Raw genomic sequence first — 397510 nt, forward strand, 5'->3', positions numbered from 1 at the left:
CCCGCGCGCCCGGCTGAGCGTCGATGCCAACGCGCGCACGGTGCGCGCGGCCGGCTCGCCAGGCTACCTGAGCCTGATCGACGGGCAACTCGCCGCCCTGCGACCGCCCCTGCGCCGCACGGCCGCTACCCAACCTGCGGCCGGCAGTGTGCGGATCTTTCGTGGCGGCGCCGAGACCCAGGTGGTCTCGGGCCTCAACTGAGTTCACCCCGCCTTCGGGCTCACATGCAAGGAGAACGACCATGGCTACAAACGCTATCGATCCGAACCTCGATCCCTCTGCCGGCACGGACGGCGAAGCGCAATTCAACGCCGCGCTGGACAGCTCCACGGAACTGAGCGACGCCGAGTTCACCGATCAGTTGGTCAGCGGCGCGGTCACCGTGGCCGGCCAGATGATCATCATGCCCAAGGCCAACGAAATGCTGAATGAAGCGATGTCCGACGAGTGATTGCGTCGCGCTGAACCTTCCCATCGTCGAACAGGAGCCTGACCATGCTGCCCATTGCCGCCACCGCCGTACCGGCACAGCCACCCATCGCCGATGCAGTGGGCACCGGCCAGGTATCGCAGAACCTTTTCGAGCACATGGCCCGGCAACCCGCCGTCGCACCCACCGGCACCAGCCCCGCGCAGTTGGGGGCCGGTGTTCTGGACAACCTCGACGGCTTCTTTAATCGCACACAGCGCTTCGCCGAGCGCGCCGCCGACCTCGGCGCCAGACAGAGCGACCCTGCGGCGGCCGGTCACCCGACCCCGGCGCAGGCCGCTGCCGACCCGCAACTGCAAAAAGTCGTGGAATCGTTGAGCCTGATGTTCGATCACTCCATCGAGACGCAGATGGTGGTGCGCGGTGCCACCCAGGTGTCCGGCGCCGCCAACACTTTGCTCAAGGGTCAATGATGAACCTTATGCCTCTCCCGATACTGCAGCGCACGACACGCCGCCTGCTGGCCATCGTCCTGCTCGCCTGCCTGATGCAGGGCTGCAAGACCCAGCTGTACACCAATCTCAGCGAGCGCGAGGCCAACACCATGGTCGCTGCGCTGTTGCACGAAGGCATCCCCGCCGACCGCGTGGTGCAGAAGGACGGGCGCTTGACCGTCAACGTGGCGCAGGAGCGCTTTGCCGAAGCCATGGCGATCCTGGAACAGGCCGGCCTGCCGGAGCAGACCTTCGCCAGCATGGGCGAGGTGTTCAAGAGCAACGGTCTGGTTTCGTCGCCTACCCAGGAACGCGCCCAGCTGATCTACGCGTTGAGCGAGGAACTGGCGCACACCGTATCGCAGGTCGACGGCGTGGTCTCGGCCCGAGTCCACGTGGTGCTGCCGGACAACGACCTGCTCAAGCGCAACATCACCCCCTCTTCGGCCTCGGTGTTCGTACGCTACGAAGCCGGGCTGGACATCAATGCACTGATACCGCAGATCAAGACGTTGGTCGCCAATGGCATTTCCGGGTTGGGCTACGACGGCGTCTCGGTCATTCCCGTGCAGGCCGCCGCCCGCGAGCGCGCACGCCAGGCACCCGCGTTTTCCTCGGTCATGGGTATCTGGGTGCTGGACAGCAGCCAGACCCGCGCTGCAACCCTGTTCGGCGTGATGTTGCTGGCCATCGTGGCGCTGGCTGGGGTGCTGGGTTATGTGCTGTGGCAAGCACGTCAGCCGCGCAGCTACGCCTTGGTGGACGCCACATGAACGCAGCGGAACGCACGATCGCCGCAGCCGAGCATGAACGCCGCTGGCAAACCTTTACCGCCCGCCCCCTGCACAACGTGCACCGGGCACGTCTGCAGGCCTGCTTCGACAACCTCGACCTGCCCGCCGCCACCCTGGACGCGATGCTGGCCCAACCACGCCTGCGCGAGCGGCTGACGCGCATGCTGGAGCGACGCTTTGCCTTGCAACCCCTCGAGGCGCTGCACGCCCCGGCGGCCGAGGATGTCCCGGTGGCCACCCTGGACAGCGCGCAACTCAGGCAACTGGCGCGTCGCTGCGGGGTGGTGTTCTGGGCCGAGGCGCTGGTTCGGGAAATTCGCGCACCGGCAGTACGTGCGCTGCGCGAGCACTTTGGTGATGCGCTGTTCGAATTGGCGCTGGCCGAACATGCCTTGGCTTGCCCGCTGGCCAGCCACGAGCTGCCGGCTTCTCTCGAGGAACTGGACGCTGTGGTCGAACGAGATGGGCAGGCCTGCGTCAACGCCTGGCTGGCCGAACAACCTCGCGCACTGGCCGCCTGGTACCGATTGAAAATCGATGACCCGGCCGCCGCCACGCCGATTACTCCGCGCATCGAACAGTACGGGCCAATGATCGTGCGGCGGGTAGTGCGCAGCGATCCGCCGACCCAGGGGCCCATGCATGAGTGAAGCCAGCCCATTGCCAACGCCTGGCAGGCGCATCGTGCGTGCCGATGAAGCCGCGCACTGGATCGACGGTCAGGAATATCTGCAGAATGCACGCGAGCAGGCTCGACAGCTGCTCGAGCTGGCCGAGCGGCAGGCCCAGGACCTGCGCACTGCCGCCCGCGCCGAAGGACTTGCCGAGGGCCAGGCGGCGGCGGGTCGACAGCTGGTCGAGACCGCTGTAGCCATGGAGCGCTATCTGGCCACGGTGCAGGTGCAACTGGCCGAGCTGAGCCTGACATTGGTTCGCCAGGTACTCGACGACCTCGACGCCGCGCCCCTGATCGCGCAGTTGTGCCAGCGCGCCCTGCACGACTTCCGCGACCAGCAGCAACTGACCCTGCGCGTGCCGCCGGCTCAATTGGCGCCGGTCACGAGTTTGCTGGACGGGCTGCTCGGCGTGGTGCAGGTGCAGATTCAGGTTCAGGGCGATGCCAGCCTGGGGCCGCGGCAGGCCACGCTGTCGAGCCCGGCCGCGCTGGTCGACCTGGACGTCGACGAGCAGTTGCGCGGCCTGCGCTTCGCCCTGGGTCTGCCAGCCGCCCCCGACAGCAGCGGAGCTGCCCAGTGAGCGCGGTACTCGACACCGTGCTGCCAGAATTGCTCGCGCGGGCCACGACTGCCATACCAAGACCGGTGCGCGGCAAGGTCCGGCGGATTCGCGGAATCATGGTCTACGCCAGCCTGCCAATGGCCCGCATCGGTGAGCTGTGTTACCTGCGCGATCCCCTCGACCAGCGTCTGGTCGCGGCCCAGGTCATCGGTTTCGAAGGCGACGAAGCCTTGCTCACGCCGATCGGCGAGCTGCAAGGCATGTCCACCCGCTGCGAAGTGATCCCCACCGGCGCGCCCCTGAAGGTCAGCGTGGGTGAGCATCTGCTGGGACGGGTCATCGACCCGCTGGGCCACTTTCTCGACGGCCCGGCGCCGCCTCGGGCGCCGGGGCCGGCACGTCACTACCCGGTGCATGGCGAGCCGCCGGCGGCGTTCTCGCGCAGCCTGATCGAGCAGCCGCTGGCCCTGGGCATCCGCGCCATAGACGGCCTGCTGACTGTCGCCCGTGGCCAGCGGGTGGGCATATTCGGCGAGCCGGGGGTGGGCAAGTCGTCGCTGCTGACCAGCATCGTGCGCGGCACCGCCGCCGACGTCATCGTGCTGGGATTGATCGGCGAACGTGGACGCGAAGTACGCGAATTGCTCGACGTCCAGCTCGGCGCGCAGGCCCGCGCACGCACCGTCGCCGTGGTCGCTACCTCCGACCGTCCAGCCATGGAGCGGGTCCAGGCGGCCCACGTGGCAACCAGCATCGCCGAATACTTTCGCGACCAAGGCCTGCATGTGCTGCTGTTGATGGACAGCATCACGCGCTTCGCCCGCGCGCAGCGCGAGGTCGGCCTGGCAGCGGGTGAACCACCGACCCGGCGCGGCTTTCCACCTTCGTTCTTCGCCGCCCTGCCGCGCCTGCTGGAGCGCGCGGGACCGGCCGCACGCGGCAGCATCACCGGCCTGTACACGATCCTTACCGAAGGCGACGGCAGCCAGGATCCGGTGGCCGAAGAAGTCACCTCGATCCTGGACGGGCACATCGTGCTCAGCGCCGCCCTGGCGCAGAAGAACCACTTCCCGGCCATCGACATACTGCGCAGTCGCAGCCGCCTGATGGACGCCGTGGTGCGGCCGCTGCAACGCCAGAGCGCGGCGCAGATTCGTCAGTCCATGGCGCTGTACGCCGATGTCCAGCTGTTGTTGCAGGTGGGCGAGTACAGCGCTGGCAGCGATCCGCAGACCGATGCCGCCATCGCGCGGCAGGGGGCTATCGAGCGATTCCTGTGCCAGCAGGCCGACAGTTGCAGCGACTATGAACAAACCGTGCGTGCGCTGTTCGAGTTGCTCGAGTGACCGGCGCCGAGCGCTTGCAGGCGCTGCTGCGACTGCGCGAGTTGCGCGAACGCAAGGCACGGATGGCTGCCGCCCGACAGGCGCGCAGCCGCGACGAGTTGGAGCAGCGGATAGACACCCTGACCCAGGCGCACTGCCTGCACAGCGAAGCCCTGGCCCGCCGCGACGCACGCAACGGCGCGGCGCTGCTGGGTGAAGTCGTCGATCATTGGCAGGTCCAGCGCTACCAGCAGCAGGCATCCGAGCGGGTTCACCTGGATCAGCAGTTCGCACAGCAGCTGCAAGCCCTCAGCGAGGAACGGACCCAGGCGCACGCTCAGCTGGAAGCCCTGCGGCAGCAGCGTCAACAGCACCAGCGACAGTGTGAGGCCATGGCCCAACTGCTGGCACAGGAAGTTCGCCAGGTCCGCCTGCGCGCGCAGGGGCACGCCGAAGCGGAAGCAGAAGATCGGCCCGGGCGCGTGCCCCATGGGTGACGTCCGCCCGATCCGCCCCGCGCAGGCGTCGCCAGCGCCGGTGTTGCCACAACAGGTGCTTGCGCATTTCCCCCGGGTCGATGCCACTGCCTGGGAACTGATCAATCAATGGTTGCACCCGCGCGCCGTCATCGAGTTCGCGCTGGGCGGTCACGCCTGCCAACTGGCCGTGCGCGCCTGGCCCGAGGCGCTCGACGACCGCCTCGACGTCGCCTTCAGCCTCGGCCAGGACGCGGGCGCCCTGTACCTGCCCATGGGCTTGCTGGACAGTGCGTTTGGTACCGAAACGAGCACCAGCCTGCAACAGGCCTCCCCGGAACAGCGTTGCCTGCTGCTCGAGTACCTGCTGCTCGACCTCGTCGAAGCCTTGGAAAAACTGACCACCCAGCCCCTGCAGTGCGTTCCTGAACCGACCGCGGAGAATACGTTGCCGGTGCGCCTGGGATTGGCCGTCAGCCAAGGAGCGTGGCACGCCACCCTGGGTCTGGCGCTCGACCCGGGCGCCGCCCAACGTCTGTTGGCTCTGCTCGATACCCAGGTACCACGCGTGCCGGAGCACCCTGGCTGGCTACCCCTGCCGGTGTCGGTCGCCTGCGGCTGGCAGCGGCTGTCCCTGGACGAACTGCACAGCCTGGCGCCGGGCGATGTGGTCATGCTCGATCGACCTTGCGAAGGCGTGCTGGTAAGCATCGCCGAGCGCCTGCACGCGTTTGCCACGCTCATCCCCGGCGGCCTGCGCCTGGACGATTCACCGTCGCCGGCTTCCTTTCCGTTCCTTTCGCCTTCCTCAGGAGAATCCACCATGGCGCAATCCCCCGAACACCTTGCAGCGCATTTGCCCGTCACCCTGGTCTGCGAAGTCGGGCACCTCGAGGTGACGGTGCAGACCCTTGGCGCACTGGTCTGCGGCAGCGTGTTGCCCCTGCCGGACCGAGAGGGTCAGCACGTCATGCTGCATGCCAATGGCAAAGCCTTCGGCCAAGGCGAACTGGTCACCTTGGGCGAAGGCCTGGGGGTGCGCCTGACGAGCCGTGCAGCCCATGAATGAGCTGCAACCCAACCTGATCGAAATCATCATCGTGGTCTCCACCATCGGCCTGGTGCCGTTGGTGGTGGTCACCATGACCGGCTTCCTGAAGATCTCCGTGGTGCTGTTTCTCATCCGCAACGCTTTGGGCGTGCAGCAGACGCCGCCCAACCTGGTGCTGTACGGCATCGCGCTGATTCTCACCGTCTACATCACCACGCCGCTGGTGGGGGAAATGCTCCACCGCCTCGAAGCCCAGCCCATCAGCCTGCAGAGCGTGGACGGCATTCGCGAAGCCGGCGACGTGCTGCGCGCACCGTTGCAGGCGCACCTGTCGCGCTACGCCAATCCGGATGAGCGCGCGTTCTTTCTGCAGGCGACCGAGAGCATCTGGTCGGAGGAAGCCCGCGCCGATCTTCGCGAAGACGATCTGGTGGTATTGATCCCGGCGTTCGTCAGCTCCGAGCTGACCCGTGCCTTCGAGATCGGCTTTCTGCTCTATATCCCGTTCCTGGTGATCGACCTGATCGTCTCCAACATCCTCATGGCGATGGGCATGATGATGGTATCGCCGACGCTGATCTCGATCCCGTTGAAGATCTTTCTGTTCGTGGCCGTCAGCGGTTGGTCGCGCCTCATGCACGGACTGATCATGAGCTACGGCGCATGAACGTCGACCACCCACCCCTCGCGAGGTAGCAGTCATGGGCCAGGATATCTTCCTGACAGTGATGAAAGACGCGCTGATGACCGTATTGCTGCTGTCGGCGCCAGCCTTGCTAGTGGCCATCGTGGTCGGCTTCGGCGTCGGCCTGGTGCAGGCGCTGACCCAGATCCAGGACCAGACCCTGCCGCAGGCGATCAAGCTGGTCGCGGTCATGCTGGTGCTGCTGGTGCTCGGTCCACTGCTGGCGAGCCAGGTGGTCAACCTGGCCGGGCAGATGCTCGACAACTTTCCCGCGTGGACACGCTGACGGTGGCCCATGCTCGGTGAGCAACTGGCAGGGTTCTTCGACCTCGCCTACCCCCTGCTCAGCGCCTTCGGCATGGCCGTGGCCCGCGCCCTGGGCATGATCATCATCACCCCGGCGTTCAATCGGCTGGGCCTGACCGGCATGATCCGCAGCGCGGTCGCGGTGGTGGTGTCGATTCCGATCGCCCCGGACATCTTCATCGCCCTGGCAGGCGAGCAGGCACCGTCGACCCTGATGTTGATGGCGCTGCTGATCAAGGAAATGGTGATCGGCGTGGTCATCGGGTTGATCTTCGGTATCCCTTTCTGGGCCGCCGAAGTCGCTGGCGAGCTGATCGACCTGCAACGTGGCTCGACCATGGCGCAGCTGCTCGACCCGCTGAGCTCGGGCGAATCGAGCGTCACCTCGACCCTGCTGAGCATCACTTTGATCACGCTGTTCTTCATGTCCGGGGGGTTCACCCTGATGCTCGACGGGCTGTACCGCAGCTACCAGTTGTGGCCGGCACTGGCAGCGGCGCCGGCACTGGGCGTGAACAGTGTCATGGAGATCGTGGGCGTGCTGGACAAGGTCATGCAGACCGGCGTGCTGATGATCGCCCCGGTGGTGATCGCCATCCTCACCGCCGACCTGCTGCTGGCCTACCTGGCACGCATGGCGCCGCAGCTGCATGTGTTCGACCTGTCGCTGTCGGTGAAGAACCTTCTGTTCTCGTTCCTGATGGTCGTCTATGTCAGCTTCATGATTCCCTACATGCTCAGCCAGCTGGGCGCGATGCGCGGCTGGTTCGATGTGGTCGAGTCGACGGTGCAGGCCGGCCTGCAGACAGGTGCGCCGTGAGCGAGCAACCCAGTGAAGAGAAGTCACTGCCCGCCTCGCAGAAGAAACTGCGCGATGCGCGCAACAAAGGCCAACTGCCGAAGAGCCAGGACATGGTTACCGCCATGGTCATCCTGACCTGCAGCCTGTACCTGATCAGCGTCGCCGAAGGCCTGCAGCAACGTTGCATGGCCTTCGTCGAGCTGGTTGCCCAGGTCTGGAGCGAACCGTTCGCCAGCCTCTGGCCGCGGGTGCAAAGCACTGCGGTGGACCTGCTGCTGAGCGTCACCCTGCCGCTGCTGGCGGTGACGGTGGTGACCGTGGTGCTGAGCAACCTGGTGACCATGGGCGGCCCGGTGTTCAGCGCCGACCCGATCAAGCCCGAGTTCGAGCGCATCAGCCCGGTCGCGGGGTTCAAGCGCATTTTTTCGCTGCGCAGCCTCATCGAGTTGCTCAAGGGGCTGTTCAAGCTCGGCGCTTTGACCGTCGCCTTCGTCCTGGTATATCGCGCCGGCATGCAGAGCCTGATGCAGTCCTCCGGCTGCGGCGCCGAATGCGTACGGGCCTCGTTTTTGCAAATGTTCCAGCCGCTGCTGGCCACCCTGATCATCGCCTTCCTGTTGGTGGGCGGGCTGGACGTGCTCATGCAGCGGTGGCTGTTCGGCCGGGAGATGCGCATGACCAAGAGCGACCGCAAGCGCGAGACCAAGGACAGCGACGGTGACCCACTGATCCGCCAGGCACGCCAGCGCCAGCGCAAGCAGATGCATGCGCTGGCCACCAAGCGCGGTGTGCACAACGCCACGCTGGTGATCGGCGAAGCGGGCCAATGGGCGGTGGGCCTGCGCTACATCCGCGGCGAGACACCGGTGCCGGTGATCGTCAGCAGGGCCGATGGGCAGGAATCGGCGGCGATGCTGGAACAGGCACGCGCGCTGGGCATCGCCCATGCTGTGAACGCGCTGCTGGCGCGTCGCATTGCCGTGCGCGCGGCCGGCGACGCGGTACCGGATGCCACGTTCCAGGAAGTGGCCGACATCCTGGTCGGTGCACGGTTGATCTAGGCGGTGACCCAAAAGTTAAACACTCGGGCTGTACGGTGGACATTCGGCGGCTGTCTCGCTGTCGCGCCGCGCTCATTCACCTCACAAGGAAGCAAGCCGATGACCGATACCCTTCAGCCTGCCACGTCGACCGATCCGGTCGCACCGCAAACCAGTCCCGAGCTGACCTTCGATGCCTTGATCGCGATCGCCAAGAGCATCGCCCAGCAGCAGCCCAAGCCCCTGCCCATCGAGAACCCCGCAACCCGGGAGATGATCGAGCTGCAGGAAAAACTGCACGACGCCAGCGTGCTGCGCACTGAAGAGGCGCCGAGCCTGGATCAGGTACGCACCATCGAACGTGACCCCAGCAACCCGGACGTGCTGATGGTGTACAAGAATGACGACAGCGTGGTGGTGGTTACCCGCGAGTTGACTCCAGAGGCGTTCGATACCCTGGACGACATGGGCAAGACCCTGGACGGTATCAAGACCAGCGAAGACGAAGGTTACCAGCAGGTCAAGGACAACCCGTTCACCGACGCCGACATCGACGGCGCGACCATCGGGGTCAAGGACGAGGTCGGTCCGGGCCTGGTTCGCGCCGAGGTGTTCGATGCCGACGGCGGCAGTCGCAAGGTCATCGTTTCCAAGGAGAGCAATCCGCAGCTGTATGAACGCTTCGTGGCCGTGGATGAAGGCCGCCGCAACGACGACGGCAAGATAGACGATGCGCGCAAGGAAGCCGACCTGCCGGCCATGAGCGAACTGGATGTGGGCAATCTGGAGACCGGCACGGTCGACCCCAACGATGCGAACCGCAAGCTCACCGTCAGTGAGCAGACCTGGCAGAACCTGATCGCGCAATGGAAAACCGGCGTGGAGGACGGCAGCATCGGCAAGGATGACGACCGCGCCAAACTCTACACGGCGTTGCGCGCGCAGGCCGCCAGTGACGGCGGGCTGGACATGGTGGTGCTGGACATGTCCATGGGCCAGAGTACCGCCAAGGTCAGCGGCGACGATCTGTCGTCGATCATCGACCGGGTCAAGGTCGACGAACGCACGGCCGAACTGTTCGGCGCCGAAAGCGTGCAGAAGGATTTCCAGGCGCAGCAGGCCAAGTCCCTCGACGCCCTGCCGGACAAGACCGCGGTGCGTGAAAAGCTTGAAAGCATGGCGTTCTCCGAAGACTACTCGCGCTACATCGCCGACCTGAAGAACAGCGGCAAGGAAGGCCTGGCCGAAGCCGACATCAGCAAGACCTACGCCGCCCTGGCCGCCTTCGATCCAGAAAAGGCCGCCCAGTTTTCCCAGCACATGATGATCGACGCGACCACCATGGACCTGGACAAGCTGCTGGCCGATCCGTCGGGAATCAACGACCAGAACACGGCGCTGGCCACCCAGGATACGATCAAGACGCTGCTGACGGCCTTGAAGAAAGGCGGCGTGGACATCCCTCGACGTACCGTGGAAACCGAACGTTTCGTCCAGGAATTTCTCGGCAACAAGCAAACCGCCAAAACCTTCGCCAGTGCCTTGAAGGAACTGGGTGCCACGTTCAGCCAGAACGGCACGGTGACCCAGACCGATATCGAGAAGGTCATGGGCAAGGACGTCTACAAGACCCTCGGCGAAGGCGCCCATGGCAGCATGCTGCGCACCCTGAGCGAGCTCAACGGCAACGGCGTGCTGGGATCGGCCGGCGGACTGATCTCGCTGGCCTCGGGTATCTATCAGCTGGTCGGCAAGGGCGGCAGCCTGGCCGATACCCCGGAAGAGCGGCTAGCCATCGCCAAGGACATGGTCAGTGTGCTCGGCGCCGGCCAGCACTTCGTCAATCTGGGTTCCAATATCGTCGACAGCGTGCGTGGCACTCAGGTCAACCAGATGCTAGGCCTGGACAAGTCGCTGCCGCAGATCTTCGGTAAGGACCAGCCTCAGGGTGGCGGGCGGCCGTTCAGTGTGGTGGAAGGCGATCTGAAGAAGCTGTTCGAGGACTTCAATGCAGCCGTCGATGCAGCGCCGATCGACGACAAGAAGAAGCTGGCGGAAAAGCTCAACCTTTCCGAAGACAACATGAAGACCTTGACCGAGGGCTTCCGCGACGGCTTCGCCAAGAATCCCGGGCTCAATGGCAGCACGCCCAGCACCCGCGCGGTTTCGGCATTCCTGCGGATCATGGACGCCGGCGCCAATACCTTCACCGGTGTGGCCGATCTGGTGCTGGGCGGCCTGAAGATCAAGAGCGGGCTCAACAGCAACGACCAGACGGTCGTCGCACAGGGCGCGATCACCGTGGCCGCCGGGGCCTTCAACGTAGCCGGCGGGGGTGCGCAGATGGCCGCGCTGGTGGGTTCCAACGTGGCCAGGGCGTTGACCGGGCCACTGTTGTGGGCCGGTGCTGCCCTTACCCTGGCGCTGACGCCGTTCCTGATCGTCGAAGACATCAAGCACAACAACCGCATGGATGACCACCGCGATGACCTGCAAGGGTTGTTTGCCGACCTGTCCGAGCAGGGCTTGCTGACCGAAGACGGCGACAAGCGCTTCGAATTCCTCGACACCTACATGTACAACTACGGCCAGCGCGACGCGCCCGACGATAAAAGCATCTTCGAGTATCGCGACGGCGAGTACGAGTTCTACGCCGAGGAAGGTCATCTGCCGGAAGAAGGCTTCGACGACGTCAAGCATGACGACTACAAGGGCGACGGCGAAAACCTCGACACCCGCCTGGACCGCGTAGGCTAATCGCGCACCGACCGCCCCTGCGCAACCCGTAGGAGCGGTCACCGGCCGCGAAAGCCGTTATGCGGTATGCCTGATGCACAGCAGCACCCCCTTCGCGGCCACGGACCGCTCCTACACTCGATCGCGCCCCCACTGTAGGAGCGGTCACCGGCCGCGAATGCCGTGACGCGGTATGCCTGATGCAACGCGGTGCGCCTTTCGCGGCCACGGACCGCTCCTACGTTCGATCGCGTCCCCACTGTAGGAGCGGTCACCGGCCGCGAATGCCGTGACACGGTATGCCTGATGCAACGCGGTGCGCCTTTCGCGGCCACGGACCGCTCCTACGTTCGATCGCGCCCCACTGTAGGAGCGGTTCATCGGCCGCGAAAGCCGTGACGCGGTATGCCTGATGCAACGCGGTGCGCCTTTCGCGGCCACGGACCGCTCCTACGTTCGATCGCGGTCTGTTTTTCTCCAGGCGAACCCCTGAGCGGGATGCTTTTTCGTTGTTGTCTGGGTAACGAACGACGATGCTGCGGTGCTGCTCAGCCAAGTCCCGGCGGCAGCGGATGAAGGTCTGCGTTGCGCCCCGCCTTCGCCACCTGCCCCGGCATTTCATGCCCCAGCAGCGCTGGCAACGTGCGGGAAAGGTCGAGCAGACGGGGCAGATCGATGCCGGTGGGAATGCCCATCTCCTCACACAGGTTCACCAGATCTTCGGTGCAGATGTTGCCCGAGGCGCCCGGCGCGAACGGGCATCCGCCCAACCCCCCGAGCGACGCATCGAAGCGCCGCGCACCGGCTTCGTAGGCAGCCAGGACGTTGCTCAATCCCAGCCCGCGGGTATTGTGGAAATGCAGGGTCAGCGCTTCGGCGGGCAACTGTTCCAGCACCCGCCGGACCAATGCGTAGACCTGGCGCGGGTTGGCCATGCCCGTGGTGTCGGCCAGGGTCACGCCCTGCATGCCGAGCCGCTGATAGGCATCGACCAGGTCCATCACCACGCGTTCATCGATGGCGCCTTCGAACGGGCAGCCGAAGGTCGTGGCGATGGTGCCATTAAGGCTGACCGACGTACCGCGGGCCAGCTCGAGCACTTCGGTGAAGCCTGCCAGGGATTGTTCACGGGTCATGCGCATGTTGGCGCGGTTGTGGCTTTGGCTGGCCGACAACACCAGGTTGAGTTCATCCGCCTTGGCGGCGAGCGCGCGCTGCGCCCCCTTGAGATTGGGAATCAGCGCCACGTAGGTCACACCCGGCTGGCGGGCGATGCCATGGAACACCTGTTCGCCATCGCGCAGGGCTGGAATGGCCTTGGGCGAAACGAAGGAACCGGCCTCGATGCGGCTGAAGCCCGCCAGCGAAAGCTGGTCGATCAAGGCAATCTTGTCTGCGGTGGCAACCCAGATCGGCTCGATCTGCAGACCATCACGGGGCGCCACTTCCTGAACGATGAGACGTTGCGAGTAGTCGTTGATCACTGCACGATCCCCTCATCCTTCAGGCGCTGGATAGCGCTCTCGCTCAGGCCCAGCTCGGTCAGCACGGCCTGGGTGTGCTGCCCCAGGCTGGGCCCCTGCCAATTGACCACACCCGGCGTGGCGGAGAGCTTGGGCACGATGCCGGGCATTTTCGTTGCCACGCCACCGGGCAGCTGCGCATCGAGAATCATGCCGCGGGCCTGATAGTGCGGGTCGGCGACGATATCGGCGACCGAGTAGATGCGCCCGGCAGGCACCTCGGCGCTTTCCAGTGCCTGTAACACATCCTCGATAGGGCGCTGGGCGCTCCAGGCACTGATGGCGCCATCGAGCAGGTCGCTCTGCGCAGCTCGGCCGTCGTTGTGAGCGAACGCCGGGTCATCGCCCAGATCGGCTCGACCGATGGCGTTCATCAGGCGCTTGAAAATGGGATCGCTGTTGCCCGCGATCACCACATAACCGCCATCGACAGTGGGATAGGTATTGGATGGGGCGATACCGGGCAAAGCACCGCCGCTGCGCTCGCGCACATGACCGAGCATGGCATACTCGGGCACCAGGCTTTCCATCACGTTGAAGACGCTTTCGGCCAGGGAGACATCGACCACCTGACCGTCACCCTGACCGGTCTTGACCCGCAGCAACGACATCAGCGCGCCCATCACCGCATGCATGGACGCCAGCGAATCACCCAGGCTGACCCCCACCCGTGCCGGCGGTGAGTCCGGGTGGCCGGTGGTGTAGCGAATGCCGCCCATGGCCTCGCCGATCGCGCCGAAACCTGGCCGGTCGCGATAAGGGCCAGACTGGCCATAGCCGGAGATGCGCACCAGCGTCAGCTTGGGGTTCAGCGCATGCAAGACGTCCCAGCCCAGGCCGAGTTTCTCCAGGGCGCCGGGACGCAGGTTCTCGATCAGTACGTCGGCGCTTTCGGCCAGTTGCTTGACGATCTCGATGCCTTCGGCAGACTTGAGGTTCAGCGCCAGAGATTTCTTGTTGCGCGATTGCAGGTACCACCACAACGAAGTGCCTTCGTGGAGTTTTCGCCACTTGCGAAGGGGGTCGCCCTGCCCCAGGGTTTCGATCTTGATCACCTCGGCACCGAACTCGCCCATCATGCGCGCAGCGAACGGCGCAGCGATGAGGGTTCCGATCTCGATGACACGGATTCCGCTAAGAGCAGTCATGGGCAGCCTCGATGTCTGTTGAAAAAAGGATGATCTGCGACGCGGCGCAGGGGACATGGCGCGCCACTCAGTCCTGATTGACGCCCTCGGTCAGTTGCTGGTCCTCGCCGAGGAAACCGCCGCTCTGGTGCTGCCAGAGCCGTGCATAGATACCGTTTTTCGCCAGCAGCTGGGCATGGGTGCCCTGTTCGAGAATGCGCCCCTGGTCCATGACGATGAGCCGGTCCATGGCGGCGATGGTCGACAGGCGGTGGGCAATGGCGATCACGGTCTTGCCCTGCATCATGTGATCGAGGCTTTCCTGGATGGCCACTTCGACTTCCGAGTCCAGCGCGCTGGTGGCCTCGTCGAGCAACAGGATCGGCGCGTTCTTGAGCATCACCCGCGCAATCGCCACGCGTTGGCGCTGGCCGCCGGACAGCTTGATGCCCCGTTCGCCCACCAGGGTGTCGTAGCCGCTGTGGCCCTGACGGTCGCTCAGCTGGCTGATGAACTCATCGGCCTGAGCGCTGGCGGCCGCACTGCGCACCTGCTCATCAGTGGCATCGGGACGCCCATAGGCGATGTTGTCGCGAATGGAGCGGTGCAGCAGCGAGGTGTCCTGGGTCACCATGCCGATGGCGCTGCGCAGGCTGTCCTGGGTTACATGGGCGATGTTCTGCCCATCGATGCGGATCTCGCCACTGTCGACATCGTAAAAACGCAGCAGCAGGTTGATCAGCGTCGATTTGCCCGCACCCGAGCGCCCGACCAGGCCGATCTTCTCGCCCGGGCGGATGTCCAGGCTCAAACCGTCGAGCACCTGGCGTTCGCCGTTGTAGTTGAAGCTCACGTTGTCGAACGTCACCGCCCCGCCGGAAGTCGTCAGCGCACCTGCGTCAGGCGCGTCCTGCACCTTCGCCCCGCGGGTCAGCGTGCCCATGCCATCCTGCAGCGTGCCGATGTTTTCGAACAACGAGGTCATCTGCCACATGATCCAGTGCGACATGCCGTTGATACGCAGCGCCATGGCCGTGATCGCCGCGACGGCGCCGGTCCCGATCTCGCCCAGGTGCCACAGCCACAGCGCGTAGCCACCGGCCGCCATCAGCAGGCCGACCACCAGTGCCTGGTTGACGATCTCGAACTGGCTGACCAGACGCATCTGGCGGAAGCCGGTGTTCTTGAAGTCTTCCATGGCCGCGCGGGCGAAGTGCGCCTCGCGGTTGGAGTGGGAGAACAGCTTGACCGTGGCGATGTTGGTGTAGGCATCGGAGATGCGTCCGGTCATCGACGAACGCGCATGGGCCTGTTCTTGCCCGACCTTGCCCAGGCGCGGCACGAAATACAGCATCGCCAGGCCGAACAGCACCAGCCAGGCCACGAACGGCAGCATCAGCTTGGGTGCGAAACCACCGGCCAGAGCGATGATGGCGATGAAATACACGCCGATGCCCGGCAGGATCTCGATCAGGGTGAACAGCACGTCGCGCACGGCCAGGGCGGTCTGCATCACCTTGGTGGTGACCCGCCCGGAAAACTCGTCGGAGAAGAACGACAGGCTTTGCCGCAGCATCAGCCGGTGGAAGTCCCAACGCAGCCTGAGCGGCAGGTTGATCGCCAGAATCTGGTGCTGGACCATGGTGCGCAAGGCGACCAGGGCAATGCTGCCCACCATGACCAGGCCCATGCCCCACAACACGCGGCTTTCCTGGGCAGCGGCATCGCCGCCCTGCTGCCAGGTGGTGAGCAGGTCGACGACCTGGCCAAGAAAGGAAAACAGCCAGGCTTCATAGACCGACACCGCAGCGCTGAGCACCGCAAATGCCAGGATATAGCCGCGCGCGCCGCGCGTGCAGGCCCAGAGAAAACGGGCCAGGCCATCGGGTGGCGGCGGTACTTCATCGGGTGGGAAAGGGTCGAGCCTTCGTTCGAATGCACGAAGCATGGGGGTCTCCATCGGAATCAAGTGGCGCAGATTCTGCCACTTAATGGCGCACTCGTGGGTCGCGATGGGCGGCTTTGCGAAGAACGGTGCATTCGGCAAGCGCGCGCGGGGTGCAATCCACTAGCTCGCCAGGGCCTTCAATCCCCAGAGCACGGCCATTCCGACGGCCAGGGTCAGCACCGTGCTCTTGAACTTCCAGGCGACCACCGCGGCGGCGATCGCCGCCGGAATCTGCGGGTTATCCAGCACCGGTGCACCCTGTCCGTTCGGGTAGATCACCGCCGGCAGCACCAGCGCGGCCAGGACGCTGGCCGGCACGTAGCGCAAGGCGCGACTGAGCAGCTCGGGCATGCGCCAGCGGCCGTGCAGCTCGACGAAGCACAGACGCATGGCAAAGGTCCCCACGCCCACGGCAACGAACAGTGCCCACAGGCCCCAGTCGCTCATGAGGCTCGCTCCTCAGGCTCGGCGCCAGTGCGCAAGGCGACCCGGTCGCGCCAGGTTTCGATGACGAGGCCCGCAGCGATGCCACCCACCGCAGCGATCACCAGTCCAAGGTTGTAAGGCAGGTTCACCGCCAGCACGGCGAGCACCCCGCCTACCACGGCCGCGCCCAAGGTCGCCGGACTGCGGATGCCAGGCACCAGAAGCGCCAGGAAGGACAAGGGTATGGCGAAGCTCAATGACCAGCTCTGCGGGATGCTCGCCCCCAGGTACACGCCTGCCAGTACCGACACCTGCCACGCCAGCCACATGCCCACTGCGGTGCCAGCGTAGTAATGGTGAGCATGGCGGCCCAGTTCGCCGCTGTCGAACTTCAGCGTGCACAGCGCGTAGGCCTGGTCCGACAGCAGGTAGCACAGCGGCCAGGTCCAGCGCCGCGGCAGGCCGTGAAAATGCGGGGCCAGCGACGCGCTGTACATGATGAAGCGCAGGTTGATGATCAATGCCGTAGCGACGATCGCCACGGGCAGGACACCGACGTGCAGCAGCTGCAAGGCGACCATCTGCGCTGAACCCGAGTAGAAGAGCAACGTCATGCCGATACTGGTGCCCGGCGACAGACCCAGCTCGACCGCCATCACCCCTGTGACCAGGCCGAACGGAATCACCCCAGGGGTCAACGGCAGCAGTGCACGGATGCCCTGCATGAACGCTTGGCTTGCACTCGGGAAAGGCATTCAGGTTCCTCGGCTGGGTATGATCTCAGGCCTCAGCAAGACACTTCGCGTGCGGCCTGTGCGACGGCAGCGGCACCGCCTTCGCGCTCGATCCACTCGATCAGTCGTCCGCTGGCCATCGGCGCAGCAATGAAGTAACCCTGCCCCTCGTCGCAACCCCAGCCTTTCACTGCGTCGAAACTGGCCTGGTTCTCGATGCCCTCGGCCACCACCTTGTAGCCCAGACGCTGCGCCAGATCAATGAGTGTGGTGACCAGGCGCCGGTCCTTCTCCTGGTTTTCGATGTCCTTGAGCAGCGAACGGTCGAGCTTTACCGAGGTGGCAGGCAGTTCGCGCAGATAGGTCCAGTTGCTGTAGCCGGTGCCGAAGTCATCGATGGAGATCTCGATGCCCAGCGCACGCAGGCGGGTCAGCTGGTTCCGGCATTCGGCGGGATTCTTGATCAACGCGCCTTCGGTGAACTCGATCTCCAGGGTCGCAGCCTCGACGCCATAGCGTTCCAGGGTCTGGATCAGCCGGTCGGTGAAGGCCGGCCCCTCGAGATCGCAGGGGCTGATATTGATCGCGACCTTGAAATCGTAGCCTGCTTCCCGCCAATGCCGGGTCTGCTTGATGGCCGCCTCGACCACCCACACGCTCAACAGCCGGATCAGGTCGGTTTTCTCCGCCAGCGGGATGAATTCGTCCGGTCCTATCGGCCCCAAAGTCGGGTGGGTCCAACGCAACAGCGCCTCGACCGCGCAGCAGCGTCCGCTGGCGAAGTCGATGCGCGGCTGGAACACCAGGCCCAGTTGCTCGGACTCTTCCAGGGCGTACGACAATGAACTGAGCAGCACGAAGGCACGTTGCTGGGCGATGTCCAGTTCGGCCTGGTACCTGGCCCAGCCGATGCCGCGATCACGCGCGTAATCGGCGGCACTGACCACCAGACGCACCCAGTCGCGGTCGTTGATCGTGTGGCAGTCCAGCTCCAGCGCACCCATGCCGATCTGCGTGCGAATGGGAATCCCGTCATGCTCGACCGGCGTGGAGAAGGCTGTGGAAAACCTCGCGTACAAGGTCGCCAGGCATTCGTCGCGCGGCTTGATGAATGCGAAACGGGTGAGACCGATCCGGTACAGCACGCAGTCGTGGCCGATCAAGCCCGCCACCCGACGGCTGATTTTGCTGACCAGACGTTGGGAAAACGAATAGCCCAGCGCCTTGACGATATCGTTGACGAAACTGGGCGAGAGGAAATCGACCGCGACCAGCAACGGCTCTTCCCTAGCGCTCAGATGCCGATGGATGTCGTCTTCCAGGCGAATACGGTTCATCAGGCGGGTGGGCCGGTCGATGAACGAGTCGGCGCGCAGGTCGTGGAGCCGGTGCACCACCAACTGCGCCAGGTGCCGCAGGCTCGCCCGCTGGCCGGTGGACATCGGCGCGCGCGGCTGCTTGTCGATGACGCACAGGCTGCCCAAAGCATGACCGTCATCGGTCAGCAGCGGCACGCCGGCGTAATAGCGTATGCCTGGTGCACCGGTGACCAGCACGTTGTGCCGAAACCGCGGGTCGCGGTGGGTGTCCGGCACTTCGAAGAAGTCGTCGACCAAAATGGTGTGACCGCAGAAGGACACATCCCGTGGCGTGGATGAAACGGTGATGCCGACCTTCGCCCGAAACCACTGCTGCTGTTCTTCGAGAATGGAAATGAGCGCTATCGGCGTGCCGAAGACTTCAGCAGCCAGCGCCACGATTCGGTCCAGCACCTCGTCGTCGACCGCATCGCGGTAGCAGAGCTCGGCTACGCGGGCAACGCGCTCGCGCTCGTTGGCCGGGAAAGGTGGAGCGAAATGGGTCATCACGGTATTCATTGCCCGATGGTCAGTCGCAAAGGGAGTCACTCAAGACAAGGCTGCATCGTTGTATCGGCAGCCTTGCCAGGAACTGTATACAGCTTTGCTCCGAGTGCACCACTGCCCTTCGTCTGCCTAGACAACCCCGAAGAAAGCCACCTTCTGCGAAAGGCGGTCCGCCAGACGCGCAAGCTCGGTGCTGGCGGTCGCGACCTGCTGCGAGCCGGTCGCCGACTGCACCGTCGAGCCATGGATGCGCGTGATGTTCTGCGAGACGTCGTCGGCGACCGCGCTCTGCTGCACGGACGCGCTGGCGATCTGCGCGTTCATCAGGTTGATCGCACCCACCTGCTCGCTGATCTTGGCCAGGGCCTCCTGCGCACTGCGCGTCTGGGTGACGGTCTGCCCCACCAGTTCGCAGCTGTTGCGCATGGTCTGCGCGGCCGCCTCGGTGCCCGATTGCAAGGTACTGATCATCTCGCGAATTTCTTCGGTCGACTGCTGGGTGCGATTGGCCAGCGAGCGCACTTCGTCGGCGACCACGGCAAAGCCACGCCCGTGCTCACCGGCGCGGGCGGCCTCGATGGCGGCATTGAGCGCCAGCAGGTTGGTCTGCGCGGCAATCGAGTTGATCACGTCGATGACCGATTCGATCTTTTCGCTGTGGCGCGACACCTGGTCGACGGTGTCGGTGGTCTGCTCCAAGGTGAGCGCCAACTGCTCGATAGCCTGCGTGGTGCTGGCCACCAGCCGATTGCCGCTTTCCACTTCGATATCCGCCAGGCGCGACGCATCCGCAGCCTGGGCAGCGTAACCGGAGACTTCGCCCACGGTCGCCGCCATCTGCGTGATGGCGGTGGCCACCTGTTCGGCCTCACGGGTCTGCAGGCGAATATGCGCGTCGTTGGCGGTGGAGGTCGCCGACAGCTGCGCCGAAGAGTGAGTGACTTCCCGCGCCGCCGTACGCACCTGCTCGATGGTCTCGCGCAAATGGCCCAAGGCGGTTTGCAATACCCCCATCACGCTACCGGGGTAATCGGTCACGATGGTCTGGTTCAGGTTGCCTGCGGCGAGTTGCTCGATTGCCAGGGCCACTTCGGCCGGCTCGGCGCCCAGCGTCGACTTGACGAAGCGGATGATCACGATCGACAGCACGATGCTCAGCAGCAGCGCGATACCGGTGGCCACCAGCATCAGCGTGCTGAACTGGCTGGCGGTAGCCTGCACATCACCCAACTTGGCCTTGATCGCGGCTTCCTCGTAGTCGATCAGTGCGTTGATGCGCTTGAGCCATTCGCTGTAGTCATCCGAAGTCTGGCGCAGCAGCAAGGCCTGGGCACCTTGCACATCACCGCCCCGCCGCAGCTCGATGAGCGTGCGGGTCGATTCCAGGGTCTGCCGCTCGATGCCCTTGATGGCCCCCAGCAACTGACGCTCCTCGCCTGTTACGCCAGCGCTCTGAAACAGCTGCTCCATCGGCGCGGCGGAATCGACATAGTCTTTTTCCAGCGAGGCCACCTGCGCCAGGTGTTTTTCCAGGTCGCGATCATTGTCCACCAACACCGCGTCACGGATGGCGATGGCACGGTTGTGCACACTGCCACGAAAATTGATGGCGTAACGCTGGATCTTTGCCGCGTTCTCGCTCACGTCACTCAACGTGGAATCGATGAACGCAACGCGCTGAATGCCGATGGCGGTGATCATCACCAACAAGGCGAGAATGGCCGCGAAGCTCAGGGCTATGCGCGTGGCCAGAGACAGAGGTTTTTTCATGGCAGGCTCGAAAGTTCGCCCGATGAGGACGGAAAAGGCGCGCGATCCGAAGGTGCAGTCGCGCCGAAGCGGCGGACGTTACGGCGCTGCTGGCAAGGAAGCCAATTGGCATTTCGCGGAGCAATGATAGCTAAACGCTATCAAACTAATTCCGCTGTGAGTTGTAGCATTCGGTTGACACGCAAAACGATCGCTCTACAGTCGCCTGATGGACAACCACTCAGAAATTCCAGCGGTTTTCGACGGTGCGCCAGCTGCCGCCAGGGAGGTCGCCGTGGTCGCTGCCGATGAGGCCAGGCAGGCCACGCTGACCCTCACGGTTTACGCAAAGGTCCGGGAATCATGAACGCCGGTCGTAACCTGGTAGCGGCGGCATTTGCCCTCACCGCGCTCTCGTACGGGCTGGCGCGTTTCGCCTATGGCCTGCTGTTGCCGCAGATGCGCGTAGAGCTGTCGCTGGACGCCACGGCCGCAGGCTGGATCGGCAGCGGCGCCTTCGCGGCCTACTGCGCCGGCATCGTCTTGACGTTCGTACTCAACGGCACGTTCACGCCACGCACCCTTGCGGTGCTCGCGGGTCTGGCCGCCACGGTGGGAATGGCCTGTATCGTGGTCGCTTCATCGGGGTGGATGCTGGGTGCCGGTGTGGCACTTGCCGGGCTGAGCACCGGATTGACCTCACCACCGTTGGCGAGTGCAGTCGCCGCTCGGTTCAACGCTGCCGGCCGCGCAAAGGCCAATGCGGCGATCAACGCCGGCACGGCTGCCGGCATCGTCTTCTCGGGTGCCGCTGCGGCCATGACCGTGGACGCCTGGCGTGAGCTGTATGCCCTGTTCGCCCTGATCGGCGCTGCGATCACCGTCTGGCTGTGGCGGGCCCTGCCGCAGGGTGGTGGCAGTGACACCGGCGCTGGCATGTCCCTGAAACTGATTGGCCGACCGGGGCTGGCTCTGCTCTGCCTGAGTGCCTTCGCCATGGGCCTGTCGAGCACTGCCATCTGGACCTTCGGCGCCGACATCCTGCGCGGCGCGTTCGGGGTCAGCGACAGCGGCATCGCCTGGGCCTGGATCGTGCTGGGAGCGGCCGGGGTCAGCGGCGCCGCCACCGGCGTGCTGATCGACCGCTTCGGTACGGCCGTCATCCATGGCGGCTCGCTGTTGGCCATCGTCACAGCGATCCTGACCCTGGCCGCTAGCGAGTTCAGCATCGCCTATGGCTTCGTCGCCATGGGCCTGTTCGGCGCGGCCTACATCATGTCCTCGGGTGCGTACCTGATCCAGGGCACTGCACTGCTGCCGGATCGACCCGACCTGGGCCTGGGTTTTCCGTTCCTGTGCCTGGCACTCGGGCAGACGGCCGGCGCGCCGTTGTTCGGTGCAGCCATGGGCGCCATGGGTGTCACCGCTGCCCTTTTCGCCTTTGCCCTGCCTGCCTTTCTGGCGATATTTCTCAGGCCCAAAACCCGCTAGCAGAATCTTCATTCGATTGCGCTGTGGAGCCCGGAACTTACGCTCGATCCGCCCACTCAGTTCTGTACCTGCCTGCCCTCATTCGAGACCACTGCCTTGGCCACATCTGCCACTTCGCGGCGTAACGCGCTGTCTCTCGACGGCCTGAATTTCTTCCTGGCCGATGTCCGTGACGGGCTCGGACCCTATCTGGCAATCTACCTGCTGGCGGTGCACAAATGGGACCCCGGCAGTATCGGCCTGGTGATGACCCTGGCCGGGCTGGCGGCGCTGCTCACCCAGACTCCCGCCGGTGCCCTGATCGACAAGACCCGGCACAAACGTGCGGTGGTGGTGGTTGCCGCCTTGCTGGTCACTGCCAGTTGCGTGGTACTGCCTTTCATTACTTCGTTCGGCCTGGTGGCCGCTACCCAGGCACTTGGCGCCATCGCCGGCTCGGTGTTCGCTCCGGCCATCGCCGCCATCTCCCTGGGCATCACCGGGCCCAAGGCCTTCACCCGGCGTACCGGTCGCAACGAAACCTACAACCATGCAGGCAACGCCTTCGCCGCCCTGCTGGCGGGCGGGTTTGCCTACCTGTTCGGACCGGTCGCGGTGTTCTACCTGATGGCCGCCATGGCCTTGGCCAGCGTACTGGCAGTGAGCTGCGTGAAGGCCGATGCCATCGACCACGACGTCGCCCGCGGGCTGGAGGCACACCACAAGGACGGTCACGAACAGCCCTCCGGCTTCAAGGTGCTGCTGGGCAACCGGGCGCTGCTGGTGTTCGCGGTGTGTTGTGCGCTGTTCCACCTGGCCAACGCGGCGATGCTGCCGCTGGTGAGCCAGAAGCTGTCGCAGATCGACCTGAGCATGGCTACCCCATTGACCTCGGCCTGCATCGTCGCCGCGCAACTGGTGATGGTGCCAGCCGCCCTGCTGGTGGGTGCGCGTGCCGATCAATGGGGGCGCAAGCCCCTGCTGCTGGCCGGCTTCCTGATCCTGCCGATTCGCGGTGTGCTCTATACGTTTTCCAATGATCCGTACTGGCTGGTGGGCGTGCAACTGCTCGACGGCATCGGCGCCGGCCTGTTCGGTGCACTGTTTCCGCTGGTGGTCAAAGACCTCACCCACGGTACCGGGCGTTTCAACGTCAGCCTGGGCGCCCTGACCACGGCGTTCGGCCTGGGCGCTGCGCTGAGCAACGGCCTGGCCGGCCTGGTCGTGCAGGAGGCCGGCTACAGCGCAGCCTTCCTGACCCTGGCCGGGGTCGCCGCGGTGGCCTTCGTCCTGCTGCTCACTGCCATGCCGGAAACCCTGCGCCGCGCCACTGAACAGGATGCCACGCCTTGCCCCACGCCAGCTTGATCATCTGGGGCGTCAGCCTCCTCGCGACGTTGGGCATCATCACCAGGCCATTGCGCATCCCCGAATACGTCTGGGCGCTGGCGGCAGCGATCGGTCTGGTCGCTGGCGGTTTGATCGCCTGGTCTTCGGCACTGGCAGCGGTACTTAAAGGTACCGATGTCTATCTGTTTCTGGTGGGCATGATGCTGCTGGCCGAACTGGCCCGCCGTGAAGGGTTGTTCGATTGGCTGGCGACCGTCGCTGCCCGCCAGGCCCGCGGCAGTGCGCAACGGCTGTTCGATCTGGTGTTCGTGGTCGGCACCGTGGTGACTGTTTTCCTGTCCAACGATGCCACGGCCGTGGTGCTGACCCCGGCCGTGTACGCGGCCACCCGGGCAGCACGCGTCAACCCGTTGCCGTATCTGTTCGTCTGCGCGTTCATTGCCAACGCTGCCAGTTTCGTCCTGCCGATTTCAAACCCGGCCAATCTGGTGATATTCGGCAAGCACATGCCGCCGCTGCTCGATTGGCTGGCCATGTTCAGCCTGCCGTCCGTGGCGGCCATCGCCATGACCTATCTGGTTTTGCGCCTGACCCAGCGTCGCCATCTGCAGCAGCGCCTGCAACTCGTCGAGCAACTGCCCCGCCTGAGCGCAGGTGCTCGACTCACCGCCTGCGGGCTGGCCGTCACGGCGGTGTTGCTGTTGACCGTATCGGCCCTGGACGAAGCGCTGGGCCTGCCGACGTTCCTCGCCGCCGTCAGCACCCTCGCCGTCGTCCACCTGTACCAGAGAAGCAATCCCTGGCCGGTGTGCAAGGGCGTGGCCTGGGGCGTGCTGCCGCTGGTAGCGGGGCTGTTCGTGCTGGTGGAAGGCATTGGCCAGACCGGCGTGACCGGTCAGTTGGCCAACTGGCTGGAACAGGCCGCAAGGCACGCGCCGGCCCAGGCGCACTGGTGGGCAGGAGGCCTGGTGGCGCTGGCCTGCAACATCGGCAACAACCTGCCGATCGGCCTGCTCAGCGGGTCCATCAACGAACTGGCGCACCTGCCGCCCACTGTCACCGGCGCGCTGGTGGTCGGCGTCGACCTGGGCCCCAACCTCTCGGTCACCGGCTCCCTGGCGACCTTGCTGTGGTTGATCGCGGTGCGCCGCGAAGGGGTCGAAATCAGCGCCTGGACGTTCCTCAAGCTTGGCGCCGTGGTCATGCCGCCGGCCCTGATCGCCGCCCTGTGGCTGCTTTGAGGCCGCAGGCGCATTCGCGTCTCAGAACTTCACGGTCGCGGTCAGACGCGCCGTGCGCAACGCGCCCTCTTCCACCTGCAGCGTGCTGCTGCCGGTGGTAGCTGGGTAATACTGCTTGTTGAACAGGTTGTCGATGTTCAGCTGCAGGCGCGTTTCGTAACCCTGGGTGGGCAGGTCCCAGCGCACGAAAGCGTCGGCCAGGGTGTAGCTGTCCATCCAGAAACTGTTGGCGCTGTCGCCCGGCCGCTCGCCCACGTAGCGCGCGCCTGCGCCCACATGCCACTGGCCGGTCTGCGCGGGCAAGGCCAGATGATGGGTCAGGTACAGGCTGGCCGTGTGCATCGGCGCGTTGGGCAGACGATTGCCTTCCTGCTCGGGCGCTTCGGCGTTCTTCAGCACTTCGGTATGGCTGTAGGCATAGGTGCCGATCACACTCCAATTCTCGGCTATCCGACCGGTGACATCCAGCTCGACACCGCGCGAGCGCGCCTTGCCGACCGCCTCGTCGAGGCTGTCGCCATTGCTCTGCAGCACGCTGTTGACCAGGTTCTTCTTCTCGATGTCATACACCGCCAGGTTCACGTTCAGCGCAGCGGTTGGCGTGTATTTGACTCCGGCTTCGTAGCTGCGACCCTCGGTGGGCTTGAAGCTGTTGCCTGCATCGTCGGCGTCGTTGGGCACGAACGAGCGGCTGTAGTTGGCATACAGTGCCACCGTTTCGCTGGGCTGGTAGACGATCCCGCCAAAGGGAATGAATTCGTCGCCGTTGGAATCGGCACCGGGCGCGTACGAGCGGCCCAGGCCCTGATCGCTGTATTGGTCCCAATGCGCCTGACGCCCACCGAACACCAGGATCCAGCGATCGTTGAGGTGCCAGTTATCCTTGAAGTACATGGATGTGGTGACCAGGTTGTTCTCGGCATTGCTCTGCGCCGCGCTGACCGTGACCGGCTCGGCCAGACGGCCATAGACCGGGTTGCGGATGTCGATATTGCCGGCGGCGGTATTGGCGTTGCGGTAGGTCTTGCCGCGGTATTTGTCCAGCGACTCGTTGTCCAGGCCCACCACGATTTCATGCCGCTGGCCGAACAGCTGCTGGTCGCCGATCAGGTCCAGCGCGGTGTAGCGGCTTTCGTAATCGTAGTGACCGCCATTGGCGATGCGCCGCAGCGTGTTGCCGGTGAGCGTGTTGGGTTGAGCGATGGCCAGGCTGTAGCGATCCTGGGTCCAACCGTAGGTCAGGCGACTGCGCCAGGCGTCCCCCAGCTGGTATTCGAACTTCGCTGTGGTGCTCTGGCTGATGCCCACGGTCTTGGCCCAGCGCTCGTCGAGGCGGTCGCGGTAGCTGATGTCGGCGGGTCGCCCAGCGACGAACACGGTGCCACGGTCGAACGGGCTGGCGTAGTCGTTGTAGGTATAGGCCAGCGAAGCACTGGCCCGCTCACCGACCCAGGCAATCGACGGAGCGATCAGGGTGTGCTCGTCGGTCCCATAGTTGCGCCAGTAATCCTCGTGGCTGCGCTCGGCCACCAGCCGGTAGGCCAGATCGGTATCGCCCAGCGGGCCGGTGGTGTCCAGCGACAGCGAACCGCCACCCTCGCTGAAGCCGGATGCGCCGAGGGTGGTGCTGCGGGTGAACTGCGGCTGCTTGCTGACGACGTTGATGACCCCGCCCGGTTCGAGCGCGCCATACATCAGCGAGGCCGGCCCCTTGAGCACTTCCACATGATCGGTGGTCGCCCCCAGGTTGCGACCGATGGCCGAGCGGATGCCGTCGCGCAGGATCGAGTTGTCGTCGTTGCTGCCAAACCCGCGCTTGATCAGCGCATCCTTGGTGCCGCCCAGGGTGTTGGTCTGGGTGACACCGCTGACGAAGCGCATCGCGTCGTTCAAATCCTTGACCTGGTAGTCGTCCAGCGTGCGTGCCGTCACCGAATTGATGGTCTGCGCTTCATCACGGTTCTGCGTGGCGCTCTTGCTGGCGGTTTCGCCGCGCGCGCGGGCGTAGCCGTCATCGCCCTCACCTTCGCCGGTGGCCTGGATGACACTGGATGGCAGCTCGGTGGCCGCCATGGCCAGGCAAGGCAGGACTGAGCACAACAGCACCCAGGAATGGGCCCGATTCAACGACTTGACCACGCGTGTAACTCCGTACTGGATAGAAGACGCGAATGCGTCCCATCTCAATTGTACGGACTATTGCGGTCATTTGCTGAATCGGCTGTACGATTTTTTACTACCTGAGAGACGAATTCAGAGACGGAAGCGACCCACCAGATCGTTGAACGAGATGGCCAGGCGCGACAGATCCTGGGTCGATGCGCTGGTCTGGTGAGCGCCTGCGGCCGTCTGCGTCGACAGGTCCTGGATGTTGATCAGATTCCGGTCGACCTCACGGGCCACGTGGGCCTGCTCTTCGCAGGCGCTGGCGATGACCAGGTTGCGGTCGTTGATCTGCGCGATCCCGGTGGCGATGGATTGCAGCGCATCCCCGGTGGCTTTGGCCAATACCTGAGTGTCCCCTACCAGCCCCTGGCTCTTGCCCATGGCAGCGACTGCCTGGTCTGCCCGCGAACGCACCGCGCCGATCATGCTTTCGATCTCGCCCGTGGACGACTGGGTACGCGCCGCCAGTGCCCTGACCTCGTCGGCAACCACCGCGAAACCACGCCCCTGTTCGCCGGCGCGGGCCGCTTCGATGGCCGCGTTGAGGGCCAGCAGATTGGTCTGTTCGGCGATACCGCGAATCACGTCGAGCACCTTGCCGATATCGCGCACCTGAACCGCCAGGTCTTCCACGATGGTGGTCGAGGACTGGATTTCGATGGTGGCATTGTTCACCGCTTCCACGGCATTGCGCGCCTGCGTCAGGCCATCGGTGGCCTGGCTGCTGGCAGTCTTCGAGGCTTCCGAGGTGGAGATGGCGTTGCGCGCGACCTCTTCCACGGCCGACGTCATCTCGGTGACGGCCGTGGCCGCCTGCTGAATCTCGTCGTTCTGACGCAGCAGCCCACGGCTGCCGTCTTCAGTGACCGCGTTCAACTCTTCGGCTGCCGAAGCGAGTTGGTTCGAGGCGTCGGCAATCTGGTGGATGGTGGCCTTTAGGCCTTCCTGCATTTCGCCGAGTGCGGCAAGCAGCTGCCCGGTCTCGTCACGGGCCGAGCTGCCAATGCTGTGGGTCAGATCACCCTTGGCGATCAATTTCGCGCTGGCCACCGCGGTGGCGATGGGCCTGCTGATCAGGCGGCTCATGAACAGCCCCAGTGCCAGTGCTGCCAGAAAGGCCAGTGCGATGCCGATGTAGAGCACGGTGATTGCCGCCTGTTCCTGCTCGTCGGCGTCACGCGCGCCTTCCTGGATCTGCCGGTTGTTCGACTCGACCATCACGGTCAACTCGTCCATGACGGTGCGATAGGCCGGCTGGATCTCCCCCGACATGAGCGAGCGCGCCGCTGAAACATCGCCGGTGTCCAGCACCGACAGGACCTTCTGCAGCTGCGCCTGATACAGCGGCCAGTCACGTTCCATCTTGTCGCCGGCGGCACGCTCGTCGTCGGCCAGTGGCGTCTTGCGGTACGCCGCAAAAGCCTTCTCGCTGTCCGCCAGGTTTGTGTTCATGCTCTGGCGAATCGAGTCCTTGACACCCTGCGAATCGTTCTCCGCATGGGCGGCGATCAGGGCGTACAGGTCCTTGAGCTGGGCAATCGCCTTGCTCTTGGCTTCGGCCGTCTTGGCAACCGACACCAGGTTGTTAGAGAACACGCCTTTGAGGCTGTCCGACAGCTGACTGACGCCGCGGCCCCCCAGCAGGCCGACGCCGAGGGTAATGAACGCACACAACCCGAAGGCCGCAATCAGTTTGGAAGATAACTTTGCATCGCGAAGCCACGTCATACAGGTATCCTGTCAGGTCCACCAAAAAAAGCCCCGGGTTCGGCACTTTCCTTAGCGTCGTGGGCGGTATGAACCCGCTATCGGCATTGCCGCAGGAAGCTTGAATAGTGTTCGCAGGCCGTGTGGCCACTTGGCCCTACCATCTGTCGTGGCGACCAAATGCACCTGCCATACGATCAGCGGTATGAACGCTTATGCGATGATGGCTGTCTGACATCACTCTATCCGCATGACCTTGCGATGCCGCCCATGAACGATCTCAACCGCCGTAATCCATGCCGCTTGCCGATGCTGCTGACGCTGACGCTGCTCACGATCGTGGGGCTCTCCATCCTGTGGGAGTTCCACCTCGAAGCCTATGTGATGCACTGGCTGAACCTGCCCTACGACGGTGATTTCGAAGATGCCGAACGCTGGCGTTTCGTGCTGACATCTTCGGGGTTCTCGATGATTTCGCTGATCGTGCCGACCATCGTGCTCAAGCGCATGGTCACCAGTACTCAACTCAGCTACCGGCGTCTGCAGCGGATCCAGTTTCAAACCGAAACCCTGGCCAAGTACGACTCCCTCAGCGCCTTGATCAACCGTCGCGGCTTCATGGACCTGCTGTGCGAACGGCTTGCACAGCACCGTTGCGTATCGATCATGCTGATCGACCTGGACCACTTCAAAGCCATAAACGACCAGCATGGCCACTCTGGCGGAGACAGCGTGCTGGTCGAGGTGGCCGACCGGCTCAAGCACATCGCACGCTTGCACGGTGGCACCGCCGCCCGACTGGGTGGGGATGAATTCTGCCTGCTGTTTCTGGACTACAGGGATGCGCGCGAGTTGAGCGACATTGCCGCAACCACCATCCAGCGGGTCAGCGAGGCCTTTGTCGAACCCTCCACCCCCGTGCGGCTGGGCGCGACCATTGGCATATCGCGTTCCTGGATCGATGCCACCGAGGCGTCCGCACTGCTGCACTGCGCCGATACGGCGATGTACCGGGGAAAGAACGCTGGCCGCTCCATGTTCAATTTCTACGACAATGAATACGAGCGGCAGCTGCGGGCCCAAGCCGACCTCGACCAAGCCCTCAGGCACGCGGTGGAGCGCGAGGAAATCGTGCCGTTCTTCCAACCCATCGTCACCCTTCCGTCGCAGACGATCGTAGGCTTCGAGGTGCTCGCACGCTGGGCCCGGCCCGACGGCAGCACCGGCATGCCTACCGACTTCATCCCGATACTGGAGCGCCTTGGCCTGATTCCGGCCATGACCCGCTCACTGGTCAAGCAGGCCTGCAGGGCGGCCAGCTTCTGGGACGACACACTGCACCTGTCGCTCAATGTCAGCGCCACCATGATCACCGACGAGCTGTTCCCCGATCGTCTGGCCGAGCAACTCAGGCATGAACGCTTCCCCTACGAGCGCTTCGAAGTGGAGATCACTGAAGAAGCGCTGGTGGGCAACCTCGACGCCGCCCAGCGGAACCTGAGCAAGCTGCACGCCTACGGCATCAGCGTGGCGCTGGACGACTTCGGCATTGGCTATTCGGGCCTGTACCATCTGACGCGGCTGTCCATCGACAAGATCAAGATAGACCGGTCCTTCTTCGAGGCCGGCAGCATTGACCACCTGCCCATGGTGGAAGCCATCCTGGGGATGGCACGCAGCCTGAAAATGAAGGTCACGGCCGAAGGCATCGAGGACTTCCACCTGCCCTACCTGCCGAAATGGCTGGCGGAAAATGGTTGCCACTATGCCCAGGGCTATCTATATGGCCGCCCACAGGCAGGGAGCACCATCGCCGCCGCCGTCCATGCCCCATTGACGGTCTGCGCCGCAGCTCAGAACTGAACCCGACGCCCGGTCACCGGGTAGCTCGGGTCGGTGTAGCCAGGCGTCGAGCTATGGCCCGCCACCACCAGGGCGTCGATGAACGCCTCGTCCTCTGCGGTGAACCGGTACTGCAACGCCGGTACATAGTCGCGCCATTGCTGTTCGGTGCGAGGCCCGGCGATGGCCGAGCTGATCAATGGGTTGTTGAGCACCCAGGCCAGCGCGAACTGCCCCGAGGTGATGCCGCGGGCCTGGGCGTGATCCTTGATGCGTTGCGCCAGGTTCAGCGACTCTGGGCGCCACTCGGTCTGCTGCAGGCGCGGGTCGCTGCGCCCCGCCCGCGTGTCGACACCCGGTTCGGCACCGGGGTCGTACTTGGCGGTCAGCACGCCTCGCGCCAGCGGGCTGTAGGACACCACGCCGATGCCATAATGCTCGGCTGCCGGCAGATGCTCGGCTTCGATCTGCCGATTGGCCAGGTTGTACAGTGGCTGGCTCACGGTCGGCCGCTCGACCCCCAGCAGGTCTGCCACCCGGCAGAATTCGGCAAGCTTCCAACTGCTGTGGTTCGACAGCCCGTAGCCGCGGATCTTGCCGGCGCGAATCAGATCGGCCAAGGCGCGCACGGTCTCTTCCACCGGCGTGAAAGGGTCTTCACGGTGCACGTAGTAGAGGTCGAGGTAATCGGTCTGCAAGCGGCGCAGACTGCCTTCCACCGACTCGATCACGCTGTGGCGCGAAGCCCCGCGCCCATTCGGCCCTTGCACGCCTGGGTTGGGGTTGACGAACTTGCTCGACAGCACCCAGCGCGAGCGCTGGCCGGCGATCAGCTTGCCCACCGCGATTTCCGAAGCGCCGTCGTTGTAGTTGTTCGCCGTGTCGATGGCATTGATGCCCTGCTCCAAGGCATCGTCGACGATACGCTTGGCGGTGGCGTCGTCGGTCTGGCCGCCGAACATCATCGTACCCAGGGTGATTTCGGAAACCTGCAGGCCATGGCGGCCCAGGCGGCGGTATCTGACGTCGCTCATCGGAAAGTCCTCTTTTAGCAAAACAGCCGGCCATGCAAGGCCCTGTTCTTCGATGCTGGCGTATCCGATCCCATCCAGCAACATGATGGCCTATAGCCTCTATCGGAAAAGACTATTTAAGCTACGCGGGCCATGGCCGATAGACTGATCACACTCAAATGAAACAACGCTCATCCCGTGGCCAGGACGCCTACACCAAGATAGAGCCCTCGGAGCACCGCATGCCCACCACCCACATTACGGAAATGCAGGAAGACGTCCATGACGCGGCACGTCAGTTGGAAATGATCTACCAAATGCTCCGCGGCCACGCCCTGTTTCTGCGCAGCAGAAACATCGACCATCTCATAGATGATGTCTTGCTCGTTGAAAACCAGGCGGGCGCTCTGGCCTTGTCCATTCAAGATCTAAAAGGGGCCGCGTCCAGGATGGCCAAGGCGGCGTAGCTCGAAAAGCCTCGTATCCCACAAAGTCCAGTATACAAGCCTCTTATTCCATTCAGGAATTTACTGAAACCGTTTAGTGATTATCCAGGCATAAGCACCAATGCTAGTGTCGACGACATACCGATCAGCATTCGTGTCGTCCTTATGCCCAATTATCTCGATTCCCGTCACCGCCAATCGATCCTGAAACTGCAGAATACCTGGACCGCGCGCAGCGACTGGCCAACCTGGCTGCTGCTGCTCTGCACCTATGGCGCCTGGTGGGCGCTGATCGAATTCGGTTCGGCCATCGGGCGACCGCTCACCGTATTGCTGCTGGTGCCGCTGCTTACCTTGTGGATGTCGCTGCAGCATGAGCTTCTGCATGGCCACCCTACCCGCTGGCGCAGCGTCAACAAGGTCTTGGGCTATGCCCCGCTGGCCGTCTGGTATCCCTACACCCTGTACCGCGACAGCCATCTGGCCCATCACCGCGACGAGACGATCACGCTGCCGCGCCACGACCCGGAAAGCCGATACCTCGATGCCCGGGCCTGGTCAGGCAGCGCGGGGCCCGGCCGGACGCTGCACTGGCTGAACAAGACCCTGCTGGGCCGTCTCTGCGTAGGCCCGGCCCTGGCGCTTGCCGGCCTTGTTCAAGAGCAGTGCGCACGCTTGGTCCGCGGCGAGGCGCAAGCGTGGCTGATGTGGGGCACTCATCTGCTCTGCGTGCTGGCGCTGTGCGGGTTCATCACCGCCCACGGCGTGGCTGTCATCGATTACCTGCTGGCGAGCGTTCTGGCGCTGGCGCTGTCCATGGTCCGCTCCTATTACGAACATCGCCCTGCCGACGCGCCAGAGCAGCGCTCGGTGCTCAACGAGGCGGGCTGGCCCTGGCGCTGGCTGTTTCTCAACCTCAACCTGCACCTGGTGCATCACGACCTGCCGGGGTTGCCTTGGTACTACCTGCCCCGCGTGTACCGCGAGCGCCGCACGGACTGGCTGCAACGCAGCGGACATTTTTTGGTCAATGGCTACAGCGAGCTGTTTCGGCGTTATGCCGTGTCCCCCGTCGACAGTCCTCTGCATCCTCTAGGTCGAGGCACCCAGCCATGAGCGCCGATGTGATCGCTGCACTGCCCATGTATCCCACGCCCGCCGTAATCGGTGAGGCGTACCAGCGCTGGCTGGAGGAAACCCTGCAGTTGCTGGGCACCGACCGCCCCAAGCCCTGGCCGGGTTCACTCGCGGAGCTGTGGCTGCATCCACGACTGTTGTTGGCGCAGACCTGCGGCTTGCCTTTGATCACTGAACTCAAGCATCGGGTCCGTATCGTCGGCCGACCTCATTTCGCGCTACCCGAGGCACAGGCCGGACAACATTGCAGCCTGCTGATCGCTCGCCTCGATGACCCACGGCAGACCCTCGCCGAATTCTTCGATTGCCGGGGCGCCTACAACAGCCTCGACTCCAACAGTGGCATGAACCTGCTACGCCATGCGCTGATCCCCCATGTGCGGGAAGGTCGGTTCTTCAAAAGCGTTCAAGCGACCGGCAGTCATCGCCAGAGCATTGCCCACGTCGCCACAGGCATCGCCGACCTGGCGGCCATCGACAGCGTTACCTTTGCCTACTTGGCTCGCCATGCCCCGAATGAAGTCGCCGGCGTGCGGGTCGTGGAACGCACGGCCAATGCGCCGACATTGCCCTATATCACCAGCCTCCACGGGCCAGAGCCAGGCTTGCTGCGCGAGGCCATGAATGCGGCACTGGCAAATCTGCCAGAGGTTGCGGCAGTGTTGGCTATAACGACCGTGCAGGAAACGGCCTTCGCCGATTACGAAGTATTGCTGGAGTATCGGGACAAGGCGCGGCGGCATATCGGACAAGCCGAGCTGTGGTAGCCTCGCATCGCTTGGGCCGACCCTGGCCGTCAGAAAAAGTACCTTACCGATGCGCCCAGGGTGGTTGATGGCTGAGGCACGATCACCAGGCCGCTGTTGGTGCCATAGGCCACTTCGCTGCCATACCGGTGGGGCTGAAAAGTGCCGTAGACACTGAACTGGTAATCGCTGTAGTCGTAGCTGGCGCGCAGGTCATAGCGCGTGTAGGCAGGCATGGTCTTCCTGCCAGTGCCGACGTAATAGGGAATGCCGCCCAGATGATGAGCATCGGCATTCAATGTAACTTGCCCACCCATGAACCCGTCTCGATACTGAACGCCCGCCTTGTAGGTGTGCTCCGGCACGACCAGTCGCGCACCGATACCCGGCGCCGGGTTGGTGATGACCGCATCGATGATCCGGCCATAACTGATGTAGGTACTGACGGTCGACGTGGCTTGATAGTTGACACTGGTCTCCAGCCCTTTGCGCGTGGTGTCACCTACTTGCTCGTACACACCCGGCGAGGTTTGCACGGTCTCGCTGTCGTTCTGGATGTAATAGAACTCGGTGGTACTGGACAGGCTATCGGTAGGCCGCAGGGTAAAACCCACGTCGTAGGACTTGACCTTGCTGGGGCGCACGCTGCCGTTTATCTGTCCACCCGTGTCCCTGAGCGGAAGCGCACTGCTGCTGCCTGAACTGATGTACTCCGCCGCTGGGGAGCGGAAACCCTGAGCCACATTGGTGAACAGTTCGAGCTGATCGATCGGTGTCCATGCCACGCCGAACCTGGGCGTTGTCACCGAGCTGTTGTAGCCGGTACTGGCGTCTCGAAACTTCAGGTTGTCGATATCGTAGTCGAACCGATCGTGACGGATACCGGCGAGCAACTTGAGCGAATCGATGGGCTTGTACTGGCCCTGCGCGAAGACCCCATAGGTGATGAGGTCCATGTCGAAGTCGTAGTAGAAGTTTTGCGTGGGCTGGAAGTTGCGGTACTGCTGGCGAAAGGCATCGCCTTTGTCGCGACGCACGTCCGTACCGACCATGAGCGATGCCGTGTCTTCATACACGAAGTTATAGGCCAGGCGACCACCGTAGATGTCACGATCATCCTTGCCATAGTTATGTGTGTTCGTACCGTTGGAGATGGCGCGTACGCGCCTGAAGTCTTCGTAATAGGCCGTGTAGTACAGGCCCGCTTCGCCCTCGGCCGGCGACCGATTGAACACGTAGGTATTGCGATTGGCGTTGCCGAAGCCATACAGGTTGTCGGTATCGCGGCGGCCGACGGTGCCCGCCTTCAATGCGGGCAGGCTCAGATAGCCGTCATTCCTGAAGTCCGATTCGTAATGGCTGAACCGCGCCGAGTATTTCGCATCGCCAATGACTTTGGAAAGCTTCCAGAAATAGTTGTCGCGCTGGTTTTCGGCGGCCTTGCGGTATCCGTTGGTCCTGTAGAGGTCAGTCACCAACAGTGACTCGAGGCCTTCATGTTCACCGCCTAGTACCACGTTAGTCCGCTGGCCATCGAAGCTGGCGACATCCACCCCGATGCTGGACGCGACGTCACTGCCGTCCAAGGTTTCGATGTTCACCGCGCCTGCCCGATTCTGATCGCCGTACAGTGCCGACACCGGGCCTTTGATGACGTCCACACGCTTGATCATCTGCGGCGTGAGCCATTCCAGAAATACGGGACCATGCCCTGCCCCGCCCTGACTTGAGGGAATGTTCTGCGGCACCCCGTCCACCGACACCGCCACGTCGGCCCCGTGGGTGCCATTGGTGGCGAACCCGCGCATGCGAAAACCGTTACCGGTGTCCCCCTGATCGATGTTGTTGGCTACCACGCCCGGCACCCGTCGGTAGATGTTGGAGATATCGCGATCCACGTTGAAAGTGCGGATCTCTTCTTCGGTTATCGTCGAGACGGCAGTCGGCAGGCTTTGCGAGGCCGTGCTGATCCGATTGCGCACCAGCGGTTGCGCTATACCCGTGCCGTATCGATCGCCTGAAATCTCGACAAGGCCCAACTCGGTAGGCCCTGGTGGTTCCGACTCCTGTGCCGCCAGCGGCGTGTAGAAACCAACGCTGCCAGTCAGCGCCGCGCCAGCGAATGCCAGGCGCCTGAAGTGATTCGCATATCCGTACATGAATAATTCTGCTTACGTTATGATATAACGTGACAAGCTTACAACCGAAAATGTCTGTTGACCAGAAGCGCCCTACACGATTGCCGTGCTGCACCCGCGATGCCTATCGGCATCGTTCGATGCGCACGGTTCAACCCCTGCAGAACACTTGGGAAAACCCATGAAAATTGCTTTGTCATTGCTTGCCGCTGCAACCCTTCTCAGCGCCCAAGGTGCGTATGCCCATGGTATCTGGACCGAACAACGCTACGGCCAGTTGGACGTCGTCTACGGGCACGGCGCAGAAGACCAGGCCTATGCCGCGGATAAGGTCAAAGGCGCATGGGCCTACGATGAACGCGGACAAATGATCCCGGTGACGGTCGAGAAGCTCGGCGACCACGCGCGCCTGCATCCAGCCGCGCAGCCCGCCGTGCTCGCCGTTGCCCTGGACAACGGTGTCTGGAGCAAGAACGCTCAGGGAGAATCGGTGAACAAGCCCATGGCTGACGTGCCTGGCGCCGTCAGCGCCAGTCACAGCTACAAGTACAGCCTGGCGATCCTGAAAGCACACGCGCAGGTGCCCGACGCGCTGAAATTGGCCATGGTCATTCGGCCGTTGAAAGATCCGAGCGAAGTAGGCGTCGGTAATCCATTACCCGTTGAACTGACGATCGATGGCAAGCCGGCCGGTGGCATCGCCCTGCTCGATGACTACCGAGGCATGTCGGACGCCAGTAGCGTCGTCACCGATGCACGAGGTCGCGCCACCGTCACCGTGCGCAACGCCGGGTTGAACGTCATCGCGGCTCAAGCCAAGGTAGCCGCGGTCGATCGCAAGGACGTTTCAGAGCGCAGCCTCTTCACCTCGCTGACCTTTGTCGGCAAGGCACACCAACACTGAGTCCGCGAGCCGCCCTTCATTTCAACCAATCCAGCGTCATGATCAGGCGGCGCTCGCCAGCCCGTGCCTGCGGCGAGCGATGAATGATTCCGCGCCCTTCGTTGCTCATCCATCGCTCACCCTTGAACAAGGCCACGTCAGCCGCCAGCAGCTTGTGCGGTGCATCCACCGGTTCGGACCCGGCCTGCCCCAGCCCCGCCCTGCGCATCGCACCCTCTTCGAGCCATTCGCTGCCCCGGCCAGCGTACGTCGTGATCAAGCGCACGGAGACCCGATCGACGTGATAACGCGGACACATCGCCTTGTCCAGAATGCGCAGACGCAGGCCGATACGCTCGGCGCCCAATAGGCAACCGTAGGCCTGGATCAACCAGGCAACATCCTCGACGAACTCGGCGTAACCCTCACACTGAGCGAAAGCGGCAGCCAGCCCGACCAGATCCGGGGGCTCTTCCCCCTGTAACTCAATCACTCGCGACTCCGATAGTGGATCGTCACGGCACAACAACGCATCAGTGAAACTCGCGATCGCGGGCGAAAATTGCCGCGTCCAGATGGCCAGGTTTATGTCGTCGCGCAGGATCTCCGCCAGCACGGCGGGCTCGGGCGACTGAATGTAATGGGGGGTGGCGGGCATGGCATACATCGCATCAGTGGAGGATATGAATGGATATAACATAACATATCAATAACCACGCCCATGATCCAACGAGATGTGACAGTCGCGCCGTTGTCACAGCTTTATCACCCAAAGAAGGATGAGCAAGTGAAACAGATTCAAGCAGGCGTGCTCAACGTCGCGTACCGGGACCTTGGCCCAGCCGATGGGCCTGCGGTCGTGCTGTTGCATGGCTTCCCCTACGACATCCGCGCCTACGACGCGGTGGCCGAACGGATCACCGCTGCCGGTTGCCGATGCATCGTCCCCTACCTGCGCGGATACGGGGGCACGCATTTCATCGACGCAAACACGCCTCGCTCGGGTGAGCAAGCAGCCTTGGGGTCGGACCTGCTGGCATTATTGGATGCTTTGAAAATTCCCCAGGCCGTACTTGCCGGCTACGACTGGGGTGGCCGCGCAGCGTGCGTGGTGTCCGCCCTGTGGCCCGAGCGCGTCGTGGGACTGGTCAGTTGCGAGCCGGGCTACAACATCCAGGACATTGCCCATGCGACCCGCCCCGCCGCCCCGCAAGCCGAACAGCGCTTGTGGTATCAGTACTACCTGCACGGCGCCCGTGGCTACGCAGGCCTTGAAGCCGACCGGGATGCCTTCTGCAAGCTGCTGTGGCAACTATGGTCGCCGACCTGGGCATTCACCGATGAGGTGTTTTTAGCCTCGGCGCAGTCGTTCCACACTCCCGACTTCGTCGACGTGGTCACGCACTCCTATCGCCATCGCTTCGGACTGGTCGACGGCGATGCGCAGTACGCGGCCATCGAACAGAGGCTGGCGAAGCAACCCGTCATTGCCGTGCCAACGGTCATCCTGGCCGGTGCTTGCGACGGTGTCACCCCGGTTCAGGATGAGCAGCAGGCGCTACGCCGATTCAGCGCCCCTGTTCGTCGATCAATCCTCGAAGGCGTGGGCCACAACGTCCCGCAGGAGGCACCGGAGGCATTCGCCCGGGCGGTGCTGAGCCTGTCAGGGCCGTGAGGCCCCTACCATGGTGTGGCCCATCGATTGGTGTCGGGTGTCTATTCACTCAAGAGCGTGCGCAGCAGCTCGATCATAGGCTCGACCGCCGGGCTGCTTCGATTGGGTGCCTGCACCAGATGCAATTGCCTTGACGCCACGGAATCATCCAGATCGCGAACGACTATATCCGCCCTGCAGGTGGTGGTGGACAGTTTCGGTGCAAGCGCCACGCCCAACCCTGCAGCGACCATTGCCTGGGTTTCCTGATAGTCGTTGGCCAACAGGGCGATGCGTGGCGTGAACTTGCACTGGGCAGCGGTGCGGTGCAGCAGCTCGGTGATTTCATGACCATCGGACCGGCACACCCAAGCCTCCTTGGCGAGCTGAGCCAGGTTCAGAGGTCCTGCCTCCTGCGCCATTGCGTGCCCTGCTGGCAGCAATACCACCGTAGGGTCCGTGCGTAGCTGCAAGGTCGACCCAGGTTCGTTCAGCCACGGGTATGTCCAGGTAATGGCCAGATCGAGCTCACCCGAGCCGATGAGTTGACGCAACGCCACCAGACGCGTGCTGCGCACATCCAGGGTGATGGTCGGATGCCGCGCCCTGAACTGCATGACAATTCGCGGCAACAATGAAGACCCCAGCGTCGGAAACACCCCCAGCGACAGGTGGCCGGCGCGGCCTTCGGCAACACTGCGCAGTTCCGTCTCGAGCTGCGCCATCTGTGCCTCGATCAGGTTGACCCGGCGCATGACCCGCTCCCCGGCATCGGTAAGCGCCATGCCATGGGGTCGACGCTCGAACAGTGGCAGCCCGATGACGCTTTCCACACGCTGTACCGTTTGAGAAACCGCGGAGGGGGTCAGGTGCAAGCTGCGTGCGGCAGCGGTCATCGAGCCGACTCTGCCGACTTGTGCCACCACTCTGAGTTTTTCGATATCGAGCTTCATGGAAAGAGCCTATTAGCTATTAAGCCAGACTTCAATCTGTGTTTAGCATTTGTCGTTAGGCTTAACGACCTGGCGTTGATATCTTTTTATCAAGCGCTGCAGTTCTCGTCAGCAGCACTACCCAGACACAATAAAAACAAAAGGCACCGCTCATGAACCCACGACACAACCTGGTCTCGCAGACAGATCACTGCCTGCCCCATCCGCCCGTCCCCTTTGTTGTTCCTGTCCCATTCGACGCCTGCTGAGGAGCACCAACATGTTGGCTCTCCTCGGTTTTGCCACCTTGGGTGTGTTCATGCTGTGCGTCATCCGCAAATGGATGACGGCCTTCGTTGCGATCATAGTCGTGCCAGCATTTTTCCTGCTGTTTACCGGCCAGGGCGCACAGCTGGGCGAAATGATCGCCGCCGGCATCAAGACGGTAGCACCCACTGCCGTGTTGCTGTTGTTCGCCGTGCTGTATTTCGGCTTGATGATGGATGCGCGCTTGTTCGATCCGCTATCGCGACTGATCATCCGCATATCCAAAGGCGACCCAGTCAATATCTGCGTGGGCACCGCCGTCCTCGCCTGTCTGGTCGCCCTGGATGGCGACGGAACCACCAGCTACATGATCATCTGCTCGGCTTTCCTGCCGCTCTACAAAAGGCTTCACATCAACCCGTTGATCATCGCGACCATCGCCACCATGGCGCTGGGTACCGTGTCCGGGACGACCCCTTGGGGCGGTGCTGCAACACGGGCCGTCAGTATCCTGCACCTGGACGCCAGCGAGTATTTCGCGGCAATGCTCGGCCCGATGATCCTGTCCTGCGCCTTCGTCTGCCTCATTGCCTACGTGCTGGGGCGCAAAGCGCGCAAGGCAATCGATCCGCAGCACAGTGCGCAGGTTTCAGCGCAGATCATCGCCGAGAGCTGCCAGGTCGAGCACGCCGCCAACTGGCGGACGGCATTGAACGCTGCACTGACCGTCCTGCTGCTGGTGTGCCTGGTCTTGGGTGTAGCCAACCTCATGGTGTTGTTCATCGCCGGTTTCGTCATCGCACTGTTCGTCAATGTGCCACAAGCTGCCGACCAAGGCGCTGTCATTCAGCGGCATGCAGCAAGTGCCGTGCCTGTGGTGATGCTGGTATTAGGCGCAGGGGTCTTCACGGGGATTTTGACTCAAACCGGCATGACCACGGCGATGGCCGAAGCCTTCGTGGGCAGTCTGCCCAGCCACCTCGGCTCATTGATCCCACTGGCCACCGCGCTGATCGGCATCCCCCTGAGCTTCTTCATGGCCAACGACGCGTACTTCTTTGGCATCGTGCCGGTACTGGCGGAAATGGCCGCGCGCTACGACATCCCTGCCATGGAGATCGCTCGTGCCGCCGTCATCGGCCAGATGGCCCATTCGATAGGCCCGGCCTCGGCGCCCTTGTGGGCCTTGCTCGGCATCATCAAGGCAGACCTGGGCGACTTCCAGAAATTTGCCTGGAAATGGGTGCTGCTGGCATCGCTGGCCTACATGACTTTTGCCGTCCTGACCGGGGCAATCTCCGTCTCCAGGTAGATCCCGCTCTGCATGGCGAATTTGACTCCATCCCGGCAATGCGGCCTTGAACGAGGTACCGACACGCCTGGTCGATACCTCCCTTCACGATTGGACTCACAATGAAACTGACCTCTGCCATCGCAGCACGCACCTGCAGTCTGACCTTCGAGCACTTATCCCCACAGGCCTTATGGAATGCCAAGCTCGCCATCCTCGACACCGTGGGCTGTGCCTTGGCAGGCGCACGTGAACCCGTGGTGCACACGCTGCTGCAGACCGGGGGACTGAACACCTTCGGCGCAGTACCGGTACTGGGCAGACACGAACGACTGGACCCGCTGTGCGCGGCCCTGGTCAACGGTGCTGCGGCCCATGCGCTGGATTTCGACGACGTGAACATCGCCATGGGCGGGCACCCTACCGCGCCGATCCTGCCGGCCTTGTTGGCCTTGGCTGCAGAAGGGGGACACACCGGCCGCCAGCTGTTGCTGGCTTACGTGGCCGGCTTCGAAACGCAGGCACGCCTGGCACAGAGCGTCAATTTTCATCACTACGACAAGGGCTGGCACCCAACTGCCACCTTAGGCGTGTTCGGCGCAGCTGCGGCCAGTGCTCGGTTGCTTGGCCTCGATGAACAGCAGACCTCGATGGCCTTGGCGCTGTGTGTGTCGTTGGCCTCGGGTGTCAAGGCCAACTTCGGCACCATGGCCAAGCCCTACCACGTCGGCCATGCCGCCAGGAACGGCTTGATGGCAGCGCTTTTGACCCGCAACGGTTTCACCGCAAGCCTGGATGCCTTCGAACATCGCCAAGGTTTCTTCGAAGTGTTCAACGGCCCCGGAAACTATACGCCAGCACTGGCATTGCAGAATTGGGCTGCTCCCCTGGACATCGTGGAGCCAGGTATCGGCATCAAGCTCTACCCCTGCTGCGACAGCACACACACCAGCCTCGATGCCTTGTTCACGCTGCGCCGTGACCACCCTTTCGAGGTTCGCGACGTTGCAGGCATCGAGGTTTACCTGCATCCACTGCGTCTGACCCATGTCGACCGCTCTCTGCTACGGACCAGCCTGGATGCCAAATTCAGCGTGCAATATTGCCTGGCCCGCGCCCTGATCGACGGCCGCATCGTACTTGACAGCTTCAGCGAAAACGCCTTCAACGACGCCGAAGCGCTGGCGCTCATGCAACGCATACATGCCCTGCCTCACCCCACCCCGTCTCTGGCCAGACGGGGCAACTACCTGACCGACTTGCACATTCGATTGCACGATGGGACGCGGCTGACCGTGCGAGCGCACAGTCCGGCCGGCAGGACCGCCGACCAGCCAGCCCCTCTGGAGAGCATCATGACCAAGTTCAACCACAACGCGGCCAAGGCCTTGGATACGCAAGCCGTTGCAACCTTGAGCGATACCCTCATGCGCATGGAGCAATTGCCCCGCGCCGAGGTGATCGGCGATCTTTGCGCGACGCGTTGAACGTCGGTAAAACGCCAAGTGCGTCCTGGGGCAGGTAGTGCAGAACACGGGGCCGAATATATGCACTCGCCCATGTGCACTCGAGGGGCATCCACTTGGACACCGCTGCTGCATTCCCTGTATTGACCGCTCAACCAATGCGAAAGAAAATCTTGCCCAGCATCAGCAGGCTTACGCAAACACAGAGCACAGAGAACATCTGCTGCAAAAGCCGTGCAGGTAGGGTCGGCGCCACAAGGCGGCCGCCAATCATGCCGACCAGTGCCGATACGGTGAACACGGCGCCTGCCGAGGAAAACTTCATACCCTGGCTGAACAGATGGCCCAAGGTACCCAGTGACACCAGTGCAACCACCATCAGTGAAGTGGCCACGACGCCATGCATGCGCACGTCGCTGAACGTTCGAAAGGCGGGAACGATGAAAAACCCTCCCCCGACTCCCAGCAAGCCGGTCAGGAACCCCGAAGTCGCGCCAATCGATGCCAGCGTCGCCAGGCAGCGGGCATTCCAATCGAGTTTGCCCGTTGCAGGGTCGAGCATACAGTTGCGCTGCAGCGCGCCCTGGGCCTCATCGTCGCGTCTGGACTGCAGGTACATTCGACACGCTACAACCAACATGACCAGCGCAAACACTGTCGTCAATGCTGTACCGGGTACGCGCGCGGCCACGTGAATCCCCAGAGGAGCTGCCACCCATCCGGCGGCTGCCATGGTGGCTGCTGCCTTGTAGCGTACCAGGCCCTGGCGCAACCCCTGCAGCGCGCCGATCGAGGCGGCGCTGCCAACCGCCAGCAACGCGATGGGCGTGGCTTGGGTAATCGACCAACCCAGTCCGAGGGTCAGGGCCGGAATCGCCAGAATGCCACCACCTGCCCCGGTGAGCCCCAGCACCAGACCGACACAGGCCCCCAATATGAATGTCAGCATCAGGTCACTTCGAAGAGCAGGCGGTGAGCCACTCACGCCCCTTGAGCATGCCGTTCCAATAGAACCACGGTAGCAATCGGACCTTGAGGAACCAGGCCGACCTGCGCGCGATGGTCGGATCCATCGGGAACGTAGGTAGCAATTTTCCGCCATAGCCAAACTCGGCCAATATGACCTTGCCGTTCTCGACGGTGAGCGGACACGAACCGTAGCCGTCATAACGTCGAGGCAGCTCACGGCCTTTGCGCAGTGCGATGAGGTTGTCTGCGACCACGACTGCCTGCTTGCGCGCAGCCGCTGCGGTTTTGGCGTTACTGGTGCCGCAGACATCCCCCAGGGCAAATATTTCAGGGTAGCGCGGGTGCTGCAACGTGGCTGGATCGACCTCCAGCCATCCGGCCTTGTCGGCAAGCTCGCTGCGGCGAATCACATCCGGCGCTTGCTGCGGTGGCACGACGTGCAGTACATCGAAGTGTTTTTCCACGCGCGTCACGTTTCCGGCCGTGTCTGTCACATCGAACCATGCGGTCTTGCTCGGGCCATCGACCCTGACCAGATTGGACTGGAAGGCGAGTTTTGCGCCGTAGGCTTCGACATACTTCATCAGCGGGGCGACGAACGTGGCAACCCCGAACAGCACGGGAGCTGCCAGGTTGAACTCGACCGAAATCGACTGCAGCACGCCCTCCTTGCGCCAGTGATCACAGGACAGGTACATCGCCTTCTGCGGCGCGCCCGCGCATTTGATCGGCATGGGAGGCTGGCTGAACAAGACCTTCCCACTGCGCAGCGAGCGAACCAGTTCCCAGGTATAAGGGGCCAGGTCGTGACGGTAGTTCGACGTCACGCCGTTCTTGCCGAGGGTGTCTTCAAGCCCTTGGATTTCTTCCCAGGCCAGTTGCAGACCCGGGCAGACGATGAGTTGCTGGTACGCCAGCTCGCTGCCGTCGCTGAGCAACACCAGCTTGCGGTCTGGGGCGAAGGCCGACACCGACGCTTTGATCCAGCATGCACCTTGAGGAATGACGCTTTGCATGGGGCGGACGGTGGCATCGATGGGGTAAGCGCCCCCGCCCACGAGCGTCCAGGCGGGCTGATAGTAATGTTCGGTGCCAGGTTCGACGATCGCAACGCGCAAAGACGAATCTCGCTTGAGCAGACCGGCCGCAACGGTGATACCGGCAGAGCCTGCGCCCATGACCACTACATCGTACTGCTGGGTCGGGGGGCTGCCTTTGGTTGCCGCCTCGTACAGCTTGGCGGACCGATTGCCGGTGCGGCAGTAGGCAAGCACCGGCTTGGGCAACTGCTCCAGAAGCGCGTTCAGCGCTTGAGCCTGTGCTGGCGTAGCACCGGAGCTCGCTACGGGTAGATATCGGAACTCCAGCCCCGACGCGACAGCCGCTCGTTGCATGGCCTGGTGGCTGGGTTGCTCAGCCCCACCTTCATCGTCAGGGCGATTGCAGATCAGGCTGGCGAACCCTTGAGCCCGCACCTCAGGCACATCCTGCGGATCAAGTTGGCCCGCCACCGAGAACGATGCGTCTATTCGCTTTATCACTTGCTCCATTACAAACCCCGGGCATAGCCAACGTGTGAGAGTTCCAACAACGCGCCCCGGCCGAGCCACGCGAGGTGCGATGGCGCAGCGACGAGCAACGGGTCATGCAGAGGCTTACTTCTTCAGCGCCTGGCCACAGTAAAGTCCCGACAGGGTCTGCATCAGCGAGACCACCTCGAAGCTGGCCAACGAGTAGTAGATGTACTTGCCCATTCTGCGGGTGTTGACCATTCCTTCGTCGCGCAGCACACCCAACTGCTGCGACAGCGTCGGCTGCCTGATCCCGGACAGTGCCTCCAATTCCCCTACGTTTCGCTCGCCCTGGGTCAATTGGCACAGCAGCAACAGACGGTCTTCGTTCGCCAAGGCCTTGAGCAAGGCACACGCCTTGGACGCGGAATCGCGCAACAGACCGATTTCTTCGGTGGACAATTGAGCAGTCATGGAAAGCCCCGATGGTTGACCGGTCGACAGTCTACGATTGAATAGTATATGTTTCAATATAGTGTAATGACGTGAATCGAAGAGGTTGCCCGATGACGGCTCAGATAGAAGGTTTCTACGACACCGCCACCTCCACGGTGAGCTATGTCATTTTCGAAGCGTCAGGAGGGCCATGTGCAATCGTGGATCCAGTGCTGGATTACGATGCCAAAGCCGGGCGGATCGGCACCGATAACGCCGACCGTATCATCGCCTTCGTGGACAGCCACGGGTTGCAGGTACAGTGGCTGCTGGAAACACACGCGCATGCCGATCACCTGTCGGCCAGTGCCTACCTCAAAGGCAAGCGCGGCGGCAAGATCGGCATCGGTGCGCAGATCACCGTCGTGCAGGGCGCGTTTCGGGATATCTACAATCTCGAGCCCGACTTCCTGCTGGATGGCTCGCAGTTCGACACATTGTTCGAAGCGGATGAGATCTTCCACATCGGCAACATACCGGTGCAGGTTATGCACGTGCCTGGCCATACGCCTGCGGACGTCGCCTATCGAGTTGGGGATACGCAGGTCTTCGTCGGCGATACGCTGTTCATGCCGGATGTCGGCACTGCCCGATGCGATTTCCCCGGCGGGGACGCCGTACAGATGTATGGCTCGATCAAACGGCTGCTGAGCCTACCCCCCCAGACCACACTGTTCATGTGCCACGACTATCCTCCTGCCGACAGGGAAGCGTCCTGGATCACCACCGTTGCCGAGCAGCGCGCGAACAACATTCATGTCGGTGACGCGTCCGATCTTGAATCGTTCGTACGCATGCGCACAGCCCGCGATGTCAGCCTGTCGGTCCCGGCGCTGTTGCTGCCGGCGATCCAGGTGAATATCCGCGCCGGGAATCTGCCCCCTGCCGATGAAAGCGGGTTGTGCAGCCTGAAGATTCCTTTGAACAGGTTTTGAGAGGGTTTGTCGTGGTTAGGTAATGGCTCAGTGAGCATGAGCGGAGCTGTTTCATCGCCACCTCGCTAGAAAGTATCGCCGAAACCCATCTCGAAATAGTTGCTCGAATGATTGCCGGACACCCTGTTCAACAATGAGTTGAATACGGCGTTGAAAGGCGTATGCTCGCTCTTAACGAATAACGTTAAGCGTTCAATCCATGATTCGAAGCTTTGCATGCGCCGATACGGAAGCACTTTTCACCACCGGCAGGATAAGGCGCTGGGCAGACATCAAGTCAGTCGCGGAGCGTAAACTGGCCGCACTGCATGCTGCGAAGGAGCTTCGAGACTTGCGCTCACCGCCCGGAAACCGGCTTCACACCTTGGAAGGTGACAGAGCCGGCCAGCATAGCATCAGCATCAGCATCAACATGCAGTGGCGGGTATGCTTCATATGGACCCAGAACGGCCCTGAACACGTTGAGATTGTCGACTATCACTGAGGTGCATCATGTTCAAGAATGGCATGCGTCCCATACATCCCGGCGAGATTCTTCGCGAGGATTTCCAGCACGAAATGGGCTTCAGTGCCGCTGCTCTGGCCCGTGCTTTAGGCGTATCTACGCCGACCGTGAATAACATTCTGCTTGAGCGTGGTGGCGTATCGGCTGACATGGCCTTGCGCTTGGCCGCCTGCCTGGATACCACTGCAGAGTTCTGGCTCAACCTGCAAACAGCGTACGAGTTACGCAAGGCAGAGCTGGAGCATGGAGATGCGATTGCAGCGGTACAGCACCTGGTTGCTTGAAATGAATCCAGATGCCCGCCAAGGGCGGGCTTCAGACAGGCGCAGGCTCTGGCGCTCCTGTTGCGCCGCTGAAAACTCCTGACCCACTCGCCTGCAAACGCTCGGGGATCATCAGTCGCTGCACGGCAGGGATAATGGCTCAGAGCGAGTCCCGGGAGATCCCATTACTCACACGAACGATGTCAGCCATTACAGCCAGGGCAATCTCCGCCGGTGTCTTGCTTCCCAGGCTCAAGCCTACCGGTGCGCTGATACGGCTAATTGCCCGATCGTCCAGAGCGCCGATGCGGCGAACGCGTTCAAGGCGCTTTTCACTGGTACGTCGTGAGCCCATGGCGCCGATGTAGAACGCGGGCGTTCGCACCGCTTCAAGTAACGTCAGATCATCCAGGCGTGGGTCGTGGGTGAGCGCGACAACGGCGGTGCCCGCGTGGCAGCCACCCTTGGCGATGAAGACCGCGGGTAGTTGCTCGATGACTTTCACCCCTTCCACGTGAAACCTGTGGAGCAGCTCGGTGCGCGGATCACAGACAATGACTTCATAGCCCAATGACACGGCGAAACTTGCGCAAAATTCTGCCACAGGCGACAGCCCCGCTATCAATAGCCGCCGCGCTGCGCCAATGCGAATGGCGACCTGCTGGTCGAATACTTCGACGGTTTGACCCTGCGCAGAAGAGGTGTCGAGTGCACGGTCGTCGCTGACCAGAGAAACGTTACGGATGATCCGTTGCTGGCCTTGCAGCGCGTGCAACATCGAGGAAAAGTGCTCGAGTGACTGACAGCCGGGGCCGAACTGCTCAACGAGTACGTCAAGGACGCCTCCACACGGCAGCTCCATTGAAGGCGCCAGACCTCCTTCGCCATATCGGACGATTTGGTTGTCGGGCCCGAACTCGTCACGCGCAAGACGCTCGAGGAAGTCGTCCTCGACACAACCGCCTGAAAGGGACCCGCAAAAACTTCCACTGGCCAGCGCAACCAGCATTGCCCCTGGCCCCCGTGGCGCAGAGCCAAACGTAGAAAGAACAGTGCAAAGCCACACGCACTGCCCCTGTTCAAGCCACTGCTGCCCTTGCTGGACTACTTGGAGGTCAAGGTTGTTCATGGGGCTTACGGTCCACTGTGTTTGCAGAAACCCGAGCGATGAGGTGGGCTGGGAATACCCGATTCAGTATGTGTTGGAGCGACTTTCCAAAGTTGCCCGATCCGCGCGGGTTATTGCCTATTTCTTGCGACCTCGAGGCTAAACCAAGCGCGATGCTGCGAGCTCGTCGAACCGGGCAATCATTGCCGCGAACCCGGAAGGTACTGACCTGGCGATCAGATGAGGATGGATGACACACTCATCCGGTGATAGTGGCGAAGTTCGCCGACCACCTCGCGCCCAAAGGTGCGCGCCAGCAGGCTTTGCTCATCCACTCTGAAATCATCCAGGTGGTCTTCGAATGCTGCCAAAGCGCGCATCAGTTCGATCAGTACAGGGACATCGGTCGCAGCGGCTGCGCGAACTGCCGAGCCTGAGGTCAGCACGCGCAAGAGATCGAAGTGGAGGTGCCCTGCACAATGTCGGTATTCGAGAGGCTAAGGCCTTCATCGAGCCAGCCGGTGACACCACCGATCATTTCCTTCACCGCATAACCGAGCTGAGCTATTCGTGCAGCTGCCCGGTGCACACCGTTACAGTGAGGGCCGGCACAGGCTGCAACATGCACGCATGACTCAGGCTCGCTCGCTGCTTGAGAGCACAGTTCTCAATACCGAGCAAATCGCCGAGCGATGCGGATTCGCCTCGGTGGAAAGCTTCAGGGTGGCCTTTCGCAAGGCAGTCGGGCTTGCGCCATCACTCTATCGAGACGGTTTTGGCCAGCGTTGAATCAGGAGCACAACCAGCACCCCTGCCGCTCGCCCTGCTGTCGGTATAACGGCTCGTGTGAAAATGAAGACAAAAAAAAGCCACCTTCGAGAAGTGGCTTTCTTGTCTGATTTTACTCAGGAATAAATGGTCGGGACGGAGTGATTCGAACACTCGACCCCTTGCACCCCATGCAAGTGCGCTACCGGGCTGCGCTACGCCCCGACCGAGCGTAAAGCTGTTCCAGAACCTCTGAGAACGTCGAGGAATATACCTTAAGCATTTGAATTATGGAAGTATTCTTTTCCAGAAATTCACTTCTTGAGGACACTCAGCACATCTTCGAGCTCGGAGATCGTCTGGCGGATCAGTTGCTTGTACTGCGTAGTGTCATCCTTGGCCTCGTCGCCGGACAGGCGCAGACGCGCGCCGCCGATGGTGAAGCCCTGGTCATACAGCAGCGCGCGGATCTGGCGAATCATCAGCACATCCTGGCGCTGGTAATACCGACGGTTTCCGCGACGCTTCACGGGGTTGAGCTGAGGAAACTCCTGCTCCCAATACCGCAGCACATGTGGCTTGACGGCACACAAGTCGCTGACTTCACCAATGGTGAAGTAGCGCTTGCCGGGAATGGGCGGGAGTTCGTCGTTATGACTTGGTTCCAGCATAGGCCTCAACTCGGGCTTTCAACTTCTGCCCTGGACGAAAGGTGACCACGCGGCGAGCCGTGATCGGGATTTCTTCACCGGTTTTCGGATTGCGGCCAGGCCGCTGGCGTTTGTCCCGAAGGTCGAAATTGCCGAAACCGGACAATTTGACCTGCTCGTTGTCTTCAAGAGCGTGCCTGATTTCTTCGAAGAAAAGCTCGACCAATTCCTTGGCCTCTCGTTTGTTCAGGCCCAACTCTTCATAAAGACGTTCCGCCATTTCAGCTTTCGTCAAAGCCCCCATGCGCTACTTCCTTAACGTGGCGTTCAACCTTTGTTCGAGCGAGGTGAGGATTGTTTGAGTCGTGGCATTCACCTCATCGTCATTAAGAGTGCGCGATGGATGCTGCCAGGTCAAGCCAACAGCCAGGCTTTTTCTATGAGGATCAATGCCTTTACCCTGGTAGACGTCAAACAGCCTGAGGTCCGTGAGCCATTCCCCTGCATTCTCGCGAATGACCGCGAGCACTGCACTGGCAGCCACATCACGATCGGCCAGCAGTGCCAGGTCGCGGCGCACTTCGGGGAAGCGCGACAACTCCTGGAACTTCGGCAGACGGCCTTCGGACACCTGCGCAAGCACCAGCTCGAAAACGAAGACAGCGCGATCCAGACCCAGCGACTTCACCAGTTCCGGGTGCAATGCGCCCAGATAACCGACCAGCTGACCCTCGCGCTCGATGCGCGCGGTCTGGCCCGGATGCAGAGCAGGATGCTGCCCCGGAACGAAGGTGAAGGCATCCAGCGCACCGGCGAAGCCAAGCACGGCTTCCACGTCGGCCTTGACGTCGAAGAAGTCCACCGTCTCGCGACCCTGCGCCCAGCCTTCGGGCAGACGACTGCCGCAGACCACGCCAGCCAGCATGGGCTCTTGTTTCAAGCCATCGAGCTGACCGACAAAACGCAGGCCGCTCTCGAACAGGCGTACGCGATCCTGCTGGCGATTGAGGTTGTACTGCAGAGCCTTGACCAGGCCTGGCCACAGCGACGAGCGCATGGCCGCCATGTCGGCCGAGATCGGGTTGGCCAGCAGCAGCGGCTCGACGCCGGGGCTGAACAGTTCGAACAGCTTGGGATCGATGAAGCTGTAGGTGATAGCCTCCTGGTAACCACGTGCAACCAACAGGCGGCGCAAGGCCGGCAGGTCGGAACGTGCCTCCGGGGCGGCCTGCGGCGCCAGCCGCGCTTGCGGGTAGCGCACGGGCAGGCGGTTGTAGCCATAGAGCCGTGCCAGCTCTTCGATCAGATCGACTTCCAGGCTGATATCGAAGCGATGGCTCGGCACCTCCACGGACCACTGCCCTTCCCCGCCGGCCGTGACACCCAGGCCCAAGCCGGTCAGCAACCCTTCAATTTCGCTGGCGCCCATTTCCAGGCCCAGCATCTGGCTGACCCGATCGGCTCGCAAGGTGATCGGCGCAATCTGCGGAAGATGCTCCTGGCTGACGTGTTCGACGATCGGACCCGGTTCGCCGCCGGCGATTTCCAGCAACAGTGCGGTCGCACGCTCCATGGCTTCACGGGCCAGATTCGAATCGACACCGCGCTCGAAACGGTGCGACGCATCGGTGTGCAGCCCGTACGAGCGGGCCTTGCCGGCCACCGAGATCGGTTCGAAAAACGCCGCCTCGAGGAACACGTCGCGGGTCCTGGCGGTCACGCCGCTGTTCTCGCCACCCATCACGCCAGCGATGCCCAGCAGGCGCGCGTGGTCGGCAATGACCAGCGTGTCGCCGCGCAGTGCTACTTCCTGACCGTCGAGCAGGGTGATCTTCTCGCCCTCCTCGGCCATGCGCACGCGGATGCCGCCGTCGATTTCGGCAAGGTCGTAGGCATGCATCGGCTGGCCCAGCTCGATCATCACGTAGTTGGTGATGTCTACCGCGGCATCGATGCTGCGCACTTCGCTGCGACGCAGACGCTCGACTATCCATAACGGAGTGGCCCTGGACAGGTCGACGTTGCGCACCACTCGGCCGAGGAAGCGCGGACAGGCGGCAGGCGCCAACACCTCCACTGCCAGCACGTCTTCGCTGACCGGGGCTACCGCAGCGATGACCGGACGGGTCACTGGGGCTGCATACAGCGCGCCCACTTCCCGCGCCAGGCCCGCCAGCGACAGGCAGTCGCCGCGGTTGGGCGTCAGGTCGACCTCGATGCTGGCATCGTCCAAGCCCAGGTAAACCCGGAAATCCTCACCCGCAGGGGCATCGGCCGGCAGCTCCATCAGGCCGTCGTTGCCCTCGCCGACCTGCAGCTCGGACTGCGAGCAGAGCATGCCGTTGGACTCGACGCCGCGCAGCTTGGCTTTCTTGATCTTGAAATCGCCCGGCAACTGGGCGCCGATCTTGGCGAACGGAATCTTCAGGCCGGGGCGCACGTTTGGCGCACCGCAAACCACCTGAAAGGTTTCGCTGCCATCGCTGACCTGACACACACGCAGTTTGTCGGCGTCCGGGTGTTGCTCCGTGGCAAGCACTTCACCCACCACCACGCCGCTGAACTCACCTGCGGCCAGGGTCACACTGTCCACTTCCAGACCTGCCATCGACAGACGTGCAACCAGCTCGTCTCGCGAGGCCTGCGGGCTTACCCAGCCGCGCAGCCATTGTTCACTGAATTTCATCCTGCTCTCCTGAAAGATTCGTTACGGCTAGCGAAATTGCGCGAGGAACCGCAAGTCGTTGTCGAAGAACAGGCGCAAGTCGTTGACGCCGTAACGCAGCATGGCCAGACGTTCTGCGCCCATGCCGAAAGCAAAACCCTGGAACTCTTCGGGGTCGATACCCGACATGCGCAGCACGTTCGGGTGCACCATGCCGCAGCCCAGCACTTCCAGCCAGCCGGTCTGCTTGCAGACCCGGCAGCCCTTGCCGCTGCACATCACGCATTGGATATCGACTTCAGCCGAAGGCTCGGTGAAGGGGAAGAACGAGGGCCGGAAGCGTACTGCCAGCTCTTTTTCGAAGAACACGCGCAGGAATTCCTCGATGGTGCCTTTCAGGTCCGCGAAGTTGATGTCCCGGTCGATCAGCAACCCCTCGACCTGATGAAACATCGGCGAGTGGGTGATATCCGAGTCGCAGCGATAGACCCGTCCCGGGCAGACGACCCGAATCGGCGGCTTTTGCGACTCCATGGTCCGCGCCTGCACCGGTGAGGTGTGGGTACGCAGCAACATGTTGGCATTGAAATAGAAGGTGTCATGCATCGCACGGGCCGGGTGATGGCCTGGGATGTTGAGCGCTTCGAAGTTGTGGTAGTCGTCTTCCACCTCGGGGCCTTCGGCGATGCCGTAGCCTATGTGGGTGAAAAACTGCTCGATACGCTCCAGCGTCCGGGTAACCGGATGCAGGCCGCCAGTGGTCTGGCCACGGCCAGGCAAGGTGACGTCGATCTGCTCGGCGGCGAGCTTGGCGCTCAGTTCGGCTTCTTCGAATGCCGTCTTGCGCGCATTGAGGACATCTGTGACACGTTCCTTGGCTTCGTTGATCAGCGCGCCCACCTTGGGCCGCTCATCGGCAGGCATGTTGCCCAAGGTCTTCATCACCTGGGTCAGTTCGCCTTTCTTGCCAAGGAATTGAACCCGGATCTGCTCCAGGGCATTGATGTCTTCAGCGTGTTGCACGGCCTCCAAAGCTTGAGAGACCAGCGCATCCAGGTTTTCCATGTACAGACTCCAGATACGAAATAGGGGAAGAGCTTGAAGGCTCTTCCCCTATTCATGACGTTTAACACCCAAGCCCGCCGACGGCAGGCTGGAGTGATTGTCGGGGTACTTAGGCCAGCGAGGCTTTAGCTTTCTCGACAATCGCAGCAAACGCCGCTTTTTCGTTCACTGCCAGATCAGCCAGAACCTTACGGTCGATCTCGATGGACGCTTTCTTCAGGCCAGCAATGAAACGGCTGTAGGACAGACCGTTTACACGAGCACCGGCGTTGATACGAGCGATCCACAGGGCGCGGAACTGACGTTTTTTCTGACGACGGTCACGGTAGGCGTATTGGCCTGCCTTGATTACCGCTTGCTTGGCAACACGGAATACGCGCGAACGAGCGCCGTAGTAGCCTTTAGCCAGTTTCAGAATTTTCTTGTGACGCTTACGGGCAATGACGCCACGCTTAACACGAGCCATGAGTTAGTCCTCTATCTTTGACCGAAATTAACGAAGGCGCAGCATGCGCTCGACTTTTGCCACGTCAGACGGATGCAGCAAGCTGCTACCGCGCAGTTGACGCTTACGCTTGGTCGACATTTTGGTCAGGATGTGGCTCTTGAAAGCGTGCTTGTGCTTGATGCCGTTAGCGGTTTTCAAGAACCGCTTAGCTGCACCACTTTTGGTTTTCATCTTTGGCATGTTCGGGTACTCCACATTCAATTGATAAACATAACCGCAAGGCCTGCCGTGCCCTGGTGGTTACTTCTTTTTCTTGGGGGCGATGACCATGATCAGCTGGCGTCCTTCCATCTTCGGATGCTGTTCGACGGAACCGTATTCGAGCAGGTCACCTTCGACCCGCTTCAACAGCTCCATACCCAGCTCCTGATGCGCCATCTCACGGCCGCGGAATCGCAAGGATACCTTGGCCCTGTCCCCATCACTCAGGAAACGTACCAGGTTGCGGAGTTTTACCTGGTAATCCCCTTCTTCCGTCCCTGGACGAAACTTGATTTCTTTAACCTGAATCTGTTTCTGGTTCTTCTTCGCTGCGGCAACCTGCTTCTTCTTCTCGAAGATCGATTTGCCGTAGTCCATCACCCGGCATACGGGCGGGATGGCGTCAGCGGAGATTTCCACCAGATCCAGCTTCGATTCTTCAGCGATACGAAGCGCTTCATCGATAGAGACGATGCCAATCTGCTCGCCGTCAGCGCCAATTAACCGAACCTCGCGTGCCGAGATATTCTCGTTGATCGGGGCTTTCGGTGCAGCTCGTTTATCTTGTCTCATTTCACGCTTAATAATAATTACTCCGAATCTGGGCGACCACGCCGGGAAACCGCTTGTGCAAGGTACTCGGTGAATTGCGCGATGGGCATGGAGCCCAGGTCAGCGCCTTCACGGGTACGCACAGCGACAGTTTGCGTTTCAACTTCCTTGTCCCCGATGACCAGGAGATAAGGAACCTTGAGCAAAGTATGCTCACGGATTTTAAAGCCGATCTTTTCATTTCTCAAGTCGGACTTGGCACGAAACCCGCTTTCCGTCAGATTTTTTTCGACAAGCTGTACAAAATCGGCTTGTTTATCAGTGATATTCATCACCACTGCCTGTGTCGGCGCCAGCCAGGCCGGGAATGCGCCCTCGTAGTGCTCGATCAGGATCCCGACGAATCGCTCGAACGAACCCAGGATCGCCCGGTGCAGCATCACGGGATGCTTGCGACCGTTGTCTTCGGTGACGTATTCGGCGCCCAGGCGGATCGGCAGGTTGAAATCGAGCTGCAGTGTACCGCATTGCCAGACGCGACCCAGACAATCCTTCAACGAGAATTCGATCTTGGGGCCGTAGAAGGCGCCCTCGCCCGGCTGCAGATCGTAGGGAAGCCCGGCCGCGTCGAGTGCGGCAGCCAGGGCTGACTCGGCGCGATCCCACAGCTCGTCGGAACCGACACGCTTTTCAGGACGCGTCGACAGCTTGAGCTGGATGTCCTTGAAGCCGAAGTCGGCGTAGACGTCCATGGTCAGCTTGATGAAGGCCGCCGACTCGGACTGCATCTGCTCTTCGGTGCAGAAGATGTGCGCATCGTCCTGCACGAAGCCACGCACGCGCATGATGCCGTGCAGCGCGCCCGAAGGCTCGTTGCGATGGCAGGCACCGAACTCGGCCAGGCGCAGCGGCAACTCGCGGTAGCTTTTCAAGCCCTGGTTGAACACCTGCACATGGCACGGGCAGTTCATCGGCTTGATGGCGTAGTCGCGGTTTTCCGACTCGGTGGTGAACATGTTCTCGGCGTAGTTGGCCCAGTGCCCTGATTTCTCCCAGAGGCTGCGGTCGACTACCTGGGGCGTCTTGATTTCCAGGTAGCCGTTCTGCTGCTGGATCTTGCGCATGTACTGCTCGAGCACCTGGTACACGGTCCAGCCGTTGGGGTGCCAGAAGACCATGCCCGGAGCTTCTTCCTGGAGATGGAACAGGCCCAGGCGCTTGCCGATCTTGCGGTGATCGCGCTTCTCGGCTTCCTCGATGCGCTTGACGTAGGCCGCCAGCTGCTTCTTGTCGGCCCACGCGGTGCCATAGACGCGCTGCAGCTGCTCGTTCTTGGCATCGCCGCGCCAGTAGGCGCCCGACAGCTTGGTGAGCTTGAAGGATTTCAGGAAACGCGTGTTCGGCACGTGCGGACCACGGCACATGTCGACGTATTCTTCGTGATAGTACAGGCCCATGGCCTGCTCATCCGGCATGTCTTCGACCAGACGCAGCTTGTAGTCCTCACCGCGAGCGGTGAACACGTCGATGACTTCGGCACGCGGCGTGACCTTCTTGACCACGTCGTATTCGGTGTCGATCAGTTGCTGCATGCGCTGCTCGATCGCCGCCATGTCGTCTGGCGTGAAAGGCCGCTCGTAGGCGATGTCGTAGTAGAAGCCTTCTTCGATGACCGGACCGATCACCATGCGGGCAGTGGGGTACAGCTGCTTGACCGCATGGCCGACGAGGTGGGCGCAGGAGTGACGAATGATCTCCAGCCCCTCTTCGTCCTTTGGCGTGATGATCTGCAAGGTAGCGTCGGCGGTGATCAGGTCACAGGCATCGACCAGCTGGCCGTTGACCTTGCCGGCAACGGTGGCCTTGGCCAGACCGGCGCCGATGGACGCGGCGACCTCGGCGACGGAAACCGGGTGATCGAACGAACGCTGACTGCCGTCGGGAAGAGTAATGGTGGGCATGGCGCCTCCTCTCCTAGTGGTGACCCCTACCAAAGGTCACATGGGTTGGGATGAGCCAGTACGCGATTCGCCCGGTATGCCCGCCTTACATTGGCAGGAGCCTTGCGGCCGACCGGAGCACGAACCAGAGTGACTGGAGCAATCGAAAAAGGTGAATCCCGCGCCTCGGCGCCTACTCAAGGCAGTGCCGAACGCAGGGCCGAACATCCTAGCACAGAAGATGCGTCGACTTGCTGCGTCATATGCACGATACGGCAACTGGGCCCGTCGCTGAACTTGCTGCCCTCTTCACCCCTCAGATGACATGAGTCAAAACCGCCTGAGAACAAGGAGCTATTCATTATGGGTCTCAAACGACTTCTTCCCCTGAGTGCCTGCCTGGCCCTGGTGCTTCCATTCGCGGCCCAGGCTGCCGCGCTGTCCGCCGATGCCAAGGCCGAATATACCGCGCAGTGCCAGGCCGCAGCCGTGCAGCAAGGCGTGGACGCCGCCAAGGCGCAGGCGCACTGCAGCTGTGGCGCGAAAGTGATCGAGGAGAAATTCAGCAAGGCCGAGATCGACCAGCTCACCAACAAGCAGGTCGAACCGCCAATGGCGCTGCGCCAGAAGCTGATGAAGGAAGTGCTGGTTTGCAATAACCAGTAGCGCTTTCAGCAGCACCGCAGGACGGCCCCGAGAGACGCCAACGGCGCTACTGGGGGTCGACGGCTGCGGTCAATCGAATCAAGTGCGACTTGATGCGGTTTTTTTTTAAAACATTTTTCAGCTGCAAACCTCAATGAAATAAGGGGCTTAGCAGTTTTGGACAGGCCAATTTGCGACAACTTTGGTTCTTGCGCCAATCAAAGGGGGTTCACAGTCCAGGTTTTGGACTATGATAGGCCCCGTGTGCCCAGTTGGCCTGAGCAGCACAGCACTACTGAATATTATGTTTCTTGGAGATTCACCATGTCTAATCGCCAGACCGGCACCGTAAAATGGTTCAACGATGAGAAAGGCTTCGGCTTCATCACTCCTTCAGGTGGCGGTGACGACCTGTTCGTACACTTCAAAGCTATCGAATCCGACGGTTTCAAAAGCCTGAAAGAAGGCCAGACCGTTTCGTTCGTGGCTGAGAAAGGCCAAAAGGGCATGCAAGCTGCTCAAGTTCGCCCAGAGTAATCTCGGCAACTGAAAAAAACCCGTCCATGTGACGGGTTTTTTTTCGCCTGCGATTCGTGTCGAGTGCGACGATCACTCAGCCACAGTTGACACGGGTGATCTGGCCGCTGTCATCGGCGTTGAGGTTGAGACGGTCGGAACGGTATTCCAGGGTCACCATGTCGTGCGGGCGCAGGACGCGGGCGACCTGTGCGCCTGCCTTGACCCTCGCCTGCTCGAGCAGGTCTGCGGAAACCGGCTTGCCAACGGTGTAGCGTGCGCCGTCAGCGTTGCAGCGCCCATCGAATGCAGGGGCGGCAGCGGCAGACTGTCCGGTCGAGGTTCCGGATGTAGAACAGCCAGTTACAGCCAGGGCTGCCATCAGGATCAACAAGGTCTTGCGCGGGAAAGGCATGCAGCCTCCTCTTTTCAGTGGGTTTTTCTGGTAGGTAAGGTTGTGCGACCGCCTCTGGCCGATTTGGTTGCACATTGGCCTAGTCTGCCCGAGCGCATCGTTACGCGGTGTCAGAGAAATCGTCACTGGATGTGTGTCTGCGGATCAGTACAAGTCAATGTAGTCGGATAGGGGCATGGGCCAGTGTGTCTGCAGGGCCGTGTGAATCTGCTTCACCCAGGTGGCGTCGGATGCCGCAGCAGCGCCAACGTAACCGGATCCGGCGGCCCAGGTTTCCAGACGGAAGCACAGGCCCTGGATATCCGTGCCGCCGACCGCCTCGGTGGAGAGGAAGGCGATGCCGTCGCGGGTCACGCGCAGCTGGGTGTGGATGGCCGGATTGCCCGAGGCGATCAGCGCACGGACCGCATCCAGGGTGAGTGAGTCGCTTTGCTTGAGGTCGATGTGCACATGAGCCTCCATGCCGAAGATTTGACCGAAGTTTGACACGCGCCCTGCCATCTGCCCAAGGGCCGGTGTAAAGCGTTGGCGAAAATGCTTTACTTGGCCACGTGGAGCGAACGTCGTTCGCTCGTGACCGTTGGCGAGAGCAACATGGCAAACGTATCAATCAAGGCGGACATCAAGGTCCAGTGGCCTCAGGGCCAGAGCTCCTTCAGCCCCGGTACGCCCGAGGAGCTGGCGATCATCGGCGTCGACGTGCTGGTCAAGGCACTGGGCACCGATGCGGCGCGCAGCTTCGTCATGCAGGTGTTCGAGCGTTACGCCCACGAACACGTGGCAGCGACGGGCAATACCGTGGCGCATCCCTTGAAGAACGTGCCCACGCCATAGCCCGTGACGCACCGGCGCTTCGGCCGGTCAGGGCAGACGCTGCAGGCGTTGGGTCAGCAGATCGAAAAAGCCCTGTGCATTCCCCTCGTTCACCCAGAACACGTTGGCCGGCTGGTCGAGCGTACCGTACCAGTCGGCCACGGTCTGGCCGAAGCTCGGGCCTTCCCGGCTGTCGATGGTCAGGTTGACCTTGCGCCCGCTGAACAGCTCCGGCGCCAGCAGATAGGCAATCACGCTGGCATCGTGAACCGGGCCACCGGGCAGTCCGTAGTGCTCCATGTCGGCCTTGACGTACGCCTGCAGGATATCCACCACCCGCGGCCCGGCCTTGTTCTGCAAGGCAGCCAACTGCTGCAGGCGCGCCGGGCTGGTCAGAACCTTGTGGGTGACATCCAGTGGCACGTAGGTGAGCTTGACGCCGCTGGCCAGTACCACCTGGGCGGCGTGAGGGTCTGCGAACAGGTTGAACTCGGCCACCGGGGTGATATTGCCGCCATTGAAGTGCGCGCCCCCCATGACGATCACTTCCTTGATGCCCTGGGTGATGCCGGGCGCCTGGATCAATGCCAGCGCCAGGTTGGTCTGTGGCCCCAACATTGCCAGGGTGATGCTGTGGGGTTCGGCATTGCTCAGGGTGTCGATCAAATACTGCACCGCGTTGCCCTCGGCCAGCCCTTTGCTCGGCTCATGCACGGCGATACCAGGCACGCCCTCCTCGCCATGCACGTTGGCGGCATAGATCGGCTCGCGGACCAGCGGCTTGGGTGCACCGGCATAGACCGGCACATCTTCGCGACCCGCCCACTCACGGGCCAGGCGTGCGTTTCGCGAGGTCTTGTCGAGGCGCACGTTGCCGGCCACGGTCGTGAGGGCGCGGACGTTGATCTCCTCGGGCGAAGCCAGGGCCAGCAGCAAGGCGACGACATCGTCGGCGCCGGGGTCGGTGTCGATGATCAGATCGATCTTGTCGGCCGCCGTGGCGGCAGCGCTGGTCAGCAGGGCCATCAATGAAAATCCTCGAAGCAGGGTCAGCAGGGAACGTTGCATGTTGCACTCCTTGTGCTCAGTGGTAAGTCTAGAAAGTGACGCCCGCCAACAGGGCGATATTGCTGTAGGGCTGGCATTCGCCAGTGCGCACGATGGCGCGAGCGTTCCGCGACAGCTCCTTGAACCGCGCATGGCTGACCGACTGGCGCACACCGAGGGCGCCCTGCTCGTGCAACTGCTGGATTCGCGCCGACGCCGGCGGCAGCACCTGCAGCATCTCCTCGGCGATAACGTGGCTTTCCACCTGCATTTCGCTGAGCAGCACGTCCAGCGTGCTGATGAAGCTAGGAATGCCTGGCGTCAAGGCCAGATCGATCAAGGGCACGCCCGGGGGTACCGGCAAACCGGCATCGCCGATCACGACGATATCGCCATGGCCAAGGGACGCAACCAGTTGCGAAAGCGATATGTTCAACAAGGCGGTCTTTTTCACGATGCAACCTGCTCCACTTGCGCCAGGGTCGGGATGGAAGGCTGGGCGCCGGCGCGAGTGACCGACAGTGCAGCGGCGGCCTGGCCGAACGCAATGGCCTGTGACTCGTCCAGGCCTCTGGCCAGCGCCGCGGCAAAGCCACCGACGAACGTATCGCCGGCCGCCGTGGTATCCACCGCCTGCACCTTGCGTCCAGGATAATGCCGGGGCTGCGCGCCGCCGGCAAACAGCAGGCCCTGCTCACCCAGGGTGATGAGCACCTTGCCGGCGCCGGCCTGGCGCAGAAGACTGGCCGCCTGCTCTGCCTCGGCCACCGAGCTGACGCTCAGGCCGGTGAGCGCCTGAGTTTCGGTTTCGTTGGGGATCAAATAATCGACCCAGCCCAGCCATTGCTGCGGTAACGGCCCGCTGACCGGCGCCGGATTGAGAATGACCGTCTTGCCAGCCTGGTGAGCGCGCTGCAAGGCGAAAGCCACCACCGCATGAGGAATTTCCAGCTGGCACACCACCACATCGGCGGCCAGCAGCAGGCGGTCGAAACGCTCGATGTCGGCGCATTCGAGCTGGCCATTGCCGCCCGCCACGATGACGATCGCATTCTGGCTGTTGGCATCGACCACGATCATCGCGATCCCGGTCGCTACCGCTTCAGCCACCCGTACGCCCTGGCAGTCGATGCCTTCATCGGCCAACGCCTGGCGCAGCGCCTGGCCATAGGCGTCGGCGCCGACGCAGCCGATCATCGCCACTTGCCCGCCCAGCCGCGCGGCAGCGACCGCCTGGTTGGCGCCCTTGCCGCCCGGCACGGTCGCGAAGGACTGGCCCAGCAGGGTTTCTCCCGCCTGCGGCAAACGCTCGGCCTGTGCCACCAGGTCCATGTTCAGACTGCCTATTACCAATACGTTTGCTTGCATCATCTACCACTCTCAGCGCAATTCATGGGAAAGACCGGCGTATCGCGCCGTGGACTCGCGCACCACGATCTGTGGCGCGATGACGTGTTGCGTCGCAGCCGCACCGGCCGCTCCGGCGATGCGCGCCAGAAGCCGCTCGGCAGCCACTTCACCCAATTCGCCGATGCGCTGGCCGACGGTGGTCAGGGCCGGGTACACATAGCGACTGAGCTGGATATCGTCGAAACCGATGACCGACAGCTGTTCGGGCACGCGGACGCCGCGCTCGGCGGCCGCGCGCAGCACGCCCAGGCCGATCATGTCGTTGGCCGCAAAGATCGCCGTGGGCACCGGCCCCGCGAGCAGCTCGACTGCCGCACGGTAGCCACCCGGACTGGTGAAATCGCTGTGCAGGACATGCTCGGGCGCGGGCTGCACGGCGTACTCGGCGAGCGCACGACGATAGCCGTCCAGGCGCAGCTGCGCCACGTGGGTATGTTGCGGGCCACTGATGCAGGCGATGGCGCGATGGCCCAGTTCGAGCAGATGCCGGGTGGCCAGGTAGCCACCCTGTTCGTGATCGATGCACACCAGGTCGGCTGCCACCTGCTGCAGGCCGCGGTCGACGATGACCATGGGCGTGCGCACCGCCGCGAGCATGTCGGTCAGCGCGGCATCGCCACCCACCGAGGCGAATACGATACCGTCGACGCGCTTCTCCAGCAGCACGCGCAGGTAGTTGCGCTGCTTCTGCGGGTCGTCGTCGCAGTTGCAGAGGATCACGCAGTAGCCGTTGCGCTCGCAGCAGTCTTCGATACCACGCGCCAGCTCGGCGAAATACGGGTTGACGCTGTTGGGCACCAACAAGCCGATGGTCGCAGTGCTGCGCGCTTTCAAGGAGCGCGCCACCGCACTGGGAACGTAGTTGAGCTCGGCGATCGCCGACTCGACCTTGCGCCGCACGTGCGCGCTGACCGGCCGGCTGTTGTTCACGACGTGCGAGACGGTGGTGTAGGAGATACCGGCTCGCGCCGCCACGTCCTTGATGGTCGCCATGCTAGCCCCGCTTGCGTGCGCGTTGGCTGCGGTAGGTGTCGAGCACCACGGCGATGACGATCACCGCGCCGGTGATGATGCGCTTGGTCGGCTCGGTCGCGCCGATCTGCGCCAGGCCGGCCGCCAGCACGGAAATGATCAGCACGCCAAAGAAGGTGCTGATGACCGAGCCGCGCCCGCCCATCAGGCTGGTGCCGCCGATCACCACGGCGGCGATCACCTGCAGTTCCAGGCCAGCACCGGCATTCGGGTCGGCCGCCTCCAGCCGGGATATCTGGAACAACGCGGCCACGCCTGCCAGCAGGCCCATGAGGGAGAACACCAGCACCTTGTAGGGCTTGGGGTTGATGCCGGCCAGGCGCACGGCTTCTTCGTTGGTACCGATGCCGATCAGGTAGCGGCCAAACACGGTGCGAGTCAGGGTCAGGTGGGCAATGGCGATGACGCCGAGGGCGATCAGGAACGAGGGCGCGATGCCGAACGCTACCGGGTCGGACAGCCAGGCGAAGGCATCGCCGATATAGGCGGTGCGCGAATCGGTCATCTGGTAGGCAACCCCGCGGGCCATTTCCAGCACACCCAGGGAGACGATGAACGAAGGAATCCGCCAGGCCACGGTAATCGAGCCGGTGATGGTGCCGGCGAGCGCTGCGCAACCCATGCCGAGCAGGGCTGCGGGCAATACGCTCCAGCCCCAGCCGAGGATTGCCACACTGACCGCCGAGGCCGCCAGCGCCAGCACCGAACCCACCGACAGGTCGATGCCGCCGATGATCAGCACGAAGGTCATGCCGACCGCCAGCACCATGAGATCGGGAATCTGGTTGGCGATGGTGCTGAACGTGCTGTACGAAAGGAAATGGCTGCTGAGCAGGGAGAACAGGACGATCATGGCCAGCAATGCGCCAGCCAGACCCAGGTAGGTGCCGAGGCCCAGATAAGTGCCGCCGGTTTTTGCGCCGGGAGTGTCTTTGGGCAGTGTCGAAGTTTTCATGCAGGGGTCCTTGCTGCAGGCTCGGCCAGCAGCGCATCGCGTTTTTGATAACCGGCGAACGCGGCTGCCAGCAGTTCATCCTGGCTCCAGTGTTCGCGCTCGAAGGTGTCGATCAGGCGGCCGGCCGAGAGCACCGCGATACGATCGCAGATCAGCATCAGCTCGCGCAGGTCGCTGGACACCACCACCAGCGCCTTGCCCTGGCGGGTGAGCTCGCCCAGCAGGGCATAGATGTCGAATTTGGCGCCCACGTCGATGCCACGGGTGGGCTCGTCGAACAGCAGCACGTTGCAGTCACGCTCCAGCCAGCGGCCGATCACCACCTTCTGCTGATTGCCGCCGGAAAGCTCGGCCACCGTCTGCGCCGGGCTGGAACTGCGAATGCGCATGGCCTCGATCTGGCGCTGGGCCAAGGCTCGCTCGGCCTTGTTGTCGACGATGCCGGCCGCGGAAATGGCCGGCATGTTGCCCAAGGCGATATTGGCGCTGATCGACTGCGACAGCAGCAGGCCCTCGCCCTTGCGGTCTTCGGTGATCAGGGCGATACCATGAGCAACGGCGTCGGCCGGGCTGCGAATGCTCACCGGTTTGGGTGGTTGACCGATCGCAACGGTACCGGCATCGCTGGCATCGGCGCCGAAGATCAGCCGCAGCAGCTCGGTACGCCCAGCCCCGATCAATCCGGAAATACCGAAAATCTCGCCCTGGCGCACCTCGAAGGACACGTCCTTGACCTTGTCGCCACGGGTCATGCCCTGCACCTTGAACATCGGCGCGCCGATGCGTCGCTCGCCCAGGTCGATACGCTCGCCCAGTTCGCGCCCGACCATGAGGTTCACCAGCTGTTCGCTGTCGTAGCGCGCCATCGGTTCGACGCACACCAGGCGTCCGTCGCGCAGCACGGCGATGCGTTGCGCGACCTGCGCCAGTTCTTCCAGCCGGTGGGAAATGTAGATGATCGACACCCCGCGTTCGCGCAGCCGCAGGATCTGCGCGAACAGCATGTCGACCTCGCGTGCGGTGAGCATGGCGGTAGGTTCGTCGAGCACCAGCACCTGACAGTCGCCGATCAGGTTACGGGCGATTTCGACCATCTGCTGATGGCCGATGCCAAGGTCGCTGACCAGGGTATCTGGGTCGATGGCATCCAGGCCCACCTGCGCCATGGCCTGGCGGGCCTGTTCGCGCAGGCGGCGACGGTCGATCCAGCCAGCACGGCTGGGCAGATCATGGAGGAACAGGTTTTCCGCGACGGTCAGGGTAGGCAACAGGTTGAGTTCCTGCATGACCATGCGCACCCCGCCGCGCTCGGCTGCAGTGCGACTGCCCGGCAGCCATGGCTGGCCCTGGAACTGCATCTGGCCGGTGGTGGGTGCTTCCAGGCCACCGATTATCTTCGACAGCGTGCTTTTGCCTGCGCCGTTCTCCCCGGTCAAGGCCAGCACTTCGCCGCGGTGCAACTCAAGGTCGATGTCCCACAGCACCGGCTGGGCATAGGTCTTGCCGATGCCACTTACCGACAGCACAACGTTGGATGTCATAGGTTTCTCCAGGCACACCTGCAGGCGACAGGCCGGCACTGGCCAGACCTGCCGCGAGGTGCACTGCATCAAGGCTGGGTGACGAGCTCGACCGGGGTCTGGATGACACCGTTGGCGTCGACGTCGAGCTTGTCGCCCTTGACCAGGGCCAAGGCGTTCTGGATGCCGAACACTGCCTGGCGGGCGGCGAACTGGTCGGCCGTGGCCAGTATGCGGCCGTCCTTGAGCATCGGCTTGATGGCATTGATGTTGTCGTAGCCGACCACCTGGACCTTGCCCGCCTTGCCGGCGGCGCGCACTGCAGACACTGCGCCCAGCGCCATGCTGTCGTTGCCGGCCAGCAGCGCCTTGAGGTCCGGGTACTCGTTGAGCATGGCCGAAGCGACGGCATTGCCCTTGTCGATTTCCCAGTTACCCGACTGCACCGAGACGATGTTCATCTGCGCCGCTTGCATGGCGTCCTTGAAACCGGCAGTGCGCATCTGCGCGTTGGTGGTGGTCGGTACACCTTCGATGATCCCCACCTGGTCGCCAGCGCTCAGGCGCGTAGCCAGGTAGTCACCCACCAGCTTGGCGCCCTTGCGGTTGTCGGGGCCCACGAACGGCACCTGGATTCCTTTGCTCTCAAGCACCCCGGCATCGAGCTGGTTGTCGATATTGACGACCTTGATGCCTGCATCCATGGCTTTCTTGATGATGGGTACCAGTGCCTTGGAGTCCGCCGGGGCAATGACCAGCGCGTCGACCTTGGCGACGATCATCTGCTCGACGATACGGATCTGGTTGGCGGTGTCGGACTCGTCCTTGATGCCGTTGGACACCAGGTCGAAATCGGCAGCGTGCTCTTTCTGGTAGCTTTTGGCGCCGTCTTCCATGGTCAGGAAGAATTCGTTGGCCAGGGACTTCATGACCAGCGCGACCTTGGGCTTCTGGGTATCGGCGAAAGAGGATTGCAACGGGGCGATGGCGCCGATGGCAGCCATCAGGGAGACAGCGAGCAGGCGTCCGGCGAAGGGCAGCTTCATGGGTTTACTCCGATCTTATGATTGTTATCGAGCGCAGCTTGCGGAAACCCGCAAACGTTTGCGTGACAGGAACTATGGTCAGGGATCGGAGAATTGTCAATCGGTGCCGCGGGCTGTAGCACGGGTCATCACAGCGCCCACTCGAGGCGGGCCGAAACACGGCAGGTTACAACAGCGGGAAACCTATCCCTGATTCCTGTTTATCGGTACTGCCATGACTGACGCTGCTGCTCACACCATCCATGCTGCAACCCCTGCCCTGCGCTGCTTCGACGGCCGGGCGCGGGTGCTGCGCGAGATTGCCTACCACCGCGACCAAGCGGGTTCTGCGCAGGCCCGCATCACCCGCTACGGCCATGACGCCAGCGGGCAATTGATCAGCAGTATCGATCCGCGCCTTCACGCGGCCCAGGCCGAGCGTCCCGAAGTGGCCGCCAACCTGGCACAGGTGCGCAGCTTGAGCGGTCGATGCCTGTACACCCGCAGTGTCGATGCCGGCAACACGCGAACGCTGTACGACGCGTGTGGCCGCGAGGCGATGACATGGCTGGCGAACGGTGTCGAGCAGACGCGCTGCTACGAACCTGCGGCGCTGCCCGGCCGGCTGCTGTCGATCCGGGAACGCTCTGCCCAACGTGCCTTTCGCACCGCCGAGCGCTGGCAATGGGCGGGCGTTGACGCAGAGGCCAAGGCGTTCAACCTGGCCGGCCATTGCCAGACACGTTTCGACAGCGCCGGCAGACACGTCGTGCAAGCGCGCAGCCTGCTCGGTGCAATCGCAGGCGAGACCCTGCAACTGCTAGCTGGCCACACCGAATGCGACTGGGCGCAGGACGATGCCCAAGGCGAGGCGCGGTGCCTGGAACCGCAAAGCCTGACCAGTACGGTGAGCTTCGATGCCTGCGGCGCAATCATCGCCAGCGAGGATGCCAGGGGCCATCGGCAACGCCATGGCCATGACCGTTGCGGGCAGTACCGGGCCAGTTGGGTCACTCGCAATGGCGGCTTGGAGACGCCGGTGGTGCTGGACGTGACCTACACAGCCGGGGGGCAGAAAGAAGTCGAGCGGCATGCCAACGGTGTCGTCATCACCCATACCTATGCAGCCGACACCCAACGCCTGGTCGGCATGCGTACCCAGCGCGCCAGCGACCGCCAGACCTTGCAGGACCTGCGCTACCGCTATGACCCCACCGGCCGGGTGACCCAGGTGCGCAACCAAGCGGAGCAGACACGCTTCTGGCGCAATCAGAAAATCGATCCGCAGCAGGACTACCGTTACGACTCGCTGTCGCAGTTGATCCTGGCCAGCGGTCGGCAGATGGCTGCACTCGGCCAGATGAGCAGCAGCCTGCCATCTGCACTCCCCATCGATACCCACGCCCATGCGCTGTACCAGCGTCGCTACGCGTACGACGAGGCCGGCAACCTGCAGAGCATTCGGCACACCGTGCCAGCCACCGATTCCGGCTACACGGTCAGGCTGACGACCTCGGCGTGCAGCAACCGGGCCGTGTTGAGCAGCGTGTGCGATGACCCTGCACTGGTCGACAGCCAGTTCGATGCCGCCGGGCAACAACGCGGGCTGGACGGCTCCCAATCTGTTGCCTGGAACAGTCGCATGCAGCTGGCCAGCGTGACGCGCGCCGAGGCCGGCACCGAGCACTACCTCTACGGCCAGCAGCACCAGCGACTGCGCAAGACCCACGCGCAGGGAAGCACTTGCTACCTGCCGGGGCTGGAGTTGCGCCAGCATGACGGCCAGACCCTGCATTGCCTCAAGGTAGCCGAACATATTCGCCTGTTGCACTGGCCAGACGGCAGTCCCGAGGGCCTGGCCAACGATCAGTTGCGCTACAGCTACACCGACCTGCTGGGCAGTCATGGCCTGGAACTCGACGGCGACGGTCAAGTCATCAGCCGCGAGGAATTCTTTCCGTTCGGCGCCACCTCGGTCTGGGCCTGCCGCCACCAGGTCGAGGCGAGCTACAAGACCGTCCGTTACTCGGGCAAGGAACGCGACGACACCGGGCTCTACTACTATGGCTACCGCTACTATCAGCCCTGGGCCGGACGCTGGCTGAGCGCCGATCCGGCGGGGACGGTGGATGGGCTCAATCTGTATGCCATGGTGCGCAACTCGCCGTCGTCTGCAGTGGATGACGATGGCCGGATGATGCGTGCCTTGTTCAAGGGCGGCGTCGGCGCAGCGGGTATCGGCTATGAGGCGTACAAGTACCACGAACGTCAGTCGCAAGCGCCAGCACAGCCAGCTGCTGCTCCGCCAAGCACCTCGATGGGCGACCAGCGGGCGGACAACGCCATGGGCAAGGTTCAGCGCATGAAGGACCAATTCAGCCCGGGGCAGCAGATTCTGAACAGTGCCAAGGGCCGTGCGCAGACGGCAGATCACCTCGCGCATGGGCAAGTGCCGGGCGTCGGTGCAGTGCTCAAGGGTGCTGAAAGCGTTGGCACCGTGGTCGAGTTCAGCCAGACCGGCGATCTCTCGCAGATCAACAAGGCACCTCTGGCGGGGGCTATTGCCACGGATGCGGTGAACGGCGTTGCGCACAGCATCAAGGCCACTATCAAGAATACCCAGAAAGCCGTGCAAGGCACCGCCGAGCTGGCAACCTTGTCCGAAACCAAGGCCGAGGAACTGCAAGCATCTCTGCACGACCTGCAGGAGCTGACGCAAGACAAGCTGATCACCGGGCTGTCGTTCGGCGCTACGGTCAAGGCAGGCCTGGACGGCGCTGCTGCGGTGGTGCCGCATCCAGTAGCGAAGTTCGGACTCAAGGTGTTGTCGACGGCGTGGACCGTGACCGGTGTGGTGCATGGCGCGGAGGAGCTTGGAGAAATTGCCAAGACTCATGAGGATCTGCTTGCGAGCAAGACCGGTGAAAACCTCATGGGGCAGATGAAGACAGTCAATGCGTCGAATCGCACGGGCATCATGGACCGCGTCAAGCAGAGCTATGGTCTCTCGGGCAATCCATAACGCCAGCTCGCCGCCTGTGCCAGTAGCCACTGGCCGCGACGTTTTGCCACTCAACTAACGCTCTCCCTGGCAGTCACAGCTGAAGCGGTTACATTTTGTAGCCATTTCATGGGCGCAAGCCCGGCGAGGCCTGATGAGCTTTATTTTGTGGATGGCCGTTCTTGGCGTCCTGCTGTTGATGCTGGCGCTGACGGCGTCCTACTTGCGCTGGCTGCCGGTGACGACCTCTGCGGTGTGCCTGGCATTCGGCGTGGCCATCGGTCCCATGGGGCTGGGTCTGTTCACCACCGATTTCAAGGACACCGCCTCGTGGCTCGAGCGCCTGGCGGAGGCTGCCGTGCTGTTCTCGCTGTTCAGCACCGGGATCAAGCTGCGACTTGGCCTGGGGCGCAGCGCGTGGCGAGCGGCCTATATGCTGTCTGGTCCGGTCATGCTGGTGTCGATTCTGGGCGTGTGCCTGGTGGCGCACTACGGCCTGGGCTTGTCCTGGGGCGTGAGTACCTTGCTCGGGGCGATGCTGGCGCCGACCGATCCGGTGCTGGCATCCATGGTCCAGGTGAATAGCGCGCAGGACTTCGACCGTGTGCGCTTCGGGCTGTCGGGTGAGGCCGGGCTCAACGACGGTACGGCCTTTCCCTTCGTGATCCTCAGCCTGCTGATGCTGCACCATGGCAGCCTGGACAGCCACTGGCTGGGCCAGTGGGCCTTGGAGAATCTGCTGTGGGGCGTGCCGGTCGGGCTCTTGGTCGGTTACGGGATGGGCCGGGCCATCGGTCATCTGATGATCTACCTGCGCGTGCGCAATGCCGACAGTACCAACTCGCCCAACGACTTTCTGGCGTTGGCGCTGATTGCCCTGTCGTACTTTGGCGCCGCATCCCTGGGCGCTTTCGGATTTCTCGCAGTGTTCGCGGCCGGCCTGGGGCTGCGTCAGGCAGAAGTGCGTACGTCGAGATCCGAGGTTCCTTCGGAGCATCTGGCCAAGCCGATCGTGGGTCACCGCGACCTGGCGCCCGAGGAAGGTACCGTCACCCACCCCAAGGATCTGGAGGACGGGCAATTGGCCGCTGGGGTGATGATGGGCGACATCCTGGTGTTCGGCAATCTGGTGGAACGATCCATGGAAGTCCTGCTGATCACCATTCTGGGGGCAACGCTTTCTGCCTACTGGGACTGGCGTGCGGTCGGCCTGGCGGCGGCACTGTTCTGCGTGATCCGCCCGCTGAGCGTATGGCTGCTGGTCAGCCGCCGCCTGCTCGATGGCCATCAGCGAGCATTGCTGGGCTGGTTCGGCATCCGCGGGATCGGCTCCATCTACTACCTGTGCTACGCACTGGCCCACGAACTGCCTGAGTCGGTCGAGCAGGTGTGTATCAGCCTGACGTTGTCGGTGGTGGCCTTGAGCATTCTGGTGCATGGCATCAGCACCCAGCCGTTGCTGGAGCATTACGAACGTCGGCGGAAATCCGTCTAGCGGTGGTTGAGGTGGATCAGGGGCTCCGCGGTGCTGCCGGACGCGGCTTGCGCCGCTGCTACAGGGAGTGCGAACACCTGCCATACCGTTGGCGCAAGCCGCTGCTACAGGGGCATGGGTTTGGATGCACTGGCTTGGTCAAAAAGGTATAGAATCCCCAGCATTTGATGGATCGGTCACTGTCGTGCAGACATGGCCGATCGCGTACAACCCATACAGGCAGATCGGATATTGGAACAGCTAAAGCGCCTCGCAAGCGGGATTGAAGGGCTCGATTTGTTGCTCAAGGGTGGGCTGGTGGCCGGTGCGTCATACATCGTGCAGGGCCGTCCGGGTTCGGGCAAGACCATCCTGGCCAACCAGTTGGGCTTCAATCACGTGAGCCAGGGTGGCCGCGTACTGGTCGCCACCCTGCTTGCGGAATCCCATGAGCGGCTGTTCCAGTACCTGTCCACGCTGAGCTTTTTCGATGCCTCGAAAATCGGCAACGAGATCCAGTTCGTCAGCGCATTCGACACCCTGGAAAACGAAGGCCTGGACGAAGTGGTCAAGCTGCTGCGCCGCGAGATCAGTCGGCAGAAAGCGACGGTATTGATCGTCGATGGCGTGCTCAATGCCCGCTCCAAGGCCGATTCACAGATCGACACCAAGAAATTCATCTCCGAGCTGCAGGGCCATGCGGCGTTCGCCGGGTGTACGGTGCTGTTCCTGACCAGCTCGCGACTGGACGACGGCAGCCCAGAGCACACCATGGTCGATGGCGTGATCGAACTGGGCGAGGAGCTGTTCAACACCCGTTCGGTGCGCCGCATCCAACTGCGCAAGACCCGTGGCAGCGGCGCGCTGTCAGGGTTGCACGAATGCGAGATCACCGACGATGGGCTGGTGGTGTACCCGCGCCTGGAAAGCCTGTACAGCCACCCCTCGTGCCCCGACCCCACCGATCTTACCCGCATACCCAGCGGCATTCCGGCGCTCGACAACCTGATTGGCGGCGGTCTGCCGCGTTCCTCGGTGACGCTGGTAATGGGCCCGTCGGGCATCGGCAAGACCAGCATGGGAATCAGCTTCCTGTCGGCGTCCACGCCCGAACAGCCGGGCATGCTGTTTGGCATGTACGAGTCCGAGCGCCGCCTGCAGGTCAAGGCGCGATCGCTTGGCCATGATTTCGAGGCGCTGCAAGCCAGCGGCGCTTTGCACGTGTGTTGGCAGCCAACCACCGAAGGGCTGCTCGACGGTCTGGGGGCAAGGCTGCTGCGCCATGTCGAGTTCCATGGCATCAAGCGACTGCTCATCGACAGCCTGGGCGGCATGGCCCGCACGGCGACCAGCACCGTACGCCTGACCGAGTTCTTCAGTACCCTGATGAGCGAGCTGCGCGCCCGTGGCGTCACGGTGTTCGCCACGTGGGAGGTTCGCGGCCTGTTCGGTCCGGAGATCACCTCGCCGGCGCCAGACCTCTCCAGCATCGTCGACAACATCCTGCTGACGCGATTCGTCGAACATGAGTCTGAACTAAAACGCCTGCTTTCCATTCTTAAAATCAGAGACAGTTATTATGATCCGTCGCTATTGGAGCTGGTCATCCATGGTCATGGAATCGACCTGAGAAAGGCGTTCACAAATGCAGAGGCAGTGTTATCGGGTAGTGCCTCCACGATTTCGAATCCGTGATGTTGCCGGGGTCGAACTGACATGCCCACTATCCTGATCGTCGACGATGAGTATCTCATCGCCGACATTCTTGGTTACGCGTTGGAAGACGAAGGCTATATGGCCGTCAAGGCCGGTAATGGCAAGCGTGCGCTTGAGATCCTCGATCGCGAGCGTCCGGCATTGGTCATTACCGACTTCATGATGCCTGGGATGAACGGCCTCGAACTGGCGCAGAAGATCCGTAGTCACGCTTCGTTCGAGTCTGTGCCCATTCTTTTGATGAGTGGCGCCCAAGGCAACGTCGGCCGGGCAACGCCCGAACTTTTCAACGCCGTATACGACAAGCCCTTCGACATCAACGAAGTGGTAGCACGCGTGCGCGAATTGGTGCCGCTGGATCCGGCCTAGGCGCAAAAGCCGCCGCTCGCGCGTTACAGCGTGAGGATTTCGTAGCCATCGGCAGTCACTGCCACCATATGCTCCCATTGCGCGGACAATGACCGATCGCGGGTCACCACGGTCCAGCCATCGGCCAACTGGCGGGTTCCAGCCTTGCCGGCGTTGATCATCGGCTCGATGGTGAAAATCATGCCCTGGCTCAAACGCATCCCCTCGCCCTTGCGGCCGTAGTGCAAGACTTGCGGATCGTCGTGGTAGATCTGCCCGATGCCGTGCCCGCAGTATTCGCGTACAACGCTGAACCCTTCGCGGTGCGCCACGCTCTGGATGGCGTGGCCGATATCGCCCAACGTCGCTCCCGGCTTGACCACTTCGATACCGGCCAGCATCGCCTCGTGGGTGGTGTCCACCAGTCGCTTTGCCAGCGCGCTCGGCTCACCGACGTAGTACATGCGGCTGGTGTCGCCGAACCAGCCGTCTTTTATGACGGCCACATCGATGTTGACGATGTCGCCGTCGGCCAGCACCACTTCGTTGCTGGGCACACCGTGGCAAACCACTTCGTTGACCGATATGCACACCGTCTTGGTAAACCCGTGATAGCCAACGTTGGCCGGGATTACTTTCAATTCGTTCACGATGTAGGCATTGCACAGCTCATCCAGGTACTGGGTGGTGACGCCGGCCTGTACGTGCGGTGCAATCATCCGCAGTACGTCAGCGGCAAGCGCCCCTGCGCGGCGGGCCAAGGCGACTTGCTCGGGGGTGCGGTTCAGATTCTTGCGGCTCACGGGTTTCTCCTGGGATTCAAGCCTCTATGCTAGCAGAGCGCCGCTGCCGTGCCTGGGCGGCGCACGCCGACATCATTTAATTTCAAACGATACAAAACTTTTTGTAACCACTTCGTTCATAAGACTCACAGCCCAGCGCCATACCGGCAGATGGTCGCGAAAAGCGCACAGGCAGTGTCTTCGGCAGCATGACCGAATGCGGTCCGAAGACTTCAACATTCAAGCAGTTCGACATAATCATAATATCCGCTGGAGCCGACGGCCTTTGGGAGTGTTCCCTTCCCGGGCCGGCATCGCAACACCGAACGCTGATACCTGCCTTGCCCCTTTCGTGCGCGATCCTGCGTGGCGCATCACGACGCATTGCCTGCGCGCAATGAAAGGAATGAGCCTTGTCCAGTTCCAACACCACAACACCCGACACTTCGCCTGCAGGCGAGGAAAACGACGCCACACGCACCTCTCCCGGCCAGATAGTGGTGCGTGTGGCGATCATCGCCACCATGGGCGCGCTGGCTTTCGGCTACGACACGGGGGTGATTTCCGGCGCCCTGCCCTTCATGACCCAGGGGCCGGATCAAGGTGGCCTGGGCCTCACTCCGTTCACCGAGGGCCTGGTGGCTTCCTCGCTGATTCTGGGTGCCGCCTTCGGCTCATTGTTCGCCGGCCATCTGGCTGACAAATACGGACGCCTGACGGCGCTCAAAGGCCTGGCCATCCTGTTCATGATCGGCGCCCTGGGTTCCGCCCTCGCGCCGACGGTGGCGATCATGATCGCCACTCGCTTCGTGCTGGGGTTGGCAGTCGGTGGGGCATCGGCGATCGTGCCGATGTTCATTGCCGAAATCGCCGGCCCCAACAAGCGGGCGCGGCTGGTGAGCCAGAATGAGTTGATGATCGTCACCGGGCAGTTGGTGGCCTATGTCTCCAACGCCCTGCTCGCGCATTTTGCCCACACCCCCGATGTATGGCGCTGGATGCTCGCCATCGCGGTGATTCCGGCTGCCCTGCTGTGGATCGGCATGCACTTCGTGCCCACCTCACCGCGCTGGCTCGCCAGCAAGGGCCGCATGGACGAGGCACGCGAAGTGCTGGAAAGGCTGCGTTCGAGCAAGAAGCAGGTCGACAAGGAAATGAAGGAGATCATTGCTCAGAACGAAGAGCAGCGTGCCGATGTCAGTTGGTCCTCGATCTGGGCCGAGCCCTGGCTGCGTCGCCTGCTGCTGGTGGGCATGGGGCTGGGCTTCGTGGCTCAGCTGACGGGGGTGAATGCGTTCATGTATTTCACGCCGGTCATCCTCAAGTCCACCGGGCTGGGTACCAACGCGGCACTCACCGCCACCATCGGCAACGGCGTGGCTTCGGTGATCGCCACCCTGATCGGCATCTGGCTGGTCGGGCGCCATGGCCGTCGGCCGATGCTGATGACCGGCCTGTGCTTCGTGATCCTCGCGCAGGTGCTGCTCTGCTGCGTGCTGACCATGCTGCCCGCCTCGCTGCTGCAGAGCTACCTGGCACTGGCCTGCATCCTGATGTTCCTGCTGTTCATGCAGACCTTCATCGCTCCGGTCTACTGGCTGCTGATGTCCGAGCTGTTTCCCTCGCACCTGCGTGGCCTGATGACCGGCACTGCGGTGTGCTTCCAGTGGCTGTGCAATGCGTCGGTGGCGTTCATGTTCCCGATCGCCCTGGCCGGCTTCGGCCCTTATACCTTCATGTTGTTCGCGGTGATCAACGTCATGTCGCTGATCTTCGTGATGACTTGCGTGCCGGAAACCCGGGGCAAGTCGCTGGAGCAGATCGAACGGCACATGGAGAAGGAATTCACTCCGGACGAGGCCGCCAGCGCCTGAGCCGGCAACGGGTCGATATGTCCAGTGCGAGACGTTGCAGGTAACATGGCTGAAGTTGTTTTCATATTCGCCATGTTGCCTGCAAGGACGAACGCCCTCCATGACCCATCCCGACGACGTCATCGCCAGCCGCGTCCTGCAACTGCTGGAACAGCGCGCTCCCGGCGCTTCGATCTGCCCCTCCGAGGTGGCTCGCTCGCTGGAGCAGGATGAACCGCAGTGGCGCGCGCTGATGCCCGAGGTTCGCCGGGTGGCCAGGGCCCTGGCCGCCGCTCGCATCATCGACGTGACTCAAGGCGATGTGCGGCTCGACCCGGACACTGAAGCCGAGGGGCCGATCCGGCTGCGCCGCGGCGCGCACTTCAAGCACCCGTGATGCATGGCCGGCCGCCGCTGCTGACGGGCGTCCGGCCAAATGCCACCGACGGGTACTCCGACTGCCTTCTCCGATCTGGCTGAAACCGATGACTCGAACACCTGCGCAAGACCCTGGCGTCACCGACGACACCTGCAACGACCGGCGTGCCCGGACTCGCTTCTGGCTGATCGCCCTGGCGTTTCTGATCACCATGATCGGCACCACTCTGCCAACACCGCTGTATGCCTTGTATCAACAGCACCTGGGTTTCGGTCCGACCTGGGTGACCTTGATTTTCGCCATCTATGCCGCCGGCGTGATCTTTGCGTTGCTGGCGGTCGGCAGCTGGTCCGATCAACTGGGCCGGCGACCGATGCTGCTGGCCGGCCTGGCCATGGGCGCGCTCAGTGCGCTGATCTTCCTCTGCACCGACTCCATCGGCGGGCTGCTGGTCGGTCGGCTGATCTCGGGGTTCTCGGCCGGCATCATGACCGGTACCGGCACGGTGGCGGTGATCGAGGCGGCGCCCAAGCGCTGGCAGGGCAATGCCACCCTGGTCGCCACCGCGGCCAACATGCTGGGCCTGGGCCTCGGGCCATTGCTGGCCGGGCTGACTTCGCAATTCCTGCCGTGGCCGGTACACCTGGCGTTCGTCGTCCACCTGGTGCTGCTGTTGGCGGCTACCGCAGCCATTCTGTCTGTCGGTGAAACCGTCCAACGCCCGGCCAAGCCGCGGCTTGCCTTCCAACGTCCCAGCCTGCCAGCGGCGGTGCGCGGACCGTTCATTCCTGCGGCCATTGCCGGCCTCGCCGGTTTCAGCGTGACGGGGCTGTTCACCTCGCTGGTGCCGTCGATCATGCGTCAGGTCATGGGTCACGACGGAGGGGTGGTGATCGGCGCGGTGATCTTCGTGCTGTTCGCAGGCTCGGTCGTCGGCCAGGCCTGGGTTCGGCGGATCCGCGACAGTGCACAGATGAGCATCGGTTGCAGCGTGCTGATCGTGGGCGTGGCCTGTTTGGGCATGAGTATCGCCAGCGCGCAGCTGTGGCTATTGGTGCTGGGCGGCGCCTTGAGCGGCATCGGCCAGGGCCTGACCTTCCGCGCCGGCATGGGCGCGGTGGCCAATGCCGCGCCTGCCGGCCAGAAAGCCGGGGTGACCTCGGCGCTGTTCATCGTTTATTACCTGTCCATGTCGGTGCCGGTGATTGCCGTCGGCGTGAGCATTCCACAGTTCGGCCTGCATCATTCGGCGGAATTTTTCAGCGTGCTGGTTGCCTTGGTTGCGGTGGTGGCCATGGTCAGCATGAACGTCGTGCGTGCCCGAGCGTCCAACGTCTGAGGCGACCCGCGCAGGTCGCGACGTATTTCTTCTACAGGAGAATGACCATGACACCGGAAACCGAAGGTACTGAAGAGAAAGGCCCGAACGGCGTGCCTTTCATCAACGATCCAGGCAACGAAGACCCCGGATCGGGCACGAGCAATGCCCCCGTGCCGCTTGAAGACGAAGATGATCAAGATGACGCCTATGAATAGGTCGAATCGGCCACAAGCATGACTGTACGGGTCAGTGCTCCCCACGACGGAACACTGGCCGCTATGCTGGATGCCTCCTGCATCCCCTAGCGAGGCATTGGTACAGATGGAGCCCCTTACTCCCGCTGCAAACAGCTGGTTGACCCTTCCCGCCCACCGGCACTGGCTGGCCCTGCAGGGGCAGCGATTGCTGGAATTTGCCAAGGCCGCGCGGATCGAGAACGGTTTCGCCGACCTCGATCACCGTGGCCGACCGCTGCTGTCCAGTGGCGCATTGACCATTCAGACCGCGCGCATGACCCACAGCTTCGCCCTCGCCTGCCTCCAGGGGATCCCGGGCAGCGCAGCCATGGTCGACCACGGCATTCGCACGCTGCAGGGCCCACTGCGTGATGCACGAAATGGCGGCTGGCATGCCAGCGAGAAACCCGTGGCTGCAGAGCGCAAGCAAGCCTACCTGCATGCCTTCGTTGCCCTGGCGGCGAGCTCGGCGGTTGCCGCCGGACGGCCCGGCGCGACAGCGTTGCTGACGGATGCGGTCGATGTGCTGGAACGACGCTTCTGGTGCGAGGAGGAGCAGGCATTCCTGGAGTCCTTCGCCCAGGACTGGAGCGATCCGGAAAGCTACCGCGGTGGCAACAGCAACATGCACGGCGTGGAAGCGTGCCTGGCGCTGGCCGACGTCTGCAACAACGACAAATGGCTGGATCGCGCGCTGGCAATCAGTGAACGGCTGATTCACCACCACGCGGCTGCGGCCAGCTACCTGCCGGTCGAACATTTCGACGCCTGCTGGCAACCCCTGGCGGACTACAACCACGAGCGCCCCGCCGACGAATTTCGCCCATACGGGCAAACCCCAGGGCACGCATTCGAGTGGGCGCGATTGCTCCTGCACCTGGAGGCCGCCAGGCACCGCATCGGCCTGACCAACCCGAGCTGGCTGGCCGACGACGCCCAGCGTCTGTTCGCCGCAGCCTGCGACCTGGGCTGGGCTGTGGACGGGCAGCCGGGAATCGTCTACACCATCGACTGGCAGCACCGTCCAGTGGTCGCGCAGCGCCTGCATTGGACGCTGGCCGAGGCAGTGGCCGCCGCCGCGGCGTTGCACCAGCGCACCGCGGATGCCGCTTACGAGCGCTGGTATCGCGAGTTCTGGGACTACATCGACCTCTACCTGATCGACCGCGAGCACGGCAGCTGGCACCACGAACTCGACGCTCGCAATCGACCGGCAGGGACCATCTGGCCGGGCAAGCCTGATCTCTACCATGCCTACCAGGCAACTTTGTTGCCGACCTTGCCGCTGGCTCCGAGCCTGGCAACCGCGCTGGCCCGCCAGGCCGGCCTGGGCTGAGCTGAGCTGAGCTGAGCTGAGCTGAGCGAGCTACCAGGCAATCTGCGGATTGGCGCGGGCGCGCCAATCCAACGGAATTTTTCTGGCGGGCCATACTCCGACGCACATCACGCCGCTCATCACAAGGAAGAACCTCGGCCCCATGAACAACGCGAAACTGTTCGTCATCGACTATACCCTTCACGGCGATCCCAAATCCTTCGTCATCAGAGCCGAGAAAATGGACAACAGCGAAGCCTGGCATTGGGCGAGCTGTGATGCTGGCGTTGGCCGCATCGGTCGATTCGGCCGCGAGCACGTGACCAAGACCAGCCAGCCCTCGGCCGAGAAATTCGGCATTCACGCGGTGAGCTGGCGCCCTGCCTGAGCAGGCTCGGCGCTCGGATTACCCGCGCGGCAATGTGGCTGGAAAAACTTAGCTAGCGAACGAATTCACTTTACCTGAGGTTGATCTGGAACATATTGTTACAAGATATGTTCCCGGAGTCGGACAGCTGTGCCCGATTGGCCAGGTGTTCGAATCCATGGGTCATCAACAAGATCAAGTAGAGTGAGCACGGCCATGACGTCTGAGGTGGGTAAAGGCAAGGCGATCTTTCGCGTTGTCAGCGGCAATTTTCTCGAAATGTTCGATTTCATGGTCTATGGCTTCTATGCCACGGCAATCGCCAAGACTTTCTTTCCGACCGACAGCGCCTTCGCTTCATTGATGCTATCGCTGGCCACCTTCGGTGCCGGTTTTCTCATGCGCCCGCTCGGGGCAATCTTTCTGGGTGCCTACATCGACCGGCACGGGCGCCGCAAAGGGCTGATCGTGACCCTGGCGTTGATGGCCATGGGCACGGTGTTGATTGCCTGCGTACCAGGTTATGCAACCCTGGGCGTTGCGGCGCCTTTACTGGTGTTGCTCGGCCGGCTGCTGCAGGGCTTTTCCGCAGGCGTCGAACTGGGCGGGGTGTCGGTGTATCTGGCGGAAATCGCCACACCAGGGCGCAAGGGCTTTTTCGTCAGTTGGCAGTCTGCCAGCCAGCAGGTCGCCGTGGTCTTCGCCGGCCTGCTGGGGGTATTGCTCAACCACTTCCTGGATGCACGACAGATGGGCGAATGGGGCTGGCGGGTGCCGTTCCTGGTGGGTTGCATGATCGTACCCGTGATCTTTTTCATCCGCCGTTCGCTGGAAGAGACCCCGGAGTTCGAGGCTCGCACCCACCGCCCAACCCTCAAGCAGGTGGTGCACTCGGTGGCGCAGAATTTCCGTCTGGTGCTGGCGGGCATGGCGCTGGTCGTGATGACCACCGTGTCGTTCTACCTGATTACTGCCTACACGCCGACGTTCGGCAAGAACGAGCTGCACCTGTCGGACATGGATGCGTTGCTGGTGACCATGGCGGTGGGCATTTCCAACTTCATCTGGTTGCCGATCATGGGCGCGCTGTCGGACCGCATCGGGCGCAAACCGTTGCTGCTCGCGGCCACGGTGCTGGCGATTCTGACGGCCTATCCGACCTTGTCATGGCTGGTGGCTGACCCCAGCTTCGCGCGTCTGCTGACGGTCGAGTTGTGGCTGTCGTTCCTGTATGGCTCGTACAACGGTGCCATGGTTGTGGCGTTGACCGAGATCATGCCGCTGGACGTGCGCACCACCGGGTTTTCCCTGGCCTACAGCCTGGCCACGGCGACGTTTGGCGGGTTCACCCCGGTCGCCTGCACCTACCTGATTCATGCCCTGGACAACAAGGCGGCACCGGGCATCTGGCTCAGTGGCGCGGCGGTGTTGGGGTTGGTGGCGACTTTGGTGCTGTTTCGTGGCGACCGCCATGCGCAGCGGACTGCGTTGGCGGCGCAGGCGTGAAACGGTGGCGCGGCCTTCGCGGGCAGAGACCCGCTCCCACAAAAGCACGCGGGCTCTGCCCGTGACGGGGTCCTGACTGACACCCACACACAAAAACGCCCCGAACCAGTCGGGGCGTTTTCATTCAGCGGTCAGGCTCAGTGAGGGAAAGCTGGAGGGTTGACGCCCGCCATGTCTTCCATTACGCGCACTACCTGGCAGCTGTAGCCGAACTCGTTGTCGTACCAGACGTACAACACGACGCGGTTGTCGTTGCAGATGGTGGCTTCGGCATCGACCACACCGGCGTAGCGCGAGCCGACGAAGTCGGTCGATACCACTTCTTGCGAGTTGACGAAGTCGATCTGCCGGGACAGGTCCGAATGCAGCGCCATGTAGCGCAGGTACTCGTTCATTTCTTCGCGAGTACTGGCCTTTTCCAGGTTCAGGTTGAGGATGGCCATGGAGACGTTCGGCGTCGGCACGCGGATCGCGTTGCCGGTCAGCTTGCCAGCCAGTTCAGGCAGTGCCTTGGCGGCAGCGGTGGCGGCGCCGGTCTCGGTGATGACCATGTTCAACGCCGCGGAACGGCCGCGACGGTCGCCCTTGTGGAAGTTGTCGATGAGGTTCTGGTCGTTGGTGTACGAGTGAACGGTTTCGACGTGGCCGTTGATGATGCCGAACTTGTCGTTGACCGCCTTGAGCACCGGCACGATGGCATTGGTGGTGCAGGACGCCGCCGAAACGATCTTGTCGTCTGCGGTGATCTGGCCGTGGTTGATGCCGTGCACGATGTTCTTCAGCTTGCCCTTGCCCGGTGCGGTCAGCACCACGCGGTCGATGCCGGGGCAGGCCAGGTGCTGGCCGAGGCCGTCGGCATCGCGCCACACGCCGGTGTTGTCGACCAGCAGGGCATTCTTGATGCCGTACTGGGTGTAGTCGACTTCGCTGGGGTTCTTGGCGTAGATGACCTGGATCAGGTTGCCGTTGACCGTCAGGGTGCTGTTGGCTTCGTCGACATGGATGATGCCGTCGAACGAACCGTGCACCGAGTCGCGACGCAGCAGGCTGGCGCGCTTGACCAGATCGTTGTCGGCGCCCTTGCGCACGACGATCGCCCGCAGACGCAGGCCATCGCCGGCACCTGCCTTCTCCACCAGGATGCGCGCCAGGAGGCGACCGATGCGGCCAAAACCGTACAGCACCACGTCGGTACCGGTACGCTCGCCTTCGTTCTGCTTGCCGACCACGTCTGCCAGTTCTTCACGCACGAACTGTTCGGCAGTGCGCCCGCTCCCGCTTTCCTTGAACTTGACCGCGAGTTTGCCCAGATCGACGGAGGCGGCGCCCAGCTTGAGTTCGCTCATCGCCTTGATCAGCGGGAACGTCTCGTGCACCGACAGCTCCGAGGAATCGGACTGGCGGTGGCGAGCGAAGCGGTGCGCCTTGAGCAGTTCGATCACCGAACGGTTGATCAGGCTGCGGCCGTAGATGGAGGTGACTACGTTGTTATTGCGGTAGAGCTGGCCGATCAACGGAATCATCGCTTCGGCGAGTGCTTCACGATCGATCCATTCACCAAGACACTGGTCGGGCTTCTGAGTCACGGTAACCTTCCACATGTAGGGGCTGAGAAAACGGGCTACATTATGACTTCGCCGCGCGGCGGGAGCAATCCGCGCTTATCGGCGTCGTGAAGTTTGGCGAATCGGGCCGTCAAAAAAACCGAGGTGTACCAATGAGGTAGGCGACACCCGGCGGTTTTATGGCGAGGGACCATGGCGCGCCCTCTGCGGGCCGATTCCTCCGCGATCGAACAAGAAAATCAATGCCCGGATCCTTCAGGGTCTGCTTGTAGAAGCCGCACAATGGCACAACCCCATCACAGCACCTGACAGCCCCCCGCCGCCCCGGTACAATCCCGGTTTTCCGCCGCAACGCTTGGAGCTCAACCTCCCGTGCCTGTTCTGCGCCTTCCGCAACTCCCTGCCTCGGCAGGCAAACATGCCTGGGGCAACCTGCCCGGGGCCGCCCTGAGCCTGGCGATCGCCGAAGCGGCCAATGCCGCCAAGCGCTTCACCCTGCTGCTGACCGCCGACAGCCAGAGCGCCGATCGGCTGGAACAGGAACTGCGCTTTTTCGCCCCGCAGTTGCCGGTGCTGCATTTCCCCGACTGGGAAACCCTGCCCTACGACCTGTTCTCGCCGCACCAGGACATCATCTCGCAGCGCATCGCCGCCCTCTACCGCCTGCCCGAGCTGGCACACGGGGTTTTGGTAGTGCCCATCACCACTGCCCTACACAGGCTGGCACCGACCCAGTTTCTGCTCGGCAGCAGCCTGGTGCTGGATGTTGGTCAGCGCCTGGACGTGGAGCAGATGCGCACGCGCCTGGAAGCCAGCGGCTACCGCTATGTCGACACCGTCTATGAACACGGCGAGTTCGCCGTGCGCGGCGCCCTGATCGACCTGTTCCCCATGGGCAGCAAACTGCCCTACCGGATCGACCTGTTCGACGACGAGATCGAGACCCTGCGCACCTTCGATCCGGAGACCCAGCGTTCCATCGACAAGGTCGAATCGATCCGCCTGCTGCCGGCACGTGAGTTCCCCTTGCAGAAGGAGGCGGTAACCCGCTTCAAGGCGCGCTTTCGCGAACGCTTCGACGTCGACTTCCGGCGCTGCCCGATCTTCCAGGACCTGAGCAGCGGCATCACGCCTGCTGGCATCGAGTACTACCTGCCGCTGTTCTTCGAAGAAACCTCGACCCTGTTCGACTACCTGCCCCAGGACACCCAGGTGTTTTCGCTGCCCGGCATCGAACAGGCCGCCGAGCATTTCTGGAGCGATGTGCGCAACCGCTATGAAGAGCGCCGGGTCGATCCCGCGCGGCCCCTGCTGCCGCCCGCAGAGCTGTTCATGCCGGTGGAAGACTGCTTCGCCCAACTCAAGACCTGGCCGCGCGTCATCGTTAGCCAGGACGATCTGGAACCGGGGCCGGGCCGCGAGCGCTTTGCCGCAGCCAAACTGCCGGACCTGGCCATCGAGGCCAAGGCCAGCCAGCCCCTCGCCGCGCTGGCCGGATTCCTCGACCAGTTCCCCGGGCGGGTACTGTTCACCGCCGAATCGGCTGGCCGTCGCGAAGTGCTGCTGGAGTTGCTCGAGCGGCTCAAGGTCCGCCCGAGGACCGTGGACGGCTGGGAAGAGTTCGCCCAGGGCAAGGAGCGCCTGGCGATCACCATCGCGCCACTGGACGAGGGCCTGCAGATTCTCGACCCGGCCCTGGCCCTGATCGCCGAAAGCCCGCTGTTCGGCCAGCGCGTCATGCAGCGCCGGCGCCGTGACAAGCGTGCCGACGCCGCCAACGACAACGTCATCAAGAACCTCACCGAATTGCGTGAAGGCGCGCCAGTGGTGCACATCGACCACGGTGTGGGCCGCTACCTGGGTCTGGCGACGCTGGAGATCGACAATCAGGTTGCCGAGTTCCTGACCCTGGCCTACGCCGAGAACGCCAAGCTGTACGTGCCGGTGGCCAACCTGCACCTGATCGCCCGCTACACCGGTAGCGACGATGCACTGGCGCCGCTGCACCGGCTTGGTTCGGAAACCTGGCAGAAGGCCAAGCGCAAGGCGGCCGAGCAGGTCCGCGACGTGGCCGCCGAGTTGCTCGACATCTATGCGCGCCGTGCTGCCCGCAAAGGCTATGCCTTCGCCGACCCGGCGCTGGACTACGCCACGTTCAGTGCCGGCTTCGCCTTCGAGGAAACCCCGGACCAGCAATCGGCCATCGACGCGGTGCGCCACGACATGCTGGCGCCCAAGCCGATGGACCGCCTGGTGTGCGGCGACGTTGGCTTCGGCAAGACCGAAGTGGCCATGCGTGCCGCGTTCATCGCCGTGCACGGTGGTCGCCAGGTGGCCATTCTGGTGCCGACCACGCTGCTCGCCCAGCAGCACTACAACAGCTTTCGTGACCGCTTCGCCGACTGGCCGGTCAGCGTCGAGGTGATGAGCCGCTTCAAGTCGACCAAAGAGGTCAACAGCGCGGTGGCGCAACTGGCCGAGGGCAAGATCGACATCGTCATCGGTACCCACAAGCTGCTTCAGGACGACGTCAAGATCAAGAACCTGGGCCTGGTGATCATCGACGAGGAGCACCGCTTCGGGGTGCGCCAGAAAGAAGCGCTCAAGGCGCTGCGCAGCGAAGTCGACATCCTGACCCTGACTGCCACGCCGATCCCGCGCACCCTGAACATGGCCGTGGCCGGCATGCGCGACCTGTCGATCATCGCCACACCGCCGGCACGGCGGCTGTCGGTGCGCACGTTCGTCATGGAGCAGAACAAGAGCACCGTGAAGGAAGCACTGCTGCGCGAGCTGTTGCGCGGTGGCCAGGTGTACTACCTGCACAACGATGTGAAGACCATCGAGAAATGCGCCGCCGACCTCGCCGAACTGGTGCCTGAGGCACGCATCGGCATCGGCCACGGACAGATGCGCGAGCGCGAGCTCGAACAGGTGATGAGCGACTTCTACCACAAGCGCTTCAACGTACTGATTGCCTCGACCATCATCGAGACCGGCATCGACGTGCCCAGCGCCAACACCATCATCATCGAGCGTGCCGACAAGTTCGGCCTGGCCCAGCTGCACCAGCTGCGCGGCCGCGTGGGGCGCAGTCACCACCAGGCTTACGCCTACCTGCTGACTCCGCCGCGCCAGCAGATTACCCCGGACGCGGAAAAGCGCCTGGAAGCCATCGCCAACACCCAGGACCTGGGGGCGGGTTTCGTTCTGGCTACCAACGACCTGGAGATCCGCGGCGCCGGCGAGCTGCTCGGCGAAGGCCAGAGCGGGCAGATCCAGGCAGTCGGCTTTACCCTGTACATGGAAATGCTCGAACGCGCGGTGAAGTCGATCCGCAAGGGCGAGCAGCCCAACCTCGACCAGCCGCTGGGAGGCGGCCCGGAAATCAACCTGCGTCTGCCGGCACTGATTCCCGCGGACTACCTGCCCGACGTGCACGCCCGGCTGATTCTCTACAAGCGCATCGCCTCGGCGGTGGACGAGGACGGCCTCAAGGACCTGCAGGTGGAGATGATCGACCGCTTCGGCCTGCTGCCGGAGCCGACCAAGAACCTGGTGCGCCTGACGCTGCTCAAGCTTCAAGCCGAGCAACTGGGCATCACCAAGGTCGATGGCGGCCCGCAGGGTGGACGCATCGAGTTCGGCGCCAGCACGCCGGTCGATCCGCTGACCCTGATCAAGCTGATCCAGAGCCAGCCCAAGCGCTACAAGTTCGAAGGCGCCACGCTGTTCAAGTTCATGGTGCCGATGGAGCGCGCCGAGGAGCGTTTCAACGTCATCGAGTCGCTGTTCGAACGCCTCACGCCGAAAGCCGGTTGATATGCCCGATGAGCGCTTGATCGATACCCTGCAACCGCGCCCTCGGTTGTGGCTGGGCAGTGTCGAGTTCAGCGCTTTCGAACCGCGCAACGGCAAGATGCAGCGCTACGTGCAGCACCGCGCAGCGCTGGCCTACGGCTATGCGGGCGAGTATGTCAGCGGCCCGCGGCCTACTGCCGTGGCACGCCAGTGGAACAACCAGAGCGCCCGGATCCAGCGCCAGCCGGCCGCCGAGCGGGCCCTGCGCGAGCAGCTGCAGGGCATCGGTTTCAAACTCGCCACCCGTCAGAGCAAGGCTCTGCCCGAAAGCGCCGGCGAAATCTTCGAGCTGCCCAGCGATGCCGCCTGGCTGCGTTTCATCCTCAACGAACTGCCGGGGTTGCGCGAGCAAGGCTGGGAAATCGAATACGCCGAGGATTTCGCGTTCGACCTGACGCCGGTGGAGCGCTGGTACGCCGCAATCGAAGAAGGGCCGGAACGCGACTGGTTCGATCTGGAGCTGGGCATCGTGGTCGACGGCGAGCCGCTGAGCCTGCTGCCGATCCTGCTCAACCTGCTGCGCAGCCACCCCGAGTTGCTCAACCCGGCGCACCTGGCGCGACGGCGCGACGACGAGCAGATTCTGGTGCCCATCCACACCTCCCACCTTGGCTTCCAACGAACCCTGCAGGTCGCCCTGCCCTATGGGCGGCTGAAGCCGGTGCTGGCGACCCTGGGCGACTTCTACCTGCGCGAGCCTGGGGAAACCTCGATCCGCCTGGCCACAGCCGATGCCACGCGCCTGGAAGGGCTGCAGGCATTGTCCCTGGACTGGCAAGGCGGCGAGCAGGTACGCCATTTCGCCGAACGGCTGCGTGACATTCGCCATTGCCCGGTGGAAGCGCCCGAGGGCCTGAATGCAACCTTGCGCCCTTACCAGCTGGAGGGCGTGAGTTGGATGCAGGCCTTGCGGCAGCTGGAAGTGGGCGGCATCCTGGCCGACGACATGGGCCTGGGCAAGACCCTGCAGACCCTCGCCCATCTGTTGATCGAGAAACAGGCGGGGCGCCTGGATCGCCCGGCCATGGTGGTGATGCCCACCAGCCTGGTGCCGAACTGGCAGGACGAGGCCGCCCGCTTCGCGCCGACCCTCAAGGTCCTCGCGCTGCACGGTGCCGCGCGCAAGAAACACTTCGCCCATCTGGCCGACTACGACGTATTGCTGACCACCTATGCCCTGCTGCCCAAGGACATCGAGGTGCTCGAGCGGGTGCCGCTGCACGTATTGGTCCTCGACGAAGCCCAGTACATCAAGACCCCTGGCAGCAAGGCCGCGCAGACGGCGCGCCAGCTCAACGCGCGGCAACGCCTGTGCCTGAGCGGCACGCCGCTGGAAAACCATCTGGGCGAACTGTGGTCGCTGTTCCATTTCCTCATGCCCGGTTGGCTGGGTGACAGCAAACAGTTCAGCCGCAACTACCGCGTGCCGATCGAAAGGCAGGGCGACGAGGCACGCTTGCAGCATCTGAACGCGCGCATCAAGCCGTTTCTGTTGCGTCGGACCAAAGAGCAGGTGGCCACCGAGCTGCCGGCCAAGAGCGAGATCGTCCACTGGGTCGAACTCAATGACGCACAGCGCGACGTGTACGAGACGGTACGCCTGGCCATGGACAAGAAGGTCCGGGCCGAGATCGACCGCAAGGGCCTGGCACGCAGCCAGATCATCATTCTCGAAGCGTTGCTCAAGCTGCGCCAGGTCTGCTGCGACCTGCGTCTGGTCAACAGCGTTGCGCCGCCTGCACCAGGGCACAGCTCGGGCAAGCTGACCAGTCTGCTGCAATTGCTCGACGAACTGCTGGGCAACGGTCGACGCATTCTGCTGTTTTCCCAGTTCACCTCGATGCTGGGACTGATCGAACAGGAGCTGCACAAGCGCGGCGTGCCCTATGCGCTGCTCACCGGTACCACCCGCGACCGTCGGGCACCGGTCAAGGACTTCCAGGACGGCAAGCTGCAGATCTTCCTGATCAGCCTCAAAGCCGGCGGGGTGGGCCTGAATCTGACGGCGGCGGACACGGTCATTCACTATGACCCGTGGTGGAACCCCGCAGCCGAGCACCAGGCCACCGACCGCGCCTACCGAATCGGCCAGGAGAAACCGGTGTTCGTCTACAAGCTGATCACCCGTGGCACGGTAGAGGAAAAGATCCAGCGCCTGCAGCAGGAAAAGTCGGCCCTGGCGGCGGGCGTTCTCGATGCCCGCGAAGGCAGCGACTGGCGCCTGCAGGGCGACGATATCGACGCCCTACTCGCACCGCTGCCCAGCCCTCCCTCCCAGCGCCGCTGAACGCAGGTTCAGTCGAGGAAATCGACGACCGTTTCGCGCTGCCCCAGCAGGAACCCATCGGCCACCAGGCGCAGAGGCTGCAAGTCGGTATCGCTTCGACGGGCCTCGATCAACTGCGCGAAATAGTGGTAGAGCAATGGGTATTCGCCTGTCGTGGCGAGCGTCTGTGGCAAGTCGTCGATCAGCAGGTGTGCACCGCCATGGGTCAGGCGCAGGCAGCCTTCGGCGCAGCGCACCTCGATCTGCCAGAGTTCGTCGTGGCCGTGGTCCCAGTCGAACGCGGCGCTGACCGTCAGGCCGGTGGCGTCACTCATGGTCAGGTCGGCCGCAATCGGCGCCTGCCGGTTGCCGGGAAAGCGCAGGCTGGCGTGGGTGACGAACAGCGGTTCGGGCAACACGTGGCTGATGATCGACAGGGCGTTGATACCCGGATCGAACACACCCAGCCCCCCGGCCTGCCAGATCCACTGCTGGCCCGGGTGCCACTTGCGCACGTCCTCCTTCCACTGAACCGTGACCGCCTGCAGCTGCTTGCCCACCAGCCAGGCCCGCGCGGCCTCGACGCCTGCGGCGAAGCGCGAGTGCCAGGCGAACAGGCACGTCACGCCCTTCTCGGCGGCCAGTTCGACCAATGCCATGGCCTCACCGAGGCTGGCGCAGGGTGGTTTTTCCACCAGCACATGCTTGCCGGCCTCCAGGGCTTCACGCACTTGTGCATAACGGCCCTGGGGCGGCGTGCAGAAGGCCAGCGCCTGGATGTCCGGGCCGTTATCGAGCAGCTCGCGCAGGCTGCCGAAATGCGCGACACCGGGGCAAGGTGCCCCCAGCGTGGCCACTGCGGCCAGCTCGAAGGCCGGGTTGTCGCGCAGGGCGGGCACATGCTGATCCTGGGCGATCTTGCCGTAGCCGACCACGCCGAGACAAATGGGGGACATCGTGAACTCCTTTTTTATTGTTTGGCTGGGGCGTTATAGCAGTTACGCGGCTGCCGGCATACGCAGCGGCGTACAAGCGGCCAACGGGGATCGGACCGGGACTTGCATGCAGTCGGGCTGTCCATCACCGAAGTTGCGAGCCCGCCATGCCCGACCGCGCCCTGCCAGACCGCCCCATGCCCCCTGCCCTGCGCTTCATGCTGGCCGCCCGCCGCAGCGAGCTGGAAGGTCTGCGCGGACTTGCCGACACCTGCGAACTGGTGACCTTGATCAGCCGTCTGGTGCATGCGTTGCAGCGCGAGCGGGGCTACACCAATGTCTACCTGGGCAGCCAGGTCGAAACCTACCGCAGCCAACTCGACCTGCATACGGAACAGGCGCGGGCACTTGAACAGGACGTGCTGCAGCGGTTGCAGGCCATGGACCTGAACGCGGCCAGCGCTGCCGACCGTGCCCGCCTGTTCAATCGTGTGGCCTACGTGCTGCACGGCTTCGACGAACTGCCCGGCCTGCGCCGTCGCATCCGCGAACGTCTGCTGAGCCCCAGCGTCGCCACGGCGGCCCTGACCCGCCTGGTGGGTGGGCTCATGGCCGTGGTGTTCGAAGCGGCCGACACCGCCATTGATCCGAGTATCACCCGCGTACTGGTGGCGCTGTTCAATTTCATGCAGGGCAAGGAGCTGGCCGGCCAGGAACGCGCCACCGGCGTGGCGGGCTTCTCGGCAGGCTTCTTCGATGCCAGTGTGCAGGAGCGCATCCTGCACCTGACGCAAAGCCAGCAGCGCTGCTTCCAGACCTTCGGCGAGTTCGCCGACCCAGTGGCCGGGCAGCGCTGGGCCGACCTGCAGCACAGCGAGATCACCGCACAATTGCTACGCCTGCGCGAAGTGGGTATGCGCACCTCGGCGCAACACCCCGTGGACCCCGGCCTGTCGCAGCTGTGGTTCGAGCTGCACAGCCAGCGCATCGACCAGATGCACGAGGTAGAGACACACCTGGCCGAACAACTGCTCGCCAGCTGCCAGAGCAGCATCAAGCTGGCCAATGCCGACCTGGACAACCACCGCGTGCTGCTGCAACGCCTGGCCAGCCTGGAAACCATGGGCTGTGGCGATGCCCGCCTGTTCAGCGTGCAGGCCAGCGATCTCGACAGCCCGGCGCCCGACGGCCACGGCCCGCAGATGGGCCGCTCGTTGCTGGACCTGCTGCAGGCCCAGACCCACCGCCTGCAGGACGCCAACCTGCAGCTGGACGAAGCACGCCAGGCGCTCAACGAACGCAAGTTGGTGGAGCGCGCCAAGCAGTTGCTGATGAACGAATACGCGTTGAGCGAGAGCGAGGCCTACACCCGACTGCGGCAATCGGCGATGTCGCGCGGGCTGCGCATGGTCGACATGGCGCAGAATGTACTGGCCGTGGCCGGCAAGGGTTGATGCCGACATTGCGCCCTATTTGCACATCCCACGGGCGGCATGCTCCGCATCCGTGCACGGTGACGCGGCCTGAAGCTGGCAAACGGCCGCAGCGCCTGGCGCAGGCCGCCTTGGCACGCAACCTGCTTTGAGACCAACAGGACCGCAGCCACCTGTGGTCGACATTTCAAATCCTGGACAACGGTGTCCACGCGCTCCCGACAGCATTGCCGGGAACGGGTGAACGCCGTTTTTTTTGCATTTTTTTTTGGCCGCCACCAGCAGGGGAATCAGCGATGGATGACAAGCCTTTCAAAGGACACCCGGAAAGCGCACACGACGCCAAGCGTCGGCACTTTCTCAAGCAGTCGTTGACCGTCGCCGGTGCCGGCGCCGCCCTCGGCCTGCTGCCACCGGGGCTGTCTTCGGCGGTGTGGGCGGCGGGGAACGACGGCCTGGAAACCACCACGGCCAAGCTGGGCTTCATCGCCCTGACCGACGCCGCGCCGCTGTTCGTCGCCGACGAGAAAGGCTTTTTCGCCAAGCATGGCATGACCGGAGTGGAAGTGCTCAAGCAGTCGTCCTGGGGTACCACACGGGACAACCTGGTGCTGGGCGCGGCCGCCAATGGCATCGACGGCGCACACATTCTCACCCCCATGCCCTACCTGATCGCGGCCGGCAAGGTCACCCCCAACAACCAGCCGGTGCCCATGTACATCGTGGCGCGCCTGAACCTGGCCGGCCAGTGCATCTCGGTGGGCAACGAACACGCCGACCTCAAGCTGGGCCTGGATTCCGCGCCGTTCAAGGCCGCGCTGGCCAGCAAGCGGGCCAGTGGCAAGGCCGTCAACGCGGCGATGACCTTCCCCGGCGGCACCCATGACCTGTGGCTGCGCTACTGGCTGGCGGCAGGCGGGATCGACCCGAACAAAGACCTGTCGACGATCGTCGTGCCCCCGCCGCAGATGGTTGCCAACATGAAGGTCGGCAGCATGGACAGCTTCTGCGTGTGCGAGCCATGGAACGCCCAGCTCATCAACCAGAAGATCGGCTACACCGCCAACACCACCGGCGAGATCTGGAACAAGCACCCGGAGAAAGCCCTGGCGCTGCGCGCCGACTACGTCGACAAGAACCCCAACGCGACCAAGGCGCTGCTCAAGGCAGTGATGGAAGCGCAGATGTTCTGCGAGCAGCCGCAGAACAAGGAAGAAGTCGCGCAGATCTGCGCCAAGCGGCGCTGGATCAACGCGCCTGTCGCCGACATCACCGAGCGCATGAAAGGCAATTTCGATTACGGCAACGGCAAAGTGGTCAACGACAGTCCGCACATCATGCGCTACTGGGACGACTTCGCCTCCTACCCGTTCAAGAGCCACGACCTGTGGTTCCTCACCGAGAACAAGCGCTGGGGCTACCTGCCCAAGGACTTCGACAGCCAGGCGCTGATTGCCAAGGTTAATCGCTCCGACTTGTGGCGCCTGGCCGCTGCGGAACTGAACGTGCCCGCTGCGCAGATCCCGGATTCCGACTCGCGCGGTATCGAAACCTTTTTCGACGGCAAGACCTTCGATCCCCAGAACCCCCAGGCCTATCTCGACAGCCTGTCCATCAAGGCCCTGGCCTGATGTTTCCCGCACGCACCGGAGGTCATCATGAATGCTGAAGTGAAGAAGCTGCACAGCGCCGCGCAAGCGGTCGCCAAGGCTCAGGTCAAACCGCCGGTACTGGCGGGCCTGCTGAAGAACACCCGGCGCTTCGTGCTTCAGCAGTGCCTGCCGCCGGTGGTGATCGGTGCCCTGCTGTTGCTGGTCTGGCAATTGGTCTGCAGTGGCAAGGGCGCAGCGCTGCCGCCGCCTACCCAGGTGATCACCGACACCTGGGAGCTGATCGTCGATCCGTTCTACGACAACGGTGGCAATGACAAGGGCATGGCCTGGCAGTTGCTGGCGAGCCTGTCGCGGGTTGCCTATGGCTACGCCCTGGCCGTGGTGGTGGGGATCAGCCTGGGCGTACTGGTGGGGCAATCGACCTGGGCCATGCGCGGGCTCGATCCACTGTTCCAGATCCTGCGCACCGTGCCACCCCTGGCCTGGCTGCCGCTGTCGCTGGCCGGCTTCAAGGACAGCTATCCTTCGGCGATCTTCGTGATCTTCATCACCGCCATCTGGCCGATCATCATCAACACCTCGGTCGGCGTGCGCAACATCCCCGAGGACTACCGCAACGTGGCCAAGGTGCTGCGCCTCAATGGCGCGGAATACTTCAGCAAGATCATGCTGCCGGCGGCCGCGCCCTACATCTTTTCCGGCCTGCGCATTGGCGTCGGCCTGTCGTGGCTGGCGATCATCGCTGCCGAGATGCTGATCGGCGGCGTCGGCATCGGCTTCTTCATCTGGGACGCCTGGAACGCTTCGCGCATCAGCGACATCATCCTCGCCCTGGCCTACGTGGGGGTGGTCGGCTTCTGCCTCGACCGCCTGGTGGCGATGGTCGGACGCCTGGTCACCCGCGGCACTTCGCAAAGCTGAGGAGGCAACATGAGCCATTACTTGAGTATCGAAAACGTCGACAAGCACTTCGAGCGCGATGGCGTTACCAGCCAGGTGCTGCGCGGCATCAACCTCAACGTCGCGCGCGGTGAGTACATCTCCATCATCGGCCATTCAGGCTGCGGCAAGTCGACGGTGCTGAACATCGTCGCCGGGCTCATCGAGTCGAGCAATGGCGCGGTGATCCTCGACGGCAAGGAAGTGCGCCAGCCGGGGCCCGATCGCAGCCTGGTGTTCCAGAACCACTCGCTGCTGCCCTGGTTGACCGTCTATGAAAACGTCGCGCTGGGGGTGGACAAGGTCTTCAAGCGCAGCAAGAGCAAAAGCGAGCGCCACGCCTGGACCCTGCACAACCTGGAAATGGTCAACATGACCCACGCCCTGCACAAGCGTCCGAGCGAGATATCCGGTGGCATGAAGCAGCGCGTCGGCATCGCCCGCGCGCTGGCGATGCAGCCCAAGGTGCTGTTGCTCGACGAGCCGTTCGGCGCCCTCGATGCTCTGACTCGGGCGCACCTTCAGGATGAGGTGATGCGCATCCAGAGCGAGCTGCACAACACGGTGATGATGATTACCCACGATGTCGACGAGGCGGTGCTGCTCTCCGATCGCATCGTGATGATGACCAACGGCCCGGCGGCGACCATCGGCGAAATCCTCACCATCGACCTGCCGCGCCCGCGCAGCCGACTGGCCCTGGCCGACGACCCGAAGTACAACCAATACCGCCTGGCAGTGCTCAGCTTCCTGTACGAGAAGCAAGGCAAAGTCATCGAAGCGGTGGCCTGATCCACCGCATTGATCGCCGACGCGGCTCGCGCCGCTGCTATAGGGGAATGCAACCCGCCTGTAGGAGCGGTCCGTGGCCGCGAAACGAGCGCCGCGGCGCATCTGTCAATCCGCGGTGCCCCTTTCGCGGCCGATGACCGCTCCTATGGGGTACTTGCCACGGGGCGCGGGCGAACGAACGCTGGTTGGGGTCGGTCTACTGAATGCCGACCAGCGCGTGCAACCCGTGCAAATTTGCAGGCAACGCCTGCATTAATCTGCATTGAAAGCTGCAAACTTGCCTGTCACGATCGCCTGGTCCGCTTATTTATCTCAGGAAATCAATAACAAGCAGGGATTCAGCGATGACAGCTCAGGTCTTTCCCCCGCCCCAGCGCTCTTCCCTGGGGCTCGACGATCAGGTACTCGGCGAAGTCCGCAACCATATCGGTCACTTGACCCTCAACCGGCCAGCCGGTCTGAATGCACTCACCCTCGACATGATCCGTACCCTGCGCGGCTACCTGGATGCCTGGGCGCTGGACCCGCACATCCATGCCGTTGTAATGCGCGGCGCCGGCGACCGTGGCTTCTGCGCCGGCGGCGACATCCGCAGCCTCTACCACAGCCATCTCAACCAGGACGCCCTGCGCGAAGTGTTCTTCAACGAAGAATATGCGCTGGACCAATGCCTGCATCTGTACCGCAAGCCAGTCATGGCGCTGCTGGACGGCTATACCCTGGGCGGTGGCATGGGCCTGGCGCAGGCAGCCGAGCTGCGGGTAGTCACCGAACGCAGCAAACTGGGCATGCCCGAAGTGGCTATCGGCTATTTTCCCGATGTCGGCGCCAGCTATTTCCTGAGCCGTATCCCCGGCGAAATCGGCACTTACCTGGGGGTTACCGGCATCCAGCTCGAGGCGGCCGATGCACTCTACTGCGGCTTGGCCGACTGGTACCTGGAGAGCGACCGCCTGGCCCTGCTGGACGAGCGCCTGGACAGACTGCAATGGAGCGACAACGCCCTCAAGGACCTGCAGGGTGTGCTTGCCCGCCTCGGTGTGCAAACGCTCGCGGACGCCCCGCTGCACCGCTTGCGACCGGCCATCGACCACTTTTTCGGCCAGGACGACCTGACCAGCCTGGTCGAACAGCTGGAACACGTGAACGTCGCCGACAGCCAGGCGTGGGCACAGAACACCGCGCGGCTGATGCGCACCCGCTCACCGCTGGCCATGGCGGTCACCCTGGAGCTGCTGCGCCGCGGTCGCCACTGCTCCCTGGAAGAATGCTTTGCCCTGGAGCTGCATCTCAACCGCCAGTGGTTCGACCAGGGCGACCTGATCGAGGGCGTGCGTGCTTTACTGATCGACAAAGACAAGAACCCGCGTTGGAACCCACCGACGCTAGACCGGCTTACCCGCGCACGCGTCGAGCCATTCTTCCAAGGCCTCTGAGGCCGGAGTCTGCCATGCAAGACCTGGAACTGAGCGAAGAACAGATCATGATCCGCGACATGGCGCGCGACTTTGCCCGCGCCGAAGTGGCGCCCCATGCCCGTGCCTGGGAACAGGCAGGCTGGATCGACGATACCCTGGTGGCGCAGATGGGTGCCCTCGGCCTACTGGGCATGGTGGTGCCCGAACAATGGGGTGGCAGCTACACCGATTACGTCGCCTACGCCCTGGCCGTCGAAGAGATCTCCGCTGCCGACGGCGCGTTGGGTGCCTTGATGAGCGTGCACAACTCCGTAGGCTGCGGCCCGCTGCTCAACTACGGCAGCCCGGCGCAGCAGGACACCTGGCTGGCCGCCCTGGCCAGCGGCGAGGTCATTGGCTGTTTCTGCCTCACCGAGCCCCAGGCCGGTTCCGAAGCCAACAACCTGCGCACCCGCGCCGTGCTCGACGGCGACCATTGGGTGATCGACGGCGCCAAGCAGTTCGTCACCAATGGGCGACGTGCCAAGCTGGCCATCGTGTTTGCGGTCACCGACCCGGAGCTGGGCAAGAAAGGCCTGTCGGCCTTCCTGGTGCCCACCGACACCCCAGGTTTCACCGTCGACCGCAGCGAGCACAAGCTCGGCATCCGTGCCTCCGACACCTGTGCAATCACCTTGAGCCAGTGTCGCGTGCCGGCCGCCAATCTGCTCGGCGAACGCGGCAAGGGCCTGAACATCGCCCTGTCCAACCTCGAAGGCGGCCGCATCGGCATCGCTGCCCAGGCGCTGGGCATCGCGCGGGCCGCCTTCGAAGCGGCGCTGGGTTACGCCCGTGAACGCGTGCAGTTCGGCAAGCCGATCATCGAACACCAGAGCGTGGCCAACCTACTGGCCGACATGCAGGTGCAGGTCAACGCTGCACGCCTGCTGGTGCTGCACGCCGCACGCCTGCGCAGTGCCGGTCTGCCCTGCCTGTCCGAAGCTTCGCAGGCAAAGCTGTTCGCCTCGGAAATGGCCGAACGGGTCTGCTCCAGCGCCGTACAGGTGCACGGGGGCTACGGTTACCTTGAAGATTACCCCGTGGAAAAGTATTACCGCGATGCACGCATCACCCAGATCTACGAAGGCTCGAGCGAGATCCAGCGCATGTTGATCGCCCGCGAGCTGCGCAACTATCTGTTGTAGTGCCGCATGCAACACCTGCCATCGAGGGGGGGGCTGGTCAACGACCAGTCCCCCTTTTTGCTCAATGACCCTTGAACTGCGGCTCGCGCTTGGCGATGAACGCCGCCATGCCTTCTTTCTGATCTTCACTGGCAAACGCCGCGTGGAACACCCGCCGCTCGAAACGCACGCCTTCGGACAAGCTCACTTCGAAAGCGCGGTTGACGCTCTCCTTGACCATCATGGCGATCGGCAGCGACTTCGCCGCGATTTGCTGCGCAACCTCCAATGCTTCGTCGAGCAGTCGGTCGGCGGCCACGATACGGGCAACCAGCCCGGCCCGCTCCGCCTCCTCGGCGCCCATCAAGCGGCCGGTCAGGCACAGCTCCATGGCCTTGGCCTTGCCCACCGCATGAGTCAGACGTTGGGTGCCGCCCATGCCCGGCAGCACGCCGAGCTTGATCTCCGGCTGACCGAACTTGGCATTGTCGGCGGCCAGGATGAAATCGCACATCAACGCCAGCTCGCAACCCCCGCCCAAGGCAAAGCCGGCCACGGCAGCGATCATCGGCTTGCGCCGATTGGCAACCCGGTCGCTCTCATGGAACAGATCGTCGAGGTAGATCTGCGGGTAGCGCAGCTCTGCCATTTCCTTGATATCGGCGCCGGCGGCAAACGCCTTGGCAGACCCGGTAAGGACGATGCAACCGATCTCGCGATCGCTTTCCAGGCGATCGAGCGCCTGGTTCAATTCATCGATCAGCTGGGCGTTGAGGGCATTCAACGCCTGCGGCCGATTGAGCGTGATCAGGCCCACGCGACCGCGAGTTTCCAAGAGGATGGTTTCAAAAGCCATGGCATGTCTCCAGATAGAGGCATTGTCTGCCTCGCTGATTATTGTTGTATCGACCCTTGGGCGGCGAACTGCCCAGGATCGCGTCGTGTTTGTAGCATTCTGAAACCTGATAGCGGACATTCTTTCGCTGCAGCTCGGCACCACCTGGGCGTGCAAACCTCCAATGGATGCTACGGTACAGACCTGCGACACCCTGTGCCGGCGTGTCCACGTCACTTCACAGTCCACTCCAGGAGGTCCCCCATGCTTCGCCTGTCCACGCTGGCGCTCGCCGGCATCTTTGCCCAGCCACTGCTGGCCGCCGATTCGTCGCCCAGCTATGGTCCCGAACTGCAGGGCTTCGATTATCCGTACACGCTGCAACATTACGCCTTCGAGTCCCAGGGCAAAAGCCTGCAGATGGGTTATATGGACGTTGCTGCCAATGGCAAGGCCAACGGCCGCACGGTGGTACTGATGCATGGCAAGAATTTCTGCGGCGCCACCTGGGAAAGCTCGATCAAGGCCCTCAGCGATGCCGGGTACCGCGTGGTGGCGCCCGACCAGATCGGCTTCTGCACCTCCAGCAAGCCCGAGCACTATCAATACAGCTTCCAGCAGTTGGCCAACAATACCCATGACCTGCTGACCCGTATCGGGGTCAAGGAAGCGGTGATCATGGGCCACTCCACCGGTGGCATGCTCGCCACTCGCTACGCCTTGATGTTCCCCGAAGACACCGAGCGCCTGGCCATGGTCAACCCCATCGGCCTGGAAGACTGGAAAGCCATGGGCGTGCCCTATCGCAGCGTCGACCAGTGGTTCGACCGTGAAACCAAGGTCACCGCCGAAGGCATCCGCAACTACGAGCGCACCACCTATTACGGTGGTCGCTGGAAGCCTGAGTATGACCGCTGGGTAGACATGCTTGCGGGGTTGAACAAGGGTCCGGGGCATACCTTGGTGGCATGGAATTCGGCGTTGATCTACGACATGATCTTCACCCAGCCGGTGGTCTACGAGTTCAAGGACCTGCAGGTGCCGACCCTGCTGCTGATCGGCGACGCCGACACCACGGCGATCGGCAGTGACATCGCACCGCCCGAAGTCAAGGCCACGCTGGGCAAATACACCGTACTGGGCAAGCAGGCCAGCCAGCTGATTCCTCACAGCACACTGGTGGAGTTTGCCGGGCTTGGTCACGCCCCGCAAATGGAGGAGCCGGCGCGCTTCCACAAGGCCCTGCTCGACTGGCTGGACACTCCCCAGAAACCGCTTTGACAAGAGGCAACCCCCCATGCGAATAGCCGTCATCGACGACTGGCAATCGGTCGCTGAAAACGTGGTCGACTGGACCCCGCTGCAGGCCGTAGGCGACCTCGACTTCATTCACGACTACAGCGGCGGGAGCGCGGCGCTGGCCGAGCGCCTGGCGCCCTACGCCATCATCTGCGTGATGCGTGAACGCACGCTGTTCGACGCCGGTCTGCTGGAACGACTGCCGCAGCTCAAGCTGCTGGTGACCGGCGGCATGCGTAACGCAGCCATCGACCTGCAGGCCGCAGCCCGCCTGGGCATCCAGGTGGCCGGCACGGACAGCTACAAGCACGCCGCGCCGGAACTCACCTGGGCACTGCTGATGGCGCTGACCCGTGATCTGCTCGGTGAAGCGAACTCGCTGCGCGCTGGCGGTTGGCAGATCGGCCTGGGTGGCGATCTGCACGGCAGCACACTGGGCCTGCTGGGCCTGGGCAGTATCGGTGAAAAGGTGGCGCGCTTCGGTCAGGCGTTCGGCATGCGCGTGATTGCCTGGAGTCAGAACCTGACACCCGAGCGTGCCGCGCAGGTGGGCGTCGAATACGTGAGCAAGCAGCAACTGTTCGAGCAGGCCGATGTGCTCAGCGTGCACCTGGTGCTGAGCGAACGCAGCCGGGGGCTGGTCGATGCCCAGGCGCTGGGGTGGATGAAGTCGGGCGCGCGGTTGGTCAACACGTCGCGCGGCCCGATCGTCGACGAAGCAGCGTTGATTCAGTCCCTGCGTGATGGCCACCTGGGCGGCGCGGGGCTGGACGTGTTCGATCAGGAACCCCTGGCGCTGGACCATCCGTTCCGGACCCTGCCCAATGTGCTGGCAACGCCGCACATCGGCTATGTCAGCGGCAACAACTATCGGTTGTTCTTCAGCCAGATGATCGAAGACATACTGGCCTGGCATTCGGGCCAGCCAGTCCGCCTGCTGACCGGCTGACCGCAACCCTCAGTCGATCAGGCCGGCGCTGCGCAATGCCGCTGTCGCCTGCTGCCAACGCGGATGCCGGCGGTACTCGACGTCGGCGTGGGTCCGCCCGCGCATGGCGGCGATGCGTGGCGAGGGCTGCACGCCCATGCGCTGCGCCGCGCTCAAGGCCACCTCGGCCGCCGCCCGGTCGTTACACACCAGGCCCATGTCGCAACCAGCGCCAAGGGCCGCCTCGATACGGCTGGCGGCGTCGCCGACCACATGGGCGCCGGCCATCGACAAGTCGTCGCTGAAGATCACCCCTTCGAAGCCCAGCTCGCCGCGCAATATGTCCTGCAGCCAACGGCGCGAAAAGCCGGCTGGGTTGCTGTCTACCTGGGGGTAGATGACATGGGCCGGCATGACCGCCGCCAGCTTGCCTGCCAGCCGCGCGAATGGCACCAGATCGCAGGCGCGAATCTGCTCGAGGCTGCGCTCGTCGGTGGGAATTGCCACGTGAGAATCGGCTTCCGCCCAGCCGTGACCGGGAAAATGCTTGCCGCATGCCGCCATGCCTGCCGCATTCATGCCACGGATGAACGCGCCCGCCAGCAGCGTGGCCCGCTCGGGATCGCCTTCGAACGCGCGGGTGCCGACCACGGCGCTGTGCCCGTGATCCAGGTCCAGCACCGGCGCAAAACTGAGGTCCAGCCCGACCGCCAGTACTTCGGCGGCCATCAACCAGCCGCAGTGCTCGGCCAGGACGGCCGCATCCGCGTGGTATGCCACCTCGCGCATGGCCGGCAGACGCACGAAGCCCTGGCGCAGCCGTTGCACACGCCCGCCCTCCTGATCAACGGCCAGGATCAGGTCGGGCCGAACAGCGCGAATCGCGGCGGTCAACTCGCGTACCTGACGCGGATGCTCGATGTTGCGCGCGAAAATGATCAACCCGGCCACTTCGGGCTGGCGCAGCAGATGGCGGTCCTCGGCGCTGAGCCAGGTACCGGCGACGTCGACCATCAGGGAGCCTTGCAGACGAGCGCTCATGGATTTTCCTTGTAGAGAGGGATCTGGAGGGCGACCGGGCACACGTCAGGCCTTGGCAACCGCCGGGGCGCTCTTGCTGCGTGGCCGCAATTGAGCGGCGGCCATGGCCTGGTCGGTCACCGCACTCTGCGCGCGCATGCCTGCAGCGAGGAACGGCACCATCAAGCGCATTACCTGTTCGATCGAGGTATCGACGCCGAAATCGGTTTCCGCGATGGCACGCAGTGCCTTGATCCCGGACATGCTGAAGGCGGCAGCGCCCAGCATGAAATGCACGCGCCAGAACAGTTCGAGGGGGGGAATGCGCGGTGCGGCTTCGTTGACCAGCAGCATGTAGCGACGAAAGACCTTGCCGTACATGTCTTCCAGGTAACGGCGCAAGTGACCCTGGCTCTGGCTGAAGGCCAGGCCCAGCAAACGCATGAAGATGGAGAGATCGTTGCCGCTGCGCGGCTGGACCACGAGCGCCTGCTCTACCAGAATTTCCAGCAGCTCTTCGAGGCTGGCCTTGGGCATCGCGCTGGTCTGCCGCCGTTCCAGCTCGCGGTCGAGGCTGGCACAGAAAGGCCCGAGAAATCTGGAGAATACCGCCTGGATGAGCGCTTTCTTCGAACCGAAGTGGTAGTTCACCGCCGCCAAGTTGACCCCAGCCTTGCTGGTGATCAGGCGCAGCGAGGTTTCCGCGAAGCCTTTCTCTGCAAAAAGCTGTTCGGCGGCATCGAGGATGCGTTCAACGGTTTCCGACTGGGCCATGGCAACTCCGCCTGACAAACACTTGTTTGAAACATACGTTTCAAAGTGCGTGACTGTCAAGTCCATACAGGCTTTTCGTGGCCATGCGGTCACGTATTAAAGCATACAAATTCATCGCCTTAGCGCAGCATGCGAACTTCGGCAGGCGACGCGCCCGGAAAACGGTATTGCCAAGGGCCATCTACTGTATATAATCCCAGTCACTGTACAAAAAGACAGAGCCATCGACATGTTGAAATTGACGCCACGCCAAGCTGAAATTCTGGCCTTCATCAAGCGCTGCCTTGACGACAATGGCTTTCCACCTACCCGTGCGGAAATTGCTCAGGAACTGGGGTTCAAGTCACCCAACGCGGCCGAGGAACACCTCAAGGCACTGGCGCGAAAAGGCGCCATCGAAATGACCCCGGGCGCCTCGCGCGGCATCCGCATCCCCGGCTCCGAAGCCCGCAACGACGACGCCAGCCTGCCAGTCGTCGGGCGCGTTGCTGCAGGTGCGCCGATTCTGGCGCAGGAACACATCGAAGAGTCCTGCAAGATCAACCCGGGCTTCTTCCATCCTCGCGCCGACTACCTCCTGCGCGTACAGGGCATGAGCATGCGTGACGTCGGCATTCTCGACGGTGACCTGCTGGCCGTGCACACCTGCCGCGAAGTCCGCAACGGGCAGATCGTGGTGGCGCGCATCGGCGACGAAGTCACCGTGAAGCGGTTCCAGCGCGAAGGCAACAAGGTTTTCCTGGTCGCGGAAAACCCCGACTTCGCACCCATTGAAGTCGACCTCAAGGATCAGGATCTGGTCATTGAAGGTCTGAGCGTCGGCGTCATTCGTCGATAAGGAGGCATCATGCAGTTTCCCCTGTCACCCCAACAAGCACAAATGTCGCTGTTCGAAGCATTCATGGCTGCACCGGTAACGCCGCTGTTCAAGGAGGCCGTAGAATCGCCCTGGACTGTCGCCGATCCGGATGTATTCAGCGAGATGTCTCTGCGTGGTGCCGCGGGGAACTGCCTGAACCTGCTGGCACCCATGCTGCGGGAATTGAGCGAAGAGCAGGACGCGCGCTGGTTGACGCTGATCGCTCCGCCGGCCAGCCTGACGCAGGCCTGGCTACGCGATGCAGGGCTCAATCGCGAACGCATATTGCTGCTGCAGCCGCGCGGTATGCAAAGCGCCCAGCAGTTGGCATGCGAGGCGCTGCGCCTGGGGCGCAGCCATACCGTGGTGAGCTGGCTCAACCCACTGCCGTCCGTGGCGAGGCAGCAATTGATGGCAGCGGCGCGCCAGGGCAGCGCACAGAGCCTGAACATCCGTTTGGGGTGATACCTGCGGTCAAACGATACTGCCCGCCAAGGCCAGCGCAAGGCGCTCGCTGCGTGGCAGGATCAGTGCAGGACGTGCGGCCCGTCGTCCTTGTCGATTTCGCCTTCTACCAGCTTGCCGGCCATCTGCACACCGACACTGAGCATGGCCTTGGCCACTTCCACGTGCTGGCCCTGCAGGAATGCCTTGGCATCTTCGGAAAAATTCAGCGTCACCAGCGAACCTTCGTCCTCGGCACGACGCAACTCGATGCGGCCGTCAGGCAGCTCGACAATCTCAAGAAAGGACGTTGGCATAAGGACATGTTCTCCACGAAAGGCGGGCATTGTAGCAGTGCCAGTGCAAATCAGCACTCACTCAGCCCTTCGCGGAAACGAACGGTCAGGCCCTTGAGCTGCTGACGCCAGCTTTCGAGCACCTCGCGGCTGAGTTCCGGCTCTTCGACTTCATCCAGATTGACTGCCTGGATGAGTGGCTGGGTCACATCGCCCTTGGGCTTTTTGGGCGCCTTGGGCGGCACGAACAGCGCGCTGTGCGCCGCAAGCAGTTGCGCCAGCCAGGTATGCGAATGCTGGGCCAGCTCCACCAACTCCGCCAGCTCGGGAATGGACGTGCCGTCGAGCGCTTGCGGGGTCAGCAGGTTTTCCGCACGGGCAGTGCCGGCCTGAGGCAGGCGGTAATAACCAGCGATCTCGTGACACAGCCCCAACAATGCACCGTACAGGTGGAACAGCGCGGATTCGCGCTGCGCCTGCAGCTGAGCCTGCGCATTGATGGCCTGGCCCAGTTCGGCCTTGCCCATGGCTTCCAGCGCCAGCCCGGCGAAATAGATTTTCTGGTTGGTACGGGTATAGAGCTCATAGGCCATGCTGGCGATCTCCGCAGTGAACACTCGACTGCCACAGTGTCGGGAACCTGCCCAGCCAGTGCAAGCCACAAATGAAAAGGCCGCACAGCCCTGGGGACGGTGCGGCCTTGGTGCTGACAGCGCTTCAGCGCTTGTCTTCGACCTTCCACGTCTTGCCGTCGTAGAACGCCTTCCAACCGGTCGGTTTGCCCTCGACCTCGCTCTGCACGTACTGCTCCTTGGTCTTGCGGCTGTAGCGAATCACGGTCGGACGGCCGTCCGGGTCCTTGATCGGCGCGTCGAACAGGAAGCTGTACTTGGGATCGATCTCATCCTTGTGCGGGATGATCTCGAGCACCAGGGGGGCGCGAGTCTCGCGGTTCTTCGGAAACTGGCTGGCCGCCAGGAACAGACCGGATGCGCCATCGCGCAGCACGTAGGTATCGTTGACCTTCTCGCACTTGAGTTCGGGCATCTTCACCGCGTCCATCTTGGGCGGCGCCGCCTCGCCACTCTTGAGCAGCTTGCGGGTGTTCTTGCACTCCGGATTGGTGCAGCCGAAGAACTTGCCGAAACGGCCGGTTTTCAACTGCATCTCGCTGCCGCACTTGTCGCACTCCAGGCTCGGCCCTTCGTAGCCCTTGATGCGGTAGTTGCCCTCTTCGATCTCGTAGCCCGGGCAGTCGGGGTTGTTCCCGCAGATGTGCAGCTTGCGCTTCTCATCCAGCAGGTACGCGTCCATGGCGGTCGCACAGACCGGGCAGCGATGCTTGCCGCGCAGAATCTGCGACTCGGACTCGCCCTCGTCGTCGGCCGCTATCTCATCACCTGGAATCAGGTTGATGGTGGCCTTGCAGCGCTCCTTGGGTGGCAGCGCATAGCCCGAACAGCCCAGGAACACCCCGGTGGATGCGGTACGGATCATCATCGGCCGACCGCATTCGCGGCAGGCGATGTTGGTCAGGGTCGGCAGGTTGGCGCGCATGCCGCTGTCGGCCGCACCCGCAACGTCCAGCTTGCCCTTGAAGTCACCGTAGAACTCGTCGAGAACGTTCTTCCAGTCGCGCTCGCCGTGCGCCACGTCATCGAGGTTCTCTTCCATGCCGGCGGTAAAGCCGTAGTCCATGAGGTTGGAGAAGCTTTCGGACAGCCGCTCGGTGACGATGTCGCCCATCTTTTCCGAGTAGAAGCGACGGTTGTGCAGCGCCACGTAACCACGGTCCTGGATGGTCGAGATGATCGCCGCGTAGGTCGACGGACGACCGATGCCGCGTTTTTCCATCTCCTTGACCAGGCTCGCTTCGGAATAGCGCGCAGGCGGCTTGGTGAAGTGCTGGGTAGGGTCCAGGTGCAGCAACTTGAGCTGCTCACCCTGGTTCATTTCCGGCAGCACGTCGTCGTCGCCCGGCTTGCTCATCTGCGGCAGCACGCGAGTGTAGCCGTCGAACTTGAGGATACGGCCCTTGGCGCGCAGCTCGAAATCACCCGCTGCCACCGTGACGGTGGTCGACAGGTACTGGGCAGGCGGCATCTGGCACGCGAGGAACTGGCGCCAGATCAATTCATAGAGGCGCTCGGCATCGCGTTCCATGCCGTTCAGCTTGCTCGGATGAGTGTTCACGTCCGATGGGCGAATGGCTTCGTGTGCTTCCTGGGCGCCCTGCTTGCTGCCGTACACCATCGGTGCTTCCGGCAGGTACTTCTTGCCGAACTCGTTCTCGATGTAGGCGCGGGCCATCTCCACGGCGTCGACCGACAGATTGGTCGAGTCGGTACGCATATAGGTAATGTAGCCGGCCTCGTACAAGCGCTGCGCCATCATCATGGTCTTCTTTACGCCGTAGCCCAGGCGGTTGCTCGCGGCCTGCTGCAGCGTGGAAGTAATGAACGGGGCCGACGGCTTGCTGCTGGTCGGCTTGTCTTCGCGCTTGACGATGCTGTAGCTGGCATCCTTGAGCTTGGCCAGCGCGGCCATGGCGTGGGCTTCGTTCAGGGGCTTGAAGGCTTCGCCGTTCTCGCGAGCCACTTCGAAACGCACCTTGGCGGCCTTGGCCGACGCCAGGTCGGCGTGCACTTCCCAGTATTCCTCGGGGTTGAACGCGCGGATTTCACGCTCACGCTCGACCACCAGCTTCACCGCGACAGACTGCACGCGACCAGCGGACAACCCGCGGGCGATCTTCTGCCAGAGCAGCGGCGACACCATGTAGCCAACCACGCGGTCGAGGAAACGCCGCGCCTGCTGGGCGTTGACACGGTCGATGTCCAGCTCGCCGGGGCGAGAGAAAGCTTCCTGGATGGCCTTCTTGGTGATCTCGTTGAACACCACGCGCTTGTAGCGGCTGTCATCGCCACCGATGGCTTCGCGCAGGTGCCAGGCAATGGCTTCCCCCTCGCGGTCCAAGTCCGTCGCCAGATAGATGGTGTCGGCGTCCTTGGCCAGCCGGCGCAGTTCCTCGATGACCTTTTCCTTGCCGGGGAGGATCTCGTACTTGGCCTTCCAGCCCTGGTCCGGATCGACGCCCATGCGTGCCACCAACTGCTTGCGGGCCTTTTCCTTGGGCGACAGCGCCGGCGCGTCGGCAGCCGCAGCCTTGCCGCGCTTGGCGGCCGGCTCCTTGCTGGCGCTCGCCGAACCGCTGGTGGGCAAGTCTCGGATATGGCCGATACTCGACTTCACCACGTACTGGTCACCCAGATACTTGTTGATGGTCTTGGCCTTAGCCGGGGATTCCACAATGACCAGCGATTTGCCCATGGATCGGAAAATTCCTGAATACTTGAAATGAAAGGCATGCGGCGCCTTGCGAGGCCCCGCTATATATAGTGGTGAGAACGTGAGGTCAAGCGCCGAGGTTCAAGCGGTCGGCGCCTGCGGAACGGAAAACAGGCTGGGTTCGGCCTTCACCAAAGCAAAGCGCGGGACGCTCTCGCCGTCAACCTCGACCGACTCCAGGAACATGCTCAGCGGGCGCACCCAGAGGCCGAATTCACCGTACAGCGCCTGGTAGAACACCACTTCCTGTTCGTCCTCGGAACTGCGCGCGACGCCGTAGACACGATACTCGGGGCCTTTGTAATGACGATAGAGCCCTGGTTGTATATGCATGTTGCGCCTCGCTTGAAATACTTTTTCGAATGAACCGGGAAAAAACAAAACCGGGACACTGGGCCCCGGTTCGTTCGACTCGCTCGTCAGGACTAGACGCGCTCGAAGACCGTGGTGATGCCCTGCCCCAGGCCTACACACATGGTGGACAGGCCGAAAGTGCCGCCATTCTGCTTCATGACATTGAGCAAAGTGCCGGAAATTCGTGCGCCTGAACAGCCAAAAGGATGCCCCAGGGCGATCGCGCCGCCATGCAGGTTAACCTTCTCGTTCATCTTGTCGAGCACTTTCAGATCCTTCAGCACAGGCAGGGCCTGTGCGGCGAAGGCTTCGTTGAGTTCGATGAAGTCGATGTCGGCAATGCCCAGACCTGCGCGCTTGAGCGCTTTCTGGGTGGCCGGAACCGGCCCGTAGCCCATGATCGCGGGGTCGACGCCGGCCACTGCCATGGAGCGGATTACCGCCAATGGCGTGATGCCCAGGTCCTGGGCGCGCTGCGCCGACATCACGATCATGCACGAGGCACCGTCGGTGATCTGCGACGAAGTACCGGCCGTGACCGTACCGCCCTTCGGGTTGAAGGCAGGCTTGAGCGCCGCAAGGCTTTCCAGGGTGGTGTCGGGGCGAATCGTTTCATCGTAGTCGAAGACCTTGATGAAGCCATTTTCGTCGCAACCCTGCATCGGGATGATCTCGTCCTTGAACTTGCCCTGGACCGTGGCCTGGTGGGCCAACTGGTGCGAGCGCACGCCGAAGGCATCCTGCTGTTCGCGAGTGATGCCGTGCATTTTACCGAGCATCTCGGCGGTAAGCCCCATCATGCCCGAGGCTTTCGCGGCGTACAGCGACATGTGCGGGTTCGGATCCACGCCGTGCATCATGCCGACATGGCCCATGTGCTCGACGCCGCCGACCACGAACACGTCGCCGTTGCCGGTCATGATCGCCTGGGCGGCAGTGTGCAGCGCGCTCATGGACGAGCCGCACAACCGGCTGACGGTCTGGCCGGCCGCAGTGTGCGGGATCTGCGTCATCAGCGAAGCCATGCGGGCGATGTTCCAGCCCTGTTCCAGGGTCTGGTTGACGCAGCCCCAGATCACGTCCTCGACTTCGGCCGGATCGACCTTGGCATTGCGCTCCAGCAGCTTGCTGATCAGGTGCGCCGACATGTCCTCGGCGCGCGTGTTGCGGTGCATGCCGCCTTTGGAACGGCCCATGGGGGTGCGACCGAAGTCGACGATCACCACGTCTCTAGGATTCAAGCTCATCAGTCATTCACCCTTGTTCTGTACGTTGGCCGCTTGCCCGAAGAAGGTCTGGCCAGCACGCGCCATTTCACGAAGCTTCTGCGTAGGCTGGTACAGCGGACCCAGTTCGGCGTAGCGGTCGGCCAGTTCGACGAATTCGGCCACGCCCAGCGAATCGATGTAGCGCAGCGCGCCGCCGCGGAACGGAGGGAAACCGATGCCATAGACCAGGCCCATGTCGGCCTCGGCCGCGGTTTCGACGATGCCGTCTTCCAGGCAGCGTACGGTTTCCAGGCACAGCGGGATCATCATCCAGTTGACGATGTCCTCATCGGAGACCTCGCGCTGTTCGTAGATCACCGGCTTGAGCACGTCCAGCGCCGCAGGATCGGCCACCTTCTTCGGCTTGCCGCGCTTGTCGGTTTCGTAGGCATAGAAGCCCTTGCCGTTCTTCTGCCCCAGGCGGTTGGCCTCGTACAGCGCGTCGATGGCGGAGCGACGCTCGTCTTTCATGCGATCCGGAAAGCCTTCGGCCATCACATCACGGCCATGATGGCCGGTGTCGATGCCGACCACGTCCATCAGGTAGGCCGGGCCCATGGGCCAGCCGAATTTCTCCATGACCTTGTCGATGCGCACGAAATCGACACCGGCGCTGACCAGCCGGGCGAAACCGCCGAAGTATGGGAACAGTACGCGGTTCACCAGGAAGCCGGGGCAATCGTTGACCACGATGGGGTTCTTGCCCATCTTGCGGGCATAGGCCACGGTGGTCGCCACGGCAACCTCACTGGACTTCTCGCCACGGATCACTTCGACCAGCGGCATCATGTGCACCGGGTTGAAGAAGTGCATGCCGACGAAGTTTTCCGGACGCTTGAGCGCCTGGGCCAGCAGGTTGATGGAAATGGTCGAGGTGTTGGACGCCAGAATGGTGTCGTCCTTGACCTGCGCCTCGACTTCGGCCAGCACTGCCTGCTTGACCTTGGGGTTTTCCACCACCGCTTCGACGACGATGTCGACATGACCGAAATCGCCGTAGGACAGCGTCGGACGAATGTCGTTGAGCGCTTCGGCCATCTTCGCCGGGGTCAGGCGACCTTTTTCGACGCGCGCGCCGAGCAGCTTGGACGCCTCGGCCAGGCCCTGTTCGATGCCCTTCTCGTTGATGTCCTTCATCAGGATCGGCGTGCCCTTGAGCGCCGACTGATAGGCGATGCCACCGCCCATGATGCCAGCGCCCAGCACGGCCGCCTGACTCACATCGCGGGCCACCTTGTCGTAGCCACGGGCCTTGCGCTTGAGCTCCTGATCGTTGAGGAACAGGCCGATGAGGCTTTGCGCAGCCGAGGTCTTGGCCATCTTGGCGAAGCCGGCGGCTTCGATTTCGAGGGCTTTCTCGCGACCGAAACTGGCTGCTTTCTGGATGGTCTTGATGGCCTCGACCGGCGCCGGATAGTTGGGCCCGGCCTGGCCGGCGACGAAGCCCTTGGCGGTTTCGAACGCCATCATCTGTTCGATGGCATTGAGCTTGAGCTTGACCAACTTGGGCTGGCGCTTGGCCTTGTGATCGAACTCGCCGCTGATGGCGCGCTGGAGCAGGTCTAGCGCGGCGGCCGCCAGCTTGTCCGGCGCCACCACCGCATCGACTGCACCCACCTTGAGCGCATCGTCGGCGCCGTTTTCCTTGCCCGACGCAATCCACTCGATGGCATTGTCGGCGCCGATGATGCGCGGCAGGCGCACCGTGCCGCCGAAACCTGGGTAGATGCCCAGCTTGACCTCGGGCAGGCCGATCTTCGCTTCGCTGGACATGACCCGGTAGTCGGCAGCCAGGCACATTTCCAGGCCGCCGCCCAGGGCGATGCCGTTGATGGCGGCGACCGTCGGCACTTCGAGGTCCTCGAAGTCGCTGAAGATGCGATTGGCCTGCAGGTTGCCCGCGACCAGCTCGGCTTCGGGCAACTTGAAATTCTCGACGAATTCGGTGATGTCCGCACCGACGATGAAGACGTCCTTGCCACTGGCGACGATCACGCCCTTGACCGAAGCGTCGGCCTTGATTGCCAGGATCGCTTCGCGCAGCTCTTCGAGCGTGAGGCGGTTGAATTTGTTGACGGACTCGCCCTTGAGGTCGAACCGCAGTTCGACGATGCCGCTTTCAAGAGCCTTCACCGTGATGGCTTTACCTTCGTAAATCATCCACTGATCTCCACGATATGGAAGCTGAACAGTACACGCCTGACGCTGGATAAAAGGGGGCGATACATGGCCGCCACTCTCTGTAGCCAGGCATACCCGTCAGCGCGGTAGTCGGGATAGTGCTGGAGCGTGACTGAAAAACGCTCGATTCATACGCCCGTTTGATTGGGCTGCGTGTACATTCACGGAATTGCGGGCGATTGTCAAATGCCGCGCCAGCCGCGAGAAAACGCGACTTTGCGGTCATTTCTGGAATGCGCAGAAACGCGCACCTGCGACAGCCTGCCGCAGGCATATGACGATAGCTCGAGACAACGATCAAGCCAGTGCTTGCAGGACCTTTTCAATATCCTGAAGCACCTTTTCGTCACCCTTCTCGCCCCAGTACAACGCGAGCATCTGCGGCCCGGCTTCGAGCTTGTAGACGTCAGCGGGCAACGTGGCCAGGTGAGGCAGCAGCAGCGGATCGATACAGGCTTCGCGCCACTGGTTGCACCAGACCCCTGGCTCGGTCTGCCAGTAGCTCCAGCTGTCGACCCTGCCCTTGCGGCGTGGCCGATGGTATTGCGCACAGGGGTCGGGTGGCTCGACGCTGAGCCAGTGCGGCCACTGCTGGGGAGCCAGCTGCATGGCCAGGCCCATCCGCCGCGCCTGCAGGCGCACGGCCATGCGGCCGCTCTGGCTGCGCGACGGCCGCAGCCATACCATGGGGCTGAGAATCAGCGCAAGGATTGACACGACTATCCACACCGTCATAAAGAGTACACCCGCTAAGCGTTTCAAATAGATCGGCGAGGGTTGTTCATGTTGCGCCTCGCCCAAACAGTCCATACTCAAGCTATCGCAATCGTCAGGAGTGCTTCTCATGCCCTACCAACACATTCTGGTCGCCGTCGACCTCACCGAGGAGTGTGACCCGGTCATCAAGCGGGCCCGGGAGCTGGCGGTCAGCAACGGCGCCAAGCTCTCGCTGGTGCACATCGTCGAACCCATGGCCATGGCTTTCGGCGGGGACGTGCCGATGGACCTCTCGCAGTTGCAGCAGCAGCAGTTCGATCAGGCCAAGGAGCGCCTGGAAACGCTGAAGGTCAAGTACCCGGACCTGGTCGTCGGCGATTGCCACCTGACCTACGGCCAGCCGCGTCAGGAGATTCACAACCTGGCGAAGAAATCGGAATGCGACCTGGTGGTGGTCGGCAGTCATGGCCGTCATGGCCTGGCATTGCTGCTTGGCTCGACGGCCAACGACGTGTTGCACGGTGCGCCGTGCGACGTTTTGGCGGTGCGCCTGGTCAAGCGCGCCGAATAAGGATCATCAGCGGGGCCGAGCAGCAGCTGCGGCCTCGCTGATGATTCCAGGGTCGAGGGCTCAGGCGTCGAGTTCGGCCCAGCGCTCGACCATGACTTCCAGCTCGGCCTGCGAGGCTTCCAGCTTGGCCATCACCTCCGCCGTCTGCGCGGCAGGCCGCTGATAGAACCCGGCATCGGCCATCTCGGCTTCCAGCGCAGCGATTTCCTGCTCCTTGGCTTCGATCTGGCCCGGCAGGGCTTCCAGCTCGCGCTGCAGCTTGTAGCTGAGCTTCTTCTTGGCGGGCGCCGGTGCTTCCACAGGTGCAGGCTCTGCGGCCTTGACCACGGCGCTGTTGAGCTCGGCCTTGCCTGACTTGTTCTCGGTCACGCCGAGCAGCTTGGGCGAACCGCCCTGGCGGATCCAGTCCTGATAGCCACCGACGTATTCGCGAACCTTGCCCTCGCCTTCGAACACCAGCGTGCTGGTGACCACGTTGTCGAGGAAGGCCCGGTCGTGGCTGACCATCAATACGGTGCCCTTGAAAGCGGACAGCACTTCTTCGAGCAGTTCGAGGGTCTCGACGTCGAGGTCGTTGGTCGGTTCGTCCAGCACCAGCAGGTTGGCCGGCTTGCTGAACAGCTTGGCCAGCAACAGGCGCGCCCGCTCACCGCCCGACAGGGCCTTGACCGGCGTGCGTGCACGCTGCGGGCTGAACAGGAAGTCGCCCAGGTAGCTCAGCACGTGGCGGCTCTGACCGTCGATGTCGATGAAGTCGCGGCCCTCGGCAACGTTGTCGATGACGGTCTTTTCCAGGTCGAGCTGGTGACGCAACTGGTCGAAGTAGGCAACGTCCAGGCGTGTGCCGACGTCGACCGAACCGTTGGTGGGCTGCAGGTTGTCGAGCATCAGTTTGAGCAGCGTGGTCTTGCCGGTACCGTTCGCCCCCAGCAGGCCGATACGGTCCTCGCGCTGCAGGACCATGGAGAAGTCCTTGATCAGCATCGGCCCACCCGGATGGGCGAAGCTGACGTTGTCGAGCACCATCACCTGCTTGCCGGACTTGTCGGCGGTATCGAGCTGGATGTTGGCCTTGCCGGTACGTTCGCGACGTTCGCCGCGCTCCACACGCAGGGCCTTGAGCGCACGCACCCGGCCTTCGTTGCGGGTGCGTCTGGCCTTGATGCCCTGGCGAATCCACACTTCTTCCTGGGCCAGGCGCTTGTCGAACAGCGCGTTGGCGGTTTCCTCGGCCGACAGCATGGCCTCTTTGTGCACCAGGAAGCTGGCGTAGTCGCCGTTCCAGTCGATCAGGCCGCCGCGATCGAGCTCGAGAATGCGCGTGGCCAGATTCTGCAGGAAGGAACGGTCGTGAGTGATGAACAGCACCGCCCCCTGGAAATCCTTGAGGGCTTCTTCGAGCCAGGCGATCGCGCCGATGTCCAGGTGGTTGGTCGGTTCGTCGAGCAGCAGCAGGTCAGGTTCGGACACCAGCGCCTGGGCCAGCAGGACGCGGCGGCGCCAGCCACCGGACAGCTGCTTCAAGGTCTTGTCGGCGGGCAGCTGCAGGCGGCTCAGGGTGCTGTCGACCAGTTGCTGCAGGCGCCAGCCGTCACGGGCTTCGAGATCCTGCTGGACATGCATGAGCTTGTTCAGGTCTTCGTCGGTGACGATGTTCTGGCTCAGGTGATGGTACTCGGCCAGCAGCGCGCCGACCCCGTCCAGGCCCTCGGCAACCACGTCGAACACGGTCCGGTCGTCGGCCACCGGCAGTTCCTGCGGCAGCTCGCCGATCTTCAGCCCCGGCGCACGCCAGACGGCGCCGTCGTCGGGTTTCTGCACGCCCTTGACCAGCTTCAGCATGCTGGATTTGCCAGTGCCGTTGCGGCCGATGATGCACACCCGCTCACCACGGGCGATCTGCCAGGACACCTTGTCCAACAACGGCATCGCGCCGAATGCAAGGGACACATCGCTGAATTTGAGCAGGGTCATGAGCTTCTCCAAAAACCGGGCGCGCATTCTAACCGACTTTTGCCCTGGCAGACCGAAGGCGGCAATAAAATGAATGATCCTGAACGCTTTCATCGCGCCTGCCCTAGAGGCTAAGCTAGGCTCACTTCTTTAGTGCTGGCACTGCCGACACTTGTCACGTCTTTTCTGCCTGGAAGTCTCATGCGCAGTCGCCTGTTCAGCTTGTTGTCCTGCCTCATCCTCTCTGCATCCAGTGTCGCCAACGTCCAGGCCGCCGACCTGGCCACGCAGCGTCAATACTACGACGAGGCCAAGCGCGCCCTGGCCAAGGGCGACAGCGGTCCGTACATGCGCTACGCCGCCGAGCTTCAGGACTACCCGCTGGAGGCCTACCTGGCCTACGACGAGCTCACCCCGCGCCTGCGCAGCGCCAGCAACGCCGAGATCGAAGGCTTTCTCGCCAAGCACGGCGACCTGCCCCAGGCCAACTGGATGAAACTGCGCTGGCTGCGGCAGCTCGCCGAGCGCGGCGAGTGGGCGCCGTTCGTCAAATACTACGACCCCAAGCTCAACTTCAAGGAGCTCGACTGCCTGTACGGCCAGTACCAGCTGAGCAACAGCCAGCTGCGCGCCGAAGGCTATGCCAATGCCGACAAACTGTGGCTCACCGGCAAATCGCTGCCCACGGCCTGCGACGGGCTGTTCCAGCGCTGGGCCAGCGAAGGCCAGCTGACCGAGAACAAGCGCTGGCAGCGCGCCAAGCTCGCAGCCCAGGAGCGCAACTACCCGTTGGCCACCAGCCTGGTGCAAAGCCTGACCAGCCTGTCGAGCCAGGGTCGACTGCTGCTGGATGTCGCGCAGAAACCCGAACTGCTCGACCAACCGGCGCGTTTCATGCCGGTCGACGAAGCCATGTCCGACGTGGTCGGGCTGGGGCTGCGCCGCCTGGCCCGTCAGGACCCGGAAAAAGCCATGCGCATGCTCGACAGCTATGCCAGCAGCATGCGTTTCTCGGCCGAGGAGAAGGTTGCCATCGCCCGCGAGATCGGCCTGACCCTGGCGCGGCGCTACGATCCGCGGGCGCTGGAGCTGATGACTCGCTACGATCCGGAGCTGCGCGACGACACCGTGACCGAATGGCGCCTGCGCCTGCTGCTGCGCCTGGGCCGCTGGCAGGACGCCTACGACCTGACCACCCGCCTACCCAAGGACCTGGCCAAGACCAACCGCTGGCAGTACTGGCAGGCGCGCAGCCTGGAGCTGGCCCAGCCGCAGAGTGCCAAGGTGCCTTCGCTGTACAAGGCGGTGGCCAAGGAGCGCGACTTCTACGGCTTCCTGGCGGCCGACCGCATCCAGGCGCCCTACTCGCTCAACAACAAGCCGCTGGTGATGAGCCAGGCGCTGGTCAACAAGGTGCGCAACACCGCCGGTGTACGTCGTTCGCTCGAGCTCTACGCACGTGGCCAGATCGTCGATGCGCGACGCGAGTGGTATCACGTCAGCCGCCATTTCGACCGCGACGAGATGGTCGCCCAGGCCAAGCTGGCCTACGACATGCGCTGGTACTTTCCGGCCATTCGCACGATCAGCCAGGCGCAGTACTGGGACGACCTGGACATCCGCTTCCCGATGGCCCACCGCGACACCCTGATTCGCGAAGCCAATGTGCGAGGCCTGCACACCAGCTGGGTGTTCGCCATCACCCGTCAGGAAAGCGCCTTCATGGACGACGCCCGTTCCGGCGCCGGCGCCATGGGATTGATGCAGTTGATGCCGGGCACCGCCAAGGAAACCTCGCGCAAGTTCAGCATCCCGCTGTCGTCGCCCCAGCAGGTACTCGATCCCGACACCAACATCCAGCTCGGTGCTGCATACCTGAGCCAGGTACACAGCCAGTTCAACGGTAACCGGGTACTGGCCTCGGCCGCCTACAACGCGGGCCCCGGGCGCGTACGGCAGTGGCTCAGAGGCGCGAATCACCTGAGCTTCGATGTCTGGGTGGAGTCCATTCCATTCGATGAAACCCGCCAGTACGTGCAGAACGTGCTGTCCTACGCGGTCATCTATGGCGAGAAGCTCAACGCGCCGCAGCCGGTGGTGGACTGGCACGAACGCTTCTTCGACGACCAGTGAGCCCAGCCTGGCAGCCCGCCGGCTGCCGGCCCGTCACTCGAGCACGGTGATCGGCATGCCCACTTCCAGCACGCCGGCGCCATCGCATACCAGATTCTGGCCGAACATGGCGTGGCCGTCCTGCTGGCGGTAGCGCTTGAGGGTTGCCAGGGGCTCGCGATCGGCACTGCGCTCCCCGGTGTGCGGGTCGAGCGTGGTCAGAATGCAGCGCGCGCAGGGCTTGAGCACACGAAAATCCAGGCCGCCGATGCGAATGCGCTTCCAGCCATCCTCGGCGAAGGCGGCGCTGTCCTGGACGACCAGATTGGGCCGAAACCGCGCCATCTCCAGCGTCCGTCCGACCCGTGCGGACAGGTCGTCCAGCGAGCCCTGACCGATCAACAACAGTGGAAAGCCATCGGCAAAAGCCACCTTGTCGCCGCCCTCGCCGTAACCGGCGCTGACGGTACGGGCGCGCTCGGTAGGCACGTACACCAGCCGAGTCGGCTTACCGACGAAATCACTGACCCAGCGCGCTGCTTCCTCGCCGGCGTCGGGCACGCGGAAGCTGTCGTTCCACAGCGTGACTCCGCGCAGTTCGCCTGACTCCGGGACCGCGACGTTCAGCTCAGGGTATCCGCTTGCGCTCAGGCGCAGGCCTGCGTCTTCACCGACTTGCGTACCCAACTGCCCCAGGCGAGGGTCTGCGCGCTGGCTGAGGAACCGACCGCTCTGGGCGTCGACCAGCATCCAGCGCCGATCGCCGAGCAGCCCCAGGCCATCCACAGGCGACTGCTGCAGCGACTGGCCAATGGCCGATTTGAGCGGGTAACGGTACAGCGCGGCAAGGCTCGACATGGCCCGGCTCCTCAGGACAGAGAAAAACCCAGTCTAGCGGAACCGGCAGGAGAATAACGAGGGCCTGTCAGCGTTGATCCAGCTCCAGGCGCTGGCGAACCACGTCGACCAGTTTGTCGGGCTGGAACTTGGACAGGAAGTTGTCACAGCCGACCTTTTTCACCATTGATTCGTTGAAGCTGCCCGACAACGAGGTATGCAGCACCACGTAGAGGTCGCGTAGTCGCGGATCGTTGCGGATCTCGGTGGTAAGCCGGTAGCCGTCCATTTCCGGCATCTCGGCGTCGGTGAAGACCATCAGCAGTTTGTCGGTCATGCGCTCGCCGGTGTCGGCCCACGCCTTGAGCTTGTTCAACGCCTTCAGGCCATCGCTGGCCACGTGCATCTTGATGTCCAGCTGCGACAAGGTATCGCGCAGCTGCGCCAGTGCCACCGTCGAGTCATCCACCAGCAGCACTTCCCGGCCACGAGCGCGCGCCAGCAAGGGGTCGTCGAGCTTGTCGCGGGAAACGCGGGCGTTGTAGGGGACGATTTCGGCGAGCACCTTTTCCACGTCGATGATCTCGACCAGTTGCTCGTCGACCCGGCTGATTGCGGTCAGATAGTGCTGGCGCCCGGCACTGGCCGGAGGCGGCAGGATGGCTTCCCAGTTCATGTTGACGATGCGGTCGACACCACCGACCAGGAAGGCCTGGATCGAGCGGTTGTATTCGGTGACGATGATGGTACTGCTCGGCCCCGGCACCAGCGGGCGCATGCCGATGGCCTGGGACAGGTCGATCACCGGCAGGGTCTGCCCGCGCAGATTGATCACACCGCAGACATACGGATGGCGCTGCGGCATCAGCGTCAGCTTGGGCAACTGCAGGACTTCCTGGACCTTGAACACGTTGATCGCGAACAGTTGCCTGCCGGCCAGGCGAAACATGAGCAGCTCCAGACGGTTTTCACCCACCAGCTGCGTACGTTGGTCAACCGAGTCAAGAATGCCGGCCATGTAGAACTCCAAAGCCCAAGTGAAAGAAGAGGTACCGGGCTATCGGCGCTGGCGCGAATATCTTGACTGCCGTCGGCGCTGTTAAGTCAGTTGTCCATGGCTCAGCAGCGGCGACCCCGCGGGCAAATGAACTTTCAATGCCTTGGGCATGGTGCTGAAGCGCAGGTTTTCACCCCGCAATGGCTCGCCATCGAGGTTGATGTCGAGGTTTTCCTTGCTGTTGATTTCAACCCACGGCAGCCGCGCACGCACGAACAGTGTTTCCAGTCCGCCGCCGCCGAGCAGGCTTTTCAAGGTGCCGACCACTTCGGTCGGTGCCGGCAGAATGCTGATCTCCAGCAGTCCGTCGTCGACCACGGCTTCGGGGCACAATTCGTGGCCACCACCGGCCTGGCGTCCATTGCCGATGCCCAGCGCCAGCAGATCGCCTTCCCAATGGAAGTCCGGGCCGCTGAGCGAGGCGGAGGCAGCGCGCAATTCGCTGAACCGCGACAGCCCGGTGAACAGGTAGGCGGCGCCACCGAGCACCTTCTTCAAGTCTTCGGAGGTATTGGCCGTGACCTGACTGCCGAAACCACCGGTTGCCATGTTGAGAAACACCTGCCCGCCCACTTCACCCAGATCGATGGCCTGAGGCTCGCGGGCAAGCAGCGCCAATGCGTGTTCGGGTTCGAGCGGAACGCCGGCGGCACGTGCGAAATCGTTGGCTGTGCCCAGGGGCATCAACGCCAAGCTGGCGTCGGTCTTGGCCAGCGCCATCGCTTCGGCTACATCGCGCAGGGTGCCGTCGCCACCGCCGGCGATGATCTGGGTGTAGCCGGCTTGCAGTGCCTCATCGACCAGACGCTGGGCGTCGCCGCCTTCCCAGGTCAGCCGCACGTCCAGCGCTTTGCCCTGCTCCCGGTAATGCTCCACCGCGCTGCGGACGTCTTCGTTGGAAGCTTGTTTGCCGTGCAATATCAGAATTGCCTTGCGCTCGCTCATGCTGCATGTCTCCGGTGGCCAGTAAGTGGAACTGTGCCTGATGTGACCACAGCCGCAGGAAAAAAAGCCCCGACGAAAAGTTTTTAACCATTCGTACATTTACCACTCGCCAACCGTTCTCGTTTAGGCTTTACTGCGAAGCAACTGGCCACTATCGAAGTCGCCGTTACCTCCCGATTCCTGCACGTCCAGCCCGTCTCCAGGCGGGCGGTAGCATTGTCGAATCGCCGAATCCTGCGCCCTGCCCTTCTTCATCGACCTTTTCATGCATCCAGCCCGGCTGGACGTGTGCGCTTGCCTTCGCAGGTGCCGTCCGCCACCTTCAACTCGAGGCTCGACCTATGACGACTCTGATTCCCTGCATCATCGCCGGCGGCTCCGGCACCCGCCTGTGGCCCGTATCGCGCGAAGCCATGCCCAAGCCGTTCATGCGCCTGCCGGACGGCGAAAGCCTGCTGCAGAAAACCTTCACCCGTGCCTCGCAATTGCCAGGCGTGGAGCGGGTGCTGACGGTGACCAACCGTGAGGTGTTCTTCCGCACGCTGGACGACTACCGCCAATTGAACGACCGCGATGCCCTGCTCGACTTCATTCTCGAACCTGCGGGCCGCAACACTGCGCCAGCCATCGCCAGCGCCGCCTTGCATGCCGCCAAACACTACGGCGCGTCGGCGCAGTTGCTGGTACTGCCGGCCGATCACCTCATCCGCGACATCGACGCTTTCCAGGCCGCGGTCAGCGCAGCACGCAAGAAAGCCGACGAGGGTTGGCTGGTGACGTTCGGGCTGGTGCCGCAAACGGCGGAAACCGGTTTCGGCTACATCGAGCGCGGCGCCGACCTGGGCGATGGCAGCTATCAAGTCGCGCACTTCCGGGAAAAGCCGGACCAGGCCACCGCCCAGGCCTACCTGGACAGCGGCGACTACCTGTGGAACGCCGGCATGTTCTGCATGCGCGTGGACGTGCTTCTGCGCGAACTGGAAAAGCACGCACCCGACGTGCTGCTGGCGGCCACCACCTGCCTGCAGGTCAGCCACAGCAAGCAGGGCAACCGCGAGCTGCAGGTCGAGCTGGACAGCAGCACCTTTGCCCTGGCGCCGGACATTTCCATCGACTACGCGCTGCTCGAACGCTCCGACAAGGTGGCGGTCATTCCGTGCCAGATGGGGTGGAGCGACATCGGTTCGTGGCAGGCGGTGCGCGAGCTGACTCCAGCCGACGCACAGGGCAACCAGTGCAACGGCGAAACCGTGCTGCATGACGTGAGCAACTGCTACATCGACTCGCCACGCCGCCTGGTCGGCGCCGTCGGCCTCGACAACCTGGTGGTGATCGATACGCCCGACGCACTGCTGATTGCCGACGGCAGCCGTACCCAGGACGTCAAGTTCCTTGCCCAGCAGCTCAAGCGCCAGGGTCACGATGCCTTCCGACTGCACCGCACGGTCACTCGGCCATGGGGCACGTACACCATCCTCGAGGAAGGCAAGCGCTTCAAGATCAAGCGCATCGTGGTCAAGCCCGGCGGCACCCTGTCGCTGCAGATGCACCACCACCGCAGCGAGCATTGGATCGTGGTCAGCGGCATGGCCCGAGTCACCAACGGTGACAACGAGTTTTTGCTCGACACCAACGAGTCGACCTTCATCAAGCAGGGCCACGTGCACCGCTTGGTCAACTCCGGGGTGATCGACCTGGTCATGATCGAAGTGCAGAGCGGTGAATACCTGGGCGAAGACGATATCGTGCGCTTCACCGACATCTACGGCCGCGCACCGGCGGCCGTCGAAGCGACCAAGAGCAACGCTTAAAAAAGCTCGCTGAACGGGATGAAGGCGACCAGTTCGCCTTCATTCAATGTGCAGCCTTCGCGTATTTCCACCAACCCATGGGCCCAGGCCGCGCTGAGCAGCACGCCGGAGCTCTGATTGGGGTAGATCACAGCCCGGCCCTGCTCGATACGCCCGCGCAGGTACTCGCGACGGGTACCGGCGCGCGGCCAGGCAAACCCGGCTGGCACCTGGAAGCTCAGCGGCGCAACGTCGCGAACACCCAGCCGACGCAGCAGGTAAGGCCGTGCCAGCAGGGTGAAAGTGACCAGTGTCGATGCCGGATTGCCCGGCAGGCCGATGACCGGTACGCTACGGAAGTGGCCGAACGTCAGTGGCTTGCCGGGTTTGATCGCCAGTTTCCAGAGGGCCAACTGCCCTTCCTCACGCAAGGCGATGCCGAGAAAATCGGCTTCGCCCACCGAGACGCCCCCCGTGGACAGAATCAGGTCCACATCACCCAGAGCCGCCAGGCGCTGGCGTGTCTGCTGCAGATCGTCGGGCAGAATCCCGGCATCCACCACCTCACAGCCCAAACCACTCAAGGCACTGCACAGCACCTGACGATTGCTGTTGTAGATCTGCCCTGGCCCCAGCGGCTGACCTGGCTCGACCAATTCATCTCCTGTGGACAGCACCGCCACCCGTGGCCGACGGACCACGTCGATGTGCGCATGCCCCATGGAGGCCAACAGGCCCAGTTCGATCGCACCCAAGCGGCTCCCAGCTTCGAGCAGGCGTTCGCCGATGCGGGTTTCCTGGCCCTGGGGACGGATATTCTGGCCGACCCTCAAGGGCTGGCCGAAGCTCACCCGCTGGTCGTCCACGATTTGCACGTTCTCCTGCATTTCCACGCAGTCGGCGCCTTCGGGCAGCGGCGCGCCGGTAAAGATGCGTGCGCACGTGCCGGGTTCCAGGGGCGCGGGCACGGCGCCCGCGAACACACGCTGGCTGACCCGCAACGGCTCGCCCTGCCAGTCTTCGCGGCGCAGCGCGTAACCGTCCATGGCACTGTTGGGCCAAGGCGGCAGGTCGAGCGTGGCGATCAGGTCAGTGGCCAGCACGCGACCGACGCCCTGGGCCAGGGCGACCCTTTCGCGCTCGCGCACAGGCGTGGCATCGGCCATGGCCAGCAGTTGCGCCAGTGCCTGTTCTACCGGAAGCAGCGGCTGCGCCGCCGGCAACTCAGCCACGGCTGACGCAGGGCTCGGCCTGCTTGAGGTGCACGACGAAATTGCACGGCCGGTGGCGCACGTCCAATTGCTCGGCGAGAATCCCATCCCAGCCGGTACGGCACGCATTGGTCGAACCGGGCAGGCAGCACACCAGGGTGCCGTTGGCGAGCCCGGCGAGCGCACGCGACTGCACGGTCGAGGTGCCGATGTCGGCGACGGAGATCTGCCGGAACAGCTCGCCGAAGCCATCGACTTGCTTGTCCAGCAGGCAGGCCACGGCTTCCGGCGTACTATCACGGCCGGTGAAGCCGGTGCCGCCGGTGATCAGCACCACCTGGCATTGGTCATCGGCGATCCACTGCGCCACCTGTGCGCGAATCTTGTACAGGTCGTCCTTGAGCAGCACGCGGGCATAAAGGCCGTGGCCCGCCGCGCTCAAGCGATCGACGAACAATTGGCCAGAGGTATCGGTTTCCACGCTGCGGGTGTCGCTGACAGTCAACACCGCAATATTGAGCGGCACAAAGGGTACATCTGCCTTGGCTTTCATTGGCTGGGTCCGGTTGTTTGGCGGGATGGACGGTGTTATATCACAGCCCCACAGCCACTGTCCGAGGCCCCGAATGAACCCTGCCGACACCTTGCCCCCCTGCTCTGTCCTGCTGCTGGCAGGCGGCCGCGGACAACGCATGGGCGGCCGCGACAAGGGCCTGATCGACTGGCATGGCCGGCCCTTGATCGAGCACCTGCAGCAACGCGTGCGACCCCTGACCGATGACCTGATCATTTCGTGCAACCGCAATCATCCGCGATACGCAGCCTTCGCCGACCGCTTGGTGCACGACGACAGCAGCGACTTTCCCGGACCGCTGGCGGGCATTCTGGCCGGCCTGGGCGCCGCTCGACACCCGCTGCTGCTGGTATTGCCCTGCGATGTGCCGGGCGTGGACGAGGCCCTGCTCGACGCCATGCGCCATGCGCAGCAAACTCATCCAACCCAACCGCTGATGGTGCGTCAAGGTGAGTTCTGGGAACCGTTGCTGTGCATCGTTGGCAAGGTGCATCAACCGCTCGTGCGACAAGCCTGGGATGCCGGCGAACGGAGCCCGCGCAAGGTCTTGCTGGCACTCGGCGCCCAGCCGCTGCAATGTGCCGAGAACGATCCGCGCCTGGCCAATCTCAATACGCCTCAACTGCTGGGTCGCTGAGCGGGTCGGCAAACGCTAGACTGCACCGGTCGGACCAACGGAACTTTGCTGGCGCAACCAGCGTCTCATTCCCGTATACGCCAGCACCCTTTTTTGTTTTGTGGAGAAACACAATGACTCACCGGATCCTTCCCGCCTTCATGCTCGCGCTGGGCCTGGCATCGCTTGCCGGTTGCGCATCGCCTACCGTGATCACCCTGAACGACGGTCGTGAAATCCAGGCAGTGGACACGCCCTCCTACGACGAAGACGCCGGTTTCTACGAATTCGAGCAGCTGGACGGCAAGACTACCCGTGTCAACAAAGACCAGGTACGTACCGTCAAGGAACTCTGATCAAACAGAGTTCCAATGTTGCAAGACAAAGCCCGCCTCATGGCGGGCTTTGTCGTTTTAGAAGGTCAGCTTCAGCTGGGTCTCGAAGCTGCGCAAACGACCGTCGATCGGGTCGTGGAATTGCAGCGAGCGTGCCAGCAATTTCAACGGCCGGGCATAGTCGTCCACCTCGGTATTGCTGAGCTGCGGGTAGAACGGATCGTTGCAGATGCTGGCGCCCAGCGCGGTCATGTGGACGCGCAACTGGTGAGTCTTGCCGGTGACCGGGTTGAGCACGTAGCGCCACACGTGTTCGCCTTTCTCGGCGACTTCCAGGCGGGTTTCACTGTTGCTCGTCCCCGGCGCTTCACGCATGCGGAAAAACGGTTCGCCATGCTCCAGGCGGCTGCGATGTACCAACGGAAAGACCAGCTCAGGCAGTGCGGGCGCGATGGCCTCGTAGCGCTTTTCGATCTGTCGAGTGGGAAACAGCTGCTGATAGGCACTGCGTGTCTGCGGATTGGCCGAGAACAGCACCAGACCTGCCGTATGCCGGTCAATGCGGTGCAGCGGCACCAGGTGCGGGTTGTCGAGACGGCGGATGAGCCGCCGCAGCAAAGTGTGTTCGACGTACTCGCCGGTCGGGGTCACCGGCAGGAAGTGAGGCTTGTCGGCCACCACCAGATGCTCGTCGACGTGCAACACCTGCTCCTGTGCAGCGATCGGCCGTTCGTTCGGCACTTCGCGAAAGTAGTGTATGCGCAGGCCCTGGCGGTAGGCATGGGCAGGTCCGATGGGTACGCCGTCGGCGTCCAGCACCCGGTCCCTGGCCATGCGGCTCAGCCACTGAGCGCGATCGATGGCCGGAAAATGTTCGCACAGGCAATCCAGCACGGTTGCCCATTTGCCCGGTGGCAGGCACAGGGTGCTGGCCTGATGCGCAGCAGGGTCGAATTTGGGTACAGACATGCCTAGATCCACGATGGTTTCAGGCCGCGAGTATCGCCCACGGCGTTACGGCTGTCATCGCGCGTGGACAGCCTCGGCTGCCTCGGTGAATTCCTTGAGCCAGCGCAGCACCTCCACCGCTTCCCAGCGGGTTGGGTCGTACAAGGCGTACAGCAGGCCTTTGTAGCCGACCACATCCAGCGGTCGGTGATAGCCGGCACGCTGGAACAGCGCCTCGACCTCGGCAAAACAGGTGTTGAAGTGCAGCTTGCTGAACGGGGTCTTGCCTTCGGTAACCAGGCCGTCGAGACGCAGTTCCAGCACGGCTTCGCGAACTACGTCCGGGGCCATGCGGTTGACGCTGTACTTGAGTTGTTCGACGTTGAGCATGGGCGAGTGATTATCCATATACTGTATATTTATACAGCATAAGGCAGCCGTCCGAGACCCGTCAATTGCCCCGACATTTCGATAATGGGCTATACAAAGGATTATGCAGCGCAATGGCACTGAACCTTCGGGATCACCCTCACTCGAAATATCCAGACGCCACCCATATGGAGATCAACATGGCCACCCCGAGCACCAAAGCAGCCCAAGAAGTTCTCAAAGCCGATTTTCAGACCCTGGTCCGTGACACCGAGAAACTTCTCGAACACACCGCCAGCATCGCCGGCACCCAGGCCGAAGAACTGCGCGCGCAGATCAACGAGAGCCTGCTGAAGGCTCGCGAATCGCTGCAGCAGACCAAAGAAACCGCAGCCGAGCGCAGCCAGGAGGCCGTAGTCGCAGCCGAAGGCTACGTTCAGGAAAACCCATGGCAGTCCGTCGGCATCGCCGCAGGCGTAGGCTTCCTTCTGGGCCTGCTGGCCACAAGGCACTGATATGTCCCTCCTCGACTCGGATACCACAGATAACAGCACCGGCTCCACCTCTCGGCGCCTGGGTGCTGCCATGCTCGGCCTGCTTCGCAGTCATGTCGAACTGTTCGGCATCGAGTTGCAGGAGCAGAAATCTCGAACCGTCAGCCTGTTGCTGTTCGCAGGCCTGGCCCTGGTCTTCGCCTTGCTGGCACTGGTGGCGTTGTCCGGGCTCATTCTGATTCTGCTGTGGGACAACTACCGCATGGCCGGCATGGTCGGCCTGGCGGTGTTCTACGTACTGGCAGGTATTTTCTGCGCATTCCGCCTCAAGGCGGCTGTGTTCGATGAATCCTCGCCATTCAGTGGGACACTGGAAGAACTGGCCAATGACCGGGAGCGCCTGCTGCCATGAGCCGAAACGAACCTACCAGCGCCCAGTCACGGCGCGACATGCGCAAGTCGTTGATTCGCCTGCGCATGGAAATGCATCGCCAGGAGTTGCGGCACGAGTCGCGGCAACTGGTCAATCCGCTCAACCGCCTGCGCGGATTGGGTCAATCGGTGCAGACCGGCATGGGTATCAAGCATGCCTCGCTGTGGGGCATCGCAGGCGTCACCCTGATGGGTTTCCTGACCGGACGCGGGGCTGGTAACAGCGCTCGTGCGCCGGTCGTCGCGCCGGTGCGTGGTCCGGGCCGTCTTTCGCGGCTGGCCAAGGTCGGCACGTTGCTGTTGCCGGTGATCAAGCTGGCCATGCAGGGCTCTTCGCGCAGACGCTAGGCTTGACTGAAAGAGCAATCCGGGTGCGGTCGTAAACGTATCCGGGTTGCTTTTTTTTGCCTGACATTCCTGGCTGCACCTACCTGCTCAATATGTTCAAGGCCCGATGCCAGCCTTGCCAGCCAGCCCTCGCAGGCCGACACTGCAGGCTCGATCGGGTCCCGGAGGAATCGCCTTGGATTGGCACACACTGCTTACACGCGAACGCTTGGGCAAGCCCCTGCACAGCCCGGAAGAACTGGGCCGCAGCCCGTTCCACAAGGATCACGACCGCATCATCTTTTCCGGCGCCTTCCGCCGGCTGGGGCGCAAGACCCAGGTCCACCCGGTGTCGAGCAACGACCACATCCATACGCGCCTGACCCATTCGCTGGAAGTCAGTTGCGTGGGCCGCTCCCTGGGCATGCGCGTGGGCGAAACCCTGCGCGACCAGCTGCCGCAATGGTGCGAGCCCAGCGACCTGGGCATGGTCGTGCAGTCGGCCTGCCTGGCGCACGACATCGGCAATCCGCCCTTCGGGCATTCCGGTGAAGACGCCATTCGCCACTGGTTCCGCCAGGCAGCCGGGCGTGGCTGGCTCGACGCAATGAGCGAAGTGGAGCGGGACGACTTCCTCAATTTCGAAGGCAATGCCCAAGGCTTCAGGGTGCTCACCCAGCTCGAGTATCACCAGTTCGACGGGGGTACCCGGCTGACCTACGCAACTCTGGGCACCTACCTCAAGTACCCCTGGACGGCGCGCCACGCCGATGCATTGGGCTACAAGAAGCACAAGTTCGGTTGCTACCAGAGCGAACTGCCGCTGCTCGAACAGATCGCCGGCAAGCTGGGTCTGCCATTGCTCGAAGAGCAGCGCTGGGCCCGGCATCCGCTGGTGTACCTGATGGAGGCCGCAGACGACATCTGCTATGGCCTGATCGACCTGGAAGACGGCCTGGAAATGGAGCTGCTCGACTACGCCGAAGTCGAGGCACTGTTGCTCGACCTGGTAGGCGATGACATCCCGGACACCTATCGCCAGCTCGGCCCACTGGACTCGCGGCGGCGCAAGCTGGCGATCTTGCGCGGCAAGGCCATCGAGCACCTGACCAATGCTGCCGCGCGCGCGTTCGTCGAACAGCAGCAGGCGCTGCTGGCGGGCCAGCTGAGCGGCGATCTGGTCGAGCACATGCACGGTCCGGCCAAGCGCTGCGTGCTCGACGCCAAGGACATGGCGCGCAAGAAGATTTTCCAGGACAAGCGCAAGACCCTGCACGAGATCGGCGCCTACACCACCCTCGAAGTGCTGCTCAATGCGTTCTGCGGGGCGGCGCTGGAGCAGCACACCACAGGCCGTTTGTCGTTCAAGCACCAGCGCATTCTCGATCTGCTGGGGCACAACGCGCCGCAGCCGGACTGGCCGCTGCACAAGTCGTTCCTGCGCATGATCGATTTCATCGCAGGCATGACCGACAGTTATGCCGCAGAGATGGCTGGCGAAATGACCGGGCGCTCGAACTCGTTCTAGTCTGTAGCGTGGAAATAAACGAATACAAACGATAGTTGACTCTTTGGAATCAAACTATCTTTGTATTCCGTTACGTTTATATCTGTAGGAAGTTTCCTAGAATCACTCTTTCCCGAGTCTATTCGTATGCCCTTCGAAGCAACTGGGCTAAGGTGCGCGCTTTTACTGGATCGTTCAGGAGAGGCTGCATGCGTAATGTATTCATCATCGATGATCACCCTGTCATTCGGCTCGCCGTCAGAATGCTTCTGGAAAACGAAGGCTACTGCGTCGTAGGCGAAAGCGACAACGGGGTGGATGCAATGCAGATGGTGCGCGAGTGCCAGCCTGACTTGCTGATTCTCGATATCAGCATTCCCAAGCTCGACGGGCTCGAAGTACTGACCCGCTTCCATGGCATGAACGTCCCCTACAAGATCCTGGTACTGACCGCTCAGGCCCCGGCCCTGTTCGCCATACGCTGCATGCAGTCGGGCGCCGCCGGTTTCGTCTGCAAGCAGGAGGCCCTGAGCGAGTTGATCAGTGCCGTCCGCGCAGTGTTCTCTGGTTACAACTACTTTCCCAGCCAAGCGTTGATTCCGTCACGAGAAGATGAAGGCCAACTTCAGGAACTCGAACTGTTCAAGACCATCAACGACCGCGAGTTGATGGTCTTGCAGTTGTTTGCGCAGGGCCGCAGCAACAAGGAAATTGCCACAGGCATGTTTCTCAGCAACAAGACAGTCAGTACCTACAAGAAACGCCTGATGCAGAAACTTCAGGCGAACTCATTGGTTGAACTTATCGAAATGGCCAAGCGCAACGCGCTGGTGTGATTGCACACATGAACATCATCGACCCACTCAACGTCTTGACCGGCGGCAACAGCGTGCTCACGCGGCGACTGCTCGAGGAAGTACTGCGCAGTTGCACGGAGGATAGCCAGCGACTGCTTGCCATTGCCGACGACGACCACCAGGGCGTGGTGGAGATTGCTCACAAGATCAATGGCGCCGCTCGCATCGTCCAGGCGCACGCGGTCTATGAAGCGTGCCTGGCGCTGGAAGCAAGCCACCCATGGGACGATCTGCGTCCGGGACGTGAGGCCTTGCACCTGGCGTTGCTGGAATTGCAGACGCAGTTGCGCCTGGCACTGGCCGGGCTGGGCGAGTAGGTGCAGGGCAAGTCATTTGTCACTGAATCAGGCAGGCGCCTGGCTTAACTGGTAGACTGCGCCGCGATATTACCTAAGAGGATTGTTTCATGGCCACTAACCGCTCCCGTCGTCTGCGCAAAAAACTGTGCGTCGACGAATTCCAGGAATTGGGTTTCGAATTGAACCTGGACTTCAAGGAGGATTTGGCTGACGAGCAGATCGACGCATTCCTCGATGCGTTCCTGACCGAAGCAATGGACGCCAACGGCCTCGACTATGTTGGCGGCGACGACTTCGGTCTGGTTTGCCTGGCCAAGCGTGGTTCCGTCACCGAAGAGCACCGCGCTATCGTCGAAGCCTGGCTCAAGGGTCGCAGCGAACTGACCCGCGTCGAAGTCAGCCCGTTGCTGGACGCCTGGCACCCAGAGACGCCGATCAACTCGGCAGCTTGATGTACCACTGAAAAAGGCCATCTTCGGATGGCCTTTTTTGTGGGCGCGATTCGCTAACGGGGTACCGCTGCGGCGGCGTGGGCCCGCGCTACGCGCGATGCGCTCTGCCTGCCCAGTGCAAGCATGATCGACTGCCCTGCCTGCACGACCTGCGCCAGATCCACGCCGGTAGCGATGCCCAGCCCGTGCAGCAGGTAGAGGACGTCCTCGGTCGCGACGTTGCCGCTGGCGCCCGGCGCGTAGGGGCAACCGCCCAGCCCCGCCACCGAGCTGTCGAACACCTGCAGGCCTTCCAGCAGGCAGGCGTAGATGTTCGCCACGGCCTGGCCATACGTATCGTGAAAGTGTCCGGCCAGATGCGTTAGGGGCACGCGCTGTGCAACCACCTCAATCAGGTGTCGCGCAGCCCCAGGCGTACCGACGCCGAGGGTGTCGCCCAGGGAAATCTCGTAGCAGCCCATCTGCAGCATGGCGCTGGCCACGTCGCGCACCTGCACCGCAGCGATCTGGCCTTCGTACGGACACCCCAGCACGCATGACACGTAGCCACGCACCTTGATACCGCGCTGGGCGGCGGCCGCCAGAACCGGTTCGAAGCGCTGCAGGCTCTGTGCGATGGAGCAGTTGATGTTGCGCTGGGAGAAGGATTCAGACGCCGCGGCAAACACCGCCACCTCCGATGCACCAGCTTGAATGGCGGCCTCGAAGCCTTGCAGGTTCGGCGTCAGTGCCGCGTAGGTCACCCCCGGCGAACGCTGGATGGCGGAAAAGACCGCCGCGCTGTCGGCCATCTGCGGCACCCAGCGCGGCGACACGAAACTGCCGACCTCGACATGCTGCAAGCCCGCCGCGACCAGCGCGTCGACCAGCGCTACCTTGTCTTCGACGCGCACACGGCCCTGCTCGTTCTGCAACCCGTCACGGGGCCCGACCTCGACGATCCGCACCCGTTCAGGCAGCATGTTCGGCCTCCTGCAACTCGATCAACACCCTGCCTTCGCTGACCATCTCGCCCTCTTCGCAGCACAGCGCCTGAACCACGCCTGCGCGGTTGGCACGCACGGTGTGCTCCATCTTCATGGCCTCCAGCACCACCAAGCCATCGCCCAACGCCACCTGCTGGCCCGGACTGACCAACAGACGGACGATGCTGCCGTTCATGGGCGCAGCGAGCGAGTCGTCGGACGCATGAGCACCGGTGCCCGCCGCCAGGGAGTCAACCAGCGCGACTTCGTAGGGGTCGCCTTGCCACTGGAGGTAGACGACGTCGCCGCGGCGGCCGATCAGCCGTGCTTCATCCGGGCCGGCGCAAGCGTTGCTCAAAGCCACCGTGCACAATCGGCTCTGGGCGCCACAGCGCAGGTCGAGCGTGGCTTGCGCAGGCATGAGTTGACGCCAACCGGTGGCAGCGCTCCAGGGTGAATGCGGGTCTTGTTCACAGGCAACAAGCGGGGCCGAACGCAGGAAGGCACGCGCGGCGCTGTGCCAGAACGCTTCGGTCAGCGCCGGTGGCGCAGGCAACAGCGCGTCGGCGTGGCGTTCGATGAAGCCGGTGTCGATTCGGGACGCGGCGAACGCAGGCGTGGCAAGGATGCGCTGCAGCAGGGCCAGGTTGCTCTTGATCCCGCCGACCGCCGTTTCGGCGAGCATCGCCAGCAGGCGCAGCCGGGCCTCTTCGCGATTTTCACCCCAGGCAATGAGCTTGGCGATCATCGGATCATAGAATGGCGAAATCACGTCGCCTTCGCGCACCGCGCTGTCCACTCGCCGACCGGGTCCGGCTGCCGGTTCCCGATACAGTGCCAATTGCCCACTGGCAGGCAGGAACCCGCCTGCTGGATCTTCGGCATACAGGCGCACCTCGATGGCGTGCCCGAACAGGGGAACCTGCGCCTGGGTCAGCGGCAGGGCTTCACCACGCGCGACGCGAATCTGCCAGGCCACCAGATCCAGCCCGGTGATCGCTTCGGTCACCGGATGCTCGACCTGCAGGCGGGTATTCATCTCCATGAAGTAGAAACGCCCTTCCCCATCCAGCAGGAACTCCACCGTGCCTGCGCCCACATAGCCAATCGCCTGGGCTGCGCGCACCGCGGCTTCGCCCATGGCCTGGCGCAGGGAGGCATCGAGCCCCGGTGCCGGTGCTTCCTCCAGTACTTTCTGATGCCGTCGCTGGATGGAGCAATCCCGCTCGTGCAGATAGAGGCAATGCCCCTGTGCGTCGGCAAAGACCTGGATCTCCACGTGCCGGGGTGCCACCAGGTATTTCTCGACCAGCATATGACCGTCGCCGAAGGCTGCCACGGCCTCTCGCCGCGCCGAGTCCAGGGCAGGTGCCAGTTCGGCGGCGCACTCGGCCACCTTCATGCCCTTGCCGCCACCTCCGGCAGCAGCCTTGAGCAACACCGGGTAGCCGATGCGCTGCGCCGCATCGGCGAAGGTCGACAGGTCCTGGGCCTGGCCGTGGTATCCCGGCACCAGCGGCACTCCGGCGCGCTCCATCAGGGCCTTGGCCGCCGACTTGCTGCCCATGGCTTCGATGGCCTCGGCGGGCGGGCCGATGAACAGGATGCCCTCAAGCGCCAGGCGCCGGGCGAAGGCGGCGTTTTCCGAAAGAAAGCCGTAGCCGGGATGGACCGCGTCGGCGCCACAGGCCAAGGCAGCGGCAACCACCTTGTCGATCTGCAGGTAGCTGTCGGCGGGTTTGCTGCCACCCAGGGGGATGGCCAGATCGGCCTCGTGCACATGGCGGGCATCGGCGTCGGCGTCGCTGTAGATGGCCACGCTGCGGATGCCCATGGCCCTGGCGGTGCGGATGATGCGGCAGGCGATCTCGCCACGGTTGGCGATCAGCAGCGTTGCCACGGTCTGCGGGAGTGGCTTCATGGGGTTACCTCTGCCCAGGCGGGCGCGCGTTTATCGAAGAAGGCCTGCATGCCTTCCTGGCCCTCGGCGCCAGTGCGCAGCCGGGCGATCAGGGCCTGCGCCTGGGCCTGGCGTGGCGCCGTGACCTGGCCATCGCCGATAGCCAGCAGCAGCGCCTTGCAGGCGCGCATCGCTTCGGGACCGTTACCCAGCAGACGCCGTTGCCACGCCTGTACCGCCCGTTCCAGCTCGGCGCGCGGATACACTTCGTCGAGCAGTCCCAGTTCGCGGGCCCGCACGGCATCGAAACGCTCGGCGCTGAGCGCATAGCGGCGCGCGGCGCGCGAGCCGATGGCCTGGACCACGTAGGGACTGATCACCGCCGGCGCCAGGCCCAGGCGCACTTCACTGAGACTGAACAGCGCGTCGTCGGCGCCAATGGCCATGTCACAGCAACTGACCAGGCCCATGGCCCCGGCGAACGCGGCGCCCTGCACCACCGCGACGGTGGGCAGCGGCAGCCGCTGCAGCTGCTCCATCAGCTCGCTCAGACGCGTGGCCTCGGCGAGGTTTTCCGCGTAGCTCAGCCGGGCACTGGCTTGCATCCAGGCCAGATCGGCACCGGCGCTGAAGTGTTGCCCATGGCCACGCAGGAACATGAAGCGCAACCCTGGCCGCTGGCTGATGTGGTCGAAAGCCTGGCGCAGCTCCTCCAGCATGAGCGCATTGAATGCGTTGTTCTTGTCCGGTCGATCGAGCCAGACGCTGGCCACGTGTTCGGCGCTGATGTGCAGCTGTATCGTGGAAAATTCGTGCATACCCTGATCCCCGATTCCTGATAAATGCATGGGCTACATGCGGAAGACGCCGAAGCGGGTTTCGACCAGCGGCGCGTTCAACGCCGCCGATAAACCCAGCGCCAGTACGGTTCGGGTTTGCGCAGGATCGATCACGCCGTCGTCCCACAGACGTGCCGAGGAATAGAACGCGTGGGCCTGTTGTTCGTACTGCGCCACCATGGGTTCGGCCAGTTGCCGGGCCTGTTCGTCGCTGAACGCCTGACCCTGGCGCTGGGCCTGCTCCTGCTTGACCTGGACCAGCACGCCGGCCGCCTGCTGGGCGCCCATCACGCCGATCTTGGCGTTCGGCCACATCCACAGGAAGCGCGGATCGTAGGCGCGCCCGCACATCCCGTAATTGCCCGCGCCGTAGCTGGCACCAATGATCACGGTGAACTTGGGCACCTTGGCGCAGGCCACCGCCGTGACCAGCTTGGCGCCGTGCTTGGCGATACCGCCGGCCTCGTATTTCTGGCCGACCATGAAGCCGGTGATGTTCTGCAGGAACACCAGGGGTATTCCACTCTGGCACGCCAACTCGATGAAGTGCGCGCCCTTCTGCGCGGCTTCGGCGAACAGCACGCCGTTGTTTGCCAGGAGGGCCACCGGGTAGCCATGGATATGGGCGAATCCACAGATCAGGGTCGGGCCGAACAGCGCCTTGAACTCGTCGAAGGCCGAGTCGTCGACGATGCGCGCGATGATTTCGTGGATCGGCAGTGGCTGCTTGGGATCAGTGGGGACCAGACCGTAGATCTCGTCTGCGGCATGGCGTGGCGGCCGCGGTTCGATACAGGCCAGCCAGCCCTGCTTGCGTCCGTTCAGATGGGCGACGCAGCGCCGGGCGATGGCCAGTGCGTGCTGGTCGTTTTCGGCGTAGTGATCCGCCACCCCCGACTGCCGGCAATGCAGGTCGGCACCGCCGAGGGCCTGCGCGCTGACCACCTCGCCGGTGGCGGCCTTGACCAGCGGCGGGCCGGCCAGAAAGATGGTCGCCTGATCGCGAACCATGATGGTCTCGTCACTCATGGCCGGCACATAGGCGCCCCCGGCCGTGCACGAGCCCAGCACCACGGCGATCTGGGCGATGCCCTGGGCGCTCATGTTGGCCTGGTTGAAGAAGATCCGCCCGAAGTGCTCGCGGTCTGGAAACACTTCGTCCTGACGCGGCAGGTTGGCGCCCCCGGAGTCGACCAGGTACAAACAGGGCAGGCGGTTATGCTGGGCGATTTCCTGGGCGCGCAAATGCTTCTTCACGGTCAGCGGGTAATAGCTGCCGCCTTTGACCGTGGCATCGTTGGCGATGATCATGCACTCGACGCCGGACACCCGTCCGATACCGGTGATCAAACCGGCAGCGGCGACCTGTTCGGGATACACCTCATGGGCGGCCAGCAGGCCCACTTCGAGGAAGGCCGAGCCTGGGTCGAGCAGCACGTCGATACGCTGCCGCGGCAGCAGCTTGCCGCGCGCGACATGCCGCGCCTGCGCCGCTTCACCACCGCCCTGGTGAATCTGCGCCGCGCACTGCTGCAGCGTTTCGAGCTGCCGCAGCATGGCTTCACGATTGGCGGCGAAGTCGGCGGAACGGGTGTTGATCTGGGTGTGCAGAATGGCCATGGGCATTTCCTGTGCGAATACGGCACCAGAGGGACGCGTCAGCGGTTGCGGGCTCAGCGGGTCTGCTCGAACAGCTCGCGGCCGATCAGCATGCGACGGATCTCGCTGGTGCCTGCGCCGATCTCGTACAGCTTGGCGTCACGCCATAGCCGCCCGGCGGGAAATTCGTTGATGTAGCCATTGCCGCCGAGGATCTGGATGGCTTCACCGGCCAGCCAGGTGGCTTTTTCGGCGGCATACAGAATGACCCCGGCACAGTCCTTGCGCACCTGGCGCACGGGTGCCTGGCCCAGTGCATCGAGGTGCCGGCCCACGGCGTAGAGGTACGCCCGGCATGCCTGCTGGGTGGTGTACATGTCGGCCAGCTTGCCCTGGATGAGCTGGAACTCGCCGATGCTCTGGCCGAACTGCTGGCGATCGTGGACGTACGGCAACACCAGGTCCATGGCCGCCTGCATCAATCCCAGCGGGCCACCGCTGAGCACGGCGCGCTCGTAGTCCAGGCCACTCATCAGCACACCGACGCCCTGCCCCGTCTGGCCCAGCACGTTCTGCAGCGGCACTTCGACGTCCTGGAACACCAGCTCGCCGGTGTGCGAGCCGCGCATGCCCAGCTTGTCGAGTTTCTGCGCGACGCTGAAGCCAGGCGCGCCTTTCTCCAGGATGAACGCAGTGATGCCCTTGGCGCCGGCCGCCATGTCGGTCTTGGCGTAGACCACCAGCACGTCGCAGTCCGGGCCGTTGGTGATCCACATCTTGGTGCCGTTGAGCACGTAGCGGTCGCCCTTGAGGTCGGCGCGCAAGCGCATGGAAACCACGTCGGAACCAGCGTTGGGCTCGCTCATGGCGAGTGCACCGATGTGTTCGCCGCTGATCAGCTTCGGCAGGTAGCGGGCCTTCTGTTCGGCAGTGCCGTTGCGGTTGATCTGGTTGACGCAAAGGTTGGAATGGGCGGCGTAGGACAAACCGATGGCTCCGGAGCCGCGGGAGATTTCCTCCATGGCGACCATGTGCGCCAGGTAGCCCATGCCCGTCCCGCCCCACTCTTCGGCCACGGTCAGGCCCAGCAGGCCCATGTCGCCGAACTTGCGCCACAGGTCGGCAGGAAACTGGTCGCTGCGATCGGCCTCGGCGGCACGCGGGGTGATCTCGCGCGCCACGAAGGCGGCCACGGAATCGCGCAGCATGTCGATGTCTTCGCCAAGGAAGAAATCCAGTCCCGGTACTGAAATCATGTTCGCCACCCACTTGTTGTTTTTTTTGGGGAGAAAGCTGTTGAGCACAATCATCTTGCAGGAAACGTTACAGGGGGCACTGCGCACCGCAGGCGCGCTCCGGTCAAGTCTGCAGCGCGGCGCGGCAGCGTTCTTCAGCGGTGTCGAGCTCCACCTGCATCTGTTCGATGTCCAGCATCTGCTGCTGCAACTGCGCCCGGCGCTCGGTGATCTTCTCCAGAAAACGGTCGAGCTGCTTGCGGTTACCCGAAGGGTCGTACATGTCGATGAGTTCTTTGCATTCGGCCAGGGAGAAACCGATGCGCTTGCCGCGCAGGATCAGTTTCATCGCCACTAGGTCGCGCGGCGCATAGATCCGCTCCTGGCCACGGCGCGTCGGCGTGACCATGCCCTGCTCTTCATAGAAACGCAGGGTCCTGGGCGTTACGTCCAACAACTGGGCTATGTCGGAAATGCTGTAGGTCGCGCTCACGTCGATCGACTTTCTGGTGCTTTACGTTAACGTAAACGTCAGCGAGAGGCCTGTCAATACACGCCGCTGTGCTATCGAGGGGCGGGAAGTCTCTCGACGCGATCCTGGGAGCGCGTCATCGGCAGCGGTCAGGCGAAAGCCGGCACACCGCTGTGGAAGCGAAATTCGGGGTCGGGCGTTTCGATCAGTTCGGCTTCGGCCACGCGGACCCTGTCGACGGTCTGGGCGATATCGGCGGCATCGCCGTATTGATGGGCCAGTTTCAGGTAGCCCTGGTAATGCCGCGCTTCGCTCATGAGCAGGCCGTTGTAGAAGGTGCCCAGCTCTTCGTCCAGATGCGGCACCAGAGCCGCGAAACGCTCGCAGCTGCGCGCTTCGATGAAAGCGCCAACCACCAGGGTGTCGACCAGCTTGACGGGCTCGTGGTTGCGCACCTGCTTGCGCAGCGACGAGGCATAGCGGCTCGCCGACAGGGGTTGCAACTCGACTCCGCGGCGCTTCATCAGGCGCAGGACCTGCTCGTGGTGCACCAGCTCCTCGCGCGCCAGGCGCGACATCATGTTGATCAGGTCGGCATGGGTGCAGTACTTGGCGATCAGGCTCAGGGCCGTGGAAGCTGCCTTGAATTCGCAGTTCTTGTGGTCGATCAGCAAGGTCTGCTGGTCGGCCAGCGCGGCCTGGACCCAGGCATTGGGCGTGGGGCAGCCGAGAAAGGCATGAATTTCAGACAGCATGGCCAGGCACCTGGAAAAAAGGGGGCGATTATACCCAGCTCGCCAGCAACTGGGTATGTGCGCCGCGCGACCGCCGCTGCGAGGCGATCAGTCGCTTTTCTTGCGGATCCAGTAGCGGTAGGTACCGCCCTCCTCGTCCTGCTGAACCAGCTCATGGCCCAGGAATACGCAGAACTTGGGGATGTCGCGACGGGTCGAGGGGTCGGTGGCAATGACTTTCAGCAGGCCGCCTGCAGGCAGGTCGCGCACATGCTGGTGCAGCATCATCACCGGTTCCGGACAGCTCAGGCCGGTGGCATCCAGAGTACGGTCGGCAGGCAAGGTTTGAGTCATGAAAAGCTCCAGGTCAAGCGGGCATTCAGGCGCACGTTCGAAACCAATAGTGTAGCGCCAGCGCGCGGTCCGAGCGCAGCGTGCGACCTCAGGCCGCAGCGCTCGGATCGATCAGCGCCGGCCGCCGTCGAGTCGACGCAGGTGGCAGGTGACTTCCTCGCGGTCATGGTACAGCTGCTTGCAGCCGATCTGCACCTTGATGCCGCGCGCCTTGAAACCTTCTTCGATGCGCTCGAGCAAGCGCTGGACTTCGGCATAGCGCTGCTTCATCGGCAGCTTCAGATTGACCACTGCTTCGCGGCAGAGGTTCTCGCCCAGCCAGGTTTCCAGCAAGGCGGCGTTGCGCGCCGGCTTCTCGACGATGTCGCAGACCATCCAGTCCACCGTCTGCTTGGGCCGATAGGTGAACCCGTCGGCCATCAGATGGGTAACCAATCCGGTGTCCATCAGGCTCTGCGCCATCGGCCCGTTGTCGATAGCGGTAACCAGCATGCCGCGGCGTACCAGCTGGTAGGTCCAGCCACCGGGTGCGGCGCCCAGGTCGACACCGGTCATGTCGCCGTGCAGGCGTTCGTCCCATTGCTCGCGGGGAATGAAGTGATGCCATGCCTCTTCGAGTTTCAGGGTCGAACGGCTGGGCGCCTCGCGGGGGAACTTGAGCCGCGGGATGCCCATGGGCCACATGGCGAAATTACCCGCGTCGGCCATGCCCAGGAAGACTTCGCGACCACTCTTGAACGTCAGCAGCAAGCGCGGCAAGGCAGGATCGTCCACCAGCCTGCCAGCACCCAGCAGGGCCTTGCGCAGCGGTGCTTCGAACTTCTTGCAGAAATTCGACAGCTCCTTGCCATCGTTGGTGTCGAGCACTTCCAGCCACAGGCTGCCACACACTGGATAGGCCGCCAGGTGGTCGAGCAGCACGCTGATGCGGTCGGTTTCGGGCAACTGCACGAAATCGCCCCTGGCCCACTGCCGTGGAAATATCAAGTCACTAAAACGCAACTCGCGCATCAACCGCGCCGGACCGGCCGGTTCGTGGCAGATGAATTCGGCGCAGGCGGTCAGCGGCTTCGCCTTGGCATACCCAGCAACCCCCAGCCGTGCGGCGTGTTCGGCGATCTCCGAGCAGACCTCGCCTTCGAAGCCGGGGCGGCAATGCATAAACAGCGTATTCATAAAGGGACTTTCACCGCCGGGGTGCTCAAATCGGCGCATGATAAAGGAAATCGGAACCCTGGGCATGCACTGGAAGTCCCTGACTGAAAGAACCTGTTTATCCAGCCCGTGCCGTGCGGGCCTGAAAAGGAGCTGATCCATGTCCTCCCTCGATAGCCTGAAAAGCCTGAAGACGCTCGACGTCGCGGGCACGTCCTATCACTACTTCAGCTTGCCCGATGCCGCCAACAGCCTGGGTGACCTGCAGAAACTGCCGATGTCGCTCAAGGTCCTGCTGGAAAACCTGCTGCGCTGGGAAGACGGCAAGACCGTGACCGGTGCCGATCTGCAGGCCCTGGCCGATTGGCTGCACGAGCGCCGTTCCGATCGCGAGATTCAATACCGCCCGGCACGGGTGCTGATGCAGGATTTCACCGGGGTACCGGCGGTGGTCGACCTCGCCGCCATGCGCGCGGCCGTGGCCAAGGCCGGCGGTGACCCGCAGCGAATCAATCCGTTGTCGCCGGTGGACCTGGTGATCGACCATTCGGTAATGGTCGACCGTTATGCCACCGGGCAGGCATTCGAGGAAAACGTCGACATCGAGATGGAGCGCAATGGCGAGCGCTATGCGTTCCTGCGCTGGGGTCAGAGCGCGTTCGACAACTTCAGCGTGGTCCCGCCGGGCACCGGTATCTGCCACCAGGTCAACCTCGAATACCTTGGCCGCACCGTCTGGACCAAGGAAGAAGACGGCCGCACCTACGCCTTTCCCGACACCCTGGTGGGTACCGACTCCCACACCACCATGATCAACGGCCTGGGGGTACTGGGCTGGGGCGTCGGCGGTATCGAAGCGGAAGCCGCCATGCTCGGCCAACCGGTGTCGATGCTGATTCCCGAGGTGATCGGCTTCAAGCTTACCGGCAAGCTCAAGGAAGGCATCACGGCCACCGACCTGGTGCTGACCGTGACGCAGATGCTGCGCAAGAAAGGCGTCGTGGGCAAGTTCGTCGAATTCTACGGTGATGGCCTGGCCGATCTGCCCCTGGCCGACCGCGCGACCATTGCCAACATGGCGCCGGAGTACGGTGCCACCTGCGGTTTCTTCCCGGTGGATGACGTGACCCTGGGTTACCTGCGCCTGTCCGGACGCCCGGAAGCCACCGTGCAATTGGTCGAAGCCTATTGCAAGGCGCAGGGCATGTGGCGCCTGCCCGGCCAGGAGCCTGTATTCAGCGATACCCTGGGGCTGGACATGGGTGAGGTCGAGGCCAGCCTGGCCGGGCCGAAGCGCCCGCAGGATCGCGTGGCATTGCCCAAGGTCAGCGCGGCGTTCGACGATTTCATCGGCCTGCAGCTCAAGCCGACCAGCAAGGAAGAAGGCCGCCTGGAAAGCGAGGGCGGCGGTGGCGTGGCGGTGGGCAACGCCGACCAGACCGAGGGCACGCCGTATACCTGGCGCGGCCAGACGCACAATCTGCAGCACGGCGCAGTGGTCATTGCGGCCATCACCTCGTGCACCAACACCTCCAACCCCAGCGTGATGATGGCCGCCGGCCTGGTGGCAAAGAAGGCGGTCGAGAAAGGCCTGACCACCAAGCCGTGGGTCAAGACTTCCCTGGCCCCCGGCTCCAAAGTGGTGACCGACTACTATCGGGCTGCGGGCCTGACCCAGTATCTGGACACGCTGGGCTTCGCCCTGGTCGGTTATGGCTGCACCACCTGCATCGGCAACTCCGGGCCGCTGGACGAGCCTATCGAGCAAGCCATCCAGAGCGCGGACCTGACCGTGGCTTCGGTGCTCTCGGGCAACCGCAACTTCGAGGGCCGGGTGCACCCGCTGGTGAAGACCAACTGGTTGGCCTCACCACCACTGGTAGTCGCCTACGCCCTGGCCGGCAGTGTGCGTACCGACATCAGCAGTGAACCCTTGGGCACCGGCAGTGACGGCCAGCCGGTCTATCTGCGCGACATCTGGCCCACCCAGCAGGAGATTGCCGACGCAGTGGCCAAGGTCGACACCGCGATGTTCCACAAGGAGTACGCCGAGGTGTTCGCCGGCGATCCGCAATGGCAGGCAATCGAAGTGTCGCAGGCGCCTACCTACGTCTGGCAGGCCGATTCGACCTACATCCAGCACCCACCGTTTTTCGAGGATATCGCCGGTCCCGCACCCGTGATCGCCGACGTGCAGGGCGCAAGCATTCTGGCCTTGCTGGGGGATTCGGTCACCACTGACCACATCTCCCCTGCGGGCAACATCAAGGCTGACAGTCCGGCGGGCCGTTATCTGCGCGACAAGGGCGTGGAACCGCGTGATTTCAACTCCTATGGATCGCGCCGGGGCAACCACGAAGTGATGATGCGCGGGACCTTTGCCAACATCCGTATCCGCAACGAAATGCTCGGGGGTGAAGAAGGCGGCAACACCTTGTTCATTCCTACGGGCGAGAAGCTGCCGATCTACGATGCGGCCATGCGCTACCAGCAGGCCGGCACACCGCTGGTGATCATTGCCGGCCAGGAGTATGGCACCGGTTCGAGCCGCGACTGGGCTGCCAAGGGGACCAATCTACTGGGCGTCAAGGCCGTGGTGGCGGAGAGTTTCGAACGCATTCACCGCTCCAATCTGGTCGGCATGGGCGTACTGCCACTGCAGTTCACCAACGGCCAGAGCCGCAAGAGCCTTGCCCTGACCGGGCGCGAGACGCTGGACATCGTCGGTTTGAGTGGTACCCGGCTGCAGCCGCACATGCGCCTGGACCTGCGCATCCGCCGTGAGAACGGCCAGCAGGAAACCGTCGAACTGCTGTGCCGGATCGACACGCTCAACGAAGTAGAGTATTTCCGTTCCGGCGGTATCCTGCACTACGTCTTGCGCCAGTTGATTGGTAACCCTGTGGTGTAAGGCACCTGTAGGAGCGGTCAGCGGCCGCGAAAAGGACACCGCGGGCGGTCTGATGGACCGCGGTGTCTGGTTCGCGGCCGCGGACCGCTCCTACGGGGGATCGAAGGGATTGCTCCCGTTGACCGGCGGGTATCAACCACAACGGGGCCTGCAGCGCTTTCTGAAACATTAGGTTTCAAATGATTGCACCCGTAATTCATTTGGTTCTTGTTCTCATTCTTGTTTATCCAGTGCAATAGCCGCCATCCAAATCCGTGGCCACCTGTTCGCTGGATCCGGAACCTGCCCCTCAGGCGACCGGCTTCGTGAATCGAGAACGTTTTCCCATGTCCAAGAAGTCCCGCTCGAAAATCTGGTTCCTGGTGCACAGCTGGTTGGCCCTGCCGATCTGGTTTTTCGTGCTGATCGTATGTGTGACCGGCACCCTGGCCGTGGTGAGCACCGAGATCATGTGGCTGATCAATCCGGAAATGCGTGCCAACAAACCGTCCGACGACGCCCAGCCGTTGAACTACGACCAACTGATGGCCGCCATCGAACGCGATCATCCCGAGCTGCGAGTCAGCAATCTCGTTCACCCCGACGGCGACTACTTCGCCGTCAACGCCAGTGTCACCTACCCGGACGGCCGCTCGCCAACGGTCTATGTGAACCCCTATACCGGCGTGTTGCAAGGCGTCAGTCCGGCGTTCGACTTCCCGGCATTCACCCGCGCCCTGCACGGCTGGTGGCTGGTGCCCTTCACCAACGGCTTCTCCTGGGGCTGGTACCTGGTGTCGTTCCTCGGCCTGCCGCTGCTGGTGTCCCTGATCACCGGCCTGGTGGTCTACAAGAAGTTCTGGAAGGGCTTTCTCAAGCCCACCCTGCGCCTGAACCAGGGCGCACGGGTGTTCTGGGGTGACTTCCACCGCCTTAGCGGTATCTGGTCGATCTGGTTCATCGCGGTCATCGCCATTACCGGCGTGTGGTTCCTGATTCGCGCCATCCTCTACGACAACCAGATCAGCATCTCCAGCTACTCGCCGGTCACCTCGGTGATTGCCCGGGCCGACGTGCCGCTGGTGGCCGACGGCACGCCGGCACCGATGATCCCGGTCGAGCAGGCCATCGCCGTGGTCAAACAGCAAGTGCCGGGCCTCGATGCCAGCTACGTGTCGCTGCCGCTCAACGCCTACAGCCCGATGGAAGTGGGTGGCCGCAGTTGGTATCCGCTGATGTTCCAGACCGCCAGCATCAACCCCTACACCGGGCAGCTGATCAGCTCGCACCTGCTGGGCGACCGCAATGCACTGGAGTTCGTTACCGAGTCCATGCGCCCGCTGCACACCGGTGACTTCGGCGGGCTGTGGATCAAGCTGATCTGGGCTTTCTTCGGCCTGCTGCTGAGCATGATGGTGCTCAGCGGCTTGATGATCTGGAGCAAACGCACCGCCCTGGCCACGGCCCAGGCGTTCAAGCGCGGCGCCCGCCACGAAACTGCGCAGACGCCCACCGGCAGCCTGCACCCGATTGCCCACAAGACCGCGGAGCGCAGCCTGTGAGCCGAGTCCTCAGTGCCCCCACGCCTTCGCCCCTGTCGCGTTTCTGGCGCAAGTGGCGGTTCCATATCAACGTGCTGCTGGTGTTCATCCCGCTGAGCTTCATGCCGCACTATTTCGCCGAGAACGCCATGGATCGCGGCGACAGCGGCCTGGGCGAGCGGACAGTAGGCGACATCGCCGTCGGGCCGTGGAGCCTGACCTTGGCCGAACGCCGCATCGAAGGCCCGACCGCCGAAAGCGGCCAGGACATCAAGTACTTCAACGCGGCCCTGTGCAAGACCTGCATCGACCAGGTCAAGGCCACCTACCTGCGCATCGGCAAGCCACGCAGCCTGAGGGCTGCAGGCGTGATCTTCTTCGGCAGTGGCTACCGCATGTTCGCCGGGTTGCCAGTGCCGGCCAAAACCCAAGCCGATGCTCAGCTGTGGATCACCATGGAAGGCTGGGACGGCTCGATGCACCAGACCTCCATTCCATTGAGCCAGGCATCACCCGCGACGGTGGCCTGGCTGAACCGTCAAGGAACCCGACCATGACCCGCGTTTCATTCATCCGCTGGCCCGCCCTGGCACTGGGGCTGCTCGCTGCCGCCTGCAGCGGCGTGGCCCTGGCGCACAACCCGATGTGCGAATGCAAGCAGATCGACGACCAGCAGATCCGCTGCACCGGCGGATTTTCCGATGGCAGCGGCGCGCCGGGGGTGACCCTGGACGTGGTCGGCTATGACGAAAGCATCCTGGTACCCGGCAAGCTGGGCAGCGATTCGACCGTGACCTTCAAGCGTCCGGATGCCGAGTTCTATGTGCTGTTCGATGCCGGCCCCGGCCACGTCGTCGAAATCGACCAAGCCGACATCGAGGCACCATGAGCACGCCTGTCACGCACATCGTGCGCCCGGCCGGTGCGGGCCATGAAACCCTGTACGTCGGCCTGCTGTGCCTGTTCATCCTGCTGGCGGCGGCCGGCGTCGTGTCCTGGCACGGGGTCAGCCACGAAGCCGTCGCGGTACCGTCCCACCAGCTCGACGCCCGACGCGACCTGAGCGCCGCCGAACAGGGCATCTACGCCGACCTGCGAGTGACCCTCGACGAGGTCCGCCTGCTGGCCGAGGAACAGTCCGATCCGGTCACGCCCGAGCAACTGGCCCGCGAGGGCTTCCCACCCTTCGCCCAGGACGCCAGCTCGGTCAGCCGCGGCAGCCACGCCTGGCTGATGGTCCAGGGCGCCTACGTGGGCCTGAGCCAGGCGCCAGAGGTGGCGGGCTCGTTCCTGCTGCGCATGAACGGCGCGGACGCCGATGTCTGGCTCAACCGCGCACCCTCCGCCAGTGCACCGGCGCTGCTGGACGACACGTCGCTTGCCGACAGCGGCTGGCAGCAGGTCATCGCCCAGTTCGACACCGGTGTCACCCGCCAGCATCGCCATTGAATACGCCCTCTTCACCAGGATTCTTCATGCCCAGATCTATCGCCCGCCGTCCGTTGCTGCGACTCCTGTCCGTCGCAGTGCTGGGCACCCTGTTCACCAGCACCGCCTGGGCCGCCGACGGCAAGCCGCTGCGTATCGGCATCACATTGCACCCCTACTACAGCTATGTGGCGAACATCGTCGGCGACAAGGCCGAAGTGGTGCCGTTGATCCCGGCCGGGTTCAACCCCCATGCCTACGAGCCACGCGCCGACGACATCAAGCGCATCGGCAGCCTGGACGTGATCGTGCTCAATGGCGTCGGCCATGACGATTTTGCCGACCGCATGATCGAAGCCAGCGAGAAACCCGATATCCACGTGATCGAGGCCAATGCCGACGTGCCCCTGCTGGCGGCCACCGGGACGATGGCGCGTGGCGCCGGCAAAGTGGTCAATCCGCACACGTTCCTGTCCATCAGTGCCTCTATCGCCCAGGTCAACAACATCGCCCGCGAACTGGGCAAGCTCGACCCGGACAACGCCAAGTTCTACACCGCCAATGCCCGGGCCTACGGCAAGCGCCTGCGCACGCTGCGCGCCGACGCCCTGGCCAAGCTGACCCAGGCGCCCAACGCCGAGCTGCGGGTGGCCACGGTACACGCGGCCTACGACTACCTGCTGCGCGAGTTCGGCCTGGAAGTGACCGCCGTGGTCGAGCCGGCGCACGGCATCGAGCCCAGCCCCAGCCAGCTGAAGAAGACCATCGACCAGCTGCGTGAACTGGACGTCAAGGTGATCTTCTCGGAAATGGATTTCCCTTCGACCTATGTCGAAACCATCCAGCGAGAGTCGGGAGTGAAGATGTACCCCCTCTCGCACATCTCCTATGGCGAGTACAGCGCCGACAAATACGAGAAGGAAATGGGCGGCAACCTCGACACCGTGGTCCGGGCCATCCAGGAGGCCGGCGCATGACGGCCGCCGAACCCCTCGCCCTCGCCCGCAGCGGCCCCGCCATCGAGTTCGCCGAGGTGGGCCTGGTGCTGGGCCGCACGCTGATTCTCGACCAGGTCTCCTTTCGCGTGGCCAGCGGCAGCGTGCACGCGCTGGTCGGACCCAACGGCGGTGGCAAGAGCTCGTTGATCAAGACCCTGCTGGGGCAGATGCCCCATCGTGGCCAGTTGAGCCTGCAGTGGCCGGGCAGCCCCGGGGTGATCGGCTATGTACCGCAGGCACTGGAATTCGATCGTGGCCTGCCGATGACGGTCGACGATTTCATGGCCGCCATGTGCCAGCGTCGGCCTGCCTTTCTCGGCCTGTCGAAACGCTATGCCGGCGCCATTGGCGAGGCCCTGGAGCGGGTCGGCATGCAGGACAAGCGCAAGCGCCGCATGGGCGCGTTGTCGGGCGGCGAACGCCAGCGCGTGCTGTTGGCGCAGGGCCTGATCCCGGCGCCGCAGCTGCTGATCCTCGACGAGCCCATGTCGGCGCTCGACGAAGCCGGCATCCAGGTGTTCGAGCGCCTGCTGCTGGACTGGCAGCAAGCCGGCATCACGGTCATATGGATCGAGCACGACCTGGAAGCGGTCAAGCGTCTGGCCGACCACGTCACCGGGCTCAACCGACGCGTGCTGTTCGACGCCAGGCCGGCGGACGCACTGACGCCAGACCGGCTGCTCACGCTGTTCTCCACCCATCCACGCGCCGGAGGCCTCGCCTGATGGACTACGAACAGTTTCGCCTGGCCATCCAGGGCCTTGCCTCGGACGGCTACCTGCCCGCTGCACTGGCCTATGGTTTCGTGGTCAACGCCTTGATCGCCGGGTTGCTGATCGGCCCGGTACTGGGCGGCCTGGGAACGCTGGTGGTGGTCAAGCGCTTTGCGTTCTTTTCCGAAGCGGTCGGGCATGCCGCGCTCACCGGCGTGGCCATCGGCATCCTGCTCGGCGAACCCTACACGGGCCCCTACGGCAGCCTGTTCGGCTACTGCCTGCTGTTCGGCATCGTGCTCAATTACCTGCGCAATCGCACCGGCCTGGCGCCGGACACGCTGATCGGCGTGTTTCTGTCGGTCTCGCTGGCCCTGGGTGCCAGCCTGCTGTTGACCCTGGCCGGCAAGATCAACGTGCACATTCTCGAGAACGTGCTGTTCGGCTCGGTACTGACAGTCAACGGCAACGATCTGCTGGTACTGGCCGTGGTCGGTACCCTGGTCCTGAGCCTGAGCCTGCCGCTGTACAACCGCATCATGCTGGCCAGCTTCAATCCGCAGCTGGCCGCGGTGCGCGGCGTGGCGGTGAAAGCCCTGGATTACCTGTTCGTGATTCTGGTGACGCTGATCACCGTGGCAGCGGTGAAGGTCATCGGCGCGATCCTGGTCGGTGCGCTGCTGGTGATTCCGGCAGCGGCGGCACGGCTGCTGAGCCAGTCGCTCAAGGGCTTCTTCTGGATCTCGGTGATCATTGCCACGGTGAGCACCCTGTGCGGGATCCTGCTGCCGATCCTCTTCGATCTGCCGGTGCCTTCCGGGGCGGCCATCATCCTGGTCGCAGGCCTGGCCTTCGCTCTCGCCGCCATCGCCCGCGGCACCTTGCCCAGCCTCAAAGGGAACATCGGATAAATGCCTACTCTGCGCAAACTGACAGTCGCCCTGGCCCTGTGTGCGGCGCTCGCCCCTGCGATCCAGGCGGCGGAGCCGGTGAAGGTTCTCGCCAGCCTGCCGATCACCTACGGCCTGGGCCAACTGCTGCTCAAGGACAGCGGCGTGCAACTGCACCGTGCGGCCGCCGCCAACCTGCCCGGCTCCCGACAGAATGCCTATTTCACCGGCCGCGGCGCAGAAGCCCTGGCCGGACTGGCCGGCGCTGCCGACGCGGTGATCGGGCTGCGTTCGCTATGGCCTGACGACTCCCTGTACCCGCTGGCGCGGCGCAGCAACATTCGCATCGTCGAGATCGACGCAGCGCGCCCGGTCGACGGGGTGCTGCCCGGTATCGCGGTACAGCCGGGCGTGAGCGGACTGAACAGCCAGCCGTGGCTGTCGAGCAACAACATGGGCCGCATGGCCGACGTCATGGCTGCCGACCTGGTACGCCTGGCTCCGGCCGCCAAACCGCGGATCGACGCCAACCTGGCCGCACTCAAGCAGCAACTGCTCAAGCTCAGCGCCGACAGCGAGGCACGCCTGGCAAAGGCGGACAATGTCAGTGTGGTCAGCCTCAGCGACAGCTTCGCCTACCTTGCAGCCGGTCTCAATCTGGACACGGTGGCCACCCAGGTGCTCAACGACGAACAGTGGGACACCGCGCAGCTGGAGAACCTGAGCATGACGCTCAAGGACAACGACGTTGCCCTGGTCATCGACCATCGCCAACCGCCCGAAGCGGTCAAGGCGGTGATCACTGCCGCAGGCAGCAAGCTGCTGGTGCTGGCCGAGGAAAGCGACGACCCGATCGCCGACCTGCAGGCTCACATGAGCGCCGTCATCCAGGCCCTTTGACCCTACCCTGCCGTAAGCAGGCTGCGGTTCCCGGGCCTGCTCGGCAATGACTTTGAAGCCCTCTCACCACCCTTCGCCGATATCCCATTCAATCTTTTCCCGAGCTGGCCGAGAACCTGTCAAAGCCCCACGGAATGAATGGACACTCATGCGTAACAATCAGCCTATCACCCAGCGCGAACGGACTTTCCCTGCCCAGCAGCGCCTGATTTCCACGACCGACACCCAAGGAATGATCACCTACTGCAATGATGCTTTCGTGGAGATCAGCGGGTTCACCCGCGAGCAGCTGATTCGCGCGCCGCACAATACAGTGCGCCACCCGGACGTGCCTTCGGCGGTGTTCGAGCACATGTGGGCGACGCTGCGCCAGGGCCTGCCATGGATGGGCATCATCAAGAACCGTTGCGAGAACGGCGACTACTACTGGGTCAACGCCTACGTCACTCCGGTGCTTGAAAACAAGCAGGTGGTGGGTTACGAATCGGTACGGATCAAGCCGACGGCCGAGCAGATCCGCCGTGCCCAGTCGCTTTACGAACGCTTGAACAACGGCAGATCCGCAGTACCCGGCCGCGATCGCTGGATGCCGGTGCTGCAGAACTGGCTGCCGTTCATTCTGGTCAGTCAGGTCGGCTTCATGATCGGCACCTGGCTGGATACCTCGTGGGGGTTCGCCCTGGCCGCCGGGCTGTCGCTGCCACTGGGCCTGATGGGCCTGAGCTGGCAGCAGCGCGGTATCAAGCGGCTGCTCAAGCTGGCGGACCAGACCACCTCGGATCCGCTCATCGCGCAGATGTACACCGACAGCCGGGGCGCCCAGGCGCGCCTGGAAATGGCCATTCTGAGCCAGGAAGCGCGCTTGAAGACCTGCCTGACCCGTTTGCAGGACACCGCCGAGCACCTGACCGGTCAAGCCCGGCAATCCGATGCCCTCGCGCACCAGAGCTCCCAGGGCCTGGACCGTCAGCGCCTGGAAACCGAGCAGGTAGCCGCTGCGGTGAACCAGATGGCGGCCACTACCCAGGAAGTGGCCAGCCATGTGCAGCGCACTGCCGACGCCACCCAGGAGGCCAACCGCCTGACCAGCCGCGGGCGCGACATCGCCGGCGAAACCCGCGAGGCGATCCAGCGCTTGTCGGTGGTCGTCGGGGAAACCGGGCAGACCGTGACCCAGCTGGCCAAGGACAGCGACGAGATCGGCGGCGTGGTGGATGTGATCAAAGGTATCGCCGACCAGACCAACCTGCTGGCGCTCAACGCAGCCATCGAAGCGGCACGCGCCGGCGAAATGGGCCGCGGCTTCGCCGTGGTCGCCGACGAGGTGCGTCAGCTGGCACAACGCACCAGCGAGTCGACCGGGCAGATCCACGGGCTCATCGCCAAGCTGCAGCAGACCGCCAACAATGCCGTGCAGACCATGGATGCCGGTCACCGTCAGGCCGAGGAAGGCGTGGCTCGCGTGCTGGAAGCCGACCAGGCGTTGATCGGCATCAGCGAAGCGGTCGCCAACATCACCGACATGACCACGCAGATCGCCGCAGCCACCGAAGAGCAGAGTGCAGTGGCCGAGGAGATCAGCCGCAACATCACCACCATCTCGCACCTGGCCGATGAAACCAGCGAACAGGCGCAGAACTCGGCACTGCTCAGCGAAGAGCTGACCAAGACCGCCAACAGCCAGTATTCGCTGGTGGAGCGTTTCAACCGCTGACTGCCCCCTGCCCTCGCATCGCAGCCTGCATGGCAGGCCACGTGTCGGCTACGCGAGTCAGGACAGGAAGGCCACGATCCGGTCGGCGGCGGTCTGCAGATGCTGATCGTGGCTGAACCCGGATGACTTCAAGGGTTTGAGGTCATGATCGGCGGCGCTGAGCCAGTACAGCTCGATTTCCCCCGACAAATCAAAGCCTGCCACTGTCTCGCAGTTGCCCAACGTATCGCGCTCGCCCTGGATGATCAGGGTTGGCGTGCGCAGGTCGGCCAGGTGTTCGACGCGCGGTTTCTCCGGCTTGCCGGCCGCGTAGAAGGGATACCCCAGGCACACCAGTGCATCGGCACCCAGTTCGTCCGCCAGCAGGCTGGCCATCCGTCCGCCCTTCGATTTGCCCCCCACGGCCAGGGTTCCCGTCACCAGCGGTCGCACCAGGGCATAGGCCTGTCGCCAGCTTTCCAGCAGGCTTGCCTGCGGACTGGGTGGACGCTTGCTGCCGCCGCTGCGGCGCTGGGCCATGTAGGGAAACTCGAAGCGCACCACGCTGACCCCGCCAGCGGCCAGCCGCTCGGCCATGCTGTTCATGAAGGCACTGTCCATCGGCGCGCCGGCACCGTGCGCGAGGATCAGGCACGGCGCCTGCGCGCCAGTCTGGGCAGGGTTCCACAGCCAGCCGTTGTCTTGCATGCGTTGGCTCCACTGATCTTCGCTCATCATCCTTCCGTCGACGTTTGGCACTATTGGCGATTCACAGACTCTGAGGCAAAACGCGGCACAGGAAAAGTGCCCTGTGCATGATGGCGTGCACGACGTCAGCGTGCAGGCGCGGCTCGCCCCCTCCCCTATACTCAATGATCTTTTCGCGAAGGATAGCGATTCATGAACTTCGACTGGCACAGTGCTCCCATCACCCGTTACACCCCCCTGGACAGAGGCTATCGCAACACTCAGAACGTGCGGCGTTTCCTGACCGAGGCGTGCGGCCCGAACTTTCATTTCGACCGCCCCTTCATGGCCTGGCTCAAAAGTGGCGAAGCCAAGACCATGGGCCAGGTCGCGGACCACTGGAACCTGCTGCATCGCCGCTGACGCGCGAAGCGCTGGCCAGGGTGCAAAACGCTGCTTTAATGAGTGCAACCCTCACCGCTTGGTGTCTTCCGATAGGAGTGCCCGATGGATCGTCTCAGTGCCAAGGATTTTTCCCCCGAGTTGCTGGAACTGTACGACTTTTATGCCCATGGCAAGATCAACCGCCGCGAGTTCCTCGACCGCGCGGCGCTGTTCACCTTCGGAGGACTGACCGCAGGCGCGTTGCTGGCCAGTCTGAGCCCGAACTATGCATTGGCCCAGCAGGTGGAATTCACCGATCCGCAGATCGTGGCCGAATACATCACCTATCCCTCGCCCGACGGCCATGGCCAGGTGCGCGGCTATCTGGTGCGGCCTGCGCAGGCCACCGGCAAGGTGCCAGGCGTGGTGGTGGTGCATGAGAACCGCGGGCTCAACCCCTATATCGAAGACGTCGCACGGCGGGTCGCTAAGGCTGGCTACATGGCCCTGGCCCCGGACGGCTTGAGCTCGGTCGGCGGCTATCCGGGCAACGACGACAAGGGCCGGGCGCTGCAGGAGAAGGTCGACCCGACCAAACTGATGAATGATTTCTTCGCTGCGATCCCCTGGCTGATGGCGCACGAGGGTGCCACGGGCAAGGTCGGCATGACCGGCTTCTGCTATGGCGGCGGTGTGTCCAATGCGGCGGCGGTGGCCTATCCCGAGCTGGCGTGCGCGGTGCCGTTCTATGGCCGTCAAGCCGATGCCAAGGATGTAGCGAAGATCAAGGCGCCGCTGCTGCTGCATTTCGGCGAACTGGACACGCGCATCAACGAAGGTTGGCCCGCGTACGAGGCAGCGCTCAAGGCGGCAGGCAAAACCTACGAGGCGTACATCTATCCCGGCGCCAACCATGGTTTCCACAACGATTCGACCCCGCGCTATGACAAGGCCGCAGCCGACCTGGCCTGGGAACGCACGCTGGGCTGGTTCGAAAAATACCTGAGCTGACGTAGAATGCCGGCCCTTTGCAGCCGTGATCCTTGCCATGAACGCCGACGCCTTCGCCACCTTGCACCAACACCTGCTCCAAGCCCTCGCTCAGCCGCCGATTGAAACCCGTCGGTTGTTTCACGGCCGCGGTCGGCGCTGGCCGGGGCTGGAGCAACTGACCGTGGACTGGCTTCAGGGCATCGTGCTGGTATCGCTGTTCAAGGAGCCGCTTGCCGAACAGCTGGCAGACTTGCAACAGCTGCTTGCCCAACTTGCTGAGCAGCCAGTCTGGGCAGCCAGCGGTGCGCGCGGTCTGGCACTGCAGCACCGCTATCTGCCCGGCAGCGACGTGCACTGGCTGATCGGAGAAGCGCAAGAGCAGGTGATCCTGGTCGAGAACGGCCTGCAGTACCGCATCGACCTGGGGCGTAAACAGAACAACGGCTTGTTTCTCGACATGCGCCACGGTCGCGACTGGGTACGCGAAAACGCCCAGGGTCGACGTGTGCTCAACCTGTTCGCCTACACCTGCGGTTTCTCGGTGGCCGCCATCGCTGGCGGCGCAGCCCATGTGGTCAACCTCGACATGTCTCGCGCCGCCCTCACCCGGGGACGCGAGAACCACCACCTCAATGGCCACGAGCTGGGCAAGGTCAGCTTTCTGGGCCACGATCTGTTCAAGTCCTGGGGCCGGGTCGGCAAGGACGGCCCTTACGACATGGTGATCATCGACCCGCCGTCGTTCCAGAAAGGCAGCTTCCTGCTGACCAAGGATTACCAGCGGGTACTGCGCCGCCTGCCGGAACTGCTCAGCGAATCGGGCGTGGTGCTGGCGTGCATGAACGACCCGGCACTGGGCCCCGACTTTCTCGTCGACGAGCTGCGCCGCGAAGCACCGCAGCTGCGCCTGCAGCGGCGCCTGGACAACCCACCTGAGTTTGCCGACATAGATCCAGCCAGCGGCCTCAAGGCCATGGTGTTCGCGCGGGAGTGATTACCAAATAGAGCAGGGGAAGGGCCTAACATACCGTACGGCGACTGGCCATCTTAAAGATTGAACAATTTCACGTGCCCGGCGAACCAAGTAAAGGAGAGCCACCGGGAGGTGAGAGTCCCGGCGGCTCGGGTGACACATCGAATGAAACCCTTGAGAGGTATCCGCCATGTCAGCGCAGGAATATAACACCATCCGCCATACCCCTGTCAGTGCATTGGGCACAATCCCGGCCAGCCAGTTGATCGCCTTCGTCGAAGCCTGCCGCCCGCTGGTGCGCGACGCGATCCTGAACGCCAGGTTGACTCGATGAGCCCGCTGGTTGTGAGCAGCCCCGCCATGGCGGGGCTTTTTCATGGCCGCAGAACAGGTTTCATGGCTGCCGTTGCGTGATAAGCATGCGCACGCGCTCGCTCAGCGCCTCCAGGGCGAACGGCTTGGTCAGCACCTCGGTGCAGGGCTGCAGATGGCATTGGTCCAACGCCAGGTTCTGCGCGTAGCCGGTGATGTACAGCACCGGCAAGCCTGGCCGGGCCGAGCGCCCCAGCTCGGCCATCTGCCGGCCATTGAGCCCGCCAGGCAAGCCTACGTCCGTGACCAGCAGGTCGATGCGCGCAGCCGATTGCAGCAGGTCTCGGCCCTGGGCGCTGTCGCCGGCCTGCAGGACCACATAGCCCAGGCTTTCCAGCAGCTCGGCCACGGAACCGCGCACCGAGGCTTCGTCGTCCACCACCAGCACGGTTTCGCCGCTGCCACCGAGGTCGATGGGCGCCTGGCTGGGCACCACCGCTTCTGTCTCGATACCGGCACAATGCCTGGGCAGGTACAGGCTGACCGTCGTGCCAAGCCCCGGCCGTGACTGGATCTTCACCAGTCCGCCGGACTGCCTGGCAAACCCGTAGATCATCGACAGACCCAGGCCGGTGCCCTCGCCCACCGGTTTGGTGGTGAAGAACGGCTCGAACACCTTGGCCATGACCTCCTCGCTCATCCCCGAACCGTTATCGGTCACGTGAACCACCAGGTACTCGCCGGCCTGTACCTCGTGATTGAATGCATCGCTGTGAGGCAGCCACTGATTGGCGGTTTCGATAGTGATCCGCCCACCACCGGGCATGGCATCGCGAGCATTGATACACAGGTTGAGCAAGGCGTTTTCCAGCTGGGTCGGGTCGATCAGCGCCGTCCACAGACCCTGGGTATGGCGCACACTCAGTTCGATGGAGGGTCCGACCGAACGTCGCACCAGTTCTTCCAGGCCGTGGATCAGCGCGTTGACGTCGGTGGGCACCGGAGCCAGGGTCTGCCGACGGGAGAACGCCAGCAGGCGATGAGTCAGTGACGCGGCGCGCTTGACCGCCCCCTGCGCTACGTCCAGGTAGCGTTCGAGGTCAGCGGTACGGCCCTGTTTCAAGCGCATGTGCATCAATTCGAGGCTGCCGGACAGGCCCGCCAGCAGGTTGTTGAAGTCGTGGGCGATACCCCCGGTAAGCTGGCCCACGGCTTCCATCTTCTGCGCCTGGTGCAACGCTGCCTCGGCTTTTTCCCGCTCGGCAATGGCGATGCGCACGCGCTCTTCCAGGGTCTGATTGAGCTCGCGCACCGCAGCCTCGGCCTTCTTGCGCGCGGTGACGTCGATGGAGGAGCCGATCAGGCCAATGACTTCGCCGTCCTCGTCAAGCAGAGGCGTCTTCAGCGACAGCCAGGTCGCGGCGGTGCCGTCGGCCTGGCGTACCTCCTCTTCCACCTCCTGGGTGTGCCGACCTTCCATGATGCGCCGGTCGGTTTCCATGATCACCCGAGCCTGGACCTTGTCTTCCAGGAACTCCATATCGGTGCGGCCGATGTATTGCTCGGGCGGTTTGCCGATGAGTTCGGTGGTGCCGCGATTGGCAACCAGCATCCGCCCCTGGCGATCCTTGGCGTACACCACACCGGGCACCGCGGCGGTGAAGGTGCGCAGCAGGTGGGTCATGCGATCGCGCTCGGCCTCGGCGCTGCGGCGTTGCTGGATGTCCAGCAGCACGCCGGGAAAACGGTGCGGACGCCCCGCCTCGTCGAATTCGACGTGGCCGTTGGCTTCGATCCAGCGATAGCTGCCGTCGCTCTGCAGCACGCGATACTCGCAACGGTAGTGACCGCCGTTGCCGAGGGTCTCGAACACGGCTGCTTCGACCCGCGGGCGATCCTGCGGATGGACGCTGGCCATCGCTTGCTCCAGCGGCAGGCCCTGGGCACAGACCTTGCCGGACAGACCGAAGGTGCGGGCGAAGCGTTCGTCGGCACTGAAGTGGTCGGCCGCAACATCCCATACCCAGGTACCGACGATGGCCCCGGTATCCAGAGCCAGCTGCAGGCGCTCGGCGGCATCTTGGGCGGGTGTCTCCTCAGGTACGGAGGGGGCGCGAAAATGTTCGGGAGGCTGGGTCGGCATATCGGCTCACAGCGGAACGCAGGGTGCCCTGATGGTGACGTTGGCGTTTAGGTAATACAAGCCTGCGCAACGCGAAATCCGCGCGCAAGACCGACAAGCCGCGTCCGGCAACCCCGCAAAACACCAGACAGCCCCTGTAGCAGCGGCGCGAGCCGCGTCCGGCAGCCCCGCAAAACACCAGACAGCCCCTGTAGCAGCGGCGCAAGCCGCGTCCGGCAACCCCGCGCAACTTCAGACACGCCGCCTGAGCAGATAACTGTCCATGATCCAGCCATGCTGGCTGCGCGCCTGCTGCCGCGCATCGGCAATGGTCTGCGCCATGTCGTCCAGCCTTCCCGACAGCAGCACTTCATCGGCCGTACCGACGTAAGCCCCCCAATAGATATCCAGATCCTGGCCGACCAGCGCCTTGAAGCTGTCCTGTGCATCGAGCATCACCACCACCGTGTCGACGCCCTCGGGCATGCCCGCCGCCAGGCGTCGACCCGTAGTGATCTGCACGGCACCGGCAATGCTGTTGAGGGTGATCCGGTGCGCCGCGGTCAGCGCCTGAATGCTGGTCACACCGGGAAACACCTCATAGTGCACCGCTCGCGCGCCGTTGGCAGCGATCGCCTCGACAATGCGCAGCGTGCTGTCGTACAGCGAAGGATCGCCCCACACCAGAACGCCCGCGCACTCCCCGTCCGCCACTTCATCATCGAGCAGCCCCTCGAAGGCCGCCCGCTTGCGCGCGTTCAGGGTATTCACCGACGTCCGATAGTCCGGCCCGGCCGGACGCTCGGGCTGCCGCACCTCGACCACCCGATACGCCCCAGGCGTTGCATGACGCTCGAGGATCTCTTTGCGCAGGGCATTGAGCTTGCCCTTGTGATCGCCCTTGTCCATCAGGAAGAACACATCGACCCGCGCCAAGGCACGCGCCGCCTGCACCGTGATGTGCTCGGGATGACCGGCGCCGATGCCGATGATGAGGAGTGTTTTCAAAAGTGCTCCGCAGACAGTTCACCACAACGCGCCTATGGCAGTGCCGATAGGGGCCTCTCTTCACAGCTGGCCCATGCCAGACCTTACAGCGTCCGTTTCAAGGTGAATACAGGGTTGCGCGAATTGGCACAGTTCCAGCTGTCCACGCCCTTTCGGCCTTGACACGTATGGGCATCTGCTACGAATGCCTGTGATGATCGACGGGCGGGCGCATTGCACGCCCGCCCTCTCGGTCACTGGATCACAGCGACCATTTCAGCGAGAACATCAGGTTGCGCGGGTCGCCGTAGGTGCCACTGCCGGTTGCGGTAGGAATACCCTGCCAGTACTTCTCGTCCAGCACGTTGTTGAAGTTGACGCGGGCGTCCCAGTGTTCGTCGAAGCGATAGCCGGCCATCAAGCCCAGTACCGCGTAGGAATCCTGCTCCGCATGACCGGTTCCGACACGGCCGTAGGTTGCGCTCTGCGCCAGCACGTCGGCACCGATACGCAACCTGTCCAAGGCACCTTCGAATTGGTAAGTAGTTGCGGCCTTGAACAGATGCTTGGGCTGGTTGGGCGCGAACAGATTGCCTTTCTCGTAGGTACGGTCTTTCACGTACTGGCTGAGCACCAGGGTATAGGCGGCCGAGAACTGCCAGTTGGGCGTGAAGGCGCCACTGATTTCGGTATCCAGGCCACGGCTGCGTACCTCGCCCGCAGCCTCGTAGCAGGTGCGGTTGGTGGCCCGGCAGCTGGCCGGTTGATCGGGAATGGCGTAGGCGCGGTTCTGCTGGGTCATGTCGAACATGGCCACGGACGCATTCAGGCCGCCATCGAAGTACTCGCCCTTGATGCCGATCTCGTAGCTTTCGCCGGTCATCGGGTCCAGCACCGTGCCGCCGACATCCTGCTGCGTCTGCGGCTTGAAGATTTCGGTGTAGCTGGCATAGACCGAGTAGGTGTCGTTCAGGTCGTAGATGATGCCGGCATAGGGCGTGACTTCCTGGGTCACCTTGTAATCACCGATGCCCGAGCGGTTGTCGTAGTCATACCAACTGACCCGGCTGCCGACGATGATGTGCAGCGGGTCCAGCGGGTTGAAACGCGCGGCGGCGTAGACACCCTTCTCGGTCGCGGTGTTCTTGCTCTCGTAAAGGCGATAGTCGCTGCGAGTACGCGAAGGCTTGGCGATGACACCCGGATCGAAGTTGTAGATATCGATGGGCGTGGAGTCGTTCCAGTAGCCACCGGTCTGGTCGAACTTTTCCTGGCGACGGCTCGCGCCGAGGGTCAACTGATGCTCGCGCCCGAACAACTGGAACGGGCCAGCGAGCGAGGCATCCACGTTGGTCTGCACGTCGGTGGTGTCGTAGGCGCCTGTGGCCTGCCCGTACACACCATTGCGGGGCGCCGTCAGATAGCTGGAAAAGGTGTTGGACTCGGCCCATATCTTCGCGGCCGCAGCCTTGGCGGTCCAGCCGTTGTCGAAGCGGTGGGTGACGTCGGTGAACACGCTGACGTTGTCCCGGTCCCAGTAGGCCCAGTCATTGCTCAGGAAGGTGGAACGCGACAGATGCAGGTCTTCGCCATTCGGACCGGACGGCAGGCTGCCCCAGTCCGAGGTGGCGTCATCGCGCTGCTTGGAAGCCCCGAGGGTCAGGGTAGTCGCCTCGCTCAAGTCCGCTTCGAATACGCCGTAGAAGGTCTGGCGCTGCTTTTCACGCTCGTCGATGTAGCTGTTGTCGTCTTCGTAGGCGGCCACCACCCGGCCACGCAGGGTGCCGGATTCGTTGAGCCGGTTCGACGCATCCACTTGCGTGCGGTAGCGGTCCCAGGTACCGGCGCTGGTGGTGATGCTGACCTGAGGGGTAGCGGTAGGACGCTTGCGCACCAGGTTCAGGGTTGCCGACGGGCTGCCGGCACCGGTCATCAGGCCGGTGGCGCCGCGCACCACTTCAACCCTGTCGTACAAAGCCAGGTCGGCACCGGCGATGGTGTCCAGGGTGAACTGGCCGATGCTGGTCGGCAGGCCGTCGTACATGATGTTGTCGATGTTGAACCCGCGCGCCTGGAACGCCTGACGGTCGCCGCCAAACTTGCGCAAGGTGATGCCGGGCGCGTACTTGACCACATCGTTGAGGTCGTTCATGCCCTGGTCGTCCATGCGCTGGCGCGTGATGACGCTGACCGACTGCGGGGTTTCGCGGATCGACAGCGACAGCCCGGTCGAGGTGCTCATGCTGCCGGTGGTGTAGGAGCCGGAGTGTTCGGTGGTGGCCGTGCCGGCTATGGAACTGGTGGCGGCCGAGACGGCCGTCGCGCCCAGTTCCACCGCGCCGCCAGTGGACGCTGTAGCGGGCGCGGTGACGCTGACCACGTCGCCCTGCACCGTACCGACCAGGCCGCTGCCAGCCAGCAGGCGTTGCAGTGCCAATGCGGGTTCCATCCGGCCGGTTACCGAAGGTGCCGTCTTGCCGGCAATCGCCGCTGGTTCGAACACCACTTGCAGGCCGCTGGCCTGACCCAACTGGTTCAGCGCTTCGCCCAAAGGCTGCGCGGGCAGATTCAGCGCAATCGGAGCTGCCTGCGCCAGGCCGGCAATGGACAAAGAGATGCACAGCGCAACACTGCGCAACGGAAAATGATTCATGGCATGACCTCAGGAACCCACACAAGGCGGTCTGCCCCCCCCGGGCGAAGACTCGAATGCAGGCTGTAGGAAGCCACGCAAACTTGTGTGCGAAACCGCGTTGAATGCGGAAGCGGCGCAAGGCTATGCAAATGTCAAAAAAATGTAAATGATAATTCATGGCACTTGGCAAGCATTCGCGGCTGCCAACCAGAAGCATTGATCTTTGCCAGCGAGCGCGCAGGCTGAATAAGTGCGTATGAAGAGCGCAGAGCGTGCGGGCTGCACGATAGAGAGGGGTCGTTGCGGGGGGCGTCAGGATGGATGTCCCGGCAGTGATGAACGCCACCGCCGGGAAATTATTACTGGATATGTCTAGCTATTGGCGCAACCGGATCAGCCGCGCGCGGGAAGTTTCCAGTCGGGACGTACGAAATGGCAGGTGTAGCCGTTGGGAATACGCTCCAGGTAATCCTGATGCTCGGGCTCGGCTTCCCAGAAATCACCTGCCGGGGCAAGCTCGGTGACGACCTTGCCGGGCCACAGGTCGGAGGCATCGACGTCGGCGATCGTTTCCAGTGCGACGCGTTTCTGCTCCTCGGTGTTGTAGAAGATCGCCGAGCGGTAGCTCAGGCCTACATCGTTGCCCTGGCGGTTGGCCGTGGACGGGTCGTGAATCTGGAAGAAAAACTCGAGGATCTGACGATAGCCGATCACGCTGGGATCGAAGACGATCTCGATGGCTTCGGCGTGGGTGCCGTGGTTGCGGTAGGTCGCATTGGCGACATCGCCGCCGCTGTACCCGACCCGCGTCTCCAGGACGCCCGGATAACGACGGATCAGGTCCTGCATGCCCCAGAAGCAGCCACCCGCCAGCAGAGCGGTTTCGGTCTGGACTGTCATATCGATTACCTTCGCTGAATGAACGTGGCCCATTCTAATACAACCGCTGCGAAGGTGCCGTACAGGCCGTCAGAGGTTGGTGAAACGTGCCACCGCCTCCACCACTTTCTTCGCCCCGTCCTGGATCTCGACGATCACGTCACCGGCCTGACCGGCCAGTTGTACGCCCTGCTCAGCCTGCTGCCTGCTGTTGGCCATGTCGCGCACGGTGCCGTCGACCAGTGCCTGGTTCTGCTGCACCACGGCGGCGATCTCGTCGGTGGCGGTGCTGGTTCGGCCCGCCAGTTGCCGGACTTCGTCGGCCACCACGGCGAACCCGCGCCCCTGTTCACCGGCGCGGGCCGCTTCGATGGCGGCGTTCAGCGCCAGCAGGTTGGTCTGTTGGGCGATGCTGCTGATGGTCTGGATGATCGAGCTGATCAGCAGCGATTGCTTGCCCAGCGCTTCCACACCGCTGGACGCGGACTGCATGTCGTCGGCGATCTTGCGCATGGTCTGCACGGTATCGGTCACTACCACCGCGCCACGCTGGGCGCTGATGTCGGTGCTGCGCGAGATTTCATAGGCGGTCTGCGCCGCCTGATTGACCTCGGCCTCGCGCTCGACCTGCTCGGTGACCACGGTAGCGAACTTGACCACCTTGTAGAGCTTGCCTTCGGTGTCGTAGACCGGGTTGTAGGTCGCCTCGAGCCAGATGGTGCGGCCCATGCTGTCGAGGCGCTTGAAGCGCCCGGCGACGAACTCACCGCGATTCAGGTTTGCCCAGAATTCGGTGTAGCTCGGCGAACTGGTTTCTTCGCTGTGGCAGAACATGCGGTGATGCTTGCCCTGCACCTGCGCCAGGGTATAGCCCATGCCGCGCATGAACTGGTCGTTGGCCGACAGCACGGTGCCTTTCAAATCGAACTCGATGACCGCCGTGGAGCGCAGCAAGGCGTCGATGAACGAAGCGTTCTCCGCTGCTTTCTCCATGCTCTTGGTGACATCGGTGGCAAAGCACTTGATGTGCATCAGCACACCTGCCGCATTGCGGATGGGCTTCCAGTGCGCATTGACCCAGACCAGGCTGCCGTCCGCCCTGAGGTAGCGATAGTTGTCCGACACCGAAGTGCCCGCTGCCACCGCCGCACGAAAGTTGTTGTAGCACGGCAGTTTGGTCACGTAGGTAGGGACCAATTCGGTCATCAGCCTGCCAACCAGCTGGGCTTCGGTATAGCCCAAAGTGGTCGCAAACAAGTCGTTGCAGGCGATGATGCGCAGCGATGCATCGATGTCCAGGCTGAGCATCTCGTGGGTCATGCCGGCTACCAATTGACGCAATTCCACCAGTTCATCGGCTTGGGCGCTGAGTTGCTGCTTGAGTTTGTTGTTGAACATAAGGCACCGGCATCAGGGTCATGGTCGTGTTATCGGCGGCAATGGCCGAGGGTTTAGCCCTAGGCGACAGATGTCTGCCCTTTCGGAGGCGACCAACCCCGTGCCAGAGCGCGTCCTTGGGACAATCCACAGAAGCTGTGGATAAGTCAGTGGACAACCCCCCCCTGCCCCTCGCAAACCCATATGGAATGGGGCCTGAAGTCAAACTGTCGATTTTTTCACCAACTCGAAAAGACGTTTTTTTTCATTGACTTGCGTGAGTCATACCGAGTAGCCATGATCGGCGAGGCACGATCAGACCGGACAGACACGTTTTCTTGCACTTGCAGTGACCGGGCCTTCGTTTGCGTCTTCAAGGTAGCCATAAGGTATTTTTTCGGAATATCGCTTGCGCTTCTCATAGCCGATGCGATAGTCTTCGACCCGTTAGTACCAAGCTGAAAGTCAATTCAGGTCGACCACCCTGTTCACACGGGCTCGACCAACATGATGGTCTCCAGGTAACGCTCCCCGACTTGCGAACAAGTCCGGCATCAAGCGAATTACTCTGCCCCGACCAACCTACGATTGATCAGGATCTGCATCCAGGGCCCCGAACCTTAGCCCGGAATGTTGCCTGCCCTCCTAAGTACCTACCAGTCAGCCCAACAGCCAAAACGATAAAGCGCTGTTCACTGGCTGTCTTGTTCCAGACAGGTTCTTCGCCCGGCCCAAAGGCCCGCGCTACTGGAACGTTTTTATCGATCACGGCTCCAAGTCGTGACCATTGCAGGAACATACAACAACATGACTCATATCCAGACCCAGGATGCCATCCGCACCCTCACCCACGCCTTCGCTCCGATGAACTGCCTGATCATGGCCGCGCGCAAAGGCTGCTTCAGCTTCACCATCGTCAATGAGCACGGTATCGCCCGTCACAGCGAACGCTTGTACCCGGAACAGTACTCCAGTGCCGAACCGCTGCAGGCCGTGATCGACCGTACGCGTCAGGCCCTGGTTGCCTGATCGCGGCGGCGATGCACAACGATGTGCTGTATAGAAAAGCCCCGACCCGTCGGGGCTTTTTCATGCCTGCGATTCAAGGGACGCGCAGGCCTTGGCATGCCGTCGATGCATGCAACTGTAAACACACATTACAGTTCGCCAGTCCGGCCGCAGGACCACCGCGCGTCGCCCACTGACTCGCGATCGAAAATCTGACGTCATTTTTCTGCACGCCAATGACCCCGTCTTGCCCGAGCTAGACAGCTGCGTGGAATCCACAAGGCACCGGCGTGCGCCCATGGCACAGGGGTGGCGCATACGCGGCCCCTGGAAGCTGCATTCGGGCGCCCGTAAATTCTGGTCGGATTGTCCTACAAAACCGCTCTAGCCAGAGTGTTTCAGGCTATAGCGTTGCAGTGAAAATGTTGGTAGCTTGCGCCTCAGTGCCCCCCTAGAGTTAAAACAATGAAAAGACCAATGCTCAAGACCACTCTCGGCTTCGCTGTCACCCTGGCATCCAGCCAGCTTTTCGCTGCCGGCTTCGCCCTCAATGAACAAAGCATCAGCGGCATGGGTACCGGCTTCGCCGGTCGCTCGTCGTCCGCCGAGGACGCCAGCACTGTCTATGGCAACCCTGCCGGCATGTCCCGCATCAAACGTGAACAGGTCAGCGTCGGCGCTGCGGCCATCGTCGCCAAGACCGACATCAGCGGCCGTGGAACCTTCGGCGGCAGCAACGACGGCGACATGGTCCCGTTCGTTGGCGTCCCGATGGGCTACTACGTCAAACCCCTGGATGACAACTGGACCGTCGGTTTCGGTCTGTACGCGCCTTTTGGTCTGGTCACCGACTATGAAAGTGGTTTTGCCGGCCGCTACTGGGGCGACAAGAGCCATGTGGCGGTCGTCACGCTGCAGCCTACCGTCAGCTATGCCTTCAACGAGCGTGTGTCGATCGGCTTCGGTCCTACCTTCAACCGCCTTGAAGGCGAGCTGACGTCGGCCGCGCTGAACCGCGCGACGCCAGGCCGCAACGACGGCGAAGTCAAGATCAAGGGCGACGATACCGCCGTGGGCTTCAACGTCGGCGTGCTCGTTCAGGCCACTGATGATACCCGCGTGGGCCTGACCTACCACTCCAAGGTCAAGTACAAGCTGGACGGCCATACCAAGGTCGAAGGTTCGGGGTTCGGGCCGTTCAACGGCAGCAAGTACGATGCATCGCTGGACATCGACACGCCTGAGTCGGTGGACTTCTCGGTCACCCACGAACTCAACCAGGACTGGACCCTGTACGCAGGCAGCACCTGGACCCGTTGGAGCCGCCTGAAGGAAATCTCGGTCGAGAACGAAGGCGTGCCTGCCGCGCTGCGCTCATCGATCGGCACCATCACCGAAGAACAGAACTGGCACGACACCTGGTCTCATGCCGTGGGCGCCGCCTACAAATTGAACAAACAGTGGACGCTGCGCACGGGCTTTTCGGTTGACCAGTCGCCGACCAACAACACCAACCGTTCGCCACGCATCCCGACGGGCGACCGCGCCATCCTCAGCCTGGGTGCTGGCTGGAGCCCGACGGACGACCTGACCTTCGACTTCGCTTATTCCTACCTGAAGGAAGAAGACACGAAGATCAACCTGGTCAGCGCCACCAAGGGTGCCTACCAGGCCAAGTACGAGAACAGCGCACATGGCTTCGGTACTTCAGTGACCTACCGCTTCTGATCGATCAGGTAATACGAAAAGCCCCGACCGGTTCGGGGCTTTTTCATGTGTGACGTCAGCACAGGCTCATGTTCATTTGCAGCAGGGCCAGTCCGCCCTGCTGCCAGCCCCACCACGCCAGACCCAGCAGCGCGGCCAGTGCGCATGCCATGGCGAGTTGCACGCTGCGGAGTCTGCTCATGCGCTCGCTCCCTGCGCCTGCAGCCGGGCAACGGGGCGTTCGCGCACCGGCCAGTTGAGCGCACCGGCGAGCAGGCTCAACGCAATCGACAGCTGCCAGACCAGGTCATAGCTGCCGGTCTGGTCGTACACCAGGCCGCCCAGCCAGCCCCCCAGAAACGCCCCCAGCTGGTGGAAGAGAAACACGATGCCGCCGAGCATCGACAGGTTGCGCACGCCAAACAGCGTTGCGACGGTACCGTTGGTCAAGGGAACGGTCGATAACCAGAGCAGCCCCATCGCCATGCCGAACAGGCAGGCGCTGACGGTAGTGACAGGGAACCACAGGAACAGCACGATCACCACGGCGCGCATCAGGTACAAGGCGGTCAGCAAACGCGGCTTGGACATGCGTCCACCCAACCAGCCGGCGATGTAGGTGCCGAAGATGTTGAACAGCCCGATCAGCGCCAGAACCGTGGTGCCGACGCTTGCCGGGAGGTGCTGGTCGACGAGGTAGGACGGCAGGTGCACACCGATGAATACCACCTGGAAACCACACACGAAGAAGCCCAGCGCCAGCAGCCAGAAGCCCGAATGGCCGCACGCCTCACGCAGCGCCTGGCCAAGGCTCTGATCGTGGGCCTGGGCTGGCAGTGGCCGGTCCTTGAGCATGCGTACCAGGGGGACGATGAACGCCACCAGTACGCCCATCACCAGCAAGGCCGTCGACCAGCCCAGCCAGCTGATGAGGCCGAGCGTGCCGGGCAGCATCGCGAATTGCCCGAACGAGCCGGCTGCACTGGCGATCCCCATGCCCATGCTGCGGTGTTCGGCGGGCAGGGCTCGCCCGACCACGCCCAGAATCACCGAGAACGACGTACCGGAGAGCCCCAGGCCGATCAGCAGGCCAGCGCTGAGGCTCAGGCTCAACTCGGAGTTGGCCAGCCCCATGCAGCCAAGGCCGACCGCGTAGAGCACACCACCCACCGCAACCACCCGCCCGGCGCCGAAGCGATCCGCCAGGGCGCCGGCGAAGGGTTGGGCCAGGCCCCAGATCAGGTTCTGCAGCGCGATGGCCAGCGCGAATACGCCCCTGCCCCAGCCGAACTCCGCACTCATGGGCGCCAGGAACAGCCCGAAGCCGTGGCGAATGCCCAGGGACAGGGCAAGGATCAGGGCTGCGCCGAGCAGGACCCAGCCGCTGGTACGCCATACCGATGTCATTATTGTGTGCTCCGGGCATGAGGGGACAGGCCGCTCGATTGTATGCCTGTTCATCGCCGACAGGCAGCGCCGCATGCAACCATCTGCGAGGCAGGTTCTACAGCGCAGCGCCCAGCAGCACCAACAGTTCGAGCAACTCGAGCATGGCGCCGGCGGTATCGCCGGTGGTGCCGCCCAAACGCTTGATCACCTGGCGTCGCAGCGCCACGAAGCCAGCCAGCACCAACAGGCTGATCCAAACCCCGCAGAACGCCAGGCTGACCAGCGCCACGCCTGCCAGCAACCAGGCGCCGGCACGACGCGGCAGGTGGTCGGCCAGGGCCTGGCCCAGCCCGCCAGCGCGCACGTAGGGCGTGGTCATGAACAGGCCGAGCATGGCGGCCCGCGCCAGTATCGGGGCCAGCATCAGCGCGGCCTGCTGGCCCTGCTCGAGCAAGGCCAGCAGCGCACAGAACTTGAGCAGCAGCACCAACATCAGCGTCACCACGGCCATGGGACCGCTGCGTGGGTCCTTCATGATCAGCAAGGTGCGTTCGCGGTCGCCGAATCCGCCCAGCCAGGCATCGGCACTGTCCGCCAGACCGTCCAGGTGCAGCCCACCGCTGAGCACCACCCACAGTGTCAGCAACAGGGCTGCGTGGAGAAAAGCCGGCACCCCGGAGAGCAGGGTGTTGGCGCACCACAGCAGCACGCCGAACAGCAGCCCCACCGCCGGATAGAACAACAGCGAGCGACCCGAATCCTGCGGGCTGGGCATCCCTGGCAGGCGCACCGGCAAGCTGCTGAGAAACTGCAAGGCGATCCAGAACGGCAGCATGTTCAGGACGGCTCGCTCAGGCTGCCGTCGGCTGCCATCACCACACTGAACAAGGCAGCGTGTCCGACCTCGACTTGAAGCAGCTGTTCGCGTGGCAGGGCGCGTGCTTCGGCCAGCAACAGGCGCATGACCCCGCCGTGCACCACCAGCAGCAACCGCTCGCCCGGATATTGCAGGTGCAACCTGCGCAACGCGGCATGGATGCGCGCGGAAAAATCCAGCATGGGCTCGCCGTCGGGTGGCGTGAAGGCGTAGGGGTCGTTCCAGAACAGCCCCAGACCGGCTTCGTCGGTCTGCATCAATTGCGCCGCACTCAGGCCTTCCCAGGCGCCGAAATGCAGTTCCTGAAGACCAGCCTCGAAGCTCAGCGGCAGCCCGCGCTGTTCGGCCAGCACCTCGGCGAAGCGTGCGCATCGCTGCAGCGGTGAGCTGACGATGCGGTCCCAACCGGAACGGTCGGCAACCGCCGCGTGCAGTTGGGCCCAACCGCGCTCGGTCAGGGCGTCATCGAGGCTGCCGCGAAACCCGCCGATCTCGGTTTCGCCATGGCGCAGCAGATCCAGGTGCAAGATCATGCCGGACGGTCCGCGACAGCCGCTTCGGCGAAGGTCGCCATTTGCCCGTGCAGGTCGCACGCCAGGCGCAACAGCGGCACGGCCAAGGCGGCGCCACTGCCTTCGCCCAGGCGCAGGCCCAGTTGCAGCAACGGTTGCGCCTCGAGGGCTGCCAGGACATGGCGATGGCCGGGTTCGGCGCCGTTGTGAGCGAACAGCAGCCAAGGCCGGATGGACGGGTTCAATTGCACCGCCAACAGCGCCGCGACACTGCAGATGAAACCATCCACCAGCGCTACGATGCCCTCCTGGGCACAGGCCAGGTAGGCGCCGACCAGCGCGGCAACCTCGAAGCCACCGTAGCAGAACAGGCGCTGCAGCGGTTCATCGGGCAGCTTGGCATGGGCCTTCAAGGCGCGCTCGATGACCTGCACCTTGTGGGTCACGCCAGCGGCGTCCAGACCGGTGCCCGGCCCGGCCAGATCGACCACGGCGCACGCCAGCGAGGCGCAGGCCAGCGCGGTGGCCGACGTGGTGTTGCCGATGCCCATCTCACCGCCGATGAACAGCTCGGTGCCGCTGGCTTTCGCCCGCAGCACGCTGTCGCGACCGGCCTGCAGTGCCTGCGTGCCCTGCTCGAAACTCATCGCCGGCGCGTCGATGAAATTGCGCGTACCGGCAGCGATCCGCACATGCTGCACGCCAGGCAGATCGCCCAGCGGCGTCGCGGTACCGAGGTCCACCACTTCCAGGCGTGCCTGCAGGCGGCGCGCCAATACGCTGATGGCCGCACCGCCGTTGACGAAGTTGTGCACCATTTGTGCAGTGACTTCCTGCGGATAGGGCGAGACGCCCTCGGCGACGATGCCGTGGTCGGCAGCGAACACCGAGACCCAGACCTGCTCGACCGAGGGCTTGAGCCGCCCTTGCAATGCGGCCAGTTGCACGGCCACCTGTTCCAGCGCGCCGAGCGAGCCGGCCGGCTTGGTCAACTGCTGCTGACGCTCCAGCGCCTCGCGATGAATGCGGGCATCGGCGGCACGGGCAGTGTGCAGCCACCAGGCTGAGTTCATAACGCAGGTCCTTTCAATACCATGGGAAGGCCGGCCACGGTGAACACCACTCGCTCGCAGCGTTCGGCCAAGGCCTGGTGCAGCAGGCCTGCCTCGTCGACGTAGCGCCGGGTCAGTTCACCCAGCGGCACGACGCCCAGGCCGGTTTCGTTGCTGACGAAGAGGATGTGTCCCGGCAGGCCGGGCAGTGTTTCCAGCAGAGCTTCACGCTCTGCCTTCAAGCGCTCGGGCTCGTCGAGCATGAGCAGATTGGTCAGCCACAGGGTCAGGCAGTCAACCAACAGGCAGCGATCGCTGCGCGCTTGAGCACGCAGCACGTCAGCCAAAGCAAGTGGCTCTTCCACCAGCCCCCAATGATCGGGACGGCGCTCGCGGTGCAAGGCCACCCGCTGGTCAAGCTCGCCATCCACCGGCTGGCTGGTAGCGATGTATACGACGTGCAGCTGGCTGTCGGTGGCCAGCCGTTCAGCCAGGCGGCTCTTGCCGGAGCGGGCACCGCCGAGGATCAGTTGCAGCATGTCAGGCACCTCCCCCAGGCAAGCCGCACAGCTCGCGCAGGCGCGCGGTGTCCAGGTGCTGCTCGACCAGGTCGGCCAGGCGCTCGATGTCGGCCTCGCGCAACGCGTGGTAATCCACCGACTGCACGTCGGCCAGTCCCGCCCAGCGCAGCAAGGCCACCGATGACTGCGGCGCTTCGAACAAGCCGTGCAGGTAAGTCCCCAGGATCTGCCCGTCAGCGCTGATCGCGCCGTCGCGGCGGCCATCACTCAATTGCACCGCCGGATGATCCAGCGCCGCCCCGGTGGTCACCCCGGCATGGATCTCGTAGCCGCTGACGGCGGCCTGTTCAAGGGTCAACTGGCCGGTCACGTTGCGCAGCTGTTTTTCAGCGTGCAGTTCGGTGGTGAATTCCAGCAGGCCCAGCCCCGTACTGGAACCGGCTGCGCCTTCGAGGCCCAGCGGGTCGTCGATGCGCGTGCCGAGCATCTGCAGCCCGCCGCAGATGCCCAGCACCTTGCCGCCATAACGCAGGTGGCGGGCGATCGCTTGTTCCCAGCCCTGGGCACGCAGGTGGGCCAGGTCGGCACGCACGCTCTTGGAGCCGGGCAGGATGATCAGGTCGGCCGCGGGGATGTCATCGCCCACGCCGATGAACTGCAGGTCGACCTGCGGGTGCAGGCGCAGCGGGTCGAAATCGGTGTGGTTGCTGATGCGCGGCAAGACCGGCACGATCACTTTGAGCACCTTGTCGGCCTTGCTTGACTGACGCCGATCCAGGCCGTCCTCGGCCTCCAGGTGCAGGTCCATGACATACGGCAGCACACCGATCACCGGCTTGCCGGTACGGGCCTCCAGCCAATCCAGGCCTGGCTGGAGCAAGGCGATGTCGCCGCGAAAGCGATTGATGATGAAGCCCTGAACCCGCGCCTGTTCAGTCGGCGAAAGCAGTTCCAGGGTACCAACCAGATGGGCGAACACGCCGCCGCGGTTGATGTCGGCGATCAGCAGCACCGGGCAATCCACCGCCTCGGCGAAGCCCATGTTGGCGATGTCGCCGGCGCGCAGGTTGATCTCCGCTGGCGACCCGGCGCCTTCGACCACCACCACCGGGTAGCTTGCGCTCAGCCGTTGGTGCGAAGCCAGTACCGCCTGCATGGCGATGGCCTTGTAGTCGTGATACGCGACGGCGTTCATGCTGGTCACGGCGCGCCCGTGGATGATCACCTGGGCACCGGTGTCGCTGTTGGGCTTGAGCAACACCGGGTTCATGTCGGTATGCGGCTGCAGGCCCGCGGCCTGGGCCTGCACCGCCTGGGCACGACCGATCTCGCCGCCGTCGGCAGTCACCGCACTGTTGAGGGCCATGTTCTGCGGCTTGAACGGCACCACCGCCACGCCCTGACGGGTCAGCCAGCGGCACAGCGCGGTGACCAGCGTGCTTTTCCCGGCATCGGACGTGGTGCCCTGAACCATCAATGTGCTCATGCATGCTCCTTGCGATACTCGCCCAGGGCGGATTCGAGTCGTGCCCAGTCGCCCTCGCGGGCAGGCAGGCCGAAGCGCAGGCGGCTGTCCTGCTTGAACAGCCGCACGAGGATGCCGCGACGGGCGAGGAAATCCTGCAGGCGCTCGGCCCCTTCGTACGCCACCGACTGGAACAGTGCGCAGCCGCCCTGTGGCGCCAGGTCGTGGCGCCGCAAGCATTGGGCAAGGCGCTCGCTGGCCGCGGCGCAGCGGGCGATCTGCGCCTGCTGCGACGGCTGGTCGAGCAGGCAGGCCTGCCCCAGCTGGCGTGTCGGTCCGCTCACTGCCCAAGGCCCGATCAGGTCGGCCAGCAGGCGCAGCAGGCGCGGCTCGCCGAGGACGAAGCCCAGCCGTACACCCGCCAGGCCGAAGAACTTGCCGAACGAGCGCAGCACGATCAACCCAGGTTGCACGCCGTAGCGAGCCAGACCGGCACGCGGCGTGTTGTCCATGAACGCTTCATCGACCACCAGCCAGCCGCCCCGGCTGTTCAGACGCGCATTCCAGGCCAGCAGGCAGTCGGCGGACAACAGCCGGCCAGTGGGGTTGTTCGGGTTGACGACGACCAGCACGTCGAGACTGTCGATGAAGTGCTCGACCTCGTCTTCGCTGATTTCGCGTACCACATGCCCCGCTTGTCGCCAGCCCTCGGCATGTTCGGCGTAGCACGGCGACAGCACCCCTACCCGACCACTGCGACGAAGGCGTGGCAGTGTCTGAATGGCCGCTTGCGAGCCCGGCACCGGCAGCACGTGCGCGAAGCCATAGTAGCTGCGCGCGGCGTCTTCCAGACCGTCTTCGTTTTCCGGCAGCCGCGCCCAGGCGCGCGCCGTGATCTCGGGCAGGGGGAAAGCCCATGGCGCAATACCGGTGGACAGGTCGACCCAGTCGTCTTCGGCGATACCGTATTCGAGCACCGCCTGGCGCAAGCGCCCTCCGTGTTCAAGCATCGAGCAAGCCTCCCAGACACAGCACCAACAGCCACAGCCACACGCCGCGCTGGACCAGGTTCCAGCCGCGCTCGATGCTGTCGGCATCGGCCGGCGCACCCTCGCCCAGCACGGCCCGCTCATGCAGCTCGCCGTGATAGATAGCCGGACCGCCCAGCTGCACGCCCAATGCGCCGGCCCCTGCCGCCATCACCGGGCCTGCGTTGGGGCTGTCCCACTGCGGTGCCTGCCGGCGCCAGCAGCGCAAGGCCAGGCGGGTCTTGCCCAGCACGGCATAGGTGAGCGCAACCAGGCGCGCCGGGATGTAGTTGAGCACGTCGTCGATCCGCGCCGCCGCCCAACCGAAACGCTCGAAGCGTTCGTTGCGGTAGCCCCACATGGCGTCCAGCGTGTTGCTCAAGCGATACAGGACAACCCCGGGCGCGCCGGCCACGACGAACCAGAAGATCGCCGCGAACACCGCATCACTGCCGTTTTCCAGCACCGATTCGGTGCCGGCCCGGGCCACTGCCTCGGCGTCCAGCTCATCGGTCTGCCGGCTGACCAGATAGCCGACACGCTGACGAGCGCTGGCCAGGTCGTCGCTGCGCAGGGCCTGGGCCACGGGCATCACGTGCTCCCCCAGGCTGCGCATGCCCAGCGCCAGGTACAGCGCGCCAATCTCCACCAGCCAGCCGACCAGCGGCAGCCAGGACAGCAATGTCGCCAACAGGGTCAGGGGCACCACGGCCAGGAACCAGGCGGTGACACCATGGCTGCGCCAGCCACGCCCGGCGCGGTTGAAACGTGCTTCGATCCGGTTGGCCAGACGGCCGAAGGCAACCAGCGGATGGTGCCTGCGCGGCTCCCCCAACAGGGCATCGAGCGCCACCCCGGCCGCCGTCATCAACGCAATGCTCACAACGATTTTCCCCATTGGTTTTCGTACAGCATGTGTTCGAGCGGCTGGGGGGCAGCCCAGCCTTGAAGTTCCAGCATCGGCGCATCGTAGAAGCCTTCGACCGGCCCCAGGCACAGTACCGCCACCGGTTTGGCTCCAGCGGGCATGCCCAGTACCTCGGCCAGGGCATGGGGATCGAACAGCGACACCCAACCCATGCCCAAACCCTCGGCGCGCGCCGCCAGCCACAGGTTCTGGATGGCGCAGGACACCGAGGCCAGGTCCATTTCCGGCAAGGTCCGGCGGCCGAACACATGGCGCTCGCGATCGTCCATCAGCGCTGCCACCAGCACCTCGGCGCAGTCCGCGATCCCTTCGACCTTGAGCCGCATGAACTGGTCCGAACGCTCGCCCATGGCGTGCGCGGTGCGCAGTCGCTCTTCCTCGACCAGCGCCTGGATGCGACCGCGCACATCGGCGTCGCTGATGCGGATGAAACGCCAGGGCTGCATCAGGCCGACGCTTGGCCCCTGATGGGCGGCTGCCAGCAGCCGCGCAAGCAGCGCCGGCGGCACGCTGCCACCGGTGAAGTGACGCATGTCGCGGCGTTCGGCGATCACTCGGTAGATGGCGGCGCGCTCGCTGTCGCTGTAGGGCTCGCTCATGACGCCGCCCGATGCCCGGCTGCAGGCGCGCGATCATCGGGCGCGAACAGTGCGGCCACCGCCGCCGGATTGGACGGGAAATAGAAATGCACGTAAGAGGCCGTCATCCGTCCCTGGCGGTAAACCGCCTCGGCGCCGCGACCGCCATTGGGGCTGACGCCGCGAGCAATCGGCTGCAACTCGGTACTGGTCAGCGAGTGGTGATAAGTGTGCCCGCGCAATACCCCCTCCGGCAGCTCGACCGCCTGCAAGGCCAGGGCCGCCAAGCGCTTCTGCATGACTGCTTCGCCGGGCAGCAGACCCAGCAGTTGCGCGCGGGCCCCTTCGACGTCGGTCAGTGCGTCGAGCAAGTAGAGCATGCCGCCACATTCAGCCAGCAGCGGCTTGCCCGCGGCATGGTGAGCGCGGATATCGTCGAGCATCGAAACGTTGGCGGCGAGCGCCAAATGGTGCAGCTCGGGGTAGCCACCGGGCAGGTACAGGCTGTCGCATGGCGGCAGCCGCAGGTCGTGCAACGGCGAGAAGAACACCACCTCGGCGCCCATGTCGCGCAACACATCCAGACTGGCGTCGTAGACGAAAGCGAACGCGGCATCGCGGGCCACACCAAGGCGCACGCCATCGAGCAGGCGCGCCACCGAGCGTTCGACCGGGGCGGCGAAGGTGACCGCAGGCGGCAAGGCCACCTGGCAGGTCTGGGCCAGGGCGGCGGCCGCGGCATCCAGGCGGGTATCCAGATCGTTGAGCTCGCTGGCCTGGACCAGCCCCAGATGGCGGCTCGGCAGTTCGATCCCGGTTTCCCGGGACAACGCGCCGTACCAGCGCAGACCCTGGGTCAGGCTGCCCTCGAGCAGTTGCGCGTGACGCACCGTGCCGACCCGGTTGGCCAGGACGCCGGCGAACGGCAGATCGGGTTGGTAACAGGCCAGGCCCAAGGCAAGAGCGCCGAACGTCTGCGCCATGGCGGTGCCATCGATCACGGCCAGCACCGGAACGCCGAAATGACGCGCCAGGTCAGCGCTGGACGGCGTGCCGTCGAACAGGCCCATGACGCCTTCGATGAGGATGATGTCGGCTTCCTGCGCCGCTTCCCATAACAGCCGCCGGCTGTCCTGCTCGCCGACCATCCACATGTCCAACTGATAGACAGGCGCGCCGCTGGCGCGAGCGAGGATCATCGGATCGAGAAAGTCCGGGCCGCACTTGAACACCCGCACCCGCCGCCCCTGATTGCGATGCAGGCGCGCCAGGGCGGCGGTCACGGTGGTCTTGCCCTGCCCGGAGGCCGGGGCGGCGATCAGCACCGCCGGACACTGGCGCGGCTCGGTCATAGTTCGATGCCCTTCTGGGCACGGATGCCGGCCTGGAACGCATGCTTGACCACACCCATTTCGGTGACTGTGTCGGCCAGTTCGATCAGCTCGGGCTTGGCCCCGCGACCGGTGACGATCACATGCTGCATGGGCGGACGTGCCTGCAGATCATGCAGCACGGTGTCCAGGTCGAGATAACCATGCTTGAGGGCAATGTTGAGTTCGTCGAGCACCACCAGGCCAATGGCCGGATCGCTCATCAGTTGCCTGGAGACGTCCCAGGCAGCCTCGGCCGCCGCGATGTCTCGCTGCCGATCCTGAGTTTCCCAGGTGAACCCTTCACCCATCACGTGGTAGCGCACCTGCTCGGGAAAGCGCCGGAAGAACAGTTCCTCGCCGGTGCTGTTGCGCCCCTTGATGAACTGCACCACGCCGCACTGCAGGCCGTGGCCCATGGCTCGCGCGAGCATGCCGAACGCCGAACTGCTCTTGCCCTTGCCGTTACCGCTGAGCACCAGCAGCAAGCCACATTCGTTGGGAGAATTGGCGATGCGTTCGTCCATCACGGCTTTCTTGCGCAGCATGCGCGCCAGGTGACGTGCGTCGCGTTCGGTCGTTTCGTTCATGGTGGCTCTCCGCTACACCTGCACGCAGGCAGCATCAACGCGACACCGAGGCCGGCTGGCCGAACAGTGAACGTCAATGCCGCTCTCCCCGCGCGACAGTACATGGGTCAGGGCACGGCCCGGCGCAACGACGCCCGAGAATGAGCGCCGGCCCTGCAGCGTGCCGTAAAGGTGGACCAGGCCGGTCTCCGGGCTCACGAGCGGGGCTGTACACACCCAGGCCGCACGCCTTCCCGAATCACTTCAGTGGCATCGTGTGCAGCCTTGACTCGTCTACCGTTGCGGGGGCAGCGCCGGGATGGCGCGTCGAACGCTGCGCACCGGCTTCCCTGTTTCACTCGTCTGGATCGTCCGATCGCCGAGCACCTGGAACAGCCGCGCAGGTTAGAGGGTTGAGCCAGGAGCGTCAATTGATCCGCAGCACCTGATCCCCTGCTGCCGCTGACCGGCAACGCGGTTGAACCTTGCCAACCGCCAGTGCCTCTACCTTCTGTGAACAAAACCTCAGAGAGCCCGACCATGCACAAGACCCGCCTCGCTACATTGATTCTGCTGGCTGCCGGCCTTGCCGCCTGTGGCGAAACATCGTCATTGCAGGTCAGCGACGGGACGGGCCCCTCGCCCAAGCTGCCCGAGCCCAACAAGACCCTGATCCCTACCGTCAATATCGCGCCGGCGGTGGGCTGGCCCGAAGGTGGCAAGCCAACGGCGGCGCCCGGCACCCAGGTGGCCGCTTTCGCCGCAGACCTGGACCACCCGCGTTGGCTTTACGTGCTGCCCAACGGTGACGTGCTGGTGGCGGAAACCAACTCGCCGGCCAAGCCCGACGACAGCAAGGGTATTCGCGGCTTCGTCATGGAGAAGGTGATGAGCCGGGCGGGCGCCGGCGTGCCCAGCGCCAACCGGATTTCGCTGCTGCGCGACAAGGACGGTGATGGCGTGGCCGAGACCCGTACCGTCTTCATTGCCAACCTCAATTCGCCGTTCGGCATGACCCTGGTCGGCAACGATTTCTATGTGGCGGACACCGACAAGCTGCTGCGCTTCAAATACACCGATGGCGCCACCTCGATCAGCGGCGCGGGCGAGAAAGTCGTGGACCTGCCGGGCGGCACGCTCAACCACCACTGGACCAAGAACGTCATCGCCAGCCCAGATGGCAAGAAGCTGTACGTCACCGTTGGCTCCAACAGCAACGTGGGCGAGAACGGCATGGATCAGGAACAAGGCCGCGCAGCAATCTGGGAAGTGGATGCTGCCACGGGCCAGCACCGGATTTTCGCCTCCGGCCTGCGCAACCCCAACGGCATGGCCTGGGAACCCAAGACCGGCAAGTTGTGGACGGCGGTCAACGAGCGCGACGAGATCGGCAGCGACCTGGTGCCGGATTACATCACCTCGGTCAAGGATGGTGGTTTCTACGGCTGGCCCTATAGCTATTACGGGCAGCATGTAGACGTACGCGTCGAGCCGCAGAATCCCGAACTGGTGGCCAAGGCCATCGCGCCGGACTATGCAGTCGGGCCGCATACGGCATCGCTGGGCTTGAGTTTCGCCGACGGCAGCGGATTGCCTGCCCCCTTCACCACGGGCGCACTGATCGGCCAGCATGGATCGTGGAATCGCAAGCCGCACAGCGGCTACAAGGTGGTGTTCGTGCCGTTCGTGGACGGCAAGCCGAGCGGCCAGCCCATCGACCTGCTCAGTGGTTTCCTCAATGGCGACGAGAAAGCCATGGGTCGCCCGGTTGCGGTACTGCCCGACCACAAGGGCGGTGTGCTGGTTGCCGACGATGTGGGCAACAAGATCTGGCGAGTCACTGCCGCCAAGTGATCGAGCCAAGCCGGGGCGAGATCACTCGCCCCGTTCGGGTCACGGATTGCGCGCCAGCTGGCCGGGTTGCAGCACCCGCTTGGCGTTGAGATAGGCTTTTTGCCAATAGGGCTTGTTCAGGTAATCGAGCTTGACCGTGCCGCCGCTCGACGGGGCATGCACGAAACGCCCCTCCCCTACGTAGATACCGGCGTGACTGACTTGCGAGCCACCGCTGGTGGCAAAGAACACCAGATCCCCGGACTGCAGGTGCGACTGGTCGACATCCGGCGAGCGCATCACGATCATTTCCCGCGTCGAGCGCGGCAGGGCAATGCCGGCGGCATCGCGATAAACGAAGCTGATCAGGCCGCTGCAGTCGAACCCGGAGTCGGGCGTATTGCCTCCCCAGCGGTACGGCGTGCCCACCAATCCCAAGGCCCGGAACAAGACGTCGTCGGCGGCGCCGACCATGTCGTTGTTGGGGTTCATGACGATCGGGTTGATGACCTTGGGCCTGACTACCTTGGCCGGAGGCGCACTGGCGCAGCCGGCAAGCACGGCGGCCAATGCGATTGAAGCGAAAACGCGTGCCTGGGTAGACATGTACCGAACCATCCTGAGCCGACTGCCGTAATAGACTAGATTCATTACCCGAAAACACAAACGGCGCTGAGGTTTTCACCTCACCGCCGCTTTGTTGCGCTGCATCCGTTATTTGCTGGAGATCATCGTGGTGGGCGCCATGGCCAGGGCCCGCTTGGCCTCGATGAAAGTCTTGCTCCAGTAGCTGTCGCCCAGGCTGTCTACGCGAACGCCACCGCTGCGGCGGCTGCTGGAATGGATGAACTGGTCATCGCCCAGGTAGATGCCGGCATGGCTGACACGACCACGACCGTTGGTGCTGAAGAACAGCAGGTCACCGGGCTTGAGCTTGTTGCGGGCAACCAGTGGGGCCTTGACGTTGATCATCTCGCGAGTCGAGCGCGGCAGGTTCATGCCCGCCTCTTCGCGAAACAGATAGCCGATGAAACCACTGCAATCGAAACCGGAAGCCTTGTCGGTGCCGCCGAAACGGTAGCGGGTACCGATCAGGGATTTGCCACGCTCCAGGATGCTGTCGGCCAGGATCGGCAAGCTGTAGCCCTTGCTGCCGTCGAACTGGGCCAGCTCGTCTTCGGTGGTGATTTCTTCTTCGAACAGCAGCGAGGCTTTCGAAGGGGATTGATGCGGCTGGACGGCGGTGACCGGGTCCAGAACCTGCTGCTGGGAGACCGGCGCTTGCGCCGCGCAACCGACCAGAAGGGTCAACAGTGCGATGGGCACGAGGGGTGCTAAGCGATTGAGCATGGGCACGACCGTGACGAGGAATAGTGAAAGAGAAGCGACTATACCTGTATCGCGATTATTTGCAAATTCAATCGAACGAAATGTGACTCAGGAGAATTACGGTGACATCTAACGCCCCATTTTGCAGCCCCGCTCGCACCCCGTTGCACGATAATGACGCCGAATCCCCGAATTCATTGGCCGAAAGATAATCGCAAAATGCCACCATCATGACTGGACGTCTATACAGATAAGCATGCTGCAGAGGCGCACTTAGAACCGATTGGAACACCGGTGAAACAGGTCATAGAGCGGCTGAATCGACCTGCCTTTTCTACCACCCCAGCGTTTCCTTGAGGAAAGGGATGGTCAGCTTGCGCTGCGCTTGCAGTGAGGCCTGATCGAGGCGCTCGAGCAGCTCGAACAGTGCACTCATGCTGCGCGTGCCACGGGTGAGAATGAAATGGCCGACCTCGTCGGTCAGGTGCAGGCCGCGACGCGATGCACGCAGCTGCAGGGCGCGCAGTTTGTCCTCGTCGGACAGCGGGCGCATCTGGAAGATCAGGGCGAGGGTCAGGCGCGACTTCAGGTCGGCAAGCTTCACCGGCAGTTCGCGAGGCGAGTGGGACGCGGCGATCAGCAGCCGGCGGCCACTGTCACGCAGGCGATTGAACAGGTGGAACAGGGCTTCTTCCCACTCCGGCTTGCCGGCCACCACATGCAGGTCATCCAGGCACACCAGCTCGTACTGGGCCAGATCATCGAGGATGCCGACGCCTCGATCGAGCAGTTCGGCCAGCGGCAGGTACACCGCCGGTTCGCCCAGTTGTTCGAAACGCAGGCAGGCTGCGTGCAGCAAATGAGTGCGCCCTACCCCGTGCTTGCCCCACAGGTAGATGAGGCTTTCGGTCCAACCGGCGTCGGCTTCGCACAGGCGCTCGACGTAGCCGAGTGCCGCGGCATTGGCGCCTGGATAGTAATTGATGAAGGTCGCGTCATCCCGCAGACGCACACCTAGGGGCAGCTGAATCGGTTTCATGCTGGCTGAACAGCCCTGGGATCGAGCTGCAACGGGCCTCAATGTGAAGTGTGCAAAGTCTATACCTGCCCGGGCAGCCGCACAATGCGCAACACTGCTTGGAAAATCAAAGGTTTACAGTTTGGCTGCAGCGAGCCCCGCAGGGCCCGCCGCGCTCACAGGTCTGGATCCTCGGAGCCGGCGTAGATGTTCGAGTCCTTGTACAGGTCGTGCATGTGCCGCACCAGGACCATGATCACCGCAGCCACCGGCAGCGCCAGCAGCACGCCGGTGAAACCGAACAGCTCGCCGCCGGCGAGAATGGCGAAGATCACCGCCACCGGGTGCAGGCCTATGCGATCGCCCACCAGCAAAGGCGTGAGCACCATGCCCTCCAGCGCCTGGCCGATCATGAATACGGCGACGATGGCGATCATGTGGAACGGGTCCAGGCCGAACTGGAACAGGCCGGCGATGATCGCCGAACCGATGCCGATGACGAAGCCCATGTACGGCACGATGGCCGCAAGCCCGGCCACGACGCCGATCAACAGGCCCAACTGCAGGCCCACGAGCATCAATCCGGTGGCGTAGATGACACCCAGGGCCAGCATCACCAGCAGCTGTCCACGCACGAACGCGCCCAGCACCTCGTGGCACTCACCCGCCAGGCGCACGATCTGCCCTTCCCGTTGCCGTGGCAGCAGGCCGCGGATTTTCGCCATCATCAGGTCCCAGTCGCGCAACAGGTAAAAGGCGACTACGGGGATCAGCACGAAGTTGGCCAACCAGGCCATGAACGCCAGACCGGACGCCGTGGCCTGGGACAGTATCACCCCGACCACATCGGTGGTCTGTCCCATATGGCTGCTGATGGCGGCCTTGATCTGGTCGAATTTCCAGAATCCTTCGGCCAGGCCCAGCCGGGCCTGCACCCATGGCAGCGCCGAATGCTGCAACCAGTCGAGCATCTGCGGGGCCATCTGGTACAGGCTGACCAACTGCTTGGCGAGCATGGGGATGAGCACCAGCAGCGCCAGCACCAACAGCAGCGTGAACAGGGCGAACACCACCACCACGCCCCAGATGCGCGACAGCTTCCATTTCTCCAGTCGGTCGACCAGCGGATCCGCGAGATAAGCCAGCAGGATACCTACCAGGAAAGGCGAGAGAATCGGATGCAGCAGGTAGAAGAACACGCAGAGCAGCAGCACTGCTCCCAGCCAGAACCAACGGCGCATATCAGTCATCGGACAGCCCAGCTATATATAGAAGAGACAAAACGGGAATTGGGTGCGACGCCAGCGCGGCGTCGCATTGGCGTCGCCGGCTTACCAGCGAAAGCTCAGGTCCGGCGCGGGCTGGGGCGCTGGCGCCGGCGTGCCGGGAGCCGCCTGGGCATCGACCGGTACCGCGGGCGCCTGGTACGGCACCTCCTGCAGCTTGGCCAGGCCCAGTTGCGCGCGCAACTGCTCGGCACTGCCCGTCACGCGGTAGACGACCTTGTCGCCGTCCACCGTGCGCAGGCGCGCACCGTAGGATTCGAGCAGGCGACCCATCTGCGCGTAACGCTCCAGGTTCATGCCTTCGACTGCCAGGGTCATTTCGCTGCTGGCGCCGGGCTTGGCCACGAAACGCGTGGCCAGGCGCTGACTGACGGCCAGCAGCACGGCATCGGCAAGGGCCGCCTGGTCGGCGCCCTCGGCCTTGCCCTGTTCGCGCTGGTTGCCCAGCCACAGGCGCCAGGTGCCCGACCATTTGCCTTCCTCCTCGCGCGCATGCACAGCCAGCAGGCCATCGGCACCGTAGCGCTCGGACGCGCCACGCAGCGCCGCCGGGTCGCTGGCTTCGAGGTTCTGTGCAGTCCCCACGCCCTGCTCGCCGAGGTCGGCCAGGGGCAGGCGCAATGGCAGACCGCGATGCTGTGCGGCGCGGCGCAGCGGCTCGGCGGCGGATTGGCCGTCACCGACCAGGCTGCTGCCCTCGACGCTGTCACTCAACCACCAGCCCAGGATCGAAGGCCGATTGCTGCCCCAGGTCGGCAGACCCGCCGAGCGCAAGGCGGTGTCGGTGCTGGCCATGTCGAAATCGACCTGCAGCGACTCGGGCGGGCCTGCATCGTAGCCGTACTGGCTGATGATCTGCTGTGGATCCTTGCGCACGCTGGCCAGGCCTGGGCTGGCAAACGCCTTGGCGTCGCCGGTCAGGCGCAGCACCAGGGTTTCCAGCGCACGCTGGGTGGCCTGGGTACGCTCTTCCGGCGTCTGGCTGGCCACGGGCTCGCGCACCTGATACAGGTTGCTGATGGTTTCGGCGTGCAGCGGCACGCTCGACAGGGTGATGCAGGTGGCTAGCAGGTAGTGGCGCAGACGCATGGACGTTTCCCGACGGTAATAGCGGATTGAGGCTGTGACCGTACAATCGGCAAAAAGCTCAGTGGTCAAGCTCGGCGCCCAATGTAGCATGCCCGCGCGCGCCTTGGCTGCGGGCGGGCGCAAGCCGGCAATGGCACAACCGTCGAACCGCGCTGGTGACGTTCGGACAAGCCTGATAAAATCGCGCGCCTTCGTGGATCGACGACGGTCGACTCCCCCGACTCCCTCCTTTAAAGGCCTGGATCATGAGCAATAAACCCTCCGTGAGCTACAAGGACGCCGGTGTAGACATCGACGCCGGTGAAGCATTGGTCGAACGCATCAAAGGCGTCGCCAAGCGTACCGCGCGCCCCGAGGTCATGGGCGGCCTGGGCGGTTTTGGTGCCTTGTGCGAAATCCCGGCCGGCTACAAGCAGCCCGTGCTGGTGTCGGGCACCGACGGCGTGGGGACCAAGCTGCGCCTGGCACTGAACCTCAATCGCCATGAAAGCATCGGTATCGACCTGGTTGCCATGTGCGTCAACGACCTGGTGGTGTGTGGCGCCGAGCCGCTGTTCTTCCTCGACTACTACGCCACCGGCAAGCTCAACGTCGACACCGCCGCCACCGTGGTCACCGGCATCGGCGCCGGCTGCGAACTGGCCGGTTGCTCTCTGGTAGGCGGCGAGACGGCCGAGATGCCGGGCATGTACGAAGGCGAAGACTACGACCTGGCCGGCTTCTGCGTGGGTGTGGTCGAGAAGGCCGAGATCATCGACGGCAGCAAGGTCGCCAACGGCGACGCGTTGATCGCCCTGCCGTCTTCGGGCCCTCACTCCAACGGTTATTCGCTGGTGCGCAAGATCATCGAAGTCGCCGGTGCCGACATCGAGACCGTCGAGCTCGACGGCAAGCCGTTGACCGACCTGCTGATGGCACCCACGCGCATCTACGTCAAACCCCTGCTGCAACTGATCAAGGACACCGGAGCCGTCAAGGCCATGGCCCACATCACCGGCGGCGGGCTGCTCGACAATATCCCGCGGGTCCTGCCCAAGGGTGCCCAGGCCGTGGTCGACGTCGCCAGCTGGCAGCGTCCTGCGGTGTTCGACTGGCTGCAGCAGCAGGGCAACGTCGATGAGCACGAGATGCACCGGGTGCTGAACTGCGGCGTCGGCATGGTCATCTGCGTGGCCCAGGCCGATGTCGAGAAAACCCTGGCGTCCCTGCGCGCCGCCGGCGAGCAACCTTGGGTCATCGGTGAAATCGCCCAGGCCGCTGAAGGTGCCGCACAGGTCGAACTGAAGAACCTCAAGGCTCACTGATGCCTTCGACCTGTAACGTCGTGGTGCTGCTGTCGGGCACCGGCAGCAACCTGCAGGCCTTGCTCGACAGCCTGCAGGCAGGCAACCCCGCCCGCATCGCCGCGGTGGTTTCCAACCGGGCCGATGCCCTTGGCCTGCTGCGCGCACGCGATGCAGGCATCGAGGCACGCGTACTGGAGCATCAGGGGTTCGCCGACCGCGAAGCCTTCGATGCTGCCCTGATCGACCTCGTCGACCAGTACCAACCCCACCTGGTGGTCCTCGCCGGCTTCATGCGCATCCTCAGCCCGTTTTTCGTGCGTCACTATCAGGGCCGTCTGCTCAACATCCATCCCTCCCTGCTGCCGCGTCACAAGGGTCTACATACCCACCGTCGCGCGCTTAAGGCCGGGGACCGGGAGCATGGCTGCAGCGTGCACTTCGTCACCGAGGAACTCGATGGCGGGCCACTGGTCGTACAGGCAGTGATTCCGGTACAGTCGACCGACACGCCAGACACCCTGGCGCAACGGGTGCATGCCCAGGAACACCAGATCTACCCGCTGGCAGTGCGCTGGTTCGCCGAAGGCCGTGTGCGCCTGGGCGAACAGGGTGCACTGCTCGATGGCCAGCCGTTACCGGCTTGTGGCCATTTGATTCGACTCTAGGAGTTTATATGCGTCGCGCCCTGCTCTTCGCCGTTGCCCTGCTGGCCCTTCCGCTTCACGCCGCAGAGCTCAAGCCCTTTTCCGCCAGCTACACGGCCGACTGGAAACAGCTGCCCATGAGCGGCACCGCCGAGCGCAGCCTGAGCAAGGGCGCCAACGGCGATTGGACGCTGGCATTCAAGGCCTCGATGATGATCGCCAGCCTGAGTGAAGTCAGCACCCTGCGTGTCGACAAGGAAGCCATGCTGCCCGAGACCTACAATTTCGAACGTGGCGGGCTGGGCAAGGCCCGCAAGGTCAACCTCGACTTCGACTGGGCGGCCAAGAAGGTCACCGGTACCGACCGAGGCGACCCGATCAACCTGCCCCTCAACACCGGCGTCCTGGACAAATCCACCTATCAGCTGGCTCTGCAGCACGACGTTGCCGCAGGTAAGAAGAGCATGAGCTACCAGGTGGTCGATGGCGACGAGATCGACACCTACGACTTCCGCGTGCTGGGTACCGAGAAGGTCGAGACCAAGGCAGGCCAGGTCGACGCGATCAAGGTCGAGCGCGTGCGCGATCCCACCCAAAGCAAGCGCATCACCGTGCTCTGGTTCGCCAAGGATTGGGACTACCTGCTGGTGCGCCTGCAGCAGGTCGAGACCGACGGCAAGGAGTACAACATCATGCTGCAGGACGGCACGGTGGACGGCAAATCGGTAAAAGGCAGCTGAGTGGCTGCGTTGCGGTAACGACAAGGGCCCTGCGGGGCCCTTTTTCGTGGGCGGATATCCGCCACGGTTTCGGCGCGGGGAGGCGCACAGGGCGGATTCCCGCCACTTGTACAGCTATGTGACGACAACCATACGCCTGCCCAGGCCGCAGCCACCCGTGTTGTGCCATCAGTACGCAACTATGGCACGGCACCTGCAATACATTCCGCAGAGGTTTGCCACCGTGCAACTCGCCCACAACAAATCCCTCCAGACAGGAGGGTTCGTGCTTTAGGTGTCGCGAACACTCCGGAACGGGTGCCAGGCGATACACTTGAGGAACTTGCAAAATGACGACTCGTCAGCCGCTGTACAAATCGCTGTATTTCCAGGTGATCGTCGCGATCATCATCGGTATTCTGATCGGCCACTTCTACCCTCAGTTCGCGGTCAAGCTCAAGCCTTTCGGCGACGGCTTCATCAAGCTGATCAAGATGGTCATCGCCCCCATCATCTTCTGCACCGTGGTCAGCGGCATCGCCGGTATGCAGAGCATGAAGTCGGTCGGCAAGACCGGTGGCTACGCCCTGCTGTACTTCGAAGTCGTCTCGACCCTGGCGCTGATCATCGGCCTGGTCGTGGTCAACGTGGTCCAGCCCGGTGCCGGCATGCACGTCGACGTATCGACCCTGGACGCCAGCAAGATCGCCAGTTACGTTTCGGCAGGCGCTGACCAGAGCATCGTCGGCTTCATCCTCAACGTGATCCCGAACACCATCGTCGGCGCCTTCGCCAACGGCGATATCCTTCAGGTACTGATGTTCTCGGTGATCTTCGGTTTCGCCCTGCATCGCCTGGGTGCCTACGGCAAGCCGTTGCTGGACCTGATCGATCGCTTCGCCCACGCCATGTTCAACATCATCAACATGATCATGAAGCTGGCGCCGCTGGGTGCGTTCGGTGCCATGGCCTTCACCATCGGCGCCTACGGTGTAGGTTCGCTGGTGCAGCTGGGCCAGCTGATGATCTGCTTCTACGTCACCTGCGTACTGTTCGTGCTGCTGGTGCTGGGCGCCATCTGCCGCGCTCACGGCTTCAGTGTGGTCAAGGTCATCCGTTACATCCGTGAAGAACTGCTGATCGTTCTGGGCACTTCTTCCTCGGAATCGGCACTGCCTCGCATGCTGATCAAGATGGAACGCCTGGGTGCGAAGAAGTCGGTAGTAGGCCTGGTCATTCCGACTGGCTACTCGTTCAACCTGGACGGCACCTCGATCTACCTGACCATGGCCGCCGTGTTCATCGCCCAGGCGACCGACACCACCATGGACCTGACTCACCAGATCACCCTGCTGCTGGTACTGCTGCTGTCCTCCAAGGGCGCTGCCGGTGTCACCGGTTCGGGCTTCATCGTGCTGGCCGCTACTCTGTCGGCCGTTGGCCAACTGCCGGTCGCCGGCCTGGCACTGATCCTGGGTATCGACCGCTTCATGTCCGAAGCACGCGCACTGACCAACCTGGTCGGTAACGCGGTTGCCACGCTGGTGGTTGCCAAGTGGGTAGGCGAGCTGGACGAGAAAGTCCTGCAGACCGAGCTGGCTTCCGGTGGCCGCGCCATCGTCGACGGCCGTCCGGAAGACGACCTGGGCGTTGCCGAAGGCCGTGATGCCGACACCACGCCACAGAGCACTACCCTGCGCTGATCCTGTGCAGCGATAAAAAAAACCCATCTTCGGATGGGTTTTTTGTTGGATGAAATTTGTTTCACAGCACTGAACTCGCTGCGACAATCCGCCGCAGCGCACGCCCCATGGGCGTTTGCCGATTGCTGCTGTTTTGGTAAAAAACTGTTGCAGGATTCGTCTGTTTACTTAGCAAGCTACCCAACTCTATAACAAAGACCTGCACACGCCAGGTTGCAGATATTCGAGAAAGGAGCTTTCCCATGACTGTAAAAGTGACCGAACGCGACGAAGCCCATATGTCCCACGAAGGCGTGGCGGCAGGCATCCAGATCTGGGATGTCTATCAGCAGGACCTGTTGGTAGGGATGTTCCACAACGAGAACGATGCCCACAGCTACAAGAACGAACTGGAAACACTCGAAAGCCAACGCGCTTCGAATTGACCGTTCGCCGCGCAAGAAAAACCCCGCTCAGGCGGGGTTTGTCGTTTCAGGGCGTTACCACATCAGGTCGTCCGGAATCTTGTAGGCGGCGTATGGATCTTCTGCCGACTCGACTTCTTCGGTGGCCACATTGAGCATGACGATGCGCTGCGGCGCGCGCTCCTGGACCTTGAGCGCGGCCTCGCGCGGAATCACCTCATAGCCTCCGCCATGCTGCACGATCGCCAGCGAACCGTTGCTCAGCTTGCTGCGCATGAGGTTGTTGACCGAGAGGCGCTTGACCTTCTTGTCGTCGACGAAGTTGTAGTAGTCCTCGGTGGTGAGCTTGGGCAGCCGGGTCGCCTCGATCAACTGCTTGACCTGCGCGGCGCGGGCCTTCTCCTCGACCTTGTCCTGCTGCTGGCGATTGAGCTCCTGGTCGCGGCGCGCCTTCTCGGCCATGGCTTGCTGGGCGATACGCTGCTGCGTGTCGTCCACCTCGACCTGGCCCTTGTTCTCCAGACGCTTCTGCTTCTGCTTGTCCTTGCTGACTTGCTTGACCTGCTTCTGGTTGACCAGTCCAGCTTTCAACAATTGGTCGCGGAGGGAAAGGCTCATGGTGTTCTGCTCACTTATAAAACGGCTCAGCCACAGCTGGGCAGATTCTGTTCCTGACGTTTGGCCTCGCCCCACAGGGCGTCCATGTCTTCCAGGGTGCAATCTTGGATGTTGGTATGGGTGTCGCGCAATGCCTGCTCGATGAAGCGGAATCGCCTGTCGAACTTGACGTTGGCACCGCGCAGGGCATTTTCCGGGTCGACCTTGAGGTGACGGGCCAGATTGACCACGCTGAACAACAGGTCGCCGATTTCTTCGGCCACCGCTGGCGCATCGTCGGCGGCCATGGCCTCCAGTACCTCGTCGAGTTCTTCCCGGACCTTGTCGAGCACCGGCAGCGGTCCCGGCCAGTCAAAACCGACAACCGCGGCACGCTTCTGCAACTTGGCAGCACGCGACAAGGCCGGCAGCGCTGCGGGCACGTCGTCGAGCAGCGACAGCTGCTCGCCCGCCCCGCCCTTCTCGGCACGCTCCTGGGCTTTGATTTCTTCCCAGCGCTGCTTGACCTGTTGCTCGTCCAGCTGCGGCGTGTCCAGGGCCGCGTAGAGCTCGCCGGTGGGGAACACGTGGGGGTGGCGGCGAATCAGCTTGCGGGTGATGCCATCGACCACGCCATCGAACTCGAAACGGCCTTCCTCGCGCGCCAGCTGGCTGTAATAGACCACTTGGAACAGCAGGTCGCCAAGCTCGCCTTGGAGGTGCTCGAAGTCCTCGCGTTCGATGGCGTCGGCCACCTCATAGGCTTCTTCCAGGGTGAACGGCACGATGCTGGCGTAGGTTTGCTTCACATCCCACGGGCAACCGTGCTGCGGATCACGCAGCCGGGCCATGAGGTTGAGCAGGTCTTGCAGTGTGTACATGCTCGGGCTCTTTGCAAAGGTGTCGGGATCCGCCGGTTCACGGCGTCCGGTTACGGCGTGTCTCGATGATGTTGGGCAACTGCGAGATGCGTCCGAGCAGGCGTCCGAGGGCGTCGAGGCCGGGGATCTCGATGGTCAGCGACATCAAGGCAGTGTTGTCTTCCTTGTTCGAGCGGGTATTGACCGCCAACACGTTGATCCGCTCGTTGAGCAGGATCTGCGAAACGTCGCGCAGCAGGCCCGAACGGTCGTAGGCACGGATGATGATATCGACCGGATAGGTCAGCACCGGCACCGGGCCCCAGCTGACCTGAATGATCCGCTCCGGCTCGCGCCCGCCCAGTTGCAGCACCGATGCGCAGTCCTGGCGGTGGATGCTCACGCCGCGGCCCTGGGTGATGTAGCCGACGATGGCATCGCCCGGCAGCGGCTGGCAGCAGCCGGCCATCTGCGTCATCAGGTTGCCGACGCCCTGGATCTGGATATCGCCGCGCTTGCCAGGCTTGTAACCGGTGGCCTTGCGGGTGACCAGCTCCATCGGCTCGTTGCCGCGTTCGGGCTCGACCAGTTGCTGCGCCGAATTGACCAGATGCGCCAGGCGCAGGTCGCCCGCGCCGAGGGCGGCGAACATGTCCTCGGCGCCCTTGTGGTTGGCCTTTTCGGCCAGCTGGTCGAAGTCGACCTGAGGCAGGCCCAGGCGACTGAGCTCGCGCTCGAGCAGCGACTTGCCGGCGGCGACGTTCTGGTCGCGGGCCTGCAACTTGAACCAGTGGACGATCTTCGCCCGTGCGCGGGACGTGGTGACGTAGCCAAGGTTGGAGTTGAGCCAGTCACGGCTGGGCGTGCCGTGCTTGCTAGTGATGATCTCGACCTGCTCGCCGGTGTTCAGGCTGTAGTTGAGCGGGACGATGCGGCCGTTGATCTTGGCGCCGCGGCAGTTGTGACCGATCTCGGTGTGCACGCGGTAGGCGAAGTCCAGGGGCGTAGCGCCCTTGGGCAGGTCGATGGCGTGGCCGTCGGGGGTGAACACATAGACCCGGTCGGGTTCGATGTCGACCCGCAACTGGTCGGCGAGGCCACCGATGTCGCCCAGCTCCTCGTGCCATTCCAGCACCTGGCGCAGCCAGGAGATCTTTTCTTCGTATTGATTGGACCCGGACTTGACGTCGGTGCCCTTGTAGCGCCAGTGCGCGCAAACACCCAGCTCCGCCTCTTCGTGCATGGCGTGGGTGCGAATCTGTACTTCAAGCACCTTGCCCTCGGGACCGATCACCGCAGTGTGCAGCGACCGGTAGCCGTTCTCCTTGGGGTTGGCGATGTAGTCGTCGAACTCCTTGGGGATGTGCCGCCAGAGGGTGTGCACGATGCCCAGCGCGGTATAGCAATCGCGCATTTCCGGAACCAGCACGCGAACCGCGCGCACGTCGTAGATCTGGCTGAACTCCAGGCCCTTGCGCTGCATCTTGCGCCAGATGGAATAGATGTGTTTTGCCCGCCCGCTGATGTCGGCCTTGACCCCGGTGTCGAGCAGTTCGTTGTGCAGCTGGCTCATCACCTCGGTGATGAAACGCTCGCGATCCAGGCGGCGTTCGTGCAGCAGCTTGGCAATCTGTTTGTATTGGTCGGGCTCCAGGTAGCGGAACGACAGATCCTCGAGCTCCCATTTGATGTGGCCGATGCCCAGTCGATGCGCCAGCGGTGCATAGATGTCGAACACCTCGCGGGCCACGCGGTTGCGCTTTTCGTCGTCGGCGCTCTTCACCGCGCGGATCGCGCAGGTACGCTCGGCCAGCTTGATCAGCGCCACGCGGACATCGTCGACCATGGCCACGAGCATCTTGCGCAGGTTCTCGACCTGTACCTGCGAGCCCAGCACCATGGACTGGCGCGGGCTGAGGCTGGCGCTGATGGCCGCCATGCGCAGCACGCCGTCGATGAGCTTGGACACGGTGCTGCCGAAGCGCCGGCCGACCTCTTCCAGGCTCGCCTTGCCCTCGCGGACCGCGCGGTAGATGACCGCGGCCATGAGTGAATCCTGGTCGAGCTTGAGGTCGGCGAGAATCTCGGCGATCTCCAGCCCCGCCTGGAAACACGACGTGCCGTCGGCCCAGGAATGCTGGGCCGGGTTGCCGACCAGTTCGGCGGCCTGGGCGAACTCGCAGGCCTGCTTCAGGGCCTCGCGATCCAGCACCAGATCCACGCTGACGATATGATCCAGCCATGCATCGAGATTGATACTGCCGTCGGTGTTGATCGGCTGGCGTGCTCTCACCTGTACCATCTTGCTTACCTTTCCCTACAACACGCCGAAGCGCATCAACAGTCGCTGGCTATGACCAATGCTGGGCCGGCAATGGTCAGGCGTTTCGCGCGCCAGTCGGATTGGACGGGCCATCCTGGCCCGCTTCGAATAACGCCATGGCCTCGACATGCGCAGTTTGCGGAAACATGTCGAGGATCCCGGCTCGTTTTAGCCTGTAGCCTTGCCTCAACAATTCGACCGTATCGCGGGCCAAAGTTGCCGGGTTACAGGAGACATACACCAGACGTTGCGCACCCAGTGCGCGGATCGTGCGCACCACCTCGAAAGCACCGTCGCGAGGTGGATCCAAGAGTACCGCAGAAAAACCTTCACCCACCCACTCGGCGGCGTCCAGAGGCTGCGACAGGTCGCTCTGGTAAAAACCAGTGTTATGCAAATTGTTGCCAACGGCATTGTCGGCAGCACGCTGCACCATGGCCGCCACGCCTTCGACCGCCACCACTTCGCGCGCGCGCTGGGCCAGGGGCAAGGCGAAGTTGCCGAGCCCGCAGAACAGATCCAGGACTCGCTCGTGGGGTTCGGGTGCCAGCCAGTCCAGCGCCTGGGCGATCATGGCATCGTTGACGGCCGCGTTGACCTGGACGAAGTCACCGGGTCGGTACGCCAGCTCGAGCCCCCAGGGGGCCAGGGCGAACCCCAGCGTTGCGCCTGCGACCAGCGGTGCCGGCTCGCCTTCGCCGTGCAGCCATAACTGCAGGCCCAGGTCCGTGCAGAAGGCCTGCAGCGCCGCCAGGTCAGTATCGGCCAGCGCGGCGGTATGACGAAGCAGCAAGGCCAGTGCGGTACCCGCGTACAGCTCGACGTGGCCCAGCGACTGGGGTTTGACGAAGCTGCGCAGCAGCTGTGGCAACTGCTCGATGACCGGCTGCAACGCCGGCACCAGCACCTGGCACTGGCTGATGTCGACGATGTCCTGGCTGGCTGCAGCGCGAAAGCCCACGGCCAGATGACGCGCCTTGGGATCCCAGCGCACTGCCAGCCGGGCGCGTCGGCGATAGCCCAGCTCGGGCCCGCTCAACGGTGCTGCCCATTGCTCGGGCGCGACTCCGGCCACGCGCGACAACTGCTCGGCCAGCAGACCTTGCTTGAGCGCCAACTGCCGGTCGTGCGGCAGGTGCTGGAGGCTGCAGCCACCGCAGGTGCCGAAATGCGGACACGGCGCCGGGCGGCGCAGTTCGCTGGCCACGAGCACGCGCTCGCAGCGCGCTTCGACGATCTTGCCGTGGGCATTGAGCACCCGCGCCTCGACCTGCTCGCCGGCCAGGGCGCCACTGACGAACCACGTCCGCCCTTCGAAGAAGGCAATGCCGCGGCCGTCGTTGGCAAGGCGCTCGATCGGCAGGCGCTGTTTCTTGCCGGTCGGTACCTGTGGCGCACGGGTGCCGCCTGTCGGCTGGAAACGCAGGCCCGGTTTGGTTCTGGCCATCAGTTGGGCGCGTCGAAGATGCCGCTGGACAGGTAGCGGTCGCCGCGGTCGCAGATGATCGCGACGATGACCGCGTTGCTCACTTCGCGCGACAGGCGCAGCATGCCTGCCACCGCGCCGCCGGACGACACGCCGCAGAAGATGCCTTCTTCGCGCGCCAGCCTGCGGGTGGTGTCTTCGGCTTCGTGCTGGGCCATGTCGATGATCCGATCGACCCGATCGGCCTCGTAGATGCGCGGCAGGTATTCTTCCGGCCAACGGCGGATGCCGGGAATGGCAGCCCCCTCCATGGGTTGCAGGCCAACGATCTGCACTGCGGGGTTCTGCTCCTTGAGAAAACGAGAGGTGCCCATGATGGTGCCGGTGGTGCCCATGGAACTGACGAAATGGGTAATGGTACCGGCCGTCTGCTGCCAGATCTCGGGGCCGGTGCTGCGATAGTGCGCCTCGGGATTGTCGCCGTTGGCGAACTGGTCGAGGACCTTGCCGTGCCCTTCTCTCTGCATGCGTTCGGCGAGGTCGCGCGCGCCTTCCATGCCCTGCTCGCGGGTGACCAGGATCAGCTCGGCACCATACGCGGTCATGGCCGCCTTGCGTTCGGCCGTCGAGTTGTCGGGCATGATCAGGATCATCTTGTAGCCCTTGATCGCAGCCGCCATGGCCAGGGCGATGCCGGTATTGCCGGAGGTCGCTTCGATCAGGGTGTCGCCGGGCTGGATCTGCCCACGGCTTTCGGCGCGGCTGATCATCGACAGCGCCGGGCGGTCCTTCACGGAACCGGCCGGGTTGTTGCCTTCCAGCTTGAGCAGCAAGGTGTTGCTGGTCTCGCCGGCCAGGCGCTGCAGGCGCACCAGCGGCGTGTTGCCGACGCAGTCGGCGATGGTTAGGTACTGCGGGGTCATGGCGTATTCGCAATCCAGACTGCGGGGGTGGCCTATCATACCGGCAAACGGCGCCTACCCATATCACGCAAAGTGCGCACCTTATAGCGCGAAAGCATAAGCAGCTGGTGGGGCGCTTTCACTCGCGCACGTCCAATGCCCTTCCATGACCTTTGGTCGCTCTGGTTCAGCCCCTGGCGACCTTGCACATGCCATTGGCCCAACGCCGCGGCGCGCGCGACTGGCGCATCGGCACGCCCCGCTGTATTTTCCCAGCATTGCTCAGTCAGAAAGGCGCCTGCGGCGTGTTGAAGAAACTCGGTATCAAAACCCGCGTGCTGTTGCTCGCGCTCATTCCGGCCACCTGCATGGCGCTGATCCTGGGGGGTTATTTCACCTGGATGCAGCAGTCCGACCTGCAGCGGCAGTTGCTGCAGCGCGGCGACATGATTTCCGAACAGCTTGCGCCGCTGGCCGCACCGGCACTGGCGGCCAAGGACCGCGAGCGCCTGGAGCGCATCGCCGCGCAATCCCTGGAGCTGACCGACGTGCGCTCGGTGACCTTCCTGGGGGCGGACAGGACGCTGCTCGCCCATGCCGGGCCGATGATGCTCAACGCGGTGCCGATCGGCAACAGCACGCACTCGCTGCAGCGCAGCGGCTTCGACGCCACGCGCTATCTGATGCCCGTGTTCGGCCGCCATCGCGACCTGGCCAGTGACGAGGTGCCCGGCGAAGTCGATCACCTGCTGGGCTGGGTCGAGCTGGAACTGTCCCATGACGGCACCTTGCTGCGCGGCTACCGCAGCCTGTTCGCCAGCCTGCTGCTGATCCTCACCGGGCTGAGCATCACCGCGCTGCTTGCCGCGCACATGAGTCGCAGCATCAGTGCGCCGATTCGGCAGATCAAGGACACCGTCACGCAGATCAAGGACGGCAATCTGGAAAGTCGCGTACCGGCCATGGGCAGCCATGAAATGGACGCCCTGGCCGCCGGCATCAATCGCATGGCCGAAACCCTGCAGGATGCCCAGGAAGAACTGCAGCACAGCATCGATCAGGCCACCGAAGACGTGCGGCAGAATCTGGAAACCATCGAGATTCAGAACATCGAACTGGACCTGGCGCGCAAGGAAGCGCTGGAAGCGAGCCGGATCAAGTCCGAATTCCTCGCCAACATGAGCCACGAAATCCGCACCCCGCTCAACGGCATACTGGGTTTCACCCATCTGCTGCAGAAAAGCGAGCTCACCCCTCGCCAGCTGGATTACCTGGGCACCATCGAAAAATCCGCGGACAGCCTGCTGGGCATCATCAATGAAATTCTCGACTTCTCGAAGATCGAGGCCGGCAAACTGGTACTCGACAACATTCCGTTCAACCTGCGCGACCTGCTGCAGGACACCCTGACCATCCTCGCACCTGCTGCCCATGCCAAGCAGCTCGAACTGGTCAGCCTGGTCTACCGCGACACCCCGCTGTCGCTGATCGGCGACCCGCTGCGGCTCAAGCAGATCCTGACCAACCTGGTCAGCAACGCCATCAAGTTCACCCGCGAGGGCACCATCGTCGCCCGCGCCATGATGGAGGACGAGAACGAAGACAGCGTGCAACTGCGCATCAGTGTCCAGGACACCGGTATCGGCCTGTCCGGCCAGGATGTGCGGGCGCTGTTCCAGGCCTTCAGCCAGGCCGACAACTCGCTGTCGCGGCAGCCCGGCGGCACGGGCCTGGGGCTGGTGATTTCCAAGCGTCTGGTCGAGCAGATGGGCGGCGAGATCGGGGTCGACAGCACGCCCGGCGAGGGCTCGGAATTCTGGATCAGCCTCAATCTGCCCAAGGCCCGCGACGATGCCGAGGACCTGCCGTCGGCGCCCCTGCTCGGCCGTCGCATCGCGATCGTCGATGGCCATGAACTGGCGCGGCAGGCCCTGCAGCATCAGCTCGAAGACTGTGGCCTGGACGTCACCGACTTCAAGTCGCTGGACAAGCTGGTACTGGCCACCCACGCTGCGCGGCAGGCAGGCCAGCCGCTCGACCTGGCCGTGCTGGGCATCACCGCCCATGAGATATCGCCGGAACGCCTGGGCGTGCAGATTCGCGAGATCGAGCAGAGCGGCTGCCAGGTGCTGGTGCTGTGCCCGACTACCGAACAAGCGCTGTTCCATGCCGCAGTGCCCAATGCGGATCGTCAGCTGCAGGCCAAGCCAAGCTGCACACGCCGACTGCGTCGTGCGCTGGCGGACCTGATCAACCCCAAGCAATTGCGCTACGAAAGCCCCGAGGGCAGCGGCGAGCGCGCACCGCGCGTGCTGTGCGTGGACGACAATCCGGCCAACCTGCTGCTGGTGCAGACCCTGCTCGAAGACCTCGGCGCCGAGGTGCGAGCGGTGGACAACGGTGCGGCAGCGATCAAGGCCGTACAGGAAGGCGGGCTCGACCTGGTGCTGATGGACGTGCAGATGCCGGAGATGGACGGCCGCGAAACCACCGAGCGCATCCGGCTGTGGGAAAGTGCCCAGACCGGTGCCGCCCTGCCCATCGTGGCGCTGACTGCCCATGCGATGGCCAATGAAAAGAGGGCTTTGCTGCAGAGCGGCATGGACGACTACCTGACCAAGCCCATCAGCGAACGCCAGCTGGCCCAGGTGGTGCTGAAATGGACCGGGCTGGCGCTCAGCGCGCAGTCCCTGGACAAGACCGCGGACCTGCCGCTGGAAAGCAATACCCTGCAGGTGCTCGATGCCGCCGAAGGCCTGCGCCTGGCGGCAGGCAAGGCCGATCTGGCCGCCGACATGCTGGCGATGCTGCTGGCGTCACTGCAGGCCGACCGCGAAGCGATTCAACTGGCGCGAATCAATGCCGATCAGAATGCCATGATCGAGCGGGTGCATCGCCTGCACGGCGCCACACGCTACTGCGGCGTGCCGCAACTGCGTGCGGCCTGCCTGCGCAGCGAAACCCTGCTCAAGCAGAACGATCCGGCAGCCTTGGCGGCGCTGGATGAACTGGACGACGCCATCACTCGCCTCGAGGAACAGGCCCGCGCGATGGCCTGAGGCCCCGCCGTGGCCGGCGTGCTAGCATGTCGCGTCTATTTGGAGGACCCATGGTCGAACACGATTTCCGCTTCAGTCTGCTCAACCCGCAGCACACCTTGATCGAGTGCCGCGCGCTCATGCCCGGCCGTTACCAGGTCACCGGCAACGGCGGCTCGATCCACAACACCGACACCCTGCTGGTCACCCTCAAGGGCAGCAAGGATCTTTCGATGCGCCTGGTGGTGGAGAAGGTCCGTCATCTGATCAACCCGCCTGGCCAGTGGGTGGCCGTGGCCACCGGCCCGGTGTTCGGCGAACTGGCGATCCATCAGTGGAAAGTCAATTGCGACAGCTGCGGCAAGGTCCTCGACTTCGAATTTGCGGTGGACGCCAAGCTCGGCACCAAGGCGCAGAAACCTGCAGCGCAGGCGCGCATTGCCGAACTGGGCTGGGCCAATCGCAATGGCAAGCATATCTGCCGACAGTGCCAGGCCGCCCCGGCGGGCTGAACGCGGCAGCCGCATAACGCAGTTGGGCATGTGGTGTTCGCTTTGGGGATGCAGCGGACGGTGCGGAACGTGGACTAATTGACATGGCGCCACGGCACACGAGGGCGCTTTAGCTGCACTCGTCTTTCCCTGGAGCCATAGCCCATGAAAACCGTCGCGGAACTGTTGAAGAGTAAAGTCCAGCACAACCAGCAGGTGCACACCATCGAGCCGCAACAGATGGTGTTCGATGCCCTCAAGCTCATGGCGCAGATGAACGTCGGCGCCCTGCCGGTAGTGGTCGAGGGGCGCGTGGTGGGTATCGTCAGCGAGCGCGACTATGCACGCAAGATGGTGCTGCTGGGGCGCTCGTCCATTGGCACGCCGGTCAGCGAGATCATGAGCGCCCATGTGATCACCGTGACTCCCCAACAGAACATCGATCATTGCATGGCATTGATGACCGAGGGTCGTCTGCGCCACCTGCCGGTGGTCGACAATGGCCAACTGCTGGGGCTGCTGTCCATCGGTGACCTGGTCAAGGAAGCCATCGCCGAACAAGCCAGCCTGATCGAGCAGTTGCAGCAGTACATCCGCGGCGAATGAAGCAGCCAGCGTGGTAAACCCTGTGGGAGCTGTGCTACCCCTGACACACGGCAGCGCCTGCTTCGCGGGCAGAGCCCGCTCCCACAAATTTCGCGGCCCGCTCCCAGACATTGATCCCACGGGCTGCCTGCGGGCAGGAATTCTGGACAAAAAAAAAGCGACCCGAAGGTCGATTTTTTTTGCTTCAGAGAGTTCAAGGGCTCTGAGGCGGAATTAATGGCGCAGCGGACGGGACTCGAACCCGCGACCCCCGGCGTGACAGGCCGGTATTCTAACCGACTGAACTACCGCTGCGCGTAACACTGAGAGAGATTGGTGGGTGATGACGGGATCGAACCGCCGACCCTCTGCTTGTAAGGCAGATGCTCTCCCGGCTGAGCTAATCACCCTTTGTCTCTCGGTGTGGCGCGCATTCTACGGAGCGACCCAAACTCTGGCAAGCACTTTTTCAAAAAAATTTTCGAGGCCTTCCAAACACTTAGCACAGGGATGGCGTCGGCTTCGCACACGGAGAATAATGCCTGCCTAATGTTGAGGAGTGCTTCACCCCATGTGGTTCAAAAACCTGCTTGTCTACCGTCTTACCCAGGATATCCCCTTCGACGCCGATGCTTTGGAAACCGCACTGGCGACTAAACCGGCACGCCCATGTGCCAGCCAGGAACTGACCACCTATGGTTTCGTGGCGCCGTTCGGCAAAGGCGAAGACGCCCCGTTCGTGCATGTCAGCCAGGATTTCATGCTGATCGCCGCACGCAAGGAAGAGCGCATCCTGCCGGGCAGCGTCGTGCGTGACGCGGTCAAGGAGAAGGTCGAGGAGATCGAGGCCGAGCAGATGCGCAAGGTCTACAAGAAGGAACGCGACCAGATCAAGGACGAGATCATCCAGGCCTTCCTGCCGCGCGCGTTCATTCGTCGCTCGTCGACCTTCGCCGCCATTGCCCCCAAGCAAGGCTTGATCCTGGTCAATTCGGCCAGCCCGAAACGCGCCGAAGATCTGCTGTCGACCCTGCGTGAAGTGATCGGCTCGTTGCCGGTGCGCCCGCTGACCGTGAAGGTGGCGCCGACCGCGACCATGACCGAGTGGGTCAAGACGCAGAAAGCGGCCGATGACTTCCATGTCCTGGACGAGTGCGAGCTGCGCGACACCCATGAAGATGGCGGTATCGTGCGTTGCAAGCGCCAGGATTTGACCAGCGACGAGATCCAATTGCACCTGAGCACTGGCAAGCAGGTTACCCAGTTGTCACTGGCGTGGCAGGACAAGCTGTCATTCGTGCTGGATGACAAGATGGTGGTCAAGCGTTTGAAGTTCGAGGAATTGCTGCAGGATCAAGCCGAGCAGGACGGTGGCGAGGAAGCGCTGGGGCAGCTGGATGCCAGCTTTACCTTGATGATGCTGACCTTCGGTGAATTCCTGCCCGTGCTGTTCGAGGCGCTGGGCGGCGAAGAGCTGCCCCAGGAGATTTGACCGACAGCGCGCTCTTCGCGGGCAGAGCCCGCTCCCACAGGGGTTGTGTGGTTTCTGTGGGAGTGGGCTCTGCGGTGAGTCAGGCAGACCGTGGTGTGGCTTTCGCGGCCGCGGACCGCTCCTACAGGGGGTGCGCGATTTCTGTGGGAGTGGGCTCTGCCCGCGAAGGGGCGCTGCGATGTGTCAGGCAGACCGTGGTGCGGCTTTCGCGGCCGCGGACCGCTCCTACAGGGGGTGCGCGATTTCTGTGGGAGCGAGCGCTGCCCGCGAAGGGGCGCTGCGGTGTGTCAGGCAGACCGTGGTGTGGCTTTCGCGGCCGCGGACCGCTCCCACAGGGGTTCGTGGGTACCAACATGATGATTCTATATAAGAAGGAACTACCCCATGCGCGCCTTGGCCGCTTTGAGTCGCTTCGTTGGCAATACCTTTGCCTACTGGGTCCTGCTGTTCGCCATACTGGCGTTTCTGGCGCCTGAATGGTTCATCGGCCTCAAGCCGCTGATCGTGCCGCTGCTGGGCCTGGTGATGTTCGGCATGGGCCTGACCCTCAAGCTCGACGATTTTGCCGAGGTCGGGCGTCATCCGTGGCGCGTGGCGCTGGGCGTGGTCGCGCACTTCGTGATCATGCCAGGTGTCGCCTGGCTGTTGTGCCAGGTGTTCCATCTGCCGCCGGAGATCGCCGTCGGTGTGATTCTGGTCGGTTGCTGCCCGAGCGGCACCTCGTCCAACGTGATGACCTGGCTGGCCAAGGGCGACCTGGCGCTGTCGGTGGCCATCGCCGCGGTGACCACCCTGCTCGCCCCGCTGCTCACCCCTGCCCTGATCTGGCTGTTGGCTTCGGCCTGGCTGCCGGTATCGTTCATGGAAATGTTCTGGTCGATCCTGCAACTGGTCATGCTGCCGATCGTTCTGGGCGTCGTTGCCCAGAAGCTGCTCGGTTCGCGGGTCCAGCTGGCGGTCGATGTGCTGCCGCTGGTGTCGGTGGTGAGTATCGTGTTGATCGTCTGCGCCGTGGTCGCGGCCAGCCAGGCACGCATTGCCGAGTCGGGCCTGTTGATCATGGCGGTGGTGATTCTGCACAACAGTTTCGGTTTCCTGCTCGGCTACTTCACCGGCAAGCTGTTCAAGCTGCCGCTGGCGCAGCGCAAGTCATTGGCCCTGGAAGTCGGGATGCAGAACTCGGGACTGGGCGCGGCCTTGGCCAGTGCTCACTTCTCACCGCTGGCGGCGGTGCCCAGCGCCTTGTTCAGCGTCTGGCACAATATTTCCGGAGCACTGCTCTCGACCTATTTCCGGCGCATGGAAGGCACCGAGCCGGGCGCGTTGAAGACCGAACCTTGACCGGTCGCACTTGATCCATCGGGCAAGGATGGGCAACATGGTGTTCGGCGCCGGGACGACCCGGCGCCACTTTTCCTGCAAACGGGGACGACCCCATCTTCGATGAGGGTTTTTCCATGTCCTGGTTACTGTTGTTCTTCGCCGGTCTGTTCGAAGTGTGCTGGGCCATCGGCCTGAAGTACACCGACGGCTTTACCCGCCCCCTTCCTACCGTGTTGACCGTTGCCGCCATGGCGGCGAGCCTCGGCCTGCTCGGCCTGGCCATGCGTGAGCTGCCCTTGGGCACCGCCTATGCCATCTGGACCGGGGTCGGTGCGGTGGGTACGGTGATTGCCGGTATCGTGCTGTTTGGCGAGTCGATGGCGCTGATGCGGATGGTCAGTGTGGGTCTGATCATCCTGGGGTTGGTGGGGCTGAAGGTCAGCACTTGATCCTGTAACGCTCCTGTAGGAGCGGTCTGTGGCCGCGAACCGAGCGCTGCGGTGCGTCAGCCAATTTGCGGCGCCCTTTTCGCGGGCAGAGCCCGCTCCCACAATGAGACGATGTACCCGCATTCATTGTGGGAGCGGGCTCTGCCCGCGAAGAATCCCCACCAATCAATCCATCAAGCCAGGCTTTTGCTGACCACTTCGTAGACGTCGCTGGACAGCGGGCCGGAGGCGAGAATCCGTTCAAGCTCGGCTTTCATCAGTGCCTGCCGCGCGCTGTCGTACTTTCTCCAACGGGTCAGCGGCGACAGTTGCCGCGAGGCGATCTGCGGGTTCAGGGCATTGAGCTCGATCACCAGGTCGGCCAGGAAACGGTAGCCCGAGCCATCGGCCGCATGGAAGTTGATCAGGTTCTGACCCGCGAAGGCACCGATCAGCGCACGCACCTTGTTCGGGTTCTTCAGGGTGAACGCCGGATGCTGCATCAGCGCCTTCACCCGCTGCAGCCCGCCCGGCAAGCCACTGGCCGCCTGCACGCTGAACCACTGGTCCATGACCAACGGGTTGTCCTTGAAGTGTTCGGCGAACGCTTCCAATGCACGGGTCTTTTCCGCGTCAAATGGCGAATTGACCAACACTGCCAGGGCCGTCAGGCGCTCGGTCATGTTGTCGCAGGCATCATATTGTTCGAGGGTAGCGGCGAGCACTTCGGGACGTCCGCTGAGCATCAGGTAGGACAACGCGATGTTCTGCAGCGCGCGGCGGGCGAAATGCTCTTTCTCGGCCACGTACGCAGTGGCCCTGGAGACCTCGCGATTGGCCTGGTAGCGCGTCCACAGCCCATCGAACAGACCGTCGGCCAGCTGCTTGCGGGCGAATTCGCGAGCGGCATGGATCGCGTCGACATCGGCCACTTCGCTGATCTCGGCCAGATAGGCCTCGCTGGGCAGCGACAACATCTCGGCAACCATCGCCGGATCCAGTTGCGGAGTCTCCAGCACGCTGGCCAAGGCCGTGAGCAGGCGTGGATCCATCGACAACGACTCGCCGCGCTGGTACTGGCCGATCATTTCCTGCAGCACCTGGACCGACAGCTGCTGGCCGGCATCCCAGCGGTTGAAACCGTCGCTGTCGTGCTGCATGAGGAACATCAGCTGGTCACGGGTATACGGGAAGATCAGCTTGACCGGCGCACTGAAGCCGCGCAGCAGCGACGGCAATGGTTGCTCGGCGATGTCGACGAAGGTGAAGGTCTGTTCGGCCTCGGTCACCGCCAGCACACGGCTGGTACCGACCGCCGCGGCCTCGTCGCGCAAACGCAATGGCAGCTCGCGGCCACTGGCGTCCAGCAGGCCCAGCGCAACGGGAATCACGAATGGCAGCTTCTCGACCTTGTCCGGGGTCTCGGGGCAGCTCTGGCGCAGGGTCAAGCTGTAGGTGCGAGCTTGCGCATCGAAGTGTTCGCTTACCTGAAGGCGTGGTGTACCCGCCTGGCTGTACCAGCGCTTGAACTGCTTGAGCTCGACACCGTTGGCGTCTTCCATCGCACTGATGAAATCGTCGCAGGTCACGGCCTGGCCATCGTGACGCTCGAAGTACAGGTCGCTGCCCTTGCGGAAGCCTTCGGCGCCCAGCAGGGTGTGCAGCATGCCGACCACTTCCGAGCCCTTCTCGTACACGGTCAAGGTGTAGAAGTTGGAGATCTCGATGAAGCTGTCGGGGCGCACCGCGTGGGCCATCGGGCCGGCATCTTCGGCGAATTGGTGGGTGCGCAGGTAGGCGACGTCCTGGATGCGCTTGACGGTCGGCGAATGCATGTCGGCGCTGAAGCCTGCATCGCGGTAGACGGTGAAGCCCTCCTTGAGCGACAACTGGAACCAGTCGCGGCAGGTCACCCGGTTGCCCGACCAGTTGTGGAAATATTCGTGGGCCACGATGGCCTCGACCCGCTGGTGGGCGGCATCGGTGGCGGTTTCGGCGCGGGCCAGCACGGCGCTGGAGTTGAAGATGTTCAGGCCCTTGTTTTCCATGGCGCCCATGTTGAAGTCGTTGACCGCGACGATCATGAAGATGTCCAGGTCGTACTCACGGCCGTAGGCTTCTTCGTCCCAACGCATGGACTTCTTCAGGCTGGTCATGGCGTGAGCGCACTTGTCGATGTTCTCCGGCTCGACATAGATGCGCAGCGCCACATCGCGACCACTGACGGTGGTGAAGCTGTCTTCCACGCACCACAGGTCACCGGCCACCAGCGCGAACAGGTACGCCGGTTTCACGAACGGGTCTTCCCAGGTGGCCCAGTGCCGGCCATCTTCCTGTGGGCCGTTGCCGACCGGATTGCCGTTGGACAGCAGGATCGGGTACTGCTGCTGGTCGGCGATCAACGTGGTGGTGAAGCGGCTCATCACGTCGGGACGGTCGAGGTAGTAGGTGATCTTGCGGAAACCTTCGGCCTCGCACTGGGTACAGAACATGCCCGTGGACTTGTACAGGCCTTCCAGTGCGGTGTTGGTTTCGGGGTGGATGCGCACGCTGGTGTCGACGGTGAACGCCTCGCTGCGCGGCTGCAGGGTCAGGCTGTCGGCGGTCAGCTGGTAGTCGGCGGCACCCAGGTCGCTGTCGTCGAGCTTGACGCCGAGCAGTTCCATCAACTCGCCGTCGAGCACCAGCGGTGGCAGCCCGGCCCCGCGCGCCGGGTTGCGGCGCATGACCAACTGCGCGTGGACCAGGCTGTGATCGTCGAACAACTCAAAGGTCAGGTGCGTCTCGTCGATCAGATAATCGGGCGCCTGATAGTCTTTCAGGTAGATCATTTTCGGTTGTTCGGTACGCATGCGAAAACCCTTCTACTGATGCACGGCCAATTGGTAAGCCGTGTATTTGCGAATATTGATGACGCCGGAGTCGAAGATCAGGTATTGACCCTTGATGCCCAGCAACGTGCCTTCGGCGATGGGGTTCTTGTCCAGGTTGAAGCTGGCGATCTTGCTCGGGTAGGTGTGCACCGGGTAGCGGATCTCGATGGGGTCCACATCGTTCAGGGCCTGGATCGCCTGCAGGCCGAAGCGATCCTGCAGCATGTGGATACCGGCCGCGCAGCTGTCGAACAGTTGCTCACGGATGGCCACCAGGTCCACCGCCGGGGCGTCACCCTTGAGCAGCGCGCGCCAGTTGGTGCGGTCCGCGACCTGCGAGCGGAACAGGTCTTCGACCAGCCCGGATTGCTGGCGAGTCGCCACGCGCATGATCGGCAGTGCCTGGCTGGCGCCCTGGTCGAGCCAGCGGGTAGGCAACTGGCTGGCGCGGGTGATGCCGACCTTGACCCCTGAAGAGTTGGCCAGATAGACCACATGATCGGTCATGCAGAACTGCTCGCCCCAGGCCGGATCGCGGCAGGTACCGGCGTCGTAGTGGCATTTTTCCGGAGCCATGATGCACACGTCGCACTGGGCCAGCCTGGTCATGCAGGGGTAGCAGTAGCCTTGGCTGAAACTGGTCTTGGTCTTGCGTCCGCAGTTCACGCAGTGGATGGCGCCGAGAAACTCCAGGCGCAGCTTGCTGCCGATCAAGGGATTGACGGCAATCTGCGTATCGCCCAGACGCAGATGGTATTGCACCACTGGCGCCTCGAGCTGTGCGGACATCTTGCTGGCCGCACCGCGACCGAGCTCCTGCAGGGTGTCTTGCGCAAAGAGATCGCAGGTCAATGGATCGAATCCGACTTGAACAGGATGTTTTCGATCGGCGCGGACTTCGAGGCGCACTCTTGCGGGCCCATGTAGCCGGTACGCTGATCTTCGGGCAGGTTCTTCATTTCCCAGGCGATGATGGCCTGCAGGGTCAGTTCTTTCTGCTCGGCGGTCAGCTTGCGGCCGTCGGACCATTTGCCGATTTCGACGGCCAGCTTGAGGCTTTCGTAGATATCAGGGGTGATGTTTTCGATCATGTGGGCGAATGACGACATGCGGAGGCCTCCAATGGATGCTGGCATTTTAAACGGTGTACCGAGTGCGTAAAGCGAAATCCCGATCCCCGGCCCTAGACCGCTAGGGAACCGAGCCGGCCGGGGTCAGTCGCGCGGTGAGGAATTCCAGTAGGGCATGCACCTTGGGCAGGGCTTCACGGCTTTTCAGCCACACCAGGTTCATTGCCAGGCCGTCGGTGGCCAATGGCGCGAGCACTTCGACCAGCGCGCCGCTGTCCAGATGCCGCTGGATCAGCCAGGTCGGCAGCTGGGCGATGCCCTGCCCGGCAAGCACGGCCATCACCTGCCCTTCGCCGTCGCCAACGGCCACGTGCGGATGAATGGTCCGTCGCTCCATGTCGCCGGCCTGGCGGCCCTTGAAGTACCACGGATAGACCGTGCCATCGGTCTGCCCATAGCCAACGCAGCGATGCTGTTCCAGCTCACGCTCGCCCTGTGGCGTACCGTGCTCGTGCAGATAGGCGGGTGCTGCGCAGAACACCAGCCGCTGACGCCCCAGGAAGCGTCGCCCGACGTTGCTCGGCCAGGCATCGGAACCCCCGATGCGCACGACGATGTCGATGCCTTCCTGGACAGGGTCGACGAAGCGGTCCGAGAACGACACGTGAGGCTGCAGCCGCGGATGCCGCGCAGCGAACTCGAGAATCAGGGGCAGCACGTGCAATCGGCCGTAGGACGCAGGCAGGTCGATGCGCAGGCGGCCATGGGGTTCGCGCTGCTCGGCGCTCATGGCCAGTTCAACCTCTTCGAGGTCGGCGAGCACGCTGGTGCAGGTGCGGTAGAAGGTCTGCCCTGCCTCGGTCAGCGCCAGGCGCCGCGTGGTGCGCTGGAACAGCCGTACGCCGAGCCGCGCTTCCAGGCGCGCAACGCCTTTGCTGACCGCCGAGTTGCTGAGGTTCAGGCGTTCGGCGGCGGCGGTGAAACTGCCCAGGTCGGCGACGCTGACGAAGACGTCGATGCCCTTGAGGCGCTCCGAGGAAAACATCGCATCTCCGATTGGTGAATCCAGTTCAATTCACAAGGTAATTAATGGCCGGGATTTTCCAGGACTTCCCCAATAGGCTATTACAAAATCTTTCCGGAGTTAAGTTCGATGTCTTCTTCCCACATGGCCGAAGCCGCGCCGTCTGCTTCGAGCAGCAGCGCTTCCGGCGTGCAGATCCTGATCATGGCCGTGGCGGCCTTCATCATCGTGACCACCGAGTTCCTGATCGTCGGCTTGTTGCCGAGCCTGGCACGGGACCTGGACATTTCCATAGCCCTGGCCGGTCAGGTGGTAACCCTGTTCGCGTTCACCGTGATGCTGTTCGGACCGTATCTGACGGCGCGTCTGGCGCACGTCGAGCACAAGAAACTGTTCACCCTGATTCTGCTGGTGTTCGCGGCGTCCAATGTGCTGGCGGCGGTGTCCACCAATATCTGGGTGCTGGCCATCGCTCGCTTCATCCCTGCCCTGGCGCTACCGGTATTCTGGGGCACGGCCAGTGAAACCGCCGGCCAACTGGCTGCGCCCGGACAATCCGGCAAGGCCGTGGCCAAGGTGTACCTGGGCATTTCCGCAGCGTTGGTGTTCGGCGTTCCGCTGGGCACCGTGGCCGCCGACCTGATCGGCTGGCGCGGGAGCTTCTGGGTGCTGGCTGGGGTGTCGCTGCTGATTGGCGTGCTGATGCATCTGGTGATGCCGAAACTGCCTGGCTCGCCCGCCGCTGCGGTCGGCGAGAAGCAGACCGCGATCCTGCGTCAGCCGCGCTTCCTGGCCCACGTGCTGTTGTCGGTGCTGACCTTTACCGCCATGTTCACCGCCTATACCTACCTGGCCGACATCCTCGAGCGGTTGGGTAGTGTGCCGGCAGGTCAGGTCGGTTGGTGGCTGATGGGCTTCGGCGCAGTCGGCATGCTGGGTAACCACTTGGGTGGCAGCATGGTCGACCGACGCCCGCTGGGGGCGATGGTGGTGTTTCTGCTGGTGCTGGGCGCAGGCATGACCGCTGCGGTGGCGCTGGCCGAGCAGCGCGCCTGGTTGATCGCGGCACTGATTGCCTGGGGCATCGCCTATACGGCGCTGTTTCCGATCTGCCAGGTGCGCGTGATGCAGGCTGGCGCGAAGGCTCAGGCCCTGGCGGCGTCGCTGAACATCTCGGCGGCCAATGCCGGCATTGGTCTGGGCGCTATTTTCGGTGGCCTGGGCATTCGTCAATTTGGCCTGGAATCCCTCGGCCTGCTGGCCACCGGCGTGGCGGTGCTGGCGCTGATCGTAGCCCTGCTGATGATCAAGCGCCCCGCAGCAGCCAGGTAACCACATGTCTGTAGCAGCGGCGCGAGCCGCGTCGGTGGGCAAGGCGGTGTGTCTGGATGAACGCGGTGAGGCAGGACGCGGCTTGCGCCGCTGCTACAGGTCGACGGGGATTGGATGTAGCAGCGGCGCGAGCCGCGTCGGCGGGCAAGGTGGTGTGTCTGGATGAACACGGTGAGGCCAGACGCGGCTTGCGCCGCTGCTACAGGTCGGCGGGAATTGGATGTAGCAGCGGCGCGAGCCGCGTCGGCGGGCAAGGCGGCGTGTCTGGATGAACACGGTGAGGCCAGACGCGGCTTGCGCCGCTGCTACAGGTCGGCGGGGATTGGATGTAGCAGCGGCGCGAGCCGCGTCGGTGGGCAAGGCGGTGTGTCTGGATGAACGCGGTAAGGCCGGACGCGGCTTGCGCCGCTGCTACAGGTCGACGGGGATTGGATGTAGCAGCGGCGCGAGCCGCGTCGGCTGTGGATGCAGCAAAGTGGCGGGATGCACGGTCTGAACCGGCAAGGAGTTTTTCACCATGCCCTCACTCAGTACCGACATCGAGCTGTTCTATCAGCCGCCTTTCGACTGGCAGCGCCTGCTCAGGTTCTACGGCGGACGCTCCAGCGCCTTGGTCGAGACCGTCATCGACGGCGTCTACCTGCGTACCGTCGAATGGCAGGGTGACGAAGGCCTGCTAAGTGTCCGCCAGGACCCGACCCGTGACTGCCTGATCGCGCGCATCGATGGACCGGCCAGCGTTCACCTGGCCGCGCTGGTGCCACGCCTGCGCCGCATGTTCGATCTGGATCTTGACCCGCAGCGGTTGCACGCGGCGCTGGACAGCGACCCCTGGCTTGGTCGCCTGCTGCTGCAGACGCCGGGACTGCGCGTGCCTGGCACCTGGTCGACCTTCGAGCTGATCGTGCGCACCATCGTCGGCCAGCAGGTCAGCGTCAAGGCGGCCACCACCATTGCCGGGCGTCTGGCCGAGCGGGCCGGGCGGCCGGTGGCGCTGCCACAGCACCCACAAGTCGCGTGGCAGTTTCCCACTCCCGCTGCCTTGGCCGAGGTCAACCTCGACCGCATCGGCATGCCCGGCAAGCGCGTGGCCGCGCTGCAGAACTTCGCCGCTGCAGTGGCTTGCAATCAGGTACAGATCGAAGCGTTCGTCGATGAACACACACGTACCGACCTGACGCCCCTGCGCCAAGGCCTGCTGGCACTGCCGGGCATTGGCCCGTGGACGGTCGAATATGTGGCGATGCGTGCCTGGCGGGACGCCGACGCCTGGCCGGGTAGCGATCTGGTGATCATGCAGGAGATCACGCGCGCACACCCCGAGCTGCTCAAGCCCGGTCATCAACGGCTGCGCAGCGAAGACTGGCGACCATGGCGTGCCTACGCCGTCATGTACATCTGGAATGAGCTCATGGACCGCACCGATGGCCAGCGCGGCGGCTGACACCGGAGCGCCATGACGCCCGGGTGTCGTCCGTACGCTCAGCGCTGCAGGGGTGGCGTGCGCCGTGGAATCGCCCGGCGGTTGCCCGTGGCTTCGAAGGCCGCGGCGAACCGCAGCAGTTGCGTGTCGTCGTAGGCGCGGCCGGCGAACGTGAGACCCACCGGCATGCCAATGTCGGCCATCACGCCCATCGGCACGGTCACGGTCGGCACGCCCAAATGGCGGATCGCCAGATTGCCGTTGGCCACCCACACACCGTTGCTCCAGGCGATGTCCGCCGCGGCCGGATCGACGTCGGCATTGGCCGGCGCCACATCGGCGACGGTTGGGAACACCACGGCATCCAGCTGCAGTGCCTGCAACCAGTCTTCCAGGTCGATCTTGCGGGTGTGTTCCAGTGCACGCAGGCCGTCGGCGAGGGTGTCGATCCGGTCCCACGGGGTGATGCCCCGCTCGGCCATCTTCACGTACTCGTCCATACCGGCGGCCAGGTCGCCTTCGCGGTTGGGCAGCGTGCCGGGGTCGTGCGGAAAGATCAGCGGGCCATCGACGTCCACCAGGCGGTTGAGCGCCGGGTCGCCATTGGCGCGCAGGAAATCGTCGAACGCCCAGGCGGTCAGGTCCCACAGCTCATGGTGAAGGAACGCCGGGTCGACGATGCCGCGGTTGAACACGGTTGGCGCACCCGGTCGGTCGCCTTCGCAATTGGACACCAGAGGGAAGTCCACTTCCACGACTTCGGCGCCAGCCGCCTCGAGGGCGCGCCGTGCCTGCTGCCACAGTTCGATCACCGAAGCACGGGTGTGGATGCGCTGCCCGGTCGGGCCGCCGATGCCCGGTTGCTCCGCAGTGCCCGCCAGCGGGTCGGCATTGATGTACATGCGCGGGACGCCGAAACGCTTGCCCGCCAGTGCCTCGGCGGGCGCGGCCAGCTCCAGGTAGGACGCCGGGCGCACGCTGGCGACCTGGGGTATCGGCACCCAGGGTTGCAGGCGCCACAGGTCGCCCCGGGTGTCGGGGTCGTCGGCGACCACCACGTCGAGGATTTCCAGCAGATCGGCCATGGTGCGAGCAAATGGCACAACCACGTCCATGGTCGGCGTCAGTGGCCAGTTGCCGCGCACCGAGATGATCCCGCGCGAGGGTGTGTAGGCGCACAGACCATTGTTGGACGCAGGGCCGCGCCCGCTGGACCAGGTTTCCTCGGCCAGGCCGAAGGCCGCGAAACTGGCGGCGGTCGCGGTGCCGGCGCCATTCGATGAGCCGGACGCGAAAGGCGCCGTGAGAAAGTCGGCGTTGTACGGGCTTTCGGCGCGTCCATAGACACCGCGCTGCATGCCCCCGTTGGCCATCGGCGGCATGTTGGTCTTGCCCAGGCAGATCGCCCCGGCAGCGCGCAGGCGCTCGACGGTGAACGCGTCGCGCTGCGCCACCAGTCCGGCGAAGGCCGGGCTGCCGGAAGCTGCGGTCAGGCCCTTGACCAGGTAGCTGTCCTTGGCGGTGTAGGGGATGCCATCGAGTGGCCCCAGCGTCTGGCCACTGGCGCGACGTGCATCCGCCGCGCGGGCTTCGGCCAGCGCCGAGGGGTTCGGCACCACCAGCGCGTTCAGCGCGGTGGGCGTGTCGGCGCCGTCGTAGGCGGCGATGCGCTGCAGATAGGCCTGGGCCAGCTCGACAGCGGTGGTCTGGCCGTTTTCCAGCGCGGCGCGCAGTTGCGCGATGGAAACCTCGGTGACTTCGATCATGCTGCTCTCCTGCACGATCAGCCCTTGGCTGCCATGGCGGTGACTTCCACGCGCATGCCTGTGGCAGCGAGCGCGGTGATGCCCACCGCCGCACGCACCGGCCAGGGTTTGGCGAAAAAGCGCTGGTAGACCTCGTTGAACGCGGGACGATCGGCGATGTCGGTAAGGTAGATGGTCAGGTGCAGGACGCGATCGAGCGAACTGCCCGCCGCCTCCAGCGCCACCTTCAGCGCCTGCAGCGTGCATTCGCTCTGCTCGGTGATGCTGCCCAGCTCCAGGCTGCCGTCGGCGCGAGTCGGGATCTGGGTAGTCACCAGCAGGCCGCCGAAGCCTGCAACGTCCGAGGAAATCGACTCGGGGTCGGGGTCTGGCAGGAACGTGATGTCGGAATGGGCCATGGGAGGCTCCTGAAATGAGGGATGGCAATGGCCGGCATGTTACCGCCCGGCCATTGCAAATTGAAACGGCGTGAAGCTCAACCCACCAGGTGCAGGAAGTGCATGTGCCGCTCGTAGTGGTCGAGAATGTCGCCGATCACCTCGTCGCGGGACCAGCCCATCACGTCGTGATCCTGGCCACCCTCGCGCAGATGCACTTCGGCGCGGAAGTATTTGCGCTCTTCGCCCGGCGGCCCGCTCATGACGAAGCTGGGTGTGGCATAGGCATGGGGCCTGATCTCGTAGATGAAAGCGGTGTCGGTAGGACCGACGCTCAGGCGCACGCCGCCCTCCTCTCCGTCTTCAACGGTGCAGTCGTAACCCTGCAGGCGCCATTCCTCGGCAACGCCAAGGCACGCCGGACGTGCCACGTCCTCGATGAAACGAACCACGTGGGCACGCCGCGGAAACATCGCCAGGGTGCGCAGGCGGCGCTGCCAGGTGCCGCCGGTACGCGGCGTGCTTGGCGAGATGGCCAGTGCCTGGTGACGCAGGTCACGCTTGGTGGCGTCGAGCTTGAGCGCCTTGAGCAGGCCGCGCATGCTCAGCAGCAAAGCCAGGGTAAAGGGCAGCGCGCTGGCGATGGTTGCGGTCTGCAAGGCCTTGAGGCCGTCGGCCAGCAGCAGCGCGATCGCCACCAGGCCCATGCTCGAGGCCCAGAAGATGCGCTGGCGCACGGGGGTGTTTTCCGAACCGCCGGACGCAAGCATGTCGACCACCATGGCGCCGGAGTCGGCGGACGTCACGAAGAACACCACTACCATGATGATCGCCAGCGCGCTGATCACCCCGGAAAACGGGAAGTGCTGGAGAAACGCGAACAGTGCCAGGGAGGTGTCCTTGTCCACGGCAATGCCCAGGTCCACCATGCCCTGCTCGAGGATCATGTGGATCGCGGTGTTGCCGAACACGGTCATCCACAGCAGGGTGAACGCGGTAGGCACCAGCAGCACGCCGGTGACGAATTCACGAATGGTGCGGCCGCGCGAGATGCGCGCGATGAACAGCCCCACGAACGGCGACCAGGCCAGCCACCAGCCCCAGTAGAACAGGGTCCAGCCGCCGATCCAGTCGGTGGGCTGGTAGGCATTGAGGTTGAGCGTGCGGCTGACGATTTCGCTCAGGTACCCGCCGGTGTTCTGCACGAAAGTCTGCAGGATCAGCACGGTGGGGCCGAGAATCATCACCATGGCCATCAGCAGTACGGCCAGCCCGAGGTTGAGCTCGGACAACCGGCGGATGCCCTTGTCCAGCCCGGACACCACCGACAGCGTGGCCAGCGCCGTGGTGCCGATGATCAGCGCGATCTGGATCGGGATCGACACCGGCACGCCGAACAGCGCGTTGAGGCCGGTGTTGATCTGCGCCACGCCGAAGCCCAGCGAAGTGGCCACACCCAGCACCGTACCGATGATGGCGAAGATGTCCACGGCATGCCCGATGGGGCCGTAGATGCGCTCGCCGATCAGCGGATAGAGGGCTGAACGCAGCGTCAGCGGCAGGCCGTGGCGAAAGCTGAAATAGGCCAGGATCAAGGCGACGATGGCGTAGATGGCCCAGGCATGCAGGCCCCAGTGAAAGAAGGTGATCTTCATCGCCTCGCCCGCCGCAGCGACCGTGGCACCCTCCCCGTAGGGCGGGTTGAGGAAATGCATGACCGGCTCGGCGACGCCGAAGAACATCAGGCCGATGCCCATGCCTGCCGAAAAGAGCATGGCAAACCAGGTCATGCTGCTGTAGTCCGGGGTGCTGTGGTCCGGGCCCAGCTTGATGTCGCCGTAGCGACTCACGCCCAGGAACACCACGGTGCCCAGGATGATCGCCACGGCCAGGATGTAGAACCAGCTGACGTTGGTGAAAATCCACTCTTGCACCACGGCAAAGAAGGTCTGCGCCTGCCGCGGCATCAGGCTGGCGAACAGCACCAGCAGCAACAGCAAGATGGCCGATATCCAGAATACCGGTGGGTTGAGGGTCGAGGGTTTGACGGGGTCTGACTTCACAGTCATCGAAAAGCTCCTGGTGGGACGTGCAGCGCTTGCCTGCGGTGGAAAGTGTAGGTGTGACCGCACTGGGCCCTCGAGGTTTAGCGGACAGGAAAATCAGTCACCCGTTTGCGGTTGATGTATTTGCAAACATATTCATCCGTGCACTTGGGCAACGTTGGCCAGGCCTTCCGGTCTATCACTGAACAGGCGTTCGCGACGACGCTGCGTGACTATCTATTGGAGGATTCGATGGCATTTGTCGACAGCTATGTGAAAGAGATCATCGCACTGGAAGTGGCGCTCTTTCATGCGCGGGTACGTCTGCAGGCAGCGACCGACGAAGAGGCGCTGCACGATCTGCGCATTGCCGTACGGCGCATTCGCAGCCTGTTGATACCGGTTCGTGCGCTGCCGGCGCTGCAACCGCTGCTGAGCGCAGCCAAGAACGTGGGCCGCTTCACCACGCCCACCCGCGATCTGGAAGTCATGGTGCAGGAGCTGGAGCGGCGTGGCTTGCACGGCGCGGCCGACAAACGTCGCGCGCGGCTTGCAGGCGAGCATCGGGTGATCGTCGACCATTCGAGCCTGAACGCCCTGTTCAGTGCGCTGGACACCTGGTCGGCCGCGTTCCGCGCCAGCGAACTGGGCAGCCACTCGCGAGCGTTCGAAAAGCTCGTGATCAAGACCCTCGACAAGCACGTGCGCAAGCTGCGGCACGCCTTGAAGGATGCCGAGTTCGACCGCCACGAACTGCGGATCCTGGTCAAGCGCACACGTTACCTGATCCAGGCGTTCGGGGACCTGTCGCCGCTGTCGCCCAAGGCAGAGAAATCCCTCAAGGCGGTGCAGTCGGCACTGGGCTCGTGGCACGACCATCACCAGTGGTGCATCAAGGTCAAGGTCGAGCCCGACCTGCAGCCGCTGCAGCGGGTCTGGCAAGAGGCGTCGGCCACGGAGCTGGCCAAGGCCGAAGTGGAGATGCGCAAGCTGGCGCGGCTGCTGCCCAAGGGCAAGTAGCGCCAGCTGGCGGCGGGGCGCTCGCTCAAGCCGCCTTGATGCGCGCGGTGACCTGAGCCAGTTCCGCCGACAATTGATGCAGGTGGCTGCTGGCAGCCTGGGTGCGCTCGACGCTGCCCTGGTTGGTGGTGGCGATGGCGGTGATTTCAACCAGATTCTGCGCGATGTCTTCGACCACCGCGTTCTGTTCCTCGGCAGCGGTGGCAATCTGCCGATTCATGTCCCTGATCGACTCGATGGTCTGGGTGATGCGGGTCAGAGTCTGACCCGCCGCCACCACTTGCTCGGCGCCCTCGTCGCTGCGCTTCTGCCCGCTTTCGATGGCCTGCACGGCGTTCACCGCGCCGGTCTGCACGGTGTCAATGATCTGATGGATTTCCTGGGTGGAGGCGGCGGTGCGCTGCGCCAGGGTACGCACTTCGTCGGCCACAACGGCAAACCCGCGGCCGGCATCGCCCGCGCGCGCGGCTTCGATGGCGGCGTTGAGCGCGAGCAGATTGGTCTGGTCGGCAATGCCGCGGATGACTTCCAATACCTTGCCGATGCGGCCACTGTCGTCGCGCAACTGACGAATGACATCGCCGGTCACGGCAATTTCACCGCGCATGCGGGTGATGGTATGGATGGTGGCTTGCATCGCCTGCTCGCCGTCCTGGGCTTCGCGGTCGGCGTCATCCGCCGCAGTGGCGGCGCCAGCGGCGTGGCGTGCGACTTCCTGGGCGGTCGCAGACATCTCCTGCATCGCCGTGGCCACCTGATCAGTGCGTTCGAATTGCTCGCTGGTGCCTTGCAGCATGACCGCAGCGATGGTGTTGAGCTCGCCGCTGGCCTGGTCCAGATTGGCCGTGCTGCGTTGCAGGCGGGTGAAGGTGTCGGCGAGGAAATCACGCAGGGTGTTCGCGGCCACGGCCAGGCGACCCAGCTCGTCACGGCGATGGCTGACCACGCGCTCGGCCAGATGACCCTGGCTCAGGCGCGCCACGTAGTCGATCAGATCGCGTACCGGGGTGACCAGGTTGCGGTTGACCAGCCACAGGCTCAGGGCCGTGATCAACAGGCCCGACACCAGCATGATGGCGATGCCCCAGATGATCGCCTGGTGGCCTTGGTGGTTGATCAGCAGCGATTGTTCGTCGGCGAGTGTACGCAGTTCGCTGACCAGGGCATTGAGCTGCTCGCTGGTAGCGCGGTCGACGCCTGCCACGGCGCGGTCACCGCTGGCAGCATCGGCGCCACTGGCCAGGAAGGCGTCGCGCCCCTTGCGATAGGCTGCACCCAGCACCGCGTGTTCGGCGCGCAGGCGTTGCGCATTCTGACTGATACCGGCGGGCACCCCCGGCAGCTCGCCGAGCGCTTGCAAGGTCGCCGCCACCGCGCGCTCCTGCTCCTCGAACTGCGCCCAATACTTGTCCGCCGCCTTGGCATCCTTCCCGCGCAGCAGCACGTTCTTCCATTCCTGCACCTGGGTCTTGAACTGAACGTTGGCCCGGTCGACCAGTTCAGTGGCACGCAGGGGGCCCGCCACCAGCGCCGTGTAGTCATCCAGGCTGGCCGCAAGAAACTTGAAGCTGCCCAGGGCGATCAGCAGCAGGATCAGCAACCCACTGGCCAGCAGCGCCAGGACCTGTGCGCGCAGAGACGTTTTGAACATGACAGACCTCGAGAAGGGGAACCCTGCGAAAGCATGGGCTGGCGTTGTATCGGCCACTCGAGGCGATTGCTTGAATGAAGATCGCGGCGGCCGACGGCCGGTGGCGTCTGGCTCGGGCCATTGCGCTGGGCTGCGCATGCGCCGCGTAAAATATTTCGACACGAAGCCTGGTGAACTAACAGTTGGCGTCGGCGATCCCTTGCTATGCGCACCCTGCGCCCCTGACGAGCCGGTACACCCGTGCCGATGTTGTCCAACGATGAGGAACAATCGTGACCACTTCTACCCAACTCGCCTATCGACACAGGCCAGGCCCGCTGCATGCGATCTTTCTGGCCGGCACCGTGCCGCTGTTTCTCGGCGCCCTGCTCAGTGATATCGCCTACTACCAGAGCTACCAGATCCAATGGAGCAACTTCGCCGCCTGGCTCATCGCCGGTGGCCTGGTGTTCTGCGGGCTGGCGCTGGTCTTTGCGCTGATCAACCTGATCCGTGCCGAGCACAAGGGCGGCCGTGCGGTGCTGTATTTTCTGCTGTTGCTGGTCACGTGGGTGCTGGGCCTGGTGAACGCCTTCGAGCACGCCAAGGATGCCTGGGCGGTGATGCCCACCGGGTTGGTCATGTCGGTGGTGGTGACCGTACTGTCGCTGGTGGCGGCATGGATCGGCTTGAGCAATCTGCGTTCGGGAGGTGTTCGATGAAATATTCAGGCGCATTGACGGCCTTGAGCATGGCGCTGCTGCTCGCCGGCTGCGGCAGCGAAGCCGACAGCACCCAGGCACGCGGGCCCGACCCGAAGTTGCCGGAAGCGCAGCGCGGCCTGCTGCCGAGCATGAAGATCGCCGAGCCGGTGGCGTGGGGTGACAGCAAGCCGACCGTGCCGCAAGGCTATACCATCAGCGCGATCGCCACCGGCCTGGCCATCCCGCGGCAGACCCTGGTCTTGCCCAACGGCGACATCCTGGTGGCCGAGGGTCGCGGTGGCAGCGCCGCCAAGCTCAAGCCCAAGGATGTGATCGCCAGCTATATCAAGGCCCAGGGCAATACCCAGGTCAAAGGCGGCAACCGCCTGACCCTGCTGCGCGACGCCGATGGCGACGGCACCTATGAGCTGAAAACGGTGTTCGCGGAAAACCTCAACGCGCCCTACGGCCTGGCCTATGCCAACGGCAAACTGTACGTGGCCAACCAGGATGCCCTGGTGCGCTTCGACTACACCGACGGGCAGACCAAAGCCAGCGCGGCACCGACCAAACTGGCCGACCTGCCGTCGGCGATCAACCACCACTGGACCAAGTCGCTGGCCATCAGTGACGACGCGCGCTACCTGTACGTCGGCATCGGCTCCAACAGCAACGTGACCGAACGCGGCATGGAGGTCGAGATCGACCGCGCCATGGTCTGGCAGATCGATGCGCAGACCGGTGCGCACAAGCCCTACGCGACCGGTATACGCAACCCGACGGCGCTGACCATTCAGCCGGGGACCGGCCAGTTGTGGGCGGTGGTCAACGAGCGTGACGAACTGGGCCCGGACCTGGTGCCCGACTACCTGAGTTCGGTACGTGAAGGCCAGTTCTATGGCTGGCCGTACAGCTACTGGGGCCAGAACGTCGATTCCCGCGCTCAGCCGCAAAACCCGGCGAAAGTCGCCGCTGCGGTCAAGCCCGACTACAGCCTGGGCTCCCACGTGGCTGCACTGGGTGTGGACTTCTCGATCCCGGCCATGGGCGAGAAATTTGCTCAGGGTGCATTCGTCGGTGAGCACGGCAGCTGGAACCGCGACAATCCCGTGGGCTACAAGGTGATCTTCGTGCCGTTCGCCGGTGACAAACCCGCCGGCGAGCCGATCGACTTCGCTACCGGCTTCCGCGGCGACGACGGCAAGACCCGCGGCCGCCCTGTCGGTGTAACGGTCGATCCGCGCGGTGCGCTGATCATCGCCGACGACCTGGCCAACACCATCTGGCGGGTCACCCCCAACCGTTGAGGCCGGCCTGGGGGCGCCCTGCCCTTGGATGATCTGGATCTGCGCGGCACCCGCCGCGCAGATCTTCTATTGCAACCGCGTTCACTTACTCGCTCATCAGCGCCAAGGCGCTCGCCAAGGCATGCATGTCGGCCGGCGTGGTGTTGATGCCTGGCGTCACCCGTATGCAGGGCCCGCACGCCGAGCCAGCGCGGGCCACCGTGAAGATATTGAACTGCGCCAGCAACTGGTCGATCTTGCCTTGTTGGTCCTCGACGTCGCGAAAGCGGAACGAGGCGATGCCGCACGCCAGGCGCGGATCGTCCGGCGTGAGCACTTCAATGCCGGGCAGCGCACGTGCCGCCGGCAACCAGAGGTCGCGCAGGTAGCGCAGGCGTGCACCTTTCACCTGCCAGCCGCCGAGCGCCTCATGTTCGGCAAACACGGTCGGCAGGCTCATCAGCGCGGGCACATTGGGCGTGCCATAGGGTGTGAGGCAGCGTATGTCGTCGGCCGGGTAGCTGGGGTTGCCCATGTCCGGCGCGAAATCAACCAGGCGCTCGCGGCGTACGTGAATGACCCCGAGGCTGAGCGGCGCGCCGATCCATTTCTGCAAATTGAAGCCGGCCATTTCCACGCCCATGTCGGCCAGATCGACCTCCATCTGGCCCAGTGAGTGTGCGCCGTCGAGAATCACGTCGATCCCATGCGCCCGGGCTTCGGTGGCGATGGTTTTGACCGGCATGACCAGGCCGGTGCGATGAGTGACGTGGGTCAACGCCATGAGCTTGAGCCGTGGGTGGGTGGCGAACGCCTCGCGGTAGCTGTGCAGCAGGCCGTCGTGGGTTGCAGGGTGGGCATGGACCAGGGTGACCAGCTCGACCCCGCGCGCCTGCTGCAGCCAGTCGAAAGCGCCCTGTACCGAGCCGTAGTCCAGGTCGCTGATCAGCACCTGGTCGCCCGGCTGCAGACGCTGGTAATTGCGGATCAGGGAATAGAGGGCTTCCGACGCGCTGCGGGCGAAAGCCAGCTCGTCGGCGGGTACCCCCATCAGCTCGGCGAGTTGCTGGCGGATGGCTTCGGCCTGGTGCTTGTCGAAATGCTCACGGACCTGCACCGAGTTGCCGCGGTTTACCTGCCTGATCGCATCTTCATAGGCCTGTACCACGCCCTCGCTCATGCGCCCGAAATAGCCGCCATCGAGGTTGATTGGCCCATCGTCGCGCGGGTAGCGCGCTGCAACGTCCTTCCAAAAGGTTTCATCCATGGCCAGTTCGGCAGGGCTTTGCGTTACGCAGGGCATGACAGCGCTCTCGGTTGGAAAAGTCTGTGAGCATCGCCGCGCCGCTCGCGCGATGCAAGCGTCGGCGCCGACCGTCGCCGGGCATGAGTACAGCGCCAATGGTTATTTGACCATTCGTTCAAGAATCCCTAGGGTAGCCAGCTTCATTTTTGTCCGAGATGCCCATGACCACCCGTTCCAAGCTTCCGCCAACCGTCTACCTGTTGGGTTTGACGATTTTCTCGCTGGTGACTGCCGAGTTCATGGTGGCGGGCATGATGCCTGCCCTGGCCTCGGCGTTTTCCGTGAGCCTGGCCCAGGTCGGCAACCTGATCGCCCTGTATGCGCTGGGCATGGCCTTGGGCGGACCGCCGGTCACGGTTCTGCTGCTGTCGCGCGGGATCAGCAATCAGCGCGCCCTGGTCGGGCTGCTGGCGGTGTATGTGCTGGCTGGCGCCTTGGCCGCGGCGGCGCCCACCTATACGGTGCTGGCACTGGCCCGGATCGTCATGGGGGTTTCCAGCGCGGCCTGCATCGGCCTGTGCATGACCCTGTGCGCGGGGTTGGTCAGCCTGCAGGACCGCGGCCGGGCCATTTCGGTGGTGCTGGCCGGGCTAATGCTGTCGCCGGTGGCCGGCGTGCCGGCGACCGCCTGGGTCGAACATCACTATGGCTGGCGTGCCAGTGCCTGGTTGGTAGTGGCGCTGGCCTCGCTGTGCACGGTGCTGGTTGCCACCCGCCTGCCTCGCGCCGAGGCTGGAGACGAGCCGTCGCTGGGCAGCCAGTGGATCAGCCTGAAGAATCGCAGCCTGTGGGGTGCCTATGTCACCAGCGGACTGATCATCGGCGCCACCTTCGCCGCCTTCAGCTATTGCACGCCGATCCTCATCGAGGAAGTCGGTGTGGCGCCCGCCCAGGTGGCGCCGTTGCTGGCGCTGTACGGCGTGGCCAACGTGCTCGGCAACATGGTGGTAGGGCGCATCGCCGATCGGCACACCTACGCGGCGCTGGGTTGGGGCCTGGCGCTGCTGGTAATGGCCCTGGGCGGATTCGCCCTGGCCGGCCAGGTGTTCTGGCTGAACCTGGGCTGCTTCCTCACCGTCGGCCTGACCGGGGTGGCATTGAATCCGGCCATGGTCGCGCGGGTGATGAAAGCCGCCGAGCCCGGCGCACTGGTCAATACCCTGCACACCTCGGTCATCACTGCCGGGCTGGCACTGGGCAGCTGGGCCGGCGGCGCGGTGATCGATGCCGGGCTGGGCCTGCGAGCGCCCCTTTGGGTGGGCGCAGGCATGGCGCTGCTGGGCCTGCTCAGCCTGCTGCGACCCTGGTATCACGCTTCGCCAGCGGCCGCTGCGCGCTAGCCCCCAGGTCGGTTACAGCGGCTTGGCCAACACCCCTGCCGGGGCATGGTCGGCCGCCGTGGCTGGTTCGCCCTGGTCCAGTTCACGCGACACCGACAGGCGTTCCTCAGCGATGCGCTGGACCAGATTGAGCGCGCGCTCGGCGCTGCCCAGCAATGCCAGAATCGCGCCGCGTTCATCCCAGCCAAGCTTCTGTTCGCCCTGCAGGCAACGTTCGCGCAAGGCCAGCAAGTCCTTGGCGTGGGCATTCGGCAGGTAGACCCCTTGCGGCCCCTTGCGCACTGCCGGCTCGACGATATCGAGGATGGCGTCGATGATCTTGCGCGCGTTGGCGCTGAACACCTGACGCTCGATGCGGCGGGTGATCTGCGACAGGGTTCGGGTCAGGCTCGCGCTGAAATCCTCTTCCTCGATGAGGCTGGCCAGCAGGTTGGTCTGGCGCGCAGTCAGATCGTTCTTGAACATCTGCGCGGTGTAGCCGCGGATCTCCTGGCTGAGGGTGTCCAGCGCGTGCTCATGTTCCGTGGCGTTCTTCAGCGCCTGGGACTGGCCACGCGCCGCATCCAGCAGCAAACCCATGCCTTGGCCATGGCGGGTCAGTTCCTGGCTGACCGCCGCGACACCGGTGTTCACGCTGGCCAGCGCGGCGCGGTCGAGATAGCGCGGCACGGCATAGTCCTCCTCGTCGCTGCGGCTGGCGCCGATGCGCGACAGGACGCGGTCGAACACGCCGATGAAGGGAAACATCAGCGCCGTGTTGAAGATATTGAAGCCGATTGAATAGAGCCCCACTGCCACGGGCACCAGCGGGAAGCTTTCCTTGCCGTCGACCATTTCCGAGCGGGTGACGTCCATGCCGAACAGGCCCATGGCGCCTTGCAGGATGTCCATGGACAGGAAGAACAGCGGAAACATCACTGCCACGCCGATGAAGTTGAAGGCGATGTGCGCGTAAGCGGCGCGCTTGGCGTTCTTCGACAGGTTCAGCGAAGCCAGCCATGAGGTGACGGTGGTGCCCAGGTCGGCGCCCAGGGAGAACGCGACGGCGGTCTGCCAGTCCAGGATGCCCGCGGCGCCCAGGCCCATGACGATGCCGATGGTGGCCGAGGACGAATGGATCATCGCGGTGATGCCCGCGGCAGTCAGCACGCAGATGGCCAGCCCGGTATAGCTGTCGGCCTGCAGACTGGAAATGACCGACATCACCTCGGGCAGGCCGCGCAGGGGTTTGAGGCCGCCGGTGAGCAGGTTCAGGCCATAGAAGATCAGCGAGAAGCCAATGATGGCCAGCGCCAGGTGACGGGTTTTCTCGCTTTTGCTGAACACGTAGACCAGGGCGAACACCCCGGCGAAGATCAGTCCCAGCGGACCCAGCGGCATGGCGATCAGGCCGTTGCCCAGGGTGGTGCCGATGTTGGCCCCCATGATCACGCTGATGGCGGGTCGCAGGCCGACCACGCCGGCGTTGACCAGGCCAACCACCATGACCGTCATGGCCGTGCTCGACTGCAGCACGCCGGTGATCACCGTGCCGGCGGCCAGGCCTTTCACCGGTGTGCCGGCCAGCTTCGCGAGCCAGGCGCGCATGCGGTTGGCCGCCAGGTTGTTGATGCCATCGGACATGAACTCCAGGCCGAGCATGAAGATGCCCAGACCACCGATGACGGGGACCAGCAGGTCTTTGAAGATATCGATTTCCATGGCGGCTCTTTGCGGTAGGGAAGAAGGCCGGCGCCCGGGGTGTGATGATCGAAGCTAGACATGAAATGTGACATATGGGTGACGCGTCGGCCCTGTAGGCCCTGGCCGCGACCACCGGTACCTTCGGGACCCCGTAGGAGCGGTCATCGGCCGCGAATGGAGCGCCACGGATCGGCTGATGCATCGTGGCGCCGGGTTCGCGGCCGATGACCGCTCCTACAAACCAGCGAGCAATTCGCAGAAAGGAAGGTGGTTTTTTTGATAAGCCTGCGCCATGTGTAGGAATTTTCTGAGACAATAGTGCTAACGATTCGCATTAACCTTGTCTGGCCAGGAAGCTTTACATGTCACGCCCTACCCCGCTGCAACGCCCCCACGCTCCGCGCAATCTGTTGGCAGTGGCCATCTGCATGGCCACGATGGCCCCGGCACTGGCCGCCGATGGCACCCAGACCCAAGGACAGACGGCCCCGGGCGTCATCGAATTGGGTGCCAGCCAGATCACCTCGGATTCGTTCCAGCTGGGCAGCTTCACCGAAGGCTCGCAGTCCTACACCACCGGCGCCATGGCAACCGCCACCAAGCTGCCGCTGAGCCTGCGCGAAACGCCGCAATCGGTGACCGTGATCACCCGTCAGCGCATGGATGACCAGGCCATGACCAGCATCAACGATGCGGTGCGCGCCACCCCGGGCCTGTTCCTCAACTATGCCAACGGCCCCGGCCGCCAGGCCTATTCGGCGCGCGGCTTCGACATCGACAACCTGATGTACGACGGCATACCCAGCGGCTATTCGGGCGTCACCATCGGTGCCCAGCCCAACCTGGCCATGTTCGATCGGGTCGAGGTCGTGCGCGGCGCGACAGGGCTGGTGACCGGTGCCGGCAACCCCTCGGCGGCGATCAACCTGGTGCGCAAACGGCCATTGGCCGAGCAGAAGGTGACCTTGACCGGCGCTGCCGGCAGCCACGACGACTACCGTGGCGAGATCGACGCGTCCAGCCCGCTCAACGAGGCCGGCACGCTGCGGGGCCGAGTGGTGGGTTCGTACCGAGACGCAAACAGTTTCATCGACGGCGTCGAAGAGGACCACGGCCTGTTCTACGCCGTCACCGAGGCGGACCTGGGCGAAGACACCCTGCTGACCCTCGGTTTCTCCCATCAGAAAGACAAGACCAACTACTTCTGGGGCTCCTCGATGATCGGCCAGGACGGCCATCATCTGGACCTGCCGCGTTCCTACAATCCGGGTACCGACTGGGAAAACAAGGACCAGGAAATCAATACCGTGTTCGCCGAAGTGCGCCAGCGCCTGGCCAACGACTGGAACCTGCAGGTCAACGCCAACTACGCCGAGCAGAACGGCTTGTTCTCCGGCTCTTATCAGTCGCGCTGGGTCAACAACACGCTGGCACGTACCGTCTACCAGTCCGCCCACGACGAAAACCAGGCCGGCCTCGATGCCTTTGCCAGCGGCCCGTTCCAGGCGTTCGGGCGGACCCACGAACTGGTGGTGGGGGCCAGCAAGCGCATCTACGACATGACCACCCACAACTACGACCCGTACGACACCAACTGGCCGATCGACGCCGGCAAGCCGAACTTCACCCACACCGACAACGGCCGCGAAGTCACTACCCAGGATGGCGTGTACCTGACCACGCGGCTGAGCCTTGCCGACCCGCTGAAGCTGATCCTGGGGGGTCGGGTGGACTGGTACGACTATGACAATCGCGACGGCGAAGGCGACTACAAGGTGACTCGCAACGTCACCCGCTACGCTGGCCTGATCTATACGCTGGACGACCACCATTCGGTGTACGCCAGCTACAGCGATATCTTCACGCCGCAGAGCGCGCAGGACACCAGCGGCACGCCGGTCAAGCCGATCGTGGGCAAGAACTACGAAATCGGCATCAAGGGCGAGTACTTCGACGGCGCCTTGAACGCCAGCCTGGCGTTGTTCCGGGTCGACCAGGAAAACCGCGCGGTGCAGATCTTCGTCGACAACTGCCCGCAACTCAGCTGCTACGAAGCCTCGGGCGAGGTGCGCAGCCAGGGTATCGACTTCGAGCTGCAAGGGGCGCTGACCGATAACTGGCAGGTGGGCGGTGGCTACACCTACGCGCGGGTCCACACGCTCAAGGACAACGCGAACCCACAGAATGAAAACCAGCGTTTCGACACCGACATTCCCGAGCACCTGTTCAAGGTCACCACCAGCTACCGCTTCCAGGGCCCGTTGGAAAAACTGCGCGTGGGCGGCACCTTGTCCTGGCAGAGCCGCCTGTACAACGACATCGACCTGGCCGACGGCAGCCGCTACCGCCTGGAACAGGGTGGCTATGCCATCACCGACCTGATGGCCGGCTATCAGGTCAACCGCAACCTGGACCTGCAGTTGAATGCCAACAACGTGTTCGACCGCAAGTACTACAATGCCATCGCCAACTCGACCAGCTATGGCGGCGACAGCTACGGCAATCCGCGCAACCTGATGCTGACGGCCAAGTACAGCTTCTGATCGGGCGCAACAAGCGGGTCGATGAGCCGTACTGGTATCATCGCCCCACTTTCCGCTTGGGCCACGCCATGAATCGCCGCAAGAAAATCAAACAGCTGTTGCAGGCACACGCCAAGAAGGCCAGCGCCAAGCTGGCGCCACAGAGCAAGGACCGCTACATCAGCAAGGCCGATCGGGCGAAGCTGGCGCTCGAGGCGGATGCCCCGAGCCCGGCCGCCGAGCAGGACTGACGCGAGTTCGGGTAGCGCGTCATGGGCAATGCGGCGGCAGTGTGCGGTCGCCTGTCAGGGCGCAGGGTCGCTATCCATGAACGCCCCCGAGAACGTTCGACCGCAGTGCCGGGTCCTATCGGTACGATCCTTGTTCCGGGCGGTGCAGCATGGCGTTGATACCCGATCTATCCAGTGGCGCCTGCGCGCTGATCTGTGGTGCCAGTCAGGGCATCGGCTTGGCGTTGTGCGAGCAGTTGTTGCAGCGTGAGGATGTCGCCCAGGTGTTTGCGGTCTCCCGCGAGGCCACCACGAGCGCCGAGCTGGCGGTGTTGGCTGAGCGCCATGGATCGCGGTTGATTACCTACGATTGCGATGCGCGCGATGAGCAGGCGCTGCAGCGGCTGGCCAGTGCAGTAGCGGGCGATTGCAGTCATTTGCACCTGGTGATCAGCACGCTGGGCATTCTGCATCAGGACGGCGCGCGGCCGGAAAAAGGTCTGGCGCAACTGGAGCTGAGCAGTCTGCAGGCCAGTTTTGCCACCAATGCCTTTGCGCCGGTGCTGCTGCTCAAGCATCTGCTGCCGTTGTTGCGCAGACAGCCGGCCACCTTCGCGGCGCTGTCGGCCCGGGTCGGTTCGATCGGCGACAACCGTCTGGGTGGCTGGTACAGCTATCGCGCCAGCAAGGCGGCGCTCAACCAGTTGCTGCGCACCGCCAGCATCGAGCTCAAGCGTTTGAACCCCGCCGCCACGGTCCTGGCCTTGCACCCGGGCACCACCGACACCCGCTTGTCCCAGCCCTTTCAAGCCAACGTGCCGGCCGGCAAATTGTTCGACCCCGATTTCGCCGCGCGCTGCCTGCTCGAATTGATCGGCCAGCACGGACCGACGCAGACCGGCAGCTTCTGGGCCTGGGATGGGCAACCCATACAGTGGTGAGTCCGACGCACCGCGTGGGCTGTGACACGGCTTGCGCCGCTACTACGAGGGATTCAGGGATTCGATCCAGTCGATGTGTTCGGCCAGCTCCAACCGTTTGCTTTCGAGCCCGCTCTGCCGGGCGTGGGCCAGGCGTTCGAGGGTGCGGCGCTTGAGGTGCAGCAGGCGCTGCCACTTGGCCAGGAACGCCGGCGTGCGCTGCTGCAGTTGCAAGGGCCCGAAAAACAGTTCCTGTGGACTGTACGTGACCGACTCGCCAGGCTCGGCGACGATGATCTCGTAGTCGAAGCGGTTTTCCCGCAGCACCTCTTCATGGCGGATGCCATAGCCATTGTCCATCAACCACTGCCGCAGGTGGCGTTCACCGCCATTGGGCTGCAGGATCAACCGCTCGCGAATGCTCAAACGCGCCTTGCCCGCCTGCAGAATGTCGCGAATGGTTTCGCCGCCCATCCCGCACAAGGTCACCGCCGAGATCCGGTCGCTCGCCTCGATTGCCGCCAGGCCGTCGGCCTGACGCACGCTGATGCAATGCGCCAGCCCGTTCTCGTCAACGCTGCGCCGGGCCGCCAGAAACGGCGTCAGGGCGACCTCCCCGACCACGGCCCGAGGGACGATGCCACGCAGGACCAAGGCCACCGGCAGGTAGGCATGATCCGAACCAATGTCAGCCAGACGCGCGCCGGCGGGGACCTGAGCGGCGACCTGCTCCAGGCGGTGAGACAAGCTCTGCGGGTTCACGAGGCAACGATTCTCCAGGTTCAACGCGTGCCGTTCAGGCCCGCATGGGCGGGCATTCTGGCGAGCACGCCGGGGTATTTCAACTCATCCGGCAGGATCCTGCGCAGCGCGTGCCGCCAGCAGGCGGACGACCCATTCACGGCTGTATGCCAGCGCCCGCGCGGCCATGGGCGTGGGGAAGTGGATGAAGCCATGGGGCGAGGCCGGCAACAGGCGCAGCTCCACGCTGGCCACCCTGCCCCAGCGTTCGGCCATCAGCAGGGTATCGTCGCGCAATGGGTCCAGTTCACCGACGAACATCAGCGCCGGCGGCAGTCCATCAAGGTCGCCATGCAGCGGCGACAGCGACGGTTGCCGCCGTTGCTCGTCGTCCAGGCCGGGGGTTAGCCGACGGAAGGCCTCGAGCATGCCTGGCCCGTCCAGCACCAGGGTTTCGGGGCCCGCATCGCGCACGCTGGGCGTGCCGGTCAGGTCGAATACTCCGTAATACAGCAGCGCCCCGCACACGCGCTGCAGCAACGCCGGCCATCGCTTGAGCTGCAGCAGCGTGGCCGCTGCCAGGTGGCCACCGGCGGACTCACCGACCATGATCACCGGCAGGCCCTCGAGCTCGGGAAAGCCGCCACCGAGCACGCAGCGCGTGGCCGCCAGGCAGTCGTCGAGCAAACCCTGCAGCGGGGTCGACACGGCCAGCCGGTAGTCCACCGAGACCACCGCCACGTCACAGGCCTGAACCAGGGCGATGTTCACGTCATCGTTCATCTGCGCGTTGCCGATCACCCAGCCGCCACCATGGAAATCCAGCACCAAGCCCTTGGCAGGCCCCTGCGGGCGGATGATGCGCACCCTCACCGGAACGGCATCGGCGCTGACCAGCACGCGGTTCTCGATGGCCAGGCCATGGTTGACAGGCTTCAGCGCCTTGCCCAGCTGGCCGGCACGCAGCAGTGTCTGGATCAGCATTGGCGTGACGCGGTTGCGGATGCGGAACCGCGGCAGGCGCTCGAGGGTCTTGTTGAAGCGCTGCGCCTGCGCGATCTGCGCTGCATCGAACGACCAGCTTTGCTTGGTCTCCACCTGGAGTGTCCTCAGTGCGTAGGTATGTATCGGATATGGATGGGCTGAGGTCGACGCGGTTCCCATGCGAGCAGGTAGCGCCATTAGCGACTATGCTGGCCGTCCAGGAGCCTGCCATTGAAAGTCATCGGATCGTTGCCATGGGTCATCTGAACCGCACTTGCGGATTGCTGTTCAAGTCTGTCTGCGGTCTGCTGCTGTGCAGCGCCCTCCTCCCGGCTGCCTGGGCCGCGCACCCGCGCACCTTCGATCTGTACATGCCCGAGGCGCCGCCGCTGAGCATGACGGGCGATGCGGGCCAGCAAGGTATTGTCGCTGACGCCGCTCGGCAGGCCATGACGTTGGCGGGTTATCACATGAATATCAATGTGCTGCCCTGGCTTCGCGCGCAACGGACTGTGCAGCACGGGCAGGACATGCTTATCGTGCCGCTGTCGCGAACTCCCGACAGGGAAACCAGCTACACCTGGATCGCCCCGATCATGAGCATGGACCGGGCGTTTTTCACCCTCGACAAGCGCGTCGACAGCTTTGCCCAGGCCCGTCGGACCTATCGACGGATCGCCGTGGGCATGGGCAGTGCGCAGGAGCGCAGGCTGTACGACGAAGGGTTCGATGCGTCGCAGATCTACCCGTTGCGCATCGGTGAGAATCCGGCGCAGATGCTGCTGCTGGGGCGGGTCGATGCCTGGTTCAACGGGGTGCCGGAATCGCAGTACATCTGGCGCCAGGTTTCCAAGCAGCCGCTGCTGATGAGCCCGGTGCTGATGACCACGGACCTGTACCTGGCGTGTTCGAAGACATGCTCGCCGCGCGTGGTGAGCAGTTTGCGCAAAGCGGTGGAGACGCTGCACCGCAACGGTTCCATCCAGCGGCTGCTGGATCATTATCTGCCAGCCGCGCCTTGAAGGCGGTGCTGCCCTTCTTCCGTAGGAGCGGTCCGTGGCCGCGAAGGGCGCAGCGCGGTGGATCAGACAGTCCGCAGCGCGTTCTTCGCGGCCGATGACCGCTCCTACGGGCGGCTGAGTTTTCCGTAGGAGCGGCCCGTGGCCGCGAAAAGGGCACCGCGTTGGATCAGACAGTCCGCAGCGCGTTCTTCGCGGCCGATGACCGCTCCTACGGGCGGCTGAGTTTTCCGTAGGAGCGGCCCGTGGCCGCGAAAAGGGCAGCGCGGGGGATCAGACAGTCCGCAGCGCGTTCTTCGCGGCCGATGACCGCTCCTACGGGCGGCTGAGTTTTCCGTAGGAGCGGCCCGTGGCCGCGAAAAGGGCACCGCGGTGGATCAGGCCCTGGCGCGGGCGCTGTGCAGTTTCTTGTAGCTGTCGATCAGGCGCAGATGACGGTCCAGCCCTTCGAGCTTCATGCTGGTCGGGGTCAGGCCATGGAAACGTACGCTGCCATCCACGGATCCCAGCGCCGCCTCCATCCGCGCGTCACCGAACATGCGGCGGAAGTTGAACTCGTAGTCGGCCATGTCCAGATCACTGTCAAGCTGCACCTCGAGCACCACGTTCAGCGCCTGGAAGAACAGGCCGCGCTCCAGCGTATTGGCGTTGTACTGCAGGAACATCTCGACCAGCTCCTTGGCGTCGTCGAAGCGCTCCAGCACCAGCTGGATCAGCACCTTCAACTCCAGAATGGTCAACTGCCCCCACACGGTGTTCTCGTCGAACTCGATGCCGATCAAGGTGCGGATATCGGTGTAGTCGTCCAGCTCCGACTCCTCCAGGCGCTGCAACAGATTGCCCAGCGCGTCGTCGTCGAGCCGGTGCAGATTGAGGATGTCTTCGCGGAAAAACAGCGCCTTGTTGGTGTTGTCCCAGATCAGATCCTCGATCGGATAGATCTCCGAATACCCCGGCACCAGAATCCGGCACGCCTTGGCGCCCAGGTGCTCATAGACCGCCATGTACACCTGCTTGCCCAGGCCATCGAGAATGGCGAACAGGGTGGCGGCTTCCTCGGCATTGGCATTGTCGCCCTGCGCGGTGAAATCCCAATCGGCAAAGGCGAAGTCGGCCTTGGCGCTGAAGAAGCGCCACGACACCACACCGCTGGAATCGATGAAATGTTCGACGAAGTTGTTCGGCTCCATCAGCGCATGGCTTTCGAAGGTCGGCTGGGGCAAGTCGTTGAGCCCCTCGAAACTGCGGCCCTGAAGCAACTCGGTGAGGCTGCGCTCGAGCGCTACTTCCAGGCTTGGATGGGCGCCGAACGAGGCGAACACGCCGCCGGTGCGCGGGTTCATCAAGGTCACGCACATCACCGGGAAGCGACCGCCCAGGGAGGCATCCTTGACCAGCACCGGAAAGCCCTGCTCCTCCAGCCCCTGAATGCCGGCCTGGATAGCGGGATAGCGCGCCAGCACCTCGGCCGGGACGTCGGGCAGCGCCAGTTCGCCCTCGAGAATCTCGCGCTTGACTGCGCGCTCGAAGATCTCCGACAGGCACTGCACCTGGGCCTCGGCCAAGGTGTTGCCGGCGCTCATGCCATTGCTCAGGTAGAGGTTCTCGATCAGGTTGGACGGGAAATACACCGTCTCGCCGTCGGACTGGCGCACGAAAGGCAGCGAACAGATGCCCCGCTCCATGTTGCCCGAGTTGGTGTCGTAGAGGTGAGAACCGCGCAGTTCGCCGTCGGCGTTGTAGATGGCCAGGCAGTGGGCATCGAGTATCTCGGCAGGCAGCGCATCCTTGCGGCCCGGCTGGAACCAGCGCTCGTCAGGGTAGTGCACGAAAGCCGCATTGGCGATGTCTTCGCCCCAGAACTGATCGTTGTAGAAGAAGTTGCAGTTGAGCCGCTCGATGAATTCACCAAGGGCCGACGCCAGCGCGCTTTCCTTGGTCGAACCCTTGCCGTTGGTGAAGCACATCGGCGAGTAGGCATCGCGGATGTGCAACGACCAGACGTTGGGCACGATGTTGCGCCACGAGGCGATCTCGATCTTCATCCCCAGCCCGGCGAGGATGCCAGACATGTTGGCGATGGTCTGCTCCAGCGGCAGGTCCTTGCCCAGCACATAGGTGCTCGCCCCTTCCGCCTGCGCGGGCATCAGCAAGGCCTGGGCATCGGCGTCGAGGTTGTCGACCTCCTCGATGATGAAATCCGGGCCGGTCTGCACGACCTTCTTCACGGTGCAGCGGTCGATCGAGCGCAGGATGCCCTGGCGATCCTTGGCCGAGATGTCCGCAGGCAGTTCGACCTGGATCTTGAAGATCTGGTTGTAGCGGTTTTCCGGGTCGACGATGTTGTTCTGCGACAGGCGGATGTTGTCGGTGGGAATGTTGCGGGTGTTGCAGTAGAGCTTGACGAAGTAGGCCGCGCACAACGCCGAGGATGCCAGGAAGTAATCGAACGGGCCCGGCGCCGAGCCGTCGCCCTTGTAGCGGATCGGTTGGTCGGCCACCACCGTGAAATCGTCGAACTTGGCTTCAAGTCGAAGGTTGTCGAGAAAATTGACCTTGATTTCCATGGGGCAGCACCTGATGACAGCTAAAACGAATGGCCGGCATTATCCGGTTTTTTGGCGTCTCCGTCTTGGGCGATCTGTCGCTCACGCGGGTACGCTGGCGCCCGGACAACCGCTGCGATACTAAATCGCCGTAATCAGTGAATTATTTAGTGTCATTTTGTATCTCATGGGGACAAGCCGCTTTGACACAAGAGAAACACCCATGAAATCTCGCAGAAAAACCGTCAACCCGATCGGGTTGAACGACATCACCATCGTCGACGACGTCAAGATGCGCAAAGCGATCACCGCCGCCGCGCTTGGCAACGCCATGGAATGGTTCGACTTCGGCGTCTACGGCTTCGTGGCCTACGCCTTGGGCAAAGTGTTCTTCCCGGACGTCGATCCCAGTGTGCAGATGATCGCGGCCTTGGCCACCTTCTCGGTACCCTTCCTGATTCGCCCGCTGGGCGGCCTGTTCTTCGGCGCCCTGGGCGACAAGTACGGACGGCAGAAAGTCCTGGCTGCCACCATCGTGATCATGTCGTTGAGTACGTTCGCGATCGGCTTGATTCCGTCCTATGCCTCCATCGGCATCTGGGCGCCCATCCTGCTGCTGCTGGCGAAGATGGCCCAGGGCTTCTCGGTGGGCGGTGAATACACCGGCGCCTCGATCTTCGTGGCCGAGTACGCTCCGGACCGCAAACGCGGCTTCCTCGGCAGCTGGCTGGACTTCGGCTCGATTGCCGGTTTCGTGCTCGGTGCAGGCGTGGTGGTGGGCATCTCCGCAGTGATCGGCGAAGAGAAGTTCCTTGACTGGGGTTGGCGCGTGCCGTTCTTCCTGGCCCTGCCGCTGGGCATGATCGGCCTCTACCTGCGCCACGCGCTGGAAGAAACCCCGGCCTTCCAGCAGCACGTCGAAAAGCTCGAACAAGGCGACCGCGAAGGCCTGGCCGGCGGCCCCAAGGTATCGTTCAAGGAAGTGGCAACCAAGCACTGGCGCAGCCTGCTGACCTGCATCGGCATCGTCGCGGTGACCAACGTCACCTACTACATGCTGCTGACCTACATGCCCAGCTACCTGTCGCACAACCTGCACTACAGCGAAAGCCATGGCGTGTTGATCATCATTGCGATCATGGTCGGCATGCTGTTCGCCCAACCGCTGATTGGCTTCGCCAGCGACAAGTTCGGCCGCAAGCCTTTCATTCTGTTCGGCAGCATCGGCCTGTTCTTCCTGGCCATCCCGGCCTTCATGCTGATCAACAGCGGCCAGATCGGTTGGATCTTCGCCGGGCTGCTGATGCTGGCCGTGGTGCTGAACTTCTTCATCGGCGTCATGGCGTCCACGTTGCCCGCGATGTTCCCCACGCACATCCGCTACAGCGCCCTGGCCAGTGCATTCAACGTTTCGGTACTGATCGCCGGCCTGACACCGACGGCCGTGGCCTGGCTGGTGGAAAGCACCGATGACCTGTACATGCCTGCCTATTACCTGATGGTGTTCGCCGTGGTCGGCTTCATCACCGCCATCACCATGAAGGAGACGGCCAACAAGCCGTTGCGCGGCGCTGCGCCAGCGGCCTCGGACATCGCCGAAGCCCGAGAACTGCTGGTCGAGCACCACGACAACATCGAGCAGAAGATCGAGGACATCGACAGCGAGATCGCCGCGCTGCAAGCCAAGCGCGAGCTTCTGGTGCAACAGCACCCGCGGATCAACTGAGCCAAGCCTGGCCGGGGGCTGAAGACTGCACTCGCCGTCTTCAGCCCCCGGCCAGACGATCGCGCAGGTAGTCGACCACGGCTGCCTGATCGCCAGCGAACTCGATGCGCGCCGCCTTGCTCTCGCGTTGATAGGCGTACATCGGGTCGTAGTACTCGTGCAGCAGGCCCTCGATCCAGCCACGGTGCAGGTCGACCAGGCCATAGCGCCGCTGCTCTTCCAGCGCGGCCTGCATCAGCCCCTGCAGGCGTTGATGGCGCTCGCCGCCCAGACGCTTGTGGATGCGGTCCAGACTCTGCAGCAGACGCTCGGCAAACAGCGCTTCACCGCGCTCGCCGTACAACCCGACGAAGTCTGCGCACAGGTCTACCACGTAGTCGCGCAGGATACGCTTGACGCGATTCTGGAAGCTGTCTTCCAGCCAAACCAATGGATACGCCTGCATGCCCTGATGCAGGCTCAACGGCACGTTGCAACTGCCCACCAGGCGGCTTTCGTCCTCGAGCACGAACTGCTCGATGCCAGCGGCCCGCTTCTTCAACACGTCGATCGCCAGGCTGTTCTCGAAATCGATCTGCGCAGGCTGCCCGGTCGCACGCTTGCCGAAGCTGGAGCCGCGGTGGTTGGCATGGCCTTCCAGGTCCAAAGCGTTGCTCAATTGCGCCAGTACGTCGGTCTTGCCGGTGCCGGTCATGCCGCCCAGCACGACGAACTGGCACTGTTCGACGGCTTGTTCCAGGGTGTCGAGCAGAAAGCTGCGCATGGCCTTGTAGCCGCCCAGTACCCGCGGGTACTCGACGCCTGCCTCGCGCAGCCAGCGCTGCACCGTCTGCGAGCGCAGGCCGCCGCGGAAGCAATACAGATAGCCCTCGGGATTGGCCTTGGCGAATGCCACCCAGGCTTCGACCCGGCGTGCCTTGATCTCGCCGGACACCAGGCGGTGCCCCAACTCGATGGCGGCTTCCTGGCCGTGCTGCTTGTAGCAGGTACCGACTTTCTGCCGTTCCAGGTCGTCCATCAAGGGCAGGTTGTGCACCCCGGGAAATGCACCCTTGTCGAATTCGACCGGCGCGCGCGCGTCCATCATCGCTACCTCGCCGAGGAACAACGCGCGGTAGTCGCTGCTGTCTTCGCGCATCAGAACACCTCGACAGCGTGGGGCTGGCGCTCGATCAAGGTGCCGATGGGCGCCAGGTGCAGACCCAGTTCGGCGGCCAGCGCGACGAACTCGGCTTCGCCGGCAGCGCTGACAGCTACCAGCAGGCCGCCGCTGGTCTGCGGATCGCAGAGCAGGTCACGCTGCTCGTCGCTCAACGCGGCGATGCGTTCGCCGTAGCTGTCGAAGTTGCGCTGGGTGCCGCCCGGCACGCAGCCCTCGCGCAGGTAGTGGTCGATGCCGGGCAGGCGCGGCACGGCGGCGTATTCCAGGCGTGCGGTCAGTTGGGCACCGTCGGCCATTTCGACCAGGTGCCCGAGCAGGCCGAAACCGGTGACGTCGGTCATCGCGGTGACCTCGCGCAGCTTGCCGAAGCGGCTGCCGGGCTTGTTCAGCGTGCACATCCAGTCGCGGGCCACGCCTACGTCTTCTTCACGCAGCCGGGATTTCTTCTCCGCCGTGGTGAGAATGCCGATGCCCAGCGGCTTGGTCAGATACAGGCGGTCGCCGACCTGGGCGGTGTCGTTGCGTTTCATGTGGCGCTTGTCGACCAGGCCGGTCACCGCCAGGCCGAAGATGGGTTCTGGAGCGTCGATCGAATGGCCACCGGCCAGGGGAATGCCGGCAGCATCGCACACCGCCCGACCGCCGCGGATCACCTCGCGGGCAACCTCCGGGGGCAGCAGGTTGACCGGCCAGCCGAGAATGGCGATGGCCATCAACGGATCGCCGCCCATGGCATAGATGTCGCTGATGGCGTTGGTGGCGGCAATGCGCCCGAAATCGAAGGGGTCATCGACGATGGGCATGAAGAAATCGGTGGTCGACACCACACCGCGCTCGTCGTCGATGGCATACACCGCGGCATCGTCGCGCGAAGCATTGCCGACCCACAGCTTCGGGTCCAGGTTCTGTGCGCCGCTGCCGGCCAGAATCACCTCCAATACCTTGGGCGAAATCTTGCAGCCGCAACCGGCTCCATGGCTGTACTGGGTCAAACGGATAGGCGAATTCATGGCAGCATTCTCGACGTCCTGGAATCAGGCTGCGAATTCTATCAAAGCTGGCCTTTCCTGCAGTGACTCTTATAATCGCGCCACCTCGTATCCACGCGTGCCGGGCCTTGCCCGCGCTGCTTGCGTCATCTTTCGGAGACCCACCATGTTCAAGCGCTCCCTGTCACTGGTCGCCGGCCTCGCTCTTTGCGCCAGCGCCGTCACCAGCTTCGCTGCCGATGTCTTGCGTGTTTCGGCCATCCCGGACGAGGCGCCTACCGAACTGCTGCGCAAGTTCAAGCCGCTGGGCGCCTACCTTGAAAAGCAGATCGGGATGAAGGTCGAGTTCGTGCCGGTGGCCGACTACCCTGCCGTGGTCGAGGCGCTGGCGACCGATCGCCTGGACATGGCCTGGCTGGGCGGTTTCACTTTCGTCCAGGTCAACCTGAAGACCGGCAACGCGATTCCCCTGGTACAGCGCGAGCAGGATGCGCAGTTCACCAGCAAGTTCATCACCAGCGACCCGAACGTCAAGTCGCTGGCCGACCTCAAGGGCAAGACCTTCGCCTTCGGTTCGATCTCGTCGACCTCCGGCAGCCTGATGCCGCGCTACTTCATGCTGCAGGACAACATCAAGCCGGAAACCTACTTCAGCCGGGTCGCCTACTCCGGCGCCCATGACGCCACCGCGGCGTGGGTACAGGCGGGCAAGGTCGACGCCGGCGTGCTCAATGCCAGCGTGTGGGACAAGCTGGTCAACAGCGGCAAGGTTGATACCAGCAAGGTCAAGGTGTTCGCCACCACGCCGACCTACTTCGACTACAACTGGACCGTGCGCGGTACCCTGGACCCGGCCCTGGCAGAAAAGATCAAACAGGCCTTCCTCGCCCTCGACCCGGCCAAGCCCGACGACAAGGCCATTCTCGACCTGCAGGCGGCCAGCCGCTTCATCGCCACCAAGCCTGAGAACTACAAGGGTATCGAGGACGCCGCTCGCGCTGCCGACCTGTTGAAATGACCCTGCGGCTGTCGGCCATCGACCTGCGCCACCGTAACGGTGTGCAGGCCCTGCGCGATGTGAACCTGAGCATCGAGCCCGGCGAGCGCGTGGCAATCATCGGCCCTTCGGGCGCCGGCAAGTCCAGCCTGCTCAACGTGCTGGCAACCGCTCTGCCGCCCAGCGCCGGTGAGCTGCAGGTGCTGGGCATGCAGCCCTGGCGCCTCGGCAGTCGCGCGCGCCAGCGTCTGCGCGCACGTATCGCGCTGATCCATCAGGCCCCGCCGCTGCCGCCGCGGCAACGGGTGGTGACTGCCGTGCTGGCCGGCAAGCTGGGGCAATGGGGGCTGGGCAAGAGCCTGCTCAACCTGCTGCACCCGGTGGACATCGACGGTGCCCGTGCGCTGCTGGCGCGGTTGGACCTGGACGACAAGCTGTTCGCCCAGTGCCAGCAATTGTCCGGCGGCCAGTTGCAGCGTGTCGGCATCGCCCGCGCCCTGTACCAGGCGCCGGAGCTGTTGCTGGCGGACGAGCCCGTCTCGGCGATGGACCCACGGCTGGCCAGGCACACGCTGGACATGCTTTGCCAGCATGCCAGCGAACAGCGCGTCACGCTGGTGGCCAGCCTGCACACGGTGGAGCTGGCGCTGGCCTGCTTCCCACGGATCGTCGGCGTGCGCGACGGCCAGATCGCTTTCGACCTGGAGGCCACGCAGGTCACCGCGCAGCGCCTGGAGGCGTTGTACGCGAACGAACACCTGAGCCGCGTGCAAACGCCGGCCGACACCCCTGCTCACTGGCTGCCGCGATGCTGAGCAGGGACCGACGCGACCCTGCCGCGCTGCCGCGCCTTCTGCTTGCCGCCCTGGCGGTGCTGTTGTTGTGGCCCGGCATACGCCTGGCCGAGCTCGATCCATGGGTCCTGTTCGACCCGGCCAGCACCCAGTCCATGGGGGCCTTTCTCGCCGACTTCTGGCCGCCCGCGCATGACCCCGCGTTTCTGACGCTGCTGCTGGACGCCACCTTGCAGACCCTGGCCATCGCCACGGCCGGCATGGCCCTGGCGCTGACCTTGGCCATTCCCGCCGGCCTGCTGGCCAGCCGCGCGCTGTCGTTGTCGGCTGCCAACCTCGGCGGCCAACCCGGCTGGGCCGGCACCTGCGTACGCTGGCCGGTGCGTGGCGTGCTGATTTTTCTGCGCAGCGTGCCGGAAATCGTCTGGGCCCTGCTGTTCGTCCGCGCCGTCGGCCTGGGCCCGACGGCCGGCGTGCTGGCCATCGCCATCACCTACGCCGGCATGCTCGGCAAGGTGTATGCCGAGATCTGTGAGTCGGTCGACCAGCGCCCGGCCCAGGCGCTGCTGCGCGCCGGCGCCGGCCGGCTGGCTGCGTTCGCCTATGGCATTCTCCCGGCCGCTGCCGCCGAGCTGACCTCCTACACCGTGTACCGCTGGGAATGCGCCGTGCGCGCCTCGGTGGTGATGGGCTTCGTCGGCGCTGGCGGCCTGGGCCAGCAGATCGACCTGTCGATGCGCATGTTCGCCTCGGCCGAGGTGGCCAGCATGCTGCTGACGTTCATCGCCCTGGTGTTGCTCGCGGACCTGCTCAGCCGCCTGCTCAGAGGACGCTTCGCATGAGGCGCCTGGGCAACCTGCTGCTGGTGCTGGCGATGGTGCTGGCGGTGGTCGGCTCCTTCGTCTATCTGGGGCTGGACCTGTTCACCCTGGGCAATGGCGACAGCCTGCGGCACATGACCAGCTACGCGGCACGCTTCATGTCGCCTGACCTCAGTGCCACCCACCTGCGGGCGGTGGGCCATGGCGCGCTGGAAACCCTGGCGATGTCGGCGTTGGGCACGCTGCTGGCGGCGCTCGCCGGTCTGCTGCTGGCCATCCCCGCAGCCGGGCGCCTGGGCTGGCTGGCGCAAGGCGTGACAAAACTGGTGCTCAATGCCCTGCGGGCCATTCCCGAACTGGTCTGGGCGGTGTTGATGGTGCTCGCCGCAGGCCTGGGGCCGAATGCCGGCACCCTGGCCCTGGCGCTGCACACCGCCGGGGTCCTCGGCCGTCTGTTTGCCGAGGCCCTGGAAAACACCCCTGCCGCACCCGCCGCCGCCATCCGCCTGCAGGGCGGCAATGCCTGGCTGGCCTTCTGTTACGGCACCTTGCCCAATCTGTGGCCGCAACTGCTGGCCTACACCCTGTACCGCTGGGAAAACAACATCCGCATGGCCAGCATCCTCGGTTTCGTCGGTGCCGGCGGGCTGGGGCAGATGCTCTACGTGAGCCTGAGCCTGTTCCAGGAAGCACGGGCCAGCACGCTCATTCTGGCCATGCTGGCCCTGGTGCTGGCGGTGGATGCCTTGAGCGGCTGGATGCGCCAGCGCTGGATTCGCCTGTAGCCAAGCCGTGCCGACCGCAAGCGGCATTCGACCTTGGTGTATTTCGACATTAGTCGCGTTGACAAGATCGCCGAGAGCTGTCGATAATCCGAAATAAGTCATACGACAACAGATGACAAAATAATAACGATAAAAGGACTCGCTCATGACAGGCACTCACTCCGTCCAGAATCCCTTCGATCGCCTTCTCCTGACCGGCGCCGCCGGCGGTCTGGGGAAGGTGCTGCGAGAAAGTCTGAAACCCTTCGCCCGCACCCTGCGGCTCTCCGATATCGTCCCGCTTCCCGCCTCTACCGATACAGCTACTCGTTCCGATACCCAGGAAGAATTCCAATTGTGCGACCTCGCCGACAAGCAGGCGGTGCATGACCTGGTGCAGGGCGTGGACGCCATCGTGCATTTTGGCGGGGTGTCGGTGGAGCACGCGTTCGAAGACATCCTGGGGCCCAATATCTGCGGGGTTTTCCACATCTACGAAGCCGCACGCCGGCATGGCGTCAAGCGCGTGGTGTTCGCCAGCTCCAACCACGTGATCGGTTTCTACAAGCAGGACCAGACCATCGACGCCCATTCGCCCCGGCGTCCGGACAGCTATTACGGCCTGTCCAAGTCCTACGGCGAAGACCTGGCAACGTTCTACTTCGATCGCTACGGCATCGAAACCGTCAGCATCCGCATCGGCTCTTCGTTTCCCGAGCCAGCCAATCGCCGAATGATGAGCACCTGGCTCAGTTTCGACGACCTGACCCGCCTCATCGAGCTGAGTCTGTTCACCCCGGACGTCGGCCACACGGTGGTGTATGGCGCCTCGGCCAACCGCGATCTGTGGTGGGACAACCGTTTTGCCGCGCACCTGGGCTTCACACCCAAGGACAGCTCGGAAGTGTTCCGCGACAAGATCGAAGCCCAGCCGATGCCTGCCGCCGACGACCCGGCGAGGGTCTATCAGGGCGGCGCCTTCGTGGCCGCCGGGCCGTTTGGCGACAACTGAATCCTTTGCGACTTTAAAACAACAACAACGCTGGAGTTATCCATGGATTTCAAACGCACGTTACTCGTAGCCGCTCTCCCGCTCGCCTTCTGCCTGTCCGGGCTGGCGCAGGCCGAGATCAAGATCAAGTTCGCCGAAGTGCACCCGGCCGGCTACCCGCCGGTGGTGGCCGAGCAGGCCATGGGCAAGAAACTCGAAGAGCAGAGCAAGGGCGAGATCAGCTTCAAGATGTTCGCAGGCGGTGTACTGGGTTCCGAGAAGGAAGTGGTCGAGCAGGTGCAGAGCAACGCGGTGCAGATGACCCGCGTCAGCCTGGGCATCGTCGGCCCGGTAGTACCGGACGTGAACGTGTTCAACCTGCCGTTCATTTTCCGCGACCAGGCCCACATGCGCAGCATCATCGACGGCGAGATCGGTCAGGAGATTCTCGACAAGATCACCAACTCCGAATTCAACCTGGTCGCGCTGGGCTGGATGGATGGCGGTACGCGCAACCTCTACACCAAGAAGCCGGTACGGCAAATCAGTGACCTCAAGGGCATGAAGATCCGCGTGCAAGGCAACCCGGTATTCATCGACACCATCAACCAGATGGGCGGCAACGGCATCGCCATGGCCACCGGCGAGATCTTCAGCGCCCTGCAGACCGGCGTGATCGACGGCGCCGAGAACAACCCGCCGACCATGCTCGAACACAACCACTACCAGAACGCCAAGTTCTACACGCTTACCGAACACCTGATCCTGCCCGAGCCGATCGTGATGTCGAAGATCACCTGGAACAAGCTCAACCCCGAGCAACAGGCGCTGGTGAAAAAGCTCTCCCGCGAAGCACAGATGGAAGAGCGTGTGCTGTGGGACAAGAAATCCAGCGAAGCCGAAGCCAAGCTCAAGGCCGGTGGCGTGGAATTCATCACCCTCACGCCCGAGCAGAAGAAAGCCTTCTACGACGCGACCCAGCCGGTGCGCGACAAGTACGGCGCGCCGTACAAAGAGCTGATCACCCGCATCGAAGCCGTCAAGTAAGTCTGTCCGTCAACACCACGGGGGACCGGGCATGTGCCCGCTCCCCCGCCGCTGGGTGAGCCTCATGAAAAACACTGTGCTGCGTTTCAACGACCTGCTTTACCGGGTGTGCATCGGGATCGCCGGCTTGTCGGTCCTGACCATGACCCTGATCATTCCGTGGGGCATCTTTACTCGCTACGCGCTGGGCAGCGGTTCCAGTTGGCCGGAGCCGGTGGCAATCCTGCTGATGGTGGTCTTCACCTTCTTCGGCGCCGCCGCCAGCTACCGCGCCGGCGCACACATGGCGGTAGCCATGGCCGTGGACCGCATGCCGGCGCAGATTCGCCGAGTGGCGGCATTCGCGGTTCAGTTGCTGATGGCGGTGGTCGCGCTGTTCATGATCTTCAAGGGCTTCAAGCTGTGCGCCAACACCTGGAACCAGTACCTGGGTGAAATTCCTTCCATGCGGGTAGGCATTTCCTACCTGCCCATCCCGATCGGCGGCATCGTGACTTTGGTCTTCATCCTCGAGAAGCTGTTCCTGGGTGACCAGAGCCACCGCGCCGTGATGCGGTTCGACGTTGTAGAAGCCAGTGAAGGTGCCGCGTAAATGGATGCTCTCATACTGTTGGGCAGCTTCATCGCCTTGATCCTGGTGGGCATGCCGGTGGCCTATGCGCTGGGCCTGTCGGCATTGATAGGTGCCTGGTGGATCGACATCCCGGCCGACGCCCTGATGATCCAGATTGCCGGTGGGGTGAACAAATTCTCGCTGCTGGCCATTCCGTTCTTCGTGCTGGCGGGTGCGATCATGGCCGAAGGCGGCATGTCGCGCCGGCTCGTAGCCTTCGCCGGCGTGCTGGTGGGTTTCGTGCGCGGTGGGTTGTCGCTGGTCAACATCGTCGCTTCGACCTTTTTCGGGGCCATCTCCGGCTCGTCGGTCGCCGATACCGCGTCGGTGGGTTCGGTGTTGATTCCGGAGATGGAGCGGGCCGGCTATCCGCGTGATTTCTCCACGGCCGTAACCGTCAGCGGCTCGGTCCAGGCCCTGCTGACGCCACCGAGCCACAACTCGGTGCTGTACTCGCTGGCCGCTGGCGGCTCGGTGTCGATCGCTTCGCTGTTCATGGCCGGGATCATGCCAGGGCTATTGCTCAGTGCGGTGATGATGGGCTTGTGCATGATCTTTGCGCGCAAGCGCAACTATCCCAAGGGCGAAGTCATTCCGATGCGCCAGGCGCTGAAGATCGCCGGTGAGGCATTGTGGGGAATGATGGCGCTGGTGATCATTCTCGGCGGCATTCTCTCGGGCGTGTTCACCGCGACCGAATCGGCAGCCATCGCCGTGTTGTGGTCGTTCTTCGTGACCATGTTCATCTACCGCGACTACAAGTGGCGCGACCTGCCCAAGCTGATGCACCGGGCGGCACGGACTATTTCCATCGTGATGATTCTGATCGGTTTCGCTGCCAGCTTCGGGTACATCCTGACGCTGATGGAAATCCCGATGAAGATCACCACGGCGTTCCTGACGCTGTCGGACAACCGCTACGTGATCCTGATGTGCATCAACGTGATGCTGCTGATGCTGGGCACGATCATGGACATGGCGCCGTTGATTCTGATCCTGACACCGATCCTGTTGCCGGTGATCGTCAGCGTGGGTGTGGATCCGGTGCATTTCGGCATGATCATGCTGGTGAACCTGGGTATAGGCCTGATCACACCGCCGGTCGGCGCGGTGCTGTTCGTCGGTGCGGCGGTCGGCAAGGTGACCATCGAAGCCACGGTCAAGGCGCTGCTGCCGTTCTACCTGGCGCTGTTCATGGTGCTGATGCTGGTCACCTACATTCCGGCCATCTCCCTCTGGCTGCCGAGCGTGGTGTTGTAAACCCAAGTGTTGCGGGGTGTCCAACACCCCGCAGCGAACAGATGCACTGAAATCCCTGCAGCAGCGGCGCAAGCCGCGTCGGTGGTCATGCACATCTCCCCACACCCCCGCAGCCCCTGTAGCAGCGGCGCAAGCCGCGTCGGCGGTCACGCACATCTCCCTACACCACCGCAGCCCCCTGTAGCAGCGGCGCGAGCCGCGTCGGCGGTGCATGCTATCCGGCTGTCACACCGCGGCGTGTCCGGACGCGGCTTGCGCCGCTGCTACAGGGGGACGGAGGTGTTCCTCAAGGGCCTTCGTAGGAGCGGTCTGTGGCCGCGAAGCCGTCGCCGCGGTGTGCCAGACCATCCGCGGTGCCCTTTCGCGGCCGATGACCGCTCCTACGCAGGGTGCTGGCGGCAGTGGGCTCGTCAACCACATCCCCCCACACCACCGCTGCTACAGGGGGACGGAGGTGTTCCTTGAGGGCCTTCGTGGGGGCGGTCCGTGGCAGCGAAGTTGTCGCCGCGGTGTGCCAGACCATCCGCGGTGCCCTTTCGCGGCCGATGACCGCTCCTACGCAGGGTGCTGGCGGCGGTGGGCTCGTCAACCACATCCCCCCACACCACCGCAGCCCCTGTAGCAGCGGCGCAAGCCGCGTCGGCGGTGCATGCTGTCCGGCTGTCACACCGCGGCGTGTCCGGACGCGGCTTGCGCCGCTGCTACAGGGATCGTGGTAGAGGTTTCGGTTGTATAGACGATGGGCCGGTGTTCCGCTGCCAGGCGGCGCTCCCAGCGCCAGGCGTCGCGCAGCATGTCGTCCAGGCCGCGTCGGGCCTGCCAGCCCAGCTCGCGGCGCGCCTTGCCCGCGTCGGCCCAGCACTGCGCGACGTCGCCCGCGCGCCTGGGCTCGAAGGCCAGGGCGATGGGCACTCCGCAGGTGCGGGTGAAAGCATCGACCACCTGCAATACCGAATACCCCCGCCCGGTTCCCAGATTCCAGACGCGCACCCCGCTGCCGCCCAACAATGCCTGCAAAGCCCGCCAGTGCCCTTCGGCCAGGTCCATCACATGCACGTAATCACGAACGCCAGTGCCATCCGGCGTAGCGTAGTCGTTGCCGAACACCTGCAGCACGTCACGCCTCCCGCTGGCCACCTGCAGCAGATACGGCAGCAGGTTGTTCGGCACCTGTGCCGGCGCCTCGCCCAGCTCGCCCGATTCATGGGCGCCGATGGGGTTGAAATAGCGCAGCAGCCCGACCGACCAGCGCGCATCCGAAGCCGCCAGGCTGAGCATGACGTTCTCCGCCATCAGCTTGGAAAACCCATACGGGTTGGTCGGCAATCCGGTGGCGCAGGTTTCGTCGATGGGCATCGTGGCGCAGTCGCCATAGACCGTCGCCGAAGAGCTGAAAATCAGCGTGAAGACACCGGCGGCCGCCATCGCCTGGCACAGCGCAATGCTGCCGCCGACATTGCTGTCGTAATAGCGCAACGGCTCGCGCACGCTCTCGCCAACCGCTTTCAAGCCAGCGCAATGAATCACCGCAGCGATGGGAAAATCCGCGAACAGGGCATCCAGCTGCGCTCGGTTGCGCACGTCGCCGAGTACGAAGCGAGCCCGCCGTCCGCCCAGCCGGGCAATACGCTCCAGGCTTGCACGCGAGCTGTTGCAGAGGTTGTCGAAGATCACCACAGTCTGCCCATGAGCAAGCAGTTGCAGCACCACCTGTGCGCCGATGTAACCCGTACCGCCTGTGACCAGAATCATCGCCGTCGCTCCCGTCGCCCGCAGGCGCACCGGTCAAGATCAAGGGATAGCACCTGCGTGATACGACGACGGGATCAGGCCTATGAAACTATGGGCGCGCGCGGTGGCGCGGAGTTCCAGGCGGCAGCCAGACGGTTGGCATATCCCAGGCGGTCGGCAAATCAAAGTTGAACGCCGCCTGCAGCGACGGCGTCTCAATCATTACCAACGCACCGCGCGCATGCACTCGCTCGCCGCACTGCCTTGCAACATCCATACGGGTGGCGTCGAAGCCCAGCTCAACCTGGCTTCAGTCCCGATTCAGGCACTGACCAAGGACACCCCCATGACCGATGTGGCGCCGCCCGGCTTCACCCCTGCCCCACTGTCCACTCCAGCGCGCACCGCGACGCCCACAGGCCGACCGCTGATGCTGTGCCTGTCGCACTTGCGCTGGGGGTTCGTCTACCAGCGACCCCAGCACCTCATGTCACGCCTGGCGCAGAGCTACGACGTGCTGTTCTTCGAAGAACCGCTGTTCGCCGAGCATGTGCAACCGCAGTTGCTGGCCAGCCATCCAGCACACGGCGTGACCGTGCTGGTGCCGCAGCTGCCGGCGGGCACCCCTCACGACCAGGTCATCGCGATGCAGCGCGACCTGCTCGATGGCTACCTGGCCCAGCACCGCGACGCCGAACTGCTGCTCTGGTACCTGACCCCGATGAGCCTGGCGTTCACTGACCATCTGCACGGCCAGGTGACTATCTTCGATTGCATGGACGAGTTGTCCGCATTCATGGGCGCCCCGCCGGAACTCATCGAAAGGGAACGCCAACTGTTGGCGCGTGCCGACGTGGTGTTCACCGGGGGGCAGAGTCTGTGGGAAGCCAAGCGCCATCAGCACGACAACGCCCACGCCATGCCCAGCAGTGTCGACATCGCCCACTTCGCCCAGGCCCGAGCGTTGCTGCCCGATCCGGCCGATCAGGCCGCGATCGGCCACCCGCGACTGGGCTTCTTCGGTGTCATCGACGAGCGTTTCGACATCCACCTGGTCGATGAGCTGGCCCGGCAGCGGCCACAGTGGCAGATCGTGCTGATCGGCCCGGTGGTGAAGATCGATCCGCAGACCTTGCCGCAACGCGCCAACATTCACTACCTCGGGGCAAAGCAGTATGAGCAATTGCCCCACTACCTGGCCGGCTGGGACGTTGCCCTCATGCCGTTCGCGATCAATGCTTCCACGCGCTTCATCAGCCCGACCAAGACCCCCGAATACCTTGCTGGCGGGCGCCCGGTGGTGTCGACACCGATTGCCGACGTGATCAGCGGCTATGGCACCAGCGGTGTCGTAAGCATCGCCGACACCCCCGCGGCATTCATCGCTGCGGTGGAACGCGCACTGGGTGCCGAAGCCCGTGACAGCGTGGTCGTCCAGGCCGATGCCGCATTGGATGGCATGTCGTGGGACAAGACCTGCAACGCCATGAAGGAGCAGATCGAATGCCTCAGGTAACCCTCGACAGCGCCTGCCGTGGTCCGTCCGCTCACGGCGATGGACGCCCTTATGATTACCTGGTGGTGGGTGCCGGCTTCGCTGGCAGCGTCATTGCCGAGCGCCTGGCCGCAGGGCTTGGCATGAACGTGCTGGTGATCGACCGTCGTGAGCATATCGGCGGCAACGCCTACGACCACCTGGATGCAGCGGGCGTCATGGTCCACCGCTACGGGCCGCACATCTTCCATACCAACGCCCAGCGCATCGTCGACTATCTGTCGCGTTTCACCCAGTGGCGCCCTTACGAGCACCGCGTGCTGGCCCGGGTCGACGACCACCTGGTGCCGATCCCGATCAACCTGACCACGCTCAATACGCTGTTCGACTTGCAGATGGACGAGGCCGGGGCCGAGCGCTTTCTTGCCGAACGGGCGCAGCCGGTTGAATGCATCCGCACCTCCGAGGATGTGGTGATTAATCAGATCGGCGAGCAGCTCTACCAGAAGTTCTTCCAGGGCTACACCCGCAAGCAGTGGGGCCTGGACCCTTCGCAGCTGGACAAGTCGGTGACCTCGCGGATCCCCACGCGCACCAACGTCGACGACCGCTACTTCACCGACAGTTTTCAGGCAATGCCGCTCGATGGCTACACGCGCATGTTCGAGAACATGCTCGACCATCCCCGCATCGACGTGTTGCTGGACACCGATTTCGCCCGGGCGCGCGAGCAGTTGGCGTACACCCAGCTGATCTATTGCGGCCCGGTGGACGAATACTTCGAGTTCCGCCTGGGTCGCCTGCCCTACCGGTCGCTGCGCTTCGAACACAAGACCCTCCAGCAACCACAGTTGCAAGCGGTGGCCGTAGTCAACTACCCCGATGAAGCGGTGCCCTACACGCGCATCACCGAATACAAGCACCTCACCGGTCAGCAACATCCGCACACCAGTATCACCTATGAATACCCCTGCGCCGAAGGCGACCCCTACTACCCGATTCCGCGAGCCGAAAACGCCCAGCTGTATCAACGCTACAAGGCGCTGGCGGACGACACGCCGGGGGTGACATTCCTCGGGCGACTGGGCACCTACAAGTACTACAACATGGATCAGGTCGTGGGCCAGGCGCTGGCACTGTATCAACGGATCGAGCAGCAAGCCTTGCCGACCGAGGGAGCCGGGGCGTCGACGGCGCTCGACGAGCAAGGCGCTTGAACCCGCCTGGCCTGTTCAATACCTTCATCATGGCCGGCTACGAATGCGCCGCGCAGCGGCGGCGCGATGGTGAACGTGTGGATGTGCAGGTCAGCACCGCCCATCTGCGCTGGGCGGCCCATGACTATCGTCAGTTGCTGGCCAGTGGCATTGGTGCCGCGCGCGACGGCCTGCGCTGGCATGTGATCGAACAGCGCCCAGGGTATTACGACTGGAGCAGTTTCCTGCCCCTGCTGCGCGCCGCGCGCGAGTGCAATCTGCAGGTGGTGTGGGACCTGTGTCACTACGGCTACCCCGATGGCCTGGACATCTGGCGACCTGAATTCGTCGAACGCTTTGCGCGCTTCGCCGGGGCCGCGGCACGGTTGATGGTCGATGAAGGCTTCGAGGCGCCCTTTTGTTCCCCCATCAACGAGATGTCGTTCTGGAGCTGGGCCGGCGGCGACGTCGGCTATTTCAACCCCGGCGCCCATGGCCGCGGGCTGGAACTCAAGCATCAGTTGGTGCGCGCCAGCATCGAGGCGATCGAGGCCATTCGCGCGCAGGCGCCCGCGGCGCGTTTCGTTCAGTGCGACCCGCTGATTCACGTCGTGCCGGACTCATCACGCGCCGTGGACCAGGATCGCGCCGAGGGTCAGCGGCTGTCGCAGTTCCAGGCCTGGGACATGCTGGCCGGTCGGCAGTGGCCGGGGCTGGGCGGCTGTGAGGCCTACCTGGACATCATTGGGGCCAACTTCTACCCGCAGAATCAGTGGCGGCACAATGGCGAACGGATCTTGCGCGGGCACCCCGAGTTTCGCCCGCTGGCCGGGCTGCTGGCTGAGCTCCATCGGCGTTATGGAAGGCCGATCCTGCTGGCCGAAACCGGCGCCGAGGGTGATGCGCGCGGGTCGTGGCTGGACTACGTGGGCAGTCAGCTGGCAGTGGCGCTGCAACGCGGGGTCGATGTGCAGAGGCTGTGCTGGTATCCATTCCTGGACTATCCGGGTTGGGACGATGGCCGTTATTGTCCCGCAGGCGTGTTCGGCGACGCCGACGGTGCAGGTACCCGCGCGCCGTATCATCCGTTGCTGATGCAGTTGCAGGCGTTGGAAAAGCTGCACCGGCCCGGTCAGTGACCGCAGCCACGCGTTGCCCCCGGACGCGGCTCGCGCCGCTGCTACAGGGGACACAGGCGTTCCCGCAGGGCCTTCGTAGAAGCGGTCTGTGGCCGCGCAGCCGTCGTCGTGGTGTGTCAGATAATCCGCAGCGCCCCTTCGCGGCCAGTGACCGCTCCTACGGGGAGTGCAGGCGCGTCGGCGGACACACACCTGCGCAGCCCCTGTAGCAGCGGCGCAAGCCGCGTCAGCGGTGCATGCTATCCGGCTGTCACACCGCGGCGTATTCGGACGCGGCTCGCGCCGCTGCTACAGGGGATGGAGGCGTGCCTGCAGGGCCTTCGTAGGAGCGGTCTGTGGCCGCGAAGCCGTCGTCGTGGTGTGTCAGATAATCCACAGCGCCCCTTCGCGGCCATTGACCGCTCCTACGGGGAGTGCAGGCGCGTCGGCGGACACACACCCCCGCAGCCCCTGTAGCAGCGGCGCGAGCCGCGTCGGCGGTGCATGCGATACCAGCGGGCTTTGGATGGTTGGCCTGGTCGATCAACGCGCACAACTGGCCAGCAGCAGCTCTTCGAACCGCGCGCCGTCCAGAGGCCGACTCAGGTAATAACCCTGGCCCTCGTCGCAAGCCACCGAATCCAGCAGCTGCAGCTGTTCCAGCGTTTCCACCCCTTCGGCCGTCACCGTCAGCGACAGTGCCCGACCCAGGCCGATCACCGCCTCGATGATGGCCAGGTCGGGTTGGCTGTCGCCCAGCCGGCCGACGAAACTGCGGTCGATCTTGAGCCCATCGAAGGGAAACGTGCGCAGGTAGCTCAGCGATGAATAGCCGGTGCCGAAATCATCCATGGCCAGCCGGACGCCGAGGCCCTTCAGCGCTCGCATCAGGGTCAACGCATTGTCGGCATCTTCGAGCATCACGCTTTCGGTAACCTCAAGCTCCAGCCTCGCCGCCGACAGGCCCGACCTCAACAAGGCGGCCTTGACCCGCTCCACCAGTTGTCCGCCCTGGAACTCCTTGGACGACACGTTGACCGACACGAACAGCTCTTCAGGCCATTGACTGGCCTGCCGGCAGGCCGCGTTCATCACCCAGTCGCCAAGTGCGGTGATCAAGCCCGTGTCTTCGGCGATCGGAATGAATGCATCAGGCGCCAGCAGGCCACGCTGTGGATGCTGCCAGCGCACCAGCGCCTCGGCCCCGACCATCTGGCCGTCGGCAATGCGGAAGCGCGGCTGGTATTGCAGGCGCAACTCGCCATGCTTGATCGCATAGCGCAGGTCGCTTTCCAGGCGCCGACGTTCGATGATCCGCTCATTCATGTCGCCATCATAGAAACGCCAGGTGCCGCGCCCGCTCGCCTTCGCCTCGTACAAGGCGATGTCCGAATAGCGCAGCAGTTCAGGGGCGTGCGCCGCATCGCCCGGCGACACGGCAATGCCGATACTGGCGCTGACATGGATGTCCTGGTCGTCGACCTCGATGACCTGCTCGATCAGCTCGATCAGCCGTCGACACAGTGCCTCGATCTCCGCATGCCCGACCGCGCCCGCCACGACCATGACGAACTCGTCGCCACCGACCCGGGCGACGATGTCCTGGCTGCGCACGCATTGCCTGATGCGCTCGCCGATCTGGTACAGCACGCGGTCGCCGGTAGCATGGCCGAGCAGGTCGTTGACCGGCTTGAAGCGATCCAGGTCGATGGTCAGCATGACCAGGGGCTGGCGGGCGGCGAGCGCGTTTTCCAGACGGCTTTCCAGGTAGTCGCGCAACTGGCTGCGGTTGGGCAGGCCGGTCAGCACGTCATGGCGCGACAGGTACTCGACCCGTCGCCGCGCGTCGATCTCCTCGGTGACATCGGTGGCGGTACCCCGAAAGCCTTGATCGCCGATGGTTCGCGCAGCGATCCGCGCCGTACGCCGTTGCCGATGCACGTCCATATAGCTGCATTCAGTGGTCAGGTTGCCCTGCCCTGGATTGCCGCGCAGCCACGCCAGGAGCGTGCCCTGGGGCAATTCGACCAGGTCGTCGATCGAGATGCCCAGCCATTGCGCCTTGCCCACGCCAGTGACCGTCTCGAAGCGGTCGGACAGGTAGGTGACATGACCATCGCCATCGGTTTCCCAGATCCAGTCGGAGCTGGCTTCGGCTACGTCGCGAAAGCGCGACTCGCTGAGCGCCAGCGCCACCTGGCTGTCGCGCAGCAGTTCGTGGCTGCCGTCCAGGGCGCGCGCAGCGCGGGTATTGCGCCGCAGCATGACCCAGGTCATGCCGAGGATGATCAGCGTCGCCAGGATGATCATGGGCAATACCACGATGATCATCTGCCGCCCAGGCCTTGCTGCGTCCCACTGCATGTCGAAAGTCGTGCCGTGCTCGGCCGCGACCAGCGCGTGGGCAGCCGTGGTGTCATCGGTACGGGCCACCCGCAGCCCGCGCAGGCCCATGCTCTCCCCGAGCGCCTGAAGCCGCTGCGGATCGAGACGATTGACCACCAGCATGACCGACGGCGGCCGGTCGTCGGTCTGCACCGTAGGGTCGGTGCTGGGCGTGATCGCTGCCGCCACCACCAGGGCCGGTGTTCCGGCCAGGCTGGTCAGTGCGGTGAAGACCTTTTCGTCGTCGGCCAGGGCGCGTGCGGCGGCGACCCACTCATCGACGGGGCGGCCCAGCCAATCCGCAGCCGCTATGGTTTCATACTTGCCGTCGATTACCGCATACACCGAGCGGTTGCCCGGCCCTATGACGAACGCGGCCTGGTAGCCGAAATCGTCGTACAACGCCGGACCGAAGTTTTCCCGCACATAGGCCCATTCCATGTCCACCTTGAGATGCAGGTGCCGATAGGCCTCCCCCCAGAACGAGTAGTCCTTGATGGTCAGTTGCAGGAGCCGGCGTTCGGACTCGATGCTTTTCTGCACCATCGACTGACCCTGGACGCGCTCGGTGCGATCCAGACCGTGGGCGAAATACAGGGACAGAGCGACCGCCAGTGCAAAGACCACGGCGAGGCTGGCGCAAAAAGTGACCACCGAGGTCTGCGCCAGGGCGGTGCTGCTCGCAGGCCTGGCGGGGGATGCCGGAGAGGTGAAACTGGACTTGAGCATGGATGGCCTGAAAGAGAATGCGCGGAACCGATACAAGGCTATCGGCCAGCCGCGACCTTCCATGAACACGCAGACTCTTGCCAAAGCAGACTCATGTGGAATACAGCAGATTCATGTGGGCTGCAGCAGATTCATGTGGAGCGGGCTCTGCCCGCGAAGAGGTCCACGCTGGCCTCTTCGCGGGCAGAGCCCGCTCCCACAGAAGCCAGCACTAGCTCAGGCCTTCGGTATCACACCGGCCGCGCCTTGCCGAACGTCAGCTTGCCCCAGGCCAACCCCAGCACCGCCGCCACCGTGGACGCCGCCAGTACACTGAGTTTGGCCGAAGCCAGCAGGGTCGGGTGGGAGAACGCCAGCGAAGCGATGAAGATCGACATGGTGAAGCCGATCCCGGCGAGCAGACCGACCAAGCCTACCCCACTCCAGGTCACACCCTCGGGCAGCCTGCAGATGTTCAGCCTCACCAGCAGAAAGCTCACCAGCAGCACGCCCAGCGGTTTGCCCAGCACCAGAGCCAGCATCACCCCGCCAAACACATGCTGCGACACCGCGTCACTGAGGTTGGCGCCGGCGAAACTGACCCCGGCATTGGCCAGCGCAAACAACGGCATGACGCCGAACGCCACCCACAGATGCAGCCCGACCTGTATCCGCTGCACCGGCGGCAGCACTTCGCGCTGCGCATCGCGCAACTGCCTGAGCGGCTCGGCAACCGCCTCGCGATTGTCGCTGCCGGGGGTGAAGCGCTCCATCAGCTCGTTGAAATTGCGGCGGATGATATCCACCGGGCGCTCGCTCATCGGCTTGGAATAGACCGGCGTCATCAAGCCCAGAATCACCCCGGCCAGGGTGGGATGCACGCCCGTCTTGAGCAGGCCGAACCAGACGATCGCGCCCGGCAACACATAGGCATATGCCTTGCTGATGCCCATGCGCTGGAACAGCAGCACCAGCAGCAACCCGGCCACGGCCACCAGCAGACCCAGGTAGTCGAGGCTGGCGGTATAGAACACGGCGATGATCAGGATGGCCACGATATCGTCGATGATCGCCAGTGCCAGCAGCAGGATCCGCACGCTGGCGGGAATGGATTTACCCAGCAGCGCCAGCACGCCGACGGCGAAGGCGATGTCGGTAGCGGTCGGCACTGCCCAGCCGGCGCTGGCCGGTGTGCCGTGGTTGAGGGCAAGGTAGAGCAAGGCGGGCATCAGCACGCCACCCAGTGCCGCACCCAGCGGCAGGGCTGCCAGCTGCAGGTTGGCCAGCGCGCCATCCTTGATTTCCTGGCGTATCTCGGCACCCACCACCAGAAAGAAAATGGTCATCAGGCCATCGTTGACCAGAAAATGCAGGGACTGCGAAACGCTGAAATCGCCGAGGCCCAAGGTGACCTGGGTATGCCAGAAGTGCTCGTAGGAATCCCCTATCGAGCTGTTGGCCCAGACCAGTGCGGTGATCGCGGCGAGCAGCAACACGATGCCGCTGACGGCCTCGATGTGGGAGAAACGTTCGAGCGCCGCCAGGGCGCGTTCGGTGAGCTGTTGAGGGCGGGGAATGGCAGGTGTCGCCGGTCTTTTTGCAGGCACGGTAGCTCTCCGCTGGCGGCCCGACCAACGCTGAACTTTAACCTGCCCCCTGCCGTATGCAGCGGTGCACCCGCGGCGATGATAGAAAGCCTGGGGCCAAGTTGCAACGCATCATCTCAATCCGGCACCGGTGTCGGCATCAAAGTGGCGATCAGCGCGCGAACCGTGCCGGGCAACGCCTCGAGCTCGCGTACCAGAATGCTGCGCTCGCGTATCGCCCAGGGCTCGTCCAGTTCGATGGTCACCAGGCGCATGGTACGGCTGTGCCGCAGGGCCGCCGACTCTGGAATGATACCGATGCCGACCCCGGCCTCGACCATCCGGCAGATCGCTTCGAAGCTCGACACCTGAATGCGCAGCGACAGCCCCTGGCCGATTCGCTCGACGTGCTCGCGCAGAAAGCTGAGCAAGGTGCTGCCTTCGTGCAGGGCAATGTGTTGAAACGCCAGGGTCTGTTTCAGGCTGATGCGCTTGCACTGTGCCAGTTCGTGCCCCACGGGCACGGTGAGCACCAGACGGTCGGTGCTGAAATGCATCACCTGCAGCCCCGCCGCTTCGACCGGGCCGGCGATGATGCCCATGTCGGTGCTGCCGTCGAGCACGCCGCGAACGATGTCGCGCGACAGGCGCTCCTGCAGATCTACGCTTACCCCGGGGCGCCGGGCGAGAAAACCGGCCAGCACTTCGGGCAGGAACTCGGTCACCGCCGTGGTGTTGGCGAAGATACGGATGTGCCCGGCCGAGTCGGCGCCCAGGTGGGTGAAGTCGGCCTTGAGGTAGTCGACCTGACGCATGATCAGCCGGGCATGCACGAGCAGCTTCTGCCCTGCCGGCGTCAGCTCTACGCCGCGGCTGTCACGGTACAGCAGGCGCGTATCGAGTTGCTGCTCCAGTGCCTTGATCCGGGCACTGGCCGCAGCCGGCGAGAGGAACGCCCGGCGCGCGCCTTGGGTCAGGCTGGGTGATTCGCCGATATGGATGAAAAGGCGCAGGTCGGCCAGGTCGAAGTGCATGGTGGGGATCCTACCTTGAAGCGTTCGGCAAATATGAACGCCGCCTTACGCAAATGCAAATTCACAGAATGCCGCGGCCCTCGCATCATCGCAGCACAACAAAAATGCAGAGGCCACCCATGAGCGCATCAGATTCAGCCATCGACTACAGCGCCTGGATGGGCCGCACCGAGCAGGCGCACGATGTGCTCAGCCAGAACATCGCCGAGCGCATCGCCGCGACCTTCGGCGAACCTGCGCCAAAAGACGGCGAGCCGCTGCCGCCCCTGTGGCAGTGGTGCTTTTTCCAGGCGCCGGTCACCGAAGACCAGTTGGGCACCGATGGCCACCCGTTGCGCGGCGGCTTTCTGCCCGCCGCCGACAATCGCAACCGCATGTGGGCCGGTGGCCGTTTGGAGTTCATCGCGCCACTGACGGTTGGCAGCGCTGCCGAGCGCCTGTCCACTATCCTGCGTATCGAGGAAAAGCACGGCCACACCGGCGCGCTGCTGTTCGTCACGGTGCGCCACGACTACACCCAGGGCGGCCGCCTGTGCCTGCGCGAAGAGCAGGACATCGTCTACCGGGAGCCGAACCCTCCCAAGCTGTCCAGTGACCCTGCACCGGTCGCTGCGCAGTGGAGTGAAACGGTAAAGCCGACCCCGACCCTGCTGTTCCGCTACTCGGCCGTCACTTTCAACGGCCATCGCATCCACTACGACCACCCCTACGTGACTGACGTCGAGGGCTACGCTGGCCTGGTGGTGCACGGGCCGCTGATCGCCACCTTGCTGCTGCGCAGCTTCATCCGCGCCAACCCTCGAAAGCCTGTGCGCCACTTCGCCTACCGCGGCGTACGCCCTTTGACCGTGCCCACTGCGTTCCAGCTCAGTGGCTGCCTGCTCGAACAGGGCAAGGCGCGGCTGTGGGCCGGCAACGAGGCGGGCGTCGCGCAAAGCGCCGATGTCACCTTCGACTCCAGCTCCCCGCCCCAGTCCGGCCACTGACCGCGAACCCATCATCGACTCCGAGAACCGTGCCATGTCCGTCTACGATGAAGAAGACCTCAATGCCATCCGCGAGGGCGTTCGTGCCCTGTGCGCAGAATTCGACGCTGCCTACTGGCGCAAGATCGATGAGGAGAAGGGTTTTCCCGAAACCTTCGTAAAGGCCCTCACCGATGCCGGCTGGCTCTCGGCGATGATTCCCAGCGAATACGGCGGCTCGGGCCTGGGCCTGGCCGAGGCCTCGGTGATCCTCGAAGAGGTCAACGCCTGCGGTGGTAACTCGGGCACGGTGCATGGGCAGATGTACAACATGTTCACCTTGCTGCGCCACGGCAGCGAGGCGCAGAAGCGTCACTACCTGCCCAAGCTGGCCAGTGGCGAATTGCGCCTGCAATCGATGGCGGTAACCGAGCCGACCACCGGCACCGACACCACCAAGATCAAGACCACCGCCGTGCGCCAGGGCGACAAGTACGTCATCAATGGGCAGAAGGTGTGGATCTCCCGAGTGCAGCATTCGGACCTGATGATTCTGCTGGCGCGTACTACACCGCTGGCCCAGGTGACGAAGAAATCCGAAGGCATGTCGATCTTCTTGGTCGATCTGCGTGAAGCGATCGGCAAGGGGCTGACCGTGCAGCCGATCGCCAACATGGTCAACCACGAGACCAACGAGCTGTTCTTCGACAACCTCGAACTGCCCGCCGACAGCCTCATCGGCGAGGAGGGCAAGGGGTTTCGCTATATCCTCGACGGCCTCAATGCCGAGCGGACGCTGATCGCCGCCGAATGCATCGGCGATGGTCGCTGGTTCATCGAAAAGGCCAGTGCCTACGCCCGCGATCGAGTGGTCTTCGGCCGGCCGATCGGACAGAACCAGGGCGTGCAGTTCCCGATTGCCGAAGCGCACATCGAGATCGAAGCAGCCGACCTGATGCGCTGGCGCGCCTGTGCCGAATATGACAGCGGGCAGAACGCCGGCGCCAGCGCCAACATGGCCAAGTACCTGGCGGCCAAGGCTTCGTGGGAGGCCGCCAATGCCTGCCTGCAGACCCACGGCGGCTTCGGTTTCGCCTGCGAATACGACGTCGAGCGCAAGTTTCGCGAAACCCGCCTGTACCAGGTCGCGCCGATCTCCACCAATTTGATCCTGTCCTACGTGGCCGAGCATCTGCTCGAATTGCCACGCAGTTTCTGAGGAGCTGTCGATGAACGCCACGCACCGTTTGGCCACCTTCCTCGCCGACCTGCACTACGAGCACATTCCCGAGCCCGTCCTCGCCCGTTGCGAAGACCTGTTCCTGGACTGGATGGGCTCGGCACTGGCCAGCCAGGGGGCCCATCCCATTCCCCTGTTCGAGCGCTATGCACGGCGCATGGGGCCCGGCGACGGCCCCGCCAGGATGCTGGGCAGCGGCCAAGGCACATCGGCCTACTTCGCCGCGCTGGTGAACGGTGCCGCGTCGCACCTGGTCGAGCAGGACGATCTGCACAACAGCTCGGTACTGCACCCGGCCACGGTGGTGTTTTCCGCCGTCCTGGCTGCGGCTCAGGATCGCGGCAAGTCGGGGCGCGAGCTGCTGCTGGCGGCCGTGGCCGGTTACGAGGCCGGCATCCGCATCGGCGAGTTCATGGGCCGCTCCCACTATCGGATCTTCCACACCACAGCCACGGTTGGCACCCTGGCTGCCGCCGTGGCCGTGGGCAAGCTGCTGGGGTTCGACCGCGAACAGTTCATCAACCTGTTGGGCACTGCCGGCACCCAGGCCGCCGGGCTCTGGGAATTCCTGCGCGATGCGGCCGATTCCAAGCAGTTGCACGCCGCCAAGGCTGCTGCCGATGGCTTGCTGGCGGCGTACATGACCGAAGACGGTTTGAGCGGTGCGCGCAACATCCTCGAAGGCGAGCAAGGCCTGGCGGCCGGTATGTCCAGCGACGCCGACGCCACCCGCCTGGACGATCGGCTCGGCAGCCGCTGGGCGCTGGCGGAAACCTCGTTCAAGTTCCACGCCTCGTGCCGCCACACCCACCCTGCCGCCGACGCCTTGCTGCACTTGATGCAACGCGAGGGCCTGCAGCACGAACAGATCGCCGAGGTCGTCACGCGCGTCCATCAGGGTGCCATCGATGTGCTCGGGCGGGTGGTCAAGCCCAGCACGGTGCACCAGGCCAAGTTTTCCATGGGCGCGGTGTTGGGTCTGATTGCCGTACACGGCAGTGCGCAATTGATCGAGTTCCGCGATCTGGCGCTGACCGACCCTGCTGTCGACGGCTTCCGAGAGAAGGTCAGCATGGAGCTGGACCGCGAGGTCGACGCCGCCTACCCCGCGCGCTGGCTGGGACGGGTCGTCGTTACCACCACCGATGGCCGCACCTTGAGCGCCGCGATCGACGAGCCCAAGGGCGACCCTGGCAATACCCTTTCGCGCGCAGAACTGGAAGACAAGTTCCTGCGTCTGCTGGCCTTTTCCGGTGCACGTACGGCGAGCCAGGCGCGTGTGCTGATCGACAAGATCTGGCACCTGCGCGACGCATCGACCCTGAACGATTTGTTCTGACCCACAGGTGATCCCATGACCGAGCTCAATCCGCGTCCGCTGGACGGTATCACCGTCGTCAGCCTGGAACACGCCATCGCCGCGCCGTTCTGCACCCGCCAACTGGCCGACCTCGGTGCGCGCGTGGTGAAAATCGAACGCCCCGGCAGCGGTGACTTCGCCCGTGGCTACGACCAGCGTGTCGACGGCCTGGCGTCGCATTTCGTCTGGACCAACCGTTCCAAGGAAAGCCTGACCCTGGACCTCAAGCAGCAAGCCGCCGACTCGGTCCTGCACGGCCTGCTGGCCAAGGCCGACGTGCTGGTGCAGAACCTGGCACCCGGCGCTGCAGCGCGGATGGGCCTGTCGTTCGAGGCGTTGCACGCGCGTTATCCGCGACTGATCGTCTGCGACATTTCCGGCTACGGCGAAGGCGGCCCCTATGAGAAGAAAAAAGCCTACGACCTGTTGATCCAGAGCGAGGGCGGCTTTCTCTCGGTGACCGGCGGCCCCGGCGAAGACGAGCGGGCCAAGGCCGGCTGCTCGATCGCCGACATCGCCGCCGGCATGTACGCCTACACCGGGGTGCTCTCGGCGTTGATGCTGCGCGACAAGACTGGGGTGGGCAGCCGGATCGACGTGTCGATGCTCGAAAGCCTGGTGGAGTGGATGGGCTATCCGCTGTATTACGCCTACAAGGGTGCGCCACCGCCCGCCCGCGCCGGTGCGGCGCATTCCACGATCTATCCGTACGGACCGTTCCCGACCGGGCACGGCGGGACCATCATGCTCGGCCTGCAGAACGAGCGTGAATGGGCGCTGTTCTGCGACAAGGTGCTGCTGGATGCGTCGCTGGCCGACGACGCGCGCTTTTCCAGCAACTTCGAACGCTCGCGCAACCGCGATGAACTGCGGCAGATCATCGTCGACAGCTTTGCGCAGCTGTCGGTCGAACAGGTGCTGGCCCGTCTGGAAACCGCACAGATCGCCAATGCCCAGGTCAACGACATGGCCGGCGTCTGGCGGCATCCGCAACTCGCCGCACGCGAGCGCTGGCGTGAGGTGGACAGCCCCTCCGGCAAGCTTCCCGCTTTGTTGCCGCCGGCCAGCAACACCGCGTTCGTCCCGCGCATGGACGCGGTGCCCGCGCTGGGACAGCACACGGCGGGAATTCTCGAGGAACTGGGCTACTCCGCCGATCAACGGGCGCAGATGAGCGCCAGCGGCGTGATCTGACGCACCAACCGGCACCTTCGGTATCGCCGCCGCCTGCTGCGGCGTGCCACGACCAACACGGGAATCCGCGCCATGCCGACCTCTCCCCTTCGCTCGGCGCTGTTCGTGCCGGGCAGCCGCCCCGAACGGTTCGCCAAGGCCCTGGCCGCTGGCGCCGACGCGGTGATCGTCGATTTCGAAGACGCCGTGGAAGAAGCACTCAAACCCCACGCGCGTCAGCACCTTGCAGATTTTCTGCGGCACACCGACACGGCGCAGGTCATGGTTCGAGTGAATGCCCCAGGGCATGCCCAGCACGCCAGCGACCTGGCCTTCTGCGCGAACAATCCTGGCGTGGTGGGGGTGGTGCTGCCCAAGACCGAGACCTGCGCGCAACTCGCCACGGCCTGCCAGAGCGGCAAACCGTTGTGGCCCATCATCGAGAGCGCCAAAGGCTTGCTGGCGCTGCAGGCGATCGCCCATGGCCCCGGGGTGCAGCGCCTGTGCTTTGGCAGTCTGGACCTGGCCCTGGATCTGGGCCTGAGCCACGGTACACCTGCGGCGGAGGCTTTTCTGGATCAGGGCCGAATGAGCGTGCAACTGCACTCGCGTGCCGCCGCCCTGTTGCCGCCCCTGGACGGTGTGTTCGCCGCCCTGGACGACACGCCGGGGTTGCAACGCGCCATCGAACACGCGCGCAACCTCGGCTACGGCGGTGCACTGTGCATTCACCCCAGACAGGTGGCGGTCATTCATGCCGCACTGGCGCCCAGCGCGGCAGAGCTCCAATGGGCTCATGCGGTGCTGGCGGCCAGTACGGCTGCGAAAGGTGCGGGGGCTTTCCAGTTCGATGGCCAGATGATCGATGCACCGGTACTGCTGCGTGCCAGACGCCTGGTGGAATCATCGGGCGGCTAGCCTGCGCATTGGCGTTCGCCAGAGCCGAACGCCGGGTTATGCAAATACAGATTTTCGCCACAGGCGCGATTGAGCGACCCTGAAGCTGAAAACACTTCTACGCTGCATCGGGCCGGTTGGCTCGAAACAGCCGCCAAAAATGGATTGTCCTACAACAATAACAAGGTGATCTCGATGTTCAAGCTGACCCAGGCGCTGCTCTGCGCCGCCGCCGTTTCGATGGCAACCCTGGCCCAGGCCGCCGATCCCGTCGTCATCAAGTTCGCCCATGTGGTGGCGGAGAACACCCCCAAGGGCCAAGGCGCACTGCTGTTCCAGAAACTGGTGGCCGCCGACCCCAAGCTCAAGGACAAGGTGAAAGTGGAGGTCTATCCCAACTCCTCGTTGTTCGGCGACGGCAAGGAGATGGAAGCACTGTTGCTGGGCGACGTGCAGATGCTCGCTCCCTCGCTGGCCAAGTTCGAGCACTACACCAAGCAGGTGCAGATCTTCGATCTGCCGTTCCTGTTCGATGACCTGGCTGCGGTCGACCGCTTCCAGCAGGGGCCGCAGGGCAAAGCGCTGTTGACCTCGATGGACGACAAGGGCATTCACGGCCTGGCCTATTGGCACAACGGCCTGAAGCAACTGTCGGCGAACAAGAAGGTGATCCTGCCCAAGGACGCCCGCGGTCTGAAATTCCGTGTGCAAGCCTCCAGCGTACTCGAGGAGCAGTTCAAGGCGATCCGCGCCAACCCGCGCAAGATGAGTTTCGCCGAGGTCTACCAGGGCCTGCAGACCGGCACCGTGAATGGCACCGAGAATACCTGGTCGAACTACGAAAGCCAGAAGGTCCATGAGGTCCAGCCGTTCTTCACCGAGACCAACCATGGCCTGATCGACTACATGGTGATCACCAACTCCAAGTTCTGGAACGGCCTGCCCGACGATGTCCGCGGCGAACTGCAAACGCTCATGGACCAGGTCACCGTCGAGGTGAACAAGCAGGCCGAGGCCCTGAACCAGACCGCCCGGCAGAAAATCATCGATGCCAAGACCAGTGAGATCGACCCGCTGACGGCCGAGCAACGCGAACAGTGGCGCGAAGCCATGCGCCCGGTCTGGGACAAATTCTCCGAGCAGATCGGACCCGACCTGATCAAGGCAGCCGAAGCCTCCAACAAGGCCTCGTAAGCGCCTGTCCCGTACCCATCACCGCTGGCCAGGGCCAGCGGTGATGGACGCGCGGCTGCCCGGTGGGCGGCGGTCGCTCTCACGACGTTCGGAGAATTCCTATGCAATCGCTCAGGCAAGTCTGGGAGCGTTTCGAAGAAGGCATGATCGCCTTCCTGCTGGCTGCCATGACACTGGTGACGTTCACTTACGTCGCGCTCAACAACCTCTACACGATGTTCTACGTCCTCAGCGACAAATGGGCGTGGAGCAGCGATCTGTTCGCCGGTATCGGTGATCACCTGATGGGTTACGCCCAGGAAATGACCTGGAGCATCGCGCTGACCAAAGCACTGTTCGGCTGGCTGATCTTCTTCGGCATCGCCTATGGCGTGCGTACTGCCGGCCACTTGGGAGTCGACGTGCTGGTCAAGAAAACCAGCAAGCCGGCCCAGCGTGTCCTGGCAATGATCGCCTGCGGCTGCTGCCTGCTGTATGCCGGCCTGTTCCTGGTCGCCAGCATCAAGTGGGTGTCGGCGGTTCTGGTGGCCGGCATCGGTGCCGAGGATCTGGATCGCTACGGCATCGAAGTCGGCCACATCGCGCTGATCGTGCCGATCGGCTTCGCCCTGATCATCGCCCGCTACCTGGAAATCATGTACCGCATCTACAGCCATCGGCAGACCGGGTTGGGCCTGGCCGACGAGGCTGCCGAAGCCAGCAAGCTGGCCCACCCTGGCGAGGAGCAACGCTGATGACCGTTATCTGCCTGTTCCTGCTGCTGTTCGTGTTCATGTTCCTGGGCGTGCCCATCGCCATTTCGCTGGGCCTGTCCGGCGCGGTGTCGATCCTGCTGTTCAGCCAGGACTCCCTGAGCTCGCTGGCGATCAAACTGTTCGAGACCTCGGACAGCTACACCTTTCTGGCGATCCCGTTCTTTCTGCTGTCCGGCGCCTTCATGACCACCGGCGGCGTGGCACAACGGCTGATCGATTTCGCCAACGCCTGCGTGGGCCATATCCGTGGCGGCCTGGCGATCGCTGCGGTGCTGGCCTGCATGCTGTTCGCCGCGCTGTCCGGATCGTCGCCGGCCACCGTTGCAGCGGTCGGTTCGATTGCCGTAGCCGGCATGGTGCGCTCCGGCTATCCACGCGAGTTCGGCGCCGGCATCATCTGCAACGCCGGCACCCTGGGCATTCTCATCCCGCCTTCGATCGTGATGGTGGTGTATTCGGCGGCCACCGAGACCTCGGTGGGCAAGCTGTTCATGGCCGGGGTGATTCCGGGCATCCTGCTCGGCGTGATCTTGATGGTGGTGATCTACATCGTTGCGCGAATCAAGAAACTGCCGGCGCAGCCCAGGGCCACCTTCCGCGAATGGCTGAGCACTGCCCGCCGTGCCTTCTGGGGCCTGCTGTTGCTGGTGATCATCCTCGGCGGCATCTACAGCGGCATGTTCACTCCCACCGAAGCAGCCGCCGTGGCGGCGGTCTACTCGGCGTTCATCGCGCTGTTCGTATACAAGGACATGCGCCTTGCCGAATGCCCGAAGGTGCTCCTCGAATCGGGCCGCCTGACGATCATGTTGTTGTTCATCATCGCCAACGCCATGCTTTTCGCCCACGTGCTGACCACCGAACAGATACCGCAGCAGATCACCAACTGGGTGCTGTCCGAAGGCCTGACGCCACTGGGTTTCCTGATCATGGTCAACATCGTGTTGCTGGTGGCCGGCAGCTTCATGGAGCCTTCGGCGATCATCCTGATCCTGGCGCCGATCTTCTTCCCGATCGCCATGGAGCTGGGCATCGACCCGATTCACCTGGGCATCGTCATGGTGGTCAACATGGAGATCGGCCTGGTCCATCCGCCGGTAGGCCTGAACCTGTTCGTCACCTCGGCCGTCACCGGACTGACCCTGGGCCAGACCATTCGCGCCGCCCTGCCGTGGCTGTCGATCCTGCTGATGTTCCTGCTGCTGGTGACCTACGTGCCCTTCATCTCCCTGGCCCTGCCGAACTGGCTGGGCATGCCGTAGCTACCCGCTGCTGCCGGGCCCTGCAGGGCTCGGTGGCTCAGGATCGAACGCCGAGCAGTGCCTGTCGCAGTTCACTCGAAGCCCCGGACAGCGGCACGTGGCCGCGCATGAGGACCTGCGTGCTGCGGCGGTAGGCCGCGCTGTGGATCTGCAGATGCCCAGCGTCCAACGCCGCCACAACCGTGGTGTCCAGGCGCCCGGCCGGGTTTTCGATGCTGACCTGGATGTCCATGAGGGATACACCCGGTGTGGCAATACCCAAGGCCACGCGGTGGGCAGTGGTGCCCGGCAGCAGGCAGGCGGCAGCCAGGCAGCAACCGCCGGATACGGCCATGGAGGCGTGGCCGGTCTGAGGCGTGAAGTAGCGCACCGCGATGTTGCCGCCATCGCGTGGGGCGGCGACGATGCAGATTTTCGGAATGGTTTCGCTGCGGGCCAGTTCGGCGGCGGTCATCAACACGCCATCCTTGCGGCGCAGGCCCATTTTCAATCCGGCCTGGGTCCACAGGGTACGCAGCTTGGCCATGAAGGCTTGATCGGCCGCCAGTGTCGCCACAGGTTCATGGCCGGTCTTGCCCAGGCTGCTCGCCTCCACGATGACCATCGGCACCGCTACGTCCACGCAGGACACCTCGATACCCTCGATGCGGTCGATTACCGCTCCGGTCGGCAGCAGGGCGCCGGTCTTGTTGCCCACCGGTGCATGGAGAAACAGATCGACCGCCGGATACTCGCCCATCACGCCGGGAATCGCCGTTTCGGTGAAACGTCCTTGCGCATCACGCTGCATGCGCGCCGAGGTGATCACGCCGGTGTTGGTATTGCGAATGTCGACTTCGCAGAGGCCACTGGCCGATGCTTCGACCAGCTCCATGTCCAGCGCCCACAGCAGCAGCGCACTGGACATGTTGCCGCAGTTGACGCTCCAGTCGATCTGCGCGTGATCGCTGGCCAGCTGCGCCAGGGTGCTGATCAAACGGACACCGTCGCCGACGCGCTCGGTGTTCATCACGAAGACCTTGTTGCTGGTCGCCGGGCCACGGCCCAGGCCGGTGATCTGCCGATTGCCGGCATAGCTGCCCACGGCAGGCACACCCATCAATTGGCGCAGCAGCTGCTCGCGCAGCACGCTGTCGGCAGGCAGCAACGGCTCCCACAGGACAACGCCAGTCGACGTACCGCCACGCATGTAGTGCGCGGGGATTTCCACTGAGCCAAGGCGGCATCGCGACTGCCAGCCGGGTTGCAGATCTGCCGTGGTGGCAACGAATCGGTTCATCGACAACTCCTGCGAAGGCCTACGCTACGACGCGCGGCTCAAGGGCTCATCAGCTCCCGGACCCTGGCAGCCAGGGTATCCATGGCAAACGGTTTGGTCAGCACCTGCATGTCCGGACCCAGATAGCCGTTGCCGATCGCTGCGTTTTCAGCGTAGCCCGTGATGAACAGCACCTTGAGGTCGGAGCGCACCTCACGCCCGGCATCGGCCATCTGCCGGCCGTTCATGCCGCCTGGCAAACCGACGTCGGTGATCAGCAGGTCGATGCGCACATCCGACTGCAGGACCTTGAGCCCGGCGAGGCTGTCCGCCGCCTCGATCAGGGTATAGCCCAGATCGCCGAGCACATCGATCAGCAGCATGCGCACCGTCGGTTCGTCGTCGACGACCAGGATGGTTTCTCCGGCATGGGCCGCGGCAGCCAGCGACTCGCGGGTTTCCGGCAGTTCGTCATCGACCTCGCCATAATAGCGTGGCAGGTAGATGCGCATGGTGGTGCCCTGCCCCAGCTCGGAATAGATCCGCACCTGGCCACCCGACTGCTTGGCGAAGCCATAGATCATCGACAGGCCCAGGCCTGTGCCCTGGCCGATGGGCTTGGTGGTGAAAAACGGATCGAACGCCTTGGCGATGATATCCGGCGACATACCGGTGCCGGTGTCGGTGACGCTGACCGACAGGTATTGCCCTTCGGGAATGTCATGGGTACGGGCCGCCTCCCGGTCCATCCAGCGGTTGGCCGTCTCGATGGTGATCTGACCGCCATCGGGCATGGCATCGCGGGCGTTGATGCACAGGTTCAGCAACGCGTTTTCCAACTGGCTGACATCGACCAGGGTCGGCCACAGGTTGATGGCGCCGACCGTCTCCACGCGAATACTGGGGCCTACCGTGCGCTGGATCAGCTCGGTCATGCCTTCCATCAGCACGTTGACATCGGTGGGTCGCGGGTCGAGCGTCTGTCGCCGCGAGAAGGCCAGCAAACGGTGGGTCAGCGCCGCCGCGCGCTTGGTGGCGCCTTGGGCAGTGCTGATGTACTTGTCGGTTTCCATCCAGCGGCCTTGGGCAATGCGCGTGCTCATCAGCTCCAGCGCGCCGGAAATGCCCGCCAGCAGGTTGTTGAAATCATGGGCCAGACCACCGGTGAGCTGGCCGACCGCTTCCATTTTCTGCGACTGGCGCAGTTTTTCTTCGGCCTGGATCAGCTTGACCGTGCGCTCGGTCACTCGTTGTTCCAGCGTATCGTTGAGCGCGCGCAACGCAGACAGGGCCCGATCGCGCTCGGCCTCGACCGAGCGGCGCGCCTCGACGTCGATCAGCACGCCTGGAAAACGCAGTGGCTGGCCTTGCGCATCGTTCTCGACGCGACCGTTGGCTTCGATCCAGTAGTAGTGGCCGTCGGCCCGGCGCACGCGATACTGATGGGAATAACTGCCACCGCGCTGGATCACTTCATCGATGGCGGCAGCCAAGCCCTCCTGGTCATCGGGATGCACAGTGGCCACGATCGTCTCGAGGCTCAGGCCTTCGCGGCCCAGTTTCGGGTCCAGCCCGAACGCCGCCGCAAACCCCTCATCGACCGCAAAACGATCGGTTGGCAGATGCCAGTGCCACGTCCCGATGATGGCCCCGGCCGCCAGTGCCAGCTGGACGCGCTCGATGTTTTCCCGGGCCACGGCCTCGCTGGCGCGCAGTCGCTCCTCGGCATTACGCCGCTCGGTAACGTCGCTGAAGATGATGGCAATGATGCGCTCGTCGCTGGAACCGAACTTCACCGCCCGCACATCGAACCAGCGCTTGAACGCTTCGGCGTAGTTCTCGAACGTCGCGGGCTCGCCGGTCTTGGCCACATGGCCATAGGTGTCGAACCAGAACTGTTCCAGGTCCGGGGCGAATTCGGTCACCCAACGCCCACGCAGGTTGACCCCGGCCTGGCGCTCGAAGGCCGGATTGGCTTCCAGGAACCGGTAATCGACCGGCAGATCCTGCTCGTCGAACTTGACCTCGACGATGGCAAAGGCCGATTCGATGTTTTCAAGAATCTTGCGGAAGCGCTCTTCGCTTTCGCGCAGCGCGCTTTCGGCAGCGCGTGTGCGGGTCAGGTCGAGCATCGCACCGATCATGCGCACCGCCTGGCCTTCGGCATTGCGGATCACATGGCCGCGGTCGAGCACTTCGGCATAGCTGCCATCGTGCCGCTGGAAACGGTATTCACCGGACCAAGCCGACAGCGTGCCGTCTATCACTGCATGGATGGAAGTGTCGACGCGGGTGCGGTCTTCTGGGTGGATGTGCTCGATCCACCATTCGCCAGTGCCTTCCACTGAAGCCAGAGGATGCCCATAGGCCTGTTCCAGCGCCTCGTTCCACACCACATGGTTGCGGCTCAGGTCCCAATCCCAGATCGCGTCGTTGGTGGCCTTGACGGCCAGGCGGTAACGCTCCTGGGTTTCCTTGAAGCTTTCGAGGGCCGCTCGTTCACGGGCATCACTCGTGGCCTGCGATAGACCTTCAGCGTCATCGCCTGCGAGCTCTGGATGTGGAACCGACGCTTGCAGCTGCTCCAGGGCGGCACGGGTCCGTGCGTCGCCCGGATCGAAGCCTGCTTCCTGCAATACCCGGCGCAGACGCTCGACCTGAGAAGCAGTTGCCACGTTTGTCGTGTGATTCAGAACGCCTCCAACTACCCTATCAAGGTGATATCAATGGTTGCATCGCCATGCCTTATAGGCAGTGGCCTGACCGCACAGTTCCAGACGCAAGCGGTGCCAGAAGGCCAAGGTAGCGACCACAGGCGTTTCGCCAGGCAATGTTCGAGGTGCCGTCAATAGAAGCGATCGCAACAAGATCAATGCACAGTATATTGTGGGTAGAGAGAGGATGGGACGAGAATGCTGGTTCAAGTGACCGGTTAATGGCAGGGGCGGCTGGATTCGAACCAACGCATGGCAGGATCAAAACCTGCTGCCTTACCGCTTGGCGACGCCCCTGTATCCGGTGCAAGAAGTGCCAATTGCTGGCCTCTGCATGAACGAGCGGGAATTTATCAGGTTTCTTTTCCACAGGAAACCCCATGCGCAACAAATATTCTTGAAAAACAGCTGGTTGCTACTCGACGGTACTGCAACGGGTCCCGAACGGTACGGGGATGAACTGTACCGGCCCGGGCCAAGTCCTATCTTCACCACATACTTCCCACGCCAGGCACGGGTGTTCAAGCACCGTGAAGGCACATCTCAAGCCCATCAGGAGGCGCACTGCATGAGCCCTACCCCCTACGTTCCGCCCAAGGTCTGGAAAAACGACGCAGACTCCGGCGGCCAGTTTTCCAAGACCAATCGCCCCACTGCCGGGGCCACCCACGAACAGCCATTGCCGGTGGGCAAGCACCCGCTGCAGCTCTATTCACTGGCGACGCCCAATGGTGTGAAGGTCAGCATCATGCTCGAGGAGCTGTTGGAACTGGGCCACGCCGAGGCTGAATACGATGCCTGGCCGATTCGCATCGGCGATGGCGATCAGTTCTCCAGTGGTTTCGTGGAAATCAATCCGAACTCGAAAATTCCCGCGCTGCTGGACCGCAGCGAAGGCGCAAGCGTGCGGGTGTTCGAGTCGGGATCGATCCTGTTGTATCTGGCGGAGAAATTTGGGGAGTTCCTGCCGGCGGACCCCGTCGCCCGTACCGAAGCGATGAACTGGCTGCTCTGGCAGATGGGCGCGGCGCCTTACCTGGGCGGCGGCTTCGGGCATTTCTACGCCTACGCGCCTGAGAAGCTGGAATACCCAATCAACCGCTTCACCATGGAAGCCAAGCGCCAGCTCGATGTGCTGGACAAGCAATTGGCCCAGACCCGTTATGTGGCCGGTGCTGACTACACCATTGCCGACATTGCTATCTGGCCCTGGTACGGGCAACTGGTGCGCGGCAATCTGTATGACGCGGCGCAGTTTCTGTCGGTCGAGGAGTACCCTCACTTACAGCGCTGGGCCGAGGACATCGCACAACGCGCTGCCGTGCAGCGCGGCCAGCGGGTCAACCGCACCTGGGGCGATGAAGCGACCCAAGTGCCGGAACGGCATAGCGCTGCGGATTTCAAATAACGCTCCCCCTGTAGCAGCGGCGCAAGCCGCGTCCGCCCTCACCCGTCACCTGTAGGAGCGGTCAGCGGCCGCGAAAAGGGCACCGCGCACTGCCTGATCCACCGCGCCGTCCGGTTCGCGGTCACAGACCGCTCCTACAGATCGCCGACAGCCCTGCGCCGCATCACGCCTTGTGCAGGGCATCGGCGTGGTGGAGCGCCGAATGCCCGGTCTTGTCGCTCTTCACCTCGTACTGCGGTTCGTCCCTGGACGCCGGGCGGTGCTTGCCCATGAACTCCACATCCTTGACGTGGACCTTGGTCACCTTGCCGTGGATCTCGCCCGCTTCGGAATTCCAGCGTACCGCATCGCCTACCTTGAATGCATTGCTCACCTGCTCGCCCCTGTTGTGATTGAACACGCGTCAGACAAGTGAGTACGGCCTGCGCCGTTGATTCCAATCAGCTGCCGTTTCATTGGCCGGACGGTACCGCACGCAAGGTGAACTCGGTGATCTCGGACGGTACGCCCAGGCGGATCGGAAAGCCGTTCCACAACCCGCTGCCGTTGCTGACATACAACTGCAGGCCGGCGCGGCGATACAAACCCGAGACGAACCCTTCGTTGGCCCTGGCCACTACCTGGTCGAAGCCGCGAATCATCCCGCCGTGGGTGTGCCCGGAAAGCTGCAGGTCGACCCCGGCAGCGATCGCCTCATCGATCCCCGCAGGTCGGTGGTTGAGCAAGACGATCGGTGCCCCGGCCGGTGCGCCGCGCAGGGCCAGCTCCAGGTCCGGCGCACTGCCGCCGTACTGGGTGGCGACCTTGTCGGTGATACCGGCGATGACCAACTGCCCGCGCGCGTCGCCAACCACTTCATGCTGGTTGATCAGGCTGTGCATGCCGGCTTCGCGGAATCTGGCCATCCAGCCTTCGTTGCCAAAATAGTATTCATGGTTGCCGGGGATGGCGATCACGCCATTGCGGGCGCGCAGTTGCGCCAAAGGCCGCACATCGGTGGCCCGCGCCTGCAAGGTCCCATCGATGAGGTCGCCGGTGATCACCACCAGATCAGGCGCCAGCGCGTTGCTGCGCTTGACCACTTCTTCCACCCAGGGCTCGGGAAACAGCACGCTGATGTGCAGGTCGGACAACTGCACCAGCCGGAAGCCGTCCATCGACGCGGCAAGCCCGGGAATCTCCAGCTCCAGCTGACGCACCTCCGGCACGCGGGTGGCCTGGGCCACGCCAAAACCCGAGACTGCTAGCGCCAGGGCCGCGACGCCGCAGCGCCACTTGGCCAGGGCTTCACGCGACAGGCGATGGCGCCGGACCAGACGGGTGAACAGGATGCCAAGGTCCAGCACCAGCACCAACACGAACAACAGGGCAAACGCGGTGAAGGCCCACCCGGCGCCATAGGCCACCGCGTACGGCACTTCGGGCGAGTACATCGTCCCGGTGAAGGCGAGGATCAACATGTGGTACTTGGACGCGGCCAGCAGTGCCAGGCCGATCAGCACGCGCCAGCCGGTGGCCAGGGGCAGCGGGTAGACGAAGCGCAGCGCAACATACAGGAAGGCGACAGTCGCATAGATATGAAACACAGGGATTCCTCATGGTCAGTGGCACTCTGACAGCTAGCCGCTTCGATGGTTGGTCGGCGAAGTTGCTACAGAACATGTAGGAGCGGTCTGTGGCCGCGAAATGAGCGCCGCGGTACGGCAGATAATACGCAGGGCGCCCTTCGCGGCCGAAGACCGCTCCCAAAGGGGATCGGGTATCCGATCAACTGTCCGGAAACGGAATGGACAACAACCACTCGCGGAAGGCTACCAGCGACGGCAGCTGCTGGTTGTGCGTCGGGTACGCCAGGTAGTACCCGCGCCCGCTTTCCATGGGTTCGAACAAGGTCACCAACTCACCCTGGGCGATCTCGTCCTGCACCAGGATGCGCGGCACCAAGCCGATCCCGATGCCAGCGATGACGGCCTGAATCAGATGCGCGGTGTGCTCGAAGCTCGGCCCCAGACGCATGCTCGGCGACCCTGCCAGCCCGACGCTGGCGAACCAGTCCGACCAGGCGTGGGGGCGCGACACTACACCCAGCAACAGCTGCCGAGCGGCGTCCTGCACCGACACGTGCGCATGCCCAGGCAGGGCCCTGGGGCTGGCCACCACCACCAGCTTCTCCGAAAGCAGCCGGTGCGCCATATAGCCCGGCCACTGCCCCGACCCCGCGCAGATGATCGCGCTCATGTCCTGCGCGCCTTCGGACAGGTCCCCACCCACGATTCGCGAATGGATATGCACCAGGCTGCCGGGATGGCGAGCGTAGAAATCGCCCATCCGCGGCATCAGCCATTTGGAAGCGAAGGTCGGCAGCACCGCCAGGTGCAGGGTATCGGCCTCGGCACGGTGCGAAATGGTCTGCAGGGTAGCGCCACGAATGCGCGCCAGCGCTCCGGCCAGTTCGTGCTGATACAGCGCGCCCGCCGCCGTCAGCTCGATGTGCCTGCCGTCACGCCTGAACAGCATCACTTCCAGCAGCGCTTCGAGCGCCTGCACCTGTCGGCTCACTGCACTCTGGGTCAGGGCCAACTCGGCCGCCGCCCGAGTGAAACTGCCGTGGCGGCCGGCCGCTTCGAACGCCAGCAACAACGACATGGAGGGCGTGAGCCGTCTGGGATTCATTCATTGAACTCATGCAAAAACCGAAGGATATACGTTTGCCAGCTCGTCGTGCATTCGCGAAAATACGTCCACACCCCCTGTGTTGCAAGCAACCTGCAGCATGGGCAGGCCTGTCTCTGCAGAGCGACCGCGGTAAGCAGTGCCCACCGCCAGCCCGCATATTTCGAATGCAGACCCTTCAAACCAGCCGGATACCGCCTGCCATGATCGCCGAACTGTCCCGCCAGAAAGCCCCTCTTGCGCCCTACCAGGCACTGCTGCGCCAGCTCGAAGGTGCGGGTTTCCAGGGCGAGATCGTCGACGACTACGCCACCCGCACGGTCCTGGCCACCGACAACTCTATCTACCAGCGCCTGCCCCAGGCAGCGGTGTTTCCCCGGCATGAGGCCGACGTGCAGTTGCTGGCGCGCCTGGCCAGCCAGCCGGAACACCGCGGCGTGGTACTGACCGCACGCGGCGGCGGTACTGGCACCAACGGCCAGTCGCTGACCGATGGCCTGGTGGTGGATCTCTCCCGGCACATGAACCAGGTGCTGGAGATCAACGTCGAGCAGCGCTGGGTGCGAGTGCAGAGCGGCGTGGTCAAGGACCAGCTCAATGCGGCCCTGAAACCCCACGGCCTGTTCTTCGCACCGGAGCTGTCGACCTCGAACCGCGCAACCATTGGCGGCATGATCAACACCGACGCCAGCGGCCAGGGCAGCTGCACCTACGGCAAGACCCGCGACCACGTGCTGGAACTGACCACCCTGTTGCTGGGTGGCGAGCGCCTGCACAGCCATACCCTCGATGCCGCGCAATTGCAGGCTAATCGGGTTGGCGACGGGCGGATCGCCGAAGTCTATCGCTGCGCATCGACCATCGCCGACGAGCAGGCCGAGCTGATCGACGCGGTGTTTCCCAAGCTCAACCGCTGCCTCACCGGCTACGACCTGGCCCACCTGCGCGAGGCCGACGGGCGCTTCAACCTGAACAGCGTGCTGTGCGGTTCGGAAGGCTCGCTGGGCTTCATCGTCGAGGCCAAGTTGAACGTGCTGCCGATCCCCAAGCATTCGATCCTGGTGAACGTGCGCTACGCCGGCTTCATGGACGCGCTGAACGATGCCAACGCATTGATGGCGCACCAGCCGCTGTCGATCGAAACCGTCGACTCCAAAGTCCTCTTGCTGGCGATGAACGACATCGTCTGGCATGGCGTGGCCGAATACTTCCCCACTGACGCACAGGCGCCGACCCTGGGCATCAACCTGGTGGAATTCAGCGGCGACGACCTGGACGTGGTCGAGCAGCGTGTCGAGCAGTTCATCGCCCACTTGCAGCAGGACACCACGGTACGGCGCCTGGGGCACACCCTGGCGGTCGGCGCCCTGGCGGTGGGGCGCGTGTATGCCATGCGCAAGCGGGCGGTCGGCCTGCTCGGCAATGTCCAGGGCGAGGCCCGGCCGCAGCCGTTCGTCGAGGACACCGCGGTCCCGCCGCACAACCTGGCGGCCTACATCGGCGAATTCCGCGCCCTGCTCGACAGTCACGGCCTGCAATACGGCATGTTCGGCCATGTCGATGCCGGGGTGCTGCACGTGCGGCCGATCCTGGACATGAAGGATCCGCGCCAGGCGGCCCTGATCCGGCCCATTTCCGATCAGGTCGCGGCCCTCACGCAGCGCCACGGCGGCTTGCTCTGGGGCGAGCACGGCAAAGGCCTGCGCTCGCAATACGTGCCCGAGTATTTCGGCGAGCTGTACCCTGCCCTGCAGGCGCTCAAGGCCGCCTTCGACCCGTTCAACCAGCTCAACCCCGGCAAGATCGCCACGCCGGCCAGCGTCGCCAGTGCGCGCCTGACCCAGGTCGACGAGGTGACCCTGCGCGGCGAGCTGGATCGCCGCATCGACGAACGCGTCTGGCGCAGCTACGACAGTGCGTTGCACTGCAACGGCAACGGTGCCTGCTACAACTTCGATCCGAACGACGCCATGTGCCCGTCATGGAAAGCCACACGCAACCGCATTCATTCGCCCAAGGGACGTGCCTCGCTGATCCGCGAATGGCTGCGCCTGCAGGGCCTGCACGGCGCCAACGTACTGCACACCGCCAGCGGCAGCCTGTTCGAACGCGCCCGCAACAGCCTGGCCCGGCGAATGGGCCGCGAAGATTTTTCCCATGAGGTCTACGACGCCATGGCCGGTTGTCTGGCCTGCAAGTCGTGCGCAGGACAGTGCCCGGTGAAGGTCAACGTACCGGAATTCCGCTCGCGCTTTCTGCAGCTCTACCATGGCCGCTACCTACGGCCGCTGAAGGACTACCTGATCGGTTCGCTGGAATTCAGCATTCCGTACCTGGCACGCTTTCCAAGGGCCTACAACGCGGTCATGTCGTTCTCGCCGGTGCGTCATGCGCTGCAACACGTGGCCGGCATGGTCGACAGCCCGTTGCTCAGCCTGGTCGATTTCCAGGCTCACTGCCGGGACTGGAACGTACGCCCGGCGAGCGCCGAGCAGCTCGCCCGGCTGACCACCGAGCAGCGTCAGCGCAGCGTGGTCCTGGTGCAGGATGCCTTCACCCGTTACTTCGACACGCCGGTCATGGCCGACTGGCTAGAACTGATCGCACGACTGGGTTTCGACATCTACCTGGCGCCCTTCGCGGCCAACGGCAAGCCGCTGCAGGTACAGGGCTTTCTAGGTGCCTTCGACAAGGCCGCGCGGCACAATGCGCAGTCGTTGCGCCAGCTTCAGGCAAGCGGTATCGCCTTGGTAGGCCTGGACCCGGCCATGACCCTGGTGTATCGCCAGGAGTACGCCAAGACCCTGGGCCAGGACAACGCCCCTACCGTACTGTTGCCTCAGGAATGGCTTGCCCAGGTGCTGCCACAGACCGAGCAGCCCGGCACCGCCGGGGTCTACCAGCTGTTGCCGCACTGCACCGAGAAAACCAACGAGCCTGGCAGCATCACCCATTGGCAACAGGTGTTCAGCCGCCTGGGCGCGACCCTGCAGGTGCTGGCGAGTGGCTGTTGCGGCATGTCCGGGACCTATGGCCACGAAGCGCGCAATGTCGCCACCTCCAAGGTCATCTACGGGCAGTCCTGGCAGCCGTTGCTGGCCCGTTATCATGACGCTGGCAATCTGCTTGCCGACGGTTACTCCTGCCGCAGCCAGGTCAAGCGCGAAGAAGGTCACACGGTCCGTCACCCGCTGCAGGCACTGCTCGAACACGTGAGAAAAAACACCGTTTGAAAACGCTGGCGAGCCTGACGCTGGTGGCTATGCTCCGGTAGACTAGCGGTCCGATTGGCCCCGCATGCTCGCTTGCGCAAACAGGAATTTCACGGATGTCGGTTCAGGCTCGCAACAACGTGGTGATCAAGGGCCAAGGTCCGTTGACGCTGGTGTTCGCCCACGGTTTTGGCTGCGACCAGAACATGTGGCGGCTGGTCGAGCCGACCTTTGCCAAGCATTACCGGACAGTGCTGTTCGACATGGTCGGCTGCGGCAATTCGGATGTCGGCGCCTACGACATCGACAAGTACTCGACACTGGCGGGCTACGCCGACGACATCGTCGAGATCATTCAGGAGTTCGGCGAGGGCCCGGTGGTGTTCATCGGCCATTCGGTCGGCGCGATGGCCGGCGCCATGGCCGCCAACCGCAGCCCCGGACTGATCGGCGCCCATGCCATGGTTGGCCCATCGCCCTGCTACATTACCGATGCGGACTACCCCGGCGGCTTCAGCCGCGACGATATCGACGCCCTGCTCGCGACCCTCGAAAGCAACTATCTGGGCTGGTCCAGTGCCATGGCGCCGAGCATCATGGGCAATCCCGAACACCCGGAACTGGGCGTCGAGCTGACCAACAGTTTCTGCCAGACCGACCCCGACATCGCCAAGCGTTTTGCCCGCGTCACCTTCCTCACCGACAGCCGCACGGACGTGCGCGCGCTACGCGAGCCGGTGCTGGTGATCCAGTCTTCGGACGACTTCATCGCGCCCAAAGCCGTTGGCCAGTACCTGACCGAAGCAATCACCGACTGCCGGATGGTCGTCATCGAGAACGAAGGCCACTGCCCGCACCTTAGCCAGCCTGCAGCCTGCATCGGCGCCATCGAGGCGTTCCTGACCCAGACCTACGGCCGCTTGCCGGCATGATCGCCGAGCCCCCAGGCATCCCCGATGCCGAGGCGCTCTACCAGCAAGCGCCATGCGCCCTGCTGCTGACCGACAACAAGGGCTTGATTCTCAAGGTCAACCAGACCTTCTGCCACTGGCTGGGCTACACCCGCGAACAGCTGATCGGGGTGCGCAAGCTGCAGGAGCTGCTGACCGTTGGCGGCCGCATCTTCTATCAAACGCACTGGATGCCGTTGCTGGTGATGCAGCGCTCGATTGCCGAGGTCAAGCTGGACTTCCTGACGGCCACCGGCAAGGTCACGCCGATGGTGCTCAATGCCAGTCGCCGCGATCACTGCGGCGAGGTATTCGACGAGATATCGGCGTTCATCGTCGCCGACCGAATCCGTTTCGAACAGGAACTGCTGCAAGCCAAGCGGCAGGCCGAAGACGCCCTGCAGCGTCATGTCGCGCTCGAGCACGAACTCAATCGGCAACGTGAACTGGCCGTCGACCGCGCCCTGTTCGCCGAGCAGATGATCGGCATCGTCAGCCACGACTTGCGCAACCCGCTGCAAGTGGTATCCATGGCTGCGCAGTATCTGCGTTCGCTGGACATGTCCGAGCGCCAGAGCGCGATGCTGGGTCATATCAGCGACGCCACCGCCCGTTCGCAGCGGCTGATCAACGATCTTCTCGACTTCACCCAGGCTCGCATCGGCCAGGGCCTGGCCGTCAGCCGTGCGCCGGTGCAGCTGGACCGTGCCATTGCCGCCGCCGTGGATTCACTGCGCCTGCTCTACCCGCAACGGACGATCGTCTTCAGCGCCAGCGACGAAGCGCTGTTCTGCCAGGCCGATGCAGACCGTCTGGCACAGCTGCTGGGCAATCTGGTGTCCAATGCCATGACCTATGGCGATGGCACCACTCCGATCGAGGTGCGAGTCGCGGCCGCCCAGGGCGCGGTCGAGATCACCGTGCACAATCAGGGCAAAGCGATCGACGAAGCGCAGTTGAGCTCGATATTCTCGCCCATGACGCGGGGCTCCGAAGCGGGTCGCGAAGTCCGTAGCGTGGGCCTTGGCCTGTTCATCGTCAGCGAGATCGCCAAGGCCCACGGTGGCATAGTCGAGGTGGTCTCCAGCGCCGAGGCCGGCACCACCTTCACCACCCGGTTTCCCGCCTACGCGTCGGCCGGCCACTGACCAAAGGCCGAGTTGTTCAGCGCGGCTCGTGAATGGGGCAGCCGTTGTGCTGGGCGCGAAAGCCTGCGGACATTTCATAGGTCGGCTTGCGCACGCGCATGACGCCACCCAGAGGACGGTGCGCGGCCAGCCCGTGCCACGGGCTGAATGACATCTGCTCGTTGATGGTCTGAATAGCCTCTTCGCTCCAGGCCGCCTGCGCCGGCACCTCGATACGCGCCACGGTGACGTAGGGGCTCAGCTCTTCGGACCAGACTTTCGAAGCGTCCTCGATCGGCATTTCGTCGAGATCGGTGGCCAGTTGGATACGCACTTCCCACGTACCCCCATGGCTTGCAAAATAATGACTGACCGCTTCACGCAGGCCGTCCGGTTTATCGTCCAGGTCGACGGCTTGATCCGTCAACTCGGTCAGCGACGGTGCCACCGGCACCACCGCCAGCTTGGCGTAATGCTCGCCATACAGGAACGGCACCACACTGTAGAAGGTTTCACCGAGCACATGGGTCAGCGGATGCCCACCCATGCTCTTCAGCGTGCCGCTCTCGCCGCCCATGGTTTCGATCACCGACTCCACACCGCGCAGAAGCGCCGAAAAGGCTTTCTTCAGGCCCGGACCTTTGTCGGTGGTCTTGGCCAGCAGCTTGAGATTCTTCAGGAAAGCCTTGGGCGTGGCTGCCGTGAACGCCTTGGCGTTCTGCATGACGAAATCCTGGGTGACGTCCCCCTCGCTGCCCGGCAAACGAGCACCCTCTACCCCGACGATCTTCAAGCCAAGGCCCCGTGGGGTCGAAACCTTGTCGTCCAGCAGATCACCGGGATTGGTGGAAAAACGCATTACCACAGGCAACCTTCCAGGGGTGGCAAAAGCCCCCTGCGCCAACGGCGCAGGAAGACCATCGAGCACCGTGACGTGCCCGCGTACCAACCCATGAGCCTTGGCATGCACGCCACGCAACGCGTGGCCGCCGTCTTCGAACGTGGTGTCCAGAATGCTGCGCATCACTTCCGTCAGCTGTCGGCTGGTGTCTTCCTCGTCGTCGGGCACCTGCTCGAATGAGGGCTGAAACACCAGTGGAGTGACGGTCAGTCGATTGCCTGGCAATTGACTGTCTGGATATTGAGTGTCTGAAGAATGGCTCATGTGCACACCTCGGCTCGGTTCAGGTCTTTATCACGGTGGATGTTCTTGTTATTTGGCCAGGTCGGCTTTCAGACGCTCACCGGCATAGGCCTGCGCTTCTTCGGCTTTTTTCACCACGGCTGCGGTGCCGAAGAATTCGTGGGTCACGCCTGGATAGACCTTGCGCTCGACGCTGACACCTGCAGTACGCAGCGCCTGTTCCAGCTGGGCACCATCGTCACGCAGTGGGTCGATTTCGGCGTTGATCACGGTCACCGGTGGCAGGCCCTTGAGGTCGGCATGCACCAGGTCGATACGTGGATCCTTCACGTCGGCCGGACCCTTGGTCACGTTGTCGATGAACCACAGCATCATCGGACGGTTGAGGGGCATGGCGTCGGCGTATTTGCGATAGGACTCGGTTTCGGTGTTGGACTGAGCAACGGGATAAACCGACAGCACGTGCTTGGGCGCGGTCAAACCGGCCTTGTGTGCGGCCACGGCGGTTGCCACGGCTAGGTTGCCGCCGGCGCTTTCACCGGCCAGTGCCAGGCGCTTCGCGTCACCGTTGACGGAGGCGGCGTTCTTGCTCAACCAGCGATAGGCAGCCAGTGCATCATCGTGAGCTGCGGGGAATTTGTTTTCGGGCGCGCGGCGGTAGTCCACGGAGACGACCACGGCATTGGCTTGCTTGGAGATCCCGCGAGCGCCGCCGTCATACACCTTGCGATCGGCAAACACCCAGCCACCGCCGTGGAAATACAGGACCACCGGGAACGGGCCGGTGCCTTCAGGCGTGTAGACGGTTGCTGGCAAAGAGCCTGCGGCGCCAGGTACGGTGATGTCACGGGTGGTGACGCCGGGGACCAGTACAGTCGGGGTGCTGTCGCGTTTCTCATCGGCGAGCACGCCTTTCACGGCGTCGGCGATGGTAGGTTGCTGCCGTGCCTCGACTGCCGTGATCTTCTCCACGGCCTTGGCATCGAAGCTGGCGAATTTGTTCAGGACGGTCTGCATGTCCGAATCGGTACGGAACATGCTCTTGGTGCCGCTCACGGCGAGTTCGGAAACCGAGCGTTTTTCTGGATCGCGAGCGCAACCGCTCAACGCCATTGCCACGCCGGCGGCGCACAGCGCTACCATCCATTTGCGGTCAGTCTTGATCATTGTTATTGCCTCGCACGAGAGTGGGAACGTTACGAAATATCAGGCCGCTGATAGCAACTTGATGTTCCAAAATTCCCGACTCGCGCCAGACGAACGGTTAATCCACTAAATACCGCGACCCCTGTTGCTACTCTCGGGAATCACTCTGCACACCGTCCCGTAGGAGCGGCCAGTGGCCGCGAACCAGGCACCGCGGTCCAGCAAACAATCGCGGGGCCCTTTTCGCGGCCACAGACCGCTCCCACACCGGCATTTACAGCGGATTACGCGTTGGCATCCCAGGCACGGTCACCGGAGGCGTCCTTGATACGCGTCGGCAGGCCCATGGCGTCGAGCGCCCTGAGGAACGGCTCGGCCGGCAGCTCTTCGACGTTGGCCATGCGCTGCACGTCCCATTCGCCGCGGGCGACCAACAGGGCTGCAGCCACGGGCGGCACACCCGCGGTGTAGGAAATACCCTGGCTGTCGGTTTCGGCGTAGGCGTCTTCGTGGTCCGCAACGTTGTAGATGAACATTTCGTGCGGCTGGCCGTTGCGAGTGCCTTTGACCAGATCGCCGATGCAGGTCTTGCCGGTATAGCCCGGTGCCAGCGACGACGGATCCGGCAGGACTGCCTTGACCACCTTGAGCGGCACCACCTGCAGGCCTTCGGCAGTCGTCACCGGCTGCTCGGACAGCAGACCGAGATTCTTCAGCACCGTGAACACATTGATGTAATGCTCACCGAAGCTCATCCAGAAGCGCACGTTGGGCACATCGAGATTCTTCGACAACGAATGCACTTCGTCATGCCCGGTCAGGTAAAGGTTCTGCGAACCCACTACCGGCAGGTCATCGGTGCGTTTGACTTCGAACATGGTGTTGCTGGTCCACTGGCTGTTCTGCCAGCTCCAGACCTGCCCGGTGAACTCGCGGAAATTGATTTCCGGATCGAAATTGGTGGCGAAATACTTGCCGTGGGAGCCAGCATTGACGTCGAGGATATCGATCGAATCGATCCGATCGAAATGCTGTTGCTGCGCCAGCGCGGCATAGGCATTGACCACGCCTGGATCGAAGCCCACACCCAGAATGGCCGTCACGTTTTTCTGCTGGCACTCTTCCAGGTGTTTCCACTCGTAGTTGCCATACCAGGGCGGCGTTTCACAGACCTTGCCCGGTTCTTCGTGGATGGCGGTGTCCAGGTAGGCCACGCCGGTGTCGATGCAGGCACGCAGTACCGACATGTTCAGAAAGGCGGAACCGACGTTGATGACGATCTGCGATTCGGTTTCCACGATCAGCGCCTTGGTCGCCTCGACATCCAGCGCATCGAGCGCGAAAGCCTTGATGTCGGCGGGCTGCTTGAGGCTGCCCTTGGCCTTGACGCTGTCGATGATGGCCTGGCATTTGGAGATGTTGCGCGACGCGATGGCAATACGACCAAGTTCATCGTTGTGCTGCGCGCACTTGTGGGCCACCACCTTGGCAACACCTCCTGCACCAATGATAAGAACGTTCTTCTTCAATTTATTCACTTCTCCTCGGCTGTCCGCTCACGAAAGGCTGGACAGGTAGTCTTCGAACCCAAACTCACGAACCACCTCGACTGTACCGTCGAGTTGTTTCACTACGATGGACGGCATCTTCAAGCCGTTGAACCAGTTTTTCTTGACCATGGTGTAGCCCGCCGCGTCGACGAACGACAGGCGATCACCGATGGCCAGAGGGCGCTCGAACGGGTATTCACCGAAAATATCCCCGGCCAGGCAGGATTTTCCGCACACCATGTAGGTGTGTTCGCCGCTGCTGGGCGCAAGCTTCGCATTGAGCCGGTAGATCAGCAGGTCGAGCATGTGCGCTTCGATCGAGCTGTCGACCACGGCCAGGTGCTTGCCGTTGTAGAGGGTGTCGAGCACGGTGACTTCCAGCGAGGCACTGTTGGTGATCGCCGCCTCGCCAGGCTCCAGGTACACCTGCACGCCGTACTTCTGCGAAAAGGCCTTGAGCCGGGCGCAGAACTCGTCCAGAGCATAGCCTTCGCCGGTGAAATGAATGCCGCCACCGAGGCTGACCCATTCGACCTTGTGCAGCAGGTGACCGAAGCGCTCTTCGATGGTCCCCAGCATCTGGTCGAACAGGGCGAAATCACCGTTCTCGCAGTTGTTGTGGAACATGAAGCCGGAGATCTGCTCGATCACCGTCTCGACCTTGGCTGGGTCCCATTCGCCCAGGCGGCTGAACGGACGCGCCGGATCGGCCAGCAGATAGTCGGAACTGCTCACCTGCGGGTTGACCCGCAGACCGCGGGTCTTGCCTTGGGACGCCTGGGCGAAACGCTGCAGTTGGCCGATCGAGTTGAAGATGATCTTGTCGCAGTTGGCGAGCATCTCCTCGATCTCGTCGTCGGCCCAGGCCACGCTGTAGGCGTGGGTTTCGCCGGCGAACTTCTGCCGACCCAGCTTGAGCTCGTACAGGGACGACGACGTGGTGCCGTCCATGTACTGCTCCATCAGGTCGAACACCGACCAGGTGGCGAAGCACTTGAGCGCCAGCAACGCCTTGGCCCCGGAGTGTTCACGCACGTAGGCGATCTTCTCCAGGTTGCCCAAGAGCTTCTGTTTGTCGATGAGGTAGTACGGCGTATTGATCATTTCGAGGCCCCAGGCATGGCCAGCCAAAAAAAGGACCCGCATTGTGCCCGCAGTTACCCCGGACCGAAAGAGCAGCCGTCCAATTTCCAACCGCACCCACCGCCGACGCGGCTTGCGTTCAGCGAATCTTGCGGCGGGCCAGAAAGCCGCCGACCAAGCCGGTCGCGCAGCCGATCAGCAGGCCACCGACGTGCGCGCCATTGGCGATTTCGCCGAAGCCCAGCACGCTGACCAACCCGCTCATGCACAGCGCCAGCCACACCAGCATCATCACCAGCACGCCGCGCGGCAGGCGGTAGATCGGGTTGGGCGCCAGCCACTGGTACAGCCAGCAGTGCCCCAGCAAGCCATACAGCACGCCCGACAAACCGCCAAACAGACTGGGCCCGCTGACCAGGTACTGGACCACGTTGGAGACCAGGCTGAACGACAGGGTCAGACCGATCAGGTTGATGCGCCCCTGCAGCGCCTCGATGCGTCGCCCAAGCTCCCAGTACCACAAGGCATTCATCGCCAGATGCAACAAGCCGAAATGAATCAGCATGGGGCTGAACAGCCGCCACCACTGGCCGCTGGCCAAGGTATCGGCCAAGGGCGTGAAATAGATGTATTCACCGTTGACCTGAAAATCGAGAAAGGTCAGCCAGCGCAGGTTACTCAGGTTCTCGCCCAGAAGCGTCAACCCCGCCACCACCAGACAGGCCAGCAGCACCAGGGCGGTGGCGGGGCTGGACTTGAGCTGCTGGGCAAACCCCGGACCGCGCACCGGCGCATGCCGCGCCATCAATTCAGGATCGACCTCGGCATTGCCCTCAGGGTAGCGCTGGTACAGCTCGCGAACATCCTGGGCCAGACGCTCGTCGGGTACCCACAACACTTGACTGCCCTGCTCCTCGCTGACGCGATGGGGCACCTTCAGACGCCTCAACAGGCCCACGAAGCCACTCAGATCGGTGTTCAACGGCAGACGCATTACAGCAATTGCACTCATCAAAACGCCTCCGGGCGCTCGACCTCGACCCACGCGAACTTGCGCGGATCGATGCGGGTTTCCTGATCCAGGCGGTACGCCACCAGTTTGCCGTACAGCACCGCGCTGTAGTCCAGGCAGGCCAGGTTCGGGCGTATCGCCGCCGGTCGCCCGCTGCGCCAGTAGTGACCGACGAACAGCAATGGCTCGTCGACCCCATAACGCAGCAGAGCGCTTTTCTGTTCCGGACTCAACGGCGCGCAGGCTACATCGTCAGGCAGTGCATCGGGCTGGAATACCACGTCGCCGTAGGTTTGCGGGTTGTCTTCCCAGAACTTGGTGCGAAAGAACGCACGGCTCAGGCCATCGGCGCCCGTCAGCGTCAGGCCGTCGGGCAAGCGCATGTCGGTGCCGCGCAACAGCCGATCGAAGACCTGGCAGGCAAAGCTGCCCTTGACCGCCGATGCCTGGAGAAAATGGGCGTCGATGCAGCCATCCGGGTGCTGGCGGCGCAAAGGTTCGATCAGGCCGGCATCCCAGCACGCGTGCACCAGGCGAAAGCGCTCGGCATCAATGAACAGCGGCAACTCGTAGAACCAGCCGAGGAAATCGTGCCAGTCGCCGGGGTGGTGGGCGAACTGGTCCAGCGTCGCCTGGAGCAGACGCTCGTGCCGCGGCACGTGCTCGCGCACGTACTGCTTGCCGCTGCCGGGCAATGCCGGGGTGCTCCAGCCCAATGCATTGAACTCGTGATTGCCCATGATGCAGCGCGCCTGATCGGCCTCGACCATGTCGTGGACAATGTGCAGCGACTCGCGGATACGCGGCCCGCGGTCGATGATGTCGCCCAGGAACAGCGCCTGGCGCGAAGCATGCCGCCACACGCCGCCCTGCTTGTGATAGCCCAGCCGGTCGAGCAGATGTTCGAGGGTATGCGCGCATCCGTGCACATCGCCGATCAGGTCATAACTTCGCGCCGGGTCAAGCATCAATCGCCTCCGGTATTGCCGAGCCGGCTGCCCCAGCCGAGTTTGGTCCGGCACACTTCGTAGTAGTTGTGGTCCAGGGGGTGGATCAGGCGCAGTTTCTGCGATTTCTTGCGCACCGTGACGGTGTCGCCCGGAGCGCAGGTGAAATGGTTCTGGCCATCGCATGAAACCTGCGGGTAGATCTGCATGTTCTTTGAGACAACGATTTTCATCTCGCTGTTGCCGTCGACGACGATCGGCCGACCCGAGAGGGTGTGCGGGTACATGGGCACGATCACGATGGCATCGAGCTTGGGATGCATGATCGGCCCACCCGCCGACAGCGCGTAGGCGGTGGAGCCGGTCGGCGTGGCCAGGATCAGGCCGTCGGCCTTCTGGCTGCAGACGAACTGGCCGTCGATGTAGATCTCGAACTCGATCATGCGGGTCGACTTGCCGGGGTGAAGTACCACATCGTTGAGCGCGTCGCCCTGGCCAATGGCCTCGCCATGGCGGCGAACCTCGGCCTCGAGCAGAAAACGGTTTTCGACCAGGTAGTGACCATCGAGCACCTCGGCCACCTTGACCTCGAGCTCGTCGGGGCGGATGTCGGTAAGAAACCCCAGGCTGCCGCGGTTGATCCCCAGCACCGGCGTGTTGTGTCGCGCCAGTGCCCGCGCTGCGCCCAGCAGGCTGCCGTCGCCGCCGACCACGATGACCAGGTCGCAGACCTCGCCCAGCATCTTGCGCGATGACGTCTGCAGGTTGTGCCCCGGCAGCACTTCGGCGATCGTGTCCTCGAGAATGACATGCATGTGCCTGTCCAGCAGGAAGCGCTTGAGGCGGCGAATGGTATCGAGCACCTGCGAGCTGCCGAGGCGGCCAATGATACCGATGTTGCGAAATTGCTCCATGAGGCTCCTGCTCGGGTCTGGTCTGGCTATCGGGATGCGCCAGGCACATTCCACAACGCTGTCGCGCAACCGCCGGTTGCGGACACAAATACGGATCTGGATTATGGAGTAAAGCCGTTGCCGCACAAAACCCTTTCCACCACCGCGCCATTGACCGGGACCGTCCCATGAATCCATTCGCTGCCCTTGCCGACTTTCCGCGCCGCCTGCGCCAGCCCCAAGTGCGCGACCTGGCGTGGGTCATCCTCGCCCCACCCCTGCTGCACACGGCGCCCTGGCAGCAACGTCATCCACTGGCAGGCAGCACCTGGGCCGAACGGCCCGAGCACCTGCAGGCGTGGCTGAACGGTCTGGACGACGCCAGCCAACCGCTGCTCGACTGGCTGGCGCAGGCCCCTACCCGGCGCCTGGGCCTCTACTACGAACGCCTCTGGCAGTTCGCCCTGCAGCAGGCTCCCGGTATCGAGCCGCTGGCGGCCAACCTGCCGATCCGTCGTGACAAGCACACCCTGGGCGAGCTCGACATGGTGATCCGCGACCGCGACGGGGTGCATCATCTGGAACTGGCGATCAAGCTCTACCTGGGCCCGGTGGCCGCCGACGGTCGCGATGTTTTCCAGTGGCTGGGTCCCAACAGCCAGGATCGGCTGGGTCGCAAGCTGACCCACCTGACCGAGCACCAGTTGCCCATCTCCACCTCCAGCGAGGGTCGCGAGGCCATGCTGGCCCTGGGCATCGAGCAGTTCGACGCGCACCTGTGGCTCGGCGGCTATCTGTTCTATCCCTGGCCCGGTCAGGCCCAGTCACCCGAGCACGCCCACCCGGATCATCTGCGCGGCAGCTGGGTGCATCAGCGCGACTGGCCCATTTTCGTCGAGCAACGCCCGGAGGGTCGCTGGCAGCCGTTGCCGCGCGATGCCTGGCTGGCGCCGGCACGCCTCGCCGCCGCCGACGCCTGGGCACCCGATCAGCTCAAGGCCTGGATGCAGCAACTGGACCCGCTCGCCGCAGCGCAGATGCTCGTGCGCCTGACCCGCGACGACCACGGCGACTGGCAGGAAGCCGAACGGGTTTTCCTGGTCGCCGATGCCTGGCCGGCCCTGCCGGGCGTGTGAATCGCAGGGGCGGCTAAAGATGTCCATGGCCGGCCCGATACCCTGTGCATGACCGCCCGAGTAGTCACCCGATGAACTGGAGAAACACCCACGCCCGCTATGGCAGCCTGTCTATCGCCCTGCACTGGTCGATGCTGGTCCTGTTGGCCGCCACCTATGCCTGCATCGAGCTGCGTGGCCAGTTCGTCAGAGGCAGTGGCGCACGCGCGCTGATCGTGCAGTTCCACTTCATGCTGGGCCTGAGCGTGGGGCTGCTGGTCTGGCTGCGTCTGCTGGTGCGCAGCCTGGGTGTCACGCCGCGCATCGTGCCGCCGCTGCCGGTGTGGCAGACGCGTCTGGCGAGCCTGATGCACGCCGCACTCTACGCACTGATGATCGGCCTGCCGCTGCTGGGCTGGCTGATCCTCAGCGCACAGAACAGGTCCGTATCGTTCTGGGGCATCGAACTGCCCCACCTGATCGCCGAGGACCGCGACCTCGGCGGACGCTTGCAGGAATGGCACATGAGCATTGCCGGCTGGGGCTATTGGTTGATCGGCCTGCACGGCGTGCTGGGCCTGGCCCACCATTACCTGCGCCATGACAACACCCTGCGACGCATGCTGCCGCACCGCGACTGACCGTTCAGGTGGCGGCGCGCCATCCCTGCAAGCCACCGGTGTGCACGAACACCAGACGACAACCCGGCCGCAGCGAGCCTGCCGCACAGGCATCGCGCAAGGCCCACAGCGCCTTGGCCGTGTACACCGGCTCCAATGGAATGCCCGACTCGGCTTCACAGGCGTGCATGAACGCGAGCAGTTCGCTGTCCATCCTGGCAAAGCCGCCACGACTAGCGTCGATCAAGCTATGACCCCTCTCGCCACACAGTGCATTGACCTGCTCGCTCACGCCATGCTTCGGCCCTACCGCCACCGCCCCGTACACCCAGCGGCGGCCGGCTTCGGCGAGGACCAGGCCAGCCAATGTCGTACCGGTACCCACGGCCAGCCACCATCCATCGAAATCGTCCCACCCCATGTCTGCGAGCTGCGCCTGCACCTGCAAGGGCAGGACGGCGCAGCCCTTGGCCCCCAGCAGCCCACCGCCGCCCTCGGGTACCGGCCGCAGATCGGGGTAGCGTGCCTGCCAGGGGGCCCAGAAGTCGTCCCGGTGGCGCTGACGATAGCCCTCGTAACCCAGCCAGTGCAGCTCCATGCCCCATTGCTGCAAGTCGCTCACGGTCGGCGTGGCCTGAGCATGGCCGCGCAGCAGCCCGACCGTGCGCAGGCCCAGGCGCTTGCCGGCGGCAGCCAGGGCATGCAGGTGATTGGAATGGGCCCCGCCCAGGCTGATGATGCCGCTGCAGCCACTGGCCTGGGCGGCCAGCAGGTGATGCTGCAACTTGAATGCCTTGTTGCCGCTGATGAGCGGGTCGACGAGGTCCAGGCGCAGCACGGCAGCCTCTATGCCGGCCGCGCCGAGCCAGGAAAGTCGCAAGGGTTGCAGCGGTGCACGCGGTAGATCGAGAAGCATGGATGCCTGGCCAGCCAAAGGAAACGAAGAGGGCCGCGTCGGGTCCGGCGCGGCAGCCGATTCTACAGCACCGCCGCCAGGCGCGAGCCTTGATCGATGGCCCGTTTGGCGTCAAGTTCGGCGGCCACGTCGGCGCCGCCGATAAGGTGCACGTGCTGCCCGGCTTCGCGCAGCCCCTGCTCCAGCTCGCGCAACGGATCCTGCCCTGCGCAGATCACTACGTTGTCCACTGGCAGCACCCGTGGCTCGCCCCCGGCGACCCGAACGTGCAGGCCGTCGTCGTCGATCTTCAGGTACTCGACGCTGTTGACCATGCGCACGCCCTTGTTCTTCAGACCGGCGCGATGGATCCAGCCAGTGGTCTTGCCCAGGCCGTCGCCCACCTTGCCGGCCTTGCGCTGCAGCAGATACACCTCGCGCGCCGGTGCATGGGTCTGCGCCGCAACCCCGGCCACGCCACCGCGGGCCTGCAGCGTCAGGTCGATACCCCATTCCTGCCAGAAGGCCTCGCGATCGAGGCTGGTGAACGGCCCCTGATGCACCAGGAACTCGCTGACGTCGAAGCCGATGCCACCGGCGCCGATCACCGCCACACGTGGGCCCACGGGCCGCCTTTCGAGCAGCACGTCGAGGTAGCCGAGCACCATGGGGTGGTCGATGCCCGGGATGTCGGGCAGCCGCGGGGCAATCCCGGTGGCCAGCACGATCTCGTCGAAGCCACCCTTGACCAGCGCAGCGACATCGACCCGCGCACCCAGGCGCACGTCGACGCCGAGGCGGGTCAGCCGACGATCGAAATACCGCAGGGTTTCGTTGAATTCTTCCTTGCCGGGAATGCGCTTGGCCACGTTGAACTGACCGCCGATTTCATCACGGGAATCGAACAGGGTCACCGCATGTCCGCGCTCGGCCGCCACGGTCGCTGCGGCCAGCCCTGCCGGCCCGGCGCCGACCACAGCGATCCGGCGCACCTGAGTCACGGGCAGGTAATTGAGTTCGGTCTCATGGCAGGCGCGTGGGTTGACCAGGCAACTGGTCAACTTGCCGGCGAAGGTGTGGTCAAGGCAGGCCTGATTGCAGCCAATGCAGGTGTTGATCTCGTCGCCGCGGCTGGCCGCAGCCTTGTTGATGAATTCGGGGTCGGCCAGAAACGGCCGGGCCATCGAAACCATATCCGCGTCGCCCTCGGCGAGAACGCGCTCGGCTACCTCCGGGGTGTTGATGCGATTGGTGGTGATCAGCGGCAGCCGCACCGCCGTGCGCAGCTTGGCGGTGACCTTGCTGAACGCCGCACGTGGCACCTTGGTGGCGATGGTCGGAATGCGCGCTTCGTGCCAGCCGATGCCCGTGTTGATCAGGGTGGCCCCGGCGGCCTCGACTGCCTGCGCCAGTTCGACCACTTCCTCCCAGACACTGCCGCCTTCGATCAGGTCGAGCATCGACAGGCGAAAGATGATGATGAACTCGCGCCCGACCGCCTGCCGCACCTGCCCGACGATCTCCACCGCCAGGCGCATGCGATTGGCATAGCTGCCGCCCCAGCGATCGCTGCGCTGGTTGCTGTGAGCCGCCAGGAACTGGTTGATGAAGTAGCCTTCCGACCCCATGATTTCAACGCCGTCGTAGCCGGCCGACTGGGCCAGCCGGGCACAGCTTACGAAATCGGCGATCTGTTTCCGAATGCCCTGCTCGTCCAGCTCCAGCGGCTTGAACGGATTGATCGGCGCCTGGATGGCGCTGGGTGCCACCAGCTTGGGACTGTAGGCATAGCGCCCCGCATGCAGTATCTGCAGGCAGATCTTGCCGCCCGCCGCGTGCACGGCCTTGGTGACGATTTCATGCCGCTGCGCTTCCTCGGGCGTGCTCAGCTTCGCCGCCCCGGCATACACTCCGCCCTCTTCGTTCGGGGCGATGCCGCCGGTGACGATGAGGCCGACCCCACCCCGCGCACGCTCGGCGAAATACGCTGCCATGCGCTCGAAGCCACCGGGCTTTTCCTCGAGACCCGTGTGCATGGAGCCCATCAAGCTTCGGTTGCGCAGGGTGGTGAAGCCCAGGTCCAGCGGTGCCAGCAGATGAGGATAGGAAGCAGCGGCCATGGGAACTCCACAGGCGGATCACGGAAAAGTGCCAAGCCTCTTGCGGCGGGCTCGGTCACAGGCAGGGTCAAACAGTAAACACCCGAGCCGCACGCCTCAATGACCTGAAATGACAAGTCATTGATCATGCTGCACGCGACGTCTACCCTAGTGCGGATTCACGAACAGGAGCTGGTTGTTGTCCCTCATGCGCAAAATCCTGATGTCCGTGGTTGCCCTGCTTTGCCTGGCGGCGTTGAGTACCTACGCGCTGTGGACGACCCAGCGCCCCGCCGGGCACTACCTGTCCGACCTGCGCATCGAGCTCGATGGTGTCGAGGGCGCGCCGTCCGAGCGCGGCAATCTGCTGGGGATCCAGCCCGAGCTGTTCCCGGCGGATTACCAGAGCGTCGAGCGCCTGCGCCTGAAACTGGCCGGATACCTGCAGCATGCCCAGGATGCAGGCCTTGTCGGCAGCAAGACCATCGTGGTCTTGCCCGAGCACATCGGTACCTGGTTATGGGCGGTGGGCGAGAAGAACGAGTTCTACCAAGTGGTGCAGCGTCGCGATGCCGAACAGTGGCTGGCCGCCAGCAATCCATTGCGCCTGCTTGGCGGCTGGGCCATGGCCGAGGGCGAAGACCGCTTCGCCGACGCCTACCTGCGCATGAAGGCCGCGAGCATGGCCGAGCAGTACCAGCAGCTGTTTGGCGGCCTGGCCAGGCAATTCAGCGTGACCCTGGTGGCAGGCTCGATCATCCTGCCCAACCCTTCTGTCGTGGAGGGTCGCCTGCGAACCGGGAACGGCGCCTTGTACAACGCCAGTGTCGTGTTCGCGCCCGATGGCTCCGTGCTGGGCCAGCCACAGCTCCAGCATTTCACCAGCCATCCCACTCGCCGCTACGTGCAACCCATGGGTGACGCACCGTTCAACGTGTTCGACACCCCGGCGGGCAAACTGGCCGTCCTGATCGGCACCGACAGCTGGCATCCGGCGAGTCACGCCCAGTTGCGCCAGCAAGACGTGCAGCTGCTCGCGGTGCCCGCCTCGGTACTCGGGCGTGGGCGCTGGTCCGAGCCCTGGCGCGGCTTTCGCATCGACCCAACGCCGAGCGATGCCGCCCTGCTGCCCGGCGAGGTCAGCGAGGCCCAGGCCTGGCAACGGCTGGTCGCAGAAAGCGCGCCACTGGCAAGCATGACCGTGTTCATGGGCGGGCACTTCTGGAATCAGTTCTACGAAGGGCACAGCTTCGCCCGTCAACGCGAGCGTTTCGGCCAGGTCGGCGACGGGCGTGGCGCGCGCTTGATCAATCTGTGGCTGTAGGCGCGTGAGCGGCCAGCGGATCAAACTCGGCGACCTGTCGGTCGGCTTCACCCAGAGCCTGGCACAGGCAGTGCGCAGCCATGGCCACGACCCGCTGCCCCTGTTGGCCCAGTATGGGTTGGAGCCAAGCCGGCTCAACGTCGCCGGAGCGCGACTGACCATCGCCCGCTACATGCGCCTGGGCCATGCGGCGATCGCCCTTACCGGCGACCCCGCGCTGGGCCTGCGCATCGGCCAGGCAAGCCGCCTGAGCCAGGCAGGCCTGGCCGGCGTCACGGCCGCGCAGGCACCGACAGTGCGCGAGGCAGCCCGTACGCTGATTCGTTTCGAACCCCTGTACGCCGCCAACTATCGCGGGCAATCGAGTTTTCACGAAGACCGCGAAGGCGCCTGGCTGCGGTTCTATTCGATCAGTCCCTACAATGCCTACAACCGTTTTGTGGTGGACTCGCTGCTGACCGGCTGGCTGCAGCAACTGACTGTACTTGCCGGGCAGAACGTGATTGCACAGCGGATGGAAATCGAGTTCGACCCGCCCGGCTATGCAGCACACTACCCCGCCCATACCGCCTTCAACTGCGAGCACAACCAGCTGCGCCTGACCCATGCCAGCCTGAACCTGCGCAACCCCGAGCACTGCCCGAGCACCTGGCAGCATTTGTTGCAGCTGTGTGAACAGGAACTGGAGCGTTTGACGCGCGTGCGCACCGTTGGCGAGCGGGTCGCCCAACTGCTGGGTTCACAGCTCAACGGCGGACGCGAGCCGACGCTGGACGAAATCGCTGCCTGCCTGAAGATGCCGGCCTGGACCTTGCGGCGCAAGCTGACCCACGAGGGCACGCAGTTCCGCTCGATTCTCAACGACACCCGCCGTGACCTGGCGCAGACCTACATCCGCGACACCGAACTTGCATTCGGCGAAATAGCCTACCTGCTGGGATTCACCTCGGCCGAGGCTTTTCAGCGCGCCTTCAAGCGCTGGTGCGCAATGACGCCCGGCGAGTACCGCCGCGCCAGCCGTCAGTGACCCCAGCGCTCGCTCAGGGCTGCGAAACGGGCGCCTCTACAGAGGGCGCCTGCGGTACGGCCTCAGGCGTCGCCTGGGTGGCCTCGGGAACCGGGATGACTTCGATGGGCGCCGGTTGTGCCGGGGGCGCGACAGGCTGCGAAGCCTCCTGTTCGGGCACCACCTCTGCCTGCTGCGCCTGAGCGGGCGGAGTCGGCGGAACCAGCGGCGCGGCTACTGGCACGACTGGCTTCACAGTCGCAGGCGTTGCAGATGCAGCGGGGGCCGCCGCTGCAGTGTCCGGCATGCCCAGCTCATCCTTGGCAGGCGGGGTCGATACGACCTTCTTCGCCGGCACGGGCATGAAGCTCTCCACCAGAGAGAAATAACGGTCGTAGAACTTGTCCGACGCCACCGTTTCACTGGCCACCTTGACCATGGAATCGTCGGTGGAACCGATCGGCATCGAGACCGAACCCAGCACCCCCACGCCTACGCTTGCCGAGTTGTTGACCTTCTTCAGCGCATAGCGATCCTGCAGCGCATTGGCGAACAGCGTGGAGCTGCGCTCGCTGTTGGCATCGGCGACGCAGACTACGTTGAAACTGATCTCGAGATGACTCTCGCCGGTCTGCTGGAAGCTCTTGTGTCCACTCACCTGACGCGGATCGTTGCTGGTGATGATGTAGCCCTGGCTCAGCAATGCCCGACGCGCGGCTTCACAGGAGGCGATATCGCTGACCGGGTAGTTTCGAGAAAACGTACCTGAGTCAGCAAAATTTTCATGTTCGTAGATGGCGGTCTTGGGGGAGGAACACCCTGCCATGCCGAGCCATGCAAGAACCAGCACGGCGCCTGGAAGGTGTCGCCCGTAACGGAATGGAAATGACATTATGGGTCCTGGAAAACGGTCTGCGGCTATTGTGCAACAGAACGCGCTGGCACGGCGCAGGAAATGCCGTTCGCTCAGGACACGCGGTAATACGCGATGTTTCCGCAGTGGATACGGAACCCTCAGGGCGTATTACTTGATCACCGCCTGCTGGGGTGCGGCGACAGTGGCTTTCGAATCGGTGGATGCAGCGGCCAGGGTTGCACGTTGCTCCGCCCGGGCCTTGGCGCGCAGCTGCTTGCGCCAACGGTGCTTGCTGCTCAGGGCGATATACCAGCCGAACAATGGGCCGATCAGCATGCCTGCCAGCACGCCTGCCAACACGAACACAGACACTGGCAACGACGGGGTGGACCAACCAAGAGCGCTCAACGCAACGGCCTGTTGGTTCTCCAGTACGAACACCAGCACGACAGCAGCGACTGCCAGGAAAATCAGCACCAGCAGCAACTTCTTGAGATTACGCAAAGCCTTCTCCTTCAACGTCGATCAAGCGAGCTCTTCGTCTTCGTTCACCCGATCACGCAATTCCTTGCCGGGCTTGAAATGCGGAACGAACTTGCCATCCAGGCTCACCGACTGCCCGGTCTTGGGATTGCGCCCGACCCGAGGGGCGCGATAGTGCAGGGAAAAGCTGCCGAAACCACGTATCTCGATCCTGTCACCTGTAGCCAGGCACTGCGACATTTGCTCGAGCATGGTCTTGATGGCCAATTCCACATCCTTGGATGAAAGTAGACCTTGATGGGTGACAATACGTTCGATCAATTCCGACTTCGTCATATTTTTCCCTTCTTTATCAAGCAGCTAGATCAGTGCTTAGAAGGTTTTAGCATGGCTTGACAGATTTGAACAGCCCGACTCTTGACTTCTTGAAAATGAGTTGTGCGTGCCCTATTTGAACGCAGTGCTCTTGCGGCATTTGACGATCATGCTGCGCGTGGAATAACCCGCGGGGTTGAGGCCGAAGACATAGTCGTCCGGTTCTTCCTTGACGTCGCTGGACTTGGCGAGGGTACGGTAACCGGCAGGGCCGCAGGCCGATTCGGCCTCTTTCTCGCACTGGCCCCAGGACGAGGTCAGCCCGGAACAGGTGATGTGCAATCCACGACTGCCGCGCTTGCCGTGGGACGTGGAGGTGGCGGCGCAGGCGGTCACCAGCAGCAATGCTGCGATGAGCAGGGTAAATTTCATGACTCGGGCCTTGTCTACTTCTGGGAGGGACACGGGTTCAAGGAGCAGGAATTCAATCGAAAACGATGACTGGCAATACACCACCTACCCTATCCAAGTAGATGGCCGATTGCTAATTTACTTCAGGCGGGTGTCAGAGACGTGACGGAAAAGTTTGTAACCATTCGTATGCCATTTGCCAGCCGCAGGTCAGCTGGAGCAACTTCAAGGGCTACTCAACCTTGACCATTGCAGCGCACGAACATGGTTCGGCTGGCCATGCCCGGATTCCAGCCGAGGAAGCCGTCTTCGGGCTCTTCCTTGATATCGGAAGTCTTCGCCAGGACTTTGTAGCCCATCGCGCGGCAGGCATGCTGCGCTTTGTCATAGCACTTGCCCCAGGACGAGCCCAGGCCACTGCAATTGATCTGCAATGCCTGCATGCCCCGATAATCTCGTTTGACCACCGACGTGGTGGAGCATGCGGATGTCAGACCCACTACGACGAACAGCACTGCGGTTACTACGGTTTTCATCCCTGGAGATCCTTGGGTATTCACTTATCCCTTTGAGCATCCGAGGTCGGGGTTAGTTCGGCGCCCGCCGCGTTCAACTCTCGACACGGCACGAATCGCAGGCACAAAAAAGGGCGACCGAAGTCGCCCTTTTTCTACAGGTCAAACAGAACTTAGTTCTGCTTTTCCATCTGAGCACGCAGCAGGTCGCCCAGAGTGGTCGGACCGGCAGCGATATCCGAAGTGGCTGGCTTCTCGCGCAGGCTCTGGATAGCTTCTTTCTCGTCTTCAACGTCTTTCGATTTGATCGACAGTTGGATGACGCGGGACTTGCGGTCGACGCTGATGATCTTGGCTTCGACTTCTTCGCCTTCCTTCAGAACGTTGCGCGCGTCTTCAACGCGGTCACGGCTGATTTCGGAAGCTTTCAAAGTGGCTTCGATGTCGTCGGCCAGGGTGATGACAGCGCCCTTGGCGTCAACTTCCTTGACGATACCGCGAACAATAGCGCCCTTGTCATTGGCAGACACGTAGTCGGAGAACGGATCTTCTTCCAGCTGCTTGATGCCCAGGGAGATGCGCTCGCGCTCTGGATCTACCGACAGGATGACGGTGTCGAGCTCGTCGCCCTTCTTGAAACGACGTACGGCTTCTTCGCCCACTTCGTTCCAGGAGATGTCGGACAGGTGAACCAGACCGTCGATGCCGCCGTCCAGACCAATGAAGATACCGAAATCGGTGATCGACTTGATGGTGCCGGAGATCTTGTCACCCTTGTTGAACTGGCCAGAGAAGTCTTCCCACGGGTTCGACTTGCACTGCTTGATGCCCAGGGAGATACGACGACGCTCTTCGTCGATGTCCAGAACCATGACTTCCACTTCGTCGCCGACTTGTACGACTTTCGAAGGGTGGATGTTCTTGTTGGTCCAGTCCATTTCGGAAACGTGTACCAGGCCTTCCACGCCTTCTTCCAGCTCTGCGAAGCAGCCGTAGTCGGTCAGGTTGGTGACGCGCGCCATGACGCGGGTGCTCTCTGGGTAACGTGCCTTGATGGCAACCCATGGATCTTCGCCCAGCTGCTTCAAGCCCAGGGAAACACGGTTGCGCTCGCGGTCGTACTTCAGGACCTTGACATCGATCTCGTCGCCAACGTTGACGATTTCCGATGGATGCTTGATGCGCTTCCAGGCCATGTCGGTGATGTGCAGCAGGCCATCGACGCCACCCAGATCGACGAATGCGCCGTAATCCGTGAGGTTCTTGACGATACCCTTGACTTGCTGACCTTCCTGCAGGGATTCCAGCAGAGCTTCGCGCTCGGCGGAGTTCTCGGCTTCCAGGACACTGCGACGGGAAACGACAACGTTGTTGCGCTTCTGGTCCAGCTTGATGACCTTGAATTCGAGCTCTTTACCTTCCAGGTGGGTGGTGTCGCGCACAGGGCGGACATCGACCAGGGAACCAGGCAGGAACGCACGGATGCCGTTAACGTCGACAGTGAAGCCGCCTTTAACCTTACCGTTGATAACGCCCTTGACCACTTCCTCGGCGGCGAAAGCTGCTTCCAGAACGATCCAGCACTCGGCACGCTTGGCTTTTTCGCGGGACAGCTTGGTTTCGCCAAAGCCGTCTTCTACCGCGTCCAGCGCAACGTGAACTTCGTCACCGACCTTGATGGTCAGTTCGCCAGCGTCGTTGTAGAACTGCTCGAGCGGGATGACACCCTCGGACTTCAGGCCGGCGTGGACAGTAACCCAGTCACCGTCGATATCGACAACGATACCGGTGATGATTGCGCCTGGCTGAAGATTGAGAGTTTTTAGGCTTTCTTCAAAGAGTTCTGCAAAGCTTTCGCTCATTTTAATTCCTGTAGATTTGGGCGAAACATACGCCCATCAGCCACGCTCCAGACAACGTGGGTTTCGTTCAAGTAAAAGAAAGCCACCGGGATGTTGACTGGGTTCCCGTATGGCTTCTTCGTCACCCGGCGATGTCGCGTAGTGCGATCTCGCTCATGATGCGTTCCAACACCTGCTCGATGGACAACTCCGTGGAATCCAGCTGTATGGCATCGGCCGCCGGCTTGAGCGGGGCCACTGCGCGCTGGGTGTCACGCTCATCGCGTGCACGTATCTCATCTAGCAGACTCGACAGACTAACATCGTTGCCCGCTGCCTTCAACTGCAAGTAACGCCTGCGGGCACGTTCCTCCGCGCTGGCGGTGAGGAACACCTTCAATGCCGCTTCGGGGAATACCACCGTGCCCATGTCGCGACCGTCGGCCACCAGGCCCGGTGACTCCTGGAATGCCCGCTGGCGCTGCAACAGCGCGTCGCGCACTGCTGGCAGGGCAGCGACCTGGGAGGCGCCGGCACCCACCTGCTCGTTGCGGATGTCGCGGGTGACGTCGTCGCCTTCCAGCACGATGCGCTGGGGCTGGCCGTCGGCGGCGGCGATGAACTGCACATCGAGATGGGCTGCCATCACCATCAGCGACGCTTCGTTGCTCAGATCGACGCCATGGTTGCGTGCCGCGTAGGCCAGCAAGCGATACAGCGCGCCTGAATCGAGCAGCTTCCAGCCCAGGCGCTTGGCGAGGATACCGGCGATGGTGCCCTTGCCCGAACCGCTTGGCCCGTCGATGGTGATGACCGGCGCCTGGTTCACGACGCGCCCTCTTCGGCCACGTTGATACCCACCTGGGCGCAGAGACCGAGGAAGTTGGGGAACGAAGTGGCGACGTTGGCGCAGTCGTGGATGCGGATCGGCGCACTGGCGCGCAGCGAGGCAATACTGAAGGCCATGGCGATGCGGTGGTCGCCGTGGCCGTGGACTTCGCCGCCGCCCATGGCCGGTAGTCCGTGACCGACGCCGTCGATGATGATGCCGTCTGCGGTCGGCTCGCATTTTACACCGAGCGCCAGCAGGCCGTCGGCCATGACCTGGATACGGTCGGATTCCTTGACTCGCAGCTCTTCGGCGCCGCGCAGCACGGTGCGCCCTTCGGCGCAGGCCGCGGCCACGAACAGCACCGGGAACTCGTCGATTGCCAGGGGGACCAGCGCCTCGGGGATCTCGATACCCTTGAGTCGAGCCGCCCGCACGTGCAGGTCGGCAACCGGCTCGCCACCCACTTCACGCTGGTTTTCCAGGGTGATGTCGGCACCCATCAGGCGCAGGATATCGATGACACCGGTGCGCGTCGGGTTGATACCCACGTGCTCCAGGGTCAGGTCCGAGCCTTCGGCGATCGAGGCGGCCACCAGGAAGAATGCGGAGGACGAGATATCGCCGGGCACTTCGATGTGGGTCGCCTTCAACGTGTGGCCGGACTCGACCGACGCCTGCGGGCCATTGACCTCGACCGGATAACCGAAGCCGCGCAGCATCCGCTCGGTGTGGTCGCGGGTCGGTGCCGGCTCGGTGGTGGTCGTCCTGCCTTCGGCCCACAATCCGGCCAGCAGCAGGCAGGATTTGACCTGCGCGGAGGCCATCGGCAGCGTGTAGTCGAGCGCCTTGAGCCGCTGCCCGCCGCGAATGACCATCGGCGGACGACCCTCGGCCGCCGTCTCGATGACCGCGCCCATTTCCCGCAGCGGGTTGGCCACGCGGTTCATCGGGCGCTTGGACAGCGAGGCATCGCCGGTCAACGTGGTGTCGAAGCTCTGCGCCGCAAGAATGCCGGCGAGCAGGCGCATCGAGGTCCCGGAGTTGCCCAGGTAGATCGGCCCGGGCGGCGCCTGCAGGCCATGCAGACCGACACCATGGATGGTCACCCGGCCCTGGTTGGGACCTTCGATGACCACGCCCATGTCGCGGAAGGCCTGCAGGGTCGCCAAGGCGTCCTCGCCTTCGAGGAAGCCTTCGACTTCGGTAGTGCCCTCGGCCAGGGAGCCGAGCATGATCGAGCGGTGCGAAATGGATTTGTCACCCGGTACGCGAATGCGGCCCTTGAGGCTGCCACCGGGTTTGCCCAGGAAGATCAGGTCGTCGTTGGAGTTCATAGCGTCCACATAGGCCCGACGGGCCAGGATTTTACTGAAATGCTCGCGGGCCACCTTGGCGCGTGTGAACACGCCCAGCAGGTGATGCCCATCCCCTGCATCGACCGCGTCGCGCAGGGCGTCGAGATCGCTGCGAAATGTATCGAGTGTGCGCAGTACAGCCTCGCGGTTGGCGAGGAAGATGTCGTGCCACATGACCGGGTCACTGCCGGCGATCCTCGTGAAATCACGGAAACCGCCCGCAGCGTAGCGGAAGATTTCCAGGTTTTCACTGCGCTTGGCCAGCGAATCGACCAGGCCGAACGCCAGCAGGTGCGGCAGGTGACTGGTGGCGGCAAGCACCTCGTCGTGACGCTCGACCTGCATGTGCTCGACGTCCGCACCCAGGGCGCGCCACAGGCCATCGACGCATTGCAACGCATCGGGCGCAGTTTCGGCCAACGGCGTGAGGATCACCTTGTGCCGCTTGAACAGCTCGGCATTGGCCGCCTCTACCCCGCTCTGCTCTGAACCGGCGATCGGATGGCCCGGAACGAAGCGTGACAGGTCCCCGCCAAAAGCGTCGCGAAAGGCCCGTACCACATTGCCCTTGGCGCTGCCGACATCGGTGATCACGGCTCGGCCCAGGTCAAGCCGGGCCAGGGCCGCCAGCAATTTTTCCATGCCCAGGATCGGCACCGCCAACTGGATCACATCGGCGCCGACACAGGCACGGGCCAGCTCGCTTTCGCAGCGGTCGACCACGCCCAACTCGACGGCCCGCAGGCAGGCGCGCGAATCGAGATCGACCCCCACCACTTCGTCAGCCAAGCCACTTTGCTTGATGCCCTTGGCGAACGAGCCGCCGATCAGTCCCAGCCCCACAACCACCAGGCGGCCTATTCTGGCAGCGCCCGGTTGCAATTGCGTGAACTCAGACACGGGCCAGCACCAGGCGCAACGCCTCCAGGAAACGGCTGTTTTCCGTGGCCAGACCGATGGTCACGCGCAAGTGGTTGGGCATGCCGTAGCCGGCCACCGGGCGCACGATCACCCCTTCGCGCAGCAGGCCCTGATAGACCGGCCCGGCAACGCGACCCACGTCCACGGCAATGAAATTGCCCTTGGAAGGAATCCAGTCCAGGCCCAGCTCGGCGAACCCCGCCTCCAGCTGCTGCATGCCGGCACTGTTGAGTTCGCGGCTGCGCTGCAGGTAGTCGGTGTCCATCAGCGCCGCGCAGGCGGCAGCCAATGCCAGGCTGTTCACGTTGAACGGCTGGCGGACACGGTTGAGCACATCGGCAATGACCGGCGAAGACAGGCCATAGCCTACCCGCAGCCCGGCCAGGCCATAGGCCTTGGAAAAGGTGCGCGAGACCAGCAGATTCGGGTAGCGCGCCAGGTAGTCGAGGCCGTCGGGAAGCTCGCCACCGACGGCGTACTCGATATAGGCCTCGTCGAGCACCACGACCACGCTGGGCGGGACCGCGGCGAGGAAGTCTTCCAGCGCCTGCGGGCCGAACCAGGTGCCGGTCGGGTTGTTCGGGTTGGCCAGGAACACCACGCGGGTCTTGTCGTCGATCGCTGCCAGCATCGCCGGCAGGTCATGGCCGAACTGCCTGGCCGGGATGACCCGCGCACCGGCATTCACGGCCTGCACGACCAATGGATAGACGGCAAAGGCGTGCTCGCTGAACACCGCGTTCAAGCCCGGTGCCAGGTAGGCTCGGGCGACCAGTTCGAGAATGTCGTTGGAGCCGTTGCCCAGGGTCACCTGGTCCAGCTGTACGCGGCACTGCTGCGCCAGCAGGGTCTTGAGGTCGAAGCCGTTGCCGTCGGGGTAGCGTGTGAGCTCGGCCAGTTCGCGTTCGATCGCGGCACGGGTCTTGGGGCTTGCACCCAACGGGTTCTCGTTGCTGGCCAACTTGATGATGTTGGCCGGATCCAGGTTCAGCTCTCTGGCCAGCTCATCCACCGGCTTGCCGGGAACGTAGGGGGACAGTTGTTGAACGCCGGTCTGGGCCAGGGCAAGGAAATCGGTCATGCGTACTAACCCTTCTGTTAAAGAACCGCTTTGGGGTATGAGCCCAGCACCTTGAGTGCCACGGCTTCCTGACTGATCTGCTCCAGCACGCCCTTGATCAACGGGTCGCGGTGATGGCCGATGAAGTCGATGAAGAACACGTAGGTCCATTTGCCGCTGCGCGATGGCCGCGTCTCGATTCGGGTAAGGTCGATGCCGTTGTCGTGAAACGGCACCAGCAGCTCGTGCAGCGCACCCGGCCGGTTGCTCATGGACACGATGATCGAGGTCTTGTCGTCGCCGGTGGGCGGCACTTCCTGGCTGCCGATGATGAGGAACCGTGTGGCGTTGTCCGGACGGTCTTCGATCTTCTCGGCCAGGCGCTCCAGGCCATACAGGCCGGCAGCCATGTCGCCGGCGATGGCCGCCGAGTTCCATTCGCCCTTGACCCGCTTGGCCGCCTCGGCATTGCTGGCGACCGCGATGCGCTCGACGTTCGGGTAGTGCGCGTCCAGCCACTTGCGGCATTGCGCCAGCGACTGTGCGTGGGAATAGATGCGACTGATGCTGTCGGTCTTGGTGTTGTCGCCGATCAGCAGGTGGTGGTGGATGCGCAGTTCGACTTCGCCGCAGATCACCATGTCGTGTTCGAGGAAGCTGTCGAGGGTGTGGTTCACCGCGCCTTCGGTGGAGTTTTCCACCGGCACCACGCCGAAGTTGACCGCACCTGCAACCACCTCGCGGAACACTTCGTCGATCGCCGCCATGGGCTTGCTGATCACAGCGTGGCCGAAGTGCTTCATGGCAGCTGCCTGGGTGAAGGTGCCCTCGGGGCCCAGGTAGGCGACCTTGAGCGGGTTCTCCAGCGCCAGGCAGGATGACATGACCTCGCGGAACAGGCGCGCCATCTCCTCGTTGCTCAGCGGCCCCTTGTTGCGCTCCATGACCCGCTTGAGCACTTGCGCCTCGCGCTCGGGCCGATAGAACACCGGCACCTCGCCTTCGGCCAGCGCGGCCATCTTCACCCGCGCGACTTCTTCGGCACAGCGGGCGCGATCACTGATCAGCTCGAGAATCTTTTCGTCGAGGCTGTCGATGCGTACCCGCAAGGCTTTGAGTTCATGTTCGGACATCAGCCGTTTTCCTTTTCGAACTCCGCCATGTAGCCGACCAGCGCTTCGATGGCGTCAAGGCCCAGGGCGTTGTAGATGGAGGCGCGCATGCCACCGACCGAACGGTGACCCTTGAGGTTGAGCAGACCGCGCGCATCGGCGCCGGCCAGGAATGCCTTGTCCAGACGCTCGTCGGCCAGACGGAACGGCACGTTCATCCAGGACCGGGCGTTGACCGAGATCGGGTTGCTGTAGAAATCGCTGGCATCGATGAAGCCGTACAGGCGGTCTTTCTTGGCACAGTTGCGGGCTTCCATGGCCGCGACGCCGCCCTGCTCCTTGAGCCACTCGAACACCAGGCCCGAGAGGTACCAGGAGTAGGTCGCAGGCGTGTTGTACATCGAGCCGTTGTCGGCAGCGATCCGGTAATCGAGCATGGTCGGACAGGCGCTGCGCGCCTTGCCCAGCAGGTCTTCGCGCACGATCACCACGACCAGGCCGCTGGGGCCGATGTTCTTCTGCGCGCCGGCATAGATCAAGCCGAACTGGGACACGTCAATGGGACGCGAGAGAATGTCCGAGGACATGTCGACGACCAGTGGCGTATCACCGGTCTGCGGCACCCAGTCGAACTGCAGGCCACCGATGGTTTCATTGGAAGCGTAATGGACGTAGGCCGCGCCGGGCGTCAGTTTCCACTCGTTCTGGCCGGGGATGGCCAGGTAGTCGTAGGGCTTGGCGCTGGCAGCGACATTGATGTTGCCGTAGCGACGCGCTTCCTCGATGGCCTTCTTCGACCAGATACCGGTTTCGACGTAGTCCGCCGTGCCGCTTTCGGGAAGCAGGTTCAGAGGGATTTCGGCGAACTGCTGGCTGGCGCCACCCTGCAGGAACAGGACCTTGTAGTTGGACGGGACGCCAAGCAGGTCGCGCAGGTCTTGTTCGGCCTTTTCGGCGATGGCGGTGTAGTCCTCGCTGCGATGGCTCATCTCCATCACCGAAAGGCCCTTGCCACGCCAGTTCAGCATTTCCGCCTGGGCGCGCTGCAGCACAGCTTCGGGAAGCGCAGCGGGGCCTGCGCAGAAGTTAAAGGCTCGATTGCTCACATCCACTCTCGCTCTGCTTGAATTCGGGCCTGGCCCGGGTGTGTCCGCCGGAAGATCGGCGGTGCTGCCTTCGCGGCGGCTGACCGCTCCCACGAGGCTCCCGATGCAACGGAGAACTTGTGGGAGCGGGCTCTGCCCGCGAAGGGCGCACCGCCCAATCCCCTGCCCTACAGCTTACTCATCGGGCGCTTCGTCGGCGGCATCGGGCTCGACATCACCCTGGGCCACTTCGGAATCGACCGCATCGCCGCCTTCGGCGCTTTCAACGCCTTCGACACCCTCTTCCAGCTCGTCATCCTCGACTTCCGATGGCTCTTGGACTCGCTCCAGGCCCACCAGCTTCTCGTCGGTGACCAGCTTGATCAGGGTCACGCCCTGGGTGTTGCGGCCAAGGCTGGAGACTTCGCCAACACGGGTGCGCACCAGCGTGCCCTGGTCGGAGATGAGCATGATCTCTTCACCTTCCTGGGACTGGATCGCGCCGACCAGCTTGCCGTTGCGCTCCTTGGTGACCATGGCGATCACGCCCTGGCCGCCACGGCCGCGACGGGGGAACTTGCTCAACGGCGTGCGCTTGCCGAAGCCGCGTTCGGAGGCGGTGAGAATCTGCGCGCCGGATTCGGGGATCAGCATGGAAATCAGCTGCTGGCCCTTGCCCAGGCGCATGCCGCGGATACCGCGGGCACCACGGCCCATCTGCCGCACCACGCCTTCGGCGAAGCGGATCACCTTGCCGGCGTCGGAGAACAGCATGACTTCCTTGGCGCCGTCGGTGATGGCTGCGGCGATCAGAGTGTCGCCTTCCTTGAGTTTCAAGGCGATCAAGCCGCTGGAGCGCGGACGGGCGAACTGCGCCAACGGCGTCTTCTTGACCGTACCGAAGGCGGTCGCCATGAAGATATAGGCACCGGTAGGCTCGGCCACCAGTTCGGGGGTGTCGCCCTCGTCGCCTTCAACGGCTTCGACGACTTCTTCGGCCTCGACGATTTCGCCTTCGATAACGGTATCGTCGGCGTCGTCGAGGTCTTCGTCGGCGCCAGCGGTGGCCTGCAGGGCCTCGAGGTCGATCTGCAGCATGGTGGTGATGTACTCGCCATCATCCAGCGGCAGCAGGTTGACCAGCGGACGGCCGCGCGCAGCACGGGACGCCTCGGGAATTTCATAGGTCTTGAGCCAGTACACCTTGCCCTTGCTGGAAAACAGCAGCAGCGTGGCATGGCTGTTGGCGACCAGCAGGTGCGAGATGTAGTCCTCGTCCTTGACGCCGGTGGCCGACTTGCCCTTGCCGCCCCGGCGCTGGGCCTGGTAGGACGACAGCGGCTGGGTCTTGGCGTAACCACTGTGGGAAATGGTCACCACGCGCTCTTCTTCCGGGATCATGTCGCCCAGCGTCAGATCGAGGCGCGAATCGAGGATCTCGGTCCGGCGCACATCGCCATATTCGGAGCGAATCAGTTCCAGTTCCTCGCGGATCACTTCCATCAGGCGCTCGGCGCTGTTGAGGATGCGGATCAGCTCGGCGATCTGGTTGAGGATCTCCTGGTACTCGGCCAGCAGCTTTTCGTGCTCCAGACCGGTCAGGCGATGCAGGCGCAGCTCGAGGATGGCCTGGGCCTGTTCCGGAGACAGGAAATACTTGCCGTCGCGCAGGCCGTACTGTGGATCGAGGTTTTCCGGACGCGAGGACTCGGCACCGGCACGCTCGACCATGGCCACCACGGCGCTGGACTCCCACGGCGTGCTGATCAGCGCTTCCTTGGCCTCGGACGGCGTTGGCGAGGCCTTGATCAGGGCGATGACCGGATCGATGTTGGACAGCGCAACCGCCTGGCCTTCGAGAATGTGGCCGCGCTCGCGCGCCTTGCGCAGTTCGAACACGGTGCGCCGGGTGACGACTTCACGGCGGTGGCGAACGAAGGCCTCGAGCAGGTCCTTGAGGTTGAGAATGCGCGGACGGTTGTCGATCAGGGCAACGATGTTGATCCCGAACACGGCCTGCAGCTGGGTCTGGGCGTAGAGGTTGTTGAGGATCACCTCCGGCACTTCACCGCGGCGCAGCTCGATGACGATGCGCATGCCGTCCTTGTCGGACTCGTCGCGCAACTCGGAGATGCCTTCGAGCTTCTTCTCTTTCACCAGCTCGGCGATCTTTTCGATCAGGCGGGCCTTGTTCAACTGGTACGGCAGCTCGGTGACGACGATCTGCTGACGACCGCCGACCTTGTCGATGTCCTCGACATGGGAGCGCGCGCGCATGTAGATCCGGCCACGACCGGTACGGTACGCCTCGATGATGCCCTGGCGACCGTTGATGATGGCGGCAGTCGGGAAGTCCGGCCCGGGAATGAACTGCATCAGTTCATCGATGGTGACGTCCGGGTTGTCGATGACCGCCAGGCAGCCGTCGAGCACCTCGCCCAGGTTGTGCGGCGGGATGTTGGTCGCCATGCCCACGGCGATACCGCTGGACCCGTTGACCAGCAGGTTGGGGATGCGCGTCGGCATGACCGCAGGGATCAACTCGGTGCCGTCGTAGTTGGGCACCCAGTCGACGGTTTCCTTGTGCAGGTCGGCCAGCAGCTCGTGGGCCAGCTTGGTCATGCGCACTTCGGTGTAGCGCATGGCGGCGGCGTTGTCGCCGTCCACGGAACCGAAGTTGCCCTGGCCATCGACCAGCAGGTAGCGCAGCGAGAACGGCTGGGCCATGCGCACGATGGTGTCGTAGACCGCGGTATCACCGTGCGGGTGATACTTACCGATCACGTCACCGACCACACGGGCCGATTTCTTGTAGGGTTTGTTCCAATCGTTGCCCAGCTCACTCATCGCAAACAGAACGCGGCGATGCACGGGCTTCAAGCCATCACGTGCATCAGGCAGTGCACGACCGACGATCACGCTCATGGCGTAGTCGAGGTAGGACTGTCTCAGCTCGTCTTCGATATTGACCGGGAGGATTTCTTTGGCCAGTTCGCCCATGAGAAGCCTGATTCCTTTTTCTGGTGAAACTCCGTTGCCTCCCTGTGAGAAGAACGAAGCTTGCCACCGCTGGCCGATGCCAACGGCGACTTACGACAAATCAACGAGTTACGCCTTGGACCTGCGGCGTTGGGGGGACACTGCGATGCACCCCCGAAAACCGCCGGATGGTAGCACAATCGCCGTCAGACACCTATCCCCTTAAACCCTGACAGGACCCTTGATCGGGTGAGATCAAGCCTCTCACACGGCGCTGCGGCGCTGCTAGGCCAGCACCGCATCGAAAAAAGGCCGATTTGTCGGTGCGGCGAACTCAATGCAGGCGCCGGCGACACATCAGCTGCGCCAGCTTGGCCGTATCAGGCCGCTCGACGATGCCCTTTTCAGTGACGATCACGTCGATCAGGTCGGCCGGCGTCACGTCGTGGACCGGATTGAACGCTTCGACATCCGCGCCGATGCGTGTCCCGGACACTTCCAGAAGTTCTCGGCCATCGCGTTCGAGCAGGGGAATGTCATCGCCGCTCTCCAGCGCCATGTCGATCGCCGCACTGGTGGCTACCACCATGAAACGAACACCGTGGTGCATCGCGCAGACCGCCAGCTGGTAGGTGCCGATCCGGGCCGCGATATCGCCGTTGGCGGCGATCCGCTCGGCACCGACGATTACCCAGGTGATGCCCTTGCTTTTCATCAGGTGCGCAGCTGCCGAGTCGGCGGCCACGGTCACCGGGACACCCTCGCTGGACAGCTCCCAGGCGGTCAGCCGCGAGCCTTGCAGGCCCGGCCGGGTTTCGTCGACATAGACACGTTCGAGCATGCCGTCGTGGAACGCGGCGCGCACCACCCCCAGCGCCGTGCCGAACCCGCCGCTGGCCAGGGCACCGGGATTGGCGTGGGTCAGCACGGTCTGCAGATTGCCCTGGTGCCTACGGATCAATTCCACGCCCAACTGAGCCATGGTCAGGTTGGCTTCGCGGTCGCTTTCGTGAATGGCCAGGGCTTCGGCCTCGAGCGCGGGCAGCGGGTCCTCGCCGGCGCGCACCCGGCCCAGGCGCTCGCGCATGCGCTCCAGCGCCCAGAACAGGTCGGCGGTGGCCGGGCGGATCGCCGCCAGCAGGCGCAGGTCCTCGTCCAGCGCGGTGCGCCAGTCAGGCCCGGCCGCACGGTGCAGGCGTGCCGCCAGCACTACCGCATAGGCAACGCTGATGGCAACGGCCGAGGCACCGGCCACGACCCCGATGCGGACCGCGTCGGCCACGCCGGGTGCATCGATACAGGGGCGCCAGACCTGCTGCGCAGGCAGCGCGCGCTGGTCGAGCAGGTGCAACGCGTCACCTCGCCAATCAACGGCTTTGACCCGTTCCGCCGCCAACAATCGATCACGCATGCCCCACTCCGTACTCAGACACCAAAAGCGCTCGATTATAGCGAGCCCCCGTCCAAGACGCTCGGGTATACTTCGCCATCACCTGCCGAAGCCCCGGAACTTGCCATGCCCGATGTCGATACCGCCCTGGACCTGCTGCTACTGCCCACCTGGCTGGTACCGGTCGAGCCCGCCGGTGTCGTGCTCGAAGACCATGCCCTGGGTATCCGCGACGGCCAGATCGCATTCATCGGCCCACGCAGCGCAGCCGCCCGGCTGCAGGCGCGAGAAACCCGCGAACTGCCGGGCCAGCTGCTCGCTCCGGGGCTGGTCAATGCCCACGGGCACGCGGCCATGACGCTGTTCCGCGGCCTGGCCGACGACCTGCCGCTGATGACCTGGCTCGAACGACACATCTGGCCCGCCGAGGCACGCTGGGTCAGCGAGGCGTTCGTCCGCGACGGCACCGACCTGGCCATTGCCGAGCAACTGCAGGGCGGCATCACCTGCTTTTCCGACATGTATTTCTTTCCCGAAGTGGCCGCCGAGCGCGTGCACGCCAGTGGCATGCGCGCACAGATCACCGTGCCGGTGCTGAACTTCCCCATTCCCGGCGCGCGTGATGCCGACGAGGCGCTGCACAAGGGTGTCGAGCTGTTCAACGACCTCAAGCACCATCCACGCGTCAGCATTGCCTTCGGCCCCCATGCGCCCTACACGGTGAGCGACGAGAACCTGGAAAAGATCCGGGTACTGGCGGACGAAATGGATGCCGCCATCCACATGCATGTTCACGAAACCGCAGGCGAAGTGCACGATGCCCTGCAACAGAGCGGCGAGCGTCCGCTGGCCAGGCTGGCCCGCCTCGGCCTGCTGGGGCCGCGCTTCCAGGCGGTGCACATGACTCAGATAGACGACGCCGACCTCGCGCTGCTGGTGGAAAGCAACAGCAACGTCGTGCACTGCCCGCTGTCCAACCTCAAGCTGGCCAGTGGCTTCTGTCCGGTGGAAAAGCTCTGGCAGGCCGGCGTCAATGTGGCCGTGGGCACCGATGGGGCGGCGAGCAACAATAGCCTCGACCTGCTCGGCGACACGCGCATCGCAGCGCTGCTGGCCAAGGCCGTGACCGGTTCGGCGACCGCATTGGATGCCCATCGCGCACTGCGCATGGCCACCCTCAATGGCGCCCGAGCCCTGGGCATGGAGACGCACATCGGCTCGCTGGAGGTCGGCAAGGCTGCGGACCTGGCGTCGTTCGACCTGTCCAGACTGGTTCAGCAGCCGGTCTACGACCCGGTGTCGCAACTGATCTACGCCAGTAGCCGCGATTGTGTCCGGCATGTCTGGGTCGCCGGCAGGCAACTGCTCGACGAAGGTCGCCTGACCCGCCTGGACGAGCAACTGCTGCGTGACAAGGCATGCGCCTGGGGCGAGCGTATCGCCGCCGAGCGATGACGACTGCGCCGCCCGGCCCTACAGAATTCAAGAATCACATCGTTTAGAGGACACCCAATGAGCAACGTCGACCACGCTGAAATCGCCAAGTTCGAAGCCCTGGCGCACCGCTGGTGGGATCGCAACAGCGAGTTCAAGCCGCTGCACGACATCAATCCGTTGCGCGTCAACTGGATCGACGAGCGCGTCAACCTGGCGGGCAAGCAGGTCCTGGATGTAGGTTGCGGCGGCGGTATCCTGAGCGAGGCCATGGCCCTGCGCGGCGCCAAGGTTACCGGGATCGACATGGGCGAGGCGCCGCTAGCGGTTGCCCGCCTGCACCAGCTGGAATCCGGGGTGGAAGTGGAATACCGCCAGATCACCGCCGAAGCCCTATCGGCCGAATGCCCGCAGCGCTTCGATGTGGTCACCTGCCTGGAAATGCTCGAACACGTGCCAGACCCATCGTCGGTGATCCGCGCCTGCTTCCGCATGGTCAAGCCTGGCGGCCAGGTGTTCTTCTCGACCATCAACCGCAACCCCAAGGCGTACCTGTTCGCGATCATCGGCGCCGAGTACATCATGAAGCTGCTGCCGCGCGGCACCCACGACTTCAAGAAATTCATCCGCCCTTCCGAGCTCGGCGCGTGGAGCCGCGAGGCCGGACTGACCGTCAAGGACATCACCGGCCTGACCTACAACCCGCTCACCAAGCACTACAAGCTGGCTTCGGACGTCGACGTCAACTACATGATCCAGACCCTTCGCGAGGAATGAGCATGCGCCTTCGAGCGGTACTTTTCGATATGGACGGCACGCTGCTCGATACCGCGCCGGACTTCGTCGCCATCTGCCAGGCCATGCGCGCCGAACGCGGCCTGGCGCCGATCGACGAGCAGCGTGTGCGCGACGTGATCTCTGGCGGCGCCAAGGCCATGATCCAGGCGTCGTTCAACCTGGCACCCGAGTCAGCTGAGTTCGAAGCCTTGCGCCTGGAGTTCCTCGAGCGCTACCAACACGGCTGCGCGGTCCACAGCCATCTCTACGAAGGCATGGCGCAACTGCTCGCGGATATCGAGCAGGCCAAGCTGATCTGGGGCGTGGTGACCAACAAGCCGTTGCGCTTCGCCGAGCCCATCATGCAGCAACTGGGGCTGGCACAGCGTTCGGCGGTGCTGATCTGCCCCGACCATGTAACGCGCAGCAAGCCGGACCCCGAACCCGTGCTGCTGGCCTGCAGCAGGCTCGACCTGGACCCGGCCAGCGTGCTGTTCGTCGGTGATGATCTGCGCGACATCGAATCGGGCCGCGATGCCGGGACCAGGACCGCCGCAGTGCGCTACGGCTACATCCATCCCGACGACAACCCGGATCACTGGGGCGCCGACGTGGTGGTCGATCACCCGTCGGATCTGCGCCGCGTGCTCGACCAGGCCCTTTGCGGCTGCTGAACCGTACTACTTTCCAGGAGTTTCCATGTTCGATTACTCAGCCCGCCCCGACCTGCTGGCCGGGCGCATCATCCTGGTGACCGGTGCCGGCCGTGGCATTGGTGCTGCCGCCGCGAAAACCTTCGCCGCCCATGGCGCCACCGTGCTGCTGCTGGGCAAGACCGAATCCAACCTGACCTCCGTGTACGACGAAATCGAAGCCGCCGGGCATGCCCAGCCGGTGGTCATCACCTTCGACCTGCAGAGCGCGCGAAGCGAACAGTACGCGCAATTGGCACAGATGATCGAGACCACCTTCGGCCGCCTCGACGGCCTGCTGCACAACGCCTCGATCATTGGCCCGCGCACACCACTGGACGTGCTGCCCGACGACGAGTTCATCCAGGTGATGCAGGTCAACGTGAACGCCACGTTCATGCTCACTCGCGCACTGCTGCCTCTGCTCAAGCAGGCGGCAGATGGCTCGGTGGCGTTCACCTCCAGCAGTGTCGGTCGCAAGGGGCGCGCCCACTGGGGCGCCTACGGCGTGTCGAAGTTCGCCACCGAAGGCCTGATGCAGACCCTCGCCGACGAGCTGGAAGGTGTCAGCGCGGTACGTTCCAACAGCATCAACCCCGGTGCCACGCGCACGGCCATGCGCGCGCAGGCCTATCCGGCCGAGGAGCCTGGCCGCAACCCGTTGCCCGAACAGATCATGCCGGTGTATCTGTACCTGATGGGACCCGACAGTATCGGGGTCAATGGCCGGGCGTTGGACGCCCAGTGAAATATGTCCTCAGGGCGGGCACCCGCCGCTGTAACGACCGGCCAGCCAGCCTGTCGCGCAACCGTGGTGCCGCCTGAGGCGATCCTGCTAGTCCTGCGTCATGCCCCTACCCTGTTTCAAGCCACGACCCTTTTGTCCAGGGTGGTGGTGCGCTGCAGCTCCAGCGCCATGCAGCGTTCCAGGAACAGGAACATGAAGTCGTAGCTCTTGCAGATGGCGTTGCGCAGCTCGGCCTGCTGCAGTTCGGTGGCATGGTTGCCAACCAGGGTGCAGATGATCTCCAGAGCTTCCCACGGATGCTCGTCGTCGTACTGGGCATGCAGGCTCAGCCAGCGCATGGCGCGCTTGCGGTTCTGCTCGGGAAACGCCTGGGCATAGGTGTCGTCGGCGCAGACCACCGCCGACCACTCGCCGGTTGCACCCTCGATGGCATAGTTGGTGGCTGCCATGGCAACCGCCAGCGAGTCGGTGGCACAGCTCTGCCAGCACCAATGGCTGAGCGCGTGCAGCTCGGCCGGCACGTCCTGGGCGATGAGATCCTGGAGACTGACGCCATGCGCCTGGCTCCAATGCACCCAATAATCGGCGTGATTGAGTTCGACTCGAATGTTGCGCATCAACCAGCGCCGCGCCATGTCCTCGCCCGGATGCCGGGCAAAACGCGTCTTGGTCAGGTTCTGCGCCATGTACAGTGAAAACTGCTCCACCACGGGCCAGCCGCCGATCAGGTAATGACGCATGGTGCGCGAGCTCAGCTGGTTGTCGCGCATGCGCGCGTAAACCTCATGCTCGACGACCCGACGCTTGTTCGGCGCACAGTCTTCGATCAGTTTCTGTGCCCACTCGGGATAACTTTTTGCGTCCATCAGCGGACCCAGGCGAATAAAAGGATCGTTCACTGGCAAACCTCCATTTAATTAAGTGAAGAACAGCGGCAAATTGCCCTTATCGGAAAGTGTCGGGAACGCCAAAGCGCAACGGCCGCAGTCTGCCCAGGTGACGGCGCAGACTGTCACAGGTGAAAACCTGCGGTCGCTCGATCAAATATCCTTGTGCGTAGTCCACACCAATTTCCAGCAAGGCCTGTTCTATCAGAGGCGTCTCGACAAACTCGGCAATGGTGCGCTTGCCCATGACGTGGCCAATATGGTTGATCACTTCCACCATCGCCCGATTGATCGGGTCGTCCAACATATCTTTAACGAAGCTGCCGTCGATTTTCAAATAATCGACAGGTAAATGTTTCAAATAGGCAAACGAAGACATACCGGCACAGAAGTCGTCGAGTGCAAAGTGACAACCCAAGCCCTTCAATTCATTGATAAAACGGATTGCGCTGCCAAGATTTGCGATGGCGCTTGTCTCGGTAATCTCGAAACATATCAGCTCGGCCGGAATGGCGTGCAGGCGAAATTGTTCACGCAGGAACTCGAGGAACTCGTCATCACCGATGCTGATGCCGGAAAGGTTGATCGCACACACCGCCAACGGCCCCTGGTCGGGCTGGTCGAGCGTCTGGCGCACCACCTTGAATACGTTCTGCACCACCCAACGGTCCAGGGCGGTCATCAGGCCGTAGCGCTCGGCAGCCGGGATGAACACCTCGGGCATGATGATGCGGCCGGTTTCATCGCTCAGGCGCAGGAGGATCTCGATGTGCCCACCCGGCGGGCCGTCCTGTATGCCCAGGGCGGCGATCTCCTGCGCGTACAGGCAGAACCGGTTTTCCTCCAGGGCCATGTGCAACCGCTGGACCCATGCCATCTCGTCGACCCGCACGGTCAGTTCGCTGTCGGCGGCGTGGTAGACCTGAACGCGGTTGCGGCCGCGCTCCTTGGCCAGGTAGCAGGCCATGTCGGCGGCGCGCATCGAGGCTTCGAGGGTGATCGGCGCCTGGGTCAGGTGCACCATGCCGACGCTGACGGTGGTGACGAACGGGCGCCCCTTCCACACGAAGTGCAGGTTCTGCACGGTGTGGCGCAGTGTTTCGGCCAGTTTCTCCGATTCGGCGGCCGAGCAGTTCTCGATGAGGATGCCGAACTCGTCACCGCCCAGGCGCGCCAGGGTGTCACCCTCGCGCAGCCCGGACTGCAGCAGTGCGCAGATGTGGCGAAGCAGTTCGTCGCCCGCCGCGTGACCGCAGGTGTCGTTGACCAGTTTGAACTGGTCCAGGTCGAGGAACATCAGCGAGTGGCAGCCAGGATAACGCTGCAGCGCGGCCAGCGCCTGCTCGAGACGGAACTCGAACTCGCGGCGGTTGGCCAGCCCGGTCAATGCATCGTGCGTGGCCTGCCACGACAGGTTGGCGATGTATTGCCGCTCTTGGGTCATGTCGTGCAGCACCAGCACGGTACCGCTGATGTGCTGGTCGGTCTGGATCGGCGCGCCGACGAGCGTCACCGAGACCGTACTGCCGTCCAGACGCTGGATCAGCTTGGCGTGTTCGCTGCCGCCGCGCAGGTCGCCACTGACGATGTGGTCGATGAGGGTGAAGCTGTCCTTCTCGGCGTTTTCGTCGAGCAGGTTGAACAACGCCGCCAGCGGCAGCCCCACGGCCTGATCGGCGCTCCAGTGGGTCAGTCGCTCGGCGGCCGGGTTCATGTAGAGGATCGCGCCCTCGACATCGGTAGTGATCACCCCATCGCCGATGGACGCCAGGGTCACCTGGGCGCGGTCCTTTTCCAGTTGCAGGGCATAGGCGAAGGCATGGCGCTGGTTGAGCAGCTTGCGCGTGCGCCACAGCGCCAGCACGATCAACAGCAGCGCCACCAGCAGGTTGCTGACCACCAGCAGGTACTGCACCGCGCGCGAGCCCTCGCCCAATGCCGCGCTGAAGGCCATGGCGGCGGGCGTCACCGCGTCATTGATGAGCATGATCTGGTGCTTCCAGCGCGCCATGTCCGCTTCGCTGGCGGTGCCGGCCTGTTGCGCCGCGTGCATCTGCTGCGCCAGGGCGTCGAGTTCGACCAGGTAGGTATCGCCGATCTTCCAGTGCGCGATGGCCCTGGACATGTAGCTCACATCGCTGAAGTGACGGTACAGCCAGATGATGTTTTGCATGTCGTCAGGGTGGTTGTTGCCCTTCAGAATGCCGGTCCGTGCAGCCGCCAGATCAGGCTCGGGCTGGTCGAGGGCGAGGCGCAGCTGATGACCGCCCTGGGGAATGGCGATGGCGCGCAGGTACTTCTGGAAGACTTCCTCGTCACGGCTGTCGGCATACAGGTTCAGGTAGTAGATCGCGTCTTTCTGACCCTTGGACCAGAAGCTTTCGCCCGCGACATAGCTGCGCACCGCGGACAGTGCGTAGAGGCTGATGCAACCCAGCATTGCCATCAACCCCACGACGGCGATGAATGGCCAGACAATCCCCAGCAATCTCGGTGTATCGAGAGTCTGTGTGTGCTTCATGAGGTTCCTTGCTTCAGCGATCCAGGCAACGTCCAAGTCAGAACTTCAATCACCACTGGCACACTCTAGGCTAGTTTCGGAAAGGACCGGCACAGTTTTCATCGGTGCCGAATCTTTTTTTTATGGCTGGGCGCGCCGCCAGCCGCGGACTCAGACCTGTTGCAGATAACCGTACAGACGCGCATACAGCCCGCCCTCGGCGATAAGCTGCTGGTGATCGCCATCTTCGGCGATCCGGCCGCCGTCGAACACCAGCACGCGGTCGGCCTGCTTCACCGCAGAGAGCCGGTGGGCAATGATCAAGGTAGTGCGCCCTCGCAGGAAACGCGCGAGGGCCTGGTGCAGGTTGTACTCGGTGGCGGCATCGAGCGCAGAGGTGGCTTCGTCGAGAATGACCACCTTGGGCTCGGCCAGCACCATTCGAGCAATCGCCAGACGCTGCCGCTGACCCCCGGAAAGGCGTACGCCGGACCGGCCGACAATGCTGTCCAGGCCGTGGGGCATGTCCCGCACGGTGCTGTCCAGCTGGGCGATCTGCAGTGCATTCCAGCAGGCATGGTCGCTGGCAGTGCGCCCCATGGTCAGGTTGGCACGAATCGTATCGTTGAACAGCGATGGATGTTGCAATACCACCGCGACATTATCGCGCAGGGTCTCCAGGCCCATCGCCTGCTGCAGCGTGCCACCAAAGCGCACCTCCCCGGCCTGTGGCGTATAGAGCCCGAGCAGCAATTGCACCAGCGTGCTCTTGCCACCCCCGCTGGCGCCGACGATGGCGACCTTTTCACCGGGCGCGATGCTCAGGTCCAGGCGGTCCAGCACCTTGTCCTCGGCATAGGCGAAGGTCAGGCCACGGATCTCGATACCCACCGTCTCGCGATCGCGGAACGGATCGCTGCCGCCCGGATACCTGGGTTCATCGGCGCGAGCGAGCAATTCATTAATCCGCTTCAGCGCACCACCTGCAGCATAGTAGGCGTATTGCAGATTCAACAGCTGTTCGACCGGGGTGATCATGAACCAGAGGTAGCTGAACACTGCCAGCATCTGGCCAATGCTGAGGTCGGAGAACAGCACCGTGAGCATCGCTGCAGCGCGGAAGATGTCGATGCCGAACTGGAACAGCAGCGCGCTGGCGCGGCCCGACGCGTCGCTCTTCCACATCGAGGCAACCGCAAAGTCGCGCACTTCGCGAGCGCGCAGGCCGAGGCGGCCCAGAAAATAACCCTGGCGGTTGCTGGCGCGGACTTCCTGGATGGCGTCCAGGGTTTCGCCGAGCGCCTGGGTGAAGCGCGCTGTGCTGTCGTTCTCGAGCTTCTTCAAGTGTTTGACGCGCTTGCCCAGCACCACCGTGGCGTACACCACGAGGGGGTTGAACAGCAGGATGAGCAGCGCCAGCTTCCAGTGCATCCACATCAGGATGCCCGCGGTGCCGGCCAGGGTCAGCATCGCCACCAGGAAGCGGCTCAGGGTTTCGCCGACGAATTTGTCGAGGGTTTCCAGGTCGGTGACCAGATGGGTAGTGACCGTCCCGCTGCCCAGGCTTTCGTATTCGCTGAGGGAGATGCGCTTGAGCCGTTCGATGAGACGCAGGCGCAGGCGATAGACCACGTCCTTGGCCAGGCCGGCGAACAGCCGCGCCTGCACGACGTTGAAAAGCAATGACCCACAACGCAGGGTGAAACTGATCACCAGCATCAGCCCTATGAAGCCGACGGGGATCTGCCAGGCGGCGGGCAACACCTGACTCATCCAGCGCGTGGCACTGCCGGCATGCCCGAGCAAGACCTCATCGACCAGTAGCGGCAACAGCAGGGGTATCGGCACGCTGCACAAGGTAGCGAGTACGGCGACGCCATTGGCGGTCCACAGCGTACGCTTGTGCTGCAATGCCAATCGGCGTATTTCGCCCCAACTCAGGCGGTCTGCCACGGGCGTGGTTTGCGACCCTGCCACCCCGACGGGGCCCGGTCGCTCATGCATCGGCAGCACGTTCCAGCCAGCGCGCCAACAGCGGCGCAAGATCGGCCAACGGTCGGTAACCATTGGTCAGCAAAGCCAGCTGGCCATCGCGCTCGGCGAGCAAGGTCGGAAAGCCGGCGATGCCCAGCCCCTGCGCCCAGGCGAAATCGGCCTGAGTGGTTTGTACCCTGCGATCGCTGTCGAACGCCTCGACGAACTCGATGCGCGGCACACCGGCCTGTTCGGCCAGGGCAGCCAACTGCACCGGCTGGGTCACATCCAGGCGCAGGGTGTAGAACGCCTGCTGGATCAGCTTGACCAACGGCCAGGCCAGATCGGGGGCCAGTTCGCGCACCGCCACGATCGCTCGGCAAGCCGGCTCGGTGTCGTAGACGAAGCCTGCCGGCAGTGCGCCCTCGAACTCGAAGGCCTGGCCGCTGGCCTCGTGCACCGCATGCCAGTGCTCGATGATGTAATCGCGGGTGGTCGGCTCCAGCGCCGCGCCGCCGCTGCGCAGCCCGCCCACCACGATATGGGTCTTGACCCCTGCCGCCTCGGCCTGATCGATCAGGGCCTGGGCCACGGGCGCGAAACCCCAGCACCAGGAGCACATCGGGTCCATCACGTAGATCAGGCGGTTGCGCGACATGGGCTCAGTCCTGGGCAGCTTTGCGATAGTTGTGGCCGATAGGGTGCGGCAGATTGCGCGCGCGAGCCAGTTCGATCTGCTTCTGACGATCAATGGCGCTCTTGCGGGTCTTTTCGCTCAGGCTGTTCCAGCAGTGCGGGCAACTGACGCCGGGCACGTAGTGCTCGCTGGCACGATCTTCGACACTGATCGGTGTGCGGCAGGCATGGCACTGATCGTAATCGCCCTCGCTGAGGTCGTGGCGCACCGTGACGCGATTGTCGAAGACGAAGCAATCACCTTCCCACTTGCTCTCTTGCTGGGGCACTTGCTCCAGGTACTTGAGAATGCCGCCCTTGAGGTGATAGACCTCTTCGAAGCCTTCGCCGAGCATGTAACTGGAGGCCTTTTCGCAACGGATACCGCCGGTGCAGAACATGGCGACCTTCTTGTGTACCGCTGGGTCGAAATGCGCCTTGATGTAATCCGGGAATTCGCGGAACGAAGCGGTCTTGGGGTCCACGGCGCCCTGAAAGGTGCCGATGGCGACTTCGTAGTCATTGCGAGTGTCGATCAGCAGCACTTCCGGGTCGTCGAGCAAAGCATTCCAGTCCTGCGGCTCGACATAGGTGCCAACCGTGCGGTTGGGGTCGACACCGGCGACGCCGAGGGTGACGATTTCCTTCTTCAGCTTGACCTTGGTGCGATAGAACGGCTGCTCGTCGCAGTACGATTCCTTGTGGTCGATGTCGTCCATGCGCGGATCGAGCTTGAGCCAGGCCAACAGGCCGTCGACGCCTTCGCGGGTACCGGATACGGTGCCGTTGATGCCTTCTGCGGCTATCAGCAGCGTGCCTTTTATATCGTTGTCGAGCATGGCCTGCAGCAGCGGCTCACGCATTTCGACGTAATCTTCCAGGGTGACGAACTTGTACAGTGCCGCCACGACGATCGCTTGGGTCATGGGTAAAACGCTCCAGGTGGTCGACCGCGCAAGGGCCGGACCGGATTTTCTTGGGGGACAGTTCACCGGACGAGCCAGGCGACAGGTCTGTGAACAGAAATGAAAAAACCCGCCAACGGCATGCCGCTGGCGGGTCGCAGATTCTAGCAAATTCCGTTGCCTAGTGCCCACCGCCGGCGCAGGTGGGCGACGCCGGTGCGGCCCCTGCCTGCTCCCATTCCTGGGGCGTATAGGTGTGCAGCGCCAGCGCGTGGAACTCGCCCATCAGTTCGCCGAGCGTGCCGTACACCAACTGGTGACGCTTGACACTGTTGAGCCCGGCGAAGCGCTCACTGACCAGCACCGCCTTGTAGTGGGTCTCGGTGCCCCGGCTGTGCATGTGGCTTTCGTCCAGCACCTGCAGATGCGCGGGTTGCAGCATCTGCAGGGTGGATACGATGCGGTCCTTCATAGACATCAGCAACGACTCCGTTACGGCTTCGCTGGCTTGGCCGGACCGGCAGCAGCCTTGGCAGCGCCCTGTGGGTCCAGTTCCTTGGTCATGTCAGCCAACAGGTTGTTGACCACAGGCACTGCGCTTTCCAGCTTCTGCTGGGTGAGCTGGGCGGACTGCTGGGTCACGGCGGGCATTTTTTCCAGGACTTTCTTGCCCAGCGGCGACTGGTAGAACTTGACCAGGTCCTTGAGCTCCTGCTCGGAGAAGTTGGTGGTGTACAGCTTGACCATGTCTGGCTTGAGCTTGGGCCAGCCGATGGCCTGGTCCAACGCGGCATTGGCCTTGGCCTGGTAGGTTTCCAGGGTTGCCTGCTTGCTGGCCGGGGCTTTGGTCTGCTCGAAGCGCTGAGCGAACATTTGCTGCACTTGCATGTACACCGGCGTACCCAGTTTGTCCGCATGAGCCATCATCAGGAAGGCTTCGGCGCTGGCGTTGTGGCTGGCGGTGTCGGCGAGTACCTGGCCACTGGCACAGACGAGAACTGCCGCGGTGCAGATGGCGCGAAAACGAGTCATCGAGTTTCCTTATCTAGCAGGCGAGGTAAAACCCCAGAAACGATCATTTTGCGCTCAAGCTCGTGCGTCTCTCAACCCCAGACTGCGAACCGCAGGTGCAGTTTCATGGAACCTGACGCCAGGTACGTACCCTAACAGCAAGGCTGCCGATGAGCAGCGAGACCCGCCCGTGCATCTTCGGGGTGTGACGCGAGATCGACAACAAGGAGCATGAACCGCATGAGTCGTATCGAAACAGACAGCCTGGGACAGGTCGAAGTTCCTGAAGAGGCCTACTGGGGCGCCCAGACCCAACGTTCGCTGGTGAACTTCGCCATTGGCGAGGAGCGCATGCCGCTGCCGGTTTCGCATGCCCTGGCGCTGGTCAAGAAGGCCGCGGCGCGGGTCAACGATCGCAACGGTGACCTGCCGGCCGACATCGCCCGACTGATCGAGCAAGCCGCCAACGAAGTGCTTGCAGGCGAGCATGACGACCAGTTTCCCCTGGTGGTCTGGCAGACTGGCAGCGGCACCCAGAGCAACATGAACGTCAACGAGGTGATCGCCGGGCGCGCCAACGAACTGGCCGGCAAGGGCCGCGGCGGCAAGTCGCCAGTGCATCCCAACGATCATGTCAATCGTTCGCAGAGCTCCAACGACTGCTTCCCCACTGCCATGCACATCGCCGCCGTGCAAGCCGTGCAGGCTGACTTGTTGCCGGCAATCGCGGTGCTCGGCGAGGGCCTGGCCGAGCTGGCCGGACGCCACACGCAGCTGGTCAAGACCGGCCGCACGCACATGATGGACGCCACGCCGATTACCTTCGGCCAGGAAGTCTCGGCCTACGTGGCGCAGCTCGAATACGCCCAGAAGGCCATCCGCAACGCCTTGCCCGCCGTGTGTGAGCTGGCCCAGGGCGGCACTGCGGTGGGTACCGGGCTCAATGCACCCAAGGGGTTCGGTGAAGCCATCGCCGCCGAGCTGGCGGCGCTGTCCGGGCTGCCGTTCGTCACCGCGCCGAACAAGTTCGCGGCATTGGCCGGCCACGAGCCGTTGACCAGCCTCTCGGGCGCGCTCAAGACCCTCGCCGTGGCCTTGATGAAACTGGCCAACGATTTCCGCCTGTTGGGTTCGGGGCCTCGGGCAGGGCTGGCCGAGATCAAACTGCCGGCCAATGAGCCGGGTAGCTCCATCATGCCCGGCAAGGTCAATCCGACCCAGTGCGAGGCGCTGTCCATGCTCGCTTGCCAGGTCATGGGCAACGACGTGGTCATCGGCATCGCCGCAAGCCAGGGTCACCTGCAACTCAACGTGTACAAGCCGGTGATCATTCACAACCTGCTGCAGTCCATCAAGCTGCTGGCCGATGGCTGCCGCAATTTCCAGGAACACTGCGTCGCCGGTTTGGTGCCGGATGCGCAGCAGATGGGCGAGCATCTCGAGCGTGGCTTGATGCTGGTCACCGCGCTCAACCCGCACATCGGCTACGACAAGGCCGCCGAGATCGCCAAGAAGGCCTACGCTGAAGGCTTGACACTGCGCGAATCGGCGCTGGCCCTGGGCTACTTGAGCGAAGCCGAGTTCGACCAGTGGGTGCGGCCCGAGGAAATGCTTTAAGCTCTCGCCGCCGGCATCATCGTTTGCCAACGATGATGCCGGCGGCGAACTCGCCCGATCCACCTCCAAGATCCATTTCTACACAGGACGCACATCATGTTTGGCAAGCGTGCGCAGGACCTTGTTGAAACCACGCACTTTCGTGCCGAACGATTCAGCACGGTCAACGGTTTCTATTTTTTCAGCACTCGGGAAAAGACTCTGGAAGGCCCCTTCGCGACCCGCGAGGAAGCTGAACGCGAAAGCCGGGCGTATGTCTCTCGCGTCTCGGGGCGTCAATCCTATCGCTAGGCCTTTCAGGGCTTGGCTGCAGGGTTGCGCACCACCACACGGCGAGCAGGTTGCGCCAGCACGGCCACTTTGGCTGGCGCAAAGATAGGCAGCAATCTGCCGCTGGCGTGCATCTGCTGCATCAGGGTGGTGAACTCTTCGGCACTGATCGGCGCACCGGGGCGAATAAGCGCGTAGTGTCGGTAGATCTGGTCTAACCGTTGCGAAACCAGCAGCTGCGAGCCGATATCCGGGTTGCGTGCGACGAAATCGCTCAGAAATGACCGGGTGACCATCGCAATATCGGCCCGCTTGCGTACCACCATCATCAGGTTGCTTTCGTGGGAATACGTCAGCACGGCGTTGAACCTGCGCAGCAGATACTGCGGGTTGGCGTCGAAATCCGCGAACGCGTAGTGATAACCGTAGAACAGCGCCATGCGCTTGCCATTCAGATCAGCGAAGAAGTCCTGGTCATTGCCCTGCTTCAGCGCCACGAACACCTCGGCATCCTCCAGCCCAAGATCGACCGCACTGTGCTTGATGCGCTGCCACCCCCACAGCGGGTTCTCGAAGATCGCCATGTCGACCCGACCGCGTTCGAAATCCTGATAGCGTCGCGCGATCGAAGTCGGCACCAGAACGAAGTGCCAGGTGGTCTGCACCTGGTTGAGCTGTTCGATGAGCGAGGGCAACAGGCCTTCGTTGCGACCCTGTTCGGGGTGCACGACGTACGGCGGAAAATGCGCCGCGCCGATGCGTACTTCCTGGGCCGCTTGCGTGCCCGATGCCCACAGTGCCGCTAGCCATGGAACCAGTGCAGCCAGCAACAGACGTGGCAGGGCCGCCTTAACATAACCGTGCTTCAAGACAGAAAACCCCCACCAGCCGTTTCGCGAAGCACGTACGCTAGGGGTTTTACGTCAGGCTGACAACTGCTAAACCCTGTGCCGGTGCCCGGCACTCCCCCGTCCGCCTGCGGCAGGCAGCATCGAACTGCGCTATTGCGCGGTTGCAGGGATATCGGAACTCTTTGCCTGCGGTTGTGCTCTAGGCTCTAAGCGCATGTGCCTGGGAGCCTGGTATGCCGCATTGGCTGGTCGTCGACCTGGAAGCCACCACCGATGAAGGTGGTTGGCCGGTCACTGAAATGGAAATCATCGAGATCGGTGCAAGCCTGGTCAACCGCGACGGACGCGAGGTGGATCACTTCCAGCGATTCGTCAAACCGTTGCGACGCCCCAGCCTGACCCCGTTCTGTCGAACGCTGACCCACATTGAGCAAGCGGACGTGGACGCCGCGGCGGTGTTGACCCAGGTGTGGAAAAGCTTCGAGCAGTGGCTGTCACCCCACCGCGGGCAACTGCAGGGCTGGGTCAGCTGGGGCGATTACGACCGGCTGCAGTTGCTGCAGGACTGGCAGCGGCTCAACCTGGAAAGCGCACTGGCGCGAGTGCCCCACATCAACCTCAAGCAGCGCTTTGCCAAGGCTCGCCAGCTGCCGCGTCCGCTCGGCCTGACCAGTGCCCTGCAACTGGCCGGACTGCAGTTCTGCGGCCAGCAGCACCGCGCCCTCGAAGACGCACGCAACACGGCGCGGCTGCTGCCTATGGTGCTCGCGCCGTAAAGCGGATGACGACCTGCCAGGGCTTGGGCATACTGGCCAGCCCTTTCCAATCCTCCGCAAGGAACCGCCTCATGTTCAAGGTCAACGAGTACTTCGACGGCACCGTGAAGTCCATTGCTTTTTCCGAAACGGACGGCCCTGCCACCATCGGCGTCATGGCACCGGGCGAGTATGAATTCGGTACAGCCCAGAGCGAAATCATGCACGTGGTTTCCGGCGCCCTCACGGTCAAGCTGCCCGATGCCAGCGAATGGACAACCTTCACTGCCGGCAGCCAGTTCAACGTGCCTGCCAACAGCAAATTCCAACTGACTGTGGAAGTGGAAACCGCCTACCTCTGCCAATACCGTTGATGATCGCGGCCCCCAGCCTTGGGGGCCGCTTGCGCTAGCGACCGAACTGCAAGTGGGCCAGGCGCGCGTAGAGCGCATTGCTGGCCACCAGCTCGGCGTGGGTTCCCAGCGCCACCAGACACCCCTCATCCATCACTGCAATACGGTCGGCGTTCTGTACCGTGGCCAGGCGGTGGGCGATGACCAGTGTGGTGCGACCCTGCATCAGCGTCGGCATGGCCTGCTGGATGAGGTGTTCGCTTTGCGCGTCCAGAGCGCTGGTGGCCTCGTCCAGGAGCAGGATCGGGGCATCGACCAGCAAGGCGCGGGCAATCGCCAGGCGTTGACGCTGGCCTCCCGAAAGCCCCACGCCAGCATCGCCGAGCGGCGTCTGGTAGCCCTGCGGCAGTTGCATGATGAAGTCGTGCGCATGGGCGATGCGCGCGGCGTCCTCGACCTGCTCGGTCGTGGCGTCGGCCCGGCCATAGCGGATATTGTCCTCGACGCTGCCGAAGAACAGCGCCGGGGTCTGCGACACCGTGGCGAACTGCCGACGCACGTCCTGCGGATCCAACTGGCGCAGGTCGATCCCATCGATGAGAATGCGGCCCTGCTGCGGGTCGTAGAAACGCAGCAGCAGATCGAACAGCGTCGACTTGCCTGCGCCGGAGGGGCCAACCAGCGCCAGGGTCTCGCCCGGCCTGACCTGCAGGCTCAGGCCGCGAATGGCGGGTGCCGCTTCGCGCGCAGGGTAGGCAAATATCACCTCGTCGAGCGCCAGCGCCCCCGTGACCCGCGGCGGCAGTTGCTGCAGACCGACGCTGGGCGGCTGGATATCGCTGCGCGCCTGCAGCAGCTCGGCAATGCGCTGCGCGGCACCGGCGGCGCGCTGCAGCTCCCCGACCACTTCGCTCAAGGTGCCGAAGGCACTGCCCACGATCAGGCTGTAGAACACGAACGCGGCCAGTTCGCCTGCGGAAATGCGCCCGCCGATCACGTCCATGCCACCGACCCAGAGCATCACCGCGACGGCACCCAGCACCAGCACGATCACCAATGCAATCAGCCATGCACGCTGGACGATGCGTTGCCGGGCCGTGTCGAACGCCTGCTCCACGGTGACGGCGAAGCGTTTCTGGTCTTCGGCCTGGTGGTTGTAGGCCTGCACGGTCTTGATCTGGGTCAGGGTTTCGGCTACGTAGCTGCCGACATTGGCGATGCGGTCCTGGCTCTGCCGCGACAGACGCCGCACCTGACGCCCGAACATCAGGATCGGCGCCAGCACCAGTGGCAGGGCGACCACCACGATACTGGTGAGCTTGGGGTTGGTGACGAACAACAGCACCACCCCGCCGATCACCATCAACAGGTTGCGCAGGAACATCGACAGCGACGAGCCGATCACCGATTGCAGCAACGCCGTGTCGGTGGTCAGCCTTGACTGGATTTCCGAACTGCGGTTGTTTTCGTAGAACGCCGGATGCAAGTGGACCAAATGGTCGAACACCTGCTTGCGGATATCGGCGACGCAGCGCTCGCCGATCCAGGACACCAGATAGAAGCGCGCGAACGTTCCCGTGGCCAAAGCCAGTACCAGCACCATGAACACGGCGATGGAACGATTGAGCAGGTGTGCCGACTGGGTCATGAAGCCCTGGTCGACCAGCATGCGAATGCCTTGGCCCATGGACAGGGTGATGCCGGCGGTTACCAGCAGTGCCAGCAGCGCGCCGATGGCCTGCCAGCGATAGGGGCGCATGAAGCGCCAGGCCAGGCGCAAACCGCGACGCTGACCCGAAGACAATAGCTGCAAGGGAGGTGATCCGTTTTCAGATGATCTGCAAGCCTACACCCAGACGCCCGATCGACTACAGTGGAACTCCAGCAAACGGACAAAGTCAGCTAGGAAGCAGCCCGAAACAGACGGCGCACACATCTGAAGAGGAGACAGGCCATGAGCTCGCATGACGACACGCATAAACGCATCGACGTGCTACGTGTGAAACCCCAGGAGCCCGTTGGGGGCGCGATCATCGATGAACAGGGGCGTGAAGTACCCATCACCGAAAACATGGTGCAGGACGCCTGCCGCGAACTGGAAGAACACGTGGTGAAGCCGGTCGGCAAAGACTGATCGACCCAACCGCCCTGCTGCCCACGAGACCCGGCCCTGATGCCGGGTTTCGACGTTCTGGCACCCAGTCTCAGGTGTCGGTCCGGACCAGCACCGCCCCCAGAGCTACGACGATGCGTTCGAGCTCCGGTGCAGGACCGTCGATGCGCACGCGCAGCCCTTCGATTTCGCGACGCGGCGGGTAGTGCTTGCGCAATTGGTCGAAGGCCAGCCGCTGCCGGGCATCGTCGGCTTCATGAGGAAGGTCATGCGGGCTGTCGACGGCCAGGCTGCGACGGAAGTCGGCATCGTCGCGCCGCGGGTCGTAGACGCCCCGACAGAGCATGGCCAGCGCCCAGGCCGGATCGCTGTCGGCACTCAGGCTGACCTCGCCGAGCCAGGGCCTGGGCAGCAGGTCGTCCAGGTGGACATCGACGCTGCGACCGAGAAAGTCGCACAACGCCTGATGAATCTGCGCCGTGCCACGACGGCGACCGTCGAGGCTGTAGCCAGCGATGTGCGGAGTGCCGATCACGCAGCAGTCGGCCAGCGCACGGTCGACTGCGGGTTCGTGCTCCCAGACGTCGAGCACCGCCTGCAGGTCTTCGCGTTCGAGCAGCACTTCAAGCAATGCAGCGTTGTCGATCACCGGGCCGCGCGCGGCATTGATCAGCCAGGTACCCGGCTTGAGCGCGCGCAGGCGCGGGCTGTCGAACAGGTGCCAGGTTGGGTGGTCGCCGTCGCGGGTCAGGGGCGTGTGCAGGCTGATCACGTCGCAGTGCTCGACGATGTGTTCCAGGCTGACGAAGTCGCCGCCCTCACTTGCCGCACGCAATGGGTCGCACACCCGCACATCCCAGCCCAGGCCGCGCAGTACCTGTACCAGCCGCCCGCCCACCTGGCCGCCGCCGACGATGCCGTAGCAGCGTTGGGGCAACGCCAGCCCTTCGATTTCGCTCAGGGTGAGCAGGCTGCCGAGCACGTAGTCGACCACGCCTCGGGCATTGCATCCCGGGGCGCTGGCCCAGTGGATACCGGCTGCGGCGAAGTAATCGAGGTCGAGGTGGTCGGTGCCGATGGTGCAGGTGCCGACGAAGCGTACATTGCTGCCTTCGAGCAGGGTGCGATCGACCTGGGTTACCGAGCGCACCAGCAGGACATCGGCATCGGCGACAGCCGTCCGGTCGATCGCTCGGCCCGGGTAGCGGCGGATTTCACCGAAGCCTTCGAAGAATGCGTCGAGCAGCGGGATGTTTTCGTCGGCGACTATGAGCATGGGGGTGTCCGGGGTTGTGAGGGTGTCAGGGCGGGCCTCTTCGCGGGCAGAGACCCGCTCCCACAGAGACTGTTGTGGTCCTTGTGGGAGCGGGTCTCTGCCCGCGAAGACACGCTACCACAGGAGCTGGTGCGGACCCTGTGGAAGCAGGCCTCTGCCCGCGAGGACACGCTACCACAGGAGCTGGTGCGGACCCTGTGGGAGCGGGTCTCTGCCCGCGAAGGCCTCAGCGCAGGGTCGACTTCAGATAATGCGCTGTTCGGTCAGCTCGCGCACGAACGCCGGCGCGATATAACGTTGGTAATGCGCCTCGGACAGAATGAAGAACTCCCGATCGATGGCATCGCGCAGCTGCGGCAGATCCCAGTCGCGGAACTCGGGCAGCAGCACCAGACCGTAAGCCTCCAGGTTGTTGATCACGCGGGCGCCGCGGGCGATCAACTGGTAGGCCCAGCAGTACTCCGACTGCCGCTCGACGAAACGGATCTTGCGTTGTTCCAGTTGTTGGCGCAGTTTCGACGGGTCGAACACTTCCACCTTGGCGACCATTACCTGCACCAGCAATTGCTCCAGACGAATCCATACCGCGCGTTTCTGCGCTTCGTCATAGCCGTTCCAATGGATGACTTCATGGTGATAGCGCTTGCAGCCCCGGCATACCAGGTCACCGTAGACGGTGGAGCACAGGCCCACGCAGGGCGTCTTGATGGAATGGTTGGACATGGTGGATCGGCACGCTGGACGGTGGAACACCGGGCGCATGTTAGTCCTTTGTCTAACAGGGGTCACCCCAGAAATCGTGGGGCTTAACTTAACTTCCTGCGCGAAATAAAGTAGAATCATGCAGCCTTTTTAGGCGCCAATGTCCATTGGAAGCTGTTTTCAAAGCGTCACGAGCACAGTTGATCCAGTAGAAGGGTGTTGGCACCGCTCGTCCGGTGCCAGCCCTCATCAGATTTCCCTTCTACCGGCGTAAAACTTTGAAAACAGCTTCTGCATGGAACACCTGCCCTCCTGACTGAACGGCCGAAAAGACCGTGCGCATGGATGCAGGCGTTCTCTGGATGAGCGTCCCTTCCGGGACCACTGATGAGGGTAATAACTGTGCTTGAAGCCTATCGCAAACACATCGAAGAGCGTGCCGCCCAGGGTATCGTGCCCCAGCCGCTTAACGCCGAACAAACCGCAGGCCTGGTCGAGCTGCTGAAAAACCCTCCCGCCGGCGAAGAGTCTTTCCTGGTCGACCTGATCACCAACCGCGTGCCACCAGGCGTCGACGAAGCCGCCTACGTCAAGGCCGGCTTTCTTTCTGCCCTGGCCAAGGGCGAAGTCACTTCGCCGCTGATCGACAGCAAGCGTGCCGTTGAACTGCTCGGCACCATGCAGGGTGGCTACAACATCGCCACCATGGTCGAACTGCTCGACGACGCCACCCTGGCGCCGGTGGCTGCCGAACAGCTCAAGTTCACCCTGCTGATGTTCGATGCCTTCCACGACGTTGCGGAAAAAGCCAAGAACGGCAATGCCCACGCTCAAGGCGTACTGCAATCCTGGGCCGACGGCGAATGGTTCAAGAAGCGTCCGACCCTGGCCGACAAGATCAGCCTGCGCGTCTTCAAGGTCACCGGCGAAACCAACACCGACGATCTTTCGCCTGCGCCCGACGCCTGGTCGCGCCCGGACATCCCGTTGCACGCCCTCGCCATGCTGAAGATGGCCCGCGAAGGCATCGTGCCCGACGTGCAGGGCTCGATCGGCCCGATGAAGCAGATTGCCCAGATGTACGCCGACGGCTACCCGGTCGCCTACGTGGGCGACGTGGTCGGTACCGGTTCATCGCGCAAGTCGGCGACCAACTCGGTGCTGTGGTTCTTCGGTACCGACATCCCGTACGTGCCGAACAAGCGCGCTGGTGGTTTCTGCTTCGGCACCAAGATCGCCCCGATCTTCTACAACACCATGGAAGACGCCGGCGCCCTGCCGATCGAGTTCGACGTGTCGAACATCAACATGGGTGACGTGATCGACCTCTACCCGCACCAGGGTAAAGTCTGCAAGCACGACAGCGACGAGGTGATCACCACCTTCGAACTCAAGACGCCCGTACTGCTCGACGAAGTCCGCGCTGGCGGCCGTATCCCGCTGATCGTCGGCCGCGGCCTGACCGACAAGGCACGCGCCGAGCTGGGCCTGGGCCCGACCGATCTGTTCAAGCTGCCCGAAGCCCCGGTCGACACCGGCAAGGGCTTTACCCTGGCGCAGAAGATGGTCGGCAAGGCCTGCGGCCTGCCCGAGAACCAGGGCGTGCGTCCCGGCACCTACTGCGAACCGAAGATGACTACCGTCGGTTCCCAGGACACCACTGGCCCGATGACCCGCGACGAGCTGAAAGACCTGGCATGCCTGGGCTTCTCCGCCGACCTGGTCATGCAGTCTTTCTGCCACACCGCGGCCTATCCGAAGCCGATCGACGTGACCACCCACCACACCCTGCCGGATTTCATCCGCACCCGTGGTGGCGTATCCCTGCGTCCAGGCGACGGCATCATCCACAGCTGGTTGAACCGCATGCTGCTGCCGGACACCGTCGGCACCGGTGGTGACTCGCACACCCGCTTCCCGATCGGCATCTCGTTCCCGGCCGGTTCCGGCCTGGTGGCCTTCGCGGCCGCTACCGGCGTCATGCCGCTGGACATGCCCGAGTCGGTGCTGGTGCGCTTCAAGGGCACCATGCAGCCAGGCATCACCCTGCGCGACCTGGTCCATGCGATTCCGTACTACGCCATTCAGAAAGGCCTGCTGACCGTCGAGAAGAAAGGCAAGATCAACGCCTTCTCGGGCCGCATCCTGGAAATCGAAGGCTTGAACGAGCTGACCGTGGAACAGGCGTTCGAGCTGTCCGACGCCTCGGCCGAGCGCTCCGCCGCCGGTTGCACCATCAAGCTGCCGGAGAAGGCCATTGCCGAATACCTGAAGTCCAACATCACCCTGCTGCGCTGGATGATCAGCGAAGGCTACGGCGATGCGCGGACCATGGAACGTCGTGCCCAGGCCATGGAAGCGTGGCTGGCCAACCCGGAACTGCTGAGTGCCGATGCCGACGCCGAATACGCCGAGATCATCGAGATCGACCTGAGCGACTTGAAAGAGCCGGTCCTGTGTGCACCGAACGATCCGGACGATGCACGTCTGCTGTCCACCGTTCAGGGCGAGAAGATCGACGAGGTGTTCATCGGTTCGTGCATGACCAACATCGGCCACTTCCGCGCTGCCGGCAAGTTGCTCGACAAGGTCAAGGGGCAACTGCCGACGCGCCTGTGGCTGTCGCCGCCGACCAAGATGGATGCCCATCAGCTGACCGAAGAAGGCTACTACGGCATCTACGGCAAGGCTGGCGCACGTATGGAGATGCCGGGATGCTCGCTGTGCATGGGTAACCAGGCACGCGTGGAACCCAACTCCACCGTGGTGTCCACCTCGACCCGTAACTTCCCGAACCGCCTGGGCGATGGTGCCAACGTGTACCTGGCCTCCGCCGAGCTGGCCGCTGTCGCGTCCATTCTGGGCAAGCTGCCGACGGTCGAAGAGTACATGGGCTACGCGGCCAGCATCGACAGCATGGCTGCCGATGTGTACCGCTACCTGAGCTTCGACCAGATCGCCGAGTTCCGCGATGCTGCGGCCAACGCGAACATTCCGGTGGTCCAGGCTTGATGCCACGCTGAAATGAGCTGAACGAAAAAACCCGTCGAATGACGGGTTTTTTTGTGGGCGATGATCGGGTCAGAGATAGGCGCTGAGCGCTTAGTTGCAGATGACCGTTCCTACGGATAACCCGTAGGAGCGGTCATCGGCCGCGAAAAAGCCAACCTCGCCTCAGCTGACTTGCACGCCTCCGCTCAACGCCAGGTCCATCAGTTCGCGATTCGCCACTGCGTACATGGCGTAGTCGGTACCCGTGGCGGCCTTGATCTCGTCGAGCATGGCACGCCAGCGCTTGACCATCACCTCGTGCTGTTCCAGCCACAGGTCCAGACGCTCTTCGACGTCACCCGGCGCATCCTGCATTTTCAGCACGGAAATGGTGATTGCCCGCTGCTGCAGGTCGATATCGTCGCGGAAGGCCTCGCGTGCCAGCGCTTGCCAGTTGTTCTCCACCGGCAGGCTGCTGATCTGCTGCAGGTACCAGGTCAGGTCCAGCTTGCTGCCCACGGCGAAGAACGCCTTGGCCACTTCGGCGGCATTCTGGCCGGTGACGTCCGACGCTTCGATGATCGGCAACAGCGTGTACAGGTGGCTGGTGCCGGCAACCATGCGCGCCAGCAGCTCCGGTACGCCAGACTCGACATAACCCTGGTAGCGGGTCTGCCAGCGCTCGCGGGTCGGACCCTCGAGCAGTTCGTCGAGCTTGAGCCCCAACGCTGCGATGTGCGGACCGAAATGCGCCACATCGCGACCGGCGTCCAGCTCGTTACGGCGGCTGCGCAGGAACCAGCGGGTGGCCCGTCGACCCAGGCGCATCAGCTCGTCCATCAGAGCCAGCTGGACATCGGCGGACACCTGGTAGTCCAGCGCCTCGATCTGGCGGAACCAGTGCGGCAGGTGGAAGATGTCGCGCACGATGGCGTAGGCCCCGACCACACTGGCCGGGGTCATGCCAGTGGACTCCTTCAAGCGCTGCACGAAGGTGATGCCCATGTTGTTGACCAGGTCGTTGGCGATCTGGGTGCTGACGATCTCGCGCTTGAGGCGATGGCTGCGCATGGCCTCGGCGTACTTGCTGACCAGCGACGGCGGGAAGGCCGTCTCCATGTCACGAGTCAGATAGACGTCGTCGGGTACTGCCGAAGCCAGCAGCGCTTCGTTGAGGTCGATCTTGCTGTAGGAGATAAGCACAGACAGCTCGGCTCGGGTCAGGCCCTGCTTGTTCGCGACGCGCTCGTTGAGCTGCTCCTCGGTCGGCAGGAATTCGATGGCACGGTCCAGCTTGCCACGCGCTTCCAGGTCTGCCATCAGGCGGCGGTACTCGGCCAGTCGCTCGTAGGCCTTGCGCGCCGCCAGGGACAGCGCCTGGGTCTGCTTGTAGTTGTTGCCCAGCACCAGATGGCCGACTTCCTCGGTCATGCTGCCCAGCAGCAGGTTGCGCTGCTTCTCGGTCATGTCCCCGGCCTGCACGGCTTCGTTGAGCAGGATCTTGATGTTGACTTCGTGGTCGGAGCAATCCACGCCGGCCGCGTTGTCGATGAAGTCGGTGTTGGTCGCGCCGCCGTTGAGGCCGAACTCGACACGGCCCAGCTGGGTCATGCCCAGATTGCCGCCCTCGCCCACCACTTTGCAGCGCAGTTCGTTGCCATTCACGCGCAGGGCGTCGTTGGCCTTGTCGCCGACATCGGCGTGGCTCTCGTCACTGGACTTGACGTAGGTACCGATACCGCCGTTCCACAGCAGGTCGACCGGTGCCTTGAGCAGCGCGTTGAGCAACTCGGTCGGGGTCAGCTTGTCGGCCTTGATGTCGAAGCGCTCTTTCATCTGCGCGCTGATGGCAATGCTCTTGGCACTGCGCGAGAAGATGCCGCCACCGGCGGACATGATCGAGGTGTCGTAGTCGCTCCACGCCGAACGAGGCAGGTCATACAGGCGCTGACGCTCGGCGAAGCTGCTGGCCGGCTCGGGGTTGGGATCGATGAAGATGTGCAGGTGGTTGAATGCCGCCACCAGTTGCAGCTTGTCGGACATCAACAAGCCATTGCCGAACACGTCGCCGGCCATGTCGCCGATGCCGATGACGGTGATGCTGTCTTTCTGCACGTTGATCCCGCGTTCGCGGAAGTGGCGCTGCACGCCGACCCAGGCACCCTTGGCGGTGATACCCATCTTCTTGTGGTCGTAGCCCGCCGAGCCGCCGGAGGCGAACGCATCGCCAAGCCAGAAGCCGTAGTCGATGGCAATGCCGTTGGCGATGTCGGAAAAGGTCGCGGTGCCCTTGTCCGCAGCCACCACCAGGTACGGGTCGTCATCGTCGTGACGCACGACATTGGCCGGCGGCACCACGCTGCCATCCTTGAGGTTGTCGGTGATGTCGAGCAGACCGGAGATGAAGATGCGGTAGCAGGCCACCGCCTCGTTCTGCACCTCGTCGCGGCTGCCGCCCAGTGGCAGTCGGCGCGGGACGAACCCGCCCTTGGCGCCCACCGGGACGATCACCGAGTTCTTCACGTGCTGCGCCTTGACCAGGCCCAGTACTTCGGTGCGGAAGTCTTCCTCGCGATCCGACCAGCGCAGACCGCCGCGGGCGACGTTGCCGAAGCGCAGGTGAACGCCTTCGACTCGCGGCGAGTAGACGAAAATCTCGAACTTGGGCACCGGCTTGGGCAGTTCTGGAATCAGCTTGGGGTTGAACTTGAAGCTGAAGTACGACTTGACCTGGCCGTTGGCATCGGGCTGGTAGAAGTTGGTACGCAGGGTGGCTTTGATCAGGTCCAGATAGCGACGCAGGATACGGTCTTCGTTGAGCACCTGAACGTCGTCCAGGGCACTCAGAATGGCCTGTTCCAGGCGTTGCTGCTTGTCGTCCAGGTCATCGCCGGCCAGCTTGCGCGCCAGGTAGAAGCGGGTCTTGAACAGCCGCGTCAGCTCCCGGGCGATATCGGTGTGGTTGTTCAGGGTGCTGGCGATGTAGCCGAGGTCGAAGCCCAGGCGGATCTGCTTGAGATAGCGCGCATAGGCGCGCAGCAAGGCGACGTCGCGCCATGGCAGGCCTGCGGTGAGCACCAGGCGGTTGAACGCGTCGTTCTCGGCGTCGCCGCGCACGATGTGCACGAAGGCATCCTGCAGCGTGTCGTTAAGCTGCTGGATGTCCAGATTCAGGCCTTCGCTGTAGGTAAAGGCGAAGTCGTGGATCCAGTACTCGCGACCACTGCGATGACGCAGGCGGTAGGGGAATTCGCCCAGTACGCGCAGGCCCAGGTTCTCGAGGATCGGCAACACGTCGGACAGCGCCAGTGGCGTGTCTGCGTGGTACAGCTTGCAATGCAGCTGGCGTTCGCCGCCCTGCGCCAGAGGCTGGTAGAAACTCATGACCAGCGGGCGCGATTCGGACAGCGCCAGCAGGTGCTGCATGTCGACCACTGCCGAATGCGCGGCGAAGCGCTCGCGGAAACCGGCCGGGAAGCCTTTCGGGAAATCGGCCAGCACATTGGTGCCGGCGGCCTCGCCGAAGCTTTCGATGGTCAGGCTGGCGTAGTCGTCCTGCCACGAACGGCAGGCCTGGATCACTTCGTTTTCCAGTTGCTGCGGGTCGATGTCCAGACGGCTCTTGGGGTCCACGCGCAGGATCAACTGCACGCGGGCCAGCACGGATTCGGAGAAGAACGTCCAGAACTCGCAGTCGCTGGCCTTGAGGCGCTCCATGAGCACCTGCTGGATCTTCTGCCGTACTTCGGTGGAGTACACGTCGCGCGGCACGTAGGCCAGGCAGTAGCAGAAGCGCCCGTAAGGGTCCTTGCGCAGGAACACGCGGATCTTGTTGCGTTCCTGGATCTGCACGATCGACATGACGGTGCTGAACAGCTCGTCGATCGGGGTCTGGAACAGGTCGTCGCGCGGCAGCACCTCGACCACCTGGGCCAGTTCCTTGCCCAGGTGCGCCTTGGCATGGAAACCGGAGCGGCGTTCGATCTCGGCGACCTTGCGCCGGATGTAGGGGATTTCGCGCACGCTCTCGCCATACACCGACGAGGTGTACAGGCCCATGAAGCGGCATTCCTTGAGTACCTTGCCATCGCTGTCGATCTGGCGGATCGACACGTAGTCGGGATACGCCGGGCGATGCACACGGCTGGGGTGCGCAGCCTTGGCGAAGGACAGCAGCATCGGCTCGTGCAGGTACTGCACGGCGTAGTCTTCGATATGCAGGTCTTCGCTGCTCAGGCCGGCACGCAGCAGCCGGGTCAGGCCCAGGAACGACTGCGGGTCGTAGCGCAGCTGGCCACCCTGCGCATCGGCATCGACCACGAACTCTTCGTAGCCCAGGAAGGTGAAGTGGTTGTCGGTCAACCATTCGAGGAACGCCGTGATCTCGGCTTTTTCCTGCTCGTCGCTGGCGAACGCGGTCTGTTCCACCAACGTGATCATTTCGCGAACCTTGGCCTTCATCGGCTCGAAGTCCTGCACCGCCATCCGCACTTCGCCCAGCACCTGCTCCAGCTCCCGGGCCAGCACGCTGAGCTCGGCGGCGTTGGCGCAACGGTCGATTTCCAGGTACATCAGCGATTCATGCAGGACGTCTTCGCCCTGGGCACCCTTGGCCAGCACTTCGAGCAGCTCGCCCTGGCTGCCGCGACGCACGCTGAGCACGGTGGTCTGCAGGGTGTGGATGCTGTAGCCGCGCCGGTTGAGCTCGGTGCGCACCGAGTCCACCAGGAACGGCAGGTCGTGATGCAGCACTTCGACGGCGGTGTGGGTGGACTGCCAGCCGTGACGTTCGTAATCGGGGTTGTAGACGCGCACCTCTGGCTTGGCATGATCGAAGCGCTGCAACAGGCGCCAGGCCGACAGGGTGCAACCGGCCAGGTCGCTGAGGCGCCGCTGGGTGAGCTCGTCCAACGAGATGATGCCGAAGAACTGATCGGCGAACAGCGCCACTTGTGGCAGTGCCTGTTCGCTGATGTGCTGAGCCAGGGCCGATTGCAGTTGATGCTGGAAGTCGGCTTTGCTGGCTGCGGTGAAGAACGCCATCTGTGGTACTCCGCTTGGGCTTTGTTATTGGGTGAAGCGTCGCAAGTCACCCCGGTTCGGATCAACCATAGCCAATCCGGCGCTGCGGGGCGACATTTCAAGAGGTCCAACGACCTAGCTTACCCAGAGCCCGGCATGCACTCTTGCGGTGCGGCGACATATTCGGTCATGCAGGAGTTGTCGTACGAGACCGCTGGTACGGGCAATCCAGCCGATCGGACAGTAGTCGGGTATAATCATGGCATATTCATATGACAGGTTCCCCCGTATGCGCATCACCGCCACTCTGCTGCTGGCCAACCCCCGTGACGAGGAAGAAGACGACATGGCGCTGCTGTGCTGCCACGGCAGCGCAGACGAAATGTTTCTGATGACGCGCTTTCCGGACGAAGAAGAGCTGGAGATCATCCTCGGCGACGACCCTTACCTGCTGCGCGACCTCAAGGTCACCTTGAGCGCCGACCGCCTGCTGGTGGCCGTGGCAGCCGGGGATGCCGCGGTGTTCGGTGGGGATGACCTGCTGGAGATCGTGCATGCCAGCGACGCGGCAGAGCTGGCGCAGATCGAAGAGACGTTGAGGATTCTGCTGGAGGGTGTGGGTACGCTGGAAATCGGCTGACCCCGCTCTCCGCAGCTCTGTATATCTGTATACGTGTAGGAGCGGCCAGTGGCCGCGAAATGGCCGGCCGACCCAACCGATCTCTCTGGCCGTGCAAGCTTCTTCGCGGCCACTGGCCGCTCCTACGGGATCCAGAGGTGCCCGATCGAACACACCGATTTCTCTGCCACCCGCCAATGCATTAAAGTAGTGACCCCCGGCCAAGACGCCCTCACCTGCGTACTCGGTCCCTTTTTCAGGAACCGTCGACGATGGAACATCGTGAAGCGCTGATGGCGCTGCGAACCTTTCTTTCAACGCAGATCCTTGGCCAGGAGAAACTGGTCGAGCGTCTGCTGATCGTGCTGCTGGCGGACGGTCACATGCTGGTCGAGGGCGCGCCGGGGCTGGCCAAGACCAAAGCCATCAAGGAACTGGCCGAAGGCGTCGAGGCTCAGTTCCACCGTATCCAGTTCACCCCGGACCTGCTGCCGGCCGACATCACCGGCACCGAGATCTATCGACCCGAGACCGGCAGCTTCGTGTTCCAGCAGGGGCCGATCTTCCACAACCTGGTGCTGGCCGACGAGATCAACCGTGCGCCGGCCAAGGTGCAGTCGGCCCTGCTCGAGGCCATGGCCGAACGTCAGGTCAGTGTCGGTCGCAGTACCTACGACCTGTCGCCGTTGTTTCTGGTGATGGCGACGCAGAACCCGATCGAGCAGGAAGGCACCTACCCGCTGCCCGAGGCACAGCTCGATCGGTTCCTGATGCACGTCAAGATCGGCTTCCCGGATGCAGCCGTGGAACGGCGCATCCTGCAGCAGGCTCGCGGTGAGGCGCTCAATGGCGAAACCAAGCCCGAGCGGCGTGTCAGCCAGCAGGCCATCTTTGCCGCACGCAAGGAGATCCTCGGGCTGTACATGGCCGATGCGGTGGAGGAATACCTGGTGCAGCTGGTCATGGCGACGCGCACCCCGAGCAAGTTCGACGCCGAGCTCGGCGAATGGCTGGCCTATGGCGCCAGCCCGCGGGGCTCCATTTCCCTGGATCGCTGCGCACGCGCCCATGCCTGGCTGGCGGGGCGCGATTTCGTCAGCCCGGAAGACATCCAGGCGGTGCTGTTCGATGTGCTGCGTCATCGCATCATCCTGTCGTTCGAGGCGGAAGCCGCCGGGGTCGATCAGGACCGCGTGATTCAGCGCATCCTCGACGTCGTGGCCGTCGCCTAGCCCCATGACCCAGGAGCCGCGGCCAGAGCCTGGCATTCGCATCAGCCTGGCCGAGCTGATCGAAATGCGCCATCGGGTGCGCGAAGTGCAGCTGTTCTCCACCCCGGCCCAGCGCAGCCCGTTGATCGGCCTGCACCACTCCAAACTGCGCGGCCGCGGCGTGGACTTCGACCAGGTGCGCGTGTATCAGGCGGGTGACGATGTGCGCAGCATCGACTGGCGGGTCACGGCGCGCACCCAGGAGCCGCACACCAAGCTGTTCCACGAGGAGCGCGAGCGGCCCATCTTCATTCTCGTCGAACAGAGCCGGCGGTTGTTCTTCGGTTCGGGCCAGATGTTCAAGTCGGTGCTCGCCGCGCAGGCCGCGGCGTTGATCGGCTGGGCCGCGCTGGGGCACAACGATCGAGTCGGCGGGCTGGTATTCGGCGACGGCGAGCACTACGAGATCAAGCCCCGGCGCAGCAAGCAGAGCCTGCTGCAGTTGCTCAACCGCCTGGTGCGGGTGAACCAGTCGCTGCACACCGAAGCGCTGCCGGAAAAGGACGCGCTGGGCATGGCCCTGCGTCGGGCGCGCGAAGTGTTGCGCCCCGGCAGCCTGGCCATCGTCATCTGTGATGAGCGCGCGCTGACCGATGGCGCCGAGCAGCAGCTCAGCCTGCTGTCGCGCCACTGCGACCTGCTGTTGCTGCCGGTTTCCGACCCGCTCGATCATGCGCTGCCGGCTGCCGGGCTGTTGCGTTTCGCCCAGCGCGGCAGGCAGATGGAAATCGATACACTGAACCCGGAGATGCGCCTGGCCTACCGCGCGTTGAGCGAGGCGCGCATCGCCCGATGGGAACGTCTGGGGCAAAAACTGCGTGTACTGTTGATGCCCCTGAGCACGCAGAGCGAGATGATCGAGCAGCTGCGCGAGTACCTCAACCCGCAGCGGCCGGGCAAACTCAAATGAGTACCCTTGAGCAGTTGCAGCCATTGATCGCGCCGCCGCCTATCGGCCTGTGGCCACCGGCGCCTGGCTGGTGGCTGCTGGTCGTGCTGCTGCCGACCTTGGGCTGGGCTGCCTGGCACTGGCGTCACCGCTGGCGGCGCAAGGCCGTGATGCCGGCCACCGTGGAGCAACCCCTGGATCCGGTGCGCCAAGGCGCGCTGGAAGAGCTGGCGCGCTTGCCCAGACCCTACGATGGCGCCCCTGCCGGAGCGTGGCTGCAGCAGATCAACGGCCTGCTCAAGCGCCTGTGCCGCAACCACTACCCGAACGCCAACAGCCATGTGCTCAATGGCCGCCAGTGGCTGGCCTTCCTCGACAACCGCTGCCCGGCTGCCGGTCTGACGCGCTGGATGGTACTGGTCGAGGGGGTCTACAAGCCTGAGTGCAAGCTGGACGACAAGGCCATCGCCGGCCTGCAGCAGTCGGTCGAAACCTGGATACGCAAGCATGTTTGAGTTCGCCTGGCTGTGGGTCTTCGCCCTGCTGCCGCTGCCGTGGCTGCTGCGCGTGGTGCTGCCGGCCGCCGACAGCGGCGAGGCGGCGCTCAAGGTCAGCTTCCTCGATGAACTCGAGGGGCTGGCCGGGCGCCGGGCACGCATCAGCCTGCCGACCTGGCAGCAACAGGCGCCGTACGTGCTGCTGTGGCTGCTGCTGCTGATCGCGGCGGCGCGCCCGCAATGGCTGGGCGACCCCCTGCCCATCGCTGCCAGCGGGCGCGACCTGCTGGTGGCCGTGGATGTGTCCGGATCCATGGACTACCCCGACATGCGTTGGCAGAACGAAGACATCAGTCGGCTGGAGCTGGTGCAGCGCCTGCTCGGTGACTTTCTCGAACATCGCCAGGGCGACCGGGTCGGACTGATCCTGTTCGGCAGCAAGGCCTACGTGCAGGCACCGCTGACCTTCGATCGACGCACCGTGCGTACCTGGCTCGACGAAGCACGCATCGGCATTGCCGGGAAGAATACAGCCATCGGCGACGCCATCGGCCTGGCGCTCAAACGTCTGCGCCTGCGCCCGGCGCAAAGCCGGGTGCTCATTCTGGTCACCGATGGCGCCAACAACGGTGGTCAGATCCATCCCATCACTGCCGCGCGCCTGGCGGCCCAGGAGCATGTGCGCATCCATACCATCGGCATCGGTGCCGACCCCAGTGCCGATGGCGCGCTGAGCATGCTCGGCCTCAATCCCAGCCTGGACCTGGACGAGCCCTCGTTGCGCGAGATCGCGCAGATCACCGGCGGCCAGTACTTCCGTGCTCGCGACGGCGACCAGCTGCAAGCCATCGGCGCCAGCCTCGACACCCTCGAACCGGTCGACCAGAAGCCCACCCAGGCGCGACCGGGGCAAGCGCTGTATAGCTGGCCGCTGAGCGCTGCGTTGCTGCTCAGCGTGTTGCTGGTCGTGCGCCAGAACTGGCCGAACAACCCGCTGCAGCTGTTCCTGCGCAAGCGTCGCTTTCTGCCGACAGCTCCGCAGTGGCGCGAGCGCCTGCAGCGGCTGCAATTGCGGAGGCGCAAATGATCGACGCATGGCCGCATTGGTTCCGTCCCTGGTGGCTGCTGGCCTGGCCAGCTTTGGTCTGGCTGCTGTGGCAATTGTGGCACCGGCAGAAACGCGCGGGGCGCTGGCAATTGCTGCTGCCCCGCCACTTTCACGGAGTCCTGCTGGACGGTGGCAGCGGTCGGCAGAGCAAGGCGCCCTGGATAGTGCTGGGCCTGGCCTGGCTGTTGACCGCGGTGGCCCTGCTCGGACCCAGCTGGCAGCGTATCGAACAGCCGGGCAGGACCGTCGTCGACCCGTTGGTGGTGGTGCTCGCCCTGAGCCCGGAGATGCTGGCCACCGATGTCGTGCCCAATCGCCTGGAGCAGGCGCGGCGCAAGCTGCTGGACCTGCTCGACGCACGCCGCGATGCGCAGACGGCCATTATCGTCTACGCCGGCAGCGCGCACGTGCTGGTGCCGCTGTCCGACGACCTGGGAACCAGTCGCAACCTGCTGGAGGCGATCAAGCCCTCGATCATGCCAGTCGAAGGCCAGCGCGCCGACCTCGGCGTGCAGCGCGCACTGGAACTGCTCGACCAGGCCGAACAGGGTCAGGGCCGCATCCTGCTGCTGGCATCGCAGCTGTCCGAAGCGGAACGTCGCGGGATTTCCCAGCGGCTGGACAATCACTCGCCACAGTTGTTGATCCTGGGTATCGGCACCCGTGACGGGGCGCCAGTGAAGCAGGAAGACGGTGAGTTTCTCAAGGACGAGCAAGGCGCGATTCGCTTGCCGCGCCTGGACAGTGTCGGCCTGCGCAGCTTCGCTGCCGATGTCGGCGGCCTGTACCGACAAGCGCGTCTGGATGATCTGGACCTGCGCAACCTCGGCTTGCTCGATCGCCCCACGCTGTTGCGCGGCAACGGCACGACGCAGCAGTTGGACAGCTGGGCCGATCAAGGTCATTGGCTGTTGCTGCCTCTGCTGTTGCTGGCGGCGCTGGCTGGCCGCCGCGGCTGGCTGTTCTGTTTGCCGTTATGCCTGCTGATCGTGCCGCAGCCAGGTTATGCCTTCGATGTTCAGGACCTTTGGCTGCGCCGCGATCAGCAAGGCCAGGCCCTGCTCGAACAGCAGCGTCCGGCCCAGGCCGCGCGGCGCTTCGCCGATGCGCAGTGGCAAGGCATGGCGCTGTACGAAGCGGGCGACTACGAAGCGGCCGCCGAGCGGTTCGCCCAGGGCGACAGCGCCCGCGACCACTACAACCGCGGAAACGCCCTGGCGCGCAGCGGCGAACTGGAAGCTGCCCTCGATGCCTATGAGCAGGCGCTGGAGCGCCAGCCGGACCTGCAGCCGGCACTGGACAACCGCACGCTGGTGGAACAGCTTCTGCGCCAGGCCCCGGCCGAAGCTCCCGCCGCTTCCGCAGAACGGCCCGCCCAGCCCCGCGCACCAGGTGCCACGGCGCCGGACGCCGAGGATCCGAACGCGTCCGCGGCGGCCGACGCTTCCCCAGGCAACAACGACGCGCAGAGCAGCCGGGAAAACCCCTCGGGTCAGGCGGGGGGAGAACAGAATCAGGCACAATCCTCGGCACCGGCGCAGCCACCGAGCGACGAATCCACGACCCGGCCACCGTCACGACCAACCCAGGCCACCCTGGATGCCGAACAGCGTCAAGCCCTGGAGCAGTGGCTGCGACAGATCCCGGACGACCCGGCCGAGCTGTTGCGGCGCAAATTCTGGTACGAACAGCAACAACATCAGGACAAGATTCGATGAGTCGCTTCAGCGCCCTCTGCATCAGTGCAACCCTGGCCGTGCTTGGCCAATGCGCGCATGCCGCCACGTTGGTGGCCAGCGTCGATCGCTCGCGTCTCAATTCGGGGGAAACGGTCGAGCTGACCCTGGAAACCAACGACGTCACGCAGTTCGGCAAGCCCGACCTGACGCCACTCGAAGGCTCGTTCGATGTGCGCGACACGCGCCAGGTCAATCGCCTGACCAGCCTGGACGGCGACCGCCAGGCCACCACCCGCTGGATTATCACCCTGCTCCCGCGACAGACCGGCAGCGTTACCATCGCTGCGCTGCAACTGGGCGAACTGCGCAGCCAGCCGATCGTCCTGCAGGTGCTGCACAGCGACCCGCCGTTGCGCGCGAACATGGCCCCGGTGTTCATCGACGCCAGCTTGGATGAAGACAGTGTCTATGTGCAGGCCCAGGCAGTATTGACCTTGCGCATCTATCACTCGGTGCCCCTGTACGACGACAGCAGCCTCACGCCTCTGCAACTGGCCGAGGCGCGCATCGAGTCGCTGGGCGGATCACGCACCTTCGAGAAGATCATCGACGGCGTCCGCCACGGGGTCATCGAGATGCGTTATGCAATCTATCCGCAACGCAGTGGCGAATTGATTATTCCCGCCCTGGCATTCACCGCCACCACCGTCGAGCCACCCGCAGCTGGCGACAGCGCCAACAGCACGCCGCGGCCCGGCAAGCTGATGAAGGTGACGTCCGCGCAGATGGCCCTGACGGTCAAGGGCGTCCCAGCGGCCTACCCCGCCGACACGCCGTGGTTGCCGGCACGCAGCCTGAGCCTGAGTGAAAGCTGGAACCCCGACCCGCCGAGCAGCCAGGTTGGTGATTCTCTGACTCGCACACTGGAGGTAAAGGCCGAGGGGCTGTCCAGTGCGCAACTGCCGGCGTTGCCCGGTACCGAAGTGGAAGGCTTGCGACGCTACCCGGATCAGCCCCAGTTGAACAACCAGATCGGTGAACGAGGTTTGATCGGCAGCCGCCAGGAACGCGAGGCGCTGGTGCCGGCGCGCAGTGGCACCCTGCAGTTGCCGAGCGTCGAGATGGTCTGGTGGAACACCCATGAGGACCATCTGGAGCGTACCGGTCTGCCGGCGCGCAGTCTGGAGGTTGCCGGCAACGCCGGGCTGATGGTCGATGCGCCGGTCGGTAACCGTGATGCCGAGCCGGACGTGGCCTGGCCGTGGAAGCTGGTCAGCGTCATGCTGGCGTTCACCACGATGATCGGCTTCGCCCTGTGGTGGCGCGCCCGTGGGCAGCCGGCGGTCCTGCGCGCAGCCCAAAGCGGACCAAGCCCGCGCACTCTGCTCGATGACCTCAAGCGCGCCTGCCAGGCCAACGACCCCCAGGCCACCCGCCAGGCTTTGGATGCCTGGGCCCGGCAGCAGCCGGAGACGCTGGCCGACATGACGGCGCGCTTCGTGCCTTTGTCCGACGCTCTGGATGGGCTCAATGGCGCGCTCTACAGCGAAAGCGGCCAATACTGGCAAGGCGAAGAGCTGTGGCGGGCGATCGGCAGCCTCCTGCGCACCGACCCGCCCCTCGAGCCCTCCGCGGAAAACGCCGGGTTACCGCCGCTGTATCCAAAATGATCCCCACAGGGTGGGTATCTAGAGTGGCTTGTGTTCGGTATGGGTCCAGTCGTGCAGCAGGCTGTAGGCCACTGCCAGCAGGGTCGGACCGATGAACAGGCCGACGAAGCCGAAAGCCAGCAGCCCGCCGAACACTCCCAGCAGCACGATCACCAACGGCAAGTTGCCGCCGCGGCTGATCAGGTAGGGCTTGAGCACGTTGTCCACGCCACTGATGACGAAGGTGCCCCAGATACCGAGGAATATCGCGTAGCCATAGTCGCCCTGCCACACCAGCCAGGCGGTGGCCGGAATCCACGCCAGCGGCGGCCCCATGGGAATCAGGCTGAGCAGGAAGGTGACGATGCCGAGGACCAATGCCCCGGGCACGCCGGCGATCAGGAAGCCGATCAAGGCCAGGATCGCCTGGGCGGCGGCGGTACCGATGACCCCGTTGACCACCCGCTGCACCGTACCCGCCACCAGATCGATGTAGTACCCGGCACGCTCTCCGATCAGACGTTCCAGCAGCCGGAGCACGAAGGCTGCCATGCGCGGCCCGTCGCGATAGAAGAAGAACACGAAGACCAGGCTCAGCGTGAGTTCGAGGATCCCGCCGCCGATCTGCGCGCTGCGCGCCAGCAGGAAATTGCCGACTTGCCCCAGGTACGGCCTTACGCTGGCCAGGAACGCCGCGCCCTGCTCGTCGAGGGTGTCCCAGATACCGACCAGGCTCGTACCGACCAGAGGAATGCCGGCCAGCCAGCCAGGCGCATCGGGCAGCCCGTCGACCTGCACGTCGCGAATGAACGCCGTCGCATCGCGCACGTGATCGGCCAGGTTGAAGCCCAACCAGACCAGCGGCAAGACCACCAGCAGCATCCAGCAGCCGGTGAGAATACCGGCTGCCAGCGACTCGCGGCCATTGAGCCAGCGGGTCAGCAGCCGCATCAGCGGCCAACTGGCGTAGGCCAGGATCGCACCCCACAGCAGGGCTGAACAAAACGGCGCCAGTACCCATAGGCAGGCGCCAAGCAGTGCCAGCAAGACAATCTGTACCAGCAGGCGATCGTTACTCGGCATCAATGCTCCAAAGGCGACGCAGGCTCAACGAATGATTTCCAGATGCAGCCCCTTGACGCTTTCGGTACCGGTTTCCAAGCGAGCCGCGCGCACACCCTTGGCGACCAGCGCATCGCGCCATGCAGCGGCCGCAGCGTTCGATACACCGGATACGCTCACCCGAATCGAGCTATCGAGTTGCAGGCTGCGGGCCAGCAAGGCCACCCAGGTGTCATCGGGCGTTTCGCCCATGGCTGGGTAATCGAGATCGCCGGTGCTGCGCAATTCGTGCAGCACCGTGGCCGGGGTGGGCAACAACTCGCCCAGTGGCGCATCGGCAACGAAGTTTTCGACGTGCAGATAGGCGCGACGGTTGCCACGGGTAATGGCATAGATGGCTGTGAGGGTGTTGTCGTCTGGAGCGGCCTGGCGCAGCAGCACGAACGCCTGCTGATCGTCGGCCCCCGACAGCCGCGCGCCGTCGAAGACATCGTTGACCCACAGGCTGCTTTCACCGCAGTCGCGCGCCTGACACCAGTACAGCGTGTGCGCGCCCCCCTGCTGCAGGGCCTCGCGGGCATCGTTGAAGGCTTGTCGCGCGGTCTGGGTTTCGGGAAGTTCATACGTGGTGGCGCTGACCTGGCCTCTGGCGTTGACCTGGCCGTCCATGCGCAGCTTGCCGCTGATCTTGCGCAGCGACCCCAGCGGATAGATGCGCTCCTTGTCGACCGCAGGACGTTGGTCGACGACCTTGGCGTCCGGCGGCGCGGGCAGCTCGGCGGCCATGGCCGAGGTGCTCAGGACGGCGCTGCCCAGCAGAGCGGCGAGTACCGGTAGCAGCCGCTTCGAGGCATTCATGAGGGCAGCAAGGCGTGGTGGCCCGGAGGGCTGTAAACGAGCGTAGCAGCGAGTTCCATCAAGGTCTTCTCCTGTTTCAACCTGACAAGCCTCGGCAGTTGCCTGCTGCAAGTCAAGGTATCGCAAAAAAGCGATTGAAACAGTCTGCGACAAGCCTGGCCCCGGTGTCGTCATCCAGGTGCAGGTGATGGCCTCCGGGCAGCGCCTGCAGGGGGAGCCCCAACCGGGCCAGCAGCGCAGTATTTTTCACCAGCAGCCCCTGCTCGGCGAGGATCAACAGGCTCGGGCAGCGAATCGCCTGCACGTACGCCAGTGCCTGTTCTTCGCTCAAGCGCACCGGCGATGGCAGCGTCAGACGGCTGTCGCTACGCCAGCTGAATCCACCTGCCACCCTTTCAAGCCCTCGCGCCGCCAATAATTCGGCCGCCTCGTGGCTGACGGCGATACGACCCTGCATGCGCGCAAGCACGGCCCGATCGATGTCGGCATACACTGATTTGCGCTTATGACCCAACGCCTGCTGCGCATGCAGGGCTTCGCCCAGGCGCTGTGGCCCCTCCTCGGCAGCGCCCAGCGGCGGTACCACGCCGTCAATCAGCGCCAGGCGCTCTATTCGCTCGGGCAAGGCACTCGCCAGCAAGGTGGCAACGATCCCGCCCAGCGAGTGCCCCAGCAGGGAAAAGCGCTGCCACCCCAGCTGGTCGGCCGCCTGCAGCACATCGTGGGCGTAATCCCACAGGGCATAACCGGCGCCAACCGGACGATGCCCGGAGTGTCCATGCCCGGCCAGGTCGAGGGCGACGATGCGCAGCCCGGTCAGCCTCGGCGCCAGGCGGGCAAAGCTGTTGGCGTTGTCCAGCCAGCCGTGCAGCGCCAGCACCGGCCTGCCGTCTTCGGGTCCGTAGACCTGGGCGGCCAGCTCGATATGAGGCAGCGACAGGCGGATTTCGCGGACCGGCGCAGTCATGACTCAGCGGGCCGGCGGGTTCTGCCCCAGCGGCACCACGGCCACCGTCAGGCGCGAAATGCAGCTGGCTTTGCCGTCGTCGCCCTGCAGGCGAATGTCCCAGACGTGAGTGCTGCGGCCAATGTGCACCGCACGGGCCACGCCCGTCACCCGGCCGCTGCGCAACCCGCGCAGATGGTTGGCGTTCACCTCAAGGCCTACACAGTAGAAACGCTCGGTGTCGATGCACAGAAAACTGGCCATGGAGCCCAGGCTTTCTGCCAGCACCACCGAGGCGCCACCGTGCAGCAGACCGAACGGCTGGTGGGTCCGGGCATCAACGGCCATGCTGGCAGTCAGGGAGTGCGCATCGAAGCTTTCGAAGCGGATATCCAGCAACTCGCCGATGGTATTTTTCTGCGCCGCATTCAAGCGTTCGAGATCCGGTTCGGTGCGCCACAAACTCATGGGAGGATTCCTGACAGGTTAGGGATGGTGAACGGCGTACAGGGACATCAGCCCGGCCAGGGGCCAGTCGCCGTGCAGCTCGGCCAGGCTGGCGGTCTGCATGGGTTCCGGCTCGCGCAAGTTGCCGTGGACGAGCAGGCTCAGCAGATTGCCCACCAGCGGCTGGTGGCTGACCAGCAGCACGTTCTCCAGACCCAGCGCCTGCAAGTGCCCGGCCACCTCCAGCGGATCGCTTTCAGGCGTCAGCCACGGCACGGTCTGCACCGCCGGGGCGCCGTGCAGCACGCCGTGGACCAGAGCGGCGGTCTGCTGCGCGCGTACATACGGGCTGGCGAGAATGGCATCCAGAGGTTGATCGTGCAGGCGCGCCGCGCTGGCCAGCGCCTGTCGTTCGCCCACCGAGGTCAAGGCCCGCTCGGCATCGCTGCGGGCATGGCTGACGGCTTCGCCGTGGCGCAGTACCCAGAGCTTCATGGCTTGGGCTCGTCGGCCACGGGACGCGCCGCGCCTGCGTCATAGGCTGCTTCGCCGTCGGCAGGACGCGCCTGTGGCCAATCGGAAAACGGCCAGGGTTTCTGCTCGGTGTGAAAGCTGCCGAAGCGACCGATCTGGGCCAGGTAGCGGCTCAGGCTGTCGCCGAAGGTCATCATGGCAGCGTTCGGCGCGCCCTGGACCAGGCGATGGATGAGTTGCACCAGCACCAGCGCGCCGAGCAGGAACTGGGCAACCTGCCAGACCAGCACGAACACCAGCATCCAGAGCACGCGCAAAAGGATGGCCTCGCGGCCCGGGTCGTTGAAAGGACGGTTCATGACGTGTTCCTCAGTTGAAGCCACTGGTGGAAATGAAATCGACATCGGTCTTGGGTTCGGCCCGCATCAGCAGCTCGATCACCTGGTTCAGCGTACGCCCTTCGAACAGGATTGCGTGCAAGCCCGCCACCAGCGGCATGTACACCTGAAGCTCCTGAGCCTTGGCCTTGAGCACCTTGAGCGTGTTGACCCCTTCGGCCACCTCGCCCAGGCGCGACACGGCGTCCTCCAGGCTCAGGCCTTCGCCCAGGGCAAACCCTACCTGATAGTTGCGGCTCTTGGGCGACGAGCAGGTCACGATCAGGTCGCCTACACCGGCCAGACCGAGAAAGGTCATGGGGTTGGCGCCCTGGCTGACGGCAAAACGCGTCATCTCGGCCAGGGCACGGGTAATCAGCATGCTTTTGGTGTTCTCGCCCATGCCCAATGCCACGGCCATGCCGGCGATGATCGCATAGACGTTCTTCAGCGCGCCGCCCAACTCGACGCCGAAGCGGTCGCTGCTGGCATAGACGCGGAACGTGCGCCCATGCAGCACGGCCTGGACGCGCTCGCAGAGGGCTTCGTCGGCGCTCGCCACCACCGTGGCGGTCAGGGCATGTTCGGCGATCTCGCGGGCCAGGTTGGGGCCGGACAACACGCCGATACGCGCGTCTGGCGCAACCTCTTCGAGAATCTCGCTCATCAGCTTGAAGGTCTGCGCCTCGATGCCCTTGGTCAGGCTGACCAGCATCTTGCCGCTCAGCTGATCGGCATGCTGGGCCAGCACGCTGCGCAAGGCGCTCGAGGGCAGCGCGACGAAGATCAGCGCACTGCCGGCGATGGTCGCGGGCAGGTCGGTGACCGGGATCACCCCCGGCAGGATCTTGATGCCTTTGAGGTAGCGCGGATTTTCCCGGTTCAGGCGAATCGACTCGGCCTGCTCCGGGTCGCGCATCCACTGACGGACCGAATGGCCGTTCTCGGCCAGCAGGTTGGCCACGGCGGTGCCGAAACTACCTCCTCCCAGCACGGCTATCGGCTGCTCTTGAGTCATATCCCATCCATTTGGTCGAGTTGAGGGCGATGAGGGGCATTATACGGAGCCACCTCGACACGACCAGTCCCGGCCTGCGCCCCGGTAACAATACGACTGGAATTGTCGCTCTGACCGGTTAACATGCCTGACTGTTCAACTCGATTCAGGCCCTGTCGTGTCCGCCACTTTCCCATTGCCCTGCGCCCCGACATGAAGTTGCGCCTGAACCGCGACATTCATACACGCACCCAGATCATCAGCGTCGGGCCGGCCCTGCTGTTGACCCTGCTACTGATCGGTTTCTTCACCTTCGTGCGTTTGCAGGACCTGCGCCAGGAACTCAATCACACCGGCCAGTTGATCGCCAACCAGCTCGCCCCCGCCGCGGAATACGGCGTGGTCACCGACAATGCCGCGGTACTCGAAGGGCTGCTCGGCGCAACCCTGGCTACCCCTCACGTACGTTTCCTGGAGATTCAGGACCAGACCGACCGGCGCCTGGCCTATGTCGAACAGCGAGTCAGAAACGAGCACCGGTCGGCCCATGTCGAAGTGTTCCAGGCACCGATCCAGATCCGTGGGGCCTTCCTGGAAGACCATCAGGCTCAGGTGCAGCAGCACATGGGCAGTGCCAGCAGCGGCGATTACCTGGGCCGGGTGATCGTCGGCATGTCCGACGACGCCTTCAGCGAGCGCCAGCAGGAAATCGTCCTCAAGGCCGGCGTGCTGGCTTTGTTTGCACTGTTGTTCACCTATCTGCTGGCCCGGCGGCTGGCGCGCAGCCTGGCCCAGCCCATCAGTGAAATGAGCCGCGTGGTCAAGGCCATAGGCCAGGGCGAGTTCGACCGGCCGCTGCCCATCGTCGACGACAGCGAGCTGGGGCATCTGGCCGGGCATATCAACAACCTTGCCAGCGCCCTGGCCAAGGCCAGCCACGAACAGCATCAAGCCATGCAGCAACTGATCCAGACTCGCGAGGAGGCCGAGCGCGCCAACAGCGCCAAGTCGGATTTCCTGGCGATGATGAGCCACGAGCTGCGCACCCCCATGAATGGCGTGCTGGGCATGCTGCAGCTGCTCGAAACCACCGTGCTGAGCCATGAACAGCGCGATTACGCTCAGGTGGCCACCGAGTCCACCGAACACCTGCTCAAGGTCATCAACGACATTCTGGATTTTTCCCGCATCGAGCGGGCGGCGATGGAACTGGAGCACATCGGTTTCAGCCTGCACGAGCTGATCACCAGTTGCGTGCAGGCCTTCCAGCACACCGCCAGGCAACGCAAGCTGGCGCTGGAATTGACGCTGGCCGAGGGCATCGAGGGGTTGCAGGTCGAGGGCGATCCGACGCGCATCCGGCAGATCCTGGTCAATCTGATCGGCAATGCGCTGAAATTCACCGATGAAGGCGGTGTGGACATCGGTGTGCGCTGGCAGGTGCTGGATCATCAATTGATCTGGCTGACCTGCACCGTGCGCGATACTGGCATCGGCATCGGCGAAGATCGACTGGAAAGCATGTTCGACGCGTTCGCCCAGGCCGACAGTTCGATTTCGCGCCGTTACGGCGGCACCGGCCTGGGGCTGCCGATCGCGCGTACGCTGGCCGAACGCATGGGGGGCACGCTGCGTGCGCAAAGCAAGGAAAGGCAAGGCTCGCTGTTCACCCTGGAAATGCCGCTGGCGCTGAGCCAGCAGAGCCTGGCCCGCCCGGCAGCGGTGCCCAACCTGTCCGGCAACGACGACGGCGCCGGCCACAGTGTCTTGCTGGTGGAAGACAACGCGGTCAACCAGACCGTGATCGAAGCCATGCTGCGCAGCCTGGGCTACGCCGTCGATGTCGTCAGCGACGGGGCCGCAGCGGTCAGCCAGGTACGTGCACACCTCTATTCGGCCGTGCTGATGGACTGTCGTCTGCCGGTACTCGACGGCTACGAGGCGTCGCGGCAGATTCGCCAGATTGCTGGCCGCGCAGAGCTGCCGATCATCGCCCTGACCGCCAATGCGCTGCTGGGCGACCGCGCCACCTGCCTGGATGCCGGAATGAACGATTACCTGGCAAAACCGTTCAAACGGGCAGATCTGCAACAGGTTCTGCTGCGCTGGACGAGCTGAACCAGCGCCGTGGAAGGGATGCCGGATGTCCTCGTGACAGCGCCAGTTGCTGGCAAGAAATGCTAAAGTGCGGCAGTCTTGTACATCCATTCGGACAAAGCCTGCTGTCTGGCATTATAATTTCAGTGAACAAGTGTACTTCCGTATCGCTTGCGCTGTGACTTTCACTACAACGCAATAGTCTATGTGTAGGCTGCCGACCCAGGCGTTGATTCTTCTGGTCGGTCGGGAAGATCTGCCCCCTGCCACCAGGGACTATTGAGGAGCTCGCATGACCAAACAAAACGCCTTTACTCGGGAAGATCTGCTGCGCTGCAGTCGTGGCGAGCTGTTCGGCCCAGGTAACGCGCAACTGCCCGCCCCGAATATGCTGATGGTGGACCGCATCACCCATATCAGCGCCGAAGGTGGCAAGTACGGCAAGGGTGAATTGGTCGCCGAGCTGGATATCAATCCGGACCTGTGGTTCTTCGCTTGCCACTTCGAGGGCGATCCGGTGATGCCGGGCTGCCTCGGCCTGGATGCCATGTGGCAGCTGGTGGGTTTCTTCCTCGGCTGGCAGGACCTGCCGGGCCGTGGCCGTGCGCTGGGTTCGGGTGAAGTGAAGTTCTTCGGCCAGGTGCTGCCGACGGCCAAGAAGGTCACGTACAACATTCATATCAAGCGCGTGCTCAAGGGCAAGCTGAACATGGCCATCGCCGATGGCTCGGTCAGCGTCGACGGCCGCGAGATCTACACCGCCGACGGCCTTCGGGTCGGCGTCTTTACATCCACCGAAAATTTCTAAGGGTTATCCGCATGCGCCGCGTTGTTATCACTGGTCTGGGCATCGTTTCGTGCCTGGGCAATGACAAAGACACCGTCTCCGCAAACCTGCGTGCAAGCCGCCCTGGCATCCGCTTCAACCCGGAATATGCCGAAATGGGTCTGCGTAGCCAGGTTTCCGGTTCCATCGACCTCAACCTGGAAGAGCTGATCGACCGCAAGGTGTACCGCTTCGTCGGCCATGCCGCCGCCTACGCGTACCTTGCAATGCAGGATGCCATCAAGGATTCCGGCCTCACCGACGAGCAGGTTTCCAACCCGCGTACCGGCCTGATCGCCGGTTCGGGCGGCGCCTCTACCTTGAACCAGATGGAAGCGCTGGACATCCTGCGCGAGAAAGGCGTCAAGCGCGTCGGTCCGTACCGGGTCACCCGCACCATGAGCAGCACCGTCTCGGCCTGCCTGGCCACCCCTTTCAAGATCAAGGGCCTGAACTACTCTATCGCCTCGGCGTGTGCCACCAGCGCGCACTGCATCGGTACGGCCATGGAGCAGATCCAGATGGGCAAGCAGGACGTGGTGTTCGCCGGCGGCGGCGAAGAGGAACACTGGAGCCAGTCGTTCCTGTTCGACGCCATGGGTGCCCTTTCCAGCAAGCGCAACGACACGCCTGAAAAAGCGTCGCGTGCCTACGACAGCGACCGCGATGGCTTCGTCATCGCCGGCGGCGGCGGCATGGTAGTGGTCGAGGAGCTGGAACACGCTCTGGCCCGCGGTGCCCACATCTATGCCGAGATCGTTGGTTACGGTGCCACCTCGGATGGCTACGACATGGTCGCGCCGAGCGGCGAAGGCGCCATCCGCTGCATGCAGCAGGCGCTGTCCACCGTCGATACCCCGATCGACTACCTGAACACTCACGGCACCTCCACACCGGTGGGCGACGTGGCCGAGATGAAGGGTGTGCGGGAAGTCTTCGCCGGCAAGTATCCGGCCATCAGCTCGACCAAGAGCCTGTCCGGGCACTCGCTGGGCGCCGCTGGCGTGCACGAAGCCATCTACTGCATGCTGATGATGGAAGGCAACTTCATTGCCGGGTCAGCCAACATCGACGAACTGGATCCTGCCGTGGCCGATCTGCCAGTGCAGACCGTCACCCAGGAAAACGTCGAAATCAATACGGTGATGAGCAACAGCTTCGGCTTCGGCGGTACCAATGCCACGCTGGTACTCAAGCGTTGGCAGGGTCAGTAAGGCTCGCAGCCCTACTGAAGGACGGCGCCTGCGGGCGCCGTTTTTTTTGCCTGAAATCGGTCGATTGACTGCGGTTGAACCCCCCGGATGGCGCAACCCTCTATACAGTGTGACTCGAGCACACCAACGAAGGGATTTCCATGGCTATCACCGTGACTACCGAACCTGGCGACGGATTTCGCCACAGCATCGACATCGATGGCCGCCACTCTTTTCACACCGACTTGCCGGAAGCCCTGGGTGGGGCAGGTTCGGCGCCCTCTCCCCATGACTATTTCGACGCCGCACTGGGTGCCTGCAAGGCCCTGACCCTGAAGCTCTATGCCCAGCGCAAGAACATCCCGCTCACGGGTGTGAATGTGGAGGTCAAACGCGATGCGAGCGAGGAGCCCACTGGCAAATACCGCCTGCAGGTCAAGCTCACCTTGCTCGGCAACCTGACGGAAGCGCAGCGTCATGACTTGGACCGAGTGGCCGACCACTGCCCGGTGCACAAGCTGATGACCAGTGCAGTGATCGATATCGAGACGTACCTGGCCGAGGCTTAGCAGCCAGGCACATGGGTGGCGGTTCGACCCTCTTCGCGGCCACGTACCGCCCCCATGGGCCTGCGAATCAGGCCTGAAATACTTCCTCGAGCAGGTTGTGCATGGCCTGAAAGGCGCGAGCCGAGACTTTCGCATCGTACATCTGCACACCCGGGTTGTTGGCCTCGGTGTCGGTGAACGAATGGTAGGCTCCGCCGTAGCTGGTCAACTGCCAATCCACACCCGCCGAGTTCATCTCGGAACGGAAGGCCGGCAGCTGTTCGGCAGGCACCAGGGGATCGGCGTCACCGTGCAGCACCAGGACCGAACCCTTGATGTCATGGGCATCGGCCGGGTTGGGCGTGTCGAGTGTGCCATGGAACGAGACGGTTGCCTTGAGCGCCGCGCCGGTACGTGCCAGCTCCAGCGCACAGCACCCGCCAAAGCAGAAACCGAAGGCCGCCGATTGCGCCGGATCGACAGCGGCATGCGACTGCTCGTGCAGTTGCTGCAGCGCAACCTGCATGCGCTTGCGCAGCAAGGCACGGTCGTTCTTCAGCGGCATCATGGCAGCCGCTGCTTCATCGTTGTTGCCCGGGTGCACGCCCTGGCCATACAAGTCGACCAGCAACACCACATAGCCCTTGGCAGCCACCGACTGGGCAATGCGTTCGGCACCTTCGCTGACGCCCATCCAGTTCGGCGCCATCACCAGGCCCGGACGTGGCGACACGATATCGGTGTCGTAGACCAGGCGGCTTTCGTACGCCTGCCCGTCGATTTGGTAGACAACGGATTGAACGGTCAATGTGCTCACGCTTGCATCTCCAAAAGGTCATGACTGAAAACGAAAAAGCCCGCCGAAGCGGGCTTTTTACCTGGACTGTTTAAACGGACAACTCGACCAGCAGCTTGTTCAGGCGCCGAACGTAACCGGCAGGATCTTTGAGGCTGTCACCGGCCGCCAGGGCCGCCTGATCGAACAGGATATGGGAGAAGTCGGCGAAACGATCTTCGCTCTGCTCCACATCCAGCTTGGCGATCAGCGGGTGGTTGGGGTTGAATTCGAAGATCGGCTTGGAGTCAGGCACCTTCTGCCCACTGGCTTCGAGGATCTGGCGCATCTGCATGCCCAGGTCCTGCTCGCCGATGGCCAGGATCGCCGGCGAATCGGTGAGGCGATGGGAAACCCGCACTTCACTGACCGAATCGCCCAGCGCCGCTTTGAGGCGCTCGACCAGGCCTTCCTTGTCCTTGGCGATTTCTTCCTGGGCTTTCTTGTCTTCCTCGGAATCCAGCTTGCCCAGGTCGAGGTCGCCACGGGCAACGTCGACGAAGCCCTTGCCGTCGAATTCGGTCAGGTAGCTCATCAGCCACTCGTCGATACGATCGGTCAACAGCAGCACCTCGATGCCTTTCTTGCGGAAGACTTCCAGGTGCGGGCTGTTCTTGACTTGTGCGTAGGACTCGCCGGACAGGTAGTAGACCTTGTCCTGACCTTCCTTGACCCGTGCCAGGTAGTCAGCCAGGCCAACGCTCTGCTCGCCGCTGTCGTCGCTGGTGGAAGCGAAGCGCAGCAGGCCGGCGATCTTTTCCTTGTTGGCGAAATCTTCCGCAGGACCTTCCTTGAGGACCTGACCGAAGTTCTTCCAGAAGCCCTTGTACTGCTCGGGTTCGTTCTTGGCCAACTTCTCGAGCATGTCGAGCACACGCTTGGTCAGCGCCGTCTTCATCGAGTCGATGATCGGGTCTTTCTGCAGGATCTCGCGCGAAACGTTCAGGGACAGGTCGTTGGAGTCGACCACACCCTTGATGAAGCGCAGGTACAGCGGCAGGAAGGATTCGGCCTGGTCCATGACGAACACGCGCTGCACGTACAGCTTGAGGCCACGCGGTGCTTCGCGCTGGTATAGATCGAACGGCGCGCGCGCAGGTACGTACAGCAGCGAGGTGTATTCCAGCTTGCCTTCGACCTTGTTGTGGCTCCAGCTCAGCGGGTTCTCGTAGTCGTGACCGACGTGCTTGTAGAACTCCTGGTATTCCTCGTCCTTGATGTCGGTACGCGGACGGGTCCACAGGGCGCTGGCGCGGTTGACGGTTTCCCACTCCTGCGCAGGCGCTTCATCGCCTTCGACGGGCGAGCTTTCCTGGGGCAGCTCGATCGGCAGGGCGATGTGGTCGGAGTACTTCTTGATGATGTTGCGCAGACGGTAACCGTCGGCGAATTCGTCTTCGGCGCTTTTCAGGTGCAGAACGATGCGCGTGCCGCGTTCGGCCTTCTCGACGTTGGCAACCTCGAAGTCGCCCTCGCCCTTGGAGGACCAATGCACGCCTTCGCTGGCAGGGCTGCCGGCGCGGCGGCTGTACACGTCAACCTGGTCGGCGACGATGAAGGCCGAATAGAAGCCCACGCCGAACTGACCGATCAGGTGCGAGTCCTTCTTCTGGTCGCCGGTGAGGTTCTTCATGAAGTCCGCAGTGCCGGACTTGGCGATGGTGCCCAGGTGGGTCACTACATCGTCACGGTTCATGCCGATACCGTTGTCTTCCAGGGTGACGGTCTTGGCGTCCTTGTCGAAGCTGATGCGAATTTTCAGCTCGCCGCCACCTTCGAGCAGCTCAGGCTTGGCCAGCGCTTCGAAACGCAGCTTGTCGACAGCGTCGGAGGCGTTCGAGATCAATTCGCGAAGGAAGATTTCCTTGTTGGAATACAGCGAATGGATCATGAGGTGCAGCAGTTGCTTCACCTCGGTCTGGAAGCCCAGGGTTTCCTTTTGAGTTTCCACACTCATGGTCATCAAACTCCAATCAGATGGCAGGTGCCGCCGATGAGCGGCGGGATGACAAGGAGATGGGGCCGCCGATCGGGATTTCAAGGGTGGCTTCGACAGGCGAGCCAGCCAGGGCTCGTGCATCGATCTTTTCACCCAAGGCCACCGTGAAAACCGGGTGGATGCTTGAACGGTACAGCAAGGTCATGGAAAAACCTCATTGCGATCCGATACTTATATATAACCGCAGTGACGGAACTTATATCCGGCGCACACCCTCTTAGCCTCGTAGATACCCAATAAGGAGAAACATCATGCGCAAGACACTCGCTTACTCCCTGATGCTGGCTGCCACCCTTGGTCTGGCTGCCTGCGACAAGAAATCCGAAGACAAGGCCCAGGACGCTGCCGAGCACCGTCAGGAAGCGCAAGAGAAAATGGATTCGGCTCAAGACAAGATGAATGACGCCGCCAAGGAAAACGCCAAGGCCAACGAAGCGGCCATGGAATCGAACAAGGCTGCAGCTCAGGAAGCTACCAAGTCCGATTCGAGCATGCCGGTCGCACCAGGTACCACTCCGGCTACCCAAGTGCCGCCAGCCAAGAACTGATTGATCGGCGGTGTCCGCTTCGCGGGCAGAGCCCGCTCCCACAGGAGCGAGCTCGAGCTGGCGATGAACGAGCCGCGATCGAGACAAAAAAATCCCCGAACCAGTCGGGGATTTTTTATGCCTGAAGACTGTGGGCAATCAGTCTTCGCGATAGCGACGCAGTTTCAGCTGCTTGCCAGCGACACGGGTGTCCTTGAGCTTGCTCAACAGATTCTCCAGGCCATCTTCCGGCAGCTCGACCAGGCTGAAGCTGTCACGCACCTGGATGCGACCGATGGCTTCACGGGCCAGCCCGCCTTCGTTGAGGATGGCGCCCAGCAGGTTCTTCGCGGCGATGCCGTCGCGAGCACCCAGGGCCGTACGGCAGCGTGCGCGGCCTTCGCCCAGGGGCATTGGCGCGCGGCGCTCACGGTCACTGCGCTCAGGGCGATCACCACTGCTGGTGCGTTCGCGCGGAGCGCTGGTCGGAACCAGAGGCTGCTCCTTCTCGACCGCATCCAGAGTCAACGCCTGGCCATTGGTGGCCTTGCGCAGCAGGGCTGCGGCCAGGGCGCGCGGGGTGCAACCGATGTCAGCGGTCAGGCGATCGAGCAACTCGCCATGAGTGCTTTCGGCGTCTGCGACCAGCGGAGCCAGGCTGTTGGTCAGCTTCTTGATGCGCGCATCCAGCACGGCCTGGCCGTTGGGCAGGCGAACCTCGGCAACCTTCTGCCCGGTCACGCGCTCGATCACCTGCAGCATGCGGCGTTCACGCGGGGTGACCAGCAGCAGCGCACGGCCTTCGCGACCGGCACGGCCGGTACGACCGATACGGTGCACGTAGGACTCGGGGTCGTACGGCATGTCGACGTTGAACACGTGAGTGATGCGCGGTACGTCCAGGCCACGGGCAGCGACGTCGGTGGCGACGACGATATCCAGGCGGCCATCCTTGAGCGACTCGATGACACGCTCACGCTGGTTCTGGGCAATGTCACCGTTGAGTGCCGCGGCCTTGTAGCCTTTGGCTTCCAGGGCGCTGGCCAGGTCGAGCGTGGCTTGCTTGGTGCGCACGAAGGCGATCAGGGCGTCGAACTCTTCGACTTCCAGCAGGCGCAGGACAGCCGAGGTCTTCTGGTCGGCGTGAACCAGCAGGTGAGCCTGCTCGATCGCGGTGACGGTCTGAGTCTTGGTCTGAATCTTGACGTGCTTGGGGTCACGCAGGTGACGCTCGGCGATCGCGCGGATCGACTGCGGCAAGGTGGCCGAGAACAGTACGGTCTGGCGAGTCTCGGGCATGGCCTTGAAGATGACTTCCAGGTCGTCCATGAAGCCCAGCTTGAGCATTTCGTCGGCTTCGTCGAGCACCAGGTGGTTCACGGTGGCGAGGACTTTCTCGTCACGGCGCAGGTGGTCGCACAGACGGCCGGGGGTGGCGACGACGATTTGCGCGCCGTTGCGGATTGCTTTCAACTGCGGGCCCATCGGGGCACCGCCGTACACGGCCACTACGGTAACGCCAGGCATCTGCTTGGCGTAGGTTTCGAATGCAGTGGCTACTTGTAGCGCCAACTCACGGGTTGGCGCCAGGATCAGGGCTTGCGGCTCGCGCTTGCTCGGGTCGATACGATGCAGGATCGGCAGAGCGAAGGCCGCGGTCTTGCCGGTGCCTGTCTGCGCCTGGCCGATCATGTCATGACCGGCGAGAATGATCGGGATCGATTGTTGCTGGATAGCCGAAGGCTCTTCGTAGCCGGTAGCGACTACAGCAGCAACAATGTTCGGATGAAGTTCGAGAGCGGCGAAGCCGCCGATTTCCTGGGTCATGGGTCTGCCTCTAAGTGCATCCGCAAAGACCCATGCTCCAAAGCTGCGCATGCCTTGTAAGACTCGAGAGTCACCCTGGCAGCTTTGTCGGCGGGGATTTGCGAAAACGATTGAATGAAAGAATCGTTAGGGAGAGTCCGCGGAACGGACATGCAGCCGAAGCTGTCTTCGGGGGATTGCGCTACCTAAACGTGGCCTGGTTAAAGACCGGCGCGCACTATACCTGAAAATGGCCGCGACGTGAGACTTTTTTGAACCATCGTGCCGCGTGCACGCCATAGCCACACGGGCTTTGCGCGAATCGGCGGCGCAGTCTATTTTAGCAGAGGCGCCTGCGCAGGTGCGGCAGCTGAAACCTTTCACTCAAACCATTCCGAGGATGCCGTCATGCCTACCCCCTGCCCCGGCAAGGTCAGCTGCGAGCTGCGCGAGCACGTCATGCTCATCGGCCTGGACCGTACTGCCAAGCGCAACGCCTTCGACCTGCCCATGCTCGACGCCCTGAGCCTGGCCTACGGCGCGTTCGAGCGCGAGCCGGCGGCACGCGTGGCCCTGGTGTTCTGCCATGGCGAGCACTTCACTGCGGGGCTGGACCTGGCCGAGGTGAGCACGCGCCTGAGCCAGGGCTGGCAGGTACCGCCTGGGGGCTGCGATCCCTGGCGAGTCTCGGGTGGGCCGGTGGTGAGCAAGCCTGTGATCGTCGCAGCCCAGGGTTATTGCCTGACCGTGGGCATCGAGCTGATGCTCGCGGCCGACATCAACCTGTGCGCGAGCAATACCCGTTTTGCCCAGATGGAAGTGCAGCGCGGCTTGTTCCCGTTCGGCGGCGCCACGCTGCGCCTGCAGCAGATAGCCGGCTGGGGCAACGCCATGCGCTGGTTGCTGACCGGCGATGAGTTCGATGCCCATGAAGCCTTGCGCCTGGGTCTGGTGCAGGAAGTGATGGCCAGCGAAGACCTGCTGCCCAACGCCCTGCAGCTTGCTCAGCGGATTGCCCGACAGGCACCGCTGGGCGTGCAGGCGACCCTGGCGTCGGCACGCCTGGCCGTGAGCGAAGGTGAAGGCGCCGCCAGCCTCCAGTTGGCGGCAACCAGCGGGCGCCTGTTCGCCAGCGAGGACGCACGCGAAGGTCTGGCGGCCATGCAGCAGCAGCGCCCTGCCCTGTTCCAGGGCCAGTAGCGTCGCCAGTGGTGCGGCGCACTGCCTCAGCTGGCCGGGCGCACCAGGTCGATCAGGCCCTGCAGCGAGTAACCCAGCCGGGGCGCGAGGGCCTCGGCACGCTGGCACAGGCCGGCCATGTCCAATACCTGCTCGACATCGGCCGGCACCATGACGATCACGTTGCCCTCCTTGACTGGCAATTCCCAGTAGTGACGCTGGTAGAGACCGCGCAGCAAGGCGGCCCCGAGCGGCTTGCCGTCGTCACCGGCCCACTGGTTGATGATCAGCCAGCCATCGGGGTTCAGGCGTTGCTGGCACTGTTCCAGGAACCGCCAGGCCAGGTGGGCGGGGGCCGGGCCGTGGTCGGTGTACAGGTCGACGAAGATCAGGTCGGCGGTTTCGGCAGTGGGCAGCAGTTCAAGCGCGTCGCCGACGCGGATGTACAGCCTTGGATCGTCTTCCAGGCCCATGTATTCGATGGCCAGGCGAGGCACGTCCGGGCGCAGTTCGATGCACTCGACGTCTTCCAGGGGCAGGAACTTCAAGCAGGCCTGGGTCAGGGTACCGGCACCCAGACCCAGGAACAGGGCACTTTCAGGTTGCGCATGGCAAAGCGCGCCCACCAGCATGGCGCGGGTGTAGTCGTATTCCAGCCAGCTGGGGTCGGCCGTGAACGTGCAGCTCTGTTCTATGGCATCGCCGAATTCGAGGAAGCGGTAGTCGGCGACTTCCAGCACGCGGATCATGCCCCAGGCGTCGTGCACCTCGGCCAATATGCGCTCGGTGCGTTCGCGGGGTTGCAGGGTGTCTTGGTCTTCCACCTGGAGGCTCGTCACGACGTATGAAAGCGCCGATTGTGGCATTAATCCACCCGAGCCGGCACCTGGTGTGGTGGGCCAGGCCTCAGACCTTGAACAGCAGCAGGATGGCGCACAGCAGCAGAAACACGCAGAAGCTGCCGCGCAGGACCGTTTCCGACAGGCTATAGGCGATCTTCACCCCCCAGCTGATGCTCAACAGGCCGCCAATGGCCATCGGCACGCCCATGGCCCAATCGACGTGATCGTGCACGGCATAGGTCAAGAGGGTCACGCTGGTGCTGGGCGCGGCCAGGGCCAGCGACAGGCCCTGGGCCATGATCTGGGTGGTGCCGAAAACGCTGGTGAGTACGGGTGTGGCCAGCACGGCGCCGCCAACTCCGAAAAAGCCTCCGATCACACCGGAAAAGCCACCCAGTACACCCAGCCACGGCCAGGAATGACGCATCTCGCCCGTACCGTTCACGGGGCGCAGGAACATCTGCGCAATGTTGTAGACTACCAGCACCAACAGGAAGGCCACGAAGCCCACCCGCATCGACGCCGGGTCCAGCCCTGCCGCGAGCACCGAGGCAAGCCAGGCGAACACCAGTCCGCCGCTGGCCAATGGCAAGGCATTGCGCCAGGGTATGGGACGACGCTGGTGATAGCGCCATAATGCCAGGAGCACATTGGGCACGACCATCACCAGCGACGTGCCCTGGGCCAGTTGCTGGTCCACGCCGAACAGCACGCCGAGTGCCGGGATCGCGATCAAGCCCCCGCCGATGCCGAACACCCCACCCAGCGTGCCCATCACCGCACCCAAGGCAATGTAGAGCAATGTTTCGAACATACTGTCTCTCTCTATCCGCCGCGCCTCATCCAGCCGTGCATCCTACCAGTGTGACCGCCGCCGAAGGATGTAGAAGTGCTGCACAACCTCGAACGAACTATGCACGGTGTTTGTAGCTCGAAATCAACACCAGCTTCACGAAGGAACGAGCGAAGCGCCGAAACCTGCGAACGGCGGATCGCCTAATGCACTTGCACCATTGGAAAAAGGATCAGCATGAACACCGAATCCACTCACGACGAGGCAGTCAGCGCCGACGACAGCCTGCTGCTGGATAATCAGCTGTGCTTCTCGCTGTACTCGACATCGCTGCTGATGACCAAGGTGTACAAGCCCTTGTTGCAGGCACTGGGCCTGACCTACCCGCAATACCTGACTATGATGGTGTTGTGGGAAAAGAACGGCATGACCGTGGGCGAAATCAGTACTCGCCTGCTGACCGACCCCGGCTCGCTGACGCCGCTGCTCAAGCGCCTGGAAGCCGAAGGCTTGCTCAGCCGTACCCGCAGCAAGGACGACGAGCGCGTGGTCATCGTCGAGCTCACGCCGCAGGGTCGTGCGCTGCGCGAGAAGGCCGAGTCGGTACCGCTCAACATCGTCAAGGCCAGCTGCCACAGCAGTGCCGAACTGCGCGCGCTGCAGACCAGCCTGCTGTCGCTGCGCAAGAACCTGCAGCAAGGGCTCTGACACCCCGTCCGAAGACTTGGCGCGCAGGTGCTATCATCGCGCATTACCTGCCCCAAGGACCGAATGCACCCCATGGATTATCGCAAGCCTTCAGATCGCAAAAGCATGCACTCGCGGATCGTCCAGGAGTTGGGGATGCAGATCGTCTCCGGCCGCTTCAAGCCTGACGATCGGCTGCCCGCCGAAGCCCTGCTGTGTGAAGAATACGCGGTCAGTCGTCCGGTGCTGCGCGAGGCGACCCGTGTGTTGGTGGCCAAGGGCCTGGTGTACTCCAGGCCGCGGGTGGGTTCGGTGGTCAAGCCGCGCCGTGAGTGGCACATGCTCGACCCCGATGTCTTGCACTGGGTGATGCAGAGCACGCCGCAGAACGAGTTCTTCGCCCTGTTGACCAGCGTGCGCAGCATCATCGAGCCGGCAGCGGCGGCGCTGGCCGCCCAGCACGCCACCGAGGCCGAAGTGGCTTCGATCGGCGAGGCCTACCAGCGCATGGAGGCGGCCGGGTCGGTCGATGACGTGCTGCAGCCGGACCTGGATTTCCACAGCCGCATCGCCGATGCCACGCATAATGACCTGCTCGCGCACCTGTGCAACATGCTGTCGCTGGCCTTGCGTGAGGCCCTGCGACATTCCAACCAGCGGCCCAACCTGCATGAGTTGGCCCTGCCGCGGCACAAGGCAATTCTGACGGCCATCGAGAACGGTGATGCCCTGGGTGCCCGGCATGCCACGCTGGTCCAGCTCGACGACGCACGCAACGCGCTCAGCGTGGTGCTGGGACGGCCCGAATCGCTGTAGGCCTGCTCGGTACAGCGGCGCCGCCGCAGCGATCAACCACCACGCAGCCAGAGCAGGAACCGCGAAGCGAACTCGGGCACCGCGCTGAAGATGTACGCATTGACGGCCAGATTGGCCAGCGACACCACCAGGAACAGTTGGGGAATGCTCAGCTTCGCCACGCTGAGCAAGAGGATGGACACGATGGCCGACACCACCATGAACAGCGAATTGAGGATGTTGTTGGCAGCGATGACCCGCGCGCGCTGCTCAGTGGCGGTACGTGACTGGATCAGCGCGTACAGCGGCACGATGTAGAACCCGCCAAAGACCCCCAGGCCGAGGATGTCCAGCAATACCCACCAGGTCTGATCATGACCCAGCACCGTCAGCCAGCCTTGTGGCTGCGCGGCCTGCACGACGCCGTTGGAATGCCACCACAGCAGCAGCCCGAACAGCGTCAGGCCGAGCGCACCCAGCGGCACCAGGCCCATCTCGACTTTGTGCCGAGACAGCCGCTCGCACAGCATCGAACCCAGCGCGATGCCCACCGAGAACACGGTGAGGATCAAGGTGACCACGGTTTCGTCGCCGTCCAGCCACTGCTGGGCATAGGCGGGAATCTGGGTCAGGTAGACCGCGCCGACGAACCAGAACCAGGAGTTGCCGACCAGCGAGCGCGACACCGCGCGGGTCTGACCCAGGCCCAGGCGCAGGGTGAACCAGGTCTGCCGGGCGATGTTCCAGTCCAGCACCAGCCCCGGATTGGCGGCGCTGACCGGCGGGATGCTGCGGCTGGCGACATAGCCCAGTACGGCGACCGACAGCACGGCGGTGGCGACGACACCGGCGTGGTTGGCGGACGACATCATCACGCCCGCCCCGATGGTGCCGGCCAGGATCGCCAGAAACGTGCCCATCTCCACCAGGCCATTGCCCCCCACCAGCTCTTCAGGCCGCAACGCCTGAGGCATGATCGAGTACTTGACCGGGCCGAACAGCGCCGAATGGGTGCCCATGGCGAACAGTGCGACGAGCATCAGCCACAGGTGATCGAAAGCCAACCCGACCGCACCCACCGCCATGATGACGATCTCGGCCAGCTTGATGGCGCGGATCAGGCGATCCTTGGCGAACTTTTCGCCGAACTGCCCGGCCAGCGCCGAGAACAGAAAGAACGGCAGGATGAACAGCAGCGCGCAGAGGTTGACCCAAACCCCGCGGTCGCCCTCGATGGCAAGCTTGTAGAGGATCGTCAGGATCAGCGATTGCTTGAAGATGTTGTCGTTGAAAGCACCCAGGGCCTGGGTCACGAAAAACGGCAGGAAACGGCGCTTGCCGAGCAAGGCGAACTGCGACTGCTGACTCATCGATCCTGTACCTGAATGATGCCGCGTGGACTGGGCTCTGGCGGGGGGACGAGGCCGCGGGCAGCGGCGGCATCGTCGGCGCACAGCATAACGCTATACCACTTATCGCCCAACTCGATGACAGTGGCTGCGACCATGGTCGGCGCTGACGCCATCGCATGCGCCGTGAGAGACTGGCGGGTGCCCGCTTCGCCGGGCTTGCGCCTGCCCCGTTCCGGAGTCACCGATGTCGTTGTCCAGCGGATTGATCGCCACCGTCGCCCTGGCCTACATGGCCGTGATGTTCGCCATTGCCTTCTATGGCGACCGCCGCAGCACGCCGCTGCCGCCCCGTGTGCGGGCCTGGGTCTACAGCCTGTCGCTGGCGGTGTACTGCACCAGCTGGACGTTCTTCGGCGCGGTGGGCCAGGCGGCCGAGCAGTTGTGGGCGTTCCTGCCGATCTATCTGGGGCCGGTGCTGCTGATGCTGCTGGCCCCCTGGGTGCAGCAGAAAATGGTGATGATCAGCAAGCAGGAGAACATCACCTCCATTGCCGACTTCATCGCGGCGCGCTATGGCAAGTCGCAGAGCCTGGCGGTGGTGGTGGCGCTGATCTGCCTGGTCGGCGTGCTGCCCTACATTGCCCTGCAGCTCAAGGGCATCGTGCTGGGCGTGAACCTGCTGATCGGCGCCGGTGCCGACGCCACCGGGACCCGCGTCCAGGACACCGCCATGGTGGTGACGCTGGTGCTGGCGCTGTTCACCATTCTGTTCGGCACGCGCACCCTCGACGTCACCGAGCACCACCGCGGTATGGTCCTGGCCATTGCCTTCGAAGCACTGGTCAAGTTGTTCGCGTTTCTGGCCGTGGGCATCTTCGTCACCTATGGACTGTACGACGGCTTCGAGGACCTGCTCGACCAGGCCATGCTGGCGCCGCGCCTGGAAGCGTACTGGCAAGAGACGATCAATTGGCCCTCGATGGTGGTGCAGACCGGCGTGGCGATGATGGCCATTCTCTGCTTGCCGCGGCAGTTCCACGTGACCGTGGTGGAGAACACCGACCCGCAGGACCTGCGCCTGGCACGCTGGGTGTTTCCCGCCTACCTGATCCTGGCCGGACTGTTCGTGGTGCCGATCGCCCTGGCCGGGCAGATGCTGCTGCCCAGCTCGGTGATTCCCGACTCGTTCGTCATCAGCCTGCCGCTGGCCGAAGCCCACCCGGCCCTGGCCTTGCTGGCCTTCATCGGCGGTGCTTCGGCGGCAACCGGCATGGTCATCGTCGCCAGCGTAGCGCTGTCGACCATGGTTTCCAACGATATGCTGCTGCCCTGGCTGCTGCGTCGGCAAAGCGCGGAACGGCCCTTCGAAGTGTTTCGCCAGTGGATGCTCAGCGTCCGCCGAGTGAGCATCGTGGTGATCCTGCTGCTGGCCTACGTCAGTTACCGTCTGCTCGGTTCCACCGCCAGCCTGGCCACCATCGGCCAGATTGCCTTTGCCGCCGTGACCCAACTGACGCCGGCAATGCTCGGTGCGCTGTACTGGAAACAGGCCAACCGGCGCGGGGTTTTCGCCGGGCTGGCGGTGGGCATCTTTCTCTGGTTCTACACCTTGGTGCTGCCGGTGGCGGCGCACAGTTTGAACCTGCCGCTGGACGTGTTCCCCGGCCTGGCCTGGATTCACGGCAACCCGTTCGGCCTGCCCATCAGCCCCATGACCCAAGGGGTGGTGCTGTCGCTGGCCGGCAATTTCATTCTGTTCGCCTGGGTTTCGGTGCTCTCGCGTACCCGCGTCAGCGAACATTGGCAAGCCGGGCGATTCATCGGCCAGGAGATCAATGCCGGGCCCCATGGCCGCTCGCTGCTGGCGGTGCAGATCAATGACCTGCTCAACCTGGCGGCACGCTTCGTCGGCGAGGAGCGCGCACGGCAAAGCTTTCTGCGCTACGCCTATCGGCAAGGCAAGGGTTTCAACCCCAACCAGAATGCCGATGGCCAGTGGATAGCCCATACCGAACGGCTGCTGGCAGGCGTGCTGGGCAGCTCGTCGACGCGCGCGGTGGTGAAGGCGGCCATCGAAGGCCGCGACATGCAGCTCGAAGACGTGGTGCGTATCGCCGACGAAGCCAGCGAAGTGCTGCAGTTCAACCGTGCCCTGCTGCAGGGTGCGATCGAGAACATCACCCAGGGCATCAGCGTGATCGACCAGTCGCTGCGCCTGGTGGCCTGGAATCACCGCTACCTGGAGCTGTTCAATTACCCGGAAGGCTTGATCAGCGTGGGCCGGCCGATTGCCGACATCATCCGCTACAACGCCGAGCGCGGCCTGTGCGGGCCCGGCGAGGCGCAGGTACACGTTGCCCGGCGCCTGCACTGGATGCGTCAGGGTCGCGCACACACCTCCGAGCGCCTGTTTCCCAACGGGCGGGTCATCGAGCTGATCGGCAACCCGATGCCGGGCGGTGGCTTCGTCATGAGTTTCACCGACATCACCGCCTACCGCGAAGCCGCGCAGGCGCTCAAGGACGCCAACGAAGGCCTGGAACAACGGGTGACCGAGCGCACCCATGAGCTGTCCCAGCTGAACCAGGCGCTGACCGAAGCCAAGGGCCATGCCGAGTCGGCGAACCAGTCCAAGACGCGCTTCCTGGCAGCGGTCAGCCACGACCTGATGCAGCCGCTCAACGCGGCGCGGCTGTTCTCCGCAGCGCTGTCCCATCAGCCGGGCCTGTCGGCCGAAGCCAGCCAGCTGGTGCAGCACATGGACAACTCCTTGCGTTCGGCCGAAGACCTGATCAGCGACCTGCTGGATATTTCCCGCCTGGAGAACGGCAAGATCAGCCCGGACCGCAAGGGCTTCGCGCTCAACGAACTGTTCGACGCGTTGGGCCCTGAGTTCAAGGCCCAGGCTCGGGAACAGGGCCTGGACTTTCGCCTGCGGGGCAGCGCGCTGCGGGTGGACAGCGATATCAAGCTGTTGCGCCGTGTATTGCAGAACTTCCTCACCAACGCCTTCCGCTATGGGCGCGGTCCGATCCTGCTGGGTGTGCGGCGCAAGCCAGGTGCGCTGAGCCTGGAGGTGTGGGACCGAGGCCCGGGCATTGCCCGCGACAAGCTGGAAATGATTTTCGAAGAATTCAAGCGCCTGGACAGTCACCAGACCCGTGCCGAAAAAGGCCTGGGGCTGGGCCTGGCGATTGCCGACGGCCTGTGCCGGGTGCTCGGCCACCCGTTGCAGGTGCGCTCATGGCCTGGCCATGGCAGCGTGTTCAGTGTGACCGTGCCCCTGGCCGGCGCAGACACGGCAACCGCCCTGCCCGCCCCGACGCCCATGAGCCAACCGCTGGGTGGTGCACGGGTGCTCTGCGTCGACAACGAAGACAGCATCCTGCTGGGCATGCACAGCTTGCTCAGCCGCTGGGGGTGCGAGGTATGGACCGCACGCAATCGCCAGGAGTGCGCAGCACTGCTGGCCGCCGGCAAGCGGCCGCAATTGGCGCTGGTGGATTTCCACCTGGACGAGGGCGAAACCGGTACGCAACTGATGGCCTGGCTGCGCACTGCGCTGGCCGAGCCGGTACCGGGCGTGGTGATCAGCGCCGACGCGCGCCCCGAAACCGTCGCCCTGGTGCACGCCGCCGGCCTGGACTACCTGGCCAAACCGGTGAAGCCTGCGGCCTTGCGGGCGCTACTCAACCGGCACCTGGGCCGGCACTGACACGCCGTCGGCGTCGGCCTCGGCGCCGCTGTCCTGATGGGCCTCGGTCATGGCGCGCTCGAGCAGGTCCGGCGGCAGGCTCTTGCTGGCGCGGGCGCCCAGCAGTTTGAGTTGCTCGCTGCGGCTGACCAGGTTGCCACGTCCTTCGGTGAGCTTGTTGCGCGCCGCGCCGTAGGCCTTGTCCAACTGCTGCAGGCGGTTACCGACTTCGTCGAGGTCCTGGATGAACAACACAAACTTGTCATACAGCCATCCGGCGCGCTCGGCGATCTCGCGGGCATTCTGGCTTTGCCGCTCCTGCTTCCACAGGCTGTCGATGACGCGCAGAGTAGCCAGCAGGGTGGTCGGGCTGACAATGACGATCTGCCGGTCGAAGGCCTCCTGGAACAGGTTGGGCTCGGCCTGCAACGCGGCCGAGAATGCCGCCTCGATGGGCACGAAGAGCAGGACGAAATCCAGGCTGTGCAAACCGTCCAGGCGACTGTAGTCCTTGCCGGAAAGGCCCTTGACGTGATTGCGCAGCGACAGCACGTGCTGCTTCAAGGCCGCCTGGGCAATGGCACCGTCTTCGGCGGCGATGTATTGCTGATAGGCAGTGAGGCTGACCTTGGAATCGACCACCACCTGCTTGTCGCCGGGCAGCATGATCAGCACGTCGGGCTGGAAGCGCTCGCCATCCGGGCCCTTGAGGCTGACCTGGGTCTGGTACTCGCGGCCCTTCTCCAGCCCGGCATGCTCGAGCACCCGCTCCAGAATCAGCTCGCCCCAGTTGCCCTGGGTTTTCTGACCCTTGAGGGCCTGGGTCAGGTTGGTGGCTTCGGTACTCAGGCGCTGGTTGAGCTGTTGCAGGCGCTCCAGTTCCTTGCCCAGGGAAAAGCGCTCGCGGGCCTCGTTCTGGTAGCTCTCTTCAACGCGCTTTTCGAACGACTGGATACGCTCCTTGAGGGGATCGAGCAACTGGCCCAGGCGTTGCTGGCTGTTTTCGGCGAAACGTTGCTCGCGCTCGTCGAAGATTTTGCCGGCCAGTTCGGCGAACTGCGCGCGCAGTTCGTCCCGTGAACCCTGCAGGTCGTTCAGGCGTTGCTGGTGGCTGTCCTGCTGTTCGCGCAATTCGGCTGATAGTCCGGCGCACTGGGCATCGAGGCGACGCAACTCGGTTTCCCGGGTGCTGCGCTCCAGGCTCCAGGCGTGGGCGGCATCGCGGGCATTGTCGCGTTCGTTCTGCAGCAGTTCGACCTCGCGGCGCAGGCCGGCCAGTTCAGCTTGCTTGGCCGAGTTGGCCTGGCTCAGATCGCTGACCTCATCGCGGCAGGCGTCGAGCTGCGCGCTCAGGCCGTCCTGAGCCAATTGGGCGTTACTCAGGCGCTCGTCGAGCAAGGCGACCTGGGCCAGGGCGGCGGTGCTCCTGCGCTGCAGCTGCCAGGCCAGCGCCAGGCACGGCAAGGCGGCAGCCAGCAGGCCAATCAACAGGCTGGTCACGTCCAGGGCCATGGTGTGCTCTCATGCGAATTCGATGAGCGGCAGTCTGAGGCCATTGGCCGCCTGGGGCAAACCGAGTGTCAGTCGCGACGCAGATCGCTCAGTGCGTTCTGTGCGCCCACATCGCCGGCGCGGGCGGCCTGCCGCAGGAGTTGCTGACCGATGCGCTGGTCACGGGCGTTGCCACAATCGCGGCACATCAACTGGCCGAGGCGGCTCTGCGCGACCACCACGCCTTCGCGCGCGGGCTGCTTGAGCATGCGCCCGGCCAGGTGCTTGACGTTGACCTTGTGGCCCAGGCGGGGGCTGTCGAGCAGCCAGAGGGCGACCTTGAGGGTGAAGCGCTTGGGTGCAGCGGGTGCGGAACTTTTCATGGAAAAACTTTGGGCAGATCGGAAAAGCGCGCCACTCTACTCTTTTTTCCCGGCGAATGCGCGGGGGCAACGACCGGCGCCACCCCCCCTCCCCGCAGGAGCGGTCCGTGGCCGCGAAGGGGCCAGCGCAGGCGGCAAGCATAGCGCGGCGCAACTTTCGCGGCCAATGACCGCTCCTACGGGAGATGGCGCTCGATCCCCGTGGCAGCACATGACCACTGTAGGAGCAGTCCATGGCCGCGAAGGGGCCAGCGCAGGCGGCAAGCATAGCGCGGCGCACCTTTCGCGGCCGATGACCGCTCCTACGGGAGATGGCGCTCGATCCCCGTGGCAGCGCATGACCACTGTAGGAGCAGTCCGTGGCCGCGAAGGGGCCAGCGCAGGCGGCAAGCACACCGCGGCGCACCTTTCGCGGCCGATGACCGCTCCTACGGGAGATGGCGCTCGATCCCCGTGGCAGCGCATGACCACTGTAGGAGCAGTCCGTGGCCGCGAAGGGGCCAGCGCAGGCGGCAAGCGCACCGCGGCGCACCTTTCGCGGCCGATGACCGCTNGTCCGTGGCCGCGAAAGGGCCAGCGCAGGCGGCAAACATACCGCGGCGCACCTTTCGCGGCCGATGACCGCTCCTACGGGAGATGGTGCTCGATCCCCGTGGCAGCGCATGACCACTGTAGGAGCGGTCCGTGGCCGCGAAGGGCGCAACGCGGTGGGTCAGGTGGCGAGGGTTACGGTGCCGATGCCGGGGAAGTCGACTTCGATGCTGGCGCCTGGGGGCGCCCAGTGGATGCCGGTCCAGCTTCCGGTGGCGATCAGATCGCCTGCGCGCAGCGGGTTGCCCCGTGCGACAGCGTGTCGCGCCAGCCACGGCAGGGAGTTCAACGGTTCGCGGAACGGGTGGCTACCCAGCCCACGTACCACTTGTTCGCCGTCGACGTGCAGCGTGGCGGCCTGGGCCGACCAGTCGGGGACGGCCGCCAGCGTTACAGGCAGGCCAACGATCAACTCACGGTTGAGCTGCTGGTCGGCCAGTCGCAGCAGGGCATCGGCCTGGATGCCGTCGACCCAGCGCGTATCGCACAACTCGATGCCCGGCATCCAGGCGTCGATGGCCGCGTAGGCGGCGGCCAGGTCGGTGTGTTCGTCCAGATCCCGGGACAAGCGCACGAACAGCTCGCCTTCGATACCCAACGCGTGGCAGTGCCCGGGCGGCACCTGCCACCCGGATGCGCGTACGGTACCGGCCGGCACGCCTGCCGCACTGATGAGGCTGCCCGGCGCACCGCCCAGTTTCCAGGCCCGCGCGGGCGCGTGGGCGAACCAGCCCATCGCCTCGGCCACCCGCCGCTGCACGTCATACGCCTGCGCCTCGCTGTCCAGACGCAAACCTTCGACCGGCTGCCGCCGACCCTCGCGCCAGGCGCGAATGAGCCGCTGCGCCACCTGCTCGACCGCGCTCACAGCGGCAACTCGGTGTTGCGCCGACGCACCTGCGCCGGTGCCGGACGCTCGCAGGGCAAAAACTGGCCCCGCCCCGCTTCGCCCCGAGGCTCACCGTCCCATACCACCTCGCCGCGCGACAGGGTGATGGCCGGCCAGGCGCTCAGCTGCATGCCGGCGTAAGGGGTGTAGTCGACGTTGTGGTGCAACATCTCGTTGCTGATCGACACCGGCTGCCCTTCGTCCCAGATCACCAGATCGGCATCGGCGCCGATGGCGATACTGCCCTTGCGCGGGTACAGCCCGTACATCTTCGCAGCGTTGGTCGACGTCAGCGCGACGAAACTTTGCGCCGTGATGCGCCCGGTGCGCACGCCTTCGGACCACAACAGCGCCATGCGTGTTTCCACACCGGGAATGCCGTTGGCGATCTGGTCGAACGACACGTCTTCGCCGTGGGCCTTCTTGCCATCGGGGCCGTCGTAACGAAACGGCGCGTGGTCGGACGAGAAGATCTCGAACGAACCGTTTTCCAGCCCGTCCCAGATCACCTGCTGGTTTGCAGCGTCCCGAGGCGGTGGGCTGCAGATGCATTTGGCGCCTTCGAAGCTGTCGTCGCAGCCCAGCGAGTCGGCGGTCAGAAACAGGTATTGCGGGCAGGTTTCGGCATACACCTTCAAGCCGTGGTTCTGCGCCCAGCGAATCTGCTCCACGGCCTCGCGACCCGACACGTGGACGATGAGGATGGGCACATCCACCAGTTCGGCCAAGGCAATGGCCCGGTGCGTGGCCTCGCGTTCCACCAGCATCGGTCGCGAGCTGGCGTGGTAGCGCGGCGCGCTGAGCCCGGCCGCCAGCAGCCGCTCGGTGAGCCAGGCGATGCAGTCGCTGTTCTCGGCATGCAACATGACCATGGCGCCTTCGCGGCGGGCCACGGACAGGGTTTCGAGAATCTCTCGATCGCCCAGTTTCAGCGCGTCGTAGGTCATGTAGATCTTGAACGAGGTATAGCCCTCGGCGATCAGTGCCGGCAATTCCTCACGCAGGACCTGCGGCGTGGGGTCGGTGACGATCAGGTGAAAGGCGTAGTCGATCACCGGCTTGTTGCCTGCCCGGCGATGGTAGTCATCCACTGCTGCACGCAGGGTTTCACCCTTCTGCTGACAGGCGAAAGGAATCACCGTGGTGGTCCCGCCGCAGGCCGCCGACACCGTGCCGCTGAAAAAGTCGTCGGCCATGACCGAGCCGTCGCCGGTGGGTTGGTCCAGGTGCACATGGCTGTCGATGCCGCCCGGGGTCACGTGCCGGCCGGCCGCGTCGATTTCCGCAAGGCCCGGAGGCAGCTCCAGGGCCAGGGCAACGATGCGCCCGTCGCGAATGCCGATGTCACTGGTGAAGGTGTCTGCGGCAGTGACCACGCGAGCGTTGCGAATAACCGTATCGAAAGGTTGCATATCAAGCCTCTTCAAGCAGTAGCCGGCCCCAGCCGGTCAAGCGACGTGTGTCCACGCCGGTCATGTTCAACATGTCCCAGAGCACCGTCGTCACCGTGTCGAACACCGGTACCCCGTGCTGGCGCTCCCAGGACTCGGCGCGGTGGGCGGCGTGCAGGTTGGTGCAGAAGGTGGAGATGGCCTCGGCACCGGCCGCGACCACCTCGGCCACCTGACGATCCAGGATAGCTTCGTCCACTTCGGCAAAGGAAAAATTGTCCTGCAGCGACAGGTGGCTTTCGGCGCTGGCATCGATACCCAGAGCGGCATAATTGGCAACGATCCTTGCCTGCACATCCGCCAGATACGGCGAGACCAGGCCCAGGCGGCGAATGCCGAAGCGGTGCAGCGCCTTGTTCAGTGCCAGCACCGAGGTCGTCGCCGGTATCGCCGTGGCCTCGGTAATGGCCTGGCACAGCGCCACGTCGGTATCGAAACCCAGCCATCCGGCAGAGGTACCGCTCCAGCCGATGACATCGACATGGGCATCGGCCAGCAAGCGCGCCGCGTCCAGAATCCGCTCGCGCTGGAACTGGCCCAGCGCGTCGGCGCTGAGGGCGATCTGGGTGACACTGAAGCGTGAGAAATGCACGCTGACTTCCGGGAGGTTGGCTATCAACGCCTGGGTCAGCGGCTCCAGTGCAGTGTTCGAGGAAGGCGTAAGCACGCCCAGGCGAATACGGCGGGTCATGCTGGACCTCCAGTGATCGCGTGCGAGGAAGGATAGGCGCGCAGAGGGTTTTCACAACGTTGCCACAGGTCGCGGCACACGGTGTCGGCTGCGGCACGTACACAGGCTTCGTCGACCTGAGTCGAGCGGCCTTGGTCGATCACCACCCGACCGTCAACGATCACGGTTTCGACGTCGGCTCCGGTGGCGTTGTGCACCAAACTGCCCAGCGCATCGATACAGGGAGTGAGGTGGAGCTGTCGATAGTCGAGGATGGCCAGGTCAGCCAACTGGCCGACCGCCAATCGACCCAGATGGTCGCCCCAACCCAGCGCCGCGGCGCCGTTGACGGTGGCCATGCGCAGCACGTCGCGTGGTTGCCAGTCGTCGGCCACCCGCCCGGCACTCAACCGCCCTACCGCCAGCGCCCAGCGCATCACCTCGATCATGTCGCCGTGCATGGTGTCGGTCGCCAGGCACAGGCGCGCGCCGGCCTGCAGCAGGCGACGCGTCGGCGCTACCCGTCCGGACATGGCGTTGCCGACCGGGATGTGCACGACATGGGCACCGGAGGCGCCGATGCGGGCGATGTCCTCGTCATCCACGTGAATGCAGTGACCGGCCAGCAGGCGCGAATCGAGCATCCCCAGCTCATCGAGCAGTTGCACCGGCGAGCGGCCATGGGTGGCGCGCACCCAATCCAGTTCGTCCTGGCTTTGCGCCAGGTGCGTGCTGATCTGCAGATTATGGCGGCGGGCCAAGGCATCGATCTGGCGCAGGAAGTCCAGCGAGCAGGTGTCGGGCGCGTGAGCGGTCAGGTGGGCCTGGATACGTCCGTCGGCTTGCCCTGCCCAGCGTTCGACGAAGGCCTCGGCGTGGTCCAGCTGGGCCAGGCCACGCTTCAGGTCGAAGCGCCGCGTGCCTTGCAGCACCGAGGCGAAATCGACATCGGCCAGACGTTGGCTGGCGAACAGGCGCACACCTGTTTCGGCCATGCCTGCCACGGTGTGCTCGGCATGCACGAAGCTGTCCACAAGCGTGGTGCAACCCGCCCGCAGCGCTTCGAGTGCACCAAGGCGGGACAACGCCAGTGCTTCTTCCGGGCTGAGCCATGAAGCCTGTGGCAGGCCGGGGGTGTAGGACGGCGCGAAGCCGCAGTCCGGCGCCACCCCCCGGACGAAATTCAGGCCGGCATGGTAATGGGTATTGACGAAGCCGGGCACCACCACCCGGCCCGGCAGGTGCAGATGCCGCACGGCTTTGGGCGCAGGCTGGTCGGCAGGCCCGACGTGGGCGATGCGTTGGCCACGGATGCCCAGGCTTGCGGACTGCGCAAGGCCGTCGACCGGGTCCAGCAGCACGGCGCCGGTAATCAGTAGATCCAGTGGGTTGTCGATCATGCAGCCATCCACCCGCCGTCCACCATCAACGTGGTGCCGGTGATGAAGCTGGCCTCGGCGCTGGCCAGAAACAGCACGGCCTTGGCGACATCGTCGGGATGGCCCAACCGCGGCCAAGGGGTACGCCGCGTGGCCCGCTCCATCACCGCCGGGTCGACCGCCCGGCCACCGGCGCCGGTCTGGATCTTGCCGGGCGCCACCGCGTTGCAGACGATGCGCTGCTCGGCATAGTCGCTGGCGACCTGCCGGGTGAGGTAATCCACAGCCGCCTTGCTCACGCCATAGGCCAAGTCCTGGGGTGCGGCAATCATGCCGTGTTGCGAAGACAGGTTGACGATGCGCCCGCGGGTTTCGCCGACCAGCGCCTGGCCGGCCATTTGCCGCACGGCAGCCCGGCAACAGCGGTAGACACCCCCCAGATTGACGTCCAGGACACGCTGCCAGTCGGCCTCGTCGAGCTCGAGCAAGGGCCGGGCGTGGCGGATGCAGGCGTTGTTGACCAGCACATCGAGGCGCCCGAAGCGCGCCACCGTGGTAGCGAACAGCGTCTCGACCTGCGCGCTGTCGGCGACGTCGGTCTGCACGAACAGGGCCTGGTAGCCAGCGGCGCGAATCAGGTCGGCGGTTGGCTCGCCGCCCTCGATGACAGCCGTGGTGACATCGGCGATGACCACGCAGGCACCGTGGCTTGCCAGGTGCCAGGCAATGGCGCGGCCGATGCCGGAGGCCGCACCGGTGACGATGCACACCTGGCCCGCCATGCTCGATGAGTTAGCCAAAGGGGTGGGGGTCATGGGTTCACCGTTGTCTGGGGGCCTGCCACGTGGGCAAGCCAGTGATGAAAGTCGTGATCGGCAGCGTCGATGTCGAATCGCGGAACGAAACCGCAGTCTTCGCGCAGACGGTCGAGCGCCATGCTCGCCCGGTCGTAGTCGGCGTACAGCTCGATGTTCGGTGTTTCACCCGGCGCCGCCAGACGCCAGCGGAAGTCCGGGAAGCGTGTGGCCAGGCGCGTGCACCATTGACTGAGCGGCCATTGGAAACCCGCCGCCAGGTTATAGAGGGGATATCGCCACTGCGGCTGGTCCAGCAGGCAGCCGATAGCCCGCGCGGCGTCGCGGACATACAGCCAGTCGCGCAGGCTGTCGCGCGCCAGGATCGCCGTGCCGCCACGGCGGGCCACTTGCAACAACTGCAGCGGTGCGCTGAGGGTGTCGCGCACGCCGGTGTCGGCTTCCCAGGGCCCGAAGCAAGTGCCCAGACGGCCGATAACCAAGGGCAACCCATGCAGTTGGGCAAGGCGCCGCGCCGCGTCCTCGGCGCTGCGCTTGGATTGGCCGTACAGGCCCTCGGGGGCCAAGGCGGAACGTGCTTCGTCGAGCAACGGCGCGTGACGCCCGGTGGTGCCGTAGACCGAGCCCGAGCTGATGTGCACCAGCCGCGACACGCCGCACTCGGCGCTCGCGCCGATGGCCGCAAGCACCCCGCCCACGTTCACTTCGAAGATCGCCTGGGGCGCCAATCGCTCGCGCTCGGCATCGGCGGTGATGGCGGCCAGGGTCACCACTCGCTGGGGGCGATGACGACCCATGAGCGTACGCAGGTCGGTCGCATCGCGCACATCGCCCTGATGCTCGATGAAGCGTCCCGGCAACTCGGCGAAAACCGCTCGCGCGGCGTCTGGAATCGGCCCCAGGTCGAAACCGATCACTTCTTCACCCGCCATCAGCAAGTGCTCGCTCAACGCCAGGCCGACGAAGCCACTGCTGCCGGTGATCAGCGTCTTCATCTCAGGCGCTTTCCCGCACAGGTTCCGGCCGCAGCAGCGACAGGATATGCCGCTTGTAGTCATTGAAGGCCTTGCTGGTCGGGTCGCGCGGACGTTCGAGCTCGATCGGCAGCAGCTCGCGAATGCGTCCCGGACGTGCCGACATCACGGCGACATGGGTACCCAGGGCCAGCGACTCATCGATACCATGGGTGACGAACACGATGGTGCTCTGACTTTCGCGCCAGATCCGGATCAGCTCGGCGTGCATGTCCATCTTGGTCTGCTCGTCCAACGCACCGAAGGGCTCGTCCATGAGGATCACCTCAGGGTTCATCAGCAAGGCTCGGGCAATACCCACACGCTGATTCATGCCGCCGGACAGCTCGCTGGGGAAGTGATTCTCGAAGCCGGCCAGGCCCACCATTTCGATGAATTTCTGCGCCTTCTCCCGGCGTATCTCCTTGCCCACACCGCGCATCTTCAAGTGGAACGCAACGTTCTCCCAGACCGGCAACCAAGGCATCAGGTTGGCCTGCTGGAACACCACGCCACGATCGGCCCCGGGTGCGGTGATCGACTGCCCGCCGACGCTGACCGTGCCCTGGGTGGGGTGGTCGAAGCCGGCGATCATGTTCAGCAGGGTCGACTTGCCGCAGCCACTGGGGCCCAGCAGGCAGAGAAATTCGTTGCGTGCCACGGTCAGGCTGACATCGTCCAGGGCCACGATGCCGGTGGGTCGCTTGGGGTCTTCGAACACGCGCGAGACGCGGTCGATGGTAATCAGTGCCATGCCTCAGCCCTCCTTCTGCAAAGTGGAACCGCGCTGCCAGCGCAACAGGTATGCGCCCACGCGCTTGATCGCATAGTCGCTGAGAAAACCCAGCAGGCCGATGCTGACCATGGAAGCGATGACGATGTCGTAACGCAGGAAATAATAGGAATCCCACAGCACATAGCCGACGCCGCTTTTCACTGCGACCATTTCCGCGGTGACGGTGAGCATCCACGCCGAGCCGATGGCGATGCGCAGGCCGGAGAAGATGCTCGGCAGCGCCGCCGGGAAGACGATGTAGAGCAATAGTCTGCTTGGCGTACCACCGGTCATGGCGCCTGCCCGCAACAGGTTGCGGTCACAGTTCTTGACGCCGTGAATGGTGCTCAACAGCACCGGGAAGAATGCGCCCATGAACACCAGGAAGATCGCCGGCTTGTCGGCAATGCCGAACCAGATGATCGCCAGGGGAATCCAGGACACCGGTGGGATCGGTCGCAGAATCTGCAGCACCGGCTCGAACAGGTTTTCTGCGGTGCGCGACCAACCGATGGCCATGCCCGCGCCGATGCCCAGCAAGGCGGCCAGGGCAAAGCCTGCGAACACCCGGAACGAACTGGCCGCCACATCGAGAATCCAGTGGCCGCTGTAGCTTTGCGTATTGCCATCGGTGGCAAAGACCCAGTCTGCCCAGGCGATGATGACTTGGGACGGCGCCGGCAGGAGCGCGCGCGGCAAAATCCCGGAGCGGGAAAAGATCTCCCAGCCGACCAGCAGCAACACCGGCACGATGCCGCGTTCGATGCGCTTGTACAGGCGCCGGGCCAGGGACGGGCCATGCCCTCGCCCGACCCCGTGCGCCTTGATGGCGGTACTTTTCATCTCAATACCCCAGCTCGGTTTTCGGCTTGCCGGTCACCGCTTCCAGAAAGCTGTAGTCCAAGTTCTTCTCTACCTGCTCGCTGACATCGGTGCTGATGTACTTGAGGTCGCGCATCATTTGCGCAATGGCTACGGCAGAAGCGCGGTGCATGGCGTAGTCGGGGTAGAGGTTGTCGACTGCGCCGGTGGCGATGGCCTTGTCCAGGCCGGTGACTTTCTGGATGGTGTCGATGAACAGCGGCTTGTCGTTGGCCATCAGGTCATTGACCTTGACGATGGAACGCACGGTTTCCTCGACGCCCTTGCGGTTGTCCTCGATCACATCGGAGCGGGTAACGATCAGGTTGGTCAACTTGCCAGCCGCCTGGTCGTAGGGAAAGTCGAAGAACTTGGCCGCCTTGACCTCGCGGATCTGGGTGGCGAACGGGTCCACCGAAGTGATCAGCTCCACTTCGCCGCGGCGCAGTGCCTGCACGTGGTCAGACGGGTTGGGGATGTTGATGAATTGCACATCCTTGTTGATATCGATGCCGTGCTTGAGGAACGCCCCACGCATATGGATATCCTGCGCATTGCCGCGCGAGGCGGCGACCCGGAACGGCTTGTCTTCGGCCTTGTACTTGTCGATGAGCGCCTTCAAGCCGACCCAGTCGCCTGGCTGCACCGGCAGGTCGTTGCCCACCAGAATCTGCGAGCCGCCGTTGATCTGCCCGGACACGGCCACCACGTCGAACCCCTTGTCCAGCGCCGTGGCGTAATGCAGGTAGGTGACCTGCGCCACGTCGATGCTCTTGGACAGCAGCGCTGTGAGTACATCGTTGCCGGTGTTGAAGGCAATGGCGTCGAGTTTCACCCCGGTGGCGTTTTGCGGCGTCAGGGACAACGGCGTGCAGTGGGCGCATTTGGCATAACCGAGCTTGACCGGCTTGGCTTCGTCGGCGTGGGACATGGCCATCATGCCGAGGCTCAACACCAAGGCCGAAAAGGCACGCTTGAGCAAGGTAGTGGACGAACGAATAGCTGGCATCGGGCTTCTCCAATTGTCACTAAAGGCTGAGGCTTTGTGGCAAAGAGTTTGCAACGGCTATGCCATGTTTGTGGCACCGCTTGAAAACCGCATGGTTTTCCATGGGCGCCTATGGGGTCCAGGCCCTGTACGGCGGGGCTTGTGTGATCGCGCGGTGGCGCTTTCACATTCGGCGGCGGCTCCCGTGGTGACGAGATGAGCAGGCTCAATAAAGCAGTCCGTGGCGGCGAGTGAGTTGCGACGGTGCATGCTTGGACAATCGCTCACCATTTTGTGACAATCCACCATTGACCGTAATCAGGCTGACGAGGATCGCGCACGTGCTCAACTCGGAAACACTTTCTCCTGCACCTCGCAAGGCCCGCAGTACCGGGCAGATCCTGGGCACCGGCAGTACCCGCGATGGCATCTACGAGCGCATCCTCAACGCCGTGATGGAACATCGCCTGATCCCCGGCACCAAGCTGGTGGAAGAGAAGTTGGCCGGGGTGTTCCAGGTCAATCGCACACGCATCCGCGAGGTGCTCGCGCGGTTGGCCCACGAAGGGATCGTCACCACCATCCCCAATCGCGGTGCCTTCATCGCCAGCCCCTCGGTGGAAGAAGCCCGGCATATTTTCCAGGCCAGGCGCATTCTCGAGCCCGCGCTCATCCGCAGCCTGGTGGCCAAGGCCGACAGCCAGCAGTTTCGTCGCCTGCACGCCCATGTGGCCGAAGAACGCGCCGCGCGCGAGACAGGCGACAAACGCGCGGTCATTCGCCTGTCGGGCGAGTTTCATCTGTTGATCGCGCAGATGGTCGACAGCCCGCCGCTGATCAAACTGATGCGCGAACTGTCTTCGCTGACCTGCTTGATCATTCTGCTGTACGACTCGCCCAACGTGCCTGCCTGCCCCAACCATGAGCACACCGAAATCGTCGAGGCCATGGAACAGGGCGAGGTCGAGGCAGCCATCGGCTTGATGCTGGGCCACCTCGACCATATCGAGGCCACGCTCGACCTGTCGCTGGAAGATGAGGCCGAGGTCGACCTGCACGCTATTTTCGGCTAACGCCACCCGACCGCCCGGAGTCGCCATGAGACTGCTGATCATCAACCCCAATATCTCCCAGAGCGTCACCGACCTGATCGAGACGGAAGCGCGCCGCACCGTAGCGACGGACACGCAGATCCAGATGGCCACGGCACCCAGTGGCGTGGCCTACATCGAAACCCGCTTCGAAGCCTTGCTCGGCGCCCACGCGGCCGCCGTTATCGCCGGAGAACGTCAGGGCAGCTATGACGCCGTGCTGGTGGCGGCGTTCGGCGATCCGGGCCTGCTCGCACTCAAGGAAGTGCTGGACGTGCCGGTGGTGGGCATGACCGAAGCGGCGCTGATGACGGCCGCCCAGTTGGGCCAGAGGATCTCGATCATCGCCATCTCCCGGCGCATCACCAGTTGGTACCGCGAGTGCGTGGCACAGAACGGCATGCTCGACCGTCTGGCCAGCATTCGCCATCTGGACCGCCCGCTGCGCGATGCCGGCAGCGTGCAGGAGGATCATGCCGAGCGCCTGCTGGAGCTGAGCCACCTGGCGGTGAACGAAGATGGCGCCGACGTGCTGATCCTCGCCGGTGCGCCGTTGGCCGGGCTGGCACGTGGGTTGGCCGGGCGGTTGCCGGTTCCGGTGGTGGACGGCGTGTCGTGCGGCGTGGCCCAGGCGCAGCTGTTGCACCGCCTGCAGGCGGGTCGGGCCACCCAAGGCAGCTTCGCCCGCCCACCCGCCAAGCCCAACCAAGGCTTGCCACCGGGCTTGCAGGCCCTCCTGTAGCAGCGGCGCAAGCCGCGTCCGGGTTCACCGCGGTGTGCCTGCCAAACCGCATGTGCCGCCGACGCGGCTTGCGCCGCTGCTACAGGGGTTGGGGGATACCTTGGTTGCGCAGCATGGGCGCCTCGAACGACAGGCCTAGCACGCGATCCATTTCCGCGGCGGCCTGAAGCACGCGCCCGTCCATGTAGCGCGGGGCGATCACCTGCAGGCCTACCGGAAGTCCCTGCTTGCCGAACCCGCAGGGCAACGACAGTGCGGGTACCCCGCAGTAGTTGAACACCGGGGTATAGCCGGCATGTCCGCGCGGCCCGGCCGGCTGGCCGCCGATGGTGGCGGGCCCCAGCTGTCCCACGGCCCAGGCCTCTACCGGTGCGGTCGGGCACAACAGCAGATCGTAGTCATCGAAAAACGCGGCCAGGGTGATCGACAACCCATTGCGCAACGCTAGCAGACGCGCGGTTTGCACCCCGGACAACGCTCTGCCCAGCTCTATCTGCGCCAGAATATCCGGATCCAGCTGCTGCAACTGCTCATCCGCCAGCGCACCGAATTGCGCAGCCAGCGCCGTGTGCTGCAAGCCCAGCAGCGCATAGCCTTCCAGGCCGCCAGGCCAGCGCGGGCTGGCCAGCTCGATGGACCAGCCATCGCGCTCCAGCGTTGCCAGCGCGGCAACCATCGCACTGGCAACATCGCTGTCCAGTGGCAGGCCCAGCCCCAGATCCGGCGACCAGGCAATGCGCAGCGAGCGCGGCGCTCGCGGCGTCGGGGCTAGCGACTGAGCGCTAAAATGTGGCTGCGACAACGGGTCGGAGGGGCACCAGGCGAACAAACTGCGGGCCATGAGTGCAACGTCCTCGACATCGCGTCCCAGTTGGCCGATCACCGAGAGCAGATGGTTCGGGTCGGCGAACCCCCAGGGATTGGGCACGGCACCCAGGCTCGGCTTGAAGCCGACCAGCCCGGTGTGCGCAGCCGGTCGCCGGGTGGAGCCGCCGGCGTCGGTGGCCAGGGCCAATGGTCCCAACCCGGCCGCCACTGCAGCCACCGCGCCGCCCGACGACCCGCCGGGGGTCAGCTCGAGGTTCCACGGGTTGCGGGTGGTGCCGTGCAGCGGATTGGTGGTGATGCCCTTGCAGGCAAACTCGGAACAGTTGGTCATCCCGAGCGCCACGCCGCCCAGTTCGCCAAGGCGTTGCACGCACCACGAATCGCGTGGCGCCACGAAGTCGGCAAACACCCTGGAACCGAAAGTCGCCGGTCGGCCGCCCAACCAGAGGTTGTCCTTGACGCTGAACGGTACGCCGGCCAAAGGCAGGTATTGCTTGGCGGCGACCCGCTGGTCGCTGGTACGCGCTCGAGCCAGCACGTCAGCCCGCTGGTAATCGATGAACGCATTGAGCGACGGATTCAACCGCTCGAGACGATCGCACACCGCTGTCGCTACCTCGACCGCGCTCAGCTGACGGGTGTTGACCAGGTGAGCGATCTGCTGCGCCTTGAGACGATGAATATCCATGGGTCACTCCACTGCGAAAGGCTGATACCGCTGTTTCAGCAAGATCCGCGCCGCCGGACGCAGGGCCCGTAACAGCGGGTGCGGGCAAGCAGGTCAAGGCGGCTGGCGAGCGACATAATGGTGAACATGATTAGATTGAGCACTGATTCAGTGCAATATTTAGTTAACTATTTTGTGCACAATCCAGATACCGGGGTAACCCGCATCCAGCTATCGGTTCATTTAAAACAACGAGTTAAGCCGTGGGATGACCGGCTCTGCACTGCTTGGCACATGCATTGCTTCGAGCCAGATAACCTAGTTCAGCACTGCGAGCCACCGCATGACGACTGCCACCGCCGGTTTCGACCTCACCCTGGACGACATCTTCCATCAGTACGCCGGTGCAGCTCCGGCGGTCGACCACATCACCCTGGAAGTAGCCGCCGGCGAACTGGTGGCGCTGCTGGGCCCCTCCGGCTGTGGCAAGACCACCCTGCTGCGCATCATCGGCGGGTTCCAGCCGCAGACCTCGGGCAAGGTGGTGATCGGCGGCAAGCTCATCGACCACCTGCCCCCGCATCACCGCGACATCGGCATCGTGTTCCAGAACTACGCCTTGTTTCCTCACCTGAGCGTGGCCGAAAACATCGCCTACGGTCTGGATGCGCGCGGCGTGCCACGCTCGCGGCGCAAGCAGCGCATCGATGAAATGCTCGAGATGATCCAGCTGGGTCATCTGGCCGACCGCTATCCGCGCCAGCTTTCCGGTGGCCAGCAGCAGCGCGTGGCGCTGGCCCGGGCATTGGCCGTGGAACCGCGCATCCTGTTGCTCGACGAACCGTTTTCGGCCTTGGACAAAAGCCTGCGCATGGACATGCAGATCGAGATCAAGCGGCTCCAACGCCAGTCGGGCGTGACCTGCGTGATGGTCACCCACGACCAGGAGGAAGCGCTGTCGATGGCCGACCGCGTGGCGGTGCTCAACGCCGGCCGGCTGGAGCAGTTCGCCGCGCCTTCGAAAATCTACGATTCGCCCAGCAGCCTGTTCGTCAATACCTTCGTCGGCAGCGCCAACGTGCTGCCCGGGACCCTGGAAAGCTACGCCGGGGAGTCGGCCTGGATACGCCTGGCCGACGGCAGCCTGCTGGCCTGCCGTACGCCGCGCGACGCCCGGCCCGGCAGCGCCGTGGTGGCGTGCATTCGTCCGGAGAATCTGGAGCTGACGGAGGCAGGCGACGGATTTCCCGCACAGGTCGAACTCGGCCTGCCGCTGGGCCCTTCGATCGTTCACGAAATGCTCACGCCCGGCGGACAGCGGATCAAGATCGCTTCGCCACGCGGCCTGGGTGCCGAGCCATTGAAGCCCGGCACTCAGGTAAGCCTGAGGCCTATCAGCGCCCACGCGATCACTACGTTTACCGCGCCCAGCCTGTAGCCCTGAACTGACCCGCACGAGGAATCGACGATGGATATATCCCGCAGACGCATCATGCAATCCGCCCTGGCCCTGGGTGCACTGCAGCTTTTCCCGCAGTTGACCATGGCCCAGGCGCGCAATCTGGTGTTCGCGACGTTTACCGGCAGCTGGGAAGAAGCACACAAGGCTGTGCTGGTGCCTGCCGCGCTGGAACACATGAAAGACGGAAACATCATTCTCGACCCGATGATCTCTGTCGACCAGATCTCCAAGGTCATGGCCTCCCGTGAACATCCGCCCATCGACGTCATGCTGCACGATCCGGGCCCTGCCCTGACCGCCATCGAACAGGGCTTGATCGAGCCCTACCCGGTGGCGGACAGCGCCTACTACCAGCAGCTGATGCCCGAAGCCCAAGACCCGATGGGGCCGAGCATCTTCTATCAGATCGTTGGCCTGACCTATAACCCGGACACTATCCAGACCCCTCCCGACTCCTGGATGGACCTGTGGAAGCCCGAGTACAAGGGCCGGGTAGGCATCACCAACATGAACTCCTCCCTGGGCACCGGCTTCATGGTCGAACTGGCCAAACTGCATGGCGGCTCGGACAGCAACATCGAACCGGCCTTTGAACTGCTGGCCAAACTCAAGCCCAACCTGGCCGCCGTCGCCGCCAACCCCGGTCAACTGGCGTCGCTGTTCCAGCAAGGCCAGATCGACATCAGCCCAGGCAACTTCAACGCCATCCAGATCCTCAAGGCCCGTGGCGTACCGGTGGAATGGGTGGCGCCCAAGGAAGGCGCGATCGCGTTCAAGACCAGTATCCATATCGTCAAGAACTCACCGAATCGCGATCTGGCTTTCGCCTTGATCGAGGCGTCGATGTCGCCCCAGGTGCAATCGCAGCTGATGGAAGCGCCCTACCTGGTAGTGCCGACCAACATGCAGGTGAAGATGTCTGGCGAGATAGCCGAATCACTGGCCAAGGATCAGGCAGAAATGAAGTCGCGGTTTCGCTTTCAGGACTGGAAGGTGATCAATCCGAACCGGGCGGCCTGGATCGAGCGCTTCAACAAGGACATCCAGGTCTGACCCATGCCTGAAGCCATCCCTTCCCGCTGTGAGGAGTGCGGCACGTGAGCGCCCGAAACCATGACGTCACCGTGTACAGCCTGCGCTACGGCCTGCCGTTGGCAGCATTCTTCGTGCTGTTCTTCATCACGCCGCTGTTGTTGCTGGTGCTGGTCAGCCTGCACGACGACACCGCCGTCAGCGTCTGGGGCGTAGCGCAATACGCGAAGATCTTCGGCGAAGGCCTGGCCCTGCGCGTGCTTGGCGATACCTTGTGGCTCGGCGTGCAGGTTACCGTGCTGTGCCTGGCCCTGGGCTACGCTCTGGCCTGGGCCTACGTGCGCAGCTCGCCGACCACCCAGAAGGTGCTGATGATGATCATCGTCATGCCCCTGCTGACCAGCGTGGTGGTGCGCACCTTTGCCTGGGTAGTGATCCTCGGGCGCCAGGGCATCGTCAACGAACTGCTGCTGGGCTGGGCATGGATCGACAAGCCACTGCGCCTGCTCTACTCCCGCGAAGGATTGATCTGGGCCCTGGCCAATGTGCAGTTGCCGCTGATGACCCTGCCCCTGATCACTAACTTGCAACGCCTGGAAAGCAATCTGGAGGATGCCTCCGCCGCCTTGGGCGCCAATGCCTGGCGCACCTTCCGGCGGATCACCGTGCCGCTGTCGCTGCCAGGCATCATCGCCGGCAGCCTGCTGACCTTCTCGGCGACCATCACCGCCTTCATCACGCAGTCTCTGGTAGGTGGCGGGCAGATGCTGTTCATGCCGATGTACATCTACCAGCAGGCGTCGGCCCTGCAGAACTGGCCATACGCTGCAGCCATCTCACTGGTGTTCCTGGTGGCCGTGATCGGCTGCGTGACGCTGCTGAGCTATTTGGGCCGCCTCAGCAAGGGGTACGCGACCACATGAGCATGGGACGTCGAAACGACCTGTCGGACATCGCCCTCAAGGGCACCCTCTATCTGGTGGCCTGGGCCGCCCTTATCCTGTTGCTGGCACCGACGCTGATCGTGCTGATCGTCTCGTTCACCGACAGCTACTCGCTGCGCTTTCCGCCTCAGGGCTTCTCGACACGCTGGTATGTCGCCCTGCTCAAGGCGTTCACCCTGCATTTCGCGGCGTGGAACAGTTTTATGGTGGCGTCGATGACCACGCTTCTGTGTGTGGTCATGGGCACTGCCGCCTCGCTGGCCATCGCCCGTTCCACGAGCAAGACAGCGCGCTGCCTCGATGCGCTGTTCATGTCACCGTTGATTCTGCCGGGGCTGGCGTTCGGCTTGTCGGCATTGATCTTTTTCAGCGAGCTGGGCGTGCCGGTGTCGCTGACGACGCTAGTGATCGGTCACACCGTGGTCTGCGTACCCTACGTCATCCGTACCACCTCTTCGGCGCTGATGCAGTTGCCGCCGGCGCTGCTGGAAAGCGCTGCCAGCCTGGGTGCTTCGAGAGCGCACGCGTTGCGGCGCATTACCTTGCCGCTGATTGCGCCAGGCATCGCGGCCGGGGCATTCATTGCGTTCATGTCTTCGTTCGATAACACTGCCGTCTCGCTGTTCCTGCGCGATGCACGCACCGACATGCTGCCGATCCGCATGTGGCAGGACCTGGAGAGCAAACTGGACGTCACCATTGCCGCTCTGTCCAGCGTGCTGGTCATTGTCACCCTGGTGATGATGGTAGTGATGGAAAAATTGACCGGCATCAGTCGGCGCATCCGCGGCTGACCGCGGGCAAGGGTACGTCAGGAAACGGATATGGATCTGAACACACCACAGGATGCCGATGGCATCGCCGAACACATTACCATCGCCATCATGGAGCACCGCCTGCCGCCGGGTATCAAGCTGGCCGAGGAGAAACTTGCGATCGCGTTTGGCGTGGGCCGCAACAAGATTCGCCAGGCGCTCATGGCGCTGGCCAAGGAAGGCTTGGTCAAGCTGCACCCCAACCGCGGCGCGTTCGTCACCAGCCCCACGGTGCAGGAAACCCGTGACCTGTTCGCCACACGCCGGTTGCTTGAACCGGAGATCATTCGCAATGTCATCCACCGCTCGACCAAGGCCCAGCGCAAGCCTTTACATGCCCACCTGAAAAAGGAGGCGCTGGCGCGCAAGAACCAGGATCGGCGCGCCTTGATCAAGCTGTCCGGGGATTTCCACAGCCTGCTGGCCGAGATCGGTGGCAACAGCTTCATCACTCGCATCATGCGCCAGCTGTGTCCGGTGACGTCGCTGATGCACGCGCTCTACGATGGTCCGCAGATGCATGCCTGCCCCGAGGACGAACACGGTGCAATCGTTGCTGCCATCGAAGCCCAGGACGAAAAACGTGCCATTGCCCTGATGCTGCATCACCTCGCCCACGTGGAAAGCGTGCTGGACCTGAGCCAGGAACAGCACAGCGCGATCAGGTGGGAGAGTGTCTTCGGGTAAAGAGAGCCGCTTTCACACTGCGGCAGCGTCACGCTCCAGCCACGCCTGGGCGATCTGCTCGCGAGTGGCGAACCACACGCCTTCGTGGCCCTGCGCGTACTCGATGAACTTCTGCAAGGCGCGTATCCGGCCCGGGCGTCCGACCATGCGCGGGTGCAGGCCGACGGACATCATGCGCAGGCCGTCTGCAGATTCTTCGTGCAGCACCTCGAAGCTTTCCTTCATGTACTCGAGAAAGTCGGAAGCCTGGGACAGGCCCGGCGAATTCCAGTAGCGGAAATCATTGACGTCACTGGTGTACGGCACCACCAGGCGGCGTTTGCCTTCGACGTCGACGAAGTACGGCACGTCATCGTTGTAGGCATCGGAGTCGTAGAGGAAACCGCCCTCCTCGGCTACCAGGCGACGGGTGCGCACGCTGGCGCCATAGCGGCAGTACCAGCCTACCGGGCGCTTGCCGCAGGTGCGCTGGAACGACTCGATGGCCAGGCGAATGTGCTCGCGCTCCTGCTCCTCGGTGAGGCGGAACACTTCCTCCCAACGGTAGCCGTGGCTGCATATTTCATGGCCCAGCTCGACCGCCGCCCGCGCCACGTCGGGGTTCTGCTCAAAGGCCACCGCGCAGGCATGGAACGTGGCCGGCACGTTGGCCTTCTGCAGAATCTGCAGGATGCGCCAGATACCGACCCGCGAGCCGTATTCGTACATCGATTCCATGGCCAGGTTGCGTACGCCATCGGGAAACTGATAGCTGCCCCACTCGGTCATGCTTTCCTGATCGGGATCGCCCATGGCCAGGGACCGTTCGGAGCCTTCCTCGTAGTTGATGACCAGGCTGATCGCCAGCCGGGCGCCATTGGGCCAGGTACCCTGGGGACGTTGCTGGCCATAGCCGACCAGATCTCTTAGGGGTGATGTCACGGTACGGCTCTCCAGCAGGTTGGGCAAAATGCCGGGCCTGGGGCCTCAGCAGTCGATATCTTTCAAAGCGTCGTGGTCGATGCCGCCAAAGGTTTCACCTGCGGCGAAGGCCAGGCCCATGGCCAGTGTCTGGGCCACGCAGAACGCAGCAGTCAACGAGCGAAAGCCAAGCAGTTCGGCGTCGTCGACTTCGATCATCACCGAGGCGCACTGGCCGATCGGGCTGAGCAGGCTGTCGGTGATGGCAACGATCGGCGTACCGGCCGCCACCGCCTGGTTACAGGCGTCGATGGTTTCCTGGGCATACGGGGGGAAGCTCACCGCCACCAGCACGTCATCACCGTGCAGCGCGCCGACCTGCTCGCGCAGGCTGCCGCCCAGGCCGCTGATGTGCACGGCGCGCCGGCCGACACGGCTCAGGGCATAGCTGAGGTAGGCAGCCATCGGAAACGAACGGCGCATGCCCACCACGAACGTGGTGCGCGCCTGTTGCAGCAAGCCGATGGCCTGTTCCAGCGCCTGCACCTGCTGCCCTTCGGCAAGGTGTTCGAGGGAGACGATGTTGGCCCGGCTGAAGGCGCCGAGCATGGCGCCCACATCGGTCGGGTCGTCGAGCAACTGTTCGCCGCGATAATGGCGAATACGTTCCTTGAAGCTGCCCTGCCCGGCTTTCTCCAGCGGCGCCTTGCACACCCGCTGCAGGTCGCTGAAACCGCCAAAGCCCAAGGCCTGGGCCAGACGAATGAACGCCGAAGCGGGGATCTGCGAACGCGCGGCCAGGGCCGCGACCGTGTTGAGCGCCACATCATGGGGGTGCTCGATCACGTACTGGGCGGCATCGCGCATGCGCGCAGTGAGTTTGTCCTGCCCCACCGCAATGGCGCTGCGCAGTTCTTCAAGGGTGTGCGGTAATGGCATGGTTCAGTGGCTCGATGGCGGTCAGCTGGGACGCAGGTCTGCGATGGCTCGGGCCAGGCATTCCACCAGCCGCGTCATTTCATCGACGGTGTTGTAGTGCGCAATGGAAACGCGTACCACCCCTCCCTGAGGTGCCAGGCCCAGTTCTTCGATCAAGTGACGGGCATAGAAGTCACCAAAACGAATGCCGATGCGTGCCGCGTCCACCTGTCGCACGATGGCCTCGGACTGCACGCCCTCGACGACGAAGCTGATGGTCGGTACCCGGTCGCCCGCGGTCACCCGTGGTTTGCCGATGATGCGTACGCCGTCGGCCTCGCGCAGATAGCCCAGCAGAATCTCGGCCAAGAGGTTTTCCTGCACCTCGAACGCATCGAAGGCCGCCTGCATGATCTGCCGCTCGCTGCCTGCAGTGCCCAGGCGCCGGCCGATGTCCAGCAGGTAGTCACTGATGCCCATGCAACCGTAGGACAGTTCGTAGTTGACGTTGCCCGGCTGCAGCTTGTACGGCAGCACGTCCTGGCCGATGAAAAAATGGTTGAGGCTGGGCAGTTCCAGCAGCAGTTCGCGCTTGCCCCACAGCACCGCGAAATGCGGGCCGAACACCTTGTAGAAGCTGAACACGTAATAGTCGGCGCCGCTGGCCTGCACATCGACCAGACGGTGCGGTGCGTACGCCACCGCGTCCACCACCAGCTTGGCACCGCAGGCGTGCACGCGCTCGGCAACCTGCGCGACCGGGTTGACGCTGCCCAGAATGTTCGACGCGTGGGTCATCGCCACGTAACGCGTGCGCGGCCCGAGAAGTTGCTCCAGGTCGCGCAGCTCCAGCTCCAGGCTCGACGGATCCACCGACCATACGCGCAGGGTGGCCCCGCGCTCTTGGCACAGGCGCTGCCAGGGGCCGATGTTGGCTTCGTGGTCGCTGTGCGTGACGATGATCTCGTCGCCCGCGCCGATCGACGGCGCAATCGCCCGAGCCAGCAGCTGCAGCAACAAGGTGGTCGAACCGGCCATCACACACTCTTCAGAGTGGCGGGCGTTGATCAGCTGGGCCACCGAGGCGCGTGCTTCCAGCACCTTGGCACCAGCCTTCACCGACGGTTCGTACGAAGCGCCAAGCTGCACCGCGTGGTTGAGCAGGTACTCGGTGATGCGCTCGGCCACCGGCTTGAGCACCGCCGAGCCGCCGGCGTTGTCCAGGTAGCCGTAGCCGTCGGCGAGTGCGGGAAATTGGCGACGGACGTAGTCGATATCGAGGGCAGTCAAAGTGAGTCTCCCGTTTGCTTGTTAGGGGTAGAGCCTGTCAGTGGTGCAGGATGGCCTGCAGGAATGCCTGGGTACGGGGTTCCTGGGGCGCGGTGAAGAAGGCCTGGGGATGGTTCTGTTCGATGATGCGCCCGGTTTCCATGAAGATCACCCGGTCGGCGACCTTGCGCGCGAAGCCCATCTCGTGGGTGACCACGATCATGGTCACCCCGGAACGGGCAAGGTTCTGCATCACGTCGAGCACTTCGCCGACCATTTCCGGGTCCAGCGCCGAGGTCGGCTCGTCGAACAGGATCACCCGTGGCTCCATGGCCATGGTCCGGGCGATCGCGACCCGTTGCTGCTGGCCCCCAGACAGTTGGCTGGGGTACTTGTCGGCATGCGCGGACATGCCGACCTTTTCCAGCAACAGCCGCGCGCGCTCCTGGGCATCACGTCGGTTCATGCCGCGCACGCGCACCGGCGCCAGGGCCACGTTGGCGAGCACGGTGAGGTGGGGGTAGAGATTGAAGTTCTGAAACACCATGCCCACTTCGCAGCGGATGCCGGCAAGCTTGGGGCCGGTTTCCACGCGCTGCCCGGACACCCGGATGTCGCCACCCTGGTAGGGCTCGAGCAGGTTGATGCAGCGAATCAGGGTGGACTTGCCCGACCCCGAAGGCCCCAGGATCACCACCACTTCGCCCTGGGCGACAGTCAGGTTGATGTCGCTGAGGGCCTGGAATGGCCCGTAGAACTTGTCCAGTCGTTCGATTTCGATGACGTTGCTCATGCGCGCTTGCCTCCGCTGCCGTTGCGACGCTCTACCCAGCTGACCATCTGCACCAGTGGCAGCAGCAACAACAGGTACATGATCGCCGCCCCCACCAGCGGCGTTGGATTGGCCGACAGCGCCTGGGCCTGGGTGGCCTGCTTGAGCAGGTCGGGCATGGCGACCACTGACGCCAGTGCCGTGTCCTTCATGACGTTGATGCAGTTGCTGGTCATGGGCGGCAAGACGATGCGCATGGCCTGGGGCAGGATCACGTCGCGCATGGTGTTGAAGAAGCTCATGCCCTGGGAAGCCGCCGCTTCGAACTGACCCTTGGGGATAGCCTCGATGCCGGAACGGAAGATCTCCGCCGAATAGGCGCACGACACCAGGGACAGCGCGGCCGTGGCAGCAGCGAAGGACGACAGGCGGATGCCGACGAAGGGCAATGCATAGTAGATCAACACCAGCAGGACCAGCAGCGGGATAGACCGCAGCACGTCGATGTACACCCGTGCCAGCCAGCGCACGGGGGTGTAGCCGTACAATCTGAGCATGGCCAGCAGCAGACCGCCGGCCAGGCCCAGCACGATACTCACCACGCCGAGCAATATGGTCACGCCAAGGCCGCGCAGCATCAAAGGCAGCGCGTCGACGAACACGTCCCAGTTGAAGAAAGTCTGTAGCAACTCCATGAACGGTTACCTTGGTCGTGGGCCGGTAGCGGGCGGGCCGAAGCGCGGTGCTTATTGCGGAACGTCGACGACTTTCACGGTGCTGGAGTCGTCTGCGGCGGCCGCACCGAACCACTTCTTGTGCAGGTCGGCGATCACGCCGTCTTTTTTCATCTCGCTGATGATCGTGTTCACTCGCGCGCCTTCGGCCCAGCCCTTGGCGTGCATCAGCGAGTATTTCTCGCCGGTGGGAATGCGCGCGACCACGGCATACTGTGGCTTGTCCTTGATGTAATAGAGCACGGCCGGAATGTCGCTGATGTAGCCATCCATGCGCCCGGACGCCAGGTCGAGCATGGCCGGCGACAGACCTTCGTAGCGCGAGATGTCCTTGAACTTGTACTCACTCTGATGCTTGGCGGCCCACATGTCCCCGGTCGAACCGGTGTCGACGCCGACCACTTTGCCGCTCATGTCATCCAGGCCCTTGATGCCGGACTTGGTCAGCACCGACAGCGACTGGTCGCTGTCGTAGTACGGCTGCGCGAACCCTACCGATTCCAGACGCTTGGGCGTGATGGTGATGGAAGAAATGGCGATGTCGGCGCGCTTGGACTGCACGGCGCTGAACAGGCCATTGAACGGGATGTTGACGAACTCCACGGTCTTGCCGGCGCGCTTGGCGACTTCCTTCACCACATCGACTTCAAAGCCGACGATGTCGCCCTTGGCGTCCTGGAACTCCCAGGGCACATTCCCCACGTTGGCACCGACGGTCCAATCGGCAGCCAGTGCCGAGGCCGAAAACGCAGTGGCCACAGCCATGCTCAAAAGTAATTTCACGCTCATGTCCAGCTCCCCGATTCACGTCAGTGCCAATGGCGGCCTGGGTGCTTGCGCAGGCCTGTCGAGAACGAGACTAGGGCCAAGGATCAAATACTTCAAGAACTAATTTTAATGAATTAAATGCTCCACAGGAGGGCAGTACGTGCCCGCATTGGTGCATCTGGCAAACACAGGAAGCGTACGGTATGGCGGCTGCCGGACGCAGCACACGGGCCAAGGGCGCACCTTGGCAGAGCATGTTCACACCCCTCCCCGTAGGAGCGGTCAGTGGCCGCGAAAGCCTCGATGCGGTCCACCTGACCCACCGCACCGCCCTTTTCGCGGGCAGAGCCCGCTCCCACAGAAAGACCACGCCGCCCCCGTAGGAGCGGTCAGTGGCCGCGAAAGCCTCGATGCGGTCCACCTGCCCCACCGCGCCGCCCTTTTCGCGGCCGATGGCCGCTCCCGCAGGTCTACCTTGCAATCAGCGGTCGTCGTCGGTCTGCGCAGGGTCCTGGACCAGGTCGTCGAAGTCGATCTTGAGGCCCTGTTCCATGGAATCAAGCTCCACCAGCAACGATCGAAAGCTGGTCTCGTCCTTGGCCGGGGCCTCGCCCTCGGCGCTGGCATCGGCCAGCGCCTGCAGATGAGCAGGCACTGGCGCATCGTCGTCGTGGTCTTCGAGGATGGTTTCAGGTTCCATCTCGCGCAGCACTGCCAATGGCGGCAGCTCATCGAGGCTCTTGAGGTTGAAATGGTCGAGAAAGGCCTTGGTGGTGGCGAACATCGCCGGCCGGCCCGGCACGTCGCGATAGCCCACCACGCGGATCCACTCGCGTTCCACCAGCGTCTTGACGATATTGCTGTTGACCGCCACGCCACGCACGTCTTCGATCTCGCCACGGGTGATGGGCTGGCGATAGGCGATCAACGCCATGGTTTCCAGCAACGCGCGGGAGTAGCGCTGCGGGCGTTCTTCCCACAATCGACCCACCCAGGGCGCGTATCTTTCGCGGATCTGCAAGCGGTAGCCCGAGGCGACCTCCACCAACTCGAACGCGCGCTTTTCGCAGGACTTGCCCAGCACCTCCAGGGCCTTCTTGAACACCGCCGGCTCCGGCCGCTCGGCTTCCTCGAACAGCTCATGGAGGCGTTCCAGGGACTGCGGCTTTCCGGAGGCCAGCAGAAAGGCTTCGAGCAGTGGCGCCAGATCGCGCGGGTCAGTCAGATTCATTGTTCGGCTCGGGCGCGCACATGGATAGCGGCAAAGGCGTCATTCTGCACCAGTTCGATCAACTGCTCCTTGACTAGTTCGAGAATGGCCATGAAGGTGACCACCACGCCCAACTTGCCCTCCTCGGCACCGAACAGCTCGACGAAAGGCACGAAGCCACCGCCGCGCAGGCGTTCGAGCACCTGGCTCATGCGTTCGCGGGTCGACAGGGCCTCGCGGCTGACCTGATGGCTTTCGAACATGTCGCTGCGCCGTAACACGTCGGCCATCGACATCAGCAGCTCTTCCAGGCTGACCTCGGGCAGCAGCTTGCGTACCTTGGCCTGAGGTGCATCGAGCCTGGGCACGTAGAGGTCGCGGCCTACCCGCTTGAGGGTATCGATACCTTCGGCGGCGGCCTTGAAGCGCTCGTATTCCTGCAGGCGGCGAATCAGCTCGGCCCGCGGGTCGTGCTCGTCATCCTCGACCACGGCGCTGCGCGGCAACAGCATGCGCGATTTGATCTCGGCAAGCATGGCGGCCATCACCAGATATTCGGCGGCCAACTCCAGGCGTACGGTTTTCATCAGCTCGACGTAGCCCATGTACTGACGGGTGATCTCCGCCACGGGGATGTCGAGGATGTCGATGTTCTGCTTGCGGATCAGGTACAGCAGCAGGTCGAGCGGGCCTTCGAACGCTTCGAGGAACACCTCCAGCGCATCCGGCGGGATGTACAGGTCCTGCGGCATCTGGGTGAACGCCTGGCCGTAGACCAGCGCCAGTTGCAGCTGCTCGGGCGAGCCCTGGGCGAGATTCGCCGGCGGATTGTCGACCGCGCTCAGATCACTCACGCCATGGCCGCGAACGGTGCCGGATCGCCACAGCCCACGCGCACCACTTGCGGATCGCCATCGGACAGGTTGATGACGGTGGACGCCTCGGTGCCGCCGAAACCGCCATCGATGATCAGGTCGACCTGCTTTTCCAGCAACTGGCGCATCTCGTAAGGGTCGCTGAGCGGCTCCTTGGCGCCGGGCATGATCAGGCTCACGCTCATCAGCGGCTCACCCAACTCTTCCAGCAAGGCCAGGGCGATCGGATGGCTGGGCACGCGCAAGCCAATGGTCCGGCGCTTGGGATGCAGCAGCAGGCGCGGCACTTCACGGGTGGCGCTCAGAATGAAGGTGTAGGGCCCCGGCGTGTGCGCCTTGAGCAGACGAAACGCCGCGGTGTCGACCTTGGCGAACAGCCCCAGTTGCGAGAGGTCGCAGCAGATGATCGCGAAATTGTGCTTGTCGTCCAGCTGACGCAGGCGACGCACCCGTTCCACGGCGTTCTTGTCGCCGATCTGGCAACCGATGGCGTAGGAAGAATCGGTGGGGTAGATCACGATGCCACCGCCGCGAATGATCTCGACCGCTTGCTTGATCAGCCGCGGCTGCGGGTTCTGCGGATGGATCTGAAAGAATTGACTCACGTTGGCATCCTGTTCAGGCGGAGGTTGACGGGTCGTGCTTGAACCGCGCGGACAACGGCGGCAGGTCGACGGGCAATGGCCGATAGACACCGATTTCACCCCACGTGCCCGGGCCGTGGAAGTCGCTGCCGCCACTGACCATCAAGCCGAATTCGCGGGCCAGGATGGACAGCGTGCCGACCTGTTCGGCGGCCTGCATGCCGTTGACCACCTCGATCGCATGGCCACCGGCCTGGATGTAGTCGCCGATCAGCTTGCGCCGCTTGCTGCGCGTGAAATCGTAGTGCAGCGGATGAGCCAGGCTGATCCAGGCCTTCGCCTCGCGCAATGTGCGCACGGTGTCCTCGAGGGTGGGCCAGTGCTGCTTGACGTCACCCAGCTTGCCCGCCCCGAGCCACTTGCGGAACGCTTCCTGGCGGTCCTTGACGTGGCCCTGCTGCACGAGGAAATCGGCGAAGTGCGGTCGCGCCGGCGCATTGCCGCTGTCGCCCAGACCCTTCTGGATGGCCCGAGCACCGTCCAGCGCACCCGGCATGCCCTTGAGCGCCAGGCGTCGGTCGATTTCCTCGGCACGCAGCCAGCGACCGTGGTGCAGGCTGTCGAGCGCGGCCACCAGCGGCGGTGCATCCAGAGCGAAATTGTAACCGAGCACGTGGATGGTGGCACCGCCCCAGGTGCACGACATTTCGACACCACTAACCCACTGCATGTTCAGTGCTGTGGCCGCCGCACGGGCCTCTGGCAGGCCTTCCAGGGTGTCGTGGTCGGTCAGGGCCAGGGTCTGCACGCCATGATCGAACGCTCGCTGCACCAGAACGGCAGGCGCGAGGGCGCCATCGGAGGCGGTGCTGTGGCAGTGCAGGTCAACATTCATAGTGGCGCTTTCGCAGTCATTGATGTTTGTTATTATGCCGTCACATCCTGCTTCTGGCTGCCATTGTGAAACAATTGATCGATTTCATCCCGCTGCTCCTGTTCCTCATCGTCTACAAGACCGACCCGCACATGGTCGACCTGGCGGGGTACAGCTTCGAACTGGGCGGCATCTTCAGTGCTACCAAGGTGCTCATCGCCAGTTCGGTGATCGTCTATGGCCTGCTGTTCCTCAAGCAGCGCAAGCTGGAAAAGGGCCAGTGGCTGACCTTGATCGCCTGCCTGGTGTTCGGCAGCCTGACTCTGGCCTTCCACAGCGAAACCTTCCTCAAGTGGAAGGCGCCGGTGGTCAACTGGCTGTTCGCCCTGGCGTTCGCCGGCAGTCATTTCATCGGCAAGCAACTGCTGATCAAGCGCATGATGGGCCATGCGCTGACCCTGCCGGACCCGATCTGGGCGAAACTCAACGTTGCGTGGGTGGTCTTCTTCCTGTTCTGCGGCGCCGCCAACCTGTTCGTGGCTTTCACTTTCGAGCAGTTCTGGGTCGACTTCAAAGTGTTCGGCAGCCTGGCCATGACCTTGCTGTTCCTGGTGGGCCAAGGTATCTACCTGTCCCGTCACCTGCATGATTCCGATCGTACAACACCTAAAACCGAGGATTGACATGCTCTACGCCATCATTGCCACCGACACGCCCAACTCCCTGGAAAAGCGCCTGGCCGCACGGCCCGAGCACCTGGAACGGCTGAAACAGCTGGAAGCCGCCGGGCAACTGGTACTCGCCGGGCCACACCCGGCCATCGACAGCAACGACCCAGGCGAGAGCGGCTTCAGCGGCAGCCTCATCGTGGCCCGCTTCGAGTCCCTGGACGAAGCCCAGGCCTGGGCCGGCGCCGACCCGTTCGTTGCCGCCGGGGTGTACAAGGACGTGCTGGTCAAACCCTTCAAGCAGACTTTGCCTGCGCCCGAATGAAGGTCTAGATGAGCGATCTGCTACTGATCGACGATGACGTCGAGCTGTGTGAACTGCTGAACAGCTGGTTGAGCCAGGAAGGTTTCCAGGTCCGCGCCTGCCACGATGGCAGCAGCGCACGCAAGGCCCTGGCCGAGCTGGCACCGGCGGCCGTGGTGCTCGACGTGATGCTGCCCGACGGCAGCGGCTTGGAACTGCTCAAGCAGCTGCGCAGCGAACACGCCGAGTTGCCAGTGCTGATGCTCTCGGCCCGGGGCGAACCGCTGGATCGCATCCTGGGCCTGGAACTGGGCGCCGACGACTATCTGGCCAAACCCTGTGATCCGCGCGAACTGACCGCCCGCCTGCGCGCGGTACTGCGCCGCAGCCACCCGGTTGCCGTGGCGGGGCAGATGGAGCTGGGCGACCTGTGCTTCAGTCCGGCGCGCGGCGTGGTCAGCATCGATCAACACGACATCAACCTGACGGTGTCCGAAAGCCGCCTGCTCGAGGCACTCATGCGCCAGCCGGGCGAGCCACTGGAGAAACAGGAGCTGGCGCAGATCGCACTGGGCCGCAAGCTCACCCTCTACGACCGCAGCCTCGACATGCACGTCAGCAATCTGCGCAAGAAGATCGGCCCGCACGCCGACGGCCGCCCGCGGATCATGGCGCTGCGCAGCCGCGGCTATTTCTATGCGCAATAGCTGCCGCCGCGTACGGCGCGAACGGCCTGGTTTGTAAATGCCACCCGCGTCATGTCTTTACACAAGCCTTACGCGGCATTGACCGCGCCTGACCTTGATCTCCATAAACTGGGCACATCCGGTAAACACCGGGAACCAGACAGGAGATTCACCATGCGCAAGACCACACTCGCAATGCTGTTCGCCGCTACCCTGCCAACCCTGGCCATGGCCATGCCGCAGGGCGGCCCTGACGGTTTCGGCCCAGGCCCAGGCAAGGGCGGCCCAGGCCCCCGTGGCGGCGAGCCGTTCGCCCAGCTCGACCTGACCCACGAGCAACGCACCCAGGTGGGCAAACTGATGGGCGAAGAACGCCATCAGCAGCGCGACATCACCAAGAAGTACCTGGACAAGCTGCCGGCGGCCGATCGCAAGGCCATGGAAGATGAAATCAAGGCCAACCACGACAAAGCCCAGGCCGACGTACGTGCAGTGCTCAAACCCGAACAGCAGAAGCAGTTCGACGAAATGAAAAAGAAGCAGGACGAGCGCCGCGCCGAATGGGCCGAATTCCAGGCCTGGAAAGCCCAGCAAGGCAAGAAAACCCAGTAATATCGGAGCAAGCCCCCAGCCCGGTCCGCGCATGCGTACCGGGCTTCTTTCATTGAGGAATTTGCCTTGCGTTCACTGTTCTGGCGCATCCTGGCCAGCTTCTGGCTGGCCATCGCCCTGGTAGCCGGCCTCTCGGTACTGCTGGGCCACATGTTGAACCAGGACACCTGGATCCTCAGTCGGCACCCGGCGGTGAAGCATTTTGCCCAGGACTGGGTGGAGCGTTACGAAAGCAAAGGCGCCGAGGCGGCCCAGGAACTGCTCGAACAGCGCAAGCGTCGCTATCGCATCGACACCCAGGTCCTCAACGAGGCCGGCGAGGCGGTGGTGCCGGGGACCTTCCCGCGTCGCGCCGAAGCCTTCGAGGCGCGCCACAACGAAGCCGATCGCGACCTGCCGTGGCGCCGACTGACGGCGGACTACACCAGCCCCACCACGGGCGACACCTACTTGCTGATCTACCGCATCCCGCACCCCGAACTCGACTCGTGGCATCGCGACTCCCTGCTCATGCCGATCAGCGCACTGGTGATCGCATTGGTCGTACTGACGCTGTTCAGCCTGATGGTGACGTTGTCCATCACGCGCCCATTGAGCAGGCTGCGCGGTGCCGTGCACGAATTGGGGCAGACCACCTATCAGCAGAACAGCCTGGCGCAGCTGGCCAGTCGTCGCGACGAATTCGGCGTGCTGGCGCGCGACTTCAACCGCATGGGTGCGCGCCTGCAGAGCCTGATCGGCAGCCAGCGACAGCTGTTGCGCGACGTGTCCCACGAGTTGCGTTCGCCCCTGGCGCGGCTGCGCATCGCCCTGGCCTTGGCGGAACGGGCCGAGCCTGCCCAGCGCGACCTGTTGTGGCCGCGCCTGACGCGCGAATGCGATCGTCTTGAAGCCTTGATCAGCGAGATCCTGGTGCTGGCGCGGGTCGATGCGGAACAAGCCACGGCCGAAGACGTGGACCTGCCGGCACTCCTGCAGGCGGTGCGCAAGGACGCCTTGATCGCCGTGCCGGAGCAGGCCATCGAGCTGGACGTTGCCGCGCACCTTGCGCTGCAGGGCTGGCCGACCATGATCGAACGGGCCGTGGACAACCTGCTGCGCAACGCCCTGCGCTTCAACCCTGGGCCCGCACCGGTCGTGCTGTCGGCGCAACAGGTGCAAGGGCGGGTGCGCATCAGCGTGCGCGATCACGGCCAGGGCGTGGCGGAGGAACACCTGGCGCGCCTGAGCGAGCCATTCTTCCGCGCACCGGGCCAGAGCGCTGCTGGCCATGGCCTGGGCCTGGCCATCGCCCGCCGCGCCGCCGAGCGACACGGCGGCAGCCTGCAGCTGGAAAACCACCCTGAAGGCGGCTTGATCGCGACCCTGGACCTGCCGCCGGTACCGGTGGTGGTGGCCTAGACCGCCGCGATCGGTTGGCTCGCACCTGAACGCTTCAGGCCTCGACGCCCCAGGCTTGAACGAAATCGGCGGTAGCCAGCGTCGGCGCTTCGCGCAACTCTCGCGCCGGCGTGCCCAGGTACAGGAAGCCGATGATCTGTTCGCCTTCGATCAGGCCCAGCTTGCCGGCCACATAAGGCGCATAGGACAGCTCGCCGGTGCGCCATACCCCACCCAGCCCTTGAGCATTCGCCGCAAGCAGGATGCCATGGGCGGCGCAGCCAGCCGCCAGCAGTTGCTCGCTCTGCGGCACTTTTCGATGCTCCTGCAAGCGGGCGATCACTACCACCACCAGGGGCGCGCGCAACGGCATGTTGCGGGCTTTTTCCAACGCCGCTTCGCCAGCCTCGGGGTTGAGCGCAGTGGCCTCGGCCAGGACTTCGCCGAGCTGCTGCAAGCCTTCCCCTTCGACGGTGAGAAAACGCCATGGCCGCAGCTGGCCGTGGTCGGGCGCGCGCAGCGCGGCCTGGAACAGCACTTCACGCTGCGCGGCCGTCGGCGCGGGCGCCATGAGCCGGGGAGCTGAAACACGATTGAGCAAAACCTCGAGCGCCTCCATGGGCAACCTCCTGTCGAACGATAAGCCGCTATTCTAGACCCAAGCGGCCTTCGCCTGCCGGGTTTACATGCTGTGGCCCGCAGGTAGAATGGCGGCCCTTTCCTTCATGGCCAGAGCTGACCCCATGGCGTTGCCGACCCTGCGCATCATCGGTTTCATTATCGGCATCTTCCTGATCACCCTGGCCGTGAGCATGGTCGTGCCCATGGGCACACTGGTGGTGTTCGAACGCACCGAAGACATCCAGTCGTTCCTCTGGGCCAGCCTGATTACCTTCGTCGCCGGCCTGCTGCTGGTGCTGCCCAGCCGCCCCGACAACGTCAACCTGCGGCCGCGCGACATGTACCTGCTCACGGTCAGCAGCTGGGTGGTGGTGTGCGTGTTCGCCGCCCTGCCCTTCCTGCTGACTCAGCACATCAGCTACACCGACGCCTTTTTCGAAAGCATGTCGGGCATTACCGCCACGGGTTCCACGGTGCTCAGTCATCTGGACGAGATGTCACCGGGCATCCTCATGTGGCGCTCGATGCTGCACTGGCTGGGCGGCATCGGCTTCATCGGCATGGCCGTGGCCATTCTGCCGCTGTTGCGCATTGGTGGCATGCGGCTGTTCCAGACCGAATCCAGCGATCGCTCCGAAAAAGTCATGCCGCGCTCGCATATGGTCGCCAAGTACATCGTGCTGGTGTATGTCGGCTTCACCGCCCTGGGCACCCTGGGGTTCTGGTTGGCAGGGATGAGCCCGTTCGACGCGGTCAACCACGCGATGTCGGCCATTTCCACTGGCGGCTTCTCGACGTCCGACCTGTCTCTGGGCAAATGGCAGCAACCGGCCGTGCACTGGGTGGCCATCGTGGTGATGATTCTGGGCAGCCTGCCGTTCGCGCTCTACGTCTCGACCCTGCGCGGCAACCGCCAGGCGCTGCTGCGCGACCAGCAGGTGCAAGGCATGCTGATTCTGTTGATCGCCACCTGGCTGGTGCTGGGTACCTGGTACTGGGCCACCACCGAGCTGCCGTGGTGGACGGCCTTTCGTCACGTGGCCCTGAACGTCACCTCGGTGGTGACTACCACGGGCTTCGCCCTGGGCGACTACAGCCTGTGGGGCAATTTCTCGCTGATGCTGTTTTTCTATCTGGGCTTCATCGGTGGCTGCTCGGGCTCGACCGCGGGCGGGATCAAGATATTCCGCTTCCAGGTGGCCTATATCCTGCTCAAGTCCAACCTCAACCAGCTGATCCATCCGCGCGCGGTGATCAAACAGAAATACAACGGCCATCGCCTCGATGAGGAAATCGTCCGATCGATCCTGACGTTCTCGTTCTTCTTCGGCTTCACCGTCGGCATCATTGCCCTGGCATTGTCACTGCTGGGGTTGGACTGGATGACCGCCCTGACCGGCGCCGCCAGCACGGTTTCCGGTGTAGGGCCGGGGCTGGGCGAGGTGATAGGGCCGGCCGGCAATTTCGCCACGCTGCCCGATGCGGCGAAGTGGATCCTGGCCCTGGGCATGCTGCTGGGCCGACTGGAAATCATCACCGTGCTGATCCTGTGCATGCCGGCTTTCTGGCGACACTGAGCATGAGCCGGCAGAGGCTTACTCGGCTGCCGGACTTCTGGATTCGTTATGGCCCAAGTCGCGCTCGGGATCGATCAGGTCACGGATGCGCTGCTTGAGCACCTTGGCCTCGGGAAAACCACCGTCGGCCTTGCGCTCCCAGACCTGCACGCCGTCGCAGGTGATGAGAAAGCGACCGCCACTGGCGGGCGCCAACGCCACCTGCCCCAGGTCCTCGCCAAAAGTGCTGAGCAGCTCCTGGGCCAGCCACGCGGCGCGCAGCAGCCATTGGCACTGTGTGCAATAGGTGATCACCACCTGAGGCTTGGATGCGATGGCTTCGCTCATGCTTCGTCCATCCGATTCAGCAACTGCCGGGCCGCCTGCTTGCAGGAGTCATCGCCTTCGCGCAGCAGTTCGTGCAAGAGCACGCTGGCTTCGCTGGTATCGCCGTCGTCGAGCAACTGCTGGGCCTGATCGAGTTTCTCCGCCGAAGCGTGCTGCAGTTCCAGGTCGTCGAAATCCACGGTCAGAGCATCCAGCTCGGGCAGGTCGCTGTCGGCGATGAAGCTGTCGAGGAAATCGTTGTCGATGTCGTCCTGAGTCTTCCCGGCCGGGGCCTCGTCCTGCTGGAGGAACGGCTCCTCCTCGACATCGGCGAAGTCGCTGAGGAACTGCTCGTCGGGCATCTCGAAGACTTCCGGCAGTTCGTTCAGATTGCTGGTGAACGCCGGGTCCATCTCGGCCTCGGGCGGTGTCTCGACGACCACCGGCTTGCCTTTGGGCGACGGCGCATCATCGAATGGGCTGACCAACGCCCAATCGGCGTCCATGGACAGGTCATCGAGGTTGAGCTGGAATTCGTCTTCCTGCTCGCGCCGCGGGGTTGACCGAGCTGATGGCTCAGGCGCTGCCAGGTCGAGATCGGGCAGCTCGAATTCCGGCTCGGGGTCCGGCTCGGGCTCAGGCTTCGGAGCGGGCTGCACCGACGCTGCGGCTGCTGCAGTGGACGCCAGCGTCACTGCAGTCGCTGCCACTGCCGGTGACAGACCCGCGGTAGCGGTTGGCGTTGACGCTGCTGGCGCGGGTTCGAGATTGGCGAAGCGGCTGCGTATCTCGGCCAGCGTCGCCGCGCTGAAGCCTGCCGCCAGCAACAGGCTTTCCTGCTCGGCAAATCCCTTGGCATTACCCTGCTGGCCCAGCACTTCGAGCATGCGCACGCGCAGGTCGGTACGTTCTGGCTGCTTGGCCAGCCCGTCGCGCAGAATACCCAGCGCTTCGTTGAAGCGGCCGTAGGCGATATAGATGCTTGCACCATCGAGGGCGTCGGTGGCTGTCGGTGTTTCACGGCGTACCACCGGCGCCGGCTCCGCACGCAGCGGCGCGGTGGCGGCCGCCACTGCGGCGGCCGGCACAGTGGCGACCGGCGCC

At 63.8% G+C, this 397510-nt stretch carries 358 protein-coding genes, 4 tRNA genes, 7 pseudogenes and 1 riboswitch; of the genes and pseudogenes, 172 read left to right on the top strand and 197 right to left on the bottom strand.

Annotated features, from left to right (window positions below; genetic code table 11):
• The 14 genes from IFU31_RS15140 to IFU31_RS15205 all read left to right on the top strand — a co-directional run.
• A partial coding sequence (locus IFU31_RS15140; protein ID WP_192103552.1) for a hypothetical protein occupies positions 1-202 on the top strand: 202 nt, incomplete at its 5' end.
• Between the two features lie 40 nt (positions 203-242).
• Entirely contained in the window at positions 243-452 is a 210-nt protein-coding gene (locus IFU31_RS15145; protein WP_122796789.1) for a hypothetical protein, read from the top strand.
• A 44-nt stretch (positions 453-496) separates the two neighbouring features.
• Positions 497-904, top strand: a complete 408-nt coding sequence (locus IFU31_RS15150; RefSeq protein WP_244652059.1) for a hypothetical protein — start codon at positions 497-499, stop codon at positions 902-904.
• An 8-nt stretch (positions 905-912) separates the two neighbouring features.
• Positions 913-1698 (top strand): type III secretion system inner membrane ring lipoprotein SctJ, encoded by a 786-nt coding sequence (gene sctJ / locus IFU31_RS15155; RefSeq protein WP_192103554.1) that lies wholly within the window; start codon positions 913-915, stop codon positions 1696-1698.
• A complete protein-coding gene (locus IFU31_RS15160; RefSeq protein WP_192103556.1) occupies positions 1695-2369 on the top strand; it encodes a type III secretion protein in 675 nt (224 codons plus the stop codon). The genes sctJ and IFU31_RS15160 overlap by 4 nt, the downstream gene beginning before the upstream one ends.
• A complete protein-coding gene (locus IFU31_RS15165) occupies positions 2362-2976 on the top strand; it encodes an HrpE/YscL family type III secretion apparatus protein (protein ID WP_192103558.1) in 615 nt (204 codons plus the stop codon). The genes IFU31_RS15160 and IFU31_RS15165 overlap by 8 nt, the downstream gene beginning before the upstream one ends.
• Positions 2973-4304, top strand: coding sequence for a FliI/YscN family ATPase (locus IFU31_RS15170; RefSeq protein WP_192103560.1), 1332 nt, complete (start codon positions 2973-2975; stop codon positions 4302-4304). Before IFU31_RS15165 ends, IFU31_RS15170 begins: the two co-directional genes overlap by 4 nt.
• Complete coding sequence (locus tag IFU31_RS15175; RefSeq protein WP_192054270.1) at positions 4301-4780, top strand: hypothetical protein; 480 nt, start codon at positions 4301-4303, stop codon at positions 4778-4780. Before IFU31_RS15170 ends, IFU31_RS15175 begins: the two co-directional genes overlap by 4 nt.
• Positions 4773-5828 carry a type III secretion system cytoplasmic ring protein SctQ gene (sctQ, locus tag IFU31_RS15180; RefSeq protein WP_192103562.1) on the top strand — a complete coding sequence of 352 codons (1056 nt, stop codon included), beginning with the start codon at positions 4773-4775 and terminating at the stop codon, positions 5826-5828. The genes IFU31_RS15175 and sctQ overlap by 8 nt, the downstream gene beginning before the upstream one ends.
• Positions 5821-6477 (top strand): type III secretion system export apparatus subunit SctR, encoded by a 657-nt coding sequence (gene sctR, locus IFU31_RS15185; protein ID WP_122796795.1) that lies wholly within the window; start codon positions 5821-5823, stop codon positions 6475-6477. Before sctQ ends, sctR begins: the two co-directional genes overlap by 8 nt.
• A gap of 34 nt (positions 6478-6511) precedes the next feature.
• Positions 6512-6781 (top strand): EscS/YscS/HrcS family type III secretion system export apparatus protein, encoded by a 270-nt coding sequence (locus tag IFU31_RS15190; protein WP_122741901.1) that lies wholly within the window; start codon positions 6512-6514, stop codon positions 6779-6781.
• A 9-nt stretch (positions 6782-6790) separates the two neighbouring features.
• Positions 6791-7621, top strand: coding sequence for a type III secretion system export apparatus subunit SctT (gene sctT, locus IFU31_RS15195; RefSeq protein ID WP_192103564.1), 831 nt, complete (start codon positions 6791-6793; stop codon positions 7619-7621).
• The gene (locus tag IFU31_RS15200) at positions 7618-8664 is read left to right on the top strand and encodes an EscU/YscU/HrcU family type III secretion system export apparatus switch protein (RefSeq protein ID WP_192103566.1); all 1047 of its coding nucleotides are present in this window, start codon (positions 7618-7620) and stop codon (positions 8662-8664) included. Before sctT ends, IFU31_RS15200 begins: the two co-directional genes overlap by 4 nt.
• Positions 8665-8763: 99 nt before the next feature.
• Positions 8764-11400 (top strand): hypothetical protein, encoded by a 2637-nt coding sequence (locus IFU31_RS15205; RefSeq protein ID WP_192103568.1) that lies wholly within the window; start codon positions 8764-8766, stop codon positions 11398-11400.
• A gap of 527 nt (positions 11401-11927) precedes the next feature.
• On the opposite strand, the gene IFU31_RS15210 is transcribed toward IFU31_RS15205, so the two are convergent.
• The 8 genes and pseudogenes from IFU31_RS15210 to IFU31_RS21910 all read right to left on the bottom strand — a co-directional run.
• Entirely contained in the window at positions 11928-12863 is a 936-nt protein-coding gene (locus tag IFU31_RS15210) for a hydroxymethylglutaryl-CoA lyase (protein WP_192103570.1), read from the bottom strand.
• Positions 12860-14050: a CaiB/BaiF CoA transferase family protein gene (locus IFU31_RS15215; RefSeq protein WP_192054258.1), complete on the bottom strand. Its 1191-nt coding sequence runs from the start codon at positions 14048-14050 to the stop codon at positions 12860-12862. The genes IFU31_RS15210 and IFU31_RS15215 overlap by 4 nt, the downstream gene beginning before the upstream one ends.
• A gap of 67 nt (positions 14051-14117) precedes the next feature.
• Positions 14118-15977, bottom strand: a complete 1860-nt coding sequence (locus IFU31_RS15220) for an ABC transporter ATP-binding protein (RefSeq protein ID WP_122478667.1) — start codon at positions 15975-15977, stop codon at positions 14118-14120.
• Between the two features lie 120 nt (positions 15978-16097).
• Complete coding sequence (locus IFU31_RS15225) at positions 16098-16424, bottom strand: AzlD domain-containing protein (RefSeq protein ID WP_122712911.1); 327 nt, start codon at positions 16422-16424, stop codon at positions 16098-16100.
• Positions 16421-17158: an AzlC family ABC transporter permease gene (locus tag IFU31_RS15230; protein ID WP_192103572.1), complete on the bottom strand. Its 738-nt coding sequence runs from the start codon at positions 17156-17158 to the stop codon at positions 16421-16423. The genes IFU31_RS15225 and IFU31_RS15230 overlap by 4 nt, the downstream gene beginning before the upstream one ends.
• 32 nt (positions 17159-17190) lie before the next feature.
• Positions 17191-19002, bottom strand: coding sequence for a putative bifunctional diguanylate cyclase/phosphodiesterase (locus IFU31_RS15235; protein ID WP_192103574.1), 1812 nt, complete (start codon positions 19000-19002; stop codon positions 17191-17193).
• 129 nt (positions 19003-19131) lie between these two features.
• Positions 19132-20190, bottom strand: a complete 1059-nt coding sequence (locus IFU31_RS21905; protein WP_446731041.1) for a methyl-accepting chemotaxis protein — start codon at positions 20188-20190, stop codon at positions 19132-19134.
• A 72-nt stretch (positions 20191-20262) separates the two neighbouring features.
• A pseudogene (locus IFU31_RS21910) lies at positions 20263-20772 on the bottom strand (MCP four helix bundle domain-containing protein); the annotation flags it as partial.
• 342 nt (positions 20773-21114) lie between these two features.
• Here IFU31_RS21910 and IFU31_RS15245 point away from each other — a divergent pair.
• The 3 genes from IFU31_RS15245 to IFU31_RS15255 all read left to right on the top strand — a co-directional run bounded on the left by IFU31_RS15245 (position 21115) and on the right by IFU31_RS15255 (position 24812).
• Complete coding sequence (locus tag IFU31_RS15245) at positions 21115-22242, top strand: MFS transporter (RefSeq protein ID WP_192057364.1); 1128 nt, start codon at positions 21115-21117, stop codon at positions 22240-22242.
• A 96-nt stretch (positions 22243-22338) separates the two neighbouring features.
• On the top strand, positions 22339-23589 hold the full coding sequence (locus IFU31_RS15250; protein WP_192057365.1) for an MFS transporter: 1251 nt from the start codon (positions 22339-22341) through the stop codon (positions 23587-23589).
• The gene (locus IFU31_RS15255) at positions 23571-24812 is read left to right on the top strand and encodes an arsenic transporter (protein ID WP_192057366.1); all 1242 of its coding nucleotides are present in this window, start codon (positions 23571-23573) and stop codon (positions 24810-24812) included. The genes IFU31_RS15250 and IFU31_RS15255 overlap by 19 nt, the downstream gene beginning before the upstream one ends.
• A 21-nt stretch (positions 24813-24833) precedes the next feature.
• On the opposite strand, the gene IFU31_RS15260 is transcribed toward IFU31_RS15255, so the two are convergent.
• From IFU31_RS15260 to IFU31_RS21920, 3 genes and pseudogenes are all read right to left on the bottom strand, one after another.
• Positions 24834-26885, bottom strand: coding sequence for a TonB-dependent siderophore receptor (locus IFU31_RS15260; protein WP_192103854.1), 2052 nt, complete (start codon positions 26883-26885; stop codon positions 24834-24836).
• 180 nt (positions 26886-27065) lie between these two features.
• Complete coding sequence (locus IFU31_RS21915; protein ID WP_425311990.1) at positions 27066-27929, bottom strand: methyl-accepting chemotaxis protein; 864 nt, start codon at positions 27927-27929, stop codon at positions 27066-27068.
• Positions 27924-28706 (bottom strand): annotated as a pseudogene (locus IFU31_RS21920) (MCP four helix bundle domain-containing protein); the annotation flags it as partial. The pseudogene IFU31_RS21920 and the gene IFU31_RS21915, both read right to left, overlap by 6 nt.
• Positions 28707-28955: 249 nt before the next feature.
• On the opposite strand from IFU31_RS21920, the gene IFU31_RS15270 reads away from it, so the two are divergent.
• Complete coding sequence (locus IFU31_RS15270; protein WP_192103579.1) at positions 28956-30548, top strand: putative bifunctional diguanylate cyclase/phosphodiesterase; 1593 nt, start codon at positions 28956-28958, stop codon at positions 30546-30548.
• On the opposite strand, the gene IFU31_RS15275 is transcribed toward IFU31_RS15270, so the two are convergent.
• Positions 30539-31561 carry an aldo/keto reductase gene (locus IFU31_RS15275; protein ID WP_192103581.1) on the bottom strand — a complete coding sequence of 341 codons (1023 nt, stop codon included), beginning with the start codon at positions 31559-31561 and terminating at the stop codon, positions 30539-30541. The genes IFU31_RS15270 and IFU31_RS15275 overlap by 10 nt on opposite strands.
• A 221-nt stretch (positions 31562-31782) precedes the next feature.
• On the opposite strand from IFU31_RS15275, the gene IFU31_RS15280 reads away from it, so the two are divergent.
• The 3 genes from IFU31_RS15280 (at position 31783) to IFU31_RS15290 (ending at position 33890) form a co-directional block, all read left to right on the top strand.
• The gene (locus IFU31_RS15280) at positions 31783-32007 is read left to right on the top strand and encodes a hypothetical protein (protein ID WP_122712920.1); all 225 of its coding nucleotides are present in this window, start codon (positions 31783-31785) and stop codon (positions 32005-32007) included.
• 144 nt (positions 32008-32151) lie between these two features.
• Positions 32152-33102 carry a fatty acid desaturase gene (locus IFU31_RS15285; RefSeq protein WP_192103583.1) on the top strand — a complete coding sequence of 317 codons (951 nt, stop codon included), beginning with the start codon at positions 32152-32154 and terminating at the stop codon, positions 33100-33102.
• The gene (locus tag IFU31_RS15290) at positions 33099-33890 is read left to right on the top strand and encodes a phosphate/phosphite/phosphonate ABC transporter substrate-binding protein (RefSeq protein WP_192103584.1); all 792 of its coding nucleotides are present in this window, start codon (positions 33099-33101) and stop codon (positions 33888-33890) included. Before IFU31_RS15285 ends, IFU31_RS15290 begins: the two co-directional genes overlap by 4 nt.
• 29 nt (positions 33891-33919) lie before the next feature.
• On the opposite strand, the gene IFU31_RS15295 is transcribed toward IFU31_RS15290, so the two are convergent.
• On the bottom strand, positions 33920-36028 hold the full coding sequence (locus IFU31_RS15295; protein WP_192103585.1) for a TonB-dependent receptor: 2109 nt from the start codon (positions 36026-36028) through the stop codon (positions 33920-33922).
• Positions 36029-36188: 160 nt separating this feature from the next.
• On the opposite strand from IFU31_RS15295, the gene IFU31_RS15300 reads away from it, so the two are divergent.
• Positions 36189-36911, top strand: a complete 723-nt coding sequence (locus tag IFU31_RS15300; protein WP_122712924.1) for a DUF4198 domain-containing protein — start codon at positions 36189-36191, stop codon at positions 36909-36911.
• 16 nt (positions 36912-36927) lie between these two features.
• Here the strand turns inward: IFU31_RS15300 and IFU31_RS15305 are convergent, their stop codons facing one another.
• Positions 36928-37557, bottom strand: a complete 630-nt coding sequence (locus IFU31_RS15305) for a DUF1826 domain-containing protein (protein ID WP_192103856.1) — start codon at positions 37555-37557, stop codon at positions 36928-36930.
• A gap of 120 nt (positions 37558-37677) precedes the next feature.
• On the opposite strand from IFU31_RS15305, the gene IFU31_RS15310 reads away from it, so the two are divergent.
• Entirely contained in the window at positions 37678-38565 is an 888-nt protein-coding gene (locus IFU31_RS15310) for an alpha/beta fold hydrolase (RefSeq protein WP_192103586.1), read from the top strand.
• Between the two features lie 41 nt (positions 38566-38606).
• Here the strand turns inward: IFU31_RS15310 and IFU31_RS15315 are convergent, their stop codons facing one another.
• On the bottom strand, positions 38607-39497 hold the full coding sequence (locus tag IFU31_RS15315) for a LysR family transcriptional regulator (RefSeq protein WP_122712926.1): 891 nt from the start codon (positions 39495-39497) through the stop codon (positions 38607-38609).
• Positions 39498-39756: 259 nt separating this feature from the next.
• Here IFU31_RS15315 and IFU31_RS15320 point away from each other — a divergent pair, with 259 nt between their 5' ends.
• Both IFU31_RS15320 and IFU31_RS15325 read left to right on the top strand, forming a co-directional pair.
• Complete coding sequence (locus IFU31_RS15320) at positions 39757-41055, top strand: CitMHS family transporter (protein WP_192057374.1); 1299 nt, start codon at positions 39757-39759, stop codon at positions 41053-41055.
• Between the two features lie 101 nt (positions 41056-41156).
• On the top strand, positions 41157-42521 hold the full coding sequence (locus IFU31_RS15325) for an MmgE/PrpD family protein (protein ID WP_192103587.1): 1365 nt from the start codon (positions 41157-41159) through the stop codon (positions 42519-42521).
• A gap of 130 nt (positions 42522-42651) precedes the next feature.
• Here IFU31_RS15325 and IFU31_RS15330 read toward each other — a convergent pair whose 3' ends face one another.
• The 3 genes from IFU31_RS15330 to IFU31_RS15340 form a co-directional block, all read right to left on the bottom strand.
• Positions 42652-43449: a sulfite exporter TauE/SafE family protein gene (locus IFU31_RS15330; protein WP_192103588.1), complete on the bottom strand. Its 798-nt coding sequence runs from the start codon at positions 43447-43449 to the stop codon at positions 42652-42654.
• Positions 43450-43453: 4 nt separating this feature from the next.
• Positions 43454-45019 carry a bifunctional protein tyrosine phosphatase family protein/NAD(P)/FAD-dependent oxidoreductase gene (locus IFU31_RS15335; RefSeq protein ID WP_192103590.1) on the bottom strand — a complete coding sequence of 522 codons (1566 nt, stop codon included), beginning with the start codon at positions 45017-45019 and terminating at the stop codon, positions 43454-43456.
• A 105-nt stretch (positions 45020-45124) separates the two neighbouring features.
• On the bottom strand, positions 45125-45454 hold the full coding sequence (locus IFU31_RS15340; protein WP_122478691.1) for an ArsR/SmtB family transcription factor: 330 nt from the start codon (positions 45452-45454) through the stop codon (positions 45125-45127).
• Positions 45455-45546: 92 nt separating this feature from the next.
• Here IFU31_RS15340 and IFU31_RS15345 point away from each other — a divergent pair, with 92 nt between their 5' ends.
• The 3 genes from IFU31_RS15345 (at position 45547) to IFU31_RS15355 (ending at position 47199) form a co-directional block, all read left to right on the top strand.
• Positions 45547-46410 carry an MBL fold metallo-hydrolase gene (locus tag IFU31_RS15345; protein WP_192103592.1) on the top strand — a complete coding sequence of 288 codons (864 nt, stop codon included), beginning with the start codon at positions 45547-45549 and terminating at the stop codon, positions 46408-46410.
• 199 nt (positions 46411-46609) lie between these two features.
• Positions 46610-46894: a type II toxin-antitoxin system RelE/ParE family toxin gene (locus tag IFU31_RS15350; RefSeq protein WP_192103594.1), complete on the top strand. Its 285-nt coding sequence runs from the start codon at positions 46610-46612 to the stop codon at positions 46892-46894.
• Positions 46895-46902: 8 nt separating this feature from the next.
• Positions 46903-47199 carry a HigA family addiction module antitoxin gene (locus tag IFU31_RS15355; protein WP_192103596.1) on the top strand — a complete coding sequence of 99 codons (297 nt, stop codon included), beginning with the start codon at positions 46903-46905 and terminating at the stop codon, positions 47197-47199.
• Between the two features lie 139 nt (positions 47200-47338).
• Here the strand turns inward: IFU31_RS15355 and IFU31_RS15360 are convergent, their stop codons facing one another.
• Together IFU31_RS15360 and IFU31_RS15365 are read right to left on the bottom strand one after the other, a co-directional pair.
• Complete coding sequence (locus tag IFU31_RS15360; protein WP_122478698.1) at positions 47339-48307, bottom strand: XdhC family protein; 969 nt, start codon at positions 48305-48307, stop codon at positions 47339-47341.
• A gap of 215 nt (positions 48308-48522) precedes the next feature.
• Positions 48523-48738: a hypothetical protein gene (locus IFU31_RS15365; RefSeq protein WP_192103599.1), complete on the bottom strand. Its 216-nt coding sequence runs from the start codon at positions 48736-48738 to the stop codon at positions 48523-48525.
• 163 nt (positions 48739-48901) lie between these two features.
• On the opposite strand from IFU31_RS15365, the pseudogene IFU31_RS15370 reads away from it, so the two are divergent.
• A pseudogene (locus tag IFU31_RS15370) lies at positions 48902-49075 on the top strand (helix-turn-helix domain-containing protein); the annotation flags it as partial.
• A 127-nt stretch (positions 49076-49202) separates the two neighbouring features.
• On the opposite strand, the gene IFU31_RS15375 reads toward IFU31_RS15370, so the two are convergent.
• The 9 genes from IFU31_RS15375 to thrS form a co-directional block, all read right to left on the bottom strand.
• Positions 49203-49279, bottom strand: a tRNA-Pro gene (locus tag IFU31_RS15375).
• Between the two features lie 89 nt (positions 49280-49368).
• A complete protein-coding gene (locus IFU31_RS15380) occupies positions 49369-49725 on the bottom strand; it encodes a MerR family transcriptional regulator (protein WP_043188397.1) in 357 nt (118 codons plus the stop codon).
• Positions 49706-50008 (bottom strand): integration host factor subunit alpha, encoded by a 303-nt coding sequence (gene ihfA, locus IFU31_RS15385; RefSeq protein ID WP_002553164.1) that lies wholly within the window; start codon positions 50006-50008, stop codon positions 49706-49708. The genes IFU31_RS15380 and ihfA overlap by 20 nt, the downstream gene beginning before the upstream one ends.
• Before the next feature lie 3 nt (positions 50009-50011).
• The gene (gene pheT, locus IFU31_RS15390; RefSeq protein WP_192103601.1) at positions 50012-52390 is read right to left on the bottom strand and encodes a phenylalanine--tRNA ligase subunit beta; all 2379 of its coding nucleotides are present in this window, start codon (positions 52388-52390) and stop codon (positions 50012-50014) included.
• 27 nt (positions 52391-52417) lie between these two features.
• A complete protein-coding gene (pheS, locus tag IFU31_RS15395; protein WP_192057378.1) occupies positions 52418-53434 on the bottom strand; it encodes a phenylalanine--tRNA ligase subunit alpha in 1017 nt (338 codons plus the stop codon).
• A gap of 109 nt (positions 53435-53543) precedes the next feature.
• The gene (gene rplT / locus IFU31_RS15400; protein WP_043188388.1) at positions 53544-53900 is read right to left on the bottom strand and encodes a 50S ribosomal protein L20; all 357 of its coding nucleotides are present in this window, start codon (positions 53898-53900) and stop codon (positions 53544-53546) included.
• Between the two features lie 27 nt (positions 53901-53927).
• Positions 53928-54122 (bottom strand): 50S ribosomal protein L35, encoded by a 195-nt coding sequence (rpmI, locus tag IFU31_RS15405; protein ID WP_002553160.1) that lies wholly within the window; start codon positions 54120-54122, stop codon positions 53928-53930.
• Between the two features lie 60 nt (positions 54123-54182).
• Positions 54183-54734: a translation initiation factor IF-3 gene (infC, locus tag IFU31_RS15410; RefSeq protein WP_172979313.1), complete on the bottom strand. Its 552-nt coding sequence runs from the start codon at positions 54732-54734 to the stop codon at positions 54183-54185.
• A complete protein-coding gene (thrS, locus tag IFU31_RS15415) occupies positions 54734-56656 on the bottom strand; it encodes a threonine--tRNA ligase (RefSeq protein ID WP_122478723.1) in 1923 nt (640 codons plus the stop codon). The genes infC and thrS overlap by 1 nt, the downstream gene beginning before the upstream one ends.
• Before the next feature lie 342 nt (positions 56657-56998).
• Between thrS and IFU31_RS15420 the strand changes: the two genes are divergently transcribed.
• Together IFU31_RS15420 and IFU31_RS15425 are read left to right on the top strand one after the other, a co-directional pair.
• Positions 56999-57301: a hypothetical protein gene (locus IFU31_RS15420; RefSeq protein WP_122478725.1), complete on the top strand. Its 303-nt coding sequence runs from the start codon at positions 56999-57001 to the stop codon at positions 57299-57301.
• Between the two features lie 303 nt (positions 57302-57604).
• Positions 57605-57817: a cold-shock protein gene (locus tag IFU31_RS15425; RefSeq protein WP_122478726.1), complete on the top strand. Its 213-nt coding sequence runs from the start codon at positions 57605-57607 to the stop codon at positions 57815-57817.
• Positions 57818-57893: 76 nt separating this feature from the next.
• Here the strand turns inward: IFU31_RS15425 and IFU31_RS15430 are convergent, their stop codons facing one another.
• Both IFU31_RS15430 and IFU31_RS15435 read right to left on the bottom strand, forming a co-directional pair.
• On the bottom strand, positions 57894-58211 hold the full coding sequence (locus IFU31_RS15430) for an I78 family peptidase inhibitor (protein WP_122478728.1): 318 nt from the start codon (positions 58209-58211) through the stop codon (positions 57894-57896).
• 144 nt (positions 58212-58355) lie between these two features.
• The gene (locus IFU31_RS15435) at positions 58356-58661 is read right to left on the bottom strand and encodes a hypothetical protein (protein ID WP_192054203.1); all 306 of its coding nucleotides are present in this window, start codon (positions 58659-58661) and stop codon (positions 58356-58358) included.
• 144 nt (positions 58662-58805) lie between these two features.
• Between IFU31_RS15435 and IFU31_RS15440 the strand changes: the two genes are divergently transcribed.
• Positions 58806-59045: a hypothetical protein gene (locus IFU31_RS15440; protein ID WP_122479686.1), complete on the top strand. Its 240-nt coding sequence runs from the start codon at positions 58806-58808 to the stop codon at positions 59043-59045.
• A gap of 27 nt (positions 59046-59072) precedes the next feature.
• Here the strand turns inward: IFU31_RS15440 and IFU31_RS15445 are convergent, their stop codons facing one another.
• The 7 genes from IFU31_RS15445 to IFU31_RS15475 all read right to left on the bottom strand — a co-directional run bounded on the left by IFU31_RS15445 (position 59073) and on the right by IFU31_RS15475 (position 66034).
• A complete protein-coding gene (locus tag IFU31_RS15445; RefSeq protein ID WP_192103603.1) occupies positions 59073-60092 on the bottom strand; it encodes a nucleoside hydrolase in 1020 nt (339 codons plus the stop codon).
• Positions 60093-60120: 28 nt separating this feature from the next.
• Positions 60121-60525: a D-ribose pyranase gene (rbsD, locus tag IFU31_RS15450; RefSeq protein WP_192054199.1), complete on the bottom strand. Its 405-nt coding sequence runs from the start codon at positions 60523-60525 to the stop codon at positions 60121-60123.
• Entirely contained in the window at positions 60522-61439 is a 918-nt protein-coding gene (gene rbsK / locus IFU31_RS15455) for a ribokinase (RefSeq protein WP_192103858.1), read from the bottom strand. The genes rbsD and rbsK overlap by 4 nt, the downstream gene beginning before the upstream one ends.
• A gap of 12 nt (positions 61440-61451) precedes the next feature.
• Positions 61452-62474, bottom strand: a complete 1023-nt coding sequence (locus IFU31_RS15460) for a LacI family DNA-binding transcriptional regulator (protein WP_122478736.1) — start codon at positions 62472-62474, stop codon at positions 61452-61454.
• A gap of 1 nt (position 62475) precedes the next feature.
• Complete coding sequence (locus tag IFU31_RS15465; protein WP_185793690.1) at positions 62476-63468, bottom strand: ABC transporter permease; 993 nt, start codon at positions 63466-63468, stop codon at positions 62476-62478.
• A complete protein-coding gene (locus IFU31_RS15470; protein WP_122478740.1) occupies positions 63465-65009 on the bottom strand; it encodes a sugar ABC transporter ATP-binding protein in 1545 nt (514 codons plus the stop codon). Before IFU31_RS15470 ends, IFU31_RS15465 begins: the two co-directional genes overlap by 4 nt.
• 68 nt (positions 65010-65077) lie before the next feature.
• Complete coding sequence (locus IFU31_RS15475; RefSeq protein WP_192103605.1) at positions 65078-66034, bottom strand: sugar ABC transporter substrate-binding protein; 957 nt, start codon at positions 66032-66034, stop codon at positions 65078-65080.
• A gap of 214 nt (positions 66035-66248) precedes the next feature.
• On the opposite strand from IFU31_RS15475, the gene IFU31_RS15480 reads away from it, so the two are divergent.
• The 4 genes from IFU31_RS15480 (at position 66249) to IFU31_RS15495 (ending at position 72573) form a co-directional block, all read left to right on the top strand.
• The gene (locus IFU31_RS15480) at positions 66249-69035 is read left to right on the top strand and encodes an RHS repeat domain-containing protein (RefSeq protein ID WP_192103607.1); all 2787 of its coding nucleotides are present in this window, start codon (positions 66249-66251) and stop codon (positions 69033-69035) included.
• A 133-nt stretch (positions 69036-69168) separates the two neighbouring features.
• Positions 69169-70509, top strand: a complete 1341-nt coding sequence (locus IFU31_RS15485; RefSeq protein ID WP_122478745.1) for a cation:proton antiporter — start codon at positions 69169-69171, stop codon at positions 70507-70509.
• Positions 70510-70737: 228 nt separating this feature from the next.
• Positions 70738-72183 (top strand): ATPase domain-containing protein, encoded by a 1446-nt coding sequence (locus tag IFU31_RS15490; protein WP_192103860.1) that lies wholly within the window; start codon positions 70738-70740, stop codon positions 72181-72183.
• Positions 72184-72204: 21 nt separating this feature from the next.
• Positions 72205-72573, top strand: coding sequence for a response regulator (locus IFU31_RS15495; protein ID WP_122478751.1), 369 nt, complete (start codon positions 72205-72207; stop codon positions 72571-72573).
• A 23-nt stretch (positions 72574-72596) separates the two neighbouring features.
• Here the strand turns inward: IFU31_RS15495 and map are convergent, their stop codons facing one another.
• On the bottom strand, positions 72597-73355 hold the full coding sequence (gene map / locus IFU31_RS15500; RefSeq protein ID WP_192057383.1) for a type I methionyl aminopeptidase: 759 nt from the start codon (positions 73353-73355) through the stop codon (positions 72597-72599).
• Between the two features lie 392 nt (positions 73356-73747).
• On the opposite strand from map, the gene IFU31_RS15505 reads away from it, so the two are divergent.
• The 7 genes from IFU31_RS15505 (at position 73748) to tcuC (ending at position 80311) form a co-directional block, all read left to right on the top strand.
• Positions 73748-75208 carry a sugar porter family MFS transporter gene (locus IFU31_RS15505; protein ID WP_274598223.1) on the top strand — a complete coding sequence of 487 codons (1461 nt, stop codon included), beginning with the start codon at positions 73748-73750 and terminating at the stop codon, positions 75206-75208.
• A 100-nt stretch (positions 75209-75308) separates the two neighbouring features.
• Positions 75309-75584, top strand: a complete 276-nt coding sequence (locus IFU31_RS15510) for a DUF3253 domain-containing protein (RefSeq protein ID WP_122478754.1) — start codon at positions 75309-75311, stop codon at positions 75582-75584.
• 88 nt (positions 75585-75672) lie between these two features.
• Entirely contained in the window at positions 75673-76905 is a 1233-nt protein-coding gene (locus IFU31_RS15515) for an MFS transporter (RefSeq protein ID WP_122478756.1), read from the top strand.
• 47 nt (positions 76906-76952) lie between these two features.
• On the top strand, positions 76953-77102 hold the full coding sequence (locus IFU31_RS15520; RefSeq protein WP_163007597.1) for a hypothetical protein: 150 nt from the start codon (positions 76953-76955) through the stop codon (positions 77100-77102).
• 106 nt (positions 77103-77208) lie between these two features.
• Complete coding sequence (locus IFU31_RS15525; protein ID WP_192103609.1) at positions 77209-78459, top strand: D-mannose isomerase; 1251 nt, start codon at positions 77209-77211, stop codon at positions 78457-78459.
• A gap of 142 nt (positions 78460-78601) precedes the next feature.
• Positions 78602-78826 (top strand): DUF6555 family protein, encoded by a 225-nt coding sequence (locus tag IFU31_RS15530; protein WP_185793697.1) that lies wholly within the window; start codon positions 78602-78604, stop codon positions 78824-78826.
• Between the two features lie 195 nt (positions 78827-79021).
• Positions 79022-80311 (top strand): MFS transporter, encoded by a 1290-nt coding sequence (gene tcuC / locus IFU31_RS15535; protein WP_185793698.1) that lies wholly within the window; start codon positions 79022-79024, stop codon positions 80309-80311.
• A 137-nt stretch (positions 80312-80448) separates the two neighbouring features.
• Here tcuC and IFU31_RS15540 read toward each other — a convergent pair whose 3' ends face one another.
• The gene (locus tag IFU31_RS15540) at positions 80449-81912 is read right to left on the bottom strand and encodes a glyceraldehyde-3-phosphate dehydrogenase (RefSeq protein WP_192103611.1); all 1464 of its coding nucleotides are present in this window, start codon (positions 81910-81912) and stop codon (positions 80449-80451) included.
• Positions 81913-82248: 336 nt separating this feature from the next.
• Between IFU31_RS15540 and mfd the strand changes: the two genes are divergently transcribed.
• A complete protein-coding gene (gene mfd / locus IFU31_RS15545) occupies positions 82249-85698 on the top strand; it encodes a transcription-repair coupling factor (protein ID WP_192103613.1) in 3450 nt (1149 codons plus the stop codon).
• A 1-nt stretch (position 85699) separates the two neighbouring features.
• Positions 85700-88024: a DEAD/DEAH box helicase gene (locus tag IFU31_RS15550; protein WP_192103615.1), complete on the top strand. Its 2325-nt coding sequence runs from the start codon at positions 85700-85702 to the stop codon at positions 88022-88024.
• A gap of 8 nt (positions 88025-88032) precedes the next feature.
• On the opposite strand, the gene IFU31_RS15555 is transcribed toward IFU31_RS15550, so the two are convergent.
• Positions 88033-88959, bottom strand: a complete 927-nt coding sequence (locus IFU31_RS15555) for a Gfo/Idh/MocA family protein (protein WP_192103617.1) — start codon at positions 88957-88959, stop codon at positions 88033-88035.
• A 176-nt stretch (positions 88960-89135) separates the two neighbouring features.
• Between IFU31_RS15555 and IFU31_RS15560 the strand changes: the two genes are divergently transcribed.
• The 6 genes from IFU31_RS15560 to IFU31_RS15585 all read left to right on the top strand — a co-directional run bounded on the left by IFU31_RS15560 (position 89136) and on the right by IFU31_RS15585 (position 96317).
• The gene (locus IFU31_RS15560; protein ID WP_192047583.1) at positions 89136-90392 is read left to right on the top strand and encodes a nitrate regulatory protein; all 1257 of its coding nucleotides are present in this window, start codon (positions 89136-89138) and stop codon (positions 90390-90392) included.
• Positions 90393-90667: 275 nt separating this feature from the next.
• A complete protein-coding gene (locus IFU31_RS15565; RefSeq protein ID WP_192103619.1) occupies positions 90668-92002 on the top strand; it encodes a CmpA/NrtA family ABC transporter substrate-binding protein in 1335 nt (444 codons plus the stop codon).
• A 27-nt stretch (positions 92003-92029) separates the two neighbouring features.
• Positions 92030-92905, top strand: a complete 876-nt coding sequence (ntrB, locus tag IFU31_RS15570; protein WP_122478773.1) for a nitrate ABC transporter permease — start codon at positions 92030-92032, stop codon at positions 92903-92905.
• 9 nt (positions 92906-92914) lie between these two features.
• Positions 92915-93715, top strand: a complete 801-nt coding sequence (locus IFU31_RS15575; protein WP_122478775.1) for an ABC transporter ATP-binding protein — start codon at positions 92915-92917, stop codon at positions 93713-93715.
• Between the two features lie 344 nt (positions 93716-94059).
• A complete protein-coding gene (locus IFU31_RS15580; protein WP_192103621.1) occupies positions 94060-95151 on the top strand; it encodes an enoyl-CoA hydratase/isomerase family protein in 1092 nt (363 codons plus the stop codon).
• A 14-nt stretch (positions 95152-95165) separates the two neighbouring features.
• Complete coding sequence (locus tag IFU31_RS15585) at positions 95166-96317, top strand: acyl-CoA dehydrogenase family protein (protein ID WP_192103623.1); 1152 nt, start codon at positions 95166-95168, stop codon at positions 96315-96317.
• A gap of 61 nt (positions 96318-96378) precedes the next feature.
• On the opposite strand, the gene IFU31_RS15590 is transcribed toward IFU31_RS15585, so the two are convergent.
• A complete protein-coding gene (locus tag IFU31_RS15590) occupies positions 96379-97152 on the bottom strand; it encodes an enoyl-CoA hydratase (RefSeq protein ID WP_122712961.1) in 774 nt (257 codons plus the stop codon).
• Positions 97153-97395: 243 nt separating this feature from the next.
• Between IFU31_RS15590 and IFU31_RS15595 the strand changes: the two genes are divergently transcribed.
• On the top strand, positions 97396-98412 hold the full coding sequence (locus IFU31_RS15595; RefSeq protein ID WP_192103625.1) for an alpha/beta fold hydrolase: 1017 nt from the start codon (positions 97396-97398) through the stop codon (positions 98410-98412).
• A 16-nt stretch (positions 98413-98428) separates the two neighbouring features.
• Positions 98429-99379: a D-2-hydroxyacid dehydrogenase family protein gene (locus IFU31_RS15600; RefSeq protein ID WP_192103627.1), complete on the top strand. Its 951-nt coding sequence runs from the start codon at positions 98429-98431 to the stop codon at positions 99377-99379.
• A gap of 9 nt (positions 99380-99388) precedes the next feature.
• Here IFU31_RS15600 and nagZ read toward each other — a convergent pair whose 3' ends face one another.
• Together nagZ and IFU31_RS15610 are read right to left on the bottom strand one after the other, a co-directional pair.
• Positions 99389-100399: a beta-N-acetylhexosaminidase gene (gene nagZ, locus IFU31_RS15605; RefSeq protein WP_192103629.1), complete on the bottom strand. Its 1011-nt coding sequence runs from the start codon at positions 100397-100399 to the stop codon at positions 99389-99391.
• A gap of 45 nt (positions 100400-100444) precedes the next feature.
• Positions 100445-101152, bottom strand: a complete 708-nt coding sequence (locus tag IFU31_RS15610) for a TetR/AcrR family transcriptional regulator (protein ID WP_122478788.1) — start codon at positions 101150-101152, stop codon at positions 100445-100447.
• A 229-nt stretch (positions 101153-101381) separates the two neighbouring features.
• On the opposite strand from IFU31_RS15610, the gene lexA reads away from it, so the two are divergent.
• Positions 101382-101990: a transcriptional repressor LexA gene (gene lexA, locus IFU31_RS15615; RefSeq protein ID WP_043188277.1), complete on the top strand. Its 609-nt coding sequence runs from the start codon at positions 101382-101384 to the stop codon at positions 101988-101990.
• 9 nt (positions 101991-101999) lie between these two features.
• Entirely contained in the window at positions 102000-102476 is a 477-nt protein-coding gene (sulA, locus tag IFU31_RS15620) for an SOS-induced cell division inhibitor SulA (RefSeq protein WP_122478790.1), read from the top strand.
• 62 nt (positions 102477-102538) lie between these two features.
• Here the strand turns inward: sulA and IFU31_RS15625 are convergent, their stop codons facing one another.
• From IFU31_RS15625 to IFU31_RS15655, 7 genes are all read right to left on the bottom strand, one after another.
• The gene (locus tag IFU31_RS15625; RefSeq protein ID WP_163007598.1) at positions 102539-102772 is read right to left on the bottom strand and encodes a hypothetical protein; all 234 of its coding nucleotides are present in this window, start codon (positions 102770-102772) and stop codon (positions 102539-102541) included.
• Between the two features lie 50 nt (positions 102773-102822).
• Positions 102823-103344, bottom strand: a complete 522-nt coding sequence (locus IFU31_RS15630) for a DUF6586 family protein (protein ID WP_185793708.1) — start codon at positions 103342-103344, stop codon at positions 102823-102825.
• A 124-nt stretch (positions 103345-103468) separates the two neighbouring features.
• A complete protein-coding gene (gene topA, locus IFU31_RS15635) occupies positions 103469-106081 on the bottom strand; it encodes a type I DNA topoisomerase (RefSeq protein ID WP_192054165.1) in 2613 nt (870 codons plus the stop codon).
• A 99-nt stretch (positions 106082-106180) separates the two neighbouring features.
• A complete protein-coding gene (locus IFU31_RS15640; protein ID WP_122478796.1) occupies positions 106181-106432 on the bottom strand; it encodes a DUF1653 domain-containing protein in 252 nt (83 codons plus the stop codon).
• A 92-nt stretch (positions 106433-106524) separates the two neighbouring features.
• The gene (gene fadA, locus IFU31_RS15645) at positions 106525-107700 is read right to left on the bottom strand and encodes an acetyl-CoA C-acyltransferase FadA (protein WP_043188265.1); all 1176 of its coding nucleotides are present in this window, start codon (positions 107698-107700) and stop codon (positions 106525-106527) included.
• Positions 107701-107703: 3 nt separating this feature from the next.
• On the bottom strand, positions 107704-109881 hold the full coding sequence (gene fadB / locus IFU31_RS15650) for a fatty acid oxidation complex subunit alpha FadB (RefSeq protein WP_192103631.1): 2178 nt from the start codon (positions 109879-109881) through the stop codon (positions 107704-107706).
• Between the two features lie 318 nt (positions 109882-110199).
• Positions 110200-110637: a hypothetical protein gene (locus IFU31_RS15655; protein ID WP_192103633.1), complete on the bottom strand. Its 438-nt coding sequence runs from the start codon at positions 110635-110637 to the stop codon at positions 110200-110202.
• Between the two features lie 109 nt (positions 110638-110746).
• Between IFU31_RS15655 and IFU31_RS15660 the strand changes: the two genes are divergently transcribed.
• On the top strand, positions 110747-111190 hold the full coding sequence (locus IFU31_RS15660) for a universal stress protein (RefSeq protein WP_043188257.1): 444 nt from the start codon (positions 110747-110749) through the stop codon (positions 111188-111190).
• A gap of 60 nt (positions 111191-111250) precedes the next feature.
• On the opposite strand, the gene IFU31_RS15665 is transcribed toward IFU31_RS15660, so the two are convergent.
• On the bottom strand, positions 111251-113164 hold the full coding sequence (locus IFU31_RS15665; RefSeq protein ID WP_122478802.1) for an ATP-binding cassette domain-containing protein: 1914 nt from the start codon (positions 113162-113164) through the stop codon (positions 111251-111253).
• A 180-nt stretch (positions 113165-113344) separates the two neighbouring features.
• Between IFU31_RS15665 and IFU31_RS15670 the strand changes: the two genes are divergently transcribed.
• Positions 113345-115276 carry a transglycosylase SLT domain-containing protein gene (locus IFU31_RS15670; RefSeq protein WP_122478804.1) on the top strand — a complete coding sequence of 644 codons (1932 nt, stop codon included), beginning with the start codon at positions 113345-113347 and terminating at the stop codon, positions 115274-115276.
• A 33-nt stretch (positions 115277-115309) separates the two neighbouring features.
• Here IFU31_RS15670 and IFU31_RS15675 read toward each other — a convergent pair whose 3' ends face one another.
• The 3 genes from IFU31_RS15675 to yegS form a co-directional block, all read right to left on the bottom strand.
• Positions 115310-116113 carry an MOSC domain-containing protein gene (locus IFU31_RS15675; RefSeq protein ID WP_185793712.1) on the bottom strand — a complete coding sequence of 268 codons (804 nt, stop codon included), beginning with the start codon at positions 116111-116113 and terminating at the stop codon, positions 115310-115312.
• A 67-nt stretch (positions 116114-116180) separates the two neighbouring features.
• The gene (locus IFU31_RS15680) at positions 116181-117110 is read right to left on the bottom strand and encodes a chemotaxis protein CheV (RefSeq protein ID WP_122478808.1); all 930 of its coding nucleotides are present in this window, start codon (positions 117108-117110) and stop codon (positions 116181-116183) included.
• Positions 117111-117191: 81 nt separating this feature from the next.
• Complete coding sequence (gene yegS, locus IFU31_RS15685; protein ID WP_192103635.1) at positions 117192-118094, bottom strand: lipid kinase YegS; 903 nt, start codon at positions 118092-118094, stop codon at positions 117192-117194.
• A 341-nt stretch (positions 118095-118435) separates the two neighbouring features.
• Here yegS and IFU31_RS15690 point away from each other — a divergent pair, with 341 nt between their 5' ends.
• Positions 118436-119905 (top strand): mannose-1-phosphate guanylyltransferase/mannose-6-phosphate isomerase, encoded by a 1470-nt coding sequence (locus IFU31_RS15690; protein WP_122478811.1) that lies wholly within the window; start codon positions 118436-118438, stop codon positions 119903-119905.
• Here IFU31_RS15690 and IFU31_RS15695 read toward each other — a convergent pair.
• Together IFU31_RS15695 and moaB are read right to left on the bottom strand one after the other, a co-directional pair.
• The gene (locus tag IFU31_RS15695; RefSeq protein WP_342345289.1) at positions 119902-121116 is read right to left on the bottom strand and encodes a molybdopterin molybdotransferase MoeA; all 1215 of its coding nucleotides are present in this window, start codon (positions 121114-121116) and stop codon (positions 119902-119904) included. The two genes, IFU31_RS15690 and IFU31_RS15695, sit on opposite strands and share 4 nt — an antisense overlap.
• Positions 121109-121648: a molybdenum cofactor biosynthesis protein B gene (moaB, locus tag IFU31_RS15700; RefSeq protein ID WP_122478815.1), complete on the bottom strand. Its 540-nt coding sequence runs from the start codon at positions 121646-121648 to the stop codon at positions 121109-121111. The genes IFU31_RS15695 and moaB overlap by 8 nt, the downstream gene beginning before the upstream one ends.
• Positions 121649-121721: 73 nt before the next feature.
• Between moaB and mobA the strand changes: the two genes are divergently transcribed.
• The gene (mobA, locus tag IFU31_RS15705) at positions 121722-122306 is read left to right on the top strand and encodes a molybdenum cofactor guanylyltransferase MobA (RefSeq protein WP_192103637.1); all 585 of its coding nucleotides are present in this window, start codon (positions 121722-121724) and stop codon (positions 122304-122306) included.
• 113 nt (positions 122307-122419) lie between these two features.
• Positions 122420-122641: a YgdI/YgdR family lipoprotein gene (locus IFU31_RS15710; RefSeq protein ID WP_043188230.1), complete on the top strand. Its 222-nt coding sequence runs from the start codon at positions 122420-122422 to the stop codon at positions 122639-122641.
• 57 nt (positions 122642-122698) lie between these two features.
• On the opposite strand, the gene IFU31_RS15715 is transcribed toward IFU31_RS15710, so the two are convergent.
• Positions 122699-123589, bottom strand: coding sequence for a pseudouridine synthase (locus tag IFU31_RS15715; protein ID WP_192103639.1), 891 nt, complete (start codon positions 123587-123589; stop codon positions 122699-122701).
• Between the two features lie 54 nt (positions 123590-123643).
• A complete protein-coding gene (locus tag IFU31_RS15720; RefSeq protein ID WP_122478820.1) occupies positions 123644-123958 on the bottom strand; it encodes a transcriptional regulator in 315 nt (104 codons plus the stop codon).
• Between the two features lie 179 nt (positions 123959-124137).
• Here IFU31_RS15720 and IFU31_RS15725 point away from each other — a divergent pair, with 179 nt between their 5' ends.
• From IFU31_RS15725 to IFU31_RS15755, 7 genes are all read left to right on the top strand, one after another.
• Positions 124138-124452 carry a DUF883 family protein gene (locus tag IFU31_RS15725; RefSeq protein WP_122478822.1) on the top strand — a complete coding sequence of 105 codons (315 nt, stop codon included), beginning with the start codon at positions 124138-124140 and terminating at the stop codon, positions 124450-124452.
• Position 124453: 1 nt separating this feature from the next.
• Entirely contained in the window at positions 124454-124843 is a 390-nt protein-coding gene (locus tag IFU31_RS15730; RefSeq protein WP_049859111.1) for a phage holin family protein, read from the top strand.
• Positions 124840-125211, top strand: coding sequence for a hypothetical protein (locus IFU31_RS15735; RefSeq protein WP_185793716.1), 372 nt, complete (start codon positions 124840-124842; stop codon positions 125209-125211). Before IFU31_RS15730 ends, IFU31_RS15735 begins: the two co-directional genes overlap by 4 nt.
• 175 nt (positions 125212-125386) lie before the next feature.
• Positions 125387-126718, top strand: a complete 1332-nt coding sequence (locus IFU31_RS15740; protein WP_122478826.1) for a deoxyguanosinetriphosphate triphosphohydrolase — start codon at positions 125387-125389, stop codon at positions 126716-126718.
• Between the two features lie 188 nt (positions 126719-126906).
• The gene (locus tag IFU31_RS15745; protein ID WP_122478828.1) at positions 126907-127533 is read left to right on the top strand and encodes a response regulator transcription factor; all 627 of its coding nucleotides are present in this window, start codon (positions 126907-126909) and stop codon (positions 127531-127533) included.
• A gap of 8 nt (positions 127534-127541) precedes the next feature.
• A complete protein-coding gene (locus IFU31_RS15750; protein ID WP_192103640.1) occupies positions 127542-127871 on the top strand; it encodes an Hpt domain-containing protein in 330 nt (109 codons plus the stop codon).
• An 89-nt stretch (positions 127872-127960) separates the two neighbouring features.
• The gene (locus IFU31_RS15755; protein WP_192103643.1) at positions 127961-128305 is read left to right on the top strand and encodes a YggL family protein; all 345 of its coding nucleotides are present in this window, start codon (positions 127961-127963) and stop codon (positions 128303-128305) included.
• A gap of 53 nt (positions 128306-128358) precedes the next feature.
• On the opposite strand, the gene IFU31_RS15760 is transcribed toward IFU31_RS15755, so the two are convergent.
• The 9 genes from IFU31_RS15760 to rlmM all read right to left on the bottom strand — a co-directional run bounded on the left by IFU31_RS15760 (position 128359) and on the right by rlmM (position 137579).
• Complete coding sequence (locus tag IFU31_RS15760) at positions 128359-129267, bottom strand: hydroxymethylglutaryl-CoA lyase (RefSeq protein WP_192103644.1); 909 nt, start codon at positions 129265-129267, stop codon at positions 128359-128361.
• Positions 129257-131191, bottom strand: coding sequence for an acetyl/propionyl/methylcrotonyl-CoA carboxylase subunit alpha (locus IFU31_RS15765; RefSeq protein WP_192103646.1), 1935 nt, complete (start codon positions 131189-131191; stop codon positions 129257-129259). Before IFU31_RS15765 ends, IFU31_RS15760 begins: the two co-directional genes overlap by 11 nt.
• Positions 131188-131988, bottom strand: coding sequence for an enoyl-CoA hydratase-related protein (locus IFU31_RS15770; protein ID WP_185793721.1), 801 nt, complete (start codon positions 131986-131988; stop codon positions 131188-131190). The genes IFU31_RS15765 and IFU31_RS15770 overlap by 4 nt, the downstream gene beginning before the upstream one ends.
• A 33-nt stretch (positions 131989-132021) precedes the next feature.
• Entirely contained in the window at positions 132022-133629 is a 1608-nt protein-coding gene (locus IFU31_RS15775) for a carboxyl transferase domain-containing protein (RefSeq protein WP_192103649.1), read from the bottom strand.
• A 53-nt stretch (positions 133630-133682) separates the two neighbouring features.
• The gene (locus IFU31_RS15780; RefSeq protein ID WP_264382838.1) at positions 133683-134861 is read right to left on the bottom strand and encodes an isovaleryl-CoA dehydrogenase; all 1179 of its coding nucleotides are present in this window, start codon (positions 134859-134861) and stop codon (positions 133683-133685) included.
• Positions 134862-134967: 106 nt separating this feature from the next.
• Positions 134968-135336, bottom strand: a complete 369-nt coding sequence (locus IFU31_RS15785) for a MerR family transcriptional regulator (RefSeq protein WP_122478842.1) — start codon at positions 135334-135336, stop codon at positions 134968-134970.
• A 128-nt stretch (positions 135337-135464) separates the two neighbouring features.
• A complete protein-coding gene (gene miaE, locus IFU31_RS15790; RefSeq protein ID WP_192103651.1) occupies positions 135465-136070 on the bottom strand; it encodes a tRNA-(ms[2]io[6]A)-hydroxylase in 606 nt (201 codons plus the stop codon).
• Between the two features lie 87 nt (positions 136071-136157).
• Positions 136158-136403, bottom strand: a complete 246-nt coding sequence (gene tusA / locus IFU31_RS15795; RefSeq protein WP_122712992.1) for a sulfurtransferase TusA — start codon at positions 136401-136403, stop codon at positions 136158-136160.
• Positions 136404-136514: 111 nt separating this feature from the next.
• The gene (gene rlmM / locus IFU31_RS15800; protein ID WP_192103653.1) at positions 136515-137579 is read right to left on the bottom strand and encodes a 23S rRNA (cytidine(2498)-2'-O)-methyltransferase RlmM; all 1065 of its coding nucleotides are present in this window, start codon (positions 137577-137579) and stop codon (positions 136515-136517) included.
• 139 nt (positions 137580-137718) lie between these two features.
• Between rlmM and acnA the strand changes: the two genes are divergently transcribed.
• From acnA to IFU31_RS15850, 10 genes are all read left to right on the top strand, one after another.
• Positions 137719-140469 (top strand): aconitate hydratase AcnA, encoded by a 2751-nt coding sequence (gene acnA, locus IFU31_RS15805; RefSeq protein ID WP_192103655.1) that lies wholly within the window; start codon positions 137719-137721, stop codon positions 140467-140469.
• Positions 140470-140795: 326 nt separating this feature from the next.
• Positions 140796-142010 carry a PepSY-associated TM helix domain-containing protein gene (locus IFU31_RS15810; protein WP_192103657.1) on the top strand — a complete coding sequence of 405 codons (1215 nt, stop codon included), beginning with the start codon at positions 140796-140798 and terminating at the stop codon, positions 142008-142010.
• Positions 142007-142546, top strand: coding sequence for a thiamine pyrophosphate-binding protein (locus IFU31_RS15815; RefSeq protein ID WP_122478854.1), 540 nt, complete (start codon positions 142007-142009; stop codon positions 142544-142546). The genes IFU31_RS15810 and IFU31_RS15815 overlap by 4 nt, the downstream gene beginning before the upstream one ends.
• Positions 142543-142878: a hypothetical protein gene (locus IFU31_RS15820; RefSeq protein WP_122478856.1), complete on the top strand. Its 336-nt coding sequence runs from the start codon at positions 142543-142545 to the stop codon at positions 142876-142878. Before IFU31_RS15815 ends, IFU31_RS15820 begins: the two co-directional genes overlap by 4 nt.
• Positions 142875-143438, top strand: coding sequence for a DUF6162 family protein (locus IFU31_RS15825; RefSeq protein WP_192103659.1), 564 nt, complete (start codon positions 142875-142877; stop codon positions 143436-143438). Before IFU31_RS15820 ends, IFU31_RS15825 begins: the two co-directional genes overlap by 4 nt.
• A 26-nt stretch (positions 143439-143464) precedes the next feature.
• Positions 143465-144394, top strand: a complete 930-nt coding sequence (locus tag IFU31_RS15830) for a metal ABC transporter substrate-binding protein (RefSeq protein ID WP_122712999.1) — start codon at positions 143465-143467, stop codon at positions 144392-144394.
• Entirely contained in the window at positions 144391-145140 is a 750-nt protein-coding gene (locus IFU31_RS15835; protein WP_192103661.1) for a metal ABC transporter ATP-binding protein, read from the top strand. The genes IFU31_RS15830 and IFU31_RS15835 overlap by 4 nt, the downstream gene beginning before the upstream one ends.
• Positions 145140-146039 carry a metal ABC transporter permease gene (locus IFU31_RS15840; RefSeq protein WP_122478864.1) on the top strand — a complete coding sequence of 300 codons (900 nt, stop codon included), beginning with the start codon at positions 145140-145142 and terminating at the stop codon, positions 146037-146039. Before IFU31_RS15835 ends, IFU31_RS15840 begins: the two co-directional genes overlap by 1 nt.
• On the top strand, positions 146040-146918 hold the full coding sequence (locus IFU31_RS15845; RefSeq protein ID WP_192103663.1) for a metal ABC transporter substrate-binding protein: 879 nt from the start codon (positions 146040-146042) through the stop codon (positions 146916-146918).
• 148 nt (positions 146919-147066) lie between these two features.
• Entirely contained in the window at positions 147067-148632 is a 1566-nt protein-coding gene (locus IFU31_RS15850) for a methyl-accepting chemotaxis protein (protein WP_192103665.1), read from the top strand.
• A gap of 57 nt (positions 148633-148689) precedes the next feature.
• Here the strand turns inward: IFU31_RS15850 and IFU31_RS15855 are convergent, their stop codons facing one another.
• Positions 148690-149346 (bottom strand): alpha/beta family hydrolase, encoded by a 657-nt coding sequence (locus IFU31_RS15855; RefSeq protein WP_244657688.1) that lies wholly within the window; start codon positions 149344-149346, stop codon positions 148690-148692.
• Positions 149347-149511: 165 nt separating this feature from the next.
• On the opposite strand from IFU31_RS15855, the gene IFU31_RS15860 reads away from it, so the two are divergent.
• The 4 genes from IFU31_RS15860 to IFU31_RS15875 all read left to right on the top strand — a co-directional run bounded on the left by IFU31_RS15860 (position 149512) and on the right by IFU31_RS15875 (position 151982).
• Positions 149512-149721 (top strand): DUF6434 domain-containing protein, encoded by a 210-nt coding sequence (locus tag IFU31_RS15860; RefSeq protein ID WP_122478872.1) that lies wholly within the window; start codon positions 149512-149514, stop codon positions 149719-149721.
• An 84-nt stretch (positions 149722-149805) separates the two neighbouring features.
• Positions 149806-150693, top strand: a complete 888-nt coding sequence (gene yghX / locus IFU31_RS15865; RefSeq protein WP_192103669.1) for a YghX family hydrolase — start codon at positions 149806-149808, stop codon at positions 150691-150693.
• 37 nt (positions 150694-150730) lie between these two features.
• Complete coding sequence (locus tag IFU31_RS15870) at positions 150731-151669, top strand: class I SAM-dependent methyltransferase (RefSeq protein ID WP_192057420.1); 939 nt, start codon at positions 150731-150733, stop codon at positions 151667-151669.
• A 169-nt stretch (positions 151670-151838) separates the two neighbouring features.
• Positions 151839-151982 (top strand): hypothetical protein, encoded by a 144-nt coding sequence (locus IFU31_RS15875; protein WP_163007599.1) that lies wholly within the window; start codon positions 151839-151841, stop codon positions 151980-151982.
• Positions 151983-152042: 60 nt separating this feature from the next.
• Here the strand turns inward: IFU31_RS15875 and IFU31_RS15880 are convergent, their stop codons facing one another.
• The 6 genes and pseudogenes from IFU31_RS15880 to IFU31_RS21930 form a co-directional block, all read right to left on the bottom strand.
• Entirely contained in the window at positions 152043-154103 is a 2061-nt protein-coding gene (locus IFU31_RS15880) for a hybrid sensor histidine kinase/response regulator (protein WP_192103671.1), read from the bottom strand.
• A 231-nt stretch (positions 154104-154334) separates the two neighbouring features.
• On the bottom strand, positions 154335-155090 hold the full coding sequence (gene cobF / locus IFU31_RS15885) for a precorrin-6A synthase (deacetylating) (protein ID WP_192103673.1): 756 nt from the start codon (positions 155088-155090) through the stop codon (positions 154335-154337).
• Positions 155091-155331: 241 nt separating this feature from the next.
• The gene (locus tag IFU31_RS15890) at positions 155332-157722 is read right to left on the bottom strand and encodes a TonB-dependent siderophore receptor (RefSeq protein WP_192103675.1); all 2391 of its coding nucleotides are present in this window, start codon (positions 157720-157722) and stop codon (positions 155332-155334) included.
• Between the two features lie 375 nt (positions 157723-158097).
• Positions 158098-158604 carry a peptide-methionine (S)-S-oxide reductase MsrA gene (gene msrA / locus IFU31_RS15895; protein ID WP_192103677.1) on the bottom strand — a complete coding sequence of 169 codons (507 nt, stop codon included), beginning with the start codon at positions 158602-158604 and terminating at the stop codon, positions 158098-158100.
• Between the two features lie 69 nt (positions 158605-158673).
• Positions 158674-159225, bottom strand: coding sequence for a methyl-accepting chemotaxis protein (locus IFU31_RS21925; protein WP_425311991.1), 552 nt, complete (start codon positions 159223-159225; stop codon positions 158674-158676).
• Positions 159205-159981: pseudogene (locus IFU31_RS21930) on the bottom strand (PAS domain-containing protein); the annotation flags it as partial. The pseudogene IFU31_RS21930 and the gene IFU31_RS21925, both read right to left, overlap by 21 nt.
• 786 nt (positions 159982-160767) lie before the next feature.
• Here IFU31_RS21930 and IFU31_RS15905 point away from each other — a divergent pair.
• Positions 160768-160989: a hypothetical protein gene (locus IFU31_RS15905; protein ID WP_122478886.1), complete on the top strand. Its 222-nt coding sequence runs from the start codon at positions 160768-160770 to the stop codon at positions 160987-160989.
• A 444-nt stretch (positions 160990-161433) separates the two neighbouring features.
• Positions 161434-162696: an OmpP1/FadL family transporter gene (locus IFU31_RS15910; protein WP_185793737.1), complete on the top strand. Its 1263-nt coding sequence runs from the start codon at positions 161434-161436 to the stop codon at positions 162694-162696.
• Between the two features lie 55 nt (positions 162697-162751).
• On the opposite strand, the gene IFU31_RS21745 is transcribed toward IFU31_RS15910, so the two are convergent.
• From IFU31_RS21745 to cobO, 12 genes are all read right to left on the bottom strand, one after another.
• Positions 162752-162877 carry a hypothetical protein gene (locus tag IFU31_RS21745; protein WP_264382555.1) on the bottom strand — a complete coding sequence of 42 codons (126 nt, stop codon included), beginning with the start codon at positions 162875-162877 and terminating at the stop codon, positions 162752-162754.
• A complete protein-coding gene (locus tag IFU31_RS15915; RefSeq protein WP_185793738.1) occupies positions 162874-164082 on the bottom strand; it encodes an MFS transporter in 1209 nt (402 codons plus the stop codon). Before IFU31_RS15915 ends, IFU31_RS21745 begins: the two co-directional genes overlap by 4 nt.
• Positions 164083-164179: 97 nt before the next feature.
• A complete protein-coding gene (locus IFU31_RS15920) occupies positions 164180-164899 on the bottom strand; it encodes an adenosylcobinamide-GDP ribazoletransferase (RefSeq protein ID WP_192103679.1) in 720 nt (239 codons plus the stop codon).
• 2 nt (positions 164900-164901) lie between these two features.
• On the bottom strand, positions 164902-165474 hold the full coding sequence (gene cobC, locus IFU31_RS15925; RefSeq protein WP_192057426.1) for an alpha-ribazole phosphatase family protein: 573 nt from the start codon (positions 165472-165474) through the stop codon (positions 164902-164904).
• Complete coding sequence (gene cobT / locus IFU31_RS15930) at positions 165471-166526, bottom strand: nicotinate-nucleotide--dimethylbenzimidazole phosphoribosyltransferase (protein WP_192103681.1); 1056 nt, start codon at positions 166524-166526, stop codon at positions 165471-165473. Before cobT ends, cobC begins: the two co-directional genes overlap by 4 nt.
• Positions 166523-167044: a bifunctional adenosylcobinamide kinase/adenosylcobinamide-phosphate guanylyltransferase gene (cobU, locus tag IFU31_RS15935; RefSeq protein ID WP_122478898.1), complete on the bottom strand. Its 522-nt coding sequence runs from the start codon at positions 167042-167044 to the stop codon at positions 166523-166525. The genes cobT and cobU overlap by 4 nt, the downstream gene beginning before the upstream one ends.
• A 1-nt stretch (position 167045) precedes the next feature.
• Positions 167046-168512 carry a cobyric acid synthase gene (locus IFU31_RS15940; RefSeq protein WP_192103684.1) on the bottom strand — a complete coding sequence of 489 codons (1467 nt, stop codon included), beginning with the start codon at positions 168510-168512 and terminating at the stop codon, positions 167046-167048.
• The gene (gene cobD / locus IFU31_RS15945) at positions 168509-169501 is read right to left on the bottom strand and encodes a threonine-phosphate decarboxylase CobD (RefSeq protein ID WP_122478901.1); all 993 of its coding nucleotides are present in this window, start codon (positions 169499-169501) and stop codon (positions 168509-168511) included. The genes IFU31_RS15940 and cobD overlap by 4 nt, the downstream gene beginning before the upstream one ends.
• Positions 169494-170402 (bottom strand): adenosylcobinamide-phosphate synthase CbiB, encoded by a 909-nt coding sequence (gene cbiB, locus IFU31_RS15950; protein WP_192103686.1) that lies wholly within the window; start codon positions 170400-170402, stop codon positions 169494-169496. Before cbiB ends, cobD begins: the two co-directional genes overlap by 8 nt.
• Positions 170399-171046 (bottom strand): 5,6-dimethylbenzimidazole synthase, encoded by a 648-nt coding sequence (bluB, locus tag IFU31_RS15955; RefSeq protein WP_192103689.1) that lies wholly within the window; start codon positions 171044-171046, stop codon positions 170399-170401. The genes cbiB and bluB overlap by 4 nt, the downstream gene beginning before the upstream one ends.
• Positions 171043-172377, bottom strand: a complete 1335-nt coding sequence (locus tag IFU31_RS15960; RefSeq protein ID WP_192103691.1) for a cobyrinate a,c-diamide synthase — start codon at positions 172375-172377, stop codon at positions 171043-171045. Before IFU31_RS15960 ends, bluB begins: the two co-directional genes overlap by 4 nt.
• Positions 172374-172985, bottom strand: a complete 612-nt coding sequence (gene cobO / locus IFU31_RS15965; RefSeq protein WP_192057433.1) for a cob(I)yrinic acid a,c-diamide adenosyltransferase — start codon at positions 172983-172985, stop codon at positions 172374-172376. Before cobO ends, IFU31_RS15960 begins: the two co-directional genes overlap by 4 nt.
• A gap of 162 nt (positions 172986-173147) precedes the next feature.
• Positions 173148-173370, bottom strand: a riboswitch (cobalamin riboswitch).
• A 134-nt stretch (positions 173371-173504) separates the two neighbouring features.
• On the opposite strand from cobO, the gene IFU31_RS15970 reads away from it, so the two are divergent.
• Positions 173505-174818, top strand: a complete 1314-nt coding sequence (locus IFU31_RS15970; protein ID WP_122478909.1) for a PQQ-dependent sugar dehydrogenase — start codon at positions 173505-173507, stop codon at positions 174816-174818.
• Between the two features lie 39 nt (positions 174819-174857).
• Here IFU31_RS15970 and IFU31_RS15975 read toward each other — a convergent pair whose 3' ends face one another.
• The 5 genes from IFU31_RS15975 to IFU31_RS15995 all read right to left on the bottom strand — a co-directional run bounded on the left by IFU31_RS15975 (position 174858) and on the right by IFU31_RS15995 (position 179519).
• Positions 174858-175403 (bottom strand): C40 family peptidase, encoded by a 546-nt coding sequence (locus IFU31_RS15975; protein WP_122478911.1) that lies wholly within the window; start codon positions 175401-175403, stop codon positions 174858-174860.
• 108 nt (positions 175404-175511) lie between these two features.
• Positions 175512-176147: a C40 family peptidase gene (locus IFU31_RS15980; protein WP_192103693.1), complete on the bottom strand. Its 636-nt coding sequence runs from the start codon at positions 176145-176147 to the stop codon at positions 175512-175514.
• 313 nt (positions 176148-176460) lie between these two features.
• Positions 176461-177165, bottom strand: a complete 705-nt coding sequence (hda, locus tag IFU31_RS15985) for a DnaA regulatory inactivator Hda (RefSeq protein ID WP_122478914.1) — start codon at positions 177163-177165, stop codon at positions 176461-176463.
• Between the two features lie 155 nt (positions 177166-177320).
• Positions 177321-178394: an AI-2E family transporter gene (locus IFU31_RS15990; RefSeq protein WP_192103696.1), complete on the bottom strand. Its 1074-nt coding sequence runs from the start codon at positions 178392-178394 to the stop codon at positions 177321-177323.
• An 81-nt stretch (positions 178395-178475) separates the two neighbouring features.
• Complete coding sequence (locus IFU31_RS15995; RefSeq protein ID WP_192103698.1) at positions 178476-179519, bottom strand: DUF2066 domain-containing protein; 1044 nt, start codon at positions 179517-179519, stop codon at positions 178476-178478.
• A 245-nt stretch (positions 179520-179764) separates the two neighbouring features.
• On the opposite strand from IFU31_RS15995, the gene purM reads away from it, so the two are divergent.
• The 5 genes from purM (at position 179765) to IFU31_RS16020 (ending at position 184296) form a co-directional block, all read left to right on the top strand.
• Positions 179765-180823: a phosphoribosylformylglycinamidine cyclo-ligase gene (gene purM, locus IFU31_RS16000; protein ID WP_122478920.1), complete on the top strand. Its 1059-nt coding sequence runs from the start codon at positions 179765-179767 to the stop codon at positions 180821-180823.
• Positions 180823-181470: a phosphoribosylglycinamide formyltransferase gene (gene purN, locus IFU31_RS16005; RefSeq protein ID WP_192103700.1), complete on the top strand. Its 648-nt coding sequence runs from the start codon at positions 180823-180825 to the stop codon at positions 181468-181470. The genes purM and purN overlap by 1 nt, the downstream gene beginning before the upstream one ends.
• An 8-nt stretch (positions 181471-181478) precedes the next feature.
• Complete coding sequence (locus IFU31_RS16010; RefSeq protein ID WP_122478924.1) at positions 181479-182189, top strand: DUF3108 domain-containing protein; 711 nt, start codon at positions 181479-181481, stop codon at positions 182187-182189.
• Positions 182190-182518: 329 nt separating this feature from the next.
• Entirely contained in the window at positions 182519-183871 is a 1353-nt protein-coding gene (locus tag IFU31_RS16015; protein ID WP_122478926.1) for a dicarboxylate/amino acid:cation symporter, read from the top strand.
• A gap of 242 nt (positions 183872-184113) precedes the next feature.
• Positions 184114-184296, top strand: coding sequence for a hypothetical protein (locus IFU31_RS16020; protein WP_122478927.1), 183 nt, complete (start codon positions 184114-184116; stop codon positions 184294-184296).
• Between the two features lie 54 nt (positions 184297-184350).
• Here IFU31_RS16020 and IFU31_RS16025 read toward each other — a convergent pair whose 3' ends face one another.
• The 5 genes from IFU31_RS16025 to cysM all read right to left on the bottom strand — a co-directional run bounded on the left by IFU31_RS16025 (position 184351) and on the right by cysM (position 190404).
• Positions 184351-184893, bottom strand: a complete 543-nt coding sequence (locus IFU31_RS16025; RefSeq protein ID WP_122797447.1) for a DUF2058 domain-containing protein — start codon at positions 184891-184893, stop codon at positions 184351-184353.
• Between the two features lie 26 nt (positions 184894-184919).
• The gene (gene mazG / locus IFU31_RS16030) at positions 184920-185753 is read right to left on the bottom strand and encodes a nucleoside triphosphate pyrophosphohydrolase (protein ID WP_122478930.1); all 834 of its coding nucleotides are present in this window, start codon (positions 185751-185753) and stop codon (positions 184920-184922) included.
• 37 nt (positions 185754-185790) lie between these two features.
• A complete protein-coding gene (relA, locus tag IFU31_RS16035; RefSeq protein ID WP_122478932.1) occupies positions 185791-188034 on the bottom strand; it encodes a GTP diphosphokinase in 2244 nt (747 codons plus the stop codon).
• Positions 188035-188110: 76 nt separating this feature from the next.
• Positions 188111-189502: a 23S rRNA (uracil(1939)-C(5))-methyltransferase RlmD gene (gene rlmD / locus IFU31_RS16040; protein ID WP_192057437.1), complete on the bottom strand. Its 1392-nt coding sequence runs from the start codon at positions 189500-189502 to the stop codon at positions 188111-188113.
• A complete protein-coding gene (cysM, locus tag IFU31_RS16045) occupies positions 189502-190404 on the bottom strand; it encodes a cysteine synthase CysM (protein WP_192047512.1) in 903 nt (300 codons plus the stop codon). The genes rlmD and cysM overlap by 1 nt, the downstream gene beginning before the upstream one ends.
• 284 nt (positions 190405-190688) lie before the next feature.
• Between cysM and IFU31_RS16050 the strand changes: the two genes are divergently transcribed.
• From IFU31_RS16050 to IFU31_RS16060, 3 genes are all read left to right on the top strand, one after another.
• On the top strand, positions 190689-193442 hold the full coding sequence (locus tag IFU31_RS16050) for a response regulator (RefSeq protein WP_122479694.1): 2754 nt from the start codon (positions 190689-190691) through the stop codon (positions 193440-193442).
• Between the two features lie 50 nt (positions 193443-193492).
• Complete coding sequence (locus tag IFU31_RS16055; RefSeq protein ID WP_192103702.1) at positions 193493-193933, top strand: hypothetical protein; 441 nt, start codon at positions 193493-193495, stop codon at positions 193931-193933.
• Between the two features lie 144 nt (positions 193934-194077).
• The gene (locus tag IFU31_RS16060) at positions 194078-194518 is read left to right on the top strand and encodes a CBS domain-containing protein (RefSeq protein ID WP_122478939.1); all 441 of its coding nucleotides are present in this window, start codon (positions 194078-194080) and stop codon (positions 194516-194518) included.
• A gap of 217 nt (positions 194519-194735) precedes the next feature.
• On the opposite strand, the gene IFU31_RS16065 is transcribed toward IFU31_RS16060, so the two are convergent.
• Together IFU31_RS16065 and IFU31_RS16070 are read right to left on the bottom strand one after the other, a co-directional pair.
• Positions 194736-194812 (bottom strand) — tRNA-Asp (locus IFU31_RS16065).
• 19 nt (positions 194813-194831) lie between these two features.
• Positions 194832-194907 (bottom strand) — tRNA-Val (locus IFU31_RS16070).
• Positions 194908-195068: 161 nt separating this feature from the next.
• On the opposite strand from IFU31_RS16070, the gene rdgC reads away from it, so the two are divergent.
• From rdgC to sugE, 3 genes are all read left to right on the top strand, one after another.
• Positions 195069-195989, top strand: coding sequence for a recombination-associated protein RdgC (rdgC, locus tag IFU31_RS16075; RefSeq protein ID WP_192103704.1), 921 nt, complete (start codon positions 195069-195071; stop codon positions 195987-195989).
• Positions 195990-196373: 384 nt separating this feature from the next.
• On the top strand, positions 196374-197330 hold the full coding sequence (locus tag IFU31_RS16080) for a bile acid:sodium symporter family protein (protein ID WP_192054087.1): 957 nt from the start codon (positions 196374-196376) through the stop codon (positions 197328-197330).
• A 116-nt stretch (positions 197331-197446) separates the two neighbouring features.
• Entirely contained in the window at positions 197447-197761 is a 315-nt protein-coding gene (gene sugE / locus IFU31_RS16085; RefSeq protein WP_122478945.1) for a quaternary ammonium compound efflux SMR transporter SugE, read from the top strand.
• A 173-nt stretch (positions 197762-197934) separates the two neighbouring features.
• Here the strand turns inward: sugE and pepN are convergent, their stop codons facing one another.
• The 4 genes from pepN to IFU31_RS16105 all read right to left on the bottom strand — a co-directional run bounded on the left by pepN (position 197935) and on the right by IFU31_RS16105 (position 202728).
• Positions 197935-200592 (bottom strand): aminopeptidase N, encoded by a 2658-nt coding sequence (gene pepN / locus IFU31_RS16090; RefSeq protein ID WP_192103706.1) that lies wholly within the window; start codon positions 200590-200592, stop codon positions 197935-197937.
• Between the two features lie 12 nt (positions 200593-200604).
• Entirely contained in the window at positions 200605-201435 is an 831-nt protein-coding gene (locus IFU31_RS16095) for a DUF2797 domain-containing protein (RefSeq protein ID WP_192103866.1), read from the bottom strand.
• Between the two features lie 26 nt (positions 201436-201461).
• Positions 201462-201722, bottom strand: a complete 261-nt coding sequence (locus IFU31_RS16100; protein ID WP_122478948.1) for a YeaC family protein — start codon at positions 201720-201722, stop codon at positions 201462-201464.
• 82 nt (positions 201723-201804) lie between these two features.
• On the bottom strand, positions 201805-202728 hold the full coding sequence (locus IFU31_RS16105; protein ID WP_122478950.1) for a LysR family transcriptional regulator: 924 nt from the start codon (positions 202726-202728) through the stop codon (positions 201805-201807).
• 108 nt (positions 202729-202836) lie between these two features.
• Here IFU31_RS16105 and IFU31_RS16110 point away from each other — a divergent pair, with 108 nt between their 5' ends.
• Positions 202837-204039 (top strand): MFS transporter, encoded by a 1203-nt coding sequence (locus IFU31_RS16110; RefSeq protein WP_192103708.1) that lies wholly within the window; start codon positions 202837-202839, stop codon positions 204037-204039.
• Positions 204040-204556: 517 nt separating this feature from the next.
• The gene (locus tag IFU31_RS16115; RefSeq protein WP_185793761.1) at positions 204557-205483 is read left to right on the top strand and encodes a DNA-3-methyladenine glycosylase family protein; all 927 of its coding nucleotides are present in this window, start codon (positions 204557-204559) and stop codon (positions 205481-205483) included.
• Between the two features lie 38 nt (positions 205484-205521).
• On the opposite strand, the gene IFU31_RS16120 is transcribed toward IFU31_RS16115, so the two are convergent.
• The 3 genes from IFU31_RS16120 to IFU31_RS16130 all read right to left on the bottom strand — a co-directional run bounded on the left by IFU31_RS16120 (position 205522) and on the right by IFU31_RS16130 (position 209668).
• The gene (locus tag IFU31_RS16120) at positions 205522-207228 is read right to left on the bottom strand and encodes an amidase (RefSeq protein WP_192103710.1); all 1707 of its coding nucleotides are present in this window, start codon (positions 207226-207228) and stop codon (positions 205522-205524) included.
• Between the two features lie 17 nt (positions 207229-207245).
• Positions 207246-207626, bottom strand: coding sequence for a RidA family protein (locus IFU31_RS16125; RefSeq protein ID WP_192057442.1), 381 nt, complete (start codon positions 207624-207626; stop codon positions 207246-207248).
• A 77-nt stretch (positions 207627-207703) separates the two neighbouring features.
• Positions 207704-209668 (bottom strand): BCCT family transporter, encoded by a 1965-nt coding sequence (locus IFU31_RS16130; RefSeq protein ID WP_446731042.1) that lies wholly within the window; start codon positions 209666-209668, stop codon positions 207704-207706.
• Between the two features lie 234 nt (positions 209669-209902).
• Between IFU31_RS16130 and IFU31_RS16135 the strand changes: the two genes are divergently transcribed.
• Positions 209903-210670 carry a CHAD domain-containing protein gene (locus tag IFU31_RS16135; protein WP_192057444.1) on the top strand — a complete coding sequence of 256 codons (768 nt, stop codon included), beginning with the start codon at positions 209903-209905 and terminating at the stop codon, positions 210668-210670.
• Between the two features lie 25 nt (positions 210671-210695).
• On the opposite strand, the gene IFU31_RS16140 is transcribed toward IFU31_RS16135, so the two are convergent.
• Positions 210696-212003, bottom strand: a complete 1308-nt coding sequence (locus IFU31_RS16140; RefSeq protein ID WP_446731043.1) for a methyl-accepting chemotaxis protein — start codon at positions 212001-212003, stop codon at positions 210696-210698.
• A 590-nt stretch (positions 212004-212593) separates the two neighbouring features.
• Between IFU31_RS16140 and IFU31_RS16145 the strand changes: the two genes are divergently transcribed.
• Positions 212594-213022 carry a DUF2231 domain-containing protein gene (locus IFU31_RS16145; protein ID WP_192057446.1) on the top strand — a complete coding sequence of 143 codons (429 nt, stop codon included), beginning with the start codon at positions 212594-212596 and terminating at the stop codon, positions 213020-213022.
• Positions 213019-214311: a PQQ-dependent sugar dehydrogenase gene (locus IFU31_RS16150; protein WP_122478964.1), complete on the top strand. Its 1293-nt coding sequence runs from the start codon at positions 213019-213021 to the stop codon at positions 214309-214311. The genes IFU31_RS16145 and IFU31_RS16150 overlap by 4 nt, the downstream gene beginning before the upstream one ends.
• A gap of 85 nt (positions 214312-214396) precedes the next feature.
• Here the strand turns inward: IFU31_RS16150 and IFU31_RS16155 are convergent, their stop codons facing one another.
• Entirely contained in the window at positions 214397-215593 is a 1197-nt protein-coding gene (locus IFU31_RS16155; RefSeq protein ID WP_192103712.1) for an aminotransferase class V-fold PLP-dependent enzyme, read from the bottom strand.
• Positions 215594-215757: 164 nt separating this feature from the next.
• Between IFU31_RS16155 and IFU31_RS16160 the strand changes: the two genes are divergently transcribed.
• Positions 215758-216936 carry an MFS transporter gene (locus tag IFU31_RS16160; RefSeq protein ID WP_192103714.1) on the top strand — a complete coding sequence of 393 codons (1179 nt, stop codon included), beginning with the start codon at positions 215758-215760 and terminating at the stop codon, positions 216934-216936.
• 12 nt (positions 216937-216948) lie between these two features.
• Here the strand turns inward: IFU31_RS16160 and IFU31_RS16165 are convergent, their stop codons facing one another.
• Complete coding sequence (locus tag IFU31_RS16165) at positions 216949-218637, bottom strand: Na/Pi cotransporter family protein (protein WP_122478967.1); 1689 nt, start codon at positions 218635-218637, stop codon at positions 216949-216951.
• Positions 218638-218981: 344 nt separating this feature from the next.
• Here IFU31_RS16165 and IFU31_RS16170 point away from each other — a divergent pair, with 344 nt between their 5' ends.
• The 3 genes from IFU31_RS16170 to IFU31_RS16180 all read left to right on the top strand — a co-directional run bounded on the left by IFU31_RS16170 (position 218982) and on the right by IFU31_RS16180 (position 222312).
• Complete coding sequence (locus IFU31_RS16170; protein WP_192054063.1) at positions 218982-221162, top strand: TonB-dependent siderophore receptor; 2181 nt, start codon at positions 218982-218984, stop codon at positions 221160-221162.
• 68 nt (positions 221163-221230) lie between these two features.
• Positions 221231-221392 carry a DUF2986 domain-containing protein gene (locus IFU31_RS16175; protein WP_185793771.1) on the top strand — a complete coding sequence of 54 codons (162 nt, stop codon included), beginning with the start codon at positions 221231-221233 and terminating at the stop codon, positions 221390-221392.
• Positions 221393-221541: 149 nt separating this feature from the next.
• Positions 221542-222312, top strand: a complete 771-nt coding sequence (locus tag IFU31_RS16180; RefSeq protein WP_192103716.1) for an SDR family NAD(P)-dependent oxidoreductase — start codon at positions 221542-221544, stop codon at positions 222310-222312.
• 42 nt (positions 222313-222354) lie between these two features.
• Here IFU31_RS16180 and IFU31_RS16185 read toward each other — a convergent pair whose 3' ends face one another.
• Complete coding sequence (locus IFU31_RS16185; protein ID WP_192103719.1) at positions 222355-223053, bottom strand: tRNA (adenine(22)-N(1))-methyltransferase TrmK; 699 nt, start codon at positions 223051-223053, stop codon at positions 222355-222357.
• A gap of 84 nt (positions 223054-223137) precedes the next feature.
• Positions 223138-224130 (bottom strand): alpha/beta hydrolase, encoded by a 993-nt coding sequence (locus IFU31_RS16190; protein ID WP_342214292.1) that lies wholly within the window; start codon positions 224128-224130, stop codon positions 223138-223140.
• A gap of 140 nt (positions 224131-224270) precedes the next feature.
• On the opposite strand from IFU31_RS16190, the gene IFU31_RS16195 reads away from it, so the two are divergent.
• Positions 224271-225038: a substrate-binding periplasmic protein gene (locus tag IFU31_RS16195; protein ID WP_192103721.1), complete on the top strand. Its 768-nt coding sequence runs from the start codon at positions 224271-224273 to the stop codon at positions 225036-225038.
• A gap of 374 nt (positions 225039-225412) precedes the next feature.
• On the opposite strand, the gene IFU31_RS16200 is transcribed toward IFU31_RS16195, so the two are convergent.
• Positions 225413-227602 carry an OsmC domain/YcaO domain-containing protein gene (locus tag IFU31_RS16200; RefSeq protein WP_192103723.1) on the bottom strand — a complete coding sequence of 730 codons (2190 nt, stop codon included), beginning with the start codon at positions 227600-227602 and terminating at the stop codon, positions 225413-225415.
• Positions 227603-227804: 202 nt separating this feature from the next.
• Here IFU31_RS16200 and proP point away from each other — a divergent pair, with 202 nt between their 5' ends.
• On the top strand, positions 227805-229307 hold the full coding sequence (proP, locus tag IFU31_RS16205) for a glycine betaine/L-proline transporter ProP (protein ID WP_122478977.1): 1503 nt from the start codon (positions 227805-227807) through the stop codon (positions 229305-229307).
• Positions 229308-229347: 40 nt separating this feature from the next.
• On the opposite strand, the gene mnmH is transcribed toward proP, so the two are convergent.
• Together mnmH and selD are read right to left on the bottom strand one after the other, a co-directional pair.
• Positions 229348-230445 (bottom strand): tRNA 2-selenouridine(34) synthase MnmH, encoded by a 1098-nt coding sequence (gene mnmH, locus IFU31_RS16210; protein WP_192103725.1) that lies wholly within the window; start codon positions 230443-230445, stop codon positions 229348-229350.
• Positions 230445-231479, bottom strand: coding sequence for a selenide, water dikinase SelD (gene selD, locus IFU31_RS16215; RefSeq protein WP_122478980.1), 1035 nt, complete (start codon positions 231477-231479; stop codon positions 230445-230447). Before selD ends, mnmH begins: the two co-directional genes overlap by 1 nt.
• A gap of 145 nt (positions 231480-231624) precedes the next feature.
• On the opposite strand from selD, the gene IFU31_RS16220 reads away from it, so the two are divergent.
• The 8 genes from IFU31_RS16220 (at position 231625) to IFU31_RS16255 (ending at position 238745) form a co-directional block, all read left to right on the top strand.
• On the top strand, positions 231625-232476 hold the full coding sequence (locus tag IFU31_RS16220; RefSeq protein ID WP_122478983.1) for a putative selenate ABC transporter substrate-binding protein: 852 nt from the start codon (positions 231625-231627) through the stop codon (positions 232474-232476).
• On the top strand, positions 232473-233270 hold the full coding sequence (locus IFU31_RS16225; protein WP_192103726.1) for a phosphonate ABC transporter ATP-binding protein: 798 nt from the start codon (positions 232473-232475) through the stop codon (positions 233268-233270). Before IFU31_RS16220 ends, IFU31_RS16225 begins: the two co-directional genes overlap by 4 nt.
• On the top strand, positions 233264-234091 hold the full coding sequence (locus IFU31_RS16230) for a PhnE/PtxC family ABC transporter permease (RefSeq protein ID WP_122478987.1): 828 nt from the start codon (positions 233264-233266) through the stop codon (positions 234089-234091). The genes IFU31_RS16225 and IFU31_RS16230 overlap by 7 nt, the downstream gene beginning before the upstream one ends.
• A complete protein-coding gene (gene phnE / locus IFU31_RS16235) occupies positions 234088-234855 on the top strand; it encodes a phosphonate ABC transporter, permease protein PhnE (RefSeq protein ID WP_192103729.1) in 768 nt (255 codons plus the stop codon). Before IFU31_RS16230 ends, phnE begins: the two co-directional genes overlap by 4 nt.
• Positions 234856-235000: 145 nt before the next feature.
• Complete coding sequence (locus tag IFU31_RS16240) at positions 235001-235846, top strand: NAD-dependent epimerase/dehydratase family protein (protein WP_122478990.1); 846 nt, start codon at positions 235001-235003, stop codon at positions 235844-235846.
• A 42-nt stretch (positions 235847-235888) separates the two neighbouring features.
• Positions 235889-236872: a TRAP transporter substrate-binding protein gene (locus IFU31_RS16245; protein ID WP_185793782.1), complete on the top strand. Its 984-nt coding sequence runs from the start codon at positions 235889-235891 to the stop codon at positions 236870-236872.
• A gap of 64 nt (positions 236873-236936) precedes the next feature.
• A complete protein-coding gene (locus IFU31_RS16250; RefSeq protein ID WP_192049469.1) occupies positions 236937-237464 on the top strand; it encodes a TRAP transporter small permease in 528 nt (175 codons plus the stop codon).
• Positions 237465-238745: a TRAP transporter large permease gene (locus tag IFU31_RS16255; RefSeq protein ID WP_192103731.1), complete on the top strand. Its 1281-nt coding sequence runs from the start codon at positions 237465-237467 to the stop codon at positions 238743-238745.
• 663 nt (positions 238746-239408) lie between these two features.
• Here IFU31_RS16255 and galE read toward each other — a convergent pair.
• On the bottom strand, positions 239409-240497 hold the full coding sequence (gene galE / locus IFU31_RS16260; protein ID WP_192103733.1) for a UDP-glucose 4-epimerase GalE: 1089 nt from the start codon (positions 240495-240497) through the stop codon (positions 239409-239411).
• Positions 240498-240906: 409 nt separating this feature from the next.
• Between galE and IFU31_RS16265 the strand changes: the two genes are divergently transcribed.
• The 3 genes from IFU31_RS16265 to IFU31_RS16275 are packed head-to-tail and all read left to right on the top strand — an operon-like array spanning position 240907 to position 244306.
• Entirely contained in the window at positions 240907-241992 is a 1086-nt protein-coding gene (locus tag IFU31_RS16265; protein WP_244657691.1) for a glycosyltransferase family 1 protein, read from the top strand.
• Positions 241980-243188: a UDP-galactopyranose mutase gene (glf, locus tag IFU31_RS16270; RefSeq protein ID WP_192103735.1), complete on the top strand. Its 1209-nt coding sequence runs from the start codon at positions 241980-241982 to the stop codon at positions 243186-243188. Before IFU31_RS16265 ends, glf begins: the two co-directional genes overlap by 13 nt.
• 29 nt (positions 243189-243217) lie before the next feature.
• On the top strand, positions 243218-244306 hold the full coding sequence (locus IFU31_RS16275) for a beta-glucosidase (RefSeq protein WP_192103870.1): 1089 nt from the start codon (positions 243218-243220) through the stop codon (positions 244304-244306).
• Between the two features lie 522 nt (positions 244307-244828).
• Here IFU31_RS16275 and IFU31_RS16280 read toward each other — a convergent pair.
• From IFU31_RS16280 to IFU31_RS16290, 3 genes are all read right to left on the bottom strand, one after another.
• Positions 244829-247399 (bottom strand): bifunctional diguanylate cyclase/phosphodiesterase, encoded by a 2571-nt coding sequence (locus IFU31_RS16280; RefSeq protein WP_192103738.1) that lies wholly within the window; start codon positions 247397-247399, stop codon positions 244829-244831.
• A 230-nt stretch (positions 247400-247629) separates the two neighbouring features.
• Entirely contained in the window at positions 247630-248985 is a 1356-nt protein-coding gene (gene nhaA, locus IFU31_RS16285; protein WP_192103740.1) for a Na+/H+ antiporter NhaA, read from the bottom strand.
• Between the two features lie 116 nt (positions 248986-249101).
• Positions 249102-249998 (bottom strand): LysR family transcriptional regulator, encoded by an 897-nt coding sequence (locus tag IFU31_RS16290; protein WP_122479005.1) that lies wholly within the window; start codon positions 249996-249998, stop codon positions 249102-249104.
• A gap of 119 nt (positions 249999-250117) precedes the next feature.
• Between IFU31_RS16290 and IFU31_RS16295 the strand changes: the two genes are divergently transcribed.
• The 8 genes from IFU31_RS16295 to dctM all read left to right on the top strand — a co-directional run bounded on the left by IFU31_RS16295 (position 250118) and on the right by dctM (position 258844).
• Positions 250118-250984, top strand: coding sequence for a transposase (locus IFU31_RS16295; RefSeq protein WP_192103742.1), 867 nt, complete (start codon positions 250118-250120; stop codon positions 250982-250984).
• 34 nt (positions 250985-251018) lie between these two features.
• Positions 251019-252182, top strand: coding sequence for an acyl-CoA dehydrogenase family protein (locus IFU31_RS16300; protein WP_192057468.1), 1164 nt, complete (start codon positions 251019-251021; stop codon positions 252180-252182).
• A gap of 10 nt (positions 252183-252192) precedes the next feature.
• On the top strand, positions 252193-253542 hold the full coding sequence (locus tag IFU31_RS16305; protein WP_192103744.1) for an MmgE/PrpD family protein: 1350 nt from the start codon (positions 252193-252195) through the stop codon (positions 253540-253542).
• A gap of 15 nt (positions 253543-253557) precedes the next feature.
• Positions 253558-254757 carry a CaiB/BaiF CoA transferase family protein gene (locus tag IFU31_RS16310; RefSeq protein WP_192103746.1) on the top strand — a complete coding sequence of 400 codons (1200 nt, stop codon included), beginning with the start codon at positions 253558-253560 and terminating at the stop codon, positions 254755-254757.
• A 72-nt stretch (positions 254758-254829) separates the two neighbouring features.
• Positions 254830-255654 carry an HpcH/HpaI aldolase/citrate lyase family protein gene (locus tag IFU31_RS16315; protein ID WP_192103747.1) on the top strand — a complete coding sequence of 275 codons (825 nt, stop codon included), beginning with the start codon at positions 254830-254832 and terminating at the stop codon, positions 255652-255654.
• A gap of 174 nt (positions 255655-255828) precedes the next feature.
• Positions 255829-256827, top strand: a complete 999-nt coding sequence (locus IFU31_RS16320) for a TRAP transporter substrate-binding protein (protein ID WP_122479700.1) — start codon at positions 255829-255831, stop codon at positions 256825-256827.
• A gap of 101 nt (positions 256828-256928) precedes the next feature.
• Positions 256929-257561, top strand: coding sequence for a TRAP transporter small permease (locus tag IFU31_RS16325; protein ID WP_185793792.1), 633 nt, complete (start codon positions 256929-256931; stop codon positions 257559-257561).
• The gene (gene dctM / locus IFU31_RS16330) at positions 257561-258844 is read left to right on the top strand and encodes a C4-dicarboxylate TRAP transporter large permease protein DctM (protein ID WP_122479017.1); all 1284 of its coding nucleotides are present in this window, start codon (positions 257561-257563) and stop codon (positions 258842-258844) included. The genes IFU31_RS16325 and dctM overlap by 1 nt, the downstream gene beginning before the upstream one ends.
• Positions 258845-258881: 37 nt before the next feature.
• On the opposite strand, the gene IFU31_RS16335 is transcribed toward dctM, so the two are convergent.
• The 3 genes from IFU31_RS16335 to IFU31_RS16345 all read right to left on the bottom strand — a co-directional run bounded on the left by IFU31_RS16335 (position 258882) and on the right by IFU31_RS16345 (position 263113).
• The gene (locus tag IFU31_RS16335) at positions 258882-260123 is read right to left on the bottom strand and encodes a PrpF domain-containing protein (RefSeq protein WP_192057471.1); all 1242 of its coding nucleotides are present in this window, start codon (positions 260121-260123) and stop codon (positions 258882-258884) included.
• A gap of 38 nt (positions 260124-260161) precedes the next feature.
• Positions 260162-262777, bottom strand: coding sequence for a PAS domain-containing protein (locus tag IFU31_RS16340; RefSeq protein ID WP_342214275.1), 2616 nt, complete (start codon positions 262775-262777; stop codon positions 260162-260164).
• Between the two features lie 261 nt (positions 262778-263038).
• Positions 263039-263113: transfer RNA gene (locus IFU31_RS16345), tRNA-Gln, on the bottom strand.
• A gap of 271 nt (positions 263114-263384) precedes the next feature.
• Here IFU31_RS16345 and yghU point away from each other — a divergent pair.
• Entirely contained in the window at positions 263385-264224 is an 840-nt protein-coding gene (gene yghU, locus IFU31_RS16350) for a glutathione-dependent disulfide-bond oxidoreductase (protein ID WP_192103749.1), read from the top strand.
• 163 nt (positions 264225-264387) lie between these two features.
• Here the strand turns inward: yghU and IFU31_RS16355 are convergent, their stop codons facing one another.
• The 3 genes from IFU31_RS16355 to IFU31_RS16365 form a co-directional block, all read right to left on the bottom strand.
• Positions 264388-264597, bottom strand: a complete 210-nt coding sequence (locus IFU31_RS16355) for a DUF2945 domain-containing protein (protein WP_192054028.1) — start codon at positions 264595-264597, stop codon at positions 264388-264390.
• 79 nt (positions 264598-264676) lie between these two features.
• Positions 264677-265810 (bottom strand): metallophosphoesterase, encoded by a 1134-nt coding sequence (locus IFU31_RS16360; protein WP_192103751.1) that lies wholly within the window; start codon positions 265808-265810, stop codon positions 264677-264679.
• 181 nt (positions 265811-265991) lie between these two features.
• Complete coding sequence (locus IFU31_RS16365) at positions 265992-266897, bottom strand: LysR substrate-binding domain-containing protein (RefSeq protein ID WP_192103753.1); 906 nt, start codon at positions 266895-266897, stop codon at positions 265992-265994.
• Between the two features lie 203 nt (positions 266898-267100).
• Here IFU31_RS16365 and ydiJ point away from each other — a divergent pair, with 203 nt between their 5' ends.
• The 3 genes from ydiJ (at position 267101) to IFU31_RS16380 (ending at position 272207) form a co-directional block, all read left to right on the top strand.
• Positions 267101-270130, top strand: a complete 3030-nt coding sequence (ydiJ, locus tag IFU31_RS16370) for a D-2-hydroxyglutarate dehydrogenase YdiJ (protein WP_192103755.1) — start codon at positions 267101-267103, stop codon at positions 270128-270130.
• Between the two features lie 95 nt (positions 270131-270225).
• Positions 270226-271041 carry an alpha/beta fold hydrolase gene (locus IFU31_RS16375; protein WP_192103756.1) on the top strand — a complete coding sequence of 272 codons (816 nt, stop codon included), beginning with the start codon at positions 270226-270228 and terminating at the stop codon, positions 271039-271041.
• Positions 271038-272207, top strand: a complete 1170-nt coding sequence (locus IFU31_RS16380) for a PAS domain-containing sensor histidine kinase (RefSeq protein WP_192103757.1) — start codon at positions 271038-271040, stop codon at positions 272205-272207. Before IFU31_RS16375 ends, IFU31_RS16380 begins: the two co-directional genes overlap by 4 nt.
• 16 nt (positions 272208-272223) lie before the next feature.
• On the opposite strand, the gene IFU31_RS16385 is transcribed toward IFU31_RS16380, so the two are convergent.
• The 7 genes from IFU31_RS16385 to IFU31_RS16415 all read right to left on the bottom strand — a co-directional run bounded on the left by IFU31_RS16385 (position 272224) and on the right by IFU31_RS16415 (position 279982).
• Positions 272224-273351 carry a catalase family protein gene (locus IFU31_RS16385; protein ID WP_192103758.1) on the bottom strand — a complete coding sequence of 376 codons (1128 nt, stop codon included), beginning with the start codon at positions 273349-273351 and terminating at the stop codon, positions 272224-272226.
• A 48-nt stretch (positions 273352-273399) separates the two neighbouring features.
• The gene (locus IFU31_RS16390) at positions 273400-274497 is read right to left on the bottom strand and encodes an alpha/beta hydrolase (protein ID WP_197979658.1); all 1098 of its coding nucleotides are present in this window, start codon (positions 274495-274497) and stop codon (positions 273400-273402) included.
• A gap of 263 nt (positions 274498-274760) precedes the next feature.
• Positions 274761-276005 (bottom strand): saccharopine dehydrogenase family protein, encoded by a 1245-nt coding sequence (locus tag IFU31_RS16395; RefSeq protein ID WP_192103759.1) that lies wholly within the window; start codon positions 276003-276005, stop codon positions 274761-274763.
• A gap of 27 nt (positions 276006-276032) precedes the next feature.
• Positions 276033-277130, bottom strand: a complete 1098-nt coding sequence (locus IFU31_RS16400; RefSeq protein ID WP_122479703.1) for a carboxynorspermidine decarboxylase — start codon at positions 277128-277130, stop codon at positions 276033-276035.
• 118 nt (positions 277131-277248) lie between these two features.
• Complete coding sequence (locus IFU31_RS16405) at positions 277249-278121, bottom strand: rhomboid family intramembrane serine protease (RefSeq protein WP_192103760.1); 873 nt, start codon at positions 278119-278121, stop codon at positions 277249-277251.
• Positions 278121-279089 carry a metallophosphoesterase gene (locus IFU31_RS16410; protein ID WP_192103762.1) on the bottom strand — a complete coding sequence of 323 codons (969 nt, stop codon included), beginning with the start codon at positions 279087-279089 and terminating at the stop codon, positions 278121-278123. The genes IFU31_RS16405 and IFU31_RS16410 overlap by 1 nt, the downstream gene beginning before the upstream one ends.
• The gene (locus IFU31_RS16415) at positions 279089-279982 is read right to left on the bottom strand and encodes an NAD(+) kinase (protein WP_122479037.1); all 894 of its coding nucleotides are present in this window, start codon (positions 279980-279982) and stop codon (positions 279089-279091) included. Before IFU31_RS16415 ends, IFU31_RS16410 begins: the two co-directional genes overlap by 1 nt.
• 167 nt (positions 279983-280149) lie before the next feature.
• On the opposite strand from IFU31_RS16415, the gene IFU31_RS16420 reads away from it, so the two are divergent.
• Together IFU31_RS16420 and IFU31_RS16425 are read left to right on the top strand one after the other, a co-directional pair.
• Complete coding sequence (locus IFU31_RS16420) at positions 280150-281097, top strand: DUF1853 family protein (RefSeq protein WP_192103764.1); 948 nt, start codon at positions 280150-280152, stop codon at positions 281095-281097.
• A gap of 71 nt (positions 281098-281168) precedes the next feature.
• Positions 281169-281717, top strand: coding sequence for a cytochrome b (locus tag IFU31_RS16425; protein WP_122479040.1), 549 nt, complete (start codon positions 281169-281171; stop codon positions 281715-281717).
• 4 nt (positions 281718-281721) lie between these two features.
• Here IFU31_RS16425 and IFU31_RS16430 read toward each other — a convergent pair whose 3' ends face one another.
• Together IFU31_RS16430 and IFU31_RS16435 are read right to left on the bottom strand one after the other, a co-directional pair.
• Complete coding sequence (locus tag IFU31_RS16430; RefSeq protein WP_192103767.1) at positions 281722-282612, bottom strand: 1-aminocyclopropane-1-carboxylate deaminase/D-cysteine desulfhydrase; 891 nt, start codon at positions 282610-282612, stop codon at positions 281722-281724.
• Positions 282613-282674: 62 nt separating this feature from the next.
• A complete protein-coding gene (locus tag IFU31_RS16435; protein WP_192103768.1) occupies positions 282675-284711 on the bottom strand; it encodes an NADPH-dependent 2,4-dienoyl-CoA reductase in 2037 nt (678 codons plus the stop codon).
• A gap of 187 nt (positions 284712-284898) precedes the next feature.
• On the opposite strand from IFU31_RS16435, the gene IFU31_RS16440 reads away from it, so the two are divergent.
• Positions 284899-286014: a nitrilase-related carbon-nitrogen hydrolase gene (locus IFU31_RS16440; protein ID WP_192103874.1), complete on the top strand. Its 1116-nt coding sequence runs from the start codon at positions 284899-284901 to the stop codon at positions 286012-286014.
• Positions 286015-286018: 4 nt separating this feature from the next.
• Positions 286019-287041, top strand: a complete 1023-nt coding sequence (locus IFU31_RS16445; protein WP_192057481.1) for an AraC family transcriptional regulator ligand-binding domain-containing protein — start codon at positions 286019-286021, stop codon at positions 287039-287041.
• A 13-nt stretch (positions 287042-287054) separates the two neighbouring features.
• Here IFU31_RS16445 and IFU31_RS16450 read toward each other — a convergent pair whose 3' ends face one another.
• The 13 genes from IFU31_RS16450 to mtnA all read right to left on the bottom strand — a co-directional run bounded on the left by IFU31_RS16450 (position 287055) and on the right by mtnA (position 302196).
• Positions 287055-287912, bottom strand: coding sequence for a DUF2242 domain-containing protein (locus IFU31_RS16450; protein WP_192103770.1), 858 nt, complete (start codon positions 287910-287912; stop codon positions 287055-287057).
• A 132-nt stretch (positions 287913-288044) separates the two neighbouring features.
• Positions 288045-288380 carry a lipopolysaccharide assembly protein LapA domain-containing protein gene (locus tag IFU31_RS16455; protein WP_192103772.1) on the bottom strand — a complete coding sequence of 112 codons (336 nt, stop codon included), beginning with the start codon at positions 288378-288380 and terminating at the stop codon, positions 288045-288047.
• Positions 288381-288401: 21 nt separating this feature from the next.
• The gene (gene ihfB / locus IFU31_RS16460; protein ID WP_043187734.1) at positions 288402-288695 is read right to left on the bottom strand and encodes an integration host factor subunit beta; all 294 of its coding nucleotides are present in this window, start codon (positions 288693-288695) and stop codon (positions 288402-288404) included.
• Positions 288696-288806: 111 nt separating this feature from the next.
• The gene (locus IFU31_RS16465) at positions 288807-289106 is read right to left on the bottom strand and encodes a hypothetical protein (RefSeq protein WP_192103774.1); all 300 of its coding nucleotides are present in this window, start codon (positions 289104-289106) and stop codon (positions 288807-288809) included.
• Between the two features lie 215 nt (positions 289107-289321).
• The gene (locus IFU31_RS16470; protein ID WP_122479053.1) at positions 289322-289621 is read right to left on the bottom strand and encodes a hypothetical protein; all 300 of its coding nucleotides are present in this window, start codon (positions 289619-289621) and stop codon (positions 289322-289324) included.
• A 152-nt stretch (positions 289622-289773) separates the two neighbouring features.
• On the bottom strand, positions 289774-291462 hold the full coding sequence (rpsA, locus tag IFU31_RS16475) for a 30S ribosomal protein S1 (protein WP_122479054.1): 1689 nt from the start codon (positions 291460-291462) through the stop codon (positions 289774-289776).
• Between the two features lie 121 nt (positions 291463-291583).
• Positions 291584-292270 (bottom strand): (d)CMP kinase, encoded by a 687-nt coding sequence (gene cmk, locus IFU31_RS16480; protein WP_122479056.1) that lies wholly within the window; start codon positions 292268-292270, stop codon positions 291584-291586.
• Positions 292267-294528: a bifunctional prephenate dehydrogenase/3-phosphoshikimate 1-carboxyvinyltransferase gene (locus tag IFU31_RS16485; RefSeq protein ID WP_446731040.1), complete on the bottom strand. Its 2262-nt coding sequence runs from the start codon at positions 294526-294528 to the stop codon at positions 292267-292269. Before IFU31_RS16485 ends, cmk begins: the two co-directional genes overlap by 4 nt.
• The gene (hisC, locus tag IFU31_RS16490) at positions 294521-295630 is read right to left on the bottom strand and encodes a histidinol-phosphate transaminase (protein WP_192103776.1); all 1110 of its coding nucleotides are present in this window, start codon (positions 295628-295630) and stop codon (positions 294521-294523) included. Before hisC ends, IFU31_RS16485 begins: the two co-directional genes overlap by 8 nt.
• Before the next feature lie 17 nt (positions 295631-295647).
• Positions 295648-296742, bottom strand: coding sequence for a prephenate dehydratase (pheA, locus tag IFU31_RS16495; RefSeq protein WP_122479059.1), 1095 nt, complete (start codon positions 296740-296742; stop codon positions 295648-295650).
• The gene (gene serC / locus IFU31_RS16500; protein WP_192103778.1) at positions 296742-297827 is read right to left on the bottom strand and encodes a 3-phosphoserine/phosphohydroxythreonine transaminase; all 1086 of its coding nucleotides are present in this window, start codon (positions 297825-297827) and stop codon (positions 296742-296744) included. The genes pheA and serC overlap by 1 nt, the downstream gene beginning before the upstream one ends.
• Before the next feature lie 174 nt (positions 297828-298001).
• Positions 298002-300806, bottom strand: a complete 2805-nt coding sequence (gene gyrA / locus IFU31_RS16505) for a DNA gyrase subunit A (protein WP_192103781.1) — start codon at positions 300804-300806, stop codon at positions 298002-298004.
• 313 nt (positions 300807-301119) lie between these two features.
• The gene (mtnA, locus tag IFU31_RS16510; RefSeq protein ID WP_122479062.1) at positions 301120-302196 is read right to left on the bottom strand and encodes an S-methyl-5-thioribose-1-phosphate isomerase; all 1077 of its coding nucleotides are present in this window, start codon (positions 302194-302196) and stop codon (positions 301120-301122) included.
• A 105-nt stretch (positions 302197-302301) separates the two neighbouring features.
• Here mtnA and IFU31_RS16515 point away from each other — a divergent pair, with 105 nt between their 5' ends.
• Genes IFU31_RS16515 through IFU31_RS16530 form a run of 4 tightly spaced genes read left to right on the top strand, consistent with a single transcriptional unit; the run spans position 302302 to position 305826 of the window.
• Positions 302302-303630, top strand: a complete 1329-nt coding sequence (locus IFU31_RS16515) for a TRZ/ATZ family hydrolase (protein WP_192103783.1) — start codon at positions 302302-302304, stop codon at positions 303628-303630.
• 57 nt (positions 303631-303687) lie between these two features.
• A complete protein-coding gene (ubiG, locus tag IFU31_RS16520) occupies positions 303688-304386 on the top strand; it encodes a bifunctional 2-polyprenyl-6-hydroxyphenol methylase/3-demethylubiquinol 3-O-methyltransferase UbiG (protein WP_122479065.1) in 699 nt (232 codons plus the stop codon).
• Between the two features lie 2 nt (positions 304387-304388).
• Entirely contained in the window at positions 304389-305060 is a 672-nt protein-coding gene (mupP, locus tag IFU31_RS16525) for an N-acetylmuramic acid 6-phosphate phosphatase MupP (RefSeq protein WP_192103785.1), read from the top strand.
• 25 nt (positions 305061-305085) lie between these two features.
• Entirely contained in the window at positions 305086-305826 is a 741-nt protein-coding gene (locus IFU31_RS16530; protein WP_192103787.1) for a YciK family oxidoreductase, read from the top strand.
• A 116-nt stretch (positions 305827-305942) separates the two neighbouring features.
• Here IFU31_RS16530 and IFU31_RS16535 read toward each other — a convergent pair whose 3' ends face one another.
• From IFU31_RS16535 to IFU31_RS16565, 7 genes are all read right to left on the bottom strand, one after another.
• Positions 305943-306725: a TenA family transcriptional regulator gene (locus tag IFU31_RS16535; RefSeq protein WP_122479071.1), complete on the bottom strand. Its 783-nt coding sequence runs from the start codon at positions 306723-306725 to the stop codon at positions 305943-305945.
• 46 nt (positions 306726-306771) lie between these two features.
• Positions 306772-309234, bottom strand: coding sequence for an EAL domain-containing protein (locus IFU31_RS16540; RefSeq protein WP_122479073.1), 2463 nt, complete (start codon positions 309232-309234; stop codon positions 306772-306774).
• 150 nt (positions 309235-309384) lie between these two features.
• On the bottom strand, positions 309385-311217 hold the full coding sequence (locus tag IFU31_RS16545) for an ABC transporter ATP-binding protein (RefSeq protein ID WP_122479074.1): 1833 nt from the start codon (positions 311215-311217) through the stop codon (positions 309385-309387).
• Positions 311210-311845 (bottom strand): DsbA family protein, encoded by a 636-nt coding sequence (locus IFU31_RS16550; protein ID WP_185793814.1) that lies wholly within the window; start codon positions 311843-311845, stop codon positions 311210-311212. The genes IFU31_RS16545 and IFU31_RS16550 overlap by 8 nt, the downstream gene beginning before the upstream one ends.
• A 4-nt stretch (positions 311846-311849) precedes the next feature.
• Positions 311850-312788, bottom strand: coding sequence for an oxygen-dependent tRNA uridine(34) hydroxylase TrhO (gene trhO / locus IFU31_RS16555; RefSeq protein ID WP_192103789.1), 939 nt, complete (start codon positions 312786-312788; stop codon positions 311850-311852).
• A gap of 160 nt (positions 312789-312948) precedes the next feature.
• Positions 312949-313245, bottom strand: a complete 297-nt coding sequence (locus tag IFU31_RS16560; RefSeq protein WP_192103791.1) for a BolA family protein — start codon at positions 313243-313245, stop codon at positions 312949-312951.
• Positions 313246-313259: 14 nt separating this feature from the next.
• Positions 313260-313799, bottom strand: coding sequence for a DUF2059 domain-containing protein (locus IFU31_RS16565; protein ID WP_122479082.1), 540 nt, complete (start codon positions 313797-313799; stop codon positions 313260-313262).
• Between the two features lie 219 nt (positions 313800-314018).
• On the opposite strand from IFU31_RS16565, the gene IFU31_RS16570 reads away from it, so the two are divergent.
• A complete protein-coding gene (locus IFU31_RS16570; protein ID WP_122479084.1) occupies positions 314019-315395 on the top strand; it encodes a class II fumarate hydratase in 1377 nt (458 codons plus the stop codon).
• A 96-nt stretch (positions 315396-315491) separates the two neighbouring features.
• Positions 315492-315686: a DUF6316 family protein gene (locus IFU31_RS16575; protein WP_122479086.1), complete on the top strand. Its 195-nt coding sequence runs from the start codon at positions 315492-315494 to the stop codon at positions 315684-315686.
• A gap of 5 nt (positions 315687-315691) precedes the next feature.
• On the opposite strand, the gene IFU31_RS16580 is transcribed toward IFU31_RS16575, so the two are convergent.
• On the bottom strand, positions 315692-316534 hold the full coding sequence (locus tag IFU31_RS16580; protein ID WP_244657689.1) for a substrate-binding periplasmic protein: 843 nt from the start codon (positions 316532-316534) through the stop codon (positions 315692-315694).
• Between the two features lie 215 nt (positions 316535-316749).
• Here IFU31_RS16580 and IFU31_RS16585 point away from each other — a divergent pair, with 215 nt between their 5' ends.
• Positions 316750-317292 (top strand): exonuclease domain-containing protein, encoded by a 543-nt coding sequence (locus IFU31_RS16585; protein ID WP_192057495.1) that lies wholly within the window; start codon positions 316750-316752, stop codon positions 317290-317292.
• A 71-nt stretch (positions 317293-317363) separates the two neighbouring features.
• Positions 317364-317645: a pyrimidine/purine nucleoside phosphorylase gene (gene ppnP, locus IFU31_RS16590; RefSeq protein ID WP_185793816.1), complete on the top strand. Its 282-nt coding sequence runs from the start codon at positions 317364-317366 to the stop codon at positions 317643-317645.
• Positions 317646-317679: 34 nt separating this feature from the next.
• Here the strand turns inward: ppnP and IFU31_RS16595 are convergent, their stop codons facing one another.
• Positions 317680-319383, bottom strand: coding sequence for an ABC transporter transmembrane domain-containing protein (locus tag IFU31_RS16595; RefSeq protein ID WP_192103883.1), 1704 nt, complete (start codon positions 319381-319383; stop codon positions 317680-317682).
• Between the two features lie 195 nt (positions 319384-319578).
• Here IFU31_RS16595 and IFU31_RS16600 point away from each other — a divergent pair, with 195 nt between their 5' ends.
• Positions 319579-319758, top strand: coding sequence for a PA1571 family protein (locus IFU31_RS16600; protein WP_192103793.1), 180 nt, complete (start codon positions 319579-319581; stop codon positions 319756-319758).
• A gap of 70 nt (positions 319759-319828) precedes the next feature.
• Here IFU31_RS16600 and pdxB read toward each other — a convergent pair whose 3' ends face one another.
• Positions 319829-321013: a 4-phosphoerythronate dehydrogenase PdxB gene (gene pdxB, locus IFU31_RS16605; protein ID WP_192103794.1), complete on the bottom strand. Its 1185-nt coding sequence runs from the start codon at positions 321011-321013 to the stop codon at positions 319829-319831.
• A gap of 243 nt (positions 321014-321256) precedes the next feature.
• Complete coding sequence (locus IFU31_RS16610; protein ID WP_122479098.1) at positions 321257-321736, bottom strand: DUF1289 domain-containing protein; 480 nt, start codon at positions 321734-321736, stop codon at positions 321257-321259.
• 381 nt (positions 321737-322117) lie between these two features.
• Here IFU31_RS16610 and acnB point away from each other — a divergent pair, with 381 nt between their 5' ends.
• The gene (gene acnB / locus IFU31_RS16615) at positions 322118-324727 is read left to right on the top strand and encodes a bifunctional aconitate hydratase 2/2-methylisocitrate dehydratase (RefSeq protein WP_192103885.1); all 2610 of its coding nucleotides are present in this window, start codon (positions 322118-322120) and stop codon (positions 324725-324727) included.
• Positions 324728-324889: 162 nt separating this feature from the next.
• Here the strand turns inward: acnB and IFU31_RS16620 are convergent, their stop codons facing one another.
• Positions 324890-329749: an NAD-glutamate dehydrogenase gene (locus IFU31_RS16620; protein ID WP_122479101.1), complete on the bottom strand. Its 4860-nt coding sequence runs from the start codon at positions 329747-329749 to the stop codon at positions 324890-324892.
• A 268-nt stretch (positions 329750-330017) separates the two neighbouring features.
• On the opposite strand from IFU31_RS16620, the gene IFU31_RS16625 reads away from it, so the two are divergent.
• From IFU31_RS16625 to IFU31_RS16655, 7 genes are all read left to right on the top strand, one after another.
• A complete protein-coding gene (locus tag IFU31_RS16625) occupies positions 330018-330368 on the top strand; it encodes a hypothetical protein (protein ID WP_192103795.1) in 351 nt (116 codons plus the stop codon).
• Positions 330369-330619: 251 nt separating this feature from the next.
• Positions 330620-331579 (top strand): AAA family ATPase, encoded by a 960-nt coding sequence (locus IFU31_RS16630; protein ID WP_122479105.1) that lies wholly within the window; start codon positions 330620-330622, stop codon positions 331577-331579.
• A gap of 4 nt (positions 331580-331583) precedes the next feature.
• The gene (locus tag IFU31_RS16635; protein ID WP_122479107.1) at positions 331584-332528 is read left to right on the top strand and encodes a DUF58 domain-containing protein; all 945 of its coding nucleotides are present in this window, start codon (positions 331584-331586) and stop codon (positions 332526-332528) included.
• Positions 332525-333022 (top strand): DUF4381 domain-containing protein, encoded by a 498-nt coding sequence (locus IFU31_RS16640; protein ID WP_122479108.1) that lies wholly within the window; start codon positions 332525-332527, stop codon positions 333020-333022. The genes IFU31_RS16635 and IFU31_RS16640 overlap by 4 nt, the downstream gene beginning before the upstream one ends.
• Complete coding sequence (locus tag IFU31_RS16645; RefSeq protein ID WP_192103796.1) at positions 333015-334091, top strand: vWA domain-containing protein; 1077 nt, start codon at positions 333015-333017, stop codon at positions 334089-334091. The genes IFU31_RS16640 and IFU31_RS16645 overlap by 8 nt, the downstream gene beginning before the upstream one ends.
• The gene (locus IFU31_RS16650; protein WP_192103797.1) at positions 334088-335830 is read left to right on the top strand and encodes a VWA domain-containing protein; all 1743 of its coding nucleotides are present in this window, start codon (positions 334088-334090) and stop codon (positions 335828-335830) included. Before IFU31_RS16645 ends, IFU31_RS16650 begins: the two co-directional genes overlap by 4 nt.
• Positions 335827-337461, top strand: a complete 1635-nt coding sequence (locus IFU31_RS16655) for a BatD family protein (protein WP_192103799.1) — start codon at positions 335827-335829, stop codon at positions 337459-337461. The genes IFU31_RS16650 and IFU31_RS16655 overlap by 4 nt, the downstream gene beginning before the upstream one ends.
• A gap of 18 nt (positions 337462-337479) precedes the next feature.
• Here the strand turns inward: IFU31_RS16655 and IFU31_RS16660 are convergent, their stop codons facing one another.
• The 7 genes from IFU31_RS16660 to IFU31_RS16690 all read right to left on the bottom strand — a co-directional run bounded on the left by IFU31_RS16660 (position 337480) and on the right by IFU31_RS16690 (position 342622).
• Positions 337480-338523, bottom strand: a complete 1044-nt coding sequence (locus tag IFU31_RS16660) for an AI-2E family transporter (RefSeq protein WP_192103801.1) — start codon at positions 338521-338523, stop codon at positions 337480-337482.
• 24 nt (positions 338524-338547) lie between these two features.
• A complete protein-coding gene (locus tag IFU31_RS16665) occupies positions 338548-339360 on the bottom strand; it encodes a DUF4892 domain-containing protein (RefSeq protein WP_192103802.1) in 813 nt (270 codons plus the stop codon).
• 112 nt (positions 339361-339472) lie between these two features.
• Positions 339473-340327 carry an alpha/beta fold hydrolase gene (locus IFU31_RS16670; RefSeq protein WP_192103803.1) on the bottom strand — a complete coding sequence of 285 codons (855 nt, stop codon included), beginning with the start codon at positions 340325-340327 and terminating at the stop codon, positions 339473-339475.
• A 3-nt stretch (positions 340328-340330) separates the two neighbouring features.
• A complete protein-coding gene (locus IFU31_RS16675; protein WP_122479121.1) occupies positions 340331-340774 on the bottom strand; it encodes a hotdog fold thioesterase in 444 nt (147 codons plus the stop codon).
• Positions 340775-340792: 18 nt separating this feature from the next.
• Positions 340793-341248, bottom strand: coding sequence for a phosphohistidine phosphatase SixA (gene sixA, locus IFU31_RS16680; RefSeq protein ID WP_192103804.1), 456 nt, complete (start codon positions 341246-341248; stop codon positions 340793-340795).
• Positions 341245-341586 carry a DUF4389 domain-containing protein gene (locus IFU31_RS16685; RefSeq protein WP_192103805.1) on the bottom strand — a complete coding sequence of 114 codons (342 nt, stop codon included), beginning with the start codon at positions 341584-341586 and terminating at the stop codon, positions 341245-341247. Before IFU31_RS16685 ends, sixA begins: the two co-directional genes overlap by 4 nt.
• A gap of 10 nt (positions 341587-341596) precedes the next feature.
• Positions 341597-342622, bottom strand: a complete 1026-nt coding sequence (locus IFU31_RS16690) for an NAD(P)H-dependent glycerol-3-phosphate dehydrogenase (RefSeq protein ID WP_122479127.1) — start codon at positions 342620-342622, stop codon at positions 341597-341599.
• Positions 342623-342814: 192 nt separating this feature from the next.
• On the opposite strand from IFU31_RS16690, the gene IFU31_RS16695 reads away from it, so the two are divergent.
• From IFU31_RS16695 to IFU31_RS16710, 4 genes are all read left to right on the top strand, one after another.
• Complete coding sequence (locus tag IFU31_RS16695; protein ID WP_192103807.1) at positions 342815-344719, top strand: ATP-binding protein; 1905 nt, start codon at positions 342815-342817, stop codon at positions 344717-344719.
• Between the two features lie 271 nt (positions 344720-344990).
• Positions 344991-345506 (top strand): 3-hydroxyacyl-[acyl-carrier-protein] dehydratase FabA, encoded by a 516-nt coding sequence (gene fabA, locus IFU31_RS16700; RefSeq protein ID WP_122479130.1) that lies wholly within the window; start codon positions 344991-344993, stop codon positions 345504-345506.
• Positions 345507-345517: 11 nt separating this feature from the next.
• On the top strand, positions 345518-346738 hold the full coding sequence (gene fabB / locus IFU31_RS16705) for a beta-ketoacyl-ACP synthase I (protein ID WP_122479131.1): 1221 nt from the start codon (positions 345518-345520) through the stop codon (positions 346736-346738).
• Between the two features lie 140 nt (positions 346739-346878).
• Positions 346879-347286, top strand: a complete 408-nt coding sequence (locus tag IFU31_RS16710) for an OsmC family protein (RefSeq protein ID WP_122479132.1) — start codon at positions 346879-346881, stop codon at positions 347284-347286.
• A gap of 67 nt (positions 347287-347353) precedes the next feature.
• On the opposite strand, the gene IFU31_RS16715 is transcribed toward IFU31_RS16710, so the two are convergent.
• From IFU31_RS16715 to IFU31_RS16725, 3 genes are all read right to left on the bottom strand, one after another.
• Positions 347354-348082, bottom strand: a complete 729-nt coding sequence (locus tag IFU31_RS16715) for a dienelactone hydrolase family protein (protein ID WP_192103809.1) — start codon at positions 348080-348082, stop codon at positions 347354-347356.
• A gap of 70 nt (positions 348083-348152) precedes the next feature.
• Positions 348153-350057 (bottom strand): molecular chaperone HtpG, encoded by a 1905-nt coding sequence (gene htpG / locus IFU31_RS16720; RefSeq protein ID WP_185793831.1) that lies wholly within the window; start codon positions 350055-350057, stop codon positions 348153-348155.
• Positions 350058-350073: 16 nt separating this feature from the next.
• Complete coding sequence (locus IFU31_RS16725; protein ID WP_192053983.1) at positions 350074-350244, bottom strand: hypothetical protein; 171 nt, start codon at positions 350242-350244, stop codon at positions 350074-350076.
• A 106-nt stretch (positions 350245-350350) separates the two neighbouring features.
• Here IFU31_RS16725 and IFU31_RS16730 point away from each other — a divergent pair, with 106 nt between their 5' ends.
• Positions 350351-350647 (top strand): hypothetical protein, encoded by a 297-nt coding sequence (locus IFU31_RS16730; protein ID WP_122479134.1) that lies wholly within the window; start codon positions 350351-350353, stop codon positions 350645-350647.
• Between the two features lie 138 nt (positions 350648-350785).
• Here IFU31_RS16730 and IFU31_RS16735 read toward each other — a convergent pair.
• Positions 350786-352487 (bottom strand): annotated as a pseudogene (locus IFU31_RS16735) (DEAD/DEAH box helicase).
• Between the two features lie 353 nt (positions 352488-352840).
• On the opposite strand from IFU31_RS16735, the gene IFU31_RS16740 reads away from it, so the two are divergent.
• Positions 352841-353632 (top strand): crotonase/enoyl-CoA hydratase family protein, encoded by a 792-nt coding sequence (locus IFU31_RS16740; RefSeq protein WP_192103811.1) that lies wholly within the window; start codon positions 352841-352843, stop codon positions 353630-353632.
• A gap of 26 nt (positions 353633-353658) precedes the next feature.
• Here the strand turns inward: IFU31_RS16740 and IFU31_RS16745 are convergent, their stop codons facing one another.
• Both IFU31_RS16745 and IFU31_RS16750 read right to left on the bottom strand, forming a co-directional pair.
• Positions 353659-354360 carry a spermidine synthase gene (locus tag IFU31_RS16745; protein ID WP_192057782.1) on the bottom strand — a complete coding sequence of 234 codons (702 nt, stop codon included), beginning with the start codon at positions 354358-354360 and terminating at the stop codon, positions 353659-353661.
• Positions 354361-354517: 157 nt separating this feature from the next.
• Positions 354518-355267: a sulfite exporter TauE/SafE family protein gene (locus IFU31_RS16750; RefSeq protein WP_122479138.1), complete on the bottom strand. Its 750-nt coding sequence runs from the start codon at positions 355265-355267 to the stop codon at positions 354518-354520.
• A gap of 216 nt (positions 355268-355483) precedes the next feature.
• On the opposite strand from IFU31_RS16750, the gene IFU31_RS16755 reads away from it, so the two are divergent.
• Both IFU31_RS16755 and IFU31_RS16760 read left to right on the top strand, forming a co-directional pair.
• A complete protein-coding gene (locus tag IFU31_RS16755) occupies positions 355484-355954 on the top strand; it encodes a MarR family winged helix-turn-helix transcriptional regulator (RefSeq protein WP_185793835.1) in 471 nt (156 codons plus the stop codon).
• A 72-nt stretch (positions 355955-356026) separates the two neighbouring features.
• Positions 356027-356749 (top strand): FadR/GntR family transcriptional regulator, encoded by a 723-nt coding sequence (locus tag IFU31_RS16760; protein ID WP_122479140.1) that lies wholly within the window; start codon positions 356027-356029, stop codon positions 356747-356749.
• Positions 356750-356793: 44 nt separating this feature from the next.
• Here IFU31_RS16760 and IFU31_RS16765 read toward each other — a convergent pair.
• Positions 356794-358098 (bottom strand): annotated as a pseudogene (locus IFU31_RS16765) (MFS transporter); the annotation flags it as partial.
• A gap of 226 nt (positions 358099-358324) precedes the next feature.
• On the opposite strand from IFU31_RS16765, the gene IFU31_RS16770 reads away from it, so the two are divergent.
• A complete protein-coding gene (locus tag IFU31_RS16770; RefSeq protein ID WP_192053975.1) occupies positions 358325-361795 on the top strand; it encodes a hybrid sensor histidine kinase/response regulator in 3471 nt (1156 codons plus the stop codon).
• On the opposite strand, the gene rmuC is transcribed toward IFU31_RS16770, so the two are convergent.
• From rmuC to IFU31_RS16825, 11 genes are all read right to left on the bottom strand, one after another.
• Positions 361766-363172, bottom strand: coding sequence for a DNA recombination protein RmuC (gene rmuC / locus IFU31_RS16775; RefSeq protein WP_185794194.1), 1407 nt, complete (start codon positions 363170-363172; stop codon positions 361766-361768). The genes IFU31_RS16770 and rmuC overlap by 30 nt on opposite strands.
• A 182-nt stretch (positions 363173-363354) precedes the next feature.
• On the bottom strand, positions 363355-363648 hold the full coding sequence (locus tag IFU31_RS16780; protein WP_192103813.1) for a sel1 repeat family protein: 294 nt from the start codon (positions 363646-363648) through the stop codon (positions 363355-363357).
• A gap of 712 nt (positions 363649-364360) precedes the next feature.
• The gene (locus tag IFU31_RS16785) at positions 364361-365107 is read right to left on the bottom strand and encodes a fumarylacetoacetate hydrolase family protein (protein WP_192103818.1); all 747 of its coding nucleotides are present in this window, start codon (positions 365105-365107) and stop codon (positions 364361-364363) included.
• Positions 365104-366540 (bottom strand): dihydropyrimidinase, encoded by a 1437-nt coding sequence (gene hydA / locus IFU31_RS16790; RefSeq protein ID WP_122479146.1) that lies wholly within the window; start codon positions 366538-366540, stop codon positions 365104-365106. Before hydA ends, IFU31_RS16785 begins: the two co-directional genes overlap by 4 nt.
• Before the next feature lies 1 nt (position 366541).
• Positions 366542-367270 carry a maleate cis-trans isomerase family protein gene (locus tag IFU31_RS16795; protein ID WP_192053935.1) on the bottom strand — a complete coding sequence of 243 codons (729 nt, stop codon included), beginning with the start codon at positions 367268-367270 and terminating at the stop codon, positions 366542-366544.
• Positions 367267-368649, bottom strand: a complete 1383-nt coding sequence (locus IFU31_RS16800) for an amidohydrolase family protein (RefSeq protein WP_192103820.1) — start codon at positions 368647-368649, stop codon at positions 367267-367269. The genes IFU31_RS16795 and IFU31_RS16800 overlap by 4 nt, the downstream gene beginning before the upstream one ends.
• Complete coding sequence (locus tag IFU31_RS16805) at positions 368646-369443, bottom strand: SDR family NAD(P)-dependent oxidoreductase (protein WP_197979660.1); 798 nt, start codon at positions 369441-369443, stop codon at positions 368646-368648. The genes IFU31_RS16800 and IFU31_RS16805 overlap by 4 nt, the downstream gene beginning before the upstream one ends.
• Positions 369440-370438 carry an NAD-dependent epimerase/dehydratase family protein gene (locus tag IFU31_RS16810; RefSeq protein ID WP_192103822.1) on the bottom strand — a complete coding sequence of 333 codons (999 nt, stop codon included), beginning with the start codon at positions 370436-370438 and terminating at the stop codon, positions 369440-369442. The genes IFU31_RS16805 and IFU31_RS16810 overlap by 4 nt, the downstream gene beginning before the upstream one ends.
• A 1-nt stretch (position 370439) precedes the next feature.
• A complete protein-coding gene (locus IFU31_RS16815; RefSeq protein WP_122479151.1) occupies positions 370440-371210 on the bottom strand; it encodes an ABC transporter ATP-binding protein in 771 nt (256 codons plus the stop codon).
• Positions 371211-371213: 3 nt separating this feature from the next.
• Positions 371214-372074, bottom strand: coding sequence for an ABC transporter permease (locus tag IFU31_RS16820; RefSeq protein WP_122479152.1), 861 nt, complete (start codon positions 372072-372074; stop codon positions 371214-371216).
• Between the two features lies 1 nt (position 372075).
• The gene (locus IFU31_RS16825) at positions 372076-373101 is read right to left on the bottom strand and encodes an ABC transporter substrate-binding protein (protein ID WP_192103824.1); all 1026 of its coding nucleotides are present in this window, start codon (positions 373099-373101) and stop codon (positions 372076-372078) included.
• 320 nt (positions 373102-373421) lie between these two features.
• Between IFU31_RS16825 and IFU31_RS16830 the strand changes: the two genes are divergently transcribed.
• Together IFU31_RS16830 and IFU31_RS16835 are read left to right on the top strand one after the other, a co-directional pair.
• Entirely contained in the window at positions 373422-374153 is a 732-nt protein-coding gene (locus tag IFU31_RS16830) for a GntR family transcriptional regulator (RefSeq protein WP_192103825.1), read from the top strand.
• A gap of 25 nt (positions 374154-374178) precedes the next feature.
• The gene (locus IFU31_RS16835; protein WP_192103828.1) at positions 374179-374913 is read left to right on the top strand and encodes an aspartate/glutamate racemase family protein; all 735 of its coding nucleotides are present in this window, start codon (positions 374179-374181) and stop codon (positions 374911-374913) included.
• A gap of 79 nt (positions 374914-374992) precedes the next feature.
• On the opposite strand, the gene IFU31_RS16840 is transcribed toward IFU31_RS16835, so the two are convergent.
• Complete coding sequence (locus IFU31_RS16840; RefSeq protein ID WP_197979661.1) at positions 374993-376429, bottom strand: amidase; 1437 nt, start codon at positions 376427-376429, stop codon at positions 374993-374995.
• Between the two features lie 322 nt (positions 376430-376751).
• Here IFU31_RS16840 and IFU31_RS16845 point away from each other — a divergent pair, with 322 nt between their 5' ends.
• The 5 genes from IFU31_RS16845 to IFU31_RS16865 are packed head-to-tail and all read left to right on the top strand — an operon-like array spanning position 376752 to position 381348.
• Entirely contained in the window at positions 376752-377846 is a 1095-nt protein-coding gene (locus IFU31_RS16845; protein WP_192103830.1) for an ABC transporter ATP-binding protein, read from the top strand.
• Positions 377847-377876: 30 nt separating this feature from the next.
• The gene (locus IFU31_RS16850) at positions 377877-378923 is read left to right on the top strand and encodes an ABC transporter substrate-binding protein (protein WP_185793847.1); all 1047 of its coding nucleotides are present in this window, start codon (positions 377877-377879) and stop codon (positions 378921-378923) included.
• Between the two features lie 44 nt (positions 378924-378967).
• Positions 378968-379825, top strand: coding sequence for an ABC transporter permease subunit (locus IFU31_RS16855; protein WP_192103838.1), 858 nt, complete (start codon positions 378968-378970; stop codon positions 379823-379825).
• A 2-nt stretch (positions 379826-379827) separates the two neighbouring features.
• On the top strand, positions 379828-380640 hold the full coding sequence (locus IFU31_RS16860; RefSeq protein WP_197979662.1) for an ABC transporter permease: 813 nt from the start codon (positions 379828-379830) through the stop codon (positions 380638-380640).
• A 30-nt stretch (positions 380641-380670) separates the two neighbouring features.
• Positions 380671-381348, top strand: a complete 678-nt coding sequence (locus tag IFU31_RS16865; protein WP_192103842.1) for a GntR family transcriptional regulator — start codon at positions 380671-380673, stop codon at positions 381346-381348.
• A gap of 12 nt (positions 381349-381360) precedes the next feature.
• Here the strand turns inward: IFU31_RS16865 and IFU31_RS16870 are convergent, their stop codons facing one another.
• The 10 genes and pseudogenes from IFU31_RS16870 to IFU31_RS16915 all read right to left on the bottom strand — a co-directional run bounded on the left by IFU31_RS16870 (position 381361) and on the right by IFU31_RS16915 (position 390273).
• A complete protein-coding gene (locus IFU31_RS16870) occupies positions 381361-382269 on the bottom strand; it encodes a polysaccharide deacetylase family protein (protein ID WP_192103844.1) in 909 nt (302 codons plus the stop codon).
• Between the two features lie 45 nt (positions 382270-382314).
• Complete coding sequence (locus IFU31_RS16875) at positions 382315-383187, bottom strand: MurR/RpiR family transcriptional regulator (RefSeq protein ID WP_122479161.1); 873 nt, start codon at positions 383185-383187, stop codon at positions 382315-382317.
• Between the two features lie 21 nt (positions 383188-383208).
• Entirely contained in the window at positions 383209-384456 is a 1248-nt protein-coding gene (locus IFU31_RS16880; RefSeq protein ID WP_192103846.1) for a cysteine desulfurase-like protein, read from the bottom strand.
• A gap of 37 nt (positions 384457-384493) precedes the next feature.
• The gene (locus IFU31_RS16885; RefSeq protein ID WP_122479163.1) at positions 384494-385228 is read right to left on the bottom strand and encodes an amino acid ABC transporter ATP-binding protein; all 735 of its coding nucleotides are present in this window, start codon (positions 385226-385228) and stop codon (positions 384494-384496) included.
• Positions 385225-385902 carry an amino acid ABC transporter permease gene (locus IFU31_RS16890; protein ID WP_192103848.1) on the bottom strand — a complete coding sequence of 226 codons (678 nt, stop codon included), beginning with the start codon at positions 385900-385902 and terminating at the stop codon, positions 385225-385227. Before IFU31_RS16890 ends, IFU31_RS16885 begins: the two co-directional genes overlap by 4 nt.
• A 51-nt stretch (positions 385903-385953) precedes the next feature.
• Entirely contained in the window at positions 385954-386730 is a 777-nt protein-coding gene (locus IFU31_RS16895) for a transporter substrate-binding domain-containing protein (RefSeq protein WP_192103850.1), read from the bottom strand.
• Between the two features lie 466 nt (positions 386731-387196).
• A pseudogene (scpB, locus tag IFU31_RS16900) lies at positions 387197-387940 on the bottom strand (SMC-Scp complex subunit ScpB); the annotation flags it as partial.
• Complete coding sequence (locus IFU31_RS16905; RefSeq protein ID WP_192049963.1) at positions 387937-388638, bottom strand: segregation and condensation protein A; 702 nt, start codon at positions 388636-388638, stop codon at positions 387937-387939. The pseudogene scpB and the gene IFU31_RS16905, both read right to left, overlap by 4 nt.
• A gap of 131 nt (positions 388639-388769) precedes the next feature.
• Positions 388770-389399 carry an L-threonylcarbamoyladenylate synthase gene (locus tag IFU31_RS16910; protein ID WP_192053917.1) on the bottom strand — a complete coding sequence of 210 codons (630 nt, stop codon included), beginning with the start codon at positions 389397-389399 and terminating at the stop codon, positions 388770-388772.
• A 13-nt stretch (positions 389400-389412) separates the two neighbouring features.
• Positions 389413-390273, bottom strand: a complete 861-nt coding sequence (locus IFU31_RS16915; protein WP_122479168.1) for a PHP domain-containing protein — start codon at positions 390271-390273, stop codon at positions 389413-389415.
• 65 nt (positions 390274-390338) lie between these two features.
• Here IFU31_RS16915 and IFU31_RS16920 point away from each other — a divergent pair, with 65 nt between their 5' ends.
• From IFU31_RS16920 to IFU31_RS16940, 5 genes are all read left to right on the top strand, one after another.
• The gene (locus IFU31_RS16920) at positions 390339-390935 is read left to right on the top strand and encodes a septation protein A (protein ID WP_122479169.1); all 597 of its coding nucleotides are present in this window, start codon (positions 390339-390341) and stop codon (positions 390933-390935) included.
• A gap of 1 nt (position 390936) precedes the next feature.
• A complete protein-coding gene (locus IFU31_RS16925) occupies positions 390937-391245 on the top strand; it encodes a YciI family protein (RefSeq protein ID WP_122479170.1) in 309 nt (102 codons plus the stop codon).
• An 8-nt stretch (positions 391246-391253) separates the two neighbouring features.
• Positions 391254-391931, top strand: a complete 678-nt coding sequence (locus IFU31_RS16930) for a response regulator transcription factor (protein ID WP_122479171.1) — start codon at positions 391254-391256, stop codon at positions 391929-391931.
• Between the two features lie 153 nt (positions 391932-392084).
• On the top strand, positions 392085-392522 hold the full coding sequence (locus tag IFU31_RS16935; protein WP_122479172.1) for a Spy/CpxP family protein refolding chaperone: 438 nt from the start codon (positions 392085-392087) through the stop codon (positions 392520-392522).
• Positions 392523-392588: 66 nt separating this feature from the next.
• The gene (locus IFU31_RS16940; RefSeq protein WP_192057519.1) at positions 392589-393923 is read left to right on the top strand and encodes a sensor histidine kinase; all 1335 of its coding nucleotides are present in this window, start codon (positions 392589-392591) and stop codon (positions 393921-393923) included.
• Positions 393924-393957: 34 nt separating this feature from the next.
• Here IFU31_RS16940 and IFU31_RS16945 read toward each other — a convergent pair whose 3' ends face one another.
• Positions 393958-394521, bottom strand: a complete 564-nt coding sequence (locus IFU31_RS16945) for an NAD(P)H nitroreductase (RefSeq protein ID WP_192053911.1) — start codon at positions 394519-394521, stop codon at positions 393958-393960.
• 124 nt (positions 394522-394645) lie between these two features.
• Between IFU31_RS16945 and IFU31_RS16950 the strand changes: the two genes are divergently transcribed.
• Positions 394646-396100, top strand: a complete 1455-nt coding sequence (locus IFU31_RS16950) for a TrkH family potassium uptake protein (protein ID WP_192103891.1) — start codon at positions 394646-394648, stop codon at positions 396098-396100.
• Between the two features lie 18 nt (positions 396101-396118).
• Here IFU31_RS16950 and IFU31_RS16955 read toward each other — a convergent pair whose 3' ends face one another.
• Together IFU31_RS16955 and IFU31_RS16960 are read right to left on the bottom strand one after the other, a co-directional pair.
• The gene (locus IFU31_RS16955) at positions 396119-396427 is read right to left on the bottom strand and encodes a SelT/SelW/SelH family protein (protein ID WP_185793858.1); all 309 of its coding nucleotides are present in this window, start codon (positions 396425-396427) and stop codon (positions 396119-396121) included.
• Positions 396424-397510 (bottom strand): FimV/HubP family polar landmark protein (locus IFU31_RS16960; protein WP_342345290.1); only part of this gene is annotated, 1087 nt, incomplete at its 5' end. The genes IFU31_RS16960 and IFU31_RS16955, both read right to left, overlap by 4 nt.

This window comes from Pseudomonas sp. CFBP 13602, from assembly GCF_014842725.1.
Classification (GTDB): Bacteria; Pseudomonadota; Gammaproteobacteria; order Pseudomonadales; family Pseudomonadaceae; genus Aquipseudomonas; species Aquipseudomonas baltica.

Coding starts and splice junctions, on each gene's coding strand:
- IFU31_RS15325 (WP_192103587.1), top strand. CDS start 41,157: ATGAAACTGACCTCTGCCATCGCAGCACGCACCTGCAGTCTGACCTTC.
- IFU31_RS15335 (WP_192103590.1), bottom strand. CDS start 45,019: ATGGAGCAAGTGATAAAGCGAATAGACGCATCGTTCTCGGTGGCGGGC.
- IFU31_RS16795 (WP_192053935.1), bottom strand. CDS start 367,270: ATGACCCGCCGTATTCGCCTGGGCGTGCTTACGCCTTCCTCGAACACT.
- pheS (WP_192057378.1), bottom strand. CDS start 53,434: ATGGAAAACCTGGATGCGCTGGTCTCTCAAGCTTTGGAGGCCGTGCAA.
- moaB (WP_122478815.1), bottom strand. CDS start 121,648: ATGAAAGCCAAGGCAGATGTACCCTTTGTGCCGCTCAATATTGCGGTG.
- IFU31_RS16925 (WP_122479170.1), top strand. CDS start 390,937: ATGCTCTACGCCATCATTGCCACCGACACGCCCAACTCCCTGGAAAAG.
- IFU31_RS16195 (WP_192103721.1), top strand. CDS start 224,271: ATGGGTCATCTGAACCGCACTTGCGGATTGCTGTTCAAGTCTGTCTGC.
- IFU31_RS16695 (WP_192103807.1), top strand. CDS start 342,815: ATGAAGTTGCGCCTGAACCGCGACATTCATACACGCACCCAGATCATC.
- IFU31_RS16265 (WP_244657691.1), top strand. CDS start 240,907: ATGCTGTGCCTGTCGCACTTGCGCTGGGGGTTCGTCTACCAGCGACCC.
- IFU31_RS16015 (WP_122478926.1), top strand. CDS start 182,519: ATGACGACTCGTCAGCCGCTGTACAAATCGCTGTATTTCCAGGTGATC.
- IFU31_RS15835 (WP_192103661.1), top strand. CDS start 144,391: ATGACGGCCGCCGAACCCCTCGCCCTCGCCCGCAGCGGCCCCGCCATC.
- IFU31_RS16840 (WP_197979661.1), bottom strand. CDS start 376,429: ATGGATATTCATCGTCTCAAGGCGCAGCAGATCGCTCACCTGGTCAAC.
- IFU31_RS15465 (WP_185793690.1), bottom strand. CDS start 63,468: ATGAAAACTTCGACACTGCCCAAAGACACTCCCGGCGCAAAAACCGGC.
- IFU31_RS16585 (WP_192057495.1), top strand. CDS start 316,750: ATGCCGCATTGGCTGGTCGTCGACCTGGAAGCCACCACCGATGAAGGT.
- IFU31_RS16170 (WP_192054063.1), top strand. CDS start 218,982: ATGTCACGCCCTACCCCGCTGCAACGCCCCCACGCTCCGCGCAATCTG.
- IFU31_RS16310 (WP_192103746.1), top strand. CDS start 253,558: ATGACCGAGCTCAATCCGCGTCCGCTGGACGGTATCACCGTCGTCAGC.
- IFU31_RS15460 (WP_122478736.1), bottom strand. CDS start 62,474: ATGGCGACCATCAAGGACGTGGCGGCGCGAGCCGGTATCTCCTACACC.
- IFU31_RS15980 (WP_192103693.1), bottom strand. CDS start 176,147: ATGCTCAATCGCTTAGCACCCCTCGTGCCCATCGCACTGTTGACCCTT.
- IFU31_RS15235 (WP_192103574.1), bottom strand. CDS start 19,002: ATGACCCATTTCGCTCCACCTTTCCCGGCCAACGAGCGCGAGCGCGTT.
- IFU31_RS16120 (WP_192103710.1), bottom strand. CDS start 207,228: ATGATCGAAGTCACCGAGGTTTCCATCGCGCAACTGCGCGCCGCGCTG.
- glf (WP_192103735.1), top strand. CDS start 241,980: ATGCCTCAGGTAACCCTCGACAGCGCCTGCCGTGGTCCGTCCGCTCAC.
- IFU31_RS16860 (WP_197979662.1), top strand. CDS start 379,828: ATGGGACGTCGAAACGACCTGTCGGACATCGCCCTCAAGGGCACCCTC.
- tcuC (WP_185793698.1), top strand. CDS start 79,022: ATGACGTCTGAGGTGGGTAAAGGCAAGGCGATCTTTCGCGTTGTCAGC.
- IFU31_RS16945 (WP_192053911.1), bottom strand. CDS start 394,521: ATGGAGGCGCTCGAGGTTTTGCTCAATCGTGTTTCAGCTCCCCGGCTC.
- IFU31_RS15630 (WP_185793708.1), bottom strand. CDS start 103,344: ATGGCCTATGAGCTCTATACCCGTACCAACCAGAAAATCTATTTCGCC.
- rlmM (WP_192103653.1), bottom strand. CDS start 137,579: ATGAATACGCTGTTTATGCATTGCCGCCCCGGCTTCGAAGGCGAGGTC.
- IFU31_RS16275 (WP_192103870.1), top strand. CDS start 243,218: ATGGCCGGCTACGAATGCGCCGCGCAGCGGCGGCGCGATGGTGAACGT.
- bluB (WP_192103689.1), bottom strand. CDS start 171,046: ATGAGCGAGCCCTACAGCGACAGCGAGCGCGCCGCCATCTACCGAGTG.
- trhO (WP_192103789.1), bottom strand. CDS start 312,788: ATGACCCAAGCGATCGTCGTGGCGGCACTGTACAAGTTCGTCACCCTG.
- IFU31_RS15420 (WP_122478725.1), top strand. CDS start 56,999: ATGGGTCTCAAACGACTTCTTCCCCTGAGTGCCTGCCTGGCCCTGGTG.
- rpsA (WP_122479054.1), bottom strand. CDS start 291,462: ATGAGCGAAAGCTTTGCAGAACTCTTTGAAGAAAGCCTAAAAACTCTC.
- IFU31_RS15870 (WP_192057420.1), top strand. CDS start 150,731: ATGAACGCCGACGCCTTCGCCACCTTGCACCAACACCTGCTCCAAGCC.
- IFU31_RS16220 (WP_122478983.1), top strand. CDS start 231,625: ATGTTCAAGCGCTCCCTGTCACTGGTCGCCGGCCTCGCTCTTTGCGCC.
- IFU31_RS16750 (WP_122479138.1), bottom strand. CDS start 355,267: ATGTTCGAAACATTGCTCTACATTGCCTTGGGTGCGGTGATGGGCACG.
- IFU31_RS16230 (WP_122478987.1), top strand. CDS start 233,264: ATGCTGAGCAGGGACCGACGCGACCCTGCCGCGCTGCCGCGCCTTCTG.
- fadA (WP_043188265.1), bottom strand. CDS start 107,700: ATGAGCTTGAATCCTAGAGACGTGGTGATCGTCGACTTCGGTCGCACC.
- IFU31_RS15715 (WP_192103639.1), bottom strand. CDS start 123,589: ATGTCTGTACCCAAATTCGACCCTGCTGCGCATCAGGCCAGCACCCTG.
- IFU31_RS15730 (WP_049859111.1), top strand. CDS start 124,454: ATGTCCCTCCTCGACTCGGATACCACAGATAACAGCACCGGCTCCACC.
- fabA (WP_122479130.1), top strand. CDS start 344,991: ATGACCAAACAAAACGCCTTTACTCGGGAAGATCTGCTGCGCTGCAGT.
- rbsK (WP_192103858.1), bottom strand. CDS start 61,439: ATGCAAGCAAACGTATTGGTAATAGGCAGTCTGAACATGGACCTGGTG.
- IFU31_RS16320 (WP_122479700.1), top strand. CDS start 255,829: ATGTTCAAGCTGACCCAGGCGCTGCTCTGCGCCGCCGCCGTTTCGATG.
- IFU31_RS15765 (WP_192103646.1), bottom strand. CDS start 131,191: ATGAAGCCACTCCCGCAGACCGTGGCAACGCTGCTGATCGCCAACCGT.
- IFU31_RS15330 (WP_192103588.1), bottom strand. CDS start 43,449: ATGCTGACATTCATATTGGGGGCCTGTGTCGGTCTGGTGCTGGGGCTC.
- gyrA (WP_192103781.1), bottom strand. CDS start 300,806: ATGGGCGAACTGGCCAAAGAAATCCTCCCGGTCAATATCGAAGACGAG.
- IFU31_RS16600 (WP_192103793.1), top strand. CDS start 319,579: ATGAGCTCGCATGACGACACGCATAAACGCATCGACGTGCTACGTGTG.
- cobT (WP_192103681.1), bottom strand. CDS start 166,526: ATGAACTCAGCCTGGTGGCTGCACACTGCCCGTGCCGCCGATGCCCGC.
- IFU31_RS15820 (WP_122478856.1), top strand. CDS start 142,543: ATGACCCGCGTTTCATTCATCCGCTGGCCCGCCCTGGCACTGGGGCTG.
- IFU31_RS16875 (WP_122479161.1), bottom strand. CDS start 383,187: ATGCCATTACCGCACACCCTTGAAGAACTGCGCAGCGCCATTGCGGTG.
- rlmD (WP_192057437.1), bottom strand. CDS start 189,502: ATGGCCAGAACCAAACCGGGCCTGCGTTTCCAGCCGACAGGCGGCACC.
- IFU31_RS16450 (WP_192103770.1), bottom strand. CDS start 287,912: ATGTCATTTCCATTCCGTTACGGGCGACACCTTCCAGGCGCCGTGCTG.
- IFU31_RS16245 (WP_185793782.1), top strand. CDS start 235,889: ATGGATTTCAAACGCACGTTACTCGTAGCCGCTCTCCCGCTCGCCTTC.
- IFU31_RS16640 (WP_122479108.1), top strand. CDS start 332,525: ATGAGTACCCTTGAGCAGTTGCAGCCATTGATCGCGCCGCCGCCTATC.
- IFU31_RS16895 (WP_192103850.1), bottom strand. CDS start 386,730: ATGAGCGTGAAATTACTTTTGAGCATGGCTGTGGCCACTGCGTTTTCG.
- IFU31_RS15890 (WP_192103675.1), bottom strand. CDS start 157,722: ATGAATCATTTTCCGTTGCGCAGTGTTGCGCTGTGCATCTCTTTGTCC.
- IFU31_RS15150 (WP_244652059.1), top strand. CDS start 497: ATGCTGCCCATTGCCGCCACCGCCGTACCGGCACAGCCACCCATCGCC.
- IFU31_RS15480 (WP_192103607.1), top strand. CDS start 66,249: ATGACTGACGCTGCTGCTCACACCATCCATGCTGCAACCCCTGCCCTG.
- IFU31_RS16745 (WP_192057782.1), bottom strand. CDS start 354,360: ATGATCCGCGTGCTGGAAGTCGCCGACTACCGCTTCCTCGAATTCGGC.
- IFU31_RS15425 (WP_122478726.1), top strand. CDS start 57,605: ATGTCTAATCGCCAGACCGGCACCGTAAAATGGTTCAACGATGAGAAA.
- selD (WP_122478980.1), bottom strand. CDS start 231,479: ATGAATTCGCCTATCCGTTTGACCCAGTACAGCCATGGAGCCGGTTGC.
- IFU31_RS16565 (WP_122479082.1), bottom strand. CDS start 313,799: ATGACTCGTTTTCGCGCCATCTGCACCGCGGCAGTTCTCGTCTGTGCC.
- IFU31_RS15735 (WP_185793716.1), top strand. CDS start 124,840: ATGAGCCGAAACGAACCTACCAGCGCCCAGTCACGGCGCGACATGCGC.
- sctR (WP_122796795.1), top strand. CDS start 5,821: ATGAATGAGCTGCAACCCAACCTGATCGAAATCATCATCGTGGTCTCC.
- IFU31_RS15915 (WP_185793738.1), bottom strand. CDS start 164,082: ATGACATCGGTATGGCGTACCAGCGGCTGGGTCCTGCTCGGCGCAGCC.
- IFU31_RS15745 (WP_122478828.1), top strand. CDS start 126,907: ATGCGTAATGTATTCATCATCGATGATCACCCTGTCATTCGGCTCGCC.
- yghX (WP_192103669.1), top strand. CDS start 149,806: ATGGATCGTCTCAGTGCCAAGGATTTTTCCCCCGAGTTGCTGGAACTG.
- IFU31_RS16295 (WP_192103742.1), top strand. CDS start 250,118: ATGAGCGCATCAGATTCAGCCATCGACTACAGCGCCTGGATGGGCCGC.
- lexA (WP_043188277.1), top strand. CDS start 101,382: ATGTTGAAATTGACGCCACGCCAAGCTGAAATTCTGGCCTTCATCAAG.
- IFU31_RS16420 (WP_192103764.1), top strand. CDS start 280,150: ATGAATCCATTCGCTGCCCTTGCCGACTTTCCGCGCCGCCTGCGCCAG.
- IFU31_RS15580 (WP_192103621.1), top strand. CDS start 94,060: ATGACAGCTCAGGTCTTTCCCCCGCCCCAGCGCTCTTCCCTGGGGCTC.
- IFU31_RS15770 (WP_185793721.1), bottom strand. CDS start 131,988: ATGCACGAATTTTCCACGATACAGCTGCACATCAGCGCCGAACACGTG.
- IFU31_RS16430 (WP_192103767.1), bottom strand. CDS start 282,612: ATGCTTCTCGATCTACCGCGTGCACCGCTGCAACCCTTGCGACTTTCC.
- IFU31_RS15315 (WP_122712926.1), bottom strand. CDS start 39,497: ATGAAGCTCGATATCGAAAAACTCAGAGTGGTGGCACAAGTCGGCAGA.
- IFU31_RS16570 (WP_122479084.1), top strand. CDS start 314,019: ATGAGTCGTATCGAAACAGACAGCCTGGGACAGGTCGAAGTTCCTGAA.
- IFU31_RS15610 (WP_122478788.1), bottom strand. CDS start 101,152: ATGGCCCAGTCGGAAACCGTTGAACGCATCCTCGATGCCGCCGAACAG.
- sctT (WP_192103564.1), top strand. CDS start 6,791: ATGCTCGGTGAGCAACTGGCAGGGTTCTTCGACCTCGCCTACCCCCTG.
- ihfB (WP_043187734.1), bottom strand. CDS start 288,695: ATGACGAAGTCGGAATTGATCGAACGTATTGTCACCCATCAAGGTCTA.
- IFU31_RS16805 (WP_197979660.1), bottom strand. CDS start 369,443: ATGACCCCCACCCCTTTGGCTAACTCATCGAGCATGGCGGGCCAGGTG.
- IFU31_RS16150 (WP_122478964.1), top strand. CDS start 213,019: ATGAAATATTCAGGCGCATTGACGGCCTTGAGCATGGCGCTGCTGCTC.
- IFU31_RS16850 (WP_185793847.1), top strand. CDS start 377,877: ATGGATATATCCCGCAGACGCATCATGCAATCCGCCCTGGCCCTGGGT.
- IFU31_RS16225 (WP_192103726.1), top strand. CDS start 232,473: ATGACCCTGCGGCTGTCGGCCATCGACCTGCGCCACCGTAACGGTGTG.
- hydA (WP_122479146.1), bottom strand. CDS start 366,540: ATGCAACCTTTCGATACGGTTATTCGCAACGCTCGCGTGGTCACTGCC.
- cobO (WP_192057433.1), bottom strand. CDS start 172,985: ATGAACGAAACGACCGAACGCGACGCACGTCACCTGGCGCGCATGCTG.
- IFU31_RS16665 (WP_192103802.1), bottom strand. CDS start 339,360: ATGAATGCCTCGAAGCGGCTGCTACCGGTACTCGCCGCTCTGCTGGGC.
- IFU31_RS15225 (WP_122712911.1), bottom strand. CDS start 16,424: ATGAGCGACTGGGGCCTGTGGGCACTGTTCGTTGCCGTGGGCGTGGGG.
- IFU31_RS16025 (WP_122797447.1), bottom strand. CDS start 184,893: ATGAGCCTTTCCCTCCGCGACCAATTGTTGAAAGCTGGACTGGTCAAC.
- IFU31_RS16890 (WP_192103848.1), bottom strand. CDS start 385,902: ATGGAGTTGCTACAGACTTTCTTCAACTGGGACGTGTTCGTCGACGCG.
- IFU31_RS16100 (WP_122478948.1), bottom strand. CDS start 201,722: ATGTCGTCATTCGCCCACATGATCGAAAACATCACCCCTGATATCTAC.
- IFU31_RS16325 (WP_185793792.1), top strand. CDS start 256,929: ATGCAATCGCTCAGGCAAGTCTGGGAGCGTTTCGAAGAAGGCATGATC.
- topA (WP_192054165.1), bottom strand. CDS start 106,081: ATGGGCAAATCGCTGGTCATTGTGGAATCCCCGGCTAAGGCCAAGACC.
- IFU31_RS16390 (WP_197979658.1), bottom strand. CDS start 274,497: ATGATCAAGACTGACCGCAAATGGATGGTAGCGCTGTGCGCCGCCGGC.
- IFU31_RS15345 (WP_192103592.1), top strand. CDS start 45,547: ATGACGGCTCAGATAGAAGGTTTCTACGACACCGCCACCTCCACGGTG.
- IFU31_RS16620 (WP_122479101.1), bottom strand. CDS start 329,749: ATGGCGTTCTTCACCGCAGCCAGCAAAGCCGACTTCCAGCATCAACTG.
- IFU31_RS16160 (WP_192103714.1), top strand. CDS start 215,758: ATGACCACCCGTTCCAAGCTTCCGCCAACCGTCTACCTGTTGGGTTTG.
- IFU31_RS15355 (WP_192103596.1), top strand. CDS start 46,903: ATGTTCAAGAATGGCATGCGTCCCATACATCCCGGCGAGATTCTTCGC.
- IFU31_RS15360 (WP_122478698.1), bottom strand. CDS start 48,307: ATGAACAACCTTGACCTCCAAGTAGTCCAGCAAGGGCAGCAGTGGCTT.
- IFU31_RS16885 (WP_122479163.1), bottom strand. CDS start 385,228: ATGAGCAACGTCATCGAAATCGAACGACTGGACAAGTTCTACGGGCCA.
- IFU31_RS16760 (WP_122479140.1), top strand. CDS start 356,027: ATGGATTATCGCAAGCCTTCAGATCGCAAAAGCATGCACTCGCGGATC.
- IFU31_RS15860 (WP_122478872.1), top strand. CDS start 149,512: ATGAACTTCGACTGGCACAGTGCTCCCATCACCCGTTACACCCCCCTG.
- IFU31_RS15280 (WP_122712920.1), top strand. CDS start 31,783: ATGCCCACCACCCACATTACGGAAATGCAGGAAGACGTCCATGACGCG.
- IFU31_RS16300 (WP_192057468.1), top strand. CDS start 251,019: ATGTCCGTCTACGATGAAGAAGACCTCAATGCCATCCGCGAGGGCGTT.
- IFU31_RS15680 (WP_122478808.1), bottom strand. CDS start 117,110: ATGGCCGGCATTCTTGACTCGGTTGACCAACGTACGCAGCTGGTGGGT.
- yegS (WP_192103635.1), bottom strand. CDS start 118,094: ATGAGCGAGCGCAAGGCAATTCTGATATTGCACGGCAAACAAGCTTCC.
- tusA (WP_122712992.1), bottom strand. CDS start 136,403: ATGACTCAAACCTTGCCTGCCGACCGTACTCTGGATGCCACCGGCCTG.
- IFU31_RS16950 (WP_192103891.1), top strand. CDS start 394,646: ATGGCGTTGCCGACCCTGCGCATCATCGGTTTCATTATCGGCATCTTC.
- IFU31_RS15520 (WP_163007597.1), top strand. CDS start 76,953: ATGACACCGGAAACCGAAGGTACTGAAGAGAAAGGCCCGAACGGCGTG.
- IFU31_RS16470 (WP_122479053.1), bottom strand. CDS start 289,621: ATGAAAACCGTAGTAACCGCAGTGCTGTTCGTCGTAGTGGGTCTGACA.
- IFU31_RS15710 (WP_043188230.1), top strand. CDS start 122,420: ATGACTCACCGGATCCTTCCCGCCTTCATGCTCGCGCTGGGCCTGGCA.
- IFU31_RS15350 (WP_192103594.1), top strand. CDS start 46,610: ATGATTCGAAGCTTTGCATGCGCCGATACGGAAGCACTTTTCACCACC.
- IFU31_RS15970 (WP_122478909.1), top strand. CDS start 173,505: ATGCACAAGACCCGCCTCGCTACATTGATTCTGCTGGCTGCCGGCCTT.
- IFU31_RS16255 (WP_192103731.1), top strand. CDS start 237,465: ATGGATGCTCTCATACTGTTGGGCAGCTTCATCGCCTTGATCCTGGTG.
- IFU31_RS16200 (WP_192103723.1), bottom strand. CDS start 227,602: ATGGAAATCAAGGTCAATTTTCTCGACAACCTTCGACTTGAAGCCAAG.
- rplT (WP_043188388.1), bottom strand. CDS start 53,900: ATGGCTCGTGTTAAGCGTGGCGTCATTGCCCGTAAGCGTCACAAGAAA.
- IFU31_RS16560 (WP_192103791.1), bottom strand. CDS start 313,245: ATGTCTATGAAGGACCGCATCGTATCCACCCTGCAGATGCTGCAACCC.
- IFU31_RS15725 (WP_122478822.1), top strand. CDS start 124,138: ATGGCCACCCCGAGCACCAAAGCAGCCCAAGAAGTTCTCAAAGCCGAT.
- IFU31_RS15905 (WP_122478886.1), top strand. CDS start 160,768: ATGACTCATATCCAGACCCAGGATGCCATCCGCACCCTCACCCACGCC.
- IFU31_RS15600 (WP_192103627.1), top strand. CDS start 98,429: ATGCGAATAGCCGTCATCGACGACTGGCAATCGGTCGCTGAAAACGTG.
- IFU31_RS16115 (WP_185793761.1), top strand. CDS start 204,557: ATGCCCTCACTCAGTACCGACATCGAGCTGTTCTATCAGCCGCCTTTC.
- IFU31_RS15660 (WP_043188257.1), top strand. CDS start 110,747: ATGCCCTACCAACACATTCTGGTCGCCGTCGACCTCACCGAGGAGTGT.
- IFU31_RS16175 (WP_185793771.1), top strand. CDS start 221,231: ATGAATCGCCGCAAGAAAATCAAACAGCTGTTGCAGGCACACGCCAAG.
- IFU31_RS15445 (WP_192103603.1), bottom strand. CDS start 60,092: ATGCAACGTTCCCTGCTGACCCTGCTTCGAGGATTTTCATTGATGGCC.
- IFU31_RS15550 (WP_192103615.1), top strand. CDS start 85,700: ATGCCCGATGAGCGCTTGATCGATACCCTGCAACCGCGCCCTCGGTTG.
- IFU31_RS16435 (WP_192103768.1), bottom strand. CDS start 284,711: ATGGCCGCTGCTTCCTATCCTCATCTGCTGGCACCGCTGGACCTGGGC.
- IFU31_RS16815 (WP_122479151.1), bottom strand. CDS start 371,210: ATGGCACTGATTACCATCGACCGCGTCTCGCGCGTGTTCGAAGACCCC.
- IFU31_RS15850 (WP_192103665.1), top strand. CDS start 147,067: ATGCGTAACAATCAGCCTATCACCCAGCGCGAACGGACTTTCCCTGCC.
- msrA (WP_192103677.1), bottom strand. CDS start 158,604: ATGACAGTCCAGACCGAAACCGCTCTGCTGGCGGGTGGCTGCTTCTGG.
- IFU31_RS15190 (WP_122741901.1), top strand. CDS start 6,512: ATGGGCCAGGATATCTTCCTGACAGTGATGAAAGACGCGCTGATGACC.
- IFU31_RS15145 (WP_122796789.1), top strand. CDS start 243: ATGGCTACAAACGCTATCGATCCGAACCTCGATCCCTCTGCCGGCACG.
- IFU31_RS16515 (WP_192103783.1), top strand. CDS start 302,302: ATGCCCGATGTCGATACCGCCCTGGACCTGCTGCTACTGCCCACCTGG.
- IFU31_RS15595 (WP_192103625.1), top strand. CDS start 97,396: ATGCTTCGCCTGTCCACGCTGGCGCTCGCCGGCATCTTTGCCCAGCCA.
- IFU31_RS16060 (WP_122478939.1), top strand. CDS start 194,078: ATGAAAACCGTCGCGGAACTGTTGAAGAGTAAAGTCCAGCACAACCAG.
- ppnP (WP_185793816.1), top strand. CDS start 317,364: ATGTTCAAGGTCAACGAGTACTTCGACGGCACCGTGAAGTCCATTGCT.
- sugE (WP_122478945.1), top strand. CDS start 197,447: ATGTCCTGGTTACTGTTGTTCTTCGCCGGTCTGTTCGAAGTGTGCTGG.
- purN (WP_192103700.1), top strand. CDS start 180,823: ATGCCTTCGACCTGTAACGTCGTGGTGCTGCTGTCGGGCACCGGCAGC.
- IFU31_RS15515 (WP_122478756.1), top strand. CDS start 75,673: ATGACTCGAACACCTGCGCAAGACCCTGGCGTCACCGACGACACCTGC.
- IFU31_RS16955 (WP_185793858.1), bottom strand. CDS start 396,427: ATGAGCGAAGCCATCGCATCCAAGCCTCAGGTGGTGATCACCTATTGC.
- sctJ (WP_192103554.1), top strand. CDS start 913: ATGCCTCTCCCGATACTGCAGCGCACGACACGCCGCCTGCTGGCCATC.
- htpG (WP_185793831.1), bottom strand. CDS start 350,057: ATGAGTGTGGAAACTCAAAAGGAAACCCTGGGCTTCCAGACCGAGGTG.
- acnA (WP_192103655.1), top strand. CDS start 137,719: ATGTCCTCCCTCGATAGCCTGAAAAGCCTGAAGACGCTCGACGTCGCG.
- cobD (WP_122478901.1), bottom strand. CDS start 169,501: ATGCTTGAACACGGAGGGCGCTTGCGCCAGGCGGTGCTCGAATACGGT.
- proP (WP_122478977.1), top strand. CDS start 227,805: ATGAAATCTCGCAGAAAAACCGTCAACCCGATCGGGTTGAACGACATC.
- IFU31_RS15720 (WP_122478820.1), bottom strand. CDS start 123,958: ATGCTCAACGTCGAACAACTCAAGTACAGCGTCAACCGCATGGCCCCG.
- IFU31_RS15525 (WP_192103609.1), top strand. CDS start 77,209: ATGGAGCCCCTTACTCCCGCTGCAAACAGCTGGTTGACCCTTCCCGCC.
- IFU31_RS15510 (WP_122478754.1), top strand. CDS start 75,309: ATGACCCATCCCGACGACGTCATCGCCAGCCGCGTCCTGCAACTGCTG.
- IFU31_RS16820 (WP_122479152.1), bottom strand. CDS start 372,074: ATGAAAAGTACCGCCATCAAGGCGCACGGGGTCGGGCGAGGGCATGGC.
- IFU31_RS16930 (WP_122479171.1), top strand. CDS start 391,254: ATGAGCGATCTGCTACTGATCGACGATGACGTCGAGCTGTGTGAACTG.
- purM (WP_122478920.1), top strand. CDS start 179,765: ATGAGCAATAAACCCTCCGTGAGCTACAAGGACGCCGGTGTAGACATC.
- cysM (WP_192047512.1), bottom strand. CDS start 190,404: ATGACCCCGCAGTACCTAACCATCGCCGACTGCGTCGGCAACACGCCG.
- IFU31_RS15920 (WP_192103679.1), bottom strand. CDS start 164,899: ATGCTGCCGTTCTGGATCGCCTTGCAGTTTCTCAGCAGCTTGCCGGTG.
- IFU31_RS16545 (WP_122479074.1), bottom strand. CDS start 311,217: ATGCATGAGCGACCGGGCCCCGTCGGGGTGGCAGGGTCGCAAACCACG.
- IFU31_RS15485 (WP_122478745.1), top strand. CDS start 69,169: ATGAGCTTTATTTTGTGGATGGCCGTTCTTGGCGTCCTGCTGTTGATG.
- IFU31_RS16635 (WP_122479107.1), top strand. CDS start 331,584: ATGACCCAGGAGCCGCGGCCAGAGCCTGGCATTCGCATCAGCCTGGCC.
- IFU31_RS16935 (WP_122479172.1), top strand. CDS start 392,085: ATGCGCAAGACCACACTCGCAATGCTGTTCGCCGCTACCCTGCCAACC.
- IFU31_RS15625 (WP_163007598.1), bottom strand. CDS start 102,772: ATGCCAACGTCCTTTCTTGAGATTGTCGAGCTGCCTGACGGCCGCATC.
- IFU31_RS15285 (WP_192103583.1), top strand. CDS start 32,152: ATGCCCAATTATCTCGATTCCCGTCACCGCCAATCGATCCTGAAACTG.
- IFU31_RS16645 (WP_192103796.1), top strand. CDS start 333,015: ATGTTTGAGTTCGCCTGGCTGTGGGTCTTCGCCCTGCTGCCGCTGCCG.
- ubiG (WP_122479065.1), top strand. CDS start 303,688: ATGAGCAACGTCGACCACGCTGAAATCGCCAAGTTCGAAGCCCTGGCG.
- IFU31_RS16425 (WP_122479040.1), top strand. CDS start 281,169: ATGAACTGGAGAAACACCCACGCCCGCTATGGCAGCCTGTCTATCGCC.
- pdxB (WP_192103794.1), bottom strand. CDS start 321,013: ATGCTCATAGTCGCCGACGAAAACATCCCGCTGCTCGACGCATTCTTC.
- IFU31_RS15470 (WP_122478740.1), bottom strand. CDS start 65,009: ATGACATCCAACGTTGTGCTGTCGGTAAGTGGCATCGGCAAGACCTAT.
- IFU31_RS21745 (WP_264382555.1), bottom strand. CDS start 162,877: ATGAGCAGACTCCGCAGCGTGCAACTCGCCATGGCATGCGCACTGGCC.
- IFU31_RS16385 (WP_192103758.1), bottom strand. CDS start 273,351: ATGAGCCATTCTTCAGACACTCAATATCCAGACAGTCAATTGCCAGGC.
- IFU31_RS16845 (WP_192103830.1), top strand. CDS start 376,752: ATGACGACTGCCACCGCCGGTTTCGACCTCACCCTGGACGACATCTTC.
- IFU31_RS16165 (WP_122478967.1), bottom strand. CDS start 218,637: ATGGAAATCGATATCTTCAAAGACCTGCTGGTCCCCGTCATCGGTGGT.
- IFU31_RS15590 (WP_122712961.1), bottom strand. CDS start 97,152: ATGGCTTTTGAAACCATCCTCTTGGAAACTCGCGGTCGCGTGGGCCTG.
- IFU31_RS15990 (WP_192103696.1), bottom strand. CDS start 178,394: ATGACTGATATGCGCCGTTGGTTCTGGCTGGGAGCAGTGCTGCTGCTC.
- IFU31_RS16240 (WP_122478990.1), top strand. CDS start 235,001: ATGACAGGCACTCACTCCGTCCAGAATCCCTTCGATCGCCTTCTCCTG.
- IFU31_RS15775 (WP_192103649.1), bottom strand. CDS start 133,629: ATGGCCATTCTGCACACCCAGATCAACACCCGTTCCGCCGACTTCGCC.
- IFU31_RS15675 (WP_185793712.1), bottom strand. CDS start 116,113: ATGTCGAGCCTTGCCGCGCTGTACCGTTACCCGCTCAAATCGGCCATT.
- phnE (WP_192103729.1), top strand. CDS start 234,088: ATGAGGCGCCTGGGCAACCTGCTGCTGGTGCTGGCGATGGTGCTGGCG.
- IFU31_RS15245 (WP_192057364.1), top strand. CDS start 21,115: ATGAACGCCGGTCGTAACCTGGTAGCGGCGGCATTTGCCCTCACCGCG.
- IFU31_RS16655 (WP_192103799.1), top strand. CDS start 335,827: ATGAGTCGCTTCAGCGCCCTCTGCATCAGTGCAACCCTGGCCGTGCTT.
- IFU31_RS15875 (WP_163007599.1), top strand. CDS start 151,839: ATGTCAGCGCAGGAATATAACACCATCCGCCATACCCCTGTCAGTGCA.
- IFU31_RS16730 (WP_122479134.1), top strand. CDS start 350,351: ATGCGCAAGACACTCGCTTACTCCCTGATGCTGGCTGCCACCCTTGGT.
- IFU31_RS16010 (WP_122478924.1), top strand. CDS start 181,479: ATGCGTCGCGCCCTGCTCTTCGCCGTTGCCCTGCTGGCCCTTCCGCTT.
- IFU31_RS15810 (WP_192103657.1), top strand. CDS start 140,796: ATGTCCAAGAAGTCCCGCTCGAAAATCTGGTTCCTGGTGCACAGCTGG.
- pepN (WP_192103706.1), bottom strand. CDS start 200,592: ATGCGTACCGAACAACCGAAAATGATCTACCTGAAAGACTATCAGGCG.
- IFU31_RS15160 (WP_192103556.1), top strand. CDS start 1,695: ATGAACGCAGCGGAACGCACGATCGCCGCAGCCGAGCATGAACGCCGC.
- IFU31_RS16610 (WP_122479098.1), bottom strand. CDS start 321,736: ATGTCCAACCATTCCATCAAGACGCCCTGCGTGGGCCTGTGCTCCACC.
- IFU31_RS15530 (WP_185793697.1), top strand. CDS start 78,602: ATGAACAACGCGAAACTGTTCGTCATCGACTATACCCTTCACGGCGAT.
- pheA (WP_122479059.1), bottom strand. CDS start 296,742: ATGTCCGAACATGAACTCAAAGCCTTGCGGGTACGCATCGACAGCCTC.
- IFU31_RS15825 (WP_192103659.1), top strand. CDS start 142,875: ATGAGCACGCCTGTCACGCACATCGTGCGCCCGGCCGGTGCGGGCCAT.
- IFU31_RS15855 (WP_244657688.1), bottom strand. CDS start 149,346: ATGAGCGAAGATCAGTGGAGCCAACGCATGCAAGACAACGGCTGGCTG.
- IFU31_RS15845 (WP_192103663.1), top strand. CDS start 146,040: ATGCCTACTCTGCGCAAACTGACAGTCGCCCTGGCCCTGTGTGCGGCG.
- IFU31_RS15205 (WP_192103568.1), top strand. CDS start 8,764: ATGACCGATACCCTTCAGCCTGCCACGTCGACCGATCCGGTCGCACCG.
- mobA (WP_192103637.1), top strand. CDS start 121,722: ATGAACCCTGCCGACACCTTGCCCCCCTGCTCTGTCCTGCTGCTGGCA.
- IFU31_RS15165 (WP_192103558.1), top strand. CDS start 2,362: ATGAGTGAAGCCAGCCCATTGCCAACGCCTGGCAGGCGCATCGTGCGT.
- IFU31_RS15230 (WP_192103572.1), bottom strand. CDS start 17,158: ATGCCTTTCCCGAGTGCAAGCCAAGCGTTCATGCAGGGCATCCGTGCA.
- IFU31_RS16755 (WP_185793835.1), top strand. CDS start 355,484: ATGAACACCGAATCCACTCACGACGAGGCAGTCAGCGCCGACGACAGC.
- sixA (WP_192103804.1), bottom strand. CDS start 341,248: ATGAAGCTCTGGGTACTGCGCCACGGCGAAGCCGTCAGCCATGCCCGC.
- IFU31_RS15320 (WP_192057374.1), top strand. CDS start 39,757: ATGTTGGCTCTCCTCGGTTTTGCCACCTTGGGTGTGTTCATGCTGTGC.
- miaE (WP_192103651.1), bottom strand. CDS start 136,070: ATGCTGTCTGAAATTCATGCCTTTCTCGGCTGCCCCACGCCCAATGCC.
- IFU31_RS16710 (WP_122479132.1), top strand. CDS start 346,879: ATGGCTATCACCGTGACTACCGAACCTGGCGACGGATTTCGCCACAGC.
- ntrB (WP_122478773.1), top strand. CDS start 92,030: ATGAATGCTGAAGTGAAGAAGCTGCACAGCGCCGCGCAAGCGGTCGCC.
- IFU31_RS16020 (WP_122478927.1), top strand. CDS start 184,114: ATGACTGTAAAAGTGACCGAACGCGACGAAGCCCATATGTCCCACGAA.
- IFU31_RS16380 (WP_192103757.1), top strand. CDS start 271,038: ATGATCGCCGAGCCCCCAGGCATCCCCGATGCCGAGGCGCTCTACCAG.
- IFU31_RS16055 (WP_192103702.1), top strand. CDS start 193,493: ATGGTCGAACACGATTTCCGCTTCAGTCTGCTCAACCCGCAGCACACC.
- IFU31_RS16105 (WP_122478950.1), bottom strand. CDS start 202,728: ATGTTTTCCTCGGAGCGCCTCAAGGGCATCGACGTCTTCGTCAGCGTC.
- IFU31_RS21915 (WP_425311990.1), bottom strand. CDS start 27,929: ATGCAGGAAGGCCTAAAGGCCACCATCCACCAGATTGCCGACGCCTCG.
- pheT (WP_192103601.1), bottom strand. CDS start 52,390: ATGAAATTCAGTGAACAATGGCTGCGCGGCTGGGTAAGCCCGCAGGCC.
- IFU31_RS15220 (WP_122478667.1), bottom strand. CDS start 15,977: ATGCTTCGTGCATTCGAACGAAGGCTCGACCCTTTCCCACCCGATGAA.
- IFU31_RS15760 (WP_192103644.1), bottom strand. CDS start 129,267: ATGCTGCCTGAACGGGTGCGGATCGTCGAGGTCGGGCCCCGTGACGGG.
- IFU31_RS15640 (WP_122478796.1), bottom strand. CDS start 106,432: ATGCATATACAACCAGGGCTCTATCGTCATTACAAAGGCCCCGAGTAT.
- IFU31_RS16080 (WP_192054087.1), top strand. CDS start 196,374: ATGCGCGCCTTGGCCGCTTTGAGTCGCTTCGTTGGCAATACCTTTGCC.
- IFU31_RS16250 (WP_192049469.1), top strand. CDS start 236,937: ATGAAAAACACTGTGCTGCGTTTCAACGACCTGCTTTACCGGGTGTGC.
- IFU31_RS16625 (WP_192103795.1), top strand. CDS start 330,018: ATGCGCATCACCGCCACTCTGCTGCTGGCCAACCCCCGTGACGAGGAA.
- IFU31_RS16540 (WP_122479073.1), bottom strand. CDS start 309,234: ATGAAGCACACACAGACTCTCGATACACCGAGATTGCTGGGGATTGTC.
- IFU31_RS21905 (WP_446731041.1), bottom strand. CDS start 20,190: ATGCTGGTGGCCACCGGTATCGCGCTGCTGCTGAGCATCGTGCTGTCG.
- IFU31_RS16530 (WP_192103787.1), top strand. CDS start 305,086: ATGTTCGATTACTCAGCCCGCCCCGACCTGCTGGCCGGGCGCATCATC.
- IFU31_RS16575 (WP_122479086.1), top strand. CDS start 315,492: ATGTTTGGCAAGCGTGCGCAGGACCTTGTTGAAACCACGCACTTTCGT.
- yghU (WP_192103749.1), top strand. CDS start 263,385: ATGAGCCCTACCCCCTACGTTCCGCCCAAGGTCTGGAAAAACGACGCA.
- IFU31_RS15340 (WP_122478691.1), bottom strand. CDS start 45,454: ATGACTGCTCAATTGTCCACCGAAGAAATCGGTCTGTTGCGCGATTCC.
- IFU31_RS16550 (WP_185793814.1), bottom strand. CDS start 311,845: ATGTCGCGCAACCGCCTGATCTACGTGATGGACCCGATGTGCTCCTGG.
- IFU31_RS16375 (WP_192103756.1), top strand. CDS start 270,226: ATGTCGGTTCAGGCTCGCAACAACGTGGTGATCAAGGGCCAAGGTCCG.
- IFU31_RS16315 (WP_192103747.1), top strand. CDS start 254,830: ATGCCGACCTCTCCCCTTCGCTCGGCGCTGTTCGTGCCGGGCAGCCGC.
- IFU31_RS16125 (WP_192057442.1), bottom strand. CDS start 207,626: ATGGCCCATTCCGACATCACGTTCCTGCCAGACCCCGACCCCGAGTCG.
- mnmH (WP_192103725.1), bottom strand. CDS start 230,445: ATGCGCGAAGACAGCAGCGACTACCGCGCGTTGTTCCTCGGCGAGGTA.
- IFU31_RS15295 (WP_192103585.1), bottom strand. CDS start 36,028: ATGTACGGATATGCGAATCACTTCAGGCGCCTGGCATTCGCTGGCGCG.
- IFU31_RS15440 (WP_122479686.1), top strand. CDS start 58,806: ATGGCAAACGTATCAATCAAGGCGGACATCAAGGTCCAGTGGCCTCAG.
- galE (WP_192103733.1), bottom strand. CDS start 240,497: ATGATTCTGGTCACAGGCGGTACGGGTTACATCGGCGCACAGGTGGTG.
- cobU (WP_122478898.1), bottom strand. CDS start 167,044: ATGCTGCAACTGATCCTCGGCGGTGCCCGCTCCGGCAAGAGCCGCCTG.
- IFU31_RS16810 (WP_192103822.1), bottom strand. CDS start 370,438: ATGAAGACGCTGATCACCGGCAGCAGTGGCTTCGTCGGCCTGGCGTTG.
- IFU31_RS15575 (WP_122478775.1), top strand. CDS start 92,915: ATGAGCCATTACTTGAGTATCGAAAACGTCGACAAGCACTTCGAGCGC.
- IFU31_RS16290 (WP_122479005.1), bottom strand. CDS start 249,998: ATGCACTTCGACCTGGCCGACCTGCGCCTTTTCATCCATATCGGCGAA.
- IFU31_RS15305 (WP_192103856.1), bottom strand. CDS start 37,557: ATGTATGCCATGCCCGCCACCCCCCATTACATTCAGTCGCCCGAGCCC.
- IFU31_RS16405 (WP_192103760.1), bottom strand. CDS start 278,121: ATGAGTGCAATTGCTGTAATGCGTCTGCCGTTGAACACCGATCTGAGT.
- sulA (WP_122478790.1), top strand. CDS start 102,000: ATGCAGTTTCCCCTGTCACCCCAACAAGCACAAATGTCGCTGTTCGAA.
- IFU31_RS16335 (WP_192057471.1), bottom strand. CDS start 260,123: ATGAACCGATTCGTTGCCACCACGGCAGATCTGCAACCCGGCTGGCAG.
- IFU31_RS15940 (WP_192103684.1), bottom strand. CDS start 168,512: ATGAGCACATTGATGGTTCAGGGCACCACGTCCGATGCCGGGAAAAGC.
- IFU31_RS15260 (WP_192103854.1), bottom strand. CDS start 26,885: ATGGCGGCCACCGAGCTGCCATCCAGTGTCATCCAGGCCACCGGCGAA.
- IFU31_RS15540 (WP_192103611.1), bottom strand. CDS start 81,912: ATGTGGAAGGTTACCGTGACTCAGAAGCCCGACCAGTGTCTTGGTGAA.
- hda (WP_122478914.1), bottom strand. CDS start 177,165: ATGAAACCGATTCAGCTGCCCCTAGGTGTGCGTCTGCGGGATGACGCG.
- IFU31_RS15495 (WP_122478751.1), top strand. CDS start 72,205: ATGCCCACTATCCTGATCGTCGACGATGAGTATCTCATCGCCGACATT.
- IFU31_RS15690 (WP_122478811.1), top strand. CDS start 118,436: ATGACGACTCTGATTCCCTGCATCATCGCCGGCGGCTCCGGCACCCGC.
- IFU31_RS15290 (WP_192103584.1), top strand. CDS start 33,099: ATGAGCGCCGATGTGATCGCTGCACTGCCCATGTATCCCACGCCCGCC.
- IFU31_RS16650 (WP_192103797.1), top strand. CDS start 334,088: ATGATCGACGCATGGCCGCATTGGTTCCGTCCCTGGTGGCTGCTGGCC.
- IFU31_RS16110 (WP_192103708.1), top strand. CDS start 202,837: ATGTCTTCTTCCCACATGGCCGAAGCCGCGCCGTCTGCTTCGAGCAGC.
- IFU31_RS16155 (WP_192103712.1), bottom strand. CDS start 215,593: ATGCCCTGCGTAACGCAAAGCCCTGCCGAACTGGCCATGGATGAAACC.
- IFU31_RS16670 (WP_192103803.1), bottom strand. CDS start 340,327: ATGACTGCGCCGGTCCGCGAAATCCGCCTGTCGCTGCCTCATATCGAG.
- relA (WP_122478932.1), bottom strand. CDS start 188,034: ATGGTACAGGTGAGAGCACGCCAGCCGATCAACACCGACGGCAGTATC.
- IFU31_RS15475 (WP_192103605.1), bottom strand. CDS start 66,034: ATGAAGCTGCCCTTCGCCGGACGCCTGCTCGCTGTCTCCCTGATGGCT.
- IFU31_RS16725 (WP_192053983.1), bottom strand. CDS start 350,244: ATGACCTTGCTGTACCGTTCAAGCATCCACCCGGTTTTCACGGTGGCC.
- IFU31_RS16135 (WP_192057444.1), top strand. CDS start 209,903: ATGGCATTTGTCGACAGCTATGTGAAAGAGATCATCGCACTGGAAGTG.
- rdgC (WP_192103704.1), top strand. CDS start 195,069: ATGTGGTTCAAAAACCTGCTTGTCTACCGTCTTACCCAGGATATCCCC.
- hisC (WP_192103776.1), bottom strand. CDS start 295,630: ATGACCGATTTCCTTGCCCTGGCCCAGACCGGCGTTCAACAACTGTCC.
- nagZ (WP_192103629.1), bottom strand. CDS start 100,399: ATGAGCGCTCGTCTGCAAGGCTCCCTGATGGTCGACGTCGCCGGTACC.
- IFU31_RS16660 (WP_192103801.1), bottom strand. CDS start 338,523: ATGCCGAGTAACGATCGCCTGCTGGTACAGATTGTCTTGCTGGCACTG.
- IFU31_RS16675 (WP_122479121.1), bottom strand. CDS start 340,774: ATGAGTTTGTGGCGCACCGAACCGGATCTCGAACGCTTGAATGCGGCG.
- IFU31_RS16280 (WP_192103738.1), bottom strand. CDS start 247,399: ATGCTCAAGTCCAGTTTCACCTCTCCGGCATCCCCCGCCAGGCCTGCG.
- IFU31_RS15840 (WP_122478864.1), top strand. CDS start 145,140: ATGGACTACGAACAGTTTCGCCTGGCCATCCAGGGCCTTGCCTCGGAC.
- IFU31_RS16180 (WP_192103716.1), top strand. CDS start 221,542: ATGGCGTTGATACCCGATCTATCCAGTGGCGCCTGCGCGCTGATCTGT.
- IFU31_RS16365 (WP_192103753.1), bottom strand. CDS start 266,897: ATGAATCCCAGACGGCTCACGCCCTCCATGTCGTTGTTGCTGGCGTTC.
- ydiJ (WP_192103755.1), top strand. CDS start 267,101: ATGATCGCCGAACTGTCCCGCCAGAAAGCCCCTCTTGCGCCCTACCAG.
- IFU31_RS15560 (WP_192047583.1), top strand. CDS start 89,136: ATGCCCCCTGCCCTGCGCTTCATGCTGGCCGCCCGCCGCAGCGAGCTG.
- IFU31_RS16835 (WP_192103828.1), top strand. CDS start 374,179: ATGAGACTGCTGATCATCAACCCCAATATCTCCCAGAGCGTCACCGAC.
- mtnA (WP_122479062.1), bottom strand. CDS start 302,196: ATGCGTGATCGATTGTTGGCGGCGGAACGGGTCAAAGCCGTTGATTGG.
- IFU31_RS15555 (WP_192103617.1), bottom strand. CDS start 88,959: ATGTCCCCCATTTGTCTCGGCGTGGTCGGCTACGGCAAGATCGCCCAG.
- dctM (WP_122479017.1), top strand. CDS start 257,561: ATGACCGTTATCTGCCTGTTCCTGCTGCTGTTCGTGTTCATGTTCCTG.
- IFU31_RS16415 (WP_122479037.1), bottom strand. CDS start 279,982: ATGGAGCAATTTCGCAACATCGGTATCATTGGCCGCCTCGGCAGCTCG.
- cobC (WP_192057426.1), bottom strand. CDS start 165,474: ATGATCTTGCACCTGGATCTGCTGCGCCATGGCGAAACCGAGATCGGC.
- IFU31_RS15215 (WP_192054258.1), bottom strand. CDS start 14,050: ATGACTGCTCTTAGCGGAATCCGTGTCATCGAGATCGGAACCCTCATC.
- sctQ (WP_192103562.1), top strand. CDS start 4,773: ATGGGTGACGTCCGCCCGATCCGCCCCGCGCAGGCGTCGCCAGCGCCG.
- IFU31_RS16740 (WP_192103811.1), top strand. CDS start 352,841: ATGCCTACCCCCTGCCCCGGCAAGGTCAGCTGCGAGCTGCGCGAGCAC.
- ihfA (WP_002553164.1), bottom strand. CDS start 50,008: ATGGGGGCTTTGACGAAAGCTGAAATGGCGGAACGTCTTTATGAAGAG.
- IFU31_RS15665 (WP_122478802.1), bottom strand. CDS start 113,164: ATGACCCTGCTCAAATTCAGCGATGTGTCCCTTGCATTCGGCGCGATG.
- IFU31_RS16915 (WP_122479168.1), bottom strand. CDS start 390,273: ATGAATGTTGACCTGCACTGCCACAGCACCGCCTCCGATGGCGCCCTC.
- IFU31_RS16780 (WP_192103813.1), bottom strand. CDS start 363,648: ATGAAAAGTTCCGCACCCGCTGCACCCAAGCGCTTCACCCTCAAGGTC.
- fabB (WP_122479131.1), top strand. CDS start 345,518: ATGCGCCGCGTTGTTATCACTGGTCTGGGCATCGTTTCGTGCCTGGGC.
- IFU31_RS16630 (WP_122479105.1), top strand. CDS start 330,620: ATGGAACATCGTGAAGCGCTGATGGCGCTGCGAACCTTTCTTTCAACG.
- IFU31_RS16440 (WP_192103874.1), top strand. CDS start 284,899: ATGCGCAAAATCCTGATGTCCGTGGTTGCCCTGCTTTGCCTGGCGGCG.
- fadB (WP_192103631.1), bottom strand. CDS start 109,881: ATGATTTACGAAGGTAAAGCCATCACGGTGAAGGCTCTTGAAAGCGGC.
- IFU31_RS15830 (WP_122712999.1), top strand. CDS start 143,465: ATGCCCAGATCTATCGCCCGCCGTCCGTTGCTGCGACTCCTGTCCGTC.
- thrS (WP_122478723.1), bottom strand. CDS start 56,656: ATGCCCACCATTACTCTTCCCGACGGCAGTCAGCGTTCGTTCGATCAC.
- IFU31_RS16400 (WP_122479703.1), bottom strand. CDS start 277,130: ATGATCAATACGCCGTACTACCTCATCGACAAACAGAAGCTCTTGGGC.
- IFU31_RS16305 (WP_192103744.1), top strand. CDS start 252,193: ATGAACGCCACGCACCGTTTGGCCACCTTCCTCGCCGACCTGCACTAC.
- IFU31_RS15275 (WP_192103581.1), bottom strand. CDS start 31,561: ATGAGCGACGTCAGATACCGCCGCCTGGGCCGCCATGGCCTGCAGGTT.
- IFU31_RS15755 (WP_192103643.1), top strand. CDS start 127,961: ATGGCCACTAACCGCTCCCGTCGTCTGCGCAAAAAACTGTGCGTCGAC.
- IFU31_RS15910 (WP_185793737.1), top strand. CDS start 161,434: ATGAAAAGACCAATGCTCAAGACCACTCTCGGCTTCGCTGTCACCCTG.
- rpmI (WP_002553160.1), bottom strand. CDS start 54,122: ATGCCAAAGATGAAAACCAAAAGTGGTGCAGCTAAGCGGTTCTTGAAA.
- IFU31_RS15880 (WP_192103671.1), bottom strand. CDS start 154,103: ATGCCGACCCAGCCTCCCGAACATTTTCGCGCCCCCTCCGTACCTGAG.
- IFU31_RS15655 (WP_192103633.1), bottom strand. CDS start 110,637: ATGACGGTGTGGATAGTCGTGTCAATCCTTGCGCTGATTCTCAGCCCC.
- IFU31_RS15300 (WP_122712924.1), top strand. CDS start 36,189: ATGAAAATTGCTTTGTCATTGCTTGCCGCTGCAACCCTTCTCAGCGCC.
- mazG (WP_122478930.1), bottom strand. CDS start 185,753: ATGTACACACTGCAAGACCTGCTCAACCTCATGGCCCGGCTGCGTGAT.
- IFU31_RS16410 (WP_192103762.1), bottom strand. CDS start 279,089: ATGCTTGACCCGGCGCGAAGTTATGACCTGATCGGCGATGTGCACGGA.
- IFU31_RS16800 (WP_192103820.1), bottom strand. CDS start 368,649: ATGATCGACAACCCACTGGATCTACTGATTACCGGCGCCGTGCTGCTG.
- mupP (WP_192103785.1), top strand. CDS start 304,389: ATGCGCCTTCGAGCGGTACTTTTCGATATGGACGGCACGCTGCTCGAT.
- IFU31_RS16770 (WP_192053975.1), top strand. CDS start 358,325: ATGTCGTTGTCCAGCGGATTGATCGCCACCGTCGCCCTGGCCTACATG.
- IFU31_RS15430 (WP_122478728.1), bottom strand. CDS start 58,211: ATGCCTTTCCCGCGCAAGACCTTGTTGATCCTGATGGCAGCCCTGGCT.
- IFU31_RS16690 (WP_122479127.1), bottom strand. CDS start 342,622: ATGACTCAAGAGCAGCCGATAGCCGTGCTGGGAGGAGGTAGTTTCGGC.
- IFU31_RS15270 (WP_192103579.1), top strand. CDS start 28,956: ATGAACGATCTCAACCGCCGTAATCCATGCCGCTTGCCGATGCTGCTG.
- IFU31_RS16465 (WP_192103774.1), bottom strand. CDS start 289,106: ATGAAATTTACCCTGCTCATCGCAGCATTGCTGCTGGTGACCGCCTGC.
- IFU31_RS15565 (WP_192103619.1), top strand. CDS start 90,668: ATGGATGACAAGCCTTTCAAAGGACACCCGGAAAGCGCACACGACGCC.
- IFU31_RS16595 (WP_192103883.1), bottom strand. CDS start 319,383: ATGCGCCCCTATCGCTGGCAGGCCATCGGCGCGCTGCTGGCACTGCTG.
- IFU31_RS15750 (WP_192103640.1), top strand. CDS start 127,542: ATGAACATCATCGACCCACTCAACGTCTTGACCGGCGGCAACAGCGTG.
- IFU31_RS15960 (WP_192103691.1), bottom strand. CDS start 172,377: ATGACCGAGCCGCGCCAGTGTCCGGCGGTGCTGATCGCCGCCCCGGCC.
- IFU31_RS15995 (WP_192103698.1), bottom strand. CDS start 179,519: ATGCGTCTGCGCCACTACCTGCTAGCCACCTGCATCACCCTGTCGAGC.
- IFU31_RS15975 (WP_122478911.1), bottom strand. CDS start 175,403: ATGTCTACCCAGGCACGCGTTTTCGCTTCAATCGCATTGGCCGCCGTG.
- IFU31_RS15585 (WP_192103623.1), top strand. CDS start 95,166: ATGCAAGACCTGGAACTGAGCGAAGAACAGATCATGATCCGCGACATG.
- IFU31_RS15670 (WP_122478804.1), top strand. CDS start 113,345: ATGCGCAGTCGCCTGTTCAGCTTGTTGTCCTGCCTCATCCTCTCTGCA.
- IFU31_RS16865 (WP_192103842.1), top strand. CDS start 380,671: ATGGATCTGAACACACCACAGGATGCCGATGGCATCGCCGAACACATT.
- IFU31_RS16685 (WP_192103805.1), bottom strand. CDS start 341,586: ATGAACCGTCCTTTCAACGACCCGGGCCGCGAGGCCATCCTTTTGCGC.
- IFU31_RS16825 (WP_192103824.1), bottom strand. CDS start 373,101: ATGCCAGCTATTCGTTCGTCCACTACCTTGCTCAAGCGTGCCTTTTCG.
- IFU31_RS15380 (WP_043188397.1), bottom strand. CDS start 49,725: ATGCTGGAACCAAGTCATAACGACGAACTCCCGCCCATTCCCGGCAAG.